Origin of the sequence: Bradyrhizobium sp. AZCC 1610 (assembly GCF_036924515.1) — a bacterium.
Lineage (GTDB): Bacteria > Pseudomonadota > Alphaproteobacteria > Rhizobiales > Xanthobacteraceae > Bradyrhizobium.
This window is the reverse complement of record NZ_JAZHRR010000001.1, coordinates 4,776,787-5,235,311: the sequence shown is the minus strand read 5'-3', so window position 1 is coordinate 5,235,311 and position 458,525 is coordinate 4,776,787. Positions and strand designations below refer to the sequence as shown.

At 62.0% G+C, this 458,525-nt stretch carries 419 protein-coding genes, 3 tRNA genes and 21 pseudogenes (1 of these 443 running past the window's edge); 234 read left to right on the top strand and 209 right to left on the bottom strand.

Features of this window, described 5'->3' with window-relative positions; genetic code table 11:
* Both V1279_RS25885 and V1279_RS25880 read left to right on the top strand, forming a co-directional pair.
* Positions 1 to 475, top strand: the 3' portion of a protein-coding gene (locus tag V1279_RS25885; protein ID WP_334441683.1) for a hypothetical protein. It extends 83 nt beyond the left edge of the window; only the last 475 of its 558 coding nucleotides appear in the window; its start codon lies off the left edge, out of view; the stop codon is at positions 473 to 475.
* A 33-nt stretch (positions 476 to 508) separates the two neighbouring features.
* Complete coding sequence (locus V1279_RS25880; RefSeq protein ID WP_334441682.1) at positions 509 to 1,207, top strand: glycine-rich domain-containing protein; 699 nt, start codon at positions 509 to 511, stop codon at positions 1,205 to 1,207.
* A gap of 3 nt (positions 1,208 to 1,210) precedes the next feature.
* On the opposite strand, the pseudogene V1279_RS25875 reads toward V1279_RS25880, so the two are convergent.
* A pseudogene (locus tag V1279_RS25875) lies at positions 1,211 to 2,102 on the bottom strand (metallophosphoesterase family protein).
* 95 nt (positions 2,103 to 2,197) lie between these two features.
* Between V1279_RS25875 and V1279_RS25870 the strand changes: the two are divergent.
* From V1279_RS25870 to V1279_RS25860, 3 genes and pseudogenes are all read left to right on the top strand, one after another.
* Positions 2,198 to 2,686 (top strand): NUDIX domain-containing protein, encoded by a 489-nt coding sequence (locus V1279_RS25870; protein WP_334441681.1) that lies wholly within the window; start codon positions 2,198 to 2,200, stop codon positions 2,684 to 2,686.
* Between the two features lie 116 nt (positions 2,687 to 2,802).
* Positions 2,803 to 3,598: pseudogene (locus tag V1279_RS25865) on the top strand (glycosyltransferase family 2 protein); the annotation flags it as partial.
* Positions 3,599 to 3,666: 68 nt separating this feature from the next.
* Complete coding sequence (locus V1279_RS25860) at positions 3,667 to 4,179, top strand: GNAT family N-acetyltransferase (protein WP_334441679.1); 513 nt, start codon at positions 3,667 to 3,669, stop codon at positions 4,177 to 4,179.
* A 47-nt stretch (positions 4,180 to 4,226) separates the two neighbouring features.
* Here V1279_RS25860 and V1279_RS25855 read toward each other — a convergent pair whose 3' ends face one another.
* The 3 genes from V1279_RS25855 to V1279_RS25845 all read right to left on the bottom strand — a co-directional run bounded on the left by V1279_RS25855 (position 4,227) and on the right by V1279_RS25845 (position 9,048).
* Positions 4,227 to 6,020 carry a cation:proton antiporter domain-containing protein gene (locus V1279_RS25855; RefSeq protein ID WP_334441677.1) on the bottom strand — a complete coding sequence of 598 codons (1,794 nt, stop codon included), beginning with the start codon at positions 6,018 to 6,020 and terminating at the stop codon, positions 4,227 to 4,229.
* A 141-nt stretch (positions 6,021 to 6,161) separates the two neighbouring features.
* Positions 6,162 to 8,555 carry a TonB-dependent receptor gene (locus V1279_RS25850; RefSeq protein ID WP_334441675.1) on the bottom strand — a complete coding sequence of 798 codons (2,394 nt, stop codon included), beginning with the start codon at positions 8,553 to 8,555 and terminating at the stop codon, positions 6,162 to 6,164.
* Positions 8,556 to 8,661: 106 nt separating this feature from the next.
* Positions 8,662 to 9,048, bottom strand: coding sequence for a DUF2946 family protein (locus V1279_RS25845; protein WP_334441674.1), 387 nt, complete (start codon positions 9,046 to 9,048; stop codon positions 8,662 to 8,664).
* Between the two features lie 485 nt (positions 9,049 to 9,533).
* Between V1279_RS25845 and zigA the strand changes: the two genes are divergently transcribed.
* Positions 9,534 to 10,742 carry a zinc metallochaperone GTPase ZigA gene (zigA, locus tag V1279_RS25840; protein ID WP_334441673.1) on the top strand — a complete coding sequence of 403 codons (1,209 nt, stop codon included), beginning with the start codon at positions 9,534 to 9,536 and terminating at the stop codon, positions 10,740 to 10,742.
* A 33-nt stretch (positions 10,743 to 10,775) separates the two neighbouring features.
* Here zigA and V1279_RS25835 read toward each other — a convergent pair whose 3' ends face one another.
* Genes V1279_RS25835 through V1279_RS25820 form a run of 4 tightly spaced genes read right to left on the bottom strand, consistent with a single transcriptional unit; the run spans position 10,776 to position 17,598 of the window.
* Positions 10,776 to 12,839 carry a hypothetical protein gene (locus tag V1279_RS25835; RefSeq protein WP_334441671.1) on the bottom strand — a complete coding sequence of 688 codons (2,064 nt, stop codon included), beginning with the start codon at positions 12,837 to 12,839 and terminating at the stop codon, positions 10,776 to 10,778.
* Between the two features lie 3 nt (positions 12,840 to 12,842).
* Positions 12,843 to 15,653 carry a DUF4159 domain-containing protein gene (locus V1279_RS25830; RefSeq protein WP_334446573.1) on the bottom strand — a complete coding sequence of 937 codons (2,811 nt, stop codon included), beginning with the start codon at positions 15,651 to 15,653 and terminating at the stop codon, positions 12,843 to 12,845.
* Positions 15,653 to 16,597 (bottom strand): DUF58 domain-containing protein, encoded by a 945-nt coding sequence (locus V1279_RS25825; protein WP_334441670.1) that lies wholly within the window; start codon positions 16,595 to 16,597, stop codon positions 15,653 to 15,655. The genes V1279_RS25830 and V1279_RS25825 overlap by 1 nt, the downstream gene beginning before the upstream one ends.
* Positions 16,597 to 17,598, bottom strand: a complete 1,002-nt coding sequence (locus V1279_RS25820; protein WP_334441669.1) for an AAA family ATPase — start codon at positions 17,596 to 17,598, stop codon at positions 16,597 to 16,599. The genes V1279_RS25825 and V1279_RS25820 overlap by 1 nt, the downstream gene beginning before the upstream one ends.
* A 260-nt stretch (positions 17,599 to 17,858) precedes the next feature.
* Here V1279_RS25820 and V1279_RS25815 point away from each other — a divergent pair, with 260 nt between their 5' ends.
* The 5 genes from V1279_RS25815 to V1279_RS25795 are packed head-to-tail and all read left to right on the top strand — an operon-like array spanning position 17,859 to position 21,421.
* A complete protein-coding gene (locus tag V1279_RS25815) occupies positions 17,859 to 18,470 on the top strand; it encodes a DUF1285 domain-containing protein (RefSeq protein WP_334441667.1) in 612 nt (203 codons plus the stop codon).
* A gap of 8 nt (positions 18,471 to 18,478) precedes the next feature.
* Complete coding sequence (locus V1279_RS25810) at positions 18,479 to 19,141, top strand: CoA pyrophosphatase (RefSeq protein ID WP_442894815.1); 663 nt, start codon at positions 18,479 to 18,481, stop codon at positions 19,139 to 19,141.
* On the top strand, positions 19,138 to 19,401 hold the full coding sequence (locus V1279_RS25805) for a DUF6111 family protein (RefSeq protein WP_334441664.1): 264 nt from the start codon (positions 19,138 to 19,140) through the stop codon (positions 19,399 to 19,401). Before V1279_RS25810 ends, V1279_RS25805 begins: the two co-directional genes overlap by 4 nt.
* Entirely contained in the window at positions 19,398 to 20,657 is a 1,260-nt protein-coding gene (locus tag V1279_RS25800; protein WP_334441662.1) for a CCA tRNA nucleotidyltransferase, read from the top strand. The genes V1279_RS25805 and V1279_RS25800 overlap by 4 nt, the downstream gene beginning before the upstream one ends.
* A complete protein-coding gene (locus V1279_RS25795) occupies positions 20,654 to 21,421 on the top strand; it encodes a TSUP family transporter (RefSeq protein WP_334441660.1) in 768 nt (255 codons plus the stop codon). Before V1279_RS25800 ends, V1279_RS25795 begins: the two co-directional genes overlap by 4 nt.
* 17 nt (positions 21,422 to 21,438) lie before the next feature.
* Here V1279_RS25795 and V1279_RS25790 read toward each other — a convergent pair whose 3' ends face one another.
* The 4 genes and pseudogenes from V1279_RS25790 to V1279_RS25775 all read right to left on the bottom strand — a co-directional run bounded on the left by V1279_RS25790 (position 21,439) and on the right by V1279_RS25775 (position 25,315).
* The gene (locus V1279_RS25790) at positions 21,439 to 21,720 is read right to left on the bottom strand and encodes a hypothetical protein (protein ID WP_334441658.1); all 282 of its coding nucleotides are present in this window, start codon (positions 21,718 to 21,720) and stop codon (positions 21,439 to 21,441) included.
* Positions 21,721 to 21,852: 132 nt separating this feature from the next.
* A pseudogene (locus V1279_RS25785) lies at positions 21,853 to 21,975 on the bottom strand (transposase); the annotation flags it as partial.
* Between the two features lie 489 nt (positions 21,976 to 22,464).
* Positions 22,465 to 24,063: an FAD-binding oxidoreductase gene (locus V1279_RS25780; RefSeq protein WP_334441657.1), complete on the bottom strand. Its 1,599-nt coding sequence runs from the start codon at positions 24,061 to 24,063 to the stop codon at positions 22,465 to 22,467.
* 82 nt (positions 24,064 to 24,145) lie between these two features.
* On the bottom strand, positions 24,146 to 25,315 hold the full coding sequence (locus V1279_RS25775) for a saccharopine dehydrogenase family protein (RefSeq protein ID WP_334441655.1): 1,170 nt from the start codon (positions 25,313 to 25,315) through the stop codon (positions 24,146 to 24,148).
* Positions 25,316 to 26,003: 688 nt separating this feature from the next.
* On the opposite strand from V1279_RS25775, the gene V1279_RS25770 reads away from it, so the two are divergent.
* Positions 26,004 to 26,600 (top strand): hypothetical protein, encoded by a 597-nt coding sequence (locus V1279_RS25770; protein ID WP_334441653.1) that lies wholly within the window; start codon positions 26,004 to 26,006, stop codon positions 26,598 to 26,600.
* Between the two features lie 386 nt (positions 26,601 to 26,986).
* On the opposite strand, the gene V1279_RS25765 is transcribed toward V1279_RS25770, so the two are convergent.
* From V1279_RS25765 to V1279_RS25740, 6 genes are all read right to left on the bottom strand, one after another.
* Positions 26,987 to 27,718: an HAD family hydrolase gene (locus V1279_RS25765; RefSeq protein ID WP_334441652.1), complete on the bottom strand. Its 732-nt coding sequence runs from the start codon at positions 27,716 to 27,718 to the stop codon at positions 26,987 to 26,989.
* A 143-nt stretch (positions 27,719 to 27,861) separates the two neighbouring features.
* Entirely contained in the window at positions 27,862 to 28,101 is a 240-nt protein-coding gene (locus V1279_RS25760; RefSeq protein WP_334441650.1) for a YodC family protein, read from the bottom strand.
* A gap of 69 nt (positions 28,102 to 28,170) precedes the next feature.
* Complete coding sequence (gene hemF / locus V1279_RS25755; RefSeq protein WP_334441649.1) at positions 28,171 to 29,058, bottom strand: oxygen-dependent coproporphyrinogen oxidase; 888 nt, start codon at positions 29,056 to 29,058, stop codon at positions 28,171 to 28,173.
* A 53-nt stretch (positions 29,059 to 29,111) separates the two neighbouring features.
* The gene (locus tag V1279_RS25750) at positions 29,112 to 29,477 is read right to left on the bottom strand and encodes a 6-carboxytetrahydropterin synthase (RefSeq protein WP_334441647.1); all 366 of its coding nucleotides are present in this window, start codon (positions 29,475 to 29,477) and stop codon (positions 29,112 to 29,114) included.
* A 16-nt stretch (positions 29,478 to 29,493) separates the two neighbouring features.
* Positions 29,494 to 30,126, bottom strand: a complete 633-nt coding sequence (gene queE / locus V1279_RS25745; RefSeq protein WP_334441646.1) for a 7-carboxy-7-deazaguanine synthase — start codon at positions 30,124 to 30,126, stop codon at positions 29,494 to 29,496.
* Positions 30,123 to 30,608 (bottom strand): tRNA (cytidine(34)-2'-O)-methyltransferase, encoded by a 486-nt coding sequence (locus V1279_RS25740; protein ID WP_334441644.1) that lies wholly within the window; start codon positions 30,606 to 30,608, stop codon positions 30,123 to 30,125. Before V1279_RS25740 ends, queE begins: the two co-directional genes overlap by 4 nt.
* 279 nt (positions 30,609 to 30,887) lie before the next feature.
* Between V1279_RS25740 and petA the strand changes: the two genes are divergently transcribed.
* From petA to V1279_RS25720, 4 genes are all read left to right on the top strand, one after another.
* On the top strand, positions 30,888 to 31,418 hold the full coding sequence (petA, locus tag V1279_RS25735) for a ubiquinol-cytochrome c reductase iron-sulfur subunit (RefSeq protein ID WP_334441643.1): 531 nt from the start codon (positions 30,888 to 30,890) through the stop codon (positions 31,416 to 31,418).
* Positions 31,419 to 31,484: 66 nt separating this feature from the next.
* The gene (locus V1279_RS25730; protein WP_334441642.1) at positions 31,485 to 33,557 is read left to right on the top strand and encodes a cytochrome c1; all 2,073 of its coding nucleotides are present in this window, start codon (positions 31,485 to 31,487) and stop codon (positions 33,555 to 33,557) included.
* Between the two features lie 168 nt (positions 33,558 to 33,725).
* Complete coding sequence (locus V1279_RS25725) at positions 33,726 to 34,400, top strand: dienelactone hydrolase family protein (protein WP_334441641.1); 675 nt, start codon at positions 33,726 to 33,728, stop codon at positions 34,398 to 34,400.
* A gap of 64 nt (positions 34,401 to 34,464) precedes the next feature.
* Complete coding sequence (locus V1279_RS25720; RefSeq protein WP_334441639.1) at positions 34,465 to 35,364, top strand: NAD-dependent epimerase/dehydratase family protein; 900 nt, start codon at positions 34,465 to 34,467, stop codon at positions 35,362 to 35,364.
* A 173-nt stretch (positions 35,365 to 35,537) separates the two neighbouring features.
* Here the strand turns inward: V1279_RS25720 and V1279_RS25715 are convergent, their stop codons facing one another.
* Complete coding sequence (locus tag V1279_RS25715; protein ID WP_334441637.1) at positions 35,538 to 36,539, bottom strand: VOC family protein; 1,002 nt, start codon at positions 36,537 to 36,539, stop codon at positions 35,538 to 35,540.
* Between the two features lie 328 nt (positions 36,540 to 36,867).
* Here V1279_RS25715 and V1279_RS25710 point away from each other — a divergent pair, with 328 nt between their 5' ends.
* Together V1279_RS25710 and V1279_RS25705 are read left to right on the top strand one after the other, a co-directional pair.
* On the top strand, positions 36,868 to 39,033 hold the full coding sequence (locus V1279_RS25710) for an anthranilate synthase component I (RefSeq protein WP_334441635.1): 2,166 nt from the start codon (positions 36,868 to 36,870) through the stop codon (positions 39,031 to 39,033).
* Between the two features lie 16 nt (positions 39,034 to 39,049).
* Positions 39,050 to 39,589 carry an adenine phosphoribosyltransferase gene (locus V1279_RS25705; protein WP_334441633.1) on the top strand — a complete coding sequence of 180 codons (540 nt, stop codon included), beginning with the start codon at positions 39,050 to 39,052 and terminating at the stop codon, positions 39,587 to 39,589.
* Positions 39,590 to 39,741: 152 nt separating this feature from the next.
* On the opposite strand, the gene V1279_RS25700 is transcribed toward V1279_RS25705, so the two are convergent.
* The 9 genes and pseudogenes from V1279_RS25700 to V1279_RS25660 form a co-directional block, all read right to left on the bottom strand.
* Positions 39,742 to 40,074, bottom strand: a complete 333-nt coding sequence (locus V1279_RS25700) for a GIY-YIG nuclease family protein (protein WP_334441631.1) — start codon at positions 40,072 to 40,074, stop codon at positions 39,742 to 39,744.
* A 103-nt stretch (positions 40,075 to 40,177) separates the two neighbouring features.
* The gene (locus V1279_RS25695; protein WP_334441628.1) at positions 40,178 to 40,846 is read right to left on the bottom strand and encodes a hypothetical protein; all 669 of its coding nucleotides are present in this window, start codon (positions 40,844 to 40,846) and stop codon (positions 40,178 to 40,180) included.
* A gap of 60 nt (positions 40,847 to 40,906) precedes the next feature.
* Positions 40,907 to 41,659 (bottom strand): hypothetical protein, encoded by a 753-nt coding sequence (locus V1279_RS25690; RefSeq protein WP_334441626.1) that lies wholly within the window; start codon positions 41,657 to 41,659, stop codon positions 40,907 to 40,909.
* A 166-nt stretch (positions 41,660 to 41,825) separates the two neighbouring features.
* Positions 41,826 to 43,016: a M48 family metallopeptidase gene (locus V1279_RS25685; RefSeq protein ID WP_334441624.1), complete on the bottom strand. Its 1,191-nt coding sequence runs from the start codon at positions 43,014 to 43,016 to the stop codon at positions 41,826 to 41,828.
* A gap of 31 nt (positions 43,017 to 43,047) precedes the next feature.
* Entirely contained in the window at positions 43,048 to 43,608 is a 561-nt protein-coding gene (locus V1279_RS25680; RefSeq protein ID WP_334441622.1) for a LemA family protein, read from the bottom strand.
* 303 nt (positions 43,609 to 43,911) lie between these two features.
* Positions 43,912 to 44,889, bottom strand: a complete 978-nt coding sequence (locus V1279_RS25675) for a small ribosomal subunit Rsm22 family protein (RefSeq protein ID WP_334441620.1) — start codon at positions 44,887 to 44,889, stop codon at positions 43,912 to 43,914.
* Positions 44,890 to 44,947: 58 nt separating this feature from the next.
* Complete coding sequence (gene smc / locus V1279_RS25670) at positions 44,948 to 48,412, bottom strand: chromosome segregation protein SMC (protein WP_334441617.1); 3,465 nt, start codon at positions 48,410 to 48,412, stop codon at positions 44,948 to 44,950.
* A 240-nt stretch (positions 48,413 to 48,652) separates the two neighbouring features.
* A pseudogene (locus V1279_RS25665) lies at positions 48,653 to 49,310 on the bottom strand (DsbA family protein).
* A 116-nt stretch (positions 49,311 to 49,426) separates the two neighbouring features.
* Positions 49,427 to 49,906 (bottom strand): DUF721 domain-containing protein, encoded by a 480-nt coding sequence (locus V1279_RS25660; RefSeq protein ID WP_334441614.1) that lies wholly within the window; start codon positions 49,904 to 49,906, stop codon positions 49,427 to 49,429.
* Between the two features lie 169 nt (positions 49,907 to 50,075).
* Here V1279_RS25660 and V1279_RS25655 point away from each other — a divergent pair, with 169 nt between their 5' ends.
* A complete protein-coding gene (locus V1279_RS25655; protein ID WP_334441611.1) occupies positions 50,076 to 51,215 on the top strand; it encodes an A/G-specific adenine glycosylase in 1,140 nt (379 codons plus the stop codon).
* Between the two features lie 139 nt (positions 51,216 to 51,354).
* The gene (locus V1279_RS25650; RefSeq protein WP_334441608.1) at positions 51,355 to 51,810 is read left to right on the top strand and encodes a PaaI family thioesterase; all 456 of its coding nucleotides are present in this window, start codon (positions 51,355 to 51,357) and stop codon (positions 51,808 to 51,810) included.
* Here V1279_RS25650 and V1279_RS25645 read toward each other — a convergent pair.
* Together V1279_RS25645 and V1279_RS25640 are read right to left on the bottom strand one after the other, a co-directional pair.
* The gene (locus V1279_RS25645) at positions 51,779 to 53,065 is read right to left on the bottom strand and encodes a flavin-dependent oxidoreductase (RefSeq protein ID WP_334441605.1); all 1,287 of its coding nucleotides are present in this window, start codon (positions 53,063 to 53,065) and stop codon (positions 51,779 to 51,781) included. The two genes, V1279_RS25650 and V1279_RS25645, sit on opposite strands and share 32 nt — an antisense overlap.
* Positions 53,066 to 53,159: 94 nt before the next feature.
* Positions 53,160 to 53,534 (bottom strand): nuclear transport factor 2 family protein, encoded by a 375-nt coding sequence (locus tag V1279_RS25640; RefSeq protein WP_334441602.1) that lies wholly within the window; start codon positions 53,532 to 53,534, stop codon positions 53,160 to 53,162.
* Positions 53,535 to 53,680: 146 nt separating this feature from the next.
* On the opposite strand from V1279_RS25640, the gene V1279_RS25635 reads away from it, so the two are divergent.
* From V1279_RS25635 to V1279_RS25625, 3 genes are all read left to right on the top strand, one after another.
* Positions 53,681 to 54,505 (top strand): helix-turn-helix domain-containing protein, encoded by an 825-nt coding sequence (locus V1279_RS25635; protein ID WP_334441599.1) that lies wholly within the window; start codon positions 53,681 to 53,683, stop codon positions 54,503 to 54,505.
* A 19-nt stretch (positions 54,506 to 54,524) separates the two neighbouring features.
* A complete protein-coding gene (locus V1279_RS25630; RefSeq protein WP_334441596.1) occupies positions 54,525 to 55,001 on the top strand; it encodes a nuclear transport factor 2 family protein in 477 nt (158 codons plus the stop codon).
* Between the two features lie 128 nt (positions 55,002 to 55,129).
* Positions 55,130 to 55,747, top strand: a complete 618-nt coding sequence (locus V1279_RS25625) for a glutathione S-transferase family protein (protein ID WP_334441594.1) — start codon at positions 55,130 to 55,132, stop codon at positions 55,745 to 55,747.
* Between the two features lie 39 nt (positions 55,748 to 55,786).
* On the opposite strand, the gene V1279_RS25620 is transcribed toward V1279_RS25625, so the two are convergent.
* Positions 55,787 to 56,710 (bottom strand): LysR family transcriptional regulator, encoded by a 924-nt coding sequence (locus V1279_RS25620; RefSeq protein ID WP_334441591.1) that lies wholly within the window; start codon positions 56,708 to 56,710, stop codon positions 55,787 to 55,789.
* A gap of 92 nt (positions 56,711 to 56,802) precedes the next feature.
* Between V1279_RS25620 and V1279_RS25615 the strand changes: the two genes are divergently transcribed.
* The gene (locus tag V1279_RS25615) at positions 56,803 to 57,360 is read left to right on the top strand and encodes a carboxymuconolactone decarboxylase family protein (RefSeq protein WP_334441589.1); all 558 of its coding nucleotides are present in this window, start codon (positions 56,803 to 56,805) and stop codon (positions 57,358 to 57,360) included.
* A gap of 53 nt (positions 57,361 to 57,413) precedes the next feature.
* Positions 57,414 to 57,848 carry a nuclear transport factor 2 family protein gene (locus V1279_RS25610; protein WP_334441585.1) on the top strand — a complete coding sequence of 145 codons (435 nt, stop codon included), beginning with the start codon at positions 57,414 to 57,416 and terminating at the stop codon, positions 57,846 to 57,848.
* Positions 57,849 to 58,000: 152 nt separating this feature from the next.
* On the opposite strand, the gene V1279_RS25605 is transcribed toward V1279_RS25610, so the two are convergent.
* The 3 genes from V1279_RS25605 to V1279_RS25595 form a co-directional block, all read right to left on the bottom strand.
* Positions 58,001 to 58,687 (bottom strand): glutathione S-transferase family protein, encoded by a 687-nt coding sequence (locus tag V1279_RS25605; RefSeq protein ID WP_334441583.1) that lies wholly within the window; start codon positions 58,685 to 58,687, stop codon positions 58,001 to 58,003.
* A 152-nt stretch (positions 58,688 to 58,839) separates the two neighbouring features.
* The gene (locus V1279_RS25600) at positions 58,840 to 59,337 is read right to left on the bottom strand and encodes a hypothetical protein (protein WP_334441581.1); all 498 of its coding nucleotides are present in this window, start codon (positions 59,335 to 59,337) and stop codon (positions 58,840 to 58,842) included.
* Between the two features lie 74 nt (positions 59,338 to 59,411).
* Complete coding sequence (locus V1279_RS25595; protein ID WP_334441579.1) at positions 59,412 to 60,545, bottom strand: site-specific DNA-methyltransferase; 1,134 nt, start codon at positions 60,543 to 60,545, stop codon at positions 59,412 to 59,414.
* Between the two features lie 278 nt (positions 60,546 to 60,823).
* Between V1279_RS25595 and ypfJ the strand changes: the two genes are divergently transcribed.
* Positions 60,824 to 61,762 (top strand): KPN_02809 family neutral zinc metallopeptidase, encoded by a 939-nt coding sequence (gene ypfJ / locus V1279_RS25590; protein ID WP_334441577.1) that lies wholly within the window; start codon positions 60,824 to 60,826, stop codon positions 61,760 to 61,762.
* Between the two features lie 121 nt (positions 61,763 to 61,883).
* Complete coding sequence (gene moaB / locus V1279_RS25585; RefSeq protein ID WP_334441575.1) at positions 61,884 to 62,447, top strand: molybdenum cofactor biosynthesis protein B; 564 nt, start codon at positions 61,884 to 61,886, stop codon at positions 62,445 to 62,447.
* Here the strand turns inward: moaB and V1279_RS25580 are convergent.
* From V1279_RS25580 to V1279_RS37980, 4 genes are all read right to left on the bottom strand, one after another.
* The gene (locus V1279_RS25580) at positions 62,422 to 62,577 is read right to left on the bottom strand and encodes an RSP_7527 family protein (RefSeq protein ID WP_334441572.1); all 156 of its coding nucleotides are present in this window, start codon (positions 62,575 to 62,577) and stop codon (positions 62,422 to 62,424) included. The two genes, moaB and V1279_RS25580, sit on opposite strands and share 26 nt — an antisense overlap.
* A complete protein-coding gene (locus V1279_RS25575; RefSeq protein WP_334441569.1) occupies positions 62,574 to 63,503 on the bottom strand; it encodes a bifunctional helix-turn-helix transcriptional regulator/GNAT family N-acetyltransferase in 930 nt (309 codons plus the stop codon). The genes V1279_RS25580 and V1279_RS25575 overlap by 4 nt, the downstream gene beginning before the upstream one ends.
* Before the next feature lie 225 nt (positions 63,504 to 63,728).
* Positions 63,729 to 64,301 (bottom strand): glycosyl transferase, encoded by a 573-nt coding sequence (locus V1279_RS25570; RefSeq protein WP_334441566.1) that lies wholly within the window; start codon positions 64,299 to 64,301, stop codon positions 63,729 to 63,731.
* A gap of 385 nt (positions 64,302 to 64,686) precedes the next feature.
* A complete protein-coding gene (locus V1279_RS37980; RefSeq protein WP_442894814.1) occupies positions 64,687 to 64,950 on the bottom strand; it encodes a DUF3551 domain-containing protein in 264 nt (87 codons plus the stop codon).
* Between the two features lie 116 nt (positions 64,951 to 65,066).
* On the opposite strand from V1279_RS37980, the gene V1279_RS25565 reads away from it, so the two are divergent.
* The 5 genes from V1279_RS25565 (at position 65,067) to V1279_RS25545 (ending at position 69,972) form a co-directional block, all read left to right on the top strand.
* Positions 65,067 to 66,227 (top strand): PA0069 family radical SAM protein, encoded by a 1,161-nt coding sequence (locus V1279_RS25565; protein ID WP_334441563.1) that lies wholly within the window; start codon positions 65,067 to 65,069, stop codon positions 66,225 to 66,227.
* Between the two features lie 233 nt (positions 66,228 to 66,460).
* Complete coding sequence (locus V1279_RS25560) at positions 66,461 to 66,910, top strand: VOC family protein (protein WP_334441560.1); 450 nt, start codon at positions 66,461 to 66,463, stop codon at positions 66,908 to 66,910.
* Between the two features lie 61 nt (positions 66,911 to 66,971).
* A complete protein-coding gene (locus V1279_RS25555) occupies positions 66,972 to 67,547 on the top strand; it encodes a GNAT family N-acetyltransferase (RefSeq protein WP_334441557.1) in 576 nt (191 codons plus the stop codon).
* Between the two features lie 58 nt (positions 67,548 to 67,605).
* Positions 67,606 to 68,385 (top strand): ribonuclease HII, encoded by a 780-nt coding sequence (locus tag V1279_RS25550; protein ID WP_334441554.1) that lies wholly within the window; start codon positions 67,606 to 67,608, stop codon positions 68,383 to 68,385.
* An 81-nt stretch (positions 68,386 to 68,466) separates the two neighbouring features.
* Entirely contained in the window at positions 68,467 to 69,972 is a 1,506-nt protein-coding gene (locus tag V1279_RS25545; protein WP_334441550.1) for a glycosyltransferase family 39 protein, read from the top strand.
* A gap of 80 nt (positions 69,973 to 70,052) precedes the next feature.
* Here the strand turns inward: V1279_RS25545 and V1279_RS25540 are convergent, their stop codons facing one another.
* The gene (locus V1279_RS25540) at positions 70,053 to 70,877 is read right to left on the bottom strand and encodes a uracil-DNA glycosylase (RefSeq protein WP_334446572.1); all 825 of its coding nucleotides are present in this window, start codon (positions 70,875 to 70,877) and stop codon (positions 70,053 to 70,055) included.
* Between the two features lie 133 nt (positions 70,878 to 71,010).
* Here V1279_RS25540 and V1279_RS25535 point away from each other — a divergent pair, with 133 nt between their 5' ends.
* From V1279_RS25535 to V1279_RS25525, 3 genes are all read left to right on the top strand, one after another.
* Positions 71,011 to 72,669 (top strand): electron transfer flavoprotein-ubiquinone oxidoreductase, encoded by a 1,659-nt coding sequence (locus tag V1279_RS25535; RefSeq protein WP_334441547.1) that lies wholly within the window; start codon positions 71,011 to 71,013, stop codon positions 72,667 to 72,669.
* Positions 72,670 to 72,937: 268 nt separating this feature from the next.
* Positions 72,938 to 74,719: a tetratricopeptide repeat protein gene (locus V1279_RS25530; RefSeq protein ID WP_334441544.1), complete on the top strand. Its 1,782-nt coding sequence runs from the start codon at positions 72,938 to 72,940 to the stop codon at positions 74,717 to 74,719.
* A 27-nt stretch (positions 74,720 to 74,746) separates the two neighbouring features.
* Complete coding sequence (locus V1279_RS25525) at positions 74,747 to 75,631, top strand: 4-(cytidine 5'-diphospho)-2-C-methyl-D-erythritol kinase (RefSeq protein WP_334441541.1); 885 nt, start codon at positions 74,747 to 74,749, stop codon at positions 75,629 to 75,631.
* A 93-nt stretch (positions 75,632 to 75,724) separates the two neighbouring features.
* On the opposite strand, the gene V1279_RS25520 is transcribed toward V1279_RS25525, so the two are convergent.
* On the bottom strand, positions 75,725 to 76,354 hold the full coding sequence (locus V1279_RS25520; RefSeq protein ID WP_334441538.1) for a LysE family translocator: 630 nt from the start codon (positions 76,352 to 76,354) through the stop codon (positions 75,725 to 75,727).
* A 104-nt stretch (positions 76,355 to 76,458) separates the two neighbouring features.
* Positions 76,459 to 77,469, bottom strand: coding sequence for a polyprenyl synthetase family protein (locus V1279_RS25515; protein ID WP_334441536.1), 1,011 nt, complete (start codon positions 77,467 to 77,469; stop codon positions 76,459 to 76,461).
* 132 nt (positions 77,470 to 77,601) lie between these two features.
* Here V1279_RS25515 and V1279_RS25510 point away from each other — a divergent pair, with 132 nt between their 5' ends.
* The 7 genes and pseudogenes from V1279_RS25510 (at position 77,602) to V1279_RS25480 (ending at position 83,840) form a co-directional block, all read left to right on the top strand.
* Positions 77,602 to 77,829, top strand: coding sequence for a putative signal transducing protein (locus V1279_RS25510; protein ID WP_334441534.1), 228 nt, complete (start codon positions 77,602 to 77,604; stop codon positions 77,827 to 77,829).
* Positions 77,822 to 78,589 (top strand): tRNA1(Val) (adenine(37)-N6)-methyltransferase, encoded by a 768-nt coding sequence (locus tag V1279_RS25505; RefSeq protein ID WP_334441531.1) that lies wholly within the window; start codon positions 77,822 to 77,824, stop codon positions 78,587 to 78,589. Before V1279_RS25510 ends, V1279_RS25505 begins: the two co-directional genes overlap by 8 nt.
* Before the next feature lie 265 nt (positions 78,590 to 78,854).
* Entirely contained in the window at positions 78,855 to 79,766 is a 912-nt protein-coding gene (locus V1279_RS25500) for a S49 family peptidase (protein ID WP_334441529.1), read from the top strand.
* A gap of 120 nt (positions 79,767 to 79,886) precedes the next feature.
* Positions 79,887 to 80,078 carry a hypothetical protein gene (locus V1279_RS25495; protein WP_108518521.1) on the top strand — a complete coding sequence of 64 codons (192 nt, stop codon included), beginning with the start codon at positions 79,887 to 79,889 and terminating at the stop codon, positions 80,076 to 80,078.
* Between the two features lie 120 nt (positions 80,079 to 80,198).
* The gene (locus V1279_RS25490; protein WP_334441526.1) at positions 80,199 to 81,134 is read left to right on the top strand and encodes a glycine--tRNA ligase subunit alpha; all 936 of its coding nucleotides are present in this window, start codon (positions 80,199 to 80,201) and stop codon (positions 81,132 to 81,134) included.
* Positions 81,134 to 83,234, top strand: a pseudogene (glyS, locus tag V1279_RS25485) (glycine--tRNA ligase subunit beta). The gene V1279_RS25490 and the pseudogene glyS overlap by 1 nt, the downstream one beginning before the upstream one ends.
* A gap of 3 nt (positions 83,235 to 83,237) precedes the next feature.
* Positions 83,238 to 83,840 carry a class I SAM-dependent methyltransferase gene (locus V1279_RS25480; RefSeq protein ID WP_334441523.1) on the top strand — a complete coding sequence of 201 codons (603 nt, stop codon included), beginning with the start codon at positions 83,238 to 83,240 and terminating at the stop codon, positions 83,838 to 83,840.
* 298 nt (positions 83,841 to 84,138) lie between these two features.
* On the opposite strand, the gene V1279_RS25475 is transcribed toward V1279_RS25480, so the two are convergent.
* A complete protein-coding gene (locus tag V1279_RS25475; protein ID WP_334441520.1) occupies positions 84,139 to 84,492 on the bottom strand; it encodes a DUF1236 domain-containing protein in 354 nt (117 codons plus the stop codon).
* Positions 84,493 to 84,722: 230 nt separating this feature from the next.
* On the opposite strand from V1279_RS25475, the gene V1279_RS25470 reads away from it, so the two are divergent.
* The 8 genes from V1279_RS25470 to V1279_RS25435 all read left to right on the top strand — a co-directional run bounded on the left by V1279_RS25470 (position 84,723) and on the right by V1279_RS25435 (position 93,587).
* Positions 84,723 to 84,878 (top strand): DUF3096 domain-containing protein, encoded by a 156-nt coding sequence (locus tag V1279_RS25470; protein ID WP_334441517.1) that lies wholly within the window; start codon positions 84,723 to 84,725, stop codon positions 84,876 to 84,878.
* Positions 84,879 to 84,969: 91 nt separating this feature from the next.
* On the top strand, positions 84,970 to 87,843 hold the full coding sequence (ppdK, locus tag V1279_RS25465) for a pyruvate, phosphate dikinase (RefSeq protein WP_334441515.1): 2,874 nt from the start codon (positions 84,970 to 84,972) through the stop codon (positions 87,841 to 87,843).
* Between the two features lie 457 nt (positions 87,844 to 88,300).
* Positions 88,301 to 89,743: a cell wall hydrolase gene (locus V1279_RS25460; RefSeq protein ID WP_334441512.1), complete on the top strand. Its 1,443-nt coding sequence runs from the start codon at positions 88,301 to 88,303 to the stop codon at positions 89,741 to 89,743.
* A gap of 193 nt (positions 89,744 to 89,936) precedes the next feature.
* Positions 89,937 to 91,187 carry an MFS transporter gene (locus V1279_RS25455; protein ID WP_334441509.1) on the top strand — a complete coding sequence of 417 codons (1,251 nt, stop codon included), beginning with the start codon at positions 89,937 to 89,939 and terminating at the stop codon, positions 91,185 to 91,187.
* Positions 91,188 to 91,230: 43 nt separating this feature from the next.
* Entirely contained in the window at positions 91,231 to 92,217 is a 987-nt protein-coding gene (gene acuI / locus V1279_RS25450) for an acrylyl-CoA reductase (NADPH) (protein WP_334441506.1), read from the top strand.
* 160 nt (positions 92,218 to 92,377) lie between these two features.
* Positions 92,378 to 92,992 carry a hypothetical protein gene (locus tag V1279_RS25445; RefSeq protein WP_334441504.1) on the top strand — a complete coding sequence of 205 codons (615 nt, stop codon included), beginning with the start codon at positions 92,378 to 92,380 and terminating at the stop codon, positions 92,990 to 92,992.
* 228 nt (positions 92,993 to 93,220) lie between these two features.
* Positions 93,221 to 93,454 (top strand): DUF6894 family protein, encoded by a 234-nt coding sequence (locus tag V1279_RS25440; RefSeq protein WP_057849533.1) that lies wholly within the window; start codon positions 93,221 to 93,223, stop codon positions 93,452 to 93,454.
* Positions 93,432 to 93,587 carry a hypothetical protein gene (locus V1279_RS25435; protein ID WP_334446780.1) on the top strand — a complete coding sequence of 52 codons (156 nt, stop codon included), beginning with the start codon at positions 93,432 to 93,434 and terminating at the stop codon, positions 93,585 to 93,587. The genes V1279_RS25440 and V1279_RS25435 overlap by 23 nt, the downstream gene beginning before the upstream one ends.
* Positions 93,588 to 93,591: 4 nt before the next feature.
* On the opposite strand, the gene V1279_RS25430 is transcribed toward V1279_RS25435, so the two are convergent.
* The 5 genes from V1279_RS25430 to ygfZ form a co-directional block, all read right to left on the bottom strand.
* Positions 93,592 to 96,297: a DUF2339 domain-containing protein gene (locus V1279_RS25430; protein ID WP_334441502.1), complete on the bottom strand. Its 2,706-nt coding sequence runs from the start codon at positions 96,295 to 96,297 to the stop codon at positions 93,592 to 93,594.
* 162 nt (positions 96,298 to 96,459) lie between these two features.
* A complete protein-coding gene (locus V1279_RS25425) occupies positions 96,460 to 96,966 on the bottom strand; it encodes a tyrosine phosphatase family protein (protein WP_334441499.1) in 507 nt (168 codons plus the stop codon).
* A 75-nt stretch (positions 96,967 to 97,041) separates the two neighbouring features.
* Positions 97,042 to 97,653, bottom strand: coding sequence for an HD family hydrolase (locus V1279_RS25420; protein ID WP_334441496.1), 612 nt, complete (start codon positions 97,651 to 97,653; stop codon positions 97,042 to 97,044).
* A complete protein-coding gene (locus tag V1279_RS25415) occupies positions 97,650 to 98,276 on the bottom strand; it encodes a DNA-3-methyladenine glycosylase I (RefSeq protein ID WP_334441493.1) in 627 nt (208 codons plus the stop codon). The genes V1279_RS25420 and V1279_RS25415 overlap by 4 nt, the downstream gene beginning before the upstream one ends.
* The gene (gene ygfZ / locus V1279_RS25410; RefSeq protein WP_334441490.1) at positions 98,273 to 99,154 is read right to left on the bottom strand and encodes a CAF17-like 4Fe-4S cluster assembly/insertion protein YgfZ; all 882 of its coding nucleotides are present in this window, start codon (positions 99,152 to 99,154) and stop codon (positions 98,273 to 98,275) included. The genes V1279_RS25415 and ygfZ overlap by 4 nt, the downstream gene beginning before the upstream one ends.
* A gap of 150 nt (positions 99,155 to 99,304) precedes the next feature.
* On the opposite strand from ygfZ, the pseudogene V1279_RS25405 reads away from it, so the two are divergent.
* Positions 99,305 to 100,640: pseudogene (locus V1279_RS25405) on the top strand (dihydroorotase).
* 6 nt (positions 100,641 to 100,646) lie between these two features.
* Here the strand turns inward: V1279_RS25405 and V1279_RS25400 are convergent.
* From V1279_RS25400 to V1279_RS25380, 5 genes are all read right to left on the bottom strand, one after another.
* A complete protein-coding gene (locus V1279_RS25400; RefSeq protein ID WP_334441488.1) occupies positions 100,647 to 100,913 on the bottom strand; it encodes a hypothetical protein in 267 nt (88 codons plus the stop codon).
* Positions 100,914 to 101,064: 151 nt separating this feature from the next.
* Positions 101,065 to 101,703, bottom strand: a complete 639-nt coding sequence (locus V1279_RS25395) for an HAD family hydrolase (protein ID WP_334441486.1) — start codon at positions 101,701 to 101,703, stop codon at positions 101,065 to 101,067.
* 3 nt (positions 101,704 to 101,706) lie between these two features.
* On the bottom strand, positions 101,707 to 102,084 hold the full coding sequence (locus tag V1279_RS25390; protein ID WP_334441483.1) for a TIGR02301 family protein: 378 nt from the start codon (positions 102,082 to 102,084) through the stop codon (positions 101,707 to 101,709).
* 63 nt (positions 102,085 to 102,147) lie between these two features.
* On the bottom strand, positions 102,148 to 102,567 hold the full coding sequence (locus V1279_RS25385) for an NUDIX hydrolase (protein ID WP_334441480.1): 420 nt from the start codon (positions 102,565 to 102,567) through the stop codon (positions 102,148 to 102,150).
* 93 nt (positions 102,568 to 102,660) lie between these two features.
* Complete coding sequence (locus tag V1279_RS25380; RefSeq protein ID WP_442894813.1) at positions 102,661 to 103,173, bottom strand: hypothetical protein; 513 nt, start codon at positions 103,171 to 103,173, stop codon at positions 102,661 to 102,663.
* 62 nt (positions 103,174 to 103,235) lie between these two features.
* On the opposite strand from V1279_RS25380, the gene V1279_RS25375 reads away from it, so the two are divergent.
* The gene (locus V1279_RS25375; protein ID WP_334441473.1) at positions 103,236 to 104,000 is read left to right on the top strand and encodes an SOS response-associated peptidase; all 765 of its coding nucleotides are present in this window, start codon (positions 103,236 to 103,238) and stop codon (positions 103,998 to 104,000) included.
* Positions 104,001 to 104,004: 4 nt separating this feature from the next.
* On the opposite strand, the gene V1279_RS25370 is transcribed toward V1279_RS25375, so the two are convergent.
* From V1279_RS25370 to V1279_RS25355, 4 genes are read right to left on the bottom strand one after another with little or no spacing between them, the layout of a single operon-like run.
* Positions 104,005 to 104,586 carry an NUDIX domain-containing protein gene (locus V1279_RS25370; protein ID WP_334441470.1) on the bottom strand — a complete coding sequence of 194 codons (582 nt, stop codon included), beginning with the start codon at positions 104,584 to 104,586 and terminating at the stop codon, positions 104,005 to 104,007.
* A gap of 16 nt (positions 104,587 to 104,602) precedes the next feature.
* Positions 104,603 to 105,058, bottom strand: coding sequence for a GNAT family acetyltransferase (locus V1279_RS25365; RefSeq protein ID WP_334441467.1), 456 nt, complete (start codon positions 105,056 to 105,058; stop codon positions 104,603 to 104,605).
* 2 nt (positions 105,059 to 105,060) lie between these two features.
* Positions 105,061 to 106,512 (bottom strand): FAD-binding oxidoreductase, encoded by a 1,452-nt coding sequence (locus tag V1279_RS25360; RefSeq protein WP_334441465.1) that lies wholly within the window; start codon positions 106,510 to 106,512, stop codon positions 105,061 to 105,063.
* 28 nt (positions 106,513 to 106,540) lie between these two features.
* Entirely contained in the window at positions 106,541 to 107,533 is a 993-nt protein-coding gene (locus tag V1279_RS25355; RefSeq protein ID WP_334441462.1) for an L-threonylcarbamoyladenylate synthase, read from the bottom strand.
* Between the two features lie 69 nt (positions 107,534 to 107,602).
* Between V1279_RS25355 and V1279_RS25350 the strand changes: the two genes are divergently transcribed.
* Positions 107,603 to 107,679, top strand: a tRNA-Pro gene (locus V1279_RS25350).
* A gap of 8 nt (positions 107,680 to 107,687) precedes the next feature.
* On the opposite strand, the gene V1279_RS25345 is transcribed toward V1279_RS25350, so the two are convergent.
* A complete protein-coding gene (locus tag V1279_RS25345) occupies positions 107,688 to 108,068 on the bottom strand; it encodes a tyrosine-type recombinase/integrase (protein ID WP_334441460.1) in 381 nt (126 codons plus the stop codon).
* 377 nt (positions 108,069 to 108,445) lie between these two features.
* Here V1279_RS25345 and V1279_RS25335 point away from each other — a divergent pair, with 377 nt between their 5' ends.
* Positions 108,446 to 109,333, top strand: a complete 888-nt coding sequence (locus V1279_RS25335; RefSeq protein WP_275187986.1) for an isocitrate lyase/PEP mutase family protein — start codon at positions 108,446 to 108,448, stop codon at positions 109,331 to 109,333.
* A gap of 12 nt (positions 109,334 to 109,345) precedes the next feature.
* On the opposite strand, the gene V1279_RS25330 is transcribed toward V1279_RS25335, so the two are convergent.
* The 5 genes from V1279_RS25330 to V1279_RS25310 all read right to left on the bottom strand — a co-directional run bounded on the left by V1279_RS25330 (position 109,346) and on the right by V1279_RS25310 (position 115,128).
* Positions 109,346 to 110,248 carry an ABC transporter permease gene (locus tag V1279_RS25330; RefSeq protein ID WP_334441455.1) on the bottom strand — a complete coding sequence of 301 codons (903 nt, stop codon included), beginning with the start codon at positions 110,246 to 110,248 and terminating at the stop codon, positions 109,346 to 109,348.
* A gap of 16 nt (positions 110,249 to 110,264) precedes the next feature.
* Positions 110,265 to 111,236, bottom strand: a complete 972-nt coding sequence (locus V1279_RS25325) for an ABC transporter permease (protein WP_334441453.1) — start codon at positions 111,234 to 111,236, stop codon at positions 110,265 to 110,267.
* A 92-nt stretch (positions 111,237 to 111,328) separates the two neighbouring features.
* Positions 111,329 to 112,942, bottom strand: coding sequence for an ABC transporter substrate-binding protein (locus tag V1279_RS25320; protein WP_334441450.1), 1,614 nt, complete (start codon positions 112,940 to 112,942; stop codon positions 111,329 to 111,331).
* Positions 112,943 to 113,032: 90 nt separating this feature from the next.
* Positions 113,033 to 114,010: an ABC transporter ATP-binding protein gene (locus tag V1279_RS25315; protein WP_334446570.1), complete on the bottom strand. Its 978-nt coding sequence runs from the start codon at positions 114,008 to 114,010 to the stop codon at positions 113,033 to 113,035.
* Positions 114,011 to 114,126: 116 nt separating this feature from the next.
* On the bottom strand, positions 114,127 to 115,128 hold the full coding sequence (locus V1279_RS25310) for an ABC transporter ATP-binding protein (RefSeq protein WP_334441447.1): 1,002 nt from the start codon (positions 115,126 to 115,128) through the stop codon (positions 114,127 to 114,129).
* A gap of 222 nt (positions 115,129 to 115,350) precedes the next feature.
* Between V1279_RS25310 and V1279_RS25305 the strand changes: the two are divergent.
* Positions 115,351 to 115,705, top strand: a pseudogene (locus V1279_RS25305) (hypothetical protein); the annotation flags it as partial.
* 184 nt (positions 115,706 to 115,889) lie between these two features.
* Here the strand turns inward: V1279_RS25305 and V1279_RS25300 are convergent.
* The 3 genes and pseudogenes from V1279_RS25300 to V1279_RS25290 all read right to left on the bottom strand — a co-directional run.
* Positions 115,890 to 116,003 (bottom strand): annotated as a pseudogene (locus tag V1279_RS25300) (JAB domain-containing protein); the annotation flags it as partial.
* 471 nt (positions 116,004 to 116,474) lie between these two features.
* Entirely contained in the window at positions 116,475 to 116,849 is a 375-nt protein-coding gene (locus V1279_RS25295; protein WP_334441445.1) for a DUF2934 domain-containing protein, read from the bottom strand.
* 146 nt (positions 116,850 to 116,995) lie between these two features.
* Positions 116,996 to 117,517 (bottom strand): hypothetical protein, encoded by a 522-nt coding sequence (locus V1279_RS25290; protein ID WP_334441443.1) that lies wholly within the window; start codon positions 117,515 to 117,517, stop codon positions 116,996 to 116,998.
* Positions 117,518 to 117,796: 279 nt separating this feature from the next.
* On the opposite strand from V1279_RS25290, the gene V1279_RS25285 reads away from it, so the two are divergent.
* Entirely contained in the window at positions 117,797 to 118,192 is a 396-nt protein-coding gene (locus tag V1279_RS25285) for a hypothetical protein (RefSeq protein WP_334441441.1), read from the top strand.
* A 229-nt stretch (positions 118,193 to 118,421) separates the two neighbouring features.
* Here V1279_RS25285 and V1279_RS37975 read toward each other — a convergent pair whose 3' ends face one another.
* Entirely contained in the window at positions 118,422 to 118,691 is a 270-nt protein-coding gene (locus V1279_RS37975; RefSeq protein ID WP_442894915.1) for a helix-turn-helix transcriptional regulator, read from the bottom strand.
* A 145-nt stretch (positions 118,692 to 118,836) separates the two neighbouring features.
* Entirely contained in the window at positions 118,837 to 119,217 is a 381-nt protein-coding gene (locus V1279_RS37970) for an AraC family ligand binding domain-containing protein (protein WP_442894914.1), read from the bottom strand.
* 600 nt (positions 119,218 to 119,817) lie between these two features.
* Here V1279_RS37970 and V1279_RS25275 point away from each other — a divergent pair.
* From V1279_RS25275 to V1279_RS25255, 5 genes are all read left to right on the top strand, one after another.
* Positions 119,818 to 120,438, top strand: coding sequence for a sigma-70 family RNA polymerase sigma factor (locus V1279_RS25275; RefSeq protein WP_334441436.1), 621 nt, complete (start codon positions 119,818 to 119,820; stop codon positions 120,436 to 120,438).
* A 126-nt stretch (positions 120,439 to 120,564) separates the two neighbouring features.
* Positions 120,565 to 121,434: a hypothetical protein gene (locus V1279_RS25270; protein ID WP_334441434.1), complete on the top strand. Its 870-nt coding sequence runs from the start codon at positions 120,565 to 120,567 to the stop codon at positions 121,432 to 121,434.
* 82 nt (positions 121,435 to 121,516) lie between these two features.
* Positions 121,517 to 123,589 carry a hypothetical protein gene (locus V1279_RS25265; RefSeq protein WP_334441432.1) on the top strand — a complete coding sequence of 691 codons (2,073 nt, stop codon included), beginning with the start codon at positions 121,517 to 121,519 and terminating at the stop codon, positions 123,587 to 123,589.
* A 12-nt stretch (positions 123,590 to 123,601) separates the two neighbouring features.
* The gene (locus V1279_RS25260) at positions 123,602 to 125,416 is read left to right on the top strand and encodes a type I secretion system permease/ATPase (protein ID WP_334441429.1); all 1,815 of its coding nucleotides are present in this window, start codon (positions 123,602 to 123,604) and stop codon (positions 125,414 to 125,416) included.
* Between the two features lie 23 nt (positions 125,417 to 125,439).
* On the top strand, positions 125,440 to 126,801 hold the full coding sequence (locus V1279_RS25255) for an HlyD family type I secretion periplasmic adaptor subunit (RefSeq protein ID WP_334441426.1): 1,362 nt from the start codon (positions 125,440 to 125,442) through the stop codon (positions 126,799 to 126,801).
* Positions 126,802 to 127,185: 384 nt separating this feature from the next.
* Here V1279_RS25255 and V1279_RS25250 read toward each other — a convergent pair whose 3' ends face one another.
* Complete coding sequence (locus tag V1279_RS25250; protein WP_334441423.1) at positions 127,186 to 127,902, bottom strand: helix-turn-helix transcriptional regulator; 717 nt, start codon at positions 127,900 to 127,902, stop codon at positions 127,186 to 127,188.
* 263 nt (positions 127,903 to 128,165) lie between these two features.
* On the opposite strand from V1279_RS25250, the gene V1279_RS25245 reads away from it, so the two are divergent.
* The 3 genes and pseudogenes from V1279_RS25245 to V1279_RS25235 all read left to right on the top strand — a co-directional run.
* Positions 128,166 to 129,077, top strand: coding sequence for an alpha/beta fold hydrolase (locus V1279_RS25245; RefSeq protein ID WP_334441421.1), 912 nt, complete (start codon positions 128,166 to 128,168; stop codon positions 129,075 to 129,077).
* A 6-nt stretch (positions 129,078 to 129,083) separates the two neighbouring features.
* Positions 129,084 to 130,241 carry an MFS transporter gene (locus tag V1279_RS25240; RefSeq protein WP_334441419.1) on the top strand — a complete coding sequence of 386 codons (1,158 nt, stop codon included), beginning with the start codon at positions 129,084 to 129,086 and terminating at the stop codon, positions 130,239 to 130,241.
* Between the two features lie 121 nt (positions 130,242 to 130,362).
* Positions 130,363 to 131,429, top strand: a pseudogene (locus V1279_RS25235) (transposase); the annotation flags it as partial.
* Between the two features lie 659 nt (positions 131,430 to 132,088).
* Here V1279_RS25235 and V1279_RS25230 read toward each other — a convergent pair.
* A complete protein-coding gene (locus V1279_RS25230; protein WP_334441417.1) occupies positions 132,089 to 132,721 on the bottom strand; it encodes an SCO family protein in 633 nt (210 codons plus the stop codon).
* Positions 132,722 to 132,924: 203 nt separating this feature from the next.
* Between V1279_RS25230 and V1279_RS25225 the strand changes: the two genes are divergently transcribed.
* From V1279_RS25225 to V1279_RS25175, 11 genes are all read left to right on the top strand, one after another.
* Positions 132,925 to 133,683, top strand: coding sequence for a carboxypeptidase regulatory-like domain-containing protein (locus V1279_RS25225; RefSeq protein ID WP_442894812.1), 759 nt, complete (start codon positions 132,925 to 132,927; stop codon positions 133,681 to 133,683).
* Between the two features lie 129 nt (positions 133,684 to 133,812).
* Positions 133,813 to 134,943, top strand: coding sequence for a metallophosphoesterase family protein (locus V1279_RS25220; RefSeq protein ID WP_334441415.1), 1,131 nt, complete (start codon positions 133,813 to 133,815; stop codon positions 134,941 to 134,943).
* 11 nt (positions 134,944 to 134,954) lie between these two features.
* Entirely contained in the window at positions 134,955 to 135,407 is a 453-nt protein-coding gene (locus V1279_RS25215; RefSeq protein ID WP_334441413.1) for a c-type cytochrome, read from the top strand.
* 109 nt (positions 135,408 to 135,516) lie between these two features.
* The gene (locus tag V1279_RS25210; protein ID WP_334441410.1) at positions 135,517 to 136,974 is read left to right on the top strand and encodes a cbb3-type cytochrome c oxidase subunit I; all 1,458 of its coding nucleotides are present in this window, start codon (positions 135,517 to 135,519) and stop codon (positions 136,972 to 136,974) included.
* The gene (locus tag V1279_RS25205) at positions 136,971 to 138,656 is read left to right on the top strand and encodes a cbb3-type cytochrome c oxidase subunit II (RefSeq protein ID WP_334441408.1); all 1,686 of its coding nucleotides are present in this window, start codon (positions 136,971 to 136,973) and stop codon (positions 138,654 to 138,656) included. The genes V1279_RS25210 and V1279_RS25205 overlap by 4 nt, the downstream gene beginning before the upstream one ends.
* 6 nt (positions 138,657 to 138,662) lie before the next feature.
* The gene (locus V1279_RS25200; RefSeq protein WP_334441406.1) at positions 138,663 to 138,854 is read left to right on the top strand and encodes a hypothetical protein; all 192 of its coding nucleotides are present in this window, start codon (positions 138,663 to 138,665) and stop codon (positions 138,852 to 138,854) included.
* On the top strand, positions 138,814 to 139,023 hold the full coding sequence (locus tag V1279_RS25195) for a hypothetical protein (RefSeq protein ID WP_334441404.1): 210 nt from the start codon (positions 138,814 to 138,816) through the stop codon (positions 139,021 to 139,023). The genes V1279_RS25200 and V1279_RS25195 overlap by 41 nt, the downstream gene beginning before the upstream one ends.
* 61 nt (positions 139,024 to 139,084) lie before the next feature.
* Positions 139,085 to 139,207, top strand: a complete 123-nt coding sequence (locus tag V1279_RS25190) for a hypothetical protein (protein WP_334441402.1) — start codon at positions 139,085 to 139,087, stop codon at positions 139,205 to 139,207.
* A gap of 12 nt (positions 139,208 to 139,219) precedes the next feature.
* On the top strand, positions 139,220 to 139,342 hold the full coding sequence (locus V1279_RS25185) for a hypothetical protein (RefSeq protein WP_334441400.1): 123 nt from the start codon (positions 139,220 to 139,222) through the stop codon (positions 139,340 to 139,342).
* Positions 139,339 to 140,058 (top strand): sulfite exporter TauE/SafE family protein, encoded by a 720-nt coding sequence (locus V1279_RS25180; protein ID WP_334441398.1) that lies wholly within the window; start codon positions 139,339 to 139,341, stop codon positions 140,056 to 140,058. Before V1279_RS25185 ends, V1279_RS25180 begins: the two co-directional genes overlap by 4 nt.
* Positions 140,055 to 142,214, top strand: a complete 2,160-nt coding sequence (locus V1279_RS25175) for a heavy metal translocating P-type ATPase (protein WP_334441395.1) — start codon at positions 140,055 to 140,057, stop codon at positions 142,212 to 142,214. The genes V1279_RS25180 and V1279_RS25175 overlap by 4 nt, the downstream gene beginning before the upstream one ends.
* On the opposite strand, the gene V1279_RS25170 is transcribed toward V1279_RS25175, so the two are convergent.
* From V1279_RS25170 to groL, 5 genes are all read right to left on the bottom strand, one after another.
* Complete coding sequence (locus V1279_RS25170) at positions 142,199 to 143,479, bottom strand: NAD(P)/FAD-dependent oxidoreductase (protein ID WP_334441391.1); 1,281 nt, start codon at positions 143,477 to 143,479, stop codon at positions 142,199 to 142,201. The genes V1279_RS25175 and V1279_RS25170 overlap by 16 nt on opposite strands.
* Positions 143,476 to 143,793 carry a c-type cytochrome gene (locus V1279_RS25165; protein ID WP_334441389.1) on the bottom strand — a complete coding sequence of 106 codons (318 nt, stop codon included), beginning with the start codon at positions 143,791 to 143,793 and terminating at the stop codon, positions 143,476 to 143,478. The genes V1279_RS25170 and V1279_RS25165 overlap by 4 nt, the downstream gene beginning before the upstream one ends.
* Before the next feature lie 90 nt (positions 143,794 to 143,883).
* Entirely contained in the window at positions 143,884 to 144,210 is a 327-nt protein-coding gene (gene soxZ, locus V1279_RS25160) for a thiosulfate oxidation carrier complex protein SoxZ (RefSeq protein ID WP_334441387.1), read from the bottom strand.
* Positions 144,211 to 144,231: 21 nt separating this feature from the next.
* Positions 144,232 to 144,819: a thiosulfate oxidation carrier protein SoxY gene (locus V1279_RS25155; RefSeq protein ID WP_334441385.1), complete on the bottom strand. Its 588-nt coding sequence runs from the start codon at positions 144,817 to 144,819 to the stop codon at positions 144,232 to 144,234.
* A gap of 64 nt (positions 144,820 to 144,883) precedes the next feature.
* Positions 144,884 to 146,527 (bottom strand): chaperonin GroEL, encoded by a 1,644-nt coding sequence (groL, locus tag V1279_RS25150; RefSeq protein WP_334441382.1) that lies wholly within the window; start codon positions 146,525 to 146,527, stop codon positions 144,884 to 144,886.
* 230 nt (positions 146,528 to 146,757) lie between these two features.
* Between groL and V1279_RS25145 the strand changes: the two genes are divergently transcribed.
* Positions 146,758 to 147,702 carry a LysR substrate-binding domain-containing protein gene (locus tag V1279_RS25145; RefSeq protein ID WP_334441379.1) on the top strand — a complete coding sequence of 315 codons (945 nt, stop codon included), beginning with the start codon at positions 146,758 to 146,760 and terminating at the stop codon, positions 147,700 to 147,702.
* Between the two features lie 19 nt (positions 147,703 to 147,721).
* Here V1279_RS25145 and V1279_RS25140 read toward each other — a convergent pair.
* Positions 147,722 to 147,918, bottom strand: a pseudogene (locus V1279_RS25140) (IS630 family transposase); the annotation flags it as partial.
* 158 nt (positions 147,919 to 148,076) lie between these two features.
* On the opposite strand from V1279_RS25140, the gene V1279_RS25135 reads away from it, so the two are divergent.
* Positions 148,077 to 148,421: a hypothetical protein gene (locus V1279_RS25135; RefSeq protein ID WP_334441377.1), complete on the top strand. Its 345-nt coding sequence runs from the start codon at positions 148,077 to 148,079 to the stop codon at positions 148,419 to 148,421.
* Positions 148,422 to 148,478: 57 nt separating this feature from the next.
* Here the strand turns inward: V1279_RS25135 and V1279_RS37965 are convergent, their stop codons facing one another.
* The 9 genes and pseudogenes from V1279_RS37965 to amrS form a co-directional block, all read right to left on the bottom strand.
* The gene (locus V1279_RS37965) at positions 148,479 to 148,655 is read right to left on the bottom strand and encodes a hypothetical protein (RefSeq protein WP_442894913.1); all 177 of its coding nucleotides are present in this window, start codon (positions 148,653 to 148,655) and stop codon (positions 148,479 to 148,481) included.
* 127 nt (positions 148,656 to 148,782) lie between these two features.
* Positions 148,783 to 149,088, bottom strand: a pseudogene (locus V1279_RS37960) (PP2C family protein-serine/threonine phosphatase); the annotation flags it as partial.
* Positions 149,089 to 149,365: 277 nt separating this feature from the next.
* Positions 149,366 to 150,418, bottom strand: coding sequence for an HlyD family secretion protein (locus V1279_RS25125; protein WP_334441373.1), 1,053 nt, complete (start codon positions 150,416 to 150,418; stop codon positions 149,366 to 149,368).
* Between the two features lie 29 nt (positions 150,419 to 150,447).
* On the bottom strand, positions 150,448 to 151,152 hold the full coding sequence (locus V1279_RS25120) for an ABC transporter ATP-binding protein (protein ID WP_334441370.1): 705 nt from the start codon (positions 151,150 to 151,152) through the stop codon (positions 150,448 to 150,450).
* Positions 151,149 to 152,282 carry an ABC transporter permease gene (locus V1279_RS25115; RefSeq protein WP_334441367.1) on the bottom strand — a complete coding sequence of 378 codons (1,134 nt, stop codon included), beginning with the start codon at positions 152,280 to 152,282 and terminating at the stop codon, positions 151,149 to 151,151. Before V1279_RS25115 ends, V1279_RS25120 begins: the two co-directional genes overlap by 4 nt.
* A 15-nt stretch (positions 152,283 to 152,297) precedes the next feature.
* Positions 152,298 to 153,530 (bottom strand): acyltransferase family protein, encoded by a 1,233-nt coding sequence (locus V1279_RS25110; RefSeq protein WP_334441364.1) that lies wholly within the window; start codon positions 153,528 to 153,530, stop codon positions 152,298 to 152,300.
* A 685-nt stretch (positions 153,531 to 154,215) separates the two neighbouring features.
* A complete protein-coding gene (locus V1279_RS25105; protein ID WP_334441361.1) occupies positions 154,216 to 154,854 on the bottom strand; it encodes a C13 family peptidase in 639 nt (212 codons plus the stop codon).
* A gap of 123 nt (positions 154,855 to 154,977) precedes the next feature.
* Positions 154,978 to 155,334 (bottom strand): Mth938-like domain-containing protein, encoded by a 357-nt coding sequence (locus tag V1279_RS25100; RefSeq protein WP_334441358.1) that lies wholly within the window; start codon positions 155,332 to 155,334, stop codon positions 154,978 to 154,980.
* A complete protein-coding gene (gene amrS, locus V1279_RS25095) occupies positions 155,331 to 156,464 on the bottom strand; it encodes an AmmeMemoRadiSam system radical SAM enzyme (RefSeq protein ID WP_334441355.1) in 1,134 nt (377 codons plus the stop codon). The genes V1279_RS25100 and amrS overlap by 4 nt, the downstream gene beginning before the upstream one ends.
* 944 nt (positions 156,465 to 157,408) lie before the next feature.
* On the opposite strand from amrS, the gene V1279_RS25090 reads away from it, so the two are divergent.
* A complete protein-coding gene (locus V1279_RS25090; RefSeq protein WP_334441352.1) occupies positions 157,409 to 158,050 on the top strand; it encodes a class I SAM-dependent methyltransferase in 642 nt (213 codons plus the stop codon).
* A gap of 15 nt (positions 158,051 to 158,065) precedes the next feature.
* Here V1279_RS25090 and V1279_RS25085 read toward each other — a convergent pair whose 3' ends face one another.
* From V1279_RS25085 to V1279_RS25070, 4 genes are read right to left on the bottom strand one after another with little or no spacing between them, the layout of a single operon-like run.
* A complete protein-coding gene (locus V1279_RS25085; RefSeq protein ID WP_334441349.1) occupies positions 158,066 to 159,190 on the bottom strand; it encodes a cysteine desulfurase family protein in 1,125 nt (374 codons plus the stop codon).
* A 2-nt stretch (positions 159,191 to 159,192) separates the two neighbouring features.
* The gene (locus V1279_RS25080) at positions 159,193 to 159,579 is read right to left on the bottom strand and encodes a GFA family protein (protein ID WP_334441347.1); all 387 of its coding nucleotides are present in this window, start codon (positions 159,577 to 159,579) and stop codon (positions 159,193 to 159,195) included.
* Entirely contained in the window at positions 159,576 to 160,835 is a 1,260-nt protein-coding gene (locus tag V1279_RS25075) for an MFS transporter (protein ID WP_334441345.1), read from the bottom strand. Before V1279_RS25075 ends, V1279_RS25080 begins: the two co-directional genes overlap by 4 nt.
* 4 nt (positions 160,836 to 160,839) lie before the next feature.
* Complete coding sequence (locus V1279_RS25070; protein WP_334441341.1) at positions 160,840 to 161,580, bottom strand: MBL fold metallo-hydrolase; 741 nt, start codon at positions 161,578 to 161,580, stop codon at positions 160,840 to 160,842.
* Positions 161,581 to 161,654: 74 nt separating this feature from the next.
* On the opposite strand from V1279_RS25070, the gene V1279_RS25065 reads away from it, so the two are divergent.
* A complete protein-coding gene (locus V1279_RS25065) occupies positions 161,655 to 162,323 on the top strand; it encodes an ArsR/SmtB family transcription factor (RefSeq protein ID WP_334441339.1) in 669 nt (222 codons plus the stop codon).
* Positions 162,324 to 162,416: 93 nt separating this feature from the next.
* Entirely contained in the window at positions 162,417 to 163,160 is a 744-nt protein-coding gene (locus V1279_RS25060) for a nucleoside phosphorylase (RefSeq protein ID WP_334441337.1), read from the top strand.
* Here V1279_RS25060 and V1279_RS25055 read toward each other — a convergent pair.
* The 8 genes from V1279_RS25055 to V1279_RS25020 all read right to left on the bottom strand — a co-directional run bounded on the left by V1279_RS25055 (position 163,157) and on the right by V1279_RS25020 (position 169,832).
* Positions 163,157 to 163,915 carry a glutathione S-transferase family protein gene (locus tag V1279_RS25055; protein WP_334441335.1) on the bottom strand — a complete coding sequence of 253 codons (759 nt, stop codon included), beginning with the start codon at positions 163,913 to 163,915 and terminating at the stop codon, positions 163,157 to 163,159. The two genes, V1279_RS25060 and V1279_RS25055, sit on opposite strands and share 4 nt — an antisense overlap.
* A complete protein-coding gene (locus V1279_RS25050) occupies positions 163,912 to 164,415 on the bottom strand; it encodes an SRPBCC family protein (protein ID WP_334441333.1) in 504 nt (167 codons plus the stop codon). The genes V1279_RS25055 and V1279_RS25050 overlap by 4 nt, the downstream gene beginning before the upstream one ends.
* On the bottom strand, positions 164,412 to 164,738 hold the full coding sequence (locus V1279_RS25045; protein WP_334441331.1) for an ArsR/SmtB family transcription factor: 327 nt from the start codon (positions 164,736 to 164,738) through the stop codon (positions 164,412 to 164,414). The genes V1279_RS25050 and V1279_RS25045 overlap by 4 nt, the downstream gene beginning before the upstream one ends.
* A 404-nt stretch (positions 164,739 to 165,142) precedes the next feature.
* A tRNA-Arg gene (locus V1279_RS25040) sits at positions 165,143 to 165,214 on the bottom strand.
* A 915-nt stretch (positions 165,215 to 166,129) separates the two neighbouring features.
* On the bottom strand, positions 166,130 to 166,747 hold the full coding sequence (locus V1279_RS25035) for an SCO family protein (RefSeq protein ID WP_334441329.1): 618 nt from the start codon (positions 166,745 to 166,747) through the stop codon (positions 166,130 to 166,132).
* On the bottom strand, positions 166,744 to 167,853 hold the full coding sequence (locus tag V1279_RS25030; protein ID WP_334441326.1) for an MBL fold metallo-hydrolase: 1,110 nt from the start codon (positions 167,851 to 167,853) through the stop codon (positions 166,744 to 166,746). The genes V1279_RS25035 and V1279_RS25030 overlap by 4 nt, the downstream gene beginning before the upstream one ends.
* Before the next feature lie 463 nt (positions 167,854 to 168,316).
* The gene (locus V1279_RS25025) at positions 168,317 to 168,610 is read right to left on the bottom strand and encodes a hypothetical protein (RefSeq protein ID WP_334441323.1); all 294 of its coding nucleotides are present in this window, start codon (positions 168,608 to 168,610) and stop codon (positions 168,317 to 168,319) included.
* Between the two features lie 133 nt (positions 168,611 to 168,743).
* On the bottom strand, positions 168,744 to 169,832 hold the full coding sequence (locus V1279_RS25020) for a mandelate racemase/muconate lactonizing enzyme family protein (protein ID WP_334441321.1): 1,089 nt from the start codon (positions 169,830 to 169,832) through the stop codon (positions 168,744 to 168,746).
* A 639-nt stretch (positions 169,833 to 170,471) separates the two neighbouring features.
* On the opposite strand from V1279_RS25020, the gene V1279_RS25015 reads away from it, so the two are divergent.
* On the top strand, positions 170,472 to 170,888 hold the full coding sequence (locus tag V1279_RS25015) for a hypothetical protein (RefSeq protein ID WP_334441319.1): 417 nt from the start codon (positions 170,472 to 170,474) through the stop codon (positions 170,886 to 170,888).
* Between the two features lie 94 nt (positions 170,889 to 170,982).
* Here V1279_RS25015 and V1279_RS25010 read toward each other — a convergent pair whose 3' ends face one another.
* The gene (locus V1279_RS25010) at positions 170,983 to 171,723 is read right to left on the bottom strand and encodes a DUF3750 domain-containing protein (RefSeq protein WP_334441317.1); all 741 of its coding nucleotides are present in this window, start codon (positions 171,721 to 171,723) and stop codon (positions 170,983 to 170,985) included.
* A gap of 46 nt (positions 171,724 to 171,769) precedes the next feature.
* Positions 171,770 to 172,084 (bottom strand): hypothetical protein, encoded by a 315-nt coding sequence (locus tag V1279_RS25005; protein ID WP_334441315.1) that lies wholly within the window; start codon positions 172,082 to 172,084, stop codon positions 171,770 to 171,772.
* A gap of 229 nt (positions 172,085 to 172,313) precedes the next feature.
* Between V1279_RS25005 and V1279_RS25000 the strand changes: the two genes are divergently transcribed.
* Positions 172,314 to 172,514 (top strand): hypothetical protein, encoded by a 201-nt coding sequence (locus tag V1279_RS25000; RefSeq protein ID WP_334441313.1) that lies wholly within the window; start codon positions 172,314 to 172,316, stop codon positions 172,512 to 172,514.
* Between the two features lie 938 nt (positions 172,515 to 173,452).
* Positions 173,453 to 173,698: a hypothetical protein gene (locus V1279_RS24995; protein WP_334441311.1), complete on the top strand. Its 246-nt coding sequence runs from the start codon at positions 173,453 to 173,455 to the stop codon at positions 173,696 to 173,698.
* Between the two features lie 332 nt (positions 173,699 to 174,030).
* Here V1279_RS24995 and V1279_RS24990 read toward each other — a convergent pair whose 3' ends face one another.
* The 7 genes from V1279_RS24990 to V1279_RS24960 all read right to left on the bottom strand — a co-directional run bounded on the left by V1279_RS24990 (position 174,031) and on the right by V1279_RS24960 (position 182,751).
* Entirely contained in the window at positions 174,031 to 174,999 is a 969-nt protein-coding gene (locus tag V1279_RS24990) for an ABC transporter ATP-binding protein (RefSeq protein ID WP_334441309.1), read from the bottom strand.
* A complete protein-coding gene (locus V1279_RS24985) occupies positions 174,996 to 175,988 on the bottom strand; it encodes an ABC transporter ATP-binding protein (RefSeq protein WP_334441307.1) in 993 nt (330 codons plus the stop codon). Before V1279_RS24985 ends, V1279_RS24990 begins: the two co-directional genes overlap by 4 nt.
* On the bottom strand, positions 175,988 to 176,908 hold the full coding sequence (locus V1279_RS24980) for an ABC transporter permease (protein WP_334441305.1): 921 nt from the start codon (positions 176,906 to 176,908) through the stop codon (positions 175,988 to 175,990). Before V1279_RS24980 ends, V1279_RS24985 begins: the two co-directional genes overlap by 1 nt.
* Positions 176,874 to 177,833: an ABC transporter permease gene (locus V1279_RS24975; RefSeq protein ID WP_334441303.1), complete on the bottom strand. Its 960-nt coding sequence runs from the start codon at positions 177,831 to 177,833 to the stop codon at positions 176,874 to 176,876. Before V1279_RS24975 ends, V1279_RS24980 begins: the two co-directional genes overlap by 35 nt.
* A 27-nt stretch (positions 177,834 to 177,860) precedes the next feature.
* Positions 177,861 to 179,651: a peptide ABC transporter substrate-binding protein gene (locus V1279_RS24970; RefSeq protein ID WP_334441297.1), complete on the bottom strand. Its 1,791-nt coding sequence runs from the start codon at positions 179,649 to 179,651 to the stop codon at positions 177,861 to 177,863.
* Positions 179,652 to 179,959: 308 nt separating this feature from the next.
* A complete protein-coding gene (locus tag V1279_RS24965; RefSeq protein WP_334441294.1) occupies positions 179,960 to 181,378 on the bottom strand; it encodes a M20 family metallopeptidase in 1,419 nt (472 codons plus the stop codon).
* A 125-nt stretch (positions 181,379 to 181,503) separates the two neighbouring features.
* Complete coding sequence (locus tag V1279_RS24960) at positions 181,504 to 182,751, bottom strand: multidrug effflux MFS transporter (protein ID WP_334441291.1); 1,248 nt, start codon at positions 182,749 to 182,751, stop codon at positions 181,504 to 181,506.
* A 233-nt stretch (positions 182,752 to 182,984) separates the two neighbouring features.
* Here V1279_RS24960 and hemC point away from each other — a divergent pair, with 233 nt between their 5' ends.
* The gene (hemC, locus tag V1279_RS24955) at positions 182,985 to 183,971 is read left to right on the top strand and encodes a hydroxymethylbilane synthase (protein WP_334446566.1); all 987 of its coding nucleotides are present in this window, start codon (positions 182,985 to 182,987) and stop codon (positions 183,969 to 183,971) included.
* A gap of 165 nt (positions 183,972 to 184,136) precedes the next feature.
* Here the strand turns inward: hemC and V1279_RS24950 are convergent, their stop codons facing one another.
* From V1279_RS24950 to V1279_RS24930, 5 genes are all read right to left on the bottom strand, one after another.
* Positions 184,137 to 184,613 carry a Crp/Fnr family transcriptional regulator gene (locus V1279_RS24950; protein WP_334441288.1) on the bottom strand — a complete coding sequence of 159 codons (477 nt, stop codon included), beginning with the start codon at positions 184,611 to 184,613 and terminating at the stop codon, positions 184,137 to 184,139.
* 71 nt (positions 184,614 to 184,684) lie between these two features.
* Complete coding sequence (locus V1279_RS24945; protein ID WP_334441285.1) at positions 184,685 to 187,219, bottom strand: branched-chain amino acid ABC transporter ATP-binding protein/permease; 2,535 nt, start codon at positions 187,217 to 187,219, stop codon at positions 184,685 to 184,687.
* On the bottom strand, positions 187,216 to 188,091 hold the full coding sequence (locus V1279_RS24940) for a branched-chain amino acid ABC transporter permease (protein ID WP_334441282.1): 876 nt from the start codon (positions 188,089 to 188,091) through the stop codon (positions 187,216 to 187,218). The genes V1279_RS24945 and V1279_RS24940 overlap by 4 nt, the downstream gene beginning before the upstream one ends.
* 217 nt (positions 188,092 to 188,308) lie before the next feature.
* Entirely contained in the window at positions 188,309 to 189,553 is a 1,245-nt protein-coding gene (locus tag V1279_RS24935; protein ID WP_334441280.1) for an ABC transporter substrate-binding protein, read from the bottom strand.
* Between the two features lie 178 nt (positions 189,554 to 189,731).
* Positions 189,732 to 190,640, bottom strand: coding sequence for an IclR family transcriptional regulator (locus V1279_RS24930; RefSeq protein WP_334441279.1), 909 nt, complete (start codon positions 190,638 to 190,640; stop codon positions 189,732 to 189,734).
* A 211-nt stretch (positions 190,641 to 190,851) separates the two neighbouring features.
* Here V1279_RS24930 and V1279_RS24925 point away from each other — a divergent pair, with 211 nt between their 5' ends.
* The 3 genes from V1279_RS24925 to V1279_RS24915 are packed head-to-tail and all read left to right on the top strand — an operon-like array spanning position 190,852 to position 193,778.
* A complete protein-coding gene (locus tag V1279_RS24925) occupies positions 190,852 to 192,651 on the top strand; it encodes a thiamine pyrophosphate-binding protein (RefSeq protein WP_334441276.1) in 1,800 nt (599 codons plus the stop codon).
* A 21-nt stretch (positions 192,652 to 192,672) separates the two neighbouring features.
* The gene (locus V1279_RS24920; RefSeq protein ID WP_334441274.1) at positions 192,673 to 193,377 is read left to right on the top strand and encodes an SDR family oxidoreductase; all 705 of its coding nucleotides are present in this window, start codon (positions 192,673 to 192,675) and stop codon (positions 193,375 to 193,377) included.
* Positions 193,378 to 193,394: 17 nt separating this feature from the next.
* Positions 193,395 to 193,778 carry a cupin domain-containing protein gene (locus V1279_RS24915; protein WP_334441272.1) on the top strand — a complete coding sequence of 128 codons (384 nt, stop codon included), beginning with the start codon at positions 193,395 to 193,397 and terminating at the stop codon, positions 193,776 to 193,778.
* Positions 193,779 to 193,934: 156 nt separating this feature from the next.
* On the opposite strand, the gene V1279_RS24910 is transcribed toward V1279_RS24915, so the two are convergent.
* From V1279_RS24910 to V1279_RS24895, 4 genes are all read right to left on the bottom strand, one after another.
* Positions 193,935 to 194,159, bottom strand: a complete 225-nt coding sequence (locus V1279_RS24910) for a hypothetical protein (protein WP_334441270.1) — start codon at positions 194,157 to 194,159, stop codon at positions 193,935 to 193,937.
* A 310-nt stretch (positions 194,160 to 194,469) separates the two neighbouring features.
* Positions 194,470 to 195,270 carry an SDR family NAD(P)-dependent oxidoreductase gene (locus V1279_RS24905; protein ID WP_334441268.1) on the bottom strand — a complete coding sequence of 267 codons (801 nt, stop codon included), beginning with the start codon at positions 195,268 to 195,270 and terminating at the stop codon, positions 194,470 to 194,472.
* Position 195,271: 1 nt separating this feature from the next.
* Positions 195,272 to 195,826, bottom strand: a complete 555-nt coding sequence (locus V1279_RS24900; RefSeq protein ID WP_334441266.1) for a carboxymuconolactone decarboxylase family protein — start codon at positions 195,824 to 195,826, stop codon at positions 195,272 to 195,274.
* 40 nt (positions 195,827 to 195,866) lie between these two features.
* Positions 195,867 to 196,808, bottom strand: a complete 942-nt coding sequence (locus V1279_RS24895; RefSeq protein WP_334441264.1) for a hypothetical protein — start codon at positions 196,806 to 196,808, stop codon at positions 195,867 to 195,869.
* A 187-nt stretch (positions 196,809 to 196,995) separates the two neighbouring features.
* On the opposite strand from V1279_RS24895, the gene V1279_RS24890 reads away from it, so the two are divergent.
* The 5 genes from V1279_RS24890 (at position 196,996) to V1279_RS24870 (ending at position 205,173) form a co-directional block, all read left to right on the top strand.
* Positions 196,996 to 200,469, top strand: coding sequence for an indolepyruvate ferredoxin oxidoreductase family protein (locus V1279_RS24890; RefSeq protein ID WP_334441262.1), 3,474 nt, complete (start codon positions 196,996 to 196,998; stop codon positions 200,467 to 200,469).
* Between the two features lie 144 nt (positions 200,470 to 200,613).
* Positions 200,614 to 201,042 (top strand): hypothetical protein, encoded by a 429-nt coding sequence (locus tag V1279_RS24885; protein WP_334441260.1) that lies wholly within the window; start codon positions 200,614 to 200,616, stop codon positions 201,040 to 201,042.
* Positions 201,043 to 201,220: 178 nt separating this feature from the next.
* A complete protein-coding gene (locus tag V1279_RS24880) occupies positions 201,221 to 202,807 on the top strand; it encodes an alkaline phosphatase D family protein (RefSeq protein ID WP_334441258.1) in 1,587 nt (528 codons plus the stop codon).
* 334 nt (positions 202,808 to 203,141) lie between these two features.
* Positions 203,142 to 204,158 (top strand): Gfo/Idh/MocA family protein, encoded by a 1,017-nt coding sequence (locus V1279_RS24875; RefSeq protein ID WP_334441256.1) that lies wholly within the window; start codon positions 203,142 to 203,144, stop codon positions 204,156 to 204,158.
* 31 nt (positions 204,159 to 204,189) lie between these two features.
* Positions 204,190 to 205,173 (top strand): Bug family tripartite tricarboxylate transporter substrate binding protein, encoded by a 984-nt coding sequence (locus V1279_RS24870; RefSeq protein WP_334441254.1) that lies wholly within the window; start codon positions 204,190 to 204,192, stop codon positions 205,171 to 205,173.
* Between the two features lie 25 nt (positions 205,174 to 205,198).
* On the opposite strand, the gene V1279_RS24865 is transcribed toward V1279_RS24870, so the two are convergent.
* Positions 205,199 to 205,327 (bottom strand): hypothetical protein, encoded by a 129-nt coding sequence (locus V1279_RS24865; RefSeq protein WP_334441252.1) that lies wholly within the window; start codon positions 205,325 to 205,327, stop codon positions 205,199 to 205,201.
* Between the two features lie 294 nt (positions 205,328 to 205,621).
* Here V1279_RS24865 and V1279_RS24860 point away from each other — a divergent pair, with 294 nt between their 5' ends.
* On the top strand, positions 205,622 to 206,794 hold the full coding sequence (locus V1279_RS24860; protein ID WP_334441250.1) for a thiolase family protein: 1,173 nt from the start codon (positions 205,622 to 205,624) through the stop codon (positions 206,792 to 206,794).
* Positions 206,795 to 206,863: 69 nt separating this feature from the next.
* On the opposite strand, the gene V1279_RS24855 is transcribed toward V1279_RS24860, so the two are convergent.
* Entirely contained in the window at positions 206,864 to 207,091 is a 228-nt protein-coding gene (locus V1279_RS24855; RefSeq protein WP_334441247.1) for a hypothetical protein, read from the bottom strand.
* A 301-nt stretch (positions 207,092 to 207,392) separates the two neighbouring features.
* Here V1279_RS24855 and V1279_RS24850 point away from each other — a divergent pair.
* A pseudogene (locus V1279_RS24850) lies at positions 207,393 to 208,674 on the top strand (amidohydrolase family protein).
* A gap of 1 nt (position 208,675) precedes the next feature.
* Here V1279_RS24850 and V1279_RS24845 read toward each other — a convergent pair.
* Positions 208,676 to 209,548, bottom strand: a complete 873-nt coding sequence (locus V1279_RS24845; RefSeq protein WP_334441244.1) for a DMT family transporter — start codon at positions 209,546 to 209,548, stop codon at positions 208,676 to 208,678.
* 7 nt (positions 209,549 to 209,555) lie between these two features.
* Complete coding sequence (locus tag V1279_RS24840) at positions 209,556 to 211,232, bottom strand: FAD-dependent oxidoreductase (protein WP_334441242.1); 1,677 nt, start codon at positions 211,230 to 211,232, stop codon at positions 209,556 to 209,558.
* Positions 211,233 to 211,411: 179 nt separating this feature from the next.
* Between V1279_RS24840 and V1279_RS24835 the strand changes: the two genes are divergently transcribed.
* Positions 211,412 to 212,284, top strand: a complete 873-nt coding sequence (locus V1279_RS24835) for a Bug family tripartite tricarboxylate transporter substrate binding protein (protein ID WP_334441239.1) — start codon at positions 211,412 to 211,414, stop codon at positions 212,282 to 212,284.
* Positions 212,285 to 212,324: 40 nt separating this feature from the next.
* On the opposite strand, the gene V1279_RS24830 is transcribed toward V1279_RS24835, so the two are convergent.
* Both V1279_RS24830 and V1279_RS24825 read right to left on the bottom strand, forming a co-directional pair.
* Positions 212,325 to 213,569 carry an aminotransferase-like domain-containing protein gene (locus tag V1279_RS24830; RefSeq protein WP_334441236.1) on the bottom strand — a complete coding sequence of 415 codons (1,245 nt, stop codon included), beginning with the start codon at positions 213,567 to 213,569 and terminating at the stop codon, positions 212,325 to 212,327.
* Between the two features lie 72 nt (positions 213,570 to 213,641).
* Entirely contained in the window at positions 213,642 to 213,839 is a 198-nt protein-coding gene (locus V1279_RS24825; RefSeq protein WP_334441234.1) for a hypothetical protein, read from the bottom strand.
* 76 nt (positions 213,840 to 213,915) lie between these two features.
* On the opposite strand from V1279_RS24825, the gene V1279_RS24820 reads away from it, so the two are divergent.
* The 4 genes from V1279_RS24820 to V1279_RS24805 all read left to right on the top strand — a co-directional run bounded on the left by V1279_RS24820 (position 213,916) and on the right by V1279_RS24805 (position 219,241).
* Positions 213,916 to 215,643, top strand: a complete 1,728-nt coding sequence (locus V1279_RS24820) for a cation:proton antiporter (protein ID WP_334441231.1) — start codon at positions 213,916 to 213,918, stop codon at positions 215,641 to 215,643.
* A 136-nt stretch (positions 215,644 to 215,779) separates the two neighbouring features.
* On the top strand, positions 215,780 to 216,856 hold the full coding sequence (gene ribB, locus V1279_RS24815) for a 3,4-dihydroxy-2-butanone-4-phosphate synthase (protein WP_334441228.1): 1,077 nt from the start codon (positions 215,780 to 215,782) through the stop codon (positions 216,854 to 216,856).
* 124 nt (positions 216,857 to 216,980) lie between these two features.
* Complete coding sequence (locus V1279_RS24810) at positions 216,981 to 218,195, top strand: acyl-CoA dehydrogenase (protein WP_334441225.1); 1,215 nt, start codon at positions 216,981 to 216,983, stop codon at positions 218,193 to 218,195.
* A gap of 128 nt (positions 218,196 to 218,323) precedes the next feature.
* Positions 218,324 to 219,241, top strand: coding sequence for an MBL fold metallo-hydrolase (locus V1279_RS24805; protein WP_334441223.1), 918 nt, complete (start codon positions 218,324 to 218,326; stop codon positions 219,239 to 219,241).
* Positions 219,242 to 219,270: 29 nt separating this feature from the next.
* On the opposite strand, the gene V1279_RS24800 is transcribed toward V1279_RS24805, so the two are convergent.
* Positions 219,271 to 220,116: a DUF1499 domain-containing protein gene (locus tag V1279_RS24800; RefSeq protein WP_334441221.1), complete on the bottom strand. Its 846-nt coding sequence runs from the start codon at positions 220,114 to 220,116 to the stop codon at positions 219,271 to 219,273.
* 662 nt (positions 220,117 to 220,778) lie between these two features.
* Here V1279_RS24800 and V1279_RS24795 point away from each other — a divergent pair.
* Positions 220,779 to 221,843 (top strand): hypothetical protein, encoded by a 1,065-nt coding sequence (locus V1279_RS24795; protein WP_334441219.1) that lies wholly within the window; start codon positions 220,779 to 220,781, stop codon positions 221,841 to 221,843.
* Between the two features lie 225 nt (positions 221,844 to 222,068).
* Here the strand turns inward: V1279_RS24795 and V1279_RS24790 are convergent, their stop codons facing one another.
* Entirely contained in the window at positions 222,069 to 223,697 is a 1,629-nt protein-coding gene (locus V1279_RS24790) for a fatty-acid--CoA ligase (protein WP_334441216.1), read from the bottom strand.
* Positions 223,698 to 223,780: 83 nt separating this feature from the next.
* Between V1279_RS24790 and V1279_RS24785 the strand changes: the two genes are divergently transcribed.
* A complete protein-coding gene (locus V1279_RS24785; protein ID WP_442894811.1) occupies positions 223,781 to 224,932 on the top strand; it encodes an extensin family protein in 1,152 nt (383 codons plus the stop codon).
* Positions 224,933 to 224,960: 28 nt separating this feature from the next.
* Here the strand turns inward: V1279_RS24785 and V1279_RS24780 are convergent, their stop codons facing one another.
* A complete protein-coding gene (locus V1279_RS24780; protein ID WP_334441211.1) occupies positions 224,961 to 225,647 on the bottom strand; it encodes a L,D-transpeptidase in 687 nt (228 codons plus the stop codon).
* Positions 225,648 to 226,077: 430 nt separating this feature from the next.
* On the opposite strand from V1279_RS24780, the gene V1279_RS24775 reads away from it, so the two are divergent.
* Together V1279_RS24775 and V1279_RS24770 are read left to right on the top strand one after the other, a co-directional pair.
* Positions 226,078 to 227,055 (top strand): magnesium transporter CorA family protein, encoded by a 978-nt coding sequence (locus V1279_RS24775; RefSeq protein WP_334441208.1) that lies wholly within the window; start codon positions 226,078 to 226,080, stop codon positions 227,053 to 227,055.
* 129 nt (positions 227,056 to 227,184) lie between these two features.
* On the top strand, positions 227,185 to 227,403 hold the full coding sequence (locus V1279_RS24770; RefSeq protein ID WP_334441205.1) for a hypothetical protein: 219 nt from the start codon (positions 227,185 to 227,187) through the stop codon (positions 227,401 to 227,403).
* A 100-nt stretch (positions 227,404 to 227,503) separates the two neighbouring features.
* On the opposite strand, the gene V1279_RS24765 is transcribed toward V1279_RS24770, so the two are convergent.
* Positions 227,504 to 228,256, bottom strand: coding sequence for an SDR family NAD(P)-dependent oxidoreductase (locus V1279_RS24765; RefSeq protein WP_334441203.1), 753 nt, complete (start codon positions 228,254 to 228,256; stop codon positions 227,504 to 227,506).
* Between the two features lie 152 nt (positions 228,257 to 228,408).
* A complete protein-coding gene (gene pdxH / locus V1279_RS24760) occupies positions 228,409 to 229,050 on the bottom strand; it encodes a pyridoxamine 5'-phosphate oxidase (RefSeq protein WP_334441200.1) in 642 nt (213 codons plus the stop codon).
* A gap of 122 nt (positions 229,051 to 229,172) precedes the next feature.
* Here pdxH and V1279_RS24755 point away from each other — a divergent pair, with 122 nt between their 5' ends.
* Both V1279_RS24755 and V1279_RS24750 read left to right on the top strand, forming a co-directional pair.
* Positions 229,173 to 229,580, top strand: coding sequence for an RT0821/Lpp0805 family surface protein (locus V1279_RS24755; RefSeq protein ID WP_334441197.1), 408 nt, complete (start codon positions 229,173 to 229,175; stop codon positions 229,578 to 229,580).
* Positions 229,581 to 229,711: 131 nt separating this feature from the next.
* Positions 229,712 to 230,686: a J domain-containing protein gene (locus tag V1279_RS24750; RefSeq protein ID WP_334441195.1), complete on the top strand. Its 975-nt coding sequence runs from the start codon at positions 229,712 to 229,714 to the stop codon at positions 230,684 to 230,686.
* Between the two features lie 327 nt (positions 230,687 to 231,013).
* Here the strand turns inward: V1279_RS24750 and V1279_RS24745 are convergent, their stop codons facing one another.
* A complete protein-coding gene (locus tag V1279_RS24745) occupies positions 231,014 to 231,784 on the bottom strand; it encodes an anti-sigma factor family protein (RefSeq protein ID WP_334441192.1) in 771 nt (256 codons plus the stop codon).
* A 58-nt stretch (positions 231,785 to 231,842) separates the two neighbouring features.
* On the bottom strand, positions 231,843 to 232,331 hold the full coding sequence (locus tag V1279_RS24740) for an RNA polymerase sigma factor (RefSeq protein WP_171577673.1): 489 nt from the start codon (positions 232,329 to 232,331) through the stop codon (positions 231,843 to 231,845).
* A 195-nt stretch (positions 232,332 to 232,526) separates the two neighbouring features.
* Between V1279_RS24740 and fabI the strand changes: the two genes are divergently transcribed.
* The 3 genes from fabI (at position 232,527) to aroC (ending at position 235,277) form a co-directional block, all read left to right on the top strand.
* Positions 232,527 to 233,357 carry an enoyl-ACP reductase FabI gene (gene fabI / locus V1279_RS24735; protein ID WP_334441190.1) on the top strand — a complete coding sequence of 277 codons (831 nt, stop codon included), beginning with the start codon at positions 232,527 to 232,529 and terminating at the stop codon, positions 233,355 to 233,357.
* A gap of 12 nt (positions 233,358 to 233,369) precedes the next feature.
* Complete coding sequence (locus tag V1279_RS24730; RefSeq protein WP_334441187.1) at positions 233,370 to 233,969, top strand: histidine phosphatase family protein; 600 nt, start codon at positions 233,370 to 233,372, stop codon at positions 233,967 to 233,969.
* A gap of 219 nt (positions 233,970 to 234,188) precedes the next feature.
* Positions 234,189 to 235,277 (top strand): chorismate synthase, encoded by a 1,089-nt coding sequence (aroC, locus tag V1279_RS24725; RefSeq protein ID WP_334441184.1) that lies wholly within the window; start codon positions 234,189 to 234,191, stop codon positions 235,275 to 235,277.
* A gap of 12 nt (positions 235,278 to 235,289) precedes the next feature.
* On the opposite strand, the gene V1279_RS24720 is transcribed toward aroC, so the two are convergent.
* Positions 235,290 to 236,984, bottom strand: a complete 1,695-nt coding sequence (locus tag V1279_RS24720) for a GMC family oxidoreductase (RefSeq protein ID WP_334441182.1) — start codon at positions 236,982 to 236,984, stop codon at positions 235,290 to 235,292.
* A gap of 120 nt (positions 236,985 to 237,104) precedes the next feature.
* Here V1279_RS24720 and V1279_RS24715 point away from each other — a divergent pair.
* Positions 237,105 to 238,290: pseudogene (locus tag V1279_RS24715) on the top strand (adenylate/guanylate cyclase domain-containing protein).
* A 126-nt stretch (positions 238,291 to 238,416) separates the two neighbouring features.
* Entirely contained in the window at positions 238,417 to 238,953 is a 537-nt protein-coding gene (locus tag V1279_RS24710; protein ID WP_334441180.1) for an REP-associated tyrosine transposase, read from the top strand.
* Between the two features lie 42 nt (positions 238,954 to 238,995).
* Here V1279_RS24710 and clpS read toward each other — a convergent pair whose 3' ends face one another.
* Together clpS and V1279_RS24700 are read right to left on the bottom strand one after the other, a co-directional pair.
* Positions 238,996 to 239,301: an ATP-dependent Clp protease adapter ClpS gene (clpS, locus tag V1279_RS24705; protein ID WP_334441178.1), complete on the bottom strand. Its 306-nt coding sequence runs from the start codon at positions 239,299 to 239,301 to the stop codon at positions 238,996 to 238,998.
* Between the two features lie 47 nt (positions 239,302 to 239,348).
* Positions 239,349 to 239,489 carry a hypothetical protein gene (locus tag V1279_RS24700; protein WP_334441175.1) on the bottom strand — a complete coding sequence of 47 codons (141 nt, stop codon included), beginning with the start codon at positions 239,487 to 239,489 and terminating at the stop codon, positions 239,349 to 239,351.
* Positions 239,490 to 239,796: 307 nt separating this feature from the next.
* Here V1279_RS24700 and V1279_RS24695 point away from each other — a divergent pair, with 307 nt between their 5' ends.
* Positions 239,797 to 240,657, top strand: coding sequence for a DUF1194 domain-containing protein (locus tag V1279_RS24695; RefSeq protein ID WP_334441172.1), 861 nt, complete (start codon positions 239,797 to 239,799; stop codon positions 240,655 to 240,657).
* Positions 240,658 to 240,767: 110 nt separating this feature from the next.
* Here V1279_RS24695 and V1279_RS24690 read toward each other — a convergent pair whose 3' ends face one another.
* From V1279_RS24690 to V1279_RS24655, 8 genes are all read right to left on the bottom strand, one after another.
* Positions 240,768 to 242,015 carry a class I SAM-dependent RNA methyltransferase gene (locus V1279_RS24690; protein ID WP_334441169.1) on the bottom strand — a complete coding sequence of 416 codons (1,248 nt, stop codon included), beginning with the start codon at positions 242,013 to 242,015 and terminating at the stop codon, positions 240,768 to 240,770.
* Positions 242,008 to 242,763: a TlyA family RNA methyltransferase gene (locus V1279_RS24685; RefSeq protein ID WP_334441166.1), complete on the bottom strand. Its 756-nt coding sequence runs from the start codon at positions 242,761 to 242,763 to the stop codon at positions 242,008 to 242,010. The genes V1279_RS24690 and V1279_RS24685 overlap by 8 nt, the downstream gene beginning before the upstream one ends.
* A gap of 2 nt (positions 242,764 to 242,765) precedes the next feature.
* On the bottom strand, positions 242,766 to 243,329 hold the full coding sequence (locus tag V1279_RS24680) for a nucleoside 2-deoxyribosyltransferase (RefSeq protein ID WP_334441163.1): 564 nt from the start codon (positions 243,327 to 243,329) through the stop codon (positions 242,766 to 242,768).
* Between the two features lie 96 nt (positions 243,330 to 243,425).
* Positions 243,426 to 245,372 (bottom strand): 1-deoxy-D-xylulose-5-phosphate synthase, encoded by a 1,947-nt coding sequence (gene dxs / locus V1279_RS24675; protein ID WP_334441160.1) that lies wholly within the window; start codon positions 245,370 to 245,372, stop codon positions 243,426 to 243,428.
* Between the two features lie 331 nt (positions 245,373 to 245,703).
* Positions 245,704 to 247,002, bottom strand: coding sequence for a hypothetical protein (locus V1279_RS24670; protein ID WP_334441157.1), 1,299 nt, complete (start codon positions 247,000 to 247,002; stop codon positions 245,704 to 245,706).
* A 132-nt stretch (positions 247,003 to 247,134) separates the two neighbouring features.
* Entirely contained in the window at positions 247,135 to 247,386 is a 252-nt protein-coding gene (locus V1279_RS24665; protein ID WP_334441154.1) for an exodeoxyribonuclease VII small subunit, read from the bottom strand.
* Between the two features lie 73 nt (positions 247,387 to 247,459).
* Positions 247,460 to 248,386: a histone deacetylase family protein gene (locus V1279_RS24660; RefSeq protein ID WP_334441152.1), complete on the bottom strand. Its 927-nt coding sequence runs from the start codon at positions 248,384 to 248,386 to the stop codon at positions 247,460 to 247,462.
* A 285-nt stretch (positions 248,387 to 248,671) separates the two neighbouring features.
* On the bottom strand, positions 248,672 to 250,336 hold the full coding sequence (locus V1279_RS24655; protein ID WP_334441150.1) for a bifunctional metallophosphatase/5'-nucleotidase: 1,665 nt from the start codon (positions 250,334 to 250,336) through the stop codon (positions 248,672 to 248,674).
* 270 nt (positions 250,337 to 250,606) lie between these two features.
* Here V1279_RS24655 and V1279_RS24650 point away from each other — a divergent pair, with 270 nt between their 5' ends.
* The 3 genes from V1279_RS24650 (at position 250,607) to V1279_RS24640 (ending at position 252,967) form a co-directional block, all read left to right on the top strand.
* A complete protein-coding gene (locus V1279_RS24650) occupies positions 250,607 to 251,560 on the top strand; it encodes a ring-cleaving dioxygenase (RefSeq protein WP_334441148.1) in 954 nt (317 codons plus the stop codon).
* A gap of 126 nt (positions 251,561 to 251,686) precedes the next feature.
* The gene (locus V1279_RS24645; protein WP_334441145.1) at positions 251,687 to 251,893 is read left to right on the top strand and encodes a DUF1737 domain-containing protein; all 207 of its coding nucleotides are present in this window, start codon (positions 251,687 to 251,689) and stop codon (positions 251,891 to 251,893) included.
* Between the two features lie 270 nt (positions 251,894 to 252,163).
* Positions 252,164 to 252,967: a hypothetical protein gene (locus V1279_RS24640; protein WP_334441142.1), complete on the top strand. Its 804-nt coding sequence runs from the start codon at positions 252,164 to 252,166 to the stop codon at positions 252,965 to 252,967.
* Positions 252,968 to 253,973: 1,006 nt separating this feature from the next.
* Here the strand turns inward: V1279_RS24640 and V1279_RS24635 are convergent.
* Entirely contained in the window at positions 253,974 to 254,189 is a 216-nt protein-coding gene (locus tag V1279_RS24635) for a hypothetical protein (protein WP_057843360.1), read from the bottom strand.
* Between V1279_RS24635 and V1279_RS24630 the strand changes: the two genes are divergently transcribed.
* From V1279_RS24630 to V1279_RS24615, 4 genes are all read left to right on the top strand, one after another.
* The gene (locus tag V1279_RS24630; protein WP_334441139.1) at positions 254,188 to 254,376 is read left to right on the top strand and encodes a hypothetical protein; all 189 of its coding nucleotides are present in this window, start codon (positions 254,188 to 254,190) and stop codon (positions 254,374 to 254,376) included. The genes V1279_RS24635 and V1279_RS24630 overlap by 2 nt on opposite strands.
* A gap of 459 nt (positions 254,377 to 254,835) precedes the next feature.
* Complete coding sequence (locus V1279_RS24625; RefSeq protein WP_334441137.1) at positions 254,836 to 255,027, top strand: hypothetical protein; 192 nt, start codon at positions 254,836 to 254,838, stop codon at positions 255,025 to 255,027.
* Entirely contained in the window at positions 255,024 to 256,160 is a 1,137-nt protein-coding gene (locus V1279_RS24620; RefSeq protein ID WP_334441134.1) for a hypothetical protein, read from the top strand. The genes V1279_RS24625 and V1279_RS24620 overlap by 4 nt, the downstream gene beginning before the upstream one ends.
* A gap of 122 nt (positions 256,161 to 256,282) precedes the next feature.
* Positions 256,283 to 256,612, top strand: coding sequence for a GcrA family cell cycle regulator (locus V1279_RS24615; protein WP_334441132.1), 330 nt, complete (start codon positions 256,283 to 256,285; stop codon positions 256,610 to 256,612).
* A gap of 117 nt (positions 256,613 to 256,729) precedes the next feature.
* Here V1279_RS24615 and V1279_RS24610 read toward each other — a convergent pair whose 3' ends face one another.
* Together V1279_RS24610 and V1279_RS24605 are read right to left on the bottom strand one after the other, a co-directional pair.
* Positions 256,730 to 257,926, bottom strand: a complete 1,197-nt coding sequence (locus V1279_RS24610) for a hypothetical protein (RefSeq protein WP_334441130.1) — start codon at positions 257,924 to 257,926, stop codon at positions 256,730 to 256,732.
* Positions 257,927 to 258,383: 457 nt separating this feature from the next.
* Entirely contained in the window at positions 258,384 to 260,168 is a 1,785-nt protein-coding gene (locus V1279_RS24605) for an acyl-CoA dehydrogenase (protein ID WP_334441128.1), read from the bottom strand.
* A 283-nt stretch (positions 260,169 to 260,451) separates the two neighbouring features.
* Here V1279_RS24605 and V1279_RS24600 point away from each other — a divergent pair.
* A tRNA-Gln gene (locus V1279_RS24600) sits at positions 260,452 to 260,526 on the top strand.
* A gap of 308 nt (positions 260,527 to 260,834) precedes the next feature.
* Here the strand turns inward: V1279_RS24600 and V1279_RS24595 are convergent.
* Entirely contained in the window at positions 260,835 to 261,461 is a 627-nt protein-coding gene (locus tag V1279_RS24595) for a TetR/AcrR family transcriptional regulator (RefSeq protein WP_334441126.1), read from the bottom strand.
* A gap of 287 nt (positions 261,462 to 261,748) precedes the next feature.
* On the opposite strand from V1279_RS24595, the gene V1279_RS24590 reads away from it, so the two are divergent.
* Together V1279_RS24590 and V1279_RS24585 are read left to right on the top strand one after the other, a co-directional pair.
* Positions 261,749 to 262,984: an allantoate amidohydrolase gene (locus V1279_RS24590; protein ID WP_334441124.1), complete on the top strand. Its 1,236-nt coding sequence runs from the start codon at positions 261,749 to 261,751 to the stop codon at positions 262,982 to 262,984.
* 98 nt (positions 262,985 to 263,082) lie between these two features.
* Positions 263,083 to 264,486, top strand: a complete 1,404-nt coding sequence (locus tag V1279_RS24585) for an aspartate aminotransferase family protein (protein ID WP_334441121.1) — start codon at positions 263,083 to 263,085, stop codon at positions 264,484 to 264,486.
* 478 nt (positions 264,487 to 264,964) lie between these two features.
* On the opposite strand, the pseudogene V1279_RS24580 reads toward V1279_RS24585, so the two are convergent.
* From V1279_RS24580 to aztC, 4 genes and pseudogenes are all read right to left on the bottom strand, one after another.
* A pseudogene (locus V1279_RS24580) lies at positions 264,965 to 265,952 on the bottom strand (hypothetical protein).
* Between the two features lie 131 nt (positions 265,953 to 266,083).
* Complete coding sequence (locus tag V1279_RS24575) at positions 266,084 to 266,860, bottom strand: hypothetical protein (protein ID WP_334441119.1); 777 nt, start codon at positions 266,858 to 266,860, stop codon at positions 266,084 to 266,086.
* 60 nt (positions 266,861 to 266,920) lie between these two features.
* Positions 266,921 to 267,292 (bottom strand): hypothetical protein, encoded by a 372-nt coding sequence (locus V1279_RS24570; RefSeq protein WP_334441117.1) that lies wholly within the window; start codon positions 267,290 to 267,292, stop codon positions 266,921 to 266,923.
* Between the two features lie 51 nt (positions 267,293 to 267,343).
* Positions 267,344 to 268,282 carry a zinc ABC transporter substrate-binding protein AztC gene (aztC, locus tag V1279_RS24565; protein WP_334441114.1) on the bottom strand — a complete coding sequence of 313 codons (939 nt, stop codon included), beginning with the start codon at positions 268,280 to 268,282 and terminating at the stop codon, positions 267,344 to 267,346.
* A gap of 819 nt (positions 268,283 to 269,101) precedes the next feature.
* Between aztC and V1279_RS24560 the strand changes: the two genes are divergently transcribed.
* Entirely contained in the window at positions 269,102 to 269,608 is a 507-nt protein-coding gene (locus tag V1279_RS24560; RefSeq protein WP_334441112.1) for a Fur family transcriptional regulator, read from the top strand.
* A 166-nt stretch (positions 269,609 to 269,774) separates the two neighbouring features.
* Here the strand turns inward: V1279_RS24560 and V1279_RS24555 are convergent, their stop codons facing one another.
* From V1279_RS24555 to V1279_RS24545, 3 genes are read right to left on the bottom strand one after another with little or no spacing between them, the layout of a single operon-like run.
* Complete coding sequence (locus V1279_RS24555) at positions 269,775 to 271,250, bottom strand: DUF3526 domain-containing protein (protein ID WP_334441110.1); 1,476 nt, start codon at positions 271,248 to 271,250, stop codon at positions 269,775 to 269,777.
* Between the two features lie 8 nt (positions 271,251 to 271,258).
* Entirely contained in the window at positions 271,259 to 272,656 is a 1,398-nt protein-coding gene (locus tag V1279_RS24550) for an ABC transporter permease subunit (protein ID WP_334441107.1), read from the bottom strand.
* Between the two features lies 1 nt (position 272,657).
* The gene (locus tag V1279_RS24545; RefSeq protein WP_334368128.1) at positions 272,658 to 273,362 is read right to left on the bottom strand and encodes an ABC transporter ATP-binding protein; all 705 of its coding nucleotides are present in this window, start codon (positions 273,360 to 273,362) and stop codon (positions 272,658 to 272,660) included.
* 211 nt (positions 273,363 to 273,573) lie between these two features.
* On the opposite strand from V1279_RS24545, the gene V1279_RS24540 reads away from it, so the two are divergent.
* From V1279_RS24540 to V1279_RS24520, 5 genes are all read left to right on the top strand, one after another.
* Positions 273,574 to 275,964 carry a TonB-dependent receptor domain-containing protein gene (locus tag V1279_RS24540; RefSeq protein ID WP_334441104.1) on the top strand — a complete coding sequence of 797 codons (2,391 nt, stop codon included), beginning with the start codon at positions 273,574 to 273,576 and terminating at the stop codon, positions 275,962 to 275,964.
* Positions 275,964 to 277,406 (top strand): PepSY domain-containing protein, encoded by a 1,443-nt coding sequence (locus V1279_RS24535; protein ID WP_334441102.1) that lies wholly within the window; start codon positions 275,964 to 275,966, stop codon positions 277,404 to 277,406. The genes V1279_RS24540 and V1279_RS24535 overlap by 1 nt, the downstream gene beginning before the upstream one ends.
* Before the next feature lie 138 nt (positions 277,407 to 277,544).
* Positions 277,545 to 278,771 carry a CobW family GTP-binding protein gene (locus V1279_RS24530; RefSeq protein WP_334441100.1) on the top strand — a complete coding sequence of 409 codons (1,227 nt, stop codon included), beginning with the start codon at positions 277,545 to 277,547 and terminating at the stop codon, positions 278,769 to 278,771.
* A gap of 11 nt (positions 278,772 to 278,782) precedes the next feature.
* A complete protein-coding gene (locus tag V1279_RS24525) occupies positions 278,783 to 279,763 on the top strand; it encodes a CobW family GTP-binding protein (RefSeq protein WP_334441098.1) in 981 nt (326 codons plus the stop codon).
* Positions 279,764 to 279,867: 104 nt separating this feature from the next.
* Positions 279,868 to 280,140, top strand: coding sequence for a nitrate reductase (locus tag V1279_RS24520; RefSeq protein ID WP_334441097.1), 273 nt, complete (start codon positions 279,868 to 279,870; stop codon positions 280,138 to 280,140).
* Between the two features lie 383 nt (positions 280,141 to 280,523).
* On the opposite strand, the gene V1279_RS24515 is transcribed toward V1279_RS24520, so the two are convergent.
* The 5 genes from V1279_RS24515 to V1279_RS24495 form a co-directional block, all read right to left on the bottom strand.
* Complete coding sequence (locus V1279_RS24515; protein WP_334441094.1) at positions 280,524 to 281,663, bottom strand: Gfo/Idh/MocA family protein; 1,140 nt, start codon at positions 281,661 to 281,663, stop codon at positions 280,524 to 280,526.
* Positions 281,660 to 282,733: a sugar phosphate isomerase/epimerase family protein gene (locus V1279_RS24510; protein ID WP_334441091.1), complete on the bottom strand. Its 1,074-nt coding sequence runs from the start codon at positions 282,731 to 282,733 to the stop codon at positions 281,660 to 281,662. The genes V1279_RS24515 and V1279_RS24510 overlap by 4 nt, the downstream gene beginning before the upstream one ends.
* Positions 282,734 to 282,863: 130 nt before the next feature.
* On the bottom strand, positions 282,864 to 284,345 hold the full coding sequence (locus V1279_RS24505; RefSeq protein WP_442894912.1) for an NAD-dependent succinate-semialdehyde dehydrogenase: 1,482 nt from the start codon (positions 284,343 to 284,345) through the stop codon (positions 282,864 to 282,866).
* Between the two features lie 23 nt (positions 284,346 to 284,368).
* On the bottom strand, positions 284,369 to 285,595 hold the full coding sequence (locus V1279_RS24500) for an iron-containing alcohol dehydrogenase (protein WP_334441087.1): 1,227 nt from the start codon (positions 285,593 to 285,595) through the stop codon (positions 284,369 to 284,371).
* A complete protein-coding gene (locus V1279_RS24495; protein ID WP_334441084.1) occupies positions 285,592 to 286,041 on the bottom strand; it encodes a hypothetical protein in 450 nt (149 codons plus the stop codon). The genes V1279_RS24500 and V1279_RS24495 overlap by 4 nt, the downstream gene beginning before the upstream one ends.
* 125 nt (positions 286,042 to 286,166) lie before the next feature.
* On the opposite strand from V1279_RS24495, the gene V1279_RS24490 reads away from it, so the two are divergent.
* The 12 genes from V1279_RS24490 to V1279_RS37950 all read left to right on the top strand — a co-directional run bounded on the left by V1279_RS24490 (position 286,167) and on the right by V1279_RS37950 (position 296,068).
* Positions 286,167 to 286,859 (top strand): GntR family transcriptional regulator, encoded by a 693-nt coding sequence (locus tag V1279_RS24490; protein WP_334441082.1) that lies wholly within the window; start codon positions 286,167 to 286,169, stop codon positions 286,857 to 286,859.
* A gap of 7 nt (positions 286,860 to 286,866) precedes the next feature.
* On the top strand, positions 286,867 to 287,046 hold the full coding sequence (locus V1279_RS24485; RefSeq protein WP_334441080.1) for a hypothetical protein: 180 nt from the start codon (positions 286,867 to 286,869) through the stop codon (positions 287,044 to 287,046).
* On the top strand, positions 287,033 to 288,124 hold the full coding sequence (locus V1279_RS24480; RefSeq protein WP_334441078.1) for an ABC transporter ATP-binding protein: 1,092 nt from the start codon (positions 287,033 to 287,035) through the stop codon (positions 288,122 to 288,124). The genes V1279_RS24485 and V1279_RS24480 overlap by 14 nt, the downstream gene beginning before the upstream one ends.
* 42 nt (positions 288,125 to 288,166) lie before the next feature.
* Positions 288,167 to 289,597, top strand: coding sequence for an extracellular solute-binding protein (locus tag V1279_RS24475; RefSeq protein ID WP_334441076.1), 1,431 nt, complete (start codon positions 288,167 to 288,169; stop codon positions 289,595 to 289,597).
* A gap of 274 nt (positions 289,598 to 289,871) precedes the next feature.
* Positions 289,872 to 290,828 (top strand): carbohydrate ABC transporter permease, encoded by a 957-nt coding sequence (locus tag V1279_RS24470; RefSeq protein WP_334441074.1) that lies wholly within the window; start codon positions 289,872 to 289,874, stop codon positions 290,826 to 290,828.
* Between the two features lie 3 nt (positions 290,829 to 290,831).
* Entirely contained in the window at positions 290,832 to 291,776 is a 945-nt protein-coding gene (locus V1279_RS24465) for a carbohydrate ABC transporter permease (RefSeq protein ID WP_334441071.1), read from the top strand.
* 2 nt (positions 291,777 to 291,778) lie between these two features.
* Complete coding sequence (locus V1279_RS24460; RefSeq protein WP_334441068.1) at positions 291,779 to 292,867, top strand: ABC transporter ATP-binding protein; 1,089 nt, start codon at positions 291,779 to 291,781, stop codon at positions 292,865 to 292,867.
* The gene (locus V1279_RS24455; RefSeq protein ID WP_334441065.1) at positions 292,864 to 293,313 is read left to right on the top strand and encodes a hypothetical protein; all 450 of its coding nucleotides are present in this window, start codon (positions 292,864 to 292,866) and stop codon (positions 293,311 to 293,313) included. Before V1279_RS24460 ends, V1279_RS24455 begins: the two co-directional genes overlap by 4 nt.
* 141 nt (positions 293,314 to 293,454) lie before the next feature.
* The gene (locus V1279_RS24450; RefSeq protein ID WP_334441063.1) at positions 293,455 to 294,201 is read left to right on the top strand and encodes a type 1 glutamine amidotransferase domain-containing protein; all 747 of its coding nucleotides are present in this window, start codon (positions 293,455 to 293,457) and stop codon (positions 294,199 to 294,201) included.
* A gap of 56 nt (positions 294,202 to 294,257) precedes the next feature.
* Positions 294,258 to 295,109: a sugar phosphate isomerase/epimerase family protein gene (locus tag V1279_RS24445; protein WP_334441061.1), complete on the top strand. Its 852-nt coding sequence runs from the start codon at positions 294,258 to 294,260 to the stop codon at positions 295,107 to 295,109.
* Positions 295,110 to 295,443: 334 nt separating this feature from the next.
* Complete coding sequence (locus V1279_RS37955) at positions 295,444 to 295,767, top strand: aminotransferase class III-fold pyridoxal phosphate-dependent enzyme (RefSeq protein ID WP_442894911.1); 324 nt, start codon at positions 295,444 to 295,446, stop codon at positions 295,765 to 295,767.
* On the top strand, positions 295,679 to 296,068 hold the full coding sequence (locus V1279_RS37950) for an aminotransferase class III-fold pyridoxal phosphate-dependent enzyme (protein ID WP_442894810.1): 390 nt from the start codon (positions 295,679 to 295,681) through the stop codon (positions 296,066 to 296,068). The genes V1279_RS37955 and V1279_RS37950 overlap by 89 nt, the downstream gene beginning before the upstream one ends.
* A 257-nt stretch (positions 296,069 to 296,325) precedes the next feature.
* Here V1279_RS37950 and V1279_RS24435 read toward each other — a convergent pair whose 3' ends face one another.
* On the bottom strand, positions 296,326 to 297,273 hold the full coding sequence (locus V1279_RS24435; protein ID WP_334441054.1) for a LysR family transcriptional regulator: 948 nt from the start codon (positions 297,271 to 297,273) through the stop codon (positions 296,326 to 296,328).
* A gap of 251 nt (positions 297,274 to 297,524) precedes the next feature.
* Here V1279_RS24435 and V1279_RS24430 point away from each other — a divergent pair, with 251 nt between their 5' ends.
* From V1279_RS24430 to V1279_RS24405, 6 genes are read left to right on the top strand one after another with little or no spacing between them, the layout of a single operon-like run.
* Positions 297,525 to 298,631 (top strand): ABC transporter ATP-binding protein, encoded by a 1,107-nt coding sequence (locus tag V1279_RS24430; RefSeq protein WP_334441051.1) that lies wholly within the window; start codon positions 297,525 to 297,527, stop codon positions 298,629 to 298,631.
* Positions 298,632 to 298,686: 55 nt separating this feature from the next.
* Positions 298,687 to 299,385 (top strand): HAD family hydrolase, encoded by a 699-nt coding sequence (locus V1279_RS24425; protein WP_334441048.1) that lies wholly within the window; start codon positions 298,687 to 298,689, stop codon positions 299,383 to 299,385.
* A 19-nt stretch (positions 299,386 to 299,404) separates the two neighbouring features.
* Positions 299,405 to 300,712, top strand: coding sequence for an NAD(P)/FAD-dependent oxidoreductase (locus V1279_RS24420; RefSeq protein WP_334441045.1), 1,308 nt, complete (start codon positions 299,405 to 299,407; stop codon positions 300,710 to 300,712).
* Positions 300,713 to 300,749: 37 nt separating this feature from the next.
* Complete coding sequence (locus V1279_RS24415) at positions 300,750 to 301,820, top strand: ABC transporter substrate-binding protein (RefSeq protein WP_334441042.1); 1,071 nt, start codon at positions 300,750 to 300,752, stop codon at positions 301,818 to 301,820.
* Between the two features lie 57 nt (positions 301,821 to 301,877).
* Positions 301,878 to 302,747, top strand: coding sequence for an ABC transporter permease (locus V1279_RS24410; RefSeq protein ID WP_334441040.1), 870 nt, complete (start codon positions 301,878 to 301,880; stop codon positions 302,745 to 302,747).
* The gene (locus V1279_RS24405; protein ID WP_334441037.1) at positions 302,744 to 303,529 is read left to right on the top strand and encodes an ABC transporter permease; all 786 of its coding nucleotides are present in this window, start codon (positions 302,744 to 302,746) and stop codon (positions 303,527 to 303,529) included. The genes V1279_RS24410 and V1279_RS24405 overlap by 4 nt, the downstream gene beginning before the upstream one ends.
* On the opposite strand, the gene V1279_RS24400 is transcribed toward V1279_RS24405, so the two are convergent.
* The 3 genes from V1279_RS24400 to V1279_RS24390 form a co-directional block, all read right to left on the bottom strand.
* Positions 303,483 to 303,719, bottom strand: a complete 237-nt coding sequence (locus tag V1279_RS24400) for a hypothetical protein (RefSeq protein ID WP_334441035.1) — start codon at positions 303,717 to 303,719, stop codon at positions 303,483 to 303,485. The two genes, V1279_RS24405 and V1279_RS24400, sit on opposite strands and share 47 nt — an antisense overlap.
* Positions 303,720 to 303,934: 215 nt before the next feature.
* The gene (locus tag V1279_RS24395) at positions 303,935 to 307,123 is read right to left on the bottom strand and encodes an efflux RND transporter permease subunit (protein ID WP_334441032.1); all 3,189 of its coding nucleotides are present in this window, start codon (positions 307,121 to 307,123) and stop codon (positions 303,935 to 303,937) included.
* Between the two features lie 26 nt (positions 307,124 to 307,149).
* Complete coding sequence (locus V1279_RS24390) at positions 307,150 to 308,391, bottom strand: efflux RND transporter periplasmic adaptor subunit (protein WP_334441030.1); 1,242 nt, start codon at positions 308,389 to 308,391, stop codon at positions 307,150 to 307,152.
* 202 nt (positions 308,392 to 308,593) lie between these two features.
* Here V1279_RS24390 and V1279_RS24385 point away from each other — a divergent pair, with 202 nt between their 5' ends.
* From V1279_RS24385 to V1279_RS24345, 9 genes and pseudogenes are all read left to right on the top strand, one after another.
* Entirely contained in the window at positions 308,594 to 309,196 is a 603-nt protein-coding gene (locus V1279_RS24385) for a TetR/AcrR family transcriptional regulator (RefSeq protein ID WP_334441027.1), read from the top strand.
* 177 nt (positions 309,197 to 309,373) lie between these two features.
* Entirely contained in the window at positions 309,374 to 310,417 is a 1,044-nt protein-coding gene (locus tag V1279_RS24380) for a LacI family DNA-binding transcriptional regulator (protein WP_334441025.1), read from the top strand.
* A gap of 83 nt (positions 310,418 to 310,500) precedes the next feature.
* Positions 310,501 to 311,958, top strand: a complete 1,458-nt coding sequence (gene xylB, locus V1279_RS24375; RefSeq protein WP_334441022.1) for a xylulokinase — start codon at positions 310,501 to 310,503, stop codon at positions 311,956 to 311,958.
* Positions 311,955 to 313,277, top strand: a complete 1,323-nt coding sequence (xylA, locus tag V1279_RS24370; RefSeq protein ID WP_334441019.1) for a xylose isomerase — start codon at positions 311,955 to 311,957, stop codon at positions 313,275 to 313,277. Before xylB ends, xylA begins: the two co-directional genes overlap by 4 nt.
* A gap of 12 nt (positions 313,278 to 313,289) precedes the next feature.
* Positions 313,290 to 314,054, top strand: coding sequence for an ATP-binding cassette domain-containing protein (locus tag V1279_RS24365; protein WP_334441017.1), 765 nt, complete (start codon positions 313,290 to 313,292; stop codon positions 314,052 to 314,054).
* Complete coding sequence (locus V1279_RS24360; RefSeq protein ID WP_334441013.1) at positions 314,054 to 315,136, top strand: ABC transporter permease; 1,083 nt, start codon at positions 314,054 to 314,056, stop codon at positions 315,134 to 315,136. Before V1279_RS24365 ends, V1279_RS24360 begins: the two co-directional genes overlap by 1 nt.
* 92 nt (positions 315,137 to 315,228) lie before the next feature.
* Positions 315,229 to 316,161 (top strand): sugar-binding protein, encoded by a 933-nt coding sequence (locus tag V1279_RS24355; protein WP_334441011.1) that lies wholly within the window; start codon positions 315,229 to 315,231, stop codon positions 316,159 to 316,161.
* 99 nt (positions 316,162 to 316,260) lie between these two features.
* Positions 316,261 to 317,237 (top strand): annotated as a pseudogene (locus tag V1279_RS24350) (aldo/keto reductase).
* Between the two features lie 3 nt (positions 317,238 to 317,240).
* Entirely contained in the window at positions 317,241 to 318,110 is an 870-nt protein-coding gene (locus tag V1279_RS24345; protein WP_334441008.1) for an amidohydrolase family protein, read from the top strand.
* Between the two features lie 689 nt (positions 318,111 to 318,799).
* Here the strand turns inward: V1279_RS24345 and lipA are convergent.
* Both lipA and V1279_RS24335 read right to left on the bottom strand, forming a co-directional pair.
* Positions 318,800 to 319,819 (bottom strand): lipoyl synthase, encoded by a 1,020-nt coding sequence (gene lipA / locus V1279_RS24340; RefSeq protein WP_334441005.1) that lies wholly within the window; start codon positions 319,817 to 319,819, stop codon positions 318,800 to 318,802.
* 57 nt (positions 319,820 to 319,876) lie between these two features.
* On the bottom strand, positions 319,877 to 320,125 hold the full coding sequence (locus tag V1279_RS24335; protein WP_334441003.1) for a hypothetical protein: 249 nt from the start codon (positions 320,123 to 320,125) through the stop codon (positions 319,877 to 319,879).
* Positions 320,126 to 320,377: 252 nt separating this feature from the next.
* Here V1279_RS24335 and aceE point away from each other — a divergent pair, with 252 nt between their 5' ends.
* From aceE to V1279_RS24225, 22 genes and pseudogenes are all read left to right on the top strand, one after another.
* Complete coding sequence (aceE, locus tag V1279_RS24330) at positions 320,378 to 323,065, top strand: pyruvate dehydrogenase (acetyl-transferring), homodimeric type (RefSeq protein WP_442894809.1); 2,688 nt, start codon at positions 320,378 to 320,380, stop codon at positions 323,063 to 323,065.
* A gap of 24 nt (positions 323,066 to 323,089) precedes the next feature.
* Positions 323,090 to 324,661 (top strand): dihydrolipoyllysine-residue acetyltransferase, encoded by a 1,572-nt coding sequence (locus V1279_RS24325; protein ID WP_334440999.1) that lies wholly within the window; start codon positions 323,090 to 323,092, stop codon positions 324,659 to 324,661.
* 16 nt (positions 324,662 to 324,677) lie between these two features.
* Positions 324,678 to 326,426: a dihydrolipoyl dehydrogenase gene (lpdA, locus tag V1279_RS24320; RefSeq protein WP_334440997.1), complete on the top strand. Its 1,749-nt coding sequence runs from the start codon at positions 324,678 to 324,680 to the stop codon at positions 326,424 to 326,426.
* Positions 326,427 to 326,440: 14 nt separating this feature from the next.
* A complete protein-coding gene (locus V1279_RS24315; RefSeq protein ID WP_334440994.1) occupies positions 326,441 to 327,415 on the top strand; it encodes a TAXI family TRAP transporter solute-binding subunit in 975 nt (324 codons plus the stop codon).
* 28 nt (positions 327,416 to 327,443) lie between these two features.
* Positions 327,444 to 328,814, top strand: coding sequence for a dicarboxylate/amino acid:cation symporter (locus tag V1279_RS24310; protein ID WP_334440992.1), 1,371 nt, complete (start codon positions 327,444 to 327,446; stop codon positions 328,812 to 328,814).
* A 44-nt stretch (positions 328,815 to 328,858) separates the two neighbouring features.
* Positions 328,859 to 330,031 carry an acetyl-CoA C-acetyltransferase gene (locus V1279_RS24305; protein WP_334440989.1) on the top strand — a complete coding sequence of 391 codons (1,173 nt, stop codon included), beginning with the start codon at positions 328,859 to 328,861 and terminating at the stop codon, positions 330,029 to 330,031.
* Positions 330,032 to 330,156: 125 nt separating this feature from the next.
* Positions 330,157 to 330,882 carry an acetoacetyl-CoA reductase gene (gene phbB / locus V1279_RS24300; RefSeq protein ID WP_334440986.1) on the top strand — a complete coding sequence of 242 codons (726 nt, stop codon included), beginning with the start codon at positions 330,157 to 330,159 and terminating at the stop codon, positions 330,880 to 330,882.
* 9 nt (positions 330,883 to 330,891) lie between these two features.
* Positions 330,892 to 331,308, top strand: a complete 417-nt coding sequence (locus V1279_RS24295; RefSeq protein WP_334440983.1) for an acyl-CoA thioesterase — start codon at positions 330,892 to 330,894, stop codon at positions 331,306 to 331,308.
* 37 nt (positions 331,309 to 331,345) lie between these two features.
* The gene (gene phaP / locus V1279_RS24290) at positions 331,346 to 331,771 is read left to right on the top strand and encodes a TIGR01841 family phasin (RefSeq protein ID WP_334440980.1); all 426 of its coding nucleotides are present in this window, start codon (positions 331,346 to 331,348) and stop codon (positions 331,769 to 331,771) included.
* Positions 331,772 to 331,848: 77 nt separating this feature from the next.
* Positions 331,849 to 334,125: an NADP-dependent malic enzyme gene (locus tag V1279_RS24285; RefSeq protein WP_334440977.1), complete on the top strand. Its 2,277-nt coding sequence runs from the start codon at positions 331,849 to 331,851 to the stop codon at positions 334,123 to 334,125.
* A 47-nt stretch (positions 334,126 to 334,172) separates the two neighbouring features.
* Positions 334,173 to 335,495, top strand: a complete 1,323-nt coding sequence (locus V1279_RS24280; RefSeq protein WP_334440975.1) for an NAD(P)/FAD-dependent oxidoreductase — start codon at positions 334,173 to 334,175, stop codon at positions 335,493 to 335,495.
* An 89-nt stretch (positions 335,496 to 335,584) separates the two neighbouring features.
* Positions 335,585 to 336,976 carry a cytochrome ubiquinol oxidase subunit I gene (locus V1279_RS24275; RefSeq protein ID WP_334440973.1) on the top strand — a complete coding sequence of 464 codons (1,392 nt, stop codon included), beginning with the start codon at positions 335,585 to 335,587 and terminating at the stop codon, positions 336,974 to 336,976.
* A gap of 5 nt (positions 336,977 to 336,981) precedes the next feature.
* Entirely contained in the window at positions 336,982 to 337,977 is a 996-nt protein-coding gene (locus tag V1279_RS24270; RefSeq protein WP_334446564.1) for a cytochrome d ubiquinol oxidase subunit II, read from the top strand.
* Positions 337,970 to 339,865 carry a sensor histidine kinase gene (locus V1279_RS24265; protein ID WP_334440971.1) on the top strand — a complete coding sequence of 632 codons (1,896 nt, stop codon included), beginning with the start codon at positions 337,970 to 337,972 and terminating at the stop codon, positions 339,863 to 339,865. Before V1279_RS24270 ends, V1279_RS24265 begins: the two co-directional genes overlap by 8 nt.
* Positions 339,855 to 341,231 (top strand): sigma-54-dependent transcriptional regulator, encoded by a 1,377-nt coding sequence (locus V1279_RS24260; RefSeq protein WP_334440969.1) that lies wholly within the window; start codon positions 339,855 to 339,857, stop codon positions 341,229 to 341,231. The genes V1279_RS24265 and V1279_RS24260 overlap by 11 nt, the downstream gene beginning before the upstream one ends.
* Before the next feature lie 170 nt (positions 341,232 to 341,401).
* On the top strand, positions 341,402 to 343,114 hold the full coding sequence (gene phaC, locus V1279_RS24255) for a class I poly(R)-hydroxyalkanoic acid synthase (protein WP_334440968.1): 1,713 nt from the start codon (positions 341,402 to 341,404) through the stop codon (positions 343,112 to 343,114).
* Between the two features lie 349 nt (positions 343,115 to 343,463).
* Positions 343,464 to 344,823: pseudogene (locus V1279_RS24250) on the top strand (tyrosine-type recombinase/integrase).
* Between the two features lie 268 nt (positions 344,824 to 345,091).
* A complete protein-coding gene (locus tag V1279_RS24245) occupies positions 345,092 to 345,565 on the top strand; it encodes a metallophosphoesterase family protein (RefSeq protein WP_334446563.1) in 474 nt (157 codons plus the stop codon).
* Positions 345,566 to 345,768: 203 nt separating this feature from the next.
* Entirely contained in the window at positions 345,769 to 346,314 is a 546-nt protein-coding gene (gene msrA / locus V1279_RS24240; RefSeq protein ID WP_334440966.1) for a peptide-methionine (S)-S-oxide reductase MsrA, read from the top strand.
* Positions 346,311 to 347,952 (top strand): annotated as a pseudogene (locus V1279_RS24235) (acetolactate synthase large subunit). Before msrA ends, V1279_RS24235 begins: the two are co-directional and overlap by 4 nt.
* Positions 347,953 to 348,305: 353 nt before the next feature.
* Positions 348,306 to 348,950, top strand: a complete 645-nt coding sequence (locus V1279_RS24230; RefSeq protein WP_334440963.1) for a phosphatase PAP2 family protein — start codon at positions 348,306 to 348,308, stop codon at positions 348,948 to 348,950.
* Positions 348,951 to 349,132: 182 nt separating this feature from the next.
* Positions 349,133 to 349,759 carry a tyrosine-type recombinase/integrase gene (locus tag V1279_RS24225; protein ID WP_334367044.1) on the top strand — a complete coding sequence of 209 codons (627 nt, stop codon included), beginning with the start codon at positions 349,133 to 349,135 and terminating at the stop codon, positions 349,757 to 349,759.
* 467 nt (positions 349,760 to 350,226) lie between these two features.
* Here V1279_RS24225 and V1279_RS24220 read toward each other — a convergent pair.
* The 9 genes and pseudogenes from V1279_RS24220 to V1279_RS24180 form a co-directional block, all read right to left on the bottom strand.
* Positions 350,227 to 350,492, bottom strand: a pseudogene (locus V1279_RS24220) (type II toxin-antitoxin system PemK/MazF family toxin); the annotation flags it as partial.
* Complete coding sequence (locus tag V1279_RS24215; RefSeq protein ID WP_213249740.1) at positions 350,489 to 350,713, bottom strand: antitoxin MazE family protein; 225 nt, start codon at positions 350,711 to 350,713, stop codon at positions 350,489 to 350,491. The pseudogene V1279_RS24220 and the gene V1279_RS24215, both read right to left, overlap by 4 nt.
* Before the next feature lie 309 nt (positions 350,714 to 351,022).
* Positions 351,023 to 351,226: a hypothetical protein gene (locus tag V1279_RS24210; protein WP_334440960.1), complete on the bottom strand. Its 204-nt coding sequence runs from the start codon at positions 351,224 to 351,226 to the stop codon at positions 351,023 to 351,025.
* Between the two features lie 494 nt (positions 351,227 to 351,720).
* On the bottom strand, positions 351,721 to 352,374 hold the full coding sequence (locus tag V1279_RS24205) for a glycerophosphodiester phosphodiesterase (protein WP_334440958.1): 654 nt from the start codon (positions 352,372 to 352,374) through the stop codon (positions 351,721 to 351,723).
* 542 nt (positions 352,375 to 352,916) lie between these two features.
* Positions 352,917 to 353,069 carry an antitoxin MazE-like protein gene (locus tag V1279_RS24200; protein ID WP_334440956.1) on the bottom strand — a complete coding sequence of 51 codons (153 nt, stop codon included), beginning with the start codon at positions 353,067 to 353,069 and terminating at the stop codon, positions 352,917 to 352,919.
* Positions 353,070 to 353,566: 497 nt separating this feature from the next.
* A pseudogene (locus V1279_RS24195) lies at positions 353,567 to 355,500 on the bottom strand (PrkA family serine protein kinase).
* Between the two features lie 583 nt (positions 355,501 to 356,083).
* Positions 356,084 to 356,317: a transporter associated domain-containing protein gene (locus tag V1279_RS24190; protein ID WP_334440954.1), complete on the bottom strand. Its 234-nt coding sequence runs from the start codon at positions 356,315 to 356,317 to the stop codon at positions 356,084 to 356,086.
* 500 nt (positions 356,318 to 356,817) lie between these two features.
* A complete protein-coding gene (fdxA, locus tag V1279_RS24185; protein ID WP_057842664.1) occupies positions 356,818 to 357,153 on the bottom strand; it encodes a ferredoxin FdxA in 336 nt (111 codons plus the stop codon).
* 38 nt (positions 357,154 to 357,191) lie between these two features.
* Positions 357,192 to 357,794 carry a MarR family winged helix-turn-helix transcriptional regulator gene (locus V1279_RS24180; RefSeq protein ID WP_334440952.1) on the bottom strand — a complete coding sequence of 201 codons (603 nt, stop codon included), beginning with the start codon at positions 357,792 to 357,794 and terminating at the stop codon, positions 357,192 to 357,194.
* Positions 357,795 to 357,892: 98 nt separating this feature from the next.
* On the opposite strand from V1279_RS24180, the gene rpoH reads away from it, so the two are divergent.
* Both rpoH and V1279_RS24170 read left to right on the top strand, forming a co-directional pair.
* Positions 357,893 to 358,774: an RNA polymerase sigma factor RpoH gene (rpoH, locus tag V1279_RS24175; protein WP_334440950.1), complete on the top strand. Its 882-nt coding sequence runs from the start codon at positions 357,893 to 357,895 to the stop codon at positions 358,772 to 358,774.
* 177 nt (positions 358,775 to 358,951) lie between these two features.
* Positions 358,952 to 359,188, top strand: a complete 237-nt coding sequence (locus tag V1279_RS24170) for a zinc-finger domain-containing protein (RefSeq protein ID WP_247832016.1) — start codon at positions 358,952 to 358,954, stop codon at positions 359,186 to 359,188.
* A gap of 86 nt (positions 359,189 to 359,274) precedes the next feature.
* Here the strand turns inward: V1279_RS24170 and V1279_RS24165 are convergent, their stop codons facing one another.
* Positions 359,275 to 359,718 carry a thiol-disulfide oxidoreductase DCC family protein gene (locus tag V1279_RS24165; protein WP_334440942.1) on the bottom strand — a complete coding sequence of 148 codons (444 nt, stop codon included), beginning with the start codon at positions 359,716 to 359,718 and terminating at the stop codon, positions 359,275 to 359,277.
* A 167-nt stretch (positions 359,719 to 359,885) separates the two neighbouring features.
* Here V1279_RS24165 and V1279_RS24160 point away from each other — a divergent pair, with 167 nt between their 5' ends.
* Complete coding sequence (locus V1279_RS24160) at positions 359,886 to 360,122, top strand: hypothetical protein (protein WP_247508829.1); 237 nt, start codon at positions 359,886 to 359,888, stop codon at positions 360,120 to 360,122.
* 80 nt (positions 360,123 to 360,202) lie between these two features.
* Positions 360,203 to 360,454, top strand: coding sequence for a DUF1488 family protein (locus tag V1279_RS24155; RefSeq protein ID WP_334440940.1), 252 nt, complete (start codon positions 360,203 to 360,205; stop codon positions 360,452 to 360,454).
* A 543-nt stretch (positions 360,455 to 360,997) separates the two neighbouring features.
* On the opposite strand, the gene V1279_RS24150 is transcribed toward V1279_RS24155, so the two are convergent.
* Together V1279_RS24150 and V1279_RS24145 are read right to left on the bottom strand one after the other, a co-directional pair.
* Positions 360,998 to 361,174 carry a hypothetical protein gene (locus tag V1279_RS24150; RefSeq protein WP_334440938.1) on the bottom strand — a complete coding sequence of 59 codons (177 nt, stop codon included), beginning with the start codon at positions 361,172 to 361,174 and terminating at the stop codon, positions 360,998 to 361,000.
* 199 nt (positions 361,175 to 361,373) lie between these two features.
* The gene (locus tag V1279_RS24145; RefSeq protein ID WP_213257351.1) at positions 361,374 to 361,676 is read right to left on the bottom strand and encodes a hypothetical protein; all 303 of its coding nucleotides are present in this window, start codon (positions 361,674 to 361,676) and stop codon (positions 361,374 to 361,376) included.
* A gap of 910 nt (positions 361,677 to 362,586) precedes the next feature.
* Here V1279_RS24145 and V1279_RS24140 point away from each other — a divergent pair.
* The 3 genes from V1279_RS24140 (at position 362,587) to V1279_RS37945 (ending at position 363,806) form a co-directional block, all read left to right on the top strand.
* Positions 362,587 to 362,805 (top strand): hypothetical protein, encoded by a 219-nt coding sequence (locus V1279_RS24140; protein ID WP_057855775.1) that lies wholly within the window; start codon positions 362,587 to 362,589, stop codon positions 362,803 to 362,805.
* A gap of 226 nt (positions 362,806 to 363,031) precedes the next feature.
* Positions 363,032 to 363,505 (top strand): metallophosphoesterase family protein, encoded by a 474-nt coding sequence (locus tag V1279_RS24135; RefSeq protein ID WP_334446562.1) that lies wholly within the window; start codon positions 363,032 to 363,034, stop codon positions 363,503 to 363,505.
* Positions 363,506 to 363,695: 190 nt separating this feature from the next.
* The gene (locus tag V1279_RS37945; RefSeq protein ID WP_442894910.1) at positions 363,696 to 363,806 is read left to right on the top strand and encodes a GFA family protein; all 111 of its coding nucleotides are present in this window, start codon (positions 363,696 to 363,698) and stop codon (positions 363,804 to 363,806) included.
* A gap of 157 nt (positions 363,807 to 363,963) precedes the next feature.
* Here V1279_RS37945 and V1279_RS24130 read toward each other — a convergent pair whose 3' ends face one another.
* The 6 genes and pseudogenes from V1279_RS24130 to V1279_RS24105 form a co-directional block, all read right to left on the bottom strand.
* Positions 363,964 to 364,677, bottom strand: coding sequence for an MOSC domain-containing protein (locus V1279_RS24130; protein WP_334440933.1), 714 nt, complete (start codon positions 364,675 to 364,677; stop codon positions 363,964 to 363,966).
* A 125-nt stretch (positions 364,678 to 364,802) separates the two neighbouring features.
* Positions 364,803 to 364,889: pseudogene (locus V1279_RS24125) on the bottom strand (amino acid ABC transporter ATP-binding protein); the annotation flags it as partial.
* A 147-nt stretch (positions 364,890 to 365,036) separates the two neighbouring features.
* Positions 365,037 to 366,365, bottom strand: a complete 1,329-nt coding sequence (locus V1279_RS24120) for an aspartate aminotransferase family protein (protein ID WP_334440931.1) — start codon at positions 366,363 to 366,365, stop codon at positions 365,037 to 365,039.
* 86 nt (positions 366,366 to 366,451) lie between these two features.
* Complete coding sequence (locus tag V1279_RS24115) at positions 366,452 to 367,501, bottom strand: phosphotransferase enzyme family protein (protein ID WP_334440928.1); 1,050 nt, start codon at positions 367,499 to 367,501, stop codon at positions 366,452 to 366,454.
* A 15-nt stretch (positions 367,502 to 367,516) separates the two neighbouring features.
* Complete coding sequence (locus V1279_RS24110) at positions 367,517 to 368,185, bottom strand: haloacid dehalogenase type II (protein ID WP_334440925.1); 669 nt, start codon at positions 368,183 to 368,185, stop codon at positions 367,517 to 367,519.
* Between the two features lie 563 nt (positions 368,186 to 368,748).
* Positions 368,749 to 369,627 carry a GNAT family N-acetyltransferase gene (locus tag V1279_RS24105; protein ID WP_334440922.1) on the bottom strand — a complete coding sequence of 293 codons (879 nt, stop codon included), beginning with the start codon at positions 369,625 to 369,627 and terminating at the stop codon, positions 368,749 to 368,751.
* Positions 369,628 to 369,872: 245 nt separating this feature from the next.
* On the opposite strand from V1279_RS24105, the gene V1279_RS24100 reads away from it, so the two are divergent.
* From V1279_RS24100 to V1279_RS24085, 4 genes are all read left to right on the top strand, one after another.
* A complete protein-coding gene (locus V1279_RS24100) occupies positions 369,873 to 370,166 on the top strand; it encodes a hypothetical protein (protein WP_334440920.1) in 294 nt (97 codons plus the stop codon).
* Between the two features lie 18 nt (positions 370,167 to 370,184).
* Entirely contained in the window at positions 370,185 to 371,108 is a 924-nt protein-coding gene (locus tag V1279_RS24095; protein WP_334440918.1) for a 2-hydroxyacid dehydrogenase, read from the top strand.
* A gap of 14 nt (positions 371,109 to 371,122) precedes the next feature.
* A complete protein-coding gene (locus tag V1279_RS24090) occupies positions 371,123 to 371,479 on the top strand; it encodes a cupin domain-containing protein (protein ID WP_334440916.1) in 357 nt (118 codons plus the stop codon).
* 276 nt (positions 371,480 to 371,755) lie between these two features.
* Positions 371,756 to 373,213, top strand: coding sequence for an NAD-dependent succinate-semialdehyde dehydrogenase (locus tag V1279_RS24085; protein ID WP_334440914.1), 1,458 nt, complete (start codon positions 371,756 to 371,758; stop codon positions 373,211 to 373,213).
* Positions 373,214 to 373,455: 242 nt separating this feature from the next.
* On the opposite strand, the gene V1279_RS24080 is transcribed toward V1279_RS24085, so the two are convergent.
* Entirely contained in the window at positions 373,456 to 374,145 is a 690-nt protein-coding gene (locus tag V1279_RS24080) for a haloacid dehalogenase type II (RefSeq protein WP_334446560.1), read from the bottom strand.
* 310 nt (positions 374,146 to 374,455) lie between these two features.
* Between V1279_RS24080 and V1279_RS24075 the strand changes: the two genes are divergently transcribed.
* Positions 374,456 to 375,832: an aspartate aminotransferase family protein gene (locus V1279_RS24075; RefSeq protein ID WP_334440912.1), complete on the top strand. Its 1,377-nt coding sequence runs from the start codon at positions 374,456 to 374,458 to the stop codon at positions 375,830 to 375,832.
* 212 nt (positions 375,833 to 376,044) lie between these two features.
* Here V1279_RS24075 and V1279_RS24070 read toward each other — a convergent pair whose 3' ends face one another.
* A complete protein-coding gene (locus tag V1279_RS24070; protein WP_334440911.1) occupies positions 376,045 to 376,521 on the bottom strand; it encodes an Lrp/AsnC family transcriptional regulator in 477 nt (158 codons plus the stop codon).
* Positions 376,522 to 376,695: 174 nt separating this feature from the next.
* Positions 376,696 to 378,021, bottom strand: coding sequence for an NAD(P)/FAD-dependent oxidoreductase (locus tag V1279_RS24065; protein ID WP_334440909.1), 1,326 nt, complete (start codon positions 378,019 to 378,021; stop codon positions 376,696 to 376,698).
* A gap of 561 nt (positions 378,022 to 378,582) precedes the next feature.
* Here V1279_RS24065 and V1279_RS24060 point away from each other — a divergent pair.
* The 10 genes from V1279_RS24060 to V1279_RS24015 all read left to right on the top strand — a co-directional run bounded on the left by V1279_RS24060 (position 378,583) and on the right by V1279_RS24015 (position 390,765).
* Entirely contained in the window at positions 378,583 to 378,750 is a 168-nt protein-coding gene (locus V1279_RS24060; protein ID WP_334440907.1) for a hypothetical protein, read from the top strand.
* 175 nt (positions 378,751 to 378,925) lie between these two features.
* Positions 378,926 to 380,590: an ABC transporter ATP-binding protein gene (locus tag V1279_RS24055; protein WP_334446558.1), complete on the top strand. Its 1,665-nt coding sequence runs from the start codon at positions 378,926 to 378,928 to the stop codon at positions 380,588 to 380,590.
* Positions 380,591 to 380,624: 34 nt separating this feature from the next.
* Positions 380,625 to 382,295: a peptide ABC transporter substrate-binding protein gene (locus V1279_RS24050; RefSeq protein ID WP_334440904.1), complete on the top strand. Its 1,671-nt coding sequence runs from the start codon at positions 380,625 to 380,627 to the stop codon at positions 382,293 to 382,295.
* Positions 382,296 to 382,380: 85 nt separating this feature from the next.
* The gene (locus V1279_RS24045; RefSeq protein WP_334440901.1) at positions 382,381 to 383,331 is read left to right on the top strand and encodes an ABC transporter permease; all 951 of its coding nucleotides are present in this window, start codon (positions 382,381 to 382,383) and stop codon (positions 383,329 to 383,331) included.
* Between the two features lie 34 nt (positions 383,332 to 383,365).
* Positions 383,366 to 384,244 (top strand): ABC transporter permease, encoded by an 879-nt coding sequence (locus V1279_RS24040; RefSeq protein WP_334440898.1) that lies wholly within the window; start codon positions 383,366 to 383,368, stop codon positions 384,242 to 384,244.
* Positions 384,245 to 384,392: 148 nt separating this feature from the next.
* Entirely contained in the window at positions 384,393 to 385,703 is a 1,311-nt protein-coding gene (locus V1279_RS24035) for an NAD(P)/FAD-dependent oxidoreductase (protein WP_334440896.1), read from the top strand.
* Positions 385,704 to 385,887: 184 nt separating this feature from the next.
* Positions 385,888 to 386,760 carry a GNAT family N-acetyltransferase gene (locus V1279_RS24030; protein WP_334440894.1) on the top strand — a complete coding sequence of 291 codons (873 nt, stop codon included), beginning with the start codon at positions 385,888 to 385,890 and terminating at the stop codon, positions 386,758 to 386,760.
* 11 nt (positions 386,761 to 386,771) lie between these two features.
* Positions 386,772 to 387,965 (top strand): alanine racemase, encoded by a 1,194-nt coding sequence (locus V1279_RS24025; RefSeq protein ID WP_334440892.1) that lies wholly within the window; start codon positions 386,772 to 386,774, stop codon positions 387,963 to 387,965.
* A gap of 68 nt (positions 387,966 to 388,033) precedes the next feature.
* Entirely contained in the window at positions 388,034 to 389,311 is a 1,278-nt protein-coding gene (locus tag V1279_RS24020; RefSeq protein WP_334440891.1) for an NAD(P)/FAD-dependent oxidoreductase, read from the top strand.
* Entirely contained in the window at positions 389,308 to 390,765 is a 1,458-nt protein-coding gene (locus tag V1279_RS24015) for an aldehyde dehydrogenase family protein (protein WP_334440889.1), read from the top strand. Before V1279_RS24020 ends, V1279_RS24015 begins: the two co-directional genes overlap by 4 nt.
* Positions 390,766 to 390,833: 68 nt before the next feature.
* Here V1279_RS24015 and V1279_RS24010 read toward each other — a convergent pair whose 3' ends face one another.
* The 7 genes from V1279_RS24010 to V1279_RS23980 all read right to left on the bottom strand — a co-directional run bounded on the left by V1279_RS24010 (position 390,834) and on the right by V1279_RS23980 (position 398,537).
* Positions 390,834 to 392,261, bottom strand: a complete 1,428-nt coding sequence (locus V1279_RS24010) for an FAD-binding oxidoreductase (protein ID WP_334440887.1) — start codon at positions 392,259 to 392,261, stop codon at positions 390,834 to 390,836.
* Between the two features lie 824 nt (positions 392,262 to 393,085).
* The gene (locus V1279_RS24005; RefSeq protein ID WP_334440885.1) at positions 393,086 to 394,186 is read right to left on the bottom strand and encodes a thioredoxin family protein; all 1,101 of its coding nucleotides are present in this window, start codon (positions 394,184 to 394,186) and stop codon (positions 393,086 to 393,088) included.
* Between the two features lie 77 nt (positions 394,187 to 394,263).
* Positions 394,264 to 394,797: a YkgB family protein gene (locus tag V1279_RS24000; protein WP_334440883.1), complete on the bottom strand. Its 534-nt coding sequence runs from the start codon at positions 394,795 to 394,797 to the stop codon at positions 394,264 to 394,266.
* Between the two features lie 27 nt (positions 394,798 to 394,824).
* Positions 394,825 to 395,631, bottom strand: coding sequence for an SDR family NAD(P)-dependent oxidoreductase (locus V1279_RS23995; protein WP_334446557.1), 807 nt, complete (start codon positions 395,629 to 395,631; stop codon positions 394,825 to 394,827).
* A 52-nt stretch (positions 395,632 to 395,683) separates the two neighbouring features.
* Positions 395,684 to 396,691, bottom strand: coding sequence for an alpha/beta fold hydrolase (locus tag V1279_RS23990; RefSeq protein ID WP_334446555.1), 1,008 nt, complete (start codon positions 396,689 to 396,691; stop codon positions 395,684 to 395,686).
* Positions 396,692 to 396,764: 73 nt separating this feature from the next.
* Entirely contained in the window at positions 396,765 to 397,178 is a 414-nt protein-coding gene (locus V1279_RS23985; RefSeq protein ID WP_334440882.1) for a cupin domain-containing protein, read from the bottom strand.
* A gap of 57 nt (positions 397,179 to 397,235) precedes the next feature.
* On the bottom strand, positions 397,236 to 398,537 hold the full coding sequence (locus tag V1279_RS23980; protein WP_334440880.1) for an epoxide hydrolase family protein: 1,302 nt from the start codon (positions 398,535 to 398,537) through the stop codon (positions 397,236 to 397,238).
* 283 nt (positions 398,538 to 398,820) lie between these two features.
* Here V1279_RS23980 and V1279_RS23975 point away from each other — a divergent pair, with 283 nt between their 5' ends.
* Positions 398,821 to 401,868, top strand: coding sequence for an ATP-binding protein (locus V1279_RS23975; protein ID WP_334440877.1), 3,048 nt, complete (start codon positions 398,821 to 398,823; stop codon positions 401,866 to 401,868).
* Positions 401,869 to 401,876: 8 nt separating this feature from the next.
* Here the strand turns inward: V1279_RS23975 and V1279_RS23970 are convergent, their stop codons facing one another.
* The gene (locus V1279_RS23970; protein ID WP_334440874.1) at positions 401,877 to 402,593 is read right to left on the bottom strand and encodes a hypothetical protein; all 717 of its coding nucleotides are present in this window, start codon (positions 402,591 to 402,593) and stop codon (positions 401,877 to 401,879) included.
* A gap of 334 nt (positions 402,594 to 402,927) precedes the next feature.
* On the opposite strand from V1279_RS23970, the gene V1279_RS23965 reads away from it, so the two are divergent.
* The 6 genes from V1279_RS23965 to V1279_RS23940 all read left to right on the top strand — a co-directional run bounded on the left by V1279_RS23965 (position 402,928) and on the right by V1279_RS23940 (position 406,820).
* Positions 402,928 to 403,980: an alpha/beta fold hydrolase gene (locus V1279_RS23965; protein ID WP_334440871.1), complete on the top strand. Its 1,053-nt coding sequence runs from the start codon at positions 402,928 to 402,930 to the stop codon at positions 403,978 to 403,980.
* Between the two features lie 42 nt (positions 403,981 to 404,022).
* The gene (locus V1279_RS23960) at positions 404,023 to 404,688 is read left to right on the top strand and encodes a VOC family protein (RefSeq protein WP_334440868.1); all 666 of its coding nucleotides are present in this window, start codon (positions 404,023 to 404,025) and stop codon (positions 404,686 to 404,688) included.
* A 69-nt stretch (positions 404,689 to 404,757) separates the two neighbouring features.
* Entirely contained in the window at positions 404,758 to 405,348 is a 591-nt protein-coding gene (locus V1279_RS23955) for an NADPH-dependent FMN reductase (protein WP_334440865.1), read from the top strand.
* 41 nt (positions 405,349 to 405,389) lie between these two features.
* Positions 405,390 to 406,100, top strand: coding sequence for an SDR family NAD(P)-dependent oxidoreductase (locus tag V1279_RS23950; protein WP_334440862.1), 711 nt, complete (start codon positions 405,390 to 405,392; stop codon positions 406,098 to 406,100).
* A gap of 37 nt (positions 406,101 to 406,137) precedes the next feature.
* Positions 406,138 to 406,398, top strand: coding sequence for a tautomerase family protein (locus V1279_RS23945; RefSeq protein ID WP_334440860.1), 261 nt, complete (start codon positions 406,138 to 406,140; stop codon positions 406,396 to 406,398).
* 131 nt (positions 406,399 to 406,529) lie between these two features.
* Positions 406,530 to 406,820, top strand: a complete 291-nt coding sequence (locus V1279_RS23940; protein WP_334440858.1) for a hypothetical protein — start codon at positions 406,530 to 406,532, stop codon at positions 406,818 to 406,820.
* 386 nt (positions 406,821 to 407,206) lie between these two features.
* Here V1279_RS23940 and V1279_RS23935 read toward each other — a convergent pair whose 3' ends face one another.
* Both V1279_RS23935 and V1279_RS23930 read right to left on the bottom strand, forming a co-directional pair.
* Positions 407,207 to 408,010, bottom strand: a complete 804-nt coding sequence (locus V1279_RS23935; protein WP_334440856.1) for an LLM class flavin-dependent oxidoreductase — start codon at positions 408,008 to 408,010, stop codon at positions 407,207 to 407,209.
* Positions 408,004 to 408,375, bottom strand: coding sequence for a hypothetical protein (locus V1279_RS23930; protein WP_334440854.1), 372 nt, complete (start codon positions 408,373 to 408,375; stop codon positions 408,004 to 408,006). The genes V1279_RS23935 and V1279_RS23930 overlap by 7 nt, the downstream gene beginning before the upstream one ends.
* A gap of 15 nt (positions 408,376 to 408,390) precedes the next feature.
* Between V1279_RS23930 and V1279_RS23925 the strand changes: the two genes are divergently transcribed.
* The 3 genes from V1279_RS23925 (at position 408,391) to V1279_RS23915 (ending at position 411,836) form a co-directional block, all read left to right on the top strand.
* Complete coding sequence (locus tag V1279_RS23925; protein ID WP_334440852.1) at positions 408,391 to 408,627, top strand: hypothetical protein; 237 nt, start codon at positions 408,391 to 408,393, stop codon at positions 408,625 to 408,627.
* A 394-nt stretch (positions 408,628 to 409,021) separates the two neighbouring features.
* Entirely contained in the window at positions 409,022 to 410,380 is a 1,359-nt protein-coding gene (locus V1279_RS23920; protein WP_334440850.1) for an SLC13 family permease, read from the top strand.
* A complete protein-coding gene (locus V1279_RS23915; RefSeq protein ID WP_334440847.1) occupies positions 410,340 to 411,836 on the top strand; it encodes a glycerate kinase family protein in 1,497 nt (498 codons plus the stop codon). The genes V1279_RS23920 and V1279_RS23915 overlap by 41 nt, the downstream gene beginning before the upstream one ends.
* Before the next feature lie 29 nt (positions 411,837 to 411,865).
* On the opposite strand, the gene V1279_RS23910 is transcribed toward V1279_RS23915, so the two are convergent.
* Positions 411,866 to 412,987: a S8 family serine peptidase gene (locus V1279_RS23910; protein ID WP_334440844.1), complete on the bottom strand. Its 1,122-nt coding sequence runs from the start codon at positions 412,985 to 412,987 to the stop codon at positions 411,866 to 411,868.
* 84 nt (positions 412,988 to 413,071) lie between these two features.
* On the opposite strand from V1279_RS23910, the gene V1279_RS23905 reads away from it, so the two are divergent.
* Entirely contained in the window at positions 413,072 to 413,272 is a 201-nt protein-coding gene (locus V1279_RS23905) for a hypothetical protein (RefSeq protein WP_334440841.1), read from the top strand.
* A gap of 474 nt (positions 413,273 to 413,746) precedes the next feature.
* Here the strand turns inward: V1279_RS23905 and V1279_RS23900 are convergent, their stop codons facing one another.
* Positions 413,747 to 414,604 carry an anti-sigma factor family protein gene (locus tag V1279_RS23900; RefSeq protein WP_334440838.1) on the bottom strand — a complete coding sequence of 286 codons (858 nt, stop codon included), beginning with the start codon at positions 414,602 to 414,604 and terminating at the stop codon, positions 413,747 to 413,749.
* Positions 414,604 to 415,128 (bottom strand): RNA polymerase sigma factor, encoded by a 525-nt coding sequence (locus V1279_RS23895; protein ID WP_334440835.1) that lies wholly within the window; start codon positions 415,126 to 415,128, stop codon positions 414,604 to 414,606. The genes V1279_RS23900 and V1279_RS23895 overlap by 1 nt, the downstream gene beginning before the upstream one ends.
* A gap of 310 nt (positions 415,129 to 415,438) precedes the next feature.
* On the opposite strand from V1279_RS23895, the gene V1279_RS23890 reads away from it, so the two are divergent.
* The 5 genes from V1279_RS23890 (at position 415,439) to V1279_RS23870 (ending at position 420,570) form a co-directional block, all read left to right on the top strand.
* Positions 415,439 to 416,590: a calcium-binding protein gene (locus V1279_RS23890; RefSeq protein WP_334440832.1), complete on the top strand. Its 1,152-nt coding sequence runs from the start codon at positions 415,439 to 415,441 to the stop codon at positions 416,588 to 416,590.
* 200 nt (positions 416,591 to 416,790) lie between these two features.
* A complete protein-coding gene (locus V1279_RS23885) occupies positions 416,791 to 418,125 on the top strand; it encodes an efflux RND transporter periplasmic adaptor subunit (protein WP_334440830.1) in 1,335 nt (444 codons plus the stop codon).
* Between the two features lie 62 nt (positions 418,126 to 418,187).
* Positions 418,188 to 418,883 carry an ABC transporter ATP-binding protein gene (locus V1279_RS23880; RefSeq protein WP_334440828.1) on the top strand — a complete coding sequence of 232 codons (696 nt, stop codon included), beginning with the start codon at positions 418,188 to 418,190 and terminating at the stop codon, positions 418,881 to 418,883.
* Positions 418,873 to 420,084: an ABC transporter permease gene (locus tag V1279_RS23875; protein WP_334440825.1), complete on the top strand. Its 1,212-nt coding sequence runs from the start codon at positions 418,873 to 418,875 to the stop codon at positions 420,082 to 420,084. Before V1279_RS23880 ends, V1279_RS23875 begins: the two co-directional genes overlap by 11 nt.
* Before the next feature lie 162 nt (positions 420,085 to 420,246).
* A complete protein-coding gene (locus V1279_RS23870; protein WP_334440823.1) occupies positions 420,247 to 420,570 on the top strand; it encodes a hypothetical protein in 324 nt (107 codons plus the stop codon).
* Between the two features lie 70 nt (positions 420,571 to 420,640).
* On the opposite strand, the gene V1279_RS23865 is transcribed toward V1279_RS23870, so the two are convergent.
* Positions 420,641 to 421,450 (bottom strand): DUF6065 family protein, encoded by an 810-nt coding sequence (locus V1279_RS23865; RefSeq protein WP_334440820.1) that lies wholly within the window; start codon positions 421,448 to 421,450, stop codon positions 420,641 to 420,643.
* 317 nt (positions 421,451 to 421,767) lie between these two features.
* Between V1279_RS23865 and V1279_RS23860 the strand changes: the two genes are divergently transcribed.
* From V1279_RS23860 to V1279_RS23840, 5 genes are all read left to right on the top strand, one after another.
* Positions 421,768 to 421,995: a hypothetical protein gene (locus tag V1279_RS23860; RefSeq protein WP_334440818.1), complete on the top strand. Its 228-nt coding sequence runs from the start codon at positions 421,768 to 421,770 to the stop codon at positions 421,993 to 421,995.
* A 36-nt stretch (positions 421,996 to 422,031) separates the two neighbouring features.
* On the top strand, positions 422,032 to 422,505 hold the full coding sequence (locus V1279_RS23855; RefSeq protein ID WP_334440814.1) for a helix-turn-helix domain-containing protein: 474 nt from the start codon (positions 422,032 to 422,034) through the stop codon (positions 422,503 to 422,505).
* Positions 422,506 to 422,736, top strand: coding sequence for a TerB family tellurite resistance protein (locus V1279_RS23850; RefSeq protein WP_442894909.1), 231 nt, complete (start codon positions 422,506 to 422,508; stop codon positions 422,734 to 422,736).
* A 194-nt stretch (positions 422,737 to 422,930) separates the two neighbouring features.
* Complete coding sequence (locus V1279_RS23845; RefSeq protein ID WP_334440811.1) at positions 422,931 to 424,490, top strand: Do family serine endopeptidase; 1,560 nt, start codon at positions 422,931 to 422,933, stop codon at positions 424,488 to 424,490.
* A 1,082-nt stretch (positions 424,491 to 425,572) separates the two neighbouring features.
* Positions 425,573 to 425,791, top strand: coding sequence for a hypothetical protein (locus tag V1279_RS23840; RefSeq protein ID WP_334440809.1), 219 nt, complete (start codon positions 425,573 to 425,575; stop codon positions 425,789 to 425,791).
* Positions 425,792 to 426,067: 276 nt separating this feature from the next.
* Here the strand turns inward: V1279_RS23840 and V1279_RS23835 are convergent, their stop codons facing one another.
* Positions 426,068 to 426,781 (bottom strand): Bax inhibitor-1/YccA family protein, encoded by a 714-nt coding sequence (locus V1279_RS23835; RefSeq protein WP_334440806.1) that lies wholly within the window; start codon positions 426,779 to 426,781, stop codon positions 426,068 to 426,070.
* A 583-nt stretch (positions 426,782 to 427,364) separates the two neighbouring features.
* On the opposite strand from V1279_RS23835, the gene V1279_RS23830 reads away from it, so the two are divergent.
* Together V1279_RS23830 and V1279_RS23825 are read left to right on the top strand one after the other, a co-directional pair.
* The gene (locus V1279_RS23830; protein ID WP_334440803.1) at positions 427,365 to 427,688 is read left to right on the top strand and encodes a hypothetical protein; all 324 of its coding nucleotides are present in this window, start codon (positions 427,365 to 427,367) and stop codon (positions 427,686 to 427,688) included.
* Positions 427,689 to 428,123: 435 nt separating this feature from the next.
* Positions 428,124 to 430,070, top strand: coding sequence for an MASE1 domain-containing protein (locus V1279_RS23825; protein WP_334440801.1), 1,947 nt, complete (start codon positions 428,124 to 428,126; stop codon positions 430,068 to 430,070).
* Positions 430,071 to 430,079: 9 nt separating this feature from the next.
* Here V1279_RS23825 and V1279_RS23820 read toward each other — a convergent pair whose 3' ends face one another.
* Positions 430,080 to 430,496 carry a response regulator gene (locus V1279_RS23820; RefSeq protein ID WP_334440799.1) on the bottom strand — a complete coding sequence of 139 codons (417 nt, stop codon included), beginning with the start codon at positions 430,494 to 430,496 and terminating at the stop codon, positions 430,080 to 430,082.
* A gap of 477 nt (positions 430,497 to 430,973) precedes the next feature.
* Here V1279_RS23820 and V1279_RS23815 point away from each other — a divergent pair.
* Positions 430,974 to 432,131 (top strand): annotated as a pseudogene (locus V1279_RS23815) (epoxide hydrolase family protein).
* A 633-nt stretch (positions 432,132 to 432,764) separates the two neighbouring features.
* Here V1279_RS23815 and V1279_RS23810 read toward each other — a convergent pair.
* Both V1279_RS23810 and V1279_RS23805 read right to left on the bottom strand, forming a co-directional pair.
* Complete coding sequence (locus V1279_RS23810) at positions 432,765 to 433,706, bottom strand: GAF domain-containing protein (protein WP_334440796.1); 942 nt, start codon at positions 433,704 to 433,706, stop codon at positions 432,765 to 432,767.
* 130 nt (positions 433,707 to 433,836) lie between these two features.
* On the bottom strand, positions 433,837 to 434,631 hold the full coding sequence (locus V1279_RS23805; RefSeq protein ID WP_334440793.1) for a class II aldolase/adducin family protein: 795 nt from the start codon (positions 434,629 to 434,631) through the stop codon (positions 433,837 to 433,839).
* A gap of 163 nt (positions 434,632 to 434,794) precedes the next feature.
* Between V1279_RS23805 and V1279_RS23800 the strand changes: the two genes are divergently transcribed.
* Positions 434,795 to 435,805, top strand: a complete 1,011-nt coding sequence (locus tag V1279_RS23800; RefSeq protein ID WP_334440790.1) for a glutathione S-transferase N-terminal domain-containing protein — start codon at positions 434,795 to 434,797, stop codon at positions 435,803 to 435,805.
* A gap of 19 nt (positions 435,806 to 435,824) precedes the next feature.
* Here V1279_RS23800 and V1279_RS23795 read toward each other — a convergent pair whose 3' ends face one another.
* The 5 genes from V1279_RS23795 to V1279_RS23775 form a co-directional block, all read right to left on the bottom strand.
* A complete protein-coding gene (locus V1279_RS23795; protein WP_334440787.1) occupies positions 435,825 to 436,454 on the bottom strand; it encodes a 2-hydroxychromene-2-carboxylate isomerase in 630 nt (209 codons plus the stop codon).
* Between the two features lie 542 nt (positions 436,455 to 436,996).
* The gene (locus tag V1279_RS23790; protein WP_334440785.1) at positions 436,997 to 438,907 is read right to left on the bottom strand and encodes a flavin-containing monooxygenase; all 1,911 of its coding nucleotides are present in this window, start codon (positions 438,905 to 438,907) and stop codon (positions 436,997 to 436,999) included.
* 14 nt (positions 438,908 to 438,921) lie between these two features.
* The gene (locus V1279_RS23785; protein WP_334440782.1) at positions 438,922 to 439,695 is read right to left on the bottom strand and encodes an SDR family NAD(P)-dependent oxidoreductase; all 774 of its coding nucleotides are present in this window, start codon (positions 439,693 to 439,695) and stop codon (positions 438,922 to 438,924) included.
* On the bottom strand, positions 439,685 to 440,341 hold the full coding sequence (locus V1279_RS23780; RefSeq protein WP_334440779.1) for a TetR/AcrR family transcriptional regulator: 657 nt from the start codon (positions 440,339 to 440,341) through the stop codon (positions 439,685 to 439,687). The genes V1279_RS23785 and V1279_RS23780 overlap by 11 nt, the downstream gene beginning before the upstream one ends.
* Entirely contained in the window at positions 440,338 to 441,834 is a 1,497-nt protein-coding gene (locus V1279_RS23775; protein ID WP_334440775.1) for an AMP-binding protein, read from the bottom strand. Before V1279_RS23775 ends, V1279_RS23780 begins: the two co-directional genes overlap by 4 nt.
* Positions 441,835 to 442,003: 169 nt before the next feature.
* Between V1279_RS23775 and V1279_RS23770 the strand changes: the two genes are divergently transcribed.
* From V1279_RS23770 to V1279_RS23725, 10 genes are all read left to right on the top strand, one after another.
* Entirely contained in the window at positions 442,004 to 443,263 is a 1,260-nt protein-coding gene (locus tag V1279_RS23770) for an ABC transporter substrate-binding protein (protein WP_334440773.1), read from the top strand.
* Between the two features lie 98 nt (positions 443,264 to 443,361).
* Positions 443,362 to 444,264, top strand: a complete 903-nt coding sequence (locus V1279_RS23765) for a branched-chain amino acid ABC transporter permease (protein WP_334440768.1) — start codon at positions 443,362 to 443,364, stop codon at positions 444,262 to 444,264.
* Complete coding sequence (locus tag V1279_RS23760) at positions 444,261 to 445,277, top strand: branched-chain amino acid ABC transporter permease (protein WP_334440766.1); 1,017 nt, start codon at positions 444,261 to 444,263, stop codon at positions 445,275 to 445,277. Before V1279_RS23765 ends, V1279_RS23760 begins: the two co-directional genes overlap by 4 nt.
* A 2-nt stretch (positions 445,278 to 445,279) precedes the next feature.
* Positions 445,280 to 446,038, top strand: coding sequence for an ABC transporter ATP-binding protein (locus V1279_RS23755; protein WP_334440763.1), 759 nt, complete (start codon positions 445,280 to 445,282; stop codon positions 446,036 to 446,038).
* On the top strand, positions 446,035 to 446,751 hold the full coding sequence (locus V1279_RS23750; protein ID WP_334440760.1) for an ABC transporter ATP-binding protein: 717 nt from the start codon (positions 446,035 to 446,037) through the stop codon (positions 446,749 to 446,751). The genes V1279_RS23755 and V1279_RS23750 overlap by 4 nt, the downstream gene beginning before the upstream one ends.
* A 24-nt stretch (positions 446,752 to 446,775) precedes the next feature.
* A complete protein-coding gene (locus tag V1279_RS23745; protein ID WP_334440757.1) occupies positions 446,776 to 447,990 on the top strand; it encodes a CaiB/BaiF CoA transferase family protein in 1,215 nt (404 codons plus the stop codon).
* Positions 447,987 to 448,763 carry an enoyl-CoA hydratase/isomerase family protein gene (locus V1279_RS23740; protein ID WP_334440755.1) on the top strand — a complete coding sequence of 259 codons (777 nt, stop codon included), beginning with the start codon at positions 447,987 to 447,989 and terminating at the stop codon, positions 448,761 to 448,763. Before V1279_RS23745 ends, V1279_RS23740 begins: the two co-directional genes overlap by 4 nt.
* Entirely contained in the window at positions 448,763 to 449,218 is a 456-nt protein-coding gene (locus tag V1279_RS23735) for a MaoC family dehydratase (protein ID WP_334440752.1), read from the top strand. Before V1279_RS23740 ends, V1279_RS23735 begins: the two co-directional genes overlap by 1 nt.
* 4 nt (positions 449,219 to 449,222) lie before the next feature.
* A complete protein-coding gene (locus V1279_RS23730) occupies positions 449,223 to 450,095 on the top strand; it encodes an HpcH/HpaI aldolase/citrate lyase family protein (protein WP_334440750.1) in 873 nt (290 codons plus the stop codon).
* 66 nt (positions 450,096 to 450,161) lie between these two features.
* Positions 450,162 to 451,394 (top strand): acetyl-CoA C-acetyltransferase, encoded by a 1,233-nt coding sequence (locus V1279_RS23725; RefSeq protein ID WP_334440748.1) that lies wholly within the window; start codon positions 450,162 to 450,164, stop codon positions 451,392 to 451,394.
* 14 nt (positions 451,395 to 451,408) lie between these two features.
* On the opposite strand, the gene V1279_RS23720 is transcribed toward V1279_RS23725, so the two are convergent.
* Genes V1279_RS23720 through V1279_RS23710 form a run of 3 tightly spaced genes read right to left on the bottom strand, consistent with a single transcriptional unit; the run spans position 451,409 to position 455,224 of the window.
* On the bottom strand, positions 451,409 to 453,001 hold the full coding sequence (locus V1279_RS23720; RefSeq protein WP_442894808.1) for an ATP-binding protein: 1,593 nt from the start codon (positions 452,999 to 453,001) through the stop codon (positions 451,409 to 451,411).
* Entirely contained in the window at positions 452,998 to 453,702 is a 705-nt protein-coding gene (locus V1279_RS23715; protein ID WP_334440745.1) for a response regulator transcription factor, read from the bottom strand. The genes V1279_RS23720 and V1279_RS23715 overlap by 4 nt, the downstream gene beginning before the upstream one ends.
* Positions 453,703 to 453,736: 34 nt before the next feature.
* Entirely contained in the window at positions 453,737 to 455,224 is a 1,488-nt protein-coding gene (locus V1279_RS23710; RefSeq protein ID WP_334440742.1) for a DUF4153 domain-containing protein, read from the bottom strand.
* A gap of 293 nt (positions 455,225 to 455,517) precedes the next feature.
* Between V1279_RS23710 and V1279_RS23705 the strand changes: the two genes are divergently transcribed.
* Positions 455,518 to 456,819: a glycoside hydrolase family 3 N-terminal domain-containing protein gene (locus V1279_RS23705; protein ID WP_334446551.1), complete on the top strand. Its 1,302-nt coding sequence runs from the start codon at positions 455,518 to 455,520 to the stop codon at positions 456,817 to 456,819.
* Here V1279_RS23705 and V1279_RS23700 read toward each other — a convergent pair.
* The gene (locus V1279_RS23700; RefSeq protein ID WP_334440739.1) at positions 456,711 to 457,994 is read right to left on the bottom strand and encodes an OpgC domain-containing protein; all 1,284 of its coding nucleotides are present in this window, start codon (positions 457,992 to 457,994) and stop codon (positions 456,711 to 456,713) included. The two genes, V1279_RS23705 and V1279_RS23700, sit on opposite strands and share 109 nt — an antisense overlap.
* Positions 457,995 to 458,159: 165 nt before the next feature.
* Positions 458,160 to 458,435: a hypothetical protein gene (locus tag V1279_RS23695; protein WP_334440737.1), complete on the bottom strand. Its 276-nt coding sequence runs from the start codon at positions 458,433 to 458,435 to the stop codon at positions 458,160 to 458,162.
* Positions 458,436 to 458,525: the final 90 nt, after the last annotated feature.

The window sequence follows — 458,525 nt, the reverse complement described above, 5'->3', positions numbered from 1 at the left end:
CGAGGCCGCCGACCGAACCGGCGTCGTGGTCGAGCTGCGCGATGCCGAGGTCGCCCGGCTCGAGATCCTGAACGAGGCGCTCGATCCGCTGTTCGCCGAGGTGCCTGAGCGGGTCGATCTGTTCGATCGCGGCGTCAGCCAGGGCGAGACGCCGCGGCTGTGGATCGACGTGGTGGCGCATGTGGTGATGGGGCGCGACAAGCGCATCTACCGCTTCGTGCAGGATACACGCTTCGGCCGCATCGTGATCGCCGAGTCGCATGACGTGCCCGTCATCGTCGATGCCGTCACCGGCTATGTCGCGCGCCGCATGATCGAGCGCGAGCATGCGATGGTGGCAACGCCGGTGGCCGAGCCGGCCGTGGAAAAAAAGCCCCGCCGCCGCCGCGGCTTCGGAGCCTTCGTGCTCGGCTTCCTGCTGGGCGCGGTGGCGCTGTTCGGATTGGCGCTGTATGCGAGTTTGAAGAATCTCTAGCCAGAGCCGGCAGCTCGGGTATTCGGGGGCATCGTGGCAGCCGCTTCAACCATACCGTTGGTCGCCCTGCTTGTCGGCGCACTGTTCGGAACTTCCTGGTTGTACGGCAAGTGGCGCACGCTGCGCCGCGCCGAATTCATTCGCACCTTCCGCTGGCCGCGCGGGCTGCTCGAGCGGCTGGAGAAGCATCACCCCGGCTTTCAGCGCAAGGACAGCGCGCTGGTCTCGCGGGGCCTCCGACAGTTTTTCCTCGCCTACCTCATGAGCGGCAAGCGCCACGTCTCGATGCCCTCGCAAGTCGCCGACGATCTTTGGCACGAATTCATCCTGTACACGCGCGAGTACGACGCATTCTGCCGCCGCGCCTTCGGCGGCTTCCTCCACCACACGCCCGCCGTCGTCCTCAGCGAGCATCGCAAGAGCAACGAAGGCCTGCGCCGCGTCTGGTGGTATTGCTGCAAATACGAGAACATCGATCCGGTCCGTCCGACGCGCCTGCCGCTGCTGTTTGCGCTCGACAGCAAGTTCAATATCACAAACGGGTTCGTCTATCACCCCGACTGCGAAGAGCTGCGCAAGAACGGCAGCGGCGCTGCGTATTGCGGTGGCGATTTCGCAGATACGTCGTTCGACGGCAGTTCGGACGGGTTTGGCGATACCGGCAGCGGTGATGGCGGCGGAGACGGCAGTGGTGGTGGCGACGGGGGCGGTGGCTGTGGCGGCGGGGACTAGGCGTCAGGACAATCTAACGTGTTGCAATTCGCTGATATCGCCGTGATCTCCGAAGCCGCGCACGGTCTGCACGCAGCGCCATTTGCCGGCCTCGCGCGTGATCGAAAACAAATTGTAGGCAGCGGCCGGATAATGCCGGTGCGCCAGCGCCGACGCCGAGGGCACGCCGACCGCGGGGATCTGGCGGTCGGCGCCTTCGAGCCACATCGTCGAATGGATGTGGTCGTGGCCGTGCAGGACCAGTTCCGCGCCGCGCCGCTTCAGCACGGCACGGAGCGCCTTCGAATCGGTCAGCCGCTTCATCCGCGAACTCGAATACAGGGGATGATGAACCAGCAGCACCCGGAAAACCTCATCGGCGGACATCTGCGCCAGATGGCGGTCGAGCGCATCGAGCTGCGCGCGGCCAAGCCGGCCCGTAGCCATCAATGGCAGCGTTGGCACCGCCGAGGACACGCCGATCAGCGCCAGTGGCCCACGCCGGCGCACGAACGGAAACGACGCGCCGTCGGCTGCGGCATCGCCGCGCAGATATTGCTCGAACGCGCCGGCGAAACGATGCCGCGTCGCCCGCACATAGGCGTCGTGATTGCCCGGGAACGACCGTGACCCGCTGCGGCGTGCCGACGCTTTCGAGCCAGGCCTGGGCCGGGGTGAATTCCGCCTCCAGCGCCAGGTTGACGAGATCGCCGGTCACCGCGATGTGGTCCGGCCGCTGCGCCTGCATGTCGGCGACCAGCGCGTCCAGTACTTCGCGCCGGTGATATTTGTGCCGGTTGCGGGTCCAGTTGAGATAGCCGAGCGCACGCTTGCCCGCGAGATCCCGAAGCCGCGCCGCGGGCAGCGGCGGTATATGCGGATCGGACAAATGCGCCAGCGTGAAGGTATCGGTCATTCGCGCTCTGCCGCATTCCCTGTGATATAGAGCCGTCGCACGATCATGTCGGCGATATAAGGATCAAACGTGATAGCTGTCCATCCGAGGTTTGCGTGACGGCGCTGCAGCACTTGCGAAAACGTTTCGAACCGCAGTTGCGGCGGGCCTTCCACCTCTATTGGCGGATGGCCCGCGGCATGACGCTTGGGGTCCGCGGCGTCGTGCTCGACGGTGACGACAAGGTGTTTCTGGTCAGGCACAGCTACGTCGCCGGCTGGCACCTGCCGGGCGGCGGGGTCGAGGTCGGCGAGACGTTTCTCGAGGCGCTGCGGCGGGAGCTGGTGGAAGAGGGGCGGATCGAACTGACCGGGGAGCCGGTCCTGCACGGCCTGTTCTTCAACGGCCACGTCTCCCGGCGCGACCATGTCGCGGTCTATGTCGTCAGGCAGTTCCGGCAGGACGGCCTGCCGAAGCCCAACCACGAGATCGTGGAGTGCGGGTTTTATGCGGCGGGGGCGCTGCCGGCAGAGACGACCAGGGGGACGCGGCTCCGGATCGCGGAAGTGCTCGACGGCGCAGCGCCGATCGGGACCTGGCGCTAGGATCGCCTATGCTAGTCATCCCTCAGCGCCGTCGGCTTTTTGCTCCTCGCGCTGACCTATGCGTCCACGCTTTACCGCATTTCAATCGAACAAGGCCGGGTGGATTGCCGTTCTACCGCACTGTCGAGGTGGCGCGCGCGGCCGGCGCTATCGTGCGCAGCGAGCGCCGCCAGGGCAAGGGGCATGTGGTGTGGCGCATGTTCGCCGACATCGATGCCGACATATACGTGCTGGTGGATGGCGATGCTACCTATGACGCGCCGAGCGCCCCGCGCATGATCGATGCGCTGGTCAACGATCATCTCGACATGGTGGTGGGCTTTCGCGTCGACCAGTCGGTCGCCGCCTACCGGCCCGGTCACCGCACCGGCAACTGGATGCTGACGAGCTTCCTTTCCACGGTGTTCGGCCAGGCGTTCAAGGATATCCTTTCCGGCTACCGCGTGTTCTCGCGCCGCTTCGTCAAATCTTTTCCGGTGCTGTCAGGTTTCGAGATCGAAACTGAGCTCAGCGTGCACGCGCTCGAACTGGCGCTGCCGGCAGCGGAAATCGAGACGCCTTATTATGCCCGCCCCGAGGGCTCGTTCAGCAAGCTGAACACCTGGCGCGACGGCTTCCGGATTCTCGGCACCATCCCGAAGCTGTACCGATCGGAAAAGCCGCTGCGGTTCTTCACCGTCATCGGCGTGTTCCTGATGCTGGTCTCGATCGGCCTCGCGATCCCCGTCATCGTCACCTATCTCGAAGAGGGCATCGTCCCGCGGTTGCCGACCGCGGTGCTGTCGATGGGCCCTGATGATCGTGGCGGTGTTGTCGATATCCTCCGGGCTTGTGCTTGATACGGTGACGCGCGGCCGCCGCGAGATGAAGCTTTTGGCCTATCTGTCCCAGCCGGCCATCAAAAGGGATTAAGGCAATACGTGGATTGCCACCTCTGGCAATGGACCGCGCCGCCGCCAGATGCTATCTCGCGCCCCATCATGAGCGAACTTGACGTCACCATCCTGACCGAAACACCAAAGGACGCGCAGGCGATCGAACGCCTGCACGAGCGCACATTCGGTCCCGGCCGTTTCGTGCTGAGCGCCTACCGCCTGCGCGAGCATGTCGATCACCTGCTCGACCTCTCGTTCACGGCGCGGATCGGCACACTGCTGGTCGGTTCTGTGCGGCAATTGCCGATCTGCATCGGCGATACGCCGGCCCTGATGCTCGGGCCGTTGACGGTCGAGCCGCCGTTCCGAAAGCGCGGCGTCGGCCGCATGCTGCTCGATCGCTCGCTGCAGGACGCCAGGGCCAAGGGCCATCGCCTGGTCATTCTGGTCGGCGACGAACCCTATTACAGCCGCGTCGGCTTCAAGGTCATACCGAAGGGGCGCGTGATCATGCCGGGTCCCGTCGATTACACCCGCCTCTTGGTGGCGGAGCTGGTCGAGGGGGCCTTCGACGGTGTCTCCGGCGATATCCGGCCGGACTGGAGCAAGGCGCGGTAGCGCGGCACAGCGGCCGGGACGGTCGAGCCGCCCGGCGTCGTTCTCAGTCAGTGAGACGGTTTCCTTCTGACGCCGGTCGTCTCTCCGGCAGGCCGGGTAGCTCCCGCGGCCTGCTGCAATTCGTGCCGGAATTCCTCGCGTTTCTCGTGGATGGAGGCGACGACCAGTCCCATCGCCACGCCGAGGCCGATCAGCGCTGCTTCGGACAATAACAAGCTGGCTTCGATGGTCTCCGGCACGGCGTCGGTGACGCCGATCTGATAAAGATGCCGCGCGTGCTCGGCGTCACGGGCGCGCGACACGATCGGCATGTCTTCCCTGAGCGCGCGCACCTGCGCGACAATTGCGTCGATGCCTTCGGGTTCGCCGATCGTGACGATGACTGCCGCAGCCTCCATGAGGCCGCAACTCTTCAAAAACTCCGGATTTGTCGCGTCGCCGTAATAGACGGTGCGCCCCTGCCGTCGCTGCTCCGGAACGGCCGCGGCATCGTTATCGACGGCAAGGTATTGGAACTGGTGCCGATCGAGCATCGCGCAGACGACCTGTCCGACCCGGCCGTGTCCGACCACGATGGCATGGCCACTCCCTCCGCTCGGCGCAGCGGCAAGTTCGGGATCGAGCGGCTTGTCTTCGCTAACCATCGGCGCCAGCCGCCGCGCGAGATGGGAAAGCGCGGGAGTGAGCATCATGGTGAGCGATGTCAGGGCTACCGTGAAGCTTGATACATTGGCGTCGATCAGACCGAGCGTCGTCGCCATGCCGATCCCGACGAAGGCAAACTCGCCGCCGGGGCCGAGCAGGAGACCGACTTCAAGCGAAGCCGGCCACGAGAGACGGAACAGCCGGGCAAGGACAATGAGGATGACGGATTTCACGGCAACGAGGCCGACTGCACCCCCAACCAGCCAAACCGGATCGCGGGCAAGCTCGCGGAAATCGATGTTCATACCGACGGTGAAAAAGAACAGGCCGAGCAAGAGGCCCTTGAAAGGATCGATGGCGGTCTCGATCGCCTTGCGGAATTCTGTCTCTGCAAGCAGCAAGCCGGCCACAAAGGCGCCGAGCGCCATCGAGAAGCCGACCACGGCGGCGGCCACCCCCGTTGCGACGATCACGAACAGCGTCGTGGCGACGAATAATTCGCTCATGCGGGCTGACGCGACGAGACGGAACAGCGGCCTCATCACCACACGGCCAACAACCACGATGACGCCGAGGGCGATGGCGGCATTCGTGAGCGCCAGGATGAGCGTCGCGACAACCGAACCGGCCTCGCCCGTGCCAAAAATGGAGATAAAAAGCAGAAGAGGAGCTACCGCCAGATCCTGCGCCAGCAGGGTCGCGAAGCTGGCTCGACCCGCGCTTGTGTTGAGCCGTCCCTGCCTTGAAAGCAGCTCCATGACGATGGCGGTTGAGGACAAAGCGAGGCATGCACCGACGATGAGCGCTACCGGAGGCTTGCTGCCTGCAAGGGTTGCGATGCCGCCGATCACCGCGGCCGAAAGCACGATTTGCGAGCCGCCGAGCCCGAAAACCAGGCGGCGCATGGCCTTCAATCGCTCGTAGGATAGCTCCAGGCCGATCAGGAACAGCAGGAACACAATGCCAAGGTCTGCAAAGCCGGAGACGTTCCTGGCATCGACCACGGTGAACCAATAGAGAAACGGGAAGCTTCCGATGAACGATCCCAGTCCGAGCGGGCCCAGGATCGCACCGGCTCCGAGATAACCAAGGACGGGATTGAGGCCGAACCGGCGCACCAGCGGAATGACGATGCCCGCAGTGCCGAGCAAGACGAGAGCGTCGCTATAGACGTGGATGTTGATCGGTGAAGTCATCTATCCTTGTTCGGCCGCTTTTCCGGGGACGAAGCACATCTGAGGCGGTGTGGCGGCTAGCCTGACACCGACCATCATGCAGCGCAGACGTTAGCTGGTCGTGCCAGCTAACGCCACCCCATGGCCGTTGACGCGTGCGTCCTAGAACTTCAGATTCGCAAACGCCCGCACGCCAATGCCCGGCAGCAAGACCTCGTCCTTGTTGAAGGACGCCGAATTGCGGATGTTTTCGTTCAACAGGTTGTTGCCGACGAGGCCGACCAACATCTCGCGTGCGCCGAACCAGGAAGGATCGAGCTTCGTCCTGTAGCTGACCTCCGCCTTCAACAGGTTGTATCCTGCGGTCGGCGTCTCGCCGACCGGGGCGATGTCGTTCTGAGCGAAGGCGTGCAGCAGGTTGATCCGCGTCAGCCAATTGGCATCGCGCCAGAACAGGCCGCCGCCGACTCGCACCGGCGGAATTCGCGGAACATTGGTGCCATCGTCAAAGGTCGCGCGCACGACGTCGAACTGGTTCTCGACACCCCAGATGCCGCCGTTGAGCGGCCCGATGTCCAACTGGCTCTGAAACTCGCCGCCGCGGAAGGTGGCGTCGCGTTGCGAATAGATCGCCTGGTTCAGCTCAAGCGGAAAAGCCGGATCGGCGGGCGCGACACAGGCGACATCCTCGCAGGTGTTGCCGGTGAGACGACGGTAAATGAAGCCATTGAACTTGGTATAGTAAGCCGTCGCCTCGAACCTGAAGGGGCCGGTCGCCCGTCTTAGTCCGATCTCGATCGACTTGGCGGTCTCCATGCTCAGATTGGGATTGCCGATGTCGAAGGTAACAGTTGCTTCGTGCGGTCCGCGCGAAAACAATTCCGCCGGTTTGGGCGCGCGCTCGACGTATTGAGCGGTGATACTCGCAACCAGTTCGCCTGGAAGGTTCTGGATCAAGCCGACGCTCGCGCTCTTCGGCGTGAAGCTGAGATTGCGGGCTGTCGGCGGACCGATATCGCCGGGATTGGCATTGAGGTCGAACAGCTCCGGAATGAATGCCGGCGTCGTTCCGCTGAGGTTGACATGCTCGACCCGGCCGGCGATCTGCGCCTTGGTGGTCTCAGTGAATTTGAGTTCGTTGAAGACGTAGCCGGCGACCCTGTTGTTCTTGTTAGGATTAAACAACCCGTTGAGCGGGCTGGTTGGATCGTCCGGGCTCGGCGCCGTTAGCTCCTGATGCCCGGCCTGCAGGCCGAAGGCGGTCGTGACGGCGGCAAAGCGCGCGTTGAACGGCGCCATCTGCACCTCCAGGCGTCCTTCCTGCTCCTTGTTGGTAAAGGTCTGCCGCACGCCGAGGGACGAGAAGTCGGCGGGATCGGCGAGCGCGATCTCGTTGTGCTTGTAATCGGTGGCGCCCGCCCAGAACCTGATGGCGTCGATCGCCGCCGCATCCGGTCGGTATTCGCCCTTGGCGGTGAATTTGGTCTGGCGCGCGTCGATCCGGGATTGGTGATCGGAGGGCTCAATTCCGGGAATGTGGTACAGCGTATCGTTCTGCGTGACCGCGGCGCCGATAAAGCCGCCATGGAAGATGTAAGAGCCGCCGATCGACGCACCCGCCGCCTGCATCGCCGAATTCGGCTGCCGGCCGTTGACCGGGCGGGTCTGGTCGAACAAATACGGATAGCTCGGAATGCTGTAATCGCTGGCCTTGCGGCCATAGGCGTCGGCATGGAACGCGAAATTGCCACCGCCGGCATCGATCAGGATGCCGCCATCGACACCGCGGTCGACGGAATTGACGGCCGTTCGGGTTTCGACCGTGACGCACGAAGGCGATCCCACGCTTGCGAGCGGCGCTTTCGCCGGCAGTCCGTAGGTCTGGAACGGTGCGGCCGCGCATGAAGGCAGGGCGTCCGGGATGCGATTGTTGGTTGCGCTGACGACGCCGCCGATCGATGTCGACCCGTAGCGCATCGCCGCCGGACCACGGATGACTTCGACCTGGTTTGTCGCCAGTGGATCGACCGGCACGAAATGGTCTTCGCCGAGATCGGAGGCGCCGCCAGCGTTGGTGCCGTTCTCGAGGATGCCGACGCGATTGACGTCGAGGCCGCGGATGATCGGCCGGCTCGCGGCACCGGGCGCGAAGGTTGAGCCGGTAATGCCGGGCTTCGAGAACAGGAGATCGCCAAGCTGGGCGGTGCCTTGGCGGCGGATCTCCTCGTTGGGCACGACGGTAACCGTCGCGAACTGGTCGGTCACGACAGGCAGCACGCCCTGTTGGGGCGCGGCGGCGGCGACAGGCGCAGCTTGCGGTTCTGCCGCGCGTTCGCGGTTTTGGCCTGGCGCAGCACGGGTGACGCGCGCCGGTGTCCGCACGGGTACCGGCTGTCGCCGCACGATCGGGCTTGGCGCCGTCACGGTGATTTCAGGCAGTTGCGTCGAGGAGGACGTCGCCGCTGCGCCCTGGGCCATTGCTTGATTGCCCACCGCACATAGCAATAACCAGCTTGCTCCACCGAAATAGAACGCTCGTTTCTTCTTGAATGTCATTGTCCCGATCCTGATCCCGTCGATGTGCGACGGGCCGATTCCGATTTTCCTTCGGGAAACCGCGCCGAGCGCAGCGATCCCTAGGGAGTGCACCAATCAATCGATGTCAGGCGGCGGGAGGCGCGCGGGACTGGAACGCGGGATGGAGCGAGCCGAGATGCGCGAACTCGGCATCGGTGGCCAGGTGGAGAAACTCGATCGCCTGCGGTAGCTCCAGCAAGGGCGATGCGGCAAACAGGAAATTGTCGGCCAGCGAGTTGACGGCGCAGATGACGCAGGCATGCGCCGTATGCTGATCGGTATCGTGATCGGAAGGCTGTTGCTGCTGTAGTTCGCCGGCCGCATCAAGCGCGGCGTGGGTGACCGTCAGGCCGGGTCGTGGCGTCTGCGCGGCAGCCGCGTGGAAATGCCCGAACGACAGCGCAAACTGGATGGCGAGCGCGAACAGCGCCAGCCGCGAGCCAGTTTTGATGTTCGACCGAAACCACTTCATGCCGACAGCCGCCCCGCATCGAAGGGCCAGGAGCACTCCCGACCCCTTCGATGTTATAATATAACATCAGGCATCACCGGACCGGTCAACCTTGGCCCGCCCGGGTGGCAGCGCAATCTGAACGGCCTGTGTGATTAGGGCAACGGTGGACAAGCTTCACGAGGGCGAGCACGCCGCGCGTACCGCTTCCTGGCTCGGTCGGATGAGCGAATGCGCTTGGACGCCGTCTCGACACGCGAGCCGACTACTCCGCGCGGAATCGATAAGGGCCGAACGCATCTGACGCATGCGCCTGCTCCGACGAATAATGCGCATGCGACCTGCAGCGTAGTCATCCATCGCCCCCGGTTGGTCGGGCGCCGATTTTCCCGGTTGACAGCCCCTCGATCCTGAATGTTATGTTATAACATAACATATTCCGGGGCCCCAAATGCTTCGCCGTTCCCGACTGGGACTCCGTCAACTGAACAGGCTCTTTGATCTCCATGCGCAAACTCCCCGTCACCGTCTTGTCCGGCTTCCTCGGGGCTGGGAAGACAACTTTGCTAAACCATGTGCTGAACAACCGTCACGGCCTGAAGGTTGCGGTGATTGTGAACGACATGAGCGAGGTCAACATCGACGCCGACCTGGTCCGCGATGGCGGTGCGAACCTCTCGCGGACTGACGAGAAGCTGGTCGAGATGACCAACGGCTGCATCTGCTGCACGCTGCGCGACGATTTGTTGAAAGAGGTGCGCGCACTCGCCGAGAGCGAGCGGTTCGATTATCTCCTGATTGAATCGACCGGCATTTCGGAGCCGCTTCCCGTTGCCGCGACATTCGATTTTCGCACCGAAGAGGGCGACAGTCTTTCCGACGTGGCAATACTCGACACCATGGTGACAGTGGTCGATGCCGTAAACCTGCTGCGGGACTATTCCTCAGCCGACTTCATCAGAGATCGCGGTGAGTCCCTTGGCACCGACGACAAGCGGACGATGGTGGATCTGCTGGTGGAACAGATCGAGTTCGCCGACGTCATCGTGCTGAACAAGGTCAACGATGCGTCCCCCAGCCAACTGGACGCGGCGCGCAAGATCATCCGCGCGCTCAACCCCGCCGCCGATATCGTGGAGACTGATTTCGCCAAAGCGCCCTTCGAGCGCATCCTCGACACCGGCCGCTTCGACTTCGCGCGGGCCCAGCAGCATCCGCTCTGGTTCAAGGAACTGTATGGCTTCGGCGATCACACGCCGGAGACCGAACAGTACGGTGTCGGCAGCTTCGTCTACCGTGCGCGTCGGCCATTCGAGCCCACAAAATTCCATCAGTTCCTGCGAGAAAGCTGGGCCGGAGTGATACGGGCGAAGGGACATTTCTGGATCGCTACGCGTCCACAATGGCTCGGTGAGTTGAGTCAGGCAGGTGCGATCGTCCGCACTGAAGGTCTCGGGTTCTGGTGGGCCAACGTGCCCGCTGACCGATGGCCCGACGATCCATTCTGGCGGAAATCGCTGAAGAAGAACTGGAACGAACTCTACGGCGATCGCCGACAGGAGATCGTCTTCATCGGCACCGGCATGGACGAGGAAGCGATCAAGGCGCGCCTCGACGCATGCCTCGTCTCGGGCAAACCGGGAATGCACGTCAAGGAATGGGCGACGCTGGCCGATCCGTTCCCGAGATGGCTGCGTGCCGACGAGGCAGCATAAGCCCCGCAACAAGGCGGATCATCGACGTTCAGCTCAACGCCCCTCGCGCACCCAGGTCGCCGCGAACGCGCCGAGCAGCAGCAGGAGCCCGATCAGGCCGGCGAACATCGGCAGCACGCCGACGCCTTTCACGACGCTGGCGTCGCGCATCTTCACGCCCATCCAGCCGTCGCCGTGGAAGATGCCGGAGGCGCGCACCGGCACCACGCGGGGGAGGTCGATGCTGCCGCCGTCGGCCACGCGGCGGGCATCGCCGCCGGTCGCCTGCGCCAGCGGCTTCAGCATTTCGGTGGTGGAGGTGACTTCTGAAAATTCCTTCGGATTGGTCGGTCCGACATTGATCAGGGCTTTCAGCGCGCCGTCGGTTGCCTGCCACAGCCCGAGTTCGTTGGCGGGAAGGGTGGAGCGCCAGGTGCCGGGCTCGCTTGCGGTCAGCGTAAGTTCCTTGGTGGCGCCACTCGGCGACGTCACCGTCACCGGCGGCACATTGTCGGCCATGGTCTGGCGCAGCACCACGAGGTCCTTGCCCTGGATCTGCAGGCGCAGCGCCTCTTCGTCGAGATCAGGCTGCTTCATCAGCCAGTGCGACGTTCGCCGCAGCAGATCCAGATGCGGCCCGCCGCCCTCATAGCCGCGCGCCCACAGCCAGATGTGGTCCGACAGCAAAAGCGCGACGCGGCCTTCGCCGAAGCGCGACAGCAACAGCAGCGGCTTGCCGTCGGCGCCGGTCATCACGGGCGCGCCGATCGCGTTGCGCGTATCCACGGTGCGGAAGAAGCGGCTCCAGCGCGGTGGTTCGCTGGCCGAACCCTCCAGGCCGCGCGTCACCGGATGGCGCTTACCGGCGTCGCTTAAGTGCGCATAGAACGGTTTTTCAGTGACGCCGACCGGCTCTGCCGGCAACACCGTATCCAAGGGCGTGCGCCAGATGCTGGTGGTAGAGGCGTAATCGGGGCCGGCCGACACCAGCACCGCGCCGCCGGCGCGGACATAGCGCGCGATATTGTCGAAATAGGCGATCGGCAGCACGCCCTGGCGAGCATAACGGTCGAAGATGATCAGATGGAATTCGTGGATCCTCTGCTGGAACAATTCCCGCGTCGGAAACGCGATCAGCGACAATTCGTTGATCGGCGTGCCGTCCTGTTTCTCCGGCGGGCGCAGAATGGTGAAATGCACGAGGTCGATGCTGGCGTCGGACTTCAGCAGATTGCGCCAGGTGCGTTCGCCGGAATGCGGTTCACCTGATACCAGCAGCACGCGCAGCCTGTCGCGCACGCCTTCGATCGCGACCACGGCGCGATTGTTCACCAGCGTCAGCTCGTTATCGAGCGGCGAGGCCTCGATCTCGACGATGTTCGCCCCGGCATGCTTGATGTCGACCTCGACATTGGAGGTCTGGCCGCTCGAAAGCGTGCGCTCGCTGATCACCTCGCCGTCGCGGCGCACCACGATCCTGGCGCGCTGGCCGGAGACGCCCTGGTCGTCGAGCCGGTAGGTGATGGTCTGGGGCTGTCCGACGATGCCGAAACGCGGTGCGGCCGAAATCGCGATGCGGCGGTCGCGCTCGTCCTTGCGCCCGGTGACGAGCGCGTGCACCGGCGCCTGGAAGCCGAGGGCGGCGGCGTTGGCGGGAATGTCGTGGACCCGGCCATCGGTGATCAGGAACGCACCGGCGACACGGTCGACGGGAACGTCCGACAGCGCCGAGGACATCGCGCCGAACAGTTTGGTGCCGTCGGTTTCGCCGTCGGCCTGTCCGGCCTCGACGACGCGGACTTCCAGCCCCTTGATCTTCCTCAGCGTATCGACCAGCGCCTCCTGCGCCTTGGCCGTCTCCTGGTTGCGCGTGCCGAAATTCTGGCTCGGGCTCTTGTCAATCACGACGGCGGCGACCGAGGACAACGGTTCGCGGTCCTCGCGCGTGAAGGAGGGATTGGCGAGCGCCAGCAGGATCAGCGCCAGCGCTGCGACCCGCACGGCAGCCCCGCGCGACTGCCCGAGCAGCAGCAGCACCGAGATCGCGACGATCGCGGCCAGCGCGATCCACAGCACGAGTGTCGGAACGAGGGGGGTGAACGCGATGCCGTACTGCATGGCCTACTGCCCCAACCGCTCGATCAGAGCGGGTGCGTGGACCTGATCGGCCTTGTAGTTGCCGGTCAGGGTGTACATCACGATGTTGACGCCGGAGCGGAACGCGAATTCGCGCTGGCGTGGCTCGCCGGGTGTCAGCGGCAGCATCGGCTGGCCGTCCGGGCGGTGCGCCCAGGCGCCGGCCAGATCGTTCGAGGTGATGATGATGGGCGAGACGCCGTCGCCGCCGCGCGCCGGGCGCGAGGCTGCGTCGTCGTCATCCTCGCGCGGCAGGGTCTCGACCCAGGTCTGGCCCGAGTTGAAGCGGCCGGGGAAATCGCGCAGCAGGTAAAACGTCTTGGTCAGCACGTGCTCGCGCGGCACCGGCTCCAGTTCAGGCACGTCGAGCGAGGAGAGAATTTCGCGCAAGGTGCGCATGCCCGGCGTCTGCGCCGCGCCGTTCTCGCCCGGCGGCGCCTCGACGGCATCGCGCGTATCGAACACAACCGTGCCGCCCTGTTTCATGTAAGCGTCGATGCGGTTGATGGCATCCTGCGGCGGCTTCGGCGCGCCCGGCACCACCGGCCAGTAGATCAGCGGAAAGAACGCCAGTTCGTCGCGCGCGGGATCGACGCCGACGGGATCGCCGGCCTCCAGCGCCGTGCGCTGCGCCAGGAACAGCGTCAGTCCGGCCATGCCGGCCTTGACGATGGAATCGACGTCGGCATTTCCGGTGACGACATAGGCAAGGCGCGTCTGCGACACCGACTTGATGGCGAACTCGTCGTTGCTCTGGGCGCGCGTCGGCGAAGGCGCGATCGAGGCCGCGGACAGGATCAGGGCTAACAGAATGGTGGCAGCCGCCGTGCGCCGCCGCCACAACGCGGCAAGGCCCGCGCCCAGGATCGCAACCACGATCGCGTCGATCAGGAACAGCACCAGCGACGACGACAGCAGAATGCCGCGCAAATCGCGCGGTTCGGCATTGGTGTAGCTGGCGCGCTGTGCGCGCAAGGAGGATGTATCGAGCGGCGCGATGCGATCGGCCGAGGCCAGCGTGTTGACCGCGATCGGGCCGTCGGCCGGGCCGTAGAAGCCTGGCGGATGATCTGACGTGGCGCGGTCGCGATAATCCGCCGGCATCGGCTTGGCGGTCGAGGGCGGCGGTCCAAATGCGCCGAAACCGTCGAGGGTGCGCAGCGGCGCCACGGTCTCGACATTGGTCGCTTCGCTTGCAACGCCCGCGCCGGGCTTCGAGGTGTAGCCGGACATGTCGACCATCCGCCGCAGCATCTCGACGAAGCTGCCGGACATCGGCAGGTCCGACCAGCGCGAGTCGGCGCCGATATGGAACAGGCTGACAATGCCCCTGCCGCGATGCTCGCCGGTCACCAGCGGCGTGCCGTCTTCCAGCGACGCCCAGGTCTTGGTTGCGAGCACCGCATCCGGCTCGGCCAGCACCTGCCGGTTCACGGTGACGTCCTTGGGCACGGCAAGTCCCGCGAACGGACCGTCGGCGGCGAAGGAAGCCAGATGCTGCGGCTTTTCCCAGGTCAGGCTGCCGCCGAGGATGCGGCCGCCGCGACGCAGTTTCACCGGCACCAAATCGTCATCGGCCTGCGCCAGACGCGGGCCGGCGAAACGTACCAGCACGCCGCCCTGATCGATCCATGCATTCAGCCGCTCGCGGATTTCCGGCGACAGCGTGCCGACATCGGCGAGCACGATCATCGGCAACCGCTGATCGAGGAATTGCGCGATCACCTGTTGCGCCGCGCCGCGGTCGCCCAGCCGAATGTCGGCGAATGGCGACAATGCGCGGGTGAGGTAGAAGGTCGATGCCAATAGCGGTTGGGCGGTATCGCTGGTGGCGCCGGTGACGACGCCGACGGCGCGCCGCCGCCATCGCTTGTCGAGCAGTTGCACCGCGCCGGCCGATCGTTCGCCCGATATTTCCAGCCGCGAAATGTCGTTGCGCAGTTCGACGGGCAGATCGAACGCCGCTTCGCTCTCGCGATCCTGCATGCCAAAAGCGTAGCGCGCCTCGCCGATCGGCGAGCCCTTGGCGTCGAGCGCGCGAACCACACCGGCTGCGACGCCCCCGGTGGTACGCAGCACCTTGACCGTCATCTTCGCCGCGGCGTTTTCAGCGGCGACCAGCGCCTGCGCCGGGGCCGCGCCGCCCTCGAACACCGTCAGCTTGCGATCGCTAATGGTCTTGCCGAGATTTTCGACAAATTCGGCGCCGCGCCCGGTGTCGACGCCGTCGGACAGCCACGCGATCTCGGCATCTCCGGTGCTCTTCAGGAAGCGGTCGAGCGCGCCAAGCGTGTCGACGCGGTCGACCGAATAGGGCTTTGGCGCGATCTGACGCAGCGCGACCCGCGCGGTGCCCGCCGGCATCAGCGTGATGTCGCGCGCAGGATCGGAGAGCGGAACCAGTGCAATGCCGCGGCGGTCGTTGTCGGCGTTGGCGATCAGTTCGTCCGCTGCCTTGACCCGCGTGTCCCAGCTTGCAGCCGCGCTCCAGCCGTCATCGAGCAGGATCACCAACGGCGCGTTGCTGCCGCCGACCCCGGTCTGCGGATTCCAGATCGGGCCGGCGGCGGCAAGGATGACCAGTGCGGCGGCGGCGAGGCGCAACGCCGTCAGCCACCACGGGGTCCGCGACGGGGTTTCTTCCCTGGGCCTGATGTCGAACAAGAGCCGCGTCGGCGGAAACTCGATCCGCCTCGGCCGCGGCGGCATGACGCGCAGCAGCCACCACAGCACCGGCAGGCTCAGCAGGCCCAGCAGGAGCAGCGGTTGCGCAAAGGTGAGGGGGAGCCCCGCGATCATGCGCTACGCCCCGCCTTGACGGTCGAGCCGCGCGCGCTTCCCTTGGCTGCCATCATGCCCGAATGCAGGAACAGCAGGAGCTCGGCGGCGGAACGGCTGGTGGTATGGGTCGAGAACAGCCAGTCGAGCTTGTTGGTCTCGCTGCGGATCTCGTCGCGATGCAGTGCGACGCGCGCCACATAGTCGCTGGCCCAGCTCTCGGCGCGGCCGGCGGTAACGACGCCGAATCCTTCCGGCTCGACGAATTCGACCCGGCCGGCGTAGGGAAAGGTTTCTTCGGCGGGATCGACGACCTGGATCAGAGAACCATGGGCGCCGGAGGCTGAAAGCCCTGCGAGCATCATCCTGATCTCGCTCATCGGCGACCACAAATCGGACAGCACGACAATTTCGGCCAGCGCCGACGGGACAAAGGACGGCGGCAGGCTCGCGCGCACCGCATCGTCGTGCAGCATCGCCTGTGCCATCTTGTCGATCACGTTGCGGCTTGCGGTCGGGTTCATCAGGCCAGGAATGCCGACGCGTTCGCCGCCCGAGACCAGGAGTTCGGCGAGCGCAAACGTAACGATCAGCCCGCGCTCAAGCTTGCTGTCGCGCGCACCCTTTGAAGCAAACACCATCGACGGCGAACGGTCGGGCCACAGCCACACCGTATGGGCGGCCTCCCATTCCTGCTCGCGGACATAGAGATGATCGTCGCGCGCCGAACGCCGCCAGTCGACATTCTGCGACGGCTCGCCGGAGACGAAGCGGCGATACTGCCAAAAGCTCTCGCCGGCGCCGGCACGGCGTCTGCCATGCAGGCCATGGATGACGTTGGCAGCGATACGGCGGGCTTCGAGCACGAGACGGGGGAGCGAAGCGGCGAGCGTTCGGCTTTCGCCATCGGCACGTCGGATTGCTAAAATCTCCCTGGTCTCGTGGCTGGTCTCTGCGGCCATCAACCGATCCGCGTCTTCAATTGTCTGATTACGTCGGGAATGGTGCGGCCTTCCGCGCGCGCCGAGAAAGTCAGCGCCATGCGGTGTTTGAGAATGGGTTCGGCGAGATCGAGCACGTCGTCGATCGAGGGCGCGAGGCGGCCGTCGAGCAGCGCGCGGGCGCGGACCGCCAGCATCAGCGACTGGCTGGCGCGCGGGCCCGGTCCCCAGGCGATCAGCTTGTCGCCGCCGTCTTCGGAACTCGGACGCGCGGCGCGCACCAGCGACAGGATCGCCTCGACGACGCTGTCGCCGACCGGCAGGCGCCGCACCAGCCGCTGCGCCGCGATCAGGATTTCCGCGTTCATCGAGGCCTTGGCGAGCGTCTCTTCCGCGCCCGTCGTTTCGAACAGGATACGGCGTTCGGCGTCGCGATCGGGATAATCGACGTCGATCTCCATCAGGAAGCGGTCGAGCTGCGCCTCGGGCAGCGGATAGGTGCCTTCCTGCTCCAGCGGGTTTTGCGTGGCGAGTACGTGGAACGGTTTGGGGAGATCATGCCGCGCGCCTGCAACGGTGATGTGCTGTTCCTGCATGGCTTGCAGCAGCGCCGATTGCGTACGCGGGCTGGCGCGGTTGATCTCGTCGGCCATCAGGAGCTGCGCGAACACCGGTCCGGAGATGAAGCGGAACGACCGCTTGCCGGTATTGCTCTCGTCCAGCACCTCGGCGCCCAGAATGTCCGAGGGCATCAGGTCCGGCGTGAACTGGATGCGCTTGGCGTCCAACCCAAGCGTGATGCCCAGCGTTTCGACCAGCTTGGTCTTGGCGAGGCCGGGAACCCCGATCAGGAGCGCATGACCGCCGGACAGGATCGTCACCAGGGTGTTTTCGATCACCCGGTCCTGACCGAAGATGACGGTGGAGATCGCTTCTTTCGCGGCGCGGATCTGGCCGGCCACCTGCTCGGCCGACCGGACGATCGCGTCCTCGAGTTTCTCGACACCGTCTGCACCCGCCATGTCTTTCTCCTTCAACCGTCTAACCGCTTCATGACGCCGATGGTTGCGTCGTCATGCCACCAACCTCATGCTAAACTTGTGCAAAGGCCATGTATTCGTTGAATTAAACTATCCCCACATTATCGGTATTTCAGGGTATGAACGGCATCACGATGTGGCGACTTGATCCGCAATAGTACGGACGCAAATCGTCGGGAACATATATCTCGGTATACGTGCACCAATCGTGCCAGATGAGGCGCCGAGACTCAGGGCAAACAATGGCGAAGCAAGGGCAAACCGGCACTCATGGCCTCGAAGGACTAACTGTCGCTGCGAGGGAAGCCGCCAATGCTACCCCCGCCGGCAAGGGGCTGCCCCCGGTACATCTGTGGAATCCGCCGTTCTGCGGCGATCTCGACATGCGAATCGCCAGCGATGGTACGTGGTTCTACATGGGCACGCCGATCGGGCGGCCGGCGCTGGTGCGGCTGTTTTCGACCATTCTCAAGCGCGAGGACGGCAAGCACTTTCTCGTGACCCCGGTCGAGAAGGTCGGCATCCGCGTGGACGATGCGCCGTTCCTTGCGGTGGAGATGCAAAACGAGGCCGGCGATCGCGGCCGGCTGCTGCGCTTTCGCACCAACGTTGACGACTGGGTGCCATGCGATTCCGCCCATCGCCTGCGGTTCGAGATGGCCGCCGACGGCGGGCTGACGCCCTACCTTCACGTTCGCGCCGATCTGTGGGCGAAAGTGACCCGCGCGCTCTATTACGATCTGGTTGACATGGGGGAAGAGCGGGTGGTCGATGGTCAGCCGATGTTCGGCATCGAGTCTGGCGGCGAGTTCTTTACGATGGCGGACGCGAAGCAGGTGAGGGACGCGGTTTGAACGAGCCGATGCTGAAAAAGATGGAGGCGGCTCCGATCAACTCAGCGGAGTTCTTCGCGCGGAGCCAGGCCAGGCTGAACTTCGACGTGCCCCCCGGCCTGGTCGATCCCGATATCATTCCGAAAACTGGTGACGCGGGCAACGACCGCATGCTCGAGATCGTGGCACGCGAGCAGCCGGTGCGGCCTGCGGCGGTGCTGATCCCGGTGGTCGATCACCGCGAGCCGACCGTGTTGCTGACGCAGCGCTCGCCGCATCTTTCCAGCCACGCCGGCCAGATTTCATTTCCGGGCGGCAAGATCGACGCAACCGATGCTTCTCCGCTCGACGCCGCCTTGCGCGAGGCGGAGGAGGAGGTCGGCCTCAAGCGCGACTTCATCGAGCCGATCGGCTATCTCGATCTCTACGGAACCGCATTCGGATTTCGCATCCTGCCGACGGTGGCGCGGGTGAAGCCCGGCTTCAAGCTGAAGATCAACGAAGGCGAGGTGGACGACGCCTTCGAGGTGCCGCTGGCGTTCCTGATGAATCCCGAGAACCATCAGATCCATTCCAAGGAATTCCGCGGCATGGAGCGCTCCTATTACGCCATGCCGTTCGCCGAGCGTTACATCTGGGGCGCGACTGCCGGCATCCTGCGCGTGTTGTATGAGCGGATCTATCTCGCATGATCCGTCCGATCCTGACCGAGATCGCGATTTTTCTGATCCCGTTCGTGGCCTATGCGCTGTTTCTGATCGCCACCCGCGCCGGCGTGTTCGCGTCCTCGTCATGGCCGGCGCATCTGGTCGCCAAGCTGGTGCTGGGATCGCTGCTGCTGGTCGTGATCAGCTTCGTCCTGCTCGCGCAATTCTCCGGCGCGCCGCCGGATTCGACCTACGTTCCCGCGCATCTTGAAGACGGCAAGCTGGTTGACGGAGTCGAGAAATGAGCGAGGCACGCGTGCTGTCGGACGCGCCCTGGCTCAGATCCGGGCCGGCCGCGCGCGTGCTCGCGTTGCTCAATGGCGATGGCGAGGAAGCCCGCGTGATCGGCGGCGCCGTGCGCAACGCGCTTCTGAAAATTCCCCTTGGTGATATCGACATCGCGACCACGGCGCTGCCCGACGAGGTCGTCCGCCGCGCCAAGGCAGCCGGCATCAAATGCGTGCCGACCGGCATCGACCACGGCACGGTCACGCTGGTCGTCGAATCGCATCCGTTCGAGGTCACGACCTTGCGCGAGGATACGGAGACCTTTGGCCGCAAGGCCAAGGTTGCGTTCGGGCGCGACTGGGTTCGCGATGCGGAACGGCGCGACTTCACCATCAACGGGCTATCCGTCGATGCCGACGGCATCGTGCATGATCATGTCGGCGGGCTGGCCGACATCGAAGCCAAACGCGTGCGCTTCATCGGCGATGCCAGCCAGCGCATCGCTGAGGATTATTTGCGCATCCTGCGCTTCTTCCGCATGCATGCCGCCTACGGGGCGGGTGAGCCCGACCGCGCCGGATATCTCGCCTGCATTGACGGGCGCGCGGGGCTCTCAGGCCTTTCCGCCGAACGCGTGCGGATGGAGATGTTGAAGCTGTTGATTGCGGAAGGGGCCGCGGTTGCGGTTCAGGCGATGGCGGATGCCGGGCTGCTGCTGCCGATCTTCGGCGGTGTCGCCTACACCGGAACGTTCGCGGCTATGATAGCGGCCGAACACGCGCTGGGGCTGCCGCCGAACGCCGTGCGCCGGCTCGCCGCGCTCACGGTCGCCGTCACCGAGGACGCCAGGCGCGTCTCGGCGCGGCTTCGGCTGTCCAACGCGGAAGCCAAGGCACTGGACTCGATGGGCCATCGCTGGTGGCGGCTCGCCAGCAAGGACGAGGCACGGGCGCGGCAGCTTCTCTACCGGCTCGGCGAGGATCCCTACCGCGACCGGCTGATGCTGGCGTGGGCGCGGGCAGGCGGCGTCGGTAATGGCGCCGTGCGCTGGCACGACCTGGCAACTTTGCCGCAGCGCTGGAGCGCGCCGAAATTTCCGCTGAGGGCGGCCGATTTCATCTCCCGCGGCATTGCCGAGGGGCCCGCGCTCGGTCACGTGCTTACGCTTGCGGAAGACGCCTGGTTGGCCGCGGATTTTCCGCTGGATGCATCCGCGCTTGCCGCGATCGCCGACCAGACCGCCGCCCGGTTCACCCGCGATCACCGGCTGTGAATATTCTGGCCGGCTTCGCCGACATCTCGGTCGGCCAACTCGTGCTGGTTGGCGGCATGGCGCTGCTGGCCTCCATCGTTGGCGGTCTTGCCGGCTATGGCACCGGCGCCTTGATGCCGCTGGTGCTGGTGCCGCTGATCGGGGCCGAGCCTGTGGTGCCGATCATCGCGATATCAGCGATCATCACCAATATCAGCCGCTTCGTGGCCTATTTCCGTTACGCCGACCGGCGCCGCGCCCTGATCGTGATCGCGGCGGCCGCATTGACCACCGCGCTCGGCGCCTACGGCTATACGCGGCTCACCGGCACCGGCGCGGCGCTGGTGATCGGCAGCATGCTGATCCTGAGCGTGCCGCTGCGCCGGTTGGCCAAGCACCGCGATATCAGGATAGGCGATGCCGGCCTCGGCGTCAGCGCGGTGGGCTATGGCGTGGTGGTCGGCGGCACATCAGGCTCCGGCGTGATCCTGTTGTCGCTGTTGATGGCATCTGGGCTCGAGGGAGCGGCGGTGATTGCCACCGACGCCATGATTTCGGTGGTGACCAGCCTCATCAAGATTTCGGTGTTCGGTATTGCCGGCGTCGTTACCGCGCAGGTGCTGGCCTTTGCCCTCCTGATCGGCGCCATCGCGATTCCCGGCGCGTTCCTCGCAAAGGCCTTCGTCGAGCGCATGCCGGTGCACATCCACACCGCGATCCTCGACGCCGCCGTGATGGCCGGCGGCACGATGATGATAGCGGCGGCGCTGCGAAGTTTGCTTTAAAGAATTTAGCGAGAAATCTAAGAGGAATGCGATGGAGATTGAAAGAGGCTGCCAACTGAGGCAGCCTCTTTGCCCTTTGGAGTCTGATTTGCCAGCGCTGCTTCTGCTAAATCCCGCGAAACTTTGAGTGCTTTCTTCTGTGTCAATGCCAGTCGAAGCTTCGTCAGCTTTCCTGCTTTCCTATTCTCTTCGTTCGCTGCAAATATTACAGCAAAGACGATCTGACCCCGGCTGCTCCGTAGGTAGAGCGGCCAACCAAACAAATTATAGGCGACGATCTGATCTTTTTTATCGGCCATCGGTCCCTCCAGAAGGGACGAGTATGCGGCCTCAGTCCGCAATATGCCTCCGCCAATATTCCGGTAAAGTCGACGCTCTTGCCGCGCTTCATCGCCAGCGAGGTTACGCGGCTTACCTGATCGCCATTCGAGGCGGTTATCCTCCCTCCATGACGATTCCTGCGCATAGCGAAGCAGATAAGCGCCAGCAATGTGATGGTGAATGCCGATTTCGGCGCGACGTAAGCGGGAGAAGAATAATTCAGCCTGATTGGTGCCAGAACCCGACTTGTTGCGCGCCGCCTAGTGCTACCGCTGTTTGACTATGGATATTCCTCTGATATTTGCTTCATCCCAGATGAACAGAGGACTAGTGGTGGCTCAGCAAAAGCGGTTCGGAACATGCTGCAAGGACATGAGGGATGCACTCACCTTGCCGGAGCAGCGGTTTCTGTTCGTCCAAGAAGGCACTGGTGTCCTGTTTCTGACGGTTGGGGGCGTTAAGACCGACCAAGGGATTGGCTGGTTCGATCAAGCGGTACTTTTCTGTCCATTTTGCGGAACGCAACTTCAAACGCGTGACGAGATCAAACTTGCTACGACGCAGCTACCGGAGGGGCATCAAGAGAACTAACGGCGAAGATAGGCATGATTTTTCGCCTTACTTCTTTGACCGCGAAGTCCGGTTCGTGCCCCAACAGCGGACTCGTGCACCGCAGCAAATAGCACAATTATTCGCTTAGTCCGTCGGCGCGTCGATCCGCGTTACGGATCGATGAGCACTCCCGGGTTGAGCATGCCTTGTGGATCGAGTTCTCTTTTTGCTGCCCGAAGCGCGGCCGCGAAAAGACCCGGGCGCTGGCGATCGTACCAAGGCCGATGATCACGGCCAACAGCGTGATGATGCGTGATCGTGCCACCCGCCTCAATCAGCGCGTCGCTGGCCACACTTTTGATCGCCTGCCACTGCTCCAGAAGCGCTCCGTGGCGGCCTAGTGCATGGAAAGAAAAATAGGGCGCGGGCCCGTCCGGATAGACATGGGTGAAGCGGCATGTGACCTCGCCTTTCATGCCAGTCGCTTCGAGGATCGCACGCTCCGTCGCCGCCTTCACTTTGTCGTGGAAACTTTCGAACCGATCCCAGGTGATAGCGGTCTCAAACGTGTCGTTGATGAGACCGGCCGGTGTCAAAAACTCGCGCGCATATGGCATGCGAATAAATGCGTTCCGCCAGATTCCTGCTGCGCCTTCGAGATGCGCATCGCCAGCTTTTGCGGCCTCCGGCGTCCCGCCATGGTCGGCGCAGCATTCGAGCGCACGTGCCATCCAGGCATCCGGCGAATGGTCGCCGGATTCAAAGCCGAGCACCATGATCGCAACACTGCCGTCGGCCGCACCGGTGTTGAACGCCTCTTGCGCGTCAAGGATGCGGCAGTTCGATGGATAGAGGCCGGCCTGTGCGATGGCGCGCAATGCGCGTGCCGCACCGAAGAACGAATGGAAACAAACCGATGCGCCGGCACGGAATTTTGGACGTGGCTGCAATCGCATCCAGGCGCGCGAAATCACGCCGAGCGTGCCTTCCGAGCCTATGAACATGCGGTCGGGGCTCGGTCCAGCACCCGATCCCGGCAATCGACGCGTTTCCAGTATGCCGCGCGGCGTCACGACGCGCAGGCTTTCGACGAAATCGTCTATATGCGTGTAGAGACTGGCGAAATGACCGCCCGAACGTGTCGCGATCCATCCGCCAAGGGTTGAATATTCGAAACTCTGCGGAAAATGCCGCAACGTTACGCCGTGCGGCTTAAGCTGGTTCTCCAACGATGGACCATAGGCACCGCCTTCGATCAGTGCGGCGCGCGATATCTGATCTACCTCGACAACCTTACCGAGATTGCGTAGGTCAAGTGTGACTGCCGCCTTATAGCGAAGCCCATCGACTCGCGGTTCGACGCCGCCGCAGACGCTCGACCCGCCCCCGAACGGCGTCAGCGAGGCGCTTACACCGCCGGCCCAGTCCATCACAGCGGAAATCTCTGCTTCGTTGCGTGGATATGCGACCACGTCGGGCGCGCTATCGTAGTCGCCGAGCATGGCTCGCACGTAGTCTGGATAGGATTTGCCGTAGGTGTGCGCGACCCGGTCGTAGCGTTCGCTCGTACAGAAAGCGGCAAGTGAGGTCGTCAGCGCAACGCGCGGCGCCCGCAGTGCCAGGTCCTCAAGACGCGGCACGGCTTTTGTCTCAAACGTATCGCACGCGAATTTCGCGTGGTAACGGCCGAGCACGAAAGCCTGCTCCTCAGCAGTCATGCCTTCGTCTTCGCGGCCCCAGCCGTAATGTTTTAGCCTTGCACCGCTCATGGCATCCTCCCTGCCCTTTTTTGTCTGTGATTTCCGAGATAGCCGCGTAATCCAGCACGCCGCTGCGGTTCTGAGCGTTACCTCAACGCGCACTGAAAGTGAGGCCGGCGCGCTCCTTCAGACGCTTGCGCAATGCCGGACCCATCAGCGCGCCCGGCGTCCAGGTGCCACCCTCACCCTGCACGTCGCGTAAGAGGCAGAGAGCGCTCTCTGCGATCATCTTGCTGGCCGAGCCGTAGCCCGGATCACGGTCGCCCGTGACTACCGCTTCGACGCGCCCGCCATCCGGCAGCTCGCCCAGGAAGAGGATGTCGTAGAAGCCCTTCTCGCGCACTTCCCGGGTCGGGCCTGCGCCGGGTTTGAGACCGCCGGTTCCGAACAAGGAAACCACCGTGGCGAACGTCTCCGTCGTCACGCGAGCGATTTCCCCAAATCCCGGCGCGACCATCATCTCGTCGTAAACGAAGTCCGTGCCGAAGGGATGACCCAACAGGAAATTCGTGCGGTGCACGTTCTTGGTGTTGATCGGCGCCATTGGGAACGGCACGAGCCACACGTTCAGGCTCGGGTCGTATTCGGGGATGAGGCCCGACGGCTGAGACGGCCCGGTGAACCCCGGCGTCAACGCGAAGGGATCAGTCAGCAGCCGGATCAGGGCTGGGTCGCGCGCGGCGGCGGCCAACGTCGCCTGAGCGCTCGCCGCGGTGCCGCCAGACATGCCGCCTTTCACCTTGCGCAGGCGGGCTTTGACCCGCCGCGCCGGGCGTCCGAATTTCTCGCGCGCCTTCTCCTGCAACGTGAGCACGCCGAGATCGAACGGGATGGAATCGAAGCCGCAGGAGAAGACGATGCGCGCGCCGGTCCGTTTCGCCTCTTCGTGATGGGCGTCGATCATGCGCCGCATCCAAGCCGGCTCGCCGCACAGATCGACATAGCCAGTGCCCGTGGCCGCGCAGGCCGCCACCAGCTCGGGACCGTGGAGCTGATAAGGCCCGACCGTCGTGATGATCACGGCCGCACGCTCGCACATCGAACGTAGACTCGCCGGCTCGGCGGCATCCGCATTAACCAAAGGCAAATCGTCTGGTGCGCCGATGTCGGCACGTACCTTCTGGAGCTTGTCGGTCGAGCGTCCCGCGATCGCCCAGGACGGAGCATCGTCGCCGCGATAGGACGTCGCCAGATATTCGGCGATGAGCCGGCCGGTGTAACCCGTCGCGCCATAGACGATGAGGTCGAAATCCCGCTTCACGACCTTGGTCCTCCTCGAGACCCGGCAGAGCTATCTTCAGATCCGTGTGCAATCGCAGGACACGGGGACGCTCAGCACGAGTAGCAAGTGCCATTTGAGGGTCCGCCGCTCGTTGAACCGCTCCATGGCGTTTGACGGAGGATACCACAGTTCCTGCCTTGGGGCGCGCAACGTTCGGGGTCAATCGGTTCATCTTGGCGGTCGGCGGACTACTTCCAGTCTTCTCTCGGAAACGGACATTATCAGAGGCGGTTGGCATGTCGCGATGTGCAAGCGCCGTCCGCGCTGTATGCGCCATCCCTGCCGATCGTTTAGTCTTCTCGGTTGGGTGTTGGTGCACCCAGAAAAGATTCGAAGCGGTGCGCCACCCAACACCGGGAAGAAAACTGTGCCTTGGCGTGCGGTTCAGGGTGGGAGACGGATGGTCTGCCTTCATCCATCATATCCGCTCCGCAGACAGCGCCACGAACCCGCGCGATACGGCGCGCGACGAGGTGATCGAATGGCTGTTGCAAGTGTATGAGTCCGCTTGTGTGACCCTAATCGGACCTTCGCTGCGGCGAAGGTGTCGCGTTGTAGGGATATCACGCTGCCTAGAAGTGATCGCACGTACCACTTGATTGTCAGCCAGTTTGCGTCTGTCTAGAATAGCTCAGGCGACGAGCGGGGTGGAGGAGCGCAACCGCAAATGTTCGAGGAAAACCCAAAAGCTCGCTCGGACTTCAAGGCGGGGACGCTGTATGCGATCTGGGGCATAGCTGACTGGATTTACTACGGTCAGGTTACGGTCGATAAATCTGTTGCGTTCTATTTTCGCCGCGACCGAAAAATTGCTTCAAGCGCGGACGTATTGGCCTCGCCGATTATGTCGAGGATGGGGATAGTTTATGCGTCCGTAGGCGAGGCGCTTCGATCGGGCGCATGGAAAAAGCTTGGGAGATATCCCTTGCGTGACGAATTAGGAAGCGTCCGGTCCGTGGTACAATGGCCAGTCGGGACTCTGGATGTGACTGTTTGGATTGGTCAGGTGCCGAGCCGCACCGCCCGAGTTGAAGATCCATCGATCCAAAACTTGGAGATAATCGCAGGTTGGGACGCGGTCTATCATGTTCCAGCCCGATTGGCGGTTGACTACGCGCCGGATGAAGCAATCCACACTGTGGCTACCGCTTGGGCCGTCGGAGGACCAATCTGGCGAGAGCGACGCGTGAAAGAAGAGTACGCACGCCGCTCTGATAAACCATACCATGAGTTGCCAGCGGATTGGGTGCCAACGGGACTCTGAGGACCAACGCGCGATATGTCCGAGTCTGTGGTACTTTTCGGACGTGACGCGATGTCGGACTTGAGCCCGGAAACCAAAGCGGACGTCCGCCAACGCCTTGACCCTAGCAAAAAGCTGGGGAGGTGAAGTGAATTCCCCGCGCGCCTCAATGAGTCCGCACCCTGACTCAGTGCCGCTGATTTGCCCGACGTGTCAAATGTAGTCGCTGGCATCGCACATGCCGGCGACTACCATGCTACTTTGCATGGGGTTGTTTTCGATATTTTTGGTTGGGAGCGAGAACCGGGGTCGAGCTTGCGGCTGTGTTTCCGATGATCACGGTGGGGCGGCCTGCCGAGCCGTAGCTCAGGCGATCACGGCTAGACGGCGGTGGAGCGGCAAAAGCTTCATGCTGCGTCGTCAGTCAGCAATTCGCTAAGCGAGCGGATGATGCGGTCGGGCTTCACGGTGGAGTCCGGAGGCAGGCCGTCGCCGTGCACGTCGATCCAGATGGCGTAGATGCCGAGCCGCTGCGGCGCTACGACTTCCCATTCCAGATTGTCGCCGATCATCCAGGTCTCGGATGCGGTGACGCCGAGCGTGTGCATGGCGTGCAGATAGGCGCGCTCGTCCGGCTTGCCGAAGCCGTGCTCGCCCTCGATCTGGATGTGATCGAAACGGTGCGACAGCGCAAAGCGTTCGACCTTGGCGCGCTGGGTGCCGGCGGCGCCGTTGGTCACCAGCGCCAGCTTGACGCCGCGCGCCTTCAGTTCGTCGATGGCGTCATGCGCGCCGGGGAAGACGAACATTTCCTCTTCGCGGTAAGCGGTGAAGCGGTTGGCGAGCCGAATCGCCAGGTCTTCCGGCAGTGCGTGGCCGCCGGCGGCAAGGGCGGCAAATCCGTTGCTGACGGTGATGCGCCGCGCCTCATCCAGCTTCAACCGCCATTCGGCCCCGGCAACAGCCCAGAATTTGCGGGCGGAATCCAGAACTGCGGTGGCAACCTGATGCGAGGTGAACGGCCCGAACTCGGCGGCAAATTCCGCGGCGACGTTGTGCCAGGCGATCTCGGGACGGCCATAGGCCGACAGGATGGTGTCGTCCATGTCGATCAGCATGGCGCGGGGCAGGTGGGTCATCGTTTCACGGCCATTTCGCTTCAGCGTTGTCGACCCCGGCACGCCGCGGTCGATTTGCCGCGAATATCAGATCCCCCGCACGGGGTCCAATTCCAGGAAACGACGTCGCCGGGCTGTGGATGCCCGGCGACGTCGAAATTCGCTTAGGCGACTTTGCTGGCGTCCTCTTCCTCTTCCTCTTCGTCGTCTTCCTCATCTTCCTCTTCGTCATCCGACGTATCGGGCTCGGCTAGTTCAAGGACGGCTAATGGCAGCGTCTCGCGAAAGAGATCGCCTTCATTTCCCATCCACACGCATGCAACATTGCCGCCGTTGACTTCCACTACGCTGAGTGGATGGCCGCCGGACTTCAGAATGACGACATCGCCGGGTTTCAAATCCATGATCTACTCCTTGGAATGCATGACACGAATCGCATTCTAGCGATCGGTCATGACAAGCTGATCATGCGATCATGGCCACTTTACCTCCGGCGGCATCGACGAGAGAATGGAATCCACATTGCCGCCGGTTTTCAGCCCGAAGATGGTGCCGCGGTCGTACAGCAGGTTGAATTCGACGTAGCGTCCGCGCCGGATCAACTGCTCCTCGCGGTCGGCGGCGTTCCAGGGCAGGGCGAAATTGCGCCGGACGAGTTCGGGATAGATTTTCAGAAAGGCGCGGCCGACGTCCTGCGTGAAGACGAGGTCGGCGTCCCAGTCGCCGGAATCGTGCCAGTCGTAGAATATGCCGCCGATGCCGCGCGCTTCCTTGCGATGCGGCAGGTAGAAATATTCGTCGCACCACTTCTTGTATTTGTCGTAGTCGGCCACACCGTTTGATCTCTCGCACGTGTCCTTCATCGCCTGATGGAAGGCCAGCGTGTCGGGATCTTGCTGGGTGCGGCGTCGGTCCAGCACCGGCGTCAGGTCAGCCCCGCCGCCGAACCACGCCTTGGTGGTAACGACGAAGCGGGTGTTCATATGCACGGCGGGCACGTGCGGGTTCCACGTATGGGCGATCAGCGAAATGCCTGATGCCCAGAACCGGGGATCATCGGCCGCGCCCGGAATCTGTGCACGGAACTCGGGCGCGAACTCGCCGTGCACGGTCGAACAGTGCACGCCGACCTTCTCGAATAGCCTGCCGCGCATCATCGACATCACGCCGCCGCCGCCGGGCCTGCCGGTGTGGTCGGTGCGATCCCAGGGTGTACGCACGAAGCGGCCGGCCTCGCCGGGATAGAGCGAAGCCGGCGCATCGTCTTCCAGCCGCTCGAAGGCCGCGCAGATGTCGTTGCGCAGCGCTTCGAACCAGGCTCTCGCGCGCGTCTTGCGATCCTCGATCAGCGACATGTCCATGCGGAATTCCTTAACCTTCCCCCGTCATTGCGAGCGGAGCGAAGCAAGTATCTCTAGCTCTGCGGTCCGAAGTAAGTGCAGCTCTCGTTGCAACTGTCGCGATGAACGCTGACGCGGGTGATCTTGCCGGCATGCTGGACCCGCTCCCAGATGAACCGCGACAGGTTTTCCAATGTCGGCGTTCCCAGCGCCTCGACCTTGTTCAGGAGCTTGTGGTCGAGGGTCTTGCGGACCTCTTCCATGCTGCGTTCGAGCAGGCCGAGATCCAGCACCATGCCGGTTTCCGGGTCGGGCGTGCCGCGCACGCTCACTTCGGCGCGAAACGAGTGGCCGTGAATTTCCTCGCTGGCCGTGCCGAAGGTCGTTCCCTTCAGCGAATGCGCGGCCTCGAAGCGAAATGATTTCGTCAGTTCCCACATCTTGAAAATCTGGTTCCTATCTGATGCCGAGTGTCTTGTGTGTCTGCAGGCTGAGCCGCCATTGCGGATGGCGCAGGCAGTAGTCGACCGTGCGCGCGGTGTTTTCGATCACGTCGGGTCCGTCCATCGGCTGCAGCGAAAAACGTTCGAAATCGAGTCCTGCAAAGTCTTCCGGCGGCGCTCCGGCTTGCGGATAGACCAGCTTCAATTCGTGGCCGCGACGCACCACAAGCCCGGCGCCGGCTTTCGGGCTGACGCAGACCCAGTCCATCCCATCGGGCGGTTCGATCGTCCCGTTGGTCTCGATGCCGATGGCGAAGCCGCGCGCATGCAGCGCATCGATGAAGGGGGTATCGACCTGCAGCAGGGGCTCGCCGCCGGTCAGGACCACATAGCGGTTGGTGTTCTCGCCGGTCCATTGCCCGGCGATGACGTCGGCGAGTTCGTCCGCGGTGGCGTAGCGGCCGCCCAGCGTGCCGTCAGTGCCGACAAAGTCGGTATCGCAGAACTTGCAGGTAGCGCCGGCGCGGTCCTGTTCGCGGCCGCTCCAGAGGTTGCAGCCGGAAAAACGGCAAAACACCGCCGCACGGCCGGCATGTGCGCCTTCGCCCTGCAAGGTCAGGAATATCTCTTTGACCGCGTAGCTCACACCTTCTCCCTGGAGCCGATCTCGCCCGCCATCGGGTGATCCGTCTGCCGCAGCGCCTCGCCCAATGCCATAGCTGCCGCCATGGCCACATTGAGCGAACGCAAGCCCGGCCTGATCGGGATCGCCAGCCGCGCATCGGCAGCGGAGGCGACTTCGGCGGTTACCCCTGCGGATTCCCGTCCGAACAGCAGAACATCGTCCCGCCGGTAGCTGAAATCCAGATAAGAACCGGCCCCCTTGGTCGTAAACAGCACCAGCCGGGACCCGGCTTCGTTACGCCATTGCTGGAATTTTTGCCATGAGTCATGGCGGGTAAGGGCGACATGATCGAGGTAGTCCATTCCAGCCCGGCGGAAATGCCGGTCGGAGGTCGGAAATCCGGCCGGCTCGATGATATGGGCGGCCACGCCCAGGCACGCGCACAGGCGCAGAATCGTTCCCGTGTTCTGGGGAATATCGGGCTGGAAGAGGGCGATGTGCATGGTGTCGAGGCTTCGGCAGAGCGGGTAAATGTATTGAATAAATCACGGTCGGGCGCGGATTTAGTGCATCGCACGCTTGCGAGCCGATAGCGGGCTTGCGCTCTCACGGCAAGGGTGCCAATAGAACGATTCTGGACTGCTTGTTCCGCCGGATTGGGGGAGGAAAAAGCGGTTTTTCTGCCGCCGCGGGGGCCGCGGGCGCCGGCAGCCTCTTCAGGTCGCGCTTTTGGCGGGTCCGGGGCGGTTCCGCTGGCTGCAGATAAGAAAGGGCTTGGAATCGTGACGACAGCGTCTTCGGCGGACCATCCGACACGCCGTGATTTTCTTTATGTTGCAACGGGAGCCGTCGCCGCCGTAGGCGCGGCTGCCACGGTGTGGCCGCTGGTTTCCCAGATGAACCCGGATGCCTCGACGGTCGCGGCCGGCGCGCCGATTGAGGTCGACCTGACCCCGATCGCCGAGGGACAGGACATCAAGGTGTTCTGGCGCGGCAAGCCGATCTACATCAGCCACCGGACCAAGAAGCAGATCGACGAGGCCCGCAAGGTGCCGGTGGCGAGCCTGCCCGACCCGCAGAGCGACGAGGCTAGAGTCAAGCCGGGGCATGACCAGTGGCTGGTCGTGGTCGGCATCTGCACCCATCTGGGCTGCATCCCGATTGCCCATGAAGGCGCTTACGACGGCTTCTTCTGCCCGTGCCACGGCTCCGTGTACGACACCTCGGGCCGTATTCGTCAGGGGCCCGCGCCGACCAATCTGCCGGTGCCGCCCTATACGTTCGTTTCCGACACCAAAATCCAGATCGGCTAAGGGCTCGGGCGCCAGTCCGAGACCCTTACATCCGTCGCGTCGTTTTACTTCCTCAGGATCGCATCAATGAGCGGACCATCCGATTTCCAGCCGACCAATCCCGCCTTGAAGTGGATCGAACGGCGCCTCCCGATCATGGGACTCATGCATTCGTCGTTCGTGGCGTATCCGACGCCGCGAAACCTGAACTACTGGTGGACCTTCGGCGCTATCCTTTCGTTCATGCTGGGCGTGCAGATCCTGACCGGCGTGATCCTGGCGATGCACTACACGCCGCATGCCGATATGGCGTTCAAGTCCGTCGAACTCATCGTCCGCGACGTCAATTACGGCTGGCTGCTGCGCAACATCCACGCCTCCGGCGCGTCGATGTTTTTCTTTGCGGTCTACATCCACATGTTCCGCGGCCTCTATTACGGGTCGTACAAGGAGCCGCGTGAAGTGCTCTGGATCCTCGGCGTCATCATCTATCTCCTGATGATGGCGACCGGCTTCATGGGCTATGTGCTGCCGTGGGGCCAGATGAGCTTCTGGGGCGCCACCGTCATCACCAACCTGTTCTCGGCCGTGCCCTATTTCGGCGAGAGCATCGTGACGCTGCTGTGGGGCGGCTACTCCGTCGGCAATCCGACGCTCAATCGCTTCTTCTCGCTGCACTATCTGCTGCCGTTCGTGATCGCGGGCGTCGTCGTCCTGCACATCTGGGCGCTGCACGTGGCGGGCCAGAACAATCCGGCCGGCGTCGAGCCGAAGACCGAAAAGGACACGGTGGCGTTCACGCCCTACGCGACCATGAAGGACATGTTCGGCGTCTCCTGCTTCCTGCTGTTCTTCGCCTGGTTCATCTTCTACATGCCGAACTATCTCGGCGACGCCGAGAATTACATTCCCGCCAATCCGGCCGTGACGCCCGCGCACATCGTGCCGGAATGGTACTACCTGCCGTTCTACGCCATCCTGCGCTCGATCCCGAACAAGCTCGCCGGCGTCGTCGCGATGTTCGGAGCGATCATCATCCTGGCGTTCCTGCCCTGGCTCGACAGCGCCAAAACGCGCTCGTCGAAATATCGTCCGCTGGCGAAGCAGTTCTTCTGGATGTTCGTCGTCGTCTGCATCGGGCTTGGCTATCTCGGCGCCCAGCCGCCGGAAGGCATCTATGTCATCGTCGGCCGCATTCTGACCTTCCTCTACTTTGCCTACTTCCTCATCCTGCTGCCGCTCTTGAGCCGGATCGAGAAGCCGCGTCCGGTGCCGAATTCGATCGCCGATGACGTGCTGGCGAAGACCGGCCGCAAGGCTGCGCCGATGGTGTCGAGCGTGATTGCCCTTCTGGTCGCCGGCGGCTTGCTGTTGGGCGGCGCCGAGAGCGCCCGCGCTGCCGAAGGTGGCACCAAACCGCCGGCGGAGAAGTGGTCGTTCGCCGGCCCCTTCGGCAAGTTCGATCGCGGCGCATTGCAGCGCGGCCTGAAGGTCTACAAGGAAGTCTGCGCGTCCTGCCATGGCCTCTCGTTTGTCGCGTTCCGCAACCTCGCCGAAGCCGGCGGTCCCGGCTACTCGGTGGCGCAGGCCCAGGCGTTCGCTTCCGAATACAAGGTCAAGGACGGCCCGAACGACCAGGGCGATATGTTCGAGCGGCCGGGCCGGCCGGCGGACTATTTCCCGTCGCCGTTCCCGAACGAGCAGGCAGCCCGCGCGGCAAATGGCGGCGCATATCCCCCGGACCTGTCGCTGATCACCAAGGCGCGCAGCTACGGCCGCGGCTTCCCGATGTTCCTGATAGACTTCTTCACCCAGTATCAGGAGCAGGGCCCGGACTATGTGGCCGCGCTGATGCAAGGCTATGAGGACAAGGCCCCGGCCGGCGTCACGCTGCCGGAAGGCTCCTACTACAACAGATATTTCCCCGGCCACGCCATCAAGATGCCGAAGCCGTTGAACGACGGCCAGGTCACTTACGACGACGGCTCGCCGGCGACGGTCGCGCAATACGCCAAGGACGTCACCACGTTCCTGATGTGGGCTGCGGAGCCGCACATGGAGGCGCGCAAGGCGCTCGGCCTGCAGGTGTTCGTGTTCCTGATCCTGCTCACCGTGCTTCTGTACTTCACCAAGAAGAAGGTCTGGGCCAACGCCCACTGATCCCGCGTCTTGCGAACTTCGGAAAAGCCCCTGCGGGGGCTTTTTTGTTGCCCTGACCCGACTTTGTTGTCCTGAACTGACGTGGGCGGGTAGATCGAGCGATTGCGTCCGGAACGCACTGCGGACAAAATGCCGGTCAATCATCCAGCAATCAGCGCGGAGGAACCCATGGGTACCAGCATTACTTTCAAGCGTCCGGACGGCAAGGATGCCGCCGGCTATCTTGCCAACGCATCGCGCGGCAATGCGCCGGGGGTGGTCGTGATCCAGGAATGGTGGGGCCTGCAGGACCAGATCAAGGGCCTGTGCGACCGCTTCGCCGGGGCGGGCTTCGATGCGCTGGCGCCAGATCTCTACAAGGGCACGGTGGTGCCGTATCATGACACGGATGCGGCCGGCAAAGAGATGAACTCGCTGGATTTCATGGACGCCACCACGCAGACCGTGCGCGGCGCCGTGCAATATCTGTCGCGCAACGGCGCCAAGGTCGGGTTGACCGGCTTCTGCCTCGGCGGCGCGGTGACCATCATCGGCGCCACCAAAATTCCGGAGCTCGCGGCCGGCGTGGTGTTCTATGGCATTCCGCCGGAGCAGGCGGCAAAGCCTGCGGATGTGAAGATTCCGCTGCAGGCCCATTTTGCCAACAAGGACGACTGGTGCACGCCGGAGGTAGTCGATGCCTTTGAACAGGGCATGAAGGCCGCCGGCAAGTCGCTGGAGCTGTTCCGCTATGACGCCGAGCACGCCTTCGTCAACGAGCAGCGGCAATCCGTGCATGACCGTCAGGCCGCCGAACTGGCCTGGGGCAGGGCGACGGAGTTTTTCAAAAGGCATCTCGGGTGAGCTGCCTGTCGTCGGAAGCGCTGGCTATCGCCGAGTTCGGCAACGGCTCGCTTGAGGTTCTGGAATGAAAATCTTTTGCACGGGCGCGTCGGGCTATATCGGCGGATCGGTTGCGGCGCATCTCATTGCCGCCGGACATCAGGTAACGGGCCTGGTTCGTTCGCCGGAGAAGGCCGAGGCGGTTCGCGCGCGGGGCGTTCAGCCCTTGTTGGGAACGCTCGACGACGGAGAAATTCTGGCGCAGGCGGCGCAGGCCGCCGACGTCGTCGTCAATGCGGCGAGCGCCGATCACAGGGGGGCCGTCGAGAGTCTGCTCGGCGTGCTCGCCGGCAGCGGCAAGCCGTTCATACACACATCGGGATCGAGCATTGTCGGTACCCGCGCCAAGGGCGAGCGGTCAGATGCGATTTTCGACGAAGACACTTCCGTCACGCCATCGCCAGCGCGCGCGGCGCGGGTCGCGCTGAACGAATTCATTCTCTCCCATCGCGACAAAGGCTGTCGTCCGGTCATCATCTGCCCGAGCCTGATCTACGGCCTCGGCCTTGGCGCCGGACCTGACAGCGTGCAGGTGCCACTGCTGATCAGGCTGGCAAAAAAGCGCGGCAATGCGGCGCATGCCGGACCCGGCGAGAACATCTGGTCGAATGTGCATATCGATGATCTCGTGACCCTCTACGCGCTTGCCATAGAGAAAGCCCCGGCGGGCGCCTTTTACTTTGCCGAGAACGGCGAGAATTCGATGCGCGAAGCCTGCGAGGCGATCAACCGCATGCTGGGTTTTGCAGGCCCGCCCACGGCGATGTCGATGGCAGAAGCCGCCGCCGAATGGGGCGAGGGCACGACGGAGGATACGATGGCATCCAACAGCCGGGTGCGAGCAAAGCGCGCGCGCCAGCTTGGCTGGAAACCGAACGCGCGTGGGCTGATCGAGGAGATCGAGCAGGGGTGTTACCGGGAGTAGGCGCGCGAGGTCGTAGCGCATCTGTCGTCCCTGCGAACGCAGGGACCCATACGCCGCGGCCTGTCGTTTTGGCAAATGCTGTTCGACGACTTCGCACAATAACAACTTCCTGTGGTTATGGGTCCCTGCGTTCGCAGGGACGACGTTAGGTGTTGTGCGACACTCCTGACCGTCTAACTCTTCCCGCGTACCCCGTCCCACCAGGCACACGTTCCGGACATCAGCTTGTGATTTCCCTCCATCACCTGCACCGGCGCGCGCAGGCCGGAAGCCGCGGCGCGCATGCGCATCTCGCGGGCGACCTCGCGGTCTTCGGGCGGCAGCCAGACGCGCTCATGGCCCCACAGGCTCGGGCCGTCATGCATCTCGACCGGCTGCCACGTCGCGGGATCGATCTCGCGGCCGCCCCAGCCGCATTCGATCATGAAGGACGACGGCGTCTTGGCGTAAAACGAGGTCATGAAATCGTTGGTGTGCCGGCCGAGCGTCACGCTGACGCGATCCTGCTGCGTCAGCGCGATGTCGTAGCACTGGCCGACATCATCGAGCGAGAACAGCTCCACCATCAGATGGTGCATGCCGTTCTTGCCGGTCTCGATCAGCGCGAGGCTGTGATGCCGCGCGTTGACATGGAAGAAATAAGCGCGGAACGGCTTTTCGATGTAGTCGGAAAGCCCGAAGCCGAGCACGTCGACATAGAACGCCATCACCGGGGCGATGTTCTCGACCGTCAGGACGGCGTGGCCAAGGCCGAGCGGGCCGGTGCGAAAACCCGAGATCGAACGTCCCGCCACGAATGGTGTGTCGTCGATCTCGGCGCCGTAAAACGCTTCCAGCCGGTTGCCGGCCGGATCGTGAAACGAAATCAGGCTGCGGACGCGCCTGGCATCGGCCAGCGTCTGCGGTTCGGCAGTGACAGGCACGCCGGCTTTCTCCAGCCGCGCCGCCAGTGCATCCAGCGCCGCGCTGTCGGCGACCTCCCAGCCGAAGAAACGCGTGCCTTCGCCCATCGCGCGGTCGATCACGATGCGCTGCTTGCGGTCATCCATCCGGAACGCCAGCAGCGAATTGCCGCGCTCCACCGCCTGCAGCCCCACCAATCCGGTCCCGAACTGCCGCCAGTCCTCGAGGTTATCAGATCCAAAACCGGCATATCCCAGACCCAGCAATGCCATCGCCTGCCTCCCTCGTTCGCAATCTTTGCGCGCCAGAAAGCGCCGCTGCTTGCTCAAATCCTACGCAAGTTTTGTGCATTCCGACACCCAAAGATGAGCCCGGTACCGGCGCCCCGGCCGCGGTCCCTCCCTTGACATCATCACCGGCGGATGGTGTTTAGGGTCCATGAACACCGTTATCAGCCCATCCCGTCTTTGGTGGCGCACCTCTTAAAGAGGTGGCCGGTGCGATTTCATTTTTCAATCGTCGAAGGTCGCCATCGCAGTGCGACGGTCCCTTCGTTTGTCCTGTGTGGCGTTCCCTCCCGAATTTTCGTAAGAGGATCACATGAACAGGACAGCCTTCTCCCTGCCCGAGCATAGCGACTATCGGACCAGCGGCGGCCTCGCGATTTCGCGTGCCGTCGAGCAGTTCACCGGCAACGCCAAGCGCCTTGACGACCTGATCGAACTGCTCGACCGCCGCCGCGGTGTGGTGCTGTCGTCCGGCACCACGGTGCCGGGCCGCTACGAGAGTTTCGACCTCGGCTTTGCCGATCCGCCGCTGGTGCTGGAAACGGCCGGCTCGAACTTTTCGCTTTCTGCGCTGAATGCGCGGGGCGAGGTGCTGATCGCGTTTCTGGGCGATGTTCTGCGCGAGCCCTGCGTGGTGGTTTCTGAAAAAACCCCGACGCGGCTGGCCGGCCACATCATCCGCGGCGCGGCACCGGTCGAGGAAGACCAACGCACCCGCCGCGCCAGCGTGATGTCGCTGGTGCGCGTTCTCGTCGCCGCCTTCACGGCCAATGACGACCCGCTGCTCGGCCTGTTCGGCGCCTTTGCCTACGACCTCGTGTTCCAGATCGAGGATCTCGTGCAGAAGAGGGCGCGGGAAAGCGACCAGCGCGACATCGTGCTGTATGTGCCGGACCGCCTGCTGGCCTATGACCGCGCCACCGGCCGCGGCGTGGTGTTGAGCTACGATTTTGCCTGGAAAGGAAAATCCACCAAGGGTCTGCCGCGCGACACCGCCGAGAGCGTTTACGCCAGGACGCCGCGGCAAGGCTTTGCCGACCATGCGCCCGGCGAATATCAGGCGACGGTTGAGGTCGCGCGCGCGGCATTCGCACGCGGCGACCTGTTCGAGGCGGTGCCGGGGCAATTGTTCGCCGAGCCGTGCGAGCGTTCGCCGGCTGAAGTTTTCCAGCGGCTGTGCCGCATCAACCCGTCGCCCTATGGCGCGCTGATGAATCTCGGCGACGGCGAATTTTTGGTGTCGGCCTCGCCGGAGATGTTCGTCCGCTCCGACGGTCGCAGGGTCGAGACCTGCCCGATCTCAGGCACGATCGCGCGCGGCGTCGATGCGATCGGCGATGCCGAGCAGATCAGGCAGCTGCTGAACTCGGAAAAGGACGAGTTCGAACTCAACATGTGCACCGACGTCGACCGCAACGACAAGGCGCGCGTTTGCGTGCCCGGCACCATCAAGGTGCTGGCACGGCGGCAGATCGAGACCTATTCAAAGCTGTTCCATACCGTCGATCATGTCGAGGGCATGCTGCGCCCGGGCTTCGATGCGCTCGACGCCTTCCTGACCCATGCCTGGGCGGTCACCGTGACGGGCGCACCGAAATTGTGGGCGATGCAGTTCGTCGAGGACAATGAGCGTTCGTCGCGGCGCTGGTATGCCGGCGCGATTGGTGCTGTGAATTTCGACGGCAGCATCAATACCGGGCTCACCATCCGCACCATTCGGATGAAGGACGGCCTCGCCGAAGTGCGCGTCGGCGCCACCTGTCTGTTCGATTCTGACCCCGCCGCGGAAGATCGCGAATGCCAGGTCAAGGCGGCGGCGCTGTTCCAGGCGCTGCGCGGCGATGCGCCGAAGCCGCTGTCGGCGTTTGCGCCCGATGCCACCGGCTCGGGCCGCAAGGTGCTGCTGATCGACCACGACGACAGTTTTGTGCACATGCTGGCGGATTATTTCCGGCAGGTCGGCGCAAGCGTGACCGTGGTCCGGCACGTCCATGCCCAGGAGATGCTGAAGCAGAAGAGCTGGGATTTGCTGGTGCTGTCGCCGGGCCCGGGTCGCCCTGAGGATTTCGGAATTTCGAAAACCATCGGCACTGCGCTTGACAGGAAACTGCCGATCTTCGGCGTCTGTCTCGGCGTGCAGGCGATCGGCGAATATTTCGGCGGCCAGCTTGGCCAGCTCACCCACCCCGCGCACGGGCGGCCGTCGCGGGTTCAGGTGCGCGGCGGGCGGCTGATGCACAACTTGCCCAATGAGATCGTGATCGGCCGCTATCATTCGCTCTATGTCGAGCGCGACAGCGTGCCCGATGTTCTCGAGGTCACCGCGACCACCGAGGACGGCGTCGCGATGGCGATCGAACACAAGACCCTGCCGGTCGGCGGCGTGCAGTTTCATCCGGAATCGCTGATGTCGCTCGGCGGCGAGGTAGGACTGCGTATCGTCGAAAACGCCTTTCGTCTGAGCGTACCAGTCAATTGAGGATTGCGAGATACCGATGACATTCGATCATGACCTGAAGGCCACTGTCCGCACCATTCCGGATTACCCGAAAAAGGGCATCCTGTTTCGCGACATCACGACCCTGCTGGCGGATGCGCGCGCCTTCCGCCGCGCGGTCGATGAACTGGTGCAGCCATGGGCTGGATTGAAGATCGACAAGGTCGCCGGCATCGAGGCGAGGGGGTTTATCCTCGGCGGCGCGGTCGCGCATCAGGTTTCCGCCGGCTTCGTGCCGATCCGCAAGAAAGGCAAGCTGCCGCATACCACGGTGCGGATCGCCTATTCGCTGGAATACGGCCTTGATGAAATGGAAATGCATGCCGACGCGGTCCATCCCGGCGAGCGCGTCATCCTGGTCGATGATCTCATCGCCACTGGCGGCACTGCGGAAGGCGCGGTGAAATTGCTGCGCCAGATCGGCGCCAACGTCGTCGCGGCCTGCTTCATCATCGATCTGCCCGATCTCGGCGGTGCCGCCAAGCTGCGCGCGATGGACGTTCCGGTGCGCACGCTGATGGCGTTCGAAGGGCATTGAGCTTTCGTCAGTCGAACCGCTCTCCGTCGTCCCTGCGAACGCAGGGACCCATATCCACCGTCGGTAGTTGTTGTGCAAGGCGATTGCCATCTCGTCTCAATCGCGAGAGCAACGCGGTATGGGTCCCTGCGTTCGCAAGGACGACAACAACATCAGACCGCCTCTGCGTTGAACTGCGACCTCCAATGCAGCGCGCGCTCTTTCAGCAGCGCATCGCGGACATACGGCATTTCTTCCTCTTCCAGCCGTTCGCATTCCTCGAACGTCAGGCTGTCAGGCCCGTGCATGGTCCATGCTGCCTGCAGGGTGCGGCAGGTGTGGCTGCCCTGGCGCAGCGTGAACCAGATCCGGTTCTGGATCTTTTCCAGATTGGGCGTCTGGCCGACCCATGCCTGGGGCGAGGCCTTGCAGCGGATGACGAAAACCCCTGCGAAGGTTTTCCGCTCTTTGTAGGCAGCGATGACCGCCTTTCTGTCCGATGTCATGGGATGGTCTCGCCAGTTGGGTCAGGCGGAGGCGATACCAGACACGGCGGGTTACGTAAATATTACCCGGGTAATATTATGAGGTGGCACCCGTCGCAGCGACTCACGACTGCTGCGGGAGCAGGCTGAACTCGAGCTCCCGAAAGCTGGTGTAATTCCTGCGGATCCACTGGTGCAGCTCGGTCGATGAGTCTCTCTCGTTGCGCAGGTAGTCGGTGAAGGAAAAGGTCAGCCGGTCGACATAGGTCTTCAGGAACGAGGGCAGGGCCGATATTCGCAGCACCCGCCCCAGCCCCATCTGCTCGGGCAGTTCGCCACGCACGACGTACTCGTTGTCGACCGCAATCAGCGCTTTCAGCGGGATCTGCTCCCGTAACGTCGGATAGGCGCGCGAAGAAACGCGGTCGGTATCGGCCACGAACAGGACAATCGGCGCGACGCTGCGCCGCGCGGCCTCTTTCAGAAAACCGATCTCGTTGGTCATCTTGAAGAACTCGTCGAACGCATGAAAGCCGAGGTCGATCACCTTGGCGACACCGTCATTGACGATCAGGCGGTCCATGAGCTGCATCTTGCCATAGGTGTCCATGACGTCGGCCGTCTCGGTCAGGCGCGGCAGATATTCGAGCAGCGATGGTTCCTTCAGGTTGATGTCGAAGGAGGATACCGTACCGTTTTTCAGCAGCAGGAACTCGCTCAAGAGCCGCGCAAGCAGCGTCTTGCCGACCAGCGGCCGGGGCGAGCAGATGATGTAGACGGGCGTGGGGCTCATTACCCGCTATATCAAAGGAATTTTTTGGCTAATCCAGCCCCCATCGCGGCGGGTGCGCGACTATTTTTCACCGCCGCGCACGCCAGGCTTGGCGCCGACGAGATCGGTCAACTTGATGCGGTCGAACTCGCTCCAGACATTGGCGAGCCAGTGCCGGACATAGCCGCGCAGCACGAACGAATAGTTCGCGGCTTCGTCCTCCTTGCCCTTGTTGGCGACGAACTTGAGGAACGGCACCGAGGACACCTCGACCTGCTCATAGGCCATTTCGTTGAGCTTGGGGATCGTGAGTTCGGTGGCGTCCTTGATACGGTGGAAATAGGAATTGTAGGTCGCCTGGTCCCACTGGAAGAACTGGGTGTCGTTGATGAAGTTCTTCACCAGGTAATATTTGGCGCCCTGCATGAAGTTCGCGGTCTCGGCGATTTCGTCCAGCGAGGCGATCGAGGGACCCAGGATGTGGAACACGGAGAAGGTGATCTGTCCCGCCTTGGCCGCATCGAGAAAGCCGATGTCGCGCAGCGAAGCCAGCGCCGGCGACAACAGTCCGGCGCGGACGTCGATCACGGTGACGGAGGGGCTGGCCGCGTTCAGCGTATCGAAGATCTTCATCTGGTCCGAGGTCGTCGTCATGTCGACGATCTCGGTGATGTCAGGGTGGAAGCGCTTCAGGGTGCCGCGTGGGGATTCGGTATCGAATGCCCGGGTCGGCACGTTGTTGGCACTGAAATAATCCAGAAGCGTCCGCGACACGGTCGTCTTGCCGACCCCGCCCTTGTCCGCGCCCACCACAATCACGACTGGCTTTGCCATGGAATTCCCTTGAACAGCAGTTACGACCGCGGGAGCGGCCGGTAGGTCCCATTCCCTGCTTTGGGCGCGAACATGGCAGAAACAAGGGATAATTCAATTCCTTGGACAGCCATCGCCGTTATTCATACGGAATTCGTTAATCCGGGAGCGACGACAGGGCGGCTGCTCAGCGGTGAGGGCCCCAAGGGCCCTCTGAGGGGCTGGGGCGAGTGCCCGGAACGCTTGCGGGCTCGCTGGCATCGTTCCACGGGCCGCGGGGAACCGGCGGTTGGAGTTGCCCGGCTGATTCCTCCGGCTTATCGGATTCGTCCGCCGTAACCGAGGGCAACGCCAGCGGGCCGGGGTCATGGCCGCCGGCAAACTGCACCAGCGCCTTGACGCGCGCGTCAACCGACGGATGGGTCGCGAACAGGTCGGCAAACCCCTCGCGCGGATTGTCGACGCAGAGCTCCATGACCGCGGATGTTGCGCCGGGCAGCTCGCCGCGGTTCTCGATCTTGCGCAGCGCTGTGATCATGGCATCGGGATTCTTGGTCAGTTCGACCGAGCCGGCGTCGGCCAGAAATTCGCGCGACCGCGACAGCGCCAGCTTGACGACCTGCGACAACAGCCAGGCCAGCAGGATCAGCACGACCGCGATGATGATCGCAATAATCGCGCCGCCGGAACCCTTGCTGTCGCGGTCAGACGACGAAGAAGAGGACGATGAAGAAGACGACGATGACGACCAGCCGCTGCCGGTCGAGTTCCACGACAGGTTGGTGAACATGCGAAAGAACAATTCGCCGAAAAAGCCCACGACGCCGGCAATGATCACGGCGACCACCATCAACTGCACGTCGCCGTTGCGGATATGTGTGAGCTCGTGGCCGAGCACGGCCTCGATCTCCTGGTCGTTGAGCGCCTGCAGAAGGCCCGACGTCACCGTAATGGAATATTGCCGCCGGTTGAGGCCGCTTGCGAATGCGTTCAGGGCCCGGCTGTCCATCACCTTCAGCTTCGGCATCGGGATGCCGCGCGAGATGCTGAGATTTTCCAGGAGATTATAAAGCCGCGGCTGCTGCTGCCGCGTCACGCTCTCGCCGCCGGTCACGGCGTCGATCATGTTCTGGTGGAAGAAATAGGCGATCACGATCCACAGCGCGGCGGCGACCGTGGCGTAGGGGGAGGCCGCGATCAGGTCGCGCCACGCATACATCAGGTAATAGTCGACCGACTTGTCGCTATGCATCAGCGCTTCGGCGACCAATGCGCCGGCAAAGACCAGCACATAGATCAGGAGAAAGAGGCCGGCGAGCAGCAGCATCGAACGAAACTTGTTCGATGCGATATGCGTGTAGAGACCATACGCGGCCATGATAAGGCTGCTCTGCCGGATGTTTGAAGTGTCAGAACTTCACGGTCGGCACGGCCTCGACTTCAGTGCGGCTGGCGCCGAGGTCGAAGAATTCCTTGCGGGTGAAGCCGAACATGCCGGCAAACAGCGCCGCGGGAAGCTGCTGGATGCCGGTGTTGTATTCCTGGACCGCGTTGTTGAAGAAGCGGCGGCTGGCCGCGATCTTGTTTTCGAGATCGGACAGTTCGCCCGCCAACTGCTGGAAATTGGCGTTGGCCTTGAGGTCCGGATAGGCCTCCGACAGCGCGATCAGGCGGCCGAGCGCGCCGCTCAGCTGGTTCTCGGCGGCGGACACCTGTGCCGGCCCCTGCGCCGACATCGCCGAATTGCGCGCCTTGATGACGTCGTCGAGCGTGCCGCGCTCGTGTGAGGCGTAGCCCTTCACGGTCTCGACCAGGTTCGGGATCAGATCGTGGCGCTGCTTGAGCTGGACGTCGATGTCGGCAAAGGCCTGACTGACGCGCTGGCTGAGCGCGACGAGGCGGTTATACGCAGCGAAGGCAAACAGCACGATGATGACGATGACGCCGAGAACGATCCAGCCGGTCGACATGGCAGACAACTCCTGTGGGACGAAAGACAGCGAACCTAGACGAAAAACCGGGCGTGCGGCAGCCCGCCCGTGAGGTGGGAGGCGACTTGGGGCATGGCTTTAGTCGGAAGTGGGGCGGGATAAGTTCAAGGCCGGGATTTGTGTCGGTTTGCGTGTCCCGGACGCGGTGCAGCGTCTCTTTGACGGTGCACCGCAGAGCCGGGACCCACCGCGCCGGTAGAGATGGGCCCCGGACCAGCAGCGCATCACGCCGCAAGAACGGCGCGCTGCGCAGCATCCGGGGCACGGAGGCCGCCGTCTGCGTCAGCTCTTCTCCATCACGGCGTCGCCCCACCGCCAGCGCCGGGCAGTGGCGTACTCCGGCTTGGCGCGGCGAGGCACCTTTGTGAGGGCGAGACCTGCCGGGGTGCAGAGCTTCGCTGCTATTTCGACCTTGCTGACGGCCGGTTGCGCCAGAACGCGGGAGGGGCGCCGTGCGACCGGCGCGCGCGCGAGTGCGACATAGGAGAACCTTTCGTCCTCGAAGGGCAGCTCCGCGCCCTTCACCTGCTTGTGCGCGCGGGAGCGTTGCAGGCGCTGGGTGAAATGGCACCAGTCGGGCGCCTGCAGCGGGCATTTGCCGTCGTGCGGGCATGGGGCGGCGACATGCGCGCCCATTGCGATCAGCCGTTCACGCAGCACGATGATCCGCGCATAGCCCGCCGGGGTGCCCGGTTCGACCACGAGCAGCGTGTCGCGGGTCTTTTCCCACATCCGTTCGGCCAGCGCGCGTTGTTGGGCTTCGCCGATCTCGCCGATCATGTAGCTCGCCACGACGAGCTCGGCTGCATCCGCTTTCGCCAGCGCGGCGTGGGCTTCGCCGCGTTCGTAGCTGATCTGATGAAGGCGCGTGCTGTCCCGTGCGAGGTCGAGCGCCAGCGTGCGCAAGGTATCGTTGGCGTCGAGCAGCGCAAAGCGTTGCAGCGAGGGAAATGCCTCTGCCGCCGCCCAGGTCGCCGTTCCCGGCCCGGCGCCGATATCGAGCAGGTCTTTCGGCGCGAAGTCCGGCCTGATCTCGACCAGCGCATTTAGGCTGGCCGTGACAGCGGCATAGGTCGCGGGCATCCGCGCCAGCGCGTAGGCCAGCGCGTCGGCCTCCGAGCGGATGGCGCCGGAGCCGCCGCCGTCGCGGTAGGTTTTGGAGATTGAAGCTGCGCGGCCGGCGGCGTCGCTGCGCGAAAAGCCCCGCAGCTTGCCGTCGAGCGCGGCTTTCAGTTCCGCTGGAAGGTCGGGTGAGGTCATCTATCGATCATCATCCGCCTTCGCGGATGATGACGTCAACCGGGTGACGCGGGCTATCTCACGCCACGTCCTGGTCGAGGATCTTCACGGCGTCGTCGAGGCCGACCGAGACCAGTTGCGACACGCCGCGTTCGGCCATGGTGACGCCGAACAGCCGGTTCATCCGCGCCATCGTGATCGGGTTGTGCGTGATGATGATGAAGCGGGTTTCCGTCGACGACGTCATCTCGTGCAGCAGGTTGCAGAACCGCTCCACGTTGTGGTCGTCGAGCGGCGCGTCGACTTCGTCCAGCACGCAGATCGGCGACGGGTTGGTGAGGAACACCGCGAAGATCAGCGCCAGCGCGGTCAGCGCCTGCTCGCCGCCCGACAGCAGCGACAGCGTCTGCGGCTTCTTGCCGGGCGGTTTGGCGATGATTTCCAGACCAGCTTCCAAGGGATCGTCGCTTTCGATCAGATGAAGCGCGGCTTCGCCACCGCCAAACAGTTCGACGAACAGCCGCTTGAAGTGCTCGTTGACGACCTCGAACGAGGTCAACAGCCGCTCGCGCGCTTCCTTGTTGAGGCTCTGGATGCCCTGGCGAAGCCGCTTGATGGCTTCGACCAGGTCGTCGCGTTCGGTGGTCAGCGCGGTGTGCTGGGTTTCCACCTCGCGGAGTTCTTCCTCGGCGCGCAGATTGACGGCGCCGAGACGTTCGCGGTCGCGGCGCAGCTTTTCGAGGTTTTCCTCGATCTCGTTGAGCGGCGGCAGTTCCGCGCCCGGCTCGATCTCGGCGAGCGCTGCTACCGCATGCGGTTCGACTTCGAGCATGTCGTGGATTTCACGCTCGATGTCGGAAAGCCGGCGCTTGGTGCCGTCCATGCGTTCCTCGGCGCGGGCGCAGGCTTCGCGGGCAGAGGAGAGCGCTTCGAGCGAAGCCTTGGCTTCGCGATCGGTCTGCGCCATCACGCTCTCGGCGGCGGCGAGCGCATCGGCTGCGACGCGGCGGGCGCTTTCGGCGGATTCGATTTCGTTGATCAGCGCGCGGCGCTTTTCGGCAAACAGAGCCGGGGCATTTTCAAGCTCGGCGCGCTCGGCCGTCACTTCGGTGATCCGCGCCTCGACGGTGGCGACCTGTGAGGCCGAGCTTTGCCTGCGGTTCTGCCATTCGGTGCGTTCGGCCGTTATCGCCTGCACCCGCTTGTCGGCCAATTCGGCCTCGCGCGCCAGCGCCTGGGCTTCGGCCCGCACCTGTGCGGCAAAGCGCCGGTGCCCGTCAATCTCGCTGCGAACGGCGGCAAGCCGCGCCTCGGTGTCGAGGGTTGGCGGCAACTCGGCCAGCGCGGCGTTGGCGCTCTCATGCGCCGCTTCAGCCTCGCTGCGATCGGCGGCGAGACGGGTATGGGCTTCGGTCAGCGCGGATTTGCGCGCGGCGTGGCGGTTGATCTCACGCTCGGTCGTGGCATGGCGCTCGCGCGCCGCATCGGCTTCGCGCTGCGCGGCCCGCCAGGCTTCGCGGGCGGCGGACTCGGCGGCGGATGCCGCCTTCAGCTCAGCCTCGGCGTCTTCCAGCGCCTGCCGCTTATTGGCGGCGTCGATGCGGGCCTGTTCCAGCTCGTGTTCGATATCGACGAGGCGCGCGCGTTCGGCGAGACGCCGTGCGGCGCCGGTCGGCGCGTGCGCAGCCGCGACAAAACCGTCCCAGCGCCAGACATCGCCTTCCAGCGACACCAGCCGCTGGCCGGTCTTCAATTGCGACACCAGTTCTGCGCCGCGCTCCTTCGGCACGACGCCGATCTGCGCGAGACGACGCGCCAGCTCGGACGGCGCCTCGACATGGGCGGCAAGCGGATCGACGCCGGCCGGCAGCGACGGATCGTCGAAGCTCGCACCCGCATTGGTCCAGCGCATCGGCGCGGAGGGATCGACCGGTGCGTCAAGGTCGTCGCCGAGGACGGCGCCGAACGCCTTTTCATAGCCCTTGGTGACGGTGACGCCGTCGATGATCGGCGGCCACAAATTCTTGGTCTCGCCGTTGACGAGTTTTGAAATCGTGCGCGCTTCGGTCTCCAGCCGCTGCACGCGCTTGTCGGCCTCAGTGAGCGGTGCGCGGGAGGCTTCGAGCTTCTGCCGCGCGGCGACGTGACCGGTCTCGCTGGCTTGGGCTGCGGCTTCGGATGCGGCCAGCGCTTCCTGCGCGGTCTCCATGGCCGCGGCGAGCGCGTCGAGGTCGCCGAGATTGCCGGTCTCGTCGCTGAGCTTCTGCTCGTCGGCCTGGACGCTGGCGATCTCCTGATCGAGTCGGGCCAGCCGGTCGCGGTGGGTACGCACGCCGGCTTCGAGCTGGTTGCGCTTGGCGGTGAGGTCGGCGAGCGCAGTGGTCAACTCGCCGAACATGTGCTCGGCGGCGGCCAGCGTCTCTTCCGCTTCGGAAACGCGTTCATCAACGCCGGAGCGCTTTTCGACGCGCGACTTGATCTCTTCCTTTAACTCGGCGTCTTCGGTGTCGAGCCGCTGCAGCGCCACCTCGGCGTCCGATGTCTGCTGCTGCTCACGCGCGATGTCGGCGGCGAATTGCGTCAGCCGCCGGTCGAGTTCGGCGACGCGCTCCTTGGCGCGCTCTTCCTCGCGGTCGAGAAGTTCGCGCGCATTGGTGAGGCGCTGCAGCCCCGCTGCGGCGCGGGCTTCGCCTTCCCGCAAGGCAGGCAGTTCGGAGGCGCGGATCGCCTGGATGCGTGCGGCCTCGGCCTGCTCGCGGGTGCGCTCGGCCATCTCGCGAACGTTGATGTCATGGGTGTGCGCGGCTTCCACGACGTCGGCGTTGGCTTCGAGCCAGCGCAGATGGAACAGCGTGGCCTCGGCCTTGCGCACCTTGGCGGCGACTTCGCGGAAACGAATGGCCTGGCGCGCCTGCTTCTTCAGGCCGTCGATCTGGCCGGCGAGTTGGCCGATCACGTCCTCGACGCGGGTGAGGTTGGTTTCGGCCGCCCTCAGCCGCAGCTCGGCTTCGTGGCGGCGCGCGTGCAGGCCGGCGACGCCGGCAGCGTCTTCCAGCACGCGGCGGCGTTGTTCGGGCTTGGCCTGAATGATCTCGCCGATCTTGCCCTGGTGAACCAGCGCCGGCGAACGCGCGCCTGTGGCGGCATCCGCAAACAGGATCTGCACGTCGCGGGCGCGGACGTCGCGGCCGTTGATACGATAGACGGAACCGGCTTCACGCTCGATGCGGCGGGAGATTTCCAGCACCTGGCTGTCATTGACGGCGGCCGGCGCGGTGCGATCGGCATTGTCGATCGTCATGGTAACTTCGGCGTGGTTCCGCGCCGGGCGGTTGCCGGAACCGGCGAAGATCACCGCATCCATGTCGGCGGCACGCAGCGATTTGTGCGAGGTCTCGCCCATCGCCCAGCGCAGCGCCTCGACCAGATTGGATTTGCCGCAGCCGTTCGGTCCGACGACGCCGGTGAGGCCGGGTTCGATCATGAAATCAGTGGCTTCGACGAACGACTTGAAACCGTGGAGGCGGAGGCGAGTGAGTTTCATGAACACAGATCTCTGTTGGCCGGGCGCGAATCTCCCTGCCGTGACAATACCATAGAAGGCAATGTCGGTGTGTGGACGAACCGCCGATAGCGGTTGTTATCGCCTGCGACAATGGCGAGGGCGGGGCCGGAGGGCAACGGGCCCAAGGGGCTTTTCCCAAGGCTTTTGACAAGGCTTTTGAGCGCTTTTGTCCAGCCTTTTGCTGGACTTATGGCCGCGCTTGAATCCAGCGGAAGCGAATCAGCTCTTCAGCATCGCATTGATGCGCTTGGAGAACTCCTCGAAGCTCTGCTCGCCCTTGATCATCTCGCCGTTGATGAAGAAAGTCGGTGTCGACTGCACCTTCAGCACCTCGGCGGCGAACTTCTGGTCGGCCGCGATCTTGTCGCAGCAGCGCCTGATCCTTCAGGCAGTCCTCGACCTGCTGCTGGGTGAGACCAGCCTGCTTGCCGATCCGGCTCAGTGTCTCCGTGGTGTTCTTCGTTACCCAGTCGTTCTGCTGCCTGAACAGAAGGTCGATCACGGCGAAATATTTCGGGGCGTCGTCCTTGGCGATGCAGCGGGCCAGCATCGAGCCCGCGGCCGCCTTGATGTCGAGCGGGAATTCCCGGAATACGTAACGGATCTTGCCGCTGTCGATGAATTCAGACTTGATCTTCGGGAATACTTTTTCAGCGAAGGCCGCGCAATGCGGGCACGTCATCGAGGCGTATTCGGTGATCGTCACCGAGGCGTTGGCAGGTCCAAGCGCCATGTCGGGCAGGGACTGCGGCTTGGCGACGTCGGCGGCGCCCTGCGCGATGGCGTCGGTGATCAGCCGCAGCGGCGAGAAGCCGGCGAGGGCGGTCAGCCCGGTCAACGACAGGGCGGCGGTGAAGGCGCGGCGCGTGATCATCAAGGTCTGCTCCCGAGTGGCGCGGTCACGCCCGAAAGAAGTACGAAAAGAAGCCTTCGCTAGCTTGAAACGCTAGTTGTGGCAATGGCAGGTTGCGCCGGGCGAGCTGCGCAAAAGGCTCAATTTCGCTTGATCGCGGCGCCAAGCCGCGCCAATGCGGCGCGCAGTTCCTCGTCCTCTACCGCCGACAGGGTTTCGGCGACCTTTGCCACCGATTTCGGGTCCGGCTCGCGGCTGCGCGCCGGGCCTTTCCGGCGCGAGAGCGGCGCCTGCCGCAGCGCCAGCCGGCCGACCGCGCTCCAGCCGAAGAAGCGGTTGACCCGTTGCAGGATCACGTCGGAGGAATGCTGGATCTCCAGCGCCGCAGGGCCCTCCACCCGCAATATCAGCGTGGCCGGTTCCTGCGGCTGCCCCTCCACCGGTCGCGGCCATTGCATCTTCAGCGGCTCGGAATGGGCGGCAATTTCGGCGCCGGCAATGTCGGCCCAGCGCGTCACCAGTTCGCGCGCGGCAAATCCCTGCTTGGCGTAGGCGTCCGAAAACACGTCGCCGAGCAGGACGGAAAGGGGTTTTGCCGAGATCGAGCCGGGTTTTGCCATGGGGCTTTATATCACCTCGCGCGGTGTGGATGTAACCTCCTCAGGTGTCATGGCCGGGCTTGTCCCGGCCATCCACGTCTTCGACGCTAGCGTGAAGAAAGACGTGGATGCCCGGGACAAGCCCGGGCATGACGTGGAGAGATTGGAATCGCCGCACTAGAGTGTGCCCATGAGTCCTGCGGCTGCCAAAATCAAACGACGAGAAGCCCCCGTTGTGGCGGCCTCCCGTCCCACGCTGCTGCTCGACTGGTACGACCGCCATCGCCGCCGGCTGCCGTGGCGGCCGCCGGCGGGCGAGCGGGCTGATCCGTACCGGGTCTGGCTCTCAGAGATCATGCTGCAGCAGACCGGCGTCAAAACGGTCGGGCCGTATTTCGAGAAGTTTTTGGCGCGCTGGCCGGATGTCGCCGCGCTCGGCCGCGCCTCGCAGGACGACGTGCTGCGGATGTGGGCGGGGCTCGGCTATTATTCGCGCGCGCGCAATCTCCATGCCTGTGCGGTCGCCGTGCTGCGTGACCATGGCGGGGTGTTTCCCGATACCGAGGAAGGCCTGCGCAAATTGCCGGGGATCGGGCCGTACACGGCGGCCGCGATTGGCGCGATTGCCTTCGACGTCAGGACCATGCCGGTTGACGGCAATATCGAGCGCGTGTTGTCGCGGCTGTTTGCAGTGGAAGAACCGCTGCCGCAGGCCAAGCCGCTCATACAGGAATTGGCGTCGACATTGCTCGGCCCCTCTCGCGCCGGCGACGAGAAGTCTCGCGCTGGCGACGAGAGGTCTCGCGCCGGCGACAGCGCGCAAGCATTGATGGACCTCGGCTCCTCGATCTGCACGCCGAAGAAGCCGGCCTGTGCATTATGCCCGTTGAATGATGATTGTGCCGCCCGCCTGCGCGGCGATCAGGAAACCTTCCCGCGCAAGGCGCCGAAGAAAGCGGGTACGCTGCGCCGCGGCGCCGCCTTCATCGTCATACGCGGCGATGAACTCCTGGTTCGTACCCGGGCGGAAAAAGGCCTGCTCGGCGGCATGACCGAAGTGCCGGGCTCGGAATGGCTGGCCGGACAGGACGACAAGGCGGCGCTGAAGCAGGCGCCCGCATTCAAGGATGCGGTGCGCTGGCATCGCAAGGCGGGCGTCGTGACCCACGTGTTCACGCATTTTCCGCTCGAACTCGTGGTCTACACCGCCAAGGTGGCCGCGCGTACGCGGGCGCCGAACGGCATGCGTTGGGTGCCGATCGCAACGCTTGCCGATGAGGCACTGCCCAATGTGATGCGCAAGGCAATCGCGCACGGGCTGGGGGATTGAAACGGGCGCCACTGCTCGGGTGGGCGCCCGCTCGCCCTGGGTTAGTTTGCAACCGGTGCCCGGCGGGCAATGTGCAGCAGCTTGCTGACATCACGCTGGCAGCAGGCCTGCGGTAGATGGAAGCCTCACGTAGGTTTCCATGATCCGCACCGCTCTCGACAATATCCCCACGCCGCCGTCTTCCAGACTGCTCGGCTGGCACGTGCTCGACGCGCGGCCGAAGGATGGCTGGATCCGCATCGGCTTCGACGGCAAACGGGATTTCTGCAACCCGGCCGGCTTCGTGCAGGGCGGCATTCTCTCGGCGATGCTCGACGACACCATGGGGCCGGCGGTGTTCACCATGACCGACGGAAAACTCTATATGGCAACCATCACCATGACCGTGAATTTTCTGGCGCCGGCCAAGCCGGGGCCGATCACTGGCGAGGCCAGAGTCACCCAGCTCGGCAAGACCGTCGCTTTTGTCGAGGGGCGGCTGACGGCCGAAGATGGCACACTGCTGGCGACCGCCACGACCAGCGCGCGGCTGGTCGAGACCGCGAAGGCCATCGCCCCTTCGGCTAGCTCGCGACCCGCGGTGCTTCCCGCGTGATCTGGACGATCGGCGGCTTGGCGTTGAGGCCCTCGACCTGGAAGCCGGCGACGCGCTTGTAGTTGGCGGCGATGTCTTCCAGCTCCTGCAGCGAGAGCACATCGGTGACGACGTTGTAGCCGTCGGGCGCGCGCTCTTCGACCATCTGCATCACCTGCTCGGGACCATTGCGGCGGTTGAGCATCACTAGGTCGGTGGTAGCGGGCCGGCGCTCGGCTTCATATGCGACTAACGCGGCGTTGGTCGCGCCGTGCGCCAGGATTTCGCGGGTGATGACGCGCGCGTCCAAAATCGCCTGCGACGCGCCGTTGGAGCCGACCGGGTACATTGGGTGGGCGGCGTCGCCCATCAGCGTGACGCGGCCGAACGTCCATTGCGCAACGGGATCGCGATCGACGAGCGGATACTCATAAGCGTGCGGGCAATTCTCGATCAGGCCGGGCACATCGAGCCAATCGAATTTCCAGTCTTTGAACCAGGGCAGAAACTCTTCGAGCCTTGCAGCCCGGTTATAGTCCTCGCGCCGCCACTGATAGGTCGGCGGCATGTGCCGCTCGGCCACCCAGTTGATCTTGAATTTGCCGGCGCTATCCGCCTGCTTTGAAATTGGATAGCAGACGAATTTCAGGATCTCGTGGCCGGCCATGATCATGGTGCGGCCGGACAGGAAGGCGTCGCTGTCGGTGATGCCGCGCCACAGGATGCGCCCGTTCCAGATCGGCGCGCCCTCGCCGGGATAGAGCTTTTCGCGGACCGCCGAATGGATGCCGTCGGCGGCGATCAACAGCGCGCCCTCGTGAGCGCCATTCGATTGGCCGGTTGCCTTGTCGATGAACTCGGCGCGCACGCCGTTTTCCGTCTCGGTCCAGCCGGAGAGGTGATGGCTGGTGAGAATATTCTCTTTTCCCAGCCGCTCGATCGCGGCATCGAGCAGGATCTGCTGCAGCGCGCCGCGATGGATCGAGAATTGCGGCCATTTATAACCGGCCTCGATGCCGCGCGGCTCGCTCCAGATCGGCTTGCCGTGCTTGGAGAAATACGCGAGCTCCTTGGTGCGGACAGCGGCTGCGTCGAGCTGGTCGTACAGGCCGAGCTCGATCAGCTCGCGTACCGCATGCGGCAGCACGTTGATGCCGACGCCGAGCGGCCGCAGCTCGGGCACGCTTTCAAAAACCCTGGCGGGAATGCCGATCTGGTGCAGGCTGAGCGCCAGCGTCAGCCCGCCGATGCCGCCGCCCGCGATGAGAACAGTCATGTTAAGCCCCTGTTGCTTCCCGGGCGTCATGACATGGGGGGCGGCAGGGGGCAACTGCGAAGGCCCGGCAGATTTCTCTCGCAGCTCCGGCAATTCACGGGAGCGGAGGGGCCGGGCCAAAGAATCCCACGATCCTGACCAGCCGGCCGTCGGCGCCGATCTCGCCGAAATCGATCGACGTATCGCCGCAGGTTCCGTCCGCACGCACCAGGCGCCAGAGAAAGCGGACTACGTTGTGGTGCACGTCGATACCGCTCATGAATTCGAGCCGCGCCGCGGGTCGCCCGGCCATCACCTTGCCGATCTGCGTCGCCAGTGCGTCACGCCCGGCCAGGGAGACGTTCGGATCGAGATAGACGCCGCCGTCGCTCCAGCATTGCTCGAGCAAGGCGCGTCTGGCCGTATCGTCCGGCTCGTTCCAGGCCGCCATATACTGCGTCACGACCTTCGTGATTGTGTTGTCGTCCATCAGCACTCCCGCCATTCCCGGTGTTCCTGCACGATCGAGACAACTCATCGCGCGTTTCGCATGTGCAACTCTTGCAGGGAATCGTCGGGCCGTCACTTACATCCGAGGTAATTGCCCTTCTGATGCGATGGTCTAGATTGTCTGGCATGGATGCGCCAAACCAGAATGCGCAAATTGTTCCGGCCGGGCATTTCAGCAGCCTGCTGAAGCACTGGAGAAACGTGCGCCGCCTTACCCAGATCGAACTGGCGGCCGATGCAAATGTCTCCGCCAGACATTTGTGCTTTCTGGAAACCGGGCGGTCGCAACCGAGCCGCGAGATGGTGCAGTTGCTCGGCAGCGCGCTCGATCTGCCGCTCGAGGAGAGGAACGCGCTGCATGTCGCGGCGGGTTTCGTGCCGCCCTATGGCGACAAGGGACTGGCCGCCGAAAATCTGCAGCCGGTCCGGCAGGCTTTGGATTTCATTCTGCGGCAGCAGGAGCCGTATCCGGGGATCGTCATCGACGGCCGTTGGGACGTTCGCATGCGCAACCAGGGGTCAGCGCGCCTGCTGAAACCTTTTCGCGATGCATACGCGATGGAGGCCGGACTTGCGGACAACGCCATGCACGTCGTCTTTCACCCCAACGGGCTGCGGCAGTTCATGGTGAACTGGGATGAGTTCGCCGGCCAGATGATCCAGATCCTTCATCGCGACGTCGCGCAAGGCAGCCGGGCTGCGGCGCAGCTGCTCGACGAAATCATGGCCTATCCCGGGTTGTCGGCCGAATGGAGGCTCCCCCGCCAGTCGTCGGCGTCGGCTCCGGTCATGACGATGCACCTTGCCAAGGGTGACTTTCGTCTCGCCTTCTTCTCCACCTTTACGACTCTGGCGATGCCGATGGACGCAGCGCTGCAACAGATCAAGATCGAATGTTTCTTTCCGGCGGATGACGCGGCCGCCGAGAAGGCGCGACAACTCGCACTTTGACAAAACTCAGGAGATTGAAATGCAACTTGCTCCGCGCGATCATCAATCGGCCGAGACGATGAACGAACTGCGTGCGCTGAACGCCCGCTTCATCCATAATTTCGTGACCAACGACGTGGCTTCGCACGACGCGATACTTCATCCAGCCTTCATTACCATCTTGTCCACGGGCCAGCGATGGGATCGTGCGACCTATCTAAAGTATTGGGCGACGGCGTTCGATCCGAAGGTCATCGTCTACTGGGACGTCCGTGATGAACTCATTACCGTTATCGGCGACGTTGCGCTGGTGCGTTCCACCAACAAGCACACGCGCCGCCGAGGTGGAAATGAAGTAACTGGCATGACCATGTACACCGATACATATCTGTTCGAGAACGGCGCGTGGAAGTGCATCCAGGCCCAGCTCACGGCGGTCGCTCCCGAGCATTGTCCCGCCGATGACACGATCGTCAGCGTCTATATCGAGGGAAAGCTTCAGCCGCGCGCGGCGTGAACGCGCCGGCCGCGGGCAGGTTGGTGGTACGCCGGGGCTTGCGTGTGGCGCAGGGGCGCTTCAACGCTCCGGGGATGGACGGCGGGCCAACGCGCGGCTAACCTCGGGCATCCCCCGTGAGGATCAACATGTTCAAGCTCTATTACGCCCCCGGCACCTGTGCGCTGGCTTCGCATATCGCTCTGGAGGAGGCCGGCGCCTCCTATGCGGCGGAGCGCCTCGACTTCAAGAACAGCCAGCAGACCACCCCGCAATATCTTGCCATCAACCCGAAGGGGCGGGTGCCGGCACTGGTGACAGACCGTGGCACCTTGACCGAAACGCCGGCAGTCCTCGCCTACATTGCGCAGAGCTTTCCGCAAGCCAGGCTGGTGCCCGATGATCCCTTCGCGTTCGCGCAGGCGCAGGCCTTCAACAGCTATCTCTGTTCCACGGTGCATGTGTCGCATGCCCACAAGATGCGCGGCTATCGCTGGGCTGTCGAGGAGTCCTCGTTCGCCGACATGAAGCGCAAGGTGCCGGAAACCATGGCCGCAGGGTTCGCGCTGATCGAGCGCGACATGCTGAAGGGGCCGTGGGTGATGGGCGAGCAGTACACGATCTGCGACCCCTATCTGTTCACGATCGGGCTTTGGCTTGAAGCCGATGGCGTCGATGTTACGACGCTGCCCAAGGTGGCGGCTCACCGAAAGCGGATGTCGGAGCGGCCGGCAGTGCAGAAGGTGCTCGCCGAGGAGAGAGCTTAAGCTGCATTCGCGCGACCCGGTGGCTTTCCCACCCTACACCTACGCAGCCTTCCTCGTGGCGCGCTCCATCTCGCGGCCGATGCCAAGCATGATGTTGCGCAGCCAGATCGAGCCGGGGTCCATCTGGGCGCGGGTTGGGTAGAACATGAACTGCTCGTCGATTCCAGGATCGAGCGGTGGCGCGATCGTTGTCAGCGACAATTGCTTCGACAGCGCGGCGATCAGGCGGCGCGGCACGAAGGCGACGAGATCGGTGCGCGCGGTAACGTGCAGCGCCTCGATATAGCCGGGCACGACCAGCGCGATCCGCCGCTCGATGCCCTTGGGGCGCAACCACATGTCGATCAGGTCCTCGCTCTGGCCGCGAATCACGACCGCGACGTGGCGCGCATCGAGAAACACGTCAGGCCGCTTCAGCCGCGCACCGATAGGGTGGCCACGCCGCACCGCGAGCGCGTCGCTGTCAGTGTAAAGCCGTTGCCGGTGAAATCCGGTGAAGGCGTTGCCGATCGAGATCACCAGATCGATGGTGCGGGCGAATTCCGGCGTGAAAATTGCCGGCCCGCGCCACGGCACCACGTCGATCCGGACGTTCGGCGCTTGTTTGGTGATCTTCTCCATCAGCGGCGGCATTAGAAGCTCGACCGCAAGGTCGGGCATCATCAGGCGGAACTGACGCTCACTCCTCGCGGCGTCGAACTCATCGGCGATGAACAGGGAGCGCACCTGATCGAGCGCCTGCGCCAGGGGCGCGCGCAGCGCCTGCGCCCGCGGCGTCAGCTCCATACGCGCCCCGGTCCGCACCAGCAACGGGTCGCCGATCAGGTCGCGCAGCCGCTGCAGCGCATGGCTGGCGGCCGGCTGCGACAGCCCGATCCGCATCGCGGCGCGGCTGACATTGACTTCCCTGAGCAAGGCGTCGAGCGCCACCAGCAAATTGAGGTCAAGCGAATTCAAATTCATGAGGTGAATATATATCATATTCAGTATCGATTGGAAGAATGAGCAAAGATTGCTGAATATGGCCGGCATCCGAGACACCGAGACCCACCTGCATGACCGCACGACTGGAGCCGGCCACAGCGCCCTATCCCGACAAAGTTCAGGCCGCCTTCGATCGCATGCCGCGATCCTGGATGCCGCCCTTTCGCCTGTTCACCACGCTCGCGCGCCATCCCGAGCTGTTCGAGCGCTTCATTCGCGGCGCACCGAGCTATCTCCCGGGAACCAAGCTCAGCACAAGGCAGCGCGAGATCCTGCTGCATCGCGTCACCGCGCGCTGCGGCTGCGAGTATGAGTGGGGCATGCGCGTGCACTACTTTGCCGGCGAGGCGGGACTGACCGCGGCGCAGGTCAGCGCCACGGTGCATGGCGACGCCGACAGCGCCTGCTGGGAAGCCAACGACGCGCTTCTGATCCGCCTCGCTGACGAGCTGCACGACACCTGCGACATCAGCGACGAACTGTGGCCGGCCTTGCGGGCGGCATTCGAGGATGAAGCCATCCTCGAGCTGCTGCTGCTCGCCGGCTACTACCGGACGGTCGGCTATCTCGCCAACGGCCTGCGCCTGCCGCCCGAACCCGACGTCAGCCGGCCGTTTCCGGCGGCCTGATATCCACCGACCGCGGAGAACACGGTCCCCTCATTTAACAACGGAGACAATCCATGAGTTCAGCCGACAACAAGAAACTGGTGCAGCAAATCTACGCAGATTCAGCGAACCGCAGCGGAACGACCTTCCTCGACAATATCGCTGAGGATGTCACCTGGGTCGTCACCGGCCAATATTCCTGGTCGGGCAAATTCAAGGGCCGTGAGGCCATCAACGACGGCCTGATGGGTCATCTGCGGTCGCTGCTCGCCGCCGGGCGGCCGCGCACGCTGGCGTTCAACTTCATCGCGGAAGGAGATTATGTTGTGGTGGAAGCCCGCGGCGACAACATTACCAAGTCCGGGGAGCGATACGACAATCAGTACTGCATGGTGTGGCGGATCGAGAACGGCAAGATCAGGGAGATCAAGGAATATTGCGATTCCGCGCTGGTGGAGCGTGTGCTCGGTCCATTCCCCCCGGAGCAAAAGCTCGCCGTTGCGGGTTGAGCCATAGAGTCGTTGCAGAACTGAGCTCGTAGGGTGGGCAGAGCTAAGCGTGCCCACCATTCCTCAAGCCACAGAGATGCTTCGAAAAGAAAAAGGTGGGCACGGCGCAAGTGCGCCTTTGCCCACCCTACAGGTTTTCGGTGTAGGCCTGCTCAGGCCGCCTTCACCGACATATGCTTGAACATGTTGCCGCGCGCTTCGTCGTCCATCTCGGCCTTGAACTTGAAGTTATCCTTCAGCGCGATCGCTTTCGCTGCCGCAGGCCGTGCCATGATCTCGTCGACCAGCCGCTTGACGTTGGGATATTTCGCGACCGCATCCTCGCCCATCACGAAGGGCATCATGCGGGCCCAGCCCCAGACGTCCATGTCGACGATGGTGTAGGTGTCGCCGACCATGTAGCGGCGGTTGGCCAGATGATCGTTGAGAATGCCAAAGTGCCGCTGCGCCTCGAACTGGTAGCGGTTGTTCGCGTAGTCGATCTTTTCCGGCGCAAAATGCTTGAAGTGGACAGCCTGGCCGGAATACGGGCCGACGCCGGTGGCGACGAACATCAGCCATGACAGCAATTCGGCGCGGTTGGCCGGCGTGTTCGCAGGGAGAAACTTGCCGGTCTTTTCGGCGAGGTAGAGCAGGATGGCGTTGCTGTCGAACACCGTGACGCCGTCATCGTCGATCGCGGGCACCTTGGCGTTCGGATTGATGGCGAGATATTCCGGCTTGAACTGGTCGCCCTTGCGGGTGTCGACGGCGACCGGCTGGTAGGCAATGCCGGCTTCCTCGAGGAAGAGGGCGACCTTGGTCGGGTTGGGCGATCCGTTGAAGTAGAATTTGAGCATTTGGAATTTTCCCCCATTGCTTCTTGCAGCAAGGCTTATTGCGGAATCCGGACACGGCAGGAACGCCGCCGGGTGGCACGTCCATGCTCAAATTTTTGCGAGATGCGCAAGCGACGAGTTCGTGAAAGGCAGCCTTACGAGAAAGCGGAGCCTTACGATAGGACCAGACCACCTACGCCGGCGACCGCAAGGGCAGCGCCCGAAGCAATCATCAGCAACGCAAAGCGAATTTCCGAATGCAAAGCGGTGCGTTGCCCCGTCCGTTCGGATCCTCGCGCATAACCGTGGACGATGATCTGCTCGCTGAAGCTGCTGTTGGCGTCCAGAATGTCGGTCAGGCCCGCGCTGGCGATCAGGATGCCGAGGATGATCAGTCCGGCGGGGCCAAGCAAACTCAACAGCAGCATCGGAAACAGCCCGATCAGGAAGATCGGCAGCAGTGGCAGCACAATGAACGACTCAGAGCCTCGCGTGCGCATGGCAGCAATCTCTTTTATTTGCAATGAACGTAGCACATATGGGCTCAAATAGGAGCATAAAGGCGCATCGCCACCCGCGTGCATGACACGGCTGCCATGCCGGCGGATCACGCGGGCTGCGTGGGGGATGGGCAAAGCCGCATCTCGCGCCATCGCCGCCCGGCGGGCCATACGCACGCTGCGGTGCTTTGGCGCGGCCGTGCCGTAGGCCGCGCCTGGGCGCCTCGTGATGATCTGAAACGAGGTTAGCCGGCCGCCATCCCGGAGCGGATTTCGGCGCGCATCTCGTCGATCAGCTTGAGGCCGTTCTTGGTCTCGACATGCCAGAAGGTCCAGCCGTTGCAGGCGCCGGAGCCTTGGGCCACCGCGCCGATGCGGTGGATCGAGCCGACCTTGTCGCCGAGCATGATGGCGCCGTCGGCACGAACCAGCGCGCCGTGGCGCTTCTTGGAGTCGACCAGCTTGGTGCCGGGCGGAATCATGCCGCGCTCGATCAGTTCGGAAAACGCCACACGGGGGGCGTCGCGCGCGGTCATGAATGGCGCCAGGGTCGCCTCAGGCAGCGGTTCGACGGCTGCGATGCGCGCTTCGGCCGCTTTCGCATAGGTTTTGTCGCGCTCGAAGCCGATATAGCGGCGGCCGAGACGTTTTGCCACGGCGCCGGTGGTACCGGTGCCGTTGAAGGGATCGATCACGAGATCGCCGGGCTTCGACGACGACAGCAGCACGCGCGCCAGGAGGCCCTCGGGCTTCTGGGTTGGATGCACTTTCTTGCCGTCGGCGCCCTTGAGGCGTTCTTCGCCGGTGCAGAGCGGGATCAGCCAGTCGGAACGCGCCTGCACGTCCTCATTGGCGGCCTTCAGGGCTTCATAGTTGAACGTATAGCCCTTGGCCTTCTCGTCGCGCGCCGCCCAGATCATGGTTTCATGGGCATTGGTGAAGCGGCGGCCGCGGAAATTCGGCATCGGGTTGGTCTTGCGCCAGACGATGTCGTTGAGGACCCAGAAGCCGAGGTCCTGCATGATCGCGCCGACGCGGAAGATGTTGTGGTAGGAGCCGATCACCCACAGCGTCGCCGACGGTTTCATCACGCGGCGGCAGGCGAGCAGCCAGGCGCGGGTGAAATCGTCATACGCGGCGAACGAGGAGAACTTGTCCCAGTCGTCGTTGACGGCATCGACATGGGATTCGTCGGGGCGCTTCAGGTCGCCCTTCAGCTGCAGGTTATACGGCGGATCTGCGAATACCAGATCGACCGAACCGGCCGGAAGCTTCGACATCTCGGCGACGCAATCGCCGACGACGATATGAGCGCTGGATTCGGACTCAAATTTAGTGCGGGGCGCCCTTGCAGACGCCCCGCGACGCGACACTACCATGACTCAATTACTCTGACTCAGGCGACGCTGTCGGCGACGCGGGACTAAACAACCGACTGGCGATACATTGACCGGGCAAAGTAAAAATCGACTTAACCAAGAATGCTGCGGGCAAAGATTGCGAAGAGAGATGGCTGAGAGGAATACCAGCGGAGATTGCGTCGGCTTGCGCACTAGGCAATTTTTGCCGGGCGGGTTATTGATTAATGGAATGGAAATTTTACGTGATTGTCGCGTTGGGTATTCGAGCAGACAGCCGGGGATGAGGAAATACCGCCATGCGTTACGATGATTTCCGCCGCAGCGACGACATCGAGGATCGTCGCGACGACAGCGGCGGTGGAATGGGTGGCGGCGGTGGCGGATTTGGCCTGCCGATGGGTGGCGGCGGGCTCGGCATCGGCACCATCATCGTGCTCGGCCTGGTCGGCTATGCTTTCGGAATCGATCCGCGCCTCCTGATCGGCGGCGCCGAAATCCTGACCGGCGGGGGACAAGCGCCGACCTACCAGACCGATCGCAGGTCAGGGCCGGCCAAGACCGGCGCCCCGAAGGACGAAGTCGGCAGCATGATCGCTGGTATTCTCGGCGAAATCGACGACCGCTGGAGCGAGATCTTCCAGTCCAGCGGACAGAATTACACCGGACCGCGCATCGTGCTGTTTCGCAACGCTACCAATGGCGGCCGCTGCGGCATGGCGCAGTCGGCGATGGGACCGTTCTATTGCCCGCCGGACAAGCAGATATTCCTCGACACCAGTTTCTTCCGCGAAGTCGAAACACGGTTTCGCGGCTGCTCGGGCAGTGCCTGCAAGTTCACCACGGCCTATATCATCGCGCATGAGGCGGGCCATCACATCCAGAACCTGCTCGGCATCCTGCCGCGCGTGCAGCGGCTGCAGCAGCAGGCCGGCAGCAAGGCGGAAGCCAACGCGCTGCAGGTCAAGGTCGAGCTGCAGGCGGATTGTCTTTCGGGCGTCTGGGTCAACCGCGAAGAGAAGAAGCGTCCGGGCTTCATCGAACCCGGCGATATCGACGCAGCACTGAGAACGGCAACCGCGATCGGCGACGACACGCTGCAGCGACAGTCGACGGGCAGGGTGGTGCCCGACAGCTTCACCCACGGCTCCGCAGCGCAGCGCAAGCAGTGGTTCATGACCGGTTATCAGCAGGGCACGGTACAGGCATGCAACACGTTTGCGGCGGGAGCGTTGTGAGTTGAGCCAAAGAAGTATCTCGTCATGGCCGGGCTTGTCCCGGCCATCCACGTCTATACTTCTGAGAAATCGAAGACGTGGATGCCCGGGACAAGCCCGGGCATGACGGGAAGAAGCGGTCATGTCCTCCATCGATGAGTCAAAACAATTCGTGCCGCTCAACATCGCGGTGCTGACGATCTCCGATACGCGCACGCTCGCCGATGACAAATCCGGCGCCACGCTGGCGGAGCGGCTGACGGCGGCCGGTCATCAGCTTGCCGCGCGCGAGATCATCGTCGACGACGTCGATGCGATCCGCGTCATCGTCAAGCGATGGATCGCTGACGCCGGCGTCGATGCGATCATCACTACCGGCGGCACCGGCTTCACCGGCCGCGACGTGACGCCGGAGGCGATCGAGCCGCTGTTCGAAAAACGGATGGACGGTTTTTCCATCGCCTTCCACATGCTGAGCCACGCCAAGATCGGCACCTCGACCGTGCAGAGCCGCGCCACCGCCGGCGTTGCGGGGGCGACCTTTATCTTCTGCCTGCCGGGATCTCCGGGCGCCTGCCGCGATGCATGGGACGGCATCCTCGCCGCTCAACTTGATTATCGCACGCGTCCCTGCAATTTCGTCGAGATCATGCCGCGGCTCGACGAGCATTTGCGGCGGCCTAAAGCACAAGGCGCTTCAGCCTGACCAGCAACGCCGCTATCGCGCGCCACATGTCGCGATAGAAGTCGGCGCGCAACTGATGTGCGCGCTTGATATGGAAGTCGAGGATATCAGGCGTCACGCGCCGCGAGTTGTCGCGACGCTGGGGCTTCACAGTTCGAGTTCCCAGGTTTCGCCGACCAGGTCTTGGCCGAAGCTGCGGTGCGGCTCGGTGGCGACCAGCTTGAACCCGGCCTCCTGATAGATTTTGCGGGCGGCGACCAGAATGCTCTGGGTCCACAACGTGATCCGGCGATAGCCGCAGGCCTTCGCGAACGCGATGCATTCGCCGACCAGCCGCTGGCCCAATCCCTGTCCGCGTCCGGCTGGCTCGACCAGCAACAGGCGCAGCTTGGCGACTTCATCGGTGTGTCGCACCAGGAATATCGAGCCGACCTGCATTCCCTCGATCTCGGCGATCCAGCAGCGTTCTCGCGACGCGTCGAATGAGGCGAGGAATTTCGCCGCGATCTCGGCGACGAGCCCCTCGAACGAGGAATCCCAACCGTATTCGCGGGCATAGAGCGCGCCGTGGCTCTGCACCACCCATCCCATGTCCCCGGGGCGCGGCTCGCGCAGCGTCGCCGGTCGGGATGAGGCAGGCGCATCGCCAAGCAGCCGTTGGATGTCGGCCATTGCCCCGATCAGGCGCTCCTTGCCGCCGCGCGGCAGCGAGGCAAGCATGGTCGCGACGTCGTCCTTTGTACTGCGCTCGAGTTTTGAGAACGCCTGCCGCCCCTTGGCCGTCAAAGCGAGCCGGTTTTGCCGGCGGTCGGACGGCAGCGGTTCGCGGGTGATCAATCCGGTTTCGTCGAAATTCTGCACGATTCGGCTGAGATAGCCGGCGTCGAGACCCAATTCGGCACCGATCTCCTTGGCCGAGAGATCTTCACGGTGGGCGAGTTCGTACAGCACCCGCGCCTCGCTCAGCGAGAACGGGCTCTTCAGGAGCTGTTGGTCCAGCACGCCGAGCTTGCGGGTGTAGAAGCGGTTGAAGGCGCGTACCGCCGCGACTTCGTGTTCGGAATCCAGTTGGGACATCGCATCACCTCAATACTTGCCATTGTCAAATATATATTTGACTTTGGCAAGTATATTTGTGCTGCGAAAGACGGTTGCGAGCGGGGTGAGGTGCCGTGACGGCGGAACATTTTCTTCTTGTGCCCCCGACGCAAGCCGCGCGCGTCGAGATCGATCCTACTTTGCATGGGGTTGTTTTCGCGATTTTGGGTGTGGGCGCTGCGATGTACCGCCGTACTGCCGAAGCTAGGCGACGACCATGATCCGGCTGCGCAATTGGGTGCGCGACGAGCGGCCGAGCTGGCGCAGCAGCCGCGTCTCGGAACGGCGGGAATCCGGCCGGTAGCCGCCGAGCCGCTCATAATGATCGCGCGCGATCAGAAGTCCCTGTTCCGCCGAAGGCCCGGTAATCATGCGGGCGATGAATTTGAAGCCGTCGCGCAGCCGCGTGTCGGCGTAGGGCGAGCGGGCATAGCGAAACACCCCGGCGCGCGGCCGGCCGCTGCTCGATACATTCTGGATGAATTGCGTGGTCTCTTCGATCCAGCCGCTGTCGAGCACCGCGCCGGCGTGCAGGAACATCAGCCATGGCGAGCGCGCTGCCCGCGCGCCGGCGGCCAGCGCCGCAGCGCGCGTTCCCTCGAAAGCGAGAAAACGGCAGCCGGCCACGTCGGCGACCCGTTCGATCACGCCAGTGCCCGCCCGGTCGACCAACAGCACCTCGCGGATAACACCGGCCGCAGCGCCCGGCACGAGGGCCGCTAGCGTTGCGACGGCGGGCTGTTCGATCCCCTCGGTTGGAATGATCACACTCAGCATGGATGAGACTTCGCTGGCTCAAACGGTGAAAAACGCCGCTTGTTACCACCTTGTCAGATTCAAATCAGCCATCCCGCTGCAGTTTTTTGCGGCAAGCCCATCGCAGACGGCCCCCTGCCAGGGTCCTCCCCGCTTTTCTGCGCGGCCTCAGTGCTTCAGACCACCCGAAGGTTGGGGTTGTCGATGCAACTGCTGGCGAAGCCGCTGACCGCCCGGCGGCCCTGCTCGTAAGTGGCACAATTGCAGGCAAATCCGTCGCTTTTGCCATAGGTTTGGGCGCAGACGGCCGTGCTGGCGCCGGCGCTTCCCGGCACGATGCCGGCCGCGACTAATGCGCCAGTTAGCGGCGCTGCAGGGGCGAAACGGCGCCTCCGCCCCCGTGACTTTAGTTGGGTAGCGGTTTTCGCCCTGAACGCGATGCTCCAGAGCTCTGGCTCGCTCGAGGATTCTCGAGGCAGCTTCCCGTCATGCCACTGACATGGGCGCGGCACTGTTGGAAATTCTGGAAATCGCAACGCAGCCCGTCATTCGTCCCGTAAGTCCGGGAGCAAACTGGCCAATTGGCATCAGCATGGCTTGGCAGCGTGCCCGCGAAGGTGAATGATGCTGCAAGCGACATGGTCGCGGCAGCCAAAGTGAGCAGACGCATCTGCACCCTCCCTGGGTTTGTACTCTTCGAATTACGAGGGCGGTCTGCTGCCGTTACCCCGGCACATGCAAAATGTATGTTCTTGATTTGTTCTAAGGGTGTGCTATGCAGTTCGCATGAGCCGAGCATCCTCTCATGCCCTCAAGCACCCGCCGGTCACGGCGCCCTCCGAGCCGGCGGGTGCGATACCTTTTCCCGAGCTCGAGGTCGCGATCGAAAAGCAGCGACGGCGTGGCCGCGGCGCGCAGTCCAACCAGAGCGGCCGGTTCGAGGCCGAGGCGCGGGTCGCCTTCGACGATGGCTGGCAGAGCCTGGACGACCTGCCGCCGTTCAAGACGACGGTATCGCTCGATACCTCGCGCAAGGTCATCACCCGCAACGACTCGCCTGACATCGGCTTCGACCGTTCGATCAATCCCTATCGCGGCTGTGAGCATGGCTGCGTCTACTGCTTCGCGCGGCCGACCCATGCTTTTCTCGGCCTGTCGCCAGGGCTCGATTTCGAATCCAAGCTGCTGGCCAAGCCGGACGCGCCCGAACTGCTCGAGAAGGAACTCGCGGCGCCCGGTTACGAGCCGCGCATGATCGCGATCGGCACCAACACCGATCCCTATCAGCCGATCGAGCGCGAATACAAAATCATGCGCGGCATTCTCGAAGTGCTGGATCGGGCTGGCCATCCCGTCGGCATCGTCACGAAGTCGGCGCTGGTGACGCGCGACATCGATATTCTCCAGCGGATGGCGAAGCGCAATTTGGCCAAGGTTGCGATATCGGTGACCACGCTCGATCCCAAGCTTGCGCGCACCATGGAGCCGCGTGCCTCGACCCCGCCGAAGCGGCTGGAGGCGCTGCGCCAATTGTCGGAGGCCGGCATTCCCGCAACCGTTATGGTCGCACCGGTGATTCCCGCGCTGAACGATTCCGAGATCGAACGCATTCTCGATGCCGCAGCCCATGCCGGCGTCAAGGAAGCAAGCTACGTGCTGCTGCGGCTGCCGCTGGAAGTGCGCGACCTGTTTCGCGAATGGCTGATGGCGAACTATCCCGACCGCTACCGTCACGTCTTCACCCTGATCCGCGACATGCGCGGCGGGCGCGATTACGACTCGCAATGGGGAACGCGGATGAAGGGCACCGGCCCGATGGCCTGGATGATCGGACGTCGCTTCGAAATCGCCTGCGAAAAGCTCGGCCTCAACAAGCGCCGCTCGAAGCTGACGACCGATCATTTCGTCAAGCCGAAGCGCAGCGGACAGCAACTGAGTCTGTTCTAGATAGTTGTCGTGGTTGCGAGCCGCCGGGTCGCGCGAATGTGCGCCCGGCGACGAGCGCAGTTGCGCTCGCACAGTGATGACAGGCTCCGCGACGCAATCCCTCTAACCACGGAGGGAACGAATGGATTGCTTCCGCCTTCGCTCGCTGAGCTTCGGCGGACGCAGTCGTCGCTTACGCCCCCTTGCGCAAACGCTTCGCGTTTGTCGCAGGCAATGATGGATGGGAGAGTAGCATGAGCACCAAGGCGCCAATCCCGCGGTTCACGGTCATCACGCTCGGCGTAACCGACATGCGCGCCAGTATCGCGTTTTACGAAGCGCTCGGCTTTGCCCGAAAAATGCAGGCAACCGGTGAGGCCGTCGCTTTCTTCGACACCGGCGGCACGGTGATCGCGCTGTTCCCGTGGGATCAACTCGCCCGCGACGCCACGCTGCCGGATGAGCCGCGGCCGAAAACCTTTCGCGGAACGACACTCGCCTGGAATTGCGGCTCCGTCGAGGAGGTCGACACCGTGCTGGATTTCGCAATCTCCTGCGGCGCGTCGCTATTGAAGTCCGCACACAAGACCGATTACGGCGGTTACTCCGGCTATTTCGGCGATCCCGACAACCATCCCTGGGAAGTCGTGGTTGCGCCCAGCATCGAGGTCGGCGACGACCGGCGGGTTCACCTGCCGGATTAAAGCCCGCGATGTTATCGCCACGCCGCTTTTCTCTGCCGGTGAATTGCAGTATTGCGGCTTGATGAACCAGAAGCCCGCACCGGTATCGGAAAAGCAGCCGCTCGTCATCTTGATGACGCCGCGCCTGATTCTGCGCACTGCGGTCGAAGAGGATATATCGGTTCTGCAGAATCTGATTTTCGGCGACAGCGAAGTAATGCGCTTTGCGTTTGCCGGAGCACCGATGGCAAAGGACGCCGCCGAGGATTTCATCCGGAGATCATTCACGTTCGGCGAAAGTCTCACGGGGATGGCGGTTCTGGCCGAAAAGCCCGCGGGCGAAGTTATCGGCTTTGCGGGCTTGTCTCCATGCCAAGCGCTGGAGGCCGACGACTTTGAGATCGGATTTGTCCTTGCGCGCAGGGCATGGGGCAAGGGGATCGCAACCGAAATCGGCGAGGCGCAACTCGCTTTCGGGTTCGAGCAACTCAAATGCGGCAGATTGCTCGGGCTGGTCGATCCGCGAAATGCACCGTCCATTCGTGCGCTCGAGAAGCTCGGGATGCGTTATCTGGCGACGATTGCGGAGCCTAAGCGCGGGAGCCGGCTCGTTTATGTGATTGAGGCCGGGGAGTGGCGACGGCGGCGCGCTGAATAACGGGAATTGAGCCGAGTTCCTGGTTGCGCCCGGGCGCGCGCTTTCGCACGATCCCGGCATGATTCGGGACAAGTCCGCCAAGAGAATTGACAAGAAAGCCGGCAAGGAGCAGGCCGAGCTGCCCAAGGGCGTGATCGCGGTCGCGCCGCCGAGCTTCCGCCGTGAGCGGGCGCTGATCAAGCGCGGCGTCTGGCCGGTGGCGGGCTGCGACGAGGCCGGGCGCGGTCCGCTGGCGGGTCCGGTGGTGGCGGCCGCCGTCGTCCTCGATCCCAAGCGAATCCCCAAAGGGATCGACGATTCCAAACGGCTGACCGCCGAGCGCCGCGAGGAATTGTTCGAGGAGATCTGCGCGACATCGTCCTTTGCGGTCGCCTTTGCCTCGCCGGCGCGGATCGATCGCGACAATATCTTGCGTGCCTCGCTCTGGGCGCTGGCGCGCGCGGTCCGTGCGCTGCCCGAGGTGCCAAAACATGTGTTTGTTGACGGCCGCGACAAGATCGACGCGCCCTGCGACTGCGATGCGGTGATCGGCGGCGACGGCATTGTCATGTCGATCGCAGCCGCCTCGATCATCGCCAAGGTGACGCGTGACCGCCTGATGAGCGCATTGGCGCTGGATTGCCCGGGCTACGGCTTCGAAACCCACAAGGGCTACGCCGTGCCGGAACATCGCGAGGCGCTGGACCGGTTAGGCCCGAGCATCCACCACCGCCGATTTTTCGCGCCGGTCATTGCTGCGCGGCTGAAACATTACCCCGAGACGGTCGAAGAGAGGATTGAGCCCGATCTCTTCACCGTAGACGGAGAGATTACTTCCGACGTTTCAGTCACGATCTGAGGCCGGTTGCCTCGGCGGCTGGTGCGCTCTATCAAACGTCCGTTAAGGACAGGGCTGCCCGGCCCGGCATTCGGACGTTTCATGCGCTTCACCTCGCTCGTTGTCGAACTGATCCGCGCCCGGCCGCGGCTGGTGGTCTGGCTCGTGGTGCTGGCCCAGGCCGGACTTTGGCTGATGCTGCCGATGCTGCTCTATCCGAGTCCGCCCGGCGACCTTGCGACCGTGCTGGCCTTCGGCCGGGAGTACCAGGTCGGAACCTGGCTCGGTCCGCCGCTGGCGTTCTGGCTCGCCGATATCGCCTTCCGCGCCGCCGGCAACCACATGTTCGGCGTCTATCTGCTGGCGCAGGCCTGCGCCGTCGTCACCTTCTGGATCTACTATCAACTGGCCCGCGCGATCATCGGCGGGCAGCAGGCGGTGCTCGCGGTACTGCTCTCGATGACGGTGGTGGCGTTCAGTTCGCCCGGCGTCGAGTTCGGCCCGATGGTGCTGGCGCGCCCGCTGTGGGCGCTGCTTTTGCTGCATTCCTGGCAATTGATCGGCCAGAACCGGCGCAACGCGTGGTTCGCCTGGTCGATCGAGGCCGGGCTTTTGCTGCTGACGACGTCGGCTGCACCCGGAATATTGCTGCTGCTCGCGGGATTTGCCGTTGCCACGCCGCGCGGCCGGCGCGTGCTGATGTCGCTCGATCCGCTCTATGCGCTGCTCGTGATCGCCGTTTTGGTGTTGCCCTATCTGATTTGGCTGCTCCGCGCCGATGCACTCACCGTGCCGCCGTGGCCCGCAATTTCCGATCTCGGCACGCGAGTCCTGCAATGGGGCTGGCTGCTCGCCGGCCTGGTGCTTGCGTCGTCCGCCATCGTGCTGCTGGCGGTCCTCAACTCCGGCTGGTTCGCCCGCCATGCCGGGGAAGCGCCGATCATCTACCGGCCGCCGGTCGATCCGCTGGCGCGCGACTTCGTCTATTTCTTCGCCGTCGCCCCGGCGCTGCTAGGAAGTTTCCTGGCCGGGCTGTTCAATTTCGACCACGTAGTGGGCGGCGCGGGCGTTGCGCTTCTGATGTCCGGACTTGCCGTGATCGTGGCGACCGGCGATCTGCTCCACCTGCGGCGTCAGCGCGTGCTGCGCACGGTCTGGGCCGCGGCGCTCGCTGCTCCCGCCCTGGTGGCGATCGCGACCACGCTTCTTCTGCCCTGGACCGGCGCTGAAGTGCCGACCTTGTTGCCGGCGAAAGCGATTGCGCATTTCTTCGGCGACAATTTCGAACGGCGAACCAACCAGCGGCTGCGCGCCGTGGCCGGCGATCCGCAACTGGCGAGTTTCATCGCGATGAGCGCCGGGCGCCCGCATCTGCTGCTCGATGCGACGCCGGAACGAACGCCATGGCTGTCGGTCGCGAAATTCAACGAGACCGGTGGCGTCGTGGTCTGGCGCGCCTCCGACACCTCAGGCACGCCACCGCCTGATATCGCACAGCGGTTTCCAGGCCTTGTGCCGGAAGTGCCGCGCGCCTTCGAATGGATGGTGAACGGCCGCCAGCCGTTGTTGCGGGTCGGCTGGGCCATCGTGCGGCCGAAGGCGCCGTAACTGCGATCTTCTTGCGCTGATGTCAGTCCCGGCTCTGCGGTGCACCGCCGAGAGGCGCTGCACCGCGTCCGGGACACGAGCTAACGCACTTCTTCCAGCGCCTTCGCGATGGCGCGCAGATCCTGCCACGACATCCGCTTGTAGGAGGGCGAGCGCAGCAGATAGGCCGGATGGAACGTCGCCATGGCGCGGATGGTGCGGGTGCCGGTGTCGTAGTCGAACCATTTTCCGCGCGTCCTCATGATGCCCTCGCGGGTCGACAGCAGCGTTTGCGTCGAGGGATTGCCAAGCGTCACCAGCACGTCGGGATTCACGAGCTCGATCTGCCGCTGGATGAACGGCAGGCAGATTTGCGTCTCCTGCGGCGTCGGGGTGCGGTTGCCGGGCGGCCGCCAGGGAATGACATTGGCGATGTAGGCCTTGCTGCGGTCGAGCCTGATCGCCGCGATCATCCGGTCGAGCAACTTGCCGGAACGTCCGACAAAGGGCAGGCCCTCGATGTCCTCGTCGCGCCCGGGCGCTTCGCCGACGAACATGATGCGCGCTTGCGGATTGCCGTCGGCAAACACCAGCCGCGTCGCGGTGTTTCGGAGCGCGCAGCCCTCGAAATTTTCCAGGAGCGCACGCAGCGCTTCCAGCGTCGGCGCCGTTCGTGCCGCTTCGCGCGCGATGGCGATGGCCGCTTCCGGCGCGGGCGCTATTTCGCTGCGCGGAACCGCCGGCATCGCGGCGGGCATTTCCCGCAACGGGCGGGGTGGCGCAGCCTCGCGGACCGGGACGGGAGCGGCAGGGGTGTCGGGCTCGGTAAGCCGATCGACCGGCTCCTCCCTCAACGCGCAATCGACCCCGGCCTCCAGGTAAAAGGCCAGCAATTGCCGAATATTAGGCGCGGGTTCGGGGATCAAATCCATTATGCCAATCTAGTATGGATCGCGTCGGCGTGAAACGCCTCGCATTGCATTTCCATGGTTGTCCTCCCCGCAAAAATCGGAAACAACGAGCCTTTAGAGCCGTTCTCAATTGGGCTGAGATCAGATCATGAGCGCAGAAGAACTTCCTCCCCGCGAATCCATGGAATTCGACGTCGTGATCGTCGGCGCCGGGCCGTCGGGCCTTGCCGCTGCGATCCGGCTGAAGCAGCTCAATGCCGATCTCAGCATCGTCGTGGTGGAGAAGGGTTCCGAGGTCGGTGCGCATATTCTGTCGGGCGCAGTGATCGATCCGGTCTCCCTCGACAAGTTGATCCCCGATTGGCGTGAGGATGCCGATTGCCCGCTGAAGACAGAGGTCAAGGACGACCGTTTCTACTGGACCACGGCAACCAGCGCGATCCGGCTGCCGAACTTCGCCATGCCGCCGCTGATGAACAACCATCACTGCTATATCGGCTCGCTCGGCGACGTCTGCCGCTGGCTGGGACCGAAGGCGGAGGCGCTCGGCGTCGAAATCTATCCGGGCTTTGCCGCGGCCGAAGTGCTGTACGACGACAACGGCGCGGTACGGGGTATCGCGACCGGCGACATGGGCATCGCCAGGGATGGCAGTCTCAAGGATTCTTTCACGCGCGGCATGGAACTGCTGGGCAAATACACGCTGTTCGCCGAAGGTGCGCGTGGCAGCCTGAGCAAGCAATTGATCGCCAAATACTCCCTCGACGCCAACAGCGAGCCGGCGAAATTCGGCATCGGGCTGAAGGAAGTCTGGGAGATCGATCCCGCCAAGCACCAGAAGGGCCTGATCCAGCATTCGTTCGGCTGGCCGCTCAACAATTCGACCGGCGGCGGCTCGTTTCTCTACCATTACGACGACAACAAGGTGGCGGTAGGCTTCGTCGTGCACCTCAATTACGACGATCCGTATCTGTCGCCGTTCGACGAATTCCAGCGCTTCAAGACCCATCCCTCGATTCGCACCGTGTTCGAAGGCGGCAAACGGATTTCCTATGGCGCGCGCGCGATCACCGAGGGCGGTTATCAATCGGTGCCGCGTCTGAGTTTCCCGGGCGGCGCGCTGATCGGCTGCGCAGCCGGCTTCGTCAACGTGCCGCGCATCAAGGGCGTGCATAACGCGATGGGCAGCGGCATGCTCGCCGCTGAACATGTCGCCGCAGCGCTCGGCGCCGGCCGCGCCAATGACGAACTGGTCGAATACGAAAACGCCTGGCGGGATTCCGCCGTCGGCCGCGATCTGCACCGGGTCCGTAACGTCAAGCCGCTATGGTCAAAGTTCGGCACCATCATCGGCGTGGCGCTGGGCGGCTTCGACATGTGGTGCAATACGCTGGGCTTCTCGCTGTTCGGAACCCAGTCGCACGCCAAGCCCGATCGCTCGACGCTGGATGCGGCGAAGGCGCGCACCCCGATCGCCTATCCCAAGCCGGACGGCAAGCTGACTTTCGACAAGCTGTCGTCGGTGTTCCTCTCCAACACCAACCATGAAGAGGACCAGCCGGTTCATCTCAAGGTCGCCGACATGAACCTGCAGAAGACATCCGAGCACGATGTCTATGCCGGTCCGTCGAACCGCTATTGCCCGGCCGGCGTGTATGAATGGGTCGAGGAGGCCTCGGGTCCGCGCTTCCAGATCAACGCCCAGAACTGCGTCCACTGCAAAACCTGCGACGTGAAGGACCCGAACGGCAATATCACCTGGGTTCCACCGGAGGGCGGTGGCGGGCCCAACTACCAAGGTATGTAGAAGAGAGGCCGCATTGACCACGATTGCGTGAGCTGGAGGAGGCTGATACCGCCTCCGGCCACGATACCGCCACAGTAAAAGCGTTTCCGGGTTGGGCTGGCTAAATCGGAGCCCTAAGGGCCTAATCTGCCGATCGATTCGCCAACCCGTATCCTTGCGGTTGAGGGCCAAAAGCGGCATTGTCGCTGCCCGAGATGCCGCCGCTTGGGTTTGCATTCGAGACCGATCGTAACGATCCCGCCATACATCCTGGAGCTAGGCGAACGTGATGCTTTCCACTCGTATGAATCGTTGGACCTTCGCCGCAATTACTCTCGCCGCACTGGCCGCACCGGCTGCGGTGTTGGCCCAGACGCCCGAACACACGGGCGACAACGCCGCGCAATTTCCGAGCAAGGCCGATCTGAAATCGCTGACGACGTCGGGCAGCTATCTCGCCGCGCGGCATGCCAGCGTCGAGCGCGACGCGGCTTCCGCCGCGGCATTCTATCGCTCCGCGCTGCGCACCGATCCCAAGAACAATGAACTGCTGGACCGTGCCTTCATTTCCTCGCTGGCCGATGGCGACATCGATGAAGCGGTCAAGCTCGCCGATCGTATCCTGACGATGGACAAGGCGAACCGCGTTGCGCGGCTGGTCGTCGGCGTCCGCGACCTCAAGCAGAAGAAATATGCGGCCGCGCAGCTCAACATCAACCAGTCGATCCGCGGACCGATTACCGACCTGGTCGCGACGCTGCTGTCGGGCTGGGCGAGCTACGGCGCCGGCGATGCCAAGACGGCGGTTGCCAATATCGACAAGCTGACCGGCCCCGAATGGTATCCGATCTTCAAGGATCTCCACACCGGGATGGTCCTCGAGATCTCGGGCAAGGACAAGGATGCCGGCGCGCGATTCGAGCGCGCCTACAAGCTCGACGATTCGATGCTGCGCGTATCCGACGCCTATGCGCGCTGGTTGTCGCGCAACAAGGATGGCGCGGCGGCGGCCGGCATATACGAGGCGTTCGACAAGAAGTTGCCGCGGCATCCTTTGGTGCAGGAAGGCCTGCGCGACACCCGGGCCGGCAAGAAGCTGTCGCCGCTGGTCGATTCGGCGCAGGCCGGTGCGGCAGAAGCCTTGTACGGCATCGGCGCCACGCTCACCCGCCGCGGCGGCGAGGATCTGGCGCTGGTCTATCTGCAGCTCGCGCTCTACCTGCAGCCCAACCATCCGCTGGCGCTGTTGTCGCTCGCCGATCTCTATGAGTCCGTGAAGAAGCCCCAGATGGCGATCAAGGTCTACGAGCGCATGCCGGCGAGTTCGCCGCTCAAGCGCAACGCGCAGATCCAGCTTGCCACCAATCTCGACGCCGCCGACCGCAGCGAAGAGGCGATCAAGATCCTGAAGGGCGTTACCGCGGAAGCGCCGAAAGATATCGAAGCCATCATGGCGCTCGGCAACATCGAGCGCGGCCGAAAGAAGTTCAACGATTGCGCCGCAACCTATACGCTCGCGATCGACGCGATGCCCGGGGTGACGGACAAGAACACCTGGGTCACCTACTATTATCGCGGTATTTGCCTGGAGCGCTCCAAGCAGTGGAGCAAGGCCGAAGTCGACATGCGCAAGGCGCTGGAGCTGCAGCCCGAGCAGCCGCATGTCCTGAATTATCTCGGCTATTCCTGGATCGACCAGGGCATCAACCTCGACGAGGGCATGAAGATGATCAGGCGCGCCGTCGATCAGCGTCCCGACGACGGCTACATCGTGGATTCGCTGGGCTGGGCGTTTTACCGGATCGGCAATTTTGAAGACGCAGTAAAGAATCTCGAGCGCGCGATCGATCTCAAGCCCGAGGATCCGACCATCAACGACCATCTCGGCGATGCCTATTGGCGCATCGGGCGGACACTGGAAGCCAAATTCCAGTGGGCCCATGCCCGCGACCTCAAGCCTGAGGCGGAAGAATTGCCGAAGATCGAGGCCAAGATTGCCAACGGTCTGCCCGAAGACACCTCTTCTGCGGCTTCCGCCGACAAGAAGAAAGAAGACGGCAGGGGCGGCTGAGGCAGGGACTTTGGGGGCTGTTCGGCAATGCCGGGACTGAGTGATGAAGGGCGCGCCAAGGTCAACCTGACCTTGCGGGTGAATGGCCGTCGATCGGACGGCTATCACGATCTCGAAAGCGTGGTGGCGTTTGCCGACTGCGCCGACCGGCTGACGCTGACGCCGGGTTCGGATCTGGATTTGAAGATGTCGGGGCCGCTGGCGCAGGCGTGCGGCGAGACGTCGGACAATCTGGTGCTCAAGGCCGCGCGTCTGCTGGCCGAGCGCGTACCTAACATGAAGGCCGGCAGTTTCTCGCTCGACAAGGTCTTGCCGGTCGCGGCTGGAATCGGCGGAGGTTCGGCGGATGCCGCGGCGGCACTGCGGCTGCTTTCGCAATTGAATGGGCTCGCGCTCGACGATCCCCGCATCATCGAGGTCGCGCAACTGACCGGCGCCGACGTGCCGGTCTGCGTCAGGTCACGCGGCTGCGTCATGACCGGCGTCGGCGAAACGCTGCAGCCGCTCAGCATGCCGAAAATGCCCTGCGTGATGGTCAATCCCGGCGTTCCCGTCGCGACCCGCGACGTTTTCAACGCGCTCGGCCTGCGCAATGGCGAATTGCTGGTCGGTGCCACCGACGTGCTGCTGCAGGACCACTGGCCCGACGAAAAGGCATCGCTCGAAGATTGGGTTGAAGCGCTCGCCGCCAGTTCCAACGATCTGGAAGCGCCGGCCATGCGTGTCCAGCCCGTGATCGGTGACGTCATCTCGGCGCTCAACGCGACCAACGGCGCCTGGCTGGCACGGATGTCCGGATCGGGCGCTACCTGCTTTGCGATCTATGAGAACACCGCCGAAGCCGGCCGCGCGGCGGAGAAGATCCGGCGCGATCACCCCGGATGGTGGGTGCATGCGGGAACGCTGAGCTGAGATTCTCTTCGTAGGATGGGTGGAGCGAAGCGATACCCATCGCTTCATCGCGAGCGGTTTGATGGGTTTCGCTGCGCTCTACCCATCTACGAGCTAACTCGCCGGCCGCTTGGCCAGCGCCAGCGAAATACCGAGACTGGCGATGAACAGCCCCGAGCCTTGTCGCAACCGTTGAAGCAAGTTCGGGTTGCGCGTGAGACCGGCGCGCGCCGTGGCCGCCATCATCACCACGACGACATCGACTAACGTGTTGAGCGCCACCGAGATCAGGCCAAGCGCGATGAACTGCAGCGCAGGGTGGCTGCCGGCCGGGTCGAGGAATTGCGGAATGAAAGCCAGAAAGAACGCCGCGGTCTTCGGGTTCAGGGCTTCGACCAGCACGCCTTCCCGAAACACGCGCTGTGTACCGACAGCGACGACCTGTTGCGGCAGCAGATCGCGCGCCTCGCGAAACGTCTTGAGGCCGAGCCAGACCAGATAGAGCGCGCCTGCGAATTTGAGCACGGTGAACAGCTCGGCGCTGGCAAGGATGATCGCCGAGACGCCAAGCGCGCCCGCGATCACATGCACGAGCCCGCCGAGCGCAGTCCCGAATGTCGAGGAGAAGCCGGCGCCTTTGCCGCCCGACAGCGTCCGTGCCGCGACGTAAAAGATTCCAGGACCAGGGACCGCGGCAATGACAAGCGCGGCCAGGAGAAACAATGTGAAGTTAGCGCTGGTCAATGCGATCTCTCTTGTAGGATGGGTAGAGCGCAGCGAAACCCATCAACTTTCGCCACCGGCATGAATAATGGGTATCGCTTCGCTCCACCCATCCTACGGACTTCTCAGTGCGACCGCGCCAGACAGAACGCCACGACCTGCTCGAGCGCGGTCTTCATGGGCGAGGCCGGGAACAGCGCCAGCGCGTCGACCGCCATCGCGCCGTAATGCTGGGCGCGGCTGATCGTGTCTTCCAGCGCGCGGTGCTTGGTCATCAGGCCGATGGCATGATCGAGATCGCTGTCGCCGATCTCGCCACGCTCCAATGCCTTGATCCAGAACTTGCGCTCGCTGTCATTGCCGCGGCGGAATGCCAGCACCACCGGCAGCGTGATCTTGCCCTCGCGGAAATCGTCGCCGATGTTCTTGCCGAGTTTCGCAGCCTTGCCGCCATAGTCGAGCACGTCGTCGACGAGCTGGAACGCGATGCCGAGATTCATGCCGACCGAGCGGCATGCGGTCTGCTCGGCCTTCGGCCGGTTGGCGATCACAGGTCCGACCTCGCAGGCCGCGGCGAACAGTTCGGCCGTCTTGCCCCGGATGACCGCGAGGTATTCGTCCTCGGTGGTCGCGGTGTTCTTGGCTGCCGCAAGCTGCATCACTTCGCCTTCGGCGATGGTGGCCGCGGCGGAGGAGAGGATGTCCAGCGCGCGCAGCGAGCCGACCTCAACCATCATGCGGAAGGCCTGGCCGAGCAGGAAGTCGCCGACCAGCACGCTGGCCTCGTTGCCCCACAGCATCCGCGCCGACAGCTTGCCGCGGCGCAGTTCGCTCTCGTCGACCACGTCGTCATGCAACAGCGTTGCGGTGTGCATGAACTCGACGGAGGCGGCGAGCTTGATATGGCCGTCGCCGGAATAGCCGGTGAGGTTGGCCATCGCCAGCGTCAGCATCGGGCGGAGACGTTTGCCACCGGATGAGATCAGGTGGTTGGCGACTTCCGGAATCATGGTGACTTCCGACCCCGTCCGCGACAGGATCGTGGTGTTGACCCGCTCCATGTCGGCGGCGACGAGCCCGACCAGCGCATCTATCGAAGCGTTCGACGGGCTTTCGAAGGGTACAATAACCGCCACGCGGGTCTCCAATTTGGCAAATTCGCACTATCCTTGTTCTACAATAGAAAGTGCCGGCTAAGGCGGCAAGGGCGCGAAGCGGTTGACAGACCCCGTGCCGTCGCCGCACCCGGGCGAAAAGGAGAGCATAAATTGCGGGAATTGGTCAGGACCAACGATATCGTGCTGGTTTCCGCGGTCGGTGCGCTGCTCGACGGCGCCAATATCCATCATCTGGTGCTGGACCAGAACATGAGCGTCATCGAGGGATCGCTCGGCATCCTGCCGCGCCGCATCCTGGTTCACGAGGACGACAATCGCGAGGCCCGCCAGCTACTGACCGAGGCGGGCCTGGCTCACGAATTACGCCCCGATGACTGACCCCGTCCTCGAACTCACCGAGGATGCGTTTCTCGGCGGGCAATTGCGTCTGAAGCAACTGAAATCGGGACATCGCGCCGGTCACGATGCGGTGCTGCTGGCAGCGGCGACGTCAGCCCGTTCGGGCGACCGTATCGCCGATCTCGGCGCCGGCGTCGGGGCCGCGGGCCTGGCGGTTGCCAGGCGGGTGTCCGGCATCGATCTGGTTCTGGTCGAGATCGATGCGGCGCTGGCGGGCCTTGCGCGCGCCAATGCGGATGCGAATGCGATTCAAGCTGACGTGATCGTGCTCGATGTGGAAGCTGATGCCACAGCCTTTGCCGCCGCCGGACTCGTTCCTGATAGCTTCGATGCGGTGCTGATGAATCCGCCCTTCAACGATCCCGCGCGGCATCGCGTCTCGCCGGACACGGCGCGCGGGACCGCGCATATGGCGACCGCAACGACGCTCTCAAAATGGGTTCACGCGGCGCGGCGCATTCTCAAATCGAGGGGGGCGCTGACGCTGATCTGGCGCGCCGACGGAATTGCCGAGGTGCTCTCGGCGCTCGATCACGGTTTCGGGAGCTTGCAGGTCCTGCCGGTTCATGGCGACGCGCGGGGGCCTGCCAATCGCATCCTGGTTCGCGCCACCAAGGGTGGGCGGGCGCCGACGCAAATCCATCCCGGCCTTATGCTCAATGACGAGCAAGGCGTGCCAAACAAAAGGGTGCAGGAGATTCTGGCCGGGAAGGAGAGCTTGCCGCTCGCGAACCCGTAGAAGTGGGTGGCTCGCACGCCCAAATTTCCTGGAACAGGACGCTATTGCGGAAGCGTCTCTGACTGTTGTTTGGGCGCCGATGTAAAGTGGATCGCGGCCAGAAGGCTGCCGATGAGCATGATCAGCAGGTAGATTTTCATTTCACTCTCCGCTGCGCCATTGCAGCTTTAACGTCTGCAAGGCAAAAGGCGTTCCGGCCCAAAAGGCGTTTCGGCCTTTGCAATGACAGTGGTGCGATAAAAAATGGTTAATTCGAGGTAACGGCATGAGTGAACAAATAAGTGATCGCGCGGGATTGCCGAACCTTGTTGACAGGGTGAAACAATTCATTCCGGCAAGATTCCGGCGCGACGCCGCCGTTGTTCCGGTGGTGCGCCTGTCGGGCGTCATCGGTGCGGTGACGCCGTTGCGGCCGGGGCTGACGCTGGCGGGCATCGCCAAGACACTCGAACGCGCTTTCGCCACCAAACACGCCAAGGCGGTGGCGTTGGTGATCAATTCGCCCGGCGGCTCGCCGGTGCAATCGCGCCAGATCTATTTGCGGATCAGGCAGCTTGCCGCGGAAAAGAAACTGCCGGTGCTGGTATTCGTCGAGGACGTCGCGGCGTCCGGCGGCTACATGATCGCCTGCGCCGGCGACGAGATATTCTGCGATCCGTCCTCGATCCTCGGCTCGATCGGTGTGGTCGGCGGCAGTTTCGGTTTTCAGGACCTGCTCAAACGAATTGGAGTGGAGCGGCGGCTCTACACGGCAGGCGAGCACAAGGCGATGCTCGATCCGTTCCTGCCGGAAGACCCCGATGATGTCGCACGTCTGAAGGCGCTTCAGCGCGAGATCCACGCCATCTTCATCGCCTTGGTCAAAGGCAGCCGCGGTGCGCGCCTCAAGGACACCGACGACGTCTTGTTCACCGGCGAATACTGGGCGGGCGAGAAGTCCGTGTCGCTGGGCCTTGCGGACAAGATCGGCGATATCAGGTCGACGCTGCGCGAGCGCTTTGGCGAGAAGGTGCTGACGCCTGTCATTGCGCCCGCAAGCGGGATGCTGGCCGGGCTGTTGGGCCGGAAATCGCCGGGGGCGGGCTCGCTGGCCGCCTTTGATGGTATCGGGGGATTGCCGGATGAACTGATTTCGGCGCTCGAAACCCGGTCAATTTGGGCCAAATTCGGGTTCTAGCGATCAACTGGAGGTCAACGAGCCGCGCCATTTAGTCCCAAAAGCGGAATTGCGGCGCAGACCGGCTTGGGCGAGAATGCACCCATTGGGGGCTGACACGTGAACGACAAGGATCGACCGATGCCGCCGCTGATCGCATTCGCGGGTGCCCTGGGTGGGCTCGCCGTGGTCCGATGGGCCTACAAGACCGCCGTACGGATCAACAGGGAACTGGAAGACGCGCGACTGGCACGCGTCGCCGAGGCCGCCCAGACCGCCGACATTCCGACGCTGCGCCGCGACCCCGTCACCGGGGCTTATCGGCCGGGCTAGGACAAGCCAGACAAACCGCCAATTCGGCGATGCCGGACTTCCGGCATCGCCTTGATTCCCTGCCTCCGCGTCGATACGGTCCCGCGCTCTTAAACCCCCCTCGCGAGACCGATTCTGCCGATGGACGCTTTGCCTGCCCATATGCGCCCCGAACGTTCGTTCCAGGGCTTCATCCTTGCTCTCCAGCGGTTCTGGGCGGAGCAGGGCTGCGTGATCCTGCAGCCCTACGACATGGAAATGGGCGCGGGCACGTTCCATCCCGCGACGACGCTGCGCGCACTCGGGCCCAAGCGCTGGAACGCCGCCTATGTGCAGCCCTCGCGGCGGCCGAAGGACGGCCGCTATGGCGAAAATCCCAACCGGCTGCAGCACTATTATCAGTTTCAGGTGATCATGAAGCCGTCGCCGCCGAACCTTCAGGACCTGTACCTGAAGTCGCTCGCCGCCATCGGCATCGATTCGAGCCTGCACGACATCCGCTTCGTCGAGGACGATTGGGAGAGCCCGACACTCGGCGCATGGGGGCTCGGCTGGGAGTGCTGGTGCGACGGCATGGAAGTCAGCCAGTTCACCTATTTCCAGCAGGTCGCGGGCGTCGAATGCGCGCCCGTTGCCGGGGAGCTGACGTACGGGTTGGAGCGGCTTGCCTGCTACCTGCAAGGCGTCGACCGAATTATGGATCTCAATTTTAACGGCCGCGAAGGCGCTGAGAAGGTCACTTATGGCGAAGTGTTCTTCCAGGCCGAGCAGGAATATTCCCGGCACAATTTCGAGCACGCGGATACGGCGATGCTGTTCGAGCAGTTCAAGATGGCGGAAGACGCCTGCCGGAAATATCTCGCGGCCGGATGGAAAGAGACCAGCAATCGGAAAGAGCATCTGATGGCGCTGCCGGCCTATGACCAGTGCATCAAGGCAAGCCATGTATTCAACCTGCTCGACGCCCGCGGCGTGATCTCGGTGACCGAGCGGCAGAGCTACATCATGCGGGTGCGCGAACTGGCAAAAGCCTGCGGCGAAGCCTGGGTTCACACCGAAGCGGGCAGGGCGGTCTGATGCCTGATCTTCTGCTGGAGCTGTTTTCCGAGGAAATCCCCGCGCGCATGCAGGCGAAGGCGGCGGACGATCTGCGCCGCATGGTCACCGACAAGCTCGTCGCCGAGGGCCTGGTCTACGAAGGCGCCAAGGCGTTCGCGACGCCGCGGCGGCTGGCACTGACCGTGCATGGCATTCCGGCGCGGCAATCCGACCTGAAGGAAGAACGCCGCGGCCCGCGCGTCGGCGGGGCCGATGCGGCGATCCAGGGATTCTTGAAGGCTACGGGTCTGGCTCGGATCGAAGACGCCAAGATTCAAACCGACCCCAAGAAGGGCGATTTCTATATCGCGCTGATCGAAAAGCCGGGCCGCGCCACCATCGACGTGCTCGCCGAGATTCTGCCGGTCATCATCAGAACCTTCCCGTGGCCGAAATCGATGCGCTGGGGCGAACGTTCGACCAAGTCGGGTTCGCTCTCCTGGGTGCGGCCGCTGCATTCGATCATCGCGACCTTTGGGCTCGAGACCGAAGAGCCCGACGTGGTGAAGTTTTCCGTCGACGGCATCGAGGCCGGCCAAACCACGTTCGGCCACAGATTCATGGCGCCGGCTGCGATCTCCGTGCGCCGCTTCGAGGACTACGAAGCCAAGCTGAAGGCCGCAAAAATCGTGCTCGATTCGCAGGGCGCGCAAGGACATCATCCTGGCCGATGCTAAGGAGCTGGCATTCGCGCAAGGTTTTGAACTCGTCGAAGACCAGGTGCTGGCCGACGAAGTCGCGGGCCTCGTCGAATGGCCGATCGCGCTGATGGGATCGTTCGACGAGGAGTATCTCTCGATCCCGGGCGAGGTGATCCGCGCCACCATCCGCAACAACCAGAAATGCTTTGTCGTCAGCGATCCCAAGACGGGCAAGTTGACCAACAAGTTCATTCTCACCGCCAATATCGAAGCCACCGACGGCGGCAAGACGATCGTCGCCGGCAACGAGCGCGTGATCCGCGCGCGGCTGTCGGACGCGAAATTCTTCTACGAGACTGACCTGAAGACGAAGCTCGAAGCTCGCTTGCCGAAGTTCGATGGAATCGTGTTTCACGAAAAGCTCGGCACGCAGGGCGAACGGATCAAGCGCATCGAGCGGCTGGCCGCCGAGATCGCGCCGGTGGTCGGCGCCGACGTCGAAAAGGCCAAGCGCGCCGCGCATCTGGCGAAGGCCGATTTGCTCGCCGAAGTCGTCGGCGAATTCCCTGAGCTGCAAGGCTTGATGGGCAAGTACTACGCGCTGGCGCAGGGCGAAGACGCCTCCGTCGCAGCCGCAAGCGAGGAGCACTACAAGCCGCAGGGGCCGGCCGATCGTGTGCCAACCGACGCTGTTAGTGTTGCGGTCGCGCTGGCCGATAAGTTCGACACGCTGGTTGGGTTCTGGGCGATCGACGAAAAGCCGACGGGATCGAAAGACCCTTACGCCCTGCGTCGCGCGGCGCTTGGCGTCATCAGGTTGATTATCGAAAATACGTTGCGTCTGCCGGTCCTCGAGGCAGCCAAATCTGCAATGGCTGGCCTGTCGATCAAGGCTGATGCTGAAAAGCTTGCGAATGACCTGCTTGCATTTTTCGCCGACCGCCTGAAAGTCCAGCTTCGCGACCAAGGCGCGCGTCACGATCTCGTTGATGCCGTGTTCTCGCTAGGCGGCCAGAACGACCTGCTCCTGGTGGTCCGCCGCGTCGAGGCGCTCGGCAAGTTCCTCGACACCGATGACGGCAAGAACCTGCTTGCAGGGACCAAGCGTGCGAGTAACATCCTCTCGATCGAGGAGAAGAAGGACAAGCGTACGTTCGACGGTGCGCCGGATGCCGGGCTTTACAATTTGCCTGAGGAAAAGGCGCTCGCCAACGCGATCGATCAGGTCAAGAGCGAGGCCGGCGCGGCCGTCGCCAAGGAAGACTTCGCCACCGCGATGAGCGCGATGGCCAAGCTGCGTCCGGCGGTCGATGCGTTCTTCGACAAGGTCAAGGTCAATGATGATGAACCCAAGGTGCGCGAGAACCGACTAAAGCTCCTGAACGAGATCCGCGCGGCGACCCGCGCGGTTGCGGATTTTTCGAAGATCGAAGGCTAGATCATGGATCGTCAGACGCTCGCCGCTTACGACCTGGATGCGGCGGCGTTCGCGAAGGATTGGCTCGGTCAGCCGGCGCCCGTCGACCTGCAGGAAGTCGTCGAGCGGTTTTTCGTGCGCGGCGGCACTTCCGCCGATATCGGCTGCGGCTGCGGCCGCGAGGTCGCCTGGCTTCACGCGAACGGTTTTTCGGCCGTGGGCTTCGATCCTTCCGAAGGCCTGCTGAACGAAGCGCGCCGGCGATATCCCTCCCTCAAGTTCACGCATGCCGAACTGCCCGAGCTGCGCGGCGTCGGCACCTTCGATAACGTCCTGTGCGAAACCGTGATCATGCATCTCGACCGCAAGCAGATTGCGGCATCGGTTCGCCGGCTGCTCGATATCGTCAAGCCCAGCGGCATTCTCTATCTGAGCTGGCGTGTCACCGAGGGCGCCGATCTTCGCGACGCGCAGGGGCGGCTTTACACGGCGTTCGATGATGCGTTGGTGCTGACAGAACTGAAGGCAACGACGGTGTTGCTCGATGAAGAGGCGGTCAGCGCCTCCTCAGGGAAGAAGATTCACCGCCTCGTGGTGAAGAAGCCGGGACTGGAAATCAGGGAATAGTGATCTCGTGCCCCGGATGCTGCGCAGCGCCCAAGGCGCGTTCACGCGCGTCTTCGACGCGCTATGGCGGTGCGCTGCTAATCCGGGGCCCAGCATCACCGGTACGAATGGGTCCCGGCTCTGCGGAGCAGCGCTTCCGGACGATGCGTTGCATCGCCTAGGCTGCACCGCGTCCGGGACAAGAGTCACACAAAGAAAACCCCGCCCGGAGGGGACGCCGAGCGGGGCTTCGTGTCCGGTCGTATCTCGCGCACATCCGCTTGCGCGGCGCCCGGACCAATCGTTCAGGCTACTGAGGTCAATCGACCACCTGAACGATTCGACGCGAACGCGGTTCGACCAGCACCGTCTGTCCGTTCACCACGGTGTAGCGATAGGGCGTGACGGCGAACGATTGCGGCACGTCGTAATAGGTCACGCCGGCTTCCGGCAGCACTCCCCCCACGGTCACGCGCTCGGAAATCCTGTAGTTCGGCACGCGTTCCCGCACGATGTATTCGCGGAAGGCTGGACGCTGCTCGGCAGTGATGCCTTCGTGTTCGCCAATGACGACGGTGCTGCCGCCGGTGCCGGTCGTGGTCTGCGCCTGTGCCGCGATCGGGACGGCCATCGCGCCGGCGATCGCCGCAATGGCAAGTACTCTGTTCCGCATGGTCAACTCCTTCGCGAGAAGAGGCGCCGGCTTTCGCCAGCACAATGCGGGCCAATTCATCCCGTGCGGCATTGTTCCGGCAAAAGCGCGGCCTCATACGCGGCATTTCTGGGGAATTGTTGCGGAGGCTGGAACCCATTGAAGTGGTGGGCGTCTTGCTATTCCGAAACCGCGCCAGCGGTTAAGTTGCCATCCTCGATTCGATTCCCCTTCATCAGCCGGAGATTTCAATGACCATCACCGCTGCGAACGTCCCCGCGATCATCGCCCTGCTCGCGGGGATTTTTATCCTGATCATGCCCCGGCTGCTCAATTACATCGTAGCTATCTATTTGATCTTCGTAGGCCTGGTCGGTCTCGGCGTGTTCAAGATGTTTCGGTTCTAGCGCAGGAAAGCAGGGTTTCGCGGCTTGCGCGGAACCCCTCAAAATGGTGTAAGGCGCGCAATCTTCTCATCTTTTCGGATAGTTGGAATCCATGGCCAAAGCCGTCGCGAAGTCCAAGAAGGCTGCAGTGAAATCTGTAGCGAAATCAAAGCCATCGGCCCGGCCCAAGGCCGCCGCCACTGCCCCTTCCGCCCGCAAGGCGCTGAAGAAGGCCCCGGCCAAGCCGGTCGCCAAGGCCGCGGCCAAGAAGGCTGCGGTCCGCAAGCCGGCCGCTGAGGCGGTAAAATCCGGCAAGTGGGTCTATACCTTCGGGGACGGCAAGGCGGAGGGCAAAGCGGGCCTGCGCGACCTGCTCGGCGGCAAGGGCGCCAACCTGGCCGAAATGGCCAATCTCGGCCTGCCGGTGCCTCCGGGCTTTACCATTCCGACCTCGGTCTGCACCTATTTCTACGCGCACGACAAATCCTATCCCGCCGCACTGAAGGCGCAGGTCGAGAAGGCGCTCGACCATGTCGGCAAGCTGACCGGCAAGGCGTTCGGCGATTCGAAGAATCCGCTTCTGGTGTCGGTCCGCTCCGGCGGCCGCGCTTCGATGCCGGGCATGATGGACACCGTGCTCAATCTCGGCCTCAACGACAAGACGGTCGAAGCGCTTGCCGAACTCTCCGGCGATCGCCGCTTCGCCTATGACAGCTATCGCCGCTTCATCACGATGTATTCGGATGTGGTGCTCGGCTTCGAGCATCATCACTTCGAGGACATCCTCGACACCTTCAAGGACAGCCAGGGCTATACGCTCGACACCGATCTGTCCGGCGACGACTGGGTCGAACTGGTCGGCAAGTACAAGGAAGCCGTGGCGCGCGAGACCGGCAAGGATTTCCCGCAGGATCCGCACGAGCAATTGTGGGGCGCAATCGGCGCGGTGTTCTCATCCTGGATGAACACGCGCGCGGTGACCTACCGCCGCCTGCACGACATTCCGGAATCCTGGGGCACCGCCGTCAACGTGCAGGCCATGGTGTTCGGCAATATGGGCGAGACGTCCGCGACCGGTGTCGCGTTCACGCGCAATCCCTCCACCGGCGAGAGCAAGCTCTACGGCGAATTCCTGATCAACGCGCAGGGCGAGGACGTGGTCGCGGGCATCCGCACGCCGCAGGACATTACCGAGGAAGCGCGCCAGGAATCCGGCTCCGACAAGGCATCGATGGAAAGCGCGATGCCGGAGGCGTTCAAGGAACTGACGCGGTTCTACACGCTGCTCGAAAAGCACTACCGCGACATGCAGGACATGGAGTTCACGGTCGAGCAGGGCAAATTGTGGATGCTGCAGACCCGCGGCGGCAAGCGCACGGCGAAAGCGGCGCTGCGCATCGCCGTCGAGCTCGCCAATGAAGGGCTGATCTCGAAAAAGGACGCGGTGATGCGGATCGATCCGGCTTCGCTGGATCAATTGCTGCATCCGACCATCGATCCCACCGCCAAGCGCGACGTGATCGCGACCGGCCTGCCGGCCTCGCCCGGCGCGGCATCGGGCGAGATCGTGTTCTCGTCCGACGAAGCCGCCAAGCTGCAGGCCGACGGCCGCAATGTCATTCTGGTGCGCATCGAGACCAGCCCGGAAGACATTCACGGCATGCACGCCGCCGAAGGCATTCTCACCACCCGCGGCGGCATGACCTCGCACGCCGCCGTGGTCGCGCGCGGCATGGGCAAGCCCTGCGTCTCCGGCTGCGGCGCCATCCGCGTCGATTACGGCCGGGGCACGATGAGCATAGGCTCGCGCACCTTCAAGACCGGTGACGTCATCACGATTGATGGCTCGCTCGGCCAGGTGCTGGCCGGCCGGATGCCGATGATCGAGCCGAAACTGTCCGGCGAATTCGGCACGCTGATGGGCTGGGCCGATCAGGTTCGCAAGCTCGGCGTCCGCGTCAATGCCGACACGCCGGAAGATGCGCGCACCGCGATAAAATTCGGCGGCGAGGGCATCGGGCTGTGCCGCACCGAGCACATGTTCTTCGAGGAAACCCGCATCCGCACCGTGCGCGAGATGATCCTTTCCGAAGACGAACAGTCGCGCCGCGCGGCATTGTCGAAGCTGCTGCCGATGCAGCGCGCCGATTTCGTCGAGCTGTTCGAGATCATGAAGGGCTTGCCCGTCACGATCCGCCTGCTCGATCCCCCGCTGCACGAGTTTTTGCCGCACACCCAGGCCGAGATCGAGGAAGTCGCGCGTGCGATGAACACCGATCCCCGCCGGCTCGCCGATCGCGCCCGCGATCTTGCCGAGTTCAACCCGATGCTGGGCTTCCGCGGCTGCCGCCTCGCCATTGCCTATCCTGAAATCGCCGAGATGCAGTCGCGCGCGATCTTCGAGGCGGCGGTTGAAGCCGAAAAGCGCACCGGCAAGGCCGTCGGCCTCGAGGTGATGGTGCCGCTGATCGCGACCAAGGCCGAGTTCGACCTGGTCAAGGCGCGCATCGACGCCACCGCGCAGTCGGTGATGAAGGAGACTGGCAAGAAGCTTGCCTATCAAGTTGGTACGATGATCGAGCTTCCGCGCGCGTGCCTGATGGCCGGCGACATCGCGCAGACCGCGGAGTTCTTCTCGTTCGGCACCAACGACCTGACCCAGACCACCTACGGCATCAGCCGTGACGACGCCGCAAGCTTCCTCGGCACCTATGTCAGCAAGGGGATCCTGGAAATCGATCCGTTCATCTCGGTCGATCGCGACGGCGTCGGCGAACTGGTGAAGATCGGCGTCGCCCGCGGCCGCAAAGTCCGGACGAATCTGAAGGTCGGCATTTGCGGCGAGCATGGTGGCGACCCTGCTTCAGTGGCGTTCTGCCACGAGATCGGGCTCGACTATGTCTCCTGCTCGCCCTACCGCGTGCCGATCGCCCGCCTCGCCGCCGCGCAGGCCGCGCTCGGCAAGACGGTTGCAAGCCAGGCGTAGTTTAAACGCTCACTATCAACGGATACGACGTCATGCCCGGCCTTGTGCCGGGCATTCGCGTTTTGGCGCAGGCGCAAGAGCCGTCATTGCGAGGAGTGCAAGCGACGACTTGTCCGTCGAAGCTCTGCAAGCCAAGGCGGAAGCAATGACGACCGCTTCAGCACGATGAAGTGAATTGGGAACTCGCAAAGACCCGTCGCGACGTGGGCCGAGCGTCATGCGTACGTGCCCAGAAAATTTCTTCATCATCTTCGTTGACGGGATATTTACCACTTTCACCGAGGGGCCGTTTACCAACGCTTCTGATGCGATCCGCGAAAATCACGCGATGTCTTGCGTGTAACGCGCTGGCCACGCCGATTAACTCCCCGGCAACCTAAATTCGATATCAACAAAAAAGGTCGAATTGCACGGATGTACTGACGTTCGATCGTGTAAGCGTTGCGTGAGCGTATCGATGTTTGTGTTGCGTAACCAGCCGAAGGGCGCGCGGTTCGCGTCCTTCGGCCTCGGTCTTTGCGTCTTCGCATTGATGCCGACCGAGATCGGATATCAGGATATTGCTTCGCTGCTGGCGCGCCAGCCCGGCGTCGCCGAGCGTTGGCAGAAGCGGGTGTTCTCCTCCGCCGGCACCATCCAGGTCGCGACATTCTCTTTCGGCCGTCCGATCGGAACCTCCTCGCCGCAAACCGCGACCTACCGGCTGGCCAGCCTCGACAACCAAGGCATCGACATTACGGGAACCGTGACGCGCAATCCGCTCGCCGCTCCGCCGCCGCGTTATCACGCCGCCGATTTTCCCAAGGTCGATCGCACGCTGAAAGGCGATCGCCTCATCGTGACGCCGCCGCCTGCGGAAACCGCAGCCCCCGCCGAGCGCGCGCCAGCGATCGAGGACCCCGCGACATCGAATGCATCGGTCAAGGGCGCCAAGACCGCCGAGACGGCGCCGTCCGTCGAGCGCGCGCCGCTCGATCCCGAGCTGCAGGCCGCGCTGAGCGCGCCGCCGCTGGCGCAATACGACACGTCGCTATCGCTCGAAACCAGACCTCAGGACGATCTCAAGACTGTTCCGGAAGCGCGCGAGGCCGCGCGCACGCCTGCGACGCCGCGCGATGGTTTCTCCTTCAAGACCTCGAGCCTGTTCTTTGGTTCGTCGCTCGGCTCTCCCGAGAGCATCGAGCGCTGGCGACCCGGCGAAGAGCCTGTCATCGTAATGCCGGGCGCGATCGCCGATCCCGACATGAAGGTTATGGCCTCGCTGCCGGTCGATGCCGATGGTCCGGTGCGGGCCGGCGAGAGCGTTGCGCCGAAAGGCGAAGTCAATTCCGACAACCAGCGCGCCAAGACGCCCGCCGAACGTCTCGGCCTGTTCGACGAAAAGTCGCGCACCAAGTCGGAGAAGTGCCTGGCCGAGGCGATCTACTTCGAAGCCCGCGGCGAAGCCGTGCGCGGCCAGATCGCGGTGGCGCAGGTGGTGCTGAACCGCGCCTTCTCCGGCAAATATCCCGAAACCGTGTGCGGCGTGGTCTACCAGAACAAGCACCGCCACCTGGCCTGCCAGTTCACCTTCGCCTGCGACAACAACAAGGACGTCATTCGCGAACCCGAGATGTGGGAGCGCGCGCAAAAAATCGCGAAAGCGATGCTCGACGGCCAGCTCTGGCTGCCGGAAGTCGACAAGTCGACGCACTACCACGCCTATTGGGTGCGGCCGTCCTGGGTCAATGAAATGAAGAAGATGTCCAAGTTCGGTGTGCATACCTTCTACCGGCCGCGCGCCTGGGGCAACGGCAGCGATGCGCCGAGCTGGGGCACGGCCGCCGAGACCGCGGCGATCTCCGCCAGGCTCGCCGAAGCCGCACAAAGCTCGGCCGAGCAGGCCAGCGCGAAACGGTAGCGTCGCCTCCGTCGTCCCGCGTTCGTGGGGACGACAGCCCAACAAATTGCACTCATTGCCCTCGCTAATTTTGCAGGGCTGCCCTGCAGCGGAAAATTTTTCTACGGCACCCCTTGGGCTTTTCATGCATCTGCATTAACTCCCGGTAACGTTTCGTCCGGCGGTCCCGGGCGGCAGACCTGCGGGGAAACAAATGGCTGTAACGACCGGCGACCCACGTCCATCTTCCGGCCTTGGCACCTGGCGCACTCCGCTCGTCATCATCATCTGCGGCTGCGCGATCGCGCTGTTGAGCTTCGGGCCGCGCTCGAGCCTCGGCTTTTTCGTCCAGCCGATGAGCCGCGAGTTCGTCTGGGGACGCGACGTCTTCGGCCTCGCGCTGGCGCTGCAGAACCTGTTGTGGGGCCTCGGCCAGCCGATCGCGGGTGCCATCGCCGATCGCTTCGGTATCCTGCGTGTGATGATCGTCGGTGCGCTGCTCTATGCCGGCGGTCTGCTCCTGATGCGTTATTCGACGGCGCCGCTTTCGCTCGATCTCGGCGCCGGAGTTTTGATCGGCTTCGGTCTATCAGGCTGTTCGTTCAACCTGGTGCTGTCGGCGTTCAGCAAGCTGCTGCCGCCCGAGCGGCGCGGCTTTGCGCTCGGCGCCGGCACCGCGGCCGGCTCGTTCGGGCAATTCCTGTTCGCGCCGTTCGGCGTCGCGATGATCGACAATTTCGGCTGGCAGGCGGCGCTGACGGTGTTCGCTCTCCTGATGCTGCTGATCGTGCCGCTGTCGCTCGCGATCGCGACACCGCCTTCGACGTCGTCGAACGAGCCTGTCGGGGACCAGCAATCATTCAAGACGGCACTGGCGGAGGCGTTCGGTCATCGCTCCTACGTGTTGCTGGTGCTCGGCTTCTTCACCTGCGGCTTCCAGCTCGCCTTCATCACGGTGCATCTTCCGGCCTATCTCGCCGATCGCGGCGTCTCGGCGCAGACCGGCGGCTGGGTGGTCGCGGCCATTGGCCTCTTCAACATCATCGGATCGCTCAGCGTCGGCTGGCTGCAGAACAAGTATCCGAAGCGCTACATCCTGTCGCTGATCTATTTTGCCCGCGCACTGTCGATCATGGCGTTCATCTCGTTTCCGATCACCACCTTCTCGGCAATCGTATTCGGCGCTGTTACCGGCCTGACGTGGCTCTCGACGGTGCCGCCGACCTCGGCGCTGGTGGCGCTGATGTTCGGCACCCGCTGGTTCGCCACGCTGTACGGCTTCGCCTTCGTCAGCCACCAGGTCGGCGGCTTCCTCGGTGTCTGGCTCGGCGGCGTGGTGTTCGAGCAGTTCGGCTCCTATACGCCGATCTGGTGGCTCTCGATCATGTTCGGCGTGCTGTCGGCGCTGATCAACCTGCCGATCGTCGAGCAGCCGGTCGCGCGCCCGGTTGCACAACCCGCCTGATGCGGTAAACACTCCCGACACAGAAAAGCCCGGGGAGTTTGCCGTGGGAACGTTCAAGGCCATCAGGATCGACAAGGCGGACAGGGGTACCACCACCGCACTGACGCAGTTCGACGAAGCCGAGCTGATGGACGGCGACGTCACCGTTGCGGTCGAGTGGTCGACGCTGAACTACAAGGATGGTCTCGCCGTCACCGGCAAAGCGCCTGTGGTGCGACGCTTCCCGATGATCGCCGGCATCGATTTCGCGGGCACCGTCGAACAATCCTTACACCCGGCGTGGAAGGCCGGCGACAAGGTTGTCTGCAACGGCTGGGGCATGGGTGAGACCCATCTCGGCGCCTATGCCGAAAAAGCCCGCGTCAAGGGCGACTGGCTGGTAAGGCTGCCGGAAAACATCTCGACCCGCGAAGCGATGGCGATCGGCACCGCCGGCTATACCGCGATGCTGTCGGTGCTGGCGCTGGAAAAGCATGGCCTGACGCCCGCGAGCGGCCCTGTCGTGGTGACCGGCGCCGCCGGCGGCGTCGGCTCGGTCGCCACCGCCGTGCTCTCCAGGCTCGGCTACCACGTCATCGCATCCACCGGGCGCATGTCGGAGGCCGACTACCTCAAGGGGCTCGGCGCCGCCGAGGTGATCGACCGCGCCGAGCTCGCAGGGTCCGCCAAGCCGCTGGCGAAGGAGCGCTGGGCGGGCGGCGTCGACAGCGTCGGGTCGACCACGCTCGCCAACCTGCTCTCGATGACCAAATATGGCGGCGCCATTGCCGCCTGCGGCCTCGCCGCCGGCATGGACCTGCCGTCCTCGGTCGCGCCGTTTATTTTGCGCGGGGTGTGCCTTCTGGGCATCGATTCCGTGATGTGTCCGTTGCCCCAGCGCAGGCTTGCCTGGAACCGTCTCGCCAGCGATTTGGACAAGGCAAAACTGGCTGAAATTACTCAGGAAATCACCCTCGACCAAGTCGTCGGGGCGGGGGCGCAAATCCTCGCCGGCCAGGTCCGCGGTCGAATCGTGGTAAAAATTCTCTAACGTCGTTCAGACTTTACCAACCAACCTGCTCCAAATTGCCACGGTTGGTATGGTAAGCACGGGGTAAAGAGGCTTGCAGCATGGTCCGGCAAACTGGGGGCCCGGTTTCGTGCTCAAGCCAAGGCGGACGCCCGCGCTCTTGTTAAGTTGGAGTAGCTGCATGCTTGCGCGTTTGGTTCTGGGGGCCGTCACGGCCAGTGCGATGATCGTTCCTGCGCTGGCCGGGAGCATGAATGCCGACGAGGCGCGCAAGTTTGTGGCAGGCAAGACCTTCGCCTTCACCTGCTTTGACGGCACCCGCGGCACTGGCCGCGTGCTCGACGATCTCGGCGCAGCCGGGTCTATCCAATTCAGCGGCTCGGGCCCGCTCCGCCATGTGCGCCTGCCGGGCAACACGCTGCAGATTCGCGGCCAGGCCGTTTGCGCTTCGATCAAGGGACTTCCGTTCGAGCCGTGCTTCAATATCGACAAGCGCGACGATCGCTCGTTCCGCGGCTCCGTCTCGGGCATGGGTTTCGCATATTGCGATTTCCGCCATCAGGGCGCCTCGCAGATGCTAATGGCGCGCTCCGTGGCGCGACCGCGCTCGCTGCATCGTCGGGAGGAGCCGTCGCGCGCGGCTGACGCGCGTGCCGAAGTAACGGGGCGGGTCGAAACGCCGGCGGTCGAGAGCGCCAAGCTCGAGCCGGTGAAGTCCGAGCCGAAGGCGGAGCAGGCCAAGCCTGAACCGGCCAAGGCCGAGAGCGCCCCGGAACTGCGCCGCTCGACCGATTGATCGCGGCAACACCGCGGGGACGGCAAATAAGCTGCCTTGGGATCGAATGGGCGTGCGGGCGGTCCGAGAGACGCAGCGCGGCCGATGAACTATCCGACATCAAGCCTCATCCGGCGAACGGGAACCCGTAGTCATACGGGCTGGCGCATTCATGTCCTGGTAGCGAATCTCATTCCAAGTGGTGACCGGCAGAGAAGCCGGGAGGCGGCCCAACACGTGAGATCAATCATGCCGCTATATTTTTTTCGGATCAGCCACGGCCGCTACGCGGGCGCGTCTGATCAGGGGTCCGAATTCGAAAGCCGCGAGGCCGCCTGGACCGAGATGACCAAGGTCTGCGGCAACCTGCTCGGCAGCCTTTCGCGCAGCCTGAAACAGAATGCCGAATGGCAGATGGAGCTCCTGGACGAAGCCAAGAAGCCGGTGTTCAGGATTCGCCTTGTCGCGGAATCCGTCAGTTAGCTCGCCGTCCGGTGCGACCGAGACGGAGACCGCCTCGTCGCATGTTCTCTCCGCGGCGCAGTTGCTGTCGGGCGACAGCAACCATCTCAAGGTCGAGGTCGCCAAATTCCTCGAGTCGGTGCGCGCCGCCTGACGAGTCAGCTTCCCGAGGAAGCAGCCGGCGCAGGCGGCGGCGCCGCCGCTTGCCTGCGGAACAGGATCCGCTGGTACAGCCAGCCGATCGCCACCAGCACCAGGCCGAGGCACATGAAGGACAGCGCGCGATAGACGCCGGTCAGGGTCGACATGTCGATCATGAAGGCTTTCAGGATCGTCAGTCCGATGACGACCGCGGACGCCAGCCGCGCGCGCTGCGAGTTGAAGAGGATGCCGATGCCGAGCAGTACGACGCCGAACGCCAGGTACGCGATCGAGTAGGTGTATTGCTCGGCGCCGGTGGTCGGACCGACCGAGATCGCCGGACCGTGATACATTCGCCTGATCTCAAACGTCACATAGGCAAGCGCGAGAATGAGCGCTGCCGCCGCAATCGTGTTGGCGTAGGCCACGGGGCGGCGGCCTGCCACGGCATAGGACAATAGCAGCGCGAGCACCGCGGGCAGGGCGTAGCCGAGCAGCAGGAGGTTGATGACGATGCCGCCGACGTCGATCCACCGGAGCATCGGGTTCTCCAGCAGCAACAGCCCGAACACCGTTGCGAGGCCGGCGAAAGCCGTCAGCAGGATCGCGCCGGCGTTGTGGATGACGCTGCCGGTGCGGATACGCAGGCGCTCCAGTCCGATCGCCATCGCCAGCGCGACGCAGACTTGCAGCGCGACCTCGGTCAGGCCGGCGCTCTGGCGATAGACGTCGCCATTGTTGACGGCGTGGCGGATTTCCATGAAGGCCAGCAGCACCGTGAACAGGATCGCCGCCGATTCCACCGTCCGCAGCGGCGCGTCATCGCCGCCGCGTCGCAGCAAGATACTGCCGGCCCAGAACGAGGCGGCAGGAATGCCGTAGCCCCACAACAGCCAGTTGAAGATCGGCGTGGTGCCGACGGCTTGGCCTACGATGCGCGGCTCGTAGCCGATCCGCAACACCACGATGCCGGCGAGGATGGCCGCGAGTGCGCGCAGGAACGAGATCGGCCGCTGCGTTGAAATCCAGGCGGTGCCTGCCGACATCAAGGCCAGCGCAATTGTCAGCCAGCCCTTTTCCAGCGCAAAGGTCAGTGCCAGCGCCAGCGCTGCCAGCGAGCCGGTCGCAAACAGCGCGATCGAAGCCTGCAATCCCGGACGGTCATCGCGCTTGCTGAGGATCTCGGTCGCAGCGGCATAGGCCACTGCCAAAATCACCGCGAGAATTGCAAACGGAATCGAGCGGTCGAGATGCGCGATGCGGGCGTAGAGTGCGACCAGAAGCGCCACCGGCGTGAAGACCGCGGCGGCCGACCAGATCACCGGTATGACCGGTCCCGCGAAGCGGCCCTGCGCGAGGAATCCGGCAGCGCCGAAGCCCGCAGCGAAGATCGCGGCCGATATCAGGTGCAGCGACACCGATCCGTCCGTGGCGCTCGGCCCGATGCCTTGCAACGGGCCGTCGGGCAGCACCAGCATGTCGGGATTGGCGCGAACGGCCCATTCGGCGAATACGACAAAGACCAACGCAGCCGCGGCTCCGACCGCGCCAGCGGCGGCATCGCTGCGCCAGGCGACGAACAGGCTGCCGGCCACCAGCAGGCCGAACACGATCATCGCGGTGTCGGCATGGAAACTGTTCAGCACGATCAGGGTCGCGCCGAGCAAATAGGCCGCAAGCGAGCCGGACGAGATCGGCTCGACCTCGCCCTCGTCCGCGGGCGGGCCGAACATGAAGCCGCACACCACCAGCAGGGCGGCGAGAATGAAACCGGCGAGCACGTGGAACGCATGCGGGCCGACCATCGACGGACCGCATTGCAGGCAGGGGAACGTCCACAGCAGCGCGAACGCGATCGTGGTGACCGCGAGCCAGCGCCACAGCCTCACGCGCGCCAGACCGAAGGCCGCCGCGGTGACGATCGCGAGATAGATGTAGAGCGCCCAGAAGTCCGGCTTGTCGGACGAGACCAGGATCGGCGTCACGAAGGCGCCGACGACGCCGAGGCCGGCGAGCGCCGGCCCGTGCAAGAGTGCCGCCGCAAGCGTGCCCATTGCCACCAGTCCCAGCAAGATGAAGGCGGTCGCCGGCACCAGGAAGCCGTATAGCGCGTAGGCGGCGTACACCGTGGCGAACGCCACTGCCGTTCCGGCGGCCGTCAGAATGGCCGGGATATTGGCGATTGGCAGCGCCTCGATCGTGGAGATGCTCTCTTTGCGGCGCGTCCATTCGCCGGCCAGCAGCAGAGCCAGCGCGAACAAGCCGCCCAGCATGGTGCGCACGCCTGGGCCGAGCAGGCCGGCCTCGATCGAATATCGCACCATGAAGAACCCGCCGAGCGCCAGCGTCAGCCCGCCGATCCAAACTACCCAGCGAGTGCCGACTGTTTCCTCGAAGCCACGATCGGGCTGTGGCAGCGGAGGCGGCGGTGGTGGTGCCGCGCCACCTGCGGCCTGTTCTGACGCCTCAGCGGGCGCGACGGATTCGACGTCGGGTGCGATGGGCGGTGGGGTCGGTGCGGCCGAGGCCGGGGGCAGGGTCCGCTCGAACGCTTCAAATGGTGTGAGAGGTGGAGGCACGTGCGCAGCGGCGGCCGTCGGCGTCGCCTGGATCGCCTCCAGGCGCTGGCGCAGCTCTGCCACCTGGTTCATGGCCTTTCGCGCGAAGATCAGGGCGACGATCGCGATCACGAGCGCGAAGAAAACGAAGGGGTCGTCGAACATTGGGCCTCCAGGCGGGCGTTCCGAAGCGTTTTCAAGCGAAGTGGGTACCGGTTCGCGTGAAGAAAACGCGTCAAAACGAATGACTAGCCGTTAACCGGCCACGTCCGCAGCCTGGTTGCAATCCTGTGTGCGCCGTTGTCCGCTAAAAGTTCAAATCTGCCGCTATTCCAGATCGAGTTGGAACGGCCGGCCTTCGACGGTCATGCTGCCCGGGCCCATCTCGTCGAGCGCGCGCAACATCCGGCCCTCGCGCCCGAGCGCCTTGTCCGCGAGGCTGACGATCAGCCGGTTCGGCGAGGCAATCGCGGAGCGGGCGCGAATTTGCCGGGCGATCTCGATCTCGTCGCGATGCGGATTGAGCGCGCAGGCGGCGGCAAAGGCGCTTGCCGTCGAGCGGCTGATGCCGGCGTAGCAGTGCACCACCATCGGCGCGCTGCGGTCCCAGCCTCGGACGAAATTCAGTACCCTCTCGATATGCTGGTCCGACGGCGCGACAAAACCGTCCATCTGCTCGGTGATGTCGTCCATCGACACTCTCAGATGATTGGCCTCGAGCACCGAGGCCGGCCGCAGCACCTGATCGACATTGGCCATCACGGTGAGGATATGGCTGGCGCCGGTGGCTCTTACGGTCTCGGGAAGTGCGGCAAGCGAGCAGATGTGAAGCATGGCGATCCCTTGGAGCGTCCTGTCGCGATTATAGGCCCGCGGACCGGGTGGTGAAAGCAGGTTTGCGCGAGACGTTCAACCGAGCAGCAGCTTGAATCGCGCCAAAAACTGCTTCTCGGCCCGGGCCGCGGTCCATGGCGTCAGATAATCGCGCACCGTGGCCGCGGGCAGGCCGGGATCCTTGCCGAACAGGCGCCTCGCCTCGGCCTGTGAAAATCCCGCCAGATGGGTGGCCTCGAGATAGGCCGCGCCGCGATCGGCCGCCTTGATGGCTTTGGTGATTTCATCGGCGAGAGTTGGCGGCAGCCCGAAGCGAATATGGATCGCCGCCAGCAGGCGCTTCTCCACCACCTTGTAGTCGCAGCCGAGCACTGCCTTGAACGGCGAGATCATGTCGCCGATGACATATTCCGGCGCGTCGTGCAGCAGCGCTGCAATCCGGAAGCGGGCGTCGACGCGCGGCATCTGCTCGCGCATCACGGTTTCCACCAGCAGCGTGTGCTGCGCCACCGAGAAAATATGCGCGCCGCTGGTCTGCCCGTTCCAGCGCGCGACGCGCGCCAGCCCATGGGCGATGTCGGCGATCTCGATATCGAGCGGGGAGGGGTCAAGCAGATCGAGCCGCCGCCCCGACAGCATACGCTGCCAGGCGCGGTTGGCGACATGGGACGATTTTCGCGTCGTCATTTGGCCTTGAGGCGGGGCTTGCGAAGTTTGCCGCTGCAGTTCTCGTGGCAGAAGCACGTGACCAGATGGTCGTTGACCATGCCGGTCGCCTGCATGAAGGCGTAGACGATGGTCGGGCCGACGAATTTGAAGCCGCGCGCGCCGAGCTCCTTTGAAATCTTGATCGAGACCGGCGTCGAGGCCGGCACGCTGGCGGTGGTCTTGAATTGGTTGACGACGGGCTTGCCGTCGACGAAGTCCCACAGGAATTTTGAGAAGCCCGCGCCTTCTTCCATGATCTTCAGATAGGCCTTGGCGCTGTTGACGGCGCCCTCGATCTTGGCGCGGTTGCGCACGATGCCGGCATCGTTCATCAGGGCGTGGATCTTCTTGTCGCTGTAGCGGGCGATCTTTTCCGGCTGGAAATCGTCGAACGCTTTGCGGAAGTTTTCGCGCTTGCGCAGAATCGTGATCCACGACAGTCCGGCCTGGAAGCCGTCGAGGATCAGCTTTTCATAGAGCGCCCGGTCGTCGTACTCCGGCACGCCCCACTCGGTGTCGTGATAGGCCATGTAGAACGGGTCTTCACCGGGCCACGGGCACCGTGTTTTGCCGTCGGGGTGCAGGCGCGCAGATTTGCTCATGCGACGGTCTGCTTCGGTGGGGTGCGAACGTCATTCGGGTCGGTCAGCCGGATCGCAAGGCCGCCGGCCGTCAACGCCAGGCCGGCCTCTAGCGCATCGGCGACGCGATCGGTTCGGAGCAGCGCAAGACCCTTGCCTTCGGCAGTCGAACCCATGGTGCCGACCGGCTTGTCGCCGGCGAGAACAGGGAGCCCGGCTTCCGGCGAAAAGTCTTCCAGAGTGACCCGCACGATCCGCGTGCGCGCGGTGCCGCGATGCTGCATCCGCGACACCACTTCCTGCCCGACATAGCAGCCCTTGTCGAAATCGACGCCGTGCAGGCGGTCCATATTGGTCTCGTGCGGAAACGCGTCGCTGTACATGAAATCGAGCCCGCCGCGCGGCACGCCCGAAGCGATGCGATGGGCCTCGTAGGCGTCGCTATCGACGAGATCGGCGCCGATCAGATCGGCCACCTTCTGCTTGAGATCTTCTGATACGAGAATGCGCCAGCCCAGCGCCTCGAGCCGCGGGTCGGCAAAAGCCAGATCGGGCTTCACGGCCGGCTCGCCGTCCCACACCGCCAGCACGCCCATGCTGTCGGAGATGTTTTCGACCGCGACCTTGGCGCGCAGCTTGTAGAAGCCGAGCTTGTCGGCGAGGTTCTGCGCCAGCGCGCGGGGCGCATCGATCAGGAAGCCGCCGCTATGGCCGGCCGGGGCTTCGGTGATCAGGAAGTCGGCCGTGATCTTGCCCTGCGGCGTCAAGAGCGCGCCGAACCGGCCAAGGCCGGGCTCGAGCAGCGTGATGTCTGTGGTGACGAGGCCATTGAGGAAGTTGCGGGCATCCTCGCCGCTGACCTTGACCACGCCCCGGTCCGGAAGAAACGCTGCTTTCATAAGCTAAATCGGCCTCTTCTGACGTTCTTTTGAAGTTCCTGGGGAAACGCAGGTGACGGATACCCCATGCGAAGTTAAGGCGCTAAGGTGCCCCCAACAAGGCCCGCGCGATAGCCTTAAAGCGGGCTTCCAAGGACGTTTGAAGCTCCGATGAATCAACGATTTGATACCATTCTAAAATCCGGCACCGTGGTCAATCAGGACGGCGAGGGCATCCGCGACATCGGCATTTCCAACGGCCGGATCGCCGCGATCGGCGGACTCGGACAAGCTTCCGCCGGCGAGACGATCGACTGCAAGGGCCTTCACATCCTGCCCGGCGTGATGGACACGCAGGTGCATTTCCGCGAGCCGGGCCAGACCCATAAGGAAGATCTTGAAACCGGATCGCGCAGTGCCGTGATGGGTGGCGTCACGGCCGTATTCGAAATGCCGAACACCGATCCGCTGACCGTCACGGAAGCCAACTTCACCGACAAGGTGAAGCGCGGCTATCATCGCATGCATTGCGACTTTGCTTTCTTCATCGGCGGCACGCGTGAGAATGTTCAGGATTTACCTGAACTGGAGCGCGCACCGGGCTGCGCCGGCGTGAAGGTATTTATCGGCTCTTCGACGGGCGCGCTGCTGGTCGAGGACGACGAGAGCCTGCGACGCATCTTCCAGGTGATCCGCCGCCGTGCCGCGTTCCACGCCGAGGACGAGTATCGCCTCAACGAGCGCAAGCCGCTCCGCATCGAGGGCGACCCGCGCTCGCATCCGGTATGGCGCGACGAGACCGCGGCGCTGATGGCGACCCAGCGGCTGGTCAATCTTGCGCGCGAAACGGGAAAACGCATCCACGTCCTGCACATCTCGACCAAGCAGGAAATCGAATACTTGAAAGATCACAAGGACGTCGCCTCCTGCGAGGCGACGCCGCATCACCTCACCATGGCCGCACCCGAATGCTACGAGCGGCTCGGCACCCGCGCGCAGATGAACCCGCCGGTGCGCTCGGCCGATCACCGCGACGGTATCTGGTACGGCATCGAGCAGGGCATCATCGACGTGCTCGGCTCCGACCACGCGCCGCATACGCTGGAGGAAAAAGCCAAGACCTATCCCGCTTCGCCCTCGGGCATGACCGGGGTGCAGACGCTGGGTGCCGTTGATGCTGGATCACGTCAATGCCGGGCGGCTATCGCTGGCGCGCTTCGTCGATCTGACGAGCGCAGGTCCCGCGCGGCTCTACAACATCGCCTGCAAGGGCCGCATCGCGGCGGGCTATGACGCCGATTTCACCATCGTCGATCTCAAGCGCAGCGAGACCATCACCAACAAATGGGTGGCCTCGCGCGCCGGCTGGACGCCCTATGACGGCGTGCGCGTCACCGGCTGGCCAGTCGGCACCTTCGTGCGCGGCAAGCGTGTGATGTGGCAGGGTGAGGTGACGGCGCCGTCAACCGGCGAACCGGTGCGTTTCCTGGAGACGCTGAAGGCGTGAGAGTTTCTACTGCTTCGCCAACGCCAGCGAAAACTCGCCGTTGCGCACGCGGGCCGAGAGACCTTCCGCGAATTTCGCCACCGCGTCCTCGCCGTAGGTCGAGACCAGTTCGGCCAGCGCCGTGAACAGGCTCGCCTGTGCGAGGCAGTCGCCATCGACGCCTTCGTGCCGCGCTTCCGCCCAGGCTTCGTTCAGGTAGCTCAGGGCAGTCTGCTTCTGTTCGTGATCGGGAAGCGGGTCGCGGGCGATCGGGAAGGTGGCTGGGCGGTTCATGAAGCTCAACGAAATCTGCGCGCGAACCAGGGCGGAACGCATCCTAACGCGACAAGCTGTAGCACGCGCGGCGTGCTCGCCTAGCCACATCTTTAGGAAGGGTTAACAGCGCTGCCCGAATTTCAGGCGGCCACAAAAGTTCCCGCTCGTTTCACGTAATGCAACCAAGGATCGCTCCCGGGGTCGCGCAAACATGATGCGCGCCGGCCTCCAGCAACTCGTCCCGGCTGCCGTAGCCGTACAACACGCCGATACCCTTCATGCCGTTGTTTTTCGCGCCGACCATGTCGTGGCTGCGGTCGCCGATCATCAGGGTTTTGGCTGGATCGACCGAAGCTTCCTTCAGCGCGTATTCGAGTAGATGCGACTTGTCCACACGGGTGCCGTCGAGTTCGGAACCGAACACGCGCTCGAAGTGATCGCGCAGCCCGAAATGGTCGATGATGCGTTTGGCGAACACATGCGGTTTGCTGGTGGCGACGAACAGCCGGTGGCCGGAGGCGCAGAGCGTGGTCAGCACGTCGCCGATGCCGTCATAGACGCCGTTCTCATAGAGGCCGACATCGGAAAATCGCTCACGGTAGAGCGCCACCGCGCGATCGGCGGTGTGATCGCCGCCGAGCAATCTCACAAAGCTCGCGCGCAGCGGCGGGCCGATGCACCAGGTCAGTTCGTCCTCGGTTGGCATCGTCGGATGATCGAGCCTCTGCAGCGCATACTGGATCGAGCGGGTAATCCCAGGCTTGGGGTCCGTCAGCGTTCCGTCGAGGTCGAAATAGATCGCGTCCATGATTCAGTTCGCGTACCGCGCGGTGAGGTCGCGCGAGATCTTTGAACCTTCCTCGATATATCGGCGGATCGCGACCGAAGCTGCGGGTGTGCAGGTCCGGTAGGTCTGCTGAAAGCCGTTATAGCCGCGGTTGAAGCCGGCGATCATGCGGGCGCGGCGGTCGCCGGACGGGGTTTCGGCGTCGATCAGCGCCTGCATTTCGTTGCGCCATTTCGCCCCTTCATTGGAGCCGCAAATGCCCCGGAGATAGTGCAGGGTGCCGAGAATCTCGGCCAGCCGCTGCAGGTCGCCGTCAAACGGCGCGGCGGCATCCTGGGCCCGCACGGGGGCCACATGGCATGCCGAGATGAGGATGAGGGCGGCGAGGGCGTGCTTGAGCATTTGAGGGCCGATATGCCCCCTCCATACGCCCGAGGCAAGGTGTGAAGCCCTGGAATGGACCGCCTAGACCAGCTTCCGGGCGGCCTCGATAACCTCCCGGAGGCCGCCGGTTACCCTGAGATCGCCGAGCCCATCCGGCGCCAGCCATTTGAAATCGTCGTGCTCGTCGTTCAGGACCGGCTCCCTGGCCGTCCAGCGCGCCGCGAACGACATGATCAGGTAGTGCCCGCCGCCGCCGGCCCCGGGCAGCACCTCGCGCCAGCCGGCCAGGCCCAGAATCTCGATTCTCAAGCCGGTTTCCTCGTCCACCTCGCGGTGAAGCGCGGTGTGCAGGGATTCGCCGAATTCGACCCGGCCGCCAGGGAACGAGTAAAAACCCTTGGCCGGCGAGCGGGCGCGGCGGACCAGCAGGACCTTGCCGTCACGGAAGATCGCGCCGCTGACGGCGAGCTGGGGGTGGGTCGGCTGGACAGGGGAAGCCAAGGGGTGAATCCGGTAAGCAGGGAACTTGCTGTGATCATGCCCGATCGGTTCGCGCAGGTCTAATGCGGCTGATAGCAGCGAAGCGTGAGGCGGCTAGTTCGACATGACCGCTTCGACGTCGTTGTCGGCGTTGCCGTTGATGACGCCACCGGCCAGCGCCACCAGCGGCTTGACCCAAGCGGTGGCCTGCTCGGCCAGCGTGGCGCGGGTCTTGTCCTGCTGGGCCTCGCGCATCGCCTGGCCTACTGCGGTCAGGATCGAGGTCATGGTAGCGGTGAGATTGTCGAAATTGGCACGGACCCTGGCGTCGGCGCATTCATAGGCCTCGATCGCGAGGTCGCGGGCCTTGAAATTGGAGGCCCAGAAATGCTCGGCGTAGGACAACGGGGTCCAGGTGAGGAAATCCTCCGCGCATTCCGGCATGTCCGGAACCATTTCGAGCAGCATGATGGCTTCGTTGAAATGGTTCAGGTAGTCGGTGGCGAGCCCGGTGCGGGGATTGATATTGGCGGCGCGCAGTTGCTCCGCACGGGCGTCGTCAATGCGGCCCGTCGGTGGCGGTATCGGGCGATCGGATCGCACTTCTGTGGCGGCCATTGAGGTCATCTATCCCACTGTTAACATCCGGGGTTAACACACGTTGAACAGAGGCTTATCCTGGTCAGATAATGTGCGGACGTTTCGTTATTACATCGCCGCCCGAGGCGCTTCGGCAGATCTTCGGCTATATCGAGCAGCCCAATTTCCCGCCGCGGTATAATATCGCGCCGACTCAGCCAGTTCCGGTTGTCATCCTGGAAAATGGCGGCCGCCATTTCCGGCTGATGCGCTGGGGGCTGGTGCCGGCCTGGGTGAAAGATCCCCGTAAATTTACGCTGCTGATCAATGCGCGCTCCGAGACGGTTCTCGATAAGCCCGCATTCAAGAACGCCATCAAGCGGCGGCGCTGCCTGATCCCGGCGGACGGCTATTACGAATGGCAGGACGCCGGCGGCCGCAAGCGGCCCTTCTTCATCCATCGCCGCGACGGCCGTCCCGTTAGCTTTGCCGCGCTTGCGGAAACCTGGATGGGGCCGAACGGCGAGGAGACCGACGGCGTCGCCATCGTCACCGCACCGGCCAGCCGCGACCTCGCCGTGCTGCATCACCGTGTGCCCGTGACGATTGCGCCTGAGGAATTCGAGCGCTGGCTCGACGGCCGGATCAACGATGCCGACGACGTCATGCCGCTGTTGCGCGGGCCGGCCGAAGGCGAGTTCGCCTGGCACGAGATTTCCACCCGCGTCAACCGCGTCGTCAATGACGACGCGCAACTGCTGCTGCCGATCACCGACGAGGAGAGGGCGGCGGAAGAGCCGAAGCCTGCGAAGAAGGCCGCGCTGCGCAAGGCGACGGCGGCGCCGGAGGATGACGGGCAGGGGTCGTTGTTTTGAACGCTCATCGAAAAATATTCAGCGCCGCGTATTGCAGCAGCATGATGGTTTTCGCATCCACGATGCGGCCGTCGGCGATCATCGCGAGCGCCTGATCGATCGGCAGCTCCAGCACCTCGATGTCCTCGCCTTCATCGGCGAGTCCGCCGCCGTTGCCGATCCGCATCGAGGGATCGTACTCGGCGACGAAGAAGTACAGTTTCTCGGTGACCGAGCCCGGGCTCGTGAAGGCTTCGAAGATCTTCCTGATGTCGCCGAGCCGATACCCGGTTTCCTCTTCCGCCTCGGCGCGAATCCGCACCTCGGGCGCTTCGCCGTCCAATACGCCGGCCGCAGCCTCGATCAGGAGATCGTCGTAGCCGTTGACATAGGCCGGATAGCGAAACTGCCGCACCAATATCACGGTGCGCTGCGCAAGATTGTACGGCAGCACCGTTGCGCAGTTGCCGCGGTCATAGGTCTCGCGGGCTTGCGTCTGCCACTCGCCATTGGCGCGGCGATATTCGAATGTGGTCTTCTTCAAGAGGTAGTAGTCGTCGGAGAGTATCTCGACGTTCTTGACGCGGACGCGATCGGAGACGGTCATCGAATTCCTTTCGCCGTCATGGCGTCGGCTCGCGGCCGTCGAGCCATTTGGCAAAAACAATGGTCTGCGCTTCAGCGTAGCCGATCGATTGGTAGAATGCCCCTGCCTTGGCGTTTTCGCGTCGAACCAGCAATTGCAGTTTGGCGACACCGGCTGCGCGCAGCCAGGTTTCGGCGGCGGTCATGATCGTGTGGCCATAGCCTTTCTTGCGGTGATCGGGATCGACAGCTACGTAGTAGACCCAGCCGCGGTGACCGTCATGGCCGAGCATGACAGTCGCCACTATCGCGTCTCCTTCACGACCAATCAGCACCGCTGAATTCGGCTCGCGCCGTGACATCGCGATATCGGCGGCAGGATCGTTCCACGGCCGCGTCAGTCCGCAGGCCTGCCACAGAGCGATGACATCAGGGACATCGGCGTCCGCGATCGGCGCGATGGCGAGTGGCGGGACCGGCTTTGGTTCTGACATGTTCACAACACTTTGCCCGGGTTCATGATGCCGAGCGGGTCGAGCATCGCCTTGATGCCGCGCATCAGCTCGATCGCGACCTTGTCCTTGACGTCGGGCAGTTCGTCGCGCTTGAGCACGCCGATGCCGTGCTCGGCGGAAATCGATCCGCCCATCCGCAGCACGATTGCGAACACGACTTCGTTGACCTCGTGCCAGCGCGACATGAAGTCGGCAGTGTTGCCGCCGATCGGCTGGCTGACATTGTAGTGGATGTTGCCGTCGCCGAGATGGCCGAACGGCACCGGCCGCGAGCCCGGGATCAGCTTCACCACCGCGGCATTGGCCTCTTCGATGAAATCAGGCACGGCTGCGACCGGCACCGAGATATCGTGCTTGATCGAACCGCCTTCCGGCTTCTGCGCCGCCGACATCTCGTCGCGGAGTTTCCAGAACCCAGCGCGCTGGGAGAGATTCGCGGCGATCACGGCGTCGTCGACGATGCCTTCTTCCATGCCCTTGGCGAGGATGGATTCCAGCGCGGCGCGGGCGTCGTCGCGCGAGGATGACAATTCCATCAGCACGTACCAGGGATGCTTGCTCGCAAGCGGATCGCGGATGTCGATGCCGTGACGAAGGCTGAAATCGACCGCGATGTCGGCGAGCAATTCGAAGCTGGTGAGGCTGCCGGCCGCCTCGTTCTGCGAGATCGACAACAGCTTCAGCGCCTCTGCCGGCGATCTGAGGCCGACATAGGCGGTTTCCACCGCGTGCGGCTTCGGAAACAGTTTTAGCGTCGCCGCGGTGATGATGCCGAGCGTGCCCTCGGCGCCGATGAAGAGGTTGCGCAGGTCGTAGCCGGTGTTGTCCTTCTTCAGCTTCGAGAGCCCGTTGAGGATCCGGCCATCGGCGAGCACCACTTCCAGCCCGAGCGCCATCTCGCGCGCCACGCCATACGCCAAGGCAGCGGTGCCGCCGGCATTGGTGGAGAGATTGCCGCCGATGGTGCAGCTTCCTTCCGCGCCGAGCGACAGCGGGAACAGGCGATTGACTTCGGCCGCGCGGGCTTGCGCGATCTGCAACACCACGCCGGCCTCGCACGTCATGGTGTTGGAAGCGGGATCGATCTCGCGGATCTTGTCCAGCCGCCGCATCGAGACGACCACTTCGCCATGATGCGGGGTCTGGCCGCCGACGAGACCGGTGTTGCCGCCCTGCGGCACCAGCGCGATTTTGTGCTCGCTGGCAAGCTTGCAGATCGCGGACACTTCCGCCGTGGAGCCCGGCCGCAACACCAATGGCGAGCGGCCGTGAAACAGGTCGCGTTCCTCGGTGACGTAGGGCGCAATATCGGCGGCATCGGTCACCGCATATTTGTCGCCGACAACGGCACGAAATTTCGCGATCAGCCCGGCGGGAAGAGGCGGCACGGAAGCTTGTTTGGAGCTTTGAACGGATTCTTGGACGATATTCATTTTCTTGTTCTCTTTCATTCCCGCCCGATCATTCTCGCCCGACCGCTGCGCGGCGCAGCCGATCGTTGATGGCTTCGCCCAATCCCTCGTCCGGAATCGACATCACCGCGATGGTGCGCACGCCTTGGCTGTCGAGCGCGCGAAGATGGCCGAACAGGTTGGCGGCAGCCTCGTCGAGATCGCCGCGCTCCGACAGATTCATCACCGCGGAGGCGGCGTCAATTCCCGAAATTGCTCCGAGGCCAAACGCGAGCAATGCTTCGCCGGCTTCGAGCTTGACGGCATTGAGCCGCACTTTTGCACGCGGCGCGTAATGGGACGCCAGCATGCCCGGCGCCAGCAGTTGCCCGCTTTCGGCCTCAGTATCCGCCGGCGGCTGCACCAACGCGCGGCCCAGCACGCGCTCGATCTCCGCGCGCGGCAGGCCGCCGGGACGCAACAGCATCGGCTCATCGAAGCAACCGACGATGGTCGATTCGACGCCGACCTCGACCGCGCCGCCATCGACGATCAGGTCGATCCGTCCCGCAAGGTCGCTCTGCACATGCGCAGCCGTGGTCGGGGAGACGTGACCCGAGAGATTGGCCGAGGGCGCCACCACGGGACCGCCGAAGGTTCGCAGGATGTCGCGCGCCACGGGGTGAGCCGGTATCCGGATCGCGACCGTGTCGAGGCCGGCGGTGGCGAGGTCGGCCACCGCGCAAGCGTGCGTTTTCGGCAGCACCAGCGTCAGCGGGCCCGGCCAGAATGCCTCGGCAAGCGCGGTCGCCGGCGCGTCAAAGCGCGCGATCTGCCGCGCGGCGGCGATATCGCCGACATGGGCGATCAGCGGATTGAAGGCGGGCCGGCCCTTGGCCTGGTAGAGGCGGGCGACCGCAGCCGGATTGGTGGCGTCGGCGCCGAGGCCATAGACGGTCTCGGTCGGGAACGCGACCAGCCCGCCCTCGGCCAGGACACGCGCCGCCGCCACCACGGCAGCCTCGCCGGCGGGCAAAATCTGGGTTTTCAGGCGAACATCCACTGTGATTAATTTCCTTAATTCGGCTGCTTGCGGTCGCCGAAACCCAAGGCTATAAGCCGCGTTCCAAGTCGGAGTGTGGCTCAGCCCGGTAGAGCACTGCGTTCGGGACGCAGGGGTCGCAGGTTCGAATCCTGCCACTCCGACCATGATTTTCTTACGCTTTTCGTCTTCTTTCACGATAGGCGGCCAAGTCAACCCCGCGATCAACCCCAGATACGATGTTCTTGCTTGGTTTCGTCGTGATGGCGGCGGCCGCCTCGCGCAAGAACTCCGGGTGATGGTGGCCATAGGTATCAAGCAACACCTCGACCGACATCCCGAGAAAACCCGCCGCTTTCCACGGATCTGCGCCCCGCTGCATCAGCCAGGTCGCGGCCGTGTGCCTCAAGGTATGCGGAGTGACCTTGCCAGCTTCCGTGGATAGCTTGGCGAGTCCAACGGCGCTTCGGAACCCCGACTTGACGGATTTGACCGCCGCGCCGTTGAACTCGACAAAGTGCGAGTCGATGGCGCCTGTCCTGACCCAGCGGCGCATATGGGCGAGCAACCGGTCGGGAATTGGTGGTGGCGGTGCTGTTCTACGACGTTGAAATCAAAGGAGTCTGCAGTCGTCACCAGTTAGGTGATGGCTGTAATTGGGGGTGGTTGGTGATGCCCGTTCGTGATCATCCCGATTGGTCATGCTGGCGTGGCCGTTCTTACCGACGATGATATGATCGCGCACGGAAATGCCGGGAGTGCCGATGATCCCGGCGATCTACCTTGTCGTCTGGATGTCGGCGGTCGACCGGCAGGCGGCGCGATGACTGCGGCTGACGAGGCGGGATAGGATATCCACGCCCGCGGACGCGGCCCCTTAGCTATCGCGTCGAGCTGCCTGAACGCGGACTGATGGAGACGGTGGAGAGCGACATGAGCAAAGCCAAGCATTTGCGGAGCCTGCTGCGGCAGGACGGCGTGACCATCGCGCCGGGTGCATACGATTGCATCACGGCAACACTGATCGCGCAGACAGGATTTCCGGCCGTCTATATGACCGGAGCCGGCACCGCGGCGAGCCACGGTTATCCCGACTATGGGCTGCTGACCATGAGCGAAATGGTCGAAAATGCAGCGCGGATCGCCGCTGCGGTCGACGTCCCCGTTGTCGCCGATGCCGACACGGGATACGGCAATGAGCTCAACGTGGTCCGCGCCGTGCGCGAATTCGAACGGAGCGGTGTTGCCGCTATTCACATCGAGGACCAGGTCTTCCCGAAGAAGTGCGGGCACCTGGACGACAAGGAGATCATTTCGTTCGACGACTACATCGCCAAGATCCGGGCGGCCGTGGACGCAAGGCGTAGTCTCGATTTCCTGATCATCGCACGCACCGATGCGCGAGCAGTCGTGGACTTCGAGGAAGCAATCAAACGCGCCAATGCTGCGCTCGCAGCCGGCGCGGACATGGCCTTCGTCGAGGCGCCGCAGACGATCGACGAGGTCAAGACAGTTCCCAAACTGGTCGGGGGGCCGTGTCTCCTCAACGTCGTGCGCGGCGGAAAGGGTCCGCCGATCGAACTGAGTGCCGCCGAGGCGATGGGTTACAAGCTCGCCATCCTGCCGACCCTGCTGTTCCAGGGTGTCATCGGTTGCTGTGAGGAGCTCCTGACGGAGCTCAAGACCGGCATCTTTCCGACGCCGCCCAGGGACCTCTCGCTTAAAGAGGCTTTTGCTCGCTTCCGCGCTCGCGAATGGGATTCATTGCGGGACCGCTACCGCGACGTCTCGAATGCTGTGGCCAAGACGGGTGAGGCTTGAAGCAGTGTCGCCTTACTGGGACCTCAGCCTGGGGTCTAGTTCGTCTCGTAGCGCATCGCCGAACAGGCTGAAACCGAACACCGCAAGACTGATGGCGATCCCCGGAAAGATCGCTATCCAGGGAGCGCTCTCGGCGTATTCCTCGGCGCCGCCCTGAAGCATCAGGCCCCATGCCGGCGTTGGCTCCTGCACTCCGAGACCGAGATAGGAAAGGGATGCCTCGAGCAGGATCGCCTGACCTACGAAGGCGGTGATCATAATGAGAAACGGCGCCATGACGTTCGGAACCATATGCCGCAGAATGATGCGGGCATGGCTAAAGCCATTGGCGCGGGCGGCGTCGATGTAGGGGAGTTCGCGGATCGCCAGCGCACTTGAACGCACGACGCGGGCGCAGCGCGGAATGAACGGTATAGTGATTGCGATGATCACGTTCTCCGCTCCCGTTCCGAAGATTGCGATCACGGAGAGTGCCAGGATGATCAGCGGGAACGCCATGAATACATCAAGGATACGCTGAAAGATCAAATCGATCTTGCCGCCGAAATAGGCGCTCGCTACGCCGAGCACGAGGCCGAGGGTGGCGCCGACGAACGACGACGCAAAGCCGACCAGCAGGGCCGTGCGCGATCCATAGACGATGCGCGAGAACACGTCGCGTCCGTATTGATCCGTGCCGAGCCAGTTCTCGAGGCTCGGCGGTTCGTGCATGCGGTCGAAGGCGTTGGCGACCGGGTTGTACGGGGCGATGAAGTCGGCAAACGCGGCAACCACCACCATGACGATGATGACTGCGGCGCCGGCGGCGCCCAGCGGGTTGCGGCGTGCGAACCGGACGGTCGCCGCAAGCCGGCTCCGCGGCTTGCGCTCATCCGTCAGCTCGATGCTCGTTCCGAGGTCGGTCGCGACAGTCATGCAAAGCCTCTCGCCGTCATTTGTATCGGATCCGCGGGTCGAGCCACGCGTAGATGATGTCCACCACGAAGTTGGTGACGACGAAGATCGTCACCACCAGCATGACCAGCGCTTGTGTCATCGTGTAATCGTGATTGCTCACGGACGCGACAAACAGCTTGCCGAGCCCGTTGAGATTGAACACCTGCTCGGTGACCACCAGGCCGCCCATCAGGAATGCGAATTCGATGCCGATGATGGTGACCACCGGAAGCAGCGCGTTTCTGAGCGCATGCCGCCGGATGATGAGCTTCTGGACGAGCCCCTTGGCGCGCGCCGTGCGGACGTAGTCCTCGCGCAGCACTTCAAGCAGCGCCGAACGCGTCATGCGTGTCGCGACGGCGGAATAGCGGTAGCCGGTCGCGAGCGCCGGGAAGATGGTCATGCTCAGGTTGTACAACGGGTCGACCCAGATCGGCACATACTTGATCGGTGGCATCCACGGGCTTCCGAACACCGACTTCGTGGTGATCAGCAGGCCGAGGATGATCAGGATGCCGAGCCAGAACGAAGGCATTGCGATCCCGGCGATGCTGAAGCCGCGCACCACGTAGTCGATCCAGGTGTTCTGCTTGACCGCGGAGATCGTTCCGAGCGGGATCGCGAGCAGGATGGCGGTGATCGTGGCCATGATCGCGATCTGCAGCGAGAGCTCGAAGCGGAGCCCGACCTCTTCCGTGATCGGACGTCCGGTCCACATCGACTTTCCGAAGTCGAACCGGACGAAGTCCCAGATGAAGGTCAGGAACTGCACGACATAGGAACGATCAAGACAAAGCTCGGAGCGACAGAGAGCAATCGCCTTGGGATCGACGTATCCAGCCCCGCCCGTCATGCGCAGCACACAGACGTCGCCCGGCACCAGCCGCAGCAGCAGGAAGACAAGCAGCGCGGCGCCGAGCAGCGTCGGGATCATCAACAGGAGTCGCTTTAGGACGTACTGGTACATCGTTCCTGCACCACTCTTGCCCGCCCCCGCGGCCGTTTCCCGTTCACTGCCTTGCTATGGCAGGGGACACGGAAACGACCGCCGTCGGGCGCTTACTTGTCGAGCCATACGTTGGCGAGGTCCTGATTGAGGTAGTGGCTCGGACTGATCTTCCAGCCCTTCACGTAGGACCGGTGCGGGATGATCCGGTTCCACCACAGCGTGACGAACGAATGCCCCTGCTCATCGAGCACACGCTTCTCGAACTGCCGCATCAGCTTGCGCTGCTCGGCTTCGTCGGACGTGCGGTTCATCGCCTCGAACATCTTGTCGAGGTCGCGATCGACGTATGCGCCGTAGCTTTCGTTGCCGATGTCCTCCGACAGGAACTTGCCGATGTCGAGCAGCGGGTTGATGACCGACTGGCAGTTGAAGTCCACCGTCACGTCGAAATCAGCCGACCTGAGCCGCGCGTAGAATGGACCGGTCGGCTCCATCTTTTGCTCGACCGTCACCCCGATCTGCCGCCACTGGTCGATCAGCCACGTGCCCACGATCGTATAGGGCTGGTCGACGGCGCGGTTGGACAATTCGAACTTCAGGCCCGGGACTCCGGCCTCCTGCAACAGTCGCTTGGCCTCGGCACGCGACTTGTTGATGTCGGGCCAGTAGCCGGGAAGCTGCTCGAGCTCCGCCTTTGTCGCCGCCAGCGGATGACCCGGGAACGCGACACCACCGACCGCCCTGACGATCGCGATGCGCGAAAGGTTCTGCGATCCGCCCCAGCGATCGACCGCCAGCGTCAGCGCGCGGCGAACGCGGACATCGTCGAACGGCTTCTTCTTGTGGTTGGGGGTAAACAGCAGCACGCAGTTCCAGTCACTCTCCTGAACCGTGATGTCCTTTCCGAGCGCGTTGACGAGGTCCTCGGTGCTCTTCGGCGGGAAGCCGCGGAATTGGATTGCGGCCCGGTCGCCGCGGATCGCTTGCACCTGCACCGCCTGCTTGTTGGAGAAGATCGCTTCGAAGCCGTCGAGATAGGGCTGCCCGGCAACGTGGAAGTCCTTGTTGCGCTCGCCCCGCACGTAGGCGCCGGCCTCGCGTCCGGCGAACTTGAAGGGTCCCGAGCCCATGACATTCTTCTCGTACCAGCGAATGTCTCCCGCGAGCTTTGCCTTCGAGTAGATGAAGTTGAAGGGCGTCGCCAGCGCCGGGATGAACGCGCCCGATGGATACTTGAGCTTGAACACGACCGTGTGGTCGTCCGGCGCGCTCACGCTCTCGACCATGACGAAATAGGCGACGCGCGCGCTGGTCGTGCCTTCCGGCGGGAAGATGATCTTGTTGAATGACGCGACGATGTCGTGCGCCGTCAAAGGCGTACCGTCGTGGAATTTCACGCCCTGCTTGATCTCGAATGTGTAGGTCTTGCCGCCATCGGCCGGCGTCGGCATCCCCGTACACAGGTCGCACACGAAGTCCGTCGGTGAGGAGGGATTTTCCGGATTGACCTTGATGAGCAGGCTGTAGAACGGCGCAAAAGGATGGATCAGCGCGAACGTCGTCTCGCGGTGACCGTCCCAGCTCGGCGGCTCGTCCGGTACCACAAAATTCAGGGTACCACCCTGCTTGGGTGCGGCCTGAACCGAAGGCCCCGAGAAGCCGATGGCGACGGCCGCTGTGACCGCCGCGATTGACACAGGTCCGAGATATCTCGACAGTTTCATGATCTCTCCTCCTCTGAAAACGCATTCTCCTTTTTCAGACGACCGAGGGTCTTGCGCCCTTAAGGTCCGATCGCCCCTCGCACGGGGCTTTCAAATGACGGCGCAAGCGACCCAATGGCCGGGTCGCAGCTCCCGAAGCTCCGGAACGTTCTTGGCGCAGCTGTCGATCGCAAGCGGACAGCGCGGATGAAACACGCATCCCCGCGGCGGATTCATCGGGCTCGGCACCTCGCCTTTCACGATCCGGTAGGCGCGGGCCTTCTCCATGTCGGGGTCCGGCACCGGCACGGCTCCGAGAAGCGCCTGCGTATAGGGGTGCAGCGGATTACCGTACAACTCGTCACAATCGGCCAGTTCAACGATCTTGCCGAGATACATGACTGCGACTCGATGGCACAGGTGGCGGACGACACTGAGATCGTGCGCGATGAACAGATAGGTCAAACCGAACTGTTCCCGCAGATCTTCGAGCAGATTGATGATCTGCGCCTGAATTGACACGTCCAGTGCCGAGATGGCCTCGTCGCAGATAATGAACTCCGGACGCACCGACAGGGCACGCGCGATGCCGACACGCTGGCGCTGGCCGCCGCTCATCTCGTGGGGGTAGCGGTCGGCAAACCTGGGATCCAAGCCACACAGGCGGAGCAATTCCATGACCCGCGCATCACGCGCTGCCTTGTTCGGCTCGGTCCGGTGCACCATCATCGGCTCGGAAATGATCTCGCCGATCTTCATCCGCGGATTGAGGGAGCTATAAGGATCCTGAAAGATCACCTGGATCTTCTGCCGCAGCGCCCGCATCGATTTCTGATCGAGGTCGACCAGGTTCTTGCCGTCGAACAGGATCTCGCCCGCGGTCGGATGCTCGAGCCGCAGGATGCACCGACCGGTGGTGGTCTTGCCGCACCCCGACTCGCCGACCAATCCGAGCGTCTCACCCTTGCGGATGGTGAAGCTGATGCCGTCGACAGCTCTCACCTGGGCGACCTGTCTGGAGAAGAGAGCGCCCTCGGTCACTGGAAAATGCATCTTCAGGTCGCGGATCGTGACCAACTCCGGCGCCAGGTGGACGCGCCTTTCGGATTGGCGCCTATGCTCGAGCGCGACGTCCTGCGCGACGGGCGATACCCGCACCGCTGCCTGGGCGCTCTGCCGTGCCGCGCCGGTTGATTCGATGGGGGTCATGACGACCTCGTGAGAGATCTGGCTACTGTGTTTGCCTCCCAGCATGCCGCGAGATGATCGCCGCCATCGACCCGCTCCAACGGAGGCGACTCGCTGGCGCAGCGTGCAACGGCAAAGCCGCAGCGCGGTTGGAACGAGCAGCCCGCGCCGAGGCGCGAAAGGTCGGGCGGCTGGCCCTGCACCGGATCGAGCCGTGCCCGGCGCGGCTGATCCATCCGCGGCACTGAACGCAGCAGCGCCAGCGTGTAGGGATGGCGGGGACGGTGATAAATATCGTGCGCGGGTGCGCTCTCGATGATCCTGCCCGCGTACATGACGTTGACCCTGTCGGCATAGCGCGCGACGATACCGAGATTATGGGTGATGACGATCAGCGCCACGCCCATGCGTCGCGTCAGATTCTTCATCAGCTCGAGAATCTGCGCCTGAACCGTCACGTCGAGCGCGGTTGTAGGCTCGTCGGCGATGATCAGCTTGGGCTCGCAGCACAAGGCCATGGCGATCATCACGCGTTGGCGCATGCCGCCGCTGAAGTGGTGCGGGTACTGCCTCAGTCGACGCTCAGGATCCGAAATCCCCACCATGCCCAACAGCTCGATCGCACGCGCGACCGCCTGATCGTGGCTCATGTCGAGATGCTGCTCCATGGTCTCGGTAAGCTGTCGGCCGATCGTCAGGACTGGATTGAGCGAGGTCATCGGCTCCTGAAACACCATGGCAATGTCCTTGCCCCGGACCTCCCGGATTTCCTCATCGCTCAGCTTGAGCAGGTCCCTGTCCTGGAAGCGAATGCTGCCGCCAATGATGCGGCCGGGCGGATCGGCGACCAGCCGCAGGATCGAGAGCGCGCTGACGGACTTGCCGCATCCGGACTCGCCCACGATGGCGATCGTCTCGCCCTGATTGATATCAAAGCTGATGCCGTCGACGGCCTTGACCACACCGGCCGCCGTGAAGAAGTAGGTTTGCAACCTGTCTATCTCGAGAAGCCTGGACACCTCGCGCCTCTCGTCATCCGTCACTGTACAGATGGCCTTTCAGCCGTTCGACCTGACCCGCCTCCATTTACGTCTTGATCTTTCGAGCCTCTCGGCCGCAAGTCAAACCCAATCCTATGGTACTGCGACAATTTAGACCAAAGTCTTGAATGCATCGGCCCGGCTGCCCACCAGCCGCAATGCATCCTGGTCATCACTGGCGCGACGCCGGAGGGCTGCCGGAAGGCCGTCGATTGCCCGATCAAGGATCGCGACGCTCTCTTGGCGTTCTACGACGTCCCGGTTGAGCGTTGCTGCATTTGCGAACGATCAACCCGAGAGCACGTTTGCGACGGTACGGCACAGGACGATCCGATCGAAGGGCTGCCTGTCGAACAAGACCGCGCTGGCTATGGTCTTCAAGGTGGTCAAGGCCGCTCAGAAACGCTGGCGACGCCTCCGGGGCTGCGACCAGTTCCCAAAAGCCATCCAAGGTTTGAAGTTCACCGGCGAACGATCATCAAATTGCAAGCTCAAGCTGCCGCCCGATCTCGTCCGTCGCCAGGATTCGGCGATAGCTCTGCCGGCATCGATCTAGGCCAAATCGCTTTGGCCACGTGTCCGCATAATGTTTGGCGAACCTCGGCTTCAACGTACACGAAACGCCGATCGTGAACAGTGCGGCCGAAGCCTTGCGCGGGCGCTCGACAGCCGTGTCGATTTCATAGATGCCGCGCGGGCGGCAGTTGCACTTGACGAAGCGGAAGGTCCCATCCGGCCTGTCAAATTAGCCGCAGTCCCCTCAAGCTCGCATGCCCGTTCTTGCCGACGATGATGTGGTCGTGGACAGAAATGCCGAGCGGGGTGGCGATGTCGACGATCGCTTTCGTCATCTGATTACTAGATGGAAGAACTGCTTCACCTGTATTCACCTCGTGCTTTCGATATGCCCGAAGATGGTTTTGATGACACGGATTGGTCTATGGCGGATTCGATCCGCTGCTCGCGAACGAAGGCATACTAAAACTGGCGCCTGGATCGAGAATGTCAGGAAAAGCCCGTCAGGCCGTAGCGGCAGTTTCGTGACATTTGGGCGGCCAGCGGCCCTGGCCAGGTCGTTATCGAGGGGGAGCGGACGAGGGAGAGCGCTATTCAGCTTGCGTTAATGACCCAAACTGGATTTGCGGCTTAATCGTCGAAGCTTCTGAATGAGCTTCCATAATAGTCATACACACAGCAACCCGGCGGCGTCCTGTAGCCGCCGTGTACGGCTGCAAAGTACCAGCGACGCGCTGGTCGCTCTCGGGAATTTCATCGCAATCGAGGTCAAATGCAGTTGTGGCAACAAATTCAGTAGCAGGGTGAAGTTAGAGCCGTCCTTGAGACGGTGCCGGCGAGATTTTTGCAGTGATTGCATTTTCTGGAGCCTCGTTCAATTCTCGCTCAGCCTGAACGTAAAACTCTTCGTCTCTATCTTTCGGCTCACCTGCCTGCAGCCACAGCTCGTAAGCGCGCCGTGTGATCTTCATCTTCTGGGAATCTGCCACTGTGACTTCCTTCGAGCTGAGTCGGGGACGACCAATAATATGGGTGTTTCCCAAGTAGGCGCTCAACCAGAGAGTTTCCGAGCCGACGAAATTTGCGGCTTGCACCTGAAACCAAAGATATCCTCTTCGACAACTGCCGGAGTTGCTATCAGTGGCGGAATTTCTCTGCACCGCAGACTGAAACTTCGTCGTCATGCCTTATTCGATGACTGTCACACCATCATAACCACAGCGGATTGCGCATGGTAGTAAACACGAACAAGAACGATGATCGATGCAATCAGTCCAGTGGTTGCAACGATCCATGCCATCTGTGAGACCGAAATGGAAAGGCTCACAGCCTACTGCCCCACGCTGGGCATGGCAGCCTTCGTCAACGCGGCGATCTGCGCCGCCCGGACATTCTTCAGTTGCCCCATGAAACTCTTTGCATTGTCGTTCCCGTAGGCCCGGTGACTGATGGCGAACAGGAGCACGCCGGACTTGTCCGCTGCGCCCTTTAGCGGCGCATAGCGATAGCCGTTCCATTCGACGACATATTCGCCTTTCGGGTCCTTCGAACTTACGATGAAGTCGAGCAGAGCTTCTCCGGCATTGGAGTTCTCGATCACATTCATGTTCACGAGCGGGTCAGTGGCCTTCCGCTTCTTCAACATGTCGACCTGGGCGCGAACAGCGCCCGTCACCGTCAGATCGCCTGTCACCCTCTCGACGATCAGCATCTGCGTATAGCTGCCGATGCTCTGGTCGGATGGCAGATACTCCTGCTTCGCGTAGCCGGGCGTGGGCCTGGAGCTCCAGACCAGCTTGTAGGACTTGCCATCGAACTGGATTGGACCGGGAACTCCGAGGTAGCCGCTCACTTGTGCGGCCGCGGGTGACAGCGACGCACTGAAAACGAAAGCGGCACATGCGATTGAAACGGCAAGGCTGACTAACGGTGTTCTCGCTAACATCGCGGGCACCTGCCTCGATCAGAGTTTCGGAAATCCCTTGCTCTCGCCGAGCCGTTGCGGCTCAGACCAACGTCACTGGTTCTCGGCGCGCTGCCGGGCCCTTCGTCCCTCTTCGACCCCAAGCTGCCAGGCGGTGCGCCTCACCCAGTCGTCGGCACTTGCTTTGCCGTATAGCTGCACCCGCCGATGATACTCAGGCTCAAGCTGACGCTTCAACTGCTCGCGGCGCACCGGATCCGGTCCTGGCGAGACTGGGGGCCGCCGCGGCTGATCTTGCGCCGTTCCTTGACGCTGCAGACGTTGCTCGTGCAGGCGCTGCTGGTGACGCCGAATATTGTGGTGGCGCTGCGATTCGAGGTGAGGCGTAAGCCAATTCATCTGGGCAACAGCCTGGTTGCCGACAACACCGGGAGGATCAAGCATTCCGACAGTGGCGAGAACAGCCAACCCCGCGACCCCTGCGCTCTTTTTCATTTCATTCGCATCCTTAGTGCGTCATTGCAGACCGCCGATGCCTTGAGTGACCGACAAAAGAGAGGATTTTTTGTGGCACGACCGCGATCGAATCTACGCGGCATCTAAGTTTGGTCAGAGGGTGCAACGACGGATCCGGCTCACGGCTGGAAGCTGAGGCAAAGGAAAAATCCGACAGGTGGCACTTCGTGAAATGCCCTACATGCCACGGCACAACCGAGTCCAAGCGGGACTGGGACGAATACGAAGTGATCGGAACGATCCCCGGAGAAGTGGCATATCGCCCGCTTTCCGAGAGTGAATGTCCGCAAGCGCTGAGTTCGCGATAAGGCTTGGCTCAGGCTCGTGTAGCCTGAGCGAACTGCAGCGGGGTGAGCCCGTAGCTTCGCTTGAAGTGATGCGTCAGCGAGCTCTGATCGTAGAGCCCGGCGGCGACCGCGGCATCGCCAATCGGCGATCCCGTCGCGAGATAGCGCCGGGCGGCGTCGAGCCGCAGTTGCAGGACATAGGCATGCGGTGTCATGCCGATCGTGCGCTTGAACAGCCTGATGACCTGAAATTGCGTGAGATCGAGCGTGTCGCTCAGGTCCGCCAGGGAAATCGGCATCGCCAATCGCGCTCGGATGTACTCGATCGCCCTTTCGACGCGCACGCGGTCGCGCGGCACGGGCTCGACGCGCAGCCCGCCGCTGCCGTGACGCCTGAACAGTGCTCCGAAGCTCGTGACCATCAATTCGCGCTGCAGCAGCGGATCATGTTCGCCGTCGAGCGCGCGATGCAGCGCATGCAGATTGCTGGCCAGTTCGGGATCGGCAATCCAATTGCGGGTGAAGTAGGGAATACGATCGGTGCCGAGTGCGCGAGAGATCGTCGAGCGCGCTCTGTTCGAGGTAAAGCGACCGGTAGCGCCAGTGGCAGCTTGCGCCCATCCATCCCGCATGAGGTCCGGACGGGTTGAAGACCAGCAGTGCCGATGTATCGGCATTGTCGACGACGCCGCGGCTCTGGATCACGGAGCCGCCGATCTCGGTGATCGCGATCACTAGCTCTTCGTGGCGGTATCGGCTACGCCGCCCCCACACGCCAGCAGAGCGCGCATTTTGTCGATTGAAGCGGTATCGACTCGCCGGCATTTTTTCTACGACGAGCTGAGCCGGGTCTAACACCCTTAGTTTAAACTTGGCTGCTAGTCTTCCAGTGGTGGCTATCATCAGCGCCAACCCCACCCGTGATCAGCCAGGCAAGCGGTATCCGGTGCAGACGGTCGACTTGAGCGGAAAAGTCGCGGTGCACCGTCGCGCTGATGTCCCGAACCATTCGTCATGAGCCCACTCCCGGCACGCAGAATGGGATAAATCGGACAAGAGCAAGTTAGGATTGACAGTTGGAGAACAAGGTTAAGCCCAACGGAATCACCAACTTGCTGCGGGAGCCGTACTCCGCGCGGGACGCTCTGCCTCGGTGTGGCCAGCGCGGCTCGCGTGGCAACCTGCATGAAGTGTGAAGCGCGGTGTACGCCCTGGCGACGACGCGATGGCGGCGAGTGAAAAATTTTTCCGGAACAAAACTCATGCCGCTGGCTTTGAGTTTTCCAACAGCTCGCTTTGCATTTCTAGGAAATGCAGGTCGTCATCACCACCACCATCGGCATTTCTTGGAAATGCAGTTCATCACAAATATTCCTTCTCCGGGAATAGTGGTTGCGTGTGCGTTACGACAGGGTGAGTTCGACCATGCCCCACCCAGGCGCCGGCTTTACAACGGCAGAGTCTCACTCCAGCGCAGCGCGGGATCTCAATACATATCTCAATTGCGAGACTCTCAACTACGAGACGGCGCTGCTCGAGTGCGCCTCCGGATCGCAGTCTGCCGTCGGCAAAATCTACGCCCGGGAGAAGGACCAGTTGCGCGCGATGGCACACCGCATCGTCCACGACATGTCACGCGCGGAGGACGTCATCCATGAGGCATTCGCGCAGATTCTCCGAGATGCAAGAGACTTCGATCCTGCACGCGGATCCGCCCGATGCTGGATCTACGCGATCGTCCGCAACACGGCGCTCAAGATGCGGGAGAATGCCAGGCGCGAACTCGCGCTCGGCGAAGACACGCTGAACGCCATCTGCGAGCGGAAACAGACCGTCCCGGAGGACCCCGCGTCCTGCATCCCGGACAGCATGACGCTACGGGCCATGCTCGATCAGCTCGAGCCAAGGCACCGCGCGAGCCTGCTGTTGGCGATCATCGACGGCTGCACGCACCAGGAGATCGCCGAATACCTCGGGGTACCGGTGGGAACCGTCAAGGCGTGGATCCGGAGAGAACTCGTGGCCATGCGCCGGCAGATCGAATGAGTGTGAATTTATTTTTCGCCGCTGCATCCATCGGGGAGCGTCGGCGACAGTTAAGGGTGACGGCGTGATGATCCGGACAAGGCATGTGCCCGCGACCGTCGCAAACCCGAAGCGAGGAGCGAAGCCATGTCAATCCTGAACAACGTTACGAGCTTTTTCCACCCGAAGCCGATTCCAATGCCACGCGAGGACTGCAAGCCAGCCAGGCCCGACGACTGCGGCGACGGCAAGGAGTCCAAGTGGAATGACGATCACAAGGGTCGTGACCACTGGAAGAATGGCGACAAGGACGATTATTCCAAGCACGGCAAGGATGATTACTCGAAGCACGCCAAGAATGACCACGATCACAAGGATCGCGATCACTGGAAGGACGGCGACAAGGACGGCCATTCGAAGCACGGCAAGGATGATAAGCACGGCAAGAACGACGACGATCACAAGGGTCGGGACCACTGGAAGGACGGCGACAAGGACGGTGATTCCAAGCATGGCGACAAGGACGGTTATTCGAAGCACGCCAAGAACGATGACTGCTCCGATGACGGCCACAAGGACGGCCATTCGAAGCACGGCAAGGACGACTACTCGAAGGATGGCAAGGGCGACCACGGCAAGCACGACGGTGGTTGGAAGGACGCCAAGAACGACGATTGCCGACCGCACAAGGACTACTGCGAGCCGCCGAAGGACTATTGCCCACCGAAGGACTGCCAACCGCAGAAGGACTATTGCGCCCCCAGGCCGTCAGACGACTGTGGCAAGGGCAGTGCAGACACCAATCATAGCCCGGGTGAAATGCTGGCAAGGTTCGACTTCTCCCGAGGTGATTTCGGCTCGCGCGGTCCGGATCATTCGGGTGACATCCAGGGCGCGCTCGCTTCGATGTCGTCCGACCATGCGCTGGATTACGCCATCGGCCAGATGGGCCCGGCGGATCAGTTCGACATAGGGCAAGACGACGTGACGTTGCACGAAGGAGTGAATCACGCCTGATGTCCGAAAAGGCTCGCCCGGCAGTAAATTCGCCGGGCGAGTTTGTGAGTGGGGCGAGATAACGAGATGAAGGGCGACGGTCATGAGCGAAGTAGAAAAACGCGAACTGTTCGAACAAGAGCAGAAGATCTTCGAAGCCGGAGCGCAGCGTGCAAACAAGCGAGCCGGCTCTTTTGGTTTCTTGACCTGGCCGTTCTTCATTGCCCCGCTGATTGCCGGCGAGGAGTTTCTCGCCGCCACGTTCAATTCCGCGGCGGCCGAGGAGCAGGCGAAAGCCGCTCTGGCAGGCGCGGCGCAGCAGGCTGCGAATGACGATTCGCCGGCTCATGATCCCTCGAAAACGAGCACAGAGGATGAGACGGCCGAGGAGCCCGCCGCGTCGTCGGAGGCGCATGCGGTCCAGCTCGATCCGACCGAGTTTCTGACGCAGCCGCAGAAAGACGCGGCCAAGCCGAGTGCCGCCCGCAGCGAAGAAGCTGTCGCCGCCGCTGGGGGTGGAGGCGGGGGCGGCGGAGGCGGAGGCGGAGGCGGCGATGATGCCGATTCCCGTCATCATGACACTCACGCCTCAATCGACGATAATTCCGTCAACTTGCTGTCAGCGGATTCCCGTGTCGGAAGCGGTCAACCGACGGGTGGGTCAACGCTCGGGCCCGTTCAGTCCAATGTACCTGGCGACTCCTTTGATCCGTCGATCATTGGCTCCGCCGGCCTACTTGGAGGCGTCGGCAATCTGAGCAATGACTTGGTCGGCACGATTGCGCCAGCCTTGGCGCCGGCGGAGCCGGTCCTCGCGCCCGTGACCGACAGCGTGGGTCCGCTGGTGAATGACGTGGTCGACGTGGCAGCGCCGGTCGTGGCGGCGGCGGAGCCGGTCCTCGCGACCGTGACCGACACCGCGGGCGCGCTGGTCGATGACGTGGTCGACGTGGCAGCGCCGGTCGTGGCGGCGGCGGAGCCGGTCCTCGCGACCGTGACCGACACCGCGGGCGCGCTGGTCCATGACGTGGTCGACGTGGCAGCGCCGGTCGTGGCGGCGGCGCAGCCAGTGCTCGCGACCGTGACCGACAACGCGGGCACGCTGGTCCATGACGTGGTCGACGTGGCGGCGCCGGTCGTGGCGGCGGCGCAGCCAGTGCTCGCGACCGCGACCGACAGCGCGGGGACGCTGGTCCATGACGTGGTCGACGTGGCAGCGCCGGTCGTGGCGGCGGCGCAGCCGGTGCTCACGACCGTGACCGACACCGCGGGCACGCTGGTCGATGACGTGCTCGACGTGGCGGCGCCGGTCGTGGCGGCGGCGCAGCCGGTGCTCGCGACCGCGACCGACAGCGCGGGGACGCTGGTCGATGACGTGGTCGACGTGGCGGCGCCGGTCGTGGCGGCGGCGCAGCCGGTGCTCACGACCGCGACCGACAGCGTGGACACGCTTGGCAGCTTGACGAATGACGCCACCGCGACTGCGGGGCCGGTGGCCGACACCGGCAATGTGGCGAGCGATGCTCTTGCAAGTGCGGCACCGGTCGTTGATGTGATCGGGCCGGTGCTCACCCCAACCGCCGCCGCTCCGAGCCATCCGACGACCGACGCGCCAGATCCGGCCGACACCGGCAATGTGGTGAGCGATGCTCTTGCGAGTGTGGCGCCGGCCGTTGATACGATCGAGCCGGTGCTCGCCACAACCGCTGCCGCGCCGAGCGATCCGACTACCGACGCATCAGATTCGACAGCGCCGGATACCAGCAGCGGTAGTCAAGCCTCCGACCCAGCCGATACCCTTCTCGCGCTCGCCACCGCGGCTGACGCACCGATCGAGGTTCCGGCATCCGCGACCGCTGCGCCGGCCAACGTTGTAACGGAGGTATCGAATGACGCTGTCGATCCAGCCCCCGTCGCAGGCGACGTGATCGCCTTGGACGACGCGCCACCGCCTCCAGCAAATGCTCTGTACACCGGAAACCAGTACACCGACTACGGCGTCACGCTGAGCAGCGACATCGTCGTTCCCCCGCAGGATGACGTGTCTCCGACCGATGCCGCGTCGGCTCACGACACTTCGGAGCCGGCGGTTGCCGACCAGAAGCACGCACCACCGCCTCCCGACGTCGTGGATACAACTCATCCAGTCGATCACCTTGGAAATGCCATCCTATAGCGGGGGGCGAAGATGGCGGCAGTCGAACCAGTAAGCATTCCGCCGCACGACCCTTCTGCGGATCAGCTTCGCGTTCCGCCCGCTACGGAGGCCCGCGCCGATCACGTTGGACCTGTCAACCCGCTGGCCGCCTGGCGTTCGGTCGCGCGCACGAACCTGATCGCGGTCGTAGCATTTTCGGTCGTCGTGAACCTGCTGATGCTCACGATGCCGTTGTACCTGTTCCAGTTATCCGACCGCGTGCTGGCGAGCCGCAGCCTCGAAACGCTGCTGATGCTCTCGGCTCTGGCGCTGGGGTTCATCGGCATTCTCTCGATCGTCGACATTCTGCGTCGCCAGGTACTGGGGCGTCTTGCGACCAAGATGGAGGTCCTGCTCGGCGGCCCGGTGCTGGCGAGCAGCATCAACAACGCCAGGGCCGGCGAGGGTGGGACCATCCAGGCGATCCGCAGCCTTCACCAGGTGCGCGGATTCCTCTCGAGCCCCGTCGTGCTTCTGCTGATGGACGCGCCGCTCTCGCCGCTTTACTTCGGAGTCATATTCCTCGTTCACCGAGATCTCGGTTACATCGCCGTCGTGTCGGGCCTGGCCCTGGCGCTGATTGCGTTGATCAACCAGAAAGCGACCTCCGAGCGCTTGGGCCAGGCAGGCCTGCATGCCGCCGAGGCCGATGCGGCGGCCGAGTCGCTGGCGCGAAATTCGCAGGTGATCAATGCAATGGGAATGCTGAGCGAGAGCATTCTCCATTGGGGTCGCCGGCAGGCACCGGCCCTGACGGTGCAAAGCCAGGCCCTCGACCGGAACTTCTGGATCAGCGGTGCGTCGAAGTTCGTCCGGCTCGTGGCCCAGATTGCGATCCTCGGCACGGGCGCCTATTTGGCCCTTCAAGCCGAGATCACCGGCGGCATGATGATCGCTGCCGCGATCATTGCCAGCCGCGCCCTGCAGCCGCTCGAGGGCTTGATCGAGGGATGGCGCAGTTGCGTTCAGGCGCGATCGGCCTATGCGCGGGTCAAGGAGGCGGTCGAGTCATTCCAGCGCGAGACGCCGAAGCTGCGCCTGCCCAAACCGCAAGGGCGCCTGACCGTGGATCGGGTCTTGTACCTGCCGCCCGGCTCGAAGGAGGCGGTGCTCAACAGTGTGTCGCTTGAGCTCGCGCCCGGAGAGTCTCTAGCCATTGTCGGGCCGTCAGGATCGGGCAAGTCGACGCTCGCGCGCATGCTGGTGGGCTGTTTGGTGCCGACCGCCGGCAAGGTCAGGCTGGAGGGAACGGAGCTGCGCAACTGGGATCGCCGCCAGTTCGGGGAATATACCGGCTACCTGCCCCAGGAGGTCGAGCTTTTTCCCGGAACTATCAAGCAGAACATCTGTCGCATGCGGGACGATCTGCCCGACGCGAGTATCTACGAGGCGGCGATGTTCTCGGGCATCCACGACATGGTCTGTCAGTTGGCGCAAGGATACGAAACCGTGCTCGACCGCGGCGGCGGCCCACTCTCCGGAGGACAGAAGCAGCGCATCGCGCTCGCGCGGGCTTTCTTCGGTAATCCGTGCCTTGTCGTGCTCGACGAGCCGAACTCGAACCTCGACGCGGCGGGCGAGCAGGCACTGACCGAGACCCTGCAGCGCGCCAAGGAGCGCGGGGTCACCGCGGTGGTCGTAACCCTGCGCCCGGCGCTGCTGAACAGCGTGGACAAAGTGCTCATTCTGCGGGCCGGACGCGCCGAAGCATTTGGATCTCCGAGCGAGGTGCTGCATCGCCTGGTTCGGTCGTCCGGCGGAGACAAGCCGGAGCAGCCGCGACGCATCGAATCCTCCGGCCCGTGAGGTAACCAGCGCGGGAGGACAGCATGAGCGCGAAAAAGGACATCGGCGAGTGGCATCGCGGCGTTCCGCTCAGCGCCAAATGGCCTATCTTCGCAGGCCTCGCCATTCTTGTCGTTGGGCTCGGTTGTTTCGGTGTTTGGGCCGGAGTAGCTCCTCTGAACAGTGCGGTCGTTGCCTCGGGCACGTTCGTGGCCACCGGGCAGAACAAGCTGATCCAGCACTTCGAGGGCGGCATCATCCGCGAGATTGCGGTCAGGGACGGCGATGTGGTCGAGGCGAACCAGATCCTCGTTCGCATGGACGACACCGCGGTCAATGCCAAGCTGAGGCGGCTGGTTCTAAAGAAGTATCGACTGATTGCCATGAAGGCGCGTCTCGAAGCCGAAATGAACTCTATGGAGACAATCGAAATTCCGGCAGCATTCAGCGGCAGCGTACGTGATCCGGAAGTCAAAGCGATTCTTGAGCGGCAACGTGCCGAGCTGCGGGCACGCCGGGTTAGTCTCGCGACCGAAGAAAGCCTGCTCGGCAAGCAAATCGCCGGGCTGGAGGAAAGCATTCGCGGATATCAGGCGCAAGTGCAGTCCACCAAAGATCGTATTACTCTGTTCGCCGAAGAGCTGAAGGACAAGAATTCGCTTCTTGGACAGCAGTTGGTCCGCAAGTCGGATGTGCTGGCGCTGCGGCGCTCCGAGGCGAGTCTCGGCGGAGACCTCGGCGAGTATCTCGGTCGCATCGCCGATTCAAAGGAGCGGATCGCTCAGGCCAACGAGAGGATAGCCCAACTCCACTCGACGGCGCTGCGGGATGCGATCAAGGAGCTGCGCGAGACCGAGGGGGATCTGGACGACGTCGAGGAGCAGATTCGCGCCGCCCAAGACGTAGTCGACCGGGTCGAAGTCCGTTCGCCGGTCCGTGGCATCGTGGTGAAGAAGAACTTCCATACGCCGGGCGGCGTCGTCTCTCCTGGCGCCGTGATCCTTGAGCTTCTGCCGATAGGCGAAGAGCGCATCATCGAGGCACACATGAATCCCAAGGACATTTCGCACGTGAGCGTAGGCCAGGAAGCGCTGGTGCGGCTGTCGGCGCTGAACCAGCGCATTACGCCCACGGTCGGAGCGAGCGTCATCTACGTGTCGGCCGACGCCTTGGCGGCGCAAATGCAGGCCAAGAACGAAGCACGCCCAGACAGTGACACGCGTCGGGAATTCTACGTCGTTCGGGTGCGCCTGGACCAGGACGATATCCTCAGGCGCATGCCTGAATTCATCCCGACGCCCGGGATGCCCGCCGACGTCTACATCAAGACCGGAGAGCGTACGTTTTTCGAGTACATTATGAGGCCGGTCTTCGACAGCTTCTCCCGCGGTTTCCGCGAAACCTGAATGGACGAGCAATCTTGCCGTCAACAGCGCCCGCGAATACCTGCAATTGGGATCGTGTGGTTGACGGCGTTCGTCTTTGGTGCGTGGTCAATGACCGCTTGCGCCAGGAGCGGCCATTCCCCCAAAAGGCAGCTGTTGGCGCAAGGCGGTCGTTTCGCAAGCGAATCGGAAGAAGCTGAGCTGCACTGTGCACTCAGATTTGAATCGCCTCTCAACAGCCGGCCTTCGATCGTGCGCTTATGTCGCGCCTCGTGTTTCTGTCGATTGCTATCGTCCTATCGCTGCTGCCGGTCGTCGCGCCGGCTGCGCAGGTTCATAAACGGCCGGCCGGTCACCATAACGAAGGAGTTCAAAGACACGCTTCCTTTGGTGTTCTAGTGCGATCTACATCCTGCCCACCGTGCGGTAGGCGCTCGGGGTTGTGCCGATCAGCCGGTGAAAGCGTCGGTTAAAGGTGGCGAGATCTCTGAAGCCGGCCTTGAATGCGATCGCAGAGATCGAATCTCTGCTCGTCCGCAACCGTATCGCGGCGCGATGAAGCCGGGTACGGAGAACATATTGATGCGGCGTCATCCCGGTCACCTGGCGGAACGTGCGCAAGAAATGGTATGGGCTCATTGCTGCTTCACGGGCGAGGGAGTTGAGCCGGAAGTTTTCATCTACCGGCGCGTCAATGCGGCGCAAGGCTTGGGTGATCCGTCGTTCGTCGCGCGCGTTCGGGCTGCGCGTGGCCGCGCGCTTTCCTGTCGTGATCGTCAACGCGGCACCCGTAAGTCGTATTGCAATTTCCTCGAGTGCGGCTGCATCGCGTGCGTCGCGGACCACTTCCGCCTCAGCCAGCAGGCCGACGAGTTCGCTCGTCGGGGGCACGCTGGCATAGGAGAACGCCGCCTTGCGCACGTCCATTACGCCCGCTGCAACAGTCTCGAAGAACGCCGGCGCAAAATGGAAGGCGAGGCAGCGGTCGCCCTGCGCATGTTCATGCCCGCATTCGAAGCTGCTGCCGGCATTGCCAAGCAGGAGCGAGCCTGGGACCAGAGTCGCTGATCCAGCCTGCGTCCGGTATTGAAAGCTTCCGTGCGTAACGGATGCGATTGCCATTTCGGCATGCTCCTCCACGAAGGAGTGATCGTGCGGCCCGTAGTCGCAAATTACATCACGCACGCTCCACCCGGGGCCGGACGCCAGTAGCTGAATGCTGAGTGCCATACCCCACAACGAACAATTTGGCCGCAGGTTCCTCAAGCAACATAGCTGCCCGGATGCTCCGCTCAGCCCGGCAACTTTAGCAATTTTTCCCAAGCGAGAGCCCACGCCACGACATATCCAAAGGAGCAGTTGTCCTATTCGAACAGGAGGTTCCAATGATACCGGCAAACGAAACCTTCAACGGCACCTATCCATTCAAGCCTAACTTCACCAGCGCTCCAGGATTCCGAATGCACTACGTCGATGAAGGCCATGGAGAGCCGATCGTATGTCTCCACGGTGAGCCGACCTGGGGTTACATATATCGAAAATTCATCCCGTCGCTGAGCAGATCACATCGCGTCATTGTTCCCGACCACATGGGATTTGGGAAGAGCGAGACCCCGGCTGATCGCGAGTACACGCTCCGAACACACGTTGATAATCTCGAGGCGCTCCTCCTCGGGCTTAACCTCGCCGATATCACGCTGGTCATGCAGGATTGGGGTGGGCCGATCGGAGGAGGGTTCGCCTGCCGTCATCCCGATCATGTCAAGCGGCTCTGTCTGCTGAATACAATCGTGCCACTCGGCCTTCCACTGGAGCCGGACCTCTTTCCCAAGAACATGGAATCGGAGTGGTTTCGCTGGATACGAAAATCGCACGACAATGGATCGCTGGAGAACGTACTTGGTCATCTCGATGTGACAGTCTTAAGCGTCATGAAGCTTCTTGGATTCGAGAACAGCGCAGCCGTCGACCAAACGTGGATTCAGGCATACGGCGCCCATTTCCGAACCAAGGAGGACTGTATTGGTGCGATCAACTTTCCCCTCGATTTTGCACTTGGCAAAGCGCAATTTCAGACCGGGAGGCCGGATCAGGCCGAGGCAGTCAGACGGAAGCCGGCAATGCTTGCCGAGGGTATGCGGGATAGGGCCGTGCTGCCTGAAACTGCCCTTACTCATTTTCGCACAGCATTTCCGGATGGAGCCGTGATCGAATTGGAAAATGCGGGTCACTACTGCCAGGAGGACGTACCGGAAATTCTGATTGCGCTGATCAAACAGTTCGTTCAGCTCAGGTGAGTTTGCGTGCATAGAACGCAGCTCGTCGCGCTCGCATTCGGCTATTTCGTTGTGGGGATCGGCGCCTTCGCGGTGGGCGGTCTGCTCAACGAGATTGCGAGAGACCTCGGCACGTCAGCCGCAGGCGCCGGACAATTGATGTCCACCTATTCGGCTGCCCTCGCGATTGGGGCGCCGCTGCTCACACCTCTCACCAAGCGACTTGAGCGGCGCGCGCTGATTACTGCGGGACTGGTGTTATTTGGAGCCATGCAGTTTGCCGCGGCCATTGCGCCAACCTACGGTACGCTCGTGGCGGCGCGCGTCTTTGCTGGGTTCGCTGCTGCGATCGTCATCCCGCATTCGATCGTCGCCGCTGGGCTGGCAGCACCGTCTGGACAGGGTGGCAGAGCCATCGCCACGATGTTTCTAGGCTTTACCCTTTCCATTGTGATTGGGATACCCGCAGGAAATGCGTTGGGAGCAGTTCTTGGTTGGCGTGCAACGTTGGGCCTTGTGGGCGCAATGGCGTTCATGAGTGCGATCTGGATCGGACTCGCCATTTCAGCGAAACTTCCGAATATGCCGGTAGACTGGAATGCGTCGCGGTCCTTGGTGCGTAATGCGGCACTTCTTTGGTTGTTGCTGACCACGATTCTTCAGTGTGCGGGTCAATTTACCCTTTATACTTACCTTGCACCCGCACTTCGAGACCGCCTGGAAGTCAACGCAAGAGAAATTGGCCTTCTGTTCGGTTGGTTCGGGTTGTCGGGGCTCATCGGCAACTTCATTGCAAGTCGCATTATCGATCGCGCTGGTGCGGCACGTGTCGTCGCTGTGTGTCTGGCGCTGATCATTGCGGCGTTCGTGATATGGCCCCTGGCAGAAGGATCGATGAAGCTAACGATGCTGGCGATCCTGATATGGGGGCTCGGCGGCTTCGCTATTCATCCGTCTCAGCAAGCGCGACTGGTGGCAATCGCACCGAACTTGGCTTCAGCTACTGCCGCCCTAAATTCGTCCGGCACATATCTCGGACAGATGCTCGGCAGTGTCCTGGGAGGCGGGCTAACCAGCGGGTTCAGCACGAACGCGCTCGCGTGGGGAGGAGCTGTGTTGCTTCTGGCAGCGAGTGGAACCGCATTTGCCGCGGGCCGATCGCAAGCCCCTAGAATATCATGCTGAGTGCCGGTTCTCACCACGTGAACTGTGCATCGCGCGAGGGGAATGGCCGCTTCTGGCGGATTTTGTTGCAAAAATCGGTTGAGACAGCCCGCGAAGCGTGATTCCGTTGTGTTGACGTGAATCGCGGCGGGGTCGACCATCGATCGACCCGGAACTAATGATCCGGATGCTGGTGGTTGGGTATGTCTTTGCGATCCGCTCGGAGCGATTGATCTGCCGTGAAGTACAGGTGAACCTCGCCTATCGCTGGTTCTGCAAGCTCGGCATCGAAGATGCGATCCCGGACCATTCAGCGTTCTCGCGTACCCGCAACGAGCGTTTCCGCGAGGGGGATATCTTCCGTCGCGTGTTCGAGCGGGTCATCGAAGCATACCTCGCGGCCGGACTGGTTGGGGGTGAAGGTTTTGCCGTTGACGCGAGCCTGATCCAAGCCGACGCCAACAAGCAGCGCTCGAGTATTTGGCGACCCTCGATAATACGTCGTGGGGGGCGCAAGCGACGTCGTCCCAAAGCAAGCGACGTCGTCCCAAAGTTCGTCTCGCCATCAGTTCCGGCGGCCCAGTGGACGGGAACTCACAAGGGGCCGGCATTCCTCGCTTACGCCGACAACTATCTCATCGACGTGAAGTACGGCGTCATCGTTGACGTCGAAGCATCCCGCGCCATTCGCCAGGCCGAGGTCGGTGCGGCGAAGACCGTGATCGAGCGGACGGAAGAGCGCTTCGGCCTCAAGCCGGATAGGCTTGCGGCCGATACCGCTTACGGGGCGGCTCCGATGCTGAACTGGCTGGTCGAGGAGAAGGGTATCGCGCCCCATATTCCGGTGAACGACACGTCGGAGCGAGACGATGGCACCTTCTCGCGCGGCGACTTTCATCCGACCGGCGACGTCTACCCTGCCCGGGCGGAAAGCAACTTGGGACAAGTGGCACAGTGCATGAGGGCAAGACGCTTCTGTATCGTGCCAGCAAGCTCGACTGCGATGTATGCCCACTCAAACCCAAGTGCTGCCCAAAAGAGCCATCACGCAAGATCCCGCGCGATATCCATGAGCATGCCCGCGACGTCGCCCGATCGTTAGTTGGCACCGAGGACTTTGAGCAGTCGCGGCGCGAGCGCAAGAAGATCGAGATGCGGTTTGCGCACCTCAAGCTCGGCCGGCTTCGACTGCGCGGTCCACGAGGCGCCCACGTCGGAAGATATTCGACCTGGCCATCTCTCATTGGCTGGACCTAGCTCAAGCTTCCTCATGATGGATTGGAGCGAGAGTTTAGGTTTTCCAACTAGTTAGAAGGCGGCGTGTGCACGATGTGCACCGGGAGATCAAAGAAAAGCTAGAGACAGCCAGAGTGAGCAGCCGTACTGGGCTTTAGTGTCGGCAGGAACTCGATGTTTCGAGAGCGCGCAATCCAGAAATTGGCGAGGCCGATCATTGCCAAGACATTCGCTGAATTGATCGATTATGGAACGGGTGAGCGGGCAGCCCGCAAGCGTGCTGCTTGCGAAAATTATCTAAGTCGACACGGACTGAGCCAGGTCAACATCGCTCACTGGACCCGAGCGCATGAGCAGCCATCTATGACTAGCGAGTGCGTCGTGGAGAAATCTGTGCCGGGACCACCTCTCAGCCAGAAGCGGGAACTTCGCGTTCGCTAAACATGATAAAGCACCGGATGCTCCAGGCTTGTCGAAGCGGCTGTTACTTGCAGCGCATTCGAGATCTCACCTCGCGCTGTCTATCTTGCTTGCAATTCCCAGTTCGGCCAACCTTCTTCATGATTCGCTCGGCTGGCTGTTCGGGCTGCTGGCCTACGGTATACAAACGGATTTCAAGATTTACGGGGGCTTCATTGCGTTGATGGTCCCCGACCACATGCGCGAGCCTTTGCCATGGCGCCGCGCACCGCCTCGGCGATGCGCTCGCCTGGCGTGTCGGCGTCAAAGCCGCGCACGAATTTGCCTTCAGCGTCCATCAGGTAGTGATAGGTGCTGTGGTCCATGACGTAATCGACGGCGCCCGGCTCGCTCCTACGGGGGGCGTAATAGACTCCATACTCCTGGGCAACGGCAGCGATCTGCTGCCGCGTGCCCGTGAGTCCGACGATCCTCGAATCGAACGACTGGGTGTAGGTTCCCATTACGTCCGGCGTGTCGCGCTGCGGATCGATTGTGATGAACAACGGTTGGAGCTTGTCGGCGTCGGGGCCGAGCTTCTCAAGCGCGGCGGAAATATCAAGGAGCGCCGTCGGGCAGCTATCGGGGCACGAAGTGAAGCCGAAATAAACCAGCAGCCATTTCCCACGGTAGGTCTGATCCGTGACCGTCGCGCCGTCAGGTGAGGTGAGTGTGAACGGGCCGCCGATCGTCGCCGGCGAGTTGGCCGCGCGTACGAGCGGTTGGCTCAACGCCAAGGCGGTCGCGAGAGCAATGCCGAAAGGCATTGCTCGCCCAATATCCGAAAATATGGGACGGCGACGCATCAAATGCCTCCCGCGGCTGCGGCCTTATCCGCCACAAACCTCCCTCTCGTTTCAGCAGGTGTTTCTTAGACGATTTTTGCCCTCAGGCTTCATAAGCTTTGCTTAAGGTTTCGAAAAGGAGTTCTGATTTTCCTAACCCCTGTAAATGGCGGTTAGCTCTCGACGAAGTTCCAGCGGACATCAAAGATCGAGAGAGGGCTGTGATGACTGGCTTAGCCATTAAGTGGCTGATCGGGGCGTCGGCGATGGTCGCGGCGGTGGCAACGCCGCTCCCGGCGCCAGCCTACGAAGCGGGCCCGGTCGCGGGCGGCGGATCGATCACCGGCAAGGTCGTGTTCAACGGACCCCCCGGCACCCGCAAGGTCATTCCGACCAAGGACATCGAGGTGTGCGGCGGTCCCTACGAGGAGACGCTCATTCAGGTGGGGCCGGACAAGAGCGTACAGAACGCCGTCGTGTATCTGACCGATATCGCGAAAGGAAAAGCCTGGCCGGCGGACGCCAAGAAGCCGGAAATCGACAACAAGAAGTGCAAGTTCGAACCTAGCATTCAGGTGATACGCGTGGGCGGGCTGGACGTCGTCAATAGCGATCCGATGCTCCACAACACGCACGGCTATTACGGCAAGCGCACTGTGTTCAACCTCGCTCTGCCCAACCAGGGTCAGCGAATTCCCGTCGAATTGCCGCGGCCGGGCGAGGTGCGCATCGACTGTGACGCACATGGCTGGATGGAAGCGTTTATCTATGTCGCCGACAATCCCTACTACGCCGTCACCGGCGCCGACGGAAAGTTCACCATCTCCGACGTTCCGGCCGGAACCTACAAGCTGGTGGCGTACCAACCCTTCACCGGCCCGAACGAGCAGACGGTGACCGTTGCGGCGGGGAAGGCGAGCGATCTGAATATCGAACTGAAGAAGGGCGCCACGTCGGTTCAAGGCGGTTCCGGCGCGAAGTAACGGGCTTCTGCGGCTAGACCGGCGACAATCGAGCCGAAGGAACAAGAATCCGGCGAGGTGGTGAACAGCCGAAGTCGCCGCGGGGAGGGGGCGACGCCTTGTAACGACCAATCGCAAGGGAGGAAGCCCATGTCCGAGCTTGAGCGCGACCGGCGTGAAATGGCTGCGGTGCTCCAACAGCCCGGAGTGCGTCCTGACCCCTCGCTGCGGATTACCCGGCGCACCTTTGTTCACAGATCATGTCTCGTCGGAGCCGCGACCGTAGCCGAGACCTTCGCCTGGTGGCCGCTGCTCAACACTCTCGACGTCGCTTATGCGGCCGAGGCGCCATTCAAGTTTGCCTGGATTTCCGACACCCATCTCTATCCGAAATCACTCAATACGCGCTTCGTCGAGAAGACGGTGCGTGCCGCCAAGGAGGTGCAGGCGATGAGTCCGCCGGCCGATTTCCTGATCTTCGGCGGCGATCTGGCCCAGCTTGGCAAGGTCGAGGAACTCGAGCTCGGTGTAGAGATCCTGAAAGAAATCAACATCCGCAAGGTCTACATTCCGGGCGAGCACGATTGGTACCTCGACATGGGCAAGAAATGGGGCGAGCTGTTCGGTCAGCCCCACTGGACCTTCGACCACAAGGGCGTGCGCTTTGTCGGGCTCGACACCGTCAGTCGCGGGCCGGACTATTGGACGGCGAGGAAGATGAGTCCCGAGGAGCGTATGGGTCACATGGCCACGCTCGACGGAACTGTTGCCGGCGCGTGGGCGGGCGTTGGCCGCGATCAGCTCGACTGGTTGCAGAAGACGCTTGCCAATTGGGACCGGAACCGGCCGGTCGTCATCTTCAGCCACAATCCGCTCTACGAGTACTATCCGCCGTGGAACTTCTGGGTGCGCGACTGGCGCGAGGTGAACGAGGTGCTCAAGCCCTACACCAAGGTCACCAACATCCACGGTCACACGCATCAGGTGCTCTACAACGAAATCGGCACCATGCGCTCGATCGGCATGCTGGCAACCTCATGGCCTTGGCCGTACGCGCCGGAGGGGGTGCCGAAGCTGACCAAGCCGATGATCCGGGTCGACCCTGGTGATCACTTTGACGGGGTAGGATGGGCCAAGATCGACGTCAGCGCCCAGGACAAAGTCGAAGCCGAATACATCATGTGGCGTAAGCAGGTGTTCGCGCAGTCACCGGATGACTATTCGAAGAGCATTCCCGAGGTTTTGCGGCCTCGGATCGCCGATAATATTTGGCCATACTAGGAGGAATGGTCATGACCGCGCCCATCACACGTTTCATTCTGTTCCGCGCTGCCCCGGCGGTAGCACTTGCCGTCCTGGTCGGCCCTGCGGGTGCGCACAAGGATCCGGTGACGCCGCAGCTGCTGAACTCCTACCAGCAAGTGTTTATGGAGCAGGTCCGCAAGGGCGATCTGCTGTTCCACGGCGATGCTGCAACCGAGCAGGCGATGGATGTCGTGTTGTCCAAAACGGGAATGGCATGCGCCATGTGCCATCCCATGACGGCCGATACCCACCCCGCCACGTTTCCGAAGTACCAAGCCCAGATGGCCAAGTTCGCGACGTTGCGCGACATGATCAATTGGTGCATCGAGAAACCCAACCAGGGAGAAAAAATCGCCGATGACTCGGAAGCGATGAAGGCTCTGGAAGCGTACATCTACTGGTCGCAGAGCGGCTCGGTGTTGAACCCGGGCAAGTTCTGATTTCGATGCTGCGAACCGGAGGTTTCTAGGCCGGGGCGTCGCTGTCGAAGCCGCGTCTTCCCGAGAACAGGAGAAAGCGCATTAACAGACAGGCAAGGGGGAATGCTCCATGGCGGAGGTGTTTCCTGCAGAGAGACTGCGCGGCAGGTTCAGTGGCGTCATCTTGGATGATCTGGTCGATTGGCGGGTGGTCCGAACCTGGCTTTATTTTGGCATGTTCTGGCTCCTCGTCACGCCGTCGGTGGGCGTGGCGATCTCAGGTCTCTTCAACTATCCGGACTATCTTGGGACCAGTAATCTAGGGCTGACCTTTGGCCGGCTGCGGCCGGTTCATGTCAATGGCGTCATCTTCGGCGCCTTTTCCGCCCTCTTCATTGGCGAATGTCACTATCTGGTCCCGCGCCTCTGCGGTGTGCGGGTGCCATGGGCACAATGGGGCGTACCGCTAGCATGGCTTTATAACATCAGCTTGGCGGCGGGGCTCATCTCGTTGCCTTTTGCGCAGAACCATGGCCTGGAGGCAGGCGAGCTCCCGCTCTTCGCCGAGATTCCCATCTTCATCGTCATCGCAGCGACGACGGCACAGTTCCTCCTCACCATCGCACAACGGCTCGAAGCGCCGCTCTATGTGGCGCTCTGGTATCTCATAGGGGCCTTCGTGTGGACGACGATGAATCTCTTGCTGGGTAGCTTCATCCTTCCCTACACGATTCCAGGCATTAATAGCGCCGCATTTCATGGCCTCTACATCCACTACATCGTCGGACTGTGGCTCACGCCCGCAGGCTACGTGCTCATCTACTATTTCCTGCCGGTCGCTGTGCGCAATCCGCTTTACGCACACCAGCTGTCGCTGGTGGGTTTCTGGTCGCTCGCGCTGTTCTATCCCTTCGTTGGCATCCACCATTATCTGTATAGCCCGATCGCCGACTGGACCGAGACTCTCGCGATCATCACCTCCATGTTGCTGATAATTCCCGTGTGGACGGTGCTCGTGAATTTCTTCGGCACCGTGAAGGGGCGTTGGGATGGTTTCGGGAAGAACCTCCCCGCGAAATTCCTGATCATGGGTTCGCTGATGTATCTGGTCGGTTGCTTCCAGGGCTCAACCGAGGCGTTGCGCTCGATCCAGCAGCCCACCCATTTCACCGACTTCGTCATCTCACACTCGCATCTCACCGTTTTCGGCACGTTCGTGGTCTGGGCGATGGGCGGTCTAATTTACGTGTGGCCGCGCGCGGTCAAACGCGAGCTTTGGTCATGGACCCTTGGCAACTGGTCGTTCTGGCTGATCACCGTCGGTATTACGACCATGGGTCTGGTGCTGACCGCCGGAGGTCTGCAGCAAGGCTTCGAATGGATGAATGGCACCGAGTGGCTCGACACGGTGGTCCGGATGAAAGCCTATTGGCTGGTGCGTACGCTCAGCGGCATCACGATGGACATCGGGATGTCGCTGCTCGTCTTCAATCTTATGATGACCGCACTCAGCCGACCGGCCGAGGAAAGAGCGCCCATTCAGGCTCCAGGTGCAGCCCCGATTCCCGCCGGAGGATCAGCCGAATGAGTGCGCGCTTCGTCGCTCTGGTGGCCGGGGTTTTATTCTTCTTTCTCGCCGTGGTCACCCAGGGCATCCTACCCTTTATTGAGCCGACGGCGCGGACGACCGACGTGACCGCTGTGGTCCGCACCGATTTTGGTCAGCTCAAATGGATAGTGACCGATGCCACTGATTATACGCCGCTGCAGCAGCTCGGCCGCCAGGTGTATCTACGCGAGGGGTGTTGGTACTGCCATTCGCAATACGTGCGTCCGGTGACCGGCGAGACGCGCCGTTGGGGTCCGGTCTCCGAAGCAGGCGAATACGCCTTCGACGTGCCGCACCTATGGGGCACCCGGCGTATCGGGCCGGATCTGACGCGGGTCGGGCTCAAATACAGCGACGAATGGCATCTCGCGCATTTCTGGAATCCCCGAATGCTCTCGCCGGATTCGAATATGGCGCCTTTTCGGGGACTGTTCGACACGCCCGCAGAATCCGTCAAGATTGTCGATGACGGAGCTGGTAATCGCGGCCTGGAACGAACGCCCGTTACTGAGAAGCTCTTCGCATTTGAAAGCAAGGAGCAAATTAAGCTCACGCCGAACGCCGATGGACTTCTGTTTGTGCCCATGGCGGCGCGCGGCAAGGCTCCGATCATTTGGACGCCGAACAAGGAATATACAGGCGACACCGTCAACATCGCCGCCGAGACAGAAGCGCTGCAGGGGCTCATCGCTTATCTCCAAAAACTTGGCATGAATCGCGGCAAGTGGCGGGACCTGTTTGAGCCGCAAAAGCTCGAAGTTACGGATGCTACGGTGCCGCGATCGAGCGAATGGATCGCCTACGGCAAAGAGGTCTATCAGCGGCGATGCCTCGGCTGCCACGGGGAGAGCGGCGACGGTAATGGACAGGCTGCAACCTTTATGTACAAGCAGCGCCCGAGGAGCTTCGCGGCGGCCGTTTTCAAGTTCAGGCTGACCAAGGAGCCGTTGCCAACCGATGGCGACCTTCTGCGCACCATTACGCGCGGCGTTCGGGGCACGGCGATGCCGGCCTGGCACGAGCTGCATATAATCGACCGCCTCGCTGTCATTCAGTACATCAAGTATGAACTGGCGGTCGACCGTTCCGACCCGGCAAAGCCCTATGCCTATTTCAAGGAAGAACCGCCAGGTCCGCCCCTGTACATCGGGCGGCCGCCTGTTCCGTCTGAGCAGATGCTCACTCGCGCCAAGAATGTGTGGCAGAGTGCAAAGTGTTGGGAGTGTCATGGTCAGACCGGGAAGGGTGATGGCGAAAAGGCTCCCGGGCTGAAGGACGATCTGGGCTTTCCAAGCCCGCCCGCGGACCTTACCGCCGGCCAATTCAAGTCAGGTCCTACAGTTGAGGACATCTTCCGTACGATGACGACCGGGTTGAGCGGCACGCCCATGCCATCCTACCGGGATCCGCTGTCAGAAGAGGACCGCTGGGCGCTCTCCTACTACGTGCTTGCACTATCGGCCTACAAGGATCCGCTGTCGGGCGAGCCGCTGCCGATCGCCCCCAGTGATCGCAGGGCACTCGACGATCCTGCGCTCGAGGCCGATACGCCGGACAAAGCCTACATCCCAAGCGGCCGCGCTGCGGCGAGCCGCGGCGGCGATCACATCCTGGCCGGCAAGGGGAATAGCGTGGCCAAGCAACGGGCCGCCAAGGAGTAATGAGCAATGACCATCTATTTCGAGATCGTCGGCCCCTATATTGCAGCCTTGATGATGAGTCTCGGTGCACTCTGCGTCTTCATTTGGGGCGTGCTCTCGGGCGCCTTCGGCGGCGCCAACGATGCATCCATACGGTTCCTGCAGAGGGAGATCGGCGATGACGGATCCGGCGCACACGCCAAGCACGACGGCGAATAACAACTCACCCGCCGAGACGGAGGAGATGGAGGAGTATGCCGGCGGCACTATTCAGTCTCGCCACGGCTACATTCCCGTGTGGCTGCTGGCTGTCTATGTCGTCCTCTTCATCTGGGCGCTGTACTATCTCGTCGTCTATTGGGGTGGGCTGGGACCGGGACGGATCTAGCGATCGCGACCCACGGGCAGGCCGGCAACCGATTGAATGCTGACTCTATAAGGAGCAGGAGATGCCGGTACAGAAGGAGCAGAGGATGCTGGCAGCCAGGATCATTCTCGCCATCATCGCCTTGAATCTGCTCTTCCTGTTCTTGGAACTCACCATGAACGTGGTCCGTGTCTATTTCGGATGATCAGGAGGGCGCATGTTGGAGAATCCAGTTTTCTCGCTCGCCGATGTGAGTGCGATCCAGGTCATCGCGTTTGTCGGCTTCGCGATCGCCACCATTGCCTTTTTTGGTTGGGTTGCCTGGCTCGTGCGCCGATGAGCGCCTATCTGATAATCTTCTTCACGGGGTTCGCCGGCAGTTTTCACTGCATCGGAATGTGCGGCGGGTTCGCTTGTGCGCTGGGCCGCGATCCGCAGGGACGCGGCGCGACAGTTCTGCGCCATCTGCTGTACAATACGGGGCGATTGACGACCTACTGCTTTCTCGGCGGACTTGCGGGCGCCCTCGGTCAGGTCATATGCACGCCGCAGGGAACGACAGTCCCGCTGCTGAGCGGTCCGCTTGACACCGGTCAGCGAATTCTCGCGATCCTCGCCGGACTGCTGATGGTCGCCATGGCGCTGCAGTTCTTTGGCCTGCTGCCGCTCCTGCATCGCGTCACCGCCGGCTTCGGCGCCAGTACGCTCTCGGCATCGCTGCGCAGCCTGTTGACGGCGCCGGGACATGCCGCCCCCCTCGCGTTTGGCGTATTCAATGGCTTCCTGCCTTGTCCGCTGGTCTACGCCTTTGCTGCCCAGGCAGCGAGCACGGCCGGAGCGTTGCCGGGCTTTCTCACCATGGCAGCGTTCGGGCTTGGGACCTTCCCCGCAATGCTTCTGATGGGCGGCGTCAGCCGAGCGCTGGCGCCAGCGTGGCGGCAGCGCGGCGTGTGGCTGGCCGGCAGTTGCATTCTGCTCCTCGGTCTCGTCACCGTTGGCCGCGGCATCCTGCCCTTCGCCGTGCACTTCGCGCATGGTTGGACAGAACCAGCATGACGGCCCAGGACCATGCGCTGTGCAGCCACTGCCTGTTACCCATCGGGCGGCGGGCGATGCGACGCACGGTGAACGGTGAGGCTTGCGCATTCTGCTGCTACGGCTGCTGTATCGCCTACCAGGTCAAGCACGGCAAAACCGAGGAATGGGAGGCCGCTTGGCTGCTGATTCGGCTCGGTGTTGGCGGCTTTCTCTCCATGAATATCATGCTGTTCAGCCTGCTCCTGTACAGCGATGCCTTCAGCGGCGCGGATGCCGAGATGCTTCCCTGGATTCATCTTCTGCTCTGGCTGTTCGCAACACCCGCGGTGATCATTCTCGGCGGACCGTTTCTGCGCGAGGCGTGGCTCCACGGCATGGAGGGGCGCCTGACCTCCTCGGCACTCATCGTGCTCGGCGTCGGCGCCGCCTACCTTTATTCCGCTTTTGCCACCATCGAGGGCAGCCCGCACGTTTACTTCGATACGGCCACCATGGTGCTGATGCTGTTCACCGCGGGCTACTACCTCGACGCCGCCGGGCGTGCACGGGCGGCGCGTGACCTGCAGCCGCTCTTGGCCGCGGAAAGTGAGTGGGCCACCGTCGTCCTTGGCGACGGAGAGTACCGCCGGCCGGTGCGCGAGGTTGACGCAGGTGTGCTGGTTCGAGTTCGGCCGGGCGAACGCATTCCCGTCGACGGCGTGATCATGGAGGGCGAATCGCACACCGACGAGGCCCTGATCACAGGCGAAAGCCGGCAGATCGCCAAGGGCGTCGGCTCGCATGTGATCGCCGGCAGCATCAATCTTGACGGGCCGCTCCTGATCCAAAGCAGCGGCGTGGCAAACGCGACCCGCTGGGCGCAGATTTGTCGATCGGTACGGGATGCATTGATCCGCCGCAGCCCGAGCCAGCGTCTCGCCGACAACATTGTAGGCGTCTTCGTGCCGATTATTCTCGTGCTGGGCATTGGAGCGTCGGTGTACTGGGCGCGGCACTTGCCGTTCGACCGTGCGCTATTGATCGGCCTTGCGGTACTGGTGGTGGCCTGTCCCTGCGCAGTCGGGCTGGCGGCACCGATGGCCACCTCGCTGGGCATTGGACGGCTTGCCCGGAACGGCTGCCTGGTGCGCGACCCGGCCGCGCTTGAGGCGCTGGCGCGCATCCGGCTGATCGCCTTTGACAAGACCGGCACGCTCACTTCGGGCCAGGCGCGCGTTGTCGCTATCGACAGCGATGGAACCAGCGCCGATGTGGTGCTCGCGCATGCCGCCGGACTGGAGCGCCATTCCGAACACCGCTTGGCCCGCGCGATAGCTGCAGCGGCAGCTGCGCGCGGGCTCGTGCCAATCGCCATCCACGACGTTCGAGTCGTGCCGGGGCGTGGCATCCGTGGCAAGTCGGACGGTCGGATCGTAGCGGCAGGCAGCGCCGCATTGATGCAGGAGTTGAATTGGTCGCTGACGCCAAATCTGGCCGATTACGGGAGACAACGTGAAGCGAGCAGCCATTCCGTAATCTATGTCGGCTGGGGCGAGCGGGTATATGCTGTGCTTTCACTTGACGATACGCCGCTGCCGGAGGCGCGCTCGACCGTCGAAGCGCTGCGCCGCCGTGGGGTGCGCGTGACGCTGTTGACCGGCGATCTTCCGGCAGCCGCAGTGCGGATTGCCGCTGCGGTCGGAATTGAGAGCGGCGGTATCGAGGCGGGCCTCACACCCGAGGCCAAATGCGCGGCGCTGGGACGCCGCCGGCATGACCATGGCATGGTAGCGATGGTCGGCGACGGCCTCAATGACGCGCCGGTGTTGGCCGGAGCCGATGTCGGCATCGCTGTCGGTTCGGCGACGGACCTCGCTCGCGAGGCCGCAGCGGTCGTGCTCCCACCCGGGGGGCTACGGACGCTGCCGTGGGTGATCGACGTCGCTCGCGCAGTTCGCGCGACCATTCTCACCAACCTGGCGTGGGCGTTCGGTTATAATCTCATCGCCATTGGGCTGGCGATGGTTGGAGTCCTCCAGCCAGTGCTGGCGGCGGCCGTGATGGCCGGCTCAAGCATCATCGTCGTCCTGAATTCGCTGCGGTTGGAGCGGTTGCCCGAACCAGTTCCATCCGCCGCGGCGGAGAGCGCTCCTGCACCTCGCAGCACGGCCACTGCAAATCAGAAAGCGGCATAGCCGAACGTGTCACGCACAAAGGCAGCGTACCAGCTTTGCGCCTCCCGTGCGGTCCGGTGGCGGGTTTCGGCGCTTTCCTGCACTTGGCTGACGAAATTGTCGACGATCTTGATCGTTCCGGCGACAGGCTTGAAGTTGACAGCATTGCTCACCGCATCGTCGGGACCAAGATGAGTATAGCAAGTGTTGAACAAACGAGGCGGAACGCGCTCGGACCCGGCAAGTGCCTCGGCGATGGCAAATGCACAGGCCTTGGCTTGGCTATTCGCAACAAACGCCGATTTCGGCATGTCACCCGCACTGGTCGCATCGCCAACGACATGGATTCCCGGCTGTAGCCTCGACTCGAACGTTATGGGATCGACCGGACACCAGCCAGATTGATCCACGAGGCCGATTTGCTGCGCGAGCTGCCCAGCCACTTGTGGTGGTATGACATTCGAGACCGCGGCCTTGAATGTCTCGTTCGCAGTCTTGACGGATCGCTCCTTCACGTCGATGGCCTTTATTCCACCGGTGAATTGGGCAGGTAGCCATTCGATCATGCCCCGATAGTGTCGCTCCCACGCATCCAGAAATAAATCCTGCGCGTTGAAGCTATCTTTGGCATCGAGGATCAGGATCCTCGAGCGCGGCTTATGCTGCTTGAAATAATAAGCAACCAGAGAGGCACGTTCGTATGGGGCGGGCGGACAGCGGAACGGGTTAGGGGGCGCGACGAGCACGAAGACGCCGCCATCCTCCATGCTTTCGAGCTGCCGTCGCAGCAGCTGCGTCTGCAGGCCTGCGTTCCAGGCATGCGGGATGACCTGCGTTGCCGCCTCGTCATACCCTGCGAGGGCCTCGTAATTGAAAGCGATGCCAGGGGCAACGACGACGCGGTCGTAAGGTAATTTTGGACCACTCTTGAGCCCGACGGTTTTTCCGACCGGATCAACCGCTGCCACGGAGTCATGAATGACATTTATGCCGTATCGTTGCGCGAGCGTCTCGTACCCATGCGTAAGCGACTCGAGCGAGCATAGCCCGGCGAGATAGAGGTTGCTGAAAAAGCAGGTCGTATAGTTCAGCTTTGGCTCAACCAGCGTGACCTCGATCGTTGGCGCGCTGACGGCCAAGTACTTGGCGGCCGTGGCACCGCCGATGCCGCCACCAACAACGACAACCCTCGCCTTGGATTCGCTCGCGGCCAATCGAGAACCGAGCCCTGCAAGGACCATTGCTCCCGTCGAGCGGCCGAACTCTCGACGGGTCCAGGACTTCATGGCCTAACCTGCTTGTTCAGGGCTGCGAGATAGCGCGCCACTGTCGCGATTTCTTCATCACTGAGCGACAGGGCAATGGCGCGCATGATATGGCTTGGGCGCTCGCGCGATCTGTACGCAAGCATTGCGCGGGCGAGCATCTCCGGACTCATGCCAAGGATCGTCGGAACACCACCATCGCCGCCATCCAGACGATGGCACGACGCGCACATCGCGACGAGTTGGGCTCCACCATCGCGGTCCGCTGCCTGGCTGGGACCGGCGAAAGTAATGAACGTACCTGCAGCAATGGAAGCGGCGATGATTTTTCGCATGCTGAGTACGGCTCTATCCGCGTGTCTGCGATCGCCGATCCCTTTGCTCATGGCTGCGAAAAGGAGCATGGCAACATCACTACAACATCATTAGGTGACAGTGAGCTGGTGCTCCAATACATAGATACCGCCGCCATCCTCCTCCCAAACGAACTCAAGCCTGCCACTCTCTGTCGCGCGCAAGTAGAACTCGATAAACGGATTCGCCGCCATGGCTTCGTGGAGATCGACGCTGAACACCACGACACCATTGTGGCGGCAAGTAAACTTGTTGACGATCTTGCGCGGGATGACGTTGCCTTGGTCATCGTACCGCAGCCCGGTCTCCATCGGATGGCTGATCAGGGTTTTGACCGAAAACACTTCACCGCTCGCGGCGGCGCCTGGCACTTGTACACGGGGTGTCGGAGCGAACATTCCGCACCTCCTTCCGGGATGTCATTTGCATCCGTTGGTGGCGACCTCGACCCAGGTCTCGGTCATCAGCAACGTGCCGTCGTTCGTCTCCGCCACCGCCAGAACATATTGCGGTTCGGCAAGGCGAATGCGCGTTGAAACGCGGGGCTCGCTGCGTTGTGGGACGAAATGAAACGTCGCAACCTCGACAAGCGGGTTCCGCGGCGCTAGCACAGAGACGTGCCTGACGTGATCGGATTCGGTCATGGGACTATCGATCACGAGCGTGAATGGCACGGTGTAGCCATTCGGAAACACCTGCGGCATCATCAGATGGAGACGATCCGATGCGATCGGGGTTTTTCCGGTCAGCTGCTTAACGAGTTTCGCCGCGTCATCGCCCGGCGTTGGTGTTGAGGCAAGAGCGGCGCTCGCAAATCCGGCGCTCCCGGCAACGGCAGCGCTCAAGACGGTTCGGCGCGTAAAGCTGAGTTGCCTTTTCTTCTCCAACCCGAGATCCTTCCTATCGATAGGTGAAATTCTCGAAGCCGGCGCTTTTGTACGCTGTAATCTTATCATGGGCGCCCTCGCAAAACGATTCCTTCTCGCGGCTGCTGCGACTGTTGGCACGGCTCGACAGTAATCCTGTTGGCGGGCACAACCGGACACGCGGCCGTGTGCATCTCGCGAGCGCTCAGAACTCCATGTCGCTGCGATGGTGGCCGTGGTCGTGGCCCGGCAGAGGTGGAGGCGGGGGCGTCGGCAGCTCGGCGACCATGGCCTCGGTGGTGATGAGCAGGCCGGCGACCGAGACCGCGTCCTGCAGCGCGGTGCGCACCACCTTGGTTGGATCGATGATGCCCCTGGAGACCAGGTCGCCGTACTCGCAGGTCTGGGCATCATAACCCCAGTTGTACTGCTCCTTCTCCAGGATCTTGCCGATTACCACCGAGGCGTCGTCGCCGGCGTTTAGTGCTATCTGGCGCGCTGGCCAACCGATTGCCTTCTTGACGATGTCAACGCCATGCTTCTGGTCCTCGTTGGCTGGCTTTACCCGGTCGAGCACCTTGGCGGCGCGCAGCAGCGCCACGCCGCCGCCCGGCAAAATGCCTTCCTCGACCGCGGCGCGCGTCGCATGCATCGCGTCGTCGACACGATCCTTGCGTTCCCTCGCGTCGATCTCGGTGACTCCCCCGACATGGATCACCGCCACGCCGCCGGCGAGCTTGGCAAGCCGCTCCTCTAGCTTCTCGCGGTCATAGTCGGAGGTGGTCTCCGCGATATGCTTCTTGATCTGGTTGATGCGGGCCTCGATGTCCTCCTTCGTGCCGGCGCCGCCGACGATCGTAGTGCTTTCCTTGTCGATCATTACCGTTCTGGCGCGGCCGAGCATGTCGAGCGTGGCGTTCTCAAGCTTCATGCCGAGATCTTCCAAGATGGCGGTGCCACCGGTAAGGATGGCGACGTCTTGCAGCATCGCCTTGCGGCGATCGCCAAAGCCGGGCGCTTTCACCGCCGCGACCTTGAGGCCGCCGCGCAGCTTGTTGACCACGAGGGTGGCGAGTGCCTCGCCTTCGACCTCTTCTGCGATAATGAGCAGCGGCTTACCCGTCTGCGTCAGGGCTTCCAGCAGTGGCAGCAGTTCCCGCAAGTCCGAGAGCTTCTTCTCATATGCGAGGACGTAGGGATTCTCCATCTCCACACGCATCTTGTCGGCATTGGTGATGAAGTAGGGCGAGAGATAACCCCGATCGAACTGCATGCCCTCGACCACGTCGAGCTCAGTCTCAAGCGACTTCGCTTCTTCGGCCGTGATCACGCCCTCATTGCCTACCTTTTTCATGGCCTCGGCGAGCAACGCGCCGATTTCTGCATCGCCATTGGCGGAGATGGTGCCGATCTGCGCGATCTCGTCGTTGGAGGTGATCTTCTTCGAGTTCTTCTTGAGATCCTCGACGACAGCCTCGGCCGCAAGGTCGATGCCGCGCTTCAGATCCATCGGATTCATGCCGGCGGCGACTGCCTTGGTGCCCTCGCGAACGAGGGAAGCCGCAAGTACGATTGCAGTGGTTGTGCCGTCACCGGCGACATAAGAGGTCTTGCTCGCGACCTCGCGCACGAGGCGCGCCCCCATGTTCTCGAACTTGTTCTCGAGCTCGATATCTCCGGCGACCGTCACACCGTCCTTGGTAATGCGGGGTGCGCCAAACGACTTTTCCATTACCACGTTGCGGCCCTTGGGCCCGAGCGTCACCTGCACCGCGTTGGCGAGAATGTCGACACCGCGCAGCATGCTTTCACGCGCCCTGCCGGAAAATGCGATTTGCTTGCCTACCATGGATGGTTCCCGATTTGATCAGGCGATCTCGCGGGCCGCGGGCGTCTAAGTCCGAATTTGCGGTCCTCCCTTTGCTTGTCCGCACAACAGCGACCCTCAGAGCGTGCACGTGTGGCGCGCTTGCGCTGGTGACTTCAACCCGCACGATTTCAAGCCGTCCAGTGTTTTAAGCTAGCGGCCAAAAAGCCAATCAAATTGCTTTGCCGCGGCATTAAGAATATCTTATCGGGGTGATCACGACCCGGCAGCTATGCTATCTTCATGCGCTTGCCCGTCATCAGCATTTCGGACGAGCCGCGGCGGAGTGTTGTGTCAGCCAGCCCGCTCTTTCAATGCAGATCCACGAACTGGAAGGGCTTCTCGGCATAGAGTTGATCGAGCGGCGCCCGGGCGCGCCGATGTTCACGGAACTTGGAATCGAGATCGCGCAACGCGCCGGCGTGATCCTTGGTGCAGTGCGCGACCTGACAGACCTGGCTCAACACAGAGCCAAGGTGCTGAGCGGAACGTTGCGCGTTGGCGTCATCCCGACGCTGGCGCCGTATATATTGCCGCGGTTGCTGCCGCAACTGGAACTCGGGTATCCCGATCTGCGCCTTGATTTGGTGGAAGCACAGACCAAGGTGCTGCTCGCGGATCTCGAGCGTGGCGCTCTCGAAGTATTGCTGTTGGCGTTGCCGCTCAAGGCGGCCGCGGTTGAAGTTTTCCATCTCGCGAGGGACCGCTTCCTCTTTGCTGTACCCGCCGACGACCCTCTTCCGGAAACGGCGCGCGTGACGCCCGGCGAGGTGAAGAAGCGTAAGCTCATTCTGCTGGAAGAAGGTCATTGTCTGCGGGATCAGGCGCTCGACTATTGCGCCAAGGGGCGTTGGACTGTGGCCTCGAGCCTCAGTGCAACGAGCCTTGCAACGGTTATGCAGATGGTGGCGAGCGGATATGGCGCCACGCTGGTTCCAGAAGTAGCGGCCGATGTCGAGTTGCGCGACGACCGAGTGAAGCTCCTGCGTTTTGTCGAACCGCAACCGGGCCGCAGTATCGGGCTGGCGTGGCGCCGGACGTCTCCACGCAAGGTCGACTTCCTGGCGCTTGGTCAGATGGTGAAGAACGCGCTGAACGCGCCCGCCCGGCCGCAATGTATCCGCCACCAGCGCGCCGGTCTGCGGAGGGAAATCTAGTGGTGCTAGTCACGTGAATCTAAATATCGTCGCATAAGGTCTGCTGAGCTTTGCGGCAGAAGCGCTTAACTGAAGCCAAGATTTGGTCTGCAGATTTGTCCATTTTGGATTTTCGTTATGCCGGTCGATGAAAGCGCGAATATCGGCCTCGAGCTGCCTGACGGAGGTATGAACACCTCTTCGGAGGCGTTTTCTGGTGGGTTCGGCGAACCAGCGTTATCCATGACGCCGAAGCAACGCGAACCGACGCAGGCGTGCCGCCCTTTCGGAAGACCAGTTCGTGCTCACACTGACCGGCCCCAAGATGATCGCCTGGCCCGACAAGTCCGCAGGCGTGCGCGGCCAACTGGCCCTGCGTGCCGCACTGCAGCGTTTTGCTCTCGCAAACCGACCGTCCCGGCCTCGCGCCTTTTGACGGTCAGGGCTATCCTTTCTCTCTGATCGTGCTTTCGGCGAACCGCATGAAGGTTGGCTCCGGTGGCGGCTCCCGGGTGCAAGAAATGAGCCGCACAGCTTTCGTTGGTGATCAAATGACGCATGGCGGCCAAAAGGGTTTCGGCATGACCAAGCACGGCCGATCGGGGCACGCGACCCGATCGCCGCGCTTCCGTTTCCTGCAGAAGCTCGAAGCAGAGAAGAATGATCGCAAGGACCGCTCTCGGATCAAGGATCCGAAACGGTCCGTCGAAGAGCTATTCCATCCCCGGAAGCCGACGTGAACCTGGCTATCCTTGGATGAGCTCCGGGGTGGGCATTCGGAAATTCGGCGCTTGTGCTCAGTACGCGTCCGTACGTCGCGCGACAATTAGAGACACGTTGTCTTTAGCGCCCGCCCTGAACGCCTTTGCTGCGAGTTCACGCGCAGATCGACGAGGGTCTTTGGCCGTCCTCAACGTGTAGCTGATGATCTGATTGGTGACCATATCGGCGAGGCCGTCGCTGCAAAGGAGCAGGGTCTCTCCGGGTGCAAGCGGCGAGTCGACGGAGATGTGGGGGTTTGATCGCTACGGGAAACGAAGAGCCGCCTAGCGCCTGAGTGAGGGCATGGGACCTGCGGCGACCGAAGTGGTTGTTCTCGCCTTCGGGCACATCATCGTAGCTGAGCTGCACTAGCTGGCGTGCGCTGAACAGGTAGCAGCGGCTATCGCCAACATTGAATCTGACCACCTGGTCGGCGGTCAGAAGGGTCCCCAAGAGCGTCGTGCCCATGCCGAGCGCCTCTTCGTGCTCGTGCATGAGTTTAAACAAGTGCTGATTGGCTTCCTCGATCACTTCGGTGCAGGAGGCAGGATTTGAAAGCCGATCGACAGCTGCAACCAGATAATCGAGAACGGCTCGGCTGGCCATCGCGCCATGCGCGTGGCCGCCCATGCCGTCCGCAATCATCAGGAGGCAGCTATCGATCGGCGCCGTCATGACCACCGGCGCGTCCATGTCACCAGTGAGGATACGGTCACCGATCGAGCCCAAGTTCAATCAGCACCTCGTTGTAGATTTGCGCTGTTCTTACTGCGCTACGTACGCGTCCGGGCGCGGCGCGGGAATCGGCCCCATTGTCTGATCACAGGACCACATAACATGATGTCGCGGATTTTTCGTCGGCCGAGAAAATGGTTTCACCGGAAGCGCGAAAGATTTCATGCCCGCGGGCGACGAAACGCCCTCACGGTGCCGTGATCTTTTCCGAACGGAAATAGACATCGGCCTTCATTCCGATCGTGAGCTCTCCCGCTCCCGTCAATCCGACTGTGACCCGAACGACATCCACGTCGGTCTGATTGCGCGATCCGGCCGGCTCGAGGCGGCCAGGCTCGATCAGCGGCGCGATCGACGAGACGTTTCCCTCGAACTCGCGATCGGGAAACGCGGCCGCTCGCACGGCAACTGCTTGCCCGACCTTGATCGACCCGAGGTCGCGTTCGTCCAGTTCCGCGCGCACGCATAGGGCCGAGAGGTCGGCGAGCTGCAGCGGTGGCTGCGGCGAACCGGGCGAGACCACTTCACCCACCCGCACATTGACCTGCAGCACCGTGCCGTCAATCGGTGCGCGCACCGTCATTTTGTCGAGGGCGGATCGCGCCACAGCGTATTCCGATCGGGCGATACTAAGCTGGCCCTCCAGCGAGGTTGGTAAAGCTCCATCGTCCTCGGCGGTACGAAGCTCGTCTTGTCGTGTCGACAGTTCATTCTGAGCACGCGTGAATGCCAGGCGGGCAGCGGTCAGGTCGGCGTCCGACCCGCCGCTGACCCGTAGCCTCGCGGCAGCCCGATCAACTGCCGATCGCGCGTCATGCAGCGTCCGTTCGGCATCGGCCACAGCATCCAGGGCTTTGCGTCGAGTCCTCGCACTGCCTGTCGCCGACCGTTCATCCCGGGCGCGCTCGCGCAGGGCGACTTGCGTCTCCGCCGCCGCCAACCGCGCTCGGAGCTCATCGTCTGCGAGCTGGATCAGCGGTTCGCCGGCGAACACCCTGTCATTGGTCTTCACCAACACCTTTTGGACCACCCCGACCACTGCCGTCGCGACCTTGATCTGACCGGAGCAAGGCTCGATGCGCCCGGGCGCAACCGCTTGCCAGCGCTTTTCCTGCGGTGCATCGGCCGACAAACCCCACATTGCCGGCTTGACGGGGGCCATTGCTGCAATCGCCACCAAGACTACGACGATTGCAATCAGAGCCAAGACGGCGACCAAGGCTGTCCGGCGCTTCGACATGACTAGTGGTCCTCCCGCATTTCGCGAATTCATTGCAGTTTGGCGCCGTCGCGTTCATCATCAATGATCCGTCCATCCTCGATATGAACGACTCGATCCGCGAATGGCAACAGACGCGGATCATGCGTCACAATCAGCACAGCATGTCCCCGTTCCTTGGCGATTTCGGCAAGTATCTTCATGATCGCTTGGCCATTTGTGCCATCAAGTGCGGCGGTTGGCTCGTCCGCAAGGATGATGGACGGGTTTCCGACAATGGCGCGAGCGATCGCCACGCGCTGCTGTTCGCCGCCGCTGAGTTCGCGCGGATACGCCTTTGTCTTGTGGGCCAGGCCGACCTTCGCCAGTGCCTCTCGTGACCGGACCCTTGCCGCTCTGGAGGGGGCACCGCGGACATCGAGCGCGAGCCTCACGTTGTCGGTGGCAGACAACGTCGGAAACAGATGAAACGACTGGAAAACAAAACCCACATGCTCGCGCCTGAGACGCGCCAGGTCCTCAGGGTCGGCGCCTGCGGTTGAATGTCGGCAGATACGAATCGTTCCCTCCGTAGGCGTCAACATGCATCCGAGGATGGACAGAAGCGTGGTCTTGCCGCTCCCGGAAGGTCCCATGAGCAGGGTGAGTTCACCGCCGTTGAGCGCCAGGCTTACGCCCTTGAGCGCCGCCACCTTGGCAGCGCCGCTGCCAAGGTCCTTCGTGATATTTGCCGCCTCGATCAATGGTTCGGTCATCGCGTGAACACCATGGCAGGGTCGATGCGGGTGACCTGAACGATTGCCGCGATGGATGACCCAATGCACATGACGAGGGTCAGCAGAAACAGCCCGGCGATCAGCCCGGGCGTGATGACGATCGGCAACGCCGTCGCCGCGGTCAGTCGCACAACGGCGTCGCCAATCAGCGCCGCGATGGAGAAGCCGATGACAGCACTGAGCAGCGCTTGGCAGACGATCACGTTGTAGATATACCGTCGGGAGGAGCCCATGGCGCGCAGGGTAGCGAATTCGTTCAGGTGCTCTTTCGTGCTTGCATAAAGAGTCTGGGCGACCACGACGGTGCCGACTATCACGCCGAGTAGGGCGCCCGCGAAGAGCGCGGCGCCGGCGCCCGTGCCGAACAGCCAGAACGTGCGGCTGCGTTCGCGAAACTCGGCCGGGGTAAGGACCTCGACATCCGCGATGTTCGACGTCAGCTGCCGGCGAACGCGATCAGGATCGGCGTCGGCGCTCAGACGAATAATAAGATAGGTGGCCTTTCCGGACGGAACTCCCGTGTGAGCCCGCGCCCGATCGACGTCCATGAAAACGAACGGCGTCGTGGTGAATGAACGAATGCCGCTGGTGACGGCCGCCACTTGTACGGGTTGCTGTCGGATTTCGGCGGTCGCCCCGATCCCGGAGACGCCAAGGCGATCGAAATAGGTCCGGTCGACCGCGACTGCCTTGGGGCTCGACAGCGCCTCGATCCGGCCTTCCACCAGGTCCCACGGCTGCAGCCCGCCGGACCGCAGATCCGAACCGATGACGAAAACGGGGGTCGACGCCCCGCTCGACATTCGCCAATCGGCAAATCCGATTACGACGGGTATGGCCTCCACCACTCCGTTGATTGCAAGCGCGCGATAGCGCTCACGCGTGTTCAGCAGGGAAGGGTCCTCGAAGCACTTGGTTCCGCGCGGCATGACCCAGAGATCGGCGGACGTATGATCGATCATCGTCGTCACCATGCGCCCAAAGCCGAAATAGAGGCCCATCTGGATGGTTACCAGAACGATGGAAAACACGATCCCGATCACGGTTGCAATGAGACGCAGCCGGTCATGAAACAGATTTCGGAATGCGATCTTGAAAACCAATGGCATGTTACCGGGACTCGATTACTTTCTGTCCAATGTCAATTCAGTCTTCATGTGTTGGCGTATGCCGCATATGGTCGCATTCAGTCGCGAGACCGGCAGCGCGCCGGCCATGGCGGCGGCGATGGACCAGCTTATGATTAGCGTTCCACTGAACACGATCGTGGCCTTGCCGATCGCAAACAAGTCGGTGCCCAGCAGCGCATATTGCAGCCAGACGGCAAACACATAGTGTATCAGATAGATTCGATAGGCATTGTCTGACAGACTGTCGAACGCCCACGTGCGCCAATGTGCGAAGCGCAAGCAGATCGCCAGCGAGCAGAGACAGCTCGTCGCGCAGGCGACAACAAAACCTATGCCGGCCGCGAATTTCGCGATCAGGGGAGCGCCGCTCCAATCCGCCAGTGTCGCCGAAGTCGGCGTAGCCCAAAGCAGGAAACCGGCAATGGCTGCGGCGAGCCATGCCATCCAGTGCCGCGCCAGAATTCCGTTGCAGTCGAGCAAGCCACGATCGAGGCCATAGGTCCCGACCACCACGCCGGCAAGGAAATAGACGAGGTAGTGCAACGGTCGGCTGGGCTGAAAGGCGATGGGGCCGATGCTCACCCATGCGAAGGGCGAATAGGCCAGCATCAGGGGAATATAGGCCAGTGCGGAGACCGTCACCAGAACGGCAAGGAATCGAACCGGATTGCCGCCGGGGAACGCCACCAGCCGGACAAGACGTTGATCCCACCCTGGAGCGAATTGATGCACTGCGGCTGCGAGAACTGTGAGCGCCAATAGCTGGCCCAGAAACCACTGCGGTCCGCACGGCCAGAACGGCAGCGCGAGCCAATCTTGCCAATAGGCACGGAGGCCTGGATCGCGGGCGGTCGTGCGATAGGCGGCGTAATAGGCGAGCGGCGCAAGAAAAATGACTGCCAGCACCATCGGCAAGCCGATCCGCAGCAGGCGGTCGGACAAGAACTTCCGGCTTCCCTTGCTCGCAAGGCTTGAGGGCACGAACAGGCCCGAGAGAAAGAACATGAGGCTCATCAAACCCACATCCTGCCAGGCGCAGAACAGGTCGAAGCCGAACCATCGCCGGCTATCGATAATCGGAAATGCCAGCCACAGGTAGGGGGCGCTGTCGAACGGATACGGGCTGGGAGGCAGGGAGGCGAGGTAAGGGAGGACCGAATGGAACGCCAGCACGATCAGGATCACAACCGCCCGAAGATTGACGAGGGCAAGGCTCGATCTGTTCATCCGTGAGGCCTCGTGCCGATTGCAAAGATATGCACGAGAGAGTGCCCCGGTTCCACGTCAGGAAACTCCTCGTTGATTATTTCGCCTGCAATTCGCCGTTAGGATGACGATCTGGTGGCGTGCGCCTTGGCGTAGTGCTTCACAGAGGGGTAGTGGCAATCGGACAGGAAGATCTGGACGCAGAACCTCTGCGGTTGCACTGCAGTAACGGCTAGGGCTCTATCGCTGCTTTGAAGACGTCCGCTCGGTGCACTTTCGAACATGCCGGTTGGCCGACGATGCCGGTTCATTGAGGCAAAGCAGCCGGCTGCAGCACTTGGCGGATTCGCCGCGAACCCCCCGACGGCCTTACGGATTCGAGGGCTTCGAAAATCTCGCGAATGTCGAATGTTGATGATCTCAGCCGCTGCAAGGCTCTGCAGAATCGATGCGAGCGTCGGCGGTCGCTTTTGCGTTAACCGATGTGGTCCCCTCACAAAGCAGCGCGTGAGACGCACGAGCGGTCCTGAGAATTTTTAGTCATCAGCCAAAAAGGACTTTTTTCAACACAATCTGCCGCAAACATCGGGCGCGATAGCGACTTCGGTTGAGGGCCATTGGCAGACATGCGGCGCGCTTCGGTCATTAGATCAATACGGACGCGGTTTTCGGCAGACAGGCGTCGGCCGCGAAGGCGGCCGGTCGCTCAAGGGCGCGCAATGAGCAACGGCTGCACATTTTCGCCGCCTGCCATTAGGGGATTCGACGGCTCGAAGCGCTCGCGCACTTCTCGCTTTTTGACGAGCGAGCGCGCAACAACAAAGGCATCCTTCAGGCTTTTAGCTTGCCGGAGTGCTATATTAAAAAAGGCGTTGCCGAAATAGGTCCATTTGGCTTTGTCCCGGCAGCCGAACGATGGATGGTCGGCATCGGCCGCGGTGATTACCAGCGTATCGGGGTTCGCGAGACGAGGGATAAAGATCCCGGAATAGCAGGCCGAGATGACCACCACCTTGTATCGCATGCTGGTCCGCGCCAGCATGTAGGCGAGATTAGACGGCGTGAGCGTTTGCGTAAGCCGCCCCGCTTTGACTGCAAGGCCGGCGCGGGAGCCGTGCGAGGTGAGAATCAAAAACAGAATGTCGTTGTTGGCGTCCATCCCGTTGGCCGCCGCTTGCAAGGACATGGCCAGGCCTTCGATCGTTGCACCTCCGCCTTTCTTCGAATTGTATTGCACGTTGATCGGGGCGCCCCCGAAACGGCCCGCTACGATCCGGGCTGCGCCGGTCGCCTCGCTTCTAAACACGCCTTGATCGCCGAACAGGCCGAAGGACACCACGCTCACCTTGCGAGTACCCTCAACGGCGTGCACCGTCGAAACCGACGGCGCAACGGTCAAAACAAAAGCAATGAGGGGAGCGCCGATCCGGCTGATCCAACGGGGATACACAGTTTCACCAGGGCATTTTCAACAGGTCACGTGAAAGAGTCCGCTTCTCTTTGCGCGCGACCGGTTGAACATCCGGATTGCCTCGGGTGTCGGCTTCAACACGACCTCGCCGCCCTTTCTTTCGAAATAGGCTTCAGCTTCCGGTGATAAGTGCACGTTGCCCATCTGACCCGAGCCAATGACGATCTGATCGCACCCCTTCTCGAAGAGAAACTTTGCCTCGTCTTTTGAAAGCACGTGCGAGGTACCATACAGCTTCTTTGATAGCTTCTTTTTCCGCTTCACAACTTTGCCGGAAAGACGAACGACCACGTCGTGCTGATAGATCTTTCCGTCAATCGTAATCGCGCCAAATATGGTGCTGTCAATCTTCATCGTGACCTCCTAATCAGGCTCCCGCTCCAACTCGCAGCAGGGAGGCGCCTCGACGTCGGCATCATCCGCCGCTGCCCCCAGTTGCCCGGATGCACCTCGAACAAGCCAGGGATTGCGGTGGAGCAAATACCGCAGCGGCCGTTCCCTGTGAGCCGCCAAGTGGTGATGTCATACCAATCTCGACCGATGATCCGCTCACTGCAGCCCGGGCAGTACGTGCTTTGGCCCCTCTCGTCATGGACATTGCCGGTGTAGACGAAATGAAGCCCGACCTTGCGCGCGATATCGCGAGCCGTCGTCAGCGTGAAGGCCGGCGTACAGGGCAGATCCAGCATCTTGTAGTCAGGGTGGAAGGCGGTGAAATGCAAGGGCACGTCAGGTCCTAGCCTTGTCATCACCCATTCGCTCAGCTTTTTCACCTCCTCTGAGCTGTCATTGTGACCCGGGATCAGCAGCGTTGTGATTTCGAACCAGACCTTCGTCTTGTTCTTCAGATACTCGAGCGTCTCGAGGACGGCGCCGAGACGCCCCGTGCACATCCGCTTGTAGAACGCCTCGGTGAACGCCTTGAGGTCGACATTGGCGGCGTCCATGAAGGTGTAAAGCTCCTCCCGCGCCGCCGCGTCAATGTAGCCCGCTGTGACCGCCACGTTCTTGATCCCGCGCCGGCGCGCCGCCTTTGCAACATCCACGGCATATTCCAGGAAGATAACGGGGTCATTGTAGGTGTAGGCGATGGAGCGCGAGCCCGTGGCAATCGCGGCCTCGACAATATCTTCGGGCGAGGCCGCGTCCTGGAGCCGGTCGAGTTCTCGCGCTTTGGAGATGTCCCAGTTCTGGCAGAAATTGCAGGTCAGGTTGCACCCGGCGGTACCGAACGACAACACGGGAGTTCCGGGCAAATAGTGGTTCAGTGGCTTCTTCTCTATTGGATCGACACAGAATCCTGAGGAGCGGCCGTACGTCGTGAGCACGATCCGGTCGTCCTGCCGGCCACGCACGAAGCACAGGCCGCGCTGGCCTTCGTTAAGCCTGCAATAGCGCGGGCAGACATCGCACTGGATACGCCCGTCTTCGAGCCGGTGCCAGTAGCGGCCAGGAACGCCTTCCAAACGCTCGGGTTCGGTCATGGAATTCGTCGTGTGGATCGTTAAGCAGACCTCAGTTTGTTGCCAACGGGCGTGACGGAGAGTTGCCACGATATCTAGCCGGGCGGGCTCGCCTAAGGGCTCGAACGCCCGTGGACGTCGGCTCATCTTATTCCTGATGGGCGGAGATGATAAGCCGAACCGTCGACAATCTCGGCCGTTGAGGTCCAAGAGTGCTCCCGTCGCTGCAGCATTGTTACTCCATGCCAGTGGCGCAGGCCTTCGTTCCTGGTGGCCTGGCGATGACGGCCTCCTGTTGATGCTGAGTCATTCAAGGATCATGAGGGGAACAGGTCTGCTCTAAACGGAGCCGTGCGAACCATGGGGGCTTGGAGAGCGTCAGTTCCCTGCTATATCTAGTTGCGCCAACCGAAGCTTTGCAGGGCATTTTGCAAAGACTGGTCCTGTGCTCGGGCGTCTGGTACGGGAGGGTCCTGTACCCGTGCATTTTGCTCCCCCGGGCCTTTGCTCGATTTCGCTCGGGCCGGATCTCTGCCCGTGCATTTTGCACGGGCCGGACCTGTACTGGGGCATCTTGCACAACCTGTACTGGGGCATCTTGTACGGGGTCAACCCGTGCCCGTGTATCTTCCTCGGCCGCCCATTGCTTCAACAAGGCTTCAGCTGGTGGCTGACTGATTTCGGTCTGACTCTGATCGGCCGCAGCAATTTCGTCGCACGTCGGCGCGTCCCTGCAGTCGGCGGCAAATCGTGAGTGCCGGCGATTGATTGAATTGTTGGCGTCGACGGAGTCGATTGCGGCACGACGGCAATTGCTGCCAACCAATCCACGAAACCGGCTTTTGGAGTGCTCTGCGTTCGATCCGCTTTGAATCGATTCTCTCGATGCGACGAAGCCCGTCTTTGTCCTAGCCGCAGGACTCTTCATGTACTTTCAGGCACGCTGCCAGCGAAATTGGTGAGCCATGGGAAGCTGGATGCGTCGTCCTCAATTCATTGCCGAACACGCGCGGAATGCGCGCGGTCTCTTGGGCCGGCTCATTGCGTTCATTATGGCGCACGAAACCTGGCGTCAGAATCTGCGCGCGATGAATGCACTGGGCATCGAGCAGGGCGACCATGTGCTCGACATCGGATGCGGTCATGGCCGGAGCCTGACGGAATTGGCCGTGCGGGCTCCTTTGGGGCACGTCGTCGGGGTGGACCCTTCCCAGTTGATGGTCGAGATCGCCGCGCAGCGAAACCGGCCGCTGATCGAAGCCGCTCGCGTGGACGTCGTTCTTTCCAGCGTGGACTCGCTGCCTTTTCCCGACGGCATGTTCGACAAGGTGCAGTGCGTGCACGTGCTTTATTTCTGGAAAGATATCGAGACATCATTGCGCGAGATCGCGCGCGTACTGAAGCCGGGCGGCCGTCTGGGATTGCTGTTCCGAACGAACGCGGACTTGAAAGCCATCGCATCGTTCCCGCCGGAAATTTACCGCTTTCCCGCGCTGGCCGAAATATCGGCAGCGCTCGAACGGACGGGCATGGACGTCCATGTTGCGGGGGATGGCGCCAACGAACCCGCGCTTGTGTTGGCGACGAAACGGTGCGCCTTGAACTGACTGCCCGGGAAGCGATCACGGTACGATCGTGGACAGACGTGCGACCACATCGTCGATCTCGGTGGATGTGGTGTGCCTTCCCAGGCTGAAGCGGATCGCTCCCATTCCAATCCTCTCCGGCACGCGCATGGCGGCGAGAACGGGCGAGAGCTCGATCTGGCCGGAATGGCACGCCGAACCCGTCGATGCCGCGACATCATGCAACTGGCCCAGGATGTCCGCGCCTATTCTGCCGACGAAAGACACGTTGAGGGTGTTGGGCAAACGACGCGATGGATGGCCGTTGAGTGCGACGCCCTCACCGAACCTGTCCTGCAGGGCCTGCCAGAAGCGATCGCGCAAGGCCTGAATGCGGTTCATGGGTGCTAGGTCCGCGGCCATCGTACAAGCCATTCCAAGCCCAACTGCGAGCAGGGCGCTCTCGGTTCCGGCGCGGCGGCCCAATTCGTGGCCAGCGCCGTGGATCAGTGGTTCAAGTTCGAGGCCTCGCCTGACATAAAGCGCGCCAACGCCTTTTGGAGCGTAAAGCTTGTGACCGGCGATCGTCAGCACATCGACGCCAAGCTCGTCCACCTTGGTCGGGATTTTTCCGACCGATTGCGCTGCATCGGTATGAAAGCGGATTCCATGCTGCCGCGCGATCGCGCCGATTTCCGCGAGCGGCTGGACAGTGCCGACTTCATTGTTGGCGTGCATGATGCTGATCAGCAGCGTCTGCGGAGTAATGGCGCGGCGCACGTCCGCTGGATCGATCAGGCCTGTCCGGTCCACCCGTAGGTATGTGACCGAACCGCCGAGCCGCTCGATGAACCGGCAAGGGCCGAGAACGGCGGGATGCTCGATGCTTGAGGTGATGATGTGCGCTCTGCCGGGCTTCGCCGCGAAGTAGGTGCCTTTGATGGTAAGGTTATTCGCTTCGCTGCCGCCGCTTGTGAACACGATCTCTTCGGGCGCGGCGCCGAGCAGTGCCGCGACCTGAGCGCGTGCTTGGTCCAGCGCGGCCTTCGCCGGCGCACTGGCCCAGTGGCCGCTGGAAGGATTGCCGAACGCCTCGTCCAGGAATGGCCGCATCGCTGCCGCGACCACCGAATCGACGGGCGTGCTCGCGTTGTAATCGAGGTAAATCGGCCGTGTTGTCACGGTCACGTGCCTTGATAGGTGTGGCTAAGCTGCAGCCAGGGCAGTTGCTCATTAGCGAAGAAATGCTTGCTCGGTTGCAGCTCCGAAGCCCGGTCGAAGGCGCCGACGTGATAATGCGTCTCCGTCGGAAAATGCACGGTCGCGCAGGTCAGCGTCGAGCCGCAGCGGGAGCAGAAGCCACGCGTCGTTCCCGGCGACGATTTGAACGTCGTGATGGCGCCCTCGGTCACCGTGACAGCGTCGTTCCCGAACCCGACGAAGACGCTGACCGGGGCGCCGGAATGGCGACGGCAGCTATTGCAGTGACACCAGAAGACACCCTTCGGTCGGCCGCGCGCTTCGAAACGCACCGTCCCGCAGAGACAACGGCCCAAATAGATTTCACTCATGGTCGTGCTCCGGGCCTGCCCTCCATGGCCACAGCGACGACCACCCCGGACAGGAAGGTGAGCGTGCCGATCGTTCCGATGGCCCAAGCCATGCCGAGCAGGTCGGCGATCAGACCGGCCGCCAGCGCCCCGATCGCGTAACCGAGATCGCGCCAGAAGCGGTAGACGCTGAGCGATCGTGCGCGCCAGCTTGGATGCGAAGCGTCGGAGACGGCGGCGATCAGGCTTGGATACACCATGGCGGTGCCAAGCCCGAGCAGCAGGCTGCCGACAAGCCACCATTCGAAATGACTTGTTGCTGCAGTCAAGAACAAGCCCACGGCCTGCACCCACATGCCGGCAACGATCAGCCCCTTGCGACCCCAACGATCAGAAAGAGGACCCGTGGCGATCTGCAGGATGCCCCAGGTGGCCGGATAGACGGCCTTCAAAATGCCGATCCGATCGACATGGAGGCCGAAGGAGGCGAAGAACAGCGGAAAGATTCCCCAGCTCATTCCATCATTGAGATTGTTGACGAGCCCGGCCTGTGACGCGGCAAACAGGTTGCGATCCCTGAAGGAGGTGAGAAGAAATATCTCGCGGAAGCTGATCGGGGCCGATTGCTGCGTATGGGCCGCCGTTTCCAGTCGGACATGCTCCCGCGTATCCTGCACCAGCAGGATTGAGAGCGCTGTGCCAAGAATCGCATAGGCAACACCGAGATAGATCGGCACCGGCCGAAGCCCGTACTTAGAGGCAAGATACCCGGTGAGGAAAGCGGTCACGCCGACTGCAAGATAACCGGCGAACTCGTTCAAGCCCACGGCAAGTCCCCGCGACCTCGGCCCGACGAGATCGATTTTCATGATCACCGTCATCGACCAGGCAAGGCCCTGGTTGATCCCGAGTAGCGCGTTTGCTGCGATGACCCATCCCCAGCTTGGCGCCCACATGATCATGAACGGCACCGGCAGGCCAACGAGCCAGCCGAGGATCAGAACCCGCTTGCGCCCCCACTTGTCGGCGAGCTGGCCTGAAACCAGATTCGCGCACGCCTTCACAACGCCGAAGCTGACGATGAAGGAAACGACCAGCGTCGTCGAACTGATCCTGAACTCCTCGGAGCCGATCAGCGGTACGACCGTTCGCTCGATTCCGACCATGCCGCCGACGAAGGCGTTGATCACCACAAGCAAGGCGAACTGCGGCCAGTTCTCCTTCAGCCCCAATCGGACCGACGAGGCAGTCTGCGGAGCAGCTATCGCTTCAGTCATCGGATCACGCAGCGGCAGCTGTGATGCCTGAATTGGCTGCCCTGATCTTCGCTGCCTCCGGTGGTGCCGGCGGAATCTCGGCGGTCATGAATCGAACGAACTCGGCTTCGTCCGCGATCTTGAATGCCTGATTATTCCGCTTCTCGAAGCCGATGGTGGACCATGGCTTGCCACTCAGCCGCCGGCCGCAAACTGAGCCCGCATAGGCCCCAGGCAACACATCGACATACTCGGGAAGCTCCTTCAGCCGGTACACGCTTCGGAACAATTGCCGTGCGCCTTCCTCGGCGTTCGCGGCAAGTTCAGTGCGGCCGAGATCGCCGACCATGAGGGTGTGGCCGGTCAACACGAACCACGGCTCGTCGGCGCGCGTCCGGTCCGTCACGAGAATGCAGATATGCTCCGGTGTGTGCCCCGGCGTGTGCAGCACCGTTGCCGAGACGTTACCGAGTGGAAGAACGTCGCCATCGCGCACCGCTTTGTATGGGAACGAGACCGCCGCATCTGCTGAGAGGACGTATTCGGCCCCCGCCGCGGCGGCAAGAGCCCGGCCCGCCGACAGGTGGTCGGCATGGACATGCGTGTCGATGACGAAATCTATCCGCATGCCGGCATTGTCGGCAGCCTTCAGGTAGGGCTGAATGTCGCCAACCGGATCAACTACGGCGCCCTTAGCCTTGCCGCCGCAGCCGAAGAGGTAGGAGATGCCGACCGGATGGCTATGCAGGAACTGGCGTAGAATCATGGGCTTGCACTCCTTGATGAGAACGGGTATACAACATTCAATCGATCTGCTGAATGATATATTGAAGGGATGCCTTGTCAAGCATTGGACCAAAACAGGCGATCTACGAGAATCTCGCCGGAGTGGCGCAGGCGCTTGGCCACGCTCATCGGCTGGAACTGCTGGAGCACTTGGCGCAGGGGATACGCACTGTCGAGGAGCTGTCGGCCCGGGCGCATCTGACGTTCGCCAACACCTCGCGCCACCTGCAACTCCTCAGGCGTGCGCGTCTCGTGGAGACTGAGCGTCGCGGCAAGCACATTCTCTATCGCCTGGCCGGCGATGCCGAAGTGGTCACCCTGATCAAGGCGCTGGGCCGCGTCGGCGAACGGAACGTTGCAGAGATCGGCCGCGTGGTGACCGATTACTTTCAGACACGTGATGCGCTGGAGCCCGTCTCGCGCGATGATTTGGTTACGCGACTGCGCGACAATCTGGTGACGCTGCTCGATGTGCGGCCTCAGGATGAGTTCGCGCTGGGCCATCTTCCCGGGGCTCTCAACATTCCTTTTGCAGAACTGGAACGGCGCTTGGGCGAACTTCCGAAAAGCCGCGAGGTGATCGCCTATTGCCGCGGGCCCTACTGCATTCTTTCATTCGAAGCTGTCGCAGCGTTGAGATCCCGCGGCTATCGCGTCCGCCGTCTCGAGGACGGTTATCCCGAATGGAAGGCCGCCGGTCTGCCGGTTGAATCCGTCGCTTGAGACAAGTCGATCAGGTGCATCATGGATGATAAGCCTCATCGCGCAGAAGCCGCGTGGCCGATTGTCGGTGTCAAGGACCACAAAGCGGCCTCCGTGTTCCGGCCCGAAGCCCTGTTGAGGGAGGCGCGCCGGCAGAGACAGTTGCCGCTCGTCGCTGTCCCCGAAATCTGCGTGCTTGATCCGGACGGTGATGTCGTCCGTCACCTCAAGCGGACGGGCGCCGGGCGCATCCATGAAGGGTGGGCCTGCTACCATACGGAGCTCCTTGCTTTGGATATTGATGGCGTCGGCGAGGTCGGGATCGTCGGCTGCGCGGTCGGAGCACCCTTCGCCGTCTTGGTCGCCGAGCAGCTCTTCGCGTCGGGCTGCCGGCTGCTCGTTAGCGTTACCTCGGCGGGTCAGATCAATCCTATTGGACCGACTCCCTATTTCGTCCTGATCGACCGGGCGATGCGCGACGAGGGGACAAGCTATCACTATCTGCCGGGCTCGATCTTCGCCGAAGCACCCGACACGACGCTTCTGGACCGCGTCGAGCGGGCGGGCCGGTCGCTGCCGGAGAAACTGCATCGCGGCTCGACGTGGACCACGGATGCCCCCTATCGCGAGACCGAAGCGGCGATCGCGCGAGCGCGGGATCTGGGGACGCTTGCCGTCGAGATGGAAGCCGCGGCCCTCTACGCTTTCGGCGCGACGAGCGGCCACTCGATCGTCTGCTTCGCGCATGTCACGAACTCGATGGCGCAGACGGAGGGCGACTTCGAGAAGGGCGAAGCCGACGGCGCCAAGGCCACGCTCGCGGTGGTGGCCGCCGCGGCGCAGGGGTGGCGCGGCTAGGCGCTTGCCGAACGCTTCATGACATTCGGCGCCGTCAAGAGCTCCGGAAAGAACCGGGCGCGCATCCGCTCCGCGTAGTCGAGACACCCGGGTTGCGATCGCAGATACGATCGGATGGGCGTGTCGATCGGAGTGAGTACCGAAGAGGCGAGCGTACCGAAGACCACGGCGTCAATGCTCGACGGCGTGTCGCCGAAGAAGTACGGACCGGGGCCGATCACGGTCAGCACCGCACGCCAGTCGCGCAGCGCCGATTCCACGATCTCTTCGTGGGAATTGCGGGTGAGCCCCTGGAACCAGAGTATTTTGCCGACCTGCTTCGCCACGAGATGCGATACCAGGGGACGCACCAGCGTCGGCAGCGCATCGAAGCGCTCGTTAGTGTGGCGTTGGCCTTCCTCGCGGATCAGATGCGTGTAGGCCAGAACGAACGCGTAGTGCTCCTCCAGCGTGCGCTGGACCAGCAGGGCGATGGCGCGCTGCGATGCGTTCAGGTCGGCGTCGGGATCGACGCCGCGCGTGCGCTTGAGATGGTCGATAATGATCGTCGTATCCGCGACGATCACGCCGCCGTCGTCGACGAATGGCAGTTTGCCTCGCGGTCCCTTGCGCGGGTTCGTCGTGACCTCGACTTCGTAGGGAATGCCGGCGATCCGCAGCCACGTCTCGAGCTTGCAGCAGAACGGACTGAGGTTCGGTATGTCGAACATGCGTGGAAACTGAAACAGTCTGAGCGGTCGGTCCTTGCCGGTCATTGGCCGCGCTCCTGTACCGCGCGCGCTGCGAACATAGCGAGAAGGCGCCCCCAATCGCCCTCAGTATCGAAGATGTGCCGCATCTCGGCGGCTCGCGCTCCGTACCGGTCCAGCTTGCGGTGCTCGAGTTCGACGCGGGTGGCTCCTTCGCCTTCCGCGATGAAGAGGACCTCGATCTCGGTCTTCAAATTCGGGTCGTACTGCCAGTCCGCGGTGATGTCCCACGACAGGACGAGGCGCGACGGCGGCTCCCAAGCGAGCACGCTGCCCCAATTGCAGGTGCTGCCGTCGTCGCCGCGTTCGTACCAGAGGCCACCAACCCGCGGCTCCATGATCGCATCGACCGCGTTCGTCTTTCCTATCTTGTAGTGTGCGAGCGGCCACCAGCTGGCCATCTGCTCCGTGAAAACGCGCCAGGCCACCGAGCGGGGCGCCTGCACGGTCATCACCTTGCGGACGCTGTAGGGATCGTATGAGTGGTCGGGCGCCTTCTCCATCATCGGGATCTCCTCTCTTTGGCGGCTTCGCGTTCGGCCGCCTGTTTGAAGGCTTTGAGCGTCTTGTCCCAGAACCCGTCGAGCCATCCCCGCAGGCTTTCGAGTCCGCGCGTGTCGATTGCATAGAGCCGCCGCGTGCCTTCGATCCTCACCACCGCGAGGCCCGAATCCTTAAGCACCCTGAGATGCTGCGAGACCGCGGGCCGACTCACGTTGAGGCCATCCGAGATCTCTCTTACGGATCTGTTGCCCTCGCGCAGCCGCATGAACACCCGTCGTCGAGTCGGGTCTCCAAGTGCGTCGAGGGCGCGTTCTGCATTGATCATGTCGCTGCTCGCTATCGACAAATAGTAAGTTTATACTTACCGTAAGTCAAGGCTAACCATTTCTGCCGAGGTAGAGGTGAAGCGTCGGCCAGCAGACGCGGAGGTCGTCGGGGCCGCGAACCTCACTAAGTCGGGGGCGCATGCAAGAAGGCTAAATTTTGGATTGGCCCTCAGCGGACACCGCTGAAGCTGAGGTCGATCTCAGCTCCTCACCGAAAGCGGAAACAGCCTTTCGGTACACCGACGACGTCCATGCGCATGCACTCGCGACTCGCATTTCGGCAGCGACGATCGGCATCGCCTGTTTGCGACAATTTTTGATCAGATTGCTTACTCACACAAACCCGGACGGAGCTACAGATCGATCTCGAGCGCGCGCATTATCCTGTAGGATAAGGGGAAATTGGCGCACCCGACACGATTCGAACGTGTGACCTTTGCCTTCGGAGGGCAACTCCAACCGCTTAAGCGACCGCCTGAAAAAGCAAGTGAGATGGTTGCATGCCCCGCAATCAACCGAATGCCTTGGTCGAAAACCTATTTCTGCATCAAGTGCCAACCCCGGAATAACCCCGACTACGTCAGGAACGAACGGACATAACCGGCGTCGAATGAAGCCAAAACTCTCGATTTTTCAGGACTATGCGGCGTGATAACTGGGTTCGGGACGCAGGGGTCGCAGGTTCGAATCCTGCCACTCCGACCATTTATTTTTGCCATTCATTTTTCAGGGCTTTTCTGATTGCTGGCGGTTCCCGAGTCAACCGCGGATTCCCTGCCTGAAACGAAACATAAACATGCGTTCTCGCGGCGCAATCAGCGCCCGAGGCTTGCTTGCGTCACCCTCGCATCGGAGGGAGCAGGGAATGCCGGGTGCTTGCTGCACCCGCGGTCTCGTGTGCAAATGTGTAGGAAGTGCGCACACGAGCATACAGGTACAGCCGGAGCACTCCGGCATTCCCTGCGCAATGGTTTGACGGCTTATGCCGCGCTCTCCCTGGAGACGAATTCGTCTTGCCTCCATCGCTGCCGGCTTGATGGCTCAACCGATCCGGTTGGATCAATTTCGCCACCGGCAGCTTAACACCAGCCACGGGTGCCAGGACCACACGGTTTTGCCGTACGCATCAGCGCCGTACGTCTTGCGCGGTGTGCTCGCTCACGGATAACCGCCCTGCGAACACCTTCTCGCGCCCAACGCTGCCGCGTCCATCACATCCCGCCTCGCGTTCGTGACGATCGCGATACGCCCCTCTTGCCGAGACGAGACGCGCGGAAATAGCCACTGATTTGGGGCGAGGGGGAAGCGATTTATATTTGTAGAGCAGGCTGGACCACCCAAATCAGATTGAATCTGTTCAGCAAATTAGATTTTTCGCGCAATAGACCCTTCAGCGTCTGGCTGAGAGATGAGCCTTGATGACCGCGGCGATCCGATCCGAGGGGGTGCCCGGCGGGAAGAACCCGAGATACTTGCCGTCGCGATCCATCAGATAGATGAAGCCTGAATGATCGATGGTGTATTCTGCGGCGCCTTCGATCGCGACCTTCGCGTAATAGACCCGATACAAGCGCGCAGCGTCGCGAATCTGCGCAGCATCGCCTGTCAGGCCGAGCAGGCGCGGGTGAAAGAACGGCACATAGTCGGCGAGATGCGCAGGCGTATCGCGGTCGGGATCGACAGTGACGAACAACGGCTGCACCGCGTCGCCGCCGGGGCCAAGTTTGTCGACGGCCTGCCCGATCGCCATCAGATCGGTCGGGCAGACGTCCGGACAGAAGCTGAACCCGAAATAGACAAGCATCAGCTTGCCACGGAAATCGGCGTCCGTACGAGGCTTGCCGGTGTGATCGATGAGAGTGAAGGGGCCGCCGATCGGCTCCTTGCCCCACATCACTGCGTCCATCAGCTCGCCGGCGCTGCGTTCGCTCTGCGCGTGCGCCACGGGCACTGCACCGAGCAGCCCCGCGGCCAGGACCGAGCCGACAAGCACCCGGCTGTTCCTCATGCGCCCATCGTCATACGGACGCCGGTTGTCGAAACCAGGAGCTTGTCCGGTAGCTGCGCGCGCACGGCGCGAGCGAAGTTGTCGCCGCTACAATGCATCGGGATAATCACGTCCGGTTCGAGCTTCTTGATCTCGGCGACGACTTGGTTGAGATAGTCCTCGGGTGCCGGCCCGAGATGGAAGCCACCGACGATAGCGTGGATCTTCTGCACGCCGGAGACTTCCTGTGCCTGCCGGACCGAATTGACGATACCGACGTGACCGCAGGAGCTGATCACCACGAGCCCGCGGTCTTTTACATTGAAACAGGTCGCGTGCTCGTGGATGTGCTCGTCCGGAACGATCTTGCCCAGCATCTCCGCCGGCAGGTAGTGGCTCGCGTTACAGCCAAGACCGTCCTTCACAGCGAAACCGACGTGCGTGTTCGGCAACACTCTTTCGATGCCCGACCTCTTGATCTTACCCGTCGTGAAAGCGTGGTCGGCGATAACCGTCGGGTTTTCCGCCAGAACGACTGAGACCTTGTTCGCGGCCAGCTCGCGGCGATCGAGCGCGCCAAATTCGGCAAGTGCGCCGGGCGCGCCGCTATAGCGCTGGCAGAAATTGTCCTCGCCGCCGGCATAGAGTTTCACATCGGCGGGCAACGCGCTGCGGTATTTCTGCAGGAAGCCGATGAGGCCGCCGTAGTGATCGAAGTGGCCGTGGCTCACGACCATTGCATTGATCTTGCTGGGATCAGCGCCGGTCAGTTCGATATTGTTGAGCAGAGCTTCCGGCGTATAGCCGAAGTCGAGCATGATAGTGCGCTGCTCATTGCCGCGCTGTGACTGCAGGTACAGAGACAAACCCCATTGATTGTGTAGTGCGCGACGATAGTCCTGCTGCCGTGGTGCCGGCTCGATCGAGACGTTCCCCAGCTTGCCCGGGCGCTCGAAAATATTCTGGCTTCCATCGATCAGCACCCGGATCGTGAGTTTGTCCACCACGGGAATGTCGATCGTGGCTGCTTTGGCGATTTCGATGCAGGTGAAGCTGCCGGCGGCGACGGCTCCCCCAATGGCCGCACACCCCCTCAGAAAATCGCGGCGTTTGAATTGCTCGATCATCGATCCCTCCCTGCAATGGAGCCAAGCGTTATCCTTGGCTGGATGACTCCAAAACTGGCGAAGTATAGAGGGCGCGAAATCGCGCCCTCAAATCCAATATCAATGAAAATATCAATGAATGAGTAGTGCTTGTCCGCCGAAGGGCACTGGTGCTGCGCTCAACTACAGAGCTCCGGCACGTCCCATTGGCAGCTCATCGAAGAATACGCCACTTTCGGTGCTGCCAAAAGAGCAGGTTCACTTCCGCTTATCCTTGGCGTCGTTTCGCTGCGATGCGGAATTTGGTCCGCTATCGGCGGCGCATTTGGGACATCGAGTAGCAATCAAGCTCGATTTATGGGTACGCCCGGGTTCGAAGGACGACGGCACACAGCGCGAGCCTTCGATGCCGTTACGCCCGCACCGCAACGGGAGCGGCGATGCCGGACTTCCTTCGTACCGCGCGCCGCGCTGAAACTCGGCGCTAGCGTGGCGTGCTGCTGGTCTCGGAACCCCGGCCGCCACCCGTACCAGCGCCTGAACCGGTCGTCGTCTGGCTGCCGCTCGGATCGGGACGCCCGGGCGGATGCGCGGAAGCGCCTGAACTTTCCTGTTGCCCCACAACGCCGGATTCTCCGGAGTCGCGAGTCTTGATGCCTTTATCCGCTTCTTCCTGCATCTGCTTGTCGGATTGCATCTGCTGGCTGGGCGCCGTCGACTGCTGGGCCTGTGCCGGCGCGGCGATGGCAATGCCAATAGTGGCCGTGATGATGAGCATTGAGGTTCGCATAAGCCATCCTTCCTATTGTTCCTCTCCGCTCACAACGCGCGAGGCAGCGATCGTTTCCCGAGAGAGTTTTGGAAGAAGAAACTTGGTTGCCAGTTCTGCGGTGCCCACGCAGCCTCTGCGATTATTGCGCGAGCTGCGCCAATCCTTTCCAGTCGAAGCTGATTCCGTGGCCGGGCCGGGTTGGCGCCAATGCCATGCCTTGGTCGAGGACCAGCGGGTGCTCGATATACCGATCGAGCCCAAATCCGTGCGCCTCGAGATAGGAACGATTTGAGCAGGCCGCGAGAAGGTGGACCGTGACGTCATGCGCGCCGTGGCTGGTGACCGGAAGATTGAACGCTTCTGCGAGCCGCGCGATCTTCATGAAGGCGGTGACGCCGCCGCAATTGGTGACGTCGGGCTCGGGATAGGACACTGCGCCGGCCGCGATGTAGTTCTTGAACTCCCAGAGCGAGCGCAGGTTCTCACCGGCCGCAATCGGCACGCCGCCGGCAGCCATGATGCGGGCATGACCGGCAATGTCATCGGGAATGATCGGCTCTTCGAGCCAGGTGAGGTCGCAGGGCTGCAGGGCTCGCGCGGCGCGGATGGCTTCCTCGACCGTCCATTTCATGTTGGCATCCGCCATCAGGGGAAAGCCGTCACCGAGATGTTGGCGCATCGCCTGCACGCGCGCGACGTCGGATGCGAGATCGGGGCGACCCACTTTCATCTTGAGGGCGCGAAAGCCCTTGGCAAGATTATCGTCGGTTTGCTTGAGAAGCGCCTCGACGGAAAGATCGAGGTCGATGCCGCCGGCGTAACAGGGCACGCGGGCGTCGAAGCCACCGAGCAGACGGAACAGCGGCAGATTGGCGCGTCGCGCCTTCAGGTCCCACAGGGCGACATCGAGCGCCGAGAGCGCAAGCACGGGCGGTCCGCCGCGCCCGCCATAATGCAGGCCCCACCAGACGTGATGCCAGATGGCCTCGGTGTCGTCGGCTTGCCGGCCCTCGATCAGTTCAGGAATCTCCCGCCTGAGAATGTCGGCAATCGCGCCGCCATTGCGGCCGACGGTGTAGGTATAGCCTGTGCCTTCAGCCCCATCCGAATCGCGAACACGGCATGTCACCAATTCGAAGGCTGCGATTTCGCCATGTGTGCTGTCGGAGAGGGTAACTGTCAGCGGGATCCGATAGAGCCCAGTCTCGACCGTTTTGATGAGTGCCATTGATTTCCACCCGGGTTTTCTTCGTGCATGTTCAGTTGGGCGCGCCAACAGGTCAGTTTGGCTCCCTTCCTCTTCCGTCCACGTTACCGTGATCCCGTTTAATGCACTACGTTCGGCACCGCGGCATGCGTTGCGGCGGATCGGCTTCGCAGACCTTAAGTTTGCGTAATCTCATTGCAGCGAGTTGCGTCTGAACCATCTAAGTGACGGGCGGGAGCGTTAAAACCTGCCCTTCAACTGACACCCAGCAGCCGTGCTCAGAAAGGCGAGCTGGGTCCTTTTGAAATCAGGTCCTGCCTCACTGAACTCAGACGCGACGATGATGTCTATCCCTCAATTTCGAACGGCCCGCTGGTCGTGGTGGTCGACGCACCACCGCAGGAGCCGAGAACCGATCTCGCGTGGGGACTGGCAGGGAGCTAAGGCCGCTAACCAGGCCACAATGGCTGTTGCAAACTGGGGCGTTACTCATAAAACGAGAGATGTCCGCTTTTGAGGTGCTGGCTAAAGCAGACATGCGCTGGTCATCCCGGAATTTCGCCTTTTGTGACCCGAAGCGGACGTTTCCCGATGCAACTCGGAAAAATTGTTAGGAATTGCTGAATAGTCTTCCGGCGTGGTTCGGACCCGGATGGCCCTGTGCGGAAGTTCGTCAAAATCGCGCTAATTGCCTGCTTGACGGTATTGTCCGTTCCAGCGGCTCTGTACGCATTCGTCTGGCTTTGGATGTGGTACAAAACTGCGGAAGTAGACCGTTTTTATCAAGAACATCGCTTGCTCGGCGAAATGCGCGCCGCACAAAAGGACAGCGCGAATGACTCCATACCGGCACGCGAAGCATTATTGAAGATAATCCCGCTGGGAACAGACAGAGAGGCGGCCATCGCTCTGCTCAGCAAGGAGAAATTTGACTGCAAAGGCATCGCCGGACCAACCAATTGTCAAACGTTGTCTACAAACGTCCTTGGATACAAACAATGGATTGTAGACTTGGAATTCGACGCCGATGGGCGCCTGAGCAATGCACGCGTCACTATCTGGAATATCTTCCTCTAGCGGCTAGACGTTATCCGCGGGCATTCCGGATTTGTGAGTACACGCCCTGGAGCTGCAGATCATCCTCAGGGAGGCCATAGCCTTCGAAGAGTTTCTAGATCCCGGCCATCATTCCCAATCGGCCGATGCCTGGAAGCTTCAGCGCGGGCCGGCGAATGTCGAGTCCCACCACCGCGCCCAGGAAATTGACTTCCAGACCTTCGACCCATCCGATGGTGAGACCTACATAGCCTCCGAGGGAAGCGTATACCCCGGTACCGGACGATGTCAGCCCGACCCACTCACCTCGATAGGGGTAGTCCTTTCCAATGGCGGTCGGCGGCAAGACAGTCTTGAGTTCGGGAACCGCATCCAGCACAGCCTGGACAAAGGTATTGGAGTTCGGTCCCGGCCATGCGTTGTAGTCGCCGTAGGTACGAAACTTATAGTTCTCGATGACGTGACGGATTTTGGGAATTAGACGGCCAGCTTCAGGACCGTCGACAGCGGCAATGGTTTCGGGGACGACGCCAAACCACCGTGCGTCGGCAACGAATCCGTTGGTGCGAATAGGCTCGCCCCAGGCAGTATAGTCATAACGCGTGTACGTAGCAGCATTCTGCTCTTTAACGACGATCCAGGTGTGGATGGCGAATATCGCCTTCCATCGAACCGTGCGCGCCCCGTAAACCCGGATTACTGCTTCAGGATGATGAGATGGTAGCGGCAACAGGCCAGCGCTGGAGCGGTCTGCAGTCTGCCAATTTCCTCGGGATTCGGCAAACCAGTAGCGCCCGGCCGACACACCGACCGGGAAAAAGACCAACAACAGAAAGATTGCAGCTGATTTGAGCAAAGGACAACGCTTGGGCCGCGCCGCGCTCTAAGCGGCAGTCACGATCTTAGGCGCCCCGCTCGGGAAGATCGCCAAGCAGATTCGACAGCTTGACCGCAAGCTTTCGAAGCCGGGCATTCTCTTCGAGCAGCCGCACGACGTTATCGGTTTCCTGATGCAGCGCGTCATCTTCCCGAAGTCCGTCGACTTCGTCGAGCAGGGGCGACAAGGCGGTGAGAAGTTCGTCGCCCGGATGCGGCGCTTCATTGGCCTGACGCGCGCAATTGTCTTCACGCAGCGGCACGACATTGCCGGCTCGCCCGACATTTCGAAATGCCTCGCGGCGAGCCTGCTTGTCGTGCGGCGGATGTTCGATACTCATGACACATTCCTGTTCACAAGGTGGCCCGGTCGTCGGTTCGACGACGAGCATTCCATTGAGTCGAGGGCAAATTTGCGTCGGAAAGGGAACGACGATGAGGCTTGCCCGAAAAGTCACACGTCCTTGGAGTCACACGGCAGATCGGATTAGGCCAAATTTTTGACTTATCGCGGGCCTTTCTGATGTCTGCGCGGCTGGGGAGCAAACCAACTTATTTTGGGGCGTATCGATGACGGATTTCCTGACCAATGCGGATCACTGGCGCAGGCGCGCGGAGCGGACAAGGGCGTTAGCCGCGAATGCCGTCAAGGACCAGGGCCGCCTGCTCAAGGTGGCGGAGGAATACGATCGCCTGGCAGCTCTTGCCGAACGGCGGCGAAGTGCTCCGGCTCCGGCCGGTTCCTACGCTCCGGCAGGCCAGCCCGAGTAAATCCTCTTCAATCGAAAAACCGTCGGGAGAAGCGGGCATTTCGCGCTTCAGTTGGCGCATGGCGATGCTGTCGTGGCGGAGAAGTGTGCCGCCATTACCCAGATGTGTGACCCGTAAAACACAACCGCGGGGCAACGTTCAAAGCATTGTGATCATGCGATTGCAGGGGAATCAACGAATCACCTAGACCGGTAGCGGGGCTGGGAAGCGGAGAGTGAGTATGAGAGTCGCTTCCTTAGAAAGTGTACTGACGGCGGCTACGCTGGTACTGGCCATCGTCATCGTGCTGTGGGGAATCAAGATTTTCCACGGTGTGTGAACAGGGCGAACTGGCGTCGAACTAGAGACCTCCGGTCAAAGAAGAGGCTCGCGACAAAGGTGTCACTTCCGCGGCGGCGGAAGCCTTTTCATTTCTAGTTGCCGACGCATGGTTCGTTGGAGGCTTGTCCCTTCCGACGCGTTTCGAGTTTGGTTTACGGCCTGGCGCGAGATCCGCACGGGCCGCGAAAGGCATTGGTTTCAAGTCTCGCATGCATTTTGGTTATTATCTAATGATCGCCGCGCTCGTTCTCATGGGGCTGGAAGTTCTTTACGCGCTCTATCAATTGGCCACGTTTCTTTAGAAACGTCAGTTCTGATTGAATCAGAACGCGCGCTAGACTGTTGTTTTGACGCGTTTTCCTGACGCGAGCCGGTGCTGCCTCGGACCCAAATACGGGAACATGCTGTGCTCGAAAACGCCATAAATCGCACGCGCAGGCTGCAGCTCCGGCCTGCGCGGGCTTCGGGATTCGCCGCAATCACGCCGCTTTAGCGCCGGGGTCGCCTCCGCACGATTCCAATTTTAGTCGCAAATTTGCCCGCCGACTCACCTCATTCTCCGCGCGCGACAGGACGACTGGGGGTTCGTTCCGCATTTTAAAATTGGAGTATCAATCATGCGAGTAGACCATCCGCAGCATAATAAGCGAGACCGCCGCGCAGAACCTTCATTTTGGGTTCAGGAACCGACTGACGATGCTTTTTCACTGCTTGAGAATGCCCTTCGCGGGGACGAGCCCGCCCTTCGTCGCGACGAACAGGCCGACGAAGCCCACTCGCTGATCGAGGAGAATGCCCGGCTTCGGGAGCTTTTGGCTCAGCTATCGGACATCATTCGCAAAAACGGCGTTCACCCGCGGTAACGCCACGATCCGATCTCGGCCCCGCCCCGGCAAGAGCGGTTCAACCACGCGGGCGGGGCCGCTCCATTTTCGATGATTGAATTCACGCGGAAGCCGCCCCGCACGGGAAGCGGCGGATAGCCGGGCGGAATACGCGCCGCCGTCAGCAGCTAACAGTGGCCTGTTTCAAAAAGCGGCCGGTCAAAGAACGGCCCCAGCTTCAGGGGCTAGGGTCCGCTGGGGCCGTTCTATGCCGGGGCGCGCCGATCCCCATGCTGTCCCGGCATGTGCCCAAGCTAAAACCTGACCCCCGCCGCTGTCTGTACGGAACCCGACAGTGCCTGGCAGTACGATCAGCTCAGGTGACAGGCCACGAAATGCCCATCGCTGCCTTGCTTCAGTTCGGGCGCGCTTTCCCGGCAGCGGGGCTCGGCGATCGGGCAGCGGGTGTGAAAATGACAGCCGCGCGGCGGGTTTATCGGGCTCGGCACGTCGCCTTGCAGGCGGATCCGCTTGCGCTTCACCTTGGGGTCCGGCACCGGCACGGCGGAGAGCAGCGCCTGGGTGTAGGGGTGCTGCGGATGGCGGTAGAGATCGCTCGCACTGGCCAGTTCGACGATGCGCCCGAGATACATCACCGCCACGCGGTCGGAAATATGCTCCACCACGGAGAGATCGTGGGCGACGAACAAATAGGTCAGGTTGAGTTCGGCCTGCAGATCCTCCAACAGATTGATCACCTGCGCCTGAATCGAGACGTCGAGCGCGGAAACCGGCTCGTCGCACACGATGAACTTCGGCTCCACCGCGAGCGCGCGCGCAATCCCGATGCGCTGGCGCTGGCCGCCGGAAAATTCGTGCGGGTAGCGGCGCATGTGCTCGGCCTTCAGTCCGACCTTGACGAGCAGGCTCGCCACACGGTCGTCCCGCTCGCTGGCCGAAGAGGCGAGCTCGTGGATGGTGAAGGCTTCGCCAAGGATCGCAGCGACGGTCATGCGCGGATTGAGCGAGGCAAACGGGTCCTGGAACACGATCTGCATGTTGCGCCGCATCGCGCGCAGGTCGCCGCCGGATAGACCGCGCACGTCGCGACCGTCAAAGACGATCTCGCCTTCGCTGGGCTCGACGAGGCGCAGCACGCAGCGCGCCGTGGTCGACTTGCCGCAGCCGGATTCGCCGACCAGTCCGAGCGTTTCGCCGCGGTTGACCGCAAACGACACGCCGTCCACCGCGTGAACGCGCCCAACTTCGCGCGAGAACAGGCCGCTCTTGACGGAAAAATGCTTCTTCAAACCGGTGACGCGCAGCAGGGGTTCGCTCATGAGCTCGCTCCCTGCGTCTCTCCGAGGTGACAGGCCATGCGATGGCCCGGTGCGACCTCGCGCAGAACCGGTTCCTGTTTGGAGCAAAGACCAAAGGCGTGGCGGCAGCGCGGTGCGAAGCGGCAGCCGGGCGCGGGATTGATCAGCATCGGCACGGTGCCGCCGATCGTTTCCAGCCGGGTCTTGCGCGCGCTGTCGAGGTCGATGCGCGGGATCGAGCGGATTAACCCTTGCGTGTACGGATGGCGCGGGCTTGCGAACAGGCTGTCGACATCGGCCTCTTCCACCACCTTGCCGGCATACATGACGACGACGCGCTGCGCGGTCTCGGCGACCACGCCCATGGCGTGGGTGATCAGCATGACCGCCATGCCGAAGCGTTCCTTCATGTCCTGCAACAAATCGAGGATCTGCGCCTGGATGGTGACGTCGAGCGCGGTGGTCGGCTCGTCGGCGATGACGAGCTTGGGCTTGCAGGCCAGCGCCATGGCGATCATGACGCGCTGGCGCATGCCGCCCGAGAACTGGTGCGGATAATCATGCACGCGGCCTTCGGCATTGGGAATCTGCACCAGCTTCAGCATCTCCACCGTGCGGGCCAGGGCTTCCTTTTTCGACAGTCCCTCATGGCGGCGCAGGCTTTCGGCGATCTGCTCGCCGATCGACAGCACCGGGTTGAGCGAGGTCATCGGCTCCTGGAAGATGAAGCCGATCTGCTTGGCCCTGATGTCGTCCAGCTCGCTGCTCGTGAGCGGCACGAGATCGCGGCCCTCGAACAGGATCTGGCCTTCGACGATGCGGCCCGGCGGCATCGCGATCAGCTTGAGGATCGACATCGCCGTGACGGTCTTGCCGCAGCCGGATTCGCCGACCACGCAGAGCGTCTCGCCCTTGTTGAGCGCGATGTCGACGCCGTCGACGGCCCTTAGCATGCCGTCGTCGGTGGCAAAGTGGGTCTTCAGGCCCTTGATCTCGAGCAGCGGCGCCATCAGATCACCCGCCTTGCATCGAGCGCATCGCGCATTCCGTCGCCGATGAAGTTGATGGCGACGACCGCGACGAAGATGGCGCCGCCCGGAAACAGCGCCCAGTGGGCGGCGATGTCGAGAAAGTCCTTGGCGTCGAACAGCAGCCGGCCCCAGGTCGGAACGTCGGGCGGGAAGCCCAGGCCGAGAAAGGACAAGGTCGATTCCGCGATGATGGCGGCGGCGACGTCGATGGTGCCCGCAATGATCACCGGTCCCAGCGCGTTGGGCAGGATATGACGTACCACCTGCCGCAGCGGACTGGCGCCGAGCGCGCGGGCGGCTTCGACAAAATCCTTTTCGCGCAGCGAGAGGAATTGCGCACGCACCAGGCGGGCGACCGGCATCCAGCGCAGGCCGCCGATGACGAGCACGATGAGAATGAAGATGCCGCCCTCGGGGCCGAAGGCGGCCTTGAGCCCGTCGCGGAACAGATAGATGAGGAGCAGCAGCAGCGGCAGTTGCGGCAGCGAGAGGAACAGGTCAGTGAGCCACATCAGCGCATGTCCGAGCGCGCCGCGCGACATGCCGGCGAGCGCCCCGATTACCGTGCCGACGATGACGGCGACCGCCATCGCGGCAAGGCCGACCGCAAGCGATATCCGTCCGCCATAGATCATGCGGGCCAGAATATCCTGTCCGAGATCGTCGGTTCCGAAGGGATGGGCGAGCGAGGGGCCTTCGAGGCGCGCGCTGAAATCGATGTCGTTGATGCTGACGCGCCAGACGAAGGGACCGAACACCACCGACACGATCAGGACGAGCAGCAGGACCGCGCTGACCACGGCGAGCTTGTGGCGGCGATAGCGCCGCCAGGTCTCGCGCCAGGGCGACCAGGCCGGCCGCCGCTCAGCGGAGGGAGATGCGAGGGTCAAGCCAGCCATAAAGGACATCCGCGATCAGGTTGAAGAGCACGACAAGACAGGCGAAGACGAACGTCACGGCCATCACGACCGGCGTGTCGTTGGAGAGGATGGAGGAGATCAAGAGCGAGCCGATGCCCGGAATGCGAAAGATCTGCTCGGTGACGATGGCGCCGCCGAACACGGCGGGCATCTGCAGCGCGACCAGGGTGACGACCGGGATCATGGCGTTGCGCATCGCGTGCTTGACGATCACTCTTGTCTGCCCGAGGCCCTTGGCGCGGGCGGTGGTGACGTAGTCGAGGCGGATTACGTCCAGCATGGCCGAGCGCACGAAGCGTGTCATGGAGGCCGCCTGAAACAGGGCGAGCACCATCACCGGCATGATGGCCTGCCGAACCTGTTCGATCATCCAGCGGAAGCCGGTCGCCTTGATGTCGGTGGTGTAGACGAAAGGCAACCAGTCCAGCGTGATCGAGAAGATCAGGATGAACAAAAGGCCGGTGAAGAAAGTCGGCAGCGAAAAGCCGATAAAGGCGAGCGTGTTGGCGATCTGGTCGAAGATCGAGTAGGGCCTCGTCGCGGCATAGACCCCGACCGGTATCGCGATCGTGAGCGCGAGCAGTTGCGCCGAGCCGATCACATAGAGCGTCGCCGGCAGGCGCTGCAGGATGAGCGTGTCGACGTTCATCCGGCTGACGAAGGAAAATCCCCAGTCGCCCTGCAGCATGGCCGCGAGCCAGTGCAGGTAGCGGAGGTAGACCGGATCGTCGAGGCCGAACTTGGTCCGAAGCGCCGCCGCTACTTCGGGCGGCACGTTGGGATTGGTCGCGAGCTCGCTGAAGGGATCGCCGGGCGCCAGCGCCAGCACGATGAACAGCACAAGCGAAATGCCGAGCAGGCTCGGAACCGCGATCAGGAGGCGACGCAGGATATACTGACGCATGAGAAACGATCCGCCTAACGCTGGCTATCAGGTCTCTCGGTACCAGTCCTGGATATTGTCGGTGTCGTTGGTCCAGCCGCTGAGCACCGGGCGCAGCGAGTTGGTTGCGGCGCCGACCTTCAGGCGGTGCATCACCGGGATGACCACCGTGTCCTGCCACATGACGTCGTTGGCCTTGATGTAGAACGCGGCCCGCTTGACCGGATCGACTTCAGCCTCGGCCGCGTCGATCGCAGCGTCAAACTCTTTGTTGACCCAGCGCGGGAAATTCCTGCCCTGCCACTTGTTTTCCTTGGTGGCCACGAAGCGCGAATGAAAGCGCCGCATATGCTGGGCCGGGTCGGGCTGGGTCATCGGAATCTGGAACATTTCGATGTCGGCATAGAATTTGGAATACGTGTCTGGATTGGCGACATCCGAGGAGAAAAAGACCGAGGCCACGACCGATTTCAATTCGACGTCGATGCCGGCCTTCTGGCAGGCCTGTTTGACGATCGCCTGGGTCTTCTGGCGTGGGCCGTTGATCGCGGTCTGGTACAGCAGTTTCAGTTTTTTGCCGTCCTTCTCCCGGATGCCGTCGGCCCCGACTTTCCATCCGGCCTCCTCCAGCAGTTGGGTCGCCTTCTCGATTGAGAACTCCCATTTCGTGTTCCTGGAGACGAACTGTTCCGGACCGTTGAGGAAGCTGGCGGTGGTACGTCCGGCGCGACCGTAGATGTGCTTTTGAATGGCATCGCGGTCGACGAGGAGCGCCAGCGCCTTGCGAACGGCCGGATTGGAGAGCAGGGGATGCTTGGTCTTGATTGAGGAACGTTCGCCGTCGATCTCGGTGTTGGGATCCGTGAAGTTCAGCGCAATGAACTCGATATCGCCGCCCGTCGAGTAGACGGTCTTACCCTTGCCGCCCTTCTCCAGGCGCAGCAGGACATCGTCTTCCACCTGCATGTTCCAGGCATAGTCATATTCGCCGGTCTGAATCACCGCGCGCGCCGCCGAGACGGCGTCTCCGCCGCCCTTGATCTCGATCGTATCGAAGTAGGGGCGGTTCGGCATGTGGTAGTCAGGATTGATTTCCCCGCGCACGAGGTCGCCCGGCTTGAACTCGACGAACTTGTAAGGACCGGTGCCGACGGGCTTGAGATTGTTCGGAGCCTCGCGGGATTTGGCGCCTTTGTAATCTGCAAACAGATGCTTGGGCAGGATGCAGCCGACCACCGCGACAAAGGCATCGGCCCAGAACGGGGTGGGGTTCTTGAACAGGATGCGGACGGTGAGATCATCAACCTTTTCGACGGTGATGTCCTGGTAAACGCCGATGGTTAGCGCCGAGGTGGCGGGATCGCGGGCGTATTCCCAGTTGAACACGACGTCGTCGGCGGTGAACGGCTTGCCGTCATGCCATTTGACGCCTGGCTTGAGCTTCCAGGTCACCGACTTGCCGTCGGCAGTGAGACCGCCGTTCTGAATCGACGGAATTTCCGCCGCCAGAATTGGGTTGAGGTTGCCGGCGGAATCCCAGCTCGCCAGCGGCTCATAGAACAGGCGCGAGCCGTCCTGGTCCTTGGTGCCGGTGGCAAAATGCGGATTGAGCAGGGTCGGTCCCTGCCACCACAGCAGTTTAAGCGGGCCGCCGCCGCCGCGCTTGGTCGGCTTGTAAGGAGTGGGACTCTGCGCCATTGCCACACCGCCGATGGCGAGTATCTGCGTGGCCATGGGCGCGGTGAGACCGAAGGCAAGCATGCGCTGAACGAAGCCGCGGCGATCCATGCGCCCGTCCTTCACCTCGTCGATCATGGTTCGCAGTTCGGTGTCCAGCATCGTTGTCCCCGTCTGGTTCTGGTGTTTTGTTGCGGCGCGCCGCCGGGCGGCAGCGTCGGGTGTCCCACCTGTAAGATGGCACATCAAATGCCCTGGAGGTCAACGCCCCCAGATCGACAATCCGCAGGATGGCGAAGCGGCGATGATATTTTGCTTGGGCAGAAACATGCTGCGCCGCACATCGCTTTGGCAATCCGGCGGCCTTGGCACGCCAAAGCGCGGTTAAATGCCCCACGGAGTGCAAAAAATTTATTCGCCAGGCGGCTGGTGCCAGGTCTGGTGCCAAGTCCGTTTTAGGCCGGGTCAGGTCAGATCAGCGACATGTCCAGCGGGGGCGCGACGCTGTCCGGCAGCGGGCTGACATAGGGGGTGCGGGCGGTGCGCTTTTTCAGGTCGGCCTTGGCGGCGGCGATCAGGTCCGGTTCCGTCAGCGCCCTGACGCCGAGTGCCGCCATGGCCTTGGCGGCCTGCACCATGGCCTTGTGGGCGTGCGGGCTCTTGCCCTGCGCCACCACCTGCCAGGTGTGGAACGGGGTGCCGATGGCAACGGTCGGGGCGTGGACCTGAACGGTCGGCACGACCCAGCTCACGTCGCCGACGTCGGTCGAGCCGATTTGCGGGTTACGTTTGGCATCCAGCGGGACGATGAAATCGGCCAGCGGCCGGTCGGTCGGCTCCATGCCGATCGAGTGATAGACGGTTGCGATATCCTTCTCCGTCAGCGTGGAGCGGATCTGCTGCGCGAAATCCTTGTCTGTGTCATCGAAATGCGGCGGACCGAGTTCTTCCATGACGCCGTGAAGCGCTGCTTCAAGCGGGGTGTTCGGCAACAGATTGGAGACGGCGGAAATGATCTTCATCTCCACCTTGGTTTCGGTCATCAGCGCCGCGCCCTGCGCGATCTTGTGGACCCGCTCCACCAGTTCGTTCATGCCGGGCAGGTCGCGGTCGCGGATCGAATAGCGGACGCGGGCGTGGGCCTGCACCACGTTGGGGGCGATGCCGCCGGTGTCGAGCAGGGCATAATGGACGCGGGCGGCGCTCGGCATGTGCTCGCGCATGTAGTTCACGCCGACATTCATCAGCTCGACCGCATCGAGCGCGCTGCGGCCGAGATGCGGCGAGGCGGCAGCATGCGAGGTGCGCCCGGTGAAGATGAAGTCGGCGCGCGTGTTGGCGAGCGAGGGCGTCACCACGACTTCCCAGAAGCTCGACGGGTGCCAGGTGATCGCGATGTCGGCGTCGTCGAAGGCGCCGTCGCGCACCATGAACGCCTTCGCCGCGCCGCCTTCTTCCGCAGGGCAGCCGTAATAGCGTACGCGCCCCGGCACCTTGTGGTCGGCGAGCCAGTCCTTCACGGCCGTGGCTGCCAGGAGCGCGGCCGAACCGAGCAGATTGTGGCCGCAACCATGGCCATGGCCGCCGGCCTCCAGCGGCCGTGGCTCCGCCACGCCGGCTTCCTGGCTGAGGCCGGGCAGCGCGTCGTATTCGCCAAGGAAGGCGATCACCGGCCCGCCGTCGCCCCATTCCCCCATCACGGCGGTGGGAATGCCGGCGACCTGCTCGGTGATGCGGAAACCCTGATGGCGCAGCTCGGCCAGATGTTCGGCGGAAGAGCGCGCTTCGGTGTAGCAGACCTCGGGCATCGCCCAGACCCGGTCGGCCAAGTCGACAAAGCGCGGCTTGATAGTGTCGACGCCACGCCAGATGTTACTGCGGTTATCCATCTTCCGATTTCCAATTCTGAAGGCGATGTGAGCTGAGGAATTGTAATCAGCTTCGCAAAACGACGCCAGCGCCGGGCGGACATTCAGCCATGCGGCCGGGTCGGGGCGCAAACCAGATGGGGCGATCACACCTTTATGCCATGCGGCTGGAACAGCTGGCCTTTCTCCACCACCAGCACCACGGCGAGCGCGGCCAGCGTGCAAAGCAGGAAGCCGGTCGCGAACGGCACCAGCGTGCCGTCGTAATCCTGGCCGATGGTGGCGCCGATGCCGATGGCAAGCAGGGTGGTGATCGAGCCGTACAGCGACGCGGCGGTGCCGGCGATATGGCCCTGCGGCTCCATGGCGAGCGCGGTGAAATTGGCGATCATCAAGCCGAACGCAAACATCATCGATACCGAGAGCACCATGAACAGCGGCAAGGGCAGCATCTGCATTTTTGCCGCCACCAGCATAGTTGCGGCGATGACCACGAAGCCGATCAGCGCGCTGTGGGAGAGCACGCGCATGCCGAGGCGGCCGACGAGGCGGGAATTGACGAACCCAGCGATCGCGGTTCCGACGGCGACACCGGCAAACGCAACCGGAAAATAATGTCCGAGCTGGTAGATGCCGGTGAACACCTGCTGCGAGATGAATACGAAGGCGAACAGCGAGCCCAATACTCCGCCGGCCGCCAGCGCATAACCCAGCGTCTGGCGATTGGTCACGGTCTGGCGGAAAGCATCGAACACGGCGCCGATGGCGAGCGACCTCCGCTTGGCGACAGGCAGTGTCTCCGGCATGCGCAGCGCACTCCAGACCAGCGCCACCACGCCATACAGCATCAGCACGATGAAGATGCCGCGCCATTGCGTCAGCATCAGCACGGCCTGGCCGAATGCCGGGGCAATGACGGGCACGGCAATGAACACCATCATCGCCAGCGACATCACGCTCGCCATGCGCCGGCCGGCGTAGCAGTCGCGGACGATGGAGGTCGCGATCACACGGGTGGCCGAGGTGCAGAGGCCCTGCAGCGCGCGCGCCAGCAGCAGCGTCTCGAAGGAGGGGGCTGCGATCGCAAGCAGGCTGGCGATACAATAGACGGCCATGCCGCCGAGCAGGATCGGGCGCCGCCCGAACCGGTCGGACAGCGGGCCCATCACGAACTGGCCGACGCCGAAGCCGACCAGAAAGATCGACAGCACCATCTGCGGCCGGTTGGCTGACGTGATGTGGAAGGCGGACGCGATGTCCGGCAGCGCCGGCAGCATCATGTCCATCGCAAGCGGATTCAGCGCCATGATCGAGGCGATCGCGATGACGAATTCGGGGAAGCCCATCGGGCGGTGGCCTGAAGCGGCCAAGGCATCGGCACTGGTGTCGGACAACGAAAAACCCTCTTGAGGCGGGCACTCTATCGATTTTGTTGCGACGCACAATCGGCGTTTTGGAATGGCAGGCCGGCGGCAGGCTGGCCTGCAGCGGAGCCTTGCCGTAACGGGCGGAAAGCCTGTTCCGTCGGGGCCAAAGTCATTGTTCTGGTGGGCGGCTTGCTCTATCCCGTAACGCTCGAAAACTTCAGCCCTTGACTGCTTTCGGAGACCTTGTGTCGGGACAGACCTTGAAGATCGGCACGCGCAAGAGCGCGATGGCGCTGGCGCAGACGGAAGGGATCGCGCGGCTGTTGCGGGCGGCCGATTCCGCGCTCGACGTCGAGATCGTCAGGTTCGAAACCCGCGGCGACCAGGACCAGACCAGCAAACTGCTGCGCCATGGCGGCAAGGGCGGCGCCTTTGTCGCCGAAATACGCGAAGCCATGCGCGGCGGGCAATTGCAGGCGGCGATGCATTCGCTGAAGGACGTTCCCGGCAATGAGGAGACGCCCGGCCTGATCATCGCCGCGACGCTGCCGCGCGACGCCGCCAACGACGCACTGGTGCTGCGTCCGGGCCTTTCGCTCGATGTATTTCGCGCGTCGAAAGGCAAGGGCTTCAAGATCGGCACCAATGCAGTGCGCCGCGCCGCCTATCTGCGCCGGCTGTTTCCGGAAGCGGCCGTGATCCATTTCCGCGGCGCGGCCGATACGCGAGTGGCAAAACTCGATCGCGGCGACAAGCAGCGGCTTCCCGACGGCGGCGAGGTGGGGCCTGCGGATGCACTGGTGATGGCGCGGTCGGGGCTCGAGCGGATCGGCATGGCTTCACGTATCGTCCATGACTTTTCGGTTCGCGAAATGCTGCCAGCAGTGGGGCAGGGCATCGTCGCGGTCGAATGCGTCGAGAACGATTGGCTGACGCGCGGGCGGTTGGCGAAGATCGAGGACGCCGCCTCGCGCCTCTGCGCCGAGGCCGAGCGCGAGGTGCTGTGGGTGTTGAACGGCCATTGCAACTCGCCGATCGCCGGCCACGCCACGCTTGCGAGCAGCGAGATGACGCTGACCGCAGCGGTGCTCGATGAAACCGGCGACCGCTTCATCGAGGTGTCGCGGCACGGCGCCGCGGACCGGCCCCGCGAACTCGGCCGCGCCGTCGGCCTGGAGTTGTTGGACAACGGCGCAGCCGAGATTATCGCGCGCACACGGCCTGCGGAAGATTCGCTGCTTTCGTGAGGGACGCGTTCCCCGGATGCTGCGCAGTGCGCCGCACTTTGCGGCGTGGTGCGCTGCTGATCCGGGGTCCATGCTGCGGCGGGACACGGCGGCGAATCTACAGCCATGAAAATCTTCTTGCGATATTCGAGATCGGTGAGCAACGAGCGATTCGAACGCCTGCTATCATCGATCCACCTGAATGGTCAGCTCGGCAATGCGACTGTCGGCGCGGCGGAGTCGCCGGCAAAGTTCGCGGTTGATATTCTGCATCACTATCACATAGGCGTGGATGTCGGCCTTGTAGTATGTGTAGAGGTTTCGGGCCGTGAGCTCGTACAGTACCGTTGGGCTCTCCGCGACGACGGTGGCTGACCGGTTCTGCATTTCGATGAGCGTCATTTCGCCGAAGAAATCGCCGGGCTCGAGGTTCGTTATCCGAATTGTGCGCCCCAGATCGCCGAGCTTGCTCACCGCGAGCTGGCCCGAGTGAACGATGAACATCGAGCGCCCCGGTTCTCCTTCCGCGACAATCGTGGCGCCGGCGTCGAAACGGCGCTCGACCAGCATTGAAGCCAGGAGATCGAGGCTTGCGTCTGAGAGGCCACCGAAGAAGGGTGTGGTGAGCAAGAATGCCTTCAGATCGGGCGAGCTGACAGCCATCGATCCAATATACTCTCGCTCCCGGCAGCGGCAAGTTCGGAACCTTGTTTCGCGGCCGGCCGAGGTGAGCGTCACAGCCACAAAATCTTCTTGCGGTATTCCAGATCGGTCAGCAGCGGTCGCGCCGGCCCCTGATGAAACACCGCGCCGCGCTCCAGCGCGAAGACGCGGTCGGCCAGCGCCAGCACCAGATCGAGATTATGTTCGACGATCACGATGGAGATGTGCTGCCGGAGTTTGTCGAACACCTTGAACAGGTCGAGGATCACCGTCGGCGCCAGTCCCTCAAAGGGTTCGTCGAGCAGCAAGAGTTTGACGTTGCCCGACATCGCCCGCGCCACCGCCACCATCTGCTGTTCGCCGCCGGAGAGATAATCGGCAGCGACGTCCATGCGCTCGCGCAGGCGCGGAAAGTATTCGAGGATCTGGGCTTCGTCCCACACCACGCCGTTGCTGCCGTCGGTGTTGCGCGCCAGCCGCCCGAGCGAGAGATTTTCCCTGACCGTCATGCCCGCGAACAGGCCGCGGCCCTGCGGCACATAGCCGATGCCGGCGCGCGCAATGTCGGGCGCGGGCAGGCGGGAAATATCGGCGCCGACATATTCGATTCTGCCCGACGACAGCGGCACGAGACCCGCGAGCGTCTTCAACAGCGTCGACTTTCCCGCGCCGTTGCGGCCGAGCAGGGCGACGATCTCGCCCTCGCGCACGTCGAGCGTGGCGTCGTGCAGGATGTGACTCTTGCCGTAGAAAGTGTTGACGCGCTTGAAGCGCAGAACAGGCGCAGTGCTCGCGCCGATGCGTTCGCTGCTGGCGTGCTCGACCTCGGGTACGCCGGTGCCGGTATAGATCTCCTGCACCCTGCGGTCGGCGCGCACGGCCTCGGGCGTGCCCGTCATCAGCACTTCGCCCTGGTTCATCACCGTGACGGTGCGGGAGAAGCCGAGCACGCGATCGATGTCATGCTCGACGATCAGGACCGGAATGTTGGCGGCGATGTTTTTGACGAGGTTCGACACGCGCTCGCGCTCGGCGGCGGCAAGGCCCGCCAGCGGCTCGTCCAGCAGCAGCACCTGCGGCTTGGAGCCGAGCGCGATGCCGAGATCGACCAGCCGCTGCCCGCCATAGGACAGTTCGCCGCCCTCGATGGTCTCGATGCCTTCGAGGCCGAGGAACTTGATCAGCTCCGCGGTCTCGGCGTGGATCTCCCTGTAATGGTCGATGTCGCGCCAGAGGTTGAAGCGCCCGGCGTTCTGCGCCTGCAGCGACAGCCGCAGGTTTTCGTAGATCGACAGCCCCTTGAACAAATTGGTGATCTGGAACGAGCGGGCCAGCCCCTGGTGGCAGATCGCCTCCGACGGCACGCCCTGGATCTCTCGGCCGTTCAGCTTGATGGTGCCGCTGTCGGTCGAGTACAGCCCGGAGACCAGATTGAACAGCGTGGTTTTTCCCGCGCCGTTCGGCCCGATCAAGGCATGGATTTCGCCGGCGCCAACTTGCAGGCTCGCATTGGCGACGGCGCGGATGCCGCCGAAGGCTTTTGAGACGCCGCGCACGTCCAGCACGGTGCCGTCGAGCCCTTTCGGCAGCAGGAAGGCCGGCAGCGGCAGGCCTTCGTAGATTTTGCGCTTGCTCATCGCAGCCGCTTCTTCCGGCGGCGGCCACCAGCGCTTTACCAGTGTCGCCCAGATGCCGACGAGGCCGCCCGGCGAATACAGCACGAAGGCGACGAAGACGAGGCCGAACCACAGCAGCCAGTTCGGTGTCCAGATCGAAAACAGTTCGCGGAACAGGATGAAGAACAGCGCGCCGATCGCCGGCCCCAGCATGCTGCGCATGCCGCCGATCACGACGATCGCGAGCAGTTCGCCGGAGAACGGCACCGAGACCGCTTCGGCGGAGACGAGGTAGTTCTGGAAGCCGATCAGCCCGCCGGCAAAGCCGGTGACCACGGCCGAGATCACGAAGACCCCGAGCTTGTAGCGCTCGACCGGATAGCCCTGAGACGTGGCGCGCTGCTGGTTCTCGCGGATCGCCATCAGCACATGGCCGAACGGCGAACGCACCAGCCGCAGCAGCAGATAGAGCACGCCGAGGCAGAGCACCGAGACGACGATGTAGTAGTTCAGCGCATTGTCGAGGCTGAGCGGCCCGATGCTGCCCCGTTTCAACCCGCCGAGGCCGTCCTCGCCGCCGGTCACGGCGGTCCAGCGGAAGGCGATCGTGTAGGCCAGCGCCGACAGCGCCAGCGTCAACAACGAGAAATAGACGCCGCGCCGGCGCAGGATGACGAAGCCGACGAAGGTGGAGATGATTGCGACGACAACGGCCGCCAGCAGCAGCGGCAGCAAGATGTCGCCGCCAAACCAGTTGCGCTGGATCAGCCCGGCCGCATAGGCGCCGATACCGAACCACGCGCCGTGGCCGAACGAGACGAGGCCCGTATACCCGATGCAGAGATTGAGTCCCATCGCGGCAATGGCGAGCGCCACCACCATGGTGCCGGTGTTGAGCGACAGCCCGAGCAGATAGAGGCCGAACGGCAGCGCGACGACGGCGAGCACAGCCAGCAGTAGCAGGCGATATTTTTCGGCGGTGCTTGTCATTCGAACTTCTCGATACGTTCGCCCAAGAGCCCGCGTGGCCGCACCAGCAGCACCAGGAACATCAGCACGTAGATCGAGGCTTCGCCGGCCGCTGGCGCGAAATGGATGGTGATGCCTCTGACGACACCGACCAGAAGCGCTGCGATGACCACGCCCCAGAAACTGCCGAGGCCGCCGATGACGACCACGACAAAGGCGACCGTGATGATCTCGGCGCCCATGGCGGGATGCACGATCGTGATCGGCGCAAAGAACGCGCCGCCGAGCGCGGCCATGCCGACGCCGAGCATGACGATCGCGGTCATGTAGGGCTGCAGGCGGATGCCGAGTGCGGCCACCATGTCCGGTCGCTGGATGCCGGCGCGCACGACGCGGCCGAACGAGGTCTTGTGCAGCAGCAACCAGACGCCGATGAGGACCGCGGCGACGACGGCGAGGATCAAGAGGCGATAGCGCGAGAACAGAAAGTCGCCGAGAAAGACCGAGCCGCGAAGGCCTTGCGGGATTGCAGCCGAGATCGGCGGCGCGCCCCAGGTGATCCGGATCGCCTGTTCGGTGACCATGGCGAGGGCGAACGTCACCAACAGGCTCAGGATCGGATCGGCGTCGTAGAACCGGCGCAGGATGAAGCGTTCGAAGAGAATACCAAGCAGCGCGACGGCGATCGGCGACAGCACCACTGCCGAGCCGAAGCCGAGATATTTTGTGATCTCGACAGAGATGTAGGCGCCGAGCGCATAGAACGCGCCGTGGGCGAGATTGACGATGCCGCCGACGCTGAAGATCAGCGAGAGACCAAGCGCAATCAGGAGGTAATAGCCCCCGAGCACCAGGCCATTCACCACCTGCTGCAGCAGAAATCCGAACTGCATGTGCGATCCGCGACCTTGAAACGCGCTTTGAAAAAGAGACGGCGCCGGCTGTTGTGTGCCGGCGCCGCAACGCCAGTGTGCCCGACGCCCGGATTCGGGCTTCTAGAGCGGGATAACTTATCCCGCTCTAGGTTTTTGTTTGGAGCATGATCTCCGCGCAAACGCGTTCCGCGTTTGTCGCGAGGGAAAACCGGTCTCCACTTTTCCGGATCATGCTCTATGCCTTCATGTTGCAGGGATTTTGCGTCTTCGTCGGGTAGATCGATTCCAGCTCGGCGCCCGCAGCCGGCACGGCTTCGCCGAGCACGAGCATGTCCCACTTGTCCTTCATCTCGTTCTTCGGTTTTACGGTGAACGGATAGGCCTCCTGCACCAGCTGATGGTCCCAGGAGCGGAAATAGGCCTTGCGCGCCTTCATGATGTCGAACTGCGTCTGCTTCTCGAAATAGGCGACCAGCGCATCGCTCTCGGTCGACTTGGTCTCGGTGATCGCCTGCGCGATCATTTTCAGCGTGATGTATTCGATCCAGGCATGGTTCTCCGGCGGCTTGCCATATTTCTTGCTGAACGCCTCGACGAAGGCCTTCGAGGCCGGATTGTCGAGCGTGTGATACCAGACCGTCGGCCAGGTGCCGCTGAGATTGCCTTCGCCCATCGCCCAGGCGTCGCCGGTGTTGAGGTTGAAACCGACCAGGGGATAGGGGAAGCCGAACTCGGCATACTGCTTGACCAGGTTGGTGACCTGGTTGCCGGCGAGGTTGCAACACACGACGTCGGGCTTGGCCTGCCGGACCTTCAGCAGATACGGGCTGAAGTCGGTGACATCGGTCGCGATCAACTCGTCGCCGATCAGGGTGGCGTCATTGGCGCTGAAGAAGGCTTTGGCGGCCTTCAGCAGGTCGTGGCCGAAAATGTAGTCCGCCGTCAGCGTGACGAACTTCTTGCCCTTCACCATGCCCTTCTGCTTGAGCGCGGTGCCGACGGCGTTGACCATCACGGTGTTCGGAATGTCGCAGTGGAAGGAGTAGCGGTTGCAATCCTTGCCGCGCAGCGCGTCGGAGCGCGCGCCGGTCGAGAAGAACACCTTCTTGTTGCGCTCAGCGACCTGCATGATGGTCAGCGACGAGGCGGACGAGATTTCGCCGAACAACAGCACCGCGCCGTCCTGCTCGATCATTCGCTGCGCCTTGGTGGAGGCGGTGGCGGGATTGACCGAGTCTTCCGACATCAGGTCGATCTGTTTGCCCATGATGCCGCCGGACGCGTTGATCTCCTCCGCTGCCATCTTCACGCCGAGTTGGGCGTAGCTGCCGATCGCGCCGAGGAAGCCGGTCAGCGGCACCAGATGGCCGATCTTTATTCGCGTGGCCTGTGCGCTGAGGGTGGACGGAGATCCGATCACGGAGGCGCCGGCAAAGGCGGCGCCGGCCTTCAACAGAGTACGTCGGCTGTAGCGGGTCATCACTGGTCTCCTCCCGAGATACGTCGCGACGTCCTCCCGCCGATTCCCGCCTATGCGACAATGTGAGAGGCGTTCTTTTATTGTTGTAGGATATTTCCGGACGCAATGGCTCCTGTCAACGCCAAATGCGTCGCAGCCGCGTTCAAGCCGCTAGGAAGAGGATTTTAGCTGGATCGGATCAGGAGGATTTCGCGAGATCCCGCGCGCCGAATTCGGCGGACAGCCGACCGGCGGCCGATTGCACCAGCTTGGCGCGGCTCTGCAGCACCTGGTCCGTCATGCGCCAGATCGGGCCGGAGATGCCGAGCGCGCCGATCACTTCGCCGGTGAAATTATAGACCGGCACGGCGACGCAGCGGACTTCCGCATTGAATTCGCCGTCGTCGAAGGCGATCGCACTGCGGCGGATCTCGGCGATATCGCGCAGGAGCACGGCGGGGTCGGTGATCGATTTCTTGGTCGACGGCTTCAGTTCGACGCGTTCGAGAAAGCGCTTCAACTGATCCGGGCGCAACGAGGCCAGCATGATCTTGCCGAGCGCGGTGCAATGCGCCGGGCGCACCACGCCGACGCGGTCGGTCAACTGGAACGCGCCGGGTCCGCTGGTGCGGGCAATCACGACCACCGCATCGCCCATCCGCACGGCAAAATGGCCGCTTTCGCCGGTTTCGCGCGACAAGTCTTCCAGCACCGGCGTCGCCAGATTCACCATCTCGATTTCGTCGAGCGCGCTTGCCGCGAGCGCAAACAGCGGCCGGCCGACGCGGTAGCGTTTTGAATCGCGCTCCTGCCTGAGATAGCCGAGCGAGACCAGCGTCTTGGCGAGGTGGAAGGTGGTGGAATTATGCAGGCCCACCCGCTTGCTGAGGTCGGCAAGCCCGATGCCTTCGCGGTGACGCGCCACTTCCTCGATGATCGAAAAGGCGCGGCCCAGCGACTGCACGCCGCCGCGCGCGCGCTCCTCGGCCTCGTCGTCGATGTTGGGCTCGCTCGATGGCACCAGCCTTGTGATCGAAACCTTGCCGATCGAAACCTTGCTCGATGTGGCCGGCTTGTCGCTCGTCTTCGGCTTGGTGCGCGGTTTCACGGAATCAACTCTCCAGGGTGGGCGAGGCGAACTCTATCAGGCCGTCCTCGCCCGGCAACAGCGCCCCGCATCGCGCGGGGCGCAATCCGCATCATACCACAATAGCAATTGACGTACAGTATTATGAGAAATAGGTTCGGACCCCCATCGCCGGCCGCGCGAGCCAAGACGCGGAGGCGAATTCGTTGAGCTGCAGGGAGAGAGTGAAACGATGTCGCGTAACATGCTCAACGGCGCCCAGGTCATCGTCGACTATCTGATCCAGGAGAAGGTGCCGCAGGTGTTCGGCCTGTGCGGCCACGGCAACATCCAGTTCATCGACGCGCTGTATGAGCGCTCCGCCGATATCAAGACCATCTCGGTGCATCACGAGAGCGTCGCCGGCTTCATGGCCGACGTGTACTACCGCGTGTCGGGGCGGCCGACGGCGACGTTTACGTCCTGCGGGCCCGGCTCGGCGAACCTGCCGATCTCGCTCGCCAATGCCTTCCTCGACTCCGTGCCGTTCATGGCGGTGACCGGCAACGTGCCGACCAGCCAGTTCAACCGCGGCGCCTTCCAGGAAATGTACCGGCATTATCAGGCCGATTTTCCCTCCACCGTGCGCACGATGTGCAAGAAGGTGTTTCAGCCGACGCGCGGCGAGATGGTGCCGCTGGCGGTGCGGCAGGCCTGGAAGACGATGACGACCGGCCGCCCCGGACCGGTCGTGCTCGACGTGCCCTTTGACGTCTTCATGGAGTCGGCGGCCGAGGAGGCGCCGAATGCGCAGGCCTGGAACGCCAACATATCGAGCCGCTGCGGCGCCGATCCGGAAGGCGTGATCAAGGCCGTCGACATGCTGCTCGGCGCCGAGCGGCCGACGATCATTGTGGGGCAGGGTGTGCGCTATGGCGGCGCGGCGGAAGAATTACTGAAGCTTGCCGAGCGGCTGCAGATCCCGGTCGCGGCTTCCGCAAGCGGCCTTGGCGCGATCGATTGCAGCCATCCGCTGGCGCTGGGTCTCGTCGCACGCGCCGGGCATTATCAGGCCAATCACGCGACGCGTCAGGCGGATGTTCTGCTGGCGATGGGGATGCGGTTCGACGATCGCACGTCGAGCTCGTGGATCCCGGGATATTCCTTCACCATTCCGCCGACGCGGCTGATTCACGTCGATATCGATCCCGAGGAGATTGGCCGCAATTATCCTGTGGCGCTCGGCCTGATGGCCGATGTGCGCACCTTCCTGCGCCAAGTGCACGCCGAACTCGATCGCCGCGCGGACCTCACCAAAAAGGCCGATGCCCGCAAGAAGTGGCTTTTGCAGATCGATACCTACCGACAGGAATGGGACAAGTTCGTCGCGCCCGGATTCTCCGACGACACCACCCCGATCAATCCGCAGCGCGCCGCGCTCGAAATCGACAAGGCGCTGCCTGAGAATGCGATCCTCGTCAGCGACATCGGCGTGCACCACAACTGGCTGCTCGGCTTCTGCAAGCCGCGGCGGCCGGATTCGTTGATCGGCTCGATGGGGTTCGGCCCGATGGGCTTTGGCGTCGCCGGCGTGATGGGTGCGAAGTTTGCCGCGCCCGACCGGCCCTGCGTGTCGGTGTGCGGCGACGGCGCGTTCTTCATGCACGCCAATGTGCTGGGCACGGCGGTCGAATACAATCTGCCCGTGGTCTGGGTGGTCTGGAACAATTACGCCTATGCCTCGATCCGCGGACTGCAGCGCGGCTACCTCGGCGGGCGTGAGCTAGCGACCGATTTCCACGATCCCAACACCGGCGAGCGCTACAATCCGGATTTTGCCGCGATGGCGCGCTCCTGCGGCGTCGAGGGCGTGCGCGTCGATCGCGCCGGCGATCTCGGCGAAGCCATCCGCAAGGGCATCGCGGCGAACAGGCCCTATCTAATCGATGTCGATATCGCCGCCGACATCAATCCGGTCGGCGCCGGGGTCTGGGAATTGCCCGGGCTCGGCCAGAGCAAGGCCGGCATCGGCACGCGTTTTCAGCCAGCCTGATCTCACGCTGAGGGGAATCCCATGTTGCTTGCAGGCAAGAAAGTTGTGATCGTCGGTGGTTCCTCCGGTATCGGTCTTGCGACCGCGGAGATGGCGAAGCGCGAAGGCGCCGATATCATTCTTGCGTCGCGAAACGTGGAGCGGCTCGACAAGGTGGCCGAGAAGCTGAAAGCGATCGCGATCCCCGCCGACGTTACCAGCGATGATAGCGTCGCCGCGCTGTTCCGCCGTTGCGGCCCCGTGGATCACGTCGTAGTCACGGCGGCGCAACTTCGCACCGGTCCATTCAAGACGGTGGCGATGGAAGATGTCCGCGCGACCATGGAAGGCAAGTTCTGGGGCGCCTGGCGCGTTGCGCAGCAGGCCGAGATTCGCCCCGGCGGCTCGCTGACGCTGGTGTCGGGCTTCCTCAGCGTTCGGCCACGGCCGAATTCGGCGATCGTCAGCGCCGCCAACGGCGCGCTGGAATCGCTGGCCCGGGCGCTGGCGCTCGAACTGGCGCCGGTGCGCGTCAACGCGGTCTCGCCCGGCATCATCGATACCCCGATCCGCGCCGCGATGCCGGAAGAGGCGCGGCGCGACATGCTGGCGAAGACGGCAGCCGCGTTGCCGGTCGGCCGCGTCGGCGTGGCTGAGGATATCGCGCGGCAAATCCTCGGTTTCATGGCGAACGGTTTTACCACGGGATCGATCGTCTATATCGATGGCGGGGCGCTCGTCATCTGACCGGTGGAGGAAGCATCATGGCTTCAGAAAACAACGGCGCCTTCGTCCGCAACATCGCTGAAGTGCCGTGGCGGGAATTCCCCAATCATTTCGGCGGCGCGCTGTCAAAACCGCTTGTCATGCCGGAGACGGCGGGCTCCCGTCACATCGACTACCGGATCTCGATGTACCAGCCGATGGCGCATGTCGCGCGCCACAAGCATCGCGTGCAGGAGCAGATCTATCACGTGCTCGAAGGCGAGGGGCTGATGGAGATCGCGGGGAAGAACCACGTCGTCCGCAAGCACGACTTCATCTTCCTGCCGCCCGGCGTCGAACACGCGATCTCGAATTCGGGGCTGGTGGATCTGGTGTTTTTGGTGATCACCTCGCCGGTGACGGACGACGAAAAGCCGGTGTGAGGGCTACGTTCCCCGGGCGCAGCGCAGCGCGTTCGGGATCGCGCTTCGCGCGACTCCGGCGGTGCGCTGCAGAACCGGGGTCATACACCGCGGCCGTGGGTCCCGGCTCTGCGGAGCAGCGTTTGCACGCTGCACTGCGTCCGGGACACGGAGGCATCACGCCGCCAGATCCTGTAACAAAAGCGACGAGCCGCGAATCAGCACCTTGCGTCCCTTCGCCGTAATGGCGGGCGCATCGCCGTTCATGGTGGCGAGTTCGAGCGCGATCAGGCCGTCGATCGTGTAGTGGCTCATGCGCGGCAGCCGCGAAGCAGGCGTGCGCAATGCCTTCAATGCTTCCCACTGGGACGGCGTCAGCTCATAGTCGAATTCTTCGTTCATGGTACCTCGGCATTCTTGCAGCGCTTGCCACAATTCTTGTGGCGCGTGATAGCGAGCGCACGTGAAGTTCGTGCGACCGCAACGAGTCGGTATTTCGACAAGCGACGATGCGCTGTCACATCATCGTGTCATTGGAATTGGTCGATGTTGTCGAATCACGCGGGCGGCCAAAAACAAATTACGCTGGCGCAGGTCGCGTGAGCAGGGGCGCGTCGAAAAAACCGCCCGATCGCCGCAACCCTTAAGAGAAAGTTACTAACCAAAGGTAAACGGGTGGCCCCGTAGGAACACGGCTGTCGGGCGCAGCGGTCTATCCCCGCTGCACACTCGCTCCGCCATCGACCGGCAGTGTCACGCCGGTAATAAAACTCGCTTCATCGGATGCGAGAAATAGCGCGGCGTTGGCGACGTCCCAGCCGGTGCCCATCTTGTGGCGCAGCGGCACCTTGGCATCGCGTTCGGCCTCGACTTCGGCGCGGCTCTTCTTGAACTCGCGCGCGCGGGTGTCGACCGCCATCGGCGTATTCATCAGCCCCGGCAGGATGACGTTGGCGCGGATGCCATATTGCGCGTTCTGGTAGGCGAGCTGCTCGGTGAAGGCGATCATCGCCGACTTGGTCGCCTTGTAGGCCACGTAAGGATAGGTCGTGATCGCGGCCATCGACGAGATATTGATGATCGCGCCGCTTTTTTGCGCCCGCATGATCGGGATCACGTGCTTGGCGGCCCACACGCAGCTCTTCAGGTTGATCGCGACGCAGCGGTCGAACGCTTCCTCCGATATGTCGAGCAGTTCGGCGTCGCCGCCGGACAGGCTGACGCCGACATTATTGTGCAGAATATCGATGCGGCCCCAGCGTCCTTTCGCATCCTCCACCATCGCCTTGAGGTCGGCATTTTTGGTGACGTCGGCCTTGAACGCCGCCGCGGTGCCATCCTTGGCGGCGATCAGGTCGACCGTCTCTTGGGCGGAGGCCAGATTGTGATCGACGCACAACACCCTGGCGCCTTCGCGCGCAAAGGTCAGCGCGGTGGCGCGGCCGTTGCCAATGCCTTCGCCCGGGCTCTGGCCGGCGCCGACGACGATGGCGACACGATCTTTCAGGCGCATCTCATTCCACTCCCGGGATCGGGTACTGTTGCAGTACCTCTTTGTAATAGGGCTCGTTGTCGATCTTCATCGTCGCCAGCACGCGCACCACAGCGCAGTAGAAGGCGATGGTGAGCACGAGGTCGACCATGTGCTCGTCGGAGAGTTGCTTCTTGATCTCGGCAAAGGTCGCCTCCGACATCGCCAGTTCCCGCACCATCTCACGGGCGCCGCGCAAAATCGCTTTTGCCAGCGGCTCGAGCTTGGAGGGCTTGCCCTCGGTCTCGGCCATCAGGCCTTCGATATCGTCGTCGGTAACGCCGAACTCCTTGCCGATCTTCACGTGATGGGTGAACTCGTACTCCGATTTCTCCATCCAGCCGACCTGGAGGATCGCGAGTTCACGCAGGCGCGGGTCGAGCTTGCTCTTGAAGCGGATGTAGCCGCCGACGCCGTTGAAGGCGCGCGCCATGTCCGGCGAGTTCACCAACAGCTTGTGCAGGTTCGTGTTGCGCTTGAGCATGTCGCGGTACTCAGGAGCAACCTGATCGGCTTCGAGATAGGGCAGGCGGGCCATTTTGTTGTTGTCCTTGTTGGCGATAGCCGATCAGGCTCATCTAGCCATAGAGCGCTTTGTGCTCCTGATCGTAATTGGCGTAGGAGTCCTTGATGCTCGCCATGTTCAGCAACATGGTGGCGACCGGCGCGTCGTCGACTCCGAACACCGTCGTGCGCACCCACACGCTCTCGGTGCGGCGGCTGCCGCTGAGCGCGACCACTTCGCGCTCGGTCGCGTAGCTCTCACCTGCGAATAATGGGCCGCGGAGCAGGCGGATTTCCTGATCGGCGAACAGTCCGACCGCGGGTCCGCGGATCGGCAGCCGGTCCTCGCGGGCGCGGTATTGAAACAGCACGCTCAGCATCTCCATGGGGATGATGGCGCGACCCCAGGGATTGAGCTCCTGCGAGTAGTACGCCGAGGGCTCGGTGATGACCTTCAGTTTCTGCTCAAGCGAAAACGGATAGAGGTCGCCCATGTGCTGGTCGAAATCCATTCTGACCGTCTGCCGCGGTGTCTTCATGCCGACCTTGAGGTCGGCGAGAATGACGGGATCGGCGAGGGGCTTGAGTTCACCGAGCCGCCGGCTTAACGCGGTTTCTGTCACGTCGCCGACGGAAGCGGTGCCGCGCAGAATTTCGGTGCCGTCGCGCTTGGTCATGCCGATCGCGCAGATCGTCTGTCCCGGCTTCGGCTGTTCGATATTGGCCTGCACTTCCTCGCCCTCGAAGGCGGGGTTGCGGTAATGCGCCGACAGGCATCCGGTCTCGAACCAGGCCTGGCCCCAGATCCGCTCGCACAACGGCGCGAACTGGCTGAAATGGGTCGGGCCCTCGATGGTGCCGCCCTGAAACCCGAGCTTTTGCGCGGTCGCATCGTCGTGGATCGAGGCGTGGGAGTCGTAGACCTGCGCGTGAAGCATCTGCCTGGGGCTCCGCCATGGCCCCACCAGCAGATTGCCGCTTTCCAATATCTCGGTCGTGAACGCCGCTTCTGTCATCCCTGGTCTCCCTTTACTCCCAAGCGTTTCAAAGAAGGCGGATTTCGGCAAGAGCGATCCACAAGACGGGCGAGATATGCCATGCGGCCATGGATTCACGCTGGGCACGCATAGCAAAACCGGTGCATTCTGTTCGCAATTAGACCGGTTCAAATAACCGGCGGAACGCGCGACGGGGAGCGGACGAATGGCATTGATGGAAGTTGGTCTGGACGACAAGTATCGTCTGGATGCGAAAAGGATTTTTCTGTCCGGTACGCAGGCGCTGGTCCGCCTTCCGATGTTGCAGCGCGAACGCGACCGCGCAGCGGGACTCAACACCGCAGGCTTCATCTCCGGATACCGCGGCTCGCCGCTCGGCATGTACGACCACGCGCTGTGGCGCGCGAAATCCTTCCTCAAGCAGCATGACATCGAGTTCGCACCGGGCCTCAATGAGGATCTGGCGGCAACGGCGGTGTGGGGCAGCCAGCAGGTCGGCATGTTCCCCGGCGCCAAGGTCGATGGCGTATTCGGCATCTGGTACGGCAAGGGCCCCGGCGTCGATCGTTCCGTCGATGCGCTCAAGCACGCCAACTCCGCCGGCACCTCGCCGAATGGCGGCGTGATTGCGCTCGCCGGCGACGACCATGGCTGCCAGTCCTCCACGCTGGCCCATCAGAGCGAGCAGGTGTTTGCCGCAGCATTGATGCCGGTGGTCAACCCGGCAACGCTGCAGGATTATCTCGATCTCGGCATTTTGGGCTTTGCGCTGTCGCGCTACTCAAGTTGCTGGGTCGGCTTCAAGGCGATTTCCGAAACCGTTGAAAGCTCGGCCTCGATCGTCAGCGATCCCGATCGCATCAAGATCATTTTGCCCGATGATTTCGAAATGCCGCCGGGCGGGCTTTCGATCCGCTGGCCGGATGGACCGCTGGAGCAGGAGCGGCGGCTGCACGGCCCGAAGATGCAGGCGGTGGCGGCGTTCACGCGTGTCAACCGCTTCGACCGCATCGTGCTGGATTCGAAGCCGGCGCGGCTCGGCATCATGGCGACCGGCAAGGCCTATCTCGATCTCCGGCAGGCGCTGGCCGATCTCGGGATATCAGACGCCGAGGCGCAGGCGCTGGGACTTCGCATCTACAAGGTCGCGCTGACCTGGCCGCTGGAGGAATCCGGAGCAAAGGCGTTCGCCGAAGGTTTGCAGGATGTTCTTGTGGTCGAGGAGAAGCGCGGTTTCATCGAGGATCAGCTCCTTCGCATTCTCTACAATGTGGATGCCTCGAAGCGACCCTCCGTGGTCGGCAAGCGCGACGAGAGCGGTGCGATGCTATTGCCGAGCGAGGGCGAACTGACGCCGACCATGGTCGCTGCGGCGGTGGTCGCGCGGTTGCGCAAACTCGGCCATCGCAGCCCGGCGCTGGAGCAGCGTCTTGCGAAGCTCGAAGCGTTCGACCGGCCGGCGGAGGGCATTGGCGCCGCCAAACTGCAGCGCACGCCGTATTTCTGTTCGGGCTGTCCGCACAACACCTCGACCAAGATCCCCGAGGGCAGCCGCGCCATGGCCGGCATCGGCTGTCACGGCATGGCGCTGTCGGTGCCGAACCGCCGCACGCAGACGATCTCGCATATGGGCGCGGAAGGCGTCAGCTGGATCGGGCAGGCGCCGTTCACCAGCGAACAACACGTGTTCCAGAATCTGGGCGATGGCACCTACACCCATTCCGGCCTGCTGGCGATCCGCGCGGCGGCGGCTTCCGGCGTCAACATCACCTACAAGATCCTCTATAATGACGCGGTGGCGATGACCGGCGGCCAACCGGCCGAGGGCGGGCTGACGGTGTCGCAGATCGCGCACCAGGTTTCGGCGGAAGGGGCGAAGCGCCTCGTCATCGTCTCCGACGATCCGGAGAAATATCCCAGCAATTACTTCCCGGCAGGCGCGACCGTTCATCATCGCCGCGAACTCGACGCGGTGCAAAAGGAACTGCGCGAGGTCAAGGGCCTGACCGTCCTGATCTACGACCAGACCTGTGCGGCGGAGAAGCGCCGCCGCCGCAAGCGCGGGCTCTATCCGGATCCGCCGAAGCGCGTCTTCATCAACGAGCGTGTCTGCGAAGGCTGCGGCGATTGCTCGGCTGTTTCCAACTGCGTCTCCGTGCAGCCTCTGGAGACCGAGTTCGGCCGCAAGCGGCGGATCGACCAGTCGAACTGCAACAAGGACTTTTCCTGCATCGAGGGCTTTTGCCCGAGTTTTGTCACCGTGCACGGCGGCAAACTGAGGAAGGCCGATCGTACCGCGGCCGATCCGTCCGCGCTGTTCGCCGATCTGCCGCTGCCGGCCACGCCTGCGCTCGATGGCGCCTACAACATCCTCGTTACCGGGATCGGCGGCACCGGCGTCATTACCATCGGCGCGCTGCTCGGCATGGCAGCCCATGTCGAGGGCCTGGCGTGCTCGACGCTCGATTTCACAGGGCTCTCGCAGAAGAACGGCGCGGTCATGAGCCACGTCCGCATCGCGCCCGAGGCTGACGACCTCTCAACCGTCCGCATCGCACCCGGCGGCGCCAACCTCATCCTCGGCTGCGACATTGTCGTCGCCACCAGCATTCCGGCGTTGAGCCGGGCCGAGCGCGGCGTGACACGCGCGATCGTCAATGCCGACCTGTTGCCGACGGCGAGCTTCGTCATTAATCCCGATATCGATTTCGAGGCGGGGACGATGCGCGAGTCGCTCAACGAGGCCATCAGCGCCTCCGATCTCGACATTCTGGACGCGACCGGGCTTGCCACCGCGCTGATGGGCGACAGCATCGCCACCAACGCCTTCATGCTTGGTTTCGCGTTCCAGCGCGGCGCGATACCCCTTTCGCTGGAGGCGATCATGAAGGCGATCGACCTCAATGGCGCCGCGATCGAGATGAACAAGCTGGCGTTCTCCTGGGGGCGGCTCGCCGCGCACGATCTGCCGCGCGTCGTCAGCGCCGCGCGCTTCAAGAGTTCGGGTGCGGTACCGGTCAAGCGCACGCTCGACGAGAGCATCGCGTTCCGCGCAAAATTCCTGACCGAGTACCAGAATGAGGCCTATTCGAAGCACTACCTGACGGAAGTCGAGCGCGTTCGCACCGCCGAAGCAAAAGGCTCGCCCGGTTCGCATGACCTCACCGAGGCCTTTGCAAAGGGCCTGTTCAAGCTGATGGCCTACAAGGACGAGTACGAAGTCGCCCGGCTTTATTCCGATGGCGAGTTTGCCAGGGTGCTGAAGGAACAGTTCGACGGCGACGCGAGCGTCAAGGTCAGCCTCGCGCCGCCGCTGCTGGCTTCGCGCGACAGGGCGACCGGCCATTTGCGCAAGCGCGAGTTCGGCGGCTGGATCTTCCGCGCCTTCGAACTCCTGACGCGGTTCAAGTTCCTGCGCGGCACCGCATTCGATCCGTTCGGCTACACGGCCGAACGGCGGACGGAGCGGGCCTTGCCGGGCGAGTATTCCGCAATGATCTTCCGCCATCTCGACAAGGCGAAGCCGCATGACTGGCCGCGTCTGGTGGCGCTGGCGAAGTCCGCGGAACTCGTTCGCGGCTACGGCCATGTCAAGGAAGCCAATGTCGCGAAGTTCCGCGGAGAATGCGCGCGCCTGGAAGCCGCGATCGGCCAGCCGGTGGCGCAGGCAGCCGAGTAGGGGCAGTTAATCCGGCACGTGAACTTCTTCACGGTCGGGATCGCTCACCAGTAACCTTGAGGGCGGGAACAGCTGGAATTGTCTGGCCGGCTGCCTACATGGTGGCTGTTCATACAGTCTTTGGTTGATTTCAGGAGGCCTTCGATGGTCCTGAAAAGCGCTATTGCGGCAGCACTTTGCACGGGGCTCCTGATGTCGGGCAGCGCCGCGCTGGCCGACGAGTACCGCGCAGGCGAGCTCTTCGGCCTCGATCCTTCCCAAGCGTTGCTCTCGCCGAAGCGGCTCGGCCCGGAGACACGATTCGCCCCTGTCCGGATCGAGGCCAGAACCGATCGCAAGGTGGTAAAGACGGAGCGCGTGGTTGTGCCCCGGACCGCCGAGCGCAAAACGCGCGTTGTGCGGGAGCGCGTGGAGAAGCCCCGCGTTGTGCAGGAGCGCGTCGAGAAGCCGCGCGGTGCGGCCCGCACCAAGCTGGCGCGCCGCCATACCAATCCGCTCGACGCGCAGGCGCGCGATACGCGGATCCAGACCTGGCCGTGCAAGTCCGGCGGCATCTGCGACTGGCAGCGGTAGTTCATTTGTAGGATGGGTGGAGCGAAGCGATACCCATCAATCCTTGCGCAGAAGCATGATGGGTTTCGCTGCGCTCTACCCATCCTACGATTCCACGTCATCCACCTGTCGTAAAACCTTCGGCCTACATTCAAATTGCTCGGGCACACCTTCGTCGTGATTCGACGAGGGTGCTTCGATGCCGATTGCGATACGCGCCGGACAAGCTGTGAGCCGGCGTCAATTGCTGGTCCGCTCCGCGGCAACATTCGCCGTTGCCGGTCTCGGCAGCCTCGCCAGGCCCTACGTCAGCCGTGCCGCGGACCGTCCGCTTATCGCCAGCGGAATCCAGTCGGGCGACGTCTCCGCCAACTCTGCCGTGATCTGGGCACGCGCCGACCGGCCGGCGCGGATGCAGGTGGAATGTTCTGTTGTCGAGAGTTTCAAGACCATCATTCGTTCGGCTACCGCCGATGCCTTGCCGGCCAGCGACTTCGTCTCAAAAGTTCTGCTCGATGGGTTGCCGGCGGGGCAGGACATTTTCTATCGCGTGCGCTTCGACGATATCAGCGAGAGCGGCATCGAAGGCGAGACGCAGGTCGGGCATTTCCGCACCGCGCCCACCGCGCGAAGCAATATTTCGTTCGTGTGGTCTGGCGATACCGCTGGCCAGGGCTGGGGCATCGATCCCTCGCGCGGCGGCATGCGGACCTACCGCACCATGCTCGGCAATCGTCCGGACTTCTTCATCCATTCCGGCGACCACATCTACGCCGATTGTCCGGTGGAACGTGAACTGAAGCTGCCCAACGGCGAGGTCTGGCGAAACATCGTCACCGAACAGAAATCCGTGGTGGCGCACAGCCTCGAACAGTTCCGCGCCAACTACAAATATAATCTGCTCGACGACAATCTGCGCGCCTTCAACGCTGAGGTGCCGATGTTCGCGCAATGGGACGATCACGAGGTCACCAACGATTGGGCGCCAATCGGCACCGCCGACGAGACCGGCTATGCCGAGGACGGCACCTCACGGCTGGTCGCGCGGGCGCGCCGCGCGTTCCATGAATTCATGCCGATGCGGGTGACGCCCGCCCAGGACGGCCGCATCTATCGCAAGATCGCTTACGGTCCGCTGCTCGACGTCTTCATGATCGACATGCGCAGCTACCGCGATTCCACCTTTAACAAGCGCGACGACCAGAGCGAGACCTGCATTCTCGGCGCGGTGCAATTGGCCTGGCTGAAGCGCGAACTCGTGGCCTCCAATGCCACCTGGAAAGTGATCGCCGCCGACATGCCGATCGGCCTGGTCAGCGAGGATGCCATTGCCCTCGGCGACGGCCCGCCGGAACGGCGCGAGCACGAGATTGCGGATCTGTTGTCGTTCATGAAGCGCGCCGGCATCCGCAACACGGTGTGGCTGACTGCCGACATGCACTACACGGCCGCGCATCTTTACGATCCGAACCGCGCGGCCTATCAGGATTTCGAACCGTTCTGGGAGTTCGTCTCCGGCCCGCTGCATGCGGGCACCTGGGCGCCGGCCCCGCTCGACAATACGTTCGGTCCCAAGGCGATGTTCCAGAAGGGCTGCAGCGCGGAGCAGGGCGAGAATCTCGCGCCCTGTTTCGGTTTGCAGTTTTTCGGCCGCGTCGACATCGACGGCAAGACCGCAGTCATGACCGTGACGTTGAAGGACGTCGACAACCGCGACCTCTGGTCGGTCGATATCGAACCCCGTCCGGACGCGCGGCCCGGCCGGATCATGGCGCAGCACATCTGACGTGTTCGATCGGGAGACCGTCGGCACGGAATCCCCGTAACTTTCCATGTTCGCGCCGCATAGTTTGGATAGGTTGCCTTGCCGACGCGTGGGGTGCAAAATCGCAGCCGGAAGTTGCGTATTATTTCTTGAAGGTGGTGTTGCGGTGGCGCACAATTCGCCTGTCCCTCCCGACCGGAGCGCTGCGATGTTTGTCGCCGAGAGCAAGCGCCTGACGCGGATCGCCAAGATGGCCGTCGAGTCGATCGGCGCGAATTGGGAATGACATTGCAGGGGCCGAAGCCAGCCGACGAACTCGGCCGTGTGGGTGCAAAGTATTGGGGAGGGCAAAGTGATGAGTGCCGATCCGCTCCGCGTGGCTTGTATCGGGATGGGATGGTGGTCCGACGTTCTGGCGGACGCCATCCAGCGCTCGGGCAAGCTCGAGATCCGCAGCTGCTACACCCGGTCCGATGAAAAACGCAAGAATTTTGCGGCAAAATACCGCTGCCGGCCGGCCGCGAGCTACGAGGCGATGCTGGCCGATACCGAGATCGAGGCAATCATCAACACCACGCCGAACGATGTGCATCTGGCGACGGCCTGCGCTGCCGCAGCGGCGGGCAAGCACGTCTTTCTGGACAAGCCGATCGCCAACAGCATCTCGGACGGCCGCGCCATCACCGAGGCCTGTCGCAAGGCCGGCGTGGTGCTGGCGCTTGGCTATCAGCGGCGGCGCGAGAGCCATTTCCGCTACCTCAGGCAGCAGATCGAGGCCGGCCGGTTCGGCAAGCTCGTCAACGCCGAGGCGAACATCAGCCGCGACCGCCTCGGCAAGGTCGATCTCACCTCCTGGCGCTACCAGGCCGCGGGCATGCCGGGCGGCGTGATGCTCCAGATCGGGATCCACTACATCGACGTGCTCGCATACCTGATCGGGCCGATCCATGCGGCACACGCGCAGTCGGCGCAACTGGTGCTGCCCGGCGACAATCCGGATGTCGCGAGCCTGATCCTGCAGCATGCGAACGGCGCGCTTTCGACGCTGAACGCAAGCTACGCCTCGGCGTCCGAGTATTACCTGATGAATGTCTACGGCAAGGACATGACCGCATTCTACGATCTGCACAATGGGCTCCGGCTGCTCAAGCGCGGTGAAAACCAGCCGGTCGCGGTGCCATGCACAGTCAACGACACCCTGGTCGAGGAGCTCGAGGAGTTTGCCGCGGCGGCGCGCGGGCAGCGCCGGCACGAAGTCGGGGGCGAGGAGGCGACGAGATCGCTCGCCGTGGTGCGCGCCGGCATTCTCTCGGCACGTGAGGGACGTTCGGTCGAGGTCGCGGAAATATTGAACGGTGACGGAAACTTGTGACCGCGCAGCAGTGCGGACAGGAGCGCGCGTTATGAAACCTGGCACGTGTGTCTGGAAAGCTTGCGTGGTTGCGATGGTATTGGCTGGCATCGCCGGGGAGGTAGGCGCGCAGGACTACCCCTCCAGAGCGATCACGGTGGTCGTGCCGTTCCCTCCCGGAGGCGCCAGCGACGTCGTTGCGCGCATCGTCACCAACCAGATGTCGAAGACTCTCGGGCAATCCATCATCATCGAGAATGTCAGCGGCGCCGGCGGCACAGTCGGCAGCGGGCGCGTCGCGGCTGCCGCACCCGACGGCTACACCCTGCTTGCCGCGGCGATGGGCTCGCATGTCGCGGCGCCGGTGCTCACGCCGAACCTCAAATACGATCCCGTTGCCGACTTCGTGCCGATCGGCATCACCGCCCACTCTCCGGCAGTCATTATCGCGCGGAAGGATTTCCCGGCAAAGGACCTGAAGGAATTTGTCGCAGCGCTGCGGCAACGGGGCGACGCGGTGAAGCAGGCCCATGGCGGCATCGGCGCGTCCTCACATATGGCGTGTCTGCTGTTCACCGCGGAAATCGGCGCGAAGCCGGCGCTTGTTGCCTATCGTGGTTCAGGCCCGGCACTGAACGATCTGGTCGGCGGTCACGTCGACTTCATGTGCGAGCAGTCGGTCAGCGTGGCGGAGTCGGTTTTGGCGGGCTCAGTCAAGGCCTTCGCGGCCTCGGCTGCGAAACGCCTCGAAACGCTGCCTGACGTTCCGACCGCCAGGGAAGCCGGCATCAACTACGAGATGAGCGTCTGGGCAGGACTGTTTGCGCCGAAGGGCGTTTCGCCCGAAATCATCGCGAGGCTTTCCGATGCACTCGACCGGGCGCTTGATGAGGATGTCGTGCGCGAGCGGATTGCCCAGCTCGGTGGCTCGATACCGGCAAAGGACGAACGCAACCCGGCCGCATTCGATCGCTTTGTTCGATCCGAGATCGCACGCTGGGCACCCATTCTTGCTGCGGCCGGAACCGGGAAGTGAGGGTCGTGCGTCACATGAAATTGGTTCAGGGCGTCACCGCGAGATAGCCGCCCACCACCATCAGTACGGAAAGCGTCACGACCACGCCGAGCACGGCGGCGATGATCGCGGGCAGTTCATGAGTTTCCAGCCATTGTCGCAACGCCCTTACCATCGCACCCCTGACCTTGTCCTGATCGCTCCCGCAACCTTACACGCGGGTGATTTCAATAGCGGTCAATTTCGCTCAGTGAAACAGCCCGTCCATGCGTCTTTCGTCGCGCGTCGCGGCGCGCGGCTGCAAAAGCCGGAACGCCACCACGGCCTTGCCGAAGGACAGGCGTTGTGTAAATCCCCGCTCCGGGCCGGGCTGCGGGGCAATTCCTTTCCGCGGGCCGGAATTCGGGTTTTCGCTACACACCGGCGCGGCTCCAGTCCATACTGGCCGCATCAAAGGGAGGTCTATCAAATGCGTGAAGCTGTCATCGTTTCCTATGCACGTACCGGACTGGCAAAGTCCGGCCGCGGCGGATTCAACATCACCCCGCCGATGTCGATGGCGGCCCACGCCATCAAGCACGCCGTCGAGCGCGCCGGCGTCGAAAAGGAATATGTCGAGGATTGCTATCTCGGCAATTGCGCGCATGGCGCGCCGAATATCGGCCGTCAGGCCGCTCTGCTCGCGGGATTGCCGAAGTCGACCGGCGGCGTGTCGGTGAACCGTTTCTGCTCGTCGGGACTGCAGACCATCGCCATGGCCGCCAACTCGATCCGCTCGGAGGGCTCCGAATGCATCGTGGCCGGCGGCGTCGAAAGCATCTCGGTCCCCGGCGGGCCGCTGCCGAAGGAAGTGGTCGATCCGGAGCTGCTCGAGATCGCTCCTGCGATCTTCATGGCGATGATCGACACCGCCGATATCGTCGCCGAGCGCTATAAGCTCAGCCGCGAATATCAGGACGAGTACTCGCTGGAATCGCAGCGCCGCATGGCGGCCGCCCAGCAGGCCAACAAGTTCAAGGACGAAATCGTCCCGATGAAAACCAGGATGAAGGTGGTCGACAAGGCGACCAAGGCGGAGAGCATCGTCGACTACACCGTCGACCGCGACGAGTGCAACCGTCCCGAGACCACCATGGAAGGCCTCACCAAGCTCGAGCCGGTCAAGGGCCCCGGCAAGTACGTCACCGCCGGCAACGCCAGCCAGCTCTCGGACGGCGCGGCGGCGGTGGTTCTGATGGAAGCCAAGGACGCCGAAAAGCGCGGTCTCAATCCGCTCGGCCGCTTCGTTGGCTGGGCGTCGGCGGGCTGCGAGCCGGATGAGATGGGCATCGGTCCGATCTACGCCGTGCCGAAGCTGTTGAAGCGCAATGGCCTGAAGATCGACGACATCGATCTCTGGGAGCTCAACGAAGCCTTCGCCAGCCAGTGCCTCTACTCCCGCGACAAGCTCGGCATCGATCCGGAGAAATACAACGTCAACGGCGGCTCGATCGCGATCGGCCATCCCTTCGGCATGACCGGTGCGCGTCTCACCGGCCACATCCTGCAGGAAGGCCGCCGACGCAAGGCCAAGTGGGGCGTCGTCACGATGTGCATCGGCGGCGGCCAGGGCGGCGCCGGCCTGTTCGAGATTTACAGCTGAGACTTTCGCAAATAGCGCGTAACAAAAAAATGGCTCCGCAAGGAGCCATTTTCGATTCAAGCGACAGTCTCAGTAGCGATGCTTCTTGATGATCACGACCTTGTCGCGATGACCATGCCGCCATCCGCGATGGTAGCCGCGGCCGCGGTGGCCTCGGTATTCGGCACGCGCGCCATAGCCATGGTGGTGGCCATGGTAGCCACCACGCTTGATCACGACGGTCTCCGCGCTCGCAATCGACGGCGCCGCGATGATGAGCGCGCCAAGCGCGGCGATAACGTATCCAAGCTTCTTCATTCCAATTCTCCTCAATTGAGCGAGGATGAAACATCACATCGCAGGGAACGTTCCCGCGGAACTTGAGGAGAATTCTGAACGCTTGTTCAGATGCGTGCGTCGCGCCGCGTTGCCGTTCGGCTTTTGGATAGACGCCGGTAGACAGTCGGTTCGAGCTCTGGCGTGCAAGCGCTTCGGTCTGCCCACCGAGGGATCACCGGCGCCGCCTTGGGCTTTGCGTGGGCGATGCGCGCCATGCTTGCGGAACGCCGACGCCCGGCGCATCATCGCCAGATAAAATCATATCAGGGGGAGCGCTGCGATGACCGGGTTTTCACGCCGTGATTTTCTGAGCCTGACGGGATCGGCTGCTATCGCTGCCGTGTCCGGCCACGCCAACGCCGCGATGGGGCCGAACGACAAGTTCGACCTCGTGATCAAGGGCGGCGACGTGCTGGATCCCAGCCAGTCGCTGCGCGGCAAGCGCGACATCGGCATTCGCTGGGGCGTGATCGAGGCGGTCGAGAACGAGATTCCGGCCGCTCGTGCCGCCAAGACCATCGACGCCTCGGGCAAGCTGGTAACGCCAGGGCTGATCGATCTGCATTCCCACGTTTACCCCTACGGTTCGGCGATCGGCATTCCCGCCGACGAACTGGTGCAGGCGCAGGCCACCACCACGGTGGTGTCGGCGGGCGATGCCGGCGTCAACAATCTCGCCGCGCTGCGCCGCTACATCGTGGCGCAATCGCGGGCGCGGATCTACGCCTTCGTCCACATCGCCAACAACGGCCTGTCCGGCTTCCCGGTCGCCGAGCTCTACAACATCGATTACGCGCAAGTGGAAGCCTGCGCGATGGCGCTGGCCGAAAATCCGGATTTCCTGCTCGGCGTGAAGGTCAGGATGTCGGAGAACGTGATCGCCAAGCACGGCCTGGAGCCGCTGAAGCGGTCGATCAAGGCCTGCGAAATGTGCGGCTGGCCAGCCAAGATGATGGTGCATATCGGCGGCGTCGAGACCAGGGAGCTGATGTCCGAGATTCTCAACCTGATGCGGCCGGGGGACGTGCTGACGCACGCCTATTCCGGCGCGCCGAACATCGGCGGCGCCTTCACCAACATCGTGCAGGACGGCAAGCTGTTGCCGGCGGCGCTGTCCGCCAAGCAGCGCGGCGTGATGTTCGATGTCGGCCATGGCGGCGGCAGTTTTGACTTTACCGTGGCGGAGGGTGGCGATATCAGGCGGCTGCACGCCGGACACGATCTCCTCCGACATCCACGTCTTCTCCGGCAATTCGCCGGGCATGCCTTACTTGCCGAACGTCATGAGCAAGTTCATCCCGCTCGGCCTGTCGCTGGAGCAGGTGGTGGCGGCGGCGACCATAACGCCGGCCAAGATCATCAACCGCGCGCCCAAGATCGGCACGTTGCAGATCGGCGCGCCCGGCGACGTCGCGATCATGGAACTGGTGGAGGCGCAGACCTCGTTCGTCGATACCCGCAACAACAGGCGCGAGGGCAAGCTGCTGCTTAAACCCGTGCAGACCGTGATCAACGGCGTGCCGTTCGGCCGGCCCTACCAGGCGCCGTTCGCGGTGCGGTAGCCTACTGCCGCTGCACGCGGCTATCGCCGATGATGTCGGCGATGACGGCGTCCATTACCAGGGCGCCGCCGACGAGAACCCGCAGCGCCGGAATCTCGGTAAATCCCACCCATATCCAGAACGGCATCAGCGGCGTCTCCAGCGTCGAGATCAGGGCCGCCTGGCCTGACGGTAGCAGGCGCGAGCCGAGGAAGAACAGCGTGAGGCCCAGCGCGACCTGAAAGCATCCGAACATCGCGAGAATGAACAGGTCGAATCCGGTTATCGCGGTTATTCCGTGGGCGAAGGGAATGCTGATGACGCTGCCCAGGATGTTCGACATCGCTGCAGCGGCGACCATCGATGTATTCCTGTGCCGCCGTACCATGACTGTCATCGCAGCGATTGCCAGCGCCATGAAGCAGGCGAGGGCTATACCGATGACGTCGGAGCCGGCGCGTGCGTTACCGACGATGATCAAGATGCCGCAGAGCGCCACGATGCTCGCCAGCATGGTTCGCAGATGGGGGATTTCCCGCAGCCATATCCAGGCAAGCGCAGCCGCGAGGAAGGGACCCGTCGCGATGATGATGGCTACATTGGATACATCCGTGAGCTGCAGCGAAGGGATGAAGGCGATCATCGCCAATGTCGAAAACGACGCGACCAGCCAGCCGTTTTTGTCCATCCTGGTCAGATCCCGAAGGCCGGCACGACCCTGCAACAGCATCATCAAGACCATGATCAGGCCGCCGCCGAACAATCCGCGCCAGAACAGGATGGTCCAGGAGTCGTAGGGAAGCAGCCGTGTGAAGAACGGCGCCGTGCTCCAGGCGATGGCGGCGGCGACGACGAGGGCAATGCCTAAGCGTTGCTGGGAGCGCACCTCCGCCATACATGAATCAATCCGGACTGAGGTTGAAGCTTCGGCCAAGCAGCTTGTCGACGAGGTGCGCGGGATTGTCAGGGATGGCATCGCCGCGCCAGGCGACGTGTTGATCGGTGCGCGTCAGAATCAGTTTGTGATCGCTGGGCGGTCGCGCTGGGGGAATATCGACGATGTTGAACGGGACGCCGTTGCTGCGCATCGCATCGGCCAATGGCGCAACCGCTACATCCGGATCGTATCGCAACAGCGTGTAGCCCGGCCCGAGCGCATCATAGACCGGCCGTCCATCGGCGAGCTTCGCGAACGGAAGCCGGCAGCCCGGCGTCGAGGACGGCGTGAAGTCCGCCATCGTAAAACCCGGCTGCTCGGCGCCGTCATAGGCGATGATCGGGGAGCGGTCGTAGAAATAACCGAAGTTGAGGCCGGCGCAGCAATATTGCTGCACGTTCAGGTCATAGGCGGCTTGCCCTACCTGCCTGCGGACGGCGTCGCCTTCAGGCCCCGGCTGCTCGATTTCATCGGGAACGGTGCGGCGCTGGCTCAACACCTTGCCTGCCATGTCCATGGCAAAGCGCGATACCTGTTCGGTGATGGGAAGACGCTCGGCCTCATAGGCATCGAGGATGGCGATGTCGGCCCATCCTTGCAGATAGGCCGCGAGCAGCCATGCGAGGTTGGTCGCGTCCGCGATCCCGGCATTCATGCCGTAACCGGCATAGGGCATCCACAAATGCGCGGCGTCGCCGCAGATGAACGCGCGCCCCTTGCGAAACCGGTCGGCGACGAGGCGGCGGCCGACCCAGTCCTCCTTGCTCAGCACCTCGTATTCGAAATCGGGGCCGACGCCGAGGATGGCGCGGATCGAGGCGTCGCGATCGACCGACTCGAAAGTCTCGTCTTCGCGGTTGAGGTGGTTGTGGATCAGCCATTTTTCGCGGCCGTCGATCGCAACCACCGTGCCGCAGCGCCGCGAATTGAGCGCCAGCGTCATCCAGGCGGGCCGGTCCATCAGGGCGAGCAGGCCGGGCGCGTGTATATAGGTCGATTGCACGCGCTGGATGATCGGCGTCCCCTGCAGACTGGCGTCGATCGCCTTGCGAACGAGCGAACGCGCGCCGTCGCAGCCCACGATGAAATCGGCATGAATCTGCAAGGCGGTTCCGGTGTCGAGGTTGCGGACGGTCGCAACGATGCCGTCATTGCCTTCGCTGAAATCCTCGAACGCGGTGTGGTTCAGAATCTGAAGCCCGTCGATGGAAGCCGCGTGCGCGAACAGCACGGGTTCCATGTAGATCTGGTTGATGCGGTGCGGCGGCTCGGCCGTCGGCCAGTCGGTATCCGGCCCACCGGTGGCGGTATAGCGATCGCGCCGGCAGGGAATCAGGATGCGCGAAAGCTCGATGCCTGTTGCTGTGGTGCGGTAAGAGCAGTCATTCGGATAATCGGCCGGCAGCCCGGTGTCGCGCAGCTTCCGCGCCAGCCCGAGCCTGCGGAAGATTTCCATCGAACGCGACGAGACGTGGTTGCATTTCACGCTCGGCGGCTCACCGGCGGCGCGTGTTTCCACGACGCTTACGGATATTCCCCGCGTTGCGAGGTCCATTGCCAGAGTAAGTCCGACCGGACCGCCTCCGACCACCAGAACGCCTGTCTTCACCATGTCGCTTGTTGCCAAATCGCTTGCTGTCATGTCGCTTGCTGGGTTGGGACGATCATGCATAACTAAGCGCCACAGAGATCATCGGGGGACCCAAAATGTTTCCGTCGATCCGGCAAGGCATGATCCATGCCCTAATTGTTGTTTTGTCGTTGGCGTTGTCAGCGATTGAAGCAGCAAACGCATATCCTGATCAACCGATCAAGATCATCGTGTCGTTTCCGCCCGGCGGCAGTGCCGATATCGTGATCCGTGCCCTGCAGCCGTTGTTGTCGGAATCGCTGCGTCAATCGATCGTCATCGAGAACAGGGCGGGCGCGGGCGGCAATATCGGGGTCGGCGCCGTAGCGCAGGCCGCGCCGGATGGTTACACGCTTGGCGTGGCGGCTGCCGGCGTGCTCACCGTCAATCCTCATCTCAATCGCGCGGCGATGCCGTTCGATCCGGTCAAGGATCTGGCGCCGGTCACGCTGCTGGCGGAAATCCCGTTCGTGCTGGTGTCCTCGCAGCAGGCGGGCATTGCCTCGGTCGCAGACCTCATTGCGAAGGCCAAGGCGCAACCGCAGGGCCTGTCGATCGGCCATGGCGGCAACGGCACGGCGATGCACCTGACCTCGGCCTTGTTCGCTCAAAAGGCCGGTGTCGCAATTCAATTGATCGCCTATCGCGGCACTGCGCCGGCTACAACGGACGTTCTTGCCGGCCACGTCCCGCTGGCGGTGCTGGATATTCCCGCATCCAGGCAATTGATCGGCGACGGCAAGCTGAAGGCGCTCGGGGTCTCCGCCGCCAAGCGCGTCGTCTTCCTGCCCGACGTGCCCACGCTGGCGGAGCAGGGCCTGAGCGGATTCGAATCCGTCGGCTGGTTTGGGATCGTCGTGCCTGCCGGCACGCCGCCCGCGATCATCAGCACGTTGAATGCCGCCTTTGTAAAGGCGTTGAGCGATCCTGCCGCGATCGAAAAAATCCGCGTTCTCGGCGCCGAACCCGCACCGACCTCGCCCGAGGCTTTTGCAAAATTCATCCAAAGCGAAAGCGCGAAATGGGGGAAGCTGATCGCCGAGGCCGGGATCAAAAGCGAATAAGACATCACAGCCCGGCATCGCGGGCTCAAAGCCCGAGGGCTCAGCTCCGCGCCCGCTTCTCCACATTCGCAATTCGTTCCGGCACGCCAAATTCCTTGCGGCAGACTTCGGCGAGCACGGCTACGCCCTCGCGGATCTGCTCATGCGAAGGGCTGGCAAAGCACAGCCGGAGCCGGCTGCCGGCATAGGCCTTGTCGGTCGACCATTCCGGCCCGGGATTGATCGCGACGCCCGCGGCAAGCGCGGCCTGATAGAGCTTTAGCGTGTCGACATTATCGGGGAGTTTCACCCATAGGAAGATACCGCCCTCGGGGGCTTCGAACTCGGCCGCGGTGCCGAACTGCTCGTTGAGCGCTTCCATCAGCGTGTCGAGCTTGGCGCGCAGGCCGCGCGCCAGCTTCGGCACATGCGTGGAAAAATGCGGTGCGCAATATTCCGCCAGCACCATCTGCTCCAGCGCGCCGCTTCCGGCATCGGTCTTCAGCGCCAGCATCCGCGACATCATCTCCCAGGGCGCGACGATGAAGCCGACGCGCAATGCGGGCGCGATCGATTTCGAGAACGAGCCGATGTGAATGACGCCGCCGTGCTGGCTCATCGCATAGATCGCGGGCGGGCGTTCGCCGCTCCAGATCAGATCGGCGTAGCAATCGTCCTCGAAAACAGGCACGCCATATTGCTGCGACAGTTTCAGCATCGCCGCGCGCCGCGTCTCCGGCATGATTGACCCGGTCGGGTTCTGCACCGTCGGGATGGTGTAGATGTATTTCGGCGTGATACCGCGGCTCTTGTGGTCGGCGAGCGCGGCCGCCAATGCGTCCATCCGCATGCCCTGGTCATCGAGGGGAATACCGACCGCCTTGACGCCGAGCCGCGTCAGCCGGGTCAGCGCGCCCTGATAGGTCTCCTGTTCGACCAGCACGGTGTCGCCGCGCGCCAGCAGCGTGTTGTTGACGAGATCGAGCGCCTGCAGCGAGCCGGAGACGATCATGATGTCGTCGGCGATGCAGGCGATGCCGGCGTCGCGCTTCAGTTTTGCGGTGAGGAATTCGCGCAGGGGACGATAACCCTGCGGGCCGCTGGCGAGGCCGTAGGTTGCCAGCGTCTTGCCCTCGCGCCTGAGCACGGCATTGACCGCCTCGATCAGCCCATCGACCGGAACCTGGTCGGGATCATTGTTGCCGCCGACGAAACTGTATCTGGCAAGACCGGTCCACCGCGCTGCCGGCGCCGGCAGTCCGGCGGGCAGCAATGGCGCGAAATCGAAGGGGGTTGCGGCAGACATGAATGTTCACTCCTGTTTTGTTTTTCGTTGAGAAGGCCGCCCGCGGCCTTCTTGCAGGATAGTTCTTGCAGGCTAGTTCTTGGCGATCTTGATCGGCCGCCGCTGGCTGATGAAGGCATAATGCCCGACGCCGCCGGATACGGCGAGGTTTTCCGCAGGCACCGCGGCGAGGGAGGCGGCGAAGTTCTGCTCGATGGTCCCGGTGCACGCGCTTGCGGCGGGGGAATATAGTATCGACAGCGCGGCCAGAATCGCGAGAAAAGCCTCCATTCTATGGCTGTGACACATTGCTTGTTTGACCCCTGCGCCGGGACCTCTAGGTTGGGGCAGGGGCAAGATCGGAACCATGCACGAGCTTATTCGCGATATCACTTTATGCATCCTGTTCGCCTGGGTGCTCGGCCTGTTGGCGCATTTCTCCCGGCAGCCGCTGATCCTGGCCTACCTTATCGCCGGGTTCGTCATAGGTCCATTCGGCATGCGCTGGGTCGAGTCCCAGGAATCGATCACCGTCATCTCCGAGCTTGGCCTGATCTTCATGCTGTTCATGATCGGGCTGGAAATCGACCTGAAAAAGATCGTGCGCGCCGGCAAGGTCATCCTGTTTGCCGCCGGCGGGCAACTGATCGGCGGCTGCCTGCTCGGGATATTGTTCTTTATCGGGATCGGCCTGTCGATGGGCAGCGGCCATTTCGACGCGCTGTATCTCTGCATCGCCTGCGCGCTGTCGAGCACGGTCATCATCGTCAAGGTGCTGTACGAGAAGCGCGAGCTCGACACGCTGCCCGGACGCATCACGCTCGGTGTGCTGGTGCTGCAGGACATCTTCGCGATCCTGTTCCTGGCGGTGCAGCCGAGCCTCGACAATCTGCAGGTCAGCGTGATCCTGATCTCGATCGCCCGGGTCGGCGCGCTGGTGGCGACCGCGCTGGTGCTCAGCCGCTATGTGCTGCCGTGGCTGTTCCACCAGATCGCGCGCCGGCCGGAGCTGATCCTGCTCGGCGCGCTGGCCTGGTGCTTCCTGATCGGCGAGATCGCGGAGAGGCTGCATTTGTCGCGCGAGATGGGCTCGCTGGTGGCTGGCGTATCGCTGTCGACATTCCCCTATGCGCTCGACGTCACCGCCAAGGTGACGACGCTGCGCGACTTCTTCATCACGCTGTTCTTCGTCTCGCTCGGCATGACCATCCCGATCCCCGGTGCGTCGGTGATCGGGCTGGCGCTCGCGATCGCGGCCTTCACCGTCGTCAGCCGCGTGGTGACGACGTTCGCGCCGCTCTACCTGATGAAGCAGGGCCTGCGGGCGAGCCTGCTGCCGGCGATCAATTTGGCGCAGATCTCGGAATTCTCGCTGGTCGTGATCCAGACCGGCGTTGCGGCGCGCCATATCAGCACCGAGACGTCGAGCGCGGCGTCGTTCGCCTTCGTGGTACTGGCGGTGTTGAGCACCTTCGTCATGGGCCGCAGCGACCAGGTCACGCGCGGTCTCATTGGCTCCCTGAAGCGGATGGGCTTGCGCGATCTCGATCACAAGCACGAAGCCGCCGCCGGAGATGAGGGCGGGCATGGGGAAGCGCGCCGGATCGTCATTCTCGGTTTCTTCCGCGCCGCCAGCGCGCTGGTCGCCGAAATCGAGCGGCTCACCCCGGCCGTGCTCGAGCAGATCACGGTGATTGATTTCAATCCGCTCGTGTTCCGAACCTTGACGGACCGCGGCATGCACGTGGTCTATGGTGACATCAGCAACGTCGATACGCTGGTGCATGCCGGCGTCGGCAAGGCCGAGCTGATCATCCTCAGCATCCCGGATTCGCTGTTGAAGGGCGCCGACAACGAAAAGCTGGTCCGGCACGTCCGCTCGCTCAACCCGACCGCCAAGATCGTCGCCACCGCGGAGATCCTGGCCAACGTCAACGACCTCTACGAGGCCGGCGCCGATTACGTGACGGTGACGCGGCTCAGCGACGCCCATGAGCTCTACAAGGTGATCGAGGCCGCGCAAGCCGGGCTGCTGGAGGACAAGCGTGCCGAGACCGACGCGCTGCTCAGCGAGCGCCGCGAGGTGCTGCCGTAGCGAACGGGTCGGCTTCCCCGGCTACGGCTGGCATCCTGGTATGCCTGCGGGCGACGTTCCGCCCTGCGTATTGACGCTGGCGCGGGACATTGAGTCCGGCTAATGCACTGGCTGTAGATAGCGAGATGTTGAGAAAATGGCCGATACGATCCAGGAAGTTCTGCAAGCTTTTGCCAAGGGTGAACTCGTCGTCGTCACCGACGATGACGATCGGGAGGGCGAGGGCGACCTGATCGTCGCGGCCTCGCTCTGCACCGCGGAGAAGATGGCATTCATCATCCGCCATACCTCCGGCATCGTCTGTGCACCGATCACCACCGACGACGCCCGCAGGCTGCGGCTCGATCCGATGGTGGCGCATAACGAGTCCAACCACACCACCGCCTTCACGGTCTCGATCGACTACAAGCCCGATGGCGGCACCGGCATTTCGGCGGACGAACGCGCCTCCTGCTGCCGCGCGCTCGCCAATCCGAACGCCGGGGCCAACGACTTTGCCCGGCCCGGCCACATCTTTCCGCTGATCGCCCGCGACGGCGGCGTGCTCTTGCGCTCCGGCCATACCGAAGCCGCGGTCGATCTCTGCAAGCTCTCGGGCCTGCCGCCGGTCGGCGTCATCAGCGAACTGATGAACGACGACGGCACCGTGATGAAGGGCGAGCAGGTCGCGCGTTTCGCCGCCACCCATAAGCTCAGGCACGTCACGATCGCTGACATGATCGCCTACCGCCAGGCGCGCGAGAAGCTGATCGAGCGGGTCGCGACCTTCACCACCGACAGTCCGATCGGGCCGCTGCAGGGCTATGCCTATCGCTCGCCGTTCGACGAGATTGCGCATGCCGCCTTCGTCTATAACGGCATCGGCGACGGCAAGAACGTGCTGACGCGGCTGCACAAGCCGAACATCGTCAAGGATCTCTTCACCGGCCAGGCGCGCATGCAGATCGTGCTGGACCATTTCCAGAAGGCCGGCCGCGGCGTGCTGGTCTATCTGCGCGACGGCGCGGCCGGAGTTCCCGTCGAGCCGGTCGGCGAACAGAAATCGGCGGAGGCCGATCGCAACCGGCAATGGCGCGAAGTCGGCGTCGGTGCCCAGATCCTGCGCGATCTCGGCATCACTTCGATCGTCAACCTCACGTCGTCCGTGCACGATTACAAGGGACTGTCCGGCTTCGGCATCGAGATCGTCTCCAACGAAAAGTTGGAGGGATGAACATCGTCATTCCGGGCTCACGCTTCGCGTGCCCTGGAATGAGGTTCAAAACATTGCGCTTCGGCCGATAGCGCATTAATTTGTCGACAATTTCCATGAGAACAGTGATGCGAAAGGGATTTTCATGAGCGTGCGGCCTCAGACCAAGGACAAGCCGACTGCTGCGGGTTTCCAGTGGGACGACCCGTTCCTGCTCGACGAGCAGCTCACCGAAGACGAGCGCATGATCCGCGACACCGCGCGCGCCTATGCGCAGGACAAGCTGCAGCCGCGCATCGTCAAGGCCTATCTGGAAGAGAAGACCGACCGCGAGATCTTCAACGAGATGGGCGAGCTCGGCCTGATCGGTATCACGCTGCCGGAGGAATATGGCTGCGCCAATGCCAGCTATGTCGCCTATGGCCTGGTGGCGCGCGAGATCGAGCGCGTCGATAGCGGCTATCGCTCGATGAACTCGGTGCAGTCGTCGCTGGTGATGTATCCGATCTACGCCTATGGCGACGAGAACCAGCGCAAGAAATATCTGCCGAAGCTCGCCACCGGCGAGTGGGTCGGCTGCTTCGGCCTGACCGAGCCGGACGCCGGTTCCGACCCCGGCGGCATGAAGACCCGCGTAGAGAAGGTGTCGGACGGCTATCGCATCAGCGGCAGCAAGATGTGGATCTCCAATGCGCCGATCGCCGACGTGTTCGTCGTCTGGGCCAAGTCGGCGGCGCACGACAACCAGATCCGCGGTTTCATTCTCGAGAAGGGCATGAAGGGCCTGTCGGCGCCGAAGATCGGCGGCAAGCTTAGCTTGCGCGCCTCGATCACCGGCGAGATCGTGATGGACGGCGTGGTGGTGCCGGAAGATGCGCTGCTGCCCAACGTATCGGGCCTCAAGGGCCCGTTCGGCTGCCTCAATCGCGCCCGCTACGGCATTTCCTGGGGCGCCATGGGTGCGGCCGAAGACTGCATGCACCGCGCGCGGCAATATACTCTCGACCGCAAGCAGTTCGGCCGGCCGCTGGCGGCCACGCAGCTGGTGCAGAAGAAGCTCGCCGATATGGAGACCGAGATCGCGCTGGGCTTGCAGGCCTCATTGCGCGTCGGCCGCCTGATGGACGAGGGCAAGATGGCGCCGGAGATGATCTCGATCGTCAAGCGCAACAATTGCGGCAAGGCGCTCGACATCGCCCGGGTGTCCCGCGACATGCACGGCGGCAATGGCATCCAGATCGAGTACCACGTGATGCGCCACACCGCGAATTTGGAAACCGTGAACACCTACGAAGGCACCCACGATGTCCACGCCCTGATCCTTGGCCGGGCGATCACCGGCATTCAGGCGTTTTCGTAAGGTACCTCATATCGACAGCGTAGGATGGGTAGAGCGCAGCGAAACCCATCTTATCGCCCGCCATGCGCTGCGTGATGGGTTTCGCTGCGCTCTACCCATCCTACAAGACCGCATCCCGGACATCTCCCATGGCCGACAACGACGACATTCCGTTCAACCGCGACTTCCCGCTCAAGCCGGGTGTCGTCGATGAAGCCCGCCCCGGCGTGCGGCGCCTTCTCTGCAACAATCCGAGCCCGTTCACCTTCACCGGCACGGTCAGCTACGTCGTGGGTAAGGGCAAGGTCGCGATCATCGATCCCGGACCGGATGACGAGGCTCACGCCAAGGCGCTGCTGGAGGCCGTGCGCGGCGAGACCGTGACGCATATTCTCGTCACCCATACCCATCGCGACCACTCGCCGAACACCGCGCGGATCAAGGCCGCCACCGGCGCGCCCGTCTATGCCGAGGGGCCGCATCGCGCCTCGCGGCCGCGTTTCGAGAGCGAGAAGCACAATCCGGAATCCGGCGCCGACCGCGATTTCAGGCCCGACATCGAGGTCAAGAACGGCGACGTCATCGAAGGGCAGGGCTGGGCGCTGGAGGCGGTCGCAACGCCGGGCCACACCGCCAATCATTTGGCGTTCGCGTGGCCCGAGCGAAAGATCAATTTCGTCGGCGATCACGTGATGGGCTGGTCGACCTCGATCGTAGCACCCCCGGACGGATCGATGATCGACTACATGGCCTCGCTGGCGCGGCTGGAAGCCCGCGAGGAGGATTTGTATTTCTCCGGGCACGGACCGGAAATCCCGGAAGGGCCGCGATACGTCCGCTTCCTCACCCGGCACCGCCAGGCCCGCGAAGCCTCGATCCTGCATCGCCTTGCCAAGGGCGAGGCCGACATCCCGACCATGGTGCGCGCGATCTATATCGGCATCGACCCGCGGCTGACCAACGCCGCCGGCTATTCCGTGCTGGCGCATCTGGAAGATCTGGTCGCGCGCGGGATCGTCGCAACCGACGGCGATCCGGTGATCGGGGGAACGTACCGGATGGCTTAGGGGCTATTCGCCACTCGCTACTCGCCCTGTCACTTCTTCACAGTCTTCGCCTGCGCCTTGGCTGGCGTTTGCGGTTTCTTCGCCGGTTTGGCGTTGTCGACCGCCGAATTGATGTCCTCGATCAGCTTGGTGACGCGGGCGGCGTTGCTGCCGAGGTCGCTTTCGAAATAGCGTGAGGAGGAGCGGATATCGACGCGCGATTCATCGCCGTCGGGCGTGATGCGAATCGAGATGTCCTCGCGGAATCCCATGATCGGTGTCCGCGCCACCGCCTCGATGCGGCCGATGCGGCGCGGCGGCTGCGGCGGCCGTTCGTCGATCACCAGCCATTTTCGCTTGGTGACCAGCGCCAGCGTCACCTCATAGGCCCGCTGCGGCGGAACTTCGAGCTCCACGGTCTCGACGTCGGGGTAGGCGATCCGCTGCTGTTCGGCCGAATAGAGCCCGGCATAAACCGCGGAGTTCGCGCCTTCGCCGCTGCGCAGCCGCGCCAGCGCCTCGAAGCGCGGCGGATCGATCGGATCGGTGGTGATGTCGTGGATCGGCGGCAGCTTGCGGTATTGCAAGGCGAGGTAGGCCGGGTAGGCGAGGACGAGGGCGTTGATCAGGAACGCCAGCAGGATCCGGCCCATGCCGCGCGACCCGTTCTGCCAGATCGCGGCAAAGGCGGCGAGGCCGACCAGGATCGAAAGCACCGCGCAGCCGAGCGCGCCGAAGAACGTCGCCAGCGCCGGCTTCATCTCCAGAAAGCCGAAGCGGACGATCATTATCGAGACCACCACCGCGACCACGGCGAAGATGGCGAGGTTGCGCGACCAGGTGGCGAGACTGGACACGGGCTCCGACTGGTAGGGAGCGGAAAACCTTCGGGCCATCGGTAAATCTGCCGGTTGGAGTCTGTCTGGCCGGCGGGCGGGCCAGGCTGCAAACTCGCAGCTTGAGACCACGGCGGGGCGCGAATATCAAGGTTTGCGCGATATTAATCGGGCATTGCGCTGATGGCAGCAACCTGGCCGCTTAACCATCCCTGTAAATTGATTATTAGTTGTAGATTGAAGTCGGTCCAACTTTCGTCTACCTCTTGCCGCCGGGTTGTCGTATTTGCTGCTACATGGGACTGTCCTGCACGGGACAGCGGCAAGCCGCCAACCAAGAGGGAAACGGCGGGTGTCAGCTGGAAGCGCTGCAGGATAATCTCAACTCCCGGTCCTTGTTGCTGGGCGGAGCCGCAAGGATGCGGTTGCGCCCATCCGGAGTTTCAGGGATCATCACATAGGGCGCAATCGGCATACGTCCGCGGGGCTGGTGGATAGCCTCATAGGGGCGAGTGTTCAGTATGAGTAATGCAAAGCACGAAGGAAATGTCGGTCCGAACGATCCGGAATACTATGCGCCGCGCGAGTTGAGGGAGCGGATGACCAGCGAGCAGCCGAGCCCGACGCTCATGCAGAACAACGATGGGTGGCGCCCGCGAATGCCGACGGAAGGACCGCCCTTGCAACCATTTGGCAAGCCTCCACGCCGCCAGGATTCCGAAATGTTCACCAAAGCGGTTGCGCAGGCCATGCAGGAGGCGAGGGACGTGGCGCCGGTCGAAGCGCCATCCGTGCTCCGCGACCTGTCGGGTCGGCGCGCGCTGTTCCAGCAGGTCATCCGCTTCTCGATCGCGGTGGCGATTGCGGCGAGCATCGCGACGCTTCTCGTCATGGCCATTCCGTCTTCGCAACGTCCCGCCGGTCAGGACAACGCGTCGCTTTCGGCCGCCTGGCAGGCCGTGAAATCGTCAGTCACCCCGGCGCCGCAGCCGGCACCGCCAGCGAAGCGCACGGCGACCCTGGCCGTGCAGGACGGCGGCGGCTTTACCAACGATCCCGTCCCGCTCGGAATTCACGTCGGCGCGCCGCCGCCTGGCGCGTTCGTATCCATCAACGGACTGACTGCCGGCGCACGGCTGACGTCCGGCAAGCGTAGCGGTTCCAGCGAGTGGCGCGTGCCGGCGACGGAGATTTCCGGCGTTTCGGTCATTCCGCCCGAAGGATTCACCGGCCAGATGCTGGTCACGGCGGAATTGCGCGACGGTAACGGCGTGGCGCTCACCGGCACCTCCACGCGGCTGACCTGGCAGGCAGCGCCAAGCCTTGCCGCGGTAGCGCCAAGGGTCGCCGCGGCGCCGCCGGCTGCCGTGTCGCCCCCGGCTGCCGTGTCTGCGCCGGTTGCCGTGACGCCACCAGTTGCCGTGGCGCCGCCGATCGCCGTGGCCACGGCCGCGCCGTCGGCGATGCCGGCCCGACCGCCGCAGGCGGAGGTCGTGCGCAGCCTCGATCCGAGGGAAATCGCTGCCCTGATCAAACGCGGACAGGATCTGCTCGCCAGCGGCGACGTCCAGTCGGCGCGGCTGTTGCTGATGCGCGGCGCTGAGGCGCGGGATGCGCGGGCGGCACTGCTCGTCGGCACGACCTATGATCCGGCGCTGCTCAGGCAGATCGGTGCCGACGGTCCGCTGGCTGATATCGAGCAGGCCCGCACGTGGTATCAGCGGGCAAAGGAATGGGGCGAACCCGGCGCGCAGCGAAAGCTGGAGGCGCTGGCGCTCTCGCGCTAGAGCCTTTTTCGTTCCGATTGCATCGGAACGGGGCTCCAGGTTTTTGATTTGACGCGTTTTCTTGACGCGAACCGGTCGCCACTTCGCTGGAAAACGCTCCAGGGGATAAACGGCAGCCGATCCGGTCGGATTGAACCGGATCGTGATCGATCTGCGCTGGCATGAGCTTCAGGAAGGCCGCTTTCCGTTTTGTGGAAGGCGGCCTTCCCGCTTTCAGGGCAGTCGTCACGCCGCCGCGTTCGGGAAGCGGTAGCTTTTGAACTGTTCGCGTAGCGCGGTCTTCAGGATCTTGCCGGTCGCAGTGTGGGGAATGCCGTCGACAAAAGCGACGTCGTCGGGCATCCACCATTTGGCGATCTTGCCGTCCATGAATTTCAGGATGTCCTCGCGCGTCGCCTTCTGGCCGGCCTTGAGCTGGACGATCAGAAGCGGACGCTCGTCCCATTTGGGATGATAGACGCCGATCACGGCCGCTTCCGCGACCGCGGGGTGGGCGACCGCGAGATTTTCCAGATCGATCGACGAAATCCATTCGCCGCCGGACTTGATGACGTCCTTGGAGCGGTCGGTGATCCGCATGTAGCCGTGCTGGTCGATGGTCGCGACGTCGCCGGTGTCGAAGAATCCCTCGTCGTCGAGGATATCTGTATCGACCTTGAAATAGGCCTTGGCGACCGCGGGGCCGGCCACCTTGAGGCGGCCAAAAGTCTTGCCGTCCCACGGCAGCACTTTGCCGGCATCGTCGGTGATCTTCATCTCGACGCCGAACGGCGGATAGCCCTGGGTCTGCAGGATGTCGAGCCGTTCCTCGCCGATGAGTTCGGCAAACGGCGGCTTCAGCGCGGCGACGGTGCCGATCGGGCTCATCTCGGTCATGCCCCAGGCGTGACGCACGCGAACGCCCATGTCGACGAACGACTTGATCATCGTGCGCGGCATCGCCGAGCCGCCGCACACCACGCTCTTCAGGTGGGGCAGCTTCAGGTTACCGGCGGCCATGTGGTTGAGCAGCATCAGCCACACGGTGGGAACGCCGGCGGTGTGCGTGACCTTCTCGGTGTCGAGGAGTTCATAGACCGAAGCACCGTCGAGCTTGGCGCCCGGCATTACGAGCTTGGTGCCCATCGAAGGCGCGGAGAATGCGATGCCCCAGCTGTTGGCATGGAACAACGGCACCACCGGCAGCATTGTCTCGGCGGCGCTGGTGCCGAGCGCGTCGACATTGTTGGCCATCAGCCCGTGCAGCACGTTGGAACGGTGCGAATACAATACGCCCTTCGGATCGCCCGTGGTGCCCGAGGTGTAGCACATCGCGGCCGCGGTATTTTCGTCAAAGTCCTTCCACGTGAACTTGCCGTCGGCTTCCGCGATCCAGTCCTCATAGGCGACCGCGTTCTTCAGCGTGGTCTGCGGCATGTGGGCCTTGTCGGTCAGCACGATGTAGCGTTCCACGCTCGGCAGGCTGGTGGCGATCTTTTCCAGGATCGGCACGAAGGTGATATCGACCATCACCACGCGGTCCTGGGCGTGGTTGATGATCCAGGCGATCTGGTCGGGGAACAGCCGCGGATTGACGGTGTGGCAGATCGCGCCGATCCCCATGATGCCGTACCAGGATTCGAGATGGCGCCAGGTGTTCCAGGCGATGGTGGCAACGCGGTCACCGAGCTTGATGCCGTCGCGTTCCAGCCGCTGCGAGACTTTCAGCGCGCGAATGTGAATTTCGGCGTAATTGGTGCGATGAATGGGACCTTCGACCGACCGCGTGACGACCTCTTGCGTGCCGTGATACTTCGCCGCGTGTTCGATAATCCGATGGCAAAGCAAAGGCCAGTCTTGCATCAATCCGAGCATACGCACTTCCCTCCCGATGGTTATTTGCTTTCCGCACGATCCGCCAAAGCACGAGCGGACCGGCGTAAGATCATGGAATTGACATGAACTCTAGCGCGGAGAAAGCAAGCCGAAAATGGGCTTATGGCGTCTTTGGCCGCAGTAGAGCGGCAATGGTTACCGCTGCCGCGGTGCTGCTCCTGCTTGGCATGCCAACAGTGCCCGCCTTCGCAGCGAAAGCCTTCCGCGCGGCGCCGTGGGCCGATCTGTTCAGGGATGCTTCGCCAAGGCCAAGGCCGCGGGCAACGGTGCGCCGCGCGGCGGTGCCGCTGCCGAAGCCCCGTCCGGCCGAGGCGCCTTTCACTGAGCCCGGCCAGCCGGCCGCCAAGGAGCCGCAGACGAGCCGTCAGAACGGCAAACCCAGCGAGCAGGCTGCGCCTGCACCACCGCCCACGCCGCCTCCCTCGGCCTGTCGGCTGGCGCTGACGGACGCCATTGCCATTGCGCCCAGCATCCCCGACATCCGCGGCGCCAACGGCTGCGGGGGCGAGGACCTGGTGCGGCTGGAGGCGATCGTGCTGCCGGACAAGCGGCAGGTCTCGGTGAAGCCGGCGGCCATCCTGCGCTGTCCCATGGCTACCGCTCTGGCCGACTGGATTCGCAACGACATCGCGCCGCTCGCAGCGAGCCTCGGCAGCACAGTTTCCAATCTCGATAATTTCAACTCGTACGAATGCCGTGGCCGAAACCGTATCGTCGGCGCCATTCTTTCCGAACACGGCCGCGCCAATGCGGTCGACGTTCGCGCCCTCAAGCTCGCCAACGGCCGCTCGATCTCGCTGACCGATCGCACGGTACCGCGGGAGTTGCGCGAAACCGTGCTGCATTCCGTCTGCGCGCGGTTCTCGACTGTGCTGGGGCCGGGCTCGGACTGGTACCATGAGGACCACATCCATCTCGACCTGATGGAAAGGCGCAACAATTACCGGATCTGCCAGTGGGACGTGTGGGACCCGCTGCCGCAGAAAGCGCCGCTATTGCCGGCCGAGCGGCCCGACGAAGCGCCGCCGCGCGAGGTCGCCGCCAAACCGGACGACGCCAAGTCCGATGCGAAGTCCGATGCGAAGTCCGATGCCAAGCCGGTTGCTGCCAAGCCGGGCGCTGAAAAAGCGAATGCCAAGAAACCGGAGGCGGCCGCGCCGCCGCGCCAGGAGAAGCCTGCAAAGAAAAAGCGCCGGCAAAACCGGCGCTCTTGATCTTCTGCTGCGGTGTAACCGGCGTCGGCTACTGGGGCACCGAGCCATTGTTGCCGCCGCCCTGCAGCGCCATCTTGGAATTGAACGGCGAATCGCCCTGCTTGGGTTCGAGGACGACGACAACCGTACCCTGCTTCACCCGGCTGTAGAGATCGATGACGTCCTCGTTGGTCATGCGGATGCAGCCCGAGGAGATCGAAGCGCCGATATATTCCGGCTGATTGGTGCCGTGGATGCGGAACAGGGTGTCCTTGTTGCCCTGGTAAAGGTAGAGCGCGCGGGCGCCGAGCGGATTGTCGACGCCGCCGGGCACCGAGGCCGGCAGGCCTTCGATGCGCTTGTGAATATCGGCCGTGGGCGTCCATTTCGGCCATTCGGCCATGTTGCCAACGCGGGCAATGCCGGAGAATGCGAGGGCTTCCTCGCCGACGGTGACGCCATAGCGGATCGCCTTGCCGCCGTCCTGAACCAGATAGAGATAGTGGTGATCGGAATCGACGACGATGGTGCCGGGCAGTTCCTTGCGGTGATAGTCGACGATGGCGCGGCGGAACGGCTCAGCAGGCTTAACCGCCGCGTAGCGCGCTTTCGCAAGCTGGGCCTTGTCGTTCGGCTTGAGGGTGGCTTCAGGGGCGGCCTGATATGTGGTTGCCGGCATGCAGCCGGACAACGCAAGGCCGGCGAGCAGCCCCAACATAACTTTCAGCGACGACATGGGTTACTTCCAATCGAAACTCTGGCGTTCGCAGCAACTATCTTGCGCCTCAAACGCGACGATTCCATTAATCCCACTATCCGCAAAAACCGGCATTTATGCCAGCATTTGCACGCCCGTTCGGCGCTGCGGAAGGCCGGCTGTGGCTTTTATGCCGCAAGTTTTGCGAGTTCCGGTTGATTTCTGGGCAGGGGTGGCGCCAAGGCCAAATCAGGGCCGCGTCGACGCCACCTCGCCGCCGTAAACGCCACTCCGGCGCCATAAATATGGATCGGCGGTTAATGCGCGGGTCATGAAGCGCTTGCCAGAATCGGGTTTAGTACCGCTGGTGCTCGTGGCGTTTTCAAGCGAAAGCCTGCCCCGGACTTGATCCGGGGTGGGTACCGGTTCGCGTCAAGACGAGAGCTGCCGCTCTGTTCCGGAGTTGCCCATGTTTTCGGTGTTTGTTCCCTTCGAATCCTCCCTGAAGAAGCTCCCGGTCGCAGACCCGGCGGCATTGCCGGACAATGCGGTCTGGATCGACCTGTTGAACCCGACGATGGATGAGGATCGCGCGGTCGAGCGGCTGGCCGGGATCGCGATACCGACCCGGGAGGACATGCAGGAAATCGAGATTTCCAGCCGGCTCTATATCGAGAGCGGCGCCCGCTACATGACCGCGACGCTGATGTGCCAATCGGACACCGATATGCCGAGGACCACGGCCGTTACCTTCATCCTCTCTGGCCACCGCCTCGTGACGGTGCGCTACGACGAGCCGAAGCCGTTCGCCTTGGTCGAGCACAAGCTGGCGCGCTCATGCATGGCGGGGATATCGGGCGAAATGGTGCTGATGGAACTGCTGGACGCGGTGATCGACCGCTGCGCCGACATTCTGGAGCGCGCTGGCGCCGAGGTCGACCAGGTCTCCCACGACATCTTCGAGCCCGAAAGCGCGCGCCATGGCCAGGCTAAGCGATATTCCCAGATCCTGATCACGATCGGGCGGAAGGGGGATCTGGTCTCGAAGATCCGGGAGAGCCTGGTCTCGATCGGCCGTGTCGTCACCTTCCTGTCGGCGGTGGTGGAAGGCGCCAAATGGTCCAAGGACATGCGCGAGCAACTCAAGACCATGCAGCGCGACGTCGTCTCGCTGACCGACCATTCGTCCTATCTCTCCAACAAGATCACTTTCACGCTCGACGCCATGCTCGGCGTCGTCAATCTCGAGCAGAACAACATCATCAAGCTGTTCTCGGTGATGGCCGTTGTCCTGATGCCGCCGACACTGATCGCCTCGATCTACGGCATGAACTTCAAGGCGATGCCGGAACTCGAATGGGCGCACGGCTATCCGATGGCGCTCGTCATGATGCTCATGGCAGCCGTGCTGCCGTACTTCCTGTTCAGGTGGAAGAAGTGGCTGTAGGACAGGAGTTCCCTGCAGTTCCACACCTGCGAAGATCGACTCAATTCCACCGCTAAAATTTGAGCGGTGGACTGAACGAATGGTCGAAACTTCTCTGCGATAAAGTGTGTCTCAGGCCGCGAGGATCCCATGGTTGAGAAACTCATAATGTCGCCGCGCAACGTCATCGATCTGGCGCTCTATCAGCAGGGCCGCACCGGTGGCAAGGCGCAGGCGTTCTCGACGCGGCTTTGCCGGCACTGCGGTGCTGTGCTGGCGGACGGCGAGAACGAGGACGAGTGTTCGAGCACGTTCAACGTTGCCGCGGCGACACTGCGCACGGCGCAGCGAAAGTTTTACGCGGAGTGAACGTTGCGTCGTTGCGGGCGGTAGCCCGGCAATCTGGAAACCACGAAGCAAGCGTGGATTGCTTCGTCGCGACGCTCCTCGCAATGACGGCCCGTCACCACTAAACGTGCTGACCGCCGTTGATGTGGATCTCGGCGCCGTTCACGTAGGAACTGGTTTCCGTACACAGCACATAGATGATCTTTGCGACTTCGTCCGGCGTGCCGAGCCGGCGCATCGGGATCTGCTGTTCGACGATCTTCTCGGTGCCCGGCGACAGGATCGATGTGTCGATCTCGCCCGGCGCAATCGAGTTGACGCGGACGCCGACGCGGCCGAAGTCGGAGGCCATTTCCCGTGTGAGTGAAGCCAGTGCCGCCTTCGAGGTCGCATAGGCGACGCCGGCGAACGGGTGCACGCGCGAGCCTGCGATCGAGGTGACGTTCACCACGGCGCCCCTGGCGTGCTTCAATTCCTCGATCAGGCCGCGCGCCATCATGATCGGCGCAAAGAAGTTGACGCGAAACACATGGCTCCAGGTTTCGATATCGGTGTCCATGGTGCCGAGCCGGCTGCCGTCCGGCGCCTTGGGCGAGATCGCGGCGTTGTTGACCAGCGCATGCAACTCGTCGTTCTCCAGCCGCCGGCGGATCTCGGAGATCGCGCGCGTGGTGTCGGCGTGATCGGCGAGGTCGACCTCGATGTGGTCCTCCGGGCCTGCGCCCCACGGGCAGACTTCCGGAAAGGCGTGCCGCGAGCAGGTGATGACGCGCCAGCCGGCGGAGGAGAAGCGGATCGCGGTGGCGTGGCCGATGCCGCGGCTGGCGCCGGTCAGAAGCAGCGTGCGCCGCGGGGCGTTGGATGAAGGGGGCATACGCAATTCTTTCGGTTGGCGTCACGGCCGGGCATAGTAGTCTGCTTTGCGCAGACTACGTAAACTTGTCTGCGCTCCCGGCCATCCACGTCTTACTTTCCTGATGCAGAGAAGACGTGGATGCCCGGCACAAGGTCGGCCATGACGATCGTTCAGGGATAGAGCCGCACCTTGCTCCAGGCTTGCGCCGGTGCATCGCGGCGGAATTCGATACGGTCGTGCAGGCGGAACGGGCGGTCGTGCCAGAATTCGAAACGCGTGGGGTGAATGCGCCAGCCGCTCCACCCGGGCGGGCGCGGCACTTCGCCGATCATGTATTTGGCGGCGACCAGCGCGATCGCCTGCTCGAAGGCAAAGCGGCTCTCCAGCGGCTGCGACTGCTTGCTGGCCCAGGCGCCGATCTGCGCCTGCTTCGGCCGGGTGGCGAAATAGGCGTCGGCTTCCTCATCCGTCACCGGCGACACGTTGCCGCGGATGCGGACCTGACGGCGCAGCGACTTCCAGTGAAATAGTAAAGCCGCCTTAGGATTTGCGGCGAGTTCGCGGCCCTTCTGGCTGGCGATGTGGCTGTAGAACACGAAGCCATCCGCATCATAGCCCTTCATCAGCACCATCCGGACATTCGGCAGCCCGTCGGCATCGACGGTCGCCAGCGCCATCGCGTTCGGGTCGTTCGGCTCGGACTTCACGGCTTCCGCAAACCACTCGGCGAACAGCGCAAACGGTTCCTCGGCCGCGGTAAAATCACCCGATGTTAACGGTGCCGGGTGTTTGATGGAGGTCGTGTCCGTCATGTCAGGAGTCCCAGTTGCGTCCGTCCGCGTCCCAGAGCGCGTTGCAGCCCGGTTGCGGGCTCGCCCTATATAGGGCATGGGGACGCGTTGGCCTATCGGCGATCGGGCCGACCGGCGCAGTGATGACGTTGATTTTGATCGGTCTCGGCTCGGGCGGCTGCAGTCTGTCGCGCCCGGACGCCTACGCCAGGATGAACGCCGCCGATGTCACGGGTTCGCTGGTCAAGCAACCGGGCACGGCGCCGGTGCCGACCGAGAGCGATCTCGCCTTTGCACGCACCGCCGCCTCCGACGTGCTGACCAAGGGCGACAAGGATTCCAGCCAGCCTTGGGAAAATCCGGAGACCGGCGCGCGCGGCTCGGTGACGCCGCTGTCCCAGGCCTATTCCGCCGAAGACGGGCGCACCTGCCGGGATTTCCTGGCAAGCTACGTCAACGGCCGCGCGGAAAGCTGGCTGCAGGGTGCTGCCTGCAAGGCCGGCCATGGCCGATGGGAAATCCACACGATCAAGCCCTGGACGAGGGGATAAGGTCTGAAAGCTTTTTCAAGCGAAGCCTTCGGGTTAGTTGCAAAAATGCAACTGGCTCCCCAGATGAAGCCAAAGCAGGCGAATTGCCCTAAGCTTCGAGAACTGAATTTTCCACGAAGGAGACGTGACGGATGCGCGACCCCTATGAGGTCTTGGGGGTGCCGCGGGGCGCCAGCGCTGCAGCGATCAAGAGTGCCTATCGCAAGCTCGCCAAGAAGCACCACCCGGACAACAACAAGAACGATCCGAAGGCGGCTGCGCGCTTTTCCGAGATCAATTCCGCCAACGAGATCATCGGCGACGAGGACAAGCGCAAGCAGTTCGACCGCGGCGAGATCGACGCCGAGGGCAAGCCACGCTTCCAGGGTTTTTCTGGTAGCGGCTTTGGCGGCGGCGACCCGCGCGGCCGCGCCGGTGGAGCTGGTGGCTTCGAGTCCTACAGCTTCCGCACCGGTGGCGGGCCCGGCGGCGCGGGCGGGGCGGGCTTTGAGGATATCCTCAACAGCATGTTCGGCGGCGCGGCCGGGAGCGGACGTCCCGGCGGCGGCCGGACTTTTGAATTCGAGACCGGCGGGATCGGCCTCGATCTCGACCTGAATGTCGCGATGACGGTGTCGCTGGAAGATGCGGTCAAGGGCGGAGAAAAACGCGTCCGCCTGCCGACCGGCAAGGAGCTCAACGTCAGGATTCCGGCAGGCGTCACCGCCGGCCAGCAGATCCGGCTGAAGGGGCAGGGTGAAACCGCGCCGGGTCACCCGCCGGGCGATCTCCTGATTACGGTCAGCATCGCGCCGCATCCCTTTTTCAAGGTCGATGGCAGTGATTTGCGCCTGGATCTGCCCATTGCGCTCCATGAGGCGGTGCTGGGCGGCAAGGTCCGGGTGCCGACGCTCGGCAGCGCGGTGGAACTGTCGATTCCGAAAAATACCTCCAGCGGCCGCATCTTCCGCCTCAAGGGCAAGGGTCTGCCCAAGGCGGGGGGAGCCGGGGACCTGTTCGTCACCACCCGAATTATTCTGCCCGACGGGAACGATGCCGAGCTTGAGGCATTGATGGAAAAGTGGCGCGACGGCCACCCTTATAATCCGCGCAGCGATTTCGGCTGAGTCGAGCGATTTGGCCGCGATTCGCAGCACGAAAAGACGTGTCGAACAGTACGGGGCCTGGCAGGAATTTTTCCTAAAAAGGCGGGCCTATTTCTCGGAAAACAAAGGGTTTTCCGAGAAAAGGGGCGGCCTCGAAAGGGGGACCAGCGCGGTACCAAACCCCGATCGAGGCCGCTTGCGCCGATCGGCGGATCGAACGCTACTCATTTTCGCGTGATCACCCGGTGCTTTAATGAGACGCGCTGGTGGTTTGATTCCAGATTTTCGATGTCAGAATTGGGACAGGTGGCGCGGTGTTGCCTATCCGCCACTTTTCTTGCCGGTAGGTTAGCCCTTTTTCTCCATCTGATCGTAGATCGCCTGGGCGATCTGCGTCAGCCGCCCCCGGTCGACGCCGGTAGACACCACGGCATAGACGACGCCGTCATCGGCCCAGAACAGCGTGCTTTCCTTGCCTTCCGCGGCGTATCGCATCTGCGTCGCCCCGGCGTCCGATTTCACCGTGTAGATCGTGAAACGTTCGCCTGAGGCGCTCTCGTACATCAGGAAGGACGCCGGGCCCACGGAACCCGGCAACAGCCGCCCGCCGACCAGCTTCAATCCGGCCCCCGCCAGTTCCGGCGCGCGGACGACCCAGCCGCAGCGCTTGGTCAGCCATTGCTGCAAATGGTGGCGTTCGCTGCCCGGCACCTCGACGGGATGCCGCACTTCCACCACGTAAAGCCGGTGCGCCTCGATCGCCTGCACCGTCAGATTTTGGAAAGCCGAGGGCGCCGCCGTCGCGCCGCGCGCGAGCCAGCCGACGCCGCCACCGATGATGAACGCCGCCAGCGTGGCCGCGACCGCGCCGTACACCCATTTGCGCGGCTGTTGCACCAGCCGCTCGATATCGAACCGCTTCGGCACCGCCTCGTCAGCAACGGAATCATACCGCGCACGCAGCGCTTCCGCCATCGTGTGCCACGACTGCACCCGCGCGGCATCGTCGGGATGCGCGGCGAGCCACGCCTCGACGTCGCCACGGCGTTCCGCCGGCAGCTCGTTGTCGACGTAAGCATGCAGCTCGTCTTCGGTGACGGGAATGTTGGGATCGGTCATTGTCGTCGTCTCTGTCTATTCCTGGTCTGTCTGTGCGCCACGCCTGCCACACGCATCTTCATTTCACCCGCCGCAGCGCCGTACGCTCGCCCTCGAGCGAAGCTTTGACATGCGCGCGTGCGCGGGCAAGCCGGGACATTACGGTGCCGATCGGCACGCCCTGGATGTCGGCGACCTCGCGGTAGCTCAGTCCTTCCAGCATCACCAGCAGCAGCACCGAGCGCTGTTCTTCCACCAATGTTGCCAGCGCGCGGGCGATGTCGCGGCCCTCCGCCTCGGTGCCGCTGGCGTCGGGGTTGTTGTCGAGCAGCGGCATGAATTGCGGCCGCCGCGCCAGCGACCGCCGCCGGTTCTTGTTCAAATTGGTCAGGATCGTGTAGAGCCAGCTCCTGACGTCGCCGCCGAGAAACAGCCGTTCCGAACGCAACGCGCGCACCAGCGTATCCTGCACCAGATCGTCGGCGATGTCGGCATCGCGCGCGAGCGCACGTGCATAGCGGCGGAGCGCCGGAATCATGGCTTCGACACTTTGACGAAACGCGCTCATCGGTGACCGGATTGCAAGAGTTGCAGGAGTCATGAGGCGCGAACGCCTTACCCAACATAACACCCAATTGACGTGTCTATTCCAGCCATTGAGGCGCATCGGAAACAGCGTTAATCCGGGGACGGATTTGGGCTCGACCGCGCTGGAGTGCTGGTGTACCTCCAAGCCCCACAGGGAAGCTCGATTGGAAACCGGATGTCGCAAAAATCAGCTCTGATGCAGGGCAAGCGCGGGGTGATCCTCGGCGTTGCCAACAACCGCTCGATCGCCTGGGGCATCGCCAAGGCATGCCACGACGCGGGCGCGGAAATCGCGCTCACCTGGCAGGGCGACGCGCTGAAGAAGCGGGTCGAGCCGCTGGCCAAAGAGCTCAACGCGCTTCTGCTCGGCCATTGCGACGTCACGGATTCCGCCACCATCGACGCGGTATTCGACGTGCTCCGCGAAAAATGGGGCAAGATCGACTTCGTGGTCCACGCCATCGCCTTCGCCGACAAGGACCAGCTCGACGGCCGTTACCTGGAGACGACGCAGGACAATTTCACCAAGAGCATGCTGATCTCCTGCTATTCGCTGACCGCGATCACGCAACGCGCCGAAAAGCTGATGACCGACGGCGGCTCGATTATCACGCTGACCTATTACGGTGCCGAGAAATGGATGCCGCATTACAACGTGATGGGCGTTGCGAAGGCAGCGCTCGAAGCCAGCGTGCGCTATCTCGCCGCCGACCTTGGTGAAAAGGGCATCCGCGTCAACGCGATCTCGGCAGGGCCGATCAAGACGCTCGCCGCATCCGGCATCGGCGACTTCCGCTACATTCTGAAGTGGAACGAATACAACGCGCCGCTGCGCCGCAACGTCAGCAGCGAGGAGGTCGGCGACAGCGCGCTGTATCTTTTGTCGGACCTGTCGCGCGGCGTCACCGGCGAGGTGCATCACGTCGATGCCGGCTATCACGTCGTTGGCATGAAACGTCCTGACGCGCCCGACATCGCGCTCTCCAATTCGCCGAGCAAGGAATAGCTTGATAGTCGAATGCCAGCGCCCGTGATCTACTACATCCGCCATGGCGAGACGTCGTGGAACGCGGAAGGCAGGCTGCAGGGCGCGCAGGACATTCCGCTCAACGATCTCGGCCGCCGGCAGGCGGCCCATGCCGGCAATATCCTCGCCGAACTTCTCGAGCGCGATGGCCGCGACAGGGCCGCGCTGCCGTTCGTTGCAAGTCCGCTTGGCCGGGCGCGGGCGACGATGGAACTGGTGCGCAGCGCCCTGAAACTTCCTCGGGAAGAATATGCGCTCGACGATCGTCTGCGCGAGATCGGTTACGGCGTCTGGGAGGGCTCGACGCTGGCCGAGATGCAGGCGGCCGATCCCGTGCTCTATGCCAAACGGCTCACCGCGAAGTGGACGATGGCCCCGGAAGGCGGCGAAACCTACGCGGAAGTACAGCACCGCATGCGCGACTGGTACGATTCCGTGAAGACCGACACCGTCGCCGTGGCCCATGGCGGCACGGCGCGGGCGCTGATGGTGGCACTCGGCATCGAAACGCCGGCCAGCGCCGCCGATCTTCTGATCGAGCAGGGCGCGGTTTACGTGTTCCGCGACGGGGATTTGCGGAAGTATAGTTAAGGGCGCATCGCACCCCTTTCGTCGTCATGGCCGGGCTTGTCCCGGCCATCCACGCCTTGCTTTGCCGGCCGAAAGACGTGGATGCCCGGGACAAGCCCGGGCATGACAGAAATGGGGTCATTTGACCCCTTAGTCTGCGCGAGTTACGACACGCACTGCGTTATGTTGACTGTCAACATAAATGCGGATTTTTTACATCGGCAGGCGTATCTAACCACCATGTCCCACAACACCTTCGGCCATCTGTTCCGGGTCACGACCTTCGGCGAAAGCCACGGGATTGCGATCGGCTGCGTGGTCGATGGCTGCCCGCCGCTGATCCCGCTGACCAATGAGGACATCCAGCACGATCTCGACCGCCGCCGTCCCGGCCAGTCGCGCTTCACCACCCAGCGCCAGGAGGCGGACGCGGTAAAGATCCTGTCCGGTGTGATGGCCCATCCCGAGACCGGCGTGCAGGTGACGACGGGAACGCCGATCGCGCTATTGATCGAGAACACCGATCAGCGCTCCAAGGACTATTCCGAGATCAAGGACAAGTTTCGTCCCGGCCACGCCGACTTCACCTACGAGGCCAAATACGGCCTGCGCGATTATCGCGGCGGCGGACGCTCGTCGGCGCGCGAGACCGCTACGCGTGTCGCAGCCGGTGCCATCGCGCGAAAAATCCTGCCCAACGTGAAGGTGCGCGGCGCGCTGGTGCAGATGGGCCCGCACAGGATCGATCGCGACAAATGGGACTGGGACGAGATCGCGCGCAATCCGTTCTTCTGCCCCGACAAGGACAAGGCCGCGTTCTTCGAGCAATATCTCGATGGCATCCGCAAGGCCGGCTCCTCGATCGGCGCGGTCATCGAAGTGGTCGCCGAAGGCGTGCCGGCGGGGTGGGGCGCGCCGATCTACGCCAAGCTCGACGGCGAGTTGGCGGCGGCGATGATGAGCATCAACGCGGTGAAGGGTGTCGAGATCGGCGCAGGTTTTGCCGCGGCCGAATTGTCGGGCGAGGAAAACGCCGACGAGATGCGCACCGGCAATAACGGCACGCGGTTCCTGTCGAACCATGCCGGCGGCGTGCTCGGCGGCATCTCGACCGGCCAGCCGGTGGTGGTGCGCTTTGCGGTGAAGCCGACCTCCTCGATCCTGTCCCCGCGCAAGACGGTGGATCGCGCCGGCGCCGACACCGACATCATGACCAAAGGCCGCCACGACCCCTGCGTCGGCATCCGTGCCGTGCCGGTGGGCGAAGCCATGATGGCCTGCGTGCTCGCGGACCACTTTCTCCGCCATCGCGGCCAAGTCGGCGGGTAGGGTCCAGGCCTCTCACTGCATGGCGTCTGCGATCTTTTCCGCTGCCATCAGGACCGGAAAATTGGTGTTGGCGCACGGCACCACCGGGAAGATCGAGGCGTCGATCACGCGCAAGCCCTGCACTCCCTTGACCCGGCCTTGCGTATCGACGACCGCCATCGGATCGTCTGCCCGGCCCATCCGGCATGAGCACGAGGCATGCCACACGCCGATCGCCGCCTTGCGCACGAAGGCTTCGAGCGCCTCGTCGTCGCGCATGACCTGCTCGAACGTAAAGCCTTCGACGATGAAGTTGTCGATCATGGTGTGGCGCAGCGCCGCCGGTCCGTCCATCAGGACAGCGGCGATGGCGGTGAGGACCCTGTTCCTGGTGTTGACCACGCCGATCTTGCGCACGCGGTCGGAATACGACGCCGGGAACGGCTTGTCGGTGACCGCCTTGAGCGGCGCGCTCATCTGCAGCGCCGCCATCTTTCGAAAGCCGCTCATCAGGCGGTCGAGGTCGCGCCTGTCGGACAGCAGGTTGAACTCGACAATCGGTTCTATCAGCGGGTCGCGCGAGGCGAGTTTCACCTGCCCGGTCTCCGAGTAGGTCTTGTTGACGAAGGTGAGCAGCGAGGCGATCTGCTCGCCGACCGCATGCCAGGCCGACTTGCTGAGGACGGCGACGAACATGTCGCCGGCAGGTACGCCCGGAAGCCCCGAGGAGTAGCGCAGCCCCATCTGTATGTGGCGTCTTGTGTGCTCGTTCATGCGCGCGCCACGGCGGACATAGGACGACAACGCGATCGAGGGATGATCCATCAGACCCTGGCCGACACCCGCCAGGCCCATCAGGACCGGAATGCCCATCTCCTTCAGATGCCCGACCGGTCCGATACCGGCGCGCAAGAGATGCGCCGGCGAATGGATCGCGCCACATGAAAGGATGACCTCGCGACCGCGGAACTCCCGTTCGCGGCCATCGACCAGCGCTTTCACGCCGACGCATTGCGTGCCCTCGAACAGCAGCTCCTTGACTTGCGTGTTGGTCGATAGGGTCAGGTTGGCGCGCTTGCGTGTTTCGCGATCGAGATAGCCCATCGCGGCCGAGACACGTTGCTCATCCTGATTGGAGTGCGTCACCGGGAAGTAGCCGTCTGTGAACTCGCCGTTCTGGTCGGGCAGGAACGCAAAGCCGGCGAGCTTGCAGGCCTCGCCCATCGCCTGGCTGTGCCGCGTCCAATGCGCCTGCGGAATGCGGCGGACGGGGATACGGCCGTCCTTGCCGTGAAACGGCCCGTCGAAATCGAGGTCGCGCTCGATCTTCTTGAAAAAAGGCAGCACGTCCTTCCAGTTCCAGCCCGCGGCGCCGCGGGCCTCCCACTCCGCGTAATCGGTCGGCGCGCCGCGGTTGGCCATCTGGCCGTTGATGGAGGATCCGCCACCCAACACGCGTGCCTGCTCATACTTGCGCAATGGCGGGCGGCTCTCGTCGGGGTTGTTGTGGCTGACGATTTGGGTCGTGACCTTGAGTTCGGTCCAGTGGAAGCGCGGATCGAAATAGGCCAGCCCCGAATAGCTGTCGCGGATCTCGGGCGGCTCGTTGCCGGGCGGCGTGTCCTGGCCGGCTTCGCAGAGCAGGACCTTGTTGGCGCTCCTGGCGGAGAGCCGGTGGGCCATGACCGATCCCGCTGAGCCGCCGCCGACGATGATGATGTCGTACACTTTTGACGTTTCCTCTTGCTTTGCGCCGTAAAGCTAGCGCAGCTCCGTCGTCGGGTCACGCCGGATGTCGTTGCGAGCGCGCTTGACGCGCGCTGCAGTTGCGCGGCAAATACCGGCGCGATGGATGCATCAAGACTGCGAGAGTTGACCGACTGGCTGATGGATGGCGGGAGATCCGCGGCCAGCCCCAAGAGATTTATGGCCGAGTGCTGCGAACGGATGGTCGCGGCGGGGTTGCCGCTGTGGCGTGTCGGCGTCTTCGTTCGAACCCTGCATCCCGAAATTTACGGGCGCAGTTTCATCTGGAAGCCGGGCGCCGAGGTCGAGGTTGGCGCGGTCGACTACAACATCCTGCAGTCGCCGGATTTTCACACCAGCCCGCTGATCATTGTGTTCCAGCAGGGGCTGGAGGTTCGGGCCCGCACCGATGATCTCCGGAGCAGTCGTTTTCCGATTGTCGACGAATTTCGCGCCGAAGGCGTCACGGATTATCTCGCGCTGCCATTGCCCTTCATCGGCGGCACGGTGAATGCATCGAGCTGGACCACCAAACAAGCCGGTGGGTTCACGGACGAACAATTGGCAGCGCTGCGGAGCCTGGCGAAGCCACTGGCCCGGGTGGTCGAGATCCTCAGTTTGAACCGCATGGCTGCGAGCCTTCTGGATACCTATGTCGGCAACAGCGCCGGCGAGCGGATCATGGGTGGGCAAATTCGCCGCGGCCACACCGAGACGATGAATGCCGCGATCTGGCTCTCCGATCTGCGCGGCTTCACGGCGTTGTCAGACCGGTTGCCGGCCGAGACCGTCGTGGACCATTCTGAACCAGTATTTCGATTGCCAGGTCGCCGCGATCAAGAAGCATGGAGGCGACGTGCTGAAATATATGGGCGACGGCCTGCTCGCGGTGTTTCCGATCGACGAGTATGTCGGCGACGAGCAGCAGGTTTGCTCGCACGTGCTGGAGGCCGCCCACGAATCCCGCGCCAGCGTGGCGGAGCTGAATTATCCGATTGGAGACGCGGTCGAACGTTTTCGCTTCGGCCTCGCCCTGCATGTCGGGCGAATCCTGTACGGCAACATCGGCGGCGGCAACCGGCTCGACTTCACCTGCATTGGACCTGCGGTGAATCTGGCGGCGCGGCTGGAAAAGATCGCGAGCCAACTCGGCCGCACGGTCGTGGCGTCGGAAGGATTTGCCGGCATCTGCCGAGGAGGCTGGAGCGATCTCGGCGAGTTTCCTGTCGCCGGTTTCTCCAGGGCCGCACGCGTGTACGGCCTGGTCGACGAAAAATCGGCGGCGTAAGGAATCCCGTAGCCCGGATGGAGCGCAGCGCAATCCGGGATTCGTGCCGCGGCCCGAGCTGTCCCCGGATTACGCTGCGCTCCATCCGGCTACGCGTTTCAGTGCAATCCGGGGTAGACGGGCACCATGGTCCATTATCGGCGTAATTTCGTCCCCGGCGGGATGTTTTTCTTCACGGTCACACTGGATGACCGAGGTTCGTCCGCGCTGATCGATCATGTCGTGTTGTTGCGCGCGGCATTTCGGAAAACGCGAAACGAACGGCCTTTTGTTACCGATGCCATCGTCATTCTCCCGGACCACTTACATGCCATTCTGACGTTGCCGCCCGGCGACTCGGACTTTTCAGACAGGTGGCGACGGATCAAGGGAAGTTTTACGCGAAGTGTTCTCGCTACGGGCGCTCAACTTTCACGCGATCATCGTGGGGAATATTCTCTTTGGCAGAAGCGCTTTTGGGAGCACACCATACGGGATGAACGGGATTTCGAGCGCTGTGCTGATTACGTGCATTTCAATCCGGTCAAGCACCAGTTAGCGACATCGCCGTCAGATTGGCCATTTTCCTCGCTGCATCGCTATGTCCGCGCAGGCATTCTGGCTCCGGATTGGGGTGGCGGCGGGAGTACCCATACGGACAACTTCGGTGAGCGGAAAGACTGACCCCGGATTGCGCTGCGCTCCATCCGGGCTACGCGGTCTCCGCTATTCCTCCGGCTCGGTCGTGAACAACAGCGGATAGCCCTTGGCGCGGCCGGCGTCGGTGGCGCGGGTGGCCTTGGTCTCGGCGACGTCCCTGGTGAACACGGCGACCACGCAGACGCCGCGGCGGTGCGCCGTTATCATCACCTTGTGGGCCTGGTCCTCGGTCATGCGGAATTCGGCCTTCAGCACCGTGACGACGAACTCGCGTGGCGTGTAATCGTCATTGACGAGGATCACCTTGTGCAGGCGCGGCCGCTCGGTCTTGGTTTTGACCTTGGTCTTTGGCGTGACGGTGGTATCGGCCATTTCCAGTCAAGTCCGGCAAGCGAGCGAATGACGCGGGCCCGCCGCGCTCAGTTGGCGCGGCAGTCCGCCAGGCGCTGCGCCATGGTCTGATCGCCGCGGCTGACGGCCGTCTCGATCAGTTTACAGGCTCCGGGCCGGTCCTGAAACTGGGTGTTTGCCGAGAGTTTCAGCTCGCTCAGGGCCTTCATCGCGCCGGGCTCGTCGACGCATCAATGGCGGCAGGCTGTCATTTGCGGGAAGTTTTGGCGACGTAACCATGATCGTGCCAATTCGGCCCTTCATGTGCGGCCGCATCGCATCTGTCGCGCCGAGCGCCATAATCGTTCAACTGCGAAGCTCGGCGCTGGGCAGGCGAATCGCGAAGTGGAACCTGCCGGGCACGCGGGCTGTGGCCGAAGCCTGATCCTAACCCGAATGTGAAGGACAAATGATTTCAGCGCTTTGCGTCGGCCACTTTGCATGTCACCATCACTGTCGTTCGACGGGAGGGCCGCAATGCGCTGGTATGTCTCGATCGGGGTCGTGCTTGTCGCGGGCGTACTCGCCGGCGGCGATGTGGCGAGTTTTGCCGCGCCGTATCAGGCGAACCGGCCGAACGCCGCCGGCCGCCAACTGGCCGACAAGGATGCCAACCCGACCGTCGACGTCGAACTCGTCCTCGCCGTCGACGTCTCGTATTCGATGGACATGGATGAACTCGCGCTGCAGCGGGAGGGTTATGCGCAGGCGATCGTCTCCAAGGAATTTTTGCAGGCGCTGAAGAGCGGCCCGAACGGCCGGATCGCGGTGACCTATTTCGAATGGGCGGCATCCTCCGACCAGAAGATCATCATCCCGTGGCGCCTGATCGACGGGCCCGAGACGGCGGACGCCGTTGCCAACGAAATCGTCAAGACCCCGATCCGCCGGGCGTCGCGCACCTCGATCTCGGGTGCGATCAACTTCGCCTTGCCGCTGTTCGACGAGAGCCCGCACCGCGGCTTGCGGCGCGTGATCGATATTTCCGGCGACGGTCCCAACAACAACGGCATGCCGGTGACGGTCGCGCGCGACGCCGCGCTCGAAAAAGGCATCATCATCAACGGCCTGCCGATCATGGTGAAGGAGCCGTCTTATTCCACCATGGATATCGACAATCTCGATTTCTATTACGAGGACTGCGTCATCGGCGGCCCCGGCTCCTTCGTGGTGACGATCAAGGACCGCGACAAGTTCAAGGAAGCGATCCGCACCAAGCTGCTATTGGAAATCGCCGGCCGTACCCCGGACCGCCCCGTCGTGCCGACCGCCGGCAGGGAGCCGCGCGTCAATTGCATGATCGGCGAGAAGATCTGGCAGGACCGGTGGGGGAGGTAGCCATATTTCGTAGCCCGGATGAAGCGAAGCGCAATCCGGGATTCCCATAAGCGTCACCGCTTGCACCGCCCCGGATTTCGCTTCGCTCCATCCGGGCTACGCGCGTCGGCTTACCGCCTGAACCTTGCCACCAATTCCACATGCGGCGTGTGGCGGAACTGGTCGACCGGGGTGACGCCGTCGATCTTGTAGCCGCCGTCGATCAAAATCTTCGCGTCGCGTGCGAACGTCGTGGCGTTGCACGATACCGCAACCACCGTCGGAATCCTGCTCGCCGCAAGCTGCGTCACCTGCGCCTGCGCGCCTTGCCGTGGGGGATCGAACACGACCGTGTCGTAGTCGCGCAACTCCTGCGGCATCAGCGGACGGCGAAACAGGTCGCGCGCCTCCGCCTTGACCGGCTTCAGCCCTGACGTCGAAGTCGCAGCCTTCTGCAATGCCGCGACCGCGCCGGCGTCGCTGTCGAGGGCGGTTACCCGCGACTTCGCCGCAAGCCGCAGCGCGAAGGGGCCGACGCCGCAGAAGAGGTCGGCAATATGTTTGGCGCGCTTGCAATGGTCCGACACCAGCGCGGCCAGCGTTTCCTCGCCGGCCACGGTGGCCTGCAGGAACGAGCCGGGCGGCAGCGCCACCTGCGCGGCGCCGATCGAAATCACGGGCTGTGTCCGCATCAGCACCAGCTCGCCGTGGCGCGTCAGCCGCGCCAGCCGATGCTGCTCCGCGATGCGCGACAGCCTGGTGATCAAGGCGGTCGACAGCGGGCCGGAGCCGCGCACATCGACATCTAACCCGCTATTGGTCGCGGTGATCTGGATGTCGAGCGGCTTACCCATCGATATCAGCGGCTCGGCGACGGCCCAGGCCGCCTCGATCGCGCCGTTCAGATGCGGGTCGAGGATCGGGCAGCGGTCGATCGGAATGATGTCGTGCGAACCGGCCGCCGCATAGCCGACCTTGAGCACGTCGTGCGTTCCTATCCGCCCGTGCAGGGTGATGCGCCTGCGGCCCGCGCCATGGGCATCGAGGAGGGGCGCGACGTCGCAATCGATTCCCGTCTGCGCCAGCGTCGTCACCACGAGCTCGCGCTTCCAGGCGCGATAGGGCTCAGTGTCCCAGTGCTGGATCGCGCAGCCGCCGCAGACGCCGAAATGCGGACAGAACGGCGCGATCCGCTCGACGCTTGCGGCCTCGACCTTGATCAATCGCCGGCGGTCGGGATGGTGACCGGGAACGGCTGCGGCCTCTATCGTTTCGCCGCCCAGCGTGTACGGCACATAGATGTTGCCGCCGCCTGCGATGGCGACGCCGTCGCCGTGATGGCCGACATGGTCGATGACGAGGCGCTCGCTGTCAGCCACGGCGCGCGCCCATGAAGAATTCGATATTGCCGTCGCCGCCTTTGATCGACGAGGGAAACACCTGGATATCGGTGCAGCCGAGCGAGGCGGCGAATGCCGAGATATCGTCGCAGATTTCCTGATGCACCATCGCGTTGCGGATGATGCCGCGCTTGGAGTGCTTTCGCTCCGCCTCGAATTGCGGCTTGATCAGCGCCAGCAGATGCATTGGTGCTGCGGCGAGCGACAACGCCACCGGCAGCACCACCTTCAGGGAAATGAAGCTGACGTCGATGACGACGATATCCGGCCGGGCGGGCAGGCGCTTGCCCTCGAACTTGCGGATGTCGGTTTCTTCCATCGATACGATTTTGGCGTGGCTGCGCAGTGAGGGATGCAACTGGCCGCGCCCGACATCGATGGCGAAGACGAGGCTGGCGCCGTTTTGCAGCAGCACCTCGGTGAAGCCGCCGGTGGAGGCGCCGACGTCGAGGCAGACATGGCCCTCGATCTCGATCGGATATTGCTCCAGGGCGCCGGCGAGCTTGACGCCGCCGCGCGAGACGTAGGGGTGCGCGGGCTGCGCGGACAATTCGGCATTGGCGGCGATCATCTCCGACGCCTTCAGCACGGGCCTGCCGTCGGCGGTCACGCCGCCGGCGTCGATCGCCGCACGGGCGCGGGCGCGGCTATCGAACAGGCCGCGCTCGACCAGCAGCACGTCCACGCGCTTGCGGGCAGAAGTTTCGCTGTTGCTCGTTTTCGCCAAGGTCAGTCCGATTTGCCGGTGGCGCGATCCGCCGCAAGCGCAACGCAGGCTTCGAACGAGGTGAGATCGTGCCAGATGTCCGCAGGCCGCTGCCGCGGCGTCACCAGTCTAGCACCATGCAGGTCGAGCGTGTGGATCATCATGAGGTTGTCGGGCAGGCCGAAATCTTCCACCGTCAGTCCGTCGTCGTCGATCAGATGACCGCCACTGGCTTTCGTGACCGCAAAGGATCGCGCAACCCGCTCGGCATAGATGGCGGGGTCGTTGCTGTAGGCCAGACAGAACTTGCCGCGGCCGGCCATGTAGCCGAGTTCATAGACCGTGCCGGCGTCCGCACTTGGGCCGCGAAACGGCGTAAGATTGGCAATGATCGCGTCCGCCGCGTCCATCATCGCTTCGTTGCCCTTGAAGATCGCGAGCGAGGCGTCGGCGGCCGAAAGATCGACCGCATTGTCGAGCGGATAGAGGCCGCTCACGCCATGGCGGGCGCAGACCGCGACCTTGCGGCGCCCGATCTCGACGGCGTCCGGCAGGAACACATCGGGACCTGCCAGATAGATCTTCATGGGGATTACCGGCGAAGAGCCAGCTCTTCGGTTCTGCGAGGCTTCGGTTCTGCAAGGCTTCGGTTCTGACCAGGTCAGAACCGAAGCGGCTGTGCCTCAGGCGAGCTTGACGGTCTCGGTCTTGTAGTCCTTGCCGAGCGCATCGAACACCTTGGCGACGATGCCCTTGGCGTCGAGGCCGGCATGGGCATACATCGCGTTCGGCGAGTCGTGGTCGATGAACTCGTCGGGCAGGATCATCGCGCGCATCCGCAATCCGCCGTCGAGCATGCCATGTTCGGCCAGCGTCTGCATCACGTGCGAACCGAAGCCGCCGATCGAGCCTTCCTCGATGGTGAGCAGCACCTCGTGGTCGCGCGCCAGCTTCAGCACCAGATCGACGTCGAGCGGCTTCATGAAGCGGGCGTCGGCGATGGTGGTGGAAAGGCCGTGGGCGGCGAGTTCGTCGGCGGCCTTCTCGCATTCGGCCATGCGCGTGCCGAACGAGAGCAGGGCGATCTTGTTGCCCTGGCGGACGATGCGGCCCTTGCCGATCTCGAGGGGAACGCCGAACTCCGGCATTTCGACGCCGCGGCCTTCGCCGCGCGGATAGCGCACCGCGCTCGGCCGGTCGTTGATCGCGACTTGGGTGGCGACCATGTGCACCAGTTCGGCCTCGTCGGACGCCGCCATGATGACGAAGTTCGGCAGGCAGCCAAGATAGGCGTTGTCGAACGAACCGGCATGGGTCGCGCCGTCGGCGCCGACCAGGCCGGCGCGGTCGATTGCAAAACGCACCGGCAGGCTCTGGATCGCGACGTCGTGGACCACCTGGTCATAGCCGCGCTGCAGGAAGGTCGAGTAGATCGCGCAGAACGGCTTGTAGCCTTCGGTGGCAAGGCCGGCGGCAAACGTCACCGCATGCTGCTCGGCAATGCCGACATCGAAGGTGCGGTTGGGGAAGGCCTTGTTGAAGATGTCGACGCCGGTGCCGGACGGCATCGCCGCGGTGATGGCGACGACCTTGTCGTCCTTCTCGGCTTCCTTGACGAGGCTCTGGCCGAACACGTTCTGGTAGGCCGGCGCGTTCGGTTTTGCTTTCGCCTGGGCGCCGGTGGCGACGTCGAATTTGACCACCGCATGATACTTGTCGGCGGAAGCTTCCGCCGGGCCGTAACCCTTGCCCTTCTGCGTCACGACGTGAACCAGGATCGGGCCGGTTTCCATGTCGCGGACGTTCTTCAGAACCGGCAGTAGATGGTCGAGGTTATGACCGTCGATCGGGCCGACGTAATAGAAGCCGAGTTCCTCGAACAGCGTGCCGCCGTCCATCATGAAGCCGCGGGAATATTCCTCGACGCGGTTGGCGCGGTTGGCGAGGATCTTCGGCAGGCGCTTGTTGATCTGTTTGGCCGCCTCGCGCAGCGTGCGGTAGGTCTTGCCGGAATAGAGCCGCGACAGATATGCGCTCATCGCGCCGACCGGCGGCGCAATCGACATGTCGTTGTCGTTGAGGATCACGATCAGGCGTGAATTCATTGCGCCCGCATTGTTCATGGCCTCATAGGCCATGCCGGCTGACATCGCGCCGTCACCGATCACGGCGATAACGTTGTTCTTGCCGCCGGCGAGGTCGCGCGCCACCGCCATGCCGAGGCCGGCCGAAATCGAGGTTGAGGAGTGCGCGGCGCCAAACGGATCGTAGTCGCTCTCGCTGCGCTTGGTGAAGCCGGAGAGGCCGCCGCCGGTGCGCAGCGTGCGGATGCGGTCGCGGCGGCCGGTCAGGATCTTGTGCGGGTAGGCCTGGTGGCCGACGTCCCAGATCAGGCGGTCGCGCGGTGTGTCGAAGGTGTAGTGGATCGCGGTGGTGAGTTCCACGACGCCGAGGCCGGCGCCGAAGTGGCCGCCGGTCACCGAAACGGCGTCGATGGTTTCCTGGCGGAGTTCGTCGGCGACCTGACGCACCTGCTCGATCTTGAGCTTGCGAAGGTCGTCGGGCGTGCGGATGGTATCGAGAAGCGGCGTTTTACTAAATGTGGTCACAGCGATATTCCAATTTTGCATGTCGGGGCCAGTGGCCCGACGCGAGACGGGAAGCGCGTTAACCGCGCCGTGAAAATCCAGACCCCGGTGCCATCTCGGCGGGCCGGTACCTGATTTGAAAGCCTAGATGCACTCTGGCCTAAACCATGTGATATGCATCACGTTAGTAGCTTCGAAACCCTTCTCGGTTCAGTTTCCTTAGCTATTTGAAGCACTTGCTGCCGTCGAAAGTTAGCCCGCAGGCTGCTCTCCCAGCCCATAGAGCCGCAAGCTTTACACCAAAGCCGCCGCCAAAGCCAACCCGGAGAGCCGATTCGGTTCCGGGGCATGAGCCGGATAAACCGCGAATTTTTCAACCGCTGCGGCGGGCGGATGGTTCCAATTTGCTCAAATCGGCGGCACTTTCGGCCGCCGTCGTGGCCGCTTCGATCCTTTTCCAACCCCTCGCGCGCACTCCGGAATCGCCGGTTGCGACATCGAGCGCGGCGTCGGGGACGGTCATCCGTGCGCTGAGCGGGACCGGCCCGCAGACGATCATGAAGAAGTCGTAGGCATTGGGCAGTTCGTTGGCCATCACGAACTGGAAATGCACGCGGAAGAACTGCCAGCGAAACTTTTCGTAGTGCTCGGGGCGGATGATGTCACGGAAGCGGACCGGCACGATCTTCGGGTTGCGCCTTAAGGCGCCGACGTCGATGCCGTGGCTCGTGATCGGATCGAACTGGTAGAAGTTCATCACGTCCTTGCGAGCCTGGCAGTCGATCCAGTCGATCGACGGCTCGATGGCGAGCTGCCGTAGATGGTCGCGGAACGGCTGCGACACCGCGTGATAGCCGACGATCGGGAAATTGCCGCCGATCGTCAGCAGCACGATCCGCGGCCCGTGACGGCCGAGCGCGGGGTCGAGCTTCAGTGCGCGCGCCAGCACTTCCGTCGACAGGAACGATCCGGAACTATGGCCGACAATGACGATTTCTTCGGCGTCGCTGCTTTTCGCGACATTGACCAGGTGCTGCGCGAAGCGGTCGATGCGCTGGTCCCATTCCGGGCGTTCGCGGTGCGAGAATTCCCAGGTCCAGATCGTGTCGCACAAGAGATAGAGCACGTAGGTGGCGTTTTCCGTGTATTTCAGCACGGCTCCGAGCAGCCCTACGAAGATCGCGATCGCGGCCGCGATGCTGAAAGGATCGGGAATGCCGATGGCGTTGAGGCCCTTCTCGAACACGAAAGCGATGGCTGCGGCACCGGCGGCTTCGAGCAGCAGCACAAGATGCGGATAGGTGATGAACGTGGCAAAGCGCCAGTTCGCCTTGCCGAAGCGGGCGATGGTGCCGGCGAAGATAAGGCGCCAGTAGATCCACACCGCGCTGAACACCGTGCGCCAGATCGGCGACGCCAGGTCCTGCTGGATGAAATCCTCGAACCGGAGGAAATCGTAAGTCGTGCGGGTCTGCCAGTCCTCAGCTGCGGTATCGATGGTCCAGGACGCGATCTCGTCGTCGGCAGCGACCTTGGGCCGGCTGATGGTGGCCTGGAGCTGGTAAAGGCGGCCGAACTTGCGCAGTTCGGTCCGGAACATGCGGTAATATTGCGCCAGCCCGCGCGGATCGTAGCCCTGAATATAGATGATATGGCGGTGCTGGACGCGCACGTACTGTCCCCGGATGATGGCCGACTATAACAGGCTCGGCAGGGCGCCAAGAACTAATTAGGCGACTAAATCGGCTACCATATTGGGCGGCATTCAGCGTTTCGGGTGGGCGGGGCCTTCCCGCCGGCCGGATCACTGCACGTCGAGCGGCTCGGTCCCGGTGACCTGTCCGTTGGCGTCGGTGGTGATCTTGTCGACGCGGGCCTCGGCCTGCCGCAGCAGCTCTTCGCAGCGGCGCTTCAGCGCCTCGCCGCGCTCATAGATCGCGACCGATTCCTCGAGCGGCACCTTGCCGCCCTCGAGCCGCGTGACGATCGATTCAAGTTCCTCGATCGCGCGCTCGAAGGAGAGTTTCTTGACGTCCAGCTGGGTATTTTCGGCCATATCGAGTTCCCGAATGCGCCCCCCTAAGAGCGCTGAATCAAACAACATTTTGCGGGGCTATTGTGGCGGGGATCTACGCGCCCATCAATGCGGTGACATGCGCCGCAACCGACTCTTTCAGCCCCTGCAGGTCGTAGCCGCCCTCGAGCACCGACACAACCCGACCACCTGCGCTTGTCTCCGCCACATCCATCAGCTTGCGCGTGACCCAGCCGAAATCGTCCGCCTTCAGGTTGATCGAGGCCAGCGGATCGCGGTGATGCGCGTCGAAGCCGGCGGAGATGATGACCAGTTCCGGGGAGAACTTCTGCAATTGCGGCAGGATCAGGTTTTCGAACGCCGAGCGGAACTTGGCGCTGCCGTCCTCGGAAGCCAGCGGCGCATTGACGATGGTGTCGTGCTCGCCGCGCTCGCCGCTGGCGCCGGTGCCCGGAAACAGCGGCATCTGATGCGTCGAGCAATACATCACGGTCGGATCGTGCCAGAAGATGTCTTGCGTGCCGTTGCCGTGATGGACGTCGAAATCGACGATCGCCGCGCGGCCGATGCCGTAGTTGCGCTGGGCGTGACGGGCGGCAATGGCGACATTGTCGAAGAAGCAGAAGCCCATCGGCTTGGAGACCTCGGCATGATGGCCGGGCGGGCGCACCGCGACGAAGGCGTTCTGATGCGTGCCTGCCATCACCGCATCCGTTGCCGCGACCGCGCCGCCGACGCCGCGCATCACGGCCTCCCAGGTGCCCGGCGACATCGAAGTGTCGCCGTCGATATAGATCATGCCGCTTTGGGGGGCGATATGGCGGAGCTCGCCGATATAATGCTCGCCGTGGCACAGCGTGACGGAATCAAGATTGCCTTCCGGCGCTTCGCCGCGCGCGAGCGGCTTGAAACGATCGTCCGCCAGCACCTCGGCGACCGCGCGCAGCCGGTCGGGGCGTTCGGGATGCCCCGGGGGCGTGAGATGGTCGAGACAGGCGGTATGCGTCAGAAGGAGTGTCATGCAAAATCCTGGCGTTGAGGCGCGCGCCGGCAACGGATCGGCTAATCTAGGCGGTTAGGGGCCGCTCGGAAAGGCCCACGCATTTCGCAAGACGATGATGGCTTTTCTGCCAGTTTCCGTGTCCCGGACGCGGTGCAGCGTCTCCCCGGCGATGCGAAGCATCGTCCGGTGACGATGCACCGCAGAGCCGGGACCCACCGCAGCAAAATATGTGGACCCCGGATCAGCAGCGCACCACTTCGTGCTGCGCAGCATCCGGGGAACACTGCCCCTCGCGCGTCGCTGCTAATTTACCCTGACAATGCGATCCACTGTGGTCGGGCTGACCGGGCTATTGGCCTTGAAATAGGCATGCAGCGCGTCGGAATCGTAGACGCCGATCAGCGGCGCGGTTCCCTGGGTGAGCACGGTAAAACCGTCGCCGCCGACGAACAGGAAATTGTTGACGGTGACGCGATAGCTCGCGGCGGGATCGAGCGGCTGTCCGTTCAGCGACATCCGTTCAGGCAGCACGCGCTCGCCGTCAGGCTTCGATCCGTCCCACGCATAGGCGAATCCTTTCGACACCTGCAGGATCCTCGGCCGTTTCGGGTCGAGCCATTGCTGCTCCAGCATGTCCTTGATCTGTTTTCCCGTCAGCGTGATCGTCACCAGTTGGTTGCGGAACGGCTGGCTGGCGAACACGTCGCCATAGGTCACCGCGCCGTCCTCTCTGCGCGTTACATCGGCGCGCACGCCGCCGGGATTGGTGAAGGCGATGACCGCGCCGCCTTTTTCCTCGGCGCTGGTGGCCGCGAGTTGCGCGTCTGCGATGATGTCGCCGAGCGGGCTTTCGCCGGCATTGTTGGGGACGCGCGACAGCGTGGCCGTCACCGAACCCGCCGGGCGGTTGGCGATCGGCGCGGCCAGCCTGTCGTAGGATTCGATCAGCGCAGTTTGCCGGACGTCCTTCGCGAGCGTTGCTGATCGCACGATGGTGTTGTCGGCTTTGGCGCTGACGACATCGCGCGTCGTCGGATCAAGCTTGAGATCGATCGCGGTGACGAGGGTGCCGTATTTGTCGCCTGATGTGACGAGCCGCCCGTCGATCTCGCAGACATAGGCCCGGTGGGTGTGGCCGGAGACCACAACGTCGACCGCCTTGTCGAACTTCTTGACGATGTCGACGATCGGGCCCGAAACGCCAGGGCATTCGTTGTAGTCGCCCGTCGGCAATCCGCCTTCGTGGATCAGGACGACGATGGCCTCGACGCCGCGCGCTTTCAATTCCGGGATCAGCGCGTTCACCGTACTGGCTTCGTCGCGAAATTCGAGATCGGCAACGCCTGTCGGCGAGACGAGGCCCGGTGTACCCTTCAAGGTCAGGCCGATGAAGGCGGCCGGAATGCCGTCGAATGCGCGGATTTCGTAAGAAGGAAACACGGTCTTGCCGCTGCTCTTCTCGAACGTGCTGGCGGCGAGATAGCGAAATTTCGCGCCCAGAAACGGGTGCGGCCCCTGGCATTGGTCGACCGGATGGCAGCCGCCATTCTGCATACGCAAGAGTTCGTCCTTGCCCTCGTCGAATTCGTGGTTGCCGACGGAAGAAAGCGCCAGCCCCATCATCGACAGCGCCTCGATCGTCGGCTCGTCATGGAACATCGCCGACAAAAACGGGCTGGCGCCGATCAAGTCGCCGGCCGCAACAAAGATCGAGTTCTTGTGCCCGTCGCGGAGTTGGCCGACCAGCGTCGCCATATGCTCCGCGCCCCCGGCGGGAACAGTGATCTTCTTCGTCCTGTCCTCGGGATCGGCAATCGTGATCCCGCCCGGCGGCGGGCGAAGGTAGCCGTGAAAATCGTTGATCGCGAGAATGCGAAGGTCCACCGGCGCGGCGGTCTGGGCGAGCGATGATGCGGCAAGCGCCAGCATGATCGCGAATGCAAGGATGGGACGAAGGAGAACTTTCATGGACATCGATATCGTAGCCCGGATGGAGCGCAGCGCAATCCGGGATTCGTGCCGCGGCCGAGCTGTCCCCGGATTACGCTGCGCTCCATCCGGGCTACGCTTGCTTTGACATAGCAGCTTGGTGTGTCACCGTCATTGCTGTGAGCGCAGCGAAGCTGCAGGCTGCGGCGGTGCCGCTGGCCAATCATCCGGTGACATCCTACATGATCCGGCAAAAGGCCCAACGGGCCCGGGCGATTTTTCCCGAAATGTGACTACGAGGACAACGCAATGCAGCTAGGCGGAATTCATCATCTGACCGCGATCTCGGCGAAGCCGCGGGAGAATCTGGCCTTTTACACCGCACTCCTCGGCATGCGGCTGATCAAGAAGACCGTCAACCAGGACGACGTCAGCGCCTATCACCTGTTCTATGCGGACGGCAAAGCCAATCCCGGCACCGATCTCACCTTCTTCGATTTCCCGGCCGCGCCCGAACAGCGCGGAACCAATTCGATCTCGCGCACCGGCCTGCGCGTCGCGGGCGAGAAGACCCTCGGCTACTGGCGGGATCGCCTTAAAAAGTCCGGCGCCGTGACCCGCGATATCGTCGAGGTCGACGGCCGGCTGACGCTGCCGTTCGAGGACGGCGAGGGGCAGCGGCTGGTGCTGGTCGACGATGGCGGCATAGGCCCGGCCTCGCCATGGGAGCGCAGCCCAGTGCCCGCCGAGCACCAGATCCGCGGCCTCGGTCCGATCGTGCTGACCGTGCACGACCTGTCACGCACCGCCTTCGTGCTGACAGAAGTGATGAACATGCGCCGCGTGCGCGACTATGCCGCGCACGGCGCGGAGATTCATGTCTTCGCGATGGGCGAGGCAAGGGGAGAAAGCAGCCCCGCCGCCGAACTGCATGTGCTCGAAGACAAGAATTCGCCTGTCGCGCGGCAAGGCGCCGGCGGCGTCCACCACGTCGCGTTCCGCACGCCGGATGAGGCGCAATATCACGCCTGGACCCAGCGCCTGAACGAACTCCGCGTTCCCAACAGCGGCGAGATCGACCGCTTCTATTTCCGCAGCCTCTATTTCCGCGAACCGAACGGCATTTTGTTCGAAATCGCGACGGATGGCCCGGGCTTTGCGACCGATGAGCCGATGGAAACGCTGGGTGAAAGGTTGGCGCTGCCGCCGTTTCTGGAGCCGCGAAGGGCGGCGATCGAGGCGGGGCTGAAGCCGATTACGTAGCTTCGTAGGATGGGTAGAGCGCAGCGAAACCCATCAATCCTGGCGTGAGGCATGATGGGTATCGCTCCGCTCCACCCATCCTACGGGCTATGATCGCAAAGCTGGTTCGAACCTGTCGAGGGCATCATGAAGGTCTACCGATATCTCACCGGCAAGGATGACGCCGCATTCTGCCATCGGGTGACCGACGCCCTGAACCGCGGGTGGCAGCTTTATGGACAGCCGACTCTGACATTCGACCAGAAGCGCGGCGAAGTGATCTGCGGCCAAGCCATCACCAAGGATGCCGAAGGCAAGACTTACGATCCCGAAATGGATTTATCGAAGCTGTAGCGCAGGAGACTTCGTGAGATTGGGTAGAGCGCAGCGAAACCATCATCGTCGTCGTACGCCGTGTAGATGGGGTATTGCTGCGCTCCACCCATCTATGAATCCGTTGATTCGAAGGCTTGCCATGAACGCGTCAGGCGTCCATTTTTGCGGCTGTTCGCCGTTTAGTCGCAAGGAAGCACCTGTTTCATAAGCTTAAGCCGTTCGTACTTTCTATCGTTTTTTGTGCCACCGCCGCCGCCGTCTTGGATCATCCTTTTGCAGTGAGATGTTATGATGGAAGATCACCCTCTTCTGAACGTGGTGGCAAACTGGTCAGGCCGTGTTTCGATACAGCTTGCCTTTGAGGCGCGCGGCTTCTTGGTCCACAGAGCATGGCAGAATCGAATGATTGAGTTCTGCGGTGAACACCAGGCGGACTTGCTCAATCGATATTGGGATGAAGTCGCGTTGGAGACAATGCGGTGCGCAGGAAAGGTGCGTTCCGAGATGCGGTATTTTGGCATTGAACCAAAATACCGTTCTGCATTTTTGGACGAGCTCTTCGCGGCCAGAGATTTTCTTGAGCCTCCTTTTCAAGCTCCCCCACTCATCAGATGCTTGTTTGAGCATCTCAAGAAAACCTGGTTTGATGCTGAGTTTAGAAATAGCGAAGCAGCCTACATAGGGATGCAGAAGAAGCAGGAGAGCGAGCGTTTAGAAACTCAGACGGCGGGTTGGACAGGAAAGAAGCGGGACGTCCTTCCCTTCATTGATAAGTTTTGCTCAGCGCATGCATTCAAGCGCCGTCGTAACCTCTGGCATAAAAATCTGAGCTGCGGCCTCGTCTTCGAGGTCAGCACTGATCTCGGGGGGAGTCCTTATTGTACCCAAATGCCATTGATGTTTCGGATATTCCACGCGGACGATCCCAAATTTGCGTTTGAGTTGGGAGGGAATGAGCCGTTTGATCAGCTTGTCTACGGAAGTCGATTATACGGGGGAGGGGATGACAGCGATTTTGTCTTGGGAGTTCGGGCTAACATTGAGCTGTTCGATGTAATCGCCGCATCCTTTGGGGCTTCTCAGCAAGCTTAGAATCAGAAGCAGCCTTGGTTTCTTGCAAATTACTGCAAAGCTCTGCACTTCGATGCAATAATAAGAAGATTTGCAGAGCCTCCGCTCGCAGCGAATTTCTGCAGCAATCTTGCGTGAGATTTGAATAGCTCGGAACGGTGACAGTGCACTCAATCGCTGTGCCGCGGCCGCCGCATCCTTCGAGCCAACGGTTGGCCGTTGCTCGCAAACATTAATTTTCCAAGCCAATTCAACGCGATTTGCCCCGTCCAGCCCCTTCCGAAAAAACAATTCGCTTCTCGATCACCCCAAATCACCAGTAGAAATCCCGCCGTCTCATCCCTCACGAGGGGCGGATCGCGATCGTCACGGACGCGGGGTGGGATGCGGTGGACGCGGCAGCGTCAGGCGCGTGAAGGTGTTCGCAGGGCGGTTTCGGCCGTGAGTGAGCACAGCGCGCAAGACGACGACGTTGCAGCGTACGGCAAAACCGTGTGGTCCTGGCATCCGTGGCTGATGCTAAGCTGTCGGTGGCAAAGTTGATCCAACCGGATCGATCAGCCATCAAGCCGGCAGCGATGGAGGCAAGACGAATTCGTCTCCAGGGAGAGCGCGGCATAAGCCGTCAACCCATTGCGCAGGGAATGCCGGAGTGCTCCGGCTGTACCTGTATGCTCGTGTGCGCCTCTATCTCCACTATTGCACACGAGACCGCGGGTGCAGCAAGCACCCGGCATTCCCTGCTCCCTCTGTTTTGAGGGAAGGAATTTTCAGCAAACCTCGGGCGCAAGTCGCGCCGCGAGAACGCGGATTTATGTCGCAAATGTCTCCACCCGTCATTGCGAGCGAAGCGAAGCAATCCATTCTTTCTTTATGCCGAGCGATGGATTGCTTCGCTTCGCTCGCAATGACGTGGATAGGCCGCAGCGTACTGGATACCCCGCATGCGCGGGGTATGACAGCGTTGTGTGTGGCGCCACGGCGTGACGTAGCGCTGCGGATCAGCAGCAGCTTCGCCGTTACCGGCTCAGGCTTCGTTCTTCGGAACGTATTTCCCGAGCACGCACTTGTAGCGCTGCAATCGCCATTCGCGATACGGCCCCTTGGCGAGCCAGTCGGCGATTCCAATCTGCGCGTTGACCGCGCACGCGCTCATGGTGATGCCGGACTGGTCACTGGTGGTGACGATCTTTTCGAGACAGAGTTGGCTGTTGCAGAGAACAGCGACAAGAGTGACGAGCATGGCGACCTTCGTTGATAAGGAATATCCACTTCGTTCAGCCAATGCAGAGTTCATGCCAACATTGGTGCACGCCGTTTTTTTGGACGCCCTTACGCGAATTGACCTGCAAAAAACGCAACCCTTCCGTAGCCGTGCTTTTTTGCGCGGGACGGACACCGGCAACGTCGGGGAATGCGAACTGTGCTGAGAGTAGGGGCGGGCGTGGACGATTCGCAAAGCGTAGAACTACGGGACCGTGCCGGAATGGCGATGACTGTCTTAACGCTGCAACAGTGCTGGCTTGCCGTGCCTGGGCCTTCGTAGGATGGGTGGAGCGCAGCGATACCCATAATAGTCTCAGGCAGCAGTTGATGGGTATCGCTGCGCTCCACCCATCCTACAAACCGGCACACTCGAAGGACGAGGATGCGAACTCGCCACTTCAGATTGTCCGGTTGATTTCGTCGTCGATGCGCATTTCAGACTCAATCAGGACATCGCGCCATGTTTGTTTCACGCTGCAGACGTGCCGCGGTTCCCGCTAGAGAGCAGGATGAGACATTAGTGCAACAACCATCGTCCTAAATTCCGGAAGGTCCATCGTTAACAAGCTACGGCCTGCTCGTGGAGATATAATCGCATCGACGAATCCGAAAAGGAGTTTTCGATGGCAAAGTTTGCGGTTGGCGAGCAGGTCGAAAACGTTGCCAACGATCACGAGTCGGGCACGGTGGTCGCCGTGTTTCCGGCCGTTGACGGAGGCTTCAGATATGCCGTCGACACGGAAGGTTACGGCACACTCCAGTTCTTCGCCGAGGAGAAGCTGGCTTTTGCCGCTACGAGGCAGGGTGCCACATGACAGGCCGTGCAACCACTCAAGCGATCTCCGCGACCGAACTTAACGAGGGCGACAGCGATGCTGTGCGCATCAGGCATCAGCTTGACGCCTGGGCCAATGCAAATCGCACGCCTCGATTAGTGGCGGCACATGCGGAAGATGCCAGCGTTGAATCATCTGGCGAGGCGCCGTTGCCGGCGACGAAGCGTGGCCGCGCCTCTCCGGCATCAAAGGCCGCCAAAGGCACCAAGGCTAAGGCAGCCAGGACAGCCAAGGCCAAGACGACCGAGACCAAGATCGCCGAGGCCAAGATCGCCGAGGCCAACGTCGAGCCAGAGGCGCCCAACGCGCCGCTTGAGCCGCTGACCGTTTCCGTCGCACCCATCGTGCCGGAGGCCGTTCCCGCCACGCCGGAACGCGCTCGCACCAGCCGCGCCTTTGCCCTTGTTGCAGCACTCGCACTGGCGACGGTGGCTGCCTATTTTTCAGTCGCGGGCATGGCCGAGATATTTCCCGGTGCGCCGGTGGCGGTCATGGTGCTCGCCGCCACCATGGAAGCCGGCAAGCTCGTGATCGCCGGATGGCTGGCGGCGCATTGGCGCCGGACCAACTGGAAAATGCGCTTCGTTATGGTGGCCCTCGTTGCCGGCCTCGCGCTCATCAATGCCGCCGGGGTGTTCGGCAAGCTGGTCGAGGCGCATGTCAGCGTCGCGGCCACGTCGCGTTCCGGCGTCACCGAGCGCCTGGAAGCGCTCGACGCCCGCGTCACGGCGCAAACGGCTGCCGTTGCCGACCTGGCCAACCGCATCGCGCAAATCGACCGGGCGGTCGACGAGTCGACACGGCGCGGCCGGGTGACCCGGGCGATCAACATCGCAACGCAGGAGCGGGCGACGCGGGATGGGTTGGATACGCAGCGGCAGGCGGCAACCGCAACGCTGGTTGGATTGCAGACCGAACGCGCGGCGCTGGCCGGTGAACGTTCCCGCATCGAGGCGTCTGCAGGCCCGATCCAGTATCTTGCGATGATGGTCGGCGCCGCGCCCGAAGTCGCGGTGCGATGGCTGATATTGTTGATGGTGCTCTGCTGCGATCCCGCAGCGATCGCCTTGACGGTCGCTGCGTCCGCTTCGCGAGCTGGCAATCCGAGGTGAGAGCCGACCGCAGAGCCGATTGCCCAACGTGATGGCTGCATTAACGACGAGATGAACCATCGGCCAACGCACCATCAGCAACGACTAGCCTATTGTCGACATCAGGCGTATAAGTATCTCCCATGAGTTGGGATGCGAAAGACGTAGCACTGCTCAAAGAACTCTGGGCCGCGGGCCACAGTGCCGGTCAGATCGCAAGTCGGCTTGGCTACAGCCGCAACGCCGTGAGCGCCAAGCTGAAGCGCATGGGCCACAAGCGGGGTCACAAGCCACCAACGGCCAACCCCAAGATCGTGGCTGTGCCGACGCGACGGCCGGCGTTGGCGGCAACCTGTGCCCGGCCGACGGATAGGGTGGTGTCGAAGCCCAAGCCGATCGCTGCGCCGACCAGGGAATTCACCAAGCGCGAGCTTTACGCCATGCTGGCGAATGCGGTCAGGAACACGGGCTGACTCTTGGCTCGCCGCCTGGTCGAGAGGATGGGTATGATGGAGGCGCTCCTGACAGGAGCGTGAGGGGCAGGTTTGCAAGCCCTCCCGCCATGAGCCGGAAGGGCATGCATGAACCGGCTACATGGTTCGTCCCTTCGACAGTCTTGCGGTTTTGGCTTGTGACAACCTAGCGGTTTTGGCCTGTTTCGCCTTGCTGTGGTCGTTCCGCTTCGCCTTGGCCTTGCTGTGGTCGTCCCGCACAGCAATCCGGTTGCTCTTCTTGACCTTCGCTGCCGCATCCTGCGTTTTCGCTCCGCCGCGGCGAGAGGCATATTCCTGACCATCGATCGGCGCCACGTGCGGCGGATCCCTGTCGAGATAGGGCCGCCCGATTCCAAACTCCTTGCCGCGCTCGTCGATCCACTTCCACAGCTTTTCGGTAGAGACCCATCGCTGTCCGCGGGTAGCGCCCTTGACGCTCACCACATCGGCCGCAACCCCGCGGCCGTAGCCGCCACGGGTACTGCCGCCGTGGTAGGACCGGTCGGTTGCCGCCTTCAGGCCGGTTGCGATCGATTGACGGTAGTCGTCGCGGAACGCGCTGGTGATGCCGGGCTGCAGTCCGGCCTGTTCTGCCGCGTGGAGCGTATGAAAGAGCTTTAGCTTGAAACTCCGGTCCATGCCTCCGATCACGTAGTCCATCATCGTCATGCCGACTTTTTCTGCCGCCTTCGGGTCTTTCCAGCCGAACTCCTCGTCGACACGCCTGGTAAAGGTCCTGGTGACAGTCACCGTCTTGCCCTTCCGCTTGACCGTCACTTTCCTCCGCTCATGCACCTTGATGGCATCGATCTTGGGCGCCCGTTCGTAGAGCGCCCACAGGTACCGATCGATGCAGATCTCCGCGACCAGACATTCCTCGTTGATTTCGATGGTGCTCACGGCCGGCAGGGCAGTGTCGGGCGCCGTTGTGACTTCCTCGGGCGGAAACACCTGCGACGGATCGGTCAGCGTGGCTACGACAATCGGTTTCGGCTCATCCAGGCTTGCCGTCGCATCGGCGGCTTTCTCTGGCGCGGGATCAGGCATGCTCGCCTGCGCGCCCCCGGCGGACGGTGCTTCGGGCGGAAGCACCTGCGACGAATCCGGCAGCGAGGCCACGACAAAAGATTTCGGCTCATCCAGGCTTGCCGTCGTGTCGGTGGCTTTCTGTGGCGTGGCTTCGGCGGCCGTTGCCATCGCGACATCGCCGATAGCGGCGTTCGCCACGACGGTCGCCTGCGGTATGACCGCGGGCTCGCTGCTTGCGACGAGAGTTGGTTCGTGGCGTTCCACGATTGACTTCGCGCCGGCGTTCTCGATGGAAGCGCTGATATGCCCGGTGGAAGCCGAACCAAAGCCTGCAAGCCAGGCGAGAACACAGCTTGCGAGAGCCAAGCCCGCGAGAGCGTTAATTCGGCGCTGCGCCCTCGTCGCCAATCGCCATGGGTCCATGATCCGGCCTCCCCAGGCTCCGCATGAGCCCAATTACACAGCCAAGCACACGACGGCGCTCATTGTTCGCACTGCGAAATGAATGCGCAACGGCCGGAGACTACGGGATCTCCCATTTTTTCCAAGGTGTTGCTGCAATACCACGCGCGCTGCATGGAACTTGCTGTGCCATTCTGCGACGTAGGCGTGCGACATGACAGCGAAGCGAGGCGGATAGCGGCAAGCGCAACCCGTCGCATGGCAAGTCGAGCCGCGCTCGCGGTGGCGGGTTACGCGTCGCTAACCTGGCTACGAACGCTCACCCCAGCAGCACCGCATCCGCGCCGTTCACGGCTTCCGCGCTGTCGGTCACCGTCTTCTCCAGCGAGCCCGCCTGCACGGTGATGTTCTCCGCAAAGAACCGCGCCACTGTCACGTAGCGCTGCGGATCGCCGCCGGCCTCGCCGTTGCCCTTGGCGGCCAGCGCTTCGCCGGCCAGCATGCAGCCGCCGAGCGTCGAGCCGAACAGGCGCAGATAAGGCGTGGCGCCGGCGAGCGCGTCGTTCGGCGCGGAGGCCACACGCTCCAGCAGCCACTTGCTGGCGCGCTCCAGCGAGCCGAGCGCGTCGCGCAGCTTGGCGCCGGTGGTGCCGAAGGTCGGATCGTTCGAGGCTTCGACCTGCTTGACGATGCCGCCCAGTTCATCGAGCAGGGCCCAGACCGACGCGCCGTCGTTCGCGGCGAGCTTGCGCGTGACGAGGTCGATCGACTGGATGCCGTTGGTGCCCTCGTAGATCGAGGTGATGCGCGCGTCGCGATAATGCTGCGCGGCGCCGGTCTCCTCGATGAAGCCCATGCCGCCGTGGATCTGCACGCCCAGATACGTCACCTCGTTGCCGATATCGGTGGAGAACGCTTTCGCAATCGGCGTCAGTAGTGCGCCGCGGGCGGCGGCATCAGCCCGCACCTTGGCGTCCTTGGCACGCACGGAAATGTCGAGCGCGACAGCCGTGGCGTAGCAGATCGATCGCGCCGCGGCCGTCATGCTACGCATCTGCAACAGCATGCGCTTGACGTCGGGATGCACGATGATCGGGTCGAGCCCGTCGCCCTTCTTGCCGACGGCGCGGCCCTGTTTGCGTTCCTGCGCAAAGGCCAGCGCCTGCTGATAGGCGCGGTCGGCAATGCCGACGCCTTCGAGGCCGACGCCGAGGCGGGCCTGGTTCATCATCGTGAACATGCAGAGCATGCCCTTGTTTTCCTCGCCGATCAGGTAACCGATGGCGCCGCCGCGATCGCCCATCGTCATGGTGCAGGTGGGGGAGGCGTGCATGCCGAGCTTATGCTCGACGCCGGACGGATAGATGTCGTTACGCGCGCCCAGCGAGCCGTCGGCATTGACCATGAATTTCGGAATCAGGAACAGCGAAATGCCCTTCGTGCCCGCGGGCGCATCGGGCAGGCGGGCCAGCACGAAATGCACGATGTTGTCGGTCATGTCGTGGTCGCCATAGGTGATGAAGATTTTCGTGCCCTTGATGCGATAGGTGCCGTCATCAGCGCGCTCGGCGCGGGTGCGCAACGCACCGACATCAGAGCCGGCCTGCGGCTCGGTGAGCTGCATGGTGCCGGTCCATTCGCCGGACACGAGTTTTTCCAGATAGATCTGCTTCAGTTCATCGCTGCCATGGGCATCGAGCGCCTCGATGGCGGAGAGCGTCAGCAGCGGGCAAAGGCCGAACGCGATGTTCGACGCGCTCCAGATTTCGGTGCAGGCCGCGTTGATCGCCATCGGCAGGCCCTGGCCGCCAAAAGATTCCGGGCCCGACACCGCGTTCCACCCGGCGGCGATCCAGCGCTGATAGGCATCGGGCCAGCCGGGCGCGGTCGTCACTTTGTCGTCGGCGAGCTTGATGCCGTGTTCGTCGCCCACCCTGTTCAGCGGCGCCAGCACGTCGCCGGCGAATTTTCCGGCCTCCTCCAGCACGGCCGCGGTGATGTCGCCGTCGAAATCGCCGTAATGGCCGGCCTTCACGGCCGCCTGCAGGCCGGCGCCGTGGTTGAGCGCGAGCAGGATGTCAGAGATCGGCGCGCGGTAAGTCATGACGAAAATCTCGCTTTTGGAGTAATGAGCTGCCGCCGTCTTCCCACGAAATCGGGGCTCTCTCAACTCTCCGCCGGGAGGTATTCGCCTCGCCCGGGGGCGGCGGAAATCGGCGGCGGACGGTCCCTATATATCCTATATATAAAGGCTCATGCCCCCGCGGGGCGGATTCGGGTGAAATTCGAGATTTCAGCCTGTTGAAATGGCTGAAGTCCCTCTATAGACCGGCGGTGTCCGAACCGGTTCGCACGGGGCATCCCCGGCGCGTTCCGCCTCGGCCTGTTGGGGCGTAGCCAAGCGGTAAGGCAGCGGATTTTGATTCCGCCATTCGGAGGTTCGATCCCTCCCGCCCCAGCCAGCACTCAAGCTGCTGGCTTCGTTATGTAAGCAACTCTCTTCCCGCCAAATTTTTCGGGCGCGTTTGGAAATGGAGCTCCTCAAGCTCGGTCCAGAATCGAACTAAGCGGCGTCGCTCATCACACCGACCATATTGGCTTATCTCCGTGGCTTTAATCCCAACATATGCCGCGGAGGCTACGCGGGCTGGTCTGTTACGCACTCATCGTACAATAGGGTATTACAGCGAATAACCATGCGCGATGGGTCGGGAGCTTACCGTCTGAGGTGCTGTCGAACGTTCGAAGCCGAGACCCATTGGGGTTGGAGCTAGCGAATAACCATCAATGCTTCCTGCCGCAGTTGCTGAGAATATTGCTTCGCCCCAAATATGAGCGCCTCGATCACCTGATTGGACCGCGTGCGGCTTGGTTTCACCAATTCCTGAAGAATGAGGCCGTCAATGCCCGCGAGTATGAACCGTGCCAGCGAAGTATAGCCAGCGGTCGAAAGTTCCGACTTTTCGGATTTGCTGGTTAGTTGATCCCGGTAAAGCCGCAGGTATGCCTCGTACTGCTGATCAGCGAGCCATTGGGCCCCCTCACGCAACGCGTACAGCGTCAGCTCGTACTGCACAATCTGGCGAGCGCGCGACCGCATGATGGATCGCCAGGTGCCGTGAATGAGAAGCTCGATGCGATCGTCGAGATCAGGTTCGGTGCCGGCGCGATCTTCCCGCAGTCGCTCGGCGATCTCGTCGATCAGCGCTTCCAGCACAGCGACAAGCAACGTGCTCTTGCTTTCAAAATGATAATGCAGCGTCGCAAGCTGAACATTTGCTTCTGCGGCAATGCTCCTGGTGGTGGTTCCGATAACGCCGGTCTTCTCCAGAGCTTGCAGCGCTCCCTGAATGATTTGGGCACGCGTTACGTCGCTCTTCGTCCTCAGCTTTCTCATGTATCCGATGTTTCTGCGAAGTGCGTTGGGCTGTCAAATGCATCTTGCCGCATGTCGGTAGCTTGCTCAAAATTGGTCGCTTGACTAAAATCTGGTCACATGACCAAAATGTCGCATGGGGATAAGCTTGCTGGAAGATCGAGACAAGGTCGATCGGCGAGCGGATTTATGGCTTCAACGAGCCTCGTCCATCTTCAAGCAGGAAACGGCGAAGACTTTCGCCACGCAGTAGTGGGGCACCGAATCCGCGAATCGCGTTTGAGAAACGGCAAATACGGAAGCAACTGATGATCAGAGTGGACGGCGAGCGTCTGTGGTCGGATCTGATGACAATGGCGGCTATCGGCGCGACCGCGAACGGCGGGTCGTACCGAACGGCGCTGTCGGATGCCGATCGTGATGGACGCAATCTGTTCGTGCATTGGGTGAAAGACGCGGGCATGACTGTCACGATCGACAAGATCGGTAATGTCTTCGCACGTCGGAGCGGCATAGATGACAACCTGCCGCCGGTCATGGTGGGCAGTCACCTCGACACTCAGGCGCCTGGCGGGAAGTTCGACGGCGTCTTGGGGGTTTTGGCCGGTTTGGAAGTCGTGCGAACGCTCGACCGTGCCGGCATTCGGACTCGCCGTCCCATCGAGGTTGTGAACTGGACGAATGAGGAGGGGGCGCGTTTTCCGCCGGGGGTCGTCGGCTCGAACCTGTTTGCAGGCCGAACTACACTGGAGGCTCTGCTCGCCACCCGCGACCGGGCCGGCATCTTCATGGGCGATGAGCTCAAGCGCATCGGATATGCGGGCGAGGCGGAGGTAGGACAGCGTCCCGTAGACAGCTACATCGAATTGCATATCGAGCAAGGGCCGGTTCTCGAGGCCGCCGGCGTCCAGATCGGTGCGGTGACGCACACCTCCTACCAAGGCGGCGGCGTCATCGAGATTCTCGGCGAGAACGGCCACTCTCAGACCACCCGAATGTCGAAACGACGCAATGCCCTGGTCGGTGCTGCGAAAATAGTGCAGGAAATCGAACAAATCGGCATGGCCCAAGAGCCGCATGGGATGGCCAGTGCGACGGTCATCGATATCTGGCCGAACAATCGCATCAATATCCCGCACAAGGCCGTCGTTCAGTTTTTGACGGTGCACGCCGAAGCGGGCGGGCGCGACGGCATTCTCGACAGCATCGAACAGTTGGTCGAGATGGTTGGGCGAGAGCATCGATTGAGCGTGTCGTTCCGGCGCAATCCGCAGCGTGACCGCTTCGAATTTCCGAGCGAACTCGTCGAGATGACTGAAAAGGCCTCCAGGCAACTCGGCTACACGTCGATGCGGCTGCCGACATGGACCGCGCATGATGCGCTCAACATGCATGTGGTGTGTCCAACAGCGCTGATCTTCGTGCCGTGCCGCGACGGTGTTTCGCACAGCGAGTTCGAGTGGTGCGAACCCGATCACGCCAAGGCGGGCGCGGATGTTCTTGCCAATATGGTGCACGAACGGGCCCAACGGCCCGGGGATTGAGGTCGGGCGACCGGCCGGGGCCAGATAGAAATGCGAGGAGTATCGGCCAGCGACGCATCCGGACGCTCGTGCGAGCCAACCAATCAGGAGAGCTGAAAGTGAGCATTCGTCCCAATTCGATCGAGGCGCGCGACGTGGCGCGTGTGCTGCATCCCTACACGAATGCGGTCGCCCATGAACAAGTAGGTCCGATGATGATCGAACGCGGAGACGGGATCTATGTCGTCGACAACGAAGGCAATCGCTACATCGAGGGGCTGGCCGGCTTGTTCTGCGCTTCGCTTGGCTTCAGCGAGCAGCGGCTGGTGGACGCCGCGCATCGCCAGATGCAGAAGTTGCCGTTTTATCACAGCTTCGGCGGCAAATCACACGATACGGCGGTCGAATTGGCCGAACGGCTGGTCGATCTCTCGCCTGTGCCGATGAGCAAGGTGTTCTTTGCCAATTCCGGATCGGAAGCAAACGATACAGCGATCAAGCTCGCATGGTATTACCACAACTCCATCGGCAGGCCGGCCAAGAAGAAGATCATCTCTCGTATGCGCGCCTACCACGGCGTGACGATCGCGTCGGCGAGCCTCACGGGTCTCGTCAATAATCATCGGGATTTCGATCTTCCGATGGACCGCATCTTGCACACTGAGTGCCCACTTCACTACCGATACGCGAATCCCGGCGAAGACGAAGAGGCTTTCGCCACGCGCTGCGCCGATGCGCTGGAGCAACTGATCCAGAAGGAAGGTCCAGAGACGGTTGCGGCATTCTTCGCCGAACCGTTGATGGCGTCGGGTGGATGCATCGTGCCGCCGCCGACCTATTATGAAAAGATCCAGGCAATCTTGCGCAAGTACGAGATCCTGTTGATCGCGGACGAGGTCATCTGCGGGTTCGGAAGGACCGGCAACATGTTCGGATGTGAGACGTTCGATCTCAAGCCGGATGTTATCACGATGGCGAAGCAGCTCTCGGCCGCCTATCAGCCGATCGCTGCCGTGATGATCAATGAAAGGGTCTATTCGGCAGTTCGCGACGCAAGCGGAAAGATAGGAACACTTGGCCACGGCTTCACCTATGGCGGCCATCCGGTTGCCACCGCAGTGGCGCTGGAGACTCTCAAAATCTATGAAGAACGAGACATCGTGAACCACGTCCGTTCGATCATGGGCGAGTTCCAGTCGGGCCTTAAGTCCTTCGCGGATCATCCATTGGTCGGCAACGCCCGCGGCGCCGGACTCATCGGCGCGCTTGAACTGGTCAGCAACAAAGAGTCGAAGGAGATTTTCAACCCGTCCTGGGGCGTTGCGGCTCACGTCGGAGAACGGGCCCTCAAGCATGGTCTGATCACGCGTGCGCTCGGAGACACGGTGAACTTCTGCCCGCCGATGATCATCACCGGGGCCGAGATCGGCGAGATGTATGCGCGCGCCCGACGTGCGCTTGACGACACTTATGCGTGGCTGCAGGCCGGTCGCCCGGTGGCTGCGGCCTGGCGTTCCAACTGACGCCGAAGGCTCGATGCGCTAGGCCTTACCGAAGAGATCAAGGCAGCAGTTCTCGGCGGCAACGCCGCGCGGGTCTTCCGCCTTTAGAGCGATTTCGGACCTTTGCCTTCGGAGGGCAGCTGTTACGATACCCAAGCTCTTGAGCACGTCGGCGCAATTCGCCACCAGATTTGCCACGACGGATTCCCGTGTGGCGGCCTGCTTTTTGTTTGGAAACGGCTGCTAAGCTATTGAGTTTGCTGGAGGCCATTCTGGCCATTTTTTCCAAACGCCCCTTGAAATCACTCGATAATCAAACTGATTTTGATTCCGCCATTCGGAGGTTCGATCCCTCCCGCCCCAGCCAGTTGATATTGCTCGTCTAAAATCGTCTTTTCGTTGCTTCATTCCGAATGGCACATTCCGCTGCCCGTTGATGGATAGAATGCTGAAAACTCTGCAACGCTCATCCGTCACGACCAGCGATGAGGGATAAATTTCACGGCTCCTTGCAGATCGGCGCCGGCCGCGGCGACGGCACCGGATGATCCTTCTTGTACTGAGCAAGGATTGGCTCGAGACCCTCTTTTGACCAAAATTTCGGAGAGCCAATTTCTTTCAAGCAGGATGCGTTCCAATATAATCCCCGGCTCGATGGCAACTGCCCAGTAGCAACGGCTTTACCGATGGCTTCGATATCGTATGATTCAGGATAAATGTAGATCGTGCTCGGATTGTCTTTCAACATCGGGATGATTTGCCGGGCGTCCGACGGTGACCAACTGGTGCAACCATTGCTACGGCCTGCAGAGTAATCCACCAGCGTTCCAAACGGAACGTAACCGTCGTGGTTTGCGTGTGGGCTGTGTGGATCCTTTCGACGACATACGCCCTTTAACGATACGGCTGCATGTCCGCCGATCGCGCGCTGTCTGGCATTTGCGGTCTCGCCTTCGCCGTCAAACTGAACGAACGAGCGTACCAAAACGGCGTCTCGCCTTGTCGAAACCCGGTAATATCCTTTGAAGGATGTTTTCGTCTCGCCCGTCACATACGCACCACCGGTTGTCAGATTGGAATTTGCCGAAGTTCTTCGCGCAGCGCCTCCCATTTGCAAAATCCACGATGCCTTTCAAATCGTGACCGCTGCCGTGACCCGCCGAAATTGCACGGAACGACCGGTCGGCTTCGCAGATAATGTAAAACCGGCGCCCCAATGTGCGTTCACTTGCATAGTTGGGCCGCGTGGCATCCATCGCGAAGTAGCAGGGACTTCTGACCGCGCCATCACGCACTTTTTTCAGGTACAGCGCGCGAGCTCTCTCCAAGACCACTCGTGCGATTTGACCTTCGCGGTCGCCGACGTGGGCCTGCAACCAAGCCGGCGGGGCCGACGATTGCCCCACCGCAAAAGCCGGGCCTGAACTGGACAAGATGGTTATTATACCGAGGCCGGCGATCTTCAGAAGGTGCAATCTCGACCGCAACGGATCATCTCTCTTGTCGACGCATTTGCACTTGACGCGGATGTCTCCGCGCTCCGCAAAGACTCCTCGCTTCATTAGAAGCCTTCCTGTCTTTCAATCGGAGCGATGACCATGGCCGTAGGATACCGTGACTACTCATCGTCATGACTCTGACCTGATCCGCCCACCGCAATTATATTGAAGGGTCTCCCGCCGAGGGCAATTTCGCTGGTTTTCGTGAGGCTCGTTGCATCGACGAGCGAAATGACGCCTCTTGACGGATCGGTGACTGCGATTTTGTCACCAGCGACCGCCAACCGCGGTCGCGGATCATTCCAATGACCGTCCATGGAATAGGGCTCGGTTACTCGTAGCGATCCGTCAATCTCTCCCGCGATAATGTCCAATCGACGCAATCGTCCATCCTCCGTGAAGACGTATGCGAATCTTGCGCGGACTGGATCGACGGCAAAATCGACCCGCCGCATTGGCAATGTCACGAGGCGGAAAGGCTCCGCTTCAGCCGGATCTATCAGAACGACCTTGTCAGAACCGTAATTGCCAAGGAAGTATTGCAAGCCTCGTCCGCCGAGCATGGTGGTCGTCTTGCCGCTTGGCAGCGCCGCGGCGTAGGGAAGGTGCTTAATCTGCGGCGTGGACACATCCATGCTGACAACGAGAAGTCCGCTAGCGCAACTGAAAGCAAGGATGTTTCCCGATGTTGCTTCGCCGTGCAGGTCCGGGCACGAATGAACGCCGCCGATTTGCGCGCCGGACTTGTCGACGATCTTGATGCCGATGGGCAATTCGTCTGAGTTCTGAGCGTTAGGCTCGGAAATGAGCGTGTAGCGATCATTCGCAACCGCTACCCCATGGTGAGGCACCCCCGGCGCGGCTTCGCGCAGAACAGGCTTCGATTCCTGGATCATCCTTTCAGATGCGATTCGAGCGCGGCCCTCGCCGTCGAAGAAGATCGCGATCTCACCACCCTACTCGACCACGTGCGATGGCTGCTTGCCCGCGATCTCAACGCCAAGCAATCGCGGCGCCTTGACTTTGATGTCGCCGTGATCGCCATGATCTTCAAATGATATGCCACTATCGATCGCTGTGACCAAGTCCGCACCTCTCTGCACGGCAAGGACCGTCCGGCCGGTCTTGCTGCGATAGAGACGAGCTGGCGCTTTGGTCGCAAAGGTTTCGATCTTCTCCTGCGTGAGGAGATCGACGACATGCACAATTGACTCGGAATGATCGGAAACAAACAGGCGCCACGCCGTTTTCTCACCAGCCAAAGCAGCGCAGGTGAGGGCGAGTGTCGTCAGAAGGACAACGGTACCACCGGTTTGAACTCTGGCCATCGAATCTTTCCTCTCAAGACAGCATTCGCATTCCGAACAAGACGCATTCGATCATGGGACACCAGGCGCGATGGCTTTCCGGATTGTCGAGGCGTTATGCTTCATCATGTCGACGTAGGTGGCCGCCGGCCCGTCGGGTCGGGACAGAGCATCGGAGTAGAGCTCTCCGGCCATCTTCAACCCTGTTTCCGCGGCAATACGCTGGACGAGACGGGGATCGGTGATGTTCTCTACGAAGACCGCGGCGATGTTATCGCGCTTGATTTGTCGGATGAGACTGGCGATGCCGGACGCTGACGTCTCGGTGTCTGTTGAGACGCCTTCTGGCGCGAGGAATGTCAAACCGTATTCGTGAGCGAAGTAGCCGAATGCGTCATGCGCGGTGATGACAACGCGCTTGTGGGGCGGGATGGGTGCGATCGTCGCTCTGATCTCGTCATCGAGTGCACTGAGAGTTGAATCATAGGCTTTGGCATTTGCCTCATACGTCTTGCAGCCGGGTGGATCGATCGAACAGAACGCGTCTGCGATATTCTTGACGTAGATCCGGGCATTCGGAACCGCTTGCCACGCATGGGGATCATAGTCGCCGTGATGATGGTGATGGCCAGATCGCTCGCGGTCGTGCGCTTGCTCGGTGCTCTTGAGCGGCTGGACTCCTTTCGTAAGCTCGACAACCGACGCCTTTGTTCCGCTCGCTTCGATAAGACGTCTCAAAAAGCCTTCGAACTGAAGGCCATTGACGAGCACGATATCGGCGGCAGCAATAGTTCGGACGTCCGCGGGCCTGGGCTCGTAAACATGCGGATCGCCGTTTGCCCCGACGAGTGACCTGACATCGATACGGTCTCCGCCCACATGACGTGCAAAGTCACCAATAATCGAAAAGCTGGCGACCACATTGAGCTTCTTGGCCGACGCGGCGCCAGCATCAAGTGGTGACAGCGAGAGGAGTCCCGCAAGCAAGACTGTCCTTATCTTGTTGAGCATGGAGCTGTCGCATTCTCGTTGTTCCGAGTGTTCGATGAGGGGTGGCTCGGGACAGGTCTTGGCGAGGGATCGAGCGCTGTGGTCGCCGACCGAACCCGGAGGCTTTCCGATGCTGCGGAACCGCAGTCGCAGGAGCCCGAGCAGAGGTGGACGCGTTGGCCGCGCAGCCCAGATTGCCAAGGTCGTAACGGGTATCCTCAGCAAAAGGCGCACGGATTGGCCGAACGCTGTGCCTGGTCTCCTGATGATCGCGTCCATGCGATGCTCGCTTCAGCCTGAACCGTTATAGCGGAATATGTAATGTTATAACATAACAGTCAAGATCGCGCGAAAGGAGCTACGGAAAAGGAGGCGCCTCAGTCCGGGCCGAGGGCTGCTCATTCGTTATCGGGCATATCGAGTTGAACCAGTTCCGCATTGGTACCGGTTCACGGGCATATTCGCCTGTAGTCGTCGCGTCGTTTTGCTGCGGAGGGGAGCGCTTCCTACACGTCACCTGCTTGTCCGAAGGTGGCTTTGCATGTGGTCGGGGATCAATTCCGCGGCGCAATCGCCCTAGATCTCTGTGTAGTCCAGGATCGTATGTTCTCCGGACCAGACCTTGTCTGCGTCGTAAATTCGCTCTCGGCGCTTGGACCTGAAGTCAATCCCAAGAATGATCTGGCCCACGGCCCTCTTTCCGCCGCTGAAGAATCGGGACGGAATAGAGTCGGGGAGCAGGGCGTCGTTCCCTGTTTGGGACTTGGTCATGAACGATCCTGGGTGTAATGTTGTAACAGAACAATACCTGTTATACTGTTACACCGTCAAGGTGAACGAATGCATCGCAAGCCAGATCCGCGCGAAACTTGCGCGCACGAAGAGACGCATGGTCACCCCGTCGATGGCGATGCAGTTGAGTCTCGCGCCCGCTCGTACGCGGTATCGAAAGGGGTGCCGTTCACGCCGATGCGCCAAAGCGTGCTTGCCTTGCTTGCGGCGTCCGGAAAGCCGATGAGCGCCTACGAGATCGCAGAGAAAGTGAGTGATGCGCGAAAGCTCAAGGCCGTGCAGGTCTATCGTGCGCTCGAATTCCTGCAGGAGGCAGGGTGCGTCCATCGGCTGGCGTCCCGCTCGGCCTATTTCGCCTGCGATCATCTGCACGGAGAAGGCGAAACGGTTGTCTTCATGGTTTGCGCGCAATGTGGCGCGGTTCAGGAGGCGGCCTCCGAACTGGTGGCGCGCGGCTTGCGGGGCGCAGCGAAAACAACCGGCTTCAGGCCCCGACATCCGATGATCGAGGTGGAGGGCGAGTGCGCGGAATGCGCGGGTGCGCCTGAACGCTAACCCTCATGGCTTGTGGCAGGATCGGTCAATCTCGCGGCTAGGCGCAAGGAGTATTTGCTGGCGAGCAGCGGCAAGCGTCATAGCCCGTCTCGGCTTCACTGCAGTTTTCGATAGCTTTGGCGACTCTCCGTACCAGAGGTGTCTTGATCGGAAACGCTTTGGACAGTTACTCGATCGATAGGCGGGACGAGCGCGCAAGCGCGAGGCCGCCAAGCACGAATGCGAGCGCCAGCATCAACATGGCCCGCCACCAGATGCTCCAGCTGATTTCGCTTGCCGGCATCTCAATCCAATGCCACCGGGGCAATGAGGACAGGTCACGCATGGTCATGGCGCGGCTCTCCTGGATCCTGGGAGAGAAATACTGCCGCCATTCTTGGTGAAACGCCTCTGTCTGACCCTTGAAGGCGAGGAAACGGTGTGAATCGGTGCCGGCGATAGAGGTTAGTGCTTCATTGATGAGAATCGCAGGCGATAGCAAGCTCAGCCTGTCGACAAGTTTTTGTTGTTGCAGCAGTTGCTGATCAAAACGTTTCAAAAGCGGCTCGATTCGTTCGTCGACTTTTTGCTTGGCCAGAAAAAATGCACGCATGCGCGAAGGCACTTCGATACGTTCATTTTTTACCAGCAGCGCTTCCGGATCGGAGGCATAGCGATAATCCGCGCTATAGAGGTCCTCGTATTCGCGCAATGATTCGGCGGTTGCGACACGCGTGCGGTTGGCCAATTCGGTGCGGGAGGGGGCCGGGCTAGCCAATCCCACGGCAAGGTTCATTGTCACCGGCAAGATGAGCACAAGAATCGTCCAGAGTGCCACCATGATCAACGCATTGGTCGAAGATGAGACGCCAACGGTGTTGACCAAGGCCGCGACCGCGAACCAGAACAAGGTATACGCCGCCACCAGCGCCGACCACGACAGCATCAAGACCAGTTGCTCCGCGCCGCGGGCTTCGGGACGGATCAAAAGCAGGACCACGAGCGGCACGGGAATAACGATCGCCAGCAGCGCAAGCATGCGCACGATGACTTTCCCGGTCATCAAAGTTGCGATGGAAAGCGGTTGCGAACACAGCATGCGCAAGGTGCCATGTTCGCGCTCTGCCGACAGCAGGTTATACCCGAGCGTCGTAACCAGCAGAGGCAATACGAATACGATAACGAAAGCGAGATCGAAGTGCCCGCTGAGCAGATTCCAGGGATTTTCGATTTCCGTGTCATACATGAACTGAACTTTGCTCAAATAGGTGATGCGGTAATAATTGGGCATCATGTCCGACTGACCGATTGCCAGCGCCGCGAGCGGTGCGTTGGGCATTGTGGCGTAACGTCCGGACAAGGTGCCGGCCATGGCAGCCGGGTTCGCGGGATTGGAGAACGGTATCAGCGCGGTTTGGCCACCGAGAACGGATTTGAGCATCCCGTTGTTTGCCGTTTGGGTCTCTTGTTCGTGTTTGAGGACTTGAGCGACCATGCGGTCGCGGAGCGTTGCTTGCGCCAGTCCCACAAATAGTCCGTAACCCACCATGAGGGCCAGAACACAACACACCAGCAGCAGCGTGCGATCGCGGACAAGGATGCGGGCCTCGTGCAGTACGATCAGCGACAAGGTGGAGAGCGGGCGAGGCTGCATTGTCTTCATTCGACTGCCTAACGCATCAGCGGACGGGAGAGCGCATACTGCGCGAGCGCGACGGAGAGGCAGAACATGACGGCGAGCAGCGCAAGGCTCGCCCAATGGTGCGCCAAGGCAAACGACACAGACGGAAGTTCATACTTGAATTGCGGCACGCTTGCCCACAGCTCGGGGCCAGCCTTGTAAGTGAAATGCGCATTACCCAAGCGATCGGCGTGTTCGATCAAGTCCTCACTGACGATGTTCTGAATCTTCCGCCGTTGGGCTTCGGCCGCGGTTGAGAAGTCGCGATGTTGGGAAAAGTCTGTTCCCGCCAGGCCCATGGAGAAGCCGCGGAGTGCAACGACCGGGGCAACAAGGGCGACCCACTCTTGCGCGCGCTGTTGACGCTCGAATGTGTGCCAAAGCCTGCCGAAATTTTCATCAAGTGCGCCGTAACCCGCCTCGTCATCAACTTTCAACGCCGCGCCCCACTTGCTGAGCGGAACCGATGGATCCCACGGCGTTCGCGCACCGAAGTGGGTGGACCAGGCCTTGCGACCAGCGTCTGCCACGTCGTTCGCGAGTTGATTGTCAAAGTCGAGCCGAGACGGCGTGGGATAGAGCAAATTCGTCACTTCGGAGGCGGTGCGCGGAGCAATCAGCGTTGCGGCGACCCAGAAACCCAGCAGCAAGACCAGGGCGGTCCGCGACGAACGCGCGAGGGCTGATACCGCCAGGGTCAGAAACACGAAGAAGCCGAGATAGAAGCCGTATCCCGCCGCGAGCCACGCGATCCGATAGACCACGTCCACGCGCTCTCCAGCGGGCAGGCGAGCAACGATGAGTACTGCAAACGCAAGGCCGACTGGAGCAATCAGAATGCCAACGCAGCTCGCAAGCGCCGCCGCTTTGCCGTAAAGAAGGCTCCGCGCGGGCGCGCCCAGGCTGAGCAGCTGGCGCAACGTTCCGCGTTCGCGCTCGTCGCTCACAGAGTTGAAGCCGATGACGATAATGAGCAGGGGAAGCAAAACCTGAAGAAGCCAAGCTGGCGATAACTCGCCGAACCGCTGCAAACCGGTTGCATCCTGGGCCGGCCGGAACTTGACTTCGCTCTGGCGATGCGCCTGTAGCCAGACGGTCGAGCCAACAAATGGCCCAATGCCGGGATCGAAGACGGCAAGCGATGGTTCAGGCTTGAACACGTGCATGCCCTGTTCCGCCGCATCGTGCGGGTGCCGATAGCCTTGGTGAAGCCAGGCGTCATAGTCGAGGGCTTGGCCTGCCGACCGTTCGCTATTCAGCTGAATCTGCCGATTCCATCCGGCCGCCAGAGCCACCAGCATGAGGATGACGACCAGCCCTCCGGCCCACAGCAGACGCCCGTCGCGGGTCAGCACGCGAAGATCCTTGGCGGCGATGATTGCGAACACGTCAACTCTTCATGTGCTTGAGGTACAGCGCTTCAAGATCGGCATGGCTGACCTCCTCGCTCCTGAGTTCTTCCACCAGCCGCCCTTGCTTCATGATGCCGATGCGGGTCGCGGTCTGCTTCGCGTGGAAGAGATCGTGTGTTGTCGTCAAGACGGTCACGCCGTCGTTGCTGGCCTTGACGAGAAGCTCCGAGAACTCGTTGGCCGCGGACGGGTCCAGTCCTGAGGTGGGCTCGTCGAGCAAGAGGGCTTTGGCATTCTTGGCCAGTGCGATGGCAATTCCCACCTTCTGACGCATGCCCTTCGAGTAGGTCGCGACCCTGTCATCGGCTGCTTGACGAGGGAGACCTGCCGCCTCGAGCAGTTCAAGCAGCCGCTGCCGCGGCAAATGCTCTCCGATTGCGAGTGAAGAGAAGAATGCCAGGTTTTCCAGACCTGAGAGCACGCCATAGAGCGTGACCTGTTCGGGGATATATGCAAGGAGCCGCTTCGTCTCCAACGGCTGACGCACGACGTCGAGCTTGCCGATTTGCAGGCTGCCAGATGTCGGCTGTAGAAAATTCAGGAACAGATTGACCAGCGTCGTCTTGCCCGCGCCGTTCGCTCCCAAGAGGCAATAGATCTCGCCAGGCAGGACGCTGAGCGAGACATTATCCAGGGCACTCTTGGCGCCAAACTGCTTCGTCACTTCAATCGCATCGAGCATGGATTCTCTTACACCTCCACTGGCCACGTCGGCCGCTCATCGAAGATGCCGTATGCGGCACGCCCAGCAGAGTAGTGAATTCGGCTGCTCACGCTCTGCGGTCGCATGATGAGGCCTCGTTGGCTGCCTTGACGTATGTAACGTTATAACATTACATAGCCCTTGTGAAGCCTTAACGTGGGGTACGAGGCGGTTCGGGGTGGGGGCAAGCGTGCGTTACCTGTTAAGTTCGGTTTCTCTATCAACTCTTTTGATAGCGGCAGACGTGCTGCCTTTTGGCTTGGCTGAAGCGCAAGCTCAGACGCCTTCGTCATCACCCAACCAGCCGGCGAGCTCGTTGCCGCCTATAACCGTTGACGCGCCGCAGCGGCGACCAACGGCGAGAGCGCCGACGCGGTCGAATTCGCAAAGAGGCCGTATCTCTCGGACAAACAGAAATCCGCGACCCTCAACCATCGCCGAGGCGTCACCGCATTCGCAAGGGCAACAGCAGACGCCGGCGACGCCGCTCAACACCAATGTCGTTGCGCCCAGCGCGAGCCGGCTGGGGCTGACCCCGCGGGAGATTCCCGCAACCGTCGAGGTCGTCGGAGCGGAAACGATCCGGGAGCAGGGCTACCACACGACGATCGATACGGTGAAAGGCGCAACCGGCGTGACCGCCAGCGACGCGCCGAACGACGTGTCGTTCTCCACGCGCGGTTTCCAGGGCGAACAGGTCAACGTGACCTACAATGGCCTCAATATCGGCCCGACGGGCTTCACGGCGCTGACCATGGAGACGTTCAACCTCGATAGGGTCGAATTTCTCAAGGGCCCATCGTCCTTGATGTCGGGGCAGGGCGCGGTCGGCGGTGCCATCAACTATGTCACCAAGGCGCCTCACACTGGACCGATCAGGAATGAAGCGTTCGTCGGTTTCGACTCGTTCGGCAGTGTTCGCACCGGCGTTGGCTCAGGAGGCAGCACCAACATCCAGGGCCTCGACTACCGGTTCGACATCAGCCGATCGCTGCAGAATGGCTTCATTGATGACACCGACACAAAGAATCTGCACGTATCTGGGCAACTGGATTATCGCCTCACGAACGCGTTCAAGGTTTTCGTCGCGACCGAATACAAGGACTACAATGCGCGGGTCTATGAAGGCACGCCGCTGGTCCCGGTCGCTTTTAGCGGTCCTTTCGCGACCACGGGCATCGTGTCCGGAACGAAAGTGTCCGATTATAACGGCACCAATCTCGGGCCTGTCACCATCGACAGCCGTACGCTGAAAACGAACTATAACGTGCTCGACAACCACAAGACCATCAAGGAGTCATGGGCGCGCGGAGGATTCGAGTGGGATCTAACGAGCAACGTCACCCTGAGAAGTCAGGTCTATAACTACAATGCCAGCCGCGACTGGTACAACAACGAGGTTAGCGCTTTCAACGCCGCCAGCAACCTGGTCGATCGCGAACGGTTCTATGTCCATCACAACCAGAACCTGGTCGGCAACAACACGGATCTCACGTGGAATTCGCATCTACTCGGCATGGAAAACCGCCTGGTCACGGCGCTCGAATTCTATCACCTGGATTTTTCGAGGCCCGGCGCGGCAAACTTTCCTTCTGATCAAGTGACACTGGTCGATCCCGCTCGTGGCTATTATGGTTTGCTAACGACGCAGCGACAGACCGCCACCATCGACAGCTTTGCGATCAATCTCGAAGATCGGCTTAAGATTACGCACAATTTCGCGCTTATCGGCGGTCTCCGCTACAATCCCTTCGAGCTCGATCGAACGTCCACCGACGTCAACGGCGTGAGCGGGGCTGGTTTCCCATACGCCACAAGCTGGCAGCCCGTGACGGGCCGTATCGGATACACGTGGGAAGCGATCCCGGGGATGACGTTCTACAGCCAGTATGCGACGGCGAGCGACTTGTCGGCAGGCAGCATTTTCCTGCTGGGCCCGACGCAGCAACTGACCTTGACGTCTGCCCGCAGCTACGAGACCGGTGTCAAGAATCTGCTGTGGAATGGTCGCGCCGAATGGACCTTTTCGGCTTTCGACATCGAGCGCAGCAATGTGTATTCGGCGCAGGCTGGCCAACGCCTCAACATCGCTGGAAAAGTCAAATCGCAGGGCGTGGAGTTCGCCGCGGCAGTGCGTCCGACCCCTGAGCTCAAGTTCTGGGGCAACGTCGCGTATGTCCACGCACGCTATGCCGACTACGAATTCACGGGCGGATCGTTCTCGGGAAATACCCCGCCGAATATTCCTGCCGTTGTCGTGAACGGCGGGGCCTCGTATCGTTTCCTTAATCCGGGTTGGCTGCCGGTCGAGCTCGGGGTTTCGGTTCGTCATGTCGGCGACCGGTATAGCACCGATGCCAATACGGTTAAGCTTCTCGCCTATACGACGGCGGATGCCTTCGCCTTTATCGACATTCCGAAGTCACCGACATTCCCGACCTTCGACAGCACGCGCGTCACCTTCCGGGTACGTAACTTCACCAATGCGAAGTACGCGGCATGGAGCTCTCCATTCTATCCAGATCAGATCCTCCTGGGGGCACCGCGGACCTACGAGGTCGGGGCGTCCTTCAAATTCTGATGGTGGTTCGCCCGTTGCGGGTCCTGGTCCTTGTCCATCGCTGGCTGAGCATCCCGCTGTGCCTGCTGTTCGTGATGTGGTTTGCATCTGGTATCGTGATGCACTTCGTGCCATTTCCAGCGCTCACCGAAGCTGAGCGCTTCGGAGGATTGTCCGTCTTTGACGTTTCCCAGGTGAGGCACAGTCCCGCCGAGGCTGTCGCGGCGAGCACGCTCAAAGGCGTCACGCGGGTGCGTCTGTGGCAGCGCAGCGACGGTCCAGTATATCTGGTGTCGACCGCCTCCGGCATGAAAGCGCTGCATGCTGACGATTTGCGCGTGGCCGATATTGGCTCCGAGCAAGTGGCACTCGCAATCGGGTCCGAGCATGCGCGCTTGCGCGGCTTGAATCCTGCTGCGGCCACTTTCGTGGAACTGGCGGAATATGATCAATGGACGGTCCCGAACGGCCTCGACGGACACCGACCTCTCTATCGCATTGCTCTGAACGATGTTGCGGGAACCGAACTGTACGTCTCGTCACGCACCGGCGAGATCGTGAGAGATACGACGCGCAGTGAACGCGCATGGAACTACGTTGGAAGCGTCGCGCATTGGATCTATCCGACCGCGCTGCGCAAAGACTGGATGGCCTGGAACGTCACGGTCTGGTGGTTGTCCCTTGCTGCCGTCATCGCGGCATTGTCGGGCCTCATGGCAGGCCTGTTTCGTCTCAGGCGCGTGCGAGACCGTATCGTATCTCCCTTCCGAAAATGGCATGCTTGGCACCACTGGCTCGGACTGGCGTGCGCTGCGTTCGTGATAACGTGGATTGTTAGCGGGTGGCTATCGATGGACCATGGCCGTCTCTTTTCCACCGGCGCGCTTACCAGATCGGAAGCGGACCGGATCGCCGGGATGCCAGCATGGGTCGAACTGACCGCAACAGTGCCCGCATCGCTTTCACCGACTACCCGTGAAATCGAGTGGTTCACTTTCGGCGGCCGCATCTATCAACGTAATCGAACGGGAGTTGACGCGCAGCAGCTTTCCCTCGTCGTTCCAGCGTCTACTGCACCTGCTTCACCGTTCCTGCAAGCCGATCAGATCAATGTCGTGATCTCGCACGCTGTCGGTAGCTGCTCGAGCACTTCGGCTGTCGCGCCAGATGACCACTACTTCCTTGCATCTGAAGTTGCACCGGCTCCCGTATATCGGTCCATATGCGGGGACGTTTGGTACCAAATCGATGGTGCTAGCGGCGCCAACCTGGAAAAGCTTGATGCGCAGCGTCGAACCTATCGCTGGGTGTACCGCGCGCTGCATACTTTCGATTTTCCTGCCTTGATGGCGCGCCCCAGCCTGCGGAGCGCGATTATTGTTGTTCTATGCGCGTTTGGAGCAGCGTTCAGCATCACCGGACTCGTGGTCGCCTGGCGGCGACTGAGACTTGAATTTCGCTGACCGCAGTCGAATTGGCGCTCCTGCCCATGCGCTGCCGAGGCAGCGACCACAATCAATCGTGATGGGTCCCTAGAGGCTGTTGCGCGATCATATGTAACGTTATAACATTACTTATTGGGGCGATGTGATTGCGTGGCAATGAAGATAGACCAACCGATTCCGGTGACGATCCTCACGGGCTTCCTGGGCTCGGGGAAATCCACGCTGCTCAATGAGCTCTTGGCTAGCGAGGCCTTTGCGGACACCGCCGTCATCATCAACGAGTTTGGCGATATATCCATCGATCATGACCTTGTTCGCGTGAACAAGCGCGAGCTGATGGTGACAACGACAGGCTGCCTCTGCTGCACAGCTGCCAGCGACATCAGGTCTTCCCTGTTCGAACTTTACGACGCTATGGAGAGCAAGGCTGTCCCGTCGTTCAAGCGCGTGATCGTCGAGACGACCGGGCTTGCCGATCCCGCTCCGATCATCAATCAGATCACACCGGGCGGTCTTCCGGCGGTCGGGTATCGGGACCATGTCGTGGCAAGATGCTTTCGACTGTCCGGCGTCGTCTGCGCAATCGACGTGACCATGATCGAAGAGACGATGGAGCGGCACTTCGAATGCATGAAGCAGTTGGCGTTTGCGGATTGTGTCGTGCTGACCAAGACGGATCTTGGCGCAGAAGCCGCCGCGGCTCCCGGTCTCTCCGGCCTGCTGCCGAAGATCCGGCAGATCAACGCTGCCGCGGCCATCGTGGACCGTCACGGGAACGAATTCGATCTCGCTGCGGTCTTTGCTCCGCGTCGCTACGTTCCCTCCGAACAGGGGGCCGATGTCGAGGGGTGGTTGGCCTTGGAGGTGGCGTTGGCCCAGCAAGGGCAAACTCACAACGATGCCACAGGCGCGAGCCGCCATGCGGCGACTGGCATCCAGAGTCTGGCATTGCTCGAAAGCCGGCCCGTATCGCCGCAAAATCTCGCCACATTCATTGAACTGCTCAAGGCCGTAGGCGGCCCGCAATTGCTCCGTCTGAAGGGACTTGTCGGGCTGGAGGACGATCCGGAGCGGCCTCTTGTCGTGCACGGCGTTCAGCATGCGATTCAACAGTACCGGCTTCCGGCCTGGCCCTCGGACGATCGTCGCACGCGAATGGTCGTCATCGCTCATGGCCTTGATGAAGCGGTCGTCAAGAGTCTGTTCACGGCGATAACAGGCATTTCAGCGCGCGCAAAAGCGCAATTGGTGCTGACGGTCGCGGGTCTGAGCGTTCTCGGCTTTGCGCTTGTCGCAGGGCTATTGCTGTTGCTTCACGAGCGCGCCACTGCCCAGTTTGAACCCCCGCTTGTGATTCAGAACGCAACGAGACCTCAACGCTGAAAGGGCCAAGCATGAACAACGTGATTTCACAAACACCGGTCACCGTCCTCACCGGGTACCTGGGCGCAGGGAAGACGACTTTGCTGAACCGTATCCTGACCGAGACCCACGGTAAGCGTTATGCGGTGATTGTGAACGAGTTTGGCGAGGTCGGAATTGACAATGATCTGATCGTCAATGCGGACGAAGAAATATTCGAAATGAACAACGGGTGCATCTGCTGCACGGTGAGAGGTGATCTCATCCGGATTCTCGAAGGGCTCATGAAGCGGCGTGGCAAGTTTGACGGGATCATCGTGGAGACTACCGGGCTTGCCGATCCGGCGCCAGTGGCGCAAACGTTTCTTGTAGATGACGACATTCGTCGTAACACGAAACTTGATGCCATCGTCACGGTCATCGACGCAAAGCACCTCCTCGGACAGATCGACCAGGCGCACGAAGCGCAAGAGCAGATCGCATTCGCCGACGTTGTCTTGCTCAACAAGACCGATCTGGTCTCGGAGGCGGACCTTAAGCTCGTCGAGGCAAGGATTCGTTCAATTAATCCCTATGCGATGATCCATCGCACCGAACGTTGCGCGCTTGACCTCGAAAAAGTCCTGGATCGGAATGCGTTCGATCTCAACAGGGTTCTTGAATTCGAGCCTGGCTTTCTCAGTGAAGCTCACGACCATGAGCACGACAGTCACGTAAAGAGCCTGTCATTGACGACGCAGACACCTCTCATTCCTGAGAAATTTTTCCCCTGGATGCAGGAGACCGTTCGTCAGTTCGGAACCGATATTCTGCGGCTGAAGGGGATCATCCAATTCCAGGACGATCCCGATCGCTTTGTTATTCAGGGAGTGCACATGTTGCTCGAAGGAGACCATCAACGCCCCTGGAAACCCGATGAGCCTAGAACAAGCCGCTTGGTCTTCATCGGGCGCGACTTGCCGGAGGACGTCTTGAAGGCAGGCTTTGAGCAGTGTCAGGGCTCAAGTCACTGATTGAAGGCACGGGGTGATGCGCCAAGCTGCAGCATGGCAGCGGAGTTTGTCCGTTGCCATGCTGAGGCTGACAGCCCTCGCAAATCCATTCGGACGCCAAAAGCATGCCAAAGATTGCCTTAACTATGGGGCGGCGGGTCCAAAGAACCGGTTATCCTCAGGCAGTTCAGGAATTAAAGCTGCAAACGCAGAAGCTGCTGGGCTTGTCGGATGACGTGACTATCTCGGTTAGCGAGTTGACCTGTCGAGAGCCAGGATGTCCCGATGTGGAAACCGTCGTCGCGATCTTAAGAGACGAGGAAAAACCAATAATTGCAAGAATCCACAAATCGATTCCCGACGTCACTCTCGATGAACTGAAAGCAGCGTTGATCTGAGGCTTCGTACCTGAAGCGCGCTTTCACGGACATTTCACAGGCTCGGCAATCGCTGCAGGGCAATCCTACGTTCCCGCGCCGGCGCATTGTTGATCCGGAAGGATCCGCTCGCATCGGGGCTCCGACCGATTTGAGCAAGGAAGCACGTCGCTCAAAGCGCTTGGCTCTCCTAGGAATAAGGAGCGTAGGATTGCGTACCCCACGCGATTCGAACTGGTAACCTCCACCTTCGGAGGGCAGATGTTCGATACCCAAGCTCTTGAGCACGTCGGCACAATTCGGTGCCTCGTGTGGCCGAAAGCGGGATTTCGGCGATCATGTAGGCCGCGATCCACCAGGATGCGCGTCGTGAGTTCTTTTGGCGCTGGATCTACCCGCGCGCTTTACACGTCGCTGAGGCTTGTCCACATGCTCTGATTGTTACTTGACCGGACGGCGGCAGCAATGAATTCCATTCCTTCAATTCCGTCAGCGAGCGACGGCAGGTCGGGACAGGCAGCGTCTCCCGAGCGGATCAGCTGAGCAAACTGACTATAAAGTGTGGCGAACGCCTCGAAATAACCTTCGGGGTGCCCACTCGGCAGTCGAACCTGAATCGGAGGAGCGTCACCGGAGATGGCGCCGCCTCGCGTCAGAAGTTGCTTGGGCCTGCCAAACTCCGTGAACCACATCTGGTTCGGATTGTCCTGGCGCCACTCAAGCCCGGCCTTGTCACCATAAACACGCAGCTGCAGACCGTTTTCGCAGCCTACGGCAACTTGGCTGGCCCACAGCATCCCGCGCGCATTGCCTTCAAAACGCAGCAGTATGTGCACGTTATCGTCGAGCCGTCTGCCCTCCACGAAAGTCGACAGGTCCGCACTTACGGCCGCCGTTTTCAACCCCGTGACAAATCGTGCAAGATTATAAGCGTGCGTACCGATGTCGCCGATAGCACCGCCTGGTCCCGAACGAGCAGGATCCGTGCGCCAATCCGCCTGCTTGTTTGAAAGTGGGCGAGTTAGCCAATCTTGCGGATACTCGACTTGAACCACCCGGATAATACCCAAGTCACCGCTCGCCACCATGGCACGCGCTTGTCGTACCAAAGGATAACCGGTGTAATTGTGCGTCAACAGAAACTTCGCGCCATTCTTTGGTTTGATCTTGGCCAGCGCACGCGCCTCATCGAGCGTTGACGTAAGAGGCTTGTCGCAAATCACATGAATTCCGGCCTCAAGAAATGCCTTGGCCGGCGCAAAATGCAGGTGATTTGGCGTGACGATTGAGACGGCCTGAATGCCGTCTTCGCGGGCAGCCTCTTTCGCCGCCATCTCGGCAAAGCTTGTATATATTCGGTCTTCGGCCAGCCCAATCCTTCTACCAGATTCTTGAGCTAGGTCAGGATCGGAAGACAGAGCTCCCGCAACCAGTTCATAATCGTCGTCAATTCGCGATGCAATTCGGTGCACGTAGCCGATGAAGGCTCCGATCCCGCCACCGACCATTCCCAATCGAATCCGCGACGTCGCGCCGTCTCTCATGACATGCCCTCACCTGGTGCCAGACCAAGCATTTTCAGATTTGCTTCCCTGTTTATGCCGGAGCTTGCAAAGTCATCGAAAGCTCGCTCGGTTACCCGTATGATGTAATCGGAGATCAACCGGGCTCCTTCCCGAGCGCCATCCTCCGGATGCTTCAGCGCGCATTCCCACTCCAGCACGGCCCATCCCGCGTAGTCGTAGGCCGTGAGCTTCGAAAAGATCGATCGAAAATCAACCTGACCGTCTCCAATCGATCTAAAACGTCCGGCGCGGTTAACCCACGACTGAAAACCTCCGTAGACACCTTGCCTGCCGGTTGGATTGAATTCGGCATCCTTGACGTGGAACGCCTTGATGCGCTGGTGATAGATATCGATGAAATCGAGATACTTGAGTTGCTGCAGTACAAAATGACTTGGGTCGTAAAGAATATTGGCGCGAACGTGGTTCTTCACTTGATCAAGGAACATTTCGAAAGTCGCACCGTCATGCAGATCCTCGCCCGGATGCAATTCATAGCAAACATCGACGCCGTTGCGATCGAACTCATCGAGAATTGGTAACCATCGGCGGCCAAGTTCACTAAAGGCATCGTCGATCAGGCCCTCGGGGCGTTGTGGCCAGGGATAGATAAAAGGCCACGCGAACGCGCCCGAAAAAGTTGCGTGAGCATTCAGACCAAGGTTGCTCGAAGCCCTTGCGGCCCATTTCAATTGTTGAATTGCCCACGCCGTCCGAGCGGAGGAATTGTCATGGACTGCAACAGGCGCGAAACCATCAAAAGCACTGGAGTAGGCCGGATGCACTGCCACCAGTTGCCCCTGAAGGTGCGTCGACAATTCAGAAATCTCGAGTCCATGACGATTGACTGTGCCACGCAGTTCATCCGCATATGTTTTCGACGTCGCAGCCTTTTCCAGGTCAATAAAGCTGGAAACCCAGCTAGGTATCTGCACGCCCTTGTATCCAAGATCCGCTGCCCAGGCGCATATGTTATCCAAGGTATCAAACGGAGCAGCTTCGGCGGCGAACTGAGCCAGGAATATTGCCGGTCCCTTGATGGTGCGCACAATTAATCTCCTCTCTCTTGTCTTCGAAGGGCCGTAGCCTGACGGCTCTGGACCCCATCGCAGTTCTGCTTCTTACGCCACGGCGCGACATGGTCCCGGTTGAAGGGATCGCGCTGCACCTGTCCTTCGTCTACATCGTGACGGCGAGATATTTCGCCTCCATGAACTCGGCGATGCCATGCCCCCGTCCGCCTTCGCGTCCAATGCCGCTCTGCTTGACGCCGCCGAACGGGGCGGCCGGATCCGACATGAGGCCGCGATTGAGCGCGATCATACCCGTTTCAATCTTCGCGGCTACACGCATGCCGCGGGCGAGATCACGAGTGTAGATGTAGGCGGCGAGCCCGTATTCCGTGTCGTTCGCCCGCTCGATCGCCTCGCTCTCCCGTTCGAAGCGCGAGATCGGCGCCACAGGGCCGAAGATTTCCTCTCGCGCCATCGCGGCGTCGGTCGGCACGTCGCAGAGGACTGTCGGAGGATAGTAAAATCCCGTCCCGCTCCCGACCGAGCCCCCGCACAAAACGCGCGCGCCACGCGCGACGGCGTTCTGAACCAGCCGATCGATCTTATCGACGGCCTTTTTCGTGATCATCGGACCGCATTCGGTGGCGGCTTCGACGCCCGCGCCCACGTTGAGCGCCGTCATGCGCTTTCGAAGCCCTTCGGCGAAGGCGTCGTGGATGCCGGATTGCACATAGATGCGATTTGCGGCGGTACAGGCTTCGCCGGCGTTGCGCATTTTCGCTACCATCGCGCCGTCGAGCGCAGCCTCGAGATCGGCGTCGTCGAAGACGATGAACGGCGCGTTGCCGCCGAGTTCCATCGAGCACGAGATGACGTGCTTGGCCGCTTCGGCGAGGAGGAGGCGGCCAACTCCGGTCGAGCCGGTGAACGACAGTTTCCGCACCCGTGGATCCGCCAGCATGGCGGCGGTGGCCGGAGCAGGATTGGAAACCGTAAGGACATTGACGACGCCCGGGGGAACGCCGGCTTCTTCACACAGCGCAACGAGCGCGTAGGCCGTGAGAGGCGTCTCGCTCGCGGGCTTGAGAACAACCGTGCAGCCCGCTGCCAGGGCGGGAGCGATCTTGCGCGTCGCCATGGCCGCCGGGAAGTTCCAGGGCGTGATCAAAACGCAGACGCCGATCGGCTGATAGTCGACTATGATTCGGTTCGCGCCTGAAGGAGCGAGGCTGAACTCGCCGATGATTCGCACGGCTTCCTCGGCGTTCCAGCGGAAGAACTCGGCGGCATAGGCGACCTCGCCGCGCGCATCGCGCAAAGCCTTGCCGTTCTCGATCGATATCAGCTCGGCGAGCGTTTCCGAACGCTGGGTCATCAATTCGAAGCAGCGCCTCAGAATTTCGGATCGCTTGCGCGGCGGCGTCTCGCTCCAGCCGGCCGCCGCCCGGGCGGCGGCCTCCACCGCTGTCTCGACGTCGACCATGGCCGCATCGGGAACCTCAGCAATCACGCGCTCGGTGGACGGATCGACCACCTCGATAAGCCGGCCGTCAGCGGCCTGCCGCCATTGGCCGTCGATATAGAGGCCGCGCGTATAAGCGCGGAGGTCGAGGGTTTCGTGGTCGGTCTTGAACGTGTGCTGGGGCATGTCCATGATGCGGTCCTGTGAACTCAGATGGCGCTGCCGGCGAGATCGCCGTCGTAGGCGGCTTTCACCAGGCGTTTCATTGCGGGAAGGTCGAACGGTCGGGGATTGTTCTTGATCAGCCGATCGATGCCGAGGGCGAGTTCGGCGGTCCAATCAATCTTGTCGGCGGGAAGTCCAAGACCAGCCAATGTAGGAGTGATGCCAATCGCCGCGAACATGCGGCTGATTTCTTCAATCGTTGCGCGGGCCATCTCGCCGTCGCTCCGGCTCGAGCGCTCGAGGCCGAGAGCGACGCCGACTTTGGCGATTTCGGTTGTCGCCGCGGAGCAATTATAATTCATCACATAAGGCAGCATGGTCGCGACGCCGAGCCCGTGCGGCGTGTGGGTTAAGGCGCCGATCGGATATTGCACCGCGTGCGCGGCCGCTGTTCCCGCGGTTCCGAACGCACAGCCGGCCGCCAGAGCGCCCATCATCACATCCGCCCGCGCGTCCTCGTCGGCGCCATCGCGGCAGGCCTTCTCGAGACTGCGTCCCAGTAGCTTGATGGCGAGCAGAGCGAAGTGATCGGTAAGCGCCGTCTTGCCGATGAAAACATGTTTCTGCGGCAGGTCGGAAGTGACATCGCGTCTAACCGCAGTGAAGGCCTCGATCGCGTGGGTCAAGGCGTCGGCCCCTGCGATTGCCGTCAGGGACGGCGGACACGTCATCGTCAGTTCCGGGTCGCAGATCGCAGCGGTGGCAATCAGGTGCGGGCTCGAAATGCCGACCTTCAAAATTCGATCAGAATCGGAGATCACCGCAACCGGCGTCACTTCCGAACCGGTGCCCGCTGTGGTCGGCGCGGCGATCACTGGCAGGATCGGACCCGGCACCTTGAACTCACCGTAATAGTCCTGAAGCTTGCCGCCGTGGCTGATCAGCAAGGCCGCGCATTTCGCAAGATCGAGACAGCTGCCGCCGCCGATGCCGATCACCATATCGGGCATGAAGCTCCGCGCCTCCTCGACGCAGACGCCGACCGTGTCGACCGGCACGTCCGGCTGCACGCGATCATGAACGAAGATCTCAACCGACGACGCCTTTAGGCTCGCGACGATTTCGGAAAAAACGGCGGTGCCGGCGAACCGCTCGTCGGTGCATAGGAGCGCTCGACGCCCATGTTTGGCGGCGACGGTGGAAAGCGCATGGCGCTGACCCTTGCCAAATAAAATCTCGCGGGGCAGCCTCAGGGCGGCGAACAGGGTCATAATGCATATCCTCTGGCGACGGACGAATTGGATTGTGCGCGACCGAGTTCGCTCCAGAGGTGAGGCTCAATCTCAAAGTTGTTCTCGAACGCCTCGGCACGACGGTGGGCCGCGCTATCGCCGGGGCTGCTGACAGGCGCGCCGGCCTTCAAGGGCGGCGCAGCGCGAACCAGATCCAGATAGCCGGAGAGTCTCGGTACTGATTCCGGAGCGGAGCCCAGATCTATCGCAAGGATGACACCGCCCTTGCAGACGAATTCCGCGTCGAGCATGGCGCGAATGTCGGGCGCGAGCGCTGAACCTGCGAGCCCCGCGACCATTAAGCCGCGTTGAATACGATGTAATCGTTGCAGGCCATGCGGCGGGTGCCCGGTCAGTTCGGCTTCAAAGAGCACGTCGGCTTGGCGAAGTTCATTTTCTTCCAAAGCATCACGTTCCATGAGCATGCCCACGCCCGCGCCCGAGTTCGGCACCGTTCAATCTTCGTCGATTAAATCCTATATGATATAGGATTGAATATCGCGCAAGATCGTGCTAGAAGCGACTTGTGTCAAGAGGCAGACCGAAATCGATGAACGTCACCAATCCTTCCCAAACCAGGGCCGCCAGCGGGCAGATCGATCGCCCCACCAGTCTGGCGGGCGACGTGTATGAGGCGATTTTCGCGCAGCTCATGTCGCTCAAGATCGCGCCCGGCGCGCGCATCACGGTCGATAGCCTGGTCCGCGAATTCAACGTGTCGCAAACGCCTATCCGTGAGGCGCTAGGTCGGCTCGAGGGTGAAGGTTTGGTGCTGAAGACGCACTTGATCGGCTATCGCGCGGCACCGCAGATCACCAAGCGCCAGCTTGACGAAATCTATGAGCTTCGATTGCGTCTCGAGCCCTACAGCGCCGCAAAGGCGGCGGTGCGCTTGGACGACACGAAGCTGGCGATGCTTCGCGAAGCGGCCGGCCTGATGGCCCGCACGGAAGGCAAGGACGAGCGCCTGCGGTACTCGAACTTCGCGCGGCAGGACGCCGACTTTCACGACAAGATATTGGCCTGCGCTGAGAACGAACTCATTCGTCAAGCCATCGCTTTCCAGCACACTCACTTTCACATTTTTCGTCTCATGTTCCATTCGCGCGTCACCGAAGAGGCTCTCGACGAGCACGAAGCCATATTGGCGGCCTTCGCGGCTGCGGATCCCGTGGCCGCCGAAGAAGCGATGCGCGTTCATATTGAACGCTCTCGCGATCGCCTGCTGCTAGCGTTCGATTGAGTCCCCGATGTCGATGAATGTCGCGATGGACAGGGAAAAAGAGGTCGTGCGGCTCGGAAGTGCCGAAGCGAAGGTAGTCAAGCCCGCCCTGCGGGCGACGAAGCTCTCGAAGCAATACGGCTCAGTGACCGTGCTTGCGGAGGTCACGCTCGGCGGTGGTCTGGGAGATGGCAATGGGGCAGTCTGAGAAATCTGCACTGCGTTTGACAAATGTAAGCAAGTCATACGGCCGCGTGCGGGCCCTTGAAAACCTGTCCTTCAGGGTGGCGGAAGGTCGTTTCTTCGTATTGTTTGGGCCGAGCTCAGTTGGCAAGACGACGACGCTCCGCACAATCGCTGGTCTCATCGTTCCCGAGCGCGGGCACGTCGAGATTTTTGGCAAGGATTGGACCCATGAGCCGATTGCGGGTCGGGGCGTGTCAATGGTGTTCCAGTCCTTCGCGCTCTATCCGCACCTGACCGTTTACGACAACCTCGCCTATCCGCTGATCGAAGAAAAGCGCCCGCGTGAGGAGATCGATCGCCGCGTGAAGGAGACAGCGGCGATGCTCCGGCTCGACACGAAGATCAATCGAAAGCCCAATACGCTTTCGGGTGGCGAACAGCAGCGCGTGGCCTTGGGTCGCTCCTTGATACGCCGCCCCAGGATCCTGTTGCTGGACGAGCCTTTGACCAATCTCGACGCGAAGCTACGCCATGAGATGCGGGCGGAACTGAAGCGCCTTCACCGCCAGTTTGGTCTCACCATCGTCTACGCCACACCCGACGAGCTCGAAGCCCTCTCGATGGGTGAGGAAATCGCAGTGATGCGCGACGGCGGCGTGGTGCAGATCGGAACGCCGGACGAACTCTTCGAAGCGCCGTGTGATCTGTACGTGGCAAGCAAGATCGGCTCGCCCCACATGAACATGATCAAAGGCAGGCTGGCCACAGACAGCGCCGCCCTCGAATCCGCAATTGGGCCACTACCTTTCGTGAAAAAGTTGCAAGCCGCAGAAGCCGGTGAAGCGGCCGTGGTCGGCATCCGCCCGAGCGACGTGCGCTTTGCCGGGAAGGGCGAGCAAGGCCTCAAGACCAATATTTCCATGCTTGAGCCGCTGGGGGACGTCACGATCGTATCAGTGGAAACCGGCGGCGAAACGCTGCGCATGGTGTTGCCGGAATCTGCCGCCTCGGGTTTGCAGCCCGGCCAACAGGCGGCAGTTATTCTCGATCCAAGCAAATTCTACATCTTCCGCGCTTCGAGTGGGCGGACGATGGCCTGAGGCGAGCGATTTAAAGAAAAAACCCAAACGGAGGAAACCAGGATGACCGCGACGAGGGAGATCAACAGGATGGTGATGGCGGCCGGGCTTGCCGCTTCGCTGGTGCTGGGAACGACATTTGCTTTCGCCGGTGATGTGACGCTGACGATGGCTGTGCCGGATTGGCCACCAACGCGCATCATGAAGAAGTTTTTCGACGAGCAGTACAAGCCAAAGTCCGGCAACACGGTGAAGCTCCAGGTGGATTTCATTCCGTGGCCAGACTTCTATACCCGCGTGAATGCGTCGCTCACATCAGGCGAGCGGAAATATAACTTCATCGTGTCGGACTCGCAGTGGCTGGGCGCGTTCGTCGAAGGCGGCTATTTCCGGAAGATCAACGATCTGCTCAACGCAGATCCCGAGTTCATGAAGACGTTCAAGGACATCCATCCGAACGCGCTGAACTCCTACTCAACTTATCCGCACAAGTCGGAAAATTACTACGGCTTTCCGCAGTTTCCCGATGTGCTGGTGAACTTCGCGCGAAAGGACATTATCTGCCACGAAGCAGAACAGAAGAACTTCACGGCGAAATTCAACCAGAAACTTCCCTGCACGAGCGAAGAGCTCGACGCCATGACCTGGGACGACTTCAAGAACGTCGGCGAATTCTTTCGCCGCAAGAAGGGCGAGATGCTGGCCGGCAAGCCCGCCGAAGACGATTTTTACGGCATCGCGTTTCAGGCGGGCAAGAGCTACGACTTCTCGTCGATGCAGATCAACGGCTTTATTTGGCAAATGGGTGGTGACATCTGGGATGAGACCCAGGCACCCAACAGCAAAGCGGAAGGTATTGTGAACTCGCCGGCGGCCGTGAAGGCGCTGGAGAAGTATCTGAGCCTGATCGCATACATGCCGCCTCTCGCCAAGACGGGCACGATGGACATCTTCAAGTCGGATGAGCTGTTCCGCCAGGGTAAGGTGGCCATGAGCATCAACTGGATCGGCCTTGCCGAAGCCTCGCTTGATCCGAAAACTTCGAAGGTCTCAGACAACCTGGTGTTCGGCATGATGCCGGGAACCAAAGGTGCTGACGGCAAGCTGGTCCGCTGGTCCAATATTGGCGGCCAGCCCTTCGTGCTGACCACCTGGACGACCGACGCACAGATCAAAGAGGCCGTGGAATTCGTGAAGTGGTGGCTGTCGTCGAACATCCAGCACCAGTTTGCGGCGGCCGGCGGTCAGTCTGCCATCAAGTCCGTGTACTCGGATCCGAAGTACGTAACTTACCGCCCCTGGAACAGGGCTTGGGCTCCTTCGCTGGATTGGCAGAAGGACGTGTGGCACGTGCCGCAGTTCTTCGAGTTGCTGACCCAGCAGCAAGACCAGTACGATCTCGCCATTACTGGCAGGCAGGATGCCAAGACGACTCAGGACAATATCGCCAAGTTCCAGCAACGCCTGCTCAAGGAGGTGGGGCTGACTAAGTAACATGACGCGTGAGCTCTGCGAGCGGCGGCAATTGCGAGCTTGGCCGGGGAAGAGACTTCGTCCTCCTTCCCCGGCCAATTGAAAGACATGGCCAGACGCCGACCGCGGTCGCACGAGCCCGCTCAGCAACGCACAGGAATTGCTTTTCCACGGAAGCTTCATGCAACTGATGTCAACCATACAACCTGCGAAGACTGCACCGGCTCTTCTTGAACTTTCGGCCGACAATTGGCGGCTTGCAATTCTCGTGGGGCTTGTTGTCTCCGCGCTTGCGGTGGTGACGCTGCCGGCGTCCGGTTCCTTCTGGGTCGTTGGCGCTATGTCGGCTTTGGTCGCCGCGGCATTCGCGGTGAATGCCTACCGCCGTCGCTATTATGGCGGGCTCCTGGTCGCGCCCGCCATCGCCGTTCTATTCGTGATGAACATCTTCCCGCTGCTTTGGTCCCTGGGGCTTTCATTTTTTGCCTACCAGTCGAACCTGCAGTCCATCCGTTTCGTCGGCCTCAACAACTACATCAAGGTTCTGACCGACGAGGTCGCGGCGCCCGGCAACTGGAACGCCCTCATCAACACCGCAATGTTCGCGGTGTGCACAGTCTCTGCACAGATGATCGTGGGGTTTCTCCTGGCGATGCTTTTTGCCAAGCAGTTCCCGCTGCGGAAATATCTGCTGATTCTGGTTCTCACACCGATGATGCTGTCGGTCGTGGCCTCAGGTGTCTTCTTCACCTACTATTATGACCCCACCTTCGGCATCCTGAGCTATGTGATCAATAGCGTCGCCGGCGGCCAGTTCATCGTCATGGACAGCAAGGCGGGCGCGGTAGCCGGTATCGTTTTTGCCGACGCCTGGATGTGGTCGCCCTTCGTCATGCTGCTCGTGCTGGCGGGCCTCGTGTCCGTGCCGAAATATCTCTACGAGGCAGCCGCAATCGACAGGGTCTCCGCCTGGCGACGCTTCTGGAGCATCACCTTCCCCTATATCCGCGGGCTCCTGATGTTGGCGCTGTTGTTCCGCACCATCGAAGCTTTCAAGCTGGCAGACCTTGTGATCGTGCTGACCAAGGGCGGAAACGACACAATGACGATCTCCTACCACTTGATCCGCATTGCCAACGAACAGAACAAGACAAGCGAGGGAGCCGCCATCTCCTACATCATCCTCTTCATAGTGATCGTGCTCACGAACCTTTATCTCTACGTTGCCAATCCCAAGAACCGGGAGGCCTGAGCCATGACAGACAGAGTTTCTTTCTGGGAGCGGATTGGCTTTCGTAGCGTCGGCGGCATCGCGGAGGCGGGTTGGGGCCGCACGCTCGTCGTGGCGGTTGTTAGCTTCATCTACTTCCTGCCGGTTCTCTTCATTATCTTCACGGCTATAAAGCCGCAGGGGCTGGCGCTTTCAGTGCCGCCAACGCTTTCGCCTACCTCATTCTTTGGTCTCATCCCCGATCAGTTTGTCTTCACGCCGACCTTGGACAACTTTGCCTCGGTCTTTTCCCGCGTCATGACGGCGGGTGGTCAGCCGGAATCCACCGGGTTTGACCGGTTCTTCTTCAACTCCATCGTGATCGCGTCGGCGTCCGTCCTGCTTGCCCTCGTTATCGGCACGTTAGCCGCCTATGGCTTCTCGCGCTATCCGCTCAAGGGCAACGATACCTATCTCTTCGTCATTTTGACGACTCGTATGCTGCCTGCGATCGTCGTCATCATTCCGGTGATCTTGATGTTCCGCGCCGTGGGCCTTTCCGGATCCTATCTCGGCATCATCATGCTCTATACGGCTTTCAATCTCGCATTTACCGTGTGGATGATGAAGAGCTTCTTCGATGAGTTGTCGACAGACGTCGAGGATGCAGCCCGTATCGATGGGTCGTCAGAAATCAAAGTGTTTTTCAAGATCTGCCTGCCGCAGGTTGTTGCGGGGCTTGCCGCAACATTCGTTTTCGGTCTCATCCTCACCTGGAACGAATTCCTGTTCGCGCTGCTGCTGACGGGTCCTGATACACGCACCGTGCCTGTAGCCATGAACCAGGCCGTGTCTTCCGGCGGGCGCGGAACGGACTGGACGCTGCTGGCTGCCATTGAAACCCTGTTTCTTGTTCCCGTTTTCCTGGCCACCTTCTTTTTGCAGGATCACCTGCTGCGTGGCGTCACGTTTGGCACGGTCAGGAAGTGATCATGTCGACCATCGAAATACGCGACCTCACCAAGAAGTTCGGCACATTTGTTGCCGTCAAAGATGCCAACCTGTCCGTGGCTGCGGGTGAAATTGTTTGTCTGCTCGGTCCTTCGGGCTGCGGCAAGACGACTACGCTGCGCACGATTGCCGGCCTCGAACGCGCCACCGCAGGGGATGTCGTCATTGCAGGGCAGCGCGTGAATCACCTGCCGCCGGAGAAGCGCGACATCGCAATGGTCTTCCAGTTCTATGCGCTCTATCCGGCGCTGAGTGTTGGGCGGAACATTGCAATGCCTCTTCACCGCGAAGCAATTGGGAGCGCGGAAGTGGCAGCTCGCGTCAGGAAGGTGGCTGATATCTTGCACCTTCGCGATATCCTGGACCGATTGCCAGGACAGATTTCGGAGGGCGAGAAGCAACGTGTTGCTGTTGCCCGCGCCATTGTTCGGGATCCCAAATGCTTTCTGTTCGACGAACCCCTCTCGCGGCTCGATGTGGAGCTCCGTCACTCCATGCGGGGCCAGATCAAGGCCGTGCTGTCAAATCTCACGAAAGCCACCGTCATAGTCACCCACGACCAGCTTGAAGCCCTGACCATGGCAGACCGTATTGCCATCATGCGCGACGGGCTCATCGAGCAGGTGGGGAGCCCGCATGAGGTCTTCGCAAAACCCGCCAACGTCTTTGTTGCGAGCTTCATCGGCACGCCGCAGATGAACCTGATCGACGCACAATTCAAGAGCTACGGCAACGGCAAGGCGAAAGTGGTCTTCGACGAGCAGGATGTCGATCTGAGCGTCCATCCCGCGGTCGCAAACCTGAAGGCTGGAAAGGTCACCGTGGGAATTCGCCCGCGAGCTTTCAGCGTTGTTTCCGAGGACACCCGGGACACGATCGACGCCATGGCCGAGCTCATTGAGCCAATGGGTGCCGAGACGCTTATTCACGCGCGCACCAAGACGGGCAGCGACATCCGGGTCGTCGTGCCGCGTGACAAAAGGGTGAAGATCGGCGAGGCGCTCCACCTCGTTCCAGATCCCGTGCAAACCCACGTGTTCGCAGACGACGGAAAGGCGGTGCGCGCATGAGAAATGGCGAGCAAGGCAATGGCGGACTGACGCCGCCGGCGGCGCGGACGTTGGAATACAGCATCATCGGGCTCGGCGTATTCGCGCTGCTGATGATTTTTCAGCCGTTCAACATCGCACTTTTCACGGTTGGCTGCGCGCTGATCGTTCTGGCTGGGCTTGTCAACAACGTCCTGCCTCTGGCGCAACCTGGTGTACCCAAGCGCTCGCTGGTAACGGTGGCCATGGTCGTCGCCATGATCTTCTGCATTGTGCTGCTCGCTTCCATCGTTGTCGCACATCTCTACGGCGCATTCTTCCTCAAGCCGCCGGATCCCAACACCGTGCTAGGCAAAGTCCAGCTCAACGCAATGCCTTGGTACATGCATGGCTTCACATGGACTATTGCGATTATCGCTGCTGCTTTGGCTGGCCTCATCACGCTGCAGAGTCGCCGCAGGGAGTGAGCCTGCACCTTCAAGACATCCACGGATTCTATGCTGCCGATAAACCGCCCCCAACCAACAGACTCGTGCATTTAGGGCGAATCGTTTTCTGATACCTTTAGTCACGAATGTGCCACTCAACCTCGTTCAGGAGCATGAAAGATGAGCGCGTCTCCGCAAGCCACGGCCTTCAACCGCATGCAGCAACTAATGTCCTCTTCGCCGGTCCCATCTATTTCGACTGAATTGTTGGTGACGGCTGACGGCGAGTTGAACCGAGAGCTCAAGAGCTTCCTGCTTGATCCGCCTACAAATCCAAGTCTACTCAAGGGCAAGCGCATCGCCATCTGCTGCACCAATGGCGTGGAGGAAGTGGAGATTCTGGGTGCTCATCGCTGGCTCACCGAGCACGGCGCCACTGTTCATGTTGTCTCGCCCCGCATCGGTGAGTTTCATCCCACGCTCGGCCTCCGCTTCCCGCCGCAATGCGCCACCCATGTCCTTGCCATCCGCCTCATGGAAAATGCAGGCTGGCTGAAGATCGACCGCTACACGGACGAAGCCAGGGCGGAGGATTACGACGCCATGCTTCTGCCGGGCGGATGCTGGAACCCTGATGCGCTGCGCATGGACCAGCATGCGCGCGCGTTTGTGAGCGCCATGTATGAAGCGGGCAAGCCCACATGCGCCATCTGTCATGGCCAGTGGGTTATGGTGAGCGCCAAGATCCTCAAAGGCAAGCGCGCCACGGCTGTGTGGAACATACAGATCGACCTCGAAAACGCTGGCGCTACGGTCCTGGACGAACCCTGCGTGGTCGACGGCAACCTGATTACGGCCCGTTTCCCTTATGACCTGCCGCGCCTGATTGACGCGATGGTGAAGCAGCTGGTGTCTGCAAAGGGCTAAGCCGCGGAACTGGCCCCGGATCGCCTGCCGTGGGAAAGCTCAATGGGGAGGCACGAATGAAGTACGGATTCAATCTGCTGCTCTGGACAGGGCATGTCACCGACGAACATGCGCCTGTGCTGAAGGCGCTCAAGAGGACGGGTTATGATAGCGTGGAGGTTCCGATCTTCGAAGGCACGATCGATTCCTACGCAAGGCTCGGAGAGCAACTTGCTAAGATGGATCTCGACGTCACGACCGCGAGCGTGTTGGGCGCGGGGTGCGATCCACTCTCGGACGACAAGATGGAGCGGCAGGCTGCGGTCGAGCGGGCCAAATGGGTCATCGACTGCACCAAGGCGCTTGGAGGATCGATCATCGCCGGCCCGATGCACTCCGAACTCGGTCGCTTCACCGGGAAGGGGCCCACGGCGGATGAGCGCAAGCGCGGGATCGAATTTCATCGCCGCGCTGGCGATCATGCCGGAACGCACGGCATGAGCTTTGCCCTTGAGGCGGTGAACCGATTCGAATGCTACTTCCTCAACACGATGGATCAGTTGGCCAGCTATCTGGACGAAGTCGATCATCCCGCAATCAAAGGGATGTACGATACATTCCATGCCAATATCGAGGAGAAGGACCCGGTCGCCGCCATAAATACAATCAAGCGGCACATGATCCATGTCCATATCTCGGAGAATGACCGCGGCACCCCGGGGAAGGGCCATGTGCCGTGGGGTCCCACCTATAAGGCGCTCAGGGCCGCAAAATATGATGGTAGGTTGACGATCGAAGCCTTCGGCCGCGCCGTTCCGGCGCTCGCCGCCGCCACCCGCGTGTGGCGCGACTTCTTCCCCAACGAGGAGGAGGTTTATGAGCTCGGGCTCAAGGGCATGCGGCAAGGCTGGGCCGAGGCCGGGTCCTGAATGTCAAGGTCTACCTCGTCGGCACCTGTGACCGCTGACAAAAGCCCGAAACGTCAGCTTCGCAGAATCTCTCGGGCGAACCATTTTCTCAGCAATCCGGACGCCGCGTCGGCGCTTCCGAGATGACTGCGACGTCCTGCAGCAATCGTTGGTGCGTCCATGAAGCGGCGGTCAATACACGCAACGGATCGCCGGACGCTCTCGAGATCCGCGACTCTCGAAGCCCGAAGGCCGGCGAGATCCTGGTCAAGGTGCATGCCACGACGGTCAGCTGGACCGGTGATGGAACGTGGCGCTGCCGGCGTGATGATTGCGCCGCCACCGTCCCGGCGCACTGACGATCAAATCACTGCTGCGGTCTGCGGCACGAGTTCACGAACCGAGAGCAGTTATTTGCTCAAGCCGAATCTGTCGACCAATTATCCAAATAGTTGATCGCGGCGAGGGGCCTTATCTGTTCGATACCGACGGCCGCCGCTATTTCGACGGGTTGAGCGGCGCGATGACTGCGAACCTCGGTCACGGCTTGCGAGAGATCGCCGACAAGATGGCTGACCAGGCGGCCACAGTTGCCTTCACGTTCAGAAAACCAGTTCAGCAATGTTGCTGCGGAAAAGTTGGCCCGCAAACTCTGCGAACTGGCGCCGGGCGACCTTGACCGGGCGTTCTTTGTGAACAGCGGTTCGGAAGCGTCCGAATATGCCATACGGATGTCGCTGCATTATTGGAAAGAGCGCGGCCGTGCCGCGCCGGAATTGGCCACACTTCCCAGAATCGAGCGGTTTCCGACAACGGAGAACCGATGGGCACACAAATCACTTCCCCACGCTAGTCCGGCACGCCAGTGCAGATTCGAGCCTTTTGAGTTGCGCCAAAGCCTTCGCCCTGAAAGCCATCCAGGCCCTGAAGTTCTGTTGCCCTATGCGGTCACGGGGAAGCGGTGGCAAGCCTCGCTATGATTGCCACCGCGCATCTAGGATCGGCATGGCGAACGGACCTGCCTTCGTCGCCGGTGGGCAAGAGGGGGTTCCTGTTCAGCGTAAGGTGAAGAATGCTGATGACGCGCTGGGGCGGCTACCCGAGCACAGACTCTCAGGATGATTTCTTAGACGCTTATTGGTGAGGAGCGCGGCAAAGCCGCGCGTCCTCCGACGATGATATGCATCGCCGATCGACCATAGGCCATGGCTTCACCCCTGCGGAATGCGGCTACCGCCTAATAGCTCGAAGCCATCAGCCGTAAACGCGGGTAGAGCCGGTCGATGGCGGCCATGTCGCTGCACATCTGCTCGATGATCCAGTCGCGAATCTCGCTGACGACCGGCCGGATCGATCGGTCATGCGGGTGCACCAGTTCGCAAAGCCGCCGTGTCGTGGTGAGCGTTTCCGAGGCAGGGACCAAAGCGCCGGTCAGCAGCCAATGCGATGCGACCGTAAGCCAGCCGAGCGCAATGCCCTGGCCGAGCAACGCCGCCTGAACCACCACCGCATAGTCGGAAAAACTCAACGACTTGGCGGGCCCCGATCGTCTGGTGAGAAAGGCCGGATATTCCGCAGCCCAATCGCCGGGGGTATCGGCGAGGCGGATGATGGTATTGGCCTCGATCGATCCATCCGCGCTGTCTGCGTCGCGATAGGCCGGGCTGCAGATCGGCAGCATGACTTCCTTCATGACCAGCGCGCCGTTCCGCGCGGGATCGTATCGATCGCGAAACCGCATGCCGAGATCGACATTGTCGACCGGCCCGCGCAGCGGACCGGAGATAAGCTGGAAGCGGAGATCGACGGTCGGAAACTGGCGCTGCAGCTTGTCGATGCGGGGCATCAGCCAATGGGTGGTGAACGCCGAGGAGACCGAGAGCGTGACCGTCTCGGTGCCCTTGCGGCGGCGGTCGATCTCGATCAGGCCGCTTTCGATGCTGCGGAATCCATCCGATACGTGGCGATAGAGAATCTCGCCGTCTTCCGTCAGGGCCGCGCGGCCATTGGTGCGGTCGAACAGGCGAACGCCGAGATAGTCCTCGAACTGTCCGAGCATCCGGCTTACCGCGGGCTGGGTGACGTTCAGTTCGGCCGCCGCCGCCGTGAAGCTGCCATTGCGCGCCGCCGCGTCAAAGACGAACAGCGCGTGGCTCGAGGGCAGCTTCCGCCGGAAGTCGGGCATAACCTGATGTTATGCCGACGGTGAGAATTTGGCAATTGCCCCTGCCGGCCAACTCTGGTTGGCTTGCGCGATAGCCTGCCAGTACGGGCAAGATTGAAAAACGGGCGGGCAGGGACGGCCTTGGGAGCCGCCTCGAAGTGCCCGGTCTATAAGACGAGATCATGCCGGTTTCAACCGTCGCTTGCGATATCGCGGGTGACGTCGATGGCGCGCATCGGTGCACGCCCTCGGTAACGCAACGAGGTCGATCATTGGACCAGGGCGGAGAGAGCGTCGACATCAGGGCCGCGAGCAAAAACTATGACGCCGTCCGGGCGCTGGACAATGTCACCCTGAACGTCGCACCGCGCGAGTTCGTTTCCCTGCTGGGGCCGTCCGGATCCGGCAAGACCACGCTGCTCGGTATCCTCGGCGGCTTCATTCAACCCTCGTCGGGCTCGATCCATTTCGGCGACCGTGACGTGACCTTCCTGCCGCCGCACAAGCGAGATATCGGCGTGGTGTTCCAGAACTACGCGCTGTTTCCGCACATGAGCGTCGGCGAGAACGTTGCCTTTCCGCTGCGTGCGCGACGGATTCCAAAGGCGGACTGGGCTGCGAGAGTGCGCGCCGCACTCGCGATGGTCGGGCTGTCGGGCTACGAGGCGCGCGGCATCGCCCAGCTCTCCGGCGGCCAGCGCCAGCGCGTGGCGCTGGCACGCGCCATGATCTTCGAACCGCGCCTGATTCTGATGGACGAGCCGCTGTCGGCGCTCGACAAGCAGTTGCGGGAAGCGATGCAGATCGAACTGCGCGAGCTGCACAAGCGGATCGGCGCCACCATCATCTACGTCACCCACGACCAGCGCGAGGCGCTGACGATGAGCGACCGCGTGGCGATCCTCAAGGACGGGCGGCTGGTCCAGATCGATCGCCCCGAGCGCCTGCACGATCATCCCGCCGACTCCTTCGTGGCGAGTTTCATCGGCGAGGCGAGCCTGTTGCCGGTGCGGCGCATCGACGCCTCCAGCGTCGCGCTCGGCTCGGCTGTCCTGAAAAGCGCGCGCGCGATTCCGGACGGCCAGGCGCTGATGCTCGCGGTGCACAGCGAGAAGCTCCTGATTGCGGACGGCGTCGCGGATGCCGCGCTCAACCGCTTGACCGGCAAGGTCACCGACATCGTCTATCAGGGCGAAAGCCTTCGCGTGTTCCTGCAACTGGCCGACGGCACTTGCCTGAGCCTGCGTCAGCCCAGCCATTACCAGGCCTCGCGCCTGTTACCTCCTGTTGGCGGCGAGCTCACCGTCACGCTCCATCCCGAAGACACCATCGTCGTGCCCAAAGCGCGGGAAATGGCGCACGAGAAGGCGCGGGAATGAGCGCCGATCATCAAACCCGAGTGCAACACCAGACCAACCAGAACAAGAGATGAAAATGTCCTATGATAGCTTCAAGGTTCTCACCTTCGACGTCGTCGGTACCTTGATCGATTTCGAAACCGGCGTGCTCGATGCCGTGCGCAAGATTTCCGGCCGAAAGGCGGCCGAGCTCAGCGACGATCAGATCTTCGCGTCCTACAAGCGCGGCCGCGACGCGCATCCGGAGCGGTCGAGCGAGGTGATGTTCCATGTCTATCGCTACCTCGCCAAGGAGCTCGGACTGCCGGCCGACGATGCCGTCTGCGACGCCTTCCAGCTCGCCGTGCTGCGTTGGCAGCCGTTTTCGGATTCGGTCGAGGCGCTGAAGCGCTTGCGCACCAGGTTCCGGCTGGTCGCCATGACCAATGCAGATCGCGTCGCGCTGTCATGCTATGCCCAAGCGCTCGACAATCCCTTCCACGACACCATCTGCGCCGACGACACCGGGGTTGCGAAACCCAATCCGGAGTTCTTTGCCTACAACAAGGGCAGGCAGTCGGCGTTCGGCTACAAGCAGTCCGAAATTTTGCACGTGGCGCAGAGCCAGCATCACGACATCGGTATCGCCCGCAAGCTTGGCTACAAGGTCTGCTGGATCGAGCGGCGCCAGGGCATGAAAGGTTTTGGCGGCACGCCCGAGGTGCCGGAGCTGACAAAGCCCGATTTCCATTTCGCCACGATGAAGGCGTTCGCCGACGCCGCAGTTGGAAGCTGAGACGGGCAGGGCGGCGGACATGGCAGAGGTCTGGACCCCAATGGCACCGGTCGCCTCGCTCTGGGCGGATACGGCGGAGCCGTTGCCTGCCTTTCCGAAGCTTGCCGGCGAGGCGAAGGCCGACGTCGTCATCATCGGCGCGGGCTATACCGGGCTGTCTGCGGCGCATCACATCGCGAAGGACGGCCTTTCGCCGGTCGTGCTCGAAGCCAATCATCCCGGCTGGGGCGCGAGCGGCCGCAATGGCGGGGTCATTACCGCCAAATTCCGCCTCTCGTTCCGCGACATCGATGCGGTCCATGGCCGGGCCATGGCTCGGCGCATGTACGAGATTGCTCATGAGTCCGTCGAGATGGTCGATGAGCTGGTGTCCGAATTCGGCATCGCGAGTGCGCGGCTGACGCGCAGCGGGCAGGTCAAGGCCGCGCATAATCAGGTGACGCTCCGGGCCGCGATCGACGAAGCCGAATGGATGAGGCGGGAGATGGGCGATACGGAAGTTCGTATCCTCGATGCCCATCAGGTGCGCGAAGAGACGGGATCGCGGGGCTTTGTCGGCGGAGCGCTCAATCCCGGCTCCGGCGGCATCCATCCGCTGAATTACCTGCGAGGGCTCGCTAAGGGTGTTGCGCAGCGCGGTGTGCCGATATTCCAGGAAAGCCCTGTGCTCGCACTCCGTCGCGACGGCGATGGCGTTATCGCCGAGACGCCTGGCGGCAGCGTACGCGCGCGTCAGGCGATCATCGCTACCAACTCTTATTCCGACCTGACATCGGCGACCGTGCGGCTGCAGCGCACATTAGTGCCGTTCCGCAGCGCTCTCATCGCTACCGAAAAGCTGTCAGCGAACCTCGCTGGCAGCTTGATGCCGACGGGGCGAACCTACACAGAGACCAAGCGGATGATGCGTTGGTTCCGCAAGGTCGACGACCGTGTCATCTTCGGTGGCCGCGGCGCCTTCGGCAAGCAGGATTCGGAAAGCGCGTTCGAGGCGCTACGCCGTGCCATGACCGGTATCTTCCCCGAACTCGCGGATGTTCCGTTGGAGTTTCGCTGGTCCGGACTTGTAGGCATGACGCTCGATTCCGTGCCACATGTCGGCCGCATCGATGACCGCACTCTTTATTCAGTCGGCTACAATGGCGCCGGCGTCGCAATGTCGAGCTTGATGGGCCGCTATCTCGCGTCGCTTGTGCGTGGGGAGACCGTCGACCTTGGCTTGCTCGACGCGCGCTGCGTCAGGACCATTCCATTTTACTCGCTGCGTGAACCGGCCGTCCGCCTGGTGGCCGGCTGGTACCAATTTCTGGATGCGATCGGGCGCTAGGAGTTCTACCGCCCGGTCATAACAAGAGGGGTTGAACATGATGATTGCATCTTGCTGCCGACGCGCACTGCTCGGTGTTTCCCTTGGTGTTTCCCTTGGCGTCCTCGCGACGTTCTCGGCGCTTCCCGCCAATGCACAACAGATCACCTTCGTTTCCCAGGGCGGCGCCTACCAGAAGGCGCAAACTGTCGCAATCCTCGATCCTTCCGCCAAGAAGCTTGGGATAACCATCAACCAGGACAGCATCCCCGACGCCTGGCCTGCGATCAAATCGCAGGTCGCCAGCGGCAAGCCAACCTGGGACGTGGTCGACGTGCCGACCGGCTATTGCCTGCGCGGCGGCGAGCAGGGCCTGCTCGAAAAACTCGATTTCTCGAAATTGTCAAACGGCGCCGCGATGCCCGAGGCCTATCGTTCCCCTTATTCGGTCGCTTACGAGTTCTATTCGAGCGTGCTCGCCTATAGTCAGAAGAAATTCTCGTCGGAGGCAGCGCCGAACAGCTGGGCCGATTTCTGGGACGTGAAGAAGTTCCCGGGCCGCCGTGCGCTACGCAATCACCCGATCGCCACGCTGGAGGCCGCGCTGATGGCCGACGGCGTCGCGCCCGACAAGCTCTATCCGCTCGACGTCGATCGCGCCTTCAAAAAGCTTGAGGAGATCAAGCCCAACATCACGGTGTGGTGGACCTCGGGCGCGCAATCGGCGCAGCTCCTCAATGACGGAGAGGTCGATATGGTGATGGCCTGGAACGGCCGCGTCAGCGCGCTCACCAAGGAAGGCGCCAAGGTCGCTTATACCTACAATCAGGGCATTCTGCAGAGCACCTCGCTCTGCATCCTCAAGGACGCGCCCAACCTCGCGACCGCGGTCCGCTTCCTCAACGAGGCGGTCGATCCCGTCCACCAGGCAAACCTGCCGCTGCATATCGATTACGGCCCGGCCAACCCGAAGGCCTTCGATACCGGCGTCATCAAGCCGGAGCGTGTCGCGCAACTGCCAAGCGCGCCCGAGAATGCAGCTAAGCAGGCGCTGATGTCCTACGCCTGGTGGTCGTCGCCGGCCGGCGAGGCGGCGGAGAAGCGCTGGGTCGGCTTCATGCAGAAGTAGTTTTGCCAGCAACCCGGCGTGGCGTTCGTCAGCATGCCGCGCCATCGTAGGATCACGATGAGCAGTCCCGTGCACGACCTCTCGGTACTCCATCAACGCCGCGAACAGCGCCTGATGTTGGCGCTGGCGCTGCCGGCGCTGCTCGTGATCCTGCTGTTGGTCGTGCTGCCGGTCGGCTGGCTCGCCTGGCAGTCGGTCTATCACAACGGTTTCACGCTCGAGAACTACCGCCGGATCTGGAGCGAGGACATCTACTGGCGCAGCTTTGCGCTAACGTTCGAAATCAGCCTGCTGGTGACACTGCTGGCGCTGCTGCTCGGTTATCCCATTGCCTATGCGGCGAGCATCGCGCCAAAAAGGTGGGGCATCATCATCCTGGCGCTGGTGGTGCTGCCGTTCTGGACCAGCGTGCTGGTCCGCGCCTATGCCTGGCTCGCACTGTTGCAACGGACCGGCGTCATCAACCAGTTGCTGCGCCAGCTCGGCGTGATCGACGAGCCGCTGGCGCTGGTCCACAACAGTTTCGGCACCATCGTTGCGACCCTGCATATCCTGCTGCCATTCATGGTGCTGCCGCTCTACGCGACGATGCAGCAGATCCCGCGCGATCTGATGCAGGCCGGCGCCAGTCTCGGCGCCGGGCCCATGCTCACCTTCTGGCGGATATTCCTGCCGCTGTCGCTGCCCGGGGTGCTCGCAGGCAGTACGCTGGTCTTCGTGCTCACCCTCGGCTTCTACATCACGCCGGAACTGCTCGGGGGCGGCCGCACCATCATGATATCGATGCTGGTGAGCCGCAATGTCGAACTCTACGACCAGTGGGGTGCCGCCAGCGCGGTCGGCGTGGTGCTGCTGGTCGCGGTCGGCGCCGTCTTCTTTGCCGTCAGCCGCTTTATTCCGCTCGATCGCGTGTTGGGGCAAAAATGACGATGTCCCGCCCATTCCGCATTGCACTGGTCGTGACCTGCGCACTGGTGCTGCTCTATCTGATCCTGCCGATCCTGATCATCGCGCCGATGTCGTTCTCGGCCGCGCGTTTCCTGACCTTCCCGCCGCCGTCGCTGTCGCTGCGCTGGTATCAGGAGTATGTCGGCAATCCGGCCTGGATGCAGGCGACCCGCGTAACGCTGACCGTTGCCGTGCTCACCGTAGTTATCGCGACCCCGCTCGGTGTTGCCGCAGCCTACGCCATCAGCCAGTCGAAATGGCGGATCATGCGGCTGATCCACATGACCTTGCTGCTGCCGCTGGTGGTACCGATCATCATCACCGCGGTCGGCATCTTCTTCGTCTTTGCCAAGGTTGGCCTGGCCGCGACCATGACCGGCCTCGTGCTCGCCAATGTCATGCTAGGTCTGCCCTATGTCGTCATCTCGGTCGCGGCGGGGTTGCAGAGCTTCGATGCCACGCAGGAGATGGTGGCGCGCAGCCTCGGCATGAACCGGCTGCGCAGCTTCTTCGCGGTGACGCTGCCGCAGATCAAGCCCAGCGTGATCGCGGGCGGCATCTTCGCGTTCATTTCGGCGATGGACGAGACCATCGTCGCGCTGTTCATTTCCGGCGGCCAGTATCAGCCGCTGACCAAGCGGATGTTCACCGCGCTACGCGACGAGATCGACCCGACTATTGCGGCGATCAGCACGCTGATGACCGCGGTCTCGTTCATGCTGGTTCTGATTGCAACCAACCGGTCAAAGAAGAGCGCGTGAGCGGGAACTCAGCGGCCTGATTCTTTGCCTCGGTTGAATGCACGTCGCGCGGCAGCGTGTTACGCAGCCGGTTGCCCATATGCGCGTTTCCATCGCCGATCTCGCCGATTGCCTGCGAGCTGTCACCCGGCGCACTCTTCATGACTTCGATTCCAAGGAAGCGATCCTGCTCGCGATACTTGGCACTCATCGAGCACGTCGAAACCGCCGTGGCGGCCGGCGGTGCACGCTGACACAATTTTTCTCGGAGCGTTTCGTTTCTAGCGCATGAGCCCGCGATCGGAAGGGCTGCCATGCCCAACCTTGTCCGAATGCTGCCGCTCGCGACGTACAGACCGTTCTCGCCGACCGATCATGCGTCCCGTGGCCTACGGGCGCTCGACGTTTGACGGCGGCCAACCACTGTTAGCGCCCAGGCTCCGGCGCGCGATCGGTCGCTACACTGGCGGAATGGTTTGTCAGTGGCTTCAGTCCCGTGACGGTGCGCAACAGAACGTAGAATACGGGTGTCAGGAACAGGCCAAACACCGTGACGCCGATCATGCCAGAGAAGACGGCGACGCCCATGGCTCGGCGCATTTCCGAACCGGCACCGGTCGAGAGCACCAGGGGCAAGACGCCCATGATGAACGCCATCGAGGTCATCAGGATCGGACGCAGGCGCAGGCGGCTTGCCTCGATCGCGGCACGAATCGGCGAACGACCTGCGAACTCCAGTTCGCGCGCGAATTCGACGATAAGGATCGCGTTCTTGGCAGACAATCCCACCAGCACGATCAATCCGATCTGGGTGAAGACGTTATTGTCGCCCTTCGAGATCCAGACGCCGAACATCGCGGCAAGCAACCCCATTGGCACGATCATGATGATCGACAGGGGCAGGGTCAGGCTCTCATAGAGCGCAGCCAGCACCAGGAACACGAGGAGGATCGCGAGTGGAAAAACCCAGATGCCGGAGTTGCCGGCGATGAACTCCTGATAGGTCAGGTCGGTCCATTCAAAGGCGAAGCCGGGCGGTAGCACGTCGGCGGCGATGCGCGTGGCCGCTTCCTGAGCCTGGCCGGAGGAATAACCGGGCGCTGCCGCGGCGTTGACGTCGGAGGACAAGAAACCGTTGTAACGGATCGCGCGTTCAGGCCCGGCGCTCTGGCGAATCTTCAAGAGCGCCGAGAGCGGGATCATGTCGCCGGAAGACGAGCGCACCTTCAATTGCCTGATGTCGTCGGCCCGCGCACGGAACGGCGCGTCAGCCTGGACATAGACCGAATAGGTGCGCCCAAACTTGTTGAAGTCGTTAACGTAGTATGAGCCCAGATAGATCTGCAGCGTGTTGAATACCTCCGTTACCGGAACGCCAAGCTGGAGCGCCTTGGTGCGATCGATGTCCGCGAATAATTGTGGCACGTTGACCTGAAAGCTCGAGAAGACGCCGGCGATTTCCGGTGCCTTCTGCATCGCGGCCATGAAGGCGCTGGTTGCCTCGTTCAGCGCGTCATAGCCAAGGCCGGCGCGGTCCTCGATCTGGAGCTTGAAGCCGCCGATGGTTCCGAGCCCGTTGACCGGCGGCGGCGGGAACATGGCGATGAAGGCTTCCTGAATCCCGGCATATTTCTTGTTCAGCTCGGCCGCGATCGCAGCGCCGCTCAGCGCGGGATCCTTGCGGTCGTCGAACGGCTTCAAGGTGGAGAAGACGATGCCGGCGTTGGAGGAGTTGGTGAAACCGGAGATCGAAAGGCCCGGAAAGGCCACCGAGCTCTCGACGCCGGGCTGCGTCAGCGCAATGTCGCTCATCTTGCGGATGACCTCTTCGGTGCGGTCGAGCGTGGCGCCGTCGGGCAGGCGTGCGAAGCCGACGAGGTACTGCTTGTCCTGGCCCGGGACGAAGCCGCTCGGCACCTGCTGGAAGAGCAGGGCGGTCAGTCCGATCAGGAGCACATAGACGCCCATCACCGCCGCCTTGCCAGAGATCACTTTGGAGACGCTGCCGCCATAATTCTCCGAGGAGCGTGCAAAGACGCGGTTGAAACCGCGGAAGAACCAGCCGAAACCTTTCTCCAGAATGAGGGTCAGCCTGTCCTTTGGCTCATTGTGGCCCTTGAGCAGCAACGCCGACAATGCCGGCGACAGCGTCAGAGAGTTGACCGCGGAGATCACGGTCGAGATCGCGATCGTCAGCGCGAACTGCTTGTAGAATTGCCCGGTGAGGCCGGAGATGAAGGCGAGGGGAACAAATACGGCAATCAAGACCAGTGCGATCGCGATGATGGGGCCGGAGACCTCCCGCATTGCCTGGTAGGTGGCGTCTCGCGGCGACAGCCCGGCCTCGATGTTGCGCTCGACGTTCTCGACCACGACGATAGCGTCGTCGACGACGATGCCGATCGCGAGCACCAGGCCGAACAGGCTGAGCGCATTGATGGAGAAGCCGAAGACGTGCATCACCGCGAATGTGCCGACGATCGACACCGGCACGGCCAGGAGCGGAATGATGGAAGCCCGCCAGGTTTGGAGGAACAGGATGACCACCAGTACCACCAGCGCGACCGCTTCCAGCAGCGTGTGGATCACCGCCTCGATCGACGAGCGCACGAACTGTGTGGGGTCGTAGACGATCTGGTAGGATACGCCCTCGGGCATGTTCTTCTTGATCTCGGCCATGGTGGCGCGGACGTGGTCGGAGATCTGGAGCGCGTTGGAGCCCGGCGCCTGGAAGATCGGGATCGCCACCGCCTGTTTGTTGTCGAGCAGCGAGCGCAGGCCGTATTGGGACGCACCTAATTCGATGCGCGCGACGTCGCGCAGCCGCACCACCTCGCCGCGCGAACCGGTCTTGACCACGATGTCGCCGAACTGTTCTTCACTTGCGAGCCGGCCTTCGGCGTTGACCGACATCTGAAGGTCGATGCCCTTGACGCTCGGCGAGGAGCCGACCACGCCGGCGGCCGCCTCGACGTTCTGCGCCTGGATCGCCCTCACGATGTCGCTTGCGGTCAGGCCGTGCTCGGCGGCCTTCTGCGGGTCGACCCAGACGCGCATCGAGTAGTCGCCGGCACCGTAGAGCTGGACATCACCGACGCCGTCGATCCGCGCAAGGCGGTCCTTGACGTTCAGCACCGCGTAGTTGCGGAGATACGTCATGTCGTAGCGGTTGTTTGGCGACAGCAGGTGCACGACCATGGTAAGGTCGGGCGAGCTCTTCTTGGTGATAATGCCGAGCTGGCGAACCACCGCCGGCAGGCGCGGCTCGGCCTGCTGCACGCGGTTCTGCACAAGCTGCGTCGCCTTGTCGGGATCGGTGCCGAGGCGGAACGTCACTGTCAGCGTCATCGCCCCGTCGGTGGTTGCCTGGCTGCTCATGTAGAGCATGTTCTCGACGCCGTTGATCTGCTCTTCGATCGGCGTTGCCACTGTTTCCGCGATCACCTTCGGATTGGCGCCGGGGTAGGTCGCGCGCACCACCACGGAGGGCGGCACGACGTCCGGATACTCCGAGATCGGCATGGCAAAGAGCGAGATCAAGCCGGCCAGGAAGATCACGATCGAAAGCACACCGGCAAAAATCGGCCGATCGATGAAGAATTTTGAGAAGTTCATTGCTATGCCCCAAGCGCTGACGGTCGTTACCGCTGCACGATTTGCCGGCTGCCGGCGTTCGATGCTTGCTGCGGTCCGCGCGAGTCCATCTGCGCAATTTCGGTCTTCAGGAGCGCGCCCGGGCGTACCCGCTGCAGGCCATTGACGACGATGCGGTCACCGGGTTTCAGGCCACCCGTCACGATGCGGAGTCCATCGACGGCGCCGCCGAGCGTTATTCCGCGATAGACCGCGCGGTTGTCGTCGCTGACCACCATAACGAACTTCTTATCCTGATCGGTACCGATGGCTCGCTCGTCGATCATCACCAGCGCCTGTTGCTGAGGCTGGCCCATCCGCACCCGCGCGAACTGGCCGGGGATGAGGCGTCCATCCTCGTTCTGGAATACCGCGCGGACGCGTATCGTGCCGCTCTGGCCATTGACCTGGTTGTCGATCAACTGGATATGGCCTTTGGCCGATGTGCCGCCAGAGGTGTTCATCTCGACGGGTATTTGATCAAGATTGCCGCGCTTGCCCGAACTATCTGCAATGGAATTCAGCGCCCGCAGCACGACCTCTTCGTCCGCATCGAAACTCGCATAGATCGGGTTGACAGAGACCAGAGAGGTCAGGACCGGGGAGGCAGTCCCTGCGGCCACGAGATTTCCGACGGTCACCTCGATCTTGCCGACGCGGCCATCGACCGGTGCGCGGACCTCGGTGTAGCTTAGATTGAGCTTTGCAGCCTGCAGCGTCGCCTCGGCCGCCTTCACATTGGCGATCGCTTCGCGATTGGCGTTCTCGCGCTGATCGAAATCGCGCCGCGTGACGACGGCGTTGCCGACGAGCTGCGCGCCGCGCTCGACTTCGCTCGCAGTGAAGATCGCACGCGCTTTTGCTGCCTCGAGCTGCGCGCTCGCCTTATCCACTTCGGCGGCGTAGGGCGCGGGATCAATCTTGAACAGGACATCGCCGGCTTTCACCAACGCGCCCTCGGCAAAGTTGGCCGACAGGATCGCGCCAGCGACGCGTGGGCGGAGCTCGACGCGGTTGACGGCTTCGAGACGTCCAGAGAAGTCATCCCACAGCGCGGTCCGACGCGGCTCGATCACCGCGATCGTGACGGAGACCGCCTGCTCGGGTGCGGTCCCTGTGGTCGCCTGGGCTGCATGAAAATAGCGGCCGCTCGCGATCGAACCGGCCGCCGCGAGGACGCCGATGATGGCAACGCCGCCGACAACGCGTCTGAATCGACCGGAACGGAAGGTAGTGGTGGATGGGGGCATTTGCGCGCTCCAGAAATGTAGTGTTCGCTACAGATGTGGAGCTGGACGGCGGTCCGCAAGATACTTATGTACTGCACACTACGAAAATCTTATGTCGCAAGCTGCAAGACTGGAAATCAAATAAAAGAACCACGATAAATCAGAAGGTTAGAGGATTGAACGCCGAGCGGAAAACGGCGTCGGCTTCAAGGGAGTAACGCGAATGGCCATGGGACGCCCGAGAGAGTTCGACGCCGATGCCGCATTGGACCAGGCGATGGAAGTCTTCTGGAGACATGGCTATGAGGGCGCGACCATTGCCCAGCTTACCGAGGCGATGGGCATTAACCCGCCGAGCCTCTATGCGGCATTTGGAAATAAGGAAGGTCTCCTGAAGGCTGCCCTCGACCGGTACACGGCCAAACGTGCGGTCTGGATGGAGGGGGTTTTGAGCGCGCCGACCGCCCGCGACGTCGCGGAGCGGATGCTCATGGGTACCGCAGACAGCCAAACCGATCCCGACAATCCGCCCGGTTGCCTGCTCGTGCAAGGCGGCCTTGCCTGCGGTACCGGTTCGGAGAACGTTCCCTTCGAGCTGGCAGCGCGCCGTGCACTGACCGAAGATCAGCTCCGCGAACGTTTCGTCAGAGCGAAGAAGGAGGGCGATCTGAAGCAGACTGCCGACGCTGCCGCGCTGGCGCGCTATCTCTCGGCGGTATCCGCCGGCATGGGCGTGATGGCATCATCGGGCGCCGATCGCGAAGCACTGCGCCAAGTCGCGAACGTATCCGTCAAAGTTTTCGAGGAACAGTCGACAAAACGTTGATGATGCGCAGTTCAGCTCCAGCCCCGCTGCACGGCGGGTGGCTCCGAACGTGCTCCATGGCAGTTCGTGTCCTTCGTACATCTCAAAGGCCGTAACCTGAACGCGCGAACTGCCTGATGCGCCGTATTCCTCAAAATGAGTTGCGTACCTCAAATAGCCTCTGCTAGCCTTCAGCCCATGAAGGAGCCGGACGCCAGCAGCCCTCTCACGCTCAGGGACATCGCCCGCCAGGCTGGCGTCAGCCTCGCGACCGTCGATCGCGTCCTGCACAACCGGCCCGGTGTGCGGCCGGACACGGTCCGCCGCGTCAAGGAGACGATCGCGCGCAACTCCTTCCAGCCGCATGTGGCCGGGGCCGAGCTCGCCCGTGGCCGCTTCAGGCGCTTCGCCTTCGTGATGCCGTCGGGGCCGAACCTGTTCATGCAGCAGATCCAGTCCTATCTCGGCGAGATGTCGGGCTGGCTGTCGGCCCGCCGCCTCGCGGTCGAGATGGTCGCGACCGACGTGTTCGACGCCTCCGTTCTCGCGAGCTCGCTGGAGGCTCTTGCCGGCGAGTATGACGGCGTCGCGGTTGTCGCGCTCGATCATCCGAGCGTGCGGGCCGCCATCAACGATCTCGTCGATGGCGGCGCCAAGGTGGTGACGCTGGTCTCTGATGTGCCGGCGTCGCGCCGCCATCATTATGTCGGCATCGACAATATTGCCGCAGGGCGCACCGCCGGCGCCTTGGTCGGCCGCCTCGTTGGTCCGCGATCCGGCAAGGTCGCGATCGTCGCCGGCTCACAGGGCCTGCGCGACCATGCCGAGCGCATCTTCGGCTTCAATCAGGTGGTGGCGGCGGAGTTTCCTGGGCTCAACGTACTGCCCGTGCTCGAAGGACGCGACGAGGACGAGCGCTCGGGACAGCTCATGTCGCGGCTGCTCGGCAAACATGCCGACATCGTCGGCCTCTACAATGTCGGCGCCGGCACGCAAGGCGTAGCCAGGGCCCTGACCGATTCCGGTCGCGAGAAGCAGGTAGTGTTCGTCGGGCACGATGTCACCTCGCTGACGCGCAAGCTGTTGTTGCAAGGCGTGATGGATGCGGCGATTTCGCAGAACCCGGGCCACGAGGCCCGCGCCGCCGTGCGCGTGCTGCTCGCGCTGGCCCGCGGCGAACCGATCTTGAGTGAGCAGGAGAAAATCCGGATCGACATCGTGATGCGGGACAATCTGCCGTAGGCAGCAGAACTGGTTGGCAAGACGGTCCGATATGGGAAAGGCGGCAAAGATCGCCAACCGGGCCGGAAGGGAGGACGAAGAACGTGTATCTCGGGATGGACATCGGCACGTCCGGTGTGAAGGCGGTGCTCGTGAACGAGGCCGGCGCGATCGTCGCGACAGCCGCGCGCGAGCTTGCGCTCTCGCATCCCGCGCCGCTGTGGTCCGAGCAGGATCCGGATGCCTGGGTTGATGCGGTGATCGGCGCCGTCGACGATCTCGCATCCGCTCATCCGCGCGGCGTCGCGCAGGTGCGTGGCATCGGTCTCTCCGGCCAGATGCACGGCGCGACCTTGCTCGGCGAGGACGGCCGTCCGCTACGTCCGGCCATCCTGTGGAATGATGGCCGCTCCCATGCCGAGTGCAAGGAGCTGGAGGCGCGCTGTCCCTCGCTGCACGCGATCGCCGGCAATCTCGCCATGCCGGGCTTCACCGCGCCAAAGCTGCTCTGGGTGGCCTATCACGAGCCCAAGATTTTTGAGCTGGTAGCAAAAGTGCTGCTGCCAAAGGCCTACGTGCGCTACCGCCTCACCGGCGAGATGGTCGAGGACGTGTCGGACGCCGCCGGCACGCTCTGGCTCGATGTTGGTCAGCGCCGCTGGTCTGCGTCGCTGCTACATGCCACGGGGCTCGATGTCAACCACATGCCGCGCCTGGTCGAAGGCAGCGAGATCAGCGCGGCACTCGCCCCCGAATTTTCGAAGCGCTGGGGTATGGCGAAAGATGTCGTGGTTGCCGGCGGTGCGGGAGACTGTGCCGCGAGCGCGATCGGGCTCGGCGCCATCACGCCCGGTGATGCGTTCCTGTCGCTGGGAACTTCAGGCGTCGTGTTTCGTGTTACTGACAGTTTCGCGCCGGCGCCCGCGTCGGCGGTGCACGCCTTCTGTCATGCGCTTCCGGGTCTCTGGCACCAGATGGGCGTGATGCTGGCGGCGGCCGCCTCGCTCGCCTGGCTTTCGGGCGTCATGGCGACGCCTACCGCCGCGCTGCTGTCGCCGCTCGGCGAGACCGTCCGCGGACCGAGCCCGGTCAAGTTCCTTCCCTATCTCGATGGCGAGCGCACGCCACACAACGACGCTACTGCCAGTGGCGTGTTCGTGGGTCTTCGCGGCGCGACAGGGCGCGATCAGATTGTCCAGGCCGTGCTCGAAGGCGTGGCCTTCGCCGCGCGCGACAATCTCGCGGCGCTCGGCAGCGCCAGTTCCGCGATCATGGAGGTCGATCTTGTGGGCGGCGGCTCGCGCTCGGCACTGTGGGCCCAGATCTGCGCCGATGTCCTCGGCATTCCCGTCCACCGCGTCGAGGAGGGCGAGGTCGGTGCAGCGCTTGGTGCTGCACGGCTCGGCCGGCTTGCCGCAACCAGCGAAAACCCTGCGCAAGTCTGCACGCGTCCGCGGCGGCTTGCGAGCTTCACGCCGCGTGCGTCTGCCGAGGCCGCCTACGATGAAGCCTATCACCAGTGGCGAAAACTATATCCTGCGCTGAAGGAGTTCTCCCTGTGAACGCGTCACCCAAATTCTTCGCGGCGAGTGCGCCGATCGCCTATGGCGGCAAGGACGCCAAAAGCCCGCTGTCGTTCCGCTGGTACGACAAGGACCGCCTCGTGCGCGGACGGCGGCTCGAGGATCACCTGCGTTTCGCAGTCTGCTACTGGCATTCGTTCTGCTGGCCCGGCGGCGATCCCTTCGGCGGCGAGACATTCCTGCGGCCCTGGCATCATGGCACGGATATGATGGCGATGGCACGCGCCAAGGCCGATGTCGCCTTCGAGCTGTTCCGCCTGCTCGATGTGCCCTTCTTCACCTTCCACGACGTCGATGCCGCGCCAGAAGGCGCCTCGCTCGCCGAATCCGTCGCCAACCTCAACGCCATTGCCGATGTCTTCGAACAGAAGATGGCGTCTTCCAGGGTGCGTCTACTCTGGGGTACGGCCAATCTGTTCACGCATCGCCGCTACATGGCCGGCGCCGCGACCAATCCGGATCCGGACATTTTCACCTATGCCGCCGGCCAGGTACGGGCCGCGCTCGAGGTGACCAACCGCTTGGGCGGGCAAAATTATGTGCTCTGGGGCGGACGCGAAGGCTACGAGACGCTGCTCAACACCGACATCAAGCGCGAGCTCGACCAACTCGGCCGCTTCGTCTCGCTGGTCGTCGAGCACAAGCACAAGATCGGTTTCAAGGGACCGATCCTGATCGAGCCGAAGCCGAAGGAGCCGACCAAGCATCAATATGATTTCGACGTCGCCACGTGCTACGGGTTCCTCCAGCGCTATGATCTTCTGAGAGACGTCAAGCTCAACATCGAACAGAACCACGCCATCCTTGCCGGCCACTCGTTCCAGCACGAGATCGCGTTGGCCCAGGCGCTCGGCGTGTTCGGCTCGCTCGACATCAACCGCGGCGACGATCTGCTCGGCTGGGATACCGACCAGTTCGCGATGAACGTGCCGGAGCTGGCGCTCGTGTTCCACGACATCCTGAGGGCCGGTGGCTTCACGACGGGCGGTCTCAATTTCGACGCCAAGATCAGGCGGCAATCGATCGATCCGGACGATTTGATCCACGCCCATGTCGGCTCGATGGACGCCTGCGCGCGGGCGTTGCTTGCCGCCGCCGACATGCTCGATGCCGAGGCGCTGACGACGCCGATTGCGGAACGCTACGCCGGATGGGCTGATGCCGAGGGGCGCGCGATCCTCGCTGGCCAGCGTTCGCTTGCCGATCTTGCTGATCGGGCGCTGGCGCCCGGTTTCGATCCGCAGCCACGCTCGGGTCGTCAGGAATATCTGGAATCACTGGTCAACCGTTACGTCTGAGCGAGGCCGAGCATGGAAACCGCAGGCGCAGCCGGGCAACCGGTTCTGGAATTGACAGGGATCGGCAAGGAATTCGGCGCGATCCGCGCGCTGCACGACGTCGACATGCAGGTTTTCCCCGGCGAGGTGGTCGGCCTGATGGGCGACAACGGCGCGGGCAAGTCGACGCTCGTGAAGATCATCGCCGGCAATTTCCGTCCCACCCACGGCGAGGTCCGCTTCGACGGCAACGCGGTCCATTTCTACCGTCCCATCGATGCCCGTGCGGTCGGGATCGAGGTCGTTTATCAGGACCTGGCGCTTGCCGACAATCTCACGGCGGCGGCCAACGTCTTCCTCGGCCGCGAGCTCAAGCGCAAGTTCGGCCCGTTCGCCTTCCTCGATCACAATGCGATGGCGGCCCGCGCGCTTGAACTGTTCGGTGAACTGCGCTCCGAGACCAGACCGGATGATCTCGTCAAGCAGATGTCTGGCGGTCAGCGCCAGGCGGTTGCGATCGCACGCACCCGCCTGTCGAACGCCAAGCTCGTAATGATGGACGAGCCGACCGCGGCGATCTCGGTTCGACAGGTCGAGCAGGTCCTGAGCCTGATCCATCGGTTGAAAGAGCAGGGCGTGGCCGTCATGCTTATCTCCCACCGCATGCCCGATGTCTTCGCGGTGTGCGACCGCGTCGTCGTCATGCGCCGCGGCGAGAAGCGGGCGGATAAGTCGATCAGCGATACCAGTCCCGAGGAAGTTACTGCCCTGATCACCGGCGCGAAGGAGGCTGCGTGATGGCTATGCCGCTGGAATCCCCGATTTCCTTCACCAATGTCGGCCGCATCAGGTGGTGGCAGCGCGGCATCTTTGCATCCCAAACCGGCTACGTTCTGCTGGCACTGCTGGGGCTGCTGATCGCGATGCATTTTGCGAGCCCTTACTTCTTTACCCAAGGCAACATGCAGAACGTGGCGAAGAACTTTTCCTTCATCGCCATCGCCACTCTCGGCATCACCTTCGTGATCATCACCGGCGGCATCGATCTCTCGGTGGGATCGATGATGTGCTTCTCCGCCATGGTCACATCCATGGTGATGTCTGGCCTGTCGACGCCAGGCATGCCCGGGGCGTCCCTGTTCGTGCATCTGGCCGCGGACGGCAAGACCGTGGTCGCGAACGTACCGGGACTGATCCTGCTTGTCTCGATCCTGGCGGGACTTGTCACCGCGCTGATCGTCGGCCTCGTCAACGGCTTCTGCATCGCCGTGCTCGGGCTGTCGCCCTTCGTCACCACGCTCGGCATGCTCTCGATCGTCCGCGGTCTCGGCTATGTCGTCTCCAACGGGCGCGGCAGCTTTCCGGGCGGGCCAGACGCCGACTATTTCTACGCGCTGACCTCGGGCGACCTGTTCGGCGTACCGGCGCCGTTCATCTATCTCGTGGTCCTCGCGGCAGTAATGGCGATCGTGCTGCACCACACGAGCTTCGGCCGTCACGTCTTCGCGCTCGGCGGCAACGAGAAGGCGGCGGAATTGACCGGCATCCCGGTCGTACGGGTCAAGATCGAAGTCTACGTGATCTGCGCACTAGCCGCAGGGCTGCAGGGCATCATCGTCTCGGGCTGGCTGGGGTCCGCGCCGGCAAACATGGCGACATCCTACGAGCTCAACGTGATCGCAGCGGCGGTGATCGGCGGCGCCAATCTCGCAGGTGGCGTCGGCGGCCCGCTTGGGGCCATCGTCGGCTGCGTGCTGCTTGAGGTGATCCGCAACGGCCTCGTGCTCGCGCAGGTCAGCTCCTACTGGCAGCAGACGCTCGTGGGCGTAATCATCATCCTGGCCGTGCTGGTCGACCGCATCCGCTCACGCATCACTTGAGGTTACTCCGGGAGGGCAACGAACGCATCGTCTATCCGCCTTCTGGAGCACTCAATTCAAAAAGGATAGGCACAAAAGTGTGGAGGGAACCAATGAGGAAGATACTTCTCGCCGGCATGGCCATCGCGATGATGGCGACCCCGGCATTCGCCCAGACCTACAAGTTCGTGATCGTGCCCAAGGCGATGAACAATCCGTTCTTCGACGTCGCGCGCGACGGCTGCCTGAAGCGCGCCAAGGAGCTTGGTAACGTCGAGTGCATTTACCAGGGACCGGTCGAGCATGAGCCGGCGACGCAGGCGCAGATCATCCAGGATTTCATTACGCGAAAGGTGGATGGCCTTGCGATCTCGGTCGCGGATGTCGCAGCGATGACCAAGTCGATCGAGGCCGCGACCGCGGCCGGTATTCCCGTCATAACCTTCGATGCGGATGCGCCAGGCTCCAAGCGCATTGCCTATATCGGCACCAACAACAAGGACTTCGGCCTCGCGCTCGGCAAGCAATTGCTGCAACTCAAGCCTGAGGGCGGCAAGTATGCTGTCGTCTCGGGTGGTCCCGGCGCCAAGAACCTCGCCGAGCGTGTCGATGGCGTGCGCGAGGCGCTCAAGGGCTCGAAGTGGGTCGAGGTCGCGGGCTCGCCGACCTTCTGTAATGACGATCCTGCGCTCGCGGTCCAGCAGATGACGGACCTGCGCACCGCGACGCCGGACTTGGGGGCGATCGTGCCGGTTGGCGGCTGGCCGATGTTCGCGCCCGAAGGCTACAAGGCCTTCGTCAACAAGAACAAGAAGGATATCGACGCCGGCAAGCTGACGCTCGTCGTCGCCGATACGCTGAAGATGCAGCTCGAACTGCTGCGCGACGGCTACTCCAACGCGCTTACGGGACAGCGGCCGTTCGAGATGGGCGAGAAGGCGATGGACGCTCTGCTGGCAATCAAGAAGGGCCAGAAGGTTCCCGAGGTCATTTATACCGGCCTCGACCTCGTGACCAAGGACAACGTCGCTCAACTGTTGAAGTAGGAACGTTCGCAGCCCCAACGTTCCGGCGCTGTACTCCCCCGCTTGCGATCCGCTTGCGGGGGAGTGAGTGCTACGTTCGGTCTCGGAAGGATCTTTGAGATGAAGCGTGCGCGGCTTGCGGAGGGGCTCGACGTCACGGCGATCGGCCTCGGAACGGCGCCGCTCGGCGGATTGTTCTCGCCCGTCAGTGACGCTGATGCAGAAGCGACAATCGAGCGAGCCTGGTCGCTCGGTGTCCGCTTCTTCGACACCGCGCCGCTTTACGGTTTTGGATTGGCCGAGCGTCGCCTGGGCAGTTTTCTGCGCCAGCAAAAGCGGGATTCATTCGCGATCTCGACCAAGGTCGGGCGCCTGCTGCGCTCAGCCACTGCCGCTCCGGAAGACGATCACTACAAGGGAACCCCCGCCGAGCGGCCGCAATTCGACTTCAGCTACGATGGCGTGATGCGCTCGGTTGAGGAGAGTCTCGCCCGTCTCGGGCTCGACCGCGTTGATGTGCTGCTCGTCCATGATCCGGATGACCACTATGAGGATGCAGTCGCCGGTGCCTTCCGCGCGCTCCGGCGCTTGCGCGACGATGCGCGGTCAAGGCGATCGGCGCCGGTATGAATCAATCCGCGATGCTGGCTCGCTTCGCCGAAGCCGCGCCGGTCGATTTCTTCCTGCTGGCGGGCCGCTACACCCTGCTCGACCAGGGCGCGCTGACGACGTTGTTTCCGATCTGCCATGCGAAGAGCATCGGCATCATTCTCGGCGGCATCTACAACAGCGGTATCCTCGCGAACCCGCGCGCCGGCGCGAAGTTCAATTACGAAGACGCCGATGCGGCGCTCGTCGCCCGCGCGCTGGCGCTGGAGGCGCTGTGCCGCAAGCATGGCACACAGCTCAAGGCAGCCGCAGTCCAGTTCTGTATGGCCAACCCTGCGGTAACGGTCGCGCTGCAAGGTGCGCGCAGCGCTGCGGAGGTTTCGGATAACATCGCGATGGCCGAGCGGTTGGTGCCGTCCTCCTTTTGGCAGGAGCTCCGCGAGCGCAATTTGGTCGACGCGTCCGCGCCGCTGCCGGGCGGAGCCTGACCCATGGTGATCGACGGTCACCAGCATTTCTGGGATCCCGCGCGCGCCGATTATCCCTGGATGGAGGCGCCTGAACTCGCGCGGATCCGCCGCGCCTTCGGCCCGACCGATCTCGCGCCGCTGCTTCGCGCCAACGGGATCGATGCGACCATTTTGGTGCAATGCCGTTCCTCGATCGAGGAGACCGAGGAATTCTTGCGCGTCGCCGCCGCGACGCCCTTCGTGATCGGTGTGGTCGGCTGGGTCGATCTGACGGACGGCGCGGTCGACGAGACGCTCGATCGGCTGCGCGGGTCGCCCGGCGGCGACAGGCTGGTCGGCATTCGTCACCAGGTCCACGACGAGCCCGATCCTGATTGGCTGCTGCGCGAGGACGTGCAGCGCGGCTTGGCCGCGGTGTTTGCGCGCGATCTCACTTACGATCTCCTCGTACGTATACGTGAAATGCCGGCCGCGATCGCGACCGCGCAGGCCTTTCCGCGAGGGCGCTTTGTCCTCGACCATGCCGCCAAGCCGCCGATCGCCGATGGATTCAGCGGTGAATGGGCCGATCTTCTCGGCGCACTCGCCGCCTGCGGCAATGTCTGGTGCAAGATTTCGGGTCTCGCCACCGAGGCCAGGTGGAACGACTGGCATGCGGAACGTCTGTTTCCGTTCGTCGCGCACGCCGGCAAATGCTTTGGCGAGGATCGTCTGATCTTCGGCTCCGACTGGCCGGTGTGTTTGCTCGCAGGAAGCTATGGCGCGATCAAGGCCGCGCTCGAGGAGTGCCTGATGAAGATTGGTCCGCACGTGCGCGACAAGGCGTTTGAGGCGAACGCTCAGCGGGCTTATCTTCTTGCTTCTCCCGTTGTGCGAGAAGGTGGTACGTAGCGCCGGATGAGGGGTTCAAGCAAATCATACGTCTCCTAATTAACGGCTTTGCCGGAATGCGGACTGGGCACAGCAAATGGCATTCGCACCGACTTCGCGGATTAGCTGTCGCCGTGTGATGGCTGTTCTTATTTGGAAACCACACCCAAGCTATTGAAATTGCTAGAGCGTATTCTTAGCATTTTTTCCAAAACGCGCATTGGAATCGTTGAATAATCAAACTGATTTTGATTCCGCGATTCGGAGGTTCGACTCCTCCCGCCCCAGCCAGCACTCAAGTTGCTGAGTTCTCTATGTAAGCAACTCTATTCCCGCCCAATTTTTTGGGCGCGTTTGGAAATGGAGCTTCTAATGCTCGGTCCAGAATCGAACTAAGCGTCGTGCATTACATCGAGCATGTTGGCTTATCTCCGTGGTTTCATCCCAACATATACCGCGGACGCTACTCGGGCAGGTCTGTTACGCCCTCATCGTAGAATAGGGTATTACGGCGAACAAATCGGATAACCAATCGAAATGATGCACTTGTGCGCAATTGGCGCCGTCCTGCAGTTCGCCCAGCAGATTGCCTCGGGGGTTCGAGCCGCTCCCCCGCTACCAAAGCTGCGATTTTGCACGCTGTCGTTCCCGCGATCGCGTTCGCCTGCAACCCGGCAGTTTGCGAGCGGGAGGGCAATTTCGGCTTCGGATCAGTTCCGGTCGTCGAGCAACGCAACGTGCGATTCGATCGCACTGGCCGCCGGCCCCCGTCGGCGCTCGCGTAACTTGCGGAAATCATCGCCCGCGTGGTGCGAGGAGCGTGTCAGTGGTGTGGCCGACACCAGCAGAAAGCCCTTGGTGTAGGCGACCTTCTCGTAGGCTTCAAATTCATTAGGGGGCACGAAACGTACAACGGCGTGGTGCTTGCGCGTGGGTTGGAGATATTGGCCGATGGTCAGGAAATCGACGTCGGCGGAGCGCAAATCGTCCATCAATTGCAGCACCTCGCTGCGGTCTTCGCCGAGGCCGACCATGATCCCGGACTTGGTGAAGATCTCTGCGTCGAGCTCCTTCACGCGCTGCAACAGCCGGACCGAATGGAAATAGCGTGCGCCAGGCCGCACCGTCAGATATTTCGATGGCACCGTCTCCAGGTTATGGTTGAACACGTCAGGTTTCGCCGCAACGACCGCTTCGAGCGCGCCGCTTTTGCGCAGAAAATCCGGGGTCAGGATTTCGACCGTCGTATCCGGGCTTGTCGCGCGGATCGCGGCAATGGTTGCAGCGAAATGCGCGGCGCCACCGTCGGCAAGGTCGTCACGATCGACCGAGGTGACGACCACATGTTCCAGTCCCAGCTTGGCCACCGCTTCGGCGACCTTGACCGGTTCATCCGTATCGAGGGCACCCGGCAGGCCAGTGCGGACGTTGCAGAAAGCGCAGGCGCGCGTGCACGTATCGCCCATGATCATGAAGGTCGCGTGTTTCTTCGCCCAGCACTCGCCGATGTTGGGACAACTGGCTTCCTCGCAGACGGTCACGAGCTTGTTCTCGCGCACGATGCGCTTCGTCTCGGCCCATTCGGCCGATCCGGGAGCTTTCACGCGGATCCACGCCGGCTTGCTCTGTAAGGGCGTGTCGGGTCGTTTGGCCTTTTCGGGATGGCGCGGCATGTCGGGCCGTATCCTGGCTCGCGGATCATTGTTGAGGAGATCGAGCACGACAGTCATTTGGTCAGCCCTTTAAATGCGCCGGTCGCGGACATTCCGCTATCCAAGCGAACTTCGTCAATTCGATTCTTCGTCCTCCCACCAGCGACCGCTTACGACCGGTCGCTGCGTTGCGCGGGCACCGTCGCCTCGAGCGGGCAGGCCGGTTTCCGACTTCGAGTCTTGCATTTGGCATCCGTCGCCGCGCCGGTCCGACATTTCGGGCAACTCGCCCGGCTGGTTTTCCGGAGCGTCGGACAGATCCGGGCCGATCGCATCGCAGGATGCGACGGCTTGCATCGCAATCTCCAGCAAAATGAACGACATGCGCGCGAACCGTCGCGGCCTTCGTGGTCTGGCACGAATGCTGCACAGCTATCTGCAAAAGAAGCTATCCGCAAAAGCGGCAGCTCAAGAACAGACGACGTGAGGGGACGTTCAGATGCCAGCCAGTATTCAACGCATCACCTAAAGCCACGGGCGATATCGCCTGCATGGCATTGCGCGCGCCTCCGCACATCTGCGGAGCGCAATGAACGTTGACGCCTGATTTCGGCTTGGCTTGCAATGGAGAAGGTAATGAAGGTTGCGGACGCGCATGATCTGGATCCACTGGAAACCCGGGAGTGGCTGGATGCCTTGTCGGCAGTCCGGGGCCATCGCGGCAATGACCGGGCTGAGTTCGTCGTCAACGCGGTTATTGACGCCGCGCGCCGTGACAGGCTTCAGATAGCGCAGTCGCTGACAACTCCCTACTGCAACACGATCCCGCCGGATCAGCAGCCTGCGCTGCCGGGCGATCGTGCGATCGAGCACAAGCTTCGCTCGATCATCCGGTGGAACGCTCTTGCGATCGTTCTGCGCGCCAACAAGGAAAGCTCGGAGCTAGGCGGCCATATCGCAAGCTTCCAGTCGGCTGCCACGCTCTACGATATCGGCTACGGCCACTTCTGGCATGCACCGACGGATAGCCATGGCGGCGATCTGATCCTCGTGCAGGGACACTGCTCGCCCGGCATCTATGCGCGTGCCTTTCTCGAAGGCCGGCTGAGCGAGGAGCAGCTTCTCGGTTTCAGGCAGGAGACCGGCGGCAAAGGTTTATCGAGCTATCCGCACCCGTGGCTGATGCCGGACTTCTGGCAGTTCCCGACGGTATCGATGGGACTGGGGCCCTTGGTGGCGATCTATCAGGCGCGGTTCCTGAAGTATCTCCAGAACCACAAGCTGGCCGAGACATCGAATCGCAAGGTCTGGGCCTTCATGGGCGACGGCGAAACGGACGAGCCGGAATCGCTCGGCGCGATTTCGCTCGCCGGCCGAGAAAATCTCGACAATCTGATCTTCGTCATCAACTGCAACCTCCAGCGGCTCGACGGGCCCGTTCGCGGCAACGGCAAGATCGTCCAGGAACTCGAAAGCGTTTTCCGCGGTGCCGGCTGGAACGTCATCAAGGTGCTGTGGGGCTCGGGCTGGGATCGCCTGCTCGAAAAGGACAAGAGCGGATTGCTGCTGAAGCGCATGGAGGAGTGCGTCGACGGCGAGTACCAGGATTTCAAGAGCAAGAGCGGCGCCTATATACGCGAACACTTCTTCGGCAAGTACGATGAATTAAAACAACTGGTCGCCGACATGAGCGACGACGAGATCTGGAAGCTCGCGCGCGGCGGCCACGATCCAGAAAAGGTGTTTGCGGCCTACGCAGCGGCGGTGAACCACAAGGGCCAGCCGACGGTGATCCTGCCGAAGACCGTCAAGGGCTACGGCATGGGCGAGTCCGGCGAAGGCCAGATGATCGCGCATCAGGCGAAGAAGATGACGCAGGATGCGTTGCGCGGCTTCCGCGACCGCTTCCAGGTGCCGATTGCCGACGATGATCTGGCGAAGGTGCCTTTCCTCCGGCTGCCGGAAGACAGCCCGGAGATGAAGTATTTCCGTGCACAGCGCGAAAAGCTCGGCGGCAGCCTGCCGCAGCGCCGGCGCAAGTCTGCCTCCTTACAAATTCCGCCGCTGTCGACGTTCCAGCGGCTGCTCGACGCAACCGGCGACCGGGAAATCTCGACCACGATGGCGTTTGTGCAGATGCTCGGCACCCTCGTGCGCGACAAGGCGATCGGCAAGCACATCGTGCCGATTGTGCCGGACGAGTCCCGGACCTTCGGCATGGAGGGAATGTTCCGCCAGCTCGGCATCTATTCATCGGTCGGCCAGCTCTACCGGCCGCAGGATGCCGATCAGCTGATGTATTACCGCGAAGACAAGAGCGGGCAGGTTCTGCAGGAGGGCATCAACGAAGGCGGTGCGATGTCGAGCTGGATCGTCGCGGCGACGTCCTACAGCACGAACAACGTGCCGATGATTCCGTTTTACATCTACTATTCGATGTTCGGTCTGCAGCGCGTCGGCGACCTCGCTTGGCTCGCCGGCGACATGCGTGCTCGCGGGTTCCTGCTCGGTGGCACCGCCGGCCGCACCACGCTGAACGGCGAGGGGCTGCAGCATGAGGATGGCCACAGCCACGTTCTCGCCGCCACCATCCCGAACTGCGTGTCGTACGACCCGACCTTTGCCTATGAGGTCGTGACGATCGTCCGCGAAGGCATGCGCCGCATGTATGAGGCGCAGGAGGACGTCTATTACTACATCACCCTGATGAACGAGAACTATCCGCATCCCTCGCTCGCCGACGCTGGCAAGGGAGCGGAGGAGGGGATTCTCAAGGGGCTCTATCTCCTGAAGAGCGGTGGCGAGACCGCGAAGAAGGGACTTCGAGTCCAACTCGTCGGCTCAGGCACGATCCTGCGCGAGGTGATCGCGGCCGCAGATCTGCTCAAGGCGGACTTCGGTGTCACCGCCGACATCTGGAGCGCGACCAGCTTCAACGAACTGCGTCGTGACGGCATGGCGTCGGAGCGCTGGAACCTGCTGCATCCGACCGAGCCGCGCCGCAAGAGCTGGGTGGAGGCGCAACTCGACGGGCATCCCGGACCGGTCGTGGCCTCCACCGACTATATGCGCAACTACCCCGATCAGATCCGGGAATATGTCCAGGCGGCCGGCCGTCGATACGTCGTGCTGGGCACGGACGGCTTCGGCCGCAGCGACTATCGCGTGAAGCTTCGAAAATTCTTCGAGGTCGACCGGCATTACGTCGCCGTCGCCGCGCTCAAGGCGCTCGCAGACGACGGAGCGATTAAGCCGGCCACCGTGGCCGAAGCCATCGCCAAATACAAAATCGACGCCGGGCGTGCTGCGCCCTGGACCGTGTGAGCCAGCGGAGCCGAGGACAGAACGATGAGTGGTCTGATCGACATCAAGGTTCCCGATATCGGCGACTTCAAGGACGTCCCGGTGATCGAGATCTTCGTCAAGCCCGGCGACAAGGTGAAGGCCGAGGATCCGCTGGTTTCGCTGGAGTCCGACAAGGCAACCATGGAGGTGCCGTCGCCGCGCGATGGCGTGGTGAAGTCGGTGGTGGTGAAGGTTGGCGACAAGGTCAGCGAAGGCACGGTGGTTGTGCAGTTCGCGGGCGCGGGCGCGGGCGCGGAGCAGGCCGAGCCGCGCCCGGTCGTCAGCGCTCCGCCATCGCCGGTCAGCGCACCGGCGGGTGTTGCCGAGGTGCGAGTTCCCGATATCGGCGACTTCAAGGACGTGCCGGTTATCGAAATCTTCGTAAAGGCCGGCGACAGCGTGAAAGCGGAGGACCCGCTGATCGCACTCGAGTCGGACAAGGCGACGATGGAAGTGCCGGCGCCTCTCTCCGGCACCGTGCGCGAGATCAAGGTCAAGACCGGCGACAAGGTCAGCGAGGGCTCGATCATCCTATCGCTCGCAACTGGGGCAGCACCTTTGCAGGCCGACATTCCTCCCGTGTCGCAGCCTGCGTCCTCGCCGGCCGCCGCCGCTGGAACGGCGGTGGTCGGCGCCTTTGACGAAAGGAGCTTCGCGCTCGCCTATGCCGGCCCGGCAGTGCGCAAGCTGGCGCGCGAACTGGGCGTCGATCTCGGCAAGGTCAAGGGCTCGGGCAATCACGGCCGCATTCAGCGTGAAGACGTTGAGGCCTTCGGCAAGGGCGGAGCGGCGCCGGCCAAACCGCAAGCAGCCGCCGCAAGCGGAGGCGGCGTCGGCGGCATCGATCTTCTGCCCTGGCCCAAGGTCGATTTTGCGAAGTACGGCCCGGTCGAGCGCAAGGAGCTCGGCCGCATCAAGAAGATTTCCGCGGCCAATCTTCACCGCAACTGGGTGGTCATCCCGCATGTAACGACCCACGACGAGGCTGATATCACCGATCTCGAACAATTCCGGGTGACGATGAATAAGGAGCTGGAGAAGAGCGGCGTAAAGCTCTCGCTCCTGCCGTTTATGGTGAAAGCCGCGGTAGCGACGCTGCAAAAATTCCCGGAATTCAATGCAAGCCTCGATGGCGACACGCTCGTCTACAAGAATTACTGGCACATCGGCTTTGCCGCGGACACACCGAATGGCCTGATGGTGCCGGTCATCCGCGACGCCGACAAAAAATCGGTGCCGGAGATTGCCAAGGAGATGAACGGGCTCGCCAAGCTCGCGCGCGAAGGCAAGATCAAGCCCGACCAGATGCAGGGTGGGACTTTCTCGATCTCCTCGCTCGGCGGCATCGGCGGCATCTATTTCACGCCGATCATCAACGCGCCCGAAGTCGCGATCATGGGCGTCTGCAAGGGTTACTGGAAGCATCACTCCTCCGACGGCAAGACATCGAATTGGCGGCTGACGCTGCCGCTGTCGCTGTCGTGGGATCACCGCGTCATCGACGGTGCGGCGGCCGCGCGCTTCAACGTCTACTTCGCAAACGTGCTCGCCGATTTGCGGCGCGTGCTGTTCTGAGATCGGGGGAAGCAGCATGGCTCAGCAGATCGAAGTGAAGGTCCCTGATATCGGTGACTTCAAGGACGTTGCGGTGATCGAGGTGATGGTGAAGTCGGGCGAGACCGTCGCGGTCGACACCAGCCTCATCATGGTCGAATCCGACAAGGCATCGATGGAGATCCCGTCGTCCCACGCCGGCGTCGTGAAGGAGGTCAGGGTCAAGGTTGACGACAAGGTGAGCGAAGGCTCGACCATCCTGGTGCTGGAGGCCACAGGCGCCGCGGCGGCGCCGAAGCCCGCGCCGGCGTCGCAGCCGGCCGCCACCGCGCCGCCGCCAGCCACGTCATCCGCGGCATCCTATTCCGGCAAGGCGGATATCGAATGCGACATGCTGGTGCTAGGCGCCGGTCCCGGCGGTTACTCGGCCGCCTTTCGCGCCGCCGATCTCGGTATGAAGACCGTGCTGGTCGAGCGTTACGATACGCTCGGAGGGGTGTGTCTCAATGTCGGCTGTATCCCGAGCAAGGCGTTGCTGCATACGGCGTCCGTGGTCGACGAGGTCAGGCATCTGCCTGATCATGGCATCTCCTTTGGAGCGCCGCAGATCGACCTCGGCAAGTTGCGCGGGTTCAAGGACGGCGTGATCAAGAAGCTGACGGGTGGCCTTGCCGGCATGGCGAAGGCCCGCAAGGTCGAGGTTGCGACCGGCGTCGGGACCTTCCTCGACTCGCATCATCTCGAAGTCATCGCGGCGGGCGGCAAGAAAACGGTCAAGTTCGCCAAGGCCATCGTCGCCGCGGGCAGCCAGGCCGTGAAACTGCCGTTTTTGCCCGAGGATCCGCGCATCGTCGATTCGACCGGCGCCCTGCAGCTGAAATCAATCCCCAAGCGCATGCTGGTGATCGGCGGCGGCATCATCGGGCTCGAAATGGCGACGGTGTATTCGACGCTCGGCTCGCGCATTGACGTTGTCGAAATGCTCGACGGCCTGATGCAGGGAGCCGACCGCGATCTGGTCAAGGTCTGGGAGAAGGCGAACGCGGGCCGTTTCGACAAGGTCATGCTGACGACCAAGACGATGGGCGCGAAGGTGACCGAAGCCGGGATCGAGGTGAGTTTCGAGGGCGGGCAGGCGCCTGCCGGGCCGCAGGTCTATGACCTCGTGCTCGTGTCGGTCGGCCGCAGCCCGAATGGCAAGAAGATCGGGGCTGAAAAGGCCGGCATCGCGGTGACCGAGCGAGGCTTCATCGACGTCGACAAGCAGATGCGCACCAACGTGGCGCACATCTTTGCGATCGGAGACATCATTGGGCAGCCGATGCTGGCGCACAAGGCCGTGCACGAAGGCCACGTGGCCGCGGAGGTCGCGCATGGCGAAAAGTCGTATTTCGACGCGCGGCAGATTCCTTCCGTCGCCTACACCGACCCCGAGGTTGCCTGGGCCGGCAAGACCGAGGATCAGTGCAAGGCCGAGGGGCTCAAGGTCGGCAAGGCCGTCTTTCCATGGGCAGCCTCCGGTCGCGCCATCGCCAACGGTCGCGACGAGGGTTTTACCAAGCTGCTGTTCGACACCACGACGCACCGCATCATCGGCGGTGGCATCGTCGGGACGCATGCCGGCGATCTCATCAGCGAGATCTGCCTCGCGATCGAGATGGGCTGCGAGCCGGCCGATATCGGCAAGACCATTCATCCGCACCCGACACTCGGAGAGTCCATCGGCATGGCGGCCGAGGTGTTCGAGGGCCACTGCACGGACCTTCCGCCACAAAAGAAAAAGTGACGTTGGAGACAGTCATGATTTCAAGAGCGTGGCGAATTCTCATCCTTCTCGCATTTGTTCTGCTTCCGCCCAAGTTGGCGTCGGCGGCGGAGGCTCATTGGCCCCAGGTGCTCACTCTCGGCACCGCGTCGGAAGGCGGCACCTATTACGCCTATGGCGAAGGGCTGGCCCGATTGCTCACGCAAGAACTCGGCATCGCGGTGGTGGCACGGCCGACCGGCGGCCCGATCGAGAATATCAAGCTGCTCGAGACCGGTGAAATCCAGCTGGCCTTCGTCACGCAAGGCGTGGCGTTGCAGGCGTGGAGCGCCAGCGCTGCCTGGACCGAAGCACGGCAATACCGAAACATGCGCGCCATGTTCGCGATGTACGATACGCCGTTTCAGTTTCAGGTACTCAGTGACTCGCCAATTCAATCGTTTGCCCAATTCGCGGGCAAACGCATCGGTGTCGGACCCGAGGGCGGCACCACCGCCACCTACTTACCCGAGTTCCTCAAGGCGCTGAAGATCGAGGCCACCCTGATTCACGGCGATTGGGTGGTGCTCGCGGAGAAGTCGGTGGCGCGGAGCATTGATGCGCTCGCGGTTGGCGCCGGCGTGCCGGCTCCGTTCCTTATCGATATCGAGCGAAAGGCGAAGGTGCGTTATCTCCCTCTCACGCGGCAGGAGATCGCAACGCTGCGCCTGGCGATGCCGGAACTCTCGGCATCCGTCGTCGCGGCGGGTTCGTATCCTACTTTGCGGCGCCGGTACGACACGGTCGGTCTGTTCAACTTTGCCGTTGCGCACAAGGATCTGCCGAACGATCTGGTCACGGCCATCGTCGACACGGTGTTCGCCAATAACGAGCGGATGGTCGAATTTCATCCGGCGGCGGCGGAAACGATCCCCTCGAACATCACGCGCAACAATTTCATTCCGCTTCATGGTGGCGCGGTCAGTTGGTACCGCAGCAGGGTTACGCCTGGGGTTGCGCATTCGGACTGAGAAACAGTTTCTAGGGAAGGAATAAGATATGGCAACAGCAGCAGCAACGACAGGCGGTCACCATTCCGTAAAATGGTATCAGCACCTCTATGTGCAGGTTTTGGCTGCAATCACAGCCGGCATATTACTGGGCCATTTTTATCCTCAGCTTGGCGAGCAGATGAAGCCGCTCGGCGATGCGTTTATCAAATGCATCAAGATGATTATCGCCCCGATCATCTTCTTCACGGTTGTGCATGGTATTGCCAGCATGCGCGACATGAAGAAGGTCGGACGTGTTGGTTTAAAGGCATTGATCTATTTCGAAGTGCTAACGACGGCCGCGCTTATCATCGGACTTATCGTTATCAATTTGTGGAAGCCGGGCGTCGGCATGAACGTCGATCTGTCGACCGTTGACACAAAATCGATCGCGGCCTTCACCGCAAAAGCGAAGGACCAGGGCACGGTCCAGTTTCTGATGGACATTATCCCGTCGACAGTCGTCGGCGCTTTTGCCCATGGCGAAATCTTGCAGGTGTTGTTCTTTGCGATCCTGTTTGCATTTGGGTTGCAAGCACTCGGTCAACACGGTGAGGGCGTGCTGCGGCTGATTGATGTCGTGAGCCACGTGTTCTTCAAGATCGTTGGCTACATCATGAAAGTTGCGCCGATCGGCGCGTTCGGCGCAATGGCGTTCACGATCGGCAAGTATGGCGTGGCGACGCTAATTTCGCTGGGAAACTTCATGTTGGCGTTTTACGCAACATGCTTGTTGTTCGTCTTCGTCGTGCTCGGTTCCGTTGCTGCCCTTAGCGGTTTTTCGATCTTTAAGTTCATCCGTTATATCAAGGAAGAACTCCTGATCGTGCTTGGCACTTCGTCGTCGGAAACAGTACTGCCGCGCATGATCGCCAAGATGGAAAATCTTGGCTGTGAAAAGTCGGTCGTCGGTTTGGTCATTCCGACCGGCTATTCGTTCAATCTCGATGGCACTTGTATTTACTTGACAATGGCCGCGATCTTCCTGGCGCAGGCGACCGGTACGGACCTGACGATCTGGCAAGAACTCGGCATCATCGGCGTTCTGCTCCTGACATCCAAGGGCGCCGCCGGTGTCACGGGATCCGGCTTCATCGTTCTAGCCGCAACACTTGCATCCGTCGGGACGATTCCGGTCGCGAGCATCGCCTTGATCCTTGGCATTGACCGCTTCATGTCGGAGGCGCGCGCGCTCACCAATCTCATAGGAAATGGCGTTGCGACAGTCGTTGTCGCCAAATGGGAAGGGGCGCTCGATGAAAAAGTGCTCCATCAACGTCTAAACCAGGAGCGCGATGCCGAAGCGGACGATCCGGAGTCCGTAAAGATTGCGGATGACGAGAGGGAGGGAGGCGCGCTCCGGCCAGTCGTCGCTTGACCTTGAAAACGGAAGTGCAGGAAACGCTAAACGAGGAGTTGATCATGACTGAAGTAGTAATTGTGTCTGCTGCCCGGACGCCGGTCGGTGCGTTCAACGGAGCGCTCGGCTCGATCTCTGCCCATGAATTGGGGGCCATTGCAATCAAAGGCGCGCTCGAACGAGCCAAGGTCGCGCCGGAAGATGTCGATGAAGTGATCCTGGGCCAGGTACTATCCGGCGGCGAGGGGCAGAATCCTGCGCGGCAGGCCGCCATGGCGGCCGGCATTCCGCAGGAGAAGACGGCGTGGGGCATGAATCAGCTCTGCGGTTCGGGCCTGCGGTCGGTGGCGCTCGGCTTGCAGCAGATCGCCAATGGCGATGCGAAAGTCATCGTCGCCGGCGGCATGGAGTCGATGTCGATGGCGCCGCATCTGTCGCACATGCGCAACGGCACAAAGATGGGCGACACCAAGTTCGTCGACTCCATGCTGAAGGACGGGCTGCTGGATGCGTTCCACGGCTATCATATGGGGGTCACCGCGGAGAACATCGCCGCCAAGTGGCAGATCTCCCGGGAAGAGCAGGACGCGTTCGCCACCAGTTCGCAGAACAAGGCCGAGGACGCGCAGAAGGCCGGCCGGTTCAAGGACGAGATCATTCCCGTCACCGTCAAGACCAGGAAGGGCGACGTCGTCGTCGACCAGGACGAATATATCCGCCCGGGCACCACACTGGATGCGCTGGCGAAGCTGAAGCCCGCCTTCAACAAAGAGGGCACGGTAACCGCCGGCAACGCCTCCGGTCTCAACGACGGCGCGGCCGCGCTGGTTTTGATGAGCGCCGACGAAGCCAGCAAACGCGGCCTCACGCCGCTTGCGAAGATCGTCTCCTGGGCGACCGCGGGCGTCGATCCCGCGGTGATGGGGTCCGGCCCAATTCCGGCGTCGCGCAAGGCGCTTGAAAAGGCTGGCTGGAAAGTCAGGGATCTCGATCTCGTCGAGGCGAACGAGGCCTTCGCGGCGCAGGCCATCGCGGTCAACAAGGACATGGGTTGGGATCCGTCGATCGTGAACGTGAACGGCGGCGCCATCGCCATCGGCCATCCGATCGGTGCATCCGGTGCGCGCGTTCTGACGACGCTGCTGTTCGAGATGCAGAAGCGCGGCGCGAAGAAGGGGCTTGCCACGCTGTGCATCGGCGGTGGCATGGGCGTCGCCCTGACGGTCGAGCGCTAGACCGGCGGACGGACGGTCGTTCCGGCCGGAGCGAGACGTGGACGGCACTAGGTCGCCCACAAATGACAACGGCTCCCCGAGAGCCGGCAAGTACAAGTTGAACCAATCAAGATCAGGAGGAGATGATGTCCAGAGTTGCGGTGGTGACGGGCGGTACACGAGGCATAGGTGAGGCGATCTCGATCGCGCTCAAGGAAGCCGGCTACAAGGTGGCTGCGAGCTATGCCGGCAACGATGAGGCGGCCGCGAAGTTCAAGAGCGAGACCGGCATCAACGCCTACAAATGGGACGTGTCGAGTTACGACGCCTGCGTCGCAGGCCTGAAGCAGGTCGAAGCCGATCTGGGCTCGGTGGACGTACTGGTCAACAACGCCGGCATCACCAAGGACGGCATGTTCCACAAGATGACGCCGGACCAATGGTACGCCGTCATCAACACCAACCTGAACTCGCTGTTCAACATGACGAGGCCGGTGTGGGAAGGAATGCGCGAGCGCAAGTTCGGCCGCGTGATCTGCATCTCCTCGATCAACGGCCAGAAGGGCCAGATGGGCCAGGTCAACTACTCCGCCGCCAAGGCGGGTGACATGGGCTTCGTCAAGGCGCTGGCCCAGGAGGGAGCGCGCTCCGGCATCACCGTCAACACGATCTGTCCCGGCTATATCGCCACCGAGATGGTCAAGGCGATCAACCCGGAAGTCGTGGCCAAGAACATTCTTCCCCTGATCCCGGTCGGCCGTTTGGGCGAACCGCACGAGATCGCGCGTACGGTCCTGTTCCTGGCATCCGACGATGCCGGCTTCATCACGGGCTCGACGATATCCGCAAACGGCGGACAGAGCATGGTCTGAGGCACCGTCATGTCGATGCAGCCACAAGGGGATCTGACGACGCGAACGCTCGCCATGCCTGCGGATGCAAATCCGAGCGGCGATATCTTCGGTGGCTGGGTGCTTTCCCAAATGGATATCGCGGGTGGCATCCATGCCGGCCAGCGTGCGCAGGGGCGTGTCGCAACGGTTGCGATCGAGGCGATGCATTTCATCAAGCCGGTCCATGTCGGAGACGTTCTCTGCGTTTACGCCGCGGCCGAGCGTGTGGGGCGGACATCTCTGGCGATCCGCCTGGAGGCCTGGGCGCTGCGCCGCCGCCTGGGGGACCGTGTGAAGGTGACCGAAGGCATCTTTACGTTCGTCGCGCTCGACGGCGAGGGACGACCTGCGCCGATCGCGCCTGATCGACAAGAGGAAGCATCGCGACCGTCAACGCCACTTTAATCCAGCGACTTCACCAGCAACCGATGAGGAGAGAAAAATGTCCGACAACAAATCGAAGTCAAATGACGCAGACTTGGGCTTTGCCGGGTTCGACTTCGCCAAGCTCATCGAATCCTGCCAGATCAGCGGCGTCGACATGATGGCGTTGATCGACACGGAGAAGAAGAACATCGACGCGCTCGTCGAGGTCAATCGATCTGCATATGACAGCTGGCGAAACCTGATGGCGCAACAGGCCGAGGTGTTTCAGGAAACCATGAAGGCGATCGCCGCCGAGGCGCGCGACGAAACCGTTGCGGGACGCCGCACCGAGATCGCCAGGGAGGGATTCGAGAAAGCGTTGGCCAACATGCGCCAGCTTGCCGAGACGGCGACCGAATCTCAGAAGCAAACGATGGAAATACTGCGCCGTCGTTTCGAGGACGGCATGGCGGCCATGCGCAATCCCGGCGCCAGAGCGTGAGGTCCGCCGGCGGTTCAAAGCAGGAGGGAGGTCGCTCGTATCGGCCTCTCGAACGAAGTAACCAGTCGAGGAACACGATGGATCAGGATCTGAGGGAAGCCGCACTCGAATATCATCGCCTGCCGACGCCAGGGAAGATCTCCGTCGTGCCGACGACGTCCATGGCAACGCAGCGCGATCTGGCGCTGGCGTATTCACCGGGCGTGGCGGAACCTTGCCTGGCCATCGCCAAGGACCCCTTGCAGGCCGATGAACTGACGGCGCGCAGCAACCTCGTGGCCGTCGTCACCAACGGCACCGCCGTGCTTGGTCTCGGCAATATTGGCCCGCTGGCGAGCAAGCCGGTGATGGAAGGCAAGGCGTGCCTGTTCAAGAAGTTCGCCGGTATCGACGTGTTCGATATCGAACTCGCCGAGGAAGATCCTGACGCCCTGATCGAGACGATCGTCAGGATGGAGCCGACTTTCGGCGGCATCAACCTGGAAGACATCAAGGCGCCGGAATGCTTCTACATCGAACAGAAGCTGCGCGCCCGAATGAAGATTCCCGTCTTTCACGACGACCAGCACGGCACCGCGATCATCGCAGCGGCGGCGATCCTCAACGGGCTGAGGCTGGTGAAGAAAGACATCGCGGACGTCAAGCTGGTTTGCTCCGGCGCCGGCGCCGCGGCGCTTGCATGCCTCGATCTAATTGTCAGTCTTGGATTGCGACACGATCGAATCATCGTGACCGATGCGAAGGGTGTCGTATACGCGGGCCGTATGGAAGGCATGGACGACAACAAGGCGCGCTATGCCGTGAAGACGGACGCGCGGAAGCTGGGCCAGATCATCCAGGATGCGGACATTTTTCTCGGCCTGTCGGCCGGCAACGTGCTCACGCCCGACATGGTCAGGAAGATGGCGCGAGATCCGTTGATCTTCGCCATGGCCAACCCGATACCCGAAATCATGCCGGAAGACGCACTGGCGGTTCGTCCGGACGCGATCATCGGAACGGGGCGTTCGGACTACCCCAACCAGATCAACAATGTCCTTTGCTTCCCGTTCATCTTCAGGGGTGCACTCGATTGCGGGGCAACCACCATCAATGAGGAGATGAAGCTTGCGACGGTCCGAGCGCTCGCGGATCTGGCCATGGCGGAAGTGCCCGAGGTCGTCGCTGTCGCGTACAAGGGGGAGGGGCTTCGCTTCGGCCGCGACTATCTCATCCCCAAGCCGTTCGACCCGCGGCTCATCGAAATGATCGCGCCGGCGGTGGCCAAGGCCGCTGCCGACACTGGCGTCGCCAGGCGCCCAATCGTCGATATGGAGGCCTATCGTCAGAAGCTGAGCCGGTTCGTGTATCAGTCTGGGAACGCGATGCAGCCGGTCTTCTCGGTGGCGAAGGGAAGCGGCAAATCCCTCGTGCTGGCGGAAGGCGAGGATGAGCGCGTGCTGCGCGCAGCACAAGTTATCGTCGACGAGCAGATTGCCAGACCGCTGCTTCTCGGCCGGCCATCAACGATCGAAGACCATATCAAGGCCTTCGGTCTCCGGCTCAGGCCGGGCAACGACTGCGAGATCATCGATCCGCACGATGCTCAGGTCTATTCCAAGTGCGCGGAAGTGTACCATGCGCGCAGGAAGCGCGATGGCGTGTCGGCCGCGCTGGCCCTCTCGGAGACGCGAAGCGATGCGACGGTGCTCGCGTCGATCCTTCTCGAGAGGGGCATCGGCGATGCCATGCTGTGTGGAGTCATCGGAAGGACCGCCAGTCACCTCACCGCCATACGCCACGTAATCGGGACCCGAGACGGCGTGCGCACGCTCGCAGTGATGCAGATGCTCATTCTCCCAAAGCATCAGCTGTTCATTTGCGACACGCACTGCAATCTCAATCCGACCGCCGAGCAGGTTGCTGACATCGCTCTGTTGGCGGCGGCGGAGGTCAGGCGATTTGGCATCACGCCGAGGGTGGCGCTGTTGTCGCATTCGAGCTTCGGAAGCTCCGCGGTCCCGGAAGCGCACAAGATGCGGGAGGCGCGCGCGATCATTCGCGAGCGGTCGCCCGATCTGGCCGTGGAAGGCGAGATGCGCGGGGATGCCGCGCTGTCGCATTCGGTGCTTGACCACGAATTTCCCGACACCGATTTCGAGGGGCCGGCGAATGTGCTGGTGATGCCGAATCTCGATGCCGCCAACATTTCCTACAATTTGTTGCGGATGGCTGCAGGGCAGGGACTGACGGTGGGCGGCATTCTGCTCGGGGCGGCGAAGCCGGCTCACATTCTCACGCCATCATCCACGGTGCGGCGCATCGTCAACATGGCTGCCGTCGCGGCCGCTGACGCTGTTTCGGAACGAGCCTGATCGGCAAAGCGGTTGGACGAGCTGTGAACTGATCGGTCGAGGCCATCATGAGTGAGCCGCAGTTGGGAACATCCCGCATCGTGATCGTCGGGGGCGGAGCCGGCGGATTGGAGCTTGCGACGCGCCTAGGCGACAAATACGGGCGCAAGGGAAAGCTGGACATCACGCTGATCGAGCGAAACCGCACGCACGTGTGGAAGCCGAAGCTTCACGAGATTGCCGCCGGGAGCATGGATATCGCCGCCCACGAGGTCGACTATCTTGCGCAATCCTACTGGCACGGCTTTCGCTACCGGATCGGGGAGATGATCGGGATCGATCGGGATCGCCGTCAGGTGCGGGTGGCGGCGTATTTCGACGCCGAGGGCCGCGAGGTCACGCCGAAGCGGACCTTTGACTATGATGTCCTCGTCATCGCTGTCGGAAGCCAGAACAACGACTTTGGTACACCTGGAGTCCTGGATCATGCGATCAAGCTCGAATCGCAGTCGGACGCACGGCGGTTCCACGAAAGAATGGTCAATGCGTGTATCCGCGCGCATGCCCAATCGTCACCCCTGGGGGCGCACCAGTTGAAAGTTGCAATCATCGGGGCCGGTGCGACCGGCGTCGAACTTGCGGCCGAGCTCCACAGAACGACGCGCGAAGTGGTGGCGTATGGCCTCGATCAGGTCGATCCCCAGAAGGATATCAGGATTACACTGATTGAAGCCGCCGAACGGGTGCTGCCCGCCTTGCCCGAACGGGTTTCGAAAGAGACGGAGAAGTTGCTGGTCAGGCTGGGCGTCAATCTGCTGGTGGGCGCCAAGGTCTCCGAGGTCGGCTCCGACCGTGTAAACCTGACGGACGGCCGGACGATCCCCGCCGAATTGATCGTCTGGGCTGCGGGGGTAAAGGCGCCCGATTTCCTGAAAGAAATCGCCGGCCTCGAAACCAACCGCATCAATCAGCTCGTCGTTCGGCCTACACTGCAAACATCGCGTGACGACGGCATCTTTGCGATCGGCGACTGCGCGGCCTGCTCATGGGGCGAGCGCGGCAATGTGCCGCCTCGCGCGCAGGCGGCTCACCAGCAGGCCTCGCACCTGTATTCACAGATTCCGCGCTGTCTGCGAGGCGAGCCGCTCAAGCCCTATCGTTACAGGGATTTCGGATCACTGGTATCGCTCGGCGAATTCAGCACGGTCGGCTCGATGATGGGAGCGCTGGTTGGCGGCAACCTTGTCTTCGCAGGCATCTTCGCAAGGATGATGTACCTGTCTCTCTACAAGATGCACGAACACGCACTGCACGGTTCGGTGAAGGTTGCGCTTGACTCGCTGACCCGCCTGATCACCCGCCGCACCGAGCCGCACGTGAAGCTCCATTGATGGCAGACCGCAAGCGGGAGGGATGTCGTGCCGGCCGATGCAAGCTTGATTGACGCGAAGGCGCTGCGCCGAACCTGGAGGGAATGCTGATGGACGTCGTGGTCCTTGCGCGCATCCAGTTTGCCGCCAACATCACGTTCCACATTCTGTTTCCCTCGATTTCGATCGCGCTGGGCTGGGTTCTGCTGTTTTTCCGGCTGAAGCACCTGCGCGCGACCGATCCGCAGCAGAAGCTGGATTGGCTGCGTGCCTACCGGCTTTGGACCAAGATATTTGCCCTGACATTCGCGCTTGGGGTCGTCAGCGGCGTCACCATGAGCTTCCAGTTCGGCACCAACTGGCCCGGCTACATGGAGCGCGTTGGCAATATCGCGGGTCCCTTGCTCGGCTATGAAGTGCTGACCGCATTCTTCCTGGAAGCGGGCTTTCTCGGCGTGATGCTGTTCGGCCACCGCCGGGTCGGCGAGATGGTTCACCTTGGATCGACCTTTCTGGTCGCCCTCGGTACGCTGATGAGCGCATTCTGGATCCTTGCACTCAATTCCTGGATGCAGACGCCGGCGGGATACGAAATCGTCGATGGCCAGTTTCACGCCAAGAGCTGGCTGGAAGTCATCTTTAATCCGTCCTTCCCGTATCGCTTCGTGCATATGATGCTGGCATCCGCGCTGACCTGCGCGTTCCTGCTCATCGGGATCAGCGCCTGGCAGATCCTCAAGGGCGTGGCGACGGCCAGTGCGTCACGCGTGCTGCGAACGGGGCTGATCTTCGCTGCCCTGGCTGCGCCCGCACAGATGGTGGCCGGCGACCTTCATGGGCTCAATACGCTGAAGCATCAGCCGCAGAAGATCGCGGCGATGGAAGGTATCTGGGAAACAACGCGGGGAGCGCCGCTGCTCCTTTTCGCGATCCCGGATGATGCGGCGAGAACGAACCGTTTCGAACTGGCCATACCAAAACTCGCGAGCCTGATCCTCACGCACGATGCTGACGGCGAAATCAAGGGACTGAACGAGTTTCCATCGGCCCATCCGCCGGTCTTTCCGGTGTTCTGGTGCTTTCGGATCATGGTGGGGACCGGCATCCTGATACTGCTGGTCAGCTGGATCGGCCTGTGGAGGCATTGGCGCGATGGCTGGGATTTCGCCCGGATGCCGCGGCCAATGCTCAAGTTGTTCGCCGCGATGACCTTTTCAGGTTGGGTCGCGACCATCGCCGGATGGTACGTCACGGAGATCGGGCGCCAGCCCTTCATCGTCGCCGGCCTCATTCGAACCAGCGACGTCGCCTCTCGTGTTCCGTCGTCGAGCATTGCCTTTACGCTCAGCATCTACATTGCGGTCTATCTGGCGCTGCTCGTCGCGTATGTCGGCGTGCTGAAGCACATGTCGGAAACATCGGAAAAGAAGCCAGGCATGATCACATCGGAGAGCTTGGCGGAGGGCCCGCAGAAACATCAGCACCGGGGAGAATTCGCGTGACTTCGATGTCGTTCGACGAACTGCTTCCGCTGATCTTCATCGGACTGATGGGGGTGTCACTGCTCGTCTATGTGGTGAGTGACGGATACGATCTCGGGGTCGGCATGCTCATGCATCGGGCGACACCAGAGGAGCGGGATACCATGGTCGCGTCCATCGGTCCGTTCTGGGACGCCAATGAAACATGGCTGGTTCTTGGCGTCGGCCTGCTCCTTATCGCTTTCCCCAAGGCACATGGGCTGGTCCTGTCGGAACTGTACTTGCCGACCGCGCTCATGCTGGTTGGCCTGATCCTGCGCGGCGCAGCCTTCGATTTCAGGGTCAAGGGCAAGGCCAACCGGAAGGCGACGTGGGACCGCCTCTTCATCGCCGGGTCAACGCTTGCGTCCGTGTGCCAGGGGTGGATGCTCGGTCGCTATATCAGCGGCTTCGGCGAGGGCTGGAACTATCCGATCTTTGCAGGCGCCATTGCGGTAGCGCTGCCGATGGCATACGCGCTGCTTGGCGCGACATGGCTGGTGATGAAGACGGACGGCCAGCTCCGGGACAAGGCGATCGAGTGGAGCAAGATCGCTTGGCCACCCATGGTCCTGGGCTTGATACTGATCTCGATGGCAACGCCGTGGATCAGCGAGACCGTTCGTGTGAGGTGGTTTACCTTGCCGGCGATAATTGCGGTGGCGTCGATCCCGATCACGACGGGCATTGCGCTGCTGGCCGCGCGCCTCCTGCTCGGGTCGACCGCTGTGCGCGGCAGCCTGTGCTGGCTGCCGTTCGCATTGCTGGTGCTCGTCTTCTTCCTGAGCTTCCTCGGCCTCAGCTACAGCATCTACCCCTTCGTGGTGATCGACAGGCTTACGGTCTGGCAGGCCGCCAGTAGCCCTGAGTCGCTCAAAGTCATCCTAATCGGTGTTTGCGTCACCCTTCCTGTCATTGTCGCTTACACCGGATTTTCCTATCGCGTATTCCGGGGCAAGACCATAGAGTTAGACTATGCGTGAGTGGTCGTCTCTTGTGGTCGGCGCTCCTCAGTTTGTCCTGGTTCACAAGATGGCGGAGCTTCCATCCTTGACCATCAAGGGGAGTCCCGAAGTCACTTCGGTGGCACCCAGTTCGACGCGTTGGCTTGTGCGCGGAGCAATTGCAGTCGCACTAGTCGTGGCCGCTTCGTGGCTCGGATATGCAGTGGCTTTCCAGCGCGGACTGGACCATTTGCGCGCTGCCGCCCAGCAGCGGCTGGCCGTGGAAGCAGCCCGGCTCGACGGTCATCTTTCAAGATTTGAGTATCTGCCCTCCTTGCTTGAGACGTCCCCGAGCGTCTTCCGGCTGCTCGACGCGCCTAGCGATCCCGAGCTGCGGAAAACCGTCAGCCAGTACCTGAAATCGATCAATCTGCTTGCGGGAGCCGACAATCTCTACGTCCTCGGCGTCTCCGGCGATACGCTGGCCGCGGCTGATTTCGAGCAGCCGGGGACACCGGTTGGCCAAAACCTTTCATACCGCCCCTATATGAGCGAGGCTCTCTCGAAAGGTCGAGGGGCGTTCTTCGGTGTGGGCATTACCAGCGCGCGCGCCGGCTACTATCTCTCCTATGCCCTGAAGGACGGCGGGGAGACAAGGGGTGTTGCCACCGTCAAGGTCAACCTGGATTCGTTCGAGCGCGCGTGGCGCGACATTGAAAGCCAAATTCTCCTCGTCGACGAGCGTCGGGTCACCATACTCGCCTCCCGCGACGAGTGGCGCTATCGCCCGATGGCGCCGCTCTCGCTTGAAATGCGCGATGACATTTCGCGATCAAAACCTTACGGAAACCACGACTTGACGCCACTCGGATGGACTGTCGTCGCTCAGTCCGAGGGCGGCGCTGCACGTGTCACCACCGAGAGCGGAACTTCCTATACGGTCAGCGAGCTTCCGATCAACCGGGGCCTCTGGAAGCTTGTCCTTCTAGACGACGAGTCCCCGACGCGGCAGACCGCGCTCATCATCGGCGCGATGTCGGGTCTCGCCTCCGTCGTTGCCCTGCTGGCGGTTGGTCTCGTGGTGCAGCGCCGGAGAGAGATCAAGCAACGCCTGGCCAACCAGGCGGCGTTGCAGGCGGCGAACGACATGCTCGAGATCAGGGTGCAGGAACGAACCGCGGAACTGCGGGCCGCGCAAGATGAACTGGTCCATGCCGGCAAGCTGGCCGCCCTCGGCGAGATGTCGGCCGGAATGGTGCATGAATTGAACCAGCCGTTGGCTGCCCTGCAGACCGCTGCTGACAATGCGATCTTGCTCGTTGATCGTGGGTCGATCGGCGATGCCCGCGGAAATCTCACTCGAATTGGCGAATTGATACGCCGGCTCGGACGTTTGACCGGCCAGCTGCGCGTCTTCGCATACAAGTCAAGCAGCCCGCTTGAAGCGGTCTCTGTCGAACATGCCGTGGCTGAATCGCTCAAGATACTCGCCGAACGCGTCAAAGAAGGCGGGGTCGCCGTCGTGACAGACCTTGACGCGAATCTCTGCGTCGCTGCCGACCAAACGCGGCTTGAGCAGCTATTGTGCAACATTGTGGCGAATGCGCTGGACGCCGTGGAGAGCGTCGAGCGAAAGTCGATCCTGATCCGGGCGACCCGGGAGGAGGAGCAGACCGCCCGCTGCCGCATCGCCATCAGCAATAGCGGTCCCGCGATTGCGTCCGATGTTCTCCAGCGCATGTTCGAGCCTTTTGTGACGACCAAGCCTGCAGGAAAAGGGCTCGGCCTTGGCCTGATGCTGTCCAACCACATCGCGCGTTCCTTTGGTGGCGAATTGCGTGCGCAAAACCTTAAGCCGAGTGGCGCCGAATTTGTGGTGCTTCTTCCATTGGCTGACATACCAGAGGCGGCTTTGCATGGACGATGACCAATCAATTCGCGTGATCTACGTCGAGGACGACGACGATGTCCGAATCGGCGGCGTTCAGGCTCTCGAACTTGCGGGATTTTCCGTCTCGGGATTCGTCTCGGTCGAAGCCGCCGACTGCGCCGTTCGCTCCGACAGGCAATTTGTCGTTGTCTGCGACGTGCGCCTGCGCGGCAAGAGCGGCCTTGAATGGCTGTCGGATCTGCGCCGACTGGACCAGGATCTGCCGGTGATCCTGATCACCGGGCATGGCGATATTTCAATGGCCGTGCAGGCGATGCGGAACGGTGCTTACGACTTCATCGAGAAGCCATGCTCTTCAGAGCAACTTGTCTCGGTGGTGCGCAGGGCCGCCGAAAAGAGACGGCTGACCCTGGAAGTGCGCTCGCTGAGAACTGCGCTGGCGGACCGCCAGGGAATCGAGGCGAACCTGCTGGGCCGGTCGCCGCAGATACAGGAGGTCCGCAGGCTCGTATCCACATTGGCCGCAACTAATGTTGACGTCACGATCTATGGCGAAACCGGAACCGGCAAGGATGTCGTCGCGCGCTGCCTCCACAATCACAGCGGACGACGTGGCGGCCATTATGTCCCGGTGAACTGCGGCGGCCTCCCCGAATCGCTGGTGGAGAGCGAGTTGTTCGGCCATGAAGTGGGAGCGTTTACCGGCGCCACCCGTCAGCGTATCGGAAAGATCGAATACGCGAATGGCGGAACACTCTTTCTCGATGAGATCGAGAGCATGCCGCTGAGCGTACAGGTGAAGTTACTGAGGGCGCTGCAGGATCGATTGATCGAGCGCGTCGGCTCGAACAAGCCAGTTTCCGTGGATTGCCGTGTCGTCGCGGCGAGCAAGACGAATTTACTCGAACTCAGCGAAAAAAAGGTATTTCGCGCCGATCTCTATTATCGTCTGGGCGTCGCATTCATCGAACTGCCGCCACTTCGCGAGCGGCGTGAGGATATTCCCCTGCTGTTCGAGCACTTCACTTTGGATGCTGCCAGACGGTTCGAGCGCGACGCGCCGATATTGGACGAGCGGACACTGTCCGTCTTGCTGGCCTATTCGTGGCCGGGAAACGTGCGGGAGCTTCGCAACGTTGCCGATCGCTTCGTGCTCGGCGTGCTCGACGGCAAGACCATCAACAAGCCCGGGTTTGGCGCGTCGGATGTGTCGTTGCCTCGACAATTGGAGAACATCGAGCGATCGATCATCGAGGACGCGCTCCGGCGCAAGCAGGGCGACGTTCAGGCGACTGCAATGCTTTTGGGCATTCCGAAGCAGACGCTGTACGACAAGATCAAGCGCCTCTCCGTCAACGTTGACGGGATCAGGGAGGGCACAACTGTTCGCTCCGGTTCTTGACGGCGAGAAACGGCCATTGCGACACCGTGGAGAGGCTTGACCGTCGAGGTCATACAGCCGGCCGGACACGTGACAAGCTCTCTACATACAAGAGGGAAGGGCGCCAGACAGAAGCTGTCCGAACAGGAAACGAACGAATTTCTTCAATCTTGCGGAGTGAGGGATAAGTGATGAATCGGCCATTCAATATGCCTGACGAATTTGTCGAAGCGTTCATGAAGGCAGGCGCGAGCCTGTGGCAGACGCTGGGGTGGGTGCCGAATGCCGATCGTGACGGTACGAAGTGCGGCTCAGCCCCGTCGGGGCGCATCGCCGAATTGCAGACCGACCATCTGACGCGTTTGCACCAACTCACGGAACAGGTCATCAAATCCGCTGCAGGTGTGCAAACTGAAGTGGCCATCGAACCTGCGCGCGGTGATCGGAGGTTCAACGGCACGGAGTGGCGGGACAATCCGCTCTATAGTCTGCTGAAGCAATGCTATCTGCTGAATTCGCGCTATTGCACTGACTTCGTCGAAGCGCTGGATCTGGACGAAAAGGAAAAACATCGGCTGCGTTTCTTCACGCGCCAACTCGTCGAGGCGATGAGTCCGACCAATTTTCTCGCCACCAATCCCGACGTAATCAAGCTTGCGACAGACACCGAAGGCCAAAGCCTCAAGGCGGGCCTGGACAACCTGATGTCGGATCTGGGCAGGGGCAGTCTGACGATCACGGACGAGGGCGCTTTCGAGGTCGGAAAGGACGTCGCGGCATCCAGGGGCGCGGTCGTCTTCGAGAATGATCTGTTTCAACTGATTCAATATGAACCGGCGACGGAGCAGGTGGCTGTTCGGCCTCTGCTGATCGTACCGCCCTGCATCAACAAGTTCTACATTCTCGACCTTCAGCCGGCCAATTCCTTCGTCCGGTTTGCGGTCGAGCACGGCATGACGGTCTTCATCGTTTCCTGGCGCAACCCGGATGCCTCTTGCGGACATCTTGGATGGGATGATTACGTCGAGCATGGCGCAATGCGCGCCATCGAGATCGCCCGGTCGATCTCCGGCGCCGACAAGGTCAACGTCGTCGGCTGGTGCGTCGGGGGAACCATCCTGTCGTCTGCGCTCGCTATCCTGCGGACGCGAGGCGACGAATCGGTCGCCAGTGTGACTCTGTTGACGACCATGCTAGATTTCCGCGAACCGGGTGATCTCGGCGTATTCGTGGACGAGGAGAGCGTGCGACAGCGTGAGCAGACCATTGGGAATGGAGGCATCTACCGCGGCTCCGAACTCGGCTTCGTCTTCCAGACCCTGCGCTCGAAAGAGCTGATATGGCCGAACGTGATCAATAATTACCTGAAAGGAAAATCACCCGAGCGTTTCGATCTCTTGTTCTGGAATGCCGACGTAACCAACCTGCCGGGACCGATGTATTGCTGGTACATCAGGAACATGTACCTGGAGAACAATCTCCGGGAACCTAACAGGTTGACGATGTGCAACACGTCAGTCGATTTGGGGCGGGTCGACCTGCCGGCCTATGTTCTGGCGACTGTCGAGGACCACATCGTGCCGTGGCGGTCCGCCTATCGGACAACGGGCCTATTCGGCGGCGACACTCGCTTTGTTCTCGGCGCGAGCGGACATATCGCCGGTGTGATCAATCCCGCGTCGAAGAACAAGCGAAGCTATTGGGTGTCGACCGATCGATGCGACGACCCGGCGACCTGGCTGGCGAGCGCTGATGAAAAGCCCGGCAGCTGGTGGAATGATTGGATTGCCTGGCTCAAGCCTCGGGCGGAAGAGCAACTACCGGCGCGCACGCAACTTGGCAGCAACCTCTATCCTCGCGGTGAAGCCGCGCCCGGGCGATACGTGAAAGCGAAGGCGAGTTGACAGGAGCTATGGCGCGCATGCCTCAAAAATCGGTTGTGAGAGGCGTGGTCGCTTACTCGCGCGAACAAGTCAAAGCTGCAGTTTCGGCTTGGGGATGCGCATCGATCTGCAAAATAAAGAGAGTCTGGCGCACCCGGCACGATTCGAACGTGTGACCTTTGCCTTCGGAGCAAGATAACGTACTCATCCGAAAAATGCGATAGGGCACGCTATTCTACGCTATCCACCTGAAGCAACTGGATATTCTCAACGACAACAGCGACGTTCCTATCCGAAACCCCGCACCGATTCTCCCGCTTGCTTACGTCCTGCTTACGCGAGAGATCGTGCCCGGAAACGAAGGAACGTCATGGTCAAGATCACCAAGAGGGTTGTCGAGGCGGCAGATACCCGAGAGAAGGACTACCTAATCTGGGACGACGAACTGCCGGGCTTTGGACTCTGGGTTTTTAGTTCCGGAAAGCGCAGCTACGTCATCCAGTATCGAACGAGAGGTCGCTCTCGTCGATACACAATCGGGCTTCACGGAGCCTGGGCACCAGAGACGGCACGCCGAGAGGCAAGGGTGCAATTGGGGCGGGTCGCTGGGGGTGATGATCCCGTCGAAGATCGCCAACTCGATCACAAGGCGATCACTGTGAAGGAACTGTGTAGCCGCTATCTTGCCGATCTCCAGGCCGGCCTCATCCTGGGAAAGGGAGGGCGACCGAAGAAGGCCTCAACGATCGTCACTGACACCGGCCGTATCGAGCGTCACATTATTCCCCTCATAGGGACCCGCCGATTCAAGGATCTGACGAAAACTGACATCAACAAGGTCCTCAAGGACATCATGGCCGGAAAGACGCGGGTTTCGGTCAAGACCAAGAAGCTGCGCGGAAAGGCCATCGTCCGAGGCGGCACTGGAACGGCCACGCGTACCGTTGGTCTTCTCGGCGGCATTCTTACCTACGCCGTCGAGGCAGGGGTCATCGAGAGCAACCCGGCACATGGCATCCGCAAGCCGAAGGACAACGTACGAAAGCGTCGACTGTCGGAGGCGGAGTATCGAATTTTGGGTGGGTTGCTCCGCGAGGCCACCAAGCAGGAGAAATACGCCACGATCGTAGACATTGTCCGTCAAATCGCGCTGACCGGCTCCCGGCGAAGCGAGATGATTAGCCTGAAATGGACGGAGGCAGACACCGAGGCGAGCTGCTTGCGGTTAGAAGACAGTAAGGAGGGTGAGTCCATCCGTCCCGTTGGGCTGCCTGTCGTCGAGTATCTAGAGCGACGGCGTACCGATGATGTCGGCACATTCGTTTTCCCGGGGCAGGGCGAGGACAACGCGTTCGGCAGCTTCCCGAGCCATTGGAAGCAAATCTTCGAGAACTCCCCGCTGTCGGATGTGACACCGCACGTCCTCCGTCACAGCTTCGCGAGCATTGCCAACGATCTCGGCTTTACAGAGGTGACCATCGCGGCTCTGGTCGGTCACGCGAAAGGGTTCGGTGACGAGTAAGTACATCCATACGCTTGACACCGCACTTATCATGGCCGCGGACACGATCTCGGGTTACATTCAAGGGCTCCTCGACGGCATTGAGTTCAAGCAGACCGCCTACGCGCTGGATCGCGATTCACGCAAGGCCGCCCTGGCCCGCTTCTTGAAAAGGGCATCAGGCGACGAGCCGGAGGAGGGCGAAGAGGAGCGCTGCTTGGCCGCTTAGGGCACCGGGCACTTGTAGTGAACGGCCTTCCAGATGGGCCGCGTCCGATGTTCGCTCCCAAGCGGCAAACGCAGGTAGCTCCCCGCCGGGAGATGAAAGTGCTCGCGACGGGCCGCTTCTGGCGCGAAGCGGACCCCGAGAGCACGCCGGGGGTTATTGGCGCAGTAGTGGGAAGGCGACGACACGACTGAGACTGGCTACTGCGTATTCACCAGACATAGGTCGTTCCTAAATCTTCAAACGGCCGTTCGGACGATCAGGACCACGCATCGTGCTTAGAATCGGGGTCATCTCGGATACACACGGGATCCTGCGTCCCGAAGCCGAGCAACGGCTGGCCGGGGTGGCCCATATCATCCATGCCGGCGACATCGGCCGCCCTGAGGTCATCGACAGACTCCGCCAGATTGCGCCTGTTATCGCCATTAGGGGGAACGTCGACAATGGGCCGTGGGCGAAAAATTATCCTGATACAGAGACGGTCAGGCTTGGCGACCACGCGATCTATATCCTTCATGACATCCACGACCTGCAACTCGATCCGGCGGCATGTGGGATCAACGTGGTTATTTCCGGCCATTCACATCAGCCGCTGATTGAGACCACGGGTGGGGTGCTCTATCTCAATCCTGGAAGTGCTGGGCCACGCCGTTTCAACCTGCCTATCACGCTGGCGACGTTGGATTTGAGCGCAAGCGGTCCCAGGGCACTGCTTCATCATTTAATCGGCGGTAGTGGATAAGTGCAGGCAGGCGCGCGGTCGACTACCCCTCTGCGCTTGCGTGAACGGGGCCAGTTCGTCCGGCCAAACCGGACTCCAGGACCGGCAGCTCTTGGCGCAAAGCGGCCGTTCTGGATCATTGCGCTTCTGCATCGTTCGGCCTCATTATGCGTCCTTGATAGAGTTCGGGAACGACGCCCGCGGCGTATCCAGGGAGGACAGACATGACGGTTTCGACGGAACGCGCAGTCCTGGCCGGCGGCTGCTTCTGGGGCATGCAGGATCTGATACGCCGCTATCCCGGCGTGATTTCGACCAGGGTCGGCTACACCGGCGGCGAGGTGCCAAATGCGACCTATCGCAACCACGGCAATCACGCCGAGGCCATTGAGATCACCTTCGATCCGCAGACCATCAGCTATCGCAGGCTGCTGGAGTTCTTTTTCCAGATCCATGATCCCTCGACGCTGAACCGCCAGGGCAACGACCGCGGCGCGAGCTACCGGTCGGCCATCTTCTATACCAGCGACGCGCAGAAGCGGATCGCTGAAGACGCCATCGCCGATGTCGAAGCTTCCGGCCTTTGGCCGGGCAAGGTTGTCACCGAGGTGGCCCCTGCCGGACCGTTCTGGGAGGCCGAGCCCGAGCATCAGGATTATCTGGAAAAATATCCTGACGGCTACACCTGTCACTTCATTCGGCCGGAATGGACACTGCCACGTCGAGCGGAGAAAGCTGCAACAGGAGCGAGCGGAGTTTCGGCCGCGTGACAAAAGCCTCCGATCTGCTGGTGGCCGCCCTTGAGAACGAGGGCGTGGGGTACATCTTCGCCATTCCCGGCGAGGAGAATCTCGACGTGCTGGAGTCGCTGCGGCGCTCGAAGATCAAGCTGGTATTGACACGGCACGAACAGGCTGCCGGTTTCATGGCGGCCACCTACGGGCGCCTCACCGGGCGCGCGGGCGTCTGCCTGACGACGCTGGGTCCCGGTGCGCTCAATTTGACGACGGCTGCGGCCTACGCGCATTTGGGCGCGATGCCGATGGTCATGATGACAGGACAGAAGGCGATCCGGAGCAGCCGCCAGGCGCGCTTCCAAATCGTCGACATCGTTGCGACCATGCGGCCGCTCACCAAGATGGCGACGCAGATCGTCTCCGCGCAGAGTATTCCGACCCTGGTTCGCGACGCCTTCCGGGTCGCGCAGCAGGAGCGGCCGGGCCCCGTGCATCTCGAACTACCCGAGGATATCGCGGCCGACGAAGCCGCGGCCGACATCATTCCCCCGCATGTCGTCGAGCTTCCAGTCGCGCCTACAGCGGCCATCGAGCGCGCCGCAGCCATGATCAGGGGCGCCAGCAGGCCGCTCGTCATGCTGGGCGCCGCGGCGAGCCGTCCGCATCTCGCCGAGCCGCTGTCGGCGTTCGTGCGACGATGCAGGATTCCATTCTTCAACACCCAGATGGGGAAGGGCGCGGTCAATGCCGGCTCCAATCTCTATATGGGCACAGCCCGCGCTGTCGGAGCGGGATTGGATTCACGAGGCCGTCGACCAGGCCGATCTGATTATTTCGATCGGCCACGACACCGTCGAGAAGCCCCCTTTCCTGATGGGCCATGATGGACCGCAGGTTATCCATGTCGGCGCCACGCCGGCGACGGTGGAACAGGTTTACTTCCCGCAGGCGGAGATCGTCGGCGACGTCGGCGCGAGCCTCACGAGCCTGGCCGATCGCCTCGAAGGCAACCTCCCCAATGGTCAGGCATTGCTGGGTTTGCGGGAAGGGATCCTTGCCCACCTCGCCGAACGGTCGACGGAGGATCGGTTTCCTCTGACGCCGCAGCGCATCGTGCACGACGTCCGCCAGGTCATCCCGCCGGACGGCATCGTTGCCCTCGACAACGGCATGTACAAGATCTGGTTCGCCCGCAACTATCGCACCAGCGTCGCCAACACGCTGCTGCTCGACAACGCGCTGGCGACCATGGGTGCGGGTCTTCCTTCGGCGATCGCAGCGTCGCTGATTTATCCGGACAGGCGCGTGCTCGCCGTCTGCGGTGATGGCGGCTTCATGATGAATTCGCAGGAGCTTGAGACGGCCGTGCGGCTCAAATTGAATCTCGTCGTGCTCGTGCTCGAGGATCGTGCCTACGGTATGATCCGATGGAAGCAGGAAGTCGACGGATTCTCCGACTTCGGTCTCGACTTCGGCAATCCTGATTTCGTCGCTTATGCGAAGTCATATGGCGCCAAGGGCTCCCGCGTCGGCAAGGTCTCGGAACTCGCGACGACGCTGGGAGCGGCTTTCGCGGAAGGCGGCGTCCATCTCGTCGTAGTGCCCGTGGACTACAGCGAGAACATGCGCGTGCTCGTCAATGAGCTGCACTCGATAGCCCAGACCGGGTGACATTTTAAATCACCGCGTCAGCGCAAAATGCCATAGGCTATCCTCGGTGACGCCATTTCCGGCACAGGGAAAGCAATGAGCAACGACGTCATCGCCAATGGCTCCTTGTCAGAAGACCTGAAGGCAATATTCGTGAAGACGATTTCCGCTTTGTAGAGAGCCCGATACCGACACCCGATCAGGGATGGACTTTTGGCAAAGCGCATAATCCGCATTGCCAATGCTCGCTTAGCCGCCAAACCTCACTTCGTATCTTTGGAGATTGATGGAAGTTGAACTCCCCGGAGGCGACGAAGATGAGAACAACTGAATCGCAGAATGCTGCCAGGCATCTGAGGTCTTGGGCTCCGACCTTGTTCGTCGCCGTTCTTCTATTCGGTTTTGCGTTCATCGCACTGGAAGTGACCGAAGGAGAGCCTATCGCGTTTGACCGTTGGTTGATGGTCGCCTTTCGCCATGCGTCCGACCTGTCGCGGCCAATCGGGCCGCCATGGTTGCTTGACGTTGTGCGAGACATCACCGCACTGGGCAGTACCGCGGTACTTGCACTGCTGGTCACGGTTGTGACCACGTTCCTTTTTGCCATAGGCAAACGTCACGCCGGTTTGTTCGTCCTGACGACGGTCCTGAGCGGCGCCATTCTCAATACCCTTCTCAAGCTTGCCATTGCGCGAGCGCGCCCCGATCTCGTCGCTCAACTCACTCAGGTCTCTACGCTGAGCTTTCCGAGCGGGCACGCAGCGATTTCGGCTGTCTGCTATCTGACGCTCGGCTTGATGCTTGCTCAAACGCAAGCTTCCCGCTCTGTTCGCATCCATCTTATAATGACTGCCGCGATCCTTACTCTGCTGGTCGGAGTCAGCCGCATATATCTCGGAGTTCATTATCCGAGCGATGTGTTGGCGGGCTGGTGCTTCGGCACTTCGTGGGCGCTAATTTGCCAGATGCTCATGTCGTATTTTCAGCGCACCGGAAGGATCGAGCAGCCGAGCGACTAGTCAGCGTTGCGCCGCTCAGGCGGCAACTTTGCTCGCTTGCACCGACGAAGTGATCGAATGAGGACGTCGGACTTCCGCTATTGGCGCAGATCCGCTGAGGATTTCCTCGCCATCACTTTGCGTGACTGACCACGTTCCTATCTAGCTAGGGTGTGTGGACCGGGAGGGCGCGACGGAGCTCAATGTGTTCAAGCCGCCTTCACGAACGTTCTCGCCACCCCTGGAATAAGGGCAGGATTGTCGGTCAAAAGCGGCCCTTGAAGCCGAAAGAGGTCTGGACGATTCGTGTCCGGTTACAGCTGGAGCAGCGCAAGCGCGATCTCGCGATGTTCAATCTGGCGATCGACAGCAAGCTGCGGGGATGTGATCTCGTCCGAATAGGTCTGGATGACGTCTGCATCGGAGGGCGCGTGCGGGACCGAGCGACAGTGATCCAGAAGAAAACTGGCCGGCCGGTCCAATTCGAAATCACCGACCAGACTCGGATAGCCATTCAAGCGTGGATCGACGTTTTGCAGCTCAAGACAGGGAAATACCTCTTCCCAAGCCGACTGATCGGAAGAGAGCATCTGTCGATCAGACAGTATGCACGGCTGGTGAGGTCCTGGATCGACCGTGCGGGGTTGGAGGTCGGCAGCTATGGCACCCATTCGCTCAGACGAACCAAGCCAGCACTGATTTACAAGAAGACCGGCAACCTAAGGGCGGTACAGCTATTGCTTGGCCATAGTAAGCTTGAGAGCACGGTTCGTTATCTCGGCATCGAAGTTGATGATGCGCTTTCGATCTCGGAGCAACTCGAATTATGAGCAAGGGCCGGGCTGAACGTTGTTGTCGCGCTCGCGAAGGTGTTCCGCAAGGAACGGTAGCTTGTGGCGCAAAGGGGACCTCCGCCTGAAGGCCGACGTCAGTTAAGTGCCGATTGTGTTGAAAAACTCGAAAATCGCGGAGCTCCGAAAATCTCGCAAATGTAGCGCATTGGCGATTTCAGGCGTTGCAAGGCTCTGTAGAATCGATACGAGGGCCAGCGATCGTTGTTGCGGTAAATGATGTGGTCCCTCACCTCGCAGCGAGAGGGACGCACCAGCGGTCCTGAGAATTTTGGCTATCCGGATTTTCGTGTTGAAATGTCCATGCTCTGGGAATGGCCGTCCGTGTAGGCGGCTCGGCGCCTAAGGTGGCCATGGCTTCATTTTCTTCCGCCCCTGGGGGATACGGCCATGCCGAGGAACACCATCATCGCCTGATTGAGCCGTACCATATCTTCATCGTCGAGACGCCCAATACGCCTGCCGACCTTGGCCTTGGGAACGGTTGTGATTTTTTGTCTACCATCAGCCGGCATGTCGAGAGCAAGCCGTTGCGCTCATTCGGCTCGAAGATGAGCCGGAACAACGGCGCATCCGTCGGATCGGTGGTGAAGGCGCAAATGGTGATGGAGTCGGTCGCGTCGAACCTGTCGTCCTGCACGATGACGACGGGGCGCGGCTTGCCTGCGTAATCCTTGCCGCCCGCGACGGTCCAGATCTCACCGCGTCTCATTCATCGTCCAGATCGGACACGTCGTCGATGAAAGCCTGATCGTCGCGGGCATGGCTGCTGGCCGCAACAGCAAGTGACTGACGATGGGCCTGCTTGCGGAAGGATGAAGACCGCACATCGGGCACCCAAATCTGGATAGGCCGCAAGCCCTGTGCCCGCAACCTCTCACGATGTTCCCGGACCTTCGTCCGGCCAGGCTTGGGCCTTGACGCCGTCGCCATCAGTCCCTCCATGTTTGGTTACATGTAACCTAGCATAATCGCATCCGATTGGCCAGCCTTTTGCCGATGCATCGAGGGCTGCTCAGATACCTCTCAACACGATAATCCGAGCTTTCCCTGTCGTGGATGATCGCATTTCAACACGAAAATCCGGATAAGCAGAATTTTCAATCATCAGCGAAAGAGGACTTTTTCAACACAATCTGCCACAAGCGGACAGCCTCGCAGGCCGCGAGCGATCTGGCGCACGACCGCGCAGTCATTCCCTTCGGGTTGCGTTAAGGCAAGTAGCGGGGTTTCCGAAATTCCTCATCGATGCATCCACGCCCTCGAAATCGAAAGCAGTGTGTGACCGATGACACTGAGGAGCGCGGCGATGCCCCATTTAGTGAACATGTTCTCTTTGTAGCTTGCAGAAAAGCCAGCGCCTTCGGCGATCACATCGCCGATATACTTCCACCAGCCGGTGAGAGTGCCCGGCAACCCGCCAGTCGCATCAGCAATCGCAAGCATGACTCCCGAGATCACGGGAGATAGAAGACGAGAACCACGGCTGCGGCGAAAACACGGAAAATGGTTACTACGCTATTTTTGGGAACGTAGAGTTCGATCCCAAATCAGTCCCCAGGGCACTCCCGCCGCCATTTAGTTCCTGAATGGGTTCCACAAATCCGCGCGACTGATCGCCATAAGTTGCTGGTCGGTCATCGTCTCCAACGGGACATCGCGGCCTGAACTGGCTTACCGTCCAACCGGTCCGCGATCTGTTGGATGGCCTGTAGGTCGCCTTGCTCTGCTTTCTCAGCCAACTTGCGATCTTTGCTCGCACCGTGGCTCGTTCAGTAAATCCAGTCCTCAAGAACAACAGCCACCCCGATCCCAAACGCAAGAGAACCGGGCTCCGCACCCGGCTTTCCTGCAAAATCGAATACTTCCCCACGCCAGATCAGGCCGATCTGTCAGCTGGTTTCGAATACGTCACAGGCGACGAACGGGTTTGCGCTGGCCTAATCAGGTCTGGCGCTGCGGCCGATAGTGCGGTCGACGTCGGCAACCGCCCCGTAGAGGCGCTGCCGCGAGAGCCAATGAAGGTCGTCCATGCGTTGCACGATTCCTACCACAACCGGCACGTGGTGGCGTCCCGCAAGCCGCTCAAGCGAGAAAATGGACCACCATGCGCGAAAAGCGACTCGCGTCCAAGCGCGCGTGTCCCAGCCGAGCAGGAGGACATCCGGCGCATACCTGCGCACCGCACGATTCAGGTTCCACGGGTACATGACGATGATGCCCAGGCGCACCGGTCGCGCACCCTCCCACGGAAAGGATCTTGCGACGGCGGCAAAGGCAAATACGACCGAGCGACGGGCCACGTTGCTGGCAACCAGCCTCTCGATGACTCTAGAGGCAAGTCCCGTCTCCTTCACCTCCACAAACAGGTCAAGGTCAGTTGGTGAAAGAAGCGACAGTGCCGCATCGAGGGTAAGCGCATTCTCGACATGAGGCGGCGGGTCGTGTGACACCACCAATGTGTCGGAATCCGCTGCAAGGCAGACGTCGAATTCGACGCCAGATATTCTGCCGTCACGGGCGGCACGTGCGAACGCGGCGAGCGAGTTTTCACCCGGACCAGCGGACCATCCACGATGCGCAATAAGCTTCATGACGAGGTCCGTAAAGCCAAGCTGCGCGCGCCATGCAATCCCCCCGTAGAGTCAATCCGCGGCCACGACGTTGACCCCTGATCAGCGCGGCGCCGCGGGCTTATTTGGATAGCGCGTGTGGGCCGTGGATCATCCCGGAAACGGTCATTTCCGGTGGCCACGGTCGCGCGCGTGGTCATCCCGGCTGCGATCAGCCGCCGGGGCCATGAGACTGGAAGCCAAGGGCTTGGCAACTTGCCTGAGAGACCGGCGGCATAGCATTCCACCTCCCGCCGCTGGTCAAGCGTGAGAGGTTGGGTGTCAAGCTCATATCGGATTTCTTCTAAGACCCTTTTGGCTTCGTCGTATTGCGCTCGACTGACCATGTCGAAAGTTTTTTCCTTGCTCACTTCGTGAGCGCCTCGATCTTCTCGGCGAAGCGGGCGGGATCTTGCTCGAACAAGGGCTTACTCGCCTACATCTCAATAATCCGGCGCGAATTGGGATTTGCAATCATCTGGCAAATCCGCGTTAGCGTGAACTGAATCCTGGGATCGTCAGGACTAAATTCCATTTGGGCCGCCGTTCGGATCGCTCGGCTCGGGTCTCTCACAATTTTCTTTAAAAAGCTGATAAGGGCCCGGAATTTGGCCGCAAATCTGGATAGGCCGCAAGCCCTGCGCCCGCAGCCTCTCGCGATGTTCCTGCACCTTCACCCGGCGTGTGTTCCATACCTGGCTCCTACTCACCTACGCTTTCCTTTGATTGAACCATCGCCCAAATCTCCGCTTCGGACCTAATGGCCCACAGGCGTGACAATGCAAATTACTGCTGTGCCATTGCGCGTGCTAGACGTACCGAAGCGATTACACGGTACGTGCCAAATCGCTTCTCTTAGGACCTGACGAACTGATCGAATGATGTTGCCTGTTGGACTTTCTGACACAGCTTTTCAGCGAACGTCCGCTTTGCGCCAAAAGCTGTCGGTCGAGGAATGTCCGGGTTGGGTGTGCGCCGTGCAAAGGCGGCGCTTTCCAGCGGGTGCAAATCCCATCCGGCAACCGCTCCAACCGGAAGCAATCGGAGCAGTCATGGAGGTAACGAAGTGGCTGAAGCCCTCGATTAGCGTGTCACAAATTGACGGTTCTCAAGGCTTTTGCTGCCCGGATTCAGGCGCCGATCGACGATGTGCATAGCCACCCTTGCATTTGCCTCAGCCGGCTTGCTTCACCCGCATGTACCATTCCACGAGGCGGCGAACCTGACGCTCGGTATAGCCGCGTCCACCATGCGCGCGACAAACTCGCCGTGCTTCCTTTCGGCATCGCCGTCCTTTTTCGAGCCAAACGAGATAACCGGAAGAAGGTCTTCGACCTGCGAAAATATCCGTTTCTCGATGACTTCTCGAATCTTTTCATAGCTGGTCCAGGACGGGTTTTTGCCGCTGTTCTGTGCCCTCGACCGCAGACGACCTCGTTGCGGAAGTCCTTCAGGTTGGTGATGCCCGCAGGCTTCTCGATCTTGGTCAGTTCCTGGTTGAGAAGGTTGCGATTGAGCATCTGGCCGGTATCGGGGTCCTTGAAGTCCTGATCTTCGATCCAGGCATCGGCATAATCCACGTAGCGATCGAACAGGTTTTGACCGTAATCCGAATAGGATTCCAGATAGGCTTTCTGGATCTCGTGGCCGATGAATTCCGCATAGCGCGGCACGAGCTCGGCCTTGATGAATTCGAGATAACGCTTTTCGACTTCCTCAGGAACCTGCTCACGGCGGATCGAATGCTCGAGCACATACATCAGATGGACGGGATCGGCGCCAAGTTCCGCGGTATCGTGATTGTAGGTCGCGGCTAGGACCTTGAATGCAAAGCGCGTCGAGACGCCGGCCATGCCTTCGTCGACGCCGGCAGCATCCTTGTATTCCTGGACGCTCCGGGCCTTCGGATCGGATTCCTTGAGGCTTTCACCATCATAGACCCGCATTTTCGCGAACAGGGTAGAGTTTTCGTGCTTGCGAAGACGTGACATCACCGAGAAGCGCGCGAGCGTTTCCAGGGTTGCCGGCGCACGCGGCGCGGAAGCGAGTTCCGATCCCTGGATAAGTTTCTCATAGATCTTCTGCTCCTCGGTCACCCGCAAGCAGTACGGCACCTTGATCACGCAGATGCGATCGATGAAGGCTTCGTTCTTTTTGTTGGCCTTGAAGCTTTGCCATTCGGCTTCGTTCGAATGCGCGAGAATGACACCGGTGAATGGAATGGCCCCGATATTCTCGGTACCGATGTAGTTGCCTTCCTGAGTCGCCGTTAACAGCGGGTGCAGCATCTTGATCGGCGCCTTGAACATCTCGACGAATTCGAGGAGCCCCTGGTTGGAGCGATTCAAGCCGCCGGAATAGCTGTAGGCATCAGGGTCGTTCTGGGCGAAGGTCTCCAGCCTGCGAATGTCGACCTTGCCGACCAGCGAGGAGATGTCCTGATTGTTCTCGTCGCCAGGCTCGGTTTTCGCGACCGCGATCTGCCGCAGGCGCGAGGGCTGGATTTTGGCGACCCGGAATCGTGAAATGTCGCTGCCGAATGCTTCCAGCCGTTTGTAGCACCACGGACTCATCGGTCCATGGAGGCGACGCCGCGGAATGCCGTACTTTTCTTCAATCATCGGCCCCAGCGATTCCGGATCGAACAAACTCAGGGGGCTCTCGAACACTGGACTGAGTTCGTCGCCGGCCTTCAGCACGTAGATGGGATGGACTTCCATCAACGATTTCAGCCGCTCCGCCAGCGACGATTTTCCACCGCCCACCGGCCCCAGCAGATAGAGAATCTGCTTGCGCTCTTCCAGACCTTGAGCTGCGTGCCGGAAGAAGCCGACGATGCGCTCGATGGTTTCTTCCATGCCATAGAATCCGGCGAAGGCGGGGTAGGCGCGGATGGTCCTGTTCAAAAAAGATACGGCCAAGGCGGGCGTCCTTGGCCGTATCAATCATTTGAGGCTCACCGATCGCAGCAAGCAGGCGCTCGGCCGCATTGGCATATCGCATCGGATCGCCTCGACACGATTCCAGATATTCCGCCATCGACATGTCGGTTTCGCTTCGAACCTCAAAGGACCGAGCGAAAGCATTGAACAGAGAATCGGCGTACATGATCCCTCTCCTCAAACTGCTGGAACGCGCGGCAAAGTCCGACGGCCGACCGAACAGATCGTCCGACTGCCGGAATCAGTTAGGATCGCGCGGCATCAATTAGTCAGCGACTTGCTGCTTGGCCGTGGACGCGCGAAAATCCCGGGGTGGTTATCTTATGGCCCGAGCAAATCTAATCGACGTAGGCCGCCCTAGCCGCGATCATTTTTGGCCTTCGGGCGCTTCGACCCGTTCTCCGCGCTGGGCTGCGTGTTGCGGACGGCCTCGGTCAGCATCTGGCGCAGCTCAGCCTTCGTCTTCGGCGGCTCCCGCGTAAAGCCAGATTTTTGCCATTGGGTCACGGTGACTATGTGGGGATGCCCGAGGGAGAAGTAAATGTCACTGGGGCCGCAAAATCAGGGGCAGCCGACATCAATTATTTTGAGGATAATCCACGTCCGCTCCGGAGCGCTTAACGGACTCAACTGAGACATCGCGCTACGTCCGAAATGTGCCAAACTCAGAAGTCATCCCACTGGGGACCAGTGTAGGTGTCGCAGACCGGTTTGATCAAGATCACCTTGGCAGGCGAGCGCGACAAGGTTCACTCCGATACTCTTGAGACACGTAGCTTGTTGATCCGTTGGCGGTCCATGTCGGCGATCTCGAAGCGCCATCCCTCCCAGACGAACTGATCGCCAACGACGGGTATTCTGCCGAGTAGAAAGACCGCGAAGCCTGCAATGGTGTGGTAGTCGCCGCCCTCGGGCCAATCGCCTGTGGCTCCGAGACGCCTACCGCAGCCAGCCGGAGGCTGAAACCGAGGAGATCTGACCACGAGGGCGCGAGCTGGACTAGTCCCGCGCCGCCCGACCCCGCCGGTTCACGCCGGCGGGCCTTACTTCGGTGGGTGCAAATCGCCTTGAAGCCAGCGTCCAAGGCCCTTGGACTTCATGGGGTCTTCAAACGCGGCAAAGCTCGTAAGTACCTGATTGCAGACAGCGCATTCAAACGTTTGCAAGTCGACGCCCCGGGCGCGTGCTGGCTCGATGCTGACGAGCATCATCGGGGCCTTGCACTTCGGACAGGCGGGGCGCTCAATTGCAGCGAATGGAATGACGGACGACAGGCGTTGAGATTGGGGCATGATGCTTCCCTCGAACAGGCGGGAGCGCAACACTCTCTGTCACCGGTAATGCCTAGGAGGCGCAGCGGTGATTGTCGGAGTATACGCCTCCAGGGACCTCAAACGCGAGTTAATTCGCAGATATTTGGAAGGAAGGTAAGCGCCTCGCGGAAATTGCGAAGGCGAATGTTGCGGCGCGGGCGCTGTTCGCCTCAATCACCCGCGCCGGGATTTGGCGAGAAGTATGGAAGTTTGTCCGGCTTCCCCTCCCACTCCTTAGAGTCGGGCGGGGGCGCTTTTTTGACCGTAATATTTGGCCAGATTTTCGCGTATTCCGCATTCAGCGACAGCCATTTCTCAAGCCCCGGCTCGGTGTCAGGCTGGATCGCGTCGACCGGGCATTCCGGCACGCAGACCCCGCAATCGATGCATTCGTCCGGGTGGATGACGAGCATGTTCTCGCCCTCGTAGAAGCAGTCTACGGGGCACACGTCGACGCAGTCCATGATTTTGCAGCGAATACAGCTCTCGTTGACGACGAAGGTCAATTAAGCGTCCTTTCAGCAGATCACAGCGGCGACCTCATTCATGGTGTCGGCCTGTCCTCGCGGTGCTCGTTCATTGGTTGAAAATGGACGCACAGAAGACCTATGTCCTCTGGCTGAATCGGAACACCGAGGAGCAGGCATTCAGCGGCCGAGGGGTCCGTGCTCGGCAGGTTGCCGCACATCTCTCTGCCGAAGTACGTGCAGTCCTGGCAAACACCGAAGCGCCGATGCGCACCACTCGTAGCTAGAGTGGACAGCACTTGGTGCAGGGCGCGACGCATCGCAGTTCGCTCTGTCGCGTCGAGCGAATCCACGGCGCGCACCAGAACCTCGAACGGATCGCGTGCATTCGCTTTTTTGCCCTTGCTCGTCAGTCGCAGACTTACGCTTCGCCCGTCCGTCTTGAATGGCTGTCGGACCAAGTACCCACCCGCTTCAAGCGCCTTAATGGCTTGTGTTGCGGTGCCGCGGGTTGTCGCTTGAAATTCCGCGAATGCCGACGGGGTCCGCGAGAACGGGTTGGCACGGGCGAAGAAGCGGAGCGCCATCCATTGGGCCGGACTGAGTTCGCCGTCATAGCCCTCAGCTTGTACCAGCCGTCCCACCTGCAGCAGGAGCTCTGCCGTTTCGCGCGCTGACATGTTTGCCTCTTCGCGAAATATAATAGCGTTTCGAAATTAACTTGACAACCGATCGGATGCAGATAATTTTGTTTCGAAACTAGTTTGAGGGCTTGATCATGGCCCGCAACGCGGCCGAACCCGGCCTCACCCATTATCTTGAGGAAATCCAGCGGTTCCCGATGTTGGAGCGCCAGGAAGAATACATGCTCGCGAAGCGCTGGCGGGAGCGCGGCGATCGCAACGCGGCGCACAAGCTGGTCACCAGCCATCTGCGGCTCGTGACCAAGATCGCCAGGGACTATCGCGGCTACGGCCTGCCTATCTCCGAGGCGATCTCCGAGGGCAATGTCGGCCTGATGCAAGCGGTCGAGCGCTTCGAGCCGGAGAAGGGCTTCCGGTTCGCCACCTACGCCGTATGGTGGATCAAGGCGGCGATCCAGGAGTGCATCCTGCGCTCGTGGTCGCTGGTGAAGATGGGCACCACGGCCAACCAGAAGAAGGTGTTCTTCAACCTCCGCAAGGCCCAGAGCAAAATCTCCATCCTCGACGATGGCGATATGCGGCTCGACCAGGTGAAGGTCATCGCCCGGCGGATCGGCGTCACCGAAACGGACGTGATTTACATGAACCGGCGGCTTGGCGGCGACGCCTCGCTCAATGCCGCGATCCGCGAGGACGGCGATTCCGGCGAGTGGCAGGACTGGCTGGTGGACGAATCCCCGGACCAGGAGACGACGCTCGCCGCGAGCGAGGAGTTCGATAACCGCCGCAAGATGTTGTCCGATGCGCTCGCCGTGCTCAACAAGCGCGAGCGGCGCATCTTCGAGACGCGCCGGCTCGCCGAGCAACAGATCACGCTCGTGAAGCTGGCCGAGGAATTCGGCGTCTCGCGCGAGCGCGTACGCCAGATCGAGGTGAGCGCCTTCGAGAAGGTGCAGAACGCAGTGAAGCACCGCGTCGCGGCGATGGCGACCCCGGCGCCTCTGCAATTGCGTTAGCTTTCAACCCTCTCCTGTGGGAGAAACTGACGATGGACGCGTCGCTATGGATGCGTTTTACGGCAACCGAACGACGCGAGAGGGGCGCCGCTTACCGGGTGCTGATCGAGCCCTCGCTCGACGATCCACGCACGGCACTTTACATCATCGATCGGGCGCCTAGGCCGCGCGTTGCAGATGGAATGTTATCCGACGTTTCATAATGAAGTCGGGGTGCCGATCGTGCGCATTGGCTGCCGCGAGTTCAAGTGTATTGGGGATAAACCGCCGCAAGATCACCCACACATCTACCTCAAGATGGTCGATGCCAGTGAGATCGTCTGCCCCTATTGCTCTACACTATTCCGCTTCGATCCGAGCTTGGGCGCATACGAAGCTGATCCGGCAGATTGTGCTTACGGTAATAGGGACTGAGTTGAAAAGCAGCAACCTGCTTCCTTCGTCATGCCGGCCGCAGCCAACCAGCGCCAGGCGCCATCGTCCCGCAGTCTCGGCGCGGTTCATGATGGCCACGAACGATCCGAATTCGGCAGGATGCAAGCGTCGCGACGGCCAAACCAGCGATAGCGGTTGCGCGCGACCAAATCATAGATCGCGTCGCGGATCACCCGTCGGATGAATTGGAAGACCCATGTCCACTGCCAGCGCGGAAGCTCGCGCGCAATGCGCAGCACGGCTTCGGATTTTACATAGGCCTGGCCGCTCGCCAAGAAGGCAAAGGAATCCGGGTGATCAGGATCGATGCGGATCTGCTCAGCGAGCGGACGTCCCTCGGCCAACTGGATCGGAACGAAGCGAAAATAGCCGCGGCGATCACGTTTGCTCACGAAGCGGCAGCCGCGAGAGCATAGGACGCATACGCCGTCGAACAGGATCAGGCCGTGCGGCGAGCTGATGCCGCCAGGACTTTCTGGGTCAACGACGATTGACTGCTCCGCCTGCATGGAACAAGCAAACACCCGCGGGGACGGCCGGCGCAACAGGGGTGGTCGTCCCTTAGAGCCTGTCTCGAAATGGCTGCCGACATCACTGATGACCGGGTCCCAGCTTGAGCTTGAGCGGTAACAGCGCCACCTCCGAGAGGTCGATATCCCGAAGCCGGAGAAGCTTGATGGAGGAGATGCCGCGTAAATCCGCAGCCGAACTTGAGGCCGAGTGCCTTCGGCTTCTGGCGATGGATCCGCACACGCGAGGCATTAAGCGCGTCGAGATAATTCGCACGTACCCTAAAGGCACGGGGCCGAATTGGACCTACGGCGCGCTTGATCCGATGCCGACGCGCGCGGGCGTGGCCATTGCCCAAACGCTTATCGCGTCGGTCTATGGAAGATGGGCGCTGGCAGATTAATGCGCTCATGCAGCCCTCGCTTGTAGGGGGCCGGATAAACCACCATATGTTAGTCTCACCCCCGTCTGAGGACCATTCTCATGGTTGTTGCTGGCGGCGATTACGTCCATTTCGTTGTGGAGTACGGCGGCAAAATCGAAAAGTGCCGGGTAACGGAGACTGCCCTTCTGAACAGAGAGCGTATGAGCAGAAAGGACGCAGGCCATGCACAGCTCATCGCTATCTTTGTAAGGCACCGAGCCGAGATCGAACATCTCGCTCTCGCGAAGTTGCAGCGGGAGGGGCACTCTGACCGCGGTGTTGTAGTGACCACTGAGGATCTGAACCCTTGATGCAGGCTGGCTGTTCGACGCCCTCGCTTGCGCAAGCGACAACGTGGCCACTAGCTGTTGAGCGGCGATAACGTGAAAACGGAGAACCCGTATGAACGTTTGGGGTGCTTGTCGGTCATTTGCCTTCCGCAATCCTCAGCCTGCCAGCGTTCGTTAGTCGAAGTCCGCCCGACAATTCCTGTATGTACCCTAGTTGGATCAATCGGTCTTTGTGTTCGGCTGGGATTGTGTGGTGCATCAAACCTTAGCGCAGTCCCGCAACGAGACGAATTCTTCGTGGGTCAAAGGCGCAGACAAATCGGGGTTCATTTTCCAAATATGCGCCTCCGGCGCTGCCGTTCAAGCCAGTCATCCTGCCACAATCAAACTCCTACTACCGGGCTTTCCGTCCGGACGTTTGACAAGTTCGAATGAGGGAACGTGGGTGCTTTTCCACCACGACTCTAGCGCAGCCCCGCAGGCCGTGCAGACCGCGTTACCCGTATGCGGTACCGATGGCAAACTGAGCAGCGTCGAGTTGGGGATCATTCCATTTCTTAGAACTCATTTAGTTTTCCCCTGCCAGCCCTCGGAATGTTTGGCGATCCACTCGTCGGCCTGTTGTTCGGTGGCGAAACCCTTGACTACCTCCGTCTCGCCATCGGGCCAAAGAACATCGACCACCCAGCCAAATCCGGGATTACCTTTTCGCGCCACGAAAGCGGGTCGGTATTCGGACATCTCGGGAATATGCGCCTACGGCGCGCCGGTTCAAGCCGGTCGTCCGACAACAATCAAACCGACCGACCGCAACCTGCGGTCGATGGCAATAGTGCACCTGCGAAAAGCCGCTCGTGAGGGCTTGGCTACTGCGCGTCCGGTGGTATTCGCGGCGTCAGCTGGCCGCTTCTGGATCTCGCAAGAGCGCCAGGGGGTGATCTCATGGTTTGAATTTATCGTTTTCCGCCGCGATATCGTCGTCGGGAGCCTCTTCGGCGGCCACCAATTCCTGGGCAAGGCCGCGCCGAAAATCACGCTCCGCTGTTTCCATCAGCCCGGCCACCAAATCTTCCGGCACTCCGTCGATCGCAGCATCTTGATAGACTTCGGCGTCGACTGAATAAGTGAAGCCAGTTGCCGGGATGCCCTCGACGAAAATGCGAACCTTCCAGCCGTTTAACGTTGGGATCGCGCGAACTTCGTAGACCTTGCCGCCGTGTTCGAAGGTCGTAGCCTTATGCATCGCACTCTCCAACTGCCATGGCGGGCCCCGCGCAACCGCACAAAACTACCCGGCGGGGAATGCCAAATCAGCAAATCAGGCGGGCTTTTTGCCCAAGGATCTAACCCCGTCGGTCGACGGCAGTCCCAATTTCCTGCGTAGATCAGGGAGCGAGCTCTCTCCAAAATCCGGAAGGCTGATCAGTGTCTCGTCCGATATCTCGCGCACCTCGCCAACGGTTTTCAGGTCGGCTGCTCGGAGGGGCGGGAGCGCAACACTCTCTGTCACCGGTAATGCCTGGAAGGCGGAGCGGTGATTGTTTGATTATGCGCCGCCAGAGCCCAAACGCGAGTTAATTCGCCGATATGTGGAAGGAAAGGTCGGCACCCGCCCGCCGGTTCGCGCCCGAAGATTTCTTAATTAGCCGCGCGGCCGGCCTGCACCGCCCGGCATCACCTGGACGATGGAAGGTGAGAGCTGGCGCCCAACTCCGCCGCAGCCGGGTCCTTGCCCTGCTCTTCTGGCGTGGGATCGCGGTCCGGCTTCTGCCCCGTCGCGATATCCAGATGGATTTGGCGTCATTGGGCGTCCTAGCTGGACGGGCAATGAATCGATATCGAGGAACCCAAGCGGAGTTCCAGTTCTCGATAGTTGCACCGCACACGGCGCATTCAAAGCTGCTGATCTCGCGCTCCTCAACAATGTGCTCGCTGCGGTCGTAAACCGCGCCGCATTTACAAGTGCGATGATTGGATTCTGACATGCCCCCAACATGCGCTTCGGACTGTCGTTTTCGAGCTAACAACCCTGCCATAATCAAACTGACCCACCCGCGTGGGGTTGATCCTTGGGGCGGTCCAATCGTGTACCGCCCTATTTTCATGTGTGCTAACCTAGTTGGGTAGCAAAATGGTAGCAGGAAAAGCAGATCATGACTGACGATCAGGTCAATCTCGTCGTTCAGCACCTTTGCGAGCAACTGCACTTGGCGCTCCGATTGAAGGGCAGCGAGGCACATCCACCAAACGCCAAGGATATTGGATTCGATCCTGCCTCTGTAAGAACTGTATTGCTGACCGGGTTGCGTTCGGCGGGTGTCACGATCCACCACGAGGCAGCCGGGGCGAGCGAAGAGCCGCCGTGGTCCTAAACGCAAAACGCGGGACAGAAACCCCGCGCCAATGTCTCAGTTGGGTCACAATGCGACCTCACCGGAGTGGCAGCTCTTGGCGCGAAGCGGACCCCGAGAGCACGCCGGGGGTTATTGGCGCAGTAGTGGGAAGGCGACGACACGACTGAGACTGGCTACTGCGTATTCACCAGACATAGGTCGTTCCTAAATCTTCAAACGGCCGTTCGGACGATCAGGACCACGCATCGTGCTTAGAATCGGGGTCATCTCGGATACACACGGGATCCTGCGTCCCGAAGCCGAGCAACGGCTGGCCGGGATGGCCCATATCATCCATGCCGGCGACATCGGCCGCCCTGAGGTCATCGACAGACTCCGCCAGATTGCGCCTGTTATCGCCATTAGGGGGAACGTCGACAATGGGCCGTGGGCGAAAAATTATCCTGATACAGAGACGGTCAGGCTTGGCGACCACGCGATCTATATCCTTCATGACATCCACGACCTGCAACTCGATCCGGCGGCATGTGGGATCAACGTGGTTATTTCCGGCCATTCACATCAGCCGCTGATTGAGACCACGGGTGGGGTGCTCTATCTCAATCCTGGAAGTGCTGGGCCACGCCGTTTCAACCTGCCTATCACGCTGGCGACGTTGGATTTGAGCGCAAGCGGTCCCAGGGCACTGCTTCATCATTTAATCGGCGGTAGTGGATAAGTGCAGGCAGGCGCGCGGTCGACTACCCCTCTGCGCTTTGCGTGAACGGGGCCAGTTCGTCCGGCCAAACCGGACTCCAGGACCGGCAGCTCTTGGCGCGAAGCGGCCGTTCACGGGTACTAGTGACCGGGCAGGGGAATGAAAAATTGATGGTTCTTATCATTGCGACCAGAACAGCTATTAGGCGGACATAAATTCCTATGTCGTTATTTGTCACTGCACCGACTGTAAGACCATTTCTGGCGCACCTTACCGAGTCACCGTTCCGGTAAAGGCAATGAACTTCAAATTTCTTGGATAACCGAAGACTGTTACTAAGGACTGCCGACAGCGGCAGCAAAACGTGTGCTGGCGCTCTGTGCTGTTTGCGGTACGCCAATCATTCGACGACCGTAGTATTTTGGTCTTCGTCTCGGGGCGGTTACGCAACCTGCGCAACAAGAATTCGATATCATAGCCTACGCAACGGCGACCATCGCATCGGTTGTCACGTGGCCGGGAAACACGACGTCGCAATAAATCCCGAAATCACGACCGTGACGCTGGACCACTCTGCGCAGGATTTCGACGTCTACCGGCAAGCGATCCTGCTCAATCGTGATGAAGCCACAGCGTCCGCAAGGCCTCTTGCCCCGCAGCACAACCTCTCCGATCCTGATCTCCCGGCCGATCCAGTCTTTTTCAGGCACCGTCTCGTCCTCATCCGGCCAGTCGACAAGAATGTTCGGACGGAAGCGGCGCGTGTCGATGACGCTGTCGGGCAATTCTCGGCTAAGGCTGCGCAGTGCAGCCGTGGTCAAGAGGTGGATCGGAGCGTGCTCGTAGCGAGGGCGGAAACCGCCCGATCCGATGGGGTCGAACGGCTTCAGCATTGGCTTGAAGCCGAAGGTCGTCGACAAGGCTTCGCGCATCGAGGCGTCCTCCGGTCCAGCCCAACTTCTGCCGTCGGCCGAAACGGCGACGCCGCCATCAGCGATCCTAACATGCGCGCGCGGCACGCCGATGAAGTGCTTTTCCCGTCCAGGGGAGGCGATGCGGCCGGTTGCTTCATCGAGCACTCCCCAGATCCGGTCGCCGGCAATGCCGCCTGCCTCGACGCGAGCCACGGTGAGCTGTTCGCCTGCCATGGAGCTCACCGGATAGCGCCAGAGTTCTGCGACCTTACCCTTCATAGGCTCTCGAGCCTCTGGAGGCGCTCGTCAGGCGCTGCTCGCCATGCTGCTCCGCGCGCGGGCTCGGTCCGGATGCGATCCTATTCGACGAGTCGACTTCCGCACTGGACCCCGAACTGGTCGCTGGCGATCGCGACGGGTTGCCGCTGGCCGCCCGAGAGCTGGGCGGGAAAAGAATCCGCCTTCTCAGCGAGACCCACGCGAACCAGCAACCCGCGCGTGTGCCCCAACGCCTGCATTTTGGAAAATCTCGGCTGTTTTGAACGACATCAACTTGAACGGGCATTGCAATAACTCTCCGAATTTTTGCTCCGGTGGCCCTGTACTAAGGCTTGGCCACCTGCTCGCAGGTAGGCGGTCTAGCCTGCGACGCTGATGAGCGCGCGCTCCATGGATGCAAGGAAGAGGTCAACATGTTCGGCTTGGCAAACGAGCGGAGGGCGCACTTTAAGTGAATCCTCGTTGGCCCCTGTCGTGCTCACAAGCACGCCGTCGTCCCGCATTGCGTTCACCACATCCAGAGCCATTGCACGCCGGCCTGCCGCCGGCGAACCTTCAAGCCCAATGTCGACGCCAAAAAATAGACCAGCGTTTCGGATTGCGCGAACTGAGTAAGGCTGCATCGCGATTTTCTCCAGCCCGGCTCGGAGACGCTGGCTCATGGCAAGCGCTTTTTGGGGGATTTGGTCCCGCTGCAGGATCGTTAGCACGGCGTCTGCCGTCGCTATTCCAACTGTATTTCCAGCGAATGTGTTTGAGTAGCGAGAGGTGCCACCAAATTGGTTCATCGGTGCTCTGCGACCAACGACAGCGCCAATTGGAAATCCATTGCCCATCGGCTTCCCGAGGGTGACAAGATCCGGAACAATCCTGTGCCGCTCAAAGCCCCACATATGAACGCCAGTTCGCCCAAAGCCCGGTTGAACTTCGTCGGCGATGACGAGACCACCTGCCTCCCGCACTGCCGCAGCTCCACTGGCGATGAAGCCAGGAGGATCGACCCATACGCCATCGCTGGAAAAAATACTGTCGATGAGCAGGGCCGCAACGCCAATGCCACGACGGTCCAGATCCATAATGGCCGAACGAATCTGGGCCTCGAAAAAGTCCGCAGCTTGCGATTCCGGCACGCCTGCTGGCCCCGGTAGGGACACCATGCGCACGAATGGGCTGAGCTTGACTGCGTCGCCCAAGTTCGGGGAAACCGCGGCGGTGGCCGCACTAGTGCCGTGATACGCATAGGTTGACACAATCACGCCTTCGTTTCCACTAGCAAATCGCGCGATACGCAAGGCCAAATCGTTGGATTCACTCCCCGTGCAAGTAAAAACCACACGGTCGAGCTCGTTAGGAAACGTATCGACCAATCGCTCAGCATAGTCGACAAGTTTTGGCTCGAGATAGCGCGTGTTGGCGCTTATCCGGCCTGCCTGCGCAGCCATTGCGGCGTTTATCTCTGGGTGGCAATGGCCGAGAGACGGCACGTTGTTATAGAAATCAAGATAGGCCCGCCCGTCAGGATCGTAGAGCCACATGCCTTCGCCGCGAACGAAGTGCAGGGGGCGGCGGTACTGGAGCCGATAAGAGGCCCCAAGAACTTCGTCACGGCGAGCAATCAGCTCGGACTCGCGCCTGGGAAGGTTGGATTCGCCGGGTCTGTAGCGATTTGGCATGAGATCTGTGGACATGTGCTTCTGCCTGCTTGAACGAATACCTTGATCAATTCGCGGTTCTTCTTTTGGCGACTGTGCCGGTCGAGCGAACCGAAATGGCGTTACGGCTGAAACGACGACATTGCCGCTCGGACTGCCGCCTCGCCCGATGTGACACCAAGAGGTGTTAGAATAGAAAGGCCGTGCTCGGCACGCGCGACATTCTTTTTGATGTACTGGGCGTCGGCCGGAAAAAGGTGGGAGCGCCAGTAGTTGACCAAGATCAATGCGCTTTGTCGTGCCCGCATCAGTCCCACGAGCAATCTTGCTTCCAGCGCCGAAAGTGTAGTGACCGAGGCATAGCCGGCAATAAGATGTTCGGCCCCACCCAAAGGAAGGGTCGGATCCTTTACGACGTGACTTGCTGCGATCGCTAGATCCTGGATTCGAGGGCCCCAGCAGCCATCGCCAAAATCGATGAAACCCATTCCCTGGCCAGTCACCATCACATTGAATGGGCTGGGATCATTATGAGTTACCTGCCACGCCACATTCGAGATTTGAGGCTCAACAAACTCGACATACTCCCCCATCGCGACGCGAACGCCATCGGCAATTTTCCGGCATGGCAGGTATTGCTCTAGTTCCGTCGTCAACCTCGACCAGCAACCGATGTGCCAAAGAACGGGGCGGTCGGCCGCGGGCACGCTGACCAGATCAAGAGTCAAGTGCAACCGGGCCAGAGCGATGCCTGTTCGAAAAAGCAGGTCGGGAGTTGGCATCGCTTGGTGCAGCGGAATGCCTTCAATCCGGGTCTGCAAGTACCCGCATACTCCCTCTTGCTCAAACATCAACGCGCCGGTGTTCGTGCGGAGCACTTCGGGTGCGGCGAAGCCCGCGGCCCCTTGTAATCCGGCTATAGCGGCGGCTTGGAAACGAAAGCTGTCGACCGCTTCCGGTCTGGTCGACGTCTTCAGGATTAATCGGCGGCCCTCCGACAGGTTGACCTCAACGGTGCGCTCGACCTCAGAGGATAATGTCGCGATCGATCCCGTTAATCCGTAGTGGCGCTTAAGTAGCGCCGCCGACATGTCCGGTTCGGAAGAGCCCGGCTGCATGGCCAAGATTGCAGCGGCAGCGCGAAAATAGGCTTCGGTGTTCTGCAGGGCCAAGTCCATCCTCGCCCCTCAGAGTCCGAAAACGCCTGGTAGCTCGGTCACATCGGAGATTTCCGTGTACTCGTAGTAGGGGTTGGTTGGCTCATGGCGGCGATTAACCCAGACCTTGTTCTTGATCCCCAGATCATAGGCGGACATCAGGTCGTAGCGGAAAGACGAGGAAACGTGAGTTATGTCCTCTGGGCCACATCCCAGCATGTCGAACATATATTCGAACGCTTTGAAGTGTGGCTTATAGGCACGCGCCTGTTCAGCGGTATAGACGGCATGAAATGGCGCGCCGAGCTTTGCCACGTTCGACGGAATTTGGGCCGTCGTGGCGTTCGAAAGGATGACCAGCGGAATTTCCTTGGCTAGTTTAGCCAATCCCTCGGGTGCGTCCTGATGCGGTCCCCAGGTCGGGATGCGGTTGTAGATCGTTTCAGCGTCTTCGGCACGGAATGCGACGTTGTTGCGGCGGCAGGTGCGCTCCAGTGAGTTGTGAACGACATCTGCAAAAGGCTTCCAGTCCTGCATCACCTCGTCGAGGCGGTAGGCTGAGAAATTCTTGATGAATTCGTCCATGCGCGGCCCATCCAGAAGATGACCGAACAGATCCCTGGCGGCTTCCGCCATTTGGAAATTGATTAGCGTGCCGTAGCAATCAAACGTCACGTATTTCGGCCGGTAGCGATCCATGTCCTTGGTTCCTGTCAATTTGCCTTATCAGCCAAGCATAGCCGCAGGCGCTTGGCAGAATGTGCCGCAATGCATGGTCATTCAGCAGAAGGCCCACCGGTCGACCGCAAAACCAGCACGACCTTTCGCAGTGCTGTCTCTTTCGCGCCTCCTGAGCCGAACCGACCTTTAGGGCGCTCACCCTGTCTGCTGCGTCGAGCCGCCAACGGGGTGGACGATCGAGGTCGCGAACGCTGCCCCAGACCAAGCGGGTGCTGCGCGTTCGGGAGAAGACTTTCCGCAGTGATGTCAGGCGCTAGAGCATCCGACATACCCGACGCAGCCGGCAGCATCACCTGTCTTGTTCTGTCGCAAGCAAGCCACTCTCCTGCCTTCGAGCAATGCCGGTGGAGTCGCGGCCCAGGCAAAGTGCCCAGGATATTGTTGACAACAGAAGCGAGGTTCTCATCCGAAAACCCGAACTGATTTTCAAATCATTCGGTCGGCGCGTGCCGACCAGTTACTCGCTGCCGACAAAATTCGCCTATTGTTTGCTGCGCGTCTCTCGTTTCCGCTTTACGACTTCAGCTCACCGCATGACCGGCCAATCCGTAGACCCACGGCTCGTTTTCCTTTCGGTTAAGAAATCGCTTCCCCTTGGACATGGTTGTGACCGTCTCGCTTATCCCGAGGCGGCTCTGCTGAAGATAGTCAGCGAATAGACCCGTCTGCTCTCGCGTATCGACGCGGGCGAACCGTCCCGTAAGCTCCTTAAGATGCACGGCCGTGAGATGGATCGCGTCACAATCATTGCTGGCGACGATGGGACCGATCACGTGGCCACGCCCGAACTCGCGCTTCATGGAGTAGCCGACGATCTCGCCGCCGCGGCTTAGCGTGCAGATTGACGCACCTTCCGAAAGCAATGCAAGCAGCTTCTGGCGGCTAGTTCCGAACGCGCGCTCGTCCAGCGCTGCGATCTCCTTAAGATCTTCGGCTGACGGCGACATCAATTCGCCATCCAGAACTGGCACCGCCGGAAGGGACGATGCGACCTCACCCTGCCACAGATACACGACCGCTTCCTTCATGAAGCCCAGCGAAAGATAAAGATGATAGGCGGCATCGGTCGAGTTCAGGGTCAAATTCCGATTGCCGCACCGTTCGAACACCTGTTCCATCAGCCATCGGCCGGTACCTTGTGCTTGGGTGCGCGGCGATGTGAGTACCAGGCCGATGGTGGCGAACTTGCGCCCGTGCGGGAACCACATCGCGCTTCCGAAAACGCGCCCGATGCCGTCGACGGCGACGATGCCCTGACCGGCGCGGCGCAGGAAATCCCAGTCCTTTGGCCGATGCGGCCAGCCAACCGCAAGCGAGAGAGCGTGGAGCAGCTTCACATCAACCTCGCGAATGTCGCGGGCGACCAATTCGAAGGACTTCAGACGTACCGATCGTCCCATTTCAGCTCATCCGTTTCTTTGCGAATGCCCAAGGTGTCCGGCATATCGTGCCGTTGATCCTTCGGCCACATTGCTGCAGCCGAAGCGTCTCGCCCCATCATCGCACGGAAACTCAGCAGGTTTCGCCTGTTTAGGGGCAGTCTTCGAAATCTTCAGCCTATAGCGCAACGCTATTCGGCAGGGAAAGCTCCTGCTTGCGGTTACGGTGTCGATATCCGGCGAGTTGGGCGGGGCAGAGCGGCGCCATGACTGTTGAAGAAATCCTTGCGAGGCTAGTCGCGCTTCCAACCGTCGCGGGCCACGAGGCAATTGTCAATTGGGTCGCGTGGCGCTGCCAGGCACCAGGAGCCGAGGTGGCAATCATTCCAGATCTTGAAGGTGATCGGTCCAACCGGATGGTCATTATTGGGCCGCGCGAGGCCGGGGGCTACTTTCCTTCCGGACATATGGATGTCGTGCCGACGAGCGAGCCGGAATGGAGCGGAGCCTCCTCGTACCAAAGAATCATTGAGGATCTCGGTCCGCGCTTTGCCGCGTGACACGTGAAAGGTGCATCGATGGCATTTCTGTTCAATTCCGATGCTGCCAGGGGAGCAGTCTTCCGCCAGGTCTTTGCGCGCGAGCTCCCCAACCTGGAATTCTACCACTGTAGTGAAAATATCGACCCGGACAAGGTGAGATACCTCCTGACATGGAACGTGCCGGACGAGGTCTCGCGTTTTCGTAATCTGGAAGTGCTCTTTTCTATCGGTGCAGGGGTTGATCAGTTCAAGCCGGAGACCGTACCCGGCCATGTGAAGCTGGTTCGCATGGTCGAGGATGGCATCATACGCATGATGCAGGAATACGTCGTCCTTGGCGTGCTGGCGCTCCATCGCGAGATGCTCGCATATCGGGAGCAGCAGAGAAGGGGCATGTGGCAAGCTCTTACCAGTTCGCAGACGACGGAACGCCGCGTGGGTTTCCTGGGCCTTGGCATGCTGGCGCATGCGGCAATCGACCGCCTCAAACCCTTTGGATTTCCTCTTGCCGCATGGAGCCGCAGCAAAAAGGTGGTCGAGGGGGTGACCTGCTTTCACGGCGAAGATCAGCTTGCCGGCTTTCTGATGGAGACGGATATTCTGGTCTGTCTCCTGCCGCTGACGGAGCAGACCCGCGGCATTCTGAACGCAAAGCTATTCTCGTTCTTGCCGATGGGAGCGCGACTGCTGCATGTTGGCCGCGGCCCACAGCTTGACCAGACCGCACTCATCGAGGCGCTCGACGGCGGCCGCCTTGCAGCAGCTATGCTCGACGTCACCGACCCCGAGCCGCTGCCGGAAGGCCATGCGCTCTGGTCGCACCCGAAGGTGATGATAACGCCGCATATTGCCTCCGTGACGCAACCGCATACGGCAGCACTATCCGTCATAGAAAACATCCGGCGCCACCGCGCCGGGAAAAATCCGATCGGCCTTGTCGATCGAACACTCGGCTACTAACCAGGGATAATGCCATGTCACTTCTGATTACTATCGACACCAATCCGGACTTCGCACCAACGAACGCTTTGCCTATTCCGGAACGACTCATTTCGGGCAATCCATCCTTCAAGACCTGGGCGCAGGACGCTTCGAAAGGCGAGAAGGTACTGACCGGCGTCTGGGAAGCAACGCCCGGCGAGACCCATTCCATCAAGGGCACCACCTACGAGTTTTGCCACATCATCTCGGGTCTCATCGAAATTGAGGAAAAGGATGGTGAGACGAAGACTTACCGCGCCGGCGACAGCTTTGTGATGAAGCCGGGTTTTGTCGGCGTCTGGCGCACGATCGAGACCGTGCGAAAGATCTACGTCTGCGCTTATGACTGAGCACAAAGCTCAGAGCGGTCCAAATATATGGCCCGCCAGAACAATCGACTTTCCAAGCCGCGCCTGACCCGATTCAACGCCGTCAGGCAGTTCATTCTCGATGAAAAATGCGGCGTTCGATCCTGTATTGCTCGGATGAGACGATTCTATCTCACCAATCGCAAATCCAACAGCGTGCGCGTCGAACTCACGTCGAGCAGACTCGCTCGTGGACAAGGAACATGAAGCGATTACGCATCGCAGTGATCGCGGGGTTGACCCCGAAGGGAAAAGAACATGAATGCATTGAAGGACAGAGACCTGTTTCGCCAGCAGGCGTTGATCGGCGGCAACTGGCGGGATGCGAACGCGAAAGCGACCGTCGATGTCATCGATCCTGCCAGTCAGCAAGTTCTTGGCACCATTCCGGATATGGGCCGCGACGAGACCAGGGCTGCAATTGACGCTGCGGCCGATGCTTTCAAGCGCTGGAAAAAGAAGACTCATGCAGAGCGTGCAGCGCTCTTGGAGCGATGGCATGAGCTCATGCTGCACCATGAACAGGATTTGGCACTTTTGCTGACGCTGGAGCAAGGCAAGCCACTTGCTGAATCGCTCGGAGAAATTCGCTATGGGGCATCCTTCGTAAAATGGTTTGCGGAAGAGGCACGCAGGATCAATGGATCGACTATCCCTTCACCCACTGTCGACCGCCGCATTTTGGTACTGAAAGAAGCGGTGGGCATCTGCGGGATTATCACCCCCTGGAATTTCCCTAACGCCATGATTACGCGCAAGGTGGCACCTGCGCTGGCTGCGGGCTGCACCGTGGTCATCAAGCCATCTGAATTTACGCCTTTTTCGGCGCTCGCGATCGGCGTTCTGGCGGAGCGGGCAGGAATTCCGGCGGGCGTCATCAATATCGTGACTGGCATGCCGGCGGAAATCGGCAACGAGCTGATGGCCAATGAAACCGTACGCAAGATCTCGTTTACCGGATCGACTCGCGTAGGCGCATTGCTGATGAAAGGCGCCGCCGACAACATCAAGAAGCTCAGTCTTGAACTCGGTGGTAATGCACCATTCATCGTCTTTGACGATGCCGATGTCGACCTGGCGGTTGAGGGGGCGATTGCGTCGAAGTTCCGCAATGGTGGACAGACCTGCGTCTGCTGCAATCGCATCCTCGTTCAATCAGGCATTTACGACGCTTTTGCAGAAAAGCTCGCCAGCCGGGTCGCGAAAATGAAGGTCGGCGCCGGCACGGAAGAGGGGGTCGCAATAGGGCCGATGATCAATGGCGCGGCGATAGAAAAGATCAAGCGGCACGTCTCAGACGCCTTGGATAAAGGCGCGAGGATCATCTCGCAGAGTGAAGGTGTGCCGGAAGGTCGGCAATATGCCCGCCCCGTCGTGCTCGGTGGCGCAACGACCGAGATGCTCTTGGCTTCAGAAGAGACTTTCGGACCGGTCGCTCCGCTTTTCCGCTTCAAGACCGAGGACGAGGCGATTGCGATCGCAAACGGCACGCCATTCGGCCTTGCTGCCTATTTCTACACGGAAAACCTCAAGCGCTCATGGCGTGTTGCCGAGGCGCTGGAATTCGGAATGGTAGGCTTGAACACCGGCTCGATCTCAACCGAGGTTGCGCCTTTCGGCGGAGTAAAGCAGTCGGGACTGGGGCGTGAAGGATCTCAGCTCGGGATAGAAGAATATCTCGAGATCAAAACGCTTCATGTCGGCGGGCTGGAATAAGGGCCGCTTCCCGGTTTTGCACGAGTAATCGTCGGGTTTTTTCGATTTTGCGGCGGGCCGCGTCCGCGCGATAAAAAGGATGATGCCTCAACCGCGAAGTAACGCAATATCTATCGGATGACTAGCCCAAACACGGAAAAGGGGGCCGCTGAACCGCCCCCTTTTATTCATCACGCATCGATCTCTATTGAAGTTTTCGAAGGTCTGAAGTGCCGCGAAAGGGCCCGGAGAAGGAAACGCATTCACGCGCTTTTTCGAAGGGGCTCCAAGCCAACTGCCGCGGCGAGCCCGCCGATGTCTTCGACCTCGGTGTACTGATAGAACGGGTTCGCGGGCTCATGACCGCGGTTCACCCATACCTTGCTCTTGATGCCCAGGTCGTAGGCGGTCATCAGGTCATAGCGGAAGGAGGATGAGACGTGGGTGATGTCTTCCGGACCGCAGCCCAGCTTATCAAACATGTACTCAAAGCCCTTCATGTGCGGCTTGTAGGCGCCGGTTTCCTCGGCCGTGATGACCGTGTGGAAGGGGGCGCCGAGCTTCTCCACGTTCGACATGATGAGGTTCTTCATGGAGTTCGACAGGATGACCAGCGGAATCTCCCTGGCAACTTTGGCCAGACCCGCCGGAACGTCGGGATGTGGACCCCATGTGGGAACCTCGTCATTGATGCGCTGGGCATGCTCCGGCCGAAATGCCACGCCATTGCGCTTGCAGGCGCGCTCTAGCGAGTTATGCACGACCTCGGAGTAGGGCTTCCAACTGCCGAGAACCTCGTCCAGGCGATAGGCTGAAAAGTCCTTGATGAACCCTGCCATCGCCGCGGAGGAAAGCTGGGAGCCGTAGACTCTCGTTGCCGCGCCGGCCATGTCGAAATTCGTCAGCGTGCCGTAGCAATCGAAAGTGATGTATTTCGGTCGGAACTTCGTCATGGCGTGGAATCCTCCAATCCTCCCGGCACTGCGCCGGTACGACAGCATCATAATGAGCATCTCGTAGATAAAGCGCCGCTTTCGCTGGAGCCGGAAGCAGATTGTGTCGTATCGGATCGAAGCTTTGGCAGAGAGTTGTGCCAAGCAACCTTTCGAATTGAGCAGCACCGCGGCGCGGCGGACCTGCTCCGGCATAAGATGCGGCATCGATCACCAACGAAAGTCAAAACTCCTTTGGTCCAGGCGCTGCTTGGGAGGAACTGCTGACCTCGATATCCTACTTTGCTTTCCGGGTTGATATGGAGGTTGAATGTCAAGCAATTCGTTGATCGAACTGGATCGCGCGCATCTGGTTCACCCGGTCTCGTCTTACCGCAGCCACGAGGCGTCAGGTGTGCGGGTGCTAAGATCGGCGAAGGGCGCGACCCTGACCGATGCCTCGGGACATAAATTGCTCGACGGGTTTGCCGGCCTGTGGTGTGTCAATGCCGGGTACGGACAGGAAAGCATCGTTGAAGCAGCCACGAGGCAGCTGCGCGAACTGCCTTATGCGACAGGATATTTCGGATTGGGATCGGAGCCGGCCATTCGCCTCGCCGCCAGGCTGGCTGAATTGGCGCCCGGCGATCTGAACCATGTCTATTTCACGCTGGGTGGTTCCGATGCCGTCGACAGCACGATCCGCTTCATTCGGTACTACTATCACGCCAAGGCTATGCCGCAGAAGGACCAGTTCATCTCCGTGGAGCAAGGCTATCACGGATCCTCGACGGCGGGGGCCGGATTGACAGCGCTGCCGGCCTTTCATGCGGGCTTTGGGGTGCCTTATAGCTGGCAGCACAAAATTCCGTCGCACTATGCCTATCGCAATCCTGTCGGCTCCCATCCCCAGGCTATCATCGATGCGTCGATCGCGGCCCTGCGAGCGAAGATCGCCGAACTGGGCGCAGATCGCGTTGCGGCTTTTTATGTCGAGCCAATTCAGGGGTCAGGAGGCGTCCTCGTGCCACCGCCGTCTTGGCTGAAAGCCATGCACGCGGTTTGCAAGGAGAACGATATTCTGTTCGTTGCCGATGAGGTCATCACTGGCTTTGGTCGTGTCGGCCCATTTTTCGCCTGCGAAGAAGACGATGTCGTGCCGGATTTCATGACCACCGCAAAGGGACTGACGTCGGGCTATGTGCCGATGGGAGCCGTTTTCATGTCGGACCGCGTTTACAATACGATCGCGGACGGAGCCGGCAAGACGGCCGTCGGCCATGGCTACACCTATTCCGGACATCCCGTCAGTGCAGCGGTTGGGCTCGCGTGCCTGGATCTTTACGAGAGTGGCTTGCTGGAAAACGGGCGGAAGGCCGGACACCGCCTGATGGAGGGCCTTCGCTCGCTTGGCGATCATCCGCTTGTCGGTGATGTCCGGGGTCGCGGCATGCTGGCCGCAATCGAGCTTGTCACGGATAAGGAGCGCAAGACGCCCCTGCCACCGGAAGCGGACGCGGCGCGCCGCATCTTCGACCGCGCATGGGATAACGGTCTCGTCATCCGCGCCTTCGCCCACGGCGTACTGGGCTACGCGCCACCGCTCTGCTGCACGCATGAGGAAATCGACAGCATCATCGAACGAACTCGGATGACGCTCGACCAAACGCTCGAAGACAGGGACGTCCGCGCGGCGATAAAAGGATAATCATTTGCGCCTGCCACCGGGAAAACCGAAGAAGGATGATGCGCCGACCAGGGTTGATGCGGCCAGACGCATGCGCAGCGAAATCGCGCATCATCGGCTGATTTCCGCAACATGCTGCTTCGACGTGATAGGCTGTGAGCAGAAAGCCTCGAGCAAGCAGAAGAGCGGTAATCCGCTAAACGCCCGTCGCCAGGATGGAAGGCCACCATTCCTCAATTGTTGAATATGCTTTCGAGAGGCAAATGGGATTTTACAATAGGGGACTTCAACACGACAAAACTGAAGTATTTGTCGATGCCGATGTCCATTTCGACAAGACGTTCCATGATTGCCTGGTAATCGCTTATTCCTGCTGTGATGAATTTCACGAGATAATCGTATCCGCCTGAAACAAGATGGCATTCGACGACCGCATTGATCTTTTCAACAGTCGTGAGAAAGCGAGCGAAATCGATCTGGCGATGATTTTTGAGCGTGATCTCGGTGAAGACGATCAGGGGTTGTCCGAGTTTGGAAACGTCGATCTGGGCGGAATAACCGGTGATAAAGCCCTCCGACTGGAGTCTTTTGACGCGCATCAGGCATGGGCTCGGGGAAAGGTTAATCAGCTCCGCGAGCTCGACGTTGGAAATCCGCCCATTCTTCTGCAATTCGCACAAAATCTTGATGTCGAGCTTATCAAGCTTCATGGGGATGCCATTAGAAGTTTGCGGCGCGGATCGCCTTACGGACTATATCCGTCCCCACTTGCGAGGTCACAGTTCGTCCCGCTTGGAGACCGGCGGCGATGGTGTCGAGGCTCTGAAGCTTCATCGTCATATGCACTGTCATAGCATCAACGCGCCTCTTTTGAAATCAGCCTTTCAAAACTCGGCGACCTTGCCCCAAGCGCCCATTTTCAGACGCTCCGGCCTGTAGGGACGCGGATCGACGATCGGCTCGCTGCCGGTAATGATGTCGGCAATCATATGCCCCGCGCCAGGGCCAATCCCGAAGCCATGGCCGCTGAATCCGGCCGCGAGGATAAAGCCTGGAATCGCCCCCACTTCACCGATTGCGGGAACGCCATCCGGTGTGCTGTCGATATAGCCGGCCCAGACATTAGAGATTGCGACGCGCCGAAGCTCGGGCAGCAATTCGCAAGCTCTTTGATATGTCGCCCGAACCTGCCGCATGTCGGGGCGGGGATTAAGTGTGCGGTTCAGCTCCATCGGGGTCACCTCACCGAGCGCCCATTTCGCCAGGGATTCGTGACCCTGGCGCATGCCCTCGAATGCTCCAGGGGCGAGACTGCGCCAGCGGCGAGCGAACATCGGCACGAATTCGCGGCCGAACCTGAATTGCTGCGGCGTTGGATCGACTCGCGCGCGCCCGCTGATTGCCAGCGTGTACCCGCCGCTGCTACGCCGCGTAAGTGACACGAGCGCAGTGTGCAGGGCATCGGGCAGACCGGCTGCGCCTGGAGCCGTCGCGAGAATGGATTGGCGAACGGATGCCTGCGGGAAGCGAATGCCGAGCTGGTTGCAGAAAGAAGAAGCCCACGCCCCTCCTGCCATCACCACCGTCTTGGTCCGGATTGTGCCCAGTTCGGTCACCACGCCGCTCACCCGGCCGGCACTGAGCTCTACGCCGCGCGCGGCGCAGTGCTGGTGCACCGTGCCGCCAGCCGTCATGATCGCACGCGCGGCCACGGGCACAGCCTTCGAAGGGTCTGCCGTTCCGTCTGTTGGAGAGAAGACGCCGCCTTTCCATTTGCGGCCCGTCGCTTTGCCTCGCTCGCTCGCTTCTTTCGTGCTCAACATGTGCGTCGTAACGCCGACCGTCCTTGCAAAATCGCGCCACTTCGCCCAGCCGGTTAGCTCATTCTCGTCGTTCGACAGATAGAGAAGCCCGCAGCGGCGGAAGCCCGTGTCTTCCCCGGTCTCCTGTGCTACTTTCTCCCAAAGATCGAGACTCCTGGTGGCGATCGGTAGCTCGCGCGCATCGCGATTCTGTTGACGACACCATCCCCAGTTGCGACTGGACTGCTCGGCGGCGACACGCCCCTTTTCGAGCAAGGCGACCTTAACGCCGCGGCGGGCAAGATAGTAAGCTGTGAACACGCCCACCACGCCGCCGCCAATGACGACGACGTCAGCCTCTTGAGGCAGAGACGGACTGGATTCGATATGTATTAGCGGCGCGCTCATCGAGCGAGGACTCCGGTGTTTGAGGTATCGTACCGAGCTTCCGCGGATGCGCCTTGCCGAGTTTTGGGGACAGACAGAATATGCTGCGGTTTGCTCCCTTCATTACAAGCTTTTATTGCGAGATCGCTCGCGCCGCACCTCATAGGCAGAGACTAGGCATGTGCTCTCCGCAATCAGATCGGCGTCAGCAAGAATGAGGGCGTGCCGCAATGAAATTTGCCTGCAGCTTTTGGTGGTGATGCGTTCTTTGCAGGACCGCTGAAGGCTGTCTTCGAGCCCACCGGGTTCTTGCCGCGGGGGCGGTACGCGCCAAGTTGACGAACCTTATGGACAAGCGTGCGGGGGCTCGTCAGCCGCGGGCGTATCAGGCGCGCGTCTCCTGGCTGATGTCGGAGGCGTCGCAGCGCAGAGCGAAATGCCAAATCGGACTTCCTTTTCAGAAGTTCCTGCCGCCCGCGTGCCGCGTTTCGGCGACTCTGGGAGGATCGAAGCGGCCAAACTTGTGGGCACCAAGCAAGAATCTCGATCGATGAGTCGAAGTTCACAAAGGGAGCTGTCGACATGGGCCTTGCCCGGGAACTGACCTTAGCGGAAGCCGCCAAGCCCCTTACGGCGTTCCGCTACATGAGCTTCGATGTCGCGGGCGCGATGATCGATTACGAGAGCGCGATTGAGGATGGACTTGCCGTGATCGCGGCCGAGGCGAACACGGGCAATGCTGCGTCTTGAGCGATACAGCTCCTGCTTGTTGAGCAAAGAGGTCAGAATCATGTCGCAGTTTCCGACCAGGGAATGCCAGTATGAACGGCGAGTTTCCGACCTGTCCGGTCGCGCAGCCGAAAGCCTCCGAAGTCCCAATCCGCAGCAGGACGTCCCGACGCCGTCGAAAGGGGAGAATATTCTAATGGCCTCTAGCATCCAGGCTGTAGACTCCCAAGACGTGGCGCTCTCGGTGCGCGACCTTAGCGTAAGCCTGCCGGGAGGGATGGAGCGGGCCCACGCCGTCGAGAATATCTCCTTCGATCTGAAGCGCGGTCAGATCCTGTGCATCATTGGAGAATCCGGATCGGGAAAGTCCGTGACAGCCAACGCGATCATGGGACTTCTGCCCAGGGTGATCCGAGTTTCCTCGGGCGCAATCCACCTGGACGGAATGAACATCGCGGGTCTGCCTGCCGAAAAGCTGCGCGGCCTGCGCGGACGGGTCGTGTCAATGATCTTTCAGGACCCGCTTTCGGCGCTCAATCCGCTGATGACTGTGGGTGCGCAGATCGAGGAGGCCATAGCGGCGCATGGCATCGGCACAGCGAAATCCCGCCGCAGCCGCGCGATTGAGTTGCTGACCGAAGTGGGTCTGCCGGATGTGCAACTGATGTATCATCAGTATCCGTTCCGGCTTTCGGGTGGGCAGCGACAGCGCGTGATGATCGCGATAGCCCTGGCGCTCGAGCCCGCGATCTTGATCGCGGACGAACCGACAACCGCACTCGACGTGACCACCCAGGCGCAGATCCTGAAGCTGATCCGCGACATTCAGCGCCGCAAGGGAATGAGCGTGATGTTCATCACGCACGATTTTGGGGTGGTGGCCGAGATCGCCGACAGCGTCGTGGTGATGGAGAAAGGCCATGTCGTCGAGCAGGGCAGTGCCGTTCAAGTTCTGCAATCGCCCAACCACCCTTACACGCGGCGGCTCATTGCGGCCGTCCCTCATCTGACAGGCAAGGACCGGATTCCTCTGGAAGCTGTTGGGAAAGCGCCGATCCTGCAGGTTGACGGTTTGATGAAAACCTATCGTAGCGGCGCCAAATGGTTCGGCGCGACGCGGACCGTGCCGGCGGTAAACGACGTATCGTTCGACCTGGCACCTGGGCGGACACTTGGCGTCGTGGGCGAAAGCGGCTCCGGCAAGTCGTCGCTAGGGCGGCTTTTGATCAAACTGATGGACAGTGACGGCGGTCGCATTCTGTTCGAGGGACGCGACGTTGCCGGGCTTTCTGAAGCCGAGTTCCGCCCGTTGCGGCCGCGGATCCAAATGATCTTTCAAGATCCTTTCGCCTCTCTCAACCCGCGCTCGACGATCGGTCACATCCTCACGGTCGGTCCGGTCGCGCATGGAATGTCTTCTGCGCAAGCACGGGAGGAGGCCCGGGGACTACTATCCCATGTGGGTCTCGACGCTGGCGCCTTTGGCCGCTATCCGCACGAGTTCTCCGGTGGGCAACGCCAACGCATCGGCATTGCTCGGGCGCTGATGTTCAAACCAACGCTGCTGATTGCCGATGAAGCAGTTTCAGCGCTCGATGTGTCGATCCAGGCCCAGATCTTGAAATTGCTGGATCAAATCCAGCGGGAGACCGGCGTCTCAATGATCTTCATTACCCACGATCTGCGCGTGGCCAGCCAGATCTGCGACGAAATCGCCGTGATGCAGTACGGGCGGATCGTAGAATGCGGACCACCCTCGCAGATATTCCTAAACCCGAAATCCTCCTACACGCGCGAACTGGTCGCGGCGATTCCTGGAGAGCAGCGGAGACACGACCGCCAGACTTCGGCAAACCGATGAGAGTAACTGCGGATACCGCCATAGGGAGGAAACCATGACCAAGCGTTCCAAATCTGCATCAAACTACTCGCGGCGCGACACATTGCGAATGATGGCCTTAGGCGGGGCTGCCAGCATCTTCGCGCCCAATCTGTTGACCAAGCCCGCCTTCGGCCAAAAGGCTCCACGAGTTCCCAAGGGCCGGATTGTCGTCGGACTCTCGCAAGAACCCACGGTCTTTAATCCGCTGATGGCACATATCGAGGTCGATGACGGCGTCCATTTCTCGCTTTTCGATGCGCTCTTTCGCATCGATCCCAAAGGCGTAATTCAGCCGAACCTTGCTGTCGAAGTGCCGACCCAAAAGAACGGCGGCATATCGGAGGACGGTCTCAATTGGCGGATCCGCTTGCGCGACGATGTGCGTTGGCACGACGGCAAGCCTTTCACGGCTGAGGACGTGAAATTCACCCTCGAACTCATCACGAAGCCGAACTTCCGCAGTTGGCGTACAACGGGGCACTCGTTGGTGCGCGACATTGCCGTGGTCTCGCCTGTCGAGATTACATGGCAGATGGAGCAGGCTTTCGCACCGTATTTGTCGTTCCTGACCGAAACCTTCATGGTGCCGAAGCACATCCTGGAGAAGGAGGCTGATCCAAACAATGCCGCCTTCAACCAAGCGCCAATCGGTACTGGTGCATTCAAGTGGAGCGCGCGCCTTCCTGGCGACCGTATCGAGCTTGTCGCCAATTCGAATTATTTCGGTGAAGGTCCTTTTATCGAGCGGCTAATCTTCAAATACATCCCCGATCTCACTGTCCTCTACACCCAATTCAAGAGCGGCGACGTGGATCTCGTGGGCCAGTCATACATCAGCCCAGATCATTACGAGGAAGCTCGCAAGCTGACGAGCCGGGTGGTAACGCTGGAGCCCAAATCCTCATTCGAGTCTCTTTACCTGAATCTCGAGCGCCCGCAGTTTAAGGAGCTGCAGGTTCGCCAGGCGCTCTATGCAGCGATCGACAAGAAGGCCATTATCGACGGGCTTTACTACGGCGTGCCGACTCCGACTGAGACCTTCATGCCGCGGCAGTCCTTCTATTATAACCCGGGCCTGCCGGTGCAGGAGTTCAGCGTCAAGCGCGCGCAGCAGATCCTCGACGCGGCCGGCTGGGTGCCCGGAAAGGATAAGATACGAGTAAAAGACGGGGTGCGTCTGTCTTTCACCAACTCGACCACGTCAGGCGACCCCCTTCGCGAGCAGGTGCAGCAGTATCTGCAGCAGACGTTTGCAGAGATCGGCGTCGAGATGACCATCTCCAACCTTCCCGCCGCGGTGATGTGGGGCGAATTCTGGCAACGATCGCGTTTCGATTCGGTCATAGTAGGCAGCACCTATTTGATCGGCGCAGACCCGGACGTCACCAACCGCTTACATTCGCTTGCGATCGCTAATAAGGGCGGCCGCGGCTCAAACAATGCGCAATACGTCAATCCGGAGGTCGACTCTCTATTGGAGAAAGGCAGCCGCACCTTCGATCCGGAAGCACGGCGCGCAATTTACTTCCGCGTACAAGAACTGGTCCGGCATGACCTGCCCTTACTGCCGCTTTATCAGAACGTTGCCGTGCAGGGGCACAAGAAAGGGATTCAAGGTGCGGTGTCTAATGGCAACACGCGCACCGAATCCTGGAATGCCGGCGCCTGGTCTTGGGCGAGCTGATATTCGCGGCCACCGCTCCGTCTCGCGAAAGCCAGTCGGAGCGGCAACGTACTACTAAATTTCTCATTCTCAGGAGGAGGGCCGAATGCGCGGATTTCTGCTGAATCGCCTCTCACAGAGCCTCGTGCTGCTGGTGATCGTCTCGATCATCGGCTTCATCATTCTGAGCCTTATTCCAGGCGGCCCCCTGTCGCAATACGCGCGGGATCCAAGCATGACCCAGCAGGATATGGAGCGGCTGGCGGAACAGTTGGGGTTGAACAGGCCGCTATGGATCCAGTATTTCGACTGGGTGTGGCGCCTTGTGCAAGGCGACTGGGGCCGCTCCTTCCGTGACGGAACATCCGTGCTGGCCGTGATCGGACGGCATATCTTTGCCACGCTGCTGCTGATGGGTACCTCGACGGTGATCGCGATCGCAATCGGCACCTGGATCGGTATTCGTGGCGCCACCCACCGCTATTCGATGTTTGACTATCTAGCAACGATCGGCGCCATGGTCGCGCTATCGATCCCGACCTTCTGGTTCGGGCTTGTCGGGATCTACGTGTTCTCCCTGCAGCTAGGTTGGGTGCCTGCAGGGAACATGTACACTATCGGCGACGGCTCCGTTCTGAACTACCTGCACCATCTGATCCTGCCAAGCGTGGTGCTGTCACTTGTCCATGTCGCGGTTTGGAGCCGCTACATGCGGACGGCGACGCTGGACGCCATCAGCCAGGACTTCGTCAAAACTGCCCGCGCCAAGGGCCTGAGCGAGCGCCGAATTCTCTTGAAACATGTTGTCGGCAACGCACTCCTGCCAATGATCACGCTTGCCGGAGTGCAGCTGCCCAGCATTCTAACGGGTGCATTGGTGACCGAGACGGTCTTTACCTGGCCAGGAATGGGACGGTTGTTTCTCGACAGCCTCGGCTACAGCGACTACCCGGTCGTGATGGGGTTGCTGATATTCTCCGCCATCCTCGTCATTCTCGGAAACCTGATCGCCGACATCGTCGTCGCCATTGTCGACCCGCGCATTCGTCTGGCTTGAACCCGCAAAAGCCCCGACAGAGGAGCCAACCGATATGACCGCTCTCGCCGTAAGCACAGCTCCGAGCCGATGGTGGCACAGCCGCGCGGTACTCCGCTTCATTGGCCATCGCCTGGCGCTGCTAGGTCTGGCAATGATCACGCTGCTGACGCTGGCATGCGTCTTAGGCCCCTATCTGCTGCCTTATGACTCGCTCCACATTGACTTGCGCGCCCGCTTCGCTCCTCCGATGACGGGAAATCATTATCTTGGCACCGATCCGCTGGGGCGTGACTTGGCTGCTCGACTGTTGATGGCAGGCCGGATCTCGCTGCTGGTGGGATTTTCGGCGATGCTATTATCGTTAGTGATCGGCACACTTGTTGGCGTGGTCGCGGGGTATCGCGGCGGCTGGATCAGCGCAGTCCTCATGCGTACGGTCGATGGCTTCTTGTCGTTTCCATCGATCTTTCTCGTACTGGCGCTGGCTGCAGCATTGCGGCCCAGCCCCGTCATGATCACGGTTATCATCGCACTCACCAAGTGGATGGAGGTTGCCCGCATCGTCGAGGCTGAGGTTCGCTCGCTACGCGAACGCGAGTTTGTCCAGGCCGGTCGGATGCTTGGGCTAAGCGGAACGCATATCATGTTCAGGGAGATCTTGCCCAACGCTATGGGTCCGATCATCGTAGCCGCCAGTTTGACGGTCGCCCGCGCGATACTTCTGGAAGCGTATATTAGCTTCCTCGGTTTTGGGATCCAGCCGCCACTGCCCAGCTGGGGAAACATGCTCAACGGCGCCCAACAGTACCTGGCCAGAGCGCCCTGGCTTGCCATCATTCCTGGCGCTGCGATTACGATCGCGGTGACAAGCTTCAATTTCATCGGCGACGGGCTGCGCGACGCGCTCGACGTGCGAGACGATCACATCTGAGCTCAATGCGATGCGAGTGGAAGACCGCGTGGAAGGCTACAGCAGGGTTTAGTGACGAGCGTAGACGTCGCAAGCATCGCGTTGGCTGATCACAACCGATCTTGTCAGCAATTCCAGGCCAAGCCTGAACACACAGGAAGTCAGCTACATGCACGAGCCGAAAGTCGCAGAGAAAGACACGCCCTACTGGTGGGAAGCCTCACCGCTAAAGCCGCTGCCTCAACAGCCATTGCCCAAGAAACTCGACGTGCTGATCGTGGGCGCTGGCTATGCCGGCCTTTCGGCCGGGTTGGTGCTGGCGCGCGAGGGCCGCTCGGTTGCGGCCTTTGACGCGATGAATCCGGGCGAGGGGGCCTCGACGCGCAACGGTGGAATAACCAGCGCAAGCATACGGCCTGATTACGCGACGATCTCCCGACGCTTCGGCGAAGACAAGGCGCTGGCGATCGAGGCGGAAGGCAAGATCGCACGCGAATTCCTGTACGAATTCATCAGGACGGAACGGCTCGAATGCGACTTTCAACTGGTTGGTCAGTTCAAAGCTTCATTCGGATATGAACAATACGAAACGATGGCGCGCAGCGCTGACGCGTTGGCGAAGAAATTGCAGATCGAATCTCACGCGGTTCCGTATGTCGAGCAGCTCAACTACATCGGCACCGACATCTACCGTGGTGGCACGGTCCGGATGGATATCGGTGGGCTACACCCGGCGAAGTTTCACGCTGAACTCCTGCGAGTGGCGCTCGCTTCGGGAGTCGCGGTCCATGCACGAACGCCCGTCATCTCAATCGAGAGGGATGGCTCCGGATTCCGCGTCGTTACCTCGGCCGGATCGGTGCAGGCGCGTCAGGTGCTGGTTTGTACGAATGGCTATACCGATGGCGCCGTTCCCTTCCTGCGCCGCAGGCTGGTCCCGGTTCGCAGCCGGATCATTGCAACCGAGGAGCTTGCACCTGAAGTCATGGCGCGGCTGATGCCGAAACGCTTGATGATGACCGAGAACCGCCAGGTCGGCTTCTATTACCGACCTTCGCCCGACGGCAAACGTATCCTGTTAGGGGGGCGCGACAGCTCTCGTGTAGGTAACCCGGTGGCTCCGAAGCTCCTTCTGCGCAGCGGGTTGGTGAACCTTTTTCCGGAACTGGAGAATGTTCGCCTTTCGCACAGCTGGTTCGGCAATGTGGCGATGAATCGCGACATGCTCCCGCGCATCTTCGAAAAGGACGACGTGGTCTATGCCACCGGCTTCTGCGGCTCAGGCGTGGTCTGGGCGCCGTGGATCGGTATGCATGCGGCCCACAAACTGATGGGAAACGACGAGGGCGCGCGAACCGCCTTTGACTTCCGTCCGCCGGCCTCCATCCCGCTTTATCGTGGCGATCCCTGGTTCATGCCCGCCATCATCTGGGGATATCGGATGCAGGATCGGTTCGCACTGTGGCGCGCAAGCCGCTGACAGCAGATCGTCTCTTCTACCGTATCAGCAATGCAATACCCTGCCGAACTTTGCTTCAGTCTGACTGCGTAATGCTGTCGGACCCAAGATACGCTGCAGCTCGTGTGAGCATCGTCAGATGGATCTCGCCGCGTCAGGCACTGGCGATTAGTCCGGCAAACCAAACAAGAGACGTCGACATATCATGACAACCGCAGCTACCCAGGCCGGAGAACGCGAGCATGAAGACGTGGCCCTGGTCCCGTTCGCGAGATCGCATCTGGAAGGTGCCCTGAAGCTCTCGCAGGAGATGTCTTGGCCGTACCTGCTCAAGGATTGGGATTCTGCGCTGCTGCTTGGCCGCGGCTTCGTGGTGACGAGCGCGGGTGCCGTGGTGGGGACCGCGCTCTGGTGGCCTTACGGCGAGACCCATGCTTCCGCCGGAATGATCATCGTCTCGAAAGCTGTTCAGGGACGCGGTTACGGAGCCCGGCTGATGGACGCGCTGCTCGCGGCGGCACGACCGCGGATCATCACGCTGAATTCGACGGCCGAAGGCATGGAACTTTACCAGCGCCGCGGCTTCGTGTCCGTCGGGGTCATCCACCAGCATCAAGGAATTCCCAGGGAACGCTATGAGGCGCCGCGGCCGTGCCTCGTCCGGGCCATGACTCCATCGGATTTCGAGGCGATCACACGCCTCGATCGGCAGGCCACAGGTTGGACGAGGCGCGAGATGCTGAACCGGCTGATCGAAGTCGGCGACGGCTATGTCCTCTTGCGTGACGGCATACCCAGCGGCTACGCCATTTCCCGTCTCTTCGGCCGTGGGCATGTCATCGGTCCTGTGGTCGCCGAAAGCCCGACCGATGCGCGCGCATTGATCGAGGCCGCGCTCGCGCCCCTCGGGAGTGTTTTCGTCCGGGTCGATACCTCTACCACCTCGCAACTCGGGGAGTGGCTCGAAGGCATCGGCCTGCAGCAGGTCGGCGACGCCACCACCATGGTCCTTGGGACGCAGATGCCATCGACCGGGCCAGCGCGCATGTTCGCGCTCGCCAACCAGTCATTCGGGTAGGAGACATCGGGATGCTACGCTTGGAGACGCACGGAACGGATATCCCGAACGCCCGACCGGGCCGGTCGGCCGCGACGGTCGGCGCGCTGGCGACGCCGGGCCTCCTGCTTGACAAGGACCGGCTGGATCGCAATCTCGGCCGTCTGTCCTCTCGGATGGCCGCGCGGGGTGTCGTGCTGCGCCCCCATATGAAGACCGCGAAATCCATCGAGGTCGCCCGGCGCGCCTACCCGTCCGGGCCGGGGCCGATCACCGTTTCTACCTTGGCGGAGGCGGAGTACTTCGCGCAGTACGGTTTCCGTGACATGACTTATGCCGTGGGCGTGGCACCGCACGCCGCTGAGAGGGCGATGCGTCTCCGTAAAGCCGGCGTTGACCTCAAGGTGCTGCTCGATTCGACCGAACAGGCGACGATGCTGGGTGAGGCTGGCCGGGCCGCTGCTGTGACGCCATCCGCCTTCATCGAGATCGACTGCGACGGTCATCGCGGCGGGCTGACCGCCACCGATCCCAAGCTCATCGCAATCGCGATCGCCCTGGCCGAGGCTGGCGTCAAGCTCGCCGGCATTCTCACCCACGCCGGCGAATCCTACAGCCTTTGCATGCCCGATGCCCTCGTCGCGGCTGCGGAGAACGAAAGGGCCGTGGCTGTGGCCGCTGCGGAGGCGTTGCGGGCGGCGGGGCATGAATGCCCGGTCGTGAGCGTCGGTTCGACGCCGACCGCCCATTTCGGCGAAGACCTGACCGGCGTCACGGAGATGCGGGCCGGTGTGTACATGTTCTTCGATCTGGTGATGCACGGTGTCGGTGTCTGCACCACTGACGACATCGCGATCTCGGTTCTCACCACCGTCATCGGAACGAAGCCGGAGAAGGGCTGGATTTTGGTCGATGCGGGCTGGATGGCGCTGTCACGTGATCGCGGCACCGCGGCGCAGCGGATCGACCAGGGTTACGGTCTCGTCTGCGATCTGTCCGGCAAACTCTATCCAGACCTGATCGTCTCGCAGGCGAGCCAGGAGCACGGCATCCTCGCCATCAGGTCCGGATCGGCTGCAACCCTGCCGGATCTGCCGATCGGCACGAAGGTCAGGATCCTGCCCAATCACGCGTGCGCGACGGCGTCACAGCACGAACTGTACAATGTCGTCTCCGCGGGAAGCGACGCAATCGAAGCTCAGTGGCCGCGGATGCGCGGCTGGTAGTCCTGAAACAGAGTTGGGCGGCGATTTGCGCATGCCCAGCATACAGATAGCGAGATTCCGAGGTCGATATGAAACTCACATCCTATTGGCTGGACACATCGGAGCCATTCAAGAGTGCCACCGCAGGACCGGTGCAAGGCACCTGCGACGTTGCGGTAGTTGGTGGTGGCTTGACTGGTTCCTCGGCCGCTCTAGCTCTCGCCAAGAAGGGCGCGCGTGTCGTGCTCCTCGAAGCTGAGACGATCGGGCACGCGGCGTCCGGCCGGAACGGCGGCATGTGCAATAACGGTTTCGCTCAGGACTACGGCACGCTCTCGGCCAGGCTCGGTAAGAAAGTTGCCGACCGGCTCTACCGGTCCTTCGACGCCGGGGTCGACACGGTCGAGCGCCTGGTGGCGGAAGAAAAGATCGACTGCAGCTTCGCGCGCGTCGGCAAGATCAAGCTTGCGGCCAAGCCTGAGCACTATGACAAGCTGGCGCGCACACAGGAATTGCTCGCCGCCAATGTTGATTCTGACACGACGATGGTAAGCCGCGCCGATCTGGCCGGCGAAGTGGGATCGCAGCGCTATTACGGCGGAATGATCTACCGCAAGAGCGCCGGCATGCACGTCGGGCGCTTCGTCCGCGGGCTTGCGGAAGCGGCGGCACGGCGGGGCGTCGAAATCCACGAGCATGCGCCGATGACGGGCCTGCGATCCGCCGCTGGCGGAGGCCACGAGATCGAGACACCAAAGGGCCGGCTTCGGGCCTCGCAGGTTCTGTTGGCGAGCGGCACCTCGCATACGGGACCGCTGGGTTGGATTCGACGCCGGATCGTGCCGGTGGGCGCCTTCCTGATCGTCACCCAGCCGTTGCCGATCGCGACGCTCGATCGGCTCTTGCCGCGGCGCCGAATGGCGGTCGATACGAAGAACCTGGTCAACTACTTCCGAACCACGCCTGATAACCGGCTGCTCTTCGGCGGCCGCGCCCGCTTCGCCATCTCCAACCCTGCCTCGGACGAGAAGAGCGGCGCGATCCTGCAGGCTGCGCTGCACGACGTCTTTCCCGAGCTTCGCACCGCGCGCATCGACTATTGTTGGGGTGGCATGGTCGATATGACGCGCGACCGGCTGCCACGCGCTGGCGAACGCAACGGCATCTACTATTCCATGGGCTACAGCGGCCATGGCACCCAGATGTCGACCCTGATGGGGACGATCATGGCGGAAGTCATGGACGGTCGTACCGAGCTCAATCCCTGGAAGGACTTCGCCTGGCCCGCCATTCCGGGCCATCTCGGTCCTCCCTGGTTCCTTCCGCTGGTCGGCGCCTATTACCGGATCAAGGATCGCTTCCAATGACCTCGGCCGTTCGACATCTGACGGAAGCCGGCTTGCTCGGCAAGTTCTACATCGACGGAGAATGGCGGAAGCCGACTGGATCGGCGACGGCGGTCGTCGTTAACCCGGCGACCGAGCAGCCGATCGCTGAAGTTGCGCTCGGCAGCAATGAGGATGTAGACCGCGCTGTCTCCGCCGCTGAACGAGCCTTTGCCGGCTGGTCTTGCAAGCCGGCTGCGGAGCGGGCAGCGCTGCTCGACCGGATCCATGGTTTGATCCTCGAGCGGCTGGAACTGTTCGCGCAGGCGCTCACGAGCGAAATGGGTGCCGCTATCACCTATGCGCGCCGAGCCCAGGTGCCGCTGGCCGCCGAACATATCCGCGTCGCGCGTGACAATCTCGCGACCTATTCTTTCATCAGCCGGCGCGGCAGCACCGCCATCATGCGCGAGGCCATCGGCGTCTGCGGCCTCATCACCCCCTGGAACTGGCCTCTCTACCAGATCACAGCCAAGGTCGGTCCGGCGCTCGCGGCGGGCTGCACGGTGGTGTTGAAGCCCAGCGAATTGTCGCCCCTGAGCGCCTTGCTGTTCGCCGAGGTGATGGACGATGCCGGTTGTCCGCCCGGCGTATTCAACCTCGTCAACGGGACAGGTCCCGTCGTGGGGACCGGTCTGGCGTCGCATCCGCAGATCGACATGATCTCGATCACGGGCTCGACCCGTGCTGGGATTCTCGTAGCGCAAGCGGCGGCAGTCACCGTCAAGCGCGTCGCCCAGGAACTCGGCGGCAAGTCGCCGAATATCATTCTGCCGGATGCCGAGCTGAGCCGGGCCGTTCCACTCGGCGTCGGCGCCGCCTTCCGCAATCTCGGGCAATCCTGCAGCGCACCGACGCGTATGCTTGTTTCCCGCTCACAGATGGCGAAGGTCGAAGTTCTGGCCGCGGCGGCTGCTTCCGAAATGGTGGTCGGCGATCCGCTTGCGGAAAGTACGACCCATGGTCCGATCGCCAACCGGCCGCAGTTCGAGCGTATCCAGGCCATGATCGGCGTCGGTCTGGAGGAAGGCGCCAAGCTCGTCAGCGGCGGGCCGGGGCGCCCCGACAACCTTCAGATCGGCCTCTATTCGCGGCCGACGATCTTCTCGAACGTCCGTCGCGGCATGAGGATTGCGCACGAGGAGATCTTCGGCCCGGTGCTGTCGATCATTCCCTACGATACGATCGACGAGGCGATCGAGATCGCCAACGACACTATCTACGGCCTCGGGGCTCATGTGCAGGGCATGGATATGGAGACGGTACGGGCGGTCGCGGGGCGGATCCGGTCCGGTCAGGTGCATCTCAACTGTCCCGACTGGGACCCGAACGCACCTTTTGGCGGATACAAACGTTCCGGCAACGGCCGGGAATACGGCATCGAGGGTATGGAGGAATATCTCGAGACCAAGGCCGTTCTCGGATTTTACCGATGAAATTCATCTCGGAACCCGCCTCATCTCGCATGAATCGGCCTTCGAGGCCCGATGGTTCAAGAGGCAGATTACTTCCCCAACGGGGAAACCATCGCGCCGGCGTTCATGATGTTCGCTGGATCAAAGGCGGTCTTGATTCGGCGCATCGCAGCGATGCGGCCGACGTCGCCATACTGCTCCAAAAGATGCTTCTTGAACCGGCCGACGCCGTGCTCCGCGCTAAACGTGCCGCCGAGCGCCGCGGCCGTGTCGTAGAGTTGCCGCGACAGGCCGCTTTCGATCCGCTTGGTGAACTCTATCCGGTCGACGTCGGGAGGCACCAGCACGTTGTAGTGCAGATTGCCGTCGCCGACGTGTCCATAGACGGACAGCTCAAGGTCGGCGTCATACGACCGTACCTGTGAGCCGGCTAAATCCAGAAAACGTTGAATGGCGGAAAGCGGTACAGAAATGTCGTGCTTCACCGACCCGTTCCGGCGCTTCTCGCCCTCCGGGATGGTCTCGCGTACCTCCCACATCGCGGTCCGCTGCGATCCGCTCTGCGCCAGGAAGGCGTCCTCGATCCATCCGGACTCGATCGCTTCGGCCAGAACGGCTTCCATCAGTCCATCGAGATCGAGATGACGCGAGGAGGAGGTGAGCTCGGCAAGTACGGTGCCCCCAGCGCCGGCGCGGACGGAGGGCGGGTTGGTCATCGCTTCGCTCGCGAGCGCGATCGATCGGGCCGTCATGAATTCGAAGGTGGTGAGCAGGTCCGCGGATTCGCGACGTACCAGGGCGAGAAGCTCGGCGAGCGGGGCGCCCGTCGCGAGCTTCAGCCAGGCGGTCGCGCGGCGGATCGGCAAGGGCGCGAGGCGCAACACAGCGCCCGTGACGATGCCGAGAGTTCCCTCGCTTCCAACGAAGCACTGTTTGATGTCGTAGCCTGTATTATTCTTCCGTAGTTTGCGCATGTCCGAAACCACCGTGCCGTCCGACAGAACCGCCTCGATCCCGAGGAGCAGATCGCGAGTCATCCCGTATCTGACGACGGACAGTCCGCCAGCGTTCGTTCCGATGTTGCCGCCGATCCGGCAACTGCCTTCCGCGCCGAGGCTGAGCGGCAACAGAAGTCCAGCGGTCGCCGCGGCGTCCTGTACGTTCTTCAGGATAGCGCCGGCGTCTACTGAGATGCTCATGGAGAGGGGATCGACTTCGCGGATCCTGTCCATCCGCTCAAGGCTCACGATGATCTGCCGTCCGGAGGCGTCCGGCGTCGCACCGCCGCAGTAGCTCGTGTTGCCGCCCTGCGGAACGATTCCGATGCCCAGTTTTGCCGCCAGCAGCACGATGTCGGCGACCTGCTTCGTCGTCGCCGGCCTCAGTACGGCCAGCGTTGACCCCGTGAAGAGCTGGCGTTGATCCGTCGTGTAGGTGGCGATCCGCTCTGGATCGTCGACGACGCCCCCGACGTCCAGAAGGTCGCAAAAGGCGTGAACGTGTACTGACTGAGACATGCTTCAGCTTCCGATTTGGCGTCGGATCATCTTCGCGTTTGTGCGGCATTGCTTGCTGTTCGGTGGCGGTTCGAAAGACACCAATGCCGAAATGCCACGATGTTCGGCAGTTTGCGCCGATTCAGTCTCGTATTGAACGCCTTCATCGCGAGCCCTTTCGGACTTCAGAGGAGGCAATCGATGACTCGCCAGACAGTCTATCTTAGGCCAGTGTCGAAATGGCGAGCCGCCAGTTCGACGGCGTCGCCGGCTACTCAACCTGTCGTTCGACGAGGGCGACCGGCTCTATCCGACGCGCGCGATGGCCGCCACCTGTCCGATACATTGGGACGAAGGCAGCGTCGCCGTGTTCAAGCGGCTATCGCGTAAAATCCTTAATCTCGCGGACCGGCGGAAGCTCACCGCGAGAATGGACGTTCCATATCGCGCCCTCGGCTCCTCAAGAACTCCTTTCGGCAATAAACCCTTTTGAGTTCGCTTGTGCTAATCGCGTCACGAAGGGCAGATCCGATCGTTGCCTCGTCTAACTCGGCAAGATTGCATGCCGGCTCAACTGGCCGCTTCTGGCGCGAAGCGGACATTCGCTACGCCGAAGCACCAGTCGCGTCGTTCTGACCGCCCCATGGTCACTTTCGAAAGGCGGTATAGTCCGCAAGCCCAGTTCGAGGCGACCTTCCTTGCTGCGGAAAACGCCACGCTTGTGGCGAGCGCAGGCATCGGTAGTGCCGGTCACTTTCACGACACCGTTAAAGGCTGTTTCGGCTTGGCCGGACATTCTAGCTAAATGAGTGGCTAACGTCTGCGAGGTCCAGTGCGGCGCCGCCTTAGCCAAACGTAAACGCGAAGGCCTCGACGCCTAAGTTGAGGAACTCGACTTCCACCGTTCGCTCGACAATGGCGCCTGGCTGTCGGATCAATTGATAAAGGCGCTGTTCGGTCACCGCGCCGTAACCTTGCTCATCCACGTCGAGGCCGTGCGCGTCGCCCGGCGGTTTGCCGTCGATCGTCACGCGGAAGCGCACCGGAGTTGCTGAGGCTGGTGGGCTCATGACGAGATTGACGTCGCGGGCGTGAAATCGGGTCGCAAGCACGCCCCCCGATGCGTTCAGCACCGAGGCGTCGTCGCGCACCGTCCAGTCTCCGGCGAGCGCCCACTCATTTGGCCGCAGACGAGCGGGCTGCTGATACGCTTTGGGCTCGTTGCGGATGGCGCCGCCCGGTGAAGCGAAGTTTTCCGTGCGAACGTATCCAAGATAGTTCTCAACTGATTTGAGCGTTGCCCAGTCGGCTGCGACTTCGAAGCCGCGGGGATCGACCGCGACGAGATTGCGATCGATGCTGGCGGCTCCGGCCTCGGCCAGGAGCTTCTGAATGAACCTCTCGGACTCGTCGTACGAGCCTTCGCCGAAATGATGATGGCGGACGCGTCCCTGAGCATCGACGAAGTAGAGCGCCGGCCAGTAGTTGTTGTCGAAGCCGCGCCAAATCGCGTGCTCGCTGTCCACGGCGACGGGATAGGTGATCCCCAGTCCTTTCACGGCCCGTCGCACGTTGTTGATGTCCTTTTCGAACGCGAACTCCGGCGAATGGACGCCGATCACCACCAGTCCCTGATCCTTGTACTTCTGTGCCCACGCCTGGACGTAGGGCGCGGTCCGCAGCCAGTTGATGCAGGTGTAGGTCCAGAAATCGATCAGGACGACCTTGCCGCGTAGCGCCTCCGGCGTCAGCTGCTCCGAATTCAGCCATTCGTTCGCTCCCTTGAGCGAAGTCAGTTGCGACTGGCCGGCGGTCGCCCGGGCCGACGTCCACTGAAACCTCGATGTTGTTGCCTGCGGCATGGACTTGCTCCAGAAGAAGTCGGCGATTGGGGCCGCGATCGCGATGGCGAGAACTGCGGTTGTCAGTCGTTTGCGGATGCTCATGATGGACTCCTTCCGGGGGAGGGAAGTGCGCCTGCGTCACCTGACGCGAGGCGCACGGTTGTACGTCGAAGATCGCCTCAACTGCGAACGACGGCCTTCAGCGAGTCGACGAAGATCCAGAAGGAGAGAGCGAGAAGACCGACATCCTTCAGAAGAAACGGACCGGGCGCCACGGTAATGGCTGGTGGGCCGAGTTCGGCCACGAAGACGCCTGGCGTCGAGATCATGAAGCTGATGGTCGTGACCAAGAGCCCCGCCGAAAGCAGACCGCCCGCTGCGGAGAATATCGGGTTCGCCAGTCTAAGAGCGATCAGTAGTCCGATGCCAAGTTCAACAAAGCCAAGGAGGGTCGAGAAGCCGCGTACCGAGAACAGTGCATAAAACCAGCTCAGAAGCGGGCTGTTCTCCACGAGCGGCACCAGGCCTTGTGCCTCGTAGTCCGTGAATTTCATGCCACCGAACCAGGCATAGACGATCGCGAGCGAGGCGTAGAGTCCGAACCGGCCGAGTGGTTCGGCGTAGACGAGCACATGCCCCGCGTGATCGCGCCAACCGGCAATGGCGACCGGCGCAAGGACCGGCGTTGAGACCGGGATATTGAAGAGTGACATGGTAGCCTCCGTACTGTTGGACATGGGTTACGCCGCAGCCGCGGTTCGGTATCGCGCCGGCACTGAGCTGAGAGAAAGGTTTGGCATGAGCTTCTGCCGCGCCGCTTCGTAGCTGGCCCAGTCCGCTGCATCTGGAAGCGAGGGGATGGTAACGACTTCACCTTGATCGCAGCCGGCGAGAGCCGCGTCGACGAGGTCATCCGACCTCATGACGATGTTGGACGGCAGATTCTCGACGGCGCCACCGGCTGCGTCCCAGAAGTTGGTCGCTGTGGCGCCGGGCAGGACGGTCTGGATACGCACGTTCTTGTCGGCCAATTCCCTGTGAAGCGACTGGCCCAGGGCGAGCACGAAGGCTTTGGTTCCGCCATAGACGCCGTTCAGAACTTCCGGCGCGATGGCGACCACCGAGGCAATGTTGATGATCGCCCCGCTTCCACGGGCGACGAGCGCGGGAGCCGCGGCGTAGGTAAGTCGCATCAGCGCCGTCACGTTGAGATTGACCATCTCCTCCATGGCATCCACATCGGACTGCAACAGCGGCTCCAGGCCGCCGACGCCTGCGTTGTTAACCAGCAGGGTGACGCCGGGGTCCGTGGCGACGATCGTCTCGATCCGCTTCAGGTCACCCTTGTTGTTCAGGTCCGCGGCAACAGTCTTGACCTTTCGGCCCGTGGCGCCGGCGATGCGCGCCGCCAGTTGGTCGAGCCGGGCCTGGTTGCGTGCGACGAGGATGAGGTCATAGCCACGGCGCGCCAGCCGGTCGGCATAAACCGCACCGATTCCGGCGGAGGCACCTGTGATGACTGCGACACCTTTGTGAGAGACGGACATGGCACTTCTCTTTTTTTGCGCCATTGGCGCGGGGGTGGATACTTTTGGCTGGTCACCGAAATGCAGCGCGAACCTCGTCGATGGTCTGCTGGGGATCCTGTAGGTGAGGGTAATGCCCGATACCGGGAAGTAGCGTGAGCTCGGCGCCAATTTTATCGGCGAGTTCGATCCCCATCTCTTTTTTGATGTAGAGATCCTTCTCGCCCCACACGACCTTCACCGGGATTTCGAGCCGCTCCAGATTCGATTCGAAGTGGTTCTGGTCACGCGTGAAATGAGCGTAGTAGCGCGAAAAGGCATCAGCCGTCGTTATTGCGCCGTGACCCCAGGCGCGTGACATGTCGTCCTTGAATTCGCGCGGCACATCGAATTGCGCTTCCTTGGGCAGGCCTCTTCTGAACGCGTTTTCGAGGATATCGTCGCGATTTTTGTTCAGATGGTCGCGGGCCTGATCCATCGAAGGTCCGGCCTTCAGGCTCTGCAGGCTCTCGTACATATACTGAGGCCTGTCGAAGGGAGCGAAATCGCCGACGATGATCGACGTCGCGATGCCGGGCTTCTCCTGGGCCAGGAGAAGAGCCGGCAGAGCTCCGATGTCGGTGGCGTAGACCGTGAGCTTCGACGTTTCGATGCCCGCCTTGCGTATGTAGTCGTTCAGAACGCGCGCGAAGTCCCTTGGGGCGTACGAATATCTGTCGACCGTCGGCCGAGACGAAAGTCCGAAGCCCGGCCAGTCGAAAGCGTGGACTTCGTAGTCGCCGGCGAGGGTAAGGGCGATATCTTTCCAGGCGTACATCGTCTCCGGAAATCCATGCAGGAAGAGAACGGTCCCCTTCGGGTTCGCATTGCGGACCACCATTCTCCGGAGCGTGATGTCCTTGTCGATCTCAAGGAAGCTGACGTCGGCCTTGTGCTCTTGTGCGGATAGCGTTTGGCCGTGTGCCGGCGCACCGAAAGAACTGGATACCGGAGCGGCGAGTGCCGTGGCAGCAGCGATTGCTATCGCCACGCCGCCGTGACATCGGCGACGAATTTTGATTTTCTCCGAGCTATTGCTCATGGCTGATCTCCCGAACTCGAATGTCGCGTGCTTCGCAGTTGTGATGCCGCTTGTGTGGCGTTCTCGATGCTGCTTACTCGCCCAGCACCAGGAGCGGTTTGCCTTTCTCGACGATGTAGGTGGCAATCTCGGCGGCCTTGACGGAGCCGACGTTCTTCACCGCATGCGGCGTTCCGTGCGGAATGAAGAGCACTTCGCCGGCCTTGACGGTCCGCGGCGGCCTGCCGTCGAGCTGATACTCCAGCGCGCCTTCAGTGACGTAGACGAGCTCTTCACCGGGATGCGAGTGCCTGATGGCGCTGACGCCCGGACCGAACTCAACGAGCACCTGGATGACCTCGCGTCCGGCAGCACTGAGATCGTTGCGGAGCAGATTGGTGCGCTTGATGTCGCCCAGACTGACTTCCTGGGCCTGTGCCACGGGCAAGGTCGAGGCGGTGGCGACGAACAGTGCCGCAGCTGCGGCGATAATGCGGAGTGTTTTCATTTTAGTTTGTCCTCGTTCAGGTTGGTGTCTTGCAGCAATTGAGATGTCTGGTTCAGGTCAGTGTTGACGTAGCGGCCGAAACGCCGCGACGACTTCCCGGGAGAAAAGTTCGGGCTGTTCCCATGCCGCGAAGTGTCCGCCCTTGTCGGTCTCGTTGAAGTAGATGAGGTTTCGATAGGCGCGGCGGGCCCAACTCTCCGGAGCGCGATACACTTCCTCCGGGAAGACGGAGATCGCGACGGGAAGCGAGATTTCCGCTGTCTTCTGCGCGGCGGAGAGAATGACGCTCTGACCCGCCGTCTCCCAGTAAATGCGTGCGGATGAAACAGCCGTGTTCGTCAGCCAGTACAGCGTGACGTCGTCCAGCATCTCGTCGCGGGTGAGCAGGCGAAGCGGTTCGGCGTTGTTGTAATCAAACATCCAGGCCGCCAGCCCGGCGGGAGAGTCGGTCAGCGCGTAGCCAATGGTCTGCGGCCGCGTTCCCATCATTGCCGCGTAGGCCCGGTACCTCTTGTAGAAGATGGAGAGTGCGTCGAACGCTGCACGTTCCTTCGACGAGAGATTTTGCGGAGCAGGCGCGCCGGTGGCGAGCAGCGCCGCGATTTCGGACGGCACGGCCGCCGGCAGGTTGACGTGAATGCCGAGCAAACCTGCAGGAGCCTGTCGCGCCATTGCGCTCGAGATCGGCGCGCCCCAGTCGCCGCCCTGGGCGACGTAGCGGCTGTAGCCGAGGCGATTCATCAATTCGGCCCAGGCTCGCGCGATGCGCTCCGGCCCCCATCCCGTGCCTTTGGGTTTGCCGGAAAAGCCGAAGCCGGGGATCGACGGCAGGACAAGATCAAATGCGTCTTCTGCGCGTCCACCGTGGCCGGTCGGATCGGTCAGAGGACCCACGGTCTTGAGCAGCTCGAACACAGAGCCCGGCCAGCCGTGCGTCATGATCAGCGGCAGCGCGTTGGCATGACGGGAGCGGACATGGATAAAGTGGATGTCGATGCCATCTATCGTCGTTGTGAACTGCGGCAGGGCGTTGAGCCTGGCTTCGGCATTGCGCCAGTCATATTCAGTGGCCCAGTAGCGCATAAGTTCGCTGAACGCGGCGAGCTGCAGCCCTTGCGATCCGTCATCAACCGTCTCCCGGTCCGGCAAGCGTGTCGCAGCGACGCGTCGGCGAAGGTCAACCAGTGCCTCTTTGGGGACGTTGACCCGAAACGGGCGAATAACCTCATTCGGTTCAGCGAGAGCGCGGTGAAGAGGAAACAGGCCAGCCGTGCCGGCAATCGCGATGCCCATCGCCACGCTGCCCAGCAGAGCGCGCCGATCCTGGTCGATAACTTCGGAAACCTGCGGCCTGTGCATCTTGCTCTCCGTTGCCTGAGCGGGCATCGACCAATCTGGTTCGCGCGCCGCCTGTGGCTTGAATGTCGCCGGAGAACCGGAAAATTGCTCGTTAGGTGTTGTTAAGCGCTGTTACCTATTGCTAACGTTGGAGAAATTGTTGCGTCCGAACCCCGTGTGCGCGGACGATCCACGGCCGGGGTCAGGTGGCGAAACAGGGCAAAGTTGAAGATGGCAATTTGCCCGGATCAGGGGTTTTCGAAGCGCCTTATTCCTCCACTACGGTCTTTACACGTCGAAATAAGTGCGGCTACTTCTCGGACTGCAAAGCCTTCCGGATAACGATGTTGCAACGGCACAGATCGCGGATTTTCTGCAGTTCTTCTCAAAAAAGCTGGATGGCGGCGAACGCGGTACAGTAACTCTCGCCGGCCAGCTATCGACAAGGGTGAGCGCAGTGACCGGGCTTGAAACAACGAGCGCTTCTCGCGCGAGCCCGGTGAGGGCGCCGCACGATGCAGACATCGCCTCCTTCGGACCATTTTCCCTTCACGACAAGGCGCGGCTGCTTGAACGGGATGGAGTGCCAGTCAAGCTGGGTAGCCGCGCGCTGGATATCCTTTGGCTGTTGGTCAGCCGTGCTGGCGATGTCGTATCGAAGAATGAGCTGTTGGCTCACGCGTGGCCGGGCCTTGTCGTCGAAGAGATCAATTTGCGAGTGCATATCGCCGAGGTCCGCAAGGCGCTCGGTGACGGCAAGGAGGGCGCGCGGTACATCACGAACATACCAAGCCGCGGTTATTGCTTCGTCGCACCGGTGCAGCGCATCGCAGTCACGCCTCCGGCGGTTGCACTTTCTGTGCAGGCACCGGGCGTCCCCGAGACGCCTGCGCCTGTCCTGCCTCACCGCCTGGAGCGGATGATCGGAAGGGATGATGTTGTTCGGGAAGTGTCACAGCGTCTGGTAAGCGAACGCTTCATCACGCTCAGGGGGCCGGGTGGAATCGGCAAGACGACCGTTGCGATCGCGCTGGCCCATGAACTTTCGGCGCAGTTCGACGGTCAGGTTCGCTTTCTCGACTTCAGCATGGTTAAGGATGCGGGGCTTGTCGCGGGCACGATCGCCTGGGCCCTCGGGCTCGTGGTGCACCATTCTGATCCGACCGACAGCATTGTCGGCTACCTGCGCAGCCGTCGCTTGCTGCTGGTGCTCGACAGCTGCGAGCATGTTGTCGAGGCTATCGCCGGGATGGCGGAGCGCATCCACCAGCAGGCGCCCGGGGTCAGCATCCTCGTCACCAGCCGCGAGTCGCTGCTTGTGGAAGGCGAGCAGATCTTCGAGCTCGGTCCGCTTGAGGGGCCTCCGCAGGGTGCGGGGCTGAGCGCAAGCGAGATGTTGGCCTATCCGGCTGCGCGCCTGTTTACTGAACGGGCCGCCGCGGCGGGCCATCGCTCGGAAATTGCCAACGAAGACGCCGAGGTTCTCGCGGAAATATGCAGCAAGCTCGATGGCATTGCGCTGGCGATCGAGCTCGCCGCCGTACGGGTCGGCACGCATGGATTGCGCGAGATGGTGACGCTGCTCGACGGCCGACTTAAGCTGGAGTGGCGTGGCCGGCGGACGGCGCCTCCGCGCCAGCAAACTCTCGGTGCAACGCTGGACTGGAGCTATGGTCTGATCAGCGAGAGCGAGCGGATCCTTCTCCGTCGCCTTGCCATCTTTGCCGCCCCCTTCACGTTGCAGGGGGCGACCATGGTCGCAGGAGAGGAAGACGATCCGCCCGAGCGCATTGTGGACTCGTTGGAGCAACTCGTTGCCAAGTCGCTGGTTGCGGTGCGGCCTGACGGCGCCGTGATGCGCTATCGGCTTCTCGACACCACCAGGGCTTATGCGACGCAAAAGCTTGCCGACAGCGGTGAAGCCACGAGCATCGCGCGCCGGCATGCCCGCTATGTCCAGCACGCGCTGGAGACGACGGCGGCAGACGCGAAGGAGGGCGACCAGGCTGCGCGTTCGCGGTCTCGGACGCTGCTGCTTTCCGATGCACGTGTCGCGCTGAAGTGGGCTTTCGCCAATGACGAGGGCGCGGAATTGCGCGTGCCGCTGGCCGGTGCTTGCGCCAGGCTGTTCGTCGAGCTGAACCTGCTGGACGAAGGAGGCCTATGGTCGAGCCGCGCGCTTACGATGCTCGACGATTCGACCCGCGGCAGCGCATGGGAATTGGAACTGCAGGCAACACTAGGGCACGCTTACATGTTCACCGAGCGCAACAGCGATCAGGCTGAAGTGGCGCTGCGCCGCGGCCTGGAAATTGCCGAGGCACTTGGCGATCGTCCCAATAAATTCCGTCTGCTGGCGCGCTTGAATATGTTCTATCGGCGGACCGGTGACTTTCGCGAACTACTGCCGATTGCTTTTGAAGCCGAACGTGTTGCACGCGAGATCGGCGACAAGGCGGGGCTTGCAGGAGCGAAAGCGCTGGTTGGTGTTTCCTATCATTTGTTGGGTGATCAGGCTGCGGCGCAACTTCATCTGGCTGAAGGCGTTTCGGGCGCAGGTGCGCTCCGCAGCGCACAGCCAGGTCATTTTGCGTACGCGAGAACGCCGCAGATTCCGCTCGCGCGCGTGTTGTGGCTGCGCGGGTATCCTGATCAGGCGGTCGAATGTGTCCGCCCGCTCACTGGTGCGGCGGCACCGCAGGACGCGGTGATGCATTGCATAGCTCTGAGCTGGTCTGCGTCGCTCTATGGCTGGGTTGGCGATTGGTCCCTGGTCGAACAGATGGCCGGTCGCCTTTCGACTCACGCTGCCAGCCACGCGCTGGCACCCTACCAGGCGGTGGCCACCGGCTTTCGCGCGCAGACGATGATCGCGCGAGGTGAACTCAAGGAGGGGATCGAATCGCTGCAGGCCGCGCTGCCACGGCTGCACGCAGACCGTTACGAGCTGTATGCTTCCGCTTTCATTTCCGACCTGTCGCAGGGGTTGGCTGAACTGGGCCAATTGGCGGCGGGGCTGCGCATCTTGCACGAGGCGATCGCCCGCATCGAGCCGGCCGGCGAGGCTTTCGACGGACCGGAGCTTCTGCGCCTGCGCGGTGAACTCGAGGCGCGCGGCGGAGATTTGAAGGCGGCAGAAGCAAGCTTTGCGGCCTCGATTGCGCTGGCCGAGAAGCAGGATGCGTTGTCATGGCGGCTGCGAACGGAAACGTCGCTGGCCCGCTTTCGCCGCAAGCAACGCAAGGCAAAGCCGCTGGACGGACTGGCCGAGACTTACGCCCGCTTCACGGAAGGCTTCGAAACGGCTGACCTGAAGGCTGCACGCGAAGTGCTGGGCAAGGCTTCAAAGTAGCCGCTGCCTCAGCCGAAGCGGAAGTCGGAGAGGTCGATCGACACCATCAGCGTATCGAGCATCGGCTTCAGGTCGTCGCCGCGTAGATAGGCCCTGCGCCGGGTGGGAATCCAGATGCCTTCCACGTTCACGGGATCGGAGACGTACTGCGCCGCCGGGAAAGCGCCGGCAATATCCACGTGGTAGTCGTGCCGGCGGATGAGCATGTCCTCGCCGAAATAGAAGTCCTGTTCAGAGCTGTGGCTGGCGATCTCCGCAGGAAAGGTGGCCCTCAAGCCGCGCCAGGTTTCCGCTCCCTCGCGCCAAGGCTCGATTTCCTCGACCTTGAAACCGTCCATGGCGAGCAGGAACGGGGTGGTGAGGTAAGTCCAAAGCGCATATCCGTTGAAATAAGCGCGATGCAGCGGGTCCCAACTCGTTCGCAAGTCGTGCCGCGCAAACGAAGAGCGTGGATTTGATCGTTCGGCAACCACGCTGCCGTCGGCCGCAAGAATGGCGATGCGATCGGATGTGAAGTCGGTATGCCTGCCACTTCCGAACGGCGCAACCGAGGCCCATTGCCGATGAAGCTCGACCCGCATTGTTCGCGCGATGGGGTCCTGCGGGACACCCTTAAGTGCCCAAAGGTCGCCGCCGCTGACGATGATCGCGGTGAGCGTGTGGTGAGATTTCCAGCGGTCCAGGCCCCCATGGGCCTCGATTGCGTCGGTGAGCAGCGGAATCATGTCGGGTCCTTTCGGCGTTCGCCCTGACAGCTCGGACAATCGGGCAAAAGCCTCTAATTGGCCCGTTAGGTGTTGTTAATCGCTGTTGGAAAGGCACAGAGGGTAATAAAATCCTTTTGTCTCAATGCCTTGGCTGACCGCCGATGCTCGAGCTTTCGGGCCAGGCTGGGCGAACCATCGCGCCGGCATTGCCGGCACGCAATTTCCGTCGCTGCGAAGTGGCGATGACAACGTCTAACAACGCTTAACGAGCCAACATCCCTGATCCGGTGCATATCGCTTCCACACGAGGCCGATGTCTTTCGAGAGACGACGCCTCAACGGGAGCAAGACCATGCACAAGGACGCCAACCAGACTCGCCGCGAGTTCATCGGCGCAGCTACTGCTGCGCTCGCAACCGGCATTGGATTGACCGGCACCGCAGCCGCGCACCTGAGCCTGGCCGGGGTTACAGATGCGACGACACGGACGCTGGCGATCAGTGCGTCTCCTGAGCATCTGAAGCAGATCAATGCCGGCCTTCTGAACGTCGGATACACCGAAAGCGGACCCGTTAGCGGCCCAGCCGTCCTGCTGCTGCACGGCTGGCCCTACGATATCGACAGCTTTGCAGAAGTCGTGCCTCTCCTGACCGCCCAAGGTTATCGCGTCATCGTGCCCTATCTGCGCGGCTACGGCACGACCCGCTTTCTTTCAACCGAGACCTTTCGAAATGGTCAGCAATCGGCGCTTGCAGTCGACATCATCGCGCTGATGGACGCACTGAAGATCGAGAAGGCAGTCGTCGGAGGCTTCGACTGGGGCGCGCGCACCGCCAACATCATGGCTGCGCTCTGGCCGCAGCGTGTCAGCGCAATGGTCTCCGTCAGCGGCTACCTTATCGGCAACCAACAGGCCGGTAAGGTGCCGCTGCCGCCGAAGGCCGAGCTTGAGTGGTGGTATCAATATTATTTCGCCACCGAGCGCGGCCGCATCGGCTACGAAAAGCACCGCCGCGAGTTCGCGAAGCTGATCTGGAAGCTTGCATCGCCGAAGTGGAATTTCGACGATGCCACCTTCGAGCGCAGCGCGCAGGCCTTCGACAATCCCGATCACGTCGCGATCGTGATTCACAATTATCGCTGGCGGCTTGGATTGGCCGACGGCGAAGCGGCCTACGACGAACTCGAGGCGCAATTGGCCGAGGCACCGACGATCGGTGTGCCGACCATCACCATGGAAAGCGACGCCAACGGCGCGCCGCATCCAAATCCCGTCGTCTACGCGAAAAAATTCACTGGCAAGTACGAGCACCGGCACATCACCGGCGGCATCGGCCACAATCTCCCACAGGAGGCGCCGAGCGCGTTCGCACAGGCCATTCTCGACGTCGCCGCGCAGGTGTGATCGCGGCGTCCGTATTCACCAGGCACACAACAGGAGACAACCATGACAGTAGCAATCAACCCCGCCAAGGTCCGTTCGACGGACATGAAGTTCGAGATCGCCGTCATTCCGGTATCGGATGTTGCGCGCGCCAAGGAGTTCTACGCGAACCTTGGTTGGCGTTTTGATGCCGAGTTCACAAATGGCAGCGACTTCCACGTGATCCAGTTCACTCCGCCGGGCTCCGGCGCCTCGGTGATCTTCGGCAAGAACGTCACGCCGGCGAAGCCGGGCTCCGCCCAGGGCCTGTACCTGATCGTGTCCGACATCGAGGCCGCCCGGAAGGAGCTGCTTGCGCGCGGCGTCAAGGTTAGCGAGGTCTTCCACGCTGGCGACAACGTCCACACCGGCACCGACGAGCCCTACCTGTTCGGAAGCGTCCGGATCAGCGGCCCGGATCCGCAGCACCGTACCTACCACTCGTTCGCGTCGTTCAGCGATCCGGACGGCAATGGCTGGGTGCTGCAGGAAGTCACCAACCGCCTGCCTGGCCGGGTCGAAGGCGACACGACCTTCAAGTCGGTCTCCGACCTCGCGGCGACGCTTCGCCGTGCGGCGGCAGCCCACGGCGAGCATGAGAAGCTGACAGGCGAGCACGACGTGAACTGGCCGGACTGGTACGCCGAGTACATCGTCAACGAGCAGGCCGGCAAGCCGCTGCCGAAGTAACCATCATCATGTGCGGTCCGCCGGCGTCGGCGAACCGCACCTTCACAAGCCAGCTGCGGAGTAACGCCCATGAGCAACCGAATCCTCGTCTTCTACGGCTCCTATCGCTCCGACCGGACGGGTATCCGGCTTGCCGAATACGTTGTCGACCAGCTGCGCCGCCGAGGTGACGACGCCGAGCTGATCGACGCCAAGGCGATCAACCTTCCGATTCTCGACCGCATGTACAAGGAGTACCCAAAGGGCCAGGCGCCCGCGGCGCTCGAGCAGCTGGCGCAGAAGATCAAGGCGGCGGACGGATTCATCTTCGTCACCGGCGAATACAACTGGGGCGTCCAGCCCGGTCTGAAGAACCTCACCGACCACTTCCTCGAGGAGTGGTTCTGGCGGCCCGCCGCGATTGTCAGCTATTCGGCCGGGCGTCTGTCAGGAGCGCGCGCCGCCACCGCCTGGCACGGCACGTTGTCCGAAATGGGCATGGTGGTGATCTCGAGCACGATCGCCGTTGGACCGATCGGTCAGGCCCTGTCGGCCGACGGTCAGCCGACCGGGGAGGGCGGCAAGGCGCTCGAGCAGTCCTTCCCGCGCTTTGCCGACGACCTGACGTGGTGGGTCGAGGCCGGCAAGGCGCAGCGAAACCGCAAGCAACCACCGTATTGAACGTAAGAAAGCCGTCCATTCAAAACACAACGGAGGATATCATGAGTACTCAACAGAAGGTCGTCATCGTCACGGGCGCGAGCCAAGGCATCGGTGCGGAACTCATCAAGGCATTTCGCGATCACAATTACCGCGTGATCGCGAACTCGCGCTCGATCAAGCCGTCATTGGACGCGGACGTGCTGAACATCGCCGGTGACATTGCCGATCCAGCGACGGCGGATCGCATCGTTTCGGAAGGGCTCGCTCGCTTTGGGCGCATTGACACCCTCATCAACAATGCGGGTATCTTCATCTCTAAGCCCTTCGCCGATTACACGGAGGAGGATTATACGGCCATCGTTGCAATCAATCTTGGTGGTTTTTTCCGTCTCACGAAGCGCGTGGCCGCCGAAATGTTGAAGCAAGGTTCAGGGCACATTGTGCAGATCACGACCACCCTGGTTGATCATCCCAACAGCAGCGTGCCTGCAGGCCTTGCCGCAATGACCAAGGGTGGCCTCAATGCCGCAACACGGTCGCTCGCGATTGAGTACGCTTCGCGCAAGATCAGGGTCAACGCTGTCTCGCCGGGTATCATCAAGACGCCGATGCATGCGGCGGAAACGCACGAGTTCCTGTCGAAGCTGCATCCGGTCGGCAGGATGGGAGAGCCGCGGGACATCGTCGACGCCGTACTGTACCTGGAGAACGCGCCTTTCGTCACCGGCGAGATTCTGCACGTCGACGGCGGTCAGAGCGCCGGTCATTAGCATACCTAACCGGCAAAGCTGCCAAGAGGACATTATCATGCCTATCGTGACTATACAGGTTACACGTGAGGGCACGCTCAGCGGATTCGAATCGCTTACTGCGACTGAAAAAGCCGCTCTGATCAAGGGCGCAAGTCAGCTGCTGCTCGATGTGCTCAACAAGCCTCTGGAAGCGACATTCGTGGTCATCGACGAAATCGATCCAGGCAATTGGGGCTGGGGAGGGCTTCCTGTCCTGGAGTATCGCAGAAAGCTCGCAATTGAGCATCGGCAGCCACACGAAGAGCCCGAACGGTAATGCTGGTCGACACCGTATTCGGTGAGCCGGATACTAAAATGCAGGAGGCGAACCGTTCCTGCCTGAAGCGCGTGATTGGAGAACAAATCGCTGCTCGTGACGGCTGTGTGCGAGCCTGCTAGGGTAGGAAGATGCAGGATTTTCGCGATTATCTACGAGCCTACCTGGCCCATGTCCGGAGACATGGCTGGATGAAGGCTTTGGGAGTCGCCCTGCTCTGGGTGGCTGGCATGTTCGTTCCGGCCGGAGCACGAACCTTCGTTCAGTTGCCGGACTGGCTTGCGTTCTCGTGGATGCTTGGCTGGGCGATTGGCGGCTACATTCTTGCACCATACGGAATGTGGAAGCAGCAGCGCTCCGGAGCCCTGGAGCCCGCCCGTGACTTGATAAAGCGAGACCCACGCGCTGAAGGAAAGCCATAGTCGGTCAATTCATGTTCCCTGGAAGAGCGACTCCTGCGAGGCTACGCTAGTTAGTATACGATGGGATCCGGCTGCTCGCTTTGCGCCTGAAATTGAGGGATGTAAGGGCAGTCTATGCCGATAGAAGGGTCGTCGGGGTTCGATTAACGGATAGCGCTTATTGCGAAGGTTTGATGGCGATGATCATACCTCGCATGGGCGGCCGCTCGACCCAACCCGGCCGTCCTTCCGAATTGCCCGGCAGCACAAAATCACGGCCCTATCCATTGGAATTCGATCACTGAAATCCGCTTCAGTCAAAAGACAATCGGCTAACGACTGCTTCTGGCGGCAAAGCGGAACTCCAGGAAGCCTGACATTGCGCGCTGCGAAAAAGGATGAATTTTCTAGGCAATCCTTGCGGCGCTGGCGATGAGTTCGAAGGAGCGCAGCCGAGTTGCGTGATCGTAGACATCGGAGACGACCATGAGTTCGTCGGCGCCTGTTTCCGTAATGAGCGCATCGATGCCCGAACGAACCGTATCGGGCGAGCCAACGATAGAGCGAGCGAGCATGCCCATCGCCTGCGCTTTTTCCGCAGGCGACCAGTAGCTTTCAATGTCGTCGATCGGCGGCTGGCTAAGGCCGCGCGCGCCGCGGAAGATGTTCGCAAAGGACATCTGCTGCGTCGTCGCCAGCCTGCGCGCTTCGTCATCGCTGCCGGCGGCGATGATGTTGACGCCTACCATCGCGTAGGGATGGTCAAGCTGCTCGGACGGCTTGAAGCGGCTGCGGTAGATCTGCAGCGCAGGGACGAGCAGTTCGGGCGCGAAATGCGAGGCGAAGGCATAGGGAAGCCCGAGTTCAGCCGCCAGCATCGCGCCAAAATTGCTCGATCCCAGAATCCACAACGGCACTTCCGTTCCTGCCGCCGGCACGGCCCGGATGCGCTGATTTGGACCGGCTGGAGCCAGGAAGGCCTGCACCTCAAGAACGTCTTGCGGGAAGTTTTCGGCGGCCTCAGGCGTGCGGCGCAAAGCGCGCAGTGTGAGTTGGTCAGTCCCGGGTGCGCGGCCCAGCCCAAGGTCAATGCGGCCTGGAAACAGTCGGGCCAGCGTCCCGAATTGCTCGGCGATGACGTAGGGTGCATGATTGGGGAGCATGATGCCGCCCGCGCCGCGAGGTGGCGCGCCGACGATGCCCGTCACCATTTCTCGACCCACGGTCTAAGCACGACTTCGAACGCCCAGGTCGACCGATGCTGGCGATGCAGTTGCAGATAGGTTTCGGCGATATGGTCTGGGTCGGCCATGTTGTCGTCGACAGTCGTTCCCGTCAGCCGGTGCGCGCGGGTGCCGTCCACCTGAGTCCAGCCGATGGCGGCATCGATCGGGACATTCGCGACATGGATACCCTGCGGCATCAGTTCTCTTGCCATATTCTGCGCGAGTCCCGACTTGGCGTGACATGCCATTGCAAAGGCACCGCTCGATGGGAAGCCTTTGAGCGCTGCGCTGGCGTTCGTGAAGATGATCGTTCCTTTGGCTCCGTTGGCATCGAGTTCGTTTCCGAGCATGAGCCGAGCCGCCTGTTGACCTACGAGAAACGCGCTGAACGCCGCGTTTCGAAGTGTTTCGAGCGCCAAAAGGTCGTCAACACTACGCCTAGCGCGAACATCGCCTCATGCGACACGGTGGCGGCCAGCCAAACACCGGCGGCGGCGTTCATCATCTGCCAGAAACCGAGCAGCGCCGAGGCCGCACCGGCGTTCTCGCCGAACGGAGAGAGCGCCTGGGCAGTGCCGAGCGGACTGACAAGCCCATGCTGAGGAGGAACACGCTCATCGCGCAGAGAAACGGCAAGAAAGTCGGGCTGAACAGCGAGGCACCCCCTATGCGATCGCGGATGGCGTTGATGAGCGCACCCACCATCTTATCCACGCCGCCCGGTCGATGCGGTGTGCTGGCAAGCGCTTCCATAGAGGTGGGCCGGCAATACTGAAAGGCCGGGAGTCCCTTGAGCATCCGCCGCGATCTCCTGGTCTGCCGGTCAAGTCCGCTAACGGGTGCCTTGAGCGACGCGATGTCAATCCGGGAATAATCCCCAACGCCATCCGTTGTCGTTGCATGGCCCATGAACAAACTGTGTCGGTCGGTAAAAAAATTGTCCGAGAGCCGACAGCGGCGGCTGGCGGCTCAAGCCCGTGGTCGGTGATAGCTATCATGGCCGCGTTCGCCGCGGTCGCGGTCATCGCGGTGGAGTTGACTTATCCGGCCGAGGCACGCTTCGTGCTGGTCGTGTTTGCGCTCGCGATCGTGGGATGGACTCTGCTCAAAATCGACGACACCGTAGTCGCGCTCGCAGCCGTGGCGGCGCTCCTTCTCGGCGGCGCCGTCCCCCTCGCCACCATCCCGGTGACGCTGACAAACCCGCTGATCGGACTCCTGGTCGGAGCCTTCGTGATCGCAACCGCACTTACGCGATCGGGACTCGCGGAACGCGCGGTGATCGCCACGATTGGCAATGTCCGATCGGTCACGCGCCTGTTCCATCGGCTCGCCCTCTTGATCGTGGCAACCGCTTTCGTCGTTCCCTCGACGACCGGTCGCGCTGTGTTGTTCCTGCCGGTGTTCCTGACGCTCGCCGCTTCGATCCGGGATGTACAGATCGTGCGTGCACTCGCGCTTCTTATCCCGAGTGTCGTTCTGCTCTCGGCATGCGCTTCGCTTACTGGCGCGGGCGCGCATCTGGTCGCCGCCGAGTTCATCACGCGGTCCGGCGGAGCGCCCATCGATTACGCACGCTGGACCGTGCTGGGCTTGCCGTTCGCGGTCGCGAGCAGCTTCGTGGCAACGAGTGTGATCCTTGGGCTCTTCCTCGACCGCGAGACGCGCATGACAGCGCCCAAGCTGCCAAGCATTTCGCGAGATCCGCTCCGCTCGCGGCAGCGCGCGGTAGCAACGATCGTCGCCGTCATGCTGGTCGCGCTCCTCGGCGCGACGGCCGTCGGAATCGAGCCTGCTCTTGTCGCTTTGATGGCGGCCACACTGCTCGTGATCGGACCTTCCCGCGCGCTCACGCCCGTCACGGCCTTGAAAGCGATCGAATGGAAGCTGTTGGTGTTCCTGATTGCTACCATGCTGATGGGCGACGCGTTGATCGCCTCCGACGCCGCGCGCCTGGTTGCGGCGGATCTTGTAACGAGCGTCGACCGGCAGGCATTCGGCAACCCACTCGCGGTCGCCACATTTGTCTCCGCGATCGCACTTTGCGCACATCTGGTCGTGACGTCGCGGACAGCACGGGCGGTTGTTCTCATTCCGATGCTCGCGCTGCCGCTCGCCGGGTTCGGATACGATCCGGCCGCGCTCATTCTGCTCGTCGCAGTCGGAACCGGCTTCTGCCAGACGCTGCCAGTAAGCGCGAAAGCGGTCGCGCTCTACGCCACGCTGAAGCAGCCGACCTATGCGCCGAAGGATTTGTTGCTCCTCTCAGCTGTGCTCTTGCCGATTCACCTCATTCTGTTGGTGGCGTTCGCGCTTGTCGTCTGGCCGCTTCTCGGCATCTCGTTGCAACCATGATCATCGGCCGCACCACGTGGCAATCAGCAGTGCTCTTCCATGCACCGGAATAATCCTGGATCCCATCCGTTATCCCCGCACGCTCTTCTGCCGCCCCGCAACGGAGGACAAGATGGCCCTTACCGTTCTGATCGCTCCCTCGGGCTTCAAGGAATGCCTGAGCGCTACCGAGGTCGCCGAGGCCATGGCAGCGGGCGTACGGCGTACGCTGCCCGATGCTCGGGTGCTCCCCACGCCGATGATCGACGGCGGCGAAGGCTTCACGGCGGCGCTGGCCGCGGCGACGAACGGCACGCTCGAACAGGTCACGGTCACTGGTCCGGTCAACGTGCCGGTGAGCGCGCCGATCGGCTTTCTTGGCGGCGCCGGGCCTAAAACGGCCGTGATCGAGATTGCGGCGGCGGCCGGCCTGCGGCTGGTGCCGCGCGAAGTGCGCGATCCGGCGGTAACGACGAGCCGTGGCGTCGGCGAACTGATCCGCGCGGCGCTCGATGCCGGCGCCGAGCACATCCTGGTCGGGTGCGGGGACAGCGGCGTCAACGACGGCGGCGCCGGCATGGCGGAAGCGCTCGGCATCCGTCTACTTGACACGAACAACAAGCCGATCGGTTGCGGCGGCGGCGCGCTGGCGCGGCTTGCCTCCATTGACCTGTCGAATCGAGACCCGCGCCTTGACCGCGTGCAGATTGAGGCGGCGGTCAACTGGCACAACGTGTTGCTTGGTGAACATGGCGTGACGCGTGTTTATGGTCCGCAGAAAGGTGCGACGCCCGTACAGATTATGATGCTCGAGGCGACGCTTGGGAACTATGCCGCCTGCGTCCGCGCCGCAACCGGCGTCGATGTCACGACGGTGGCTGGCGGCGGAGCGTCCGGAGGCATTGGAGCGGGGTTGCATGCGCTCCTCGGCGCGGTGCTGCGTCCGCGCTTCGACATGGTCATGCAGTACACCAACTTCGACGCCCTGTTGGCCGAGACCGATCTCGTGCTCACCGGCGAGGGCACTCTCGATAGCCAAACGCCGTTCGGCAAGGTGCCGGCGGAGGTCGCGCGGCGCGCGAAGGCACGCGGCCTTCCAGTGATCGCCCTTGCCGGTTCAATCGGCGAAGGCGCCAAGATCAATCTCGATTGCGGTATCGACGCGTTCGCGAGCATCCAGATGCGGCCCTGGACGCTCGACGAGGCGTTGGCGTCGGCGTCTGATCTGCTCCGCCACGCGACCGAAGATACGATTCGCATGGTCCTGGTCGGCATGCGCTTGCGTGACCCCGCGGGCCGCCATGGCCACCGCTTGCGGACGGTCGTCATGGACCTCGACGCCGCCCGACGCCGCCCGCTCATCTCGTCGGACACTGTAGCGCCGCCGACGGGGTTATCAGGAGCTATTCATCTTCAGAGCCCACAGGATGCGGAGCATGGCAGATCTTGCGGGGCTGCGTCGTTTCCAGCGCGGTGATTGTTGTCGCAACTTGTGTGCGGCAAGTTTCATCGTGTCGCACTCGTTGCGGAGCGGCATGCGGAGCCAAACTGCACGAGGCCGTCTCCGTAGACGCTGTCCTTTCCGGGTTCGCCGAGATCGATCGCCTGGCTGCTGAGTGCCGCGACCCGGGCTTCCGCGGCGGGCGCGGAATCGAGATCGTCGGCGGGTGGGCCTGCAGCGTCGGCGCGCCGGGCCTGTTTTCCCACGTGAGCCAGCGCCAGCCGCGCGGCGACGAACGGTGCGGCGAAGGAGGTGCCGGTGTGCTGTCGCAGCTTCCCGTCGCCATCGCGAAGAGCCAGATCGACGCCGGGAGCGGCAAGTCGGATATGCGGTCCACGAACCGCTCGCTTGTAGACGACGAGATTCCTGTCAACCGCGGTTGCCGCGATCGCCCATGGATAAGCTGCAGGATAACGCGGTTTGACGGCGGCGCCGTCATTGCCGCTCGCGGCGACCACGATGACGCCTCGCGCCTGCGCACGCTTTCCCTCCGCGTCCAAAACCTCGTTTGACGATCCCGCCAGGCTCAGATTGATGACCGCGACGCCGCGCTCCACCAAAGCGTCCATCGCGGAGACCAGATCGAACGTGTCGATCTGGTCTGTGCCGTTTTGCGAATGGAACGCGTCGACCGCTACAATCCGGGCCTTCGGCGTTAATCCCGAGAAGACGCCGTCGCCAAGCAAGAGCGTCGCGATCGCCGTTCCGTGGCGTTTGCTCGACGCCTGTCGGTCGGGCGAGCGCTGCGTAATCACCTCTAGTCGCTTGCTCGCCAGCCCTGTGTGGTCCGCATCGATACCCGTATCCACCAGCCCGATGGCACCCAGGTCACCGCAGTTTTCCAGCGAACGCCAGCCTACGGTCTCCAATGGATTGAGGAACGCGTTGCGCAGCGTTGACCGGCCGCCCTGCATCCAAAATCGCTGGCGATATAAGGTGTTCTCATCGACAGGCCGTCCCGGTGCGATCTCACGCAATGATGCGAGCGCGCGTTGTTTGGAAATCCGGCCCGGCGCTGCGACCCGCAGCAACAAACCCCGGCCGCCGCTCAGCGAGCGTTCGGCGATGACGCGAAACCCGCGGTCGCGCAGTGTCTGGGCTTGAGTAGCCTCGATTTCGGACAGCACATATTCAGGCGCATTCGCACGCGCCCTCGCGGCGCGGCGCGGTCTTGCATCCCACGGCAACCGAAAGCCGCGAAACAGCGAGAAGTGTCTACCTCTTCCGCCAGGGGTCCATTGGCTGCCGATCGGGGGGCCTCCGCCAGCGCCGGCCCCGCCACCACCATCGCCGCCACCACCGCCGCCACCACCGCCGCCGCCACCATCACCGCCACCATCGTCAGCGAATGCGGGCGGGAACAGTGCAAGGTGTGTTGGGGACTGGCCGACAACGGCGAAGCCCAGAAATAGACCGACGACGGTCGCGAATGAACGGCAGGCAGTCACGGTTCTCATGGGGGGATCACTAGAATTGTTGCACTGCGTGGTTGACACGTAACAGCTCCCTTGTGCGCGCTTGCGCTAGGTGGCGCGCGCCAGCTCGCGATCATACGGCGACTTTTTCTGTCACATTCGCTATCCTTGGTGATACGTTGACTTGCGCCTTCGTCGCCGTACAACAACGGAGGATGCTGCCCGCCTATTCCCGCCCGGCGTAAAAAAAGCGCGGAGCGATCCGAAACGAAGCGCTTCACGTCAGCTGGTTGGCAGGGGCTTAACGTTCACGGAGCGGATGAGTTCCGGTGGCGTTCGGTCGCCGTGCGCAGAACACTTCGGCTTGCGTCTACCATCTGACGACGTTGGGCGACGGTGCGCCCAACGGCCGCAATCCATAACGGCTGTGCGACGGTCTCTATTGCAGGAGCCGCATCATCAAGGGTGCAGCTAAGGCTGTACGAGAACCTTGCGCTCCGCGTCGCCGGTCAGGATTTCCTTGCTCCCGAGCGCTTCGATGAAATGATCCGCCGTCTCCTGGCCACTCGCTGGCGAGAAACCTCCACTCGATGGCGAAACCACGACGAGATGGACACGCCACGCGCGTTCCCGCAGGCAGGCGACCCGCGTCTGCTGCGTGCCGACGATCGCCGTCGTGAATTCGCGACAGATGGAGCCGTCTTCCATCCGATGCGTGGATACCATGGTGATGTCGGCCGTCGCCGTTCCCGAGTTGCTTGGGACTTGCCGCGACTCGCCGCTCGCGAGTTGGAACAGCAACTCCGCTTCAGCAGGCGATACAGCAATGCTGTTGAGCGGCACATTGTTCGCGAACGTGTTGTCGGGCTGTCGAAGCGCGCTGAGTGCAAAGCCCAGCACGCCTCCGGCACAAAGTGCGATTGAGGCGGCCAAAGCCATGGCCTTGAAGCGATCGGACCGACGCAAACTGCCCGAGGTTTGTTCGCGCCATGCGCTGGCGGGCCTGATGACACCGTTTTTTCCGGCACGGTCGTCGGCTTCGTTGGTTGCGGATGTTTCAGGCGGCGGAACGGAGCCGTGCTGGGCGCCTCGGCCAAAGCCCGACAATGCATTCCCGAGCCTGCGGGCCATGCCGACAAGATGTTCGGGCACGTCATCGTCGGCGCGGCTGGACGTTCCGGACAAGAGCGCCCGCGATTCCGCGAATGATGCAAATCGCGCAGCAAGATCGTTGTCGCGGCCAAGCGCCTCGCGCACGCGGGCCGCCTCCGCGGGTTCAAGTTCACCGTCGGCCAGGGCCATCAGGGTTTCGTCGGTGATCGCGGTCATCAGGACTTATTCGCGTTGTGACGGGCTTCGATGAATTGATCGAAATCGAGTCCGGCTGACAGAGCAAGCCTGGCGCGTGCCAGACGGCTCATCACTGTCCCGATCGGAGTTTTGAGGCGTTGGGCAGTCTCTCGATAACTCAACTCCTCAACACAAACGGACTGAACAACGGCCTGCTGATCACTCGGCAGCGACGCGAGAAACGCCTTGACGTCCGCAAGCACAATACGGCTTTCAGCCACGGCTCTGCCATCGGAACCGGAAAGGTGCTCCGCATCCTCAAGCGCCGTCTGCGCACCCTCGATTTTCCGGCGCCGGATCTGATCGATCCAGAGATTCTTCATGATTCTGAACAGCCATGCGTCCAGCCGTGTGCCCGGCTCCCACAGCGCTTGGGCGCGCAGCGCGCGCTCAAGCGTAGCTTGTACAAGATCGTCTGCCTCATCGGCTCGCCCGGTCAGCGAGCGCGCGAATCGACGCAGACGAGGTAGCAAGCCCACAAGTTCGTCACCGAAGCCGCTCATTCTTCATGTCTCGACGTCGACGGCATAACTCATTCCTCACGTCTCGACGTCGAGGGCCGTAGTCGTAAAGAAATAACGTGGCGCGCTCTCGCATATTCCGAAAGCTATCATCTTTTTTTATGTATCCGCTAACAGCAACATCCTGGAGATCATCTCAGGATGGCCTGAGCCGTGCAAGCCCTTTCGGTTCATCCGGGAATAAGCACTGCGGGCTTCCGTTTAGCTTCGGGTGGCGCAGGAGCGGATCTAACCGTTTCTTGTTGGAGCCGCGCGAAAAGGCCGCATCGCGGCTGAACAACGGGAGTGGTCCATGCAGATCAATGGAACTGACTTTGACGATCGGCTGCGCGGCACGGGTCTGGCCGATACGATCTTCGGCTTCAAGGGCAACGACATTCTGGAAGGATTCGACGGCAACGATACGTTGAATGGTGGAGAAGGCACCGACATTCTGTATGGCGACGGCGGTGACGATCGGCTTTACGGCGACAAGGACAATGACGAGCTGTTCGGTGGAGCCGGAAATGACGTCCTTGATGGCGGCGAAGGCAACGATCTGTTCGAAGGCGAGGATGGAAACGATGCGCTGGCCGCAGGCAAGGGCGAGGACACCCTCTATGGTGGCATCGGCGGCGACAGACTGGACGGCGGCGAAGACAACGACGAGCTGTTTGGCGGCGATGGCAATGACGTCCTGCTTGGCGGCAAGGGGCAGGACTTCGTCTTTGGCGGCAGCGGAGCCGATACGCTCTATGGCGGGGAGGACGCCGATCTGGTCGAAGGCGGCGACGCGAACGATATCCTTTATGGAGAGGACGGCCAGGACGAAATGTACGGCGGTCTCGGTGACGACCGTCTCGACGGTGACAAGGACGCCGATCGGCTGTACGGCGGTGACGGCGTCGACATCGTTTCCGGAGGTTCGGGCGACGACCTGGTCGCGGGCGGATCCGGCAACGACCGTCTGTTCGGCGGCGAAGACAGCGACTGGCTGATCGGCGATGCCGGAAACGACCAGCTTATCGGCGATAGCGGCAACGATCGGCTTGACGGCGGTATCGGAGCCGACAACCTCACCGGCGGCATCGGCAGCGACGTGCTGATCGGCGGGCTAGGCGGTGATATCCTGACCGGCGGAGCCGATCAGGACTCGTTCGTGTTATCGAACATGGCTGCGAACCGCGACACGATCACCGATTTTGGGATCGGTACCGACGAACTGCAGATCGAAGCGGCCATGTTCGGCGGCGGAATTAGCGGCGGCAATTCGCTCGACGCAAGCCAGCTCGTCGTATCTTCAGTACCTGTCGCGACGAGTTCCGGCCTCGGGACATTCCTGTTTGATACCGATGACGGCAGGTTGAGCTGGGATGCCGATGGCGCCGGCGACCAGAGCGCCCAGTGGATCGCAACGCTACAGGGTGTTCAGACTCTCAGCGTTAACGACTTCCTCATCGTCTGAGTCTGCCTCGGGCAGGAAGCACGGTTATCCCTGCTTCCTGCATCCGCGGGTCCGCGAGGTGCCGCATTTCCCATCCGTCTTGATGCACGCGACGGCGTGGCAAGTGAACGACCTTGGCGGAGCAAAATGCTGGAATAAGCTGCCAAGACGTTCGTTGAAGGCGTTGAGGTTCACTTCGAACGCCCGACGGAGCAGCGCTGATGTGGCAAATTCCAAAGCTCAACCAGCTTCGCTCGGCCTGGACCGGCTCTCGACGCGCGGTCGCCGAATGGAGTCTCGCCGAGCTGCAGCCTCGAAGCAGAAGGCGCAGTATTGCAACCGGGCTGGCGGGGATCGCCATTGTTGCGGCCGCGATCGTGATTGGCTTCAGCGAAGGCGATGGGTCTCCGCCGATCGACACACCGTTCGTCGTACAGGCCGCCTTCCGCGGGGATCTTGAGGTCAAGGTTTCTGCAACCGGGACCGTGGAACCGGTCAGAATCGTGGAAGTTTCGACCGAACTGTCCGGGACGATCGGGGATATCGCTGTCGACTACAACGACAGGGTAAAGGCCGGGCAACTCCTGGCGACGCTCGACGATGCCGTGCCCGCAAGGCAGCTCACGCGCGCCCGAGCCGCGCACGGTCTTGCCGAAGCGCGGTTGCGTGAAGGACGCATTAATCTCGCGCTTGCCGAAAGCGAACGGAACCGGAAGCAGCGGCTCGCGGAGCGGCAAGCCATCAGCGAGCGCGAACTGGAGGTGGCGGTCGGCGCTTTCACGAAGGCGACAGCCCAGGTCGAGATATTTGAAGCAGAACTCAGGATCGCTGCCGCGGAGGTCGATCTCGCGGCGTCGAATCTCGACAAGACGCGGATCGTCGCACCCGTCGACGGCGTGGTGCTTCGGCGCAACGTCGAACGTGGCCAGGTGATCGCAGCCTCGTTCCAGTCGCCGGTGCTGTTTCGTATTGCAGCCGACCTCAAGCACATGCAGGTCAAGGTCGATGTCGATGAAGCCGATGCTCTCGCCGTGCGGCCGGGACAGCCTGCCGTGTTCAAGGGCCAAGCCTTGCGCGATCGCGCCATCCCGGCTGTTGTCGAAAAAATCTATCTTGGTCCCGAGGTCGTGCAGGGCGTCGTTACCTACAAGGCGATTCTTGGCTTCGACAATGACGAGCTTCAGCTCAAGCCCGGCATGACGACCACAACGGACCTCACGGTCGCACAGCGCCGCAACGTGCTGCTGGTGCCAAACGCTGCGCTGCGATTCGTGCCGCCGACCCAGGTGCCTCCGCAGAGCGTGCCTGGAGCGATCGCTCACGCGATGAATGCTGCGACCTCACCTCATCCGGCCATCGCAGCGGCGCCCGCAACGGCGCGCGCCGCTGATTCCCCTCTGGCCGGCCGTCGGCAAATCTACAAGCTGGTTCGCGGCGTGCTCACATCCGTTCACGTGCGGATTGGCGAGACCGACGGCACGCACAGCGAAATCCTCGATGGCGACATTGCAGCAGGCGATAGCATCGTCATCGACACAGCGGCGGTTCAGCCATGAGCTCCGGCGCTGCCGAAAGCAGGGCGAGAGAGCGCACCGCAAATGGCACTATCGAGCCCCTGATGCTGTTGGAGAATGTTGCGCGCATTCACGGCCGCGGACCTGCTTCGGTGACCGCCCTCGCAGGTGTTGATCTGTCGATCGCACCGGGCGAGTTCGTCGCGGTTGTCGGGCCCAGCGGCTCCGGCAAGTCGACGTTTCTCAACATCATCGGCTGTCTCGATACACCATCCAGCGGACGTTATCATTTCAAGGGGATCGATACCGGCGCGCTCGACGCCACGCGTCGGGCGCTCTTGCGGCGAAGCAGCATCGGATTCGTGTTCCAGCGGTTCAATCTCATCAAGCGCACCAGCGCTCTGGACAATGTCGAGCTGCCGCTGCTGTACCAAGGCGTTCCGCGCCGGGTGCGCCGCGAGGCCGCCGCAGCGGCCCTGATCTCGGTCGGCCTGTCCGGGCGCCAGCACCACACCCCGGACCAACTCTCCGGCGGCCAACAGCAACGCGTCGCGATCGCGCGCGCCCTGGTCGTCCGGCCCGACCTGCTGATCGCCGACGAGCCGACAGGCGCGCTCGACAGCACGACAGGTGCCGAAATCAAGCAACTGCTGAAACACCTCAATCGCGAAGAGGGCACCACGATTGTCATGGTGACACATGACCCCTCGATCGCCGCGTATGCGCGTCGCACCATTCGCTTCGCCGACGGCCGCATCCGTCAAAGACACTTCGATGGAGAGTGCAGTCATGACCTATGAGATCCTGCGCTTGGCTGTTTCTGCCTTGCAGCGCAATGTCCTGCGCTCGGCGCTGGCCGCGCTCGGCATTGTTATCGGCGTGAGTGCCGTGGTCGGGATGGTGACGATCGGGCGCGGGAGCAATGCCAAGGTGAAGGAACAGATTGATCAACTCGGCATGCAGTTGCTGTCGCTCCGCATCGGCCAGGATACTCGCGGTGGCAAGGGCGCGCAGATTGAGGCGAAGCCATTCACATACGCCGACGTTGACGCGATCCGCCAGTTTCGCAGTGCACTGCAGGCGGTCGCGCCCATCGCTTCGCAACCGGTTCGCGTCGTTTTGCGACAGGCAAACTGGGTCGCCAGTATCACAGGTGCAGACAACGATTTTTTTATCGCCAAGCGATGGGGCCTCGCCGCGGGCCGGCTTTTCTCCGGTCACGAAATTCAGGCCGGCAAGAATGTTTGCATTGTCGGAGCGACCATCCATGAACGGATGTTCGGCGGCAGTGCCGCAGTTGGCGAAACCATTCGCGTCAAGACGTTGCCTTGCGAAGTGATCGGAGTGCTTCGAAAGCGAGGGCAGTCGGGGCTGTCGCAGGACGACGACAACATCGTGGTCATGCCGCTCACCGGTTATCAGCGCAGGATTCAGGGCACCATGGATATCCAGTCAGTCAATGTCCTGGTCCGGCATGACGTCGATACCTCGCACATGAAAGAGCGGATCGAGGAATTGATGCGCGAACGTCGCGGCATTGCCCCCGGGCAGGCCGACAACTTCCATGTGCTCGAGATGCGCCAGGTCGCTGAGGCGATGGCGGGCACGTCGCGGACACTGACCGCGTTGCTGACCGCCATCGCAGCGATCAGCCTGCTGGTGGGCGGCATAGGAATCATGAACATCATGCTGGTCTCGGTCGCTGACAGGACCGCAGAAATCGGAATCCGCCTCGCAATCGGGGCGCTGCCGCGCCAGATCAAGGCGGAAGTGCTTGCCGAAGGGGTTCTGCTGGCAGTCGGAGGCGGGCTGGCCGGCATCTTTGCCGGGCTGGCTCTTGCATGGGCTGCGCGCCTTTGGCTTCGGATCCCGCTCGTCGTGGATCCCGCAACCGTCGTCGTCGCGGTGGCCGCATCTTGCGCGATCGGACTGCTGTTCAGTTACATGCCGGCTGCGAGGGCTGCGCAGCTTGACCCGATCGAAGCGTTGTCCCGCGAATAGTCGGACGTTGCCGCGCCGAGGGGCCAGGGGCGGCTCGTCATGTTGCCGGTTGATGGCTGCCTGCACGCAATAAGACACGCAGAAAGGGCCCGGAAGCCCGGGCCCTTTCCGTTGTTGGCGTCGACTGGCCGAACCTGGCCAAGACCCGCTTAGCGCGAGCTGTTGGAGCTTGAGTTCGACGAGCTGTTCGAGTTGGAGTTCGAAGAGCTGTTGGAGCTGGAGTTCGACGAGCTGTTGGAGCTGGTGTTCGACGAGCTGTTGGAGCTCGAGTTCGACGAACTGTTGCCGGCCAGAATGATCTGGCCCCGCTCGGCCTTCACGGCTTTGACCGCGGTGTCGAACGGTACGCCGACGGCAGCCTGCGCGCCGGTCGTCCCGAGCGCCAGGACGATCGCACTGGCGGTGAAGATAGCTTCTCGTTTCATGGCAAGATCCTCTTTTCCTTGGTTGCGATACGGGGCCGATTTATTCTCGACCCCAGAATGAAACGAAGCGCGACGAGAGCTTATTCCGAATGCCGCCGAAGTTCCGGCGCCTCGTCAGTGTCGCCATCGCCTCATCGCCTCGCACGTGCAAACTTTCGATACCATCCCTCGGAGGCCTGGGTGTTCCGCAGAATCTGCTGGCGCTCGCGCTGCTCAACGGCGGTCTCCGCCGCAACGACGGGCACGAGGCGCTCGCGCGAGGCACCTTCCTTGCGTAGTTCGAGGTCCGCCTCACCACGCTTGAATGGAATGACCTGCACCAGCGGCGTACCCTTCTCGATGACGTGGACCCCATCGGACCCGGTCGCGATGAAGGGAAAGTTGATCAGCGACGCATAGGTGTCGGTATCGACAACGCCGGCCAGGATCTCGACGGGAAGGTTATGCCGGTTGAGTGGTGCGACGAACAGGCAGCTCCAGCCTGGCGGCGTCTTGATCGTCCAGTAGTTGTGAAATTTCATGGGCGGTCTGTCTGCGAGCGGGTGTCCGGCGATCTGGTAGCTGCCGTGATTGCTCACCATCACCCGGTCGAACTCCCAGCCGGCATCAACCTTGCGGCCTTGCTCGCTGATTTGCAGACGCACTGTCGCAGCGATCGGCAGGACAAAGCCAAGCGTCATTGCATCGAGAAAAGGCATGCATCGCTTGATGGTCAGGCCGTTGTTAGTGGCCGAAAGCACCGATTGGTCGACAGGCGGAATGCGTCGAAACCAGTCCGGCAGCGCCGCCTTGGCCGGCGCAGGCTCGGCAATAACGCCGGAGTCGTCCGGCTGGCACAGAAATTTGATCGAGCTGTCTTTGTTAACCCGCAGCTCGGACTCTGTCTGTGGGTAGGATCCGGTGTCGGGTTCCGGCGTACGGCGTTTGGAACGGAATAGCATCGGGGGCTCCTCATAAGCGTGGCCACGCGGGAATAACGTGATCGCTGGTCCGTTATTCCGCGTTCCTTTGGTCAACGAAGCCCCACTCGCTTTCTGCGTTGGCCTGCACAGCCACGCGGAATCAGAAGTGCTCGGGGCCTCACTCAAGATCTTGCTGGGGGGAGGGCCCCTAGCGAGACGGCATTGCTCGTCCCGCGATTGAACAGACTCGTGCTCAACATTGGGCGTTCAGCCGATCGAGACTCCCGCCGGAAGTCTCGATCTAGAATCGGTGCAATCGTTAATCCGCCGAGTACCAGGCAAAGATCGTATTCAAGATGCTCGACAGCGGCGAAATGGAGTTAGCTCTCAAGCCTGATAGCAAAGGTGCATACACTGAGACGAAACCGAGCGTCGCCACGCTCAGGGTTTTGTTCTATGTGGTCGCCGGCAAGCAGCTCGACACCGTACCGAGCGAAGCGGTATCGTGGAGATCGGCAGCTCGACCAGTTGCCCTAAAGGGCAATATCAATCTGACATTTGTCGATGCAGTGTTTCCGTTGTGAGCCGTTAATGGCGCGTTCGCAATTGGGTTGCTGCAAATGTTCAATTGTAACGGCACTCCATCCGTGGTCCTCACGCTTGGCAAGCGGGCGGGCAAGCCAAACCACGAACTGGTCGAGCAGGCTGAGAGATTTGCCTTGGCCAACCTTCAAACTCCGCTCGATATTCCAACACTCTGTCGAGCGCTGGCCGTCAGCGAGCGAACCCTGCGCAAAGCTTTTCAGAAGATTCGGGGCCTGCCGCCCTGTCGACGCCTGCGGATGTTGAGGTTATCGGGAGCAAGGCGGGCGTTGCTGTTGGCCCGTGGTCGTTTTGTGACCGTCACCGAAATCGCGACCTCATTTGGCTTCGTTGAGCTTGGGCGCTTTTCCGTTGAGTACCGGAAAATATTTGGTGAAAGTCCTTCGGAAACGCTTGGTCGGCGTTCCGCAACCGACCGGTGCCGCCGCAGCGCCTCGCACGATCGCGTGGGGACCGCTGGGTCTGATTTTAGCGAAATGTCGTCTTTCTAGATTGCGAGAGATCACGGGTCGTGGGAGATAGTTTACGCTGACGGGAAGCCAAATGAATTTGAAGCGAGTACCATTTGGCGTGCGGCGGATCTGTTAGGAGTGTTATCGCGACAACGTGTCGCGCTCCGTCAACTGGTGTTGGCTGACAATGCGCCCTTTACCGCGGGTGTCGGGGGCTTCAGGCGCGAGCCGATCTGCAACTCTGAGCCAATAGAATCAAAGACGCATTGATGATTTGCGGCTTCACCAGAAGGCAATTCTTGATAGCGGCCGTGGTTTCATTTCTGAGCCACGATGACCTTCAGTTTCTCGATTCATTTCGAAACATTAATTCTCTAGCCAGCATCGTGTAATGCGAGAGCCCGTATCGGCAGCGGCATTGGCGCGCGCAACTGCGCGCTGAATCCTCAACCTGGAGCTCTCTTATGACGGACCAACGCAATTCTGCTTCCTCCTCTCATCGGGAGCAGACGCGCTCCCTGTTCTCGGCACGAAAAGTCGTGTTGATGGCATCGGTGGTAACCGGGCTCGCGGTGTATGGGGTCAGCTCTTCGTCCGATCGCTTTGATATCTTCGGCGGCGCAGCTCACGCCCAGGTCGGTAATGCTGCGTCAAGCGCCGCCCAGTCCTTTGGATTTGCCGAGGTGGTGGAGCGCGTGAAGCCGTCTGTGATCTCGGTCAAGGTCACAATGAAGGACAAGGCCGCTGACGCGAGCAACAAGGACGACGCCGACGAGCCGAGCTCGCCCATGGAGCGCTTCTTTCGTCAGTTCGGCGGCCCGAATGGCGAATTTCAAAATCCCGGGCGTAACGGTCGGCGTGGCACGATGGGGCAAGGTTCCGGATTCTTCATTTCATCCGATGGATTCGCGGTTACCAACAACCACGTCGTCGAGGGAGCAGACAAAGTCGAAGTAACGACTGACGCCGGAAAGACCTACACCGCGAAAGTGGTCGGGACAGATCCCCGGACAGACCTTGCCTTGATCAAGGTCGAAGGCGGTTCAGACTTTTCGTTTGCGAAGCTTTCTGCTGACAAGGCCAGAATTGGTGATTGGGTACTTGCAGTCGGCAACCCGTTTGGCTTGGGTGGCACCGTAACCGCCGGTATCGTTTCAGCCAGCGGCCGTGACATCGGAAGTGGTCCTTACGACGATTTCATTCAGATCGACGCGCCCGTTAACAAGGGCAATTCGGGTGGCCCAGCCTTCAATATGCGGGGCGAGGTCGTCGGCGTAAACACCGCGATCTATTCGCCATCCGGCGGTAGCGTCGGCATCGCATTTTCGATCCCGGCAGCGACTGTAAAGAACGTGATCGCTCAGCTGAAGGACAATGGAAGCGTCAGCCGCGGTTGGATCGGTGTTCAGATTCAGCCGGTAACCCAGGATATCGCCGACGGCATGGGTTTGAAACAAGCGCAAGGTGCGCTGGTGGCCGACCCCCAGAAAGACGGGCCTGCAGCAAAGGCCGGCATCGAGGCAGGCGACGTCATCACTGCGGCAAATGGTCAGTCGGTCAAGGATGCCCGTGAACTTGCCCGCATCATTGGGGGCTTCGCACCTGGCAGCACCGTCAAGCTGGACGTTCTGCACAAGGGCAAGAGCAAAGTCGTCAGTCTGACCCTTGGTCAACTGCCAAACGCTCAGCAAGCCAAGGCCGACAGTGAAGCCGATGGCAAAGGGTCGACCCGTGGTACCGACGTTCCGCATCTGGGCCTCACCCTTGCCCCAGTGGGCAAGGCAGACAGCGCAAGCAAGAAAGGCGTCGTTATCACGAAGGTAGACCCGAAGAGCGTAGCTGCCGATCGCGGGCTCAAGAAGGGCGACGTGATTCTGGAGGTTGCCGGAAAGAACGTTACGAAACCCGGTGACGTCGGTGAAGCGCTTGAAACCGCACGCACCGACAAGAAGGGCAGCGTGCTGATGCGCCTTCGCTCCGGCGACGCATCCCGTTACGTCGCTCTGCCGCTCGCAAACGGCTAAGCAACTCAATGGCTGGCAGCGGCATTTTTGTCGCTGCCAGCCATCCCGTTGCCGCGGCGCCCAGTTCAGCGTCTTTCGGATATCGCGGATCACTGATGGCTAACAGCAACGAAACTGATTCTGCCGCCCGTTCAGATGTGCGACAGGGGTGGTCTGATGCTTGGCATCTCTGGTGGGTCATCATGCCGAGGCGATCGATTGCCGGTCGGCTGGTTTGGGGAATGGTATGGCGGCGCAACCGTGGAGGACGCTGGGAATACAAAAAATTCGTCGAGTATTCGGATGACGGTGGTCCGAAACCTGGCTCCTAGATCGGGGCACAGGCCCTGTCGGCCAGCTTAATATCATCTCCCGCGCGGCACGCCACCTCTTGAAGGCAGGTCGTTGTGCCACAAGCAGCGATGATGGAAGTCGTCAATATTCAGCGCTCCGAGAATGATCGTGTGCAACGCATCTGAGATCGAGTTTAGCAAATTGCGGATTACACGGGCCTATATCAAGCTCTTGTGCATTCCGGAAGGCGCCGCGAAAATAGTTTCACTCGCGCGACTCGGAAGTTACGAGGTTCGCATGCTTGAAATCTCGCAAGACGAATCTGACACGCCCCTGCTTTTTTCGATAGAATTGTTCGATCACGACGCACAATCGCCGGTCGATAGTTGCAGCTGCTGCGACATCGAAGAGGGAGCAGCTGCGTTCCGAGATTTCATTTCGCGATGAAGTCATTCGAGTGAGTTGTCTTAAGGGAGCGAGCCGCAAAGTCGAACGAATTGTCTCCTTTCATGGACGGTATGGCGTATGCCTCGCCGGCTCGGCCGCTCAAGCAATTCCGAAAAGCCGGGTGCCGAAACTGCATAGTCACTTGGCAGTCCTTGCTCCACTGTTCGGCACTTGAGCGGATCGGCATTTACGGAAAGTCGATGAGGAGCGAGAGTCTGGTCCGTTCGCAACGCATTAAACGCCATATCCGCGGGACGAGGTTTAGCAGCCCAGAGTGTCGTTGGTCAGGCCCGAGAGGAGACCCAACATGTCACGTCGAACCATCATTTCGCTCGCTGCATCCGTCATTATCGGCATCGGATTTGTCGGTACCATTTCAACTGACGCCTCCGCATATCGCGCTGGTGTCTCTCGCGGTGGGGTTTACCGTGGCGGCGTTTACCGTGGTGGCATCTACCGTGGCGGCATCTACCGTGGTGTACGCCCGGGAGTGGCGGTCGGCGTCGGTGCTGCTGCGGTCGGTGCTGCCGCGGTCGGGGCTGCTGCCGCGGGTGCTTATTACGGCGCTCCCGCCCCGGTAGGTTGTCCATACGGCTACTATTATTATGCCCCCTACAACCGCTGCGTACCGACGCCATAATGGCTGCAATACGGTGGACATCGGAAGAGCGGAAGCAAGTGGCCGCCGCTCTTTCGTACAGTCTGAATGAACGTGCTCGTTGCGAAGCCCCTGCCCAAAAAGCAGGATACTGTTCCCACGTGCGCGAGAAAACTCGAAACTCGCAAATGCCGCATGTTGGCGATTTCAGCCGCTGCAACGCTCTGCGAGCGGCTCGCGTGCAAGAATCACTCGTACTCTAGCGTCGGCCGCCCATCAGGCGCAGCATCATCATGAACAGGTTGATGAAGTTGAGGTAGAGCGACAGCGCGCCCATCACGGCCTTGCGGCCTGCCGAAATCGTGTCATCGCCGCGGTCGTACATCCCCTTGATCCGCTGGGTGTCGTAGGCAGTCAGGCCCGCAAAGACGCCGACGCCGATAATGGAAATCATCCAATCGAGCCCGCTCGATCTCAGAAACAGATTGACCAGGCTTGCGATAATGATGCCGATCAGGCCCATGAACAGGAAAGTTCCGAATCCCGACAAGTCGCGCTGGGTAGTGTAACCAAAGATGCTGAGCGCGCCGAAGGCCGCCGCCGAGATAAAGAACACCCGCGTGATCGAGGACTCCGTGTAGATGTGGACGATGGTCGACAATGAAACCCCGACAAGGGCCGCATAGAGGAAAAACAATCCTCGCGCAGCTTCCACCGACAACGTGTTGATTCGGGCGCTGATAAAGAACACTAGTCCCAGTGGCGCCAGCATGAGCACCCACATCAGCTGACTTTGAAGCAATTCATCGCCGGTGAACTGGTAGGTCAAAAACGCGGCAACGCCGGTCAAGCCAACGCCGGCGGCCATGTAATTATATACGCGCAGCATGAATGCGCGAAGGCCGACGTCTATCGCCGTGACGCGGTTTGCGGAGAAGGCGGGCGCAGATGCATCTCGATCGTAGTTCGACATGGGTCGTAACCTTTCTTACAGGCTCCTGCAGGGAGGAGCTTGAGATCGACGATCGACGTTCCGTAGTTTGAGCCAATCCACGCGGAATCTCAGCACGCCAAAAGACTGAGACCTTGACCGACTTCAGAAAAATTAAAGCGGAACCCTATGCGATGCCATGCGATTTCGGCAGGGAGCGGATAATTGCGCTCTAACGTCCGAAGGTCCGGTCGGCCAGAGCGTCATCGATGCCGACTTCTGGCCGAATGAACATCAGGGACTTTAGCGCTTCGCATGGCGTGCCGACTGGTCGCAAGTTCAAGGGGCAGATTTCGCCACACCTTGATAAGCGGGGTATTGCCCCAAAGAGCAATGCCCATCGTACGACGTTCTAGTTAGGCTGGTTGGGCAGCTGCCGATAAGATCTGACCGTGTGGGCGCGGGGTGTGGGCCTTGTTGAACTCGAAAGTAATGTCAGGTCGTCGCTTCGATCAAGCCTCGCACGTACCCGATCCCCCGCTGCGCTGAGCCCAAGGCGTCGTCGGCCGCATCCGAACGACAACGCGAAGGAGCAGACAACCTAGGCATCAAATGGAGCGCCCAAATGACACACATGATACGAGCGTGTTCGGTACCGATTGTGGCCGCACTGGGAATGTTGGTTGCAGCGGCGCCCGCACTTGCGCAGAACGCTCCCCAGTGCGTGGTGTCGGGGTCACCGCCAGCAGGCTGGGGCTTTAACTCGATAGGCTATATCGAGATCGCTTCCGGCGGGAGCTGCATGTTTTCCGTCAGTATCGCCGGCGAAATATTGAGTTCGAGCGTTTCACAGAATCCGGCACACGGCACTCTGCAACAGCTCAATGTATCCAGCATCGCCGCGCACCGCAGCCATGTGGCCGATATCGTCAAGCACGGGCTGACCTGAGGCTCGGCCACACGCTGACGCTGTTCGCCCTTGCCGGCGCCGCCATCCTGCTCGGCCGCGTCTGACGTCATCCTCCATACGAACCATGGCTGTTCACCCGGGATAGAGCGGACATCGAGCAGAGGGCGAGAGGGGGCACTTTTGGGCCAAAGGTAAACATCGGACCCGCGCCGAAGCCTCTAGCAAATCACCTCGTTTATATGCTTTGATCGCCCGTGGCTCGACTCCGGAGTTTGGGGTCTGATTGGCCAACGCGCGGCTGGAGTTTCCCAGCGTATCATCATCACGCGCTATGCGACCGATCCACCGCGGCATGGTCAGACAGAACAATCCTGCCGGGATTCCGACATCTACGTTTGGCGACTTCATCTTCTACTACACCGATGCCTTCGCGACGGCGTCAATATCTGCCGTGTGGCGATTGAAGGGAAGCGAATGACGCGAAACCCCGTCCTTCATAGAGTACCGGAACAGAAGGTACGGCGGTTCACCGTCGCTGATCCGACGGGGCAATTGCCCAGCGCGGTGGCGGTCGCGATTGGGGTTGGCATCGTATATTTCCTGGCGGCACGGTTTAGCCTTTCCTTGCTGACAAAACCTGATGGCGTGGCAGTGTTCTGGCCAGCGTCCGGTGTTGCGGCGGGCGTCCTGATCGCCCTTGGTCCTCGGGCGAAATGGCCGGTGGCCATCGGAGCGGCCGCGGCAACCATCGCGGCCAATCTTTTGGGAGACAGGAGCGTTGCGGGCGCCGTCACTTTCGCGTTGTGCAATGCTGGAGAAGCGATGCTCACGGCGGGCCTTATCGAGCGCCAGTTTGGTTCGGGTTTCGCCCTCGACCGCGTGCGAAAAGTCTTAGGATTGCTCGCGGCAGCCGTGTTGGGGAGCGCCATCTCGGGAATCGGCGGAGTTCTGGGGTTCAAGTTGTTCCACTTCTCGACTGCGCCGATTTGGACCATCTGGCAGCACTGGTTCGCATCCGACGCGCTCGGCATTCTAACGGTTGCGCCGCTGCTAGCCGGAGCTGCCGCGGCCGCGCGCGACCCTCCGTCGCTGAACGAGGCCCTCGAAGGCGCTGCAGCACTTATCGCGATAACAGTGACGATCACACTTGTTATCTTTCTACCGCGCTCATCATTTGCGACTGTAGTGCCGATTGCCCTGCTATTTCCCCTGTTACTTTGGCTGGCGGCCCGCTGCCGGCCGGTGTTCGCCGCGGCGGCCGCGTTCGTCGTTGCGCTGACGATCGTGTGGACGACCACTTTTGGCATTGGATATTTCGGTGACCCCGACCTTCCAATCGAAGACCGCATCGTGGGCGCCCAAGCGGGCATCTTGACAACGTCGCTGTGCACGCTCGTTCTTGCCGCGCTGTTCGCAGAGCGGCGTCACCAGGAGGCTGCACTGAGGGAGGGGGCTACGCGTTTGGAAAAGGCCCTTGCGGCCGGGACGGTGATTGCTTTTGAGTGGGATGCCCAGACCGGTGCATCACATCGCAGCGAGAACGCGGCGAATATTCTTGGATACGATCCGCAAGCGCCCCTTTCGGCAGCTCGCTTTCTTGCACTGATTCATCCGAATGACCGTGCGCACTTCAAAGCGCAAGTGAGGAGTGTCCGACCTGAAAATCCGTCCTATGCTGTCACATTCCGCGTGATCCGCCCCGACACCCAGGAAATGTGGCTTGAGGAAACAGCAACAGCGGAGTTTGATGTTGATGGGAAATGCCTACGTATCGAGGGCCTGACCCGTGACATCACGAAAAGCAAGCGAGCCGAAGAGCACCAACGCATGCTGGTCGCAGAGCTTGACCACCGCGTCAAGAACGTGCTTGCCCGCGTTGGCGTGGTCGCCATGTATACCCGCGAGGGTAGCGGCACAATCGACGAATTTATCCAAGCACTCGATAGACGCATCCAAAGCATGGCAGTTGCGCACGAATTATTAAGCCAAGGTAATTGGCTGGGCGTTCGTCTTACGGATCTTGTTCGGCACCAGCTAGCTCCCTACGCAACAGACGCAAATACGACGACCAGCGGCCCGGACATCGCGCTCAACGCCGCGGCAACTGAGGCGCTCGGAATGGTGCTGCACGAGCTTGTGACCAACGCCTCCAAATACGGCGCGCTGTCAATCCCCCAAGGTCGGGTGTCGGTAAGCTGGGAATGCCAGAGCAGGGACGATGCAACGTTTGGTCTGAAAGTCTTGTGGCGCGAGACGTGTGGCCCGCCCGTATCAGCTCCATGTAAGAGCGGATACGGAATTAGCCTGATTTGCGAACTCATCCCTCACGAGCTTGGAGGTACGGTCGACCTCGCATTTTCATCCGAAGGCGTGTCCTGTACAATCGAAATCCCCCTCAAGCAGCTGGGTAGCCTCGCGTGAGAGGATCTCTCATCGATCCGGCAGCCGAGCAACGATCGGGCGCAAGATCGCCAAAAACTGCTCGACGCTGACGGGCTTTTGCAGAATGGCTTCGACCTTTCCAGGTTGAAGAGAAACTTCCGTGTAGCCCGTCATGACGATGACCGGAATGCCTTCTTCCTGGAGCCGATCAAGCAACGGGTTAGCCCGCTCGCCATCCCGCAAATTGATGTCGACGATGGCCACGTCGGGCTTGCGCTCGGCAATTAGGCGCTCGGAGTCAGCTATGGTGGCAGCCGGACCGGCCACGTCCGCGCCCAGTGCACGAAGCAGACGTTTGATGGCGTTGCCGACGTGCCAGGAATCCTCCACTAGCAGAATACGCGCACCTTTCAGTTCCGACGATCCAGATGTTGGTAGGCTATGAGGGCTCGAGGTGGGTTTCATAGCTGCTATTTCAGCGGCACGAGGGGTGGATGCTGATCCACCGCGTTCGCTGGGCGTGATGGACTGCTCAAGCGGTCCCGAGATGCCGACGAGGCCGCGAATTTCCTTCCCAGATGTTCAAATACTAGCTGCTACGCTAGCGGCTGCCTATGCAGAATAAGGCACTTCAAAGGTAGTTCGGTGTTCGCTATGGCACTTAGCTCTTCAGAAGGTCGAATCCATGGCTGCTCAATGCCCCCGGTGATAAGCGAGGCGAGAGCCACGCCATCCTACGTGGCGAGCTGATGGCCATTCTCGACCTTGCCGCCGGCCGGCGGAGATCTCCCAGGCCAGAAGTTATGACAAACGTGCTTGCAGGTCTGCGATTGAACCTATCGCCGACCTCTCAGGCCCTTGATATCAGCTTCGTGTGCGGCGATGATTTCTGCTCGTGAAGTCGGTCCCGGCAGCTTCGGCTGAGGTACGAAAGGGTCTCTCATGAGCGCTGAAATCAAACCCTATCGCATTTCGATCGGCGACGACATGCTCGACGATCTCAGATCGCGGCTGCGCAACACGCGCTGGCCGGAAGCCGAACTGGTCGAGGACTGGAGCCAGGGCGCACCACTCAAATGGATCAAGGACATCTGCCGCTATTGGGCGCAAGAGTACGATTGGCGCGGGCGCGAGGCGCGGCTCAATCGCTTTGCGCAGTTCACCACCGAGATCGACGGGCTCGACATTCATTTCCTGCACGTCCGTTCGCCGCACCCGGAGGCGATGCCGCTGGTCATCACGCATGGTTGGCCGGGTTCGGTGGTCGAGTTTCACAAGGTGATCGAGCCTTTGACCGATCCGACCGCGCACGGCGGCAACGCCGCCGACGCGTTTCACGTCGTTTGTCCGTCATTGCCCGGTTTCGGCTTTTCTGAGAAGCCGAAGACAACCGGCTGGGGCGTCGGTCGCATCGCGTCAAGCTGGGCGGTGTTGATGGATCGCCTCGGATATTCGCGCTATGGTGCGCAGGGCGGAGACTGGGGGTCGGCGATCACGACCGCGATCGGCGCGCGGGACGCCGAACATTGCGCTGGCATTCACATCACGCTGGCAATGTCGACGCGGCCCAACGTGGAAGGGCAGCCGACTTCAGAGGAAGCCCGCGCCCTGAACGCCGTTCAGTATTACACCGATTGGGATTCCTGATACTCCAAGCAGCAATCGACCCGGCCACAGACACTCGGTTACGGCTTGACGGATTCGCCGAGCGGGCAGGCCGCGTGGATTCTGGAAAAGTTCTGGGCCTGGACCGATTGCGACGGTCACCCGGAGAACATCCTCGGCCGCGATGAACTTCTCGACAACGTCATGCTCTATTGGGTGACGGCGACCGCCGCCTCGTCGGCTCGCCTGTACTGGGAGAGTTTCGGGCCCAAGCGTCGCACGCCGTTCAGGGTGACGATACCGACGGGCGTCGCCGTCTTCCCCAAGGAGATCGTTACGCCGGTGCGAAAGTGGATGGAAGAGAGCTACACGAACATCCAGCACTGGAGCGAAATGCCGAAGGGCGGTCATTTCGCTGCGTTCGAGCAGCCGGACCTGTTCGTGCGGGAGGTGCGGGATTTCTTCAGGACGGTGCGTAAACCGCCTGTTTCGTGATCAGTTCGGCTTAGTCACGCCCATTTTCAACGCACCCCGGCAAGCGGGGACCGGCGATCATTGCGAAGAAGGACGCAGGGATTGCTGCGATCAAGGATCCGTACTCAACAGCGATGGGGTCGTTGAACATGGTGTTCGGTATCCATCGCGACGTGATCGCCGAAAAGCCCGGCCTCGTCCGGGTGATGCTCGGCATTCATCAGACGGCGACGGATTTTGCCTCGAAGGACGCAATGGTCGCGATGGCGTCCAACAAGCTCGGCCGGAAAAAGGAGGCGATCGAAGCTTCCGTCCCCCAATGTCGAACTGACATGGCGGCTCGAAGCAAAGCAGATCGAGCAGTCGAAAATCTATGCCGACCACATGCTGGCGCTGAAGCAGATCAAGCGGCTGCCGGATTTCTCAGCGTTCATCGACACCAGCTTCGTCGATGCGGTGAAGCCAACCTTAGCGTGACCACGCTCGCGTCCGATAGCGACAATAGTGCGGTCGCGGAGCACAAGGCGTCATGGATGGCGACTTGGTGGCCGCGCTTGCGGCAAGTCCCGAGTTCAACAAGTGGCGACGCCTTCTGTCCTCGCAACTGCATAGTCATCACGGCCGCAAGGCGGGCCGATATGCCGCGCCGGCCGTTTAGAGGTACCAGGCAGTAACTGCCTTGAGCAGGGCGTTTTCGATCACTGGCAGCACAACGATCTGGTTCATGCCAGCCGCGCGCGCCTGCTGCGCCGCGATCGATTCATCGACCTTCAGATGCTCGTTGATGGCGGGCATGCCCGTGGCCCAGGCGCCGCCGATGCTGCCTTCGCCTTTGCGTATCGTCTTTGACGCATAAAGCGAGGTCAGATCGGCATTCTTGCTGCAATCGCCGGACTGAAACACCAGTTCCGTTCGCGACGGGTTCGGGACCCAAATCTCAAAGCGTCTGGCGATCGGCGTTGCCTGCGCGGACAGGAAGGTCATGACCCAGGTCTGATCCGAGGGCGTGGTGTAGGGAATGCCGACGCCGCAGTTGATTCCGATTTCGCTCGCTTCCTCCCAGCGCAGGAAGCTCCTGGCGTTGTGCAAATCCTTGACGATGAGCGGCATGCCGGCCTTCCAAGCACGGCCGGGCAGGCCAAATCCGCGCGGGAACTTGGTGTGCCGGGAATTGAATTCAAACATGTCGGCGGTGCCGTAATAGCCGTCGACCAGACCCATCTCGTGGGATTTATCCGGATCATTGTGCCAGAGTTCGATGGCGCCGACGTGCTTTTCGTCGTCGCCGCAGAACAGCACCATCACGGCCATCAGGAATTCGCCAGCAAAAACCGGCAGCGCCACGCCGCAGGTCAATCCGGCTTCGATCGCCTCGTCCGTGCGCTTGAAGTAGGAGTTTGCGAACTCCGTGAGAATAACGGGATGACCGCTGGCCCACGCCTTGCCCGGCAAGCCTTCGTCATAGGCGAACAGCGCGTTTTCACTGACGGCCTTGAACTCCGAATACTCTTCGCTGCCAAGACAGCCGCCGAACTCCAGGCGCGTGCGGGTTCGGTCGGGCACCCATAATTCAACCACGCGAATGAATGTCTTCATCGGACGCACCCGCCGTCGCAACGCCTGACATCAGCATCGGCGATTTGGCGACGGTATGTACGATCAAATTAGAGGCAGGCTCCGCCCAAAGATCGTGCGGAGGCGGTACGCCTGACGAACGGATGAACTTTCAGTCTCGATAAGACGGATCAGTCCGGTCGAGCTTGCGCAGCAGCGCCGGCCAGGCGAGGTCGCCGTTACGGGCGCCCCGGCCGGGTTTCGGCTGCATCCGCTCATAGGTGTCTTCGAGGATAGCTTTCGGCGGATAGATCAACTTGGTGTTGCAGGACAATGCCATGACCTGCACCTGGCAGGCGCGTTCGAGACGGAACAGCACATTGAAGGCTGCCGGCACGGTACGGCCGACGACGAGCAGGCCGTGATTGCGCAGGATCATGGCTTCGTTGTCACCGAGGTCTCTCACCAGCCGCTCGCGCTCGTCGACATTGTCGGCGATGCCTTCGAAATCGTGATAGGCGATGTGGAGAAACCGCATCGAGGTCTGTGCCAGCGGCAGCAGCCCGCACGCCATCGCCGAGACGGCCATGCCGGCCGGCGTGTGCGTATGCGCCACGCAATCCATGTCATGCTTGGCCATGTGGATGGCGCTGTGAATGACAAAGCCGGCGACGTTGACGTCATAGTCGGAGGCGTTGAACAGCGTGTTGCCCTCGACATCGACCTTGATCAGGCTGGAAGCGTCGATCTCCTCGTAGAGCATCCCGTAAGGATTGATCAGGAACTGGCCGGTTGTTCCCGGCACGCGGCAGGAGATGTGGTTGGCGACCATCTCGGTCATCCCGTACATCGCAGTGAGACGGTAGCAGGCCGCGAGATCGACCCGCGCCTGCCATTCCTCCGCGCTCACCTGTTCGCGGACCGATTTTACGACCTTGACGGCGGGCGAACTGACGGGAGGGTTCATGGCGTTTCTCTACGGTTGAATTATTGGGCCGGGGCGGGGCCGGATCATTAGCCGGCAGGATAGCGGCAAATTTCGCGGTGCCGCAAGGCGAGTACCGCAGGCGTTATTGCAGGTCTGGCGGGTGAAATTCGAATGCGCTATGGCACGGGACGAGGTGAATGCCATGACCGAAGGACGCTACCGGCTGATCGGCTCAACCGCGTCGCCCTACGCCATCAAGTTGCGCGCGCTGTTGCGCTACCGGAGGATTCCGTTCGATTGGGTCATCATGACCAAGGCGCTGCGCAAGGCGACCGAGCATTTGCGGCCCAATCTGATTCCGGTGCTGCAGTATCCTGACGGGACCTACCGCGGCGAGACCACGACGCTGGCTTACGACCTGGAGAGCCGTCACAAGGAACGCTCCGTCATTCCCGATGACAAGGCCGTCGCGTTTATCTGCGATCTCCTGGAAGACCTCGCCGACGAATGGGCGGTGAAGCCGCTATTTCTCTATCGCTGGTGGGATCCGGAAGATCAGGCCTATGTCTCGCGCTGGGCCGGCGAGGAGTGGTCGGTGTCGGAGGCCCAGACCGGCAGTCCGGAAGAGATCGAGCAATTCCGCCAGCGGCAGATTTCGCGCATGGTCATTCTCGGCGCGACAGCGGAAAACAAGCCGCTGCTGGAAGAGAGTTACTTGCGGATACTGGCGGCGTTCGAGCCGTATGTCGGCATGACTAATTATCTGTTCGGCAGCCGGCCGTCGCTCGCCGATTTCGCCTGGTTCGGCCAACTCAGCGAGATGGCGACCGACCCGACGCCGATGCTGATCATGCGCGCGAAAGCGCCGTTCACCGATCACTGGGTGCGGCGGCTGGACGATGTATCGGGGGTGGAAGGCGAGTGGTATCCACGCGAACAAGCGCTTGGTGGCATGGCCGAGGCGCTATTGAGAATTGCCGGCGAACTCTATCTGCCGTTCCTTGTCGCCAATGCGGAAGCCTTTGCCAAAGGCCTCGAGCGGCTGGAGATCAATGTTTGGGGCCTGCCTTATGCGCTGGCGCCATTCAAATATCAGGTGAAGTGCCTGCAGCAGCTTCGCGACAAGTTTGCAGCGCTGGATACGGAGAGCAGGGCGGCGTTGCGGCCGGTGCTGGAGCGCACCGGGTGTTGGCAGCATTTGGCCAGCGGCTAGCTAAAAGCATGAGGCGGCCTCATTTGCGGTGGCGGCTGCCCAGCGCGGTTGCGATCGATTCCGGATTCCTGATGCGCTCGATCAACATGTCGATTCGATCGCCGCCCCAGAATAATTCGCCGTTGAAGACCATAGTCGGCACGCCGAACACACCGAGCGCTTCCGCTTCATCGATGATGCGGTCGTGCTCGACCCGCGCAGGACCGTGGACGTAAGCCTCGAACGCCTCGGCCGATCCACCGATCGAGGTGATCACGCCCGAAATGTCCGACAGTTCGTCGATTTCAAGATCATGACTCCAGAAGCGACGGAATACCGTGTCGTGATAGGGCCGGAACAGGCCATGGCGCTGTGCGAACAGCATGCCGGCGCTGGAATAGAAGGCGTCATAGATGCGCCGCGGCCCCTTCATGGTGAGGCCCTGCGCATTGGCATAGCGGCGCGCGTCCATATAGGCGTAGCGCACCTTGCGCCAGAAATGCGGCGTGCGCTCCTCCACCGTGCCCATGAATTCGGGGATGCGCAGTGTGTATGGCAGCCATTCGAGTTCGACGCCATGGATGTCCTCGAGTTCGAACAACCGTTTGTTGGCGACGAACGCATAAGGGCTTTTGTAATCGGTATAAATTCGTACGCGCGCTCTATCCATGGCATGTCCTTGTTCGACCAGATCAGTATCTCGATCCGAACAGAGCATGGAACCATGCGGCGCGGTTTGATATTCCAAAGCTTTTGATATTCCAAAAACGAATGGGCCCCGGTGCATGAGAGCATCGCGGGGCCCGACATCTTCGTTTTAGGCGAAGGATTTCTGGTAGACACCAGTATGATCTCAGGATCCGGCAGCGCTTGGCCTTGGCGCTCCAGTCCCGCGGATAGGTTCGAATTGTTGAAGGCGCAACGAGGCTGGCAGCTGCTTATGACCTCGACCGCACCTGGACCTTGCGATGAGCAAGGTCACCAGACTGATCCGGTGGCGTCATGCTCCTCCTCAAGAGTTAGCCGACGGACTTTCGTCCGCTTCCGCTGCGTGACGCCTCGATCATCTCACCGGGGCGCCAATGCCTGCGAAGCGGGGAGCCACCCGCTCCGTGACTTCAACAGGTGCAGCAGTGAAATGCTGCGGCAGATGCCGGCCGGTGTCAAGCCGTCCCCAACAGCAAGTTGTGCGACCGGTTCCCGGGAACATTGTCAGAGCTTTGTCTGATGGTAGTCCCGTAGGTCGGGGTCGTGAGTCATCGCCCAGTAATCCACGAACCGCCATGGCATCGCCGAAAATACCCGGCCTTGGTTGTTGCGGTAATACGTAGTCATGCCTGGGTGAGTCCAGATCAACTGCTCATGTTCGGCATCAACTTGTCTGATGTATTGATCGTGCACCTCGGGGCGAGCATCGATCGCGGCGATGTCTTGCTCGATCATTTCGACGAGGCAAGCCGAGATGTACCTGCTCTGGCATTCCGACTGGAAGATCACGCTGCCGCCGTGCGCGGGACCTGAATTCGGACCGAGCATCACGAAGAGATTCGGAAAGTCCGGTACGGTGAGGCCGAGATAGGCTGTCGGGTTATCGTTGGCCCAGGCCGTCCTGAGATTCTTGCCGCCGCGTCCGGTGATGTTGAGGCGAGCGGCCATTTCCGTGACTTTGAAGCCGGTTGAGATGACGATGGTATCGGCAGGCCGCAACTTGCCGTCGGAGGCGACGATGCCGTCGCGCGCGAAATGGCCGATCTTGTCGGTGACCAGTTCGACATTCGGCTTCGTCAGCGTCTTGAACCAGTTGTTATCGAGCAGGATGCGCTTGCCATAGGGCGGATAGGTCGGCACGCATTTCTCGATCAGGTCGGGACGATCCCTCAATTCGGACAGGATGAAATCCGTCAGTTCCTCACGATGCCGGTCATTGCCCTTGTTCACGGCGCGCTCGGGATGCGGCCAGTCGGGATCCTTGCGCAGGAACGGCAATAGGCCGTCGCCGTAGCGCCAGAACATGTTGAAGCGATACCACTGCACATAAAACGGCAGGTGCGCGAGAAGCCATTGCGCGCCCTCGGTGATGGGATCGGAATAACCTGCGACCGGACGCACCCATTGCGCGGTCCGCTGATAGACGGTGACCGAGGCGACCCGGTCCGCGATCGATGGCACCAGTTGCATGGCGGTCGCGCCGGTGCCGATGACGGCGACATGCTTGCCGTCGATCTTGACGTCGTCGGACCACAAAGCGGAGTGCAGCGTCAGGCCTTTGAAATCTTCCTCGCCCTTGAAATGCGCAGGGTGCGGGTCGTTGAGCTGGCCGATCGCGCTGACCAGCGTGGTCGATTCAAAGATCTCCTCGCCATTGGCGGTCTTCAATGTGGAGATCCAGCGCCGCTTGTTCTCGTCCCAGCACGACGACGTCAGTTCCGTATTGAGCCGGAGATGCTTTCGAATGTCGTGTTCGAGCGCGACCTTTTTGAGGTAGTCGAGCAATTCCTGGCGCTGGGCGAAATAGCGGGTCCACGGATTGCGCCGGCCGAACGAGAACGAATACGAATGGTTCGGCGTATCGACGCCGCAGCCAGGATAGCGGTTGACATACCAGGTGCCGCCGAGTTCGTCGTTTTTCTCGACGATGGTATAGGGAATGCCGAGCCGGCCAAGCGCAACGCCCAGCGCGATAGCGCAGACGCCGGCGCCAACGATCAGCACGTGCTGCTGCGCCAGCTTCTCGCTCGATGGCGGTTTGGTCCAGCGCGCCTCCCGGGGGATGAAGCCCATTTCCTCGCGCATCAGCGGCGCATATTCCGGCGTGACGTTTTCACCGAGCGTCGCGCGCATCATCTTCAGCATCAATTCGTCACCGGGGTCCGATATGACCGGCTTGGGCTCGCCCTTCGCGAAAAGCTCCAGCACCGCGGCACGGATTTCAGCCTGGATTTCTGGAGGAAGACCAGCTTGCGGATCCGGAATCAGGCGGACGTCGCGCTTCGGCTTGTAGGGCGGCTCCAGCCAACGCTCGTCGCCGGTCATGTGGACCAGTACCATCAGCAACACCCGGATATCGCCCTCGGCAATCGCCGATGACAGATCGAGTTTCTTGCGCGGCAGCTCGATATTCATGCTGGTGTCCTCGATTACGCGCCTGGTACTTCGGGCAGGCCGCCATAGGCGGCCCAGGTGGTGCCTGCAATATATCCAGCGTCGACGGGCAAGTTGATTCCGGTGACGCCGCTGCTCAGCGGCGAAAGCAGCCACGCGATGGCCTGTGCGACCTCGATCGGCTCGACCAGCCGGTTCATCGCCGTCGGGCTTTCGAGCGATTTCCTGTTCAGCGCACCCGAGGCGATACCGGCTTCCAGCGCGACGGTGCGCGTGAACCCGGGTGAGACCGCATTGACGCGCACGCCACTGCGGCCCCATTCGGCGGCCAGCGTCTGCGTGATCTGAATGACGCCCGCTTTCGCGGCGGTATAAGCATGGATCGGACCTGACGTCATGCCGGCAACGGAGGCGACATTGACGATCGCGCCATGTCGCCGCTCGGCCATCTTCACGCCGACGCTGCGGGCGACCAGAAACGTGCCGCGCAGGTCGATATTGACCTCGCGGTCCCATTGATCCATCCGCACGCGCTCGACCCGGTGCATCTTGCCGAAGACGCCGGCAGCGTTGACGAGGCCTACTATCGGACCATGCGCGGCCTCGATATCGGCGATGCCGCTGACGACGGCGCTTTCGCTTGCGACGTCGAGTGGTGCCGGCCACAGGACGACTTGCGTTCCAGCCAGCGGTTCCGGCGCGATGTCTGATATCACCACGCGCCGGCCCTGTTCGGCCAAGAGCATGGCGGTAGCGGCGCCGATGCCGCGGCTGCCGCCGGTGATGAGGACGATACCCTCAGCGGTCATGGTTATTGCCTTTTTCCGGTGTGAACAGGCCGCGCGTCACCAGCTTCTGATAGGCGGAGATGACGTGATCGGGTACGGCCGTGACCGCGCCGCCTGAATAGGAGTAGCGTCGGCTGAGATAGCCGCGCGCGCCCATCAGCATGTGGACGATGGCCTCGAATTCCTCGTCGCTATAATCGAGGATCGCGCCGGCCAGGCGCGCGCGCTTCAGAATCCGAACGTATGCCGTGGACATATTGTCGAGATGCTTCTGGTAGCCGATCGGTGCGAAATATTCGGCCTCGTTGAGGATACGCAAAAATTCCGGCACCTCTCGGATGAAATCGAAGAACGCGCTGAAGCGCTCGATCTCCTGCCTGGCCGCCTCCGCCGTGCCGGTGCGCTCGCGGATGAAATGAACCATGTCGATGCCGATCTTCGGCAGCAATTGATCGAGCAGTTCCTGGCGGTTCTCGAAGTGATTGTAGAACGTTCCCTGGGCGACGCCGGCTTCCTCGGTGATGCGGGCGACGGAAGCCTCGGCGTAACCGTGTTTGCCGACCACCTTGGTGGCGGCGTCAAATATCTTTCGCTTGGTCCAGGCGTTGCGCTCGACACGGTTGAGTTTTGTCACTTTGCCGGATGCGGCTTGCGATGATTGCGTCATGCGTGGGATTCCAGTTCGGTGCGCAGCACGCGCTTGAGGACTTTTCCGGAAGGGTTGCGCGGCAGGCTGTCGCGGATGATGAGCTGCTTTGGCACCTTGAAGCCGGCGAGGCGCGCGCGGCAGTGATCGGCAACAGCGGACAATTCCAGCGTGGCGCCGTCGCCCAGCACCACGACCGCCACCGGCTTTTCGCCCCAGAGCTCGTCGGGTAGGCCGATGACGGCGACTTCGCGCACCTGCGGCAGTTCGTAGATGACGCGCTCCACTTCGGAGGAGGCGATATTCTCGCCGCCGGAAATGATCATGTCCTTCTTGCGATCGGTCAGGTAGAGAAAGCCGTCCTCATCGAGATAGCCGACGTCTCCGGTACGAAACCAGTCACCGAAGAACGCAGCCGCGGTCTTTTCGGGATCCTTCCAGTAGCCTTGCGTTACCTTGGGCCCGCGCAGGCAGATTTCGCCGTTCTCGCCAGACGGCAGTCTGTTGCCGGCATCGTCACGGATTTCGATTTCGACATGGGCGATGGCACGGCCGGTCGAACCGATCTTCTCGATTTCGCGTCCGGCTTCCATGAAGGTGTCGCCGCCGCAGCTTTCCGTCAGCCCATAGGCGTCGATGTAGCGGGCGTTCTTGAAGTAGTCGGAGAAGGCGCGGATGCGCACTTCCGGCGTTTTCTCGCCGCCGCCGATGGCCCAGCGCAGGCTGGAGACATCGTAGCGGTCGCGGGCCGGGCAGGTGAGGATTGCGGTCGTCATGACGGGTGCGAACCAGGCGGCGTTGAGTTTCTCCGCTTCGATGGCGGCGAGCGCCTGCTCGGGCTCGAAGTTGCGGTGGATGGAAAGCATGCCGCCGTGCCAGAGCACCGCGATCCCCGGCAGATCGAGCGCACCGACATGATAGAGCGGACCGACCACCAGCAAGCGCGTGTCCGCGTTCAATCCGAGCGCGAGCGTCTGGTCGGCCGACTTCCAGTACAGGTTCTCATAAGTGAGCATCACGCCCTTAGGGCGGTCGGTGGTGCCTGAGGTGTACATCAGCCGCATCAGGTCACGCGGTTGCCTGACATGCACCGGGGCAGGCGCGATATCAGGCGCAAGGCGCGTCGCGTCGGATTGGGTGCCTTCGTCGAGCAGCACCACTGGCGCACCGCCGGTTGCGATGCCTGCAAGCTCGTCATCCGCAATCAGGAGGCGCGCGCCTGAATTGCCGACGATGTAGCCGACTTCATCGGCGGAGAGCCGATAGTTGATCGGCAGAAACACCGCGCCGATGTGGCTGGTCGCAAATACCAGTTCGAGGAACGCCGTGCTGTTCTTCATCAGCACCGCGACGACGTCGCCCGGGCCTATTCCGCGTGAGGCGAGCCATCCGCCGACCCGGCGGATACGGACGTCGAGCGCGGCATAGGAGACGTCCTCGCCGCGGTATTTCAGCGCACAGCGATCCGGCGTCCGCCGGGCGTGAAATGCGATGAAGCTGGATAGATTGATCATTATCGCCCAAAAAGCCGGTTTCCGGCCTCGTCTCTCCATATATGAATTATGACTCGTAATTCATCTTTGGCTTGACGTCACCCCCCTTGCTCTGAAATTCTCAGCCTGCATGGAGGCGACACGACCTCCGGCAGGGATTTGGGAACGCAAACCCCACAGGGAGGAAGCAATGACGAGGACCCGCAAACCGGGCGTAAGCCGACGTACGACGTTGGCGATGATGGGCGCCGGGGCCGTAACATTCGCGACGCCCTGGGTGGCACGCGCGCAAGCCAAGACCATCAAGGTCGGCATGCCGACCATTCTTTCCGGGCGCGTGGCGCAGCTCGGAACCTCGTCGCGCAACGGGGTGATGCTGGAAATCGAAAAGGTCAATGCTGCCGGCGGGTTGGCCGGACGCCAGATCGAAATGGTGATCCGCGATTCCAAAGGACAGCCGCAGGAAGCCGCGCGCGTCGCCCGCGAACTCGTCAACACCGACGGATGCGAAATATTGATCGACGCGGAAGCATCATCGGGCGCTTTCGCGGTGCATGAGGTGGCGCGCGATCTCGGCGTGCTCTGCCTTCACACCAACTCGGAAACTTCGGCGCTGACTGCCGATCCCAAGCAGCACATTCCCAACGCGTTCCGCACCGCACGCCAGGGCGTGCATGACTCCATCGTCGGCGGCAGCTACGCAGCGGCGATCGCCAAGGCGAAGGGGCTGAAGAGATGGGCGACCTGTTCGCCCGATTACGCCTATGGCCGCGACACCACCGGCGAATACGTGACGTACCTGAAGCGCTTCGCGCCCGACACCGAAATCATCAGCGAGTCCTGGCCCAAACTTTTCCAGCCTGACTACACCGAGGTGGTGACGAAAATTCTGCAGGCCAAGCCGCAGGCGCTGTATTCCTGTCTGTGGGGCGGCGACCTCACGTCCTATATCGACCAGGCCAACATCTACGCGCTGTTCAGCCAGATGGAGGTGTTCGCGGTCAACATGGCCGACTACACCGCGCTGACGGTCGTGAAGAACCTGCCGAAGGGCATTCACTCCGGCAACCGCTACATCAAGACCTATCCGGCAACACCGGAGAATGCCGCGTGGGGCGATGCGTACAAGGCGAAGTACAACGAGTATCCCACCAACTGGTCATGGGAGAATGCCACCGCGATCATGCTGCTGGCGGAAGCCTCGAAGAAGGCGAATTCAGCCGACGGCAAGAAGATCGCGGAGGCGCTGCGCGGCCTGAAGATCAAGTCGCCGTTCGGCGCAGACGGCACCGTCACGATGCGCGCCGAGGACCAGACGCTGGTCGGCTATGCGATCGGCTGGGGGACGACGATCCCGCAGGAGCCCTACGTGCCGCAGGTCCAGGCAGGCGACTGGAAGACGATCTTCGAGCTCGAAGCCGAGTGGAAGAAGAGCAAGGGCTATACCTGATCGATCGGCGGAAGCGGAGGTGGCGTAAGCCGCCTCCGTTCGCTGCCGAATGTTTTTCGCGCGTCGCCCGTTCCGGCGCGCTGTAATGGATGCTTCCCTTGGATATCGATGCGCTTACCGGTTGTCTCGCCAGTTCCGCCTGCCTGGTGACGCAAACTACCAGCGGCTTCATCATCGGCATGTTGCTGTTTCTCGTCGCCGTCGGGCTGACGCTGATCTTCGGCGTGCTCAAGGTCGTCAATTTCAGCCACGGTGCCTTCTATATGTTCGGCGCCTATTTCGCGATGACGGCCTATCAGTTTACCGGCAGTTTTGCGCTGGCGATGCTGTGCGGGGCGGCCGGCACGGCCTTGCTCGGCCTGATCTTCGAGCGCGTGTTCATGAGCCGCGTCTATGGCTCCGACGTGCTGATGCAATTGCTCGTCTGCTACGCCTTCGTGCTGATCTTCGATGACGTCGTACGGATGATCTGGGGGCCGGAATTCAAGTCGATGGGCATGCCGGCGGCGTTCCAGGTGGCGCCGCTGTTCATCGCCGGCGGCGTGGTGCCACCGTATTATTTACTCCTGATCGGCGTCGCGCTGGTGGCTGCCGTGGTTCTCGGGCTCGGCCTGGCGCGCACGAGAATTGGCAAGGTGATCCGGGCGGCCGCGCATAATCCGGGCATGGTGTCCGCACTCGGCATCAACACCGGATTGATTTATGGCGGCGTGTTCGCGCTCGGCGGCATGCTGGCGGGCCTTGCCGGGGCGCTCGCCGCGCCCGTGCGGTCCCTGACCCCGGGCATGGGATTTTCGGTCCTGATCGAATCCTTCATCGTCACCGTGATCGGCGGCATGGGCTCGATCCTCGGCGCGCTGATCGGTGCAATCCTGATCGGCATGATCCGCTCGTTCGGATCGCTCGGCTTTCCCCTGTTCACGGAAGGGCTGATGTATCTGTTCATGGTGATCGTGCTGGTGTCCAGACCCACCGGTCTGTTCGGTAAGGAGGTCGCATGACCGAATTACAGGCCGAACAGGCCGCCGTGATGCCGCGGATCGAGTCCCAATCGCAGCGCTCGCGCTATCGCGACGTGCTGATCGCGTTGGCGGCCTTTGCCGTGCTGGCGATCCTTCCGATGCTCACCGGCAGCAAGGCGCTGCTCGACTTTGTCATCCGTTGCTCGGCGTTCGGCCTGTTCGCGACCTCGCTCAACCTGCTGGTGGGTTTTACCGGCTTGGTCTCGTTCGGACATGGCATGTTCTTCGGCCTTGGCGCTTACGGCTTCGGCCTGATCATGCAGCGCAGCGGCCTGCCGGTGCCGGTCGCGTTTGTTGCAACACTCGTTATCACCACCCTTATCGCCACCGTCATCGGCGCGATCTGCGTGCGGTTGAAGGAGATCTACTTCGCCTTTGTCACGCTGGCGTTCCAGATGCTGATCCACAGTACGATTCTATCCTGGGTGTCGCTGACCGGTGGCGATCAGGGCTTGCGCGGCGGTATTCCGCGCCCGGCCTTTTTCGGCGTCGATTTGTCGAACCATGTGCATCTGTACATCACGAGTTGCGCGCTGCTGGTGATCGGACTTCTCTTGATGCGCCAGATCGCGCAATCGCCGTTCGGCTATACCTTGCGGATGATCCGCGACAACGCCATCCGCGCCAGCTTCATCGGTATCGATGTCTGGCGCGCAAAACTCACGATATTCGTGCTGGCGGCACTGTTTGCCTCCACCGGCGGCATCATCATGGCGCTGTTCGTGTCGGGCGCGTATCCCGAGTTCGCCTACTGGACGATCTCGGGTGAAGGCATCTTCATCAACATGCTGGGCGGCGTCACGACGTTCCTCGGTCCGATGGTCGGCACCGTGCTGCTCCTGATCCTCAACGATACCGTGACGCGACTGACCGAATATTACGGCATCGTGCTGGGCATCGTGATCCTGTTCTTCGCCATCGGCCTGCGGAAAGGCCTGATGGATTTTGTGGTCGAGTGGTATGCGCGACGCCGCAATGGTTCCGGGGAGTAGCCATGCTGGAGATACGCTCCCTTTCGAAATCGTTCGGCGGCGTCAAGGCGACGGATAATGTCACGCTCGACTTCGCCGACGGTTCGCTCACCGCCGTGATCGGCCCCAACGGTGCCGGCAAGAGCACGTTCTTCAACCTGATCACCGGCGCGCTGAGGCCGGACTCCGGCCAGATCCTGCTCAATGGTGTCGATATGGCTGGGCGGTCGCCGCCCGATATCGTGCGTCACGGTATCGGCCGGGCATTTCAGGTCGCAAGTATTTTTCCATCACTCACGGTGCATGAGACGATGCTTGCCGCCGTCTGCGCTGATCAGCGCCGCGCCAGCGTGCTTCACCGCCGCTTCCCGTTGGCCGAAACCCGCGACCGCGCCGAGCATGCGATGGAATTGCTGGGGCTGACCAGCAAGCGCAATCGGACCGCGGCGACGCTGTCGCATGGCGATCAGAAGCTGCTCGATATCGCCCTCGCACTGGTGCTCGATCCCAGGGTGCTGCTGCTCGACGAGCCCACCGCCGGCATGGGCACTGAGGAGCGCTGGCGGATGATCGACAAGGTGAGGGAACTCTGGGAGAAGCAGAAGATCACAGTGGTGTTCATCGAGCACGACATGGATATCGTGTTCAAGATCGCGCCCGAGATTGTCGTGCTCTGCTACGGCCGCATTCTTGCAACCGGCACGCCGGATGCGATCCGCCGCAACGAGGCCGTCATCGAAGCCTATCTCGGCACCGAACATCATGCCGGAGCCGCGGTATGAGTGCGCAGCCGGTCGTGCAGGTCGAGGACCTCGATGTCTACTACGGCACCAGCCAGATCCTGTTCGGCGTGGGCCTGTCGGTGCGGCAGGGCGAAACCATGGCGCTGCTCGGGCGCAACGGCGCCGGCAAGTCCACCACCATGAAGGCGATCATGGGGCTCGCTCCCGCACGCCGCGGCAAAGTCACCTTGCGCGGTAAAGTAGTGTCCGGGCTGAAGCCGCATCACATCGCGCGCGCCGGTCTCGGTTTCGTGCCGGAGGATCGCCAGATATTTCAGGAGCACACGGTCGAGGACAATCTGGTCATCGGCGCCAAGAAGGGGCCAAATGGCGAGGACGAGTGGTCGATCCGGCGCATTTATGATGTGTTTCCGCTGCTGGAGCCGCTGCGCAACCGGATCGCAGGAAGGCTATCGGGCGGCGAACAGCAGATGCTGGCGATTGCGCGCACGCTGATGGGCAATCCCGCGCTGCTGCTGCTGGACGAGCCGAGCGAGGGGCTGGCGCCGATCATCGTGCAGCGGATCGGCGAATTGCTGCGGCAACTTCGCGGCACCGGCGCGACAGTGCTGATCGCCGAGCAGAACATGCATTTTTGCCTTGGCCTTGCGAGCCACGCGACGGTTATCGACAAGGGCCAGATCGTCTACACATCCGGGATCGAAGAGCTGAAAGCCAATGATAACATTCGTCAGCGCTACCTCGCGCTGTAGCTTTCGGCCCGACCGGGGGACGGAATGACCATCGAACGCAACATATCGCCGACGCATGAGGCGCCGTATCGCGGCCTGCGCGTGCTGGATTTCGGGCAGGGCATCGCCTCTCCCTATTGCGCGATGCTGCTCGGCATCTACGGGGCCGACGTGATCAAGGTCGAGCCGCCCGAAGGGGATTGGTCTCGCTTCCTTGGAACGACCTATGGAAGCCACACCACGCTGTCGGCGGTCTATAACCGTGGCAAGCGCAGCCTTTGTCTTAACATGAAGCACAAGGACGGAATCGCAATTGCCCGACGGCTGGCGAGAGATTGCGACGTTTTGATCGAAGGCTTTAGGCCGGGCGTCGCCGCGCGGCTGGGGATTGGCTACGAGGAATTATCGCGCGACAATCCCGGCCTGATCTATCTTTCGGTCAGCGCTTTCGGGCAGAGCGGTCCCTATTCGAAGCGGCCGGGCTCCGACTCCGTTGCACAGGCCTTCTCCGGCCTGGTGTCGATCAATGTCGGCAACGACGGCACCCCGCACCGGGTCGGCACCACGATCTCCGACGTCGTGACCGGCGTCTATGCCTTCCAGGCCATCGCGACGACGCTGTTTGCGCGCGCGACCGTCGGCACCGGGCGCTGGATCGACGTCAATCTTTGCCAATCGACGTCCGCACTGCTCGGTCACAAGATTGCGGAGCATATTCTGGAGGGCGATGCGCCGCGCGCGCTCAACGTTCCGGCGGGCTCGTATCAGACGGCCGACGGCTGGATGATGGTCACGCTGGTGAACGAGCCGCAATATAAGCGGCTGTGCGCGGCGATCAGCCGCGACGACCTCGCCAATGACCCGCGCTTTGCCGATTTCGCCCGGCGCGCGGATTCCGTGGACGCGCTGATCCCGCAGTTGCGGGAGGTTTTTCTGACGCAGCCGACGGATGCCTGGCTTGCCCACCTGCATGCCGCTGACCTCATCGCCGAACGGATCCTCAATCCCGGCGAATGGTTGCACAATGCCCATGTTGAGGCGACAAGAGCCGCGGTCTGCCAGCAGACGCCGGGCGTGGGGCCGGTGTACTCGCCGCGGACGCCGGGCATTGCGAGCTTCTCGGAGGATGACTTGCGCCCCGCGCCTGATATAGGCCAGGACAGTTACGAGGTGCTGCTGGAAACGGGTTTCCAGCGTGGCGCCATCGACGATCTGGTCAAGGCCGGCGCGGTGCGTCAGGCCAAGGGAGGCACGGCATGAGTACCGATCTCGTTCGTTATTCCGTCTCAGGCAATATTGCCGAGATCATGCTCGATCGCCCCCCGGTCAATGCGCTGAGCATGGACCTGATCGATGCGCTGCTGGCGGCGCTTTCGAAGGCGAGGGACGACGAAGCGGTGCGCGCCGTCATCATAGGCAGCGCACACAAGGTGTTTTGTGCCGGGCTTGATCTGGATATCGTCAGGGGCAAGCCGGGGATTGAGACCAAGAAATTCCTCGAACGGCTGTATTTCGCGCTCAACGATACCCAGTATCGCATGGGCAAGCCGACCATCGGCGCCGTCGACGGCGCGGTGCGAGCCGGCGGCATGACGATTGCGATCTCCTGCGACATGATCATCGCCGGCGACGCCTGTACCTTCGGCTATCCCGAAATCGATGTAGGCCTGATCCCGGCGATCCACTTCGTGCAACTGCCGCGGCTGGTCGGCAAGCACCAGGCGTTTGGGCCGCTTTTCCTGGGCGAGCCCTTTGATGCTGGGACAGCCTTTCGCATGGGGCTCCTGAGCGAAGTGGTGCCAAAGGGCACTGCGCTTGAGCGCGCGCGTTCGGTCGCGAGCAAGCTCGCCGCCAAATCTCCGATCGTCATGAAGATCGGGCGCGATGCCTTCATGCGGGCGGTCGATGCCGATTTCCGCCGGTCGGTCGAAAATGCGGCCGAGAGTTTTGCGCTTGTCGCAACGACGGAAGATTGTCAGGAAGGGCTGAATGCGTTCGTCGAAAAGCGGACGCCGAACTACAGGGGGCGCTGATGGCTGGATTGTATTTCGAGGAATTCGAGGTCGGTCGGGAATTTCACCATGAATTCTCCAGGACCGTGACCGAGATGGACAACACGATGTTCAGCCTGCTGACCATGAACCCGCAGCCGCTGCATATCGATGCGCATTTTGCCGAAAGCACCGAATTCGGCCAGCGGCTGTTCAACAGCCTCTATACGCTCGGCATCATGATCGGCATGAGCGTCTACGATACGACGCTCGGCACCACGATCGGCAACCTTGGCATGACCGACGTCAAGTTTCCAAAACCGGTATTTCACGGCGATACGCTCAAGGCGCACACCAGGATCATCTCCAAACGAGAGAGCAAGTCGCGGCCGAACCAGGGCATCGTGGAATTCGAGCACACCATGACCAATCAGCGCGGCGAGGTGGTGGCAAGTTGCCGCCGCACCGGCCTGATGCATTGCAAACCGAAGGTGTAGGCTGATGCGATCGTTCCTGTTCGTTCCCGGCGACAGCCAGCGCAAGTTCGAAAACGCCAAGAAGACCGCGGCTGATGCGCTGATCCTCGATCTCGAGGATTCGATTGCGCCGGACGAGAAAGTCGGCGCGCGGCGTACGGTGCGCGAGATGCTCGACGCCCGCAATCCGAGCCAGAAAATGTATGTCCGCGTCAATGCGCTTGACACAGACATGACGCTTGGCGACCTCGCGGCCGTCATGCCGGGCCGGCCTGACGGCATCGTGCTGCCGAAATGCGCTGGAGCTACCGACGTCAACCGCATCTCGCTCTATCTCGATGCTTTCGAGGCTGCTGCCGGGATTGAACGGGGATCGACGAGGATCGTCACCGTGGCGACGGAGACGGCGAGGGCAGTCCTGAAGCTGCTCGACTTCGAGAACATGAGCCCGCGGCTATGGGGCATGATGTGGGGCGCCGAAGATCTCGCGGCGTCGCTCGGCGCGTCGCGAAACCGAACCGGCGGTCGGTTCCACGGGCCGTTCCTGCTGGCGCGCGATCTCTGCCTGATCAGCGCGGCGGCGGCCGGCGTCGTCGCCATCGACACTATTGCGACCGATATCAACGACCTCGACGCGCTCAAGGAAGAGTCTATCGCTGCCCGTCAGGATGGTTTCCTTGCCAAGGCGGTGATCCACCCCAAGCATGTAGACGTCGTCAATGCAGCCTTCATGCCGACGGATGAGGAAATCGCCTGGTCGGAGAAGGTCGTGAAGGCGTTCAACGACAATCCAACTTCAGGTGTGGTGAAGATCGACGGCAAGATGATCGACAAGCCGCATCTGCGCGCCGCGGAGAAGATTCTGGCGCTGCGCTCATCTGGGCTTCGAATTCGTTGACCAGATTGACTTTGCGGCTTGGTCAGCGGCAAATGCAGCAAAAGCAACAAGTTCAAGGAAAATGCCATGGTTGACGCGCTGATCATCGATGCATGCAGAACGCCGCGGGGCATCGGCAAGGCCGGCAAGGGCGCCTTGTCAGGCATCCATCCGCAGCATCTCGGCGCCACGGTATTGCGTGCGCTGGCCGATCGCACCGGCATCAATACCGCTGACGTCGACGACATCATCTGGGGTACCAGCTCGCAACGCGGCCAGCAGAGCGGTGATCTCGGGCGGATGTCGGCGCTCGATGCCGGCTATGACGTGCGCGCCAGCGCGGTGACGCTGGACCGGTTCTGCGGATCCGGCATTACCAGCGTCAACATGGCGGCGAGCTCGATCATGTCGGGCTCGGAAGACCTCGTGATCGCCGGCGGCACCGAGATGATGTCGATGGAAGGCCGTCGCGGCGAGGGGCCGTTCATGATGGACAACGGCAATCTTCGTCTGCGCGCCCGGCATCCGCAATCGCATCAGGGCGTCTGCGCTGACGCGGTGGCGACGCTTGAAGGCATCACGCGGCAGGACGTCGATGAATTCGGCCTCGAAAGCCAGAAGCGGGCGGCGGCTGCCATCAAGGGCGGACATTTCGACAAGAGCCTCGTGCCGGTCTACCGCGAAGACGGCAGCCTCGCGCTCGACCGCGAGGAGTACCCGCGGCCGCAGACCACGCTCGAAGGGTTGGCTGGCTTGAAGCCGGCGTTTCCTGCGATCGCGGATTATACGCTCGACGACAGGGGGACGACCTATCGCAAGCTCATCCTCGACAAATATCCCGACCTCGACATCAACTTTGTGCATCACGCCGGTAATTCTTCCGGCGTCGTCGACGGTTCAGCGGCCATCCTGCTGGCGTCGCCGAGTTACGCAAAGGCCCATGGCCTGAAGCCGCGTGCCCGCGTCGTCGCGATGGCGAATATGGGGGACTCGCCAACCCTGATGCTGAACGCGCCGGTGCCGGCCGCCCGCAAGGTGCTGGCCAAGGCGGGCCTCACGCTCGAAGACATCGATTTGTTTGAGATCAACGAGGCGTTCGCGGTCGTCGCCGAAAAGTTCATCAGGGATCTCAAGCTCGATCGTGAGAAGGTCAACGTCAATGGCGGCTCGATCGCGCTCGGCCATCCCATCGGAGCGACCGGATCGATCCTGATCGGCACCGTGCTCGATGAGCTGGAACGGCGCGATCTCAAGCGGGGGCTGGTAACGATGTGCGCCGCCGGCGGCATGGCGCCGGCGATCATTATCGATCGGGTCTGAGGCGACTGCTCAATCTAGGCAGCCGGGAACAAGAGCTCAAACGCAACGCCCTGATCGGACGGCAGTAGCCGGATCGATCCGGCGTGGCTGGTCATAACGGCCTGGACGATGGCCAGCCCCATTCCCGTGCCGCCTGTATCGCGGCGTGTGGTGAAGAAGGCATCGAAGATCTTTTCCCGATTTGCTTCGGATATCGGATCGCCATCATTACTGACCGTCATCCTGACGGATCCATCTTCCTCGGTCGCTTCGAGCCGCACAGTCTTCGCGTTGTGACGGATGGCGTTGTCGGTCAGATGCGACAACACGATCAGCGCTTTTTCGCTGGACATCCCGATTGGGCGCTCGAGGCTTCCGGTTGCCTCGATTGCTCGTGTCGGGAATCGGCTCTTCAACCCTCCGACCACCTGTGACAATTCGGATTGCTCGTTCTGCGGCGCGGCCTCGGCGCGCGCCAGTTCACGCAGCCGCTGGGTCATGGCTTCCAGGCGCCCGGTGTCGCCCAGAATGTTCGATATGAAATTCTTCTGTTCCATCCGCGTAAGATTGTCGGATTTGCTTTGCAGCGAATCCAGCAGCAATTCAACGGCGCCCTTGATCGATGTCAGCGGCGACTTCAATTCATGTGTGAGGTGCGCCGAAAAGGTCGCGATGTAATCCGACCGCCGCGCCAATTGCTCGGCCATGTCGAGGAAGCTGTGCGATAACTGGGCGAACTCGCGCGTGCCGTAATGGGCGAGCGGCCGAAATGCGTCGCGATCGCCGCGGCCGATGCGCGCGGCGCGATCGACCAGCTCGCGCATTGGGCGGGTGATGGTTCGGGAGAAGATCAGACCGATGGCGATCGTCGCCATAACGACCGTAAGTCCTGCCAGAATGAACTTGCGGCGCTCCTGATAGAAATGGTCGAAGATGTTGCTCGGCGTTCTCGACGTATAGATGACACCCGCCACGTGGTTGTTGACGATGATGGGCATCGCCGAAAATACGTGCACGCCGACGCCGCGGCTGATCGAGTAGATCGGAGGCGGGGGCTTGTCGGGCTTGCGAATTCGCAGGGCTGCCCGGTATTGTCCCCGTAGCGCTGTGGCCACTTCCTCGATATGGGCGAGCGATTGGCCGACCTCGTCACGGCCGGCGATAACGATGCCGCGGGGATCGAGGATCCGGAAGCCGGCCAGCGTGACTTTCTGCGTTTCCAGGATGATCGGCATCAGCCGCGTGCCGATCTCGACATAGGGCGGCGACGCAGGCGCGCTTGCCGGAAGGGCATTTGGCCGCCGCCGGAGCAGATCGGCGCCGGCGGCAAGATCGAGGGCGGGTCGGATCGGCGTTAGCTGGTCTTCCCGGTCAGGGCGTGCGTCGGTCGGAATTTCAGCGCCGAGCGCTATGCCGTCAGCGAGTCGGGCTTCCACCTCGCGCGCATAGACCGCCGCCAGCACACGGCTTTGGGCGATCAGTTCGGCCTGGGTTTGATGGATGAGCTGGTTGTCGTAGAGGCGGAAGAAGAACAATCCGACCAAGGGCAGCGTCGCCACCGAGGCGAGCATGGCGAAGATGACCAGTCCCAATGACGGTCGCCATTTCTCGCGTGCGCGCGCTATCATGCCAGCGGCTCGCATCGCCCGAGCTTGAAGCCGACGCCGTGAATGGTTTCGATGACATTGTCGCAGTTCACGGCGGACAGCTTGGCGCGGATATTGCGAATGTGGCTGTCGATGGTGCGGTCCGACACCTGAATGTTGAGCTGATAGGCGGCGCTCATGATCTGCTCGCGGCTGAACACGAGCGTCGGCCGTGTCAGAAATGCCCTGAGGATTCCGAACTCGATGGCCGTCAGCCGCAGCGGGGTGCCCGCAAACTCGGCAATGTGCTGTTCGGGGTCGACGGACAGCCGGCCTTGCGATAGCGCGGCTATGGACGCCTTTGCATCCTGCCCGCGCGACGCCATGCGACGGAGGATGACGTTCACCCTGGCTACGAGTTCGCGCGGGCTGAACGGCTTGGTGACATAATCGTCACCGCCGATTTCCAGGCCCAGTACGCGATCGATCTCGTCGTCGCGGGCGGAGAGAAAAAGGATCGGAACGTCCGAGGACTTTCTGATTTCCCGGCAGACATCCAGGCCGTCGAATTCCGGCATGCCGATATCCAGAATCATCAGATCCGGCCTGTCGGCGGCAAAGCGGGTCAATGCTTCCTTGCCGTCGCGCGCCTCGAAGACAGTCATTCCGGCCTTCTTCAGTGCAACACGGATGACCTCGCGTATGTGCAGGTCGTCGTCAACGATGAGAATGCGGTGCGTCAAACGTCTCTCCTGGCGCCATTGGCCTGCGGTCGAACTAGCCTGTTGTCGTACTCTTCGGTTGGGCGCCCAGGGCGCGCTGGAGGCGCCAGCTTCGAAAGCTCCAGGAGCGCCAAGCCGTCGCTTTCACTTGCTGTTCTACAAGGCAACCACGGCGGGAAACAAGGGTGGGATCGAACCCGCGAAGGGCAATAGCCCGGTCGATAGCCGGCAATGCTTGCGGTCCGAGGGAAAACAGATAGTTCATGTCGATCCACACTCCCTTGCCTACGGCTTCGCGGCTGTGGCTGACATTGTAGTCGGCGATGATGGCGGCAAAATTGATCAGCGAGCAGGCGTAGAGCGTTGCCGTCAGGGTGATGAGGTTGGCGCGGATCAGCCAGTCATTCGAGCGGTTAAGAACGATGCGGGCGACGATGAGCACGAGCCCCAACTCGACCAGAACCATCCAGATGAAAGCCGCGACGCGCCACCAGGTCAGCAGGTAGATTTGAACATAGAGATCGAGGCGCAGGATCGATGACATCACCAGCAGGACATTTTGCGCCACCCACAGATAAACCAGCGGCCGGATCCCCCTCGATTGCTCGGCCGGGCCACCTGGCCTCATGGCGACCAGAACGAAACCCGCCGCCAACAGCGCCGTGACGATGAGGGGATAGGCGCCTCGATGCGCATATGAGGCGTAACTGATATCGGCGGGCAAGGTCGCGTTGCCCCAGAGATAGGCCACGTCAAGAACGGTTTGAACGGCGAACAGCAAATTGAACAGGATCAGCGAACGCAGGATCGTCGCAACACCGAAGAAGTCGTGTTGGCCCGATGGTATTCCCTGCGCCAATGCTGCCGCTTCGGCCATGCCTGCCGGCATCTTCCGCGTGCCGCTCCACCGGACGTGGATAAAAGGCCATACGATCGACAGCGCCACAGTCCAAAACAGTACGCGTCCGAGACTCACGTAAGAGGCCGTGTTACCCAGGTTCAGCAGGCTGATCCACTTCTCGAGCAATGGATTGGCCGATACCAGCAAAAACACGAAGATGCCGCCGAGAACGATGGGAATGAACCACACGGCAAACCCGGTCTTCAGTGCTGGTAGATTGAACGCACCGATGGCATCGCGGAAAAATCGGAACGGGCCGACCAGATAAAGATCGCATAACGCCGCGGCTCGCTCGCCGAGACCATGCCGATCGCGATTGGTCGTCAGCAGCAGGCCTACGCCGAGAGCTAACACCATGAACGTCAGAGACGCGACGTTGAATTCCTCGATGGCGGGGAAGAGGGCGACCAGCAGGAGAGCGCCTGCCGGCAGCACCTGCTTTCGGTTCAAAGTTGCGAGGTTGGTGAGCAGCGAGCCGCTGGCTACGGCGACCGCAAAGATGGCCGCCGATATTCCAATGCCTTGTCCGTAGAACAGCCAGTCGGCCAGTGTAGCCAGCGCGAGAACAATGGCTGCCTTGACGGGAAAGGTGCCTTCCCGAACGAAACTGGCATTGGAGGCCGGCGTGGTGAAATCGGCCATTATTGCGCTACCTGTCTGGAGGAGAGATTTGCAAACCAGCGCCGGTGCGGGGCGCTCGCATAGCCACCACCCGTCATTAGCCAGTCTTGTGGGAATAGGCATTCGATGATCGCCCCAGTTTGCAGGACGAACTATCTGACGCCGGTGTGCAGTTGCTTGGAGCGCCGTCTGCAAGAGTTCAGGATTTTTATGCAGTTTCCGTGCAGGCGTTGTTATGCGCTCGCGTCGGCGAGACGAGTTTGATACGGGCAATGGTCTCGTTCGACCTCCTCGCGCAAACCCCGTACATTTTCATGCAAATTCTCAAACGTATTGGCCTCGTCCTGATCTGGTTCGCCGGAGCCGTCTTCATTTTCGCTGCAGCCAACAAGAACGATCCCTATCTGATTTCGCTGCGCGGGCCGGGAAATATTGTTCTGGCGGCAGCGAGCATCATCGCGGTGGTGGTCCTCATCCGTCGCGGCTATTGGTGGCGAGGTATCGCCGGACGGTTGCTCATTCTGCTATGGTGCCTGCCATCGCTGTCGATGCTCGGAGCGCATGCTTCGTTTGAATGGCGCAAGCGGAGCGTCTTGCAGATCGACGCCACACCGGCGCGAAGCCTTGGGCGACATTTTGTTGTTGGATACTCGTCATTTTCAGAGGTGTCGGCTCTCGCCGAGAAGGGCCTGATCTCCGGCATCTACATCACCAAGCACAATGTCGTGGGATCGTCGGCGGCGCGTCTGACGGAAGAGATTGCGGCGCTGCAGGGAAGGCGGCGCGCTGCTAGCCTGCCGCCGCTGATCGTTGCGGCCGACCAGGAAGGCGGCATCGTATCGCATCTGGCGCCGCCCCTGACCAAGCTGCCGGCGCTATCGACGCTTGCGAGCCTGGCGCCGGATGTTCGCGCGGAGAAGGCGGAGGCGTTCGGGCGTATTCACGGGCAGGAGCTTGCGGCGCTCGGCGTCAACCTGAACCTTGCGCCGGTGCTGGATTTACGCCCCGAACTGAAGCGCAACCGGCTCGACTTCAACACGCTGATCGGCCAACGCGCGATTTCCGATGATCCGGCTGTCGTCGCCGATATCGCGCGGGCTTACGTCAACGGCCTGGAAGCGTCAGGCGTCGGCGCGACGGTGAAGCATTTTCCAGGGCTCGGACGCGTACGAACCGATACCCATCACTTCAGCGCCGATTTGGATACGCCCCTGGACGAACTCGAAGCGTCGGACTGGATTCCCTTCAGGAAGGTGCTGGCTGGCTCAAAAGCGCAACTGATGATCGGGCATGTGACGCTGACCTCGGTTGATCCGGACCGTGCGGCGTCGCATTCCAAACGGGTCGTCGACGGCATCGTTCGCAAGAAATGGAATTATCAAGGCGTCGTCATGACCGATGATCTCGTGATGGGAGCGATCTACCAACGCGATGTCTGTACGGCAGTGGTCGAGGCGCTCAATGCCGGTGTCGATCTGCTGCTGGTCGCCTTCGACGGGGCGCAGTTCTATCGCATCTTCACCTGCGCCGTGGCGGCATCGGTCGAGGGAAGGCTCGACGCAGCCATGCTGGGCGCGAGTGAGGCGCGGTTGAAAGGGGCATTCCCCGCAGATTGAGGGGCGGGTGCAGGTAACCCCGTCATTGCCTCCGTCTGGAATGCCGGCTTGTGATCTTGCCGTTTGGACCACGACACGTAGTAGGCCACGCCCGTCATGATCAAAATCCCGGCAAAGCTGACCAGGACATGCATGGCGAGCGAATCCGGGCCCGTGATCAGGACAAGGTGTCCGGCAAACGAAAGAAATACCCCAACACAAAAGACCGACAGCCATTCCTGGCCACATTTGATGACCGGCTGCAACGTCTGCCATCGGAAACCGGACCAGTCTCGCGGCACCACATAGGCAAACAGAAAAGCCAGCGCGAGAAAGTGAAGTACCCTGTGAGGGGCGAGGTTTTCCGTGTCGTTGGGAAGAAAGGCATCGCGCAGGAGATCCGGGACGATGCCGGCCTGGGGAAATTTCCCTGCCACCGTCACCACCAGAGCAAAGAGCAGATACAGCCACGCCGCGGCCCGCAGAACCGGGACCTTCTGAAGCGTACCTATAGCCCGCATTTGATCGGCGCCACTCAACGCAAGCCAGGCGCCAAGCACAAACAGGAGCTGCCAGCAGAACGGGTTGAGATACCACCGTCCATCCGGAAACGAGGCCAGATTCCAGTCGAACTGACAGGCCGCAAAGTAGAGACCGATCGACCCCGCCATGGTGACGTTCGGCCGGCGGACCATGCCGAACAGAACGAGCGGGAAGACCGCCATCAATACGATGAACAGTTGCAGCACATCGAGGTTGAGCGGCTTGGCCTGCAGCAGCAGTCCGTGAATCAGGGTCCGGATCGTATGGTCGACGATTCCCGTGACGTTGAAATCACCAATGAGTTCGGATGCACGCGACTTGCGCGCGACATATCCGATCAGATCGATATAGATCACGAATAGGACGATATAGGCGGCGTAAAGCTGCCACAGCCGCTTGAAGATACGGGTTGCCGTCACGACGAACCCGCGCTCCAGCATCATCCTTCCATAGAGGATTGCGGCCGTATAGCCGCCTATGAACACGAACACGTCGGTGGCGCCGCTGAACCCGAAATTGCGCATGGTCAGCAGGCTGACCGCATTGTGCGGGACATGATCCAGAAAGAGGAACCAAGCCGCGAGACCAAGCAGGAGACAGAGTCGGAGATCGCCGTCGCGCGCAGCGAGCTCAGCCTTCATTGACGGATACATTTGCAGATTAAGAACTTTGCAGTCGGAGGAATCGAATCGCAACATAACGCGACCGTCCGCTCAGCCGGAATAGACTTTGCGTGAAGAATAATTAAGCAAGTTGTCGGCGATTAAAGCCCGCCCAACAATCACAATGTTTTGAGGGAATAGAGTGACCGAACGCGATCACGCTCTCTCGTGCTTGCGAAGATCGCGGATATGGTCGAAACAGTTGGCTTGCAGATCGGCGCCCGTCGCACCGATCTCGGGCAGGGCGGCCTCGCTGAGAATCTCGGCGGTGATATCCTCGACCGAGCAATCCGCGATTTCATGGATGAAGCTGATATTCCTGTATTCACCCGACGCGACCCGGGAGATGACCTCGCGCCTTGTGATTTCCGGGTCGACGATGGCCTCGCGACCGCGACGGCCGTAGTCGATCATCACGACGAAATATTGCATGCTGGCGATCTGACCTCATCCCGTGCGTCGGTATCGACGATGTCAGTATTTCTGAAAAACGGAAATTGGTCAAGTAAAAATTCGGAAAAA

Bases quoted from the DNA above. Each gene is read 5' to 3' on its own strand.
- V1279_RS25860 (WP_334441679.1), top strand. From the start codon at position 3,667: ATGAGCGAACTTGACGTCACCATCCTGACCGAAACACCAAAGGACGCG.
- V1279_RS25855 (WP_334441677.1), bottom strand. From the start codon at position 6,020: ATGACTTCACCGATCAACATCCACGTCTATAGCGACGCTCTCGTCTTG.
- V1279_RS25850 (WP_334441675.1), bottom strand. From the start codon at position 8,555: ATGACATTCAAGAAGAAACGAGCGTTCTATTTCGGTGGAGCAAGCTGG.
- V1279_RS25845 (WP_334441674.1), bottom strand. From the start codon at position 9,048: ATGAAGTGGTTTCGGTCGAACATCAAAACTGGCTCGCGGCTGGCGCTG.
- zigA (WP_334441673.1), top strand. From the start codon at position 9,534: ATGCGCAAACTCCCCGTCACCGTCTTGTCCGGCTTCCTCGGGGCTGGG.
- V1279_RS25835 (WP_334441671.1), bottom strand. From the start codon at position 12,839: ATGCAGTACGGCATCGCGTTCACCCCCCTCGTTCCGACACTCGTGCTG.
- V1279_RS25825 (WP_334441670.1), bottom strand. From the start codon at position 16,597: ATGGCCGCAGAGACCAGCCACGAGACCAGGGAGATTTTAGCAATCCGA.
- V1279_RS25820 (WP_334441669.1), bottom strand. From the start codon at position 17,598: ATGGCGGGTGCAGACGGTGTCGAGAAACTCGAGGACGCGATCGTCCGG.
- V1279_RS25815 (WP_334441667.1), top strand. From the start codon at position 17,859: ATGGCGAAGCAAGGGCAAACCGGCACTCATGGCCTCGAAGGACTAACT.
- V1279_RS25810 (WP_442894815.1), top strand. From the start codon at position 18,479: ATGCTGAAAAAGATGGAGGCGGCTCCGATCAACTCAGCGGAGTTCTTC.
- V1279_RS25805 (WP_334441664.1), top strand. From the start codon at position 19,138: ATGATCCGTCCGATCCTGACCGAGATCGCGATTTTTCTGATCCCGTTC.
- V1279_RS25800 (WP_334441662.1), top strand. From the start codon at position 19,398: ATGAGCGAGGCACGCGTGCTGTCGGACGCGCCCTGGCTCAGATCCGGG.
- V1279_RS25790 (WP_334441658.1), bottom strand. From the start codon at position 21,720: ATGGCCGATAAAAAAGATCAGATCGTCGCCTATAATTTGTTTGGTTGG.
- V1279_RS25780 (WP_334441657.1), bottom strand. From the start codon at position 24,063: ATGAGCGGTGCAAGGCTAAAACATTACGGCTGGGGCCGCGAAGACGAA.
- V1279_RS25770 (WP_334441653.1), top strand. From the start codon at position 26,004: ATGTTCGAGGAAAACCCAAAAGCTCGCTCGGACTTCAAGGCGGGGACG.
- V1279_RS25765 (WP_334441652.1), bottom strand. From the start codon at position 27,718: ATGACCCACCTGCCCCGCGCCATGCTGATCGACATGGACGACACCATC.
- V1279_RS25760 (WP_334441650.1), bottom strand. From the start codon at position 28,101: ATGGATTTGAAACCCGGCGATGTCGTCATTCTGAAGTCCGGCGGCCAT.
- hemF (WP_334441649.1), bottom strand. From the start codon at position 29,058: ATGGACATGTCGCTGATCGAGGATCGCAAGACGCGCGCGAGAGCCTGG.
- V1279_RS25750 (WP_334441647.1), bottom strand. From the start codon at position 29,477: ATGTGGGAACTGACGAAATCATTTCGCTTCGAGGCCGCGCATTCGCTG.
- V1279_RS25740 (WP_334441644.1), bottom strand. From the start codon at position 30,608: ATGCACATCGCCCTCTTCCAGCCCGATATTCCCCAGAACACGGGAACG.
- V1279_RS25730 (WP_334441642.1), top strand. From the start codon at position 31,485: ATGAGCGGACCATCCGATTTCCAGCCGACCAATCCCGCCTTGAAGTGG.
- V1279_RS25725 (WP_334441641.1), top strand. From the start codon at position 33,726: ATGGGTACCAGCATTACTTTCAAGCGTCCGGACGGCAAGGATGCCGCC.
- V1279_RS25720 (WP_334441639.1), top strand. From the start codon at position 34,465: ATGAAAATCTTTTGCACGGGCGCGTCGGGCTATATCGGCGGATCGGTT.
- V1279_RS25715 (WP_334441637.1), bottom strand. From the start codon at position 36,539: ATGGCATTGCTGGGTCTGGGATATGCCGGTTTTGGATCTGATAACCTC.
- V1279_RS25710 (WP_334441635.1), top strand. From the start codon at position 36,868: ATGAACAGGACAGCCTTCTCCCTGCCCGAGCATAGCGACTATCGGACC.
- V1279_RS25705 (WP_334441633.1), top strand. From the start codon at position 39,050: ATGACATTCGATCATGACCTGAAGGCCACTGTCCGCACCATTCCGGAT.
- V1279_RS25700 (WP_334441631.1), bottom strand. From the start codon at position 40,074: ATGACATCGGACAGAAAGGCGGTCATCGCTGCCTACAAAGAGCGGAAA.
- V1279_RS25695 (WP_334441628.1), bottom strand. From the start codon at position 40,846: ATGAGCCCCACGCCCGTCTACATCATCTGCTCGCCCCGGCCGCTGGTC.
- V1279_RS25690 (WP_334441626.1), bottom strand. From the start codon at position 41,659: ATGGCAAAGCCAGTCGTGATTGTGGTGGGCGCGGACAAGGGCGGGGTC.
- V1279_RS25685 (WP_334441624.1), bottom strand. From the start codon at position 43,016: ATGGCCGCGTATGGTCTCTACACGCATATCGCATCGAACAAGTTTCGT.
- V1279_RS25680 (WP_334441622.1), bottom strand. From the start codon at position 43,608: ATGTCGACCGGCTGGATCGTTCTCGGCGTCATCGTCATCATCGTGCTG.
- V1279_RS25675 (WP_334441620.1), bottom strand. From the start codon at position 44,889: ATGACCTCACCCGACCTTCCAGCGGAACTGAAAGCCGCGCTCGACGGC.
- smc (WP_334441617.1), bottom strand. From the start codon at position 48,412: ATGAAACTCACTCGCCTCCGCCTCCACGGTTTCAAGTCGTTCGTCGAA.
- V1279_RS25660 (WP_334441614.1), bottom strand. From the start codon at position 49,906: ATGGCAAAACCCGGCTCGATCTCGGCAAAACCCCTTTCCGTCCTGCTC.
- V1279_RS25655 (WP_334441611.1), top strand. From the start codon at position 50,076: ATGAGTCCTGCGGCTGCCAAAATCAAACGACGAGAAGCCCCCGTTGTG.
- V1279_RS25650 (WP_334441608.1), top strand. From the start codon at position 51,355: ATGATCCGCACCGCTCTCGACAATATCCCCACGCCGCCGTCTTCCAGA.
- V1279_RS25645 (WP_334441605.1), bottom strand. From the start codon at position 53,065: ATGACTGTTCTCATCGCGGGCGGCGGCATCGGCGGGCTGACGCTGGCG.
- V1279_RS25640 (WP_334441602.1), bottom strand. From the start codon at position 53,534: ATGGACGACAACACAATCACGAAGGTCGTGACGCAGTATATGGCGGCC.
- V1279_RS25635 (WP_334441599.1), top strand. From the start codon at position 53,681: ATGGATGCGCCAAACCAGAATGCGCAAATTGTTCCGGCCGGGCATTTC.
- V1279_RS25630 (WP_334441596.1), top strand. From the start codon at position 54,525: ATGCAACTTGCTCCGCGCGATCATCAATCGGCCGAGACGATGAACGAA.
- V1279_RS25625 (WP_334441594.1), top strand. From the start codon at position 55,130: ATGTTCAAGCTCTATTACGCCCCCGGCACCTGTGCGCTGGCTTCGCAT.
- V1279_RS25620 (WP_334441591.1), bottom strand. From the start codon at position 56,710: ATGAATTTGAATTCGCTTGACCTCAATTTGCTGGTGGCGCTCGACGCC.
- V1279_RS25615 (WP_334441589.1), top strand. From the start codon at position 56,803: ATGACCGCACGACTGGAGCCGGCCACAGCGCCCTATCCCGACAAAGTT.
- V1279_RS25610 (WP_334441585.1), top strand. From the start codon at position 57,414: ATGAGTTCAGCCGACAACAAGAAACTGGTGCAGCAAATCTACGCAGAT.
- V1279_RS25605 (WP_334441583.1), bottom strand. From the start codon at position 58,687: ATGCTCAAATTCTACTTCAACGGATCGCCCAACCCGACCAAGGTCGCC.
- V1279_RS25600 (WP_334441581.1), bottom strand. From the start codon at position 59,337: ATGGCCCGCCGGGCGGCGATGGCGCGAGATGCGGCTTTGCCCATCCCC.
- V1279_RS25595 (WP_334441579.1), bottom strand. From the start codon at position 60,545: ATGGTAGTGTCGCGTCGCGGGGCGTCTGCAAGGGCGCCCCGCACTAAA.
- ypfJ (WP_334441577.1), top strand. From the start codon at position 60,824: ATGCGTTACGATGATTTCCGCCGCAGCGACGACATCGAGGATCGTCGC.
- moaB (WP_334441575.1), top strand. From the start codon at position 61,884: ATGTCCTCCATCGATGAGTCAAAACAATTCGTGCCGCTCAACATCGCG.
- V1279_RS25575 (WP_334441569.1), bottom strand. From the start codon at position 63,503: ATGTCCCAACTGGATTCCGAACACGAAGTCGCGGCGGTACGCGCCTTC.
- V1279_RS25570 (WP_334441566.1), bottom strand. From the start codon at position 64,301: ATGCTGAGTGTGATCATTCCAACCGAGGGGATCGAACAGCCCGCCGTC.
- V1279_RS37980 (WP_442894814.1), bottom strand. From the start codon at position 64,950: ATGCGTCTGCTCACTTTGGCTGCCGCGACCATGTCGCTTGCAGCATCA.
- V1279_RS25565 (WP_334441563.1), top strand. From the start codon at position 65,067: ATGAGCCGAGCATCCTCTCATGCCCTCAAGCACCCGCCGGTCACGGCG.
- V1279_RS25560 (WP_334441560.1), top strand. From the start codon at position 66,461: ATGAGCACCAAGGCGCCAATCCCGCGGTTCACGGTCATCACGCTCGGC.
- V1279_RS25555 (WP_334441557.1), top strand. From the start codon at position 66,972: ATGAACCAGAAGCCCGCACCGGTATCGGAAAAGCAGCCGCTCGTCATC.
- V1279_RS25550 (WP_334441554.1), top strand. From the start codon at position 67,606: ATGATTCGGGACAAGTCCGCCAAGAGAATTGACAAGAAAGCCGGCAAG.
- V1279_RS25545 (WP_334441550.1), top strand. From the start codon at position 68,467: ATGCGCTTCACCTCGCTCGTTGTCGAACTGATCCGCGCCCGGCCGCGG.
- V1279_RS25535 (WP_334441547.1), top strand. From the start codon at position 71,011: ATGAGCGCAGAAGAACTTCCTCCCCGCGAATCCATGGAATTCGACGTC.
- V1279_RS25530 (WP_334441544.1), top strand. From the start codon at position 72,938: ATGCTTTCCACTCGTATGAATCGTTGGACCTTCGCCGCAATTACTCTC.
- V1279_RS25525 (WP_334441541.1), top strand. From the start codon at position 74,747: ATGCCGGGACTGAGTGATGAAGGGCGCGCCAAGGTCAACCTGACCTTG.
- V1279_RS25505 (WP_334441531.1), top strand. From the start codon at position 77,822: ATGACTGACCCCGTCCTCGAACTCACCGAGGATGCGTTTCTCGGCGGG.
- V1279_RS25500 (WP_334441529.1), top strand. From the start codon at position 78,855: ATGAGTGAACAAATAAGTGATCGCGCGGGATTGCCGAACCTTGTTGAC.
- V1279_RS25495 (WP_108518521.1), top strand. From the start codon at position 79,887: ATGCCGCCGCTGATCGCATTCGCGGGTGCCCTGGGTGGGCTCGCCGTG.
- V1279_RS25490 (WP_334441526.1), top strand. From the start codon at position 80,199: ATGGACGCTTTGCCTGCCCATATGCGCCCCGAACGTTCGTTCCAGGGC.
- V1279_RS25480 (WP_334441523.1), top strand. From the start codon at position 83,238: ATGGATCGTCAGACGCTCGCCGCTTACGACCTGGATGCGGCGGCGTTC.
- V1279_RS25475 (WP_334441520.1), bottom strand. From the start codon at position 84,492: ATGCGGAACAGAGTACTTGCCATTGCGGCGATCGCCGGCGCGATGGCC.
- V1279_RS25470 (WP_334441517.1), top strand. From the start codon at position 84,723: ATGACCATCACCGCTGCGAACGTCCCCGCGATCATCGCCCTGCTCGCG.
- ppdK (WP_334441515.1), top strand. From the start codon at position 84,970: ATGGCCAAAGCCGTCGCGAAGTCCAAGAAGGCTGCAGTGAAATCTGTA.
- V1279_RS25460 (WP_334441512.1), top strand. From the start codon at position 88,301: ATGTTTGTGTTGCGTAACCAGCCGAAGGGCGCGCGGTTCGCGTCCTTC.
- V1279_RS25455 (WP_334441509.1), top strand. From the start codon at position 89,937: ATGGCTGTAACGACCGGCGACCCACGTCCATCTTCCGGCCTTGGCACC.
- V1279_RS25445 (WP_334441504.1), top strand. From the start codon at position 92,378: ATGCTTGCGCGTTTGGTTCTGGGGGCCGTCACGGCCAGTGCGATGATC.
- V1279_RS25440 (WP_057849533.1), top strand. From the start codon at position 93,221: ATGCCGCTATATTTTTTTCGGATCAGCCACGGCCGCTACGCGGGCGCG.
- V1279_RS25430 (WP_334441502.1), bottom strand. From the start codon at position 96,297: ATGTTCGACGACCCCTTCGTTTTCTTCGCGCTCGTGATCGCGATCGTC.
- V1279_RS25425 (WP_334441499.1), bottom strand. From the start codon at position 96,966: ATGCTTCACATCTGCTCGCTTGCCGCACTTCCCGAGACCGTAAGAGCC.
- V1279_RS25420 (WP_334441496.1), bottom strand. From the start codon at position 97,653: ATGACGACGCGAAAATCGTCCCATGTCGCCAACCGCGCCTGGCAGCGT.
- V1279_RS25415 (WP_334441493.1), bottom strand. From the start codon at position 98,276: ATGAGCAAATCTGCGCGCCTGCACCCCGACGGCAAAACACGGTGCCCG.
- ygfZ (WP_334441490.1), bottom strand. From the start codon at position 99,154: ATGAAAGCAGCGTTTCTTCCGGACCGGGGCGTGGTCAAGGTCAGCGGC.
- V1279_RS25400 (WP_334441488.1), bottom strand. From the start codon at position 100,913: ATGAACCGCCCAGCCACCTTCCCGATCGCCCGCGACCCGCTTCCCGAT.
- V1279_RS25395 (WP_334441486.1), bottom strand. From the start codon at position 101,703: ATGGACGCGATCTATTTCGACCTCGACGGAACGCTGACGGACCCCAAG.
- V1279_RS25390 (WP_334441483.1), bottom strand. From the start codon at position 102,084: ATGCTCAAGCACGCCCTCGCCGCCCTCATCCTCATCTCGGCATGCCAT.
- V1279_RS25380 (WP_442894813.1), bottom strand. From the start codon at position 103,173: ATGACCTCAATGGCCGCCACAGAAGTGCGATCCGATCGCCCGATACCG.
- V1279_RS25375 (WP_334441473.1), top strand. From the start codon at position 103,236: ATGTGCGGACGTTTCGTTATTACATCGCCGCCCGAGGCGCTTCGGCAG.
- V1279_RS25370 (WP_334441470.1), bottom strand. From the start codon at position 104,586: ATGACCGTCTCCGATCGCGTCCGCGTCAAGAACGTCGAGATACTCTCC.
- V1279_RS25365 (WP_334441467.1), bottom strand. From the start codon at position 105,058: ATGTCAGAACCAAAGCCGGTCCCGCCACTCGCCATCGCGCCGATCGCG.
- V1279_RS25360 (WP_334441465.1), bottom strand. From the start codon at position 106,512: ATGAATATCGTCCAAGAATCCGTTCAAAGCTCCAAACAAGCTTCCGTG.
- V1279_RS25345 (WP_334441460.1), bottom strand. From the start codon at position 108,068: ATGCGCCGCTGGGTCAGGACAGGCGCCATCGACTCGCACTTTGTCGAG.
- V1279_RS25335 (WP_275187986.1), top strand. From the start codon at position 108,446: ATGAGCAAAGCCAAGCATTTGCGGAGCCTGCTGCGGCAGGACGGCGTG.
- V1279_RS25330 (WP_334441455.1), bottom strand. From the start codon at position 110,248: ATGACTGTCGCGACCGACCTCGGAACGAGCATCGAGCTGACGGATGAG.
- V1279_RS25325 (WP_334441453.1), bottom strand. From the start codon at position 111,236: ATGTACCAGTACGTCCTAAAGCGACTCCTGTTGATGATCCCGACGCTG.
- V1279_RS25320 (WP_334441450.1), bottom strand. From the start codon at position 112,942: ATGAAACTGTCGAGATATCTCGGACCTGTGTCAATCGCGGCGGTCACA.
- V1279_RS25295 (WP_334441445.1), bottom strand. From the start codon at position 116,849: ATGACGACGAAGTTTCAGTCTGCGGTGCAGAGAAATTCCGCCACTGAT.
- V1279_RS25285 (WP_334441441.1), top strand. From the start codon at position 117,797: ATGATACTCAGGCTCAAGCTGACGCTTCAACTGCTCGCGGCGCACCGG.
- V1279_RS37975 (WP_442894915.1), bottom strand. From the start codon at position 118,691: ATGCCGATTTCCCTGGCGGACCTGAGCGACACGCTCGATCTCACGCAA.
- V1279_RS37970 (WP_442894914.1), bottom strand. From the start codon at position 119,217: ATGCCGGCGAGTCGATACCGCTTCAATCGACAAAATGCGCGCTCTGCT.
- V1279_RS25275 (WP_334441436.1), top strand. From the start codon at position 119,818: ATGCCCCACCCAGGCGCCGGCTTTACAACGGCAGAGTCTCACTCCAGC.
- V1279_RS25270 (WP_334441434.1), top strand. From the start codon at position 120,565: ATGTCAATCCTGAACAACGTTACGAGCTTTTTCCACCCGAAGCCGATT.
- V1279_RS25265 (WP_334441432.1), top strand. From the start codon at position 121,517: ATGAGCGAAGTAGAAAAACGCGAACTGTTCGAACAAGAGCAGAAGATC.
- V1279_RS25260 (WP_334441429.1), top strand. From the start codon at position 123,602: ATGGCGGCAGTCGAACCAGTAAGCATTCCGCCGCACGACCCTTCTGCG.
- V1279_RS25255 (WP_334441426.1), top strand. From the start codon at position 125,440: ATGAGCGCGAAAAAGGACATCGGCGAGTGGCATCGCGGCGTTCCGCTC.
- V1279_RS25250 (WP_334441423.1), bottom strand. From the start codon at position 127,902: ATGGCAATCGCATCCGTTACGCACGGAAGCTTTCAATACCGGACGCAG.
- V1279_RS25245 (WP_334441421.1), top strand. From the start codon at position 128,166: ATGATACCGGCAAACGAAACCTTCAACGGCACCTATCCATTCAAGCCT.
- V1279_RS25230 (WP_334441417.1), bottom strand. From the start codon at position 132,721: ATGCGTCGCCGTCCCATATTTTCGGATATTGGGCGAGCAATGCCTTTC.
- V1279_RS25225 (WP_442894812.1), top strand. From the start codon at position 132,925: ATGACTGGCTTAGCCATTAAGTGGCTGATCGGGGCGTCGGCGATGGTC.
- V1279_RS25220 (WP_334441415.1), top strand. From the start codon at position 133,813: ATGTCCGAGCTTGAGCGCGACCGGCGTGAAATGGCTGCGGTGCTCCAA.
- V1279_RS25215 (WP_334441413.1), top strand. From the start codon at position 134,955: ATGACCGCGCCCATCACACGTTTCATTCTGTTCCGCGCTGCCCCGGCG.
- V1279_RS25210 (WP_334441410.1), top strand. From the start codon at position 135,517: ATGGCGGAGGTGTTTCCTGCAGAGAGACTGCGCGGCAGGTTCAGTGGC.
- V1279_RS25205 (WP_334441408.1), top strand. From the start codon at position 136,971: ATGAGTGCGCGCTTCGTCGCTCTGGTGGCCGGGGTTTTATTCTTCTTT.
- V1279_RS25200 (WP_334441406.1), top strand. From the start codon at position 138,663: ATGACCATCTATTTCGAGATCGTCGGCCCCTATATTGCAGCCTTGATG.
- V1279_RS25195 (WP_334441404.1), top strand. From the start codon at position 138,814: ATGACGGATCCGGCGCACACGCCAAGCACGACGGCGAATAACAACTCA.
- V1279_RS25190 (WP_334441402.1), top strand. From the start codon at position 139,085: ATGCCGGTACAGAAGGAGCAGAGGATGCTGGCAGCCAGGATCATTCTC.
- V1279_RS25185 (WP_334441400.1), top strand. From the start codon at position 139,220: ATGTTGGAGAATCCAGTTTTCTCGCTCGCCGATGTGAGTGCGATCCAG.
- V1279_RS25180 (WP_334441398.1), top strand. From the start codon at position 139,339: ATGAGCGCCTATCTGATAATCTTCTTCACGGGGTTCGCCGGCAGTTTT.
- V1279_RS25175 (WP_334441395.1), top strand. From the start codon at position 140,055: ATGACGGCCCAGGACCATGCGCTGTGCAGCCACTGCCTGTTACCCATC.
- V1279_RS25170 (WP_334441391.1), bottom strand. From the start codon at position 143,479: ATGAAGTCCTGGACCCGTCGAGAGTTCGGCCGCTCGACGGGAGCAATG.
- V1279_RS25165 (WP_334441389.1), bottom strand. From the start codon at position 143,793: ATGCGAAAAATCATCGCCGCTTCCATTGCTGCAGGTACGTTCATTACT.
- soxZ (WP_334441387.1), bottom strand. From the start codon at position 144,210: ATGTTCGCTCCGACACCCCGTGTACAAGTGCCAGGCGCCGCCGCGAGC.
- groL (WP_334441382.1), bottom strand. From the start codon at position 146,527: ATGGTAGGCAAGCAAATCGCATTTTCCGGCAGGGCGCGTGAAAGCATG.
- V1279_RS25125 (WP_334441373.1), bottom strand. From the start codon at position 150,418: ATGTCGAAGCGCCGGACAGCCTTGGTCGCCGTCTTGGCTCTGATTGCA.
- V1279_RS25120 (WP_334441370.1), bottom strand. From the start codon at position 151,152: ATGACCGAACCATTGATCGAGGCGGCAAATATCACGAAGGACCTTGGC.
- V1279_RS25115 (WP_334441367.1), bottom strand. From the start codon at position 152,282: ATGCCATTGGTTTTCAAGATCGCATTCCGAAATCTGTTTCATGACCGG.
- V1279_RS25110 (WP_334441364.1), bottom strand. From the start codon at position 153,530: ATGAACAGATCGAGCCTTGCCCTCGTCAATCTTCGGGCGGTTGTGATC.
- V1279_RS25100 (WP_334441358.1), bottom strand. From the start codon at position 155,334: ATGAAGATTGACAGCACCATATTTGGCGCGATTACGATTGACGGAAAG.
- amrS (WP_334441355.1), bottom strand. From the start codon at position 156,464: ATGACCGAACCCGAGCGTTTGGAAGGCGTTCCTGGCCGCTACTGGCAC.
- V1279_RS25090 (WP_334441352.1), top strand. From the start codon at position 157,409: ATGGGAAGCTGGATGCGTCGTCCTCAATTCATTGCCGAACACGCGCGG.
- V1279_RS25080 (WP_334441347.1), bottom strand. From the start codon at position 159,579: ATGAGTGAAATCTATTTGGGCCGTTGTCTCTGCGGGACGGTGCGTTTC.
- V1279_RS25075 (WP_334441345.1), bottom strand. From the start codon at position 160,835: ATGACTGAAGCGATAGCTGCTCCGCAGACTGCCTCGTCGGTCCGATTG.
- V1279_RS25070 (WP_334441341.1), bottom strand. From the start codon at position 161,580: ATGATTCTACGCCAGTTCCTGCATAGCCATCCGGTCGGCATCTCCTAC.
- V1279_RS25055 (WP_334441335.1), bottom strand. From the start codon at position 163,915: ATGACCGGCAAGGACCGACCGCTCAGACTGTTTCAGTTTCCACGCATG.
- V1279_RS25050 (WP_334441333.1), bottom strand. From the start codon at position 164,415: ATGATGGAGAAGGCGCCCGACCACTCATACGATCCCTACAGCGTCCGC.
- V1279_RS25045 (WP_334441331.1), bottom strand. From the start codon at position 164,738: ATGATCAATGCAGAACGCGCCCTCGACGCACTTGGAGACCCGACTCGA.
- V1279_RS25035 (WP_334441329.1), bottom strand. From the start codon at position 166,747: ATGAGGAACAGCCGGGTGCTTGTCGGCTCGGTCCTGGCCGCGGGGCTG.
- V1279_RS25030 (WP_334441326.1), bottom strand. From the start codon at position 167,853: ATGATCGAGCAATTCAAACGCCGCGATTTTCTGAGGGGGTGTGCGGCC.
- V1279_RS25025 (WP_334441323.1), bottom strand. From the start codon at position 168,610: ATGCTCATCATCACGGCCACTATTGGCATTGCCATCGCCGCGCCGGCA.
- V1279_RS25020 (WP_334441321.1), bottom strand. From the start codon at position 169,832: ATGGCACTCATCAAAACGGTCGAGACTGGGCTCTATCGGATCCCGCTG.
- V1279_RS25005 (WP_334441315.1), bottom strand. From the start codon at position 172,084: ATGAGTATCGAACATCCGCCGCACGACAAGCAGGCTCGCCGCGAGGCA.
- V1279_RS25000 (WP_334441313.1), top strand. From the start codon at position 172,314: ATGACGGATTTCCTGACCAATGCGGATCACTGGCGCAGGCGCGCGGAG.
- V1279_RS24995 (WP_334441311.1), top strand. From the start codon at position 173,453: ATGCGAGTAGACCATCCGCAGCATAATAAGCGAGACCGCCGCGCAGAA.
- V1279_RS24990 (WP_334441309.1), bottom strand. From the start codon at position 174,999: ATGAGCGAACCCCTGCTGCGCGTCACCGGTTTGAAGAAGCATTTTTCC.
- V1279_RS24985 (WP_334441307.1), bottom strand. From the start codon at position 175,988: ATGGCGCCGCTGCTCGAGATCAAGGGCCTGAAGACCCACTTTGCCACC.
- V1279_RS24980 (WP_334441305.1), bottom strand. From the start codon at position 176,908: ATGGCTGGCTTGACCCTCGCATCTCCCTCCGCTGAGCGGCGGCCGGCC.
- V1279_RS24975 (WP_334441303.1), bottom strand. From the start codon at position 177,833: ATGCGTCAGTATATCCTGCGTCGCCTCCTGATCGCGGTTCCGAGCCTG.
- V1279_RS24970 (WP_334441297.1), bottom strand. From the start codon at position 179,651: ATGCTGGACACCGAACTGCGAACCATGATCGACGAGGTGAAGGACGGG.
- V1279_RS24965 (WP_334441294.1), bottom strand. From the start codon at position 181,378: ATGGATAACCGCAGTAACATCTGGCGTGGCGTCGACACTATCAAGCCG.
- V1279_RS24950 (WP_334441288.1), bottom strand. From the start codon at position 184,613: ATGGCTGTCAGCTCGCCCGATCTGAAGGCATTCTTGCTCACCACACCC.
- V1279_RS24945 (WP_334441285.1), bottom strand. From the start codon at position 187,219: ATGACAAGCACCGCCGAAAAATATCGCCTGCTACTGCTGGCTGTGCTC.
- V1279_RS24940 (WP_334441282.1), bottom strand. From the start codon at position 188,091: ATGCAGTTCGGATTTCTGCTGCAGCAGGTGGTGAATGGCCTGGTGCTC.
- V1279_RS24935 (WP_334441280.1), bottom strand. From the start codon at position 189,553: ATGACCCGCTACAGCCGACGTACTCTGTTGAAGGCCGGCGCCGCCTTT.
- V1279_RS24925 (WP_334441276.1), top strand. From the start codon at position 190,852: ATGTCGCGTAACATGCTCAACGGCGCCCAGGTCATCGTCGACTATCTG.
- V1279_RS24920 (WP_334441274.1), top strand. From the start codon at position 192,673: ATGTTGCTTGCAGGCAAGAAAGTTGTGATCGTCGGTGGTTCCTCCGGT.
- V1279_RS24915 (WP_334441272.1), top strand. From the start codon at position 193,395: ATGGCTTCAGAAAACAACGGCGCCTTCGTCCGCAACATCGCTGAAGTG.
- V1279_RS24910 (WP_334441270.1), bottom strand. From the start codon at position 194,159: ATGAACGAAGAATTCGACTATGAGCTGACGCCGTCCCAGTGGGAAGCA.
- V1279_RS24905 (WP_334441268.1), bottom strand. From the start codon at position 195,270: ATGCGCCTGAAAGATCGTGTCGCCATCGTCGTCGGCGCCGGCCAGAGC.
- V1279_RS24900 (WP_334441266.1), bottom strand. From the start codon at position 195,826: ATGGCCCGCCTGCCCTATCTCGAAGCCGATCAGGTTGCTCCTGAGTAC.
- V1279_RS24895 (WP_334441264.1), bottom strand. From the start codon at position 196,808: ATGACAGAAGCGGCGTTCACGACCGAGATATTGGAAAGCGGCAATCTG.
- V1279_RS24890 (WP_334441262.1), top strand. From the start codon at position 196,996: ATGGCATTGATGGAAGTTGGTCTGGACGACAAGTATCGTCTGGATGCG.
- V1279_RS24885 (WP_334441260.1), top strand. From the start codon at position 200,614: ATGGTCCTGAAAAGCGCTATTGCGGCAGCACTTTGCACGGGGCTCCTG.
- V1279_RS24880 (WP_334441258.1), top strand. From the start codon at position 201,221: ATGCCGATTGCGATACGCGCCGGACAAGCTGTGAGCCGGCGTCAATTG.
- V1279_RS24875 (WP_334441256.1), top strand. From the start codon at position 203,142: ATGAGTGCCGATCCGCTCCGCGTGGCTTGTATCGGGATGGGATGGTGG.
- V1279_RS24870 (WP_334441254.1), top strand. From the start codon at position 204,190: ATGAAACCTGGCACGTGTGTCTGGAAAGCTTGCGTGGTTGCGATGGTA.
- V1279_RS24865 (WP_334441252.1), bottom strand. From the start codon at position 205,327: ATGGTAAGGGCGTTGCGACAATGGCTGGAAACTCATGAACTGCCCGCG.
- V1279_RS24860 (WP_334441250.1), top strand. From the start codon at position 205,622: ATGCGTGAAGCTGTCATCGTTTCCTATGCACGTACCGGACTGGCAAAG.
- V1279_RS24855 (WP_334441247.1), bottom strand. From the start codon at position 207,091: ATGAAGAAGCTTGGATACGTTATCGCCGCGCTTGGCGCGCTCATCATC.
- V1279_RS24845 (WP_334441244.1), bottom strand. From the start codon at position 209,548: ATGGCGGAGGTGCGCTCCCAGCAACGCTTAGGCATTGCCCTCGTCGTC.
- V1279_RS24840 (WP_334441242.1), bottom strand. From the start codon at position 211,232: ATGACAGCAAGCGATTTGGCAACAAGCGACATGGTGAAGACAGGCGTT.
- V1279_RS24830 (WP_334441236.1), bottom strand. From the start codon at position 213,569: ATGTCTGCCGCAACCCCCTTCGATTTCGCGCCATTGCTGCCCGCCGGA.
- V1279_RS24825 (WP_334441234.1), bottom strand. From the start codon at position 213,839: ATGGAGGCTTTTCTCGCGATTCTGGCCGCGCTGTCGATACTATATTCC.
- V1279_RS24820 (WP_334441231.1), top strand. From the start codon at position 213,916: ATGCACGAGCTTATTCGCGATATCACTTTATGCATCCTGTTCGCCTGG.
- ribB (WP_334441228.1), top strand. From the start codon at position 215,780: ATGGCCGATACGATCCAGGAAGTTCTGCAAGCTTTTGCCAAGGGTGAA.
- V1279_RS24810 (WP_334441225.1), top strand. From the start codon at position 216,981: ATGAGCGTGCGGCCTCAGACCAAGGACAAGCCGACTGCTGCGGGTTTC.
- V1279_RS24805 (WP_334441223.1), top strand. From the start codon at position 218,324: ATGGCCGACAACGACGACATTCCGTTCAACCGCGACTTCCCGCTCAAG.
- V1279_RS24800 (WP_334441221.1), bottom strand. From the start codon at position 220,116: ATGGCCCGAAGGTTTTCCGCTCCCTACCAGTCGGAGCCCGTGTCCAGT.
- V1279_RS24795 (WP_334441219.1), top strand. From the start codon at position 220,779: ATGTTCACCAAAGCGGTTGCGCAGGCCATGCAGGAGGCGAGGGACGTG.
- V1279_RS24790 (WP_334441216.1), bottom strand. From the start codon at position 223,697: ATGCTCGGATTGATGCAAGACTGGCCTTTGCTTTGCCATCGGATTATC.
- V1279_RS24785 (WP_442894811.1), top strand. From the start codon at position 223,781: ATGAACTCTAGCGCGGAGAAAGCAAGCCGAAAATGGGCTTATGGCGTC.
- V1279_RS24780 (WP_334441211.1), bottom strand. From the start codon at position 225,647: ATGTCGTCGCTGAAAGTTATGTTGGGGCTGCTCGCCGGCCTTGCGTTG.
- V1279_RS24775 (WP_334441208.1), top strand. From the start codon at position 226,078: ATGTTTTCGGTGTTTGTTCCCTTCGAATCCTCCCTGAAGAAGCTCCCG.
- V1279_RS24770 (WP_334441205.1), top strand. From the start codon at position 227,185: ATGGTTGAGAAACTCATAATGTCGCCGCGCAACGTCATCGATCTGGCG.
- V1279_RS24765 (WP_334441203.1), bottom strand. From the start codon at position 228,256: ATGCCCCCTTCATCCAACGCCCCGCGGCGCACGCTGCTTCTGACCGGC.
- pdxH (WP_334441200.1), bottom strand. From the start codon at position 229,050: ATGACGGACACGACCTCCATCAAACACCCGGCACCGTTAACATCGGGT.
- V1279_RS24755 (WP_334441197.1), top strand. From the start codon at position 229,173: ATGACGTTGATTTTGATCGGTCTCGGCTCGGGCGGCTGCAGTCTGTCG.
- V1279_RS24750 (WP_334441195.1), top strand. From the start codon at position 229,712: ATGCGCGACCCCTATGAGGTCTTGGGGGTGCCGCGGGGCGCCAGCGCT.
- V1279_RS24745 (WP_334441192.1), bottom strand. From the start codon at position 231,784: ATGACCGATCCCAACATTCCCGTCACCGAAGACGAGCTGCATGCTTAC.
- V1279_RS24740 (WP_171577673.1), bottom strand. From the start codon at position 232,331: ATGAGCGCGTTTCGTCAAAGTGTCGAAGCCATGATTCCGGCGCTCCGC.
- fabI (WP_334441190.1), top strand. From the start codon at position 232,527: ATGTCGCAAAAATCAGCTCTGATGCAGGGCAAGCGCGGGGTGATCCTC.
- V1279_RS24730 (WP_334441187.1), top strand. From the start codon at position 233,370: ATGCCAGCGCCCGTGATCTACTACATCCGCCATGGCGAGACGTCGTGG.
- aroC (WP_334441184.1), top strand. From the start codon at position 234,189: ATGTCCCACAACACCTTCGGCCATCTGTTCCGGGTCACGACCTTCGGC.
- V1279_RS24710 (WP_334441180.1), top strand. From the start codon at position 238,417: ATGGTCCATTATCGGCGTAATTTCGTCCCCGGCGGGATGTTTTTCTTC.
- clpS (WP_334441178.1), bottom strand. From the start codon at position 239,301: ATGGCCGATACCACCGTCACGCCAAAGACCAAGGTCAAAACCAAGACC.
- V1279_RS24700 (WP_334441175.1), bottom strand. From the start codon at position 239,489: ATGAAGGCCCTGAGCGAGCTGAAACTCTCGGCAAACACCCAGTTTCAG.
- V1279_RS24695 (WP_334441172.1), top strand. From the start codon at position 239,797: ATGCGCTGGTATGTCTCGATCGGGGTCGTGCTTGTCGCGGGCGTACTC.
- V1279_RS24680 (WP_334441163.1), bottom strand. From the start codon at position 243,329: ATGAAGATCTATCTGGCAGGTCCCGATGTGTTCCTGCCGGACGCCGTC.
- dxs (WP_334441160.1), bottom strand. From the start codon at position 245,372: ATGCAAAATTGGAATATCGCTGTGACCACATTTAGTAAAACGCCGCTT.
- V1279_RS24665 (WP_334441154.1), bottom strand. From the start codon at position 247,386: ATGGCCGAAAATACCCAGCTGGACGTCAAGAAACTCTCCTTCGAGCGC.
- V1279_RS24660 (WP_334441152.1), bottom strand. From the start codon at position 248,386: ATGACACTCCTTCTGACGCATACCGCCTGTCTCGACCATCTCACGCCC.
- V1279_RS24655 (WP_334441150.1), bottom strand. From the start codon at position 250,336: ATGAAAGTTCTCCTTCGTCCCATCCTTGCATTCGCGATCATGCTGGCG.
- V1279_RS24650 (WP_334441148.1), top strand. From the start codon at position 250,607: ATGCAGCTAGGCGGAATTCATCATCTGACCGCGATCTCGGCGAAGCCG.
- V1279_RS24645 (WP_334441145.1), top strand. From the start codon at position 251,687: ATGAAGGTCTACCGATATCTCACCGGCAAGGATGACGCCGCATTCTGC.
- V1279_RS24640 (WP_334441142.1), top strand. From the start codon at position 252,164: ATGATGGAAGATCACCCTCTTCTGAACGTGGTGGCAAACTGGTCAGGC.
- V1279_RS24630 (WP_334441139.1), top strand. From the start codon at position 254,188: ATGGCGACCTTCGTTGATAAGGAATATCCACTTCGTTCAGCCAATGCA.
- V1279_RS24635 (WP_057843360.1), bottom strand. From the start codon at position 254,189: ATGCTCGTCACTCTTGTCGCTGTTCTCTGCAACAGCCAACTCTGTCTC.
- V1279_RS24625 (WP_334441137.1), top strand. From the start codon at position 254,836: ATGGCAAAGTTTGCGGTTGGCGAGCAGGTCGAAAACGTTGCCAACGAT.
- V1279_RS24620 (WP_334441134.1), top strand. From the start codon at position 255,024: ATGACAGGCCGTGCAACCACTCAAGCGATCTCCGCGACCGAACTTAAC.
- V1279_RS24615 (WP_334441132.1), top strand. From the start codon at position 256,283: ATGAGTTGGGATGCGAAAGACGTAGCACTGCTCAAAGAACTCTGGGCC.
- V1279_RS24605 (WP_334441128.1), bottom strand. From the start codon at position 260,168: ATGACTTACCGCGCGCCGATCTCTGACATCCTGCTCGCGCTCAACCAC.
- V1279_RS24595 (WP_334441126.1), bottom strand. From the start codon at position 261,461: ATGAGAAAGCTGAGGACGAAGAGCGACGTAACGCGTGCCCAAATCATT.
- V1279_RS24590 (WP_334441124.1), top strand. From the start codon at position 261,749: ATGATCAGAGTGGACGGCGAGCGTCTGTGGTCGGATCTGATGACAATG.
- V1279_RS24575 (WP_334441119.1), bottom strand. From the start codon at position 266,860: ATGATCCAGGAATCGAAGCCTGTTCTGCGCGAAGCCGCGCCGGGGGTG.
- V1279_RS24570 (WP_334441117.1), bottom strand. From the start codon at position 267,292: ATGGCCAGAGTTCAAACCGGTGGTACCGTTGTCCTTCTGACGACACTC.
- aztC (WP_334441114.1), bottom strand. From the start codon at position 268,282: ATGCTCAACAAGATAAGGACAGTCTTGCTTGCGGGACTCCTCTCGCTG.
- V1279_RS24560 (WP_334441112.1), top strand. From the start codon at position 269,102: ATGCATCGCAAGCCAGATCCGCGCGAAACTTGCGCGCACGAAGAGACG.
- V1279_RS24555 (WP_334441110.1), bottom strand. From the start codon at position 271,250: ATGAAGACAATGCAGCCTCGCCCGCTCTCCACCTTGTCGCTGATCGTA.
- V1279_RS24545 (WP_334368128.1), bottom strand. From the start codon at position 273,362: ATGCTCGATGCGATTGAAGTGACGAAGCAGTTTGGCGCCAAGAGTGCC.
- V1279_RS24535 (WP_334441102.1), top strand. From the start codon at position 275,964: ATGGTGGTTCGCCCGTTGCGGGTCCTGGTCCTTGTCCATCGCTGGCTG.
- V1279_RS24530 (WP_334441100.1), top strand. From the start codon at position 277,545: ATGAAGATAGACCAACCGATTCCGGTGACGATCCTCACGGGCTTCCTG.
- V1279_RS24525 (WP_334441098.1), top strand. From the start codon at position 278,783: ATGAACAACGTGATTTCACAAACACCGGTCACCGTCCTCACCGGGTAC.
- V1279_RS24520 (WP_334441097.1), top strand. From the start codon at position 279,868: ATGCCAAAGATTGCCTTAACTATGGGGCGGCGGGTCCAAAGAACCGGT.
- V1279_RS24515 (WP_334441094.1), bottom strand. From the start codon at position 281,663: ATGAGAGACGGCGCGACGTCGCGGATTCGATTGGGAATGGTCGGTGGC.
- V1279_RS24505 (WP_442894912.1), bottom strand. From the start codon at position 284,345: ATGCCCCAGCACACGTTCAAGACCGACCACGAAACCCTCGACCTCCGC.
- V1279_RS24500 (WP_334441087.1), bottom strand. From the start codon at position 285,595: ATGACCCTGTTCGCCGCCCTGAGGCTGCCCCGCGAGATTTTATTTGGC.
- V1279_RS24495 (WP_334441084.1), bottom strand. From the start codon at position 286,041: ATGCTCATGGAACGTGATGCTTTGGAAGAAAATGAACTTCGCCAAGCC.
- V1279_RS24490 (WP_334441082.1), top strand. From the start codon at position 286,167: ATGAACGTCACCAATCCTTCCCAAACCAGGGCCGCCAGCGGGCAGATC.
- V1279_RS24485 (WP_334441080.1), top strand. From the start codon at position 286,867: ATGTCGATGAATGTCGCGATGGACAGGGAAAAAGAGGTCGTGCGGCTC.
- V1279_RS24480 (WP_334441078.1), top strand. From the start codon at position 287,033: ATGGGGCAGTCTGAGAAATCTGCACTGCGTTTGACAAATGTAAGCAAG.
- V1279_RS24475 (WP_334441076.1), top strand. From the start codon at position 288,167: ATGACCGCGACGAGGGAGATCAACAGGATGGTGATGGCGGCCGGGCTT.
- V1279_RS24465 (WP_334441071.1), top strand. From the start codon at position 290,832: ATGACAGACAGAGTTTCTTTCTGGGAGCGGATTGGCTTTCGTAGCGTC.
- V1279_RS24460 (WP_334441068.1), top strand. From the start codon at position 291,779: ATGTCGACCATCGAAATACGCGACCTCACCAAGAAGTTCGGCACATTT.
- V1279_RS24455 (WP_334441065.1), top strand. From the start codon at position 292,864: ATGAGAAATGGCGAGCAAGGCAATGGCGGACTGACGCCGCCGGCGGCG.
- V1279_RS24450 (WP_334441063.1), top strand. From the start codon at position 293,455: ATGAGCGCGTCTCCGCAAGCCACGGCCTTCAACCGCATGCAGCAACTA.
- V1279_RS24445 (WP_334441061.1), top strand. From the start codon at position 294,258: ATGAAGTACGGATTCAATCTGCTGCTCTGGACAGGGCATGTCACCGAC.
- V1279_RS24435 (WP_334441054.1), bottom strand. From the start codon at position 297,273: ATGCCCGACTTCCGGCGGAAGCTGCCCTCGAGCCACGCGCTGTTCGTC.
- V1279_RS24425 (WP_334441048.1), top strand. From the start codon at position 298,687: ATGTCCTATGATAGCTTCAAGGTTCTCACCTTCGACGTCGTCGGTACC.
- V1279_RS24420 (WP_334441045.1), top strand. From the start codon at position 299,405: ATGGCAGAGGTCTGGACCCCAATGGCACCGGTCGCCTCGCTCTGGGCG.
- V1279_RS24415 (WP_334441042.1), top strand. From the start codon at position 300,750: ATGATGATTGCATCTTGCTGCCGACGCGCACTGCTCGGTGTTTCCCTT.
- V1279_RS24410 (WP_334441040.1), top strand. From the start codon at position 301,878: ATGAGCAGTCCCGTGCACGACCTCTCGGTACTCCATCAACGCCGCGAA.
- V1279_RS24405 (WP_334441037.1), top strand. From the start codon at position 302,744: ATGACGATGTCCCGCCCATTCCGCATTGCACTGGTCGTGACCTGCGCA.
- V1279_RS24400 (WP_334441035.1), bottom strand. From the start codon at position 303,719: ATGAGTGCCAAGTATCGCGAGCAGGATCGCTTCCTTGGAATCGAAGTC.
- V1279_RS24395 (WP_334441032.1), bottom strand. From the start codon at position 307,123: ATGAACTTCTCAAAATTCTTCATCGATCGGCCGATTTTTGCCGGTGTG.
- V1279_RS24390 (WP_334441030.1), bottom strand. From the start codon at position 308,391: ATGCCCCCATCCACCACTACCTTCCGTTCCGGTCGATTCAGACGCGTT.
- V1279_RS24385 (WP_334441027.1), top strand. From the start codon at position 308,594: ATGGCCATGGGACGCCCGAGAGAGTTCGACGCCGATGCCGCATTGGAC.
- V1279_RS24380 (WP_334441025.1), top strand. From the start codon at position 309,374: ATGAAGGAGCCGGACGCCAGCAGCCCTCTCACGCTCAGGGACATCGCC.
- V1279_RS24365 (WP_334441017.1), top strand. From the start codon at position 313,290: ATGGAAACCGCAGGCGCAGCCGGGCAACCGGTTCTGGAATTGACAGGG.
- V1279_RS24360 (WP_334441013.1), top strand. From the start codon at position 314,054: ATGGCTATGCCGCTGGAATCCCCGATTTCCTTCACCAATGTCGGCCGC.
- V1279_RS24355 (WP_334441011.1), top strand. From the start codon at position 315,229: ATGAGGAAGATACTTCTCGCCGGCATGGCCATCGCGATGATGGCGACC.
- V1279_RS24345 (WP_334441008.1), top strand. From the start codon at position 317,241: ATGGTGATCGACGGTCACCAGCATTTCTGGGATCCCGCGCGCGCCGAT.
- lipA (WP_334441005.1), bottom strand. From the start codon at position 319,819: ATGACTGTCGTGCTCGATCTCCTCAACAATGATCCGCGAGCCAGGATA.
- V1279_RS24335 (WP_334441003.1), bottom strand. From the start codon at position 320,125: ATGTCGTTCATTTTGCTGGAGATTGCGATGCAAGCCGTCGCATCCTGC.
- aceE (WP_442894809.1), top strand. From the start codon at position 320,378: ATGAAGGTTGCGGACGCGCATGATCTGGATCCACTGGAAACCCGGGAG.
- V1279_RS24325 (WP_334440999.1), top strand. From the start codon at position 323,090: ATGAGTGGTCTGATCGACATCAAGGTTCCCGATATCGGCGACTTCAAG.
- lpdA (WP_334440997.1), top strand. From the start codon at position 324,678: ATGGCTCAGCAGATCGAAGTGAAGGTCCCTGATATCGGTGACTTCAAG.
- V1279_RS24315 (WP_334440994.1), top strand. From the start codon at position 326,441: ATGATTTCAAGAGCGTGGCGAATTCTCATCCTTCTCGCATTTGTTCTG.
- V1279_RS24310 (WP_334440992.1), top strand. From the start codon at position 327,444: ATGGCAACAGCAGCAGCAACGACAGGCGGTCACCATTCCGTAAAATGG.
- V1279_RS24305 (WP_334440989.1), top strand. From the start codon at position 328,859: ATGACTGAAGTAGTAATTGTGTCTGCTGCCCGGACGCCGGTCGGTGCG.
- phbB (WP_334440986.1), top strand. From the start codon at position 330,157: ATGTCCAGAGTTGCGGTGGTGACGGGCGGTACACGAGGCATAGGTGAG.
- V1279_RS24295 (WP_334440983.1), top strand. From the start codon at position 330,892: ATGTCGATGCAGCCACAAGGGGATCTGACGACGCGAACGCTCGCCATG.
- phaP (WP_334440980.1), top strand. From the start codon at position 331,346: ATGTCCGACAACAAATCGAAGTCAAATGACGCAGACTTGGGCTTTGCC.
- V1279_RS24285 (WP_334440977.1), top strand. From the start codon at position 331,849: ATGGATCAGGATCTGAGGGAAGCCGCACTCGAATATCATCGCCTGCCG.
- V1279_RS24280 (WP_334440975.1), top strand. From the start codon at position 334,173: ATGAGTGAGCCGCAGTTGGGAACATCCCGCATCGTGATCGTCGGGGGC.
- V1279_RS24275 (WP_334440973.1), top strand. From the start codon at position 335,585: ATGGACGTCGTGGTCCTTGCGCGCATCCAGTTTGCCGCCAACATCACG.
- V1279_RS24270 (WP_334446564.1), top strand. From the start codon at position 336,982: ATGTCGTTCGACGAACTGCTTCCGCTGATCTTCATCGGACTGATGGGG.
- V1279_RS24265 (WP_334440971.1), top strand. From the start codon at position 337,970: ATGCGTGAGTGGTCGTCTCTTGTGGTCGGCGCTCCTCAGTTTGTCCTG.
- V1279_RS24260 (WP_334440969.1), top strand. From the start codon at position 339,855: ATGGACGATGACCAATCAATTCGCGTGATCTACGTCGAGGACGACGAC.
- phaC (WP_334440968.1), top strand. From the start codon at position 341,402: ATGAATCGGCCATTCAATATGCCTGACGAATTTGTCGAAGCGTTCATG.
- msrA (WP_334440966.1), top strand. From the start codon at position 345,769: ATGACGGTTTCGACGGAACGCGCAGTCCTGGCCGGCGGCTGCTTCTGG.
- V1279_RS24225 (WP_334367044.1), top strand. From the start codon at position 349,133: ATGTGTTCAAGCCGCCTTCACGAACGTTCTCGCCACCCCTGGAATAAG.
- V1279_RS24215 (WP_213249740.1), bottom strand. From the start codon at position 350,713: ATGGCGACGGCGTCAAGGCCCAAGCCTGGCCGGACGAAGGTCCGGGAA.
- V1279_RS24210 (WP_334440960.1), bottom strand. From the start codon at position 351,226: ATGCTTGCGATTGCTGATGCGACTGGCGGGTTGCCGGGCACTCTCACC.
- V1279_RS24205 (WP_334440958.1), bottom strand. From the start codon at position 352,374: ATGAAGCTTATTGCGCATCGTGGATGGTCCGCTGGTCCGGGTGAAAAC.
- V1279_RS24180 (WP_334440952.1), bottom strand. From the start codon at position 357,794: ATGTCAGCGCGCGAAACGGCAGAGCTCCTGCTGCAGGTGGGACGGCTG.
- rpoH (WP_334440950.1), top strand. From the start codon at position 357,893: ATGGCCCGCAACGCGGCCGAACCCGGCCTCACCCATTATCTTGAGGAA.
- V1279_RS24170 (WP_247832016.1), top strand. From the start codon at position 358,952: ATGGAATGTTATCCGACGTTTCATAATGAAGTCGGGGTGCCGATCGTG.
- V1279_RS24165 (WP_334440942.1), bottom strand. From the start codon at position 359,718: ATGCAGGCGGAGCAGTCAATCGTCGTTGACCCAGAAAGTCCTGGCGGC.
- V1279_RS24160 (WP_247508829.1), top strand. From the start codon at position 359,886: ATGGAGGAGATGCCGCGTAAATCCGCAGCCGAACTTGAGGCCGAGTGC.
- V1279_RS24155 (WP_334440940.1), top strand. From the start codon at position 360,203: ATGGTTGTTGCTGGCGGCGATTACGTCCATTTCGTTGTGGAGTACGGC.
- V1279_RS24150 (WP_334440938.1), bottom strand. From the start codon at position 361,174: ATGTCCGAATACCGACCCGCTTTCGTGGCGCGAAAAGGTAATCCCGGA.
- V1279_RS24145 (WP_213257351.1), bottom strand. From the start codon at position 361,676: ATGCATAAGGCTACGACCTTCGAACACGGCGGCAAGGTCTACGAAGTT.
- V1279_RS24140 (WP_057855775.1), top strand. From the start codon at position 362,587: ATGACTGACGATCAGGTCAATCTCGTCGTTCAGCACCTTTGCGAGCAA.
- V1279_RS24130 (WP_334440933.1), bottom strand. From the start codon at position 364,677: ATGAAGGGTAAGGTCGCAGAACTCTGGCGCTATCCGGTGAGCTCCATG.
- V1279_RS24120 (WP_334440931.1), bottom strand. From the start codon at position 366,365: ATGTCCACAGATCTCATGCCAAATCGCTACAGACCCGGCGAATCCAAC.
- V1279_RS24110 (WP_334440925.1), bottom strand. From the start codon at position 368,185: ATGGATCGCTACCGGCCGAAATACGTGACGTTTGATTGCTACGGCACG.
- V1279_RS24105 (WP_334440922.1), bottom strand. From the start codon at position 369,627: ATGGGACGATCGGTACGTCTGAAGTCCTTCGAATTGGTCGCCCGCGAC.
- V1279_RS24100 (WP_334440920.1), top strand. From the start codon at position 369,873: ATGACTGTTGAAGAAATCCTTGCGAGGCTAGTCGCGCTTCCAACCGTC.
- V1279_RS24095 (WP_334440918.1), top strand. From the start codon at position 370,185: ATGGCATTTCTGTTCAATTCCGATGCTGCCAGGGGAGCAGTCTTCCGC.
- V1279_RS24090 (WP_334440916.1), top strand. From the start codon at position 371,123: ATGTCACTTCTGATTACTATCGACACCAATCCGGACTTCGCACCAACG.
- V1279_RS24085 (WP_334440914.1), top strand. From the start codon at position 371,756: ATGAATGCATTGAAGGACAGAGACCTGTTTCGCCAGCAGGCGTTGATC.
- V1279_RS24080 (WP_334446560.1), bottom strand. From the start codon at position 374,145: ATGACGAAGTTCCGACCGAAATACATCACTTTCGATTGCTACGGCACG.
- V1279_RS24075 (WP_334440912.1), top strand. From the start codon at position 374,456: ATGTCAAGCAATTCGTTGATCGAACTGGATCGCGCGCATCTGGTTCAC.
- V1279_RS24070 (WP_334440911.1), bottom strand. From the start codon at position 376,521: ATGAAGCTTGATAAGCTCGACATCAAGATTTTGTGCGAATTGCAGAAG.
- V1279_RS24065 (WP_334440909.1), bottom strand. From the start codon at position 378,021: ATGAGCGCGCCGCTAATACATATCGAATCCAGTCCGTCTCTGCCTCAA.
- V1279_RS24060 (WP_334440907.1), top strand. From the start codon at position 378,583: ATGGGCCTTGCCCGGGAACTGACCTTAGCGGAAGCCGCCAAGCCCCTT.
- V1279_RS24055 (WP_334446558.1), top strand. From the start codon at position 378,926: ATGGCCTCTAGCATCCAGGCTGTAGACTCCCAAGACGTGGCGCTCTCG.
- V1279_RS24050 (WP_334440904.1), top strand. From the start codon at position 380,625: ATGACCAAGCGTTCCAAATCTGCATCAAACTACTCGCGGCGCGACACA.
- V1279_RS24045 (WP_334440901.1), top strand. From the start codon at position 382,381: ATGCGCGGATTTCTGCTGAATCGCCTCTCACAGAGCCTCGTGCTGCTG.
- V1279_RS24040 (WP_334440898.1), top strand. From the start codon at position 383,366: ATGACCGCTCTCGCCGTAAGCACAGCTCCGAGCCGATGGTGGCACAGC.
- V1279_RS24035 (WP_334440896.1), top strand. From the start codon at position 384,393: ATGCACGAGCCGAAAGTCGCAGAGAAAGACACGCCCTACTGGTGGGAA.
- V1279_RS24030 (WP_334440894.1), top strand. From the start codon at position 385,888: ATGACAACCGCAGCTACCCAGGCCGGAGAACGCGAGCATGAAGACGTG.
- V1279_RS24025 (WP_334440892.1), top strand. From the start codon at position 386,772: ATGCTACGCTTGGAGACGCACGGAACGGATATCCCGAACGCCCGACCG.
- V1279_RS24020 (WP_334440891.1), top strand. From the start codon at position 388,034: ATGAAACTCACATCCTATTGGCTGGACACATCGGAGCCATTCAAGAGT.
- V1279_RS24015 (WP_334440889.1), top strand. From the start codon at position 389,308: ATGACCTCGGCCGTTCGACATCTGACGGAAGCCGGCTTGCTCGGCAAG.
- V1279_RS24010 (WP_334440887.1), bottom strand. From the start codon at position 392,261: ATGTCTCAGTCAGTACACGTTCACGCCTTTTGCGACCTTCTGGACGTC.
- V1279_RS24005 (WP_334440885.1), bottom strand. From the start codon at position 394,186: ATGAGCATCCGCAAACGACTGACAACCGCAGTTCTCGCCATCGCGATC.
- V1279_RS24000 (WP_334440883.1), bottom strand. From the start codon at position 394,797: ATGTCACTCTTCAATATCCCGGTCTCAACGCCGGTCCTTGCGCCGGTC.
- V1279_RS23995 (WP_334446557.1), bottom strand. From the start codon at position 395,631: ATGTCCGTCTCTCACAAAGGTGTCGCAGTCATCACAGGTGCCTCCGCC.
- V1279_RS23990 (WP_334446555.1), bottom strand. From the start codon at position 396,691: ATGAGCAATAGCTCGGAGAAAATCAAAATTCGTCGCCGATGTCACGGC.
- V1279_RS23985 (WP_334440882.1), bottom strand. From the start codon at position 397,178: ATGAAAACACTCCGCATTATCGCCGCAGCTGCGGCACTGTTCGTCGCC.
- V1279_RS23980 (WP_334440880.1), bottom strand. From the start codon at position 398,537: ATGCACAGGCCGCAGGTTTCCGAAGTTATCGACCAGGATCGGCGCGCT.
- V1279_RS23970 (WP_334440874.1), bottom strand. From the start codon at position 402,593: ATGATTCCGCTGCTCACCGACGCAATCGAGGCCCATGGGGGCCTGGAC.
- V1279_RS23965 (WP_334440871.1), top strand. From the start codon at position 402,928: ATGCACAAGGACGCCAACCAGACTCGCCGCGAGTTCATCGGCGCAGCT.
- V1279_RS23960 (WP_334440868.1), top strand. From the start codon at position 404,023: ATGACAGTAGCAATCAACCCCGCCAAGGTCCGTTCGACGGACATGAAG.
- V1279_RS23955 (WP_334440865.1), top strand. From the start codon at position 404,758: ATGAGCAACCGAATCCTCGTCTTCTACGGCTCCTATCGCTCCGACCGG.
- V1279_RS23950 (WP_334440862.1), top strand. From the start codon at position 405,390: ATGAGTACTCAACAGAAGGTCGTCATCGTCACGGGCGCGAGCCAAGGC.
- V1279_RS23945 (WP_334440860.1), top strand. From the start codon at position 406,138: ATGCCTATCGTGACTATACAGGTTACACGTGAGGGCACGCTCAGCGGA.
- V1279_RS23940 (WP_334440858.1), top strand. From the start codon at position 406,530: ATGCAGGATTTTCGCGATTATCTACGAGCCTACCTGGCCCATGTCCGG.
- V1279_RS23935 (WP_334440856.1), bottom strand. From the start codon at position 408,010: ATGGTGACGGGCATCGTCGGCGCGCCACCTCGCGGCGCGGGCGGCATC.
- V1279_RS23930 (WP_334440854.1), bottom strand. From the start codon at position 408,375: ATGCTCGGAAACGAACTCGATGCCAACGGAGCCAAAGGAACGATCATC.
- V1279_RS23920 (WP_334440850.1), top strand. From the start codon at position 409,022: ATGGCCGCGTTCGCCGCGGTCGCGGTCATCGCGGTGGAGTTGACTTAT.
- V1279_RS23900 (WP_334440838.1), bottom strand. From the start codon at position 414,604: ATGACCGCGATCACCGACGAAACCCTGATGGCCCTGGCCGACGGTGAA.
- V1279_RS23895 (WP_334440835.1), bottom strand. From the start codon at position 415,128: ATGAGCGGCTTCGGTGACGAACTTGTGGGCTTGCTACCTCGTCTGCGT.
- V1279_RS23890 (WP_334440832.1), top strand. From the start codon at position 415,439: ATGCAGATCAATGGAACTGACTTTGACGATCGGCTGCGCGGCACGGGT.
- V1279_RS23885 (WP_334440830.1), top strand. From the start codon at position 416,791: ATGTGGCAAATTCCAAAGCTCAACCAGCTTCGCTCGGCCTGGACCGGC.
- V1279_RS23880 (WP_334440828.1), top strand. From the start codon at position 418,188: ATGCTGTTGGAGAATGTTGCGCGCATTCACGGCCGCGGACCTGCTTCG.
- V1279_RS23875 (WP_334440825.1), top strand. From the start codon at position 418,873: ATGACCTATGAGATCCTGCGCTTGGCTGTTTCTGCCTTGCAGCGCAAT.
- V1279_RS23865 (WP_334440820.1), bottom strand. From the start codon at position 421,450: ATGCTATTCCGTTCCAAACGCCGTACGCCGGAACCCGACACCGGATCC.
- V1279_RS23860 (WP_334440818.1), top strand. From the start codon at position 421,768: ATGCTCGACAGCGGCGAAATGGAGTTAGCTCTCAAGCCTGATAGCAAA.
- V1279_RS23855 (WP_334440814.1), top strand. From the start codon at position 422,032: ATGTTCAATTGTAACGGCACTCCATCCGTGGTCCTCACGCTTGGCAAG.
- V1279_RS23845 (WP_334440811.1), top strand. From the start codon at position 422,931: ATGACGGACCAACGCAATTCTGCTTCCTCCTCTCATCGGGAGCAGACG.
- V1279_RS23835 (WP_334440806.1), bottom strand. From the start codon at position 426,781: ATGTCGAACTACGATCGAGATGCATCTGCGCCCGCCTTCTCCGCAAAC.
- V1279_RS23830 (WP_334440803.1), top strand. From the start codon at position 427,365: ATGACACACATGATACGAGCGTGTTCGGTACCGATTGTGGCCGCACTG.
- V1279_RS23825 (WP_334440801.1), top strand. From the start codon at position 428,124: ATGACGCGAAACCCCGTCCTTCATAGAGTACCGGAACAGAAGGTACGG.
- V1279_RS23820 (WP_334440799.1), bottom strand. From the start codon at position 430,496: ATGAAACCCACCTCGAGCCCTCATAGCCTACCAACATCTGGATCGTCG.
- V1279_RS23810 (WP_334440796.1), bottom strand. From the start codon at position 433,706: ATGAAGACATTCATTCGCGTGGTTGAATTATGGGTGCCCGACCGAACC.
- V1279_RS23805 (WP_334440793.1), bottom strand. From the start codon at position 434,631: ATGAACCCTCCCGTCAGTTCGCCCGCCGTCAAGGTCGTAAAATCGGTC.
- V1279_RS23800 (WP_334440790.1), top strand. From the start codon at position 434,795: ATGACCGAAGGACGCTACCGGCTGATCGGCTCAACCGCGTCGCCCTAC.
- V1279_RS23795 (WP_334440787.1), bottom strand. From the start codon at position 436,454: ATGGATAGAGCGCGCGTACGAATTTATACCGATTACAAAAGCCCTTAT.
- V1279_RS23790 (WP_334440785.1), bottom strand. From the start codon at position 438,907: ATGAATATCGAGCTGCCGCGCAAGAAACTCGATCTGTCATCGGCGATT.
- V1279_RS23785 (WP_334440782.1), bottom strand. From the start codon at position 439,695: ATGACCGCTGAGGGTATCGTCCTCATCACCGGCGGCAGCCGCGGCATC.
- V1279_RS23780 (WP_334440779.1), bottom strand. From the start codon at position 440,341: ATGACGCAATCATCGCAAGCCGCATCCGGCAAAGTGACAAAACTCAAC.
- V1279_RS23775 (WP_334440775.1), bottom strand. From the start codon at position 441,834: ATGATCAATCTATCCAGCTTCATCGCATTTCACGCCCGGCGGACGCCG.
- V1279_RS23770 (WP_334440773.1), top strand. From the start codon at position 442,004: ATGACGAGGACCCGCAAACCGGGCGTAAGCCGACGTACGACGTTGGCG.
- V1279_RS23760 (WP_334440766.1), top strand. From the start codon at position 444,261: ATGACCGAATTACAGGCCGAACAGGCCGCCGTGATGCCGCGGATCGAG.
- V1279_RS23755 (WP_334440763.1), top strand. From the start codon at position 445,280: ATGCTGGAGATACGCTCCCTTTCGAAATCGTTCGGCGGCGTCAAGGCG.
- V1279_RS23750 (WP_334440760.1), top strand. From the start codon at position 446,035: ATGAGTGCGCAGCCGGTCGTGCAGGTCGAGGACCTCGATGTCTACTAC.
- V1279_RS23745 (WP_334440757.1), top strand. From the start codon at position 446,776: ATGACCATCGAACGCAACATATCGCCGACGCATGAGGCGCCGTATCGC.
- V1279_RS23740 (WP_334440755.1), top strand. From the start codon at position 447,987: ATGAGTACCGATCTCGTTCGTTATTCCGTCTCAGGCAATATTGCCGAG.
- V1279_RS23735 (WP_334440752.1), top strand. From the start codon at position 448,763: ATGGCTGGATTGTATTTCGAGGAATTCGAGGTCGGTCGGGAATTTCAC.
- V1279_RS23730 (WP_334440750.1), top strand. From the start codon at position 449,223: ATGCGATCGTTCCTGTTCGTTCCCGGCGACAGCCAGCGCAAGTTCGAA.
- V1279_RS23725 (WP_334440748.1), top strand. From the start codon at position 450,162: ATGGTTGACGCGCTGATCATCGATGCATGCAGAACGCCGCGGGGCATC.
- V1279_RS23720 (WP_442894808.1), bottom strand. From the start codon at position 453,001: ATGATAGCGCGCGCACGCGAGAAATGGCGACCGTCATTGGGACTGGTC.
- V1279_RS23710 (WP_334440742.1), bottom strand. From the start codon at position 455,224: ATGGCCGATTTCACCACGCCGGCCTCCAATGCCAGTTTCGTTCGGGAA.
- V1279_RS23705 (WP_334446551.1), top strand. From the start codon at position 455,518: ATGCAAATTCTCAAACGTATTGGCCTCGTCCTGATCTGGTTCGCCGGA.
- V1279_RS23700 (WP_334440739.1), bottom strand. From the start codon at position 457,994: ATGTATCCGTCAATGAAGGCTGAGCTCGCTGCGCGCGACGGCGATCTC.
- V1279_RS23695 (WP_334440737.1), bottom strand. From the start codon at position 458,435: ATGCAATATTTCGTCGTGATGATCGACTACGGCCGTCGCGGTCGCGAG.